This window comes from Pararhodobacter zhoushanensis (assembly GCF_025949695.1).
Taxonomy (GTDB): domain Bacteria; phylum Pseudomonadota; class Alphaproteobacteria; order Rhodobacterales; family Rhodobacteraceae; genus Pararhodobacter; species Pararhodobacter zhoushanensis_A.
The window spans coordinates 3,591,668-4,043,370 of sequence record NZ_JAPDFL010000001.1; the positions used below are offsets into that span (position 1 = coordinate 3,591,668).

General features: G+C 65.5%; 440 protein-coding genes, 1 other RNA gene and 24 pseudogenes (2 of these 465 running past the window's edge). 255 read left to right on the forward strand and 210 right to left on the reverse strand.

Features of this window, described 5'->3' with window-relative positions; all coding sequences use genetic code 11:
- From truA to OKW52_RS17810, 5 genes are all read left to right on the forward strand, one after another.
- Positions 1-555 carry the 3' portion of a tRNA pseudouridine(38-40) synthase TruA gene (gene truA / locus OKW52_RS17790; protein ID WP_264506884.1) on the forward strand. It extends 216 nt beyond the left edge of the window, so 555 of the gene's 771 nt are visible here — the last part of the coding sequence; its start codon lies off the left edge, out of view; the stop codon is at positions 553-555.
- Positions 556-828: 273 nt separating this feature from the next.
- On the forward strand, positions 829-1,500 hold the full coding sequence (locus OKW52_RS17795) for a YqiJ family protein (RefSeq protein WP_264506885.1): 672 nt from the start codon (positions 829-831) through the stop codon (positions 1,498-1,500).
- Positions 1,501-1,531: 31 nt separating this feature from the next.
- The gene (locus tag OKW52_RS17800) at positions 1,532-3,178 is read left to right on the forward strand and encodes a flotillin family protein (RefSeq protein ID WP_264506886.1); all 1,647 of its coding nucleotides are present in this window, start codon (positions 1,532-1,534) and stop codon (positions 3,176-3,178) included.
- Between the two features lie 127 nt (positions 3,179-3,305).
- Entirely contained in the window at positions 3,306-3,755 is a 450-nt protein-coding gene (locus OKW52_RS17805) for a MarR family winged helix-turn-helix transcriptional regulator (RefSeq protein WP_264506887.1), read from the forward strand.
- A 32-nt stretch (positions 3,756-3,787) separates the two neighbouring features.
- Positions 3,788-4,189 carry a DUF1398 family protein gene (locus OKW52_RS17810; protein ID WP_264506888.1) on the forward strand — a complete coding sequence of 134 codons (402 nt, stop codon included), beginning with the start codon at positions 3,788-3,790 and terminating at the stop codon, positions 4,187-4,189.
- A gap of 78 nt (positions 4,190-4,267) precedes the next feature.
- Here the strand turns inward: OKW52_RS17810 and OKW52_RS17815 are convergent, their stop codons facing one another.
- Entirely contained in the window at positions 4,268-4,972 is a 705-nt protein-coding gene (locus tag OKW52_RS17815) for a corrinoid protein (protein ID WP_264506889.1), read from the reverse strand.
- Positions 4,973-5,149: 177 nt separating this feature from the next.
- Between OKW52_RS17815 and OKW52_RS17820 the strand changes: the two genes are divergently transcribed.
- Complete coding sequence (locus OKW52_RS17820; protein ID WP_406622283.1) at positions 5,150-6,226, forward strand: PA0069 family radical SAM protein; 1,077 nt, start codon at positions 5,150-5,152, stop codon at positions 6,224-6,226.
- Positions 6,227-6,276: 50 nt separating this feature from the next.
- Here OKW52_RS17820 and OKW52_RS17825 read toward each other — a convergent pair whose 3' ends face one another.
- From OKW52_RS17825 to OKW52_RS17870, 10 genes and pseudogenes are all read right to left on the reverse strand, one after another.
- Positions 6,277-6,546: a glycine zipper 2TM domain-containing protein gene (locus tag OKW52_RS17825; protein ID WP_264506890.1), complete on the reverse strand. Its 270-nt coding sequence runs from the start codon at positions 6,544-6,546 to the stop codon at positions 6,277-6,279.
- 160 nt (positions 6,547-6,706) lie between these two features.
- Positions 6,707-7,363 carry an SMC-Scp complex subunit ScpB gene (gene scpB, locus OKW52_RS17830; RefSeq protein ID WP_264506891.1) on the reverse strand — a complete coding sequence of 219 codons (657 nt, stop codon included), beginning with the start codon at positions 7,361-7,363 and terminating at the stop codon, positions 6,707-6,709.
- A pseudogene (locus OKW52_RS17835) lies at positions 7,360-8,153 on the reverse strand (segregation and condensation protein A). The gene scpB and the pseudogene OKW52_RS17835 overlap by 4 nt, the downstream one beginning before the upstream one ends.
- Before the next feature lie 6 nt (positions 8,154-8,159).
- A complete protein-coding gene (locus OKW52_RS17840; RefSeq protein WP_264506892.1) occupies positions 8,160-9,143 on the reverse strand; it encodes a glycoside hydrolase family 3 N-terminal domain-containing protein in 984 nt (327 codons plus the stop codon).
- A 7-nt stretch (positions 9,144-9,150) separates the two neighbouring features.
- On the reverse strand, positions 9,151-10,140 hold the full coding sequence (locus OKW52_RS17845; RefSeq protein ID WP_264506893.1) for an SPOR domain-containing protein: 990 nt from the start codon (positions 10,138-10,140) through the stop codon (positions 9,151-9,153).
- Between the two features lie 98 nt (positions 10,141-10,238).
- The gene (gene argS / locus OKW52_RS17850; protein ID WP_264506894.1) at positions 10,239-11,981 is read right to left on the reverse strand and encodes an arginine--tRNA ligase; all 1,743 of its coding nucleotides are present in this window, start codon (positions 11,979-11,981) and stop codon (positions 10,239-10,241) included.
- 67 nt (positions 11,982-12,048) lie between these two features.
- Entirely contained in the window at positions 12,049-13,587 is a 1,539-nt protein-coding gene (locus OKW52_RS17855; RefSeq protein WP_264506895.1) for a DHA2 family efflux MFS transporter permease subunit, read from the reverse strand.
- 67 nt (positions 13,588-13,654) lie between these two features.
- Entirely contained in the window at positions 13,655-14,704 is a 1,050-nt protein-coding gene (locus OKW52_RS17860; RefSeq protein ID WP_264506896.1) for an HlyD family secretion protein, read from the reverse strand.
- A gap of 7 nt (positions 14,705-14,711) precedes the next feature.
- Entirely contained in the window at positions 14,712-15,167 is a 456-nt protein-coding gene (locus OKW52_RS17865; protein WP_264506897.1) for a MarR family winged helix-turn-helix transcriptional regulator, read from the reverse strand.
- A gap of 82 nt (positions 15,168-15,249) precedes the next feature.
- Positions 15,250-16,455, reverse strand: a complete 1,206-nt coding sequence (locus tag OKW52_RS17870) for a deoxyguanosinetriphosphate triphosphohydrolase (RefSeq protein WP_264506898.1) — start codon at positions 16,453-16,455, stop codon at positions 15,250-15,252.
- A gap of 57 nt (positions 16,456-16,512) precedes the next feature.
- On the opposite strand from OKW52_RS17870, the gene OKW52_RS17875 reads away from it, so the two are divergent.
- Positions 16,513-16,866, forward strand: coding sequence for a HesB/IscA family protein (locus OKW52_RS17875; protein ID WP_264506899.1), 354 nt, complete (start codon positions 16,513-16,515; stop codon positions 16,864-16,866).
- Positions 16,867-16,942: 76 nt separating this feature from the next.
- Here OKW52_RS17875 and OKW52_RS17880 read toward each other — a convergent pair whose 3' ends face one another.
- Positions 16,943-17,590 carry a GcrA family cell cycle regulator gene (locus OKW52_RS17880; protein WP_264506900.1) on the reverse strand — a complete coding sequence of 216 codons (648 nt, stop codon included), beginning with the start codon at positions 17,588-17,590 and terminating at the stop codon, positions 16,943-16,945.
- A gap of 172 nt (positions 17,591-17,762) precedes the next feature.
- Between OKW52_RS17880 and OKW52_RS17885 the strand changes: the two genes are divergently transcribed.
- Positions 17,763-18,608 carry an ABC transporter permease gene (locus tag OKW52_RS17885; protein ID WP_406622284.1) on the forward strand — a complete coding sequence of 282 codons (846 nt, stop codon included), beginning with the start codon at positions 17,763-17,765 and terminating at the stop codon, positions 18,606-18,608.
- Between the two features lie 139 nt (positions 18,609-18,747).
- Positions 18,748-19,203: a c-type cytochrome gene (locus OKW52_RS17890; RefSeq protein ID WP_264506901.1), complete on the forward strand. Its 456-nt coding sequence runs from the start codon at positions 18,748-18,750 to the stop codon at positions 19,201-19,203.
- 86 nt (positions 19,204-19,289) lie between these two features.
- On the opposite strand, the gene OKW52_RS17895 is transcribed toward OKW52_RS17890, so the two are convergent.
- Positions 19,290-19,724: an MmcB family DNA repair protein gene (locus OKW52_RS17895; RefSeq protein ID WP_264506902.1), complete on the reverse strand. Its 435-nt coding sequence runs from the start codon at positions 19,722-19,724 to the stop codon at positions 19,290-19,292.
- A gap of 149 nt (positions 19,725-19,873) precedes the next feature.
- On the opposite strand from OKW52_RS17895, the gene OKW52_RS17900 reads away from it, so the two are divergent.
- A complete protein-coding gene (locus OKW52_RS17900) occupies positions 19,874-20,617 on the forward strand; it encodes a methyltransferase family protein (protein WP_264506903.1) in 744 nt (247 codons plus the stop codon).
- Positions 20,618-20,661: 44 nt separating this feature from the next.
- A non-coding RNA gene (ssrS, locus tag OKW52_RS23365) (6S RNA) lies at positions 20,662-20,819 on the forward strand.
- A 25-nt stretch (positions 20,820-20,844) separates the two neighbouring features.
- Here the strand turns inward: ssrS and OKW52_RS17905 are convergent.
- From OKW52_RS17905 to OKW52_RS17935, 7 genes are all read right to left on the reverse strand, one after another.
- Positions 20,845-21,156 carry a hypothetical protein gene (locus OKW52_RS17905; RefSeq protein ID WP_264507736.1) on the reverse strand — a complete coding sequence of 104 codons (312 nt, stop codon included), beginning with the start codon at positions 21,154-21,156 and terminating at the stop codon, positions 20,845-20,847.
- Positions 21,157-21,244: 88 nt separating this feature from the next.
- Entirely contained in the window at positions 21,245-21,658 is a 414-nt protein-coding gene (locus OKW52_RS17910; RefSeq protein WP_264506904.1) for a hypothetical protein, read from the reverse strand.
- Positions 21,648-22,604: a 2-hydroxyacid dehydrogenase gene (locus tag OKW52_RS17915; RefSeq protein ID WP_264506905.1), complete on the reverse strand. Its 957-nt coding sequence runs from the start codon at positions 22,602-22,604 to the stop codon at positions 21,648-21,650. The genes OKW52_RS17910 and OKW52_RS17915 overlap by 11 nt, the downstream gene beginning before the upstream one ends.
- Positions 22,604-22,939: a tRNA-binding protein gene (locus tag OKW52_RS17920; RefSeq protein WP_264506906.1), complete on the reverse strand. Its 336-nt coding sequence runs from the start codon at positions 22,937-22,939 to the stop codon at positions 22,604-22,606. Before OKW52_RS17920 ends, OKW52_RS17915 begins: the two co-directional genes overlap by 1 nt.
- Positions 22,936-23,748 carry a pyrroline-5-carboxylate reductase gene (gene proC / locus OKW52_RS17925; RefSeq protein ID WP_264506907.1) on the reverse strand — a complete coding sequence of 271 codons (813 nt, stop codon included), beginning with the start codon at positions 23,746-23,748 and terminating at the stop codon, positions 22,936-22,938. The genes OKW52_RS17920 and proC overlap by 4 nt, the downstream gene beginning before the upstream one ends.
- A gap of 73 nt (positions 23,749-23,821) precedes the next feature.
- The gene (locus tag OKW52_RS17930) at positions 23,822-24,325 is read right to left on the reverse strand and encodes a type III secretion system chaperone family protein (protein ID WP_264506908.1); all 504 of its coding nucleotides are present in this window, start codon (positions 24,323-24,325) and stop codon (positions 23,822-23,824) included.
- Positions 24,326-24,899: 574 nt separating this feature from the next.
- The gene (locus tag OKW52_RS17935) at positions 24,900-25,223 is read right to left on the reverse strand and encodes a zinc ribbon-containing protein (RefSeq protein WP_264506909.1); all 324 of its coding nucleotides are present in this window, start codon (positions 25,221-25,223) and stop codon (positions 24,900-24,902) included.
- A 77-nt stretch (positions 25,224-25,300) separates the two neighbouring features.
- Between OKW52_RS17935 and OKW52_RS17940 the strand changes: the two genes are divergently transcribed.
- The 6 genes and pseudogenes from OKW52_RS17940 (at position 25,301) to arsH (ending at position 29,147) form a co-directional block, all read left to right on the forward strand.
- Positions 25,301-25,921 (forward strand): SOS response-associated peptidase, encoded by a 621-nt coding sequence (locus tag OKW52_RS17940; RefSeq protein ID WP_264506910.1) that lies wholly within the window; start codon positions 25,301-25,303, stop codon positions 25,919-25,921.
- 158 nt (positions 25,922-26,079) lie between these two features.
- Entirely contained in the window at positions 26,080-26,412 is a 333-nt protein-coding gene (locus tag OKW52_RS17945; protein ID WP_264507737.1) for an ArsR/SmtB family transcription factor, read from the forward strand.
- Positions 26,413-26,421: 9 nt separating this feature from the next.
- Positions 26,422-26,931 carry an arsenate reductase ArsC gene (locus OKW52_RS17950; protein ID WP_264506911.1) on the forward strand — a complete coding sequence of 170 codons (510 nt, stop codon included), beginning with the start codon at positions 26,422-26,424 and terminating at the stop codon, positions 26,929-26,931.
- Between the two features lie 25 nt (positions 26,932-26,956).
- Positions 26,957-28,024 carry an ACR3 family arsenite efflux transporter gene (arsB, locus tag OKW52_RS17955; RefSeq protein ID WP_264506912.1) on the forward strand — a complete coding sequence of 356 codons (1,068 nt, stop codon included), beginning with the start codon at positions 26,957-26,959 and terminating at the stop codon, positions 28,022-28,024.
- Positions 28,021-28,443 (forward strand): arsenate reductase (glutaredoxin), encoded by a 423-nt coding sequence (gene arsC / locus OKW52_RS17960; RefSeq protein WP_264506913.1) that lies wholly within the window; start codon positions 28,021-28,023, stop codon positions 28,441-28,443. The genes arsB and arsC overlap by 4 nt, the downstream gene beginning before the upstream one ends.
- Positions 28,436-29,147, forward strand: a pseudogene (gene arsH, locus OKW52_RS17965) (arsenical resistance protein ArsH). The gene arsC and the pseudogene arsH overlap by 8 nt, the downstream one beginning before the upstream one ends.
- 160 nt (positions 29,148-29,307) lie before the next feature.
- On the opposite strand, the gene OKW52_RS17970 reads toward arsH, so the two are convergent.
- On the reverse strand, positions 29,308-29,976 hold the full coding sequence (locus tag OKW52_RS17970; protein WP_264506914.1) for a S24 family peptidase: 669 nt from the start codon (positions 29,974-29,976) through the stop codon (positions 29,308-29,310).
- 89 nt (positions 29,977-30,065) lie between these two features.
- Between OKW52_RS17970 and OKW52_RS17975 the strand changes: the two genes are divergently transcribed.
- The 39 genes from OKW52_RS17975 to OKW52_RS18165 all read left to right on the forward strand — a co-directional run bounded on the left by OKW52_RS17975 (position 30,066) and on the right by OKW52_RS18165 (position 61,182).
- Complete coding sequence (locus OKW52_RS17975) at positions 30,066-30,320, forward strand: hypothetical protein (protein ID WP_264506915.1); 255 nt, start codon at positions 30,066-30,068, stop codon at positions 30,318-30,320.
- Positions 30,317-30,439, forward strand: coding sequence for a hypothetical protein (locus OKW52_RS17980; RefSeq protein ID WP_264506916.1), 123 nt, complete (start codon positions 30,317-30,319; stop codon positions 30,437-30,439). The genes OKW52_RS17975 and OKW52_RS17980 overlap by 4 nt, the downstream gene beginning before the upstream one ends.
- Positions 30,436-30,774, forward strand: coding sequence for a hypothetical protein (locus OKW52_RS17985; RefSeq protein WP_264506917.1), 339 nt, complete (start codon positions 30,436-30,438; stop codon positions 30,772-30,774). The genes OKW52_RS17980 and OKW52_RS17985 overlap by 4 nt, the downstream gene beginning before the upstream one ends.
- Before the next feature lie 2 nt (positions 30,775-30,776).
- Positions 30,777-31,628 carry a ParB/RepB/Spo0J family partition protein gene (locus tag OKW52_RS17990; protein WP_264506918.1) on the forward strand — a complete coding sequence of 284 codons (852 nt, stop codon included), beginning with the start codon at positions 30,777-30,779 and terminating at the stop codon, positions 31,626-31,628.
- Positions 31,625-33,730, forward strand: coding sequence for a transposase domain-containing protein (locus OKW52_RS17995; protein WP_264506919.1), 2,106 nt, complete (start codon positions 31,625-31,627; stop codon positions 33,728-33,730). Before OKW52_RS17990 ends, OKW52_RS17995 begins: the two co-directional genes overlap by 4 nt.
- Positions 33,731-33,841: 111 nt before the next feature.
- Complete coding sequence (locus OKW52_RS18000) at positions 33,842-34,567, forward strand: AAA family ATPase (RefSeq protein WP_264506920.1); 726 nt, start codon at positions 33,842-33,844, stop codon at positions 34,565-34,567.
- Positions 34,567-35,130: a hypothetical protein gene (locus OKW52_RS18005; protein ID WP_264506921.1), complete on the forward strand. Its 564-nt coding sequence runs from the start codon at positions 34,567-34,569 to the stop codon at positions 35,128-35,130. The genes OKW52_RS18000 and OKW52_RS18005 overlap by 1 nt, the downstream gene beginning before the upstream one ends.
- Positions 35,127-35,546 carry a hypothetical protein gene (locus tag OKW52_RS18010; RefSeq protein WP_264506922.1) on the forward strand — a complete coding sequence of 140 codons (420 nt, stop codon included), beginning with the start codon at positions 35,127-35,129 and terminating at the stop codon, positions 35,544-35,546. Before OKW52_RS18005 ends, OKW52_RS18010 begins: the two co-directional genes overlap by 4 nt.
- The gene (locus OKW52_RS18015; protein WP_264506923.1) at positions 35,539-36,189 is read left to right on the forward strand and encodes a DUF3164 family protein; all 651 of its coding nucleotides are present in this window, start codon (positions 35,539-35,541) and stop codon (positions 36,187-36,189) included. Before OKW52_RS18010 ends, OKW52_RS18015 begins: the two co-directional genes overlap by 8 nt.
- A gap of 11 nt (positions 36,190-36,200) precedes the next feature.
- Positions 36,201-36,554, forward strand: coding sequence for a hypothetical protein (locus OKW52_RS18020; protein ID WP_264506924.1), 354 nt, complete (start codon positions 36,201-36,203; stop codon positions 36,552-36,554).
- The gene (locus OKW52_RS18025) at positions 36,554-36,988 is read left to right on the forward strand and encodes a gp16 family protein (protein WP_264506925.1); all 435 of its coding nucleotides are present in this window, start codon (positions 36,554-36,556) and stop codon (positions 36,986-36,988) included. The genes OKW52_RS18020 and OKW52_RS18025 overlap by 1 nt, the downstream gene beginning before the upstream one ends.
- Positions 36,985-37,254, forward strand: a complete 270-nt coding sequence (locus tag OKW52_RS18030) for a hypothetical protein (RefSeq protein WP_264506926.1) — start codon at positions 36,985-36,987, stop codon at positions 37,252-37,254. The genes OKW52_RS18025 and OKW52_RS18030 overlap by 4 nt, the downstream gene beginning before the upstream one ends.
- Positions 37,251-37,622 carry a helix-turn-helix domain-containing protein gene (locus OKW52_RS18035; RefSeq protein WP_264506927.1) on the forward strand — a complete coding sequence of 124 codons (372 nt, stop codon included), beginning with the start codon at positions 37,251-37,253 and terminating at the stop codon, positions 37,620-37,622. The genes OKW52_RS18030 and OKW52_RS18035 overlap by 4 nt, the downstream gene beginning before the upstream one ends.
- Positions 37,623-37,770: 148 nt before the next feature.
- Positions 37,771-38,886, forward strand: a complete 1,116-nt coding sequence (locus OKW52_RS18040; RefSeq protein WP_264506928.1) for a GGDEF domain-containing protein — start codon at positions 37,771-37,773, stop codon at positions 38,884-38,886.
- Between the two features lie 249 nt (positions 38,887-39,135).
- Positions 39,136-40,035 carry a glycoside hydrolase family protein gene (locus tag OKW52_RS18045; RefSeq protein WP_264506929.1) on the forward strand — a complete coding sequence of 300 codons (900 nt, stop codon included), beginning with the start codon at positions 39,136-39,138 and terminating at the stop codon, positions 40,033-40,035.
- Positions 40,035-40,562: a hypothetical protein gene (locus tag OKW52_RS18050; protein WP_264506930.1), complete on the forward strand. Its 528-nt coding sequence runs from the start codon at positions 40,035-40,037 to the stop codon at positions 40,560-40,562. The genes OKW52_RS18045 and OKW52_RS18050 overlap by 1 nt, the downstream gene beginning before the upstream one ends.
- The gene (locus OKW52_RS18055) at positions 40,559-40,900 is read left to right on the forward strand and encodes a DUF2730 domain-containing protein (protein WP_264506931.1); all 342 of its coding nucleotides are present in this window, start codon (positions 40,559-40,561) and stop codon (positions 40,898-40,900) included. The genes OKW52_RS18050 and OKW52_RS18055 overlap by 4 nt, the downstream gene beginning before the upstream one ends.
- Before the next feature lie 3 nt (positions 40,901-40,903).
- Positions 40,904-41,203 (forward strand): VpaChn25_0724 family phage protein, encoded by a 300-nt coding sequence (locus OKW52_RS18060; protein WP_264506932.1) that lies wholly within the window; start codon positions 40,904-40,906, stop codon positions 41,201-41,203.
- A 1-nt stretch (position 41,204) separates the two neighbouring features.
- Positions 41,205-41,813 carry a DUF3486 family protein gene (locus OKW52_RS18065; RefSeq protein WP_264506933.1) on the forward strand — a complete coding sequence of 203 codons (609 nt, stop codon included), beginning with the start codon at positions 41,205-41,207 and terminating at the stop codon, positions 41,811-41,813.
- Positions 41,810-42,301, forward strand: a complete 492-nt coding sequence (locus tag OKW52_RS18070) for a hypothetical protein (RefSeq protein ID WP_264506934.1) — start codon at positions 41,810-41,812, stop codon at positions 42,299-42,301. The genes OKW52_RS18065 and OKW52_RS18070 overlap by 4 nt, the downstream gene beginning before the upstream one ends.
- Positions 42,298-43,494, forward strand: coding sequence for a hypothetical protein (locus OKW52_RS18075; protein ID WP_264506935.1), 1,197 nt, complete (start codon positions 42,298-42,300; stop codon positions 43,492-43,494). Before OKW52_RS18070 ends, OKW52_RS18075 begins: the two co-directional genes overlap by 4 nt.
- Positions 43,494-45,164: a DUF935 domain-containing protein gene (locus OKW52_RS18080; protein ID WP_264506936.1), complete on the forward strand. Its 1,671-nt coding sequence runs from the start codon at positions 43,494-43,496 to the stop codon at positions 45,162-45,164. The genes OKW52_RS18075 and OKW52_RS18080 overlap by 1 nt, the downstream gene beginning before the upstream one ends.
- The gene (locus OKW52_RS18085) at positions 45,151-46,305 is read left to right on the forward strand and encodes a phage head morphogenesis protein (protein ID WP_264506937.1); all 1,155 of its coding nucleotides are present in this window, start codon (positions 45,151-45,153) and stop codon (positions 46,303-46,305) included. Before OKW52_RS18080 ends, OKW52_RS18085 begins: the two co-directional genes overlap by 14 nt.
- Positions 46,302-46,796, forward strand: coding sequence for a phage virion morphogenesis protein (locus tag OKW52_RS18090; protein ID WP_264506938.1), 495 nt, complete (start codon positions 46,302-46,304; stop codon positions 46,794-46,796). Before OKW52_RS18085 ends, OKW52_RS18090 begins: the two co-directional genes overlap by 4 nt.
- Positions 46,797-46,982: 186 nt before the next feature.
- The gene (locus OKW52_RS18095) at positions 46,983-48,041 is read left to right on the forward strand and encodes a phage protease (RefSeq protein WP_264506939.1); all 1,059 of its coding nucleotides are present in this window, start codon (positions 46,983-46,985) and stop codon (positions 48,039-48,041) included.
- Positions 48,041-48,478 (forward strand): hypothetical protein, encoded by a 438-nt coding sequence (locus tag OKW52_RS18100; RefSeq protein ID WP_264506940.1) that lies wholly within the window; start codon positions 48,041-48,043, stop codon positions 48,476-48,478. The genes OKW52_RS18095 and OKW52_RS18100 overlap by 1 nt, the downstream gene beginning before the upstream one ends.
- Positions 48,479-48,491: 13 nt before the next feature.
- The gene (locus tag OKW52_RS18105) at positions 48,492-49,388 is read left to right on the forward strand and encodes a Mu-like prophage major head subunit gpT family protein (protein WP_264506941.1); all 897 of its coding nucleotides are present in this window, start codon (positions 48,492-48,494) and stop codon (positions 49,386-49,388) included.
- A gap of 11 nt (positions 49,389-49,399) precedes the next feature.
- On the forward strand, positions 49,400-49,834 hold the full coding sequence (locus OKW52_RS18110) for a helix-hairpin-helix domain-containing protein (protein WP_264506942.1): 435 nt from the start codon (positions 49,400-49,402) through the stop codon (positions 49,832-49,834).
- Between the two features lie 72 nt (positions 49,835-49,906).
- Positions 49,907-50,335, forward strand: a complete 429-nt coding sequence (locus OKW52_RS18115) for a gp436 family protein (protein WP_264506943.1) — start codon at positions 49,907-49,909, stop codon at positions 50,333-50,335.
- Positions 50,335-50,769 (forward strand): phage tail terminator protein, encoded by a 435-nt coding sequence (locus OKW52_RS18120; protein WP_264506944.1) that lies wholly within the window; start codon positions 50,335-50,337, stop codon positions 50,767-50,769. The genes OKW52_RS18115 and OKW52_RS18120 overlap by 1 nt, the downstream gene beginning before the upstream one ends.
- A gap of 182 nt (positions 50,770-50,951) precedes the next feature.
- Complete coding sequence (locus OKW52_RS18125; RefSeq protein WP_264506945.1) at positions 50,952-51,884, forward strand: phage tail tube protein; 933 nt, start codon at positions 50,952-50,954, stop codon at positions 51,882-51,884.
- A gap of 20 nt (positions 51,885-51,904) precedes the next feature.
- Positions 51,905-52,222, forward strand: coding sequence for a phage tail assembly chaperone (locus OKW52_RS18130; protein WP_264506946.1), 318 nt, complete (start codon positions 51,905-51,907; stop codon positions 52,220-52,222).
- 51 nt (positions 52,223-52,273) lie between these two features.
- Positions 52,274-52,567 carry a DUF1799 domain-containing protein gene (locus tag OKW52_RS18135; RefSeq protein ID WP_264506947.1) on the forward strand — a complete coding sequence of 98 codons (294 nt, stop codon included), beginning with the start codon at positions 52,274-52,276 and terminating at the stop codon, positions 52,565-52,567.
- Complete coding sequence (locus OKW52_RS18140; protein WP_264506948.1) at positions 52,557-55,430, forward strand: phage tail length tape measure family protein; 2,874 nt, start codon at positions 52,557-52,559, stop codon at positions 55,428-55,430. The genes OKW52_RS18135 and OKW52_RS18140 overlap by 11 nt, the downstream gene beginning before the upstream one ends.
- Positions 55,427-55,846: a hypothetical protein gene (locus OKW52_RS18145; RefSeq protein WP_264506949.1), complete on the forward strand. Its 420-nt coding sequence runs from the start codon at positions 55,427-55,429 to the stop codon at positions 55,844-55,846. The genes OKW52_RS18140 and OKW52_RS18145 overlap by 4 nt, the downstream gene beginning before the upstream one ends.
- A complete protein-coding gene (locus tag OKW52_RS18150) occupies positions 55,843-56,367 on the forward strand; it encodes a hypothetical protein (RefSeq protein ID WP_264506950.1) in 525 nt (174 codons plus the stop codon). The genes OKW52_RS18145 and OKW52_RS18150 overlap by 4 nt, the downstream gene beginning before the upstream one ends.
- 14 nt (positions 56,368-56,381) lie before the next feature.
- Positions 56,382-56,828, forward strand: a complete 447-nt coding sequence (locus OKW52_RS18155; RefSeq protein ID WP_264506951.1) for a C40 family peptidase — start codon at positions 56,382-56,384, stop codon at positions 56,826-56,828.
- Positions 56,825-60,178, forward strand: coding sequence for a TipJ family phage tail tip protein (gene gpJ, locus OKW52_RS18160; RefSeq protein WP_264506952.1), 3,354 nt, complete (start codon positions 56,825-56,827; stop codon positions 60,176-60,178). The genes OKW52_RS18155 and gpJ overlap by 4 nt, the downstream gene beginning before the upstream one ends.
- Positions 60,179-60,189: 11 nt before the next feature.
- Positions 60,190-61,182, forward strand: coding sequence for a hypothetical protein (locus OKW52_RS18165; protein ID WP_264506953.1), 993 nt, complete (start codon positions 60,190-60,192; stop codon positions 61,180-61,182).
- A gap of 464 nt (positions 61,183-61,646) precedes the next feature.
- Here the strand turns inward: OKW52_RS18165 and OKW52_RS18170 are convergent, their stop codons facing one another.
- Positions 61,647-62,249: a hypothetical protein gene (locus tag OKW52_RS18170; RefSeq protein ID WP_264506954.1), complete on the reverse strand. Its 603-nt coding sequence runs from the start codon at positions 62,247-62,249 to the stop codon at positions 61,647-61,649.
- Between the two features lie 220 nt (positions 62,250-62,469).
- Here OKW52_RS18170 and OKW52_RS18175 point away from each other — a divergent pair, with 220 nt between their 5' ends.
- The 13 genes and pseudogenes from OKW52_RS18175 to OKW52_RS18235 all read left to right on the forward strand — a co-directional run bounded on the left by OKW52_RS18175 (position 62,470) and on the right by OKW52_RS18235 (position 79,826).
- Positions 62,470-63,117 carry a hypothetical protein gene (locus OKW52_RS18175; protein WP_264506955.1) on the forward strand — a complete coding sequence of 216 codons (648 nt, stop codon included), beginning with the start codon at positions 62,470-62,472 and terminating at the stop codon, positions 63,115-63,117.
- Between the two features lies 1 nt (position 63,118).
- Positions 63,119-63,946, forward strand: coding sequence for a hypothetical protein (locus tag OKW52_RS18180; RefSeq protein ID WP_264506956.1), 828 nt, complete (start codon positions 63,119-63,121; stop codon positions 63,944-63,946).
- A 116-nt stretch (positions 63,947-64,062) separates the two neighbouring features.
- Positions 64,063-64,929 carry a DNA adenine methylase gene (locus tag OKW52_RS18185; RefSeq protein ID WP_264507738.1) on the forward strand — a complete coding sequence of 289 codons (867 nt, stop codon included), beginning with the start codon at positions 64,063-64,065 and terminating at the stop codon, positions 64,927-64,929.
- 272 nt (positions 64,930-65,201) lie between these two features.
- Positions 65,202-67,607, forward strand: coding sequence for an ATP-binding protein (locus OKW52_RS18190; protein ID WP_264506957.1), 2,406 nt, complete (start codon positions 65,202-65,204; stop codon positions 67,605-67,607).
- A 939-nt stretch (positions 67,608-68,546) separates the two neighbouring features.
- Positions 68,547-69,179 (forward strand): sulfotransferase family protein, encoded by a 633-nt coding sequence (locus tag OKW52_RS18195; protein ID WP_264506958.1) that lies wholly within the window; start codon positions 68,547-68,549, stop codon positions 69,177-69,179.
- 292 nt (positions 69,180-69,471) lie between these two features.
- Positions 69,472-70,071 (forward strand): class I SAM-dependent methyltransferase, encoded by a 600-nt coding sequence (locus tag OKW52_RS18200; protein ID WP_264506959.1) that lies wholly within the window; start codon positions 69,472-69,474, stop codon positions 70,069-70,071.
- A 757-nt stretch (positions 70,072-70,828) separates the two neighbouring features.
- Positions 70,829-71,296: a hypothetical protein gene (locus OKW52_RS18205; RefSeq protein WP_264506960.1), complete on the forward strand. Its 468-nt coding sequence runs from the start codon at positions 70,829-70,831 to the stop codon at positions 71,294-71,296.
- 338 nt (positions 71,297-71,634) lie between these two features.
- The gene (locus OKW52_RS18210) at positions 71,635-72,000 is read left to right on the forward strand and encodes a hypothetical protein (RefSeq protein WP_264506961.1); all 366 of its coding nucleotides are present in this window, start codon (positions 71,635-71,637) and stop codon (positions 71,998-72,000) included.
- Positions 72,001-72,142: 142 nt separating this feature from the next.
- Positions 72,143-76,792, forward strand: coding sequence for an Ig-like domain-containing protein (locus OKW52_RS18215; RefSeq protein WP_264506962.1), 4,650 nt, complete (start codon positions 72,143-72,145; stop codon positions 76,790-76,792).
- A gap of 367 nt (positions 76,793-77,159) precedes the next feature.
- Positions 77,160-77,819: a hypothetical protein gene (locus OKW52_RS18220; RefSeq protein ID WP_264506963.1), complete on the forward strand. Its 660-nt coding sequence runs from the start codon at positions 77,160-77,162 to the stop codon at positions 77,817-77,819.
- Between the two features lie 12 nt (positions 77,820-77,831).
- Positions 77,832-78,227, forward strand: coding sequence for a hypothetical protein (locus OKW52_RS18225; protein WP_264506964.1), 396 nt, complete (start codon positions 77,832-77,834; stop codon positions 78,225-78,227).
- Between the two features lie 637 nt (positions 78,228-78,864).
- A pseudogene (locus tag OKW52_RS18230) lies at positions 78,865-79,179 on the forward strand (IS481 family transposase); the annotation flags it as partial.
- A 44-nt stretch (positions 79,180-79,223) separates the two neighbouring features.
- The gene (locus tag OKW52_RS18235) at positions 79,224-79,826 is read left to right on the forward strand and encodes a hypothetical protein (RefSeq protein ID WP_264506965.1); all 603 of its coding nucleotides are present in this window, start codon (positions 79,224-79,226) and stop codon (positions 79,824-79,826) included.
- Here OKW52_RS18235 and OKW52_RS18240 read toward each other — a convergent pair.
- Positions 79,795-79,926 (reverse strand): annotated as a pseudogene (locus OKW52_RS18240) (IS481 family transposase); the annotation flags it as partial. The gene OKW52_RS18235 and the pseudogene OKW52_RS18240 sit on opposite strands and share 32 nt — an antisense overlap.
- Positions 79,927-80,161: 235 nt before the next feature.
- Here OKW52_RS18240 and OKW52_RS18245 point away from each other — a divergent pair.
- A complete protein-coding gene (locus OKW52_RS18245; RefSeq protein ID WP_264507739.1) occupies positions 80,162-80,914 on the forward strand; it encodes an SDR family oxidoreductase in 753 nt (250 codons plus the stop codon).
- 14 nt (positions 80,915-80,928) lie between these two features.
- On the opposite strand, the pseudogene OKW52_RS18250 reads toward OKW52_RS18245, so the two are convergent.
- Positions 80,929-81,045, reverse strand: a pseudogene (locus tag OKW52_RS18250) (IS5/IS1182 family transposase); the annotation flags it as partial.
- A gap of 375 nt (positions 81,046-81,420) precedes the next feature.
- On the opposite strand from OKW52_RS18250, the gene OKW52_RS18255 reads away from it, so the two are divergent.
- The gene (locus OKW52_RS18255) at positions 81,421-83,328 is read left to right on the forward strand and encodes a GSCFA domain-containing protein (protein WP_264506966.1); all 1,908 of its coding nucleotides are present in this window, start codon (positions 81,421-81,423) and stop codon (positions 83,326-83,328) included.
- Positions 83,329-83,491: 163 nt separating this feature from the next.
- Here OKW52_RS18255 and OKW52_RS18260 read toward each other — a convergent pair whose 3' ends face one another.
- A complete protein-coding gene (locus OKW52_RS18260) occupies positions 83,492-84,472 on the reverse strand; it encodes a zinc-binding dehydrogenase (protein WP_264506967.1) in 981 nt (326 codons plus the stop codon).
- 12 nt (positions 84,473-84,484) lie between these two features.
- Positions 84,485-85,087 carry a TetR/AcrR family transcriptional regulator gene (locus OKW52_RS18265; RefSeq protein ID WP_264506968.1) on the reverse strand — a complete coding sequence of 201 codons (603 nt, stop codon included), beginning with the start codon at positions 85,085-85,087 and terminating at the stop codon, positions 84,485-84,487.
- Between the two features lie 140 nt (positions 85,088-85,227).
- On the opposite strand from OKW52_RS18265, the gene OKW52_RS18270 reads away from it, so the two are divergent.
- Positions 85,228-85,767, forward strand: a complete 540-nt coding sequence (locus OKW52_RS18270) for a lipocalin family protein (RefSeq protein WP_264506969.1) — start codon at positions 85,228-85,230, stop codon at positions 85,765-85,767.
- Here the strand turns inward: OKW52_RS18270 and OKW52_RS18275 are convergent.
- The 3 genes from OKW52_RS18275 to efp are packed head-to-tail and all read right to left on the reverse strand — an operon-like array spanning position 85,758 to position 87,354.
- On the reverse strand, positions 85,758-86,372 hold the full coding sequence (locus tag OKW52_RS18275; protein ID WP_264506970.1) for a CDP-alcohol phosphatidyltransferase family protein: 615 nt from the start codon (positions 86,370-86,372) through the stop codon (positions 85,758-85,760). The two genes, OKW52_RS18270 and OKW52_RS18275, sit on opposite strands and share 10 nt — an antisense overlap.
- A 16-nt stretch (positions 86,373-86,388) precedes the next feature.
- Entirely contained in the window at positions 86,389-86,787 is a 399-nt protein-coding gene (locus OKW52_RS18280; RefSeq protein WP_264506971.1) for an META domain-containing protein, read from the reverse strand.
- A 3-nt stretch (positions 86,788-86,790) separates the two neighbouring features.
- Positions 86,791-87,354, reverse strand: coding sequence for an elongation factor P (gene efp, locus OKW52_RS18285; protein ID WP_264506972.1), 564 nt, complete (start codon positions 87,352-87,354; stop codon positions 86,791-86,793).
- Positions 87,355-87,567: 213 nt separating this feature from the next.
- Between efp and OKW52_RS18290 the strand changes: the two genes are divergently transcribed.
- Positions 87,568-87,888, forward strand: a complete 321-nt coding sequence (locus OKW52_RS18290; protein WP_127105796.1) for a DUF6280 family protein — start codon at positions 87,568-87,570, stop codon at positions 87,886-87,888.
- 78 nt (positions 87,889-87,966) lie between these two features.
- On the opposite strand, the gene OKW52_RS18295 is transcribed toward OKW52_RS18290, so the two are convergent.
- Both OKW52_RS18295 and OKW52_RS18300 read right to left on the reverse strand, forming a co-directional pair.
- Positions 87,967-88,749 (reverse strand): alpha/beta fold hydrolase, encoded by a 783-nt coding sequence (locus tag OKW52_RS18295; RefSeq protein ID WP_264506973.1) that lies wholly within the window; start codon positions 88,747-88,749, stop codon positions 87,967-87,969.
- 14 nt (positions 88,750-88,763) lie between these two features.
- Positions 88,764-89,360 carry a 2-hydroxychromene-2-carboxylate isomerase gene (locus tag OKW52_RS18300; protein WP_264506974.1) on the reverse strand — a complete coding sequence of 199 codons (597 nt, stop codon included), beginning with the start codon at positions 89,358-89,360 and terminating at the stop codon, positions 88,764-88,766.
- A 94-nt stretch (positions 89,361-89,454) separates the two neighbouring features.
- On the opposite strand from OKW52_RS18300, the gene OKW52_RS18305 reads away from it, so the two are divergent.
- Positions 89,455-90,474, forward strand: a complete 1,020-nt coding sequence (locus OKW52_RS18305) for a ribose-phosphate pyrophosphokinase (protein ID WP_127105790.1) — start codon at positions 89,455-89,457, stop codon at positions 90,472-90,474.
- Positions 90,475-90,576: 102 nt separating this feature from the next.
- On the opposite strand, the gene OKW52_RS18310 is transcribed toward OKW52_RS18305, so the two are convergent.
- The 8 genes from OKW52_RS18310 to OKW52_RS18345 all read right to left on the reverse strand — a co-directional run bounded on the left by OKW52_RS18310 (position 90,577) and on the right by OKW52_RS18345 (position 98,709).
- Positions 90,577-91,002 (reverse strand): glyoxalase superfamily protein, encoded by a 426-nt coding sequence (locus OKW52_RS18310; protein WP_264506975.1) that lies wholly within the window; start codon positions 91,000-91,002, stop codon positions 90,577-90,579.
- Positions 90,999-92,354, reverse strand: coding sequence for an MATE family efflux transporter (locus OKW52_RS18315; RefSeq protein WP_264506976.1), 1,356 nt, complete (start codon positions 92,352-92,354; stop codon positions 90,999-91,001). Before OKW52_RS18315 ends, OKW52_RS18310 begins: the two co-directional genes overlap by 4 nt.
- Positions 92,355-92,725: 371 nt before the next feature.
- The gene (locus OKW52_RS18320; protein WP_264506977.1) at positions 92,726-93,145 is read right to left on the reverse strand and encodes a F0F1 ATP synthase subunit epsilon; all 420 of its coding nucleotides are present in this window, start codon (positions 93,143-93,145) and stop codon (positions 92,726-92,728) included.
- A gap of 23 nt (positions 93,146-93,168) precedes the next feature.
- The gene (gene atpD / locus OKW52_RS18325; RefSeq protein WP_264506978.1) at positions 93,169-94,596 is read right to left on the reverse strand and encodes a F0F1 ATP synthase subunit beta; all 1,428 of its coding nucleotides are present in this window, start codon (positions 94,594-94,596) and stop codon (positions 93,169-93,171) included.
- Positions 94,597-94,613: 17 nt separating this feature from the next.
- Positions 94,614-95,483, reverse strand: a complete 870-nt coding sequence (locus OKW52_RS18330) for a F0F1 ATP synthase subunit gamma (protein WP_264506979.1) — start codon at positions 95,481-95,483, stop codon at positions 94,614-94,616.
- Between the two features lie 24 nt (positions 95,484-95,507).
- Entirely contained in the window at positions 95,508-97,046 is a 1,539-nt protein-coding gene (gene atpA / locus OKW52_RS18335) for a F0F1 ATP synthase subunit alpha (protein ID WP_127105779.1), read from the reverse strand.
- Entirely contained in the window at positions 97,047-97,607 is a 561-nt protein-coding gene (locus OKW52_RS18340; protein ID WP_264506980.1) for a F0F1 ATP synthase subunit delta, read from the reverse strand.
- A 385-nt stretch (positions 97,608-97,992) separates the two neighbouring features.
- The gene (locus OKW52_RS18345; protein WP_319800480.1) at positions 97,993-98,709 is read right to left on the reverse strand and encodes a class I SAM-dependent methyltransferase; all 717 of its coding nucleotides are present in this window, start codon (positions 98,707-98,709) and stop codon (positions 97,993-97,995) included.
- A gap of 156 nt (positions 98,710-98,865) precedes the next feature.
- On the opposite strand from OKW52_RS18345, the gene gloB reads away from it, so the two are divergent.
- Complete coding sequence (gene gloB, locus OKW52_RS18350; protein WP_264506982.1) at positions 98,866-99,618, forward strand: hydroxyacylglutathione hydrolase; 753 nt, start codon at positions 98,866-98,868, stop codon at positions 99,616-99,618.
- 244 nt (positions 99,619-99,862) lie between these two features.
- Positions 99,863-102,181, forward strand: a complete 2,319-nt coding sequence (gene clpA, locus OKW52_RS18355; RefSeq protein ID WP_264506983.1) for an ATP-dependent Clp protease ATP-binding subunit ClpA — start codon at positions 99,863-99,865, stop codon at positions 102,179-102,181.
- Between the two features lie 682 nt (positions 102,182-102,863).
- Here clpA and OKW52_RS18360 read toward each other — a convergent pair.
- The 4 genes from OKW52_RS18360 to OKW52_RS18375 form a co-directional block, all read right to left on the reverse strand.
- Complete coding sequence (locus OKW52_RS18360) at positions 102,864-103,139, reverse strand: hypothetical protein (protein WP_264506984.1); 276 nt, start codon at positions 103,137-103,139, stop codon at positions 102,864-102,866.
- A 202-nt stretch (positions 103,140-103,341) separates the two neighbouring features.
- Positions 103,342-106,146: a peptidoglycan -binding protein gene (locus OKW52_RS18365; protein WP_264506985.1), complete on the reverse strand. Its 2,805-nt coding sequence runs from the start codon at positions 106,144-106,146 to the stop codon at positions 103,342-103,344.
- Positions 106,146-107,366 carry a biopolymer transporter ExbB gene (locus OKW52_RS18370; RefSeq protein ID WP_264506986.1) on the reverse strand — a complete coding sequence of 407 codons (1,221 nt, stop codon included), beginning with the start codon at positions 107,364-107,366 and terminating at the stop codon, positions 106,146-106,148. The genes OKW52_RS18365 and OKW52_RS18370 overlap by 1 nt, the downstream gene beginning before the upstream one ends.
- A 63-nt stretch (positions 107,367-107,429) precedes the next feature.
- Entirely contained in the window at positions 107,430-107,966 is a 537-nt protein-coding gene (locus tag OKW52_RS18375; RefSeq protein WP_264506987.1) for a gamma-glutamylcyclotransferase, read from the reverse strand.
- An 89-nt stretch (positions 107,967-108,055) separates the two neighbouring features.
- On the opposite strand from OKW52_RS18375, the gene OKW52_RS18380 reads away from it, so the two are divergent.
- The 8 genes from OKW52_RS18380 to OKW52_RS18415 all read left to right on the forward strand — a co-directional run bounded on the left by OKW52_RS18380 (position 108,056) and on the right by OKW52_RS18415 (position 116,755).
- Positions 108,056-109,084 (forward strand): DUF2125 domain-containing protein, encoded by a 1,029-nt coding sequence (locus tag OKW52_RS18380; protein ID WP_264506988.1) that lies wholly within the window; start codon positions 108,056-108,058, stop codon positions 109,082-109,084.
- Between the two features lie 56 nt (positions 109,085-109,140).
- Positions 109,141-111,429, forward strand: coding sequence for a bifunctional salicylyl-CoA 5-hydroxylase/oxidoreductase (locus OKW52_RS18385; RefSeq protein ID WP_264506989.1), 2,289 nt, complete (start codon positions 109,141-109,143; stop codon positions 111,427-111,429).
- Positions 111,426-112,163 (forward strand): SDR family NAD(P)-dependent oxidoreductase, encoded by a 738-nt coding sequence (locus OKW52_RS18390; RefSeq protein ID WP_264506990.1) that lies wholly within the window; start codon positions 111,426-111,428, stop codon positions 112,161-112,163. Before OKW52_RS18385 ends, OKW52_RS18390 begins: the two co-directional genes overlap by 4 nt.
- Positions 112,160-112,642, forward strand: coding sequence for a MarR family winged helix-turn-helix transcriptional regulator (locus OKW52_RS18395; protein WP_264506991.1), 483 nt, complete (start codon positions 112,160-112,162; stop codon positions 112,640-112,642). Before OKW52_RS18390 ends, OKW52_RS18395 begins: the two co-directional genes overlap by 4 nt.
- A complete protein-coding gene (locus OKW52_RS18400) occupies positions 112,639-113,451 on the forward strand; it encodes an enoyl-CoA hydratase family protein (RefSeq protein ID WP_264506992.1) in 813 nt (270 codons plus the stop codon). Before OKW52_RS18395 ends, OKW52_RS18400 begins: the two co-directional genes overlap by 4 nt.
- 100 nt (positions 113,452-113,551) lie before the next feature.
- Entirely contained in the window at positions 113,552-114,697 is a 1,146-nt protein-coding gene (locus OKW52_RS18405) for an acyl-CoA dehydrogenase family protein (protein ID WP_264506993.1), read from the forward strand.
- Positions 114,694-115,095 carry a RidA family protein gene (locus OKW52_RS18410; RefSeq protein ID WP_264506994.1) on the forward strand — a complete coding sequence of 134 codons (402 nt, stop codon included), beginning with the start codon at positions 114,694-114,696 and terminating at the stop codon, positions 115,093-115,095. Before OKW52_RS18405 ends, OKW52_RS18410 begins: the two co-directional genes overlap by 4 nt.
- Before the next feature lie 37 nt (positions 115,096-115,132).
- The gene (locus tag OKW52_RS18415; RefSeq protein WP_264506995.1) at positions 115,133-116,755 is read left to right on the forward strand and encodes a benzoate-CoA ligase family protein; all 1,623 of its coding nucleotides are present in this window, start codon (positions 115,133-115,135) and stop codon (positions 116,753-116,755) included.
- On the opposite strand, the gene OKW52_RS18420 is transcribed toward OKW52_RS18415, so the two are convergent.
- Both OKW52_RS18420 and OKW52_RS18425 read right to left on the reverse strand, forming a co-directional pair.
- Positions 116,749-117,099 carry a VanZ family protein gene (locus OKW52_RS18420; RefSeq protein WP_264506996.1) on the reverse strand — a complete coding sequence of 117 codons (351 nt, stop codon included), beginning with the start codon at positions 117,097-117,099 and terminating at the stop codon, positions 116,749-116,751. The genes OKW52_RS18415 and OKW52_RS18420 overlap by 7 nt on opposite strands.
- 375 nt (positions 117,100-117,474) lie before the next feature.
- Positions 117,475-118,320 carry an RNA polymerase factor sigma-32 gene (locus tag OKW52_RS18425; protein ID WP_264506997.1) on the reverse strand — a complete coding sequence of 282 codons (846 nt, stop codon included), beginning with the start codon at positions 118,318-118,320 and terminating at the stop codon, positions 117,475-117,477.
- A gap of 134 nt (positions 118,321-118,454) precedes the next feature.
- On the opposite strand from OKW52_RS18425, the gene OKW52_RS18430 reads away from it, so the two are divergent.
- The 4 genes from OKW52_RS18430 to OKW52_RS18445 all read left to right on the forward strand — a co-directional run bounded on the left by OKW52_RS18430 (position 118,455) and on the right by OKW52_RS18445 (position 121,463).
- Positions 118,455-119,069, forward strand: coding sequence for a MarR family winged helix-turn-helix transcriptional regulator (locus tag OKW52_RS18430; RefSeq protein WP_264506998.1), 615 nt, complete (start codon positions 118,455-118,457; stop codon positions 119,067-119,069).
- A gap of 286 nt (positions 119,070-119,355) precedes the next feature.
- Positions 119,356-120,279 (forward strand): ornithine cyclodeaminase family protein, encoded by a 924-nt coding sequence (locus OKW52_RS18435; RefSeq protein ID WP_264506999.1) that lies wholly within the window; start codon positions 119,356-119,358, stop codon positions 120,277-120,279.
- Positions 120,280-120,507: 228 nt separating this feature from the next.
- Positions 120,508-120,954: a hypothetical protein gene (locus OKW52_RS18440; protein WP_264507000.1), complete on the forward strand. Its 447-nt coding sequence runs from the start codon at positions 120,508-120,510 to the stop codon at positions 120,952-120,954.
- A gap of 35 nt (positions 120,955-120,989) precedes the next feature.
- The gene (locus tag OKW52_RS18445) at positions 120,990-121,463 is read left to right on the forward strand and encodes a LytTR family DNA-binding domain-containing protein (RefSeq protein WP_264507001.1); all 474 of its coding nucleotides are present in this window, start codon (positions 120,990-120,992) and stop codon (positions 121,461-121,463) included.
- 3 nt (positions 121,464-121,466) lie between these two features.
- Here OKW52_RS18445 and OKW52_RS18450 read toward each other — a convergent pair whose 3' ends face one another.
- Both OKW52_RS18450 and OKW52_RS18455 read right to left on the reverse strand, forming a co-directional pair.
- Positions 121,467-122,366, reverse strand: a complete 900-nt coding sequence (locus OKW52_RS18450; RefSeq protein WP_264507002.1) for an NAD(P)-dependent oxidoreductase — start codon at positions 122,364-122,366, stop codon at positions 121,467-121,469.
- A 97-nt stretch (positions 122,367-122,463) separates the two neighbouring features.
- Positions 122,464-122,883 (reverse strand): hypothetical protein, encoded by a 420-nt coding sequence (locus tag OKW52_RS18455; protein ID WP_264507003.1) that lies wholly within the window; start codon positions 122,881-122,883, stop codon positions 122,464-122,466.
- Positions 122,884-123,101: 218 nt separating this feature from the next.
- Here OKW52_RS18455 and surE point away from each other — a divergent pair, with 218 nt between their 5' ends.
- The 9 genes from surE (at position 123,102) to OKW52_RS18500 (ending at position 133,959) form a co-directional block, all read left to right on the forward strand.
- Positions 123,102-123,890, forward strand: coding sequence for a 5'/3'-nucleotidase SurE (gene surE / locus OKW52_RS18460; RefSeq protein ID WP_264507004.1), 789 nt, complete (start codon positions 123,102-123,104; stop codon positions 123,888-123,890).
- Positions 123,887-124,534: a protein-L-isoaspartate(D-aspartate) O-methyltransferase gene (locus OKW52_RS18465; RefSeq protein ID WP_264507005.1), complete on the forward strand. Its 648-nt coding sequence runs from the start codon at positions 123,887-123,889 to the stop codon at positions 124,532-124,534. The genes surE and OKW52_RS18465 overlap by 4 nt, the downstream gene beginning before the upstream one ends.
- A gap of 161 nt (positions 124,535-124,695) precedes the next feature.
- Positions 124,696-125,874, forward strand: coding sequence for a peptidoglycan DD-metalloendopeptidase family protein (locus tag OKW52_RS18470; RefSeq protein WP_264507006.1), 1,179 nt, complete (start codon positions 124,696-124,698; stop codon positions 125,872-125,874).
- 331 nt (positions 125,875-126,205) lie between these two features.
- Positions 126,206-127,261 carry a peptide chain release factor 1 gene (gene prfA, locus OKW52_RS18475; protein WP_264507007.1) on the forward strand — a complete coding sequence of 352 codons (1,056 nt, stop codon included), beginning with the start codon at positions 126,206-126,208 and terminating at the stop codon, positions 127,259-127,261.
- Complete coding sequence (gene prmC, locus OKW52_RS18480; RefSeq protein ID WP_264507008.1) at positions 127,258-128,088, forward strand: peptide chain release factor N(5)-glutamine methyltransferase; 831 nt, start codon at positions 127,258-127,260, stop codon at positions 128,086-128,088. The genes prfA and prmC overlap by 4 nt, the downstream gene beginning before the upstream one ends.
- A gap of 251 nt (positions 128,089-128,339) precedes the next feature.
- Positions 128,340-129,278: a DUF4167 domain-containing protein gene (locus OKW52_RS23370; protein ID WP_264507009.1), complete on the forward strand. Its 939-nt coding sequence runs from the start codon at positions 128,340-128,342 to the stop codon at positions 129,276-129,278.
- Between the two features lie 192 nt (positions 129,279-129,470).
- Entirely contained in the window at positions 129,471-131,444 is a 1,974-nt protein-coding gene (gene dnaG, locus OKW52_RS18490; RefSeq protein ID WP_264507010.1) for a DNA primase, read from the forward strand.
- 113 nt (positions 131,445-131,557) lie between these two features.
- Positions 131,558-133,546 (forward strand): RNA polymerase sigma factor RpoD, encoded by a 1,989-nt coding sequence (rpoD, locus tag OKW52_RS18495; protein WP_264507011.1) that lies wholly within the window; start codon positions 131,558-131,560, stop codon positions 133,544-133,546.
- Positions 133,543-133,959, forward strand: a complete 417-nt coding sequence (locus tag OKW52_RS18500; RefSeq protein ID WP_264507012.1) for a hypothetical protein — start codon at positions 133,543-133,545, stop codon at positions 133,957-133,959. The genes rpoD and OKW52_RS18500 overlap by 4 nt, the downstream gene beginning before the upstream one ends.
- A 209-nt stretch (positions 133,960-134,168) precedes the next feature.
- Here OKW52_RS18500 and OKW52_RS18505 read toward each other — a convergent pair whose 3' ends face one another.
- Together OKW52_RS18505 and OKW52_RS18510 are read right to left on the reverse strand one after the other, a co-directional pair.
- Positions 134,169-134,549 carry an aspartate/glutamate racemase family protein gene (locus OKW52_RS18505; protein ID WP_319800501.1) on the reverse strand — a complete coding sequence of 127 codons (381 nt, stop codon included), beginning with the start codon at positions 134,547-134,549 and terminating at the stop codon, positions 134,169-134,171.
- Positions 134,459-134,830, reverse strand: a complete 372-nt coding sequence (locus OKW52_RS18510; protein ID WP_264507013.1) for a hypothetical protein — start codon at positions 134,828-134,830, stop codon at positions 134,459-134,461. Before OKW52_RS18510 ends, OKW52_RS18505 begins: the two co-directional genes overlap by 91 nt.
- A 243-nt stretch (positions 134,831-135,073) precedes the next feature.
- Between OKW52_RS18510 and OKW52_RS18515 the strand changes: the two genes are divergently transcribed.
- Positions 135,074-135,490 carry a secondary thiamine-phosphate synthase enzyme YjbQ gene (locus OKW52_RS18515; protein WP_127105708.1) on the forward strand — a complete coding sequence of 139 codons (417 nt, stop codon included), beginning with the start codon at positions 135,074-135,076 and terminating at the stop codon, positions 135,488-135,490.
- Positions 135,487-136,011, forward strand: coding sequence for a DNA-3-methyladenine glycosylase (locus tag OKW52_RS18520; RefSeq protein ID WP_264507014.1), 525 nt, complete (start codon positions 135,487-135,489; stop codon positions 136,009-136,011). The genes OKW52_RS18515 and OKW52_RS18520 overlap by 4 nt, the downstream gene beginning before the upstream one ends.
- Before the next feature lie 150 nt (positions 136,012-136,161).
- On the opposite strand, the gene rplT is transcribed toward OKW52_RS18520, so the two are convergent.
- Positions 136,162-136,524 carry a 50S ribosomal protein L20 gene (rplT, locus tag OKW52_RS18525; RefSeq protein ID WP_127105706.1) on the reverse strand — a complete coding sequence of 121 codons (363 nt, stop codon included), beginning with the start codon at positions 136,522-136,524 and terminating at the stop codon, positions 136,162-136,164.
- A 13-nt stretch (positions 136,525-136,537) separates the two neighbouring features.
- Positions 136,538-136,738 carry a 50S ribosomal protein L35 gene (gene rpmI / locus OKW52_RS18530; RefSeq protein WP_107751654.1) on the reverse strand — a complete coding sequence of 67 codons (201 nt, stop codon included), beginning with the start codon at positions 136,736-136,738 and terminating at the stop codon, positions 136,538-136,540.
- A 234-nt stretch (positions 136,739-136,972) separates the two neighbouring features.
- On the opposite strand from rpmI, the gene OKW52_RS18535 reads away from it, so the two are divergent.
- Complete coding sequence (locus OKW52_RS18535; RefSeq protein ID WP_264507015.1) at positions 136,973-137,437, forward strand: hotdog fold thioesterase; 465 nt, start codon at positions 136,973-136,975, stop codon at positions 137,435-137,437.
- Here the strand turns inward: OKW52_RS18535 and OKW52_RS18540 are convergent, their stop codons facing one another.
- Positions 137,438-137,665 carry a hypothetical protein gene (locus OKW52_RS18540; protein WP_264507016.1) on the reverse strand — a complete coding sequence of 76 codons (228 nt, stop codon included), beginning with the start codon at positions 137,663-137,665 and terminating at the stop codon, positions 137,438-137,440.
- 25 nt (positions 137,666-137,690) lie between these two features.
- Positions 137,691-139,137: pseudogene (gene pyk, locus OKW52_RS18545) on the reverse strand (pyruvate kinase).
- A gap of 230 nt (positions 139,138-139,367) precedes the next feature.
- Here pyk and OKW52_RS18550 point away from each other — a divergent pair.
- From OKW52_RS18550 to OKW52_RS18565, 4 genes are all read left to right on the forward strand, one after another.
- Positions 139,368-139,682, forward strand: a complete 315-nt coding sequence (locus OKW52_RS18550) for a DUF1244 domain-containing protein (RefSeq protein ID WP_264507017.1) — start codon at positions 139,368-139,370, stop codon at positions 139,680-139,682.
- A 262-nt stretch (positions 139,683-139,944) separates the two neighbouring features.
- Positions 139,945-140,997: a calcium-binding protein gene (locus OKW52_RS18555; RefSeq protein WP_264507018.1), complete on the forward strand. Its 1,053-nt coding sequence runs from the start codon at positions 139,945-139,947 to the stop codon at positions 140,995-140,997.
- Positions 140,998-141,295: 298 nt separating this feature from the next.
- On the forward strand, positions 141,296-141,820 hold the full coding sequence (locus OKW52_RS18560) for a hypothetical protein (protein ID WP_264507019.1): 525 nt from the start codon (positions 141,296-141,298) through the stop codon (positions 141,818-141,820).
- A complete protein-coding gene (locus OKW52_RS18565; protein ID WP_264507020.1) occupies positions 141,817-143,253 on the forward strand; it encodes a calcium-binding protein in 1,437 nt (478 codons plus the stop codon). The genes OKW52_RS18560 and OKW52_RS18565 overlap by 4 nt, the downstream gene beginning before the upstream one ends.
- Before the next feature lie 10 nt (positions 143,254-143,263).
- On the opposite strand, the gene OKW52_RS18570 is transcribed toward OKW52_RS18565, so the two are convergent.
- The 5 genes from OKW52_RS18570 to OKW52_RS18590 form a co-directional block, all read right to left on the reverse strand.
- Entirely contained in the window at positions 143,264-144,127 is an 864-nt protein-coding gene (locus tag OKW52_RS18570; protein ID WP_264507021.1) for a D-amino-acid transaminase, read from the reverse strand.
- Between the two features lie 80 nt (positions 144,128-144,207).
- A complete protein-coding gene (locus OKW52_RS18575) occupies positions 144,208-144,951 on the reverse strand; it encodes a metallophosphoesterase family protein (RefSeq protein WP_264507022.1) in 744 nt (247 codons plus the stop codon).
- Positions 144,951-145,913: an N-acetyl-D-Glu racemase DgcA gene (gene dgcA, locus OKW52_RS18580; RefSeq protein WP_264507023.1), complete on the reverse strand. Its 963-nt coding sequence runs from the start codon at positions 145,911-145,913 to the stop codon at positions 144,951-144,953. Before dgcA ends, OKW52_RS18575 begins: the two co-directional genes overlap by 1 nt.
- 110 nt (positions 145,914-146,023) lie before the next feature.
- On the reverse strand, positions 146,024-147,025 hold the full coding sequence (gene dgcN, locus OKW52_RS18585) for an N-acetyltransferase DgcN (RefSeq protein ID WP_264507024.1): 1,002 nt from the start codon (positions 147,023-147,025) through the stop codon (positions 146,024-146,026).
- Positions 147,026-147,166: 141 nt separating this feature from the next.
- Positions 147,167-147,781, reverse strand: coding sequence for a methyltransferase family protein (locus OKW52_RS18590; protein ID WP_264507025.1), 615 nt, complete (start codon positions 147,779-147,781; stop codon positions 147,167-147,169).
- 188 nt (positions 147,782-147,969) lie between these two features.
- Here OKW52_RS18590 and OKW52_RS18595 point away from each other — a divergent pair.
- Positions 147,970-148,928, forward strand: a pseudogene (locus OKW52_RS18595) (L-malyl-CoA/beta-methylmalyl-CoA lyase).
- Positions 148,929-149,117: 189 nt separating this feature from the next.
- On the opposite strand, the gene OKW52_RS18600 reads toward OKW52_RS18595, so the two are convergent.
- A complete protein-coding gene (locus OKW52_RS18600) occupies positions 149,118-149,726 on the reverse strand; it encodes a GyrI-like domain-containing protein (RefSeq protein ID WP_264507026.1) in 609 nt (202 codons plus the stop codon).
- Complete coding sequence (locus OKW52_RS18605) at positions 149,723-150,571, reverse strand: AraC family transcriptional regulator (RefSeq protein ID WP_264507027.1); 849 nt, start codon at positions 150,569-150,571, stop codon at positions 149,723-149,725. Before OKW52_RS18605 ends, OKW52_RS18600 begins: the two co-directional genes overlap by 4 nt.
- 85 nt (positions 150,572-150,656) lie before the next feature.
- On the opposite strand from OKW52_RS18605, the gene OKW52_RS18610 reads away from it, so the two are divergent.
- The gene (locus OKW52_RS18610) at positions 150,657-153,014 is read left to right on the forward strand and encodes a DEAD/DEAH box helicase (RefSeq protein ID WP_264507028.1); all 2,358 of its coding nucleotides are present in this window, start codon (positions 150,657-150,659) and stop codon (positions 153,012-153,014) included.
- Between the two features lie 36 nt (positions 153,015-153,050).
- Here OKW52_RS18610 and OKW52_RS18615 read toward each other — a convergent pair.
- The 4 genes and pseudogenes from OKW52_RS18615 to fabF form a co-directional block, all read right to left on the reverse strand.
- Positions 153,051-154,354 (reverse strand): annotated as a pseudogene (locus OKW52_RS18615) (DNA-packaging protein).
- Complete coding sequence (locus OKW52_RS18620) at positions 154,323-154,667, reverse strand: hypothetical protein (RefSeq protein WP_264507757.1); 345 nt, start codon at positions 154,665-154,667, stop codon at positions 154,323-154,325. Before OKW52_RS18620 ends, OKW52_RS18615 begins: the two are co-directional and overlap by 32 nt.
- A 164-nt stretch (positions 154,668-154,831) precedes the next feature.
- Positions 154,832-155,983, reverse strand: a complete 1,152-nt coding sequence (mltG, locus tag OKW52_RS18625; RefSeq protein WP_264507029.1) for an endolytic transglycosylase MltG — start codon at positions 155,981-155,983, stop codon at positions 154,832-154,834.
- A pseudogene (gene fabF, locus OKW52_RS23335) lies at positions 155,983-157,244 on the reverse strand (beta-ketoacyl-ACP synthase II). Before fabF ends, mltG begins: the two are co-directional and overlap by 1 nt.
- Positions 157,245-157,502: 258 nt before the next feature.
- Between fabF and fabG the strand changes: the two are divergent.
- The 4 genes from fabG to OKW52_RS18655 all read left to right on the forward strand — a co-directional run bounded on the left by fabG (position 157,503) and on the right by OKW52_RS18655 (position 160,728).
- A complete protein-coding gene (fabG, locus tag OKW52_RS18640; protein ID WP_264507031.1) occupies positions 157,503-158,240 on the forward strand; it encodes a 3-oxoacyl-[acyl-carrier-protein] reductase in 738 nt (245 codons plus the stop codon).
- A 336-nt stretch (positions 158,241-158,576) separates the two neighbouring features.
- Complete coding sequence (locus OKW52_RS18645; protein WP_068304285.1) at positions 158,577-158,810, forward strand: acyl carrier protein; 234 nt, start codon at positions 158,577-158,579, stop codon at positions 158,808-158,810.
- A gap of 95 nt (positions 158,811-158,905) precedes the next feature.
- Positions 158,906-159,790 (forward strand): lysophospholipid acyltransferase family protein, encoded by an 885-nt coding sequence (locus tag OKW52_RS18650; protein WP_264507032.1) that lies wholly within the window; start codon positions 158,906-158,908, stop codon positions 159,788-159,790.
- 53 nt (positions 159,791-159,843) lie between these two features.
- Entirely contained in the window at positions 159,844-160,728 is an 885-nt protein-coding gene (locus OKW52_RS18655; RefSeq protein WP_264507033.1) for a lysophospholipid acyltransferase family protein, read from the forward strand.
- Between the two features lie 3 nt (positions 160,729-160,731).
- On the opposite strand, the gene OKW52_RS18660 is transcribed toward OKW52_RS18655, so the two are convergent.
- Positions 160,732-161,670: a DUF1223 domain-containing protein gene (locus OKW52_RS18660; RefSeq protein ID WP_264507034.1), complete on the reverse strand. Its 939-nt coding sequence runs from the start codon at positions 161,668-161,670 to the stop codon at positions 160,732-160,734.
- Between the two features lie 318 nt (positions 161,671-161,988).
- On the opposite strand from OKW52_RS18660, the gene acnA reads away from it, so the two are divergent.
- Positions 161,989-164,739, forward strand: coding sequence for an aconitate hydratase AcnA (gene acnA, locus OKW52_RS18665; RefSeq protein WP_264507035.1), 2,751 nt, complete (start codon positions 161,989-161,991; stop codon positions 164,737-164,739).
- A gap of 268 nt (positions 164,740-165,007) precedes the next feature.
- Here acnA and OKW52_RS18670 read toward each other — a convergent pair whose 3' ends face one another.
- Positions 165,008-165,619 (reverse strand): riboflavin synthase, encoded by a 612-nt coding sequence (locus OKW52_RS18670; RefSeq protein ID WP_264507036.1) that lies wholly within the window; start codon positions 165,617-165,619, stop codon positions 165,008-165,010.
- A 129-nt stretch (positions 165,620-165,748) separates the two neighbouring features.
- Here OKW52_RS18670 and OKW52_RS18675 point away from each other — a divergent pair, with 129 nt between their 5' ends.
- The 3 genes from OKW52_RS18675 to OKW52_RS18685 all read left to right on the forward strand — a co-directional run bounded on the left by OKW52_RS18675 (position 165,749) and on the right by OKW52_RS18685 (position 170,522).
- Positions 165,749-167,038, forward strand: a complete 1,290-nt coding sequence (locus OKW52_RS18675; RefSeq protein WP_264507037.1) for a capsule biosynthesis protein — start codon at positions 165,749-165,751, stop codon at positions 167,036-167,038.
- A 364-nt stretch (positions 167,039-167,402) separates the two neighbouring features.
- On the forward strand, positions 167,403-168,452 hold the full coding sequence (locus tag OKW52_RS18680; protein WP_264507038.1) for a polysaccharide biosynthesis/export family protein: 1,050 nt from the start codon (positions 167,403-167,405) through the stop codon (positions 168,450-168,452).
- A gap of 39 nt (positions 168,453-168,491) precedes the next feature.
- Complete coding sequence (locus tag OKW52_RS18685; protein ID WP_264507039.1) at positions 168,492-170,522, forward strand: capsular polysaccharide biosynthesis protein; 2,031 nt, start codon at positions 168,492-168,494, stop codon at positions 170,520-170,522.
- Between the two features lie 129 nt (positions 170,523-170,651).
- Here the strand turns inward: OKW52_RS18685 and OKW52_RS18690 are convergent, their stop codons facing one another.
- Positions 170,652-171,128 carry a peptidoglycan-binding domain-containing protein gene (locus tag OKW52_RS18690; RefSeq protein WP_264507040.1) on the reverse strand — a complete coding sequence of 159 codons (477 nt, stop codon included), beginning with the start codon at positions 171,126-171,128 and terminating at the stop codon, positions 170,652-170,654.
- 228 nt (positions 171,129-171,356) lie between these two features.
- Between OKW52_RS18690 and OKW52_RS18695 the strand changes: the two genes are divergently transcribed.
- The 5 genes and pseudogenes from OKW52_RS18695 (at position 171,357) to OKW52_RS18715 (ending at position 177,456) form a co-directional block, all read left to right on the forward strand.
- Positions 171,357-171,680, forward strand: coding sequence for a 2Fe-2S iron-sulfur cluster-binding protein (locus OKW52_RS18695; RefSeq protein ID WP_264507041.1), 324 nt, complete (start codon positions 171,357-171,359; stop codon positions 171,678-171,680).
- A gap of 3 nt (positions 171,681-171,683) precedes the next feature.
- Positions 171,684-172,802 carry an AI-2E family transporter gene (locus OKW52_RS18700; RefSeq protein ID WP_264507042.1) on the forward strand — a complete coding sequence of 373 codons (1,119 nt, stop codon included), beginning with the start codon at positions 171,684-171,686 and terminating at the stop codon, positions 172,800-172,802.
- Positions 172,795-173,505 carry an HdaA/DnaA family protein gene (locus tag OKW52_RS18705; protein ID WP_264507043.1) on the forward strand — a complete coding sequence of 237 codons (711 nt, stop codon included), beginning with the start codon at positions 172,795-172,797 and terminating at the stop codon, positions 173,503-173,505. The genes OKW52_RS18700 and OKW52_RS18705 overlap by 8 nt, the downstream gene beginning before the upstream one ends.
- Positions 173,506-173,549: 44 nt before the next feature.
- Positions 173,550-175,738: pseudogene (locus OKW52_RS18710) on the forward strand (RNA degradosome polyphosphate kinase).
- A gap of 107 nt (positions 175,739-175,845) precedes the next feature.
- The gene (locus tag OKW52_RS18715) at positions 175,846-177,456 is read left to right on the forward strand and encodes a Ppx/GppA family phosphatase (protein WP_264507044.1); all 1,611 of its coding nucleotides are present in this window, start codon (positions 175,846-175,848) and stop codon (positions 177,454-177,456) included.
- On the opposite strand, the gene OKW52_RS18720 is transcribed toward OKW52_RS18715, so the two are convergent.
- From OKW52_RS18720 to scpA, 6 genes are all read right to left on the reverse strand, one after another.
- Positions 177,402-177,683 (reverse strand): hypothetical protein, encoded by a 282-nt coding sequence (locus tag OKW52_RS18720; RefSeq protein ID WP_264507045.1) that lies wholly within the window; start codon positions 177,681-177,683, stop codon positions 177,402-177,404. The two genes, OKW52_RS18715 and OKW52_RS18720, sit on opposite strands and share 55 nt — an antisense overlap.
- Positions 177,684-177,696: 13 nt before the next feature.
- The gene (locus OKW52_RS18725; protein ID WP_264507046.1) at positions 177,697-178,380 is read right to left on the reverse strand and encodes a molecular chaperone DjiA; all 684 of its coding nucleotides are present in this window, start codon (positions 178,378-178,380) and stop codon (positions 177,697-177,699) included.
- Positions 178,381-178,423: 43 nt separating this feature from the next.
- Positions 178,424-178,897, reverse strand: a complete 474-nt coding sequence (locus tag OKW52_RS18730; RefSeq protein WP_264507047.1) for a GNAT family N-acetyltransferase — start codon at positions 178,895-178,897, stop codon at positions 178,424-178,426.
- Complete coding sequence (locus OKW52_RS18735; RefSeq protein WP_264507048.1) at positions 178,897-179,043, reverse strand: hypothetical protein; 147 nt, start codon at positions 179,041-179,043, stop codon at positions 178,897-178,899. Before OKW52_RS18735 ends, OKW52_RS18730 begins: the two co-directional genes overlap by 1 nt.
- Positions 179,034-179,993, reverse strand: a complete 960-nt coding sequence (locus OKW52_RS18740) for a VOC family protein (protein ID WP_264507049.1) — start codon at positions 179,991-179,993, stop codon at positions 179,034-179,036. Before OKW52_RS18740 ends, OKW52_RS18735 begins: the two co-directional genes overlap by 10 nt.
- Positions 179,994-180,135: 142 nt before the next feature.
- Positions 180,136-182,271, reverse strand: a complete 2,136-nt coding sequence (scpA, locus tag OKW52_RS18745; RefSeq protein ID WP_264507050.1) for a methylmalonyl-CoA mutase — start codon at positions 182,269-182,271, stop codon at positions 180,136-180,138.
- Positions 182,272-182,390: 119 nt separating this feature from the next.
- On the opposite strand from scpA, the gene OKW52_RS18750 reads away from it, so the two are divergent.
- Positions 182,391-182,879 (forward strand): DUF4174 domain-containing protein, encoded by a 489-nt coding sequence (locus OKW52_RS18750; RefSeq protein WP_264507051.1) that lies wholly within the window; start codon positions 182,391-182,393, stop codon positions 182,877-182,879.
- A gap of 16 nt (positions 182,880-182,895) precedes the next feature.
- Here the strand turns inward: OKW52_RS18750 and OKW52_RS18755 are convergent.
- From OKW52_RS18755 to OKW52_RS18795, 9 genes and pseudogenes are all read right to left on the reverse strand, one after another.
- A pseudogene (locus OKW52_RS18755) lies at positions 182,896-184,898 on the reverse strand (acetyl-CoA carboxylase biotin carboxylase subunit).
- 54 nt (positions 184,899-184,952) lie between these two features.
- Positions 184,953-185,339, reverse strand: a complete 387-nt coding sequence (locus tag OKW52_RS18760) for a hypothetical protein (protein ID WP_264507052.1) — start codon at positions 185,337-185,339, stop codon at positions 184,953-184,955.
- A 99-nt stretch (positions 185,340-185,438) separates the two neighbouring features.
- Positions 185,439-185,588, reverse strand: coding sequence for a hypothetical protein (locus tag OKW52_RS18765; protein WP_164736600.1), 150 nt, complete (start codon positions 185,586-185,588; stop codon positions 185,439-185,441).
- Positions 185,589-185,853: 265 nt separating this feature from the next.
- The gene (locus OKW52_RS18770) at positions 185,854-187,386 is read right to left on the reverse strand and encodes an acyl-CoA carboxylase subunit beta (protein ID WP_264507053.1); all 1,533 of its coding nucleotides are present in this window, start codon (positions 187,384-187,386) and stop codon (positions 185,854-185,856) included.
- 166 nt (positions 187,387-187,552) lie between these two features.
- Entirely contained in the window at positions 187,553-188,029 is a 477-nt protein-coding gene (locus OKW52_RS18775) for a GAF domain-containing protein (protein ID WP_264507054.1), read from the reverse strand.
- Positions 188,026-188,778 (reverse strand): ABC transporter ATP-binding protein, encoded by a 753-nt coding sequence (locus OKW52_RS18780; protein ID WP_264507055.1) that lies wholly within the window; start codon positions 188,776-188,778, stop codon positions 188,026-188,028. Before OKW52_RS18780 ends, OKW52_RS18775 begins: the two co-directional genes overlap by 4 nt.
- Positions 188,775-189,614 (reverse strand): ABC transporter ATP-binding protein, encoded by an 840-nt coding sequence (locus tag OKW52_RS18785; RefSeq protein WP_406622309.1) that lies wholly within the window; start codon positions 189,612-189,614, stop codon positions 188,775-188,777. Before OKW52_RS18785 ends, OKW52_RS18780 begins: the two co-directional genes overlap by 4 nt.
- Positions 189,608-190,510 (reverse strand): ABC transporter permease, encoded by a 903-nt coding sequence (locus OKW52_RS18790; protein ID WP_264507057.1) that lies wholly within the window; start codon positions 190,508-190,510, stop codon positions 189,608-189,610. The genes OKW52_RS18785 and OKW52_RS18790 overlap by 7 nt, the downstream gene beginning before the upstream one ends.
- Complete coding sequence (locus OKW52_RS18795; RefSeq protein ID WP_264507058.1) at positions 190,507-191,553, reverse strand: ABC transporter permease; 1,047 nt, start codon at positions 191,551-191,553, stop codon at positions 190,507-190,509. The genes OKW52_RS18790 and OKW52_RS18795 overlap by 4 nt, the downstream gene beginning before the upstream one ends.
- A 144-nt stretch (positions 191,554-191,697) precedes the next feature.
- Between OKW52_RS18795 and OKW52_RS18800 the strand changes: the two genes are divergently transcribed.
- The 11 genes from OKW52_RS18800 to OKW52_RS18850 all read left to right on the forward strand — a co-directional run bounded on the left by OKW52_RS18800 (position 191,698) and on the right by OKW52_RS18850 (position 203,891).
- Positions 191,698-192,291: a helix-turn-helix domain-containing protein gene (locus tag OKW52_RS18800; RefSeq protein WP_264507059.1), complete on the forward strand. Its 594-nt coding sequence runs from the start codon at positions 191,698-191,700 to the stop codon at positions 192,289-192,291.
- Positions 192,292-192,336: 45 nt separating this feature from the next.
- Entirely contained in the window at positions 192,337-193,920 is a 1,584-nt protein-coding gene (locus OKW52_RS18805) for an ABC transporter substrate-binding protein (RefSeq protein WP_264507060.1), read from the forward strand.
- 79 nt (positions 193,921-193,999) lie between these two features.
- A complete protein-coding gene (locus OKW52_RS18810; protein ID WP_264507061.1) occupies positions 194,000-195,091 on the forward strand; it encodes a M24 family metallopeptidase in 1,092 nt (363 codons plus the stop codon).
- A gap of 82 nt (positions 195,092-195,173) precedes the next feature.
- Positions 195,174-196,265 (forward strand): aminotransferase class V-fold PLP-dependent enzyme, encoded by a 1,092-nt coding sequence (locus OKW52_RS18815; protein ID WP_264507062.1) that lies wholly within the window; start codon positions 195,174-195,176, stop codon positions 196,263-196,265.
- Positions 196,262-196,723, forward strand: coding sequence for a RidA family protein (locus OKW52_RS18820; protein WP_264507063.1), 462 nt, complete (start codon positions 196,262-196,264; stop codon positions 196,721-196,723). The genes OKW52_RS18815 and OKW52_RS18820 overlap by 4 nt, the downstream gene beginning before the upstream one ends.
- A complete protein-coding gene (locus tag OKW52_RS18825) occupies positions 196,720-197,418 on the forward strand; it encodes a helix-turn-helix transcriptional regulator (protein ID WP_264507064.1) in 699 nt (232 codons plus the stop codon). Before OKW52_RS18820 ends, OKW52_RS18825 begins: the two co-directional genes overlap by 4 nt.
- A 159-nt stretch (positions 197,419-197,577) precedes the next feature.
- Positions 197,578-198,615, forward strand: a complete 1,038-nt coding sequence (locus OKW52_RS18830; protein WP_264507065.1) for an amino acid ABC transporter substrate-binding protein — start codon at positions 197,578-197,580, stop codon at positions 198,613-198,615.
- A gap of 12 nt (positions 198,616-198,627) precedes the next feature.
- Positions 198,628-199,758, forward strand: coding sequence for an ABC transporter permease subunit (locus OKW52_RS18835; RefSeq protein ID WP_264507066.1), 1,131 nt, complete (start codon positions 198,628-198,630; stop codon positions 199,756-199,758).
- The gene (locus tag OKW52_RS18840; RefSeq protein WP_264507067.1) at positions 199,755-200,879 is read left to right on the forward strand and encodes an amino acid ABC transporter permease; all 1,125 of its coding nucleotides are present in this window, start codon (positions 199,755-199,757) and stop codon (positions 200,877-200,879) included. Before OKW52_RS18835 ends, OKW52_RS18840 begins: the two co-directional genes overlap by 4 nt.
- Positions 200,880-200,895: 16 nt before the next feature.
- On the forward strand, positions 200,896-201,633 hold the full coding sequence (locus OKW52_RS18845) for an amino acid ABC transporter ATP-binding protein (protein ID WP_319800481.1): 738 nt from the start codon (positions 200,896-200,898) through the stop codon (positions 201,631-201,633).
- Between the two features lie 155 nt (positions 201,634-201,788).
- The gene (locus tag OKW52_RS18850; protein WP_264507068.1) at positions 201,789-203,891 is read left to right on the forward strand and encodes an acetate--CoA ligase family protein; all 2,103 of its coding nucleotides are present in this window, start codon (positions 201,789-201,791) and stop codon (positions 203,889-203,891) included.
- Here OKW52_RS18850 and OKW52_RS18855 read toward each other — a convergent pair.
- A complete protein-coding gene (locus OKW52_RS18855) occupies positions 203,858-204,640 on the reverse strand; it encodes an IclR family transcriptional regulator (protein ID WP_264507069.1) in 783 nt (260 codons plus the stop codon). The two genes, OKW52_RS18850 and OKW52_RS18855, sit on opposite strands and share 34 nt — an antisense overlap.
- Positions 204,637-205,278 carry an IclR family transcriptional regulator gene (locus OKW52_RS18860; protein ID WP_264507070.1) on the reverse strand — a complete coding sequence of 214 codons (642 nt, stop codon included), beginning with the start codon at positions 205,276-205,278 and terminating at the stop codon, positions 204,637-204,639. Before OKW52_RS18860 ends, OKW52_RS18855 begins: the two co-directional genes overlap by 4 nt.
- Positions 205,279-205,462: 184 nt before the next feature.
- Here OKW52_RS18860 and OKW52_RS18865 point away from each other — a divergent pair, with 184 nt between their 5' ends.
- From OKW52_RS18865 to OKW52_RS18890, 6 genes are all read left to right on the forward strand, one after another.
- Positions 205,463-206,413, forward strand: a complete 951-nt coding sequence (locus tag OKW52_RS18865; RefSeq protein WP_264507071.1) for a Bug family tripartite tricarboxylate transporter substrate binding protein — start codon at positions 205,463-205,465, stop codon at positions 206,411-206,413.
- A gap of 55 nt (positions 206,414-206,468) precedes the next feature.
- The gene (locus OKW52_RS18870; protein WP_264507072.1) at positions 206,469-207,212 is read left to right on the forward strand and encodes an enoyl-CoA hydratase/isomerase family protein; all 744 of its coding nucleotides are present in this window, start codon (positions 206,469-206,471) and stop codon (positions 207,210-207,212) included.
- Positions 207,213-207,228: 16 nt separating this feature from the next.
- Positions 207,229-207,711 (forward strand): tripartite tricarboxylate transporter TctB family protein, encoded by a 483-nt coding sequence (locus OKW52_RS18875; protein WP_264507073.1) that lies wholly within the window; start codon positions 207,229-207,231, stop codon positions 207,709-207,711.
- A complete protein-coding gene (locus tag OKW52_RS18880) occupies positions 207,708-209,198 on the forward strand; it encodes a tripartite tricarboxylate transporter permease (protein ID WP_264507074.1) in 1,491 nt (496 codons plus the stop codon). The genes OKW52_RS18875 and OKW52_RS18880 overlap by 4 nt, the downstream gene beginning before the upstream one ends.
- 102 nt (positions 209,199-209,300) lie before the next feature.
- Positions 209,301-210,548: a multidrug effflux MFS transporter gene (locus OKW52_RS18885; RefSeq protein WP_264507744.1), complete on the forward strand. Its 1,248-nt coding sequence runs from the start codon at positions 209,301-209,303 to the stop codon at positions 210,546-210,548.
- Between the two features lie 65 nt (positions 210,549-210,613).
- The gene (locus OKW52_RS18890) at positions 210,614-212,017 is read left to right on the forward strand and encodes a helix-turn-helix domain-containing protein (RefSeq protein ID WP_264507075.1); all 1,404 of its coding nucleotides are present in this window, start codon (positions 210,614-210,616) and stop codon (positions 212,015-212,017) included.
- 52 nt (positions 212,018-212,069) lie between these two features.
- On the opposite strand, the gene OKW52_RS18895 is transcribed toward OKW52_RS18890, so the two are convergent.
- The 6 genes and pseudogenes from OKW52_RS18895 to betI all read right to left on the reverse strand — a co-directional run bounded on the left by OKW52_RS18895 (position 212,070) and on the right by betI (position 217,375).
- Complete coding sequence (locus OKW52_RS18895) at positions 212,070-212,312, reverse strand: YdcH family protein (RefSeq protein WP_264507076.1); 243 nt, start codon at positions 212,310-212,312, stop codon at positions 212,070-212,072.
- A 66-nt stretch (positions 212,313-212,378) separates the two neighbouring features.
- Complete coding sequence (locus OKW52_RS18900) at positions 212,379-212,930, reverse strand: hemerythrin domain-containing protein (protein ID WP_264507077.1); 552 nt, start codon at positions 212,928-212,930, stop codon at positions 212,379-212,381.
- 11 nt (positions 212,931-212,941) lie between these two features.
- The gene (locus OKW52_RS18905; protein ID WP_319800482.1) at positions 212,942-213,592 is read right to left on the reverse strand and encodes a thermonuclease family protein; all 651 of its coding nucleotides are present in this window, start codon (positions 213,590-213,592) and stop codon (positions 212,942-212,944) included.
- 87 nt (positions 213,593-213,679) lie between these two features.
- On the reverse strand, positions 213,680-215,332 hold the full coding sequence (gene betA / locus OKW52_RS18910; RefSeq protein WP_264507079.1) for a choline dehydrogenase: 1,653 nt from the start codon (positions 215,330-215,332) through the stop codon (positions 213,680-213,682).
- Between the two features lie 9 nt (positions 215,333-215,341).
- A pseudogene (gene betB, locus OKW52_RS18915) lies at positions 215,342-216,795 on the reverse strand (betaine-aldehyde dehydrogenase).
- 1 nt (position 216,796) lies between these two features.
- Complete coding sequence (betI, locus tag OKW52_RS18920; protein ID WP_264507080.1) at positions 216,797-217,375, reverse strand: choline-binding transcriptional repressor BetI; 579 nt, start codon at positions 217,373-217,375, stop codon at positions 216,797-216,799.
- 118 nt (positions 217,376-217,493) lie between these two features.
- On the opposite strand from betI, the gene choX reads away from it, so the two are divergent.
- From choX to choV, 3 genes are all read left to right on the forward strand, one after another.
- Entirely contained in the window at positions 217,494-218,423 is a 930-nt protein-coding gene (choX, locus tag OKW52_RS18925; protein WP_264507081.1) for a choline ABC transporter substrate-binding protein, read from the forward strand.
- Between the two features lie 79 nt (positions 218,424-218,502).
- Positions 218,503-219,537, forward strand: coding sequence for a choline ABC transporter permease subunit (choW, locus tag OKW52_RS18930; protein ID WP_406622285.1), 1,035 nt, complete (start codon positions 218,503-218,505; stop codon positions 219,535-219,537).
- Positions 219,534-220,643, forward strand: coding sequence for a choline ABC transporter ATP-binding protein (gene choV / locus OKW52_RS18935; RefSeq protein ID WP_264507082.1), 1,110 nt, complete (start codon positions 219,534-219,536; stop codon positions 220,641-220,643). Before choW ends, choV begins: the two co-directional genes overlap by 4 nt.
- A 33-nt stretch (positions 220,644-220,676) precedes the next feature.
- On the opposite strand, the gene OKW52_RS18940 is transcribed toward choV, so the two are convergent.
- The 13 genes and pseudogenes from OKW52_RS18940 to OKW52_RS19000 form a co-directional block, all read right to left on the reverse strand.
- The gene (locus OKW52_RS18940; RefSeq protein ID WP_264507083.1) at positions 220,677-221,141 is read right to left on the reverse strand and encodes a CAP domain-containing protein; all 465 of its coding nucleotides are present in this window, start codon (positions 221,139-221,141) and stop codon (positions 220,677-220,679) included.
- A complete protein-coding gene (locus tag OKW52_RS18945; RefSeq protein WP_264507084.1) occupies positions 221,138-222,031 on the reverse strand; it encodes a DMT family transporter in 894 nt (297 codons plus the stop codon). Before OKW52_RS18945 ends, OKW52_RS18940 begins: the two co-directional genes overlap by 4 nt.
- A 117-nt stretch (positions 222,032-222,148) precedes the next feature.
- Positions 222,149-223,928 (reverse strand): annotated as a pseudogene (locus OKW52_RS18950) (SLC13 family permease).
- A gap of 186 nt (positions 223,929-224,114) precedes the next feature.
- On the reverse strand, positions 224,115-225,011 hold the full coding sequence (locus tag OKW52_RS18955; protein ID WP_264507085.1) for a TIGR00282 family metallophosphoesterase: 897 nt from the start codon (positions 225,009-225,011) through the stop codon (positions 224,115-224,117).
- A 211-nt stretch (positions 225,012-225,222) separates the two neighbouring features.
- Positions 225,223-226,151: pseudogene (locus tag OKW52_RS18960) on the reverse strand (AEC family transporter).
- Positions 226,152-226,187: 36 nt separating this feature from the next.
- Positions 226,188-226,985 (reverse strand): MBL fold metallo-hydrolase, encoded by a 798-nt coding sequence (locus tag OKW52_RS18965; protein ID WP_264507086.1) that lies wholly within the window; start codon positions 226,983-226,985, stop codon positions 226,188-226,190.
- A complete protein-coding gene (locus tag OKW52_RS18970) occupies positions 226,985-227,785 on the reverse strand; it encodes a TatD family hydrolase (protein ID WP_264507087.1) in 801 nt (266 codons plus the stop codon). Before OKW52_RS18970 ends, OKW52_RS18965 begins: the two co-directional genes overlap by 1 nt.
- A gap of 16 nt (positions 227,786-227,801) precedes the next feature.
- On the reverse strand, positions 227,802-228,905 hold the full coding sequence (locus tag OKW52_RS18975) for a DNA polymerase III subunit delta' (RefSeq protein WP_264507088.1): 1,104 nt from the start codon (positions 228,903-228,905) through the stop codon (positions 227,802-227,804).
- Positions 228,898-229,545 carry a dTMP kinase gene (gene tmk, locus OKW52_RS18980; RefSeq protein ID WP_264507089.1) on the reverse strand — a complete coding sequence of 216 codons (648 nt, stop codon included), beginning with the start codon at positions 229,543-229,545 and terminating at the stop codon, positions 228,898-228,900. The genes OKW52_RS18975 and tmk overlap by 8 nt, the downstream gene beginning before the upstream one ends.
- Positions 229,542-230,693: a D-alanyl-D-alanine carboxypeptidase family protein gene (locus tag OKW52_RS18985; protein WP_264507090.1), complete on the reverse strand. Its 1,152-nt coding sequence runs from the start codon at positions 230,691-230,693 to the stop codon at positions 229,542-229,544. Before OKW52_RS18985 ends, tmk begins: the two co-directional genes overlap by 4 nt.
- Before the next feature lie 97 nt (positions 230,694-230,790).
- Positions 230,791-231,942, reverse strand: coding sequence for an SPOR domain-containing protein (locus tag OKW52_RS18990; protein WP_264507091.1), 1,152 nt, complete (start codon positions 231,940-231,942; stop codon positions 230,791-230,793).
- A 403-nt stretch (positions 231,943-232,345) separates the two neighbouring features.
- Positions 232,346-234,002, reverse strand: a pseudogene (locus OKW52_RS18995) (NAD+ synthase).
- Positions 234,003-234,175: 173 nt separating this feature from the next.
- On the reverse strand, positions 234,176-234,520 hold the full coding sequence (locus tag OKW52_RS19000; protein WP_264507092.1) for a cupin domain-containing protein: 345 nt from the start codon (positions 234,518-234,520) through the stop codon (positions 234,176-234,178).
- A 153-nt stretch (positions 234,521-234,673) separates the two neighbouring features.
- Here OKW52_RS19000 and OKW52_RS19005 point away from each other — a divergent pair, with 153 nt between their 5' ends.
- From OKW52_RS19005 to OKW52_RS19025, 5 genes are all read left to right on the forward strand, one after another.
- Positions 234,674-235,474 carry a crotonase/enoyl-CoA hydratase family protein gene (locus tag OKW52_RS19005; RefSeq protein ID WP_264507093.1) on the forward strand — a complete coding sequence of 267 codons (801 nt, stop codon included), beginning with the start codon at positions 234,674-234,676 and terminating at the stop codon, positions 235,472-235,474.
- 104 nt (positions 235,475-235,578) lie between these two features.
- On the forward strand, positions 235,579-237,432 hold the full coding sequence (locus OKW52_RS19010) for a sensor histidine kinase (protein WP_264507094.1): 1,854 nt from the start codon (positions 235,579-235,581) through the stop codon (positions 237,430-237,432).
- Entirely contained in the window at positions 237,429-238,778 is a 1,350-nt protein-coding gene (locus tag OKW52_RS19015) for a sigma-54-dependent transcriptional regulator (protein WP_264507095.1), read from the forward strand. Before OKW52_RS19010 ends, OKW52_RS19015 begins: the two co-directional genes overlap by 4 nt.
- A 212-nt stretch (positions 238,779-238,990) precedes the next feature.
- Positions 238,991-239,965 (forward strand): TAXI family TRAP transporter solute-binding subunit, encoded by a 975-nt coding sequence (locus OKW52_RS19020; protein WP_264507096.1) that lies wholly within the window; start codon positions 238,991-238,993, stop codon positions 239,963-239,965.
- Between the two features lie 76 nt (positions 239,966-240,041).
- Positions 240,042-242,225: a TRAP transporter permease gene (locus OKW52_RS19025; protein ID WP_264507097.1), complete on the forward strand. Its 2,184-nt coding sequence runs from the start codon at positions 240,042-240,044 to the stop codon at positions 242,223-242,225.
- Positions 242,226-242,475: 250 nt separating this feature from the next.
- Here OKW52_RS19025 and OKW52_RS19030 read toward each other — a convergent pair whose 3' ends face one another.
- From OKW52_RS19030 to OKW52_RS19040, 3 genes are all read right to left on the reverse strand, one after another.
- On the reverse strand, positions 242,476-242,712 hold the full coding sequence (locus OKW52_RS19030; RefSeq protein ID WP_264507098.1) for a GlsB/YeaQ/YmgE family stress response membrane protein: 237 nt from the start codon (positions 242,710-242,712) through the stop codon (positions 242,476-242,478).
- 3 nt (positions 242,713-242,715) lie between these two features.
- A complete protein-coding gene (rlmN, locus tag OKW52_RS19035) occupies positions 242,716-243,891 on the reverse strand; it encodes a 23S rRNA (adenine(2503)-C(2))-methyltransferase RlmN (RefSeq protein WP_264507099.1) in 1,176 nt (391 codons plus the stop codon).
- Positions 243,892-243,991: 100 nt separating this feature from the next.
- Entirely contained in the window at positions 243,992-244,522 is a 531-nt protein-coding gene (locus OKW52_RS19040) for an invasion associated locus B family protein (RefSeq protein WP_406622286.1), read from the reverse strand.
- 170 nt (positions 244,523-244,692) lie between these two features.
- Here OKW52_RS19040 and OKW52_RS19045 point away from each other — a divergent pair, with 170 nt between their 5' ends.
- Together OKW52_RS19045 and OKW52_RS19050 are read left to right on the forward strand one after the other, a co-directional pair.
- The gene (locus tag OKW52_RS19045) at positions 244,693-245,685 is read left to right on the forward strand and encodes an asparaginase (protein ID WP_264507100.1); all 993 of its coding nucleotides are present in this window, start codon (positions 244,693-244,695) and stop codon (positions 245,683-245,685) included.
- Between the two features lie 195 nt (positions 245,686-245,880).
- Positions 245,881-247,482 (forward strand): GMC family oxidoreductase, encoded by a 1,602-nt coding sequence (locus tag OKW52_RS19050; protein ID WP_264507101.1) that lies wholly within the window; start codon positions 245,881-245,883, stop codon positions 247,480-247,482.
- 119 nt (positions 247,483-247,601) lie between these two features.
- Here OKW52_RS19050 and OKW52_RS19055 read toward each other — a convergent pair whose 3' ends face one another.
- Genes OKW52_RS19055 through glmU form a run of 5 tightly spaced genes read right to left on the reverse strand, consistent with a single transcriptional unit; the run spans position 247,602 to position 252,604 of the window.
- Positions 247,602-248,300 (reverse strand): DNA alkylation repair protein, encoded by a 699-nt coding sequence (locus OKW52_RS19055; protein ID WP_264507102.1) that lies wholly within the window; start codon positions 248,298-248,300, stop codon positions 247,602-247,604.
- On the reverse strand, positions 248,297-248,836 hold the full coding sequence (locus tag OKW52_RS19060; protein ID WP_264507103.1) for a DUF3833 domain-containing protein: 540 nt from the start codon (positions 248,834-248,836) through the stop codon (positions 248,297-248,299). Before OKW52_RS19060 ends, OKW52_RS19055 begins: the two co-directional genes overlap by 4 nt.
- Positions 248,837-248,890: 54 nt before the next feature.
- Positions 248,891-249,433, reverse strand: a complete 543-nt coding sequence (locus OKW52_RS19065) for a pyridoxamine 5'-phosphate oxidase family protein (protein WP_264507104.1) — start codon at positions 249,431-249,433, stop codon at positions 248,891-248,893.
- 1 nt (position 249,434) lies between these two features.
- A complete protein-coding gene (glmS, locus tag OKW52_RS19070; RefSeq protein WP_264507105.1) occupies positions 249,435-251,252 on the reverse strand; it encodes a glutamine--fructose-6-phosphate transaminase (isomerizing) in 1,818 nt (605 codons plus the stop codon).
- 2 nt (positions 251,253-251,254) lie between these two features.
- The gene (gene glmU / locus OKW52_RS19075) at positions 251,255-252,604 is read right to left on the reverse strand and encodes a bifunctional UDP-N-acetylglucosamine diphosphorylase/glucosamine-1-phosphate N-acetyltransferase GlmU (protein ID WP_264507106.1); all 1,350 of its coding nucleotides are present in this window, start codon (positions 252,602-252,604) and stop codon (positions 251,255-251,257) included.
- A 179-nt stretch (positions 252,605-252,783) separates the two neighbouring features.
- On the opposite strand from glmU, the gene speB reads away from it, so the two are divergent.
- Positions 252,784-253,746, forward strand: a complete 963-nt coding sequence (speB, locus tag OKW52_RS19080) for an agmatinase (RefSeq protein ID WP_264507107.1) — start codon at positions 252,784-252,786, stop codon at positions 253,744-253,746.
- A 143-nt stretch (positions 253,747-253,889) separates the two neighbouring features.
- Positions 253,890-254,318 carry a DUF1499 domain-containing protein gene (locus OKW52_RS19085; protein ID WP_264507108.1) on the forward strand — a complete coding sequence of 143 codons (429 nt, stop codon included), beginning with the start codon at positions 253,890-253,892 and terminating at the stop codon, positions 254,316-254,318.
- 80 nt (positions 254,319-254,398) lie between these two features.
- On the opposite strand, the gene OKW52_RS19090 is transcribed toward OKW52_RS19085, so the two are convergent.
- Genes OKW52_RS19090 through OKW52_RS19105 form a run of 4 tightly spaced genes read right to left on the reverse strand, consistent with a single transcriptional unit; the run spans position 254,399 to position 257,019 of the window.
- Complete coding sequence (locus tag OKW52_RS19090; RefSeq protein WP_264507109.1) at positions 254,399-255,241, reverse strand: ATP-binding protein; 843 nt, start codon at positions 255,239-255,241, stop codon at positions 254,399-254,401.
- Complete coding sequence (gene tatC, locus OKW52_RS19095; protein WP_264507110.1) at positions 255,238-256,125, reverse strand: twin-arginine translocase subunit TatC; 888 nt, start codon at positions 256,123-256,125, stop codon at positions 255,238-255,240. Before tatC ends, OKW52_RS19090 begins: the two co-directional genes overlap by 4 nt.
- Before the next feature lie 2 nt (positions 256,126-256,127).
- Complete coding sequence (gene tatB, locus OKW52_RS19100) at positions 256,128-256,757, reverse strand: Sec-independent protein translocase protein TatB (RefSeq protein WP_264507111.1); 630 nt, start codon at positions 256,755-256,757, stop codon at positions 256,128-256,130.
- A 31-nt stretch (positions 256,758-256,788) separates the two neighbouring features.
- Positions 256,789-257,019 carry a twin-arginine translocase TatA/TatE family subunit gene (locus tag OKW52_RS19105; protein ID WP_264507112.1) on the reverse strand — a complete coding sequence of 77 codons (231 nt, stop codon included), beginning with the start codon at positions 257,017-257,019 and terminating at the stop codon, positions 256,789-256,791.
- A gap of 128 nt (positions 257,020-257,147) precedes the next feature.
- Here OKW52_RS19105 and OKW52_RS19110 point away from each other — a divergent pair, with 128 nt between their 5' ends.
- Together OKW52_RS19110 and OKW52_RS19115 are read left to right on the forward strand one after the other, a co-directional pair.
- Complete coding sequence (locus OKW52_RS19110) at positions 257,148-257,501, forward strand: helix-turn-helix transcriptional regulator (protein ID WP_264507113.1); 354 nt, start codon at positions 257,148-257,150, stop codon at positions 257,499-257,501.
- Positions 257,502-257,592: 91 nt separating this feature from the next.
- A complete protein-coding gene (locus OKW52_RS19115; RefSeq protein WP_264507114.1) occupies positions 257,593-257,961 on the forward strand; it encodes a hypothetical protein in 369 nt (122 codons plus the stop codon).
- A gap of 88 nt (positions 257,962-258,049) precedes the next feature.
- Here the strand turns inward: OKW52_RS19115 and OKW52_RS19120 are convergent, their stop codons facing one another.
- Positions 258,050-259,645, reverse strand: coding sequence for an acyl-CoA dehydrogenase family protein (locus OKW52_RS19120; RefSeq protein WP_264507115.1), 1,596 nt, complete (start codon positions 259,643-259,645; stop codon positions 258,050-258,052).
- Positions 259,646-259,808: 163 nt separating this feature from the next.
- On the opposite strand from OKW52_RS19120, the gene OKW52_RS19125 reads away from it, so the two are divergent.
- The 4 genes from OKW52_RS19125 (at position 259,809) to OKW52_RS19140 (ending at position 263,934) form a co-directional block, all read left to right on the forward strand.
- Positions 259,809-260,105 (forward strand): FtsB family cell division protein, encoded by a 297-nt coding sequence (locus tag OKW52_RS19125; RefSeq protein WP_264507116.1) that lies wholly within the window; start codon positions 259,809-259,811, stop codon positions 260,103-260,105.
- A gap of 137 nt (positions 260,106-260,242) precedes the next feature.
- Positions 260,243-261,232 carry a pyruvate dehydrogenase (acetyl-transferring) E1 component subunit alpha gene (gene pdhA, locus OKW52_RS19130; protein WP_127105594.1) on the forward strand — a complete coding sequence of 330 codons (990 nt, stop codon included), beginning with the start codon at positions 260,243-260,245 and terminating at the stop codon, positions 261,230-261,232.
- A gap of 13 nt (positions 261,233-261,245) precedes the next feature.
- On the forward strand, positions 261,246-262,616 hold the full coding sequence (locus tag OKW52_RS19135; protein WP_264507117.1) for a pyruvate dehydrogenase complex E1 component subunit beta: 1,371 nt from the start codon (positions 261,246-261,248) through the stop codon (positions 262,614-262,616).
- A 10-nt stretch (positions 262,617-262,626) separates the two neighbouring features.
- Entirely contained in the window at positions 262,627-263,934 is a 1,308-nt protein-coding gene (locus OKW52_RS19140) for a pyruvate dehydrogenase complex dihydrolipoamide acetyltransferase (protein ID WP_264507118.1), read from the forward strand.
- A gap of 163 nt (positions 263,935-264,097) precedes the next feature.
- Here OKW52_RS19140 and OKW52_RS19145 read toward each other — a convergent pair whose 3' ends face one another.
- The 19 genes and pseudogenes from OKW52_RS19145 to OKW52_RS19235 all read right to left on the reverse strand — a co-directional run bounded on the left by OKW52_RS19145 (position 264,098) and on the right by OKW52_RS19235 (position 279,358).
- Positions 264,098-264,730 (reverse strand): CDP-alcohol phosphatidyltransferase family protein, encoded by a 633-nt coding sequence (locus tag OKW52_RS19145; protein WP_264507119.1) that lies wholly within the window; start codon positions 264,728-264,730, stop codon positions 264,098-264,100.
- 3 nt (positions 264,731-264,733) lie between these two features.
- The gene (locus OKW52_RS19150; protein WP_264507120.1) at positions 264,734-265,678 is read right to left on the reverse strand and encodes a phosphatidate cytidylyltransferase; all 945 of its coding nucleotides are present in this window, start codon (positions 265,676-265,678) and stop codon (positions 264,734-264,736) included.
- Between the two features lie 128 nt (positions 265,679-265,806).
- Positions 265,807-266,610 carry a serine O-acetyltransferase gene (gene cysE, locus OKW52_RS19155; protein ID WP_264507121.1) on the reverse strand — a complete coding sequence of 268 codons (804 nt, stop codon included), beginning with the start codon at positions 266,608-266,610 and terminating at the stop codon, positions 265,807-265,809.
- 67 nt (positions 266,611-266,677) lie between these two features.
- Positions 266,678-266,965 (reverse strand): DUF7742 family protein, encoded by a 288-nt coding sequence (locus OKW52_RS19160; protein ID WP_264507122.1) that lies wholly within the window; start codon positions 266,963-266,965, stop codon positions 266,678-266,680.
- A pseudogene (locus OKW52_RS19165) lies at positions 266,965-270,902 on the reverse strand (baseplate multidomain protein megatron). Before OKW52_RS19165 ends, OKW52_RS19160 begins: the two are co-directional and overlap by 1 nt.
- 19 nt (positions 270,903-270,921) lie before the next feature.
- A complete protein-coding gene (locus OKW52_RS19170; RefSeq protein ID WP_264507123.1) occupies positions 270,922-271,353 on the reverse strand; it encodes an NlpC/P60 family protein in 432 nt (143 codons plus the stop codon).
- Positions 271,346-272,209: a DUF2163 domain-containing protein gene (locus tag OKW52_RS19175; RefSeq protein WP_264507124.1), complete on the reverse strand. Its 864-nt coding sequence runs from the start codon at positions 272,207-272,209 to the stop codon at positions 271,346-271,348. The genes OKW52_RS19170 and OKW52_RS19175 overlap by 8 nt, the downstream gene beginning before the upstream one ends.
- Positions 272,206-272,838, reverse strand: a complete 633-nt coding sequence (locus tag OKW52_RS19180; protein ID WP_264507125.1) for a DUF2460 domain-containing protein — start codon at positions 272,836-272,838, stop codon at positions 272,206-272,208. The genes OKW52_RS19175 and OKW52_RS19180 overlap by 4 nt, the downstream gene beginning before the upstream one ends.
- A gap of 2 nt (positions 272,839-272,840) precedes the next feature.
- Positions 272,841-273,443: a phage tail tape measure protein gene (locus OKW52_RS19185; RefSeq protein ID WP_319800503.1), complete on the reverse strand. Its 603-nt coding sequence runs from the start codon at positions 273,441-273,443 to the stop codon at positions 272,841-272,843.
- Complete coding sequence (locus OKW52_RS23255; protein WP_319800483.1) at positions 273,373-273,702, reverse strand: rcc01693 family protein; 330 nt, start codon at positions 273,700-273,702, stop codon at positions 273,373-273,375. The genes OKW52_RS19185 and OKW52_RS23255 overlap by 71 nt, the downstream gene beginning before the upstream one ends.
- Positions 273,699-274,022 (reverse strand): gene transfer agent family protein, encoded by a 324-nt coding sequence (locus tag OKW52_RS19195; protein ID WP_264507127.1) that lies wholly within the window; start codon positions 274,020-274,022, stop codon positions 273,699-273,701. Before OKW52_RS19195 ends, OKW52_RS23255 begins: the two co-directional genes overlap by 4 nt.
- A gap of 89 nt (positions 274,023-274,111) precedes the next feature.
- Positions 274,112-274,519, reverse strand: a pseudogene (locus OKW52_RS19200) (phage major tail protein, TP901-1 family); the annotation flags it as partial.
- A gap of 25 nt (positions 274,520-274,544) precedes the next feature.
- A complete protein-coding gene (locus OKW52_RS19205; RefSeq protein WP_264507128.1) occupies positions 274,545-274,952 on the reverse strand; it encodes a DUF3168 domain-containing protein in 408 nt (135 codons plus the stop codon).
- Positions 274,949-275,236: a head-tail adaptor protein gene (locus OKW52_RS19210; RefSeq protein WP_264507129.1), complete on the reverse strand. Its 288-nt coding sequence runs from the start codon at positions 275,234-275,236 to the stop codon at positions 274,949-274,951. The genes OKW52_RS19205 and OKW52_RS19210 overlap by 4 nt, the downstream gene beginning before the upstream one ends.
- Positions 275,151-275,870, reverse strand: a complete 720-nt coding sequence (locus OKW52_RS19215; protein ID WP_319800484.1) for a head-tail connector protein — start codon at positions 275,868-275,870, stop codon at positions 275,151-275,153. Before OKW52_RS19215 ends, OKW52_RS19210 begins: the two co-directional genes overlap by 86 nt.
- Positions 275,871-276,056: 186 nt before the next feature.
- On the reverse strand, positions 276,057-277,268 hold the full coding sequence (locus tag OKW52_RS19220; protein WP_264507130.1) for a phage major capsid protein: 1,212 nt from the start codon (positions 277,266-277,268) through the stop codon (positions 276,057-276,059).
- Between the two features lie 105 nt (positions 277,269-277,373).
- Positions 277,374-277,910 (reverse strand): HK97 family phage prohead protease, encoded by a 537-nt coding sequence (locus OKW52_RS19225; RefSeq protein ID WP_264507131.1) that lies wholly within the window; start codon positions 277,908-277,910, stop codon positions 277,374-277,376.
- A 9-nt stretch (positions 277,911-277,919) separates the two neighbouring features.
- Complete coding sequence (locus OKW52_RS19230; RefSeq protein WP_264507132.1) at positions 277,920-278,165, reverse strand: GTA head formation protein, RCAP_rcc01685 family; 246 nt, start codon at positions 278,163-278,165, stop codon at positions 277,920-277,922.
- Complete coding sequence (locus OKW52_RS19235) at positions 278,162-279,358, reverse strand: phage portal protein (RefSeq protein WP_264507133.1); 1,197 nt, start codon at positions 279,356-279,358, stop codon at positions 278,162-278,164. Before OKW52_RS19235 ends, OKW52_RS19230 begins: the two co-directional genes overlap by 4 nt.
- A gap of 545 nt (positions 279,359-279,903) precedes the next feature.
- Here OKW52_RS19235 and OKW52_RS19240 point away from each other — a divergent pair.
- From OKW52_RS19240 to OKW52_RS19295, 12 genes are all read left to right on the forward strand, one after another.
- Positions 279,904-281,112, forward strand: a complete 1,209-nt coding sequence (locus tag OKW52_RS19240) for an amino acid ABC transporter substrate-binding protein (RefSeq protein ID WP_264507134.1) — start codon at positions 279,904-279,906, stop codon at positions 281,110-281,112.
- A 63-nt stretch (positions 281,113-281,175) separates the two neighbouring features.
- Complete coding sequence (locus tag OKW52_RS19245; protein WP_264507135.1) at positions 281,176-282,042, forward strand: branched-chain amino acid ABC transporter permease; 867 nt, start codon at positions 281,176-281,178, stop codon at positions 282,040-282,042.
- A complete protein-coding gene (locus tag OKW52_RS19250; protein ID WP_264507136.1) occupies positions 282,039-282,962 on the forward strand; it encodes a branched-chain amino acid ABC transporter permease in 924 nt (307 codons plus the stop codon). Before OKW52_RS19245 ends, OKW52_RS19250 begins: the two co-directional genes overlap by 4 nt.
- The gene (locus tag OKW52_RS19255) at positions 282,959-283,690 is read left to right on the forward strand and encodes an ABC transporter ATP-binding protein (protein WP_264507137.1); all 732 of its coding nucleotides are present in this window, start codon (positions 282,959-282,961) and stop codon (positions 283,688-283,690) included. Before OKW52_RS19250 ends, OKW52_RS19255 begins: the two co-directional genes overlap by 4 nt.
- The gene (locus OKW52_RS19260; RefSeq protein ID WP_264507138.1) at positions 283,683-284,825 is read left to right on the forward strand and encodes an ABC transporter ATP-binding protein; all 1,143 of its coding nucleotides are present in this window, start codon (positions 283,683-283,685) and stop codon (positions 284,823-284,825) included. The genes OKW52_RS19255 and OKW52_RS19260 overlap by 8 nt, the downstream gene beginning before the upstream one ends.
- A gap of 1 nt (position 284,826) precedes the next feature.
- Positions 284,827-286,299, forward strand: a complete 1,473-nt coding sequence (locus OKW52_RS19265) for an aldehyde dehydrogenase family protein (protein WP_264507139.1) — start codon at positions 284,827-284,829, stop codon at positions 286,297-286,299.
- Positions 286,299-287,060 (forward strand): Rossmann-fold NAD(P)-binding domain-containing protein, encoded by a 762-nt coding sequence (locus OKW52_RS19270; RefSeq protein ID WP_264507140.1) that lies wholly within the window; start codon positions 286,299-286,301, stop codon positions 287,058-287,060. The genes OKW52_RS19265 and OKW52_RS19270 overlap by 1 nt, the downstream gene beginning before the upstream one ends.
- Positions 287,061-287,081: 21 nt before the next feature.
- Positions 287,082-288,623: a flotillin family protein gene (locus tag OKW52_RS19275; RefSeq protein WP_264507141.1), complete on the forward strand. Its 1,542-nt coding sequence runs from the start codon at positions 287,082-287,084 to the stop codon at positions 288,621-288,623.
- Between the two features lie 249 nt (positions 288,624-288,872).
- On the forward strand, positions 288,873-289,202 hold the full coding sequence (yajC, locus tag OKW52_RS19280) for a preprotein translocase subunit YajC (protein ID WP_127105567.1): 330 nt from the start codon (positions 288,873-288,875) through the stop codon (positions 289,200-289,202).
- A 106-nt stretch (positions 289,203-289,308) separates the two neighbouring features.
- Positions 289,309-290,973: a protein translocase subunit SecD gene (gene secD, locus OKW52_RS19285; RefSeq protein ID WP_264507142.1), complete on the forward strand. Its 1,665-nt coding sequence runs from the start codon at positions 289,309-289,311 to the stop codon at positions 290,971-290,973.
- 10 nt (positions 290,974-290,983) lie between these two features.
- On the forward strand, positions 290,984-291,958 hold the full coding sequence (gene secF, locus OKW52_RS19290) for a protein translocase subunit SecF (RefSeq protein ID WP_264507143.1): 975 nt from the start codon (positions 290,984-290,986) through the stop codon (positions 291,956-291,958).
- A complete protein-coding gene (locus tag OKW52_RS19295; protein WP_264507144.1) occupies positions 291,955-292,329 on the forward strand; it encodes an Mth938-like domain-containing protein in 375 nt (124 codons plus the stop codon). The genes secF and OKW52_RS19295 overlap by 4 nt, the downstream gene beginning before the upstream one ends.
- Here OKW52_RS19295 and ygfZ read toward each other — a convergent pair.
- Complete coding sequence (ygfZ, locus tag OKW52_RS19300) at positions 292,326-293,126, reverse strand: CAF17-like 4Fe-4S cluster assembly/insertion protein YgfZ (RefSeq protein WP_406622287.1); 801 nt, start codon at positions 293,124-293,126, stop codon at positions 292,326-292,328. The two genes, OKW52_RS19295 and ygfZ, sit on opposite strands and share 4 nt — an antisense overlap.
- A gap of 161 nt (positions 293,127-293,287) precedes the next feature.
- On the opposite strand from ygfZ, the gene OKW52_RS19305 reads away from it, so the two are divergent.
- From OKW52_RS19305 to OKW52_RS19320, 4 genes are all read left to right on the forward strand, one after another.
- Complete coding sequence (locus OKW52_RS19305; RefSeq protein ID WP_264507145.1) at positions 293,288-294,478, forward strand: pyridoxal-phosphate-dependent aminotransferase family protein; 1,191 nt, start codon at positions 293,288-293,290, stop codon at positions 294,476-294,478.
- Between the two features lie 130 nt (positions 294,479-294,608).
- On the forward strand, positions 294,609-294,989 hold the full coding sequence (locus OKW52_RS19310) for a VOC family protein (protein ID WP_264507146.1): 381 nt from the start codon (positions 294,609-294,611) through the stop codon (positions 294,987-294,989).
- An 84-nt stretch (positions 294,990-295,073) separates the two neighbouring features.
- The gene (locus tag OKW52_RS19315) at positions 295,074-295,691 is read left to right on the forward strand and encodes a hypothetical protein (protein WP_264507147.1); all 618 of its coding nucleotides are present in this window, start codon (positions 295,074-295,076) and stop codon (positions 295,689-295,691) included.
- Positions 295,688-296,539, forward strand: coding sequence for a hypothetical protein (locus tag OKW52_RS19320; protein WP_264507148.1), 852 nt, complete (start codon positions 295,688-295,690; stop codon positions 296,537-296,539). The genes OKW52_RS19315 and OKW52_RS19320 overlap by 4 nt, the downstream gene beginning before the upstream one ends.
- Before the next feature lie 2 nt (positions 296,540-296,541).
- Here the strand turns inward: OKW52_RS19320 and OKW52_RS19325 are convergent, their stop codons facing one another.
- Positions 296,542-296,973: an Lrp/AsnC family transcriptional regulator gene (locus OKW52_RS19325; protein WP_264507149.1), complete on the reverse strand. Its 432-nt coding sequence runs from the start codon at positions 296,971-296,973 to the stop codon at positions 296,542-296,544.
- A 160-nt stretch (positions 296,974-297,133) separates the two neighbouring features.
- Here OKW52_RS19325 and OKW52_RS19330 point away from each other — a divergent pair.
- From OKW52_RS19330 to OKW52_RS19350, 5 genes and pseudogenes are all read left to right on the forward strand, one after another.
- Positions 297,134-298,296: pseudogene (locus tag OKW52_RS19330) on the forward strand (type III PLP-dependent enzyme).
- Between the two features lie 65 nt (positions 298,297-298,361).
- Positions 298,362-300,656 carry a xanthine dehydrogenase family protein molybdopterin-binding subunit gene (locus OKW52_RS19335; protein WP_264507150.1) on the forward strand — a complete coding sequence of 765 codons (2,295 nt, stop codon included), beginning with the start codon at positions 298,362-298,364 and terminating at the stop codon, positions 300,654-300,656.
- Positions 300,653-301,756 carry a pyridoxal phosphate-dependent aminotransferase gene (locus OKW52_RS19340; protein ID WP_264507151.1) on the forward strand — a complete coding sequence of 368 codons (1,104 nt, stop codon included), beginning with the start codon at positions 300,653-300,655 and terminating at the stop codon, positions 301,754-301,756. Before OKW52_RS19335 ends, OKW52_RS19340 begins: the two co-directional genes overlap by 4 nt.
- A gap of 85 nt (positions 301,757-301,841) precedes the next feature.
- Positions 301,842-302,201, forward strand: a complete 360-nt coding sequence (copM, locus tag OKW52_RS19345; protein WP_264507152.1) for a CopM family metallochaperone — start codon at positions 301,842-301,844, stop codon at positions 302,199-302,201.
- Positions 302,202-302,287: 86 nt separating this feature from the next.
- Complete coding sequence (locus tag OKW52_RS19350) at positions 302,288-302,773, forward strand: PaaI family thioesterase (RefSeq protein ID WP_264507153.1); 486 nt, start codon at positions 302,288-302,290, stop codon at positions 302,771-302,773.
- A 144-nt stretch (positions 302,774-302,917) separates the two neighbouring features.
- Here OKW52_RS19350 and OKW52_RS19355 read toward each other — a convergent pair whose 3' ends face one another.
- A complete protein-coding gene (locus OKW52_RS19355) occupies positions 302,918-303,511 on the reverse strand; it encodes an SAM-dependent methyltransferase (RefSeq protein ID WP_264507154.1) in 594 nt (197 codons plus the stop codon).
- 49 nt (positions 303,512-303,560) lie between these two features.
- Entirely contained in the window at positions 303,561-305,756 is a 2,196-nt protein-coding gene (locus OKW52_RS19360; RefSeq protein ID WP_264507155.1) for a primosomal protein N', read from the reverse strand.
- A gap of 96 nt (positions 305,757-305,852) precedes the next feature.
- Between OKW52_RS19360 and fsa the strand changes: the two genes are divergently transcribed.
- From fsa to OKW52_RS19390, 6 genes are all read left to right on the forward strand, one after another.
- A complete protein-coding gene (fsa, locus tag OKW52_RS19365) occupies positions 305,853-306,506 on the forward strand; it encodes a fructose-6-phosphate aldolase (RefSeq protein WP_127105550.1) in 654 nt (217 codons plus the stop codon).
- A 42-nt stretch (positions 306,507-306,548) separates the two neighbouring features.
- On the forward strand, positions 306,549-307,265 hold the full coding sequence (locus OKW52_RS19370; RefSeq protein WP_264507156.1) for a DUF484 family protein: 717 nt from the start codon (positions 306,549-306,551) through the stop codon (positions 307,263-307,265).
- Positions 307,262-308,224 (forward strand): tyrosine recombinase XerC, encoded by a 963-nt coding sequence (locus OKW52_RS19375; protein WP_264507157.1) that lies wholly within the window; start codon positions 307,262-307,264, stop codon positions 308,222-308,224. The genes OKW52_RS19370 and OKW52_RS19375 overlap by 4 nt, the downstream gene beginning before the upstream one ends.
- 101 nt (positions 308,225-308,325) lie before the next feature.
- The gene (locus OKW52_RS19380; RefSeq protein WP_264507158.1) at positions 308,326-308,493 is read left to right on the forward strand and encodes a hypothetical protein; all 168 of its coding nucleotides are present in this window, start codon (positions 308,326-308,328) and stop codon (positions 308,491-308,493) included.
- A 111-nt stretch (positions 308,494-308,604) separates the two neighbouring features.
- Positions 308,605-308,835, forward strand: coding sequence for a hypothetical protein (locus tag OKW52_RS19385; protein WP_264507159.1), 231 nt, complete (start codon positions 308,605-308,607; stop codon positions 308,833-308,835).
- A gap of 108 nt (positions 308,836-308,943) precedes the next feature.
- Complete coding sequence (locus OKW52_RS19390) at positions 308,944-309,639, forward strand: CDP-alcohol phosphatidyltransferase family protein (RefSeq protein ID WP_127105546.1); 696 nt, start codon at positions 308,944-308,946, stop codon at positions 309,637-309,639.
- Here OKW52_RS19390 and OKW52_RS19395 read toward each other — a convergent pair.
- On the reverse strand, positions 309,636-310,472 hold the full coding sequence (locus tag OKW52_RS19395) for an EamA family transporter (protein ID WP_264507160.1): 837 nt from the start codon (positions 310,470-310,472) through the stop codon (positions 309,636-309,638). The genes OKW52_RS19390 and OKW52_RS19395 overlap by 4 nt on opposite strands.
- Before the next feature lie 94 nt (positions 310,473-310,566).
- Here OKW52_RS19395 and OKW52_RS19400 point away from each other — a divergent pair, with 94 nt between their 5' ends.
- Complete coding sequence (locus tag OKW52_RS19400; protein WP_264507161.1) at positions 310,567-311,430, forward strand: LysR substrate-binding domain-containing protein; 864 nt, start codon at positions 310,567-310,569, stop codon at positions 311,428-311,430.
- Here OKW52_RS19400 and OKW52_RS19405 read toward each other — a convergent pair.
- Both OKW52_RS19405 and ileS read right to left on the reverse strand, forming a co-directional pair.
- Complete coding sequence (locus tag OKW52_RS19405) at positions 311,427-311,882, reverse strand: methylated-DNA--[protein]-cysteine S-methyltransferase (protein WP_264507162.1); 456 nt, start codon at positions 311,880-311,882, stop codon at positions 311,427-311,429. The two genes, OKW52_RS19400 and OKW52_RS19405, sit on opposite strands and share 4 nt — an antisense overlap.
- Before the next feature lie 63 nt (positions 311,883-311,945).
- A complete protein-coding gene (gene ileS, locus OKW52_RS19410) occupies positions 311,946-314,861 on the reverse strand; it encodes an isoleucine--tRNA ligase (RefSeq protein WP_264507163.1) in 2,916 nt (971 codons plus the stop codon).
- 317 nt (positions 314,862-315,178) lie between these two features.
- Between ileS and OKW52_RS19415 the strand changes: the two genes are divergently transcribed.
- Positions 315,179-315,673 (forward strand): MarR family transcriptional regulator, encoded by a 495-nt coding sequence (locus tag OKW52_RS19415; protein WP_264507164.1) that lies wholly within the window; start codon positions 315,179-315,181, stop codon positions 315,671-315,673.
- Here the strand turns inward: OKW52_RS19415 and OKW52_RS19420 are convergent.
- Positions 315,670-316,233 carry a YqgE/AlgH family protein gene (locus OKW52_RS19420; RefSeq protein WP_264507165.1) on the reverse strand — a complete coding sequence of 188 codons (564 nt, stop codon included), beginning with the start codon at positions 316,231-316,233 and terminating at the stop codon, positions 315,670-315,672. The genes OKW52_RS19415 and OKW52_RS19420 overlap by 4 nt on opposite strands.
- A gap of 130 nt (positions 316,234-316,363) precedes the next feature.
- On the opposite strand from OKW52_RS19420, the gene OKW52_RS19425 reads away from it, so the two are divergent.
- Positions 316,364-317,179 (forward strand): protein-disulfide reductase DsbD domain-containing protein, encoded by an 816-nt coding sequence (locus OKW52_RS19425; RefSeq protein WP_264507166.1) that lies wholly within the window; start codon positions 316,364-316,366, stop codon positions 317,177-317,179.
- A gap of 56 nt (positions 317,180-317,235) precedes the next feature.
- Here the strand turns inward: OKW52_RS19425 and OKW52_RS19430 are convergent, their stop codons facing one another.
- The 5 genes from OKW52_RS19430 to OKW52_RS19455 form a co-directional block, all read right to left on the reverse strand.
- Positions 317,236-322,116, reverse strand: a complete 4,881-nt coding sequence (locus OKW52_RS19430) for an efflux RND transporter permease subunit (RefSeq protein WP_319800485.1) — start codon at positions 322,114-322,116, stop codon at positions 317,236-317,238.
- A gap of 91 nt (positions 322,117-322,207) precedes the next feature.
- Complete coding sequence (gene moaB, locus OKW52_RS19440) at positions 322,208-322,750, reverse strand: molybdenum cofactor biosynthesis protein B (protein ID WP_264507167.1); 543 nt, start codon at positions 322,748-322,750, stop codon at positions 322,208-322,210.
- Positions 322,751-322,753: 3 nt separating this feature from the next.
- Complete coding sequence (locus tag OKW52_RS19445) at positions 322,754-323,368, reverse strand: LysE family translocator (RefSeq protein WP_264507168.1); 615 nt, start codon at positions 323,366-323,368, stop codon at positions 322,754-322,756.
- Positions 323,365-323,955, reverse strand: coding sequence for a LysE family translocator (locus tag OKW52_RS19450; RefSeq protein WP_264507169.1), 591 nt, complete (start codon positions 323,953-323,955; stop codon positions 323,365-323,367). Before OKW52_RS19450 ends, OKW52_RS19445 begins: the two co-directional genes overlap by 4 nt.
- Positions 323,952-324,761, reverse strand: a complete 810-nt coding sequence (locus OKW52_RS19455) for a uracil-DNA glycosylase (RefSeq protein WP_264507170.1) — start codon at positions 324,759-324,761, stop codon at positions 323,952-323,954. Before OKW52_RS19455 ends, OKW52_RS19450 begins: the two co-directional genes overlap by 4 nt.
- A gap of 230 nt (positions 324,762-324,991) precedes the next feature.
- Between OKW52_RS19455 and OKW52_RS19460 the strand changes: the two genes are divergently transcribed.
- The 13 genes and pseudogenes from OKW52_RS19460 to OKW52_RS19520 all read left to right on the forward strand — a co-directional run bounded on the left by OKW52_RS19460 (position 324,992) and on the right by OKW52_RS19520 (position 335,347).
- On the forward strand, positions 324,992-325,933 hold the full coding sequence (locus tag OKW52_RS19460) for an aspartate carbamoyltransferase catalytic subunit (protein ID WP_264507171.1): 942 nt from the start codon (positions 324,992-324,994) through the stop codon (positions 325,931-325,933).
- A 74-nt stretch (positions 325,934-326,007) separates the two neighbouring features.
- Entirely contained in the window at positions 326,008-326,607 is a 600-nt protein-coding gene (locus tag OKW52_RS19465; protein WP_264507172.1) for a hypothetical protein, read from the forward strand.
- 143 nt (positions 326,608-326,750) lie between these two features.
- On the forward strand, positions 326,751-327,341 hold the full coding sequence (locus OKW52_RS19470; protein ID WP_264507173.1) for a hypothetical protein: 591 nt from the start codon (positions 326,751-326,753) through the stop codon (positions 327,339-327,341).
- Between the two features lie 97 nt (positions 327,342-327,438).
- On the forward strand, positions 327,439-328,248 hold the full coding sequence (locus tag OKW52_RS19475; RefSeq protein ID WP_264507174.1) for a S49 family peptidase: 810 nt from the start codon (positions 327,439-327,441) through the stop codon (positions 328,246-328,248).
- 1 nt (position 328,249) lies between these two features.
- Positions 328,250-328,450, forward strand: a complete 201-nt coding sequence (locus tag OKW52_RS19480; protein ID WP_264507175.1) for a hypothetical protein — start codon at positions 328,250-328,252, stop codon at positions 328,448-328,450.
- Complete coding sequence (locus OKW52_RS19485) at positions 328,447-329,382, forward strand: calcium/sodium antiporter (protein WP_264507176.1); 936 nt, start codon at positions 328,447-328,449, stop codon at positions 329,380-329,382. The genes OKW52_RS19480 and OKW52_RS19485 overlap by 4 nt, the downstream gene beginning before the upstream one ends.
- Positions 329,383-329,390: 8 nt before the next feature.
- Positions 329,391-330,173 (forward strand): SDR family oxidoreductase, encoded by a 783-nt coding sequence (locus OKW52_RS19490; RefSeq protein WP_264507177.1) that lies wholly within the window; start codon positions 329,391-329,393, stop codon positions 330,171-330,173.
- Between the two features lie 463 nt (positions 330,174-330,636).
- Positions 330,637-332,413: pseudogene (gene uvrC, locus OKW52_RS19495) on the forward strand (excinuclease ABC subunit UvrC).
- Positions 332,414-332,500: 87 nt separating this feature from the next.
- Positions 332,501-332,938 (forward strand): PAS domain-containing protein, encoded by a 438-nt coding sequence (locus OKW52_RS19500; protein ID WP_264507178.1) that lies wholly within the window; start codon positions 332,501-332,503, stop codon positions 332,936-332,938.
- 64 nt (positions 332,939-333,002) lie between these two features.
- On the forward strand, positions 333,003-333,944 hold the full coding sequence (locus OKW52_RS19505) for a hypothetical protein (RefSeq protein WP_264507179.1): 942 nt from the start codon (positions 333,003-333,005) through the stop codon (positions 333,942-333,944).
- A gap of 41 nt (positions 333,945-333,985) precedes the next feature.
- Complete coding sequence (gene pgsA, locus OKW52_RS19510; protein ID WP_264507180.1) at positions 333,986-334,654, forward strand: CDP-diacylglycerol--glycerol-3-phosphate 3-phosphatidyltransferase; 669 nt, start codon at positions 333,986-333,988, stop codon at positions 334,652-334,654.
- Between the two features lie 2 nt (positions 334,655-334,656).
- The gene (gene moaD / locus OKW52_RS19515; RefSeq protein ID WP_264507749.1) at positions 334,657-334,902 is read left to right on the forward strand and encodes a molybdopterin converting factor subunit 1; all 246 of its coding nucleotides are present in this window, start codon (positions 334,657-334,659) and stop codon (positions 334,900-334,902) included.
- 4 nt (positions 334,903-334,906) lie between these two features.
- A complete protein-coding gene (locus OKW52_RS19520) occupies positions 334,907-335,347 on the forward strand; it encodes a molybdenum cofactor biosynthesis protein MoaE (protein WP_264507181.1) in 441 nt (146 codons plus the stop codon).
- Positions 335,348-335,352: 5 nt separating this feature from the next.
- Here OKW52_RS19520 and OKW52_RS19525 read toward each other — a convergent pair whose 3' ends face one another.
- From OKW52_RS19525 to ubiA, 4 genes are all read right to left on the reverse strand, one after another.
- Positions 335,353-335,988, reverse strand: coding sequence for a hypothetical protein (locus tag OKW52_RS19525; RefSeq protein WP_264507182.1), 636 nt, complete (start codon positions 335,986-335,988; stop codon positions 335,353-335,355).
- Between the two features lie 92 nt (positions 335,989-336,080).
- Complete coding sequence (locus OKW52_RS19530; RefSeq protein WP_127105522.1) at positions 336,081-336,404, reverse strand: hypothetical protein; 324 nt, start codon at positions 336,402-336,404, stop codon at positions 336,081-336,083.
- Between the two features lie 30 nt (positions 336,405-336,434).
- Complete coding sequence (locus tag OKW52_RS19535; protein WP_264507183.1) at positions 336,435-338,312, reverse strand: OmpA family protein; 1,878 nt, start codon at positions 338,310-338,312, stop codon at positions 336,435-336,437.
- Between the two features lie 186 nt (positions 338,313-338,498).
- Positions 338,499-339,509, reverse strand: a complete 1,011-nt coding sequence (ubiA, locus tag OKW52_RS19540) for a 4-hydroxybenzoate octaprenyltransferase (RefSeq protein ID WP_264507184.1) — start codon at positions 339,507-339,509, stop codon at positions 338,499-338,501.
- Positions 339,510-339,521: 12 nt separating this feature from the next.
- Here ubiA and OKW52_RS19545 point away from each other — a divergent pair, with 12 nt between their 5' ends.
- The 4 genes from OKW52_RS19545 (at position 339,522) to OKW52_RS19560 (ending at position 342,584) form a co-directional block, all read left to right on the forward strand.
- Positions 339,522-340,274 (forward strand): 16S rRNA (uracil(1498)-N(3))-methyltransferase, encoded by a 753-nt coding sequence (locus tag OKW52_RS19545; RefSeq protein ID WP_264507185.1) that lies wholly within the window; start codon positions 339,522-339,524, stop codon positions 340,272-340,274.
- Complete coding sequence (locus OKW52_RS19550; RefSeq protein WP_264507186.1) at positions 340,271-340,786, forward strand: hypothetical protein; 516 nt, start codon at positions 340,271-340,273, stop codon at positions 340,784-340,786. Before OKW52_RS19545 ends, OKW52_RS19550 begins: the two co-directional genes overlap by 4 nt.
- 55 nt (positions 340,787-340,841) lie before the next feature.
- Positions 340,842-342,212 (forward strand): glutamate--cysteine ligase, encoded by a 1,371-nt coding sequence (locus tag OKW52_RS19555; RefSeq protein ID WP_264507187.1) that lies wholly within the window; start codon positions 340,842-340,844, stop codon positions 342,210-342,212.
- 111 nt (positions 342,213-342,323) lie between these two features.
- Entirely contained in the window at positions 342,324-342,584 is a 261-nt protein-coding gene (locus OKW52_RS19560; RefSeq protein WP_264507188.1) for a hypothetical protein, read from the forward strand.
- A 59-nt stretch (positions 342,585-342,643) separates the two neighbouring features.
- Here the strand turns inward: OKW52_RS19560 and OKW52_RS19565 are convergent, their stop codons facing one another.
- The gene (locus tag OKW52_RS19565; protein ID WP_264507189.1) at positions 342,644-344,221 is read right to left on the reverse strand and encodes a DEAD/DEAH box helicase; all 1,578 of its coding nucleotides are present in this window, start codon (positions 344,219-344,221) and stop codon (positions 342,644-342,646) included.
- Positions 344,222-344,687: 466 nt separating this feature from the next.
- On the opposite strand from OKW52_RS19565, the gene OKW52_RS19570 reads away from it, so the two are divergent.
- The 5 genes from OKW52_RS19570 to OKW52_RS19590 all read left to right on the forward strand — a co-directional run bounded on the left by OKW52_RS19570 (position 344,688) and on the right by OKW52_RS19590 (position 349,009).
- Positions 344,688-345,503 (forward strand): sensor domain-containing diguanylate cyclase, encoded by an 816-nt coding sequence (locus tag OKW52_RS19570; RefSeq protein WP_264507190.1) that lies wholly within the window; start codon positions 344,688-344,690, stop codon positions 345,501-345,503.
- Between the two features lie 279 nt (positions 345,504-345,782).
- The gene (locus tag OKW52_RS19575; protein ID WP_264507191.1) at positions 345,783-346,247 is read left to right on the forward strand and encodes a hypothetical protein; all 465 of its coding nucleotides are present in this window, start codon (positions 345,783-345,785) and stop codon (positions 346,245-346,247) included.
- 275 nt (positions 346,248-346,522) lie between these two features.
- The gene (locus tag OKW52_RS19580; RefSeq protein WP_264507192.1) at positions 346,523-346,792 is read left to right on the forward strand and encodes a hypothetical protein; all 270 of its coding nucleotides are present in this window, start codon (positions 346,523-346,525) and stop codon (positions 346,790-346,792) included.
- A gap of 263 nt (positions 346,793-347,055) precedes the next feature.
- The gene (locus OKW52_RS19585; RefSeq protein ID WP_264507193.1) at positions 347,056-348,654 is read left to right on the forward strand and encodes a peptide chain release factor 3; all 1,599 of its coding nucleotides are present in this window, start codon (positions 347,056-347,058) and stop codon (positions 348,652-348,654) included.
- 223 nt (positions 348,655-348,877) lie between these two features.
- Entirely contained in the window at positions 348,878-349,009 is a 132-nt protein-coding gene (locus tag OKW52_RS19590) for a hypothetical protein (RefSeq protein WP_264507194.1), read from the forward strand.
- Between the two features lie 107 nt (positions 349,010-349,116).
- On the opposite strand, the gene OKW52_RS19595 is transcribed toward OKW52_RS19590, so the two are convergent.
- From OKW52_RS19595 to OKW52_RS19615, 5 genes and pseudogenes are all read right to left on the reverse strand, one after another.
- Positions 349,117-349,542 (reverse strand): SMI1/KNR4 family protein, encoded by a 426-nt coding sequence (locus tag OKW52_RS19595; protein ID WP_264507195.1) that lies wholly within the window; start codon positions 349,540-349,542, stop codon positions 349,117-349,119.
- Positions 349,543-349,585: 43 nt separating this feature from the next.
- Positions 349,586-351,229, reverse strand: a complete 1,644-nt coding sequence (locus OKW52_RS19600; protein WP_264507196.1) for a CTP synthase — start codon at positions 351,227-351,229, stop codon at positions 349,586-349,588.
- Between the two features lie 172 nt (positions 351,230-351,401).
- A pseudogene (gene secG / locus OKW52_RS19605) lies at positions 351,402-351,763 on the reverse strand (preprotein translocase subunit SecG).
- 101 nt (positions 351,764-351,864) lie between these two features.
- Positions 351,865-352,245: a VOC family protein gene (locus tag OKW52_RS19610; protein ID WP_264507197.1), complete on the reverse strand. Its 381-nt coding sequence runs from the start codon at positions 352,243-352,245 to the stop codon at positions 351,865-351,867.
- Positions 352,245-352,643 carry a DUF6524 family protein gene (locus tag OKW52_RS19615; protein WP_127105505.1) on the reverse strand — a complete coding sequence of 133 codons (399 nt, stop codon included), beginning with the start codon at positions 352,641-352,643 and terminating at the stop codon, positions 352,245-352,247. The genes OKW52_RS19610 and OKW52_RS19615 overlap by 1 nt, the downstream gene beginning before the upstream one ends.
- A 424-nt stretch (positions 352,644-353,067) precedes the next feature.
- Here OKW52_RS19615 and OKW52_RS19620 point away from each other — a divergent pair, with 424 nt between their 5' ends.
- From OKW52_RS19620 to OKW52_RS19630, 3 genes are all read left to right on the forward strand, one after another.
- The gene (locus OKW52_RS19620) at positions 353,068-354,366 is read left to right on the forward strand and encodes an adenylosuccinate synthase (protein WP_127105504.1); all 1,299 of its coding nucleotides are present in this window, start codon (positions 353,068-353,070) and stop codon (positions 354,364-354,366) included.
- Positions 354,366-354,590 (forward strand): DUF2842 domain-containing protein, encoded by a 225-nt coding sequence (locus tag OKW52_RS19625; protein ID WP_264507198.1) that lies wholly within the window; start codon positions 354,366-354,368, stop codon positions 354,588-354,590. The genes OKW52_RS19620 and OKW52_RS19625 overlap by 1 nt, the downstream gene beginning before the upstream one ends.
- 157 nt (positions 354,591-354,747) lie before the next feature.
- Positions 354,748-355,476 (forward strand): hypothetical protein, encoded by a 729-nt coding sequence (locus OKW52_RS19630; protein ID WP_264507199.1) that lies wholly within the window; start codon positions 354,748-354,750, stop codon positions 355,474-355,476.
- A 161-nt stretch (positions 355,477-355,637) separates the two neighbouring features.
- Here the strand turns inward: OKW52_RS19630 and OKW52_RS19635 are convergent, their stop codons facing one another.
- Positions 355,638-358,286 (reverse strand): hypothetical protein, encoded by a 2,649-nt coding sequence (locus OKW52_RS19635; protein WP_264507200.1) that lies wholly within the window; start codon positions 358,284-358,286, stop codon positions 355,638-355,640.
- A 136-nt stretch (positions 358,287-358,422) separates the two neighbouring features.
- On the opposite strand from OKW52_RS19635, the gene OKW52_RS19640 reads away from it, so the two are divergent.
- Positions 358,423-359,115: a thiamine diphosphokinase gene (locus OKW52_RS19640; protein WP_264507201.1), complete on the forward strand. Its 693-nt coding sequence runs from the start codon at positions 358,423-358,425 to the stop codon at positions 359,113-359,115.
- Here OKW52_RS19640 and OKW52_RS19645 read toward each other — a convergent pair.
- The 6 genes from OKW52_RS19645 to OKW52_RS19670 form a co-directional block, all read right to left on the reverse strand.
- Complete coding sequence (locus OKW52_RS19645; RefSeq protein WP_264507202.1) at positions 359,060-359,995, reverse strand: DMT family transporter; 936 nt, start codon at positions 359,993-359,995, stop codon at positions 359,060-359,062. The genes OKW52_RS19640 and OKW52_RS19645 overlap by 56 nt on opposite strands.
- 103 nt (positions 359,996-360,098) lie before the next feature.
- On the reverse strand, positions 360,099-361,088 hold the full coding sequence (locus OKW52_RS19650) for a hypothetical protein (RefSeq protein ID WP_264507203.1): 990 nt from the start codon (positions 361,086-361,088) through the stop codon (positions 360,099-360,101).
- A 159-nt stretch (positions 361,089-361,247) separates the two neighbouring features.
- Entirely contained in the window at positions 361,248-362,618 is a 1,371-nt protein-coding gene (locus tag OKW52_RS19655) for an L-serine ammonia-lyase (RefSeq protein ID WP_264507204.1), read from the reverse strand.
- Between the two features lie 198 nt (positions 362,619-362,816).
- A complete protein-coding gene (locus OKW52_RS19660; protein WP_264507205.1) occupies positions 362,817-363,497 on the reverse strand; it encodes a glutathione S-transferase family protein in 681 nt (226 codons plus the stop codon).
- Positions 363,498-363,517: 20 nt separating this feature from the next.
- Positions 363,518-364,144 (reverse strand): YdeI/OmpD-associated family protein, encoded by a 627-nt coding sequence (locus OKW52_RS19665; protein WP_264507206.1) that lies wholly within the window; start codon positions 364,142-364,144, stop codon positions 363,518-363,520.
- Between the two features lie 107 nt (positions 364,145-364,251).
- Positions 364,252-365,166, reverse strand: coding sequence for an AraC family transcriptional regulator (locus tag OKW52_RS19670; RefSeq protein ID WP_264507207.1), 915 nt, complete (start codon positions 365,164-365,166; stop codon positions 364,252-364,254).
- 98 nt (positions 365,167-365,264) lie between these two features.
- On the opposite strand from OKW52_RS19670, the gene OKW52_RS19675 reads away from it, so the two are divergent.
- Together OKW52_RS19675 and OKW52_RS19680 are read left to right on the forward strand one after the other, a co-directional pair.
- Positions 365,265-366,008 carry an SDR family oxidoreductase gene (locus OKW52_RS19675; RefSeq protein WP_264507208.1) on the forward strand — a complete coding sequence of 248 codons (744 nt, stop codon included), beginning with the start codon at positions 365,265-365,267 and terminating at the stop codon, positions 366,006-366,008.
- A gap of 108 nt (positions 366,009-366,116) precedes the next feature.
- Entirely contained in the window at positions 366,117-366,662 is a 546-nt protein-coding gene (locus tag OKW52_RS19680) for a YaeQ family protein (RefSeq protein WP_264507209.1), read from the forward strand.
- Between the two features lie 708 nt (positions 366,663-367,370).
- Here OKW52_RS19680 and OKW52_RS19685 read toward each other — a convergent pair.
- A complete protein-coding gene (locus tag OKW52_RS19685; RefSeq protein WP_264507210.1) occupies positions 367,371-368,453 on the reverse strand; it encodes a hypothetical protein in 1,083 nt (360 codons plus the stop codon).
- Positions 368,454-368,638: 185 nt separating this feature from the next.
- On the opposite strand from OKW52_RS19685, the gene rpiA reads away from it, so the two are divergent.
- Entirely contained in the window at positions 368,639-369,421 is a 783-nt protein-coding gene (gene rpiA / locus OKW52_RS19690) for a ribose-5-phosphate isomerase RpiA (protein ID WP_264507211.1), read from the forward strand.
- A 20-nt stretch (positions 369,422-369,441) separates the two neighbouring features.
- Here the strand turns inward: rpiA and OKW52_RS19695 are convergent, their stop codons facing one another.
- The 5 genes from OKW52_RS19695 to OKW52_RS19715 all read right to left on the reverse strand — a co-directional run bounded on the left by OKW52_RS19695 (position 369,442) and on the right by OKW52_RS19715 (position 374,655).
- Positions 369,442-370,164 (reverse strand): alanyl-tRNA editing protein, encoded by a 723-nt coding sequence (locus OKW52_RS19695; protein ID WP_264507212.1) that lies wholly within the window; start codon positions 370,162-370,164, stop codon positions 369,442-369,444.
- A complete protein-coding gene (locus tag OKW52_RS19700; RefSeq protein WP_264507213.1) occupies positions 370,161-372,680 on the reverse strand; it encodes a DUF3772 domain-containing protein in 2,520 nt (839 codons plus the stop codon). Before OKW52_RS19700 ends, OKW52_RS19695 begins: the two co-directional genes overlap by 4 nt.
- Positions 372,681-372,691: 11 nt before the next feature.
- Positions 372,692-373,714, reverse strand: coding sequence for a cysteine synthase A (locus tag OKW52_RS19705; protein WP_264507214.1), 1,023 nt, complete (start codon positions 373,712-373,714; stop codon positions 372,692-372,694).
- Between the two features lie 28 nt (positions 373,715-373,742).
- The gene (locus OKW52_RS19710) at positions 373,743-374,168 is read right to left on the reverse strand and encodes a hypothetical protein (protein WP_264507215.1); all 426 of its coding nucleotides are present in this window, start codon (positions 374,166-374,168) and stop codon (positions 373,743-373,745) included.
- Positions 374,169-374,256: 88 nt separating this feature from the next.
- On the reverse strand, positions 374,257-374,655 hold the full coding sequence (locus OKW52_RS19715) for a hypothetical protein (RefSeq protein WP_264507216.1): 399 nt from the start codon (positions 374,653-374,655) through the stop codon (positions 374,257-374,259).
- 114 nt (positions 374,656-374,769) lie between these two features.
- Between OKW52_RS19715 and OKW52_RS19720 the strand changes: the two genes are divergently transcribed.
- The 3 genes from OKW52_RS19720 to OKW52_RS19730 are packed head-to-tail and all read left to right on the forward strand — an operon-like array spanning position 374,770 to position 376,180.
- Positions 374,770-375,051 carry a hypothetical protein gene (locus OKW52_RS19720; protein ID WP_264507217.1) on the forward strand — a complete coding sequence of 94 codons (282 nt, stop codon included), beginning with the start codon at positions 374,770-374,772 and terminating at the stop codon, positions 375,049-375,051.
- Positions 375,052-375,110: 59 nt separating this feature from the next.
- Positions 375,111-375,872 (forward strand): imidazole glycerol phosphate synthase subunit HisF, encoded by a 762-nt coding sequence (gene hisF / locus OKW52_RS19725; RefSeq protein WP_264507218.1) that lies wholly within the window; start codon positions 375,111-375,113, stop codon positions 375,870-375,872.
- Positions 375,869-376,180 (forward strand): phosphoribosyl-ATP diphosphatase, encoded by a 312-nt coding sequence (locus tag OKW52_RS19730; RefSeq protein WP_264507219.1) that lies wholly within the window; start codon positions 375,869-375,871, stop codon positions 376,178-376,180. The genes hisF and OKW52_RS19730 overlap by 4 nt, the downstream gene beginning before the upstream one ends.
- A gap of 104 nt (positions 376,181-376,284) precedes the next feature.
- Here the strand turns inward: OKW52_RS19730 and OKW52_RS19735 are convergent, their stop codons facing one another.
- Entirely contained in the window at positions 376,285-376,815 is a 531-nt protein-coding gene (locus OKW52_RS19735) for an Lrp/AsnC family transcriptional regulator (protein WP_319800487.1), read from the reverse strand.
- Positions 376,816-376,945: 130 nt separating this feature from the next.
- Between OKW52_RS19735 and rocF the strand changes: the two genes are divergently transcribed.
- From rocF to OKW52_RS19770, 7 genes are all read left to right on the forward strand, one after another.
- Positions 376,946-377,878, forward strand: a complete 933-nt coding sequence (gene rocF, locus OKW52_RS19740) for an arginase (RefSeq protein WP_264507220.1) — start codon at positions 376,946-376,948, stop codon at positions 377,876-377,878.
- Positions 377,878-378,936, forward strand: coding sequence for an ornithine cyclodeaminase (locus tag OKW52_RS19745; protein ID WP_264507221.1), 1,059 nt, complete (start codon positions 377,878-377,880; stop codon positions 378,934-378,936). The genes rocF and OKW52_RS19745 overlap by 1 nt, the downstream gene beginning before the upstream one ends.
- Before the next feature lie 68 nt (positions 378,937-379,004).
- Complete coding sequence (locus tag OKW52_RS19750; protein ID WP_264507222.1) at positions 379,005-380,000, forward strand: tetratricopeptide repeat protein; 996 nt, start codon at positions 379,005-379,007, stop codon at positions 379,998-380,000.
- 65 nt (positions 380,001-380,065) lie between these two features.
- Positions 380,066-380,971, forward strand: a complete 906-nt coding sequence (gene truB / locus OKW52_RS19755) for a tRNA pseudouridine(55) synthase TruB (RefSeq protein WP_264507223.1) — start codon at positions 380,066-380,068, stop codon at positions 380,969-380,971.
- A 77-nt stretch (positions 380,972-381,048) separates the two neighbouring features.
- Entirely contained in the window at positions 381,049-381,906 is an 858-nt protein-coding gene (locus OKW52_RS19760; protein ID WP_264507224.1) for a branched-chain amino acid aminotransferase, read from the forward strand.
- Positions 381,903-382,685 carry a potassium channel family protein gene (locus OKW52_RS19765; protein WP_264507225.1) on the forward strand — a complete coding sequence of 261 codons (783 nt, stop codon included), beginning with the start codon at positions 381,903-381,905 and terminating at the stop codon, positions 382,683-382,685. The genes OKW52_RS19760 and OKW52_RS19765 overlap by 4 nt, the downstream gene beginning before the upstream one ends.
- Positions 382,686-382,765: 80 nt before the next feature.
- A complete protein-coding gene (locus OKW52_RS19770) occupies positions 382,766-383,221 on the forward strand; it encodes a universal stress protein (protein ID WP_127105477.1) in 456 nt (151 codons plus the stop codon).
- 7 nt (positions 383,222-383,228) lie between these two features.
- Here OKW52_RS19770 and OKW52_RS19775 read toward each other — a convergent pair whose 3' ends face one another.
- Entirely contained in the window at positions 383,229-383,648 is a 420-nt protein-coding gene (locus OKW52_RS19775) for an RES family NAD+ phosphorylase (RefSeq protein WP_264507226.1), read from the reverse strand.
- Between the two features lie 7 nt (positions 383,649-383,655).
- On the reverse strand, positions 383,656-384,783 hold the full coding sequence (locus tag OKW52_RS19780; protein ID WP_264507227.1) for an alpha/beta hydrolase family protein: 1,128 nt from the start codon (positions 384,781-384,783) through the stop codon (positions 383,656-383,658).
- 107 nt (positions 384,784-384,890) lie between these two features.
- On the opposite strand from OKW52_RS19780, the gene pyrF reads away from it, so the two are divergent.
- Together pyrF and rnr are read left to right on the forward strand one after the other, a co-directional pair.
- On the forward strand, positions 384,891-385,619 hold the full coding sequence (gene pyrF / locus OKW52_RS19785; protein WP_264507228.1) for an orotidine-5'-phosphate decarboxylase: 729 nt from the start codon (positions 384,891-384,893) through the stop codon (positions 385,617-385,619).
- Between the two features lie 260 nt (positions 385,620-385,879).
- Positions 385,880-388,111: a ribonuclease R gene (gene rnr, locus OKW52_RS19790; protein WP_264507229.1), complete on the forward strand. Its 2,232-nt coding sequence runs from the start codon at positions 385,880-385,882 to the stop codon at positions 388,109-388,111.
- Here the strand turns inward: rnr and OKW52_RS19795 are convergent.
- From OKW52_RS19795 to OKW52_RS19830, 8 genes are all read right to left on the reverse strand, one after another.
- A complete protein-coding gene (locus OKW52_RS19795) occupies positions 388,108-389,310 on the reverse strand; it encodes an NAD(P)/FAD-dependent oxidoreductase (RefSeq protein WP_264507230.1) in 1,203 nt (400 codons plus the stop codon). The two genes, rnr and OKW52_RS19795, sit on opposite strands and share 4 nt — an antisense overlap.
- Positions 389,310-390,239, reverse strand: coding sequence for a 2-hydroxyacid dehydrogenase (locus OKW52_RS19800; RefSeq protein ID WP_264507231.1), 930 nt, complete (start codon positions 390,237-390,239; stop codon positions 389,310-389,312). Before OKW52_RS19800 ends, OKW52_RS19795 begins: the two co-directional genes overlap by 1 nt.
- The gene (gene rodA / locus OKW52_RS19805; protein WP_264507232.1) at positions 390,236-391,384 is read right to left on the reverse strand and encodes a rod shape-determining protein RodA; all 1,149 of its coding nucleotides are present in this window, start codon (positions 391,382-391,384) and stop codon (positions 390,236-390,238) included. Before rodA ends, OKW52_RS19800 begins: the two co-directional genes overlap by 4 nt.
- Positions 391,381-393,330 carry a penicillin-binding protein 2 gene (mrdA, locus tag OKW52_RS19810; protein WP_264507233.1) on the reverse strand — a complete coding sequence of 650 codons (1,950 nt, stop codon included), beginning with the start codon at positions 393,328-393,330 and terminating at the stop codon, positions 391,381-391,383. Before mrdA ends, rodA begins: the two co-directional genes overlap by 4 nt.
- Positions 393,327-393,869: a rod shape-determining protein MreD gene (locus OKW52_RS19815; protein ID WP_264507234.1), complete on the reverse strand. Its 543-nt coding sequence runs from the start codon at positions 393,867-393,869 to the stop codon at positions 393,327-393,329. The genes mrdA and OKW52_RS19815 overlap by 4 nt, the downstream gene beginning before the upstream one ends.
- On the reverse strand, positions 393,862-394,887 hold the full coding sequence (mreC, locus tag OKW52_RS19820) for a rod shape-determining protein MreC (protein WP_264507235.1): 1,026 nt from the start codon (positions 394,885-394,887) through the stop codon (positions 393,862-393,864). The genes OKW52_RS19815 and mreC overlap by 8 nt, the downstream gene beginning before the upstream one ends.
- Positions 394,888-394,913: 26 nt before the next feature.
- On the reverse strand, positions 394,914-395,951 hold the full coding sequence (locus OKW52_RS19825; RefSeq protein WP_127104769.1) for a rod shape-determining protein: 1,038 nt from the start codon (positions 395,949-395,951) through the stop codon (positions 394,914-394,916).
- A 263-nt stretch (positions 395,952-396,214) separates the two neighbouring features.
- On the reverse strand, positions 396,215-397,795 hold the full coding sequence (locus tag OKW52_RS19830) for a 2-isopropylmalate synthase (RefSeq protein WP_264507236.1): 1,581 nt from the start codon (positions 397,793-397,795) through the stop codon (positions 396,215-396,217).
- A gap of 428 nt (positions 397,796-398,223) precedes the next feature.
- Here OKW52_RS19830 and dprA point away from each other — a divergent pair, with 428 nt between their 5' ends.
- Complete coding sequence (dprA, locus tag OKW52_RS19835; RefSeq protein WP_264507237.1) at positions 398,224-399,360, forward strand: DNA-processing protein DprA; 1,137 nt, start codon at positions 398,224-398,226, stop codon at positions 399,358-399,360.
- A 241-nt stretch (positions 399,361-399,601) separates the two neighbouring features.
- Positions 399,602-402,235 (forward strand): type I DNA topoisomerase, encoded by a 2,634-nt coding sequence (gene topA, locus OKW52_RS19840; RefSeq protein WP_264507238.1) that lies wholly within the window; start codon positions 399,602-399,604, stop codon positions 402,233-402,235.
- 18 nt (positions 402,236-402,253) lie between these two features.
- On the opposite strand, the gene OKW52_RS19845 is transcribed toward topA, so the two are convergent.
- Positions 402,254-404,122, reverse strand: coding sequence for a phospholipase D-like domain-containing protein (locus OKW52_RS19845; RefSeq protein ID WP_264507239.1), 1,869 nt, complete (start codon positions 404,120-404,122; stop codon positions 402,254-402,256).
- Positions 404,123-404,269: 147 nt separating this feature from the next.
- Between OKW52_RS19845 and OKW52_RS19850 the strand changes: the two are divergent.
- The 12 genes and pseudogenes from OKW52_RS19850 to OKW52_RS19905 all read left to right on the forward strand — a co-directional run bounded on the left by OKW52_RS19850 (position 404,270) and on the right by OKW52_RS19905 (position 412,971).
- Positions 404,270-404,966, forward strand: a pseudogene (locus OKW52_RS19850) (CoA transferase subunit A).
- Between the two features lie 12 nt (positions 404,967-404,978).
- Positions 404,979-405,608: a CoA transferase subunit B gene (locus OKW52_RS19855; RefSeq protein WP_264507240.1), complete on the forward strand. Its 630-nt coding sequence runs from the start codon at positions 404,979-404,981 to the stop codon at positions 405,606-405,608.
- On the forward strand, positions 405,598-405,891 hold the full coding sequence (locus OKW52_RS19860) for a GNAT family N-acetyltransferase (RefSeq protein WP_264507241.1): 294 nt from the start codon (positions 405,598-405,600) through the stop codon (positions 405,889-405,891). The genes OKW52_RS19855 and OKW52_RS19860 overlap by 11 nt, the downstream gene beginning before the upstream one ends.
- 321 nt (positions 405,892-406,212) lie before the next feature.
- On the forward strand, positions 406,213-407,010 hold the full coding sequence (gene lepB / locus OKW52_RS19865) for a signal peptidase I (protein WP_264507242.1): 798 nt from the start codon (positions 406,213-406,215) through the stop codon (positions 407,008-407,010).
- 99 nt (positions 407,011-407,109) lie between these two features.
- A complete protein-coding gene (lepB, locus tag OKW52_RS19870; protein WP_264507243.1) occupies positions 407,110-407,898 on the forward strand; it encodes a signal peptidase I in 789 nt (262 codons plus the stop codon).
- Positions 407,898-408,594 (forward strand): annotated as a pseudogene (gene rnc, locus OKW52_RS19875) (ribonuclease III). Before lepB (OKW52_RS19870) ends, rnc begins: the two are co-directional and overlap by 1 nt.
- 29 nt (positions 408,595-408,623) lie before the next feature.
- Positions 408,624-409,451 (forward strand): annotated as a pseudogene (locus tag OKW52_RS23340) (DMT family transporter); the annotation flags it as partial.
- Between the two features lie 66 nt (positions 409,452-409,517).
- Positions 409,518-410,429 carry a GTPase Era gene (gene era, locus OKW52_RS19885; protein WP_264507245.1) on the forward strand — a complete coding sequence of 304 codons (912 nt, stop codon included), beginning with the start codon at positions 409,518-409,520 and terminating at the stop codon, positions 410,427-410,429.
- A 109-nt stretch (positions 410,430-410,538) separates the two neighbouring features.
- Positions 410,539-410,874: a DUF1491 family protein gene (locus OKW52_RS19890; protein ID WP_264507246.1), complete on the forward strand. Its 336-nt coding sequence runs from the start codon at positions 410,539-410,541 to the stop codon at positions 410,872-410,874.
- A 170-nt stretch (positions 410,875-411,044) separates the two neighbouring features.
- Entirely contained in the window at positions 411,045-411,692 is a 648-nt protein-coding gene (gene msrA / locus OKW52_RS19895) for a peptide-methionine (S)-S-oxide reductase MsrA (RefSeq protein ID WP_264507247.1), read from the forward strand.
- Positions 411,693-411,735: 43 nt separating this feature from the next.
- Positions 411,736-412,605, forward strand: coding sequence for a 50S ribosomal protein L11 methyltransferase (locus OKW52_RS19900; RefSeq protein ID WP_264507248.1), 870 nt, complete (start codon positions 411,736-411,738; stop codon positions 412,603-412,605).
- Positions 412,606-412,659: 54 nt separating this feature from the next.
- A complete protein-coding gene (locus OKW52_RS19905) occupies positions 412,660-412,971 on the forward strand; it encodes a hypothetical protein (protein WP_264507249.1) in 312 nt (103 codons plus the stop codon).
- A 68-nt stretch (positions 412,972-413,039) separates the two neighbouring features.
- Here OKW52_RS19905 and OKW52_RS19910 read toward each other — a convergent pair whose 3' ends face one another.
- The gene (locus tag OKW52_RS19910) at positions 413,040-413,249 is read right to left on the reverse strand and encodes a DUF1127 domain-containing protein (RefSeq protein WP_127104785.1); all 210 of its coding nucleotides are present in this window, start codon (positions 413,247-413,249) and stop codon (positions 413,040-413,042) included.
- A 321-nt stretch (positions 413,250-413,570) separates the two neighbouring features.
- Here OKW52_RS19910 and ruvC point away from each other — a divergent pair, with 321 nt between their 5' ends.
- From ruvC to ruvB, 4 genes are all read left to right on the forward strand, one after another.
- Entirely contained in the window at positions 413,571-414,077 is a 507-nt protein-coding gene (ruvC, locus tag OKW52_RS19915; RefSeq protein ID WP_264507250.1) for a crossover junction endodeoxyribonuclease RuvC, read from the forward strand.
- Positions 414,078-414,110: 33 nt separating this feature from the next.
- Positions 414,111-414,791: a Holliday junction branch migration protein RuvA gene (gene ruvA / locus OKW52_RS19920; RefSeq protein ID WP_264507251.1), complete on the forward strand. Its 681-nt coding sequence runs from the start codon at positions 414,111-414,113 to the stop codon at positions 414,789-414,791.
- 4 nt (positions 414,792-414,795) lie between these two features.
- Positions 414,796-415,677 carry a GIY-YIG nuclease family protein gene (locus OKW52_RS19925; RefSeq protein WP_264507252.1) on the forward strand — a complete coding sequence of 294 codons (882 nt, stop codon included), beginning with the start codon at positions 414,796-414,798 and terminating at the stop codon, positions 415,675-415,677.
- Between the two features lie 155 nt (positions 415,678-415,832).
- The gene (gene ruvB, locus OKW52_RS19930; RefSeq protein WP_264507253.1) at positions 415,833-416,864 is read left to right on the forward strand and encodes a Holliday junction branch migration DNA helicase RuvB; all 1,032 of its coding nucleotides are present in this window, start codon (positions 415,833-415,835) and stop codon (positions 416,862-416,864) included.
- Between the two features lie 186 nt (positions 416,865-417,050).
- On the opposite strand, the gene paaZ is transcribed toward ruvB, so the two are convergent.
- The 9 genes from paaZ to OKW52_RS19975 form a co-directional block, all read right to left on the reverse strand.
- A complete protein-coding gene (paaZ, locus tag OKW52_RS19935; protein ID WP_264507254.1) occupies positions 417,051-419,099 on the reverse strand; it encodes a phenylacetic acid degradation bifunctional protein PaaZ in 2,049 nt (682 codons plus the stop codon).
- Between the two features lie 11 nt (positions 419,100-419,110).
- Complete coding sequence (locus OKW52_RS19940; RefSeq protein WP_264507255.1) at positions 419,111-419,860, reverse strand: Phenylacetic acid catabolic protein; 750 nt, start codon at positions 419,858-419,860, stop codon at positions 419,111-419,113.
- Between the two features lie 15 nt (positions 419,861-419,875).
- Positions 419,876-420,949, reverse strand: a complete 1,074-nt coding sequence (gene paaE / locus OKW52_RS19945) for a 1,2-phenylacetyl-CoA epoxidase subunit PaaE (protein ID WP_264507256.1) — start codon at positions 420,947-420,949, stop codon at positions 419,876-419,878.
- 9 nt (positions 420,950-420,958) lie between these two features.
- On the reverse strand, positions 420,959-421,471 hold the full coding sequence (paaD, locus tag OKW52_RS19950) for a 1,2-phenylacetyl-CoA epoxidase subunit PaaD (RefSeq protein ID WP_264507257.1): 513 nt from the start codon (positions 421,469-421,471) through the stop codon (positions 420,959-420,961).
- Between the two features lies 1 nt (position 421,472).
- Positions 421,473-422,318: a 1,2-phenylacetyl-CoA epoxidase subunit PaaC gene (paaC, locus tag OKW52_RS19955; RefSeq protein ID WP_264507258.1), complete on the reverse strand. Its 846-nt coding sequence runs from the start codon at positions 422,316-422,318 to the stop codon at positions 421,473-421,475.
- Positions 422,318-422,602 carry a 1,2-phenylacetyl-CoA epoxidase subunit PaaB gene (gene paaB / locus OKW52_RS19960; protein ID WP_127105469.1) on the reverse strand — a complete coding sequence of 95 codons (285 nt, stop codon included), beginning with the start codon at positions 422,600-422,602 and terminating at the stop codon, positions 422,318-422,320. Before paaB ends, paaC begins: the two co-directional genes overlap by 1 nt.
- 82 nt (positions 422,603-422,684) lie before the next feature.
- Positions 422,685-423,674: a 1,2-phenylacetyl-CoA epoxidase subunit PaaA gene (gene paaA, locus OKW52_RS19965; RefSeq protein WP_264507259.1), complete on the reverse strand. Its 990-nt coding sequence runs from the start codon at positions 423,672-423,674 to the stop codon at positions 422,685-422,687.
- Between the two features lie 15 nt (positions 423,675-423,689).
- The gene (gene pcaF / locus OKW52_RS19970) at positions 423,690-424,895 is read right to left on the reverse strand and encodes a 3-oxoadipyl-CoA thiolase (RefSeq protein ID WP_264507260.1); all 1,206 of its coding nucleotides are present in this window, start codon (positions 424,893-424,895) and stop codon (positions 423,690-423,692) included.
- Positions 424,896-424,986: 91 nt separating this feature from the next.
- Positions 424,987-425,886 (reverse strand): PaaX family transcriptional regulator C-terminal domain-containing protein, encoded by a 900-nt coding sequence (locus OKW52_RS19975; RefSeq protein WP_264507261.1) that lies wholly within the window; start codon positions 425,884-425,886, stop codon positions 424,987-424,989.
- Positions 425,887-425,992: 106 nt separating this feature from the next.
- Between OKW52_RS19975 and OKW52_RS19980 the strand changes: the two genes are divergently transcribed.
- Both OKW52_RS19980 and OKW52_RS19985 read left to right on the forward strand, forming a co-directional pair.
- Positions 425,993-426,694 (forward strand): DMT family transporter, encoded by a 702-nt coding sequence (locus OKW52_RS19980; RefSeq protein WP_264507262.1) that lies wholly within the window; start codon positions 425,993-425,995, stop codon positions 426,692-426,694.
- Complete coding sequence (locus tag OKW52_RS19985; protein WP_264507263.1) at positions 426,649-426,918, forward strand: EamA family transporter; 270 nt, start codon at positions 426,649-426,651, stop codon at positions 426,916-426,918. Before OKW52_RS19980 ends, OKW52_RS19985 begins: the two co-directional genes overlap by 46 nt.
- Here the strand turns inward: OKW52_RS19985 and glmM are convergent.
- From glmM to OKW52_RS20010, 5 genes are all read right to left on the reverse strand, one after another.
- Positions 426,915-428,258, reverse strand: coding sequence for a phosphoglucosamine mutase (gene glmM, locus OKW52_RS19990; protein ID WP_264507264.1), 1,344 nt, complete (start codon positions 428,256-428,258; stop codon positions 426,915-426,917). The two genes, OKW52_RS19985 and glmM, sit on opposite strands and share 4 nt — an antisense overlap.
- Positions 428,255-429,244 (reverse strand): dihydropteroate synthase, encoded by a 990-nt coding sequence (gene folP, locus OKW52_RS19995; RefSeq protein ID WP_264507265.1) that lies wholly within the window; start codon positions 429,242-429,244, stop codon positions 428,255-428,257. The genes glmM and folP overlap by 4 nt, the downstream gene beginning before the upstream one ends.
- Positions 429,245-429,292: 48 nt before the next feature.
- Positions 429,293-430,204, reverse strand: a complete 912-nt coding sequence (locus OKW52_RS20000) for a dihydroneopterin aldolase (protein WP_127105462.1) — start codon at positions 430,202-430,204, stop codon at positions 429,293-429,295.
- Positions 430,205-430,339: 135 nt separating this feature from the next.
- Positions 430,340-430,987 carry a cell wall hydrolase gene (locus OKW52_RS20005; RefSeq protein ID WP_127105461.1) on the reverse strand — a complete coding sequence of 216 codons (648 nt, stop codon included), beginning with the start codon at positions 430,985-430,987 and terminating at the stop codon, positions 430,340-430,342.
- A 303-nt stretch (positions 430,988-431,290) separates the two neighbouring features.
- Complete coding sequence (locus tag OKW52_RS20010; protein WP_264507266.1) at positions 431,291-433,858, reverse strand: pyruvate, phosphate dikinase; 2,568 nt, start codon at positions 433,856-433,858, stop codon at positions 431,291-431,293.
- Positions 433,859-434,070: 212 nt separating this feature from the next.
- Between OKW52_RS20010 and OKW52_RS20015 the strand changes: the two genes are divergently transcribed.
- From OKW52_RS20015 to OKW52_RS20025, 3 genes are all read left to right on the forward strand, one after another.
- The gene (locus OKW52_RS20015) at positions 434,071-434,727 is read left to right on the forward strand and encodes a DUF1236 domain-containing protein (protein WP_264507267.1); all 657 of its coding nucleotides are present in this window, start codon (positions 434,071-434,073) and stop codon (positions 434,725-434,727) included.
- 221 nt (positions 434,728-434,948) lie between these two features.
- On the forward strand, positions 434,949-435,461 hold the full coding sequence (locus tag OKW52_RS20020; RefSeq protein WP_264507268.1) for a PRC-barrel domain-containing protein: 513 nt from the start codon (positions 434,949-434,951) through the stop codon (positions 435,459-435,461).
- 85 nt (positions 435,462-435,546) lie between these two features.
- Entirely contained in the window at positions 435,547-436,566 is a 1,020-nt protein-coding gene (locus OKW52_RS20025; protein WP_264507269.1) for an AI-2E family transporter, read from the forward strand.
- Between the two features lie 57 nt (positions 436,567-436,623).
- Here the strand turns inward: OKW52_RS20025 and OKW52_RS20030 are convergent, their stop codons facing one another.
- The 3 genes from OKW52_RS20030 to OKW52_RS20040 are packed head-to-tail and all read right to left on the reverse strand — an operon-like array spanning position 436,624 to position 439,107.
- Entirely contained in the window at positions 436,624-438,324 is a 1,701-nt protein-coding gene (locus tag OKW52_RS20030) for a sensor histidine kinase (protein ID WP_264507270.1), read from the reverse strand.
- Positions 438,325-438,383: 59 nt separating this feature from the next.
- A complete protein-coding gene (locus OKW52_RS20035; protein ID WP_127105455.1) occupies positions 438,384-438,959 on the reverse strand; it encodes an RNA polymerase sigma factor in 576 nt (191 codons plus the stop codon).
- Positions 438,949-439,107 carry a NepR family anti-sigma factor gene (locus tag OKW52_RS20040; protein ID WP_264507271.1) on the reverse strand — a complete coding sequence of 53 codons (159 nt, stop codon included), beginning with the start codon at positions 439,105-439,107 and terminating at the stop codon, positions 438,949-438,951. The genes OKW52_RS20035 and OKW52_RS20040 overlap by 11 nt, the downstream gene beginning before the upstream one ends.
- A 112-nt stretch (positions 439,108-439,219) precedes the next feature.
- Here OKW52_RS20040 and OKW52_RS20045 point away from each other — a divergent pair, with 112 nt between their 5' ends.
- Positions 439,220-440,032, forward strand: a complete 813-nt coding sequence (locus OKW52_RS20045) for a response regulator (RefSeq protein ID WP_127105453.1) — start codon at positions 439,220-439,222, stop codon at positions 440,030-440,032.
- A 169-nt stretch (positions 440,033-440,201) separates the two neighbouring features.
- Here OKW52_RS20045 and OKW52_RS20050 read toward each other — a convergent pair whose 3' ends face one another.
- The gene (locus OKW52_RS20050) at positions 440,202-440,699 is read right to left on the reverse strand and encodes a Dps family protein (protein WP_264507272.1); all 498 of its coding nucleotides are present in this window, start codon (positions 440,697-440,699) and stop codon (positions 440,202-440,204) included.
- Positions 440,700-440,821: 122 nt separating this feature from the next.
- Entirely contained in the window at positions 440,822-440,995 is a 174-nt protein-coding gene (locus OKW52_RS20055; protein ID WP_127105452.1) for a DUF1328 domain-containing protein, read from the reverse strand.
- 167 nt (positions 440,996-441,162) lie between these two features.
- Between OKW52_RS20055 and OKW52_RS20060 the strand changes: the two genes are divergently transcribed.
- Positions 441,163-441,507 (forward strand): DUF883 family protein, encoded by a 345-nt coding sequence (locus tag OKW52_RS20060; RefSeq protein ID WP_127105451.1) that lies wholly within the window; start codon positions 441,163-441,165, stop codon positions 441,505-441,507.
- A complete protein-coding gene (locus OKW52_RS20065) occupies positions 441,507-441,812 on the forward strand; it encodes a hypothetical protein (protein WP_264507273.1) in 306 nt (101 codons plus the stop codon). Before OKW52_RS20060 ends, OKW52_RS20065 begins: the two co-directional genes overlap by 1 nt.
- A gap of 221 nt (positions 441,813-442,033) precedes the next feature.
- Here the strand turns inward: OKW52_RS20065 and OKW52_RS20070 are convergent, their stop codons facing one another.
- Complete coding sequence (locus OKW52_RS20070) at positions 442,034-443,347, reverse strand: trypsin-like serine peptidase (RefSeq protein WP_264507274.1); 1,314 nt, start codon at positions 443,345-443,347, stop codon at positions 442,034-442,036.
- Between the two features lie 75 nt (positions 443,348-443,422).
- Complete coding sequence (locus tag OKW52_RS20075; RefSeq protein ID WP_264507275.1) at positions 443,423-445,189, reverse strand: hypothetical protein; 1,767 nt, start codon at positions 445,187-445,189, stop codon at positions 443,423-443,425.
- Between the two features lie 206 nt (positions 445,190-445,395).
- Here OKW52_RS20075 and metG point away from each other — a divergent pair, with 206 nt between their 5' ends.
- The 3 genes from metG to OKW52_RS20090 all read left to right on the forward strand — a co-directional run bounded on the left by metG (position 445,396) and on the right by OKW52_RS20090 (position 448,575).
- A complete protein-coding gene (gene metG, locus OKW52_RS20080) occupies positions 445,396-447,126 on the forward strand; it encodes a methionine--tRNA ligase (protein WP_264507276.1) in 1,731 nt (576 codons plus the stop codon).
- A 179-nt stretch (positions 447,127-447,305) separates the two neighbouring features.
- Positions 447,306-448,175: a hypothetical protein gene (locus OKW52_RS20085; protein WP_264507277.1), complete on the forward strand. Its 870-nt coding sequence runs from the start codon at positions 447,306-447,308 to the stop codon at positions 448,173-448,175.
- Positions 448,176-448,323: 148 nt separating this feature from the next.
- Positions 448,324-448,575, forward strand: a complete 252-nt coding sequence (locus OKW52_RS20090) for a hypothetical protein (RefSeq protein ID WP_127105445.1) — start codon at positions 448,324-448,326, stop codon at positions 448,573-448,575.
- On the opposite strand, the gene OKW52_RS20095 is transcribed toward OKW52_RS20090, so the two are convergent.
- From OKW52_RS20095 to OKW52_RS20115, 5 genes and pseudogenes are all read right to left on the reverse strand, one after another.
- Positions 448,563-448,814, reverse strand: coding sequence for a DUF167 domain-containing protein (locus OKW52_RS20095; protein WP_264507278.1), 252 nt, complete (start codon positions 448,812-448,814; stop codon positions 448,563-448,565). The genes OKW52_RS20090 and OKW52_RS20095 overlap by 13 nt on opposite strands.
- Positions 448,811-449,758: a threonine ammonia-lyase gene (locus OKW52_RS20100; RefSeq protein WP_264507279.1), complete on the reverse strand. Its 948-nt coding sequence runs from the start codon at positions 449,756-449,758 to the stop codon at positions 448,811-448,813. The genes OKW52_RS20095 and OKW52_RS20100 overlap by 4 nt, the downstream gene beginning before the upstream one ends.
- Positions 449,755-450,573: an alpha/beta fold hydrolase gene (locus OKW52_RS20105; RefSeq protein WP_264507280.1), complete on the reverse strand. Its 819-nt coding sequence runs from the start codon at positions 450,571-450,573 to the stop codon at positions 449,755-449,757. The genes OKW52_RS20100 and OKW52_RS20105 overlap by 4 nt, the downstream gene beginning before the upstream one ends.
- 55 nt (positions 450,574-450,628) lie before the next feature.
- Entirely contained in the window at positions 450,629-451,228 is a 600-nt protein-coding gene (locus tag OKW52_RS20110) for an HAD family hydrolase (protein WP_264507281.1), read from the reverse strand.
- 125 nt (positions 451,229-451,353) lie between these two features.
- A pseudogene (locus OKW52_RS20115) lies at positions 451,354-451,703 on the reverse strand (SDR family oxidoreductase); it runs 435 nt beyond the window's last position.

Genomic DNA, 451,703 nt, shown 5'->3' on the forward strand with positions numbered 1-451,703 from the left:
TACCGGCTGCAAGAGGCGGTGAACTATCACCTCAAGCCGCATCCGGTCGCGGTGACCGCCTGCGCCCTGGTGGATGAGGACTTCCACGCCCGCTTCTCTGCCCGCGAGCGGCGCTACACGTTTCGCGTCGTCTCGCGCCGCGCGCCGGTGGTGATCGACGCGGGCCGCGTCTGGCAGGTGCGCCAGCCGCTGGATCTTGAAGCGATGCGCCAAGGGGCTGCCGCGCTGATCGGCACGCATGACTTTACCACCTTCCGCGCGACGCTCTGTCAGGCGAAATCCCCGGTGAAATCGCTCGACGAGATCTCCATCGAAGACTGCGACTATCCGGCAGGCCGCGAGTTCCGCTTCCACCTGCGCGCGCGCAGCTTTCTGCACAATCAGGTCCGTTCGATCGTCGGCACACTCGAACGGGTGGGCGCAGGGGCCTGGTCGCCCGAGCGCGTGGCCGACGCCCTCGCCGCCCGCGACCGGGCTGCCTGCGGGCCGGTGTCACCCCCACAGGGGTTGAGTCTGACCGGCGTCGGCTATCCGTCCGACCCTTTCAACCGCTGAACACTCAGCAAGGGGGCCTTCAGCCCCCTCTTCGGCTAACGCCGAATTCACCCCCGAGGATATTTTTGGACAGATGATGGCGGTTAACGAAAGGTTAACGGCGCTTTCTTTGCTCGTTAAATATCCTCGGGGGGTGAGACCCCTTGGGGGCCGAGGGGGCTGAAGGCCCCCCTGCATGCTCACGACCAGGCGAGTCGCGTGGGGATATTCTTGTGTCTGCAGAATATGCCCTTATCTTTCAACGCAAGGATGTAGCGGCGGAGGAGGTTCGCTGTGCTGGAGTTTCTACTGTCCGGGTCGCTGGCACCGTTCAGCGTTGCGTTGGCGTTGTTGGTGGGATTGCTGGCGCTTGAACTGGCCCTCTCGCTTGTCGGCGGCTCGATCTTCGCGGGCGGGGCCGAGCTCGACGCGCCCGAAGTCGACCTGCCGGATCTCGATACGCCCGATCTTTCCCCCGACGGCTTCGGGCACGGCGAACCCGCTGATGTGTCGGGCGTCTCATCGGTGCTTGGTCTGGGCAAGACCCCCTTCATGATCTGGCTGGCCTCTGCCCTGCTGGGCTTTGGTGTCAGCGGTGTTGTCCTGCAATCGGTCCTTTTGACGTCGCTGGGCAGCCCCCTGCCCGGCTGGCTGGCGGCGATCCCCGCATTGCTCGGCGGCTGGGCGTTTGCGCGCGGCTTTGGCGGGGTCTTTGCCCGGCTGATCCCGCAGGACGAGACGCAATCGGTGTCCGAAGCCACCCTCGGCCGCCGCCGCGGCGTGATCACCCAAGGCACCGCCGAGCGCGGCCGCCCGGCCGAAGTGCGCGTTATCGACCGCCACGGCAACCCCCATTACCTGCGTGCCGAACCGCTTGAAGACGGGGCGCGCCTTGTTCAGGGCAGCACCGTTCTGGTGCTGCGCGACCATCGGCTGGGGCTGTATCGCCTGCTGTCCGTGGAGTGATTTCCAACGCCGCTTTTTTTCAGGAGTTCCCATGCCGTTCACATCGCTCTTAATCATTGTCGGGGCCGTTCTGGCCTTTCTCGTTCTGCTCGGGCTTGTTCTGGGCCGCCTTTATCGCCGTGCCACGCGTGAGATCAGTCTGGTCAAGACCGGCGCGGGCGGAAAGCGGGTCATCATGGACGGCGGCACCATCGTCATCCCGCTGCTGCACGAGGTCAGCCCGGTCAACATGAAGACCCTGCGGCTGGAAGTGCAGCGCAACAACGAGGCCGCGCTGATCACCAAGGACCGCATGCGCGTCGATGTCGGGGTCGAGTTTTATGTCTCGGTCAGTCCGACCGACGAGGGCATCGCGCGCGCCGCGCAGACGCTGGGTCAGCGCACCTTTGACGTCGATCAGCTGCGCGAGATGATCGAGGGCAAGTTGATCGACGGCCTGCGCTCGGTCGCGGCGCAGATGACGATGGACGAGCTGCACGAGAACCGCTCGATCTTTGTGCAGGAAGTGCAGAACGCGGTATCCGAGGATCTGCTCAAGAACGGTCTGTCGCTGGAATCGGTGTCGCTGACGGCACTCGACCAGACGCCGTTCGAGGCGCTCGATGAGAACAACGCCTTCAACGCCGTGGGGATGCGGCGGCTGGCCGAGGTGATCGCGACATCGAAAAAGGAACGCGCGCAGATCGACGCCGACGCCGAGGTTTCGGTGCGCCGCGCCGCGATGGAGGCCCAGCGCCAGAAGCTGGTGATCGAGCAGGACGAGGAACAGGCCCGCATCGAGCAGACCCAGCGCATCGCCACCCTGCGCGCGCTGCAAGAGGCACAAACGGCGACCGACAACGAGAACTCGGCCCGCGAACGCGAGCGGGCGCGGATCGCACGTGAGGAATCGATCCGGTCGCGCGAGATCGAGCGCGAGCGCACGCTGCGCGACGCCGAGATCAGCTCGGAGCGCGAGCTGGAAGTGGCGGATCAGGAACGCCAGATCATCGTTGCCAAGAAGTCGGAAGAGGAAAGCCGCGCGCGGGCCTCGGCCGATCTGGCGCGGGCGGAAGCGATCAAGGCGATGGAATCGGTGACCACCGCCCGGCAGGTCGCCGAGGCCGAGCGCAGCAAGCAGATCGCCCTGATCGACGCGCAACGCGAGGCCGAGCGGGAAGCGACGCGCATCCGCGTGGCGGCGCAGGCGGAAAAGGACGCGGCACAGGACCGTGCCGACGCAAGGCGCGAGGAAGCGCGCGCCGATGCCGATGCGATCACCATTCGAGCCGAGGCCAAGAAGCTGGACATGCTGGCCGAGGCCGAGGGTCGCCGTGCCATCACCGAGGCCGACAACGCGATTTCGCCGGCCATCGTGCAGATGAAGATCGACCTTGCGCGGCTGGAAGCCTTCCCCGAAATCATGGCGCAGATGGTCAAGCCGGTGGAGAAGATCGACTCGATCAAGATCCATTACGTCGGCGGTCTGGGTGGCCAGAATGGCGGCGGCCTTGCAGGGGCTGGCGGCGAAAAGCCGGTGGTCAATCAGGCGCTGGATTCCATCATGGGCATGGCCGTGCAGATGCCCGCGCTGCGCAAGCTGGGTGAGGAACTGGGCCTGTCGATGGAGGGCGGCATCGCCGGCATGGCGGAGGGTGCGTTGAACGGCAAGCCTGTGCCCGAAGCCCGCGACGACTGACCGGTTCTGTGTCGATGCATCAGGCCCTCGCCTGTGGCGGGGGCCTTTTCATTTCGGGCTTGGGGATTGGTGGTTGACTAGGAAACCTTCTGGCACTAGTTTCCTAGTCAACAACAAAGGAACCGTCATGCCAGTCTCTGCCCTCGACGATCATCTTGGCTACTGGATGCGCGCCGCGTCGAACGCCGTTTCGCAGGGCTTTGCCCGCAGGCTTGCGGATCAGGGGGTTACGGTCGCCGAATGGGCGGTGCTGCGCGTCCTCTATGATGCGCCTGCCATGGCCCCTTCGGAACTTGCGGCGCGGATGAGCCTGACCAAGGGCGCGATCAGCAAACTTTCCGACCGCCTGCAAGCCAAGGGTCTGCTGACCCGCGCCGACCACCCCGACGACCGGCGGGGGCATTTGCTGGACCTGACCGCGACCGGACGGGCGCTGGTGCCCAGCCTTGCCGCCATCGCTGACGCCAATGACACCGCGTTCTTCGACGTGCTGGACCCACCCGAGAAAGCTGCCCTCGACCAGCTGATCAAGGCGCTTGTCGTCCGGCACGGCCTGACCGGCACTCCCGTTGACTGAACCGACCCACCCCAACCGAAAGGACCTGCGCGATGGACGCAGACCACGCCCGTGTCGCCCGGCAATGCCTTGACGCGGCCTATGACGGCACGATGGATTTTCCCGCCATCCTGGGGGCGCTGACCGCCGCCGGGTTCGAGGGCTATAGCGTCGATTACCGCCGCCACCTGACCACCTACTACCGGCCTGACGGCCAGTCGCTCGATCTGCCGATGTCGGGCAGCCACGGTGCCGTGGCCGAGGTCTTCGACACCGCAGCGCTCAAGGCGGCGATCCATGCCGCACAAACCAACGCGCCGGGATACAGCTATGCCGGGTTCAGCACACAGGCGACGCAGGCCGGGTGCGCCGGGTACATCGTCTCGATCCCGGGGCGGCGTGTGCTGTATCTTGGACGCAGCGCCGAGACCCATGTCGAGCATTTCCCGCGTTAGGACACCCCGCGCATGGCGACGAACGACTAAGGCCCCCACCACAAGGTGAGGGCCTTTCTTCCTGCCGGAGCAACCGTGTCAGGCGCGTGCAGCGCCCTGGTTATGCTTGCGGGCGACCAGCGTCTTGGCGGTTTCCACCGCAACGGCGGCATCGCGGCAATAGGCATCAGCCCCGATGGCGCGGCCGAATTCTTCGTTCAGGGGCGCACCGCCGCACAGGATGATATAATCCTCGCGCAGGCCCTTTTCCTTGAGCGTGTCGATGATCACCTTCATGTAAGGCATCGTCGTGGTCAGCAGCGCCGACATGCCGATGATATCGGCATTTTCGGCCAGCGCGGCGTCAATGTATTTCTCGACCGGGTTGTTGATGCCCAGATCGACCACCTCGAACCCGGCGCCTTCCATCATCATCGCGACAAGGTTCTTGCCGATGTCGTGGATGTCGCCCTTGACCGTGCCGATGACCATCTTGCCCATACGCGGCGCGCCGGTTTCCACCAGCAGCGGCTTGAGAATGAACATCCCCGCCTTCATCGCGTTGGCGGCCAGCAGCACTTCGGGCACAAACAGGATGCCGTCGCGGAAGTCGTCGCCGACGATCTTCATCCCGGCGACCAGCGATTTGGTCAGGATGTCGTAGGGCGTCCACTTGCGCTCGAGCAGGATGTTGACGGCCTCTTCGATCTCGTCCTTGAGACCGTCGTAGAGGTCATCGCCCATCTGCGCGACAAGTTCGTCGTCGGAGAGGTCAGACAGGATGATGTCGTCTTCATCGGCCATGGGGCGCTTCCTCGCAAGAGTGTCTTAAAGCCTGAATGCGGCAGAAGCCCTGCCACCACTGATCCATTCCCGACATGCTCCGATTGAAAGGCGACAGCAAGGCTTTGTTATCCAGCCTCCCTTGAAAATTGTTCATGATCTGTTCATCATCAGACTCATGTCGCGCCCCCTTCCCCCTTGCCGCCCACGGACCCCACGCTGCGTGCCCCCGCCCGCGCGACGACAGCGCAGCCTGCCACGCGCTTCGACACGCAGACGCGCAGCTGGGAGCATGACGGCTGGGACATCCCCGAAGAGGAGCGCCTGCTCAGGCGCGAGGTCAGCATCGAGCAACCGCGCAGCGTGATCTCGTGGAATCAGTCGCCGGATCTGAGCTTTGACCGGGCGATCAACAGCTATCGCGGCTGCGAGCATGGCTGCATCTATTGCTTCGCCCGTCCCTCGCACGGGTATCTGGGCCTGTCGCCGGGGCTGGATTTCGAGACCCGGCTGATCGCGCGCCCGACCACTGCCAAGGTGCTTGAGCGTGAGCTGGGCAAGAAGGGCTATGTGGTGCGCCCGATGGCGATGGGCACCAACACCGACCTGTGGCAACCGATCGAGGCGCAATACCGCATCACCCGGTCGGTGCTGGAAGTGCTGCACGCGTGGCGGCACCCGGTGATGATCACCACACGCGGTGCGCTGATCGAACGCGACATGGATATTCTGTCCGAGATGGCGGCGCTGAACCTGTGTGAGGTGGGTATCAGCATCACCACGCTGGACGCAGGTCTGTCGCGCGACATGGAGCCGCGCGCGCCCACGCCCGCGCGGCGACTGGGCATGATGCGGGCGCTACGGGCGGCGGGCATTCCGGTGCGGCTGATGATGGCGCCGATCATTCCGGGCCTGACCGATCATGAGGTAGAGAAAATCCTGACTGCCGCGCGCGAGGCCGGGGCGCATACGGCACGCTGGGGTCTGATCCGCCTGCCGCGTGAGGTCAGCCCGCTGTTTCAGGACTGGCTGGAACGCAAACGGCCAAACCACGCCGCCAAGGTCATGAAACTGCTGCACGAGATGCGCGGTGGTCAGGATAATGACAGCAATTTCCACAGCCGCTTTCGGGGGGCCGGTCCCTATGCCGACCTGCTCGCGCAGCGCATACGAAAAACCCGCGCGCGGCTTGGCTATGCCGAGGCCAGCAAGGACCTCGACTGCGGACAATTCCGCCAGCCGCCGCGCGCGGGTGATCAACTCAGCCTGTTCTGACCAGACGAGGGGCGCCGGTCAGTCAGACTGACAGATCACGCATTGTCAGATCACGGGCAAGCAGCGCGGTAGTAACCGCCGCGGCCATCCGCATAGGCGCAATCGCCTTGGGCCGAGTTACGCGCAACCAGAGCGCCGGCAGCAGCGCCGCCCAGAGCAGCAACGATGGTCCAGTTCGGGTTCGCGTCGAACGCATCAGCCAGCAGCAGACCACCGGCAGCGCCAGCAAGACCACCCACGGCGGTGCGCTCGTTCGAGCTCATGGTGCAGGCACCAAGGGTAAGAGTGCCGACAGCAGCGGCGATCATCAAAGCTTTCATGGAATGTCTCCTAAATGGCGTTCCCCGGGCAAACGCACAGGTCGCTTATCGGTTCCATGAAATGAACACCGACGCGAGACACGGAAACGTTACCCAGCGGAAAACCGCTGGGAAACAGGTGCCTAGGGGCCGGGACTGGCCGCAGTTTCCCTGCCTTGCGTCAATCTTCGAACAGCTCGGTCTGGCCGGGATTTTCCTCGTCCTCGTCATCACCGCTGCGCTGCTGGCCCGGCATGCCACGGCTGTCCAGCAGCCCGGCCTCGCGCAGTTCCTTGACGCCCGGCAGATCGCGCGGGGTTTCCAGCCCGAAGTGGTCGAGGAACCCGTCGGTGACCACAAAGGTCAGCGGGCGGCCCGGGGTCATGCGGCGACGGCCAAAGCGGATCCAGTCCAGCTCCATCAGCTGATCAATCGTGCCGCGCGACAGCGACACACCGCGGATTTCCTCGATCTCGGCCCGCGTCACCGGCTGGTGATAGGCGATGATTGCCAGCGTCTCGATGGCCGCGCGGCTCAGGCGGCGGGTTTCGACCTGCTCGGTGCGCATGAGCCAGCCCAGATCGGGGGCCGTGCGCATCGCCCAGCCGCTGCCCACCCGCACCAGATGCACCCCGCGCCCGGCATAACGCGAGCGCAGATGCACCAGCGCCTCGCCCACGTCGGACCCTTCGGGCAGCCGGCGCGTCAACTCGGCCGAGGTCACCGGCTCGGCGCTGGCAAAGAGGATCGCCTCGATCATGCGCTCTTGCTCGGCAATCGGCGGCACCGGGAACAGGCCGGGGGTGTCGTCGTCGTCGAGGTCGGTTTCGTCGGTCATCGATCCCCCTGCGGGCGCAGCCGCACCCGGATTGGTGCAAAAGTCTCACCCTGTTGGATTTCCAGCTGCCCCTGCTTGGCCATTTCCAGCGACGCGGCAAAGGTCGAGGCCAGCGCCGAGCGCCGCCGCGCCCCGGCAGCGCGCCAGCCGGGGGCAGGAAACCCGCCAGATCCGACCAGTTGATCGCCTCGCCGATCATGCCACGCAACCGTTCAAGCGCCAGTTCCAGCGGGAAAACGTCGGTGCGGTCAAAGGCGTAGGGGCGGAATTCGTCGCGGGTGCGCAGGCGGGCATAGGCCTGCACCAGTTCCAGCAGCGTTGCCGTGTGCTGGGTGCGTTTCTCGATGGCGTGGGTTTCGGGATCACCCCGCGCAAAGAACTCGCGCCCCAGCCGGTCGCGGCCCATCAGCCGCCCCGAGGCCTCGCGCATGGCTTCCAGACGCTCCAGCTGGAACGCCAGATGCGCGGCAAGGTCTTCGGCGCTGGGGCCTTCTTCGGACGGGTCCGGCGGCAGCAGCAGACGCGATTTCAGGAACGCCAGCCAGGCCGCCATCACCAGATAATCGGCGGCCAGTTCGATCCTGAGCGCGCGCGCAGCCTCGACAAAGCGCAGGTATTGCTCGGCCAGTTGCAGCACCGAGATGCGGCGCAGATCGACTTTCTGGCGGCGTGACAGGGTCAACAGCAGGTCGAGCGGCCCTTCATAGCCGTCGACATCGACGATCAAGGCCTCGTCTTCGAGGCGGGCGGCAACCGAGTCACCGCTCTGCGTCGCCTCGGCGTCACTCATTGCGCATCAGGCCCTTGCGTTGCTGAGGCGCTCAAAATCGGCGGTGGCGGCGGCAATGTCAATCGCGGCTGGTTCGCGGCGCATGGCAAGCGCCCGCTCGGCCCGGATCGCGGCCTTGGCGCTCAGCGTTCCCGAGGCCGCCACGACCCCCGGCATCTCGGCCATGTCGCCCGAGCAATGCAGCACGATATCGCAGCCCGCCGCGATCGCCCGGCCTGCGCGGTCGGGCAAGCTGCCGCCCAGCGCGTTCATGTTCAGATCATCGGTCATCAGCAACCCGTCAAAGCCCAGGCTCTCGCGCAGATAACGCAGAACAATGGGCGAGAGGGTGGCAGGCGTGTCGGGATCGAGCGCCTCGATCACCATATGGCCGGTCATGCCCAAGGGCAGGTCGGCCAGCGCGCGGACGGGCACGAAATCATGCGTTTCCAGCCCGGCCAGCGGGGTTTTGCAGCGCGCCAGTTCCAGATGCGTGTCGGCATTCGCCGCGCCGTGCCCCGGCAGGTGCTTGATCACCGGCAGCACGCCGCCCGCCAGCAGCCCGTCAGCCGCTGCCCGGGCCAGCACGGCAACCTCAGCCGGGTCCGGTGACCAGATGCGGCGTTGCAGGAAGGGGTGCGTTTGCAGCCCCGCCACATCAATCACCGGCGCGCAATTGCCGTCAACGCCGCAGGCGCGCAGCTCGGCCGCCATCAGCCGGTGGCGCAGGCGCACGGCCTCGGCCCCGCCCGCCTGTGCGCTGGCATCATCCCAGGCGCGGGCCAGCGGTGCGCGCAGGCGGGCGACAGTGCCGCCCTCCTGATCCATGAACACCGGCGCGTCACGGCCCACGGTCTCACGCAGCGCCGCCGTCAGCGCGCGCAGCTGCGCGGCGCTTTCGACGTTGCGCTTGAAGAGGATAAAGCCCCACGGGTCAGCATCGCGGAAAAACGCGGCCTCGGCGGTGCTCAGCACCGGCCCGGCACAGCCCAGGATCGTGGCGCCGGTCATACGCGGCTCAGCGGATCAGCGTCGGGATACAATCGACGCTCTCGGCCATCAGCATGGTGCAGAAGCGCCGCGCTTCGGGCTCGTCCGAGAAACCGGCGGCACGCAGCCGGTAGAACACCCGCCCGCCCGAGGTGGCAGGCTCGATGATCCGGCCCCGGCTTTCAAGGAAACTGGGGAAGCGCTCGTTGATCGCCTCCCATGCGCCGCGCGCGGCGGCCTCGTCGTCATAGACGCCAAGCTGCACCAGACGGGTGCCCGGGGTCAGCGTGTCCGGGTCGACCTCGGTCACCGGGCTGGTGCTGAGCCGGGTGACCAGCTCTTGCAGCAAGGCCTCGGCCTGCGCGTCGGTGCCCCCGCTGAGCGGGGCCTGCGCCACCGCCTGCACGGCGACCTCAGGGCGGGAGACGGCGCTGGCGACGACGGTGGCATTGCGCGCCCGGGGATAGGGCGAGCGCGACACGCCGGGGGCCGAAGCGGGAATGATCTGCAGCGTTTGCGACGCGGCAGCCTGCGTGATCGACACCGGCGCATCGCTGGGGGCAGCCACCGGGGCCGGAGCCGGAGCCGCGACCTGCACCGCGCCCGGCGCGCTGATCGGCGTGCCCCGCGCGGTCATCACCTCAGCCGAGCGATCCTCGGCCGACAGATCCAGCGATTGCGGTGCCAGCGCGATGGTCTGCGCGGCGCTCGCCGCACCACCCTCTGCCGCGACGGTGTTGACGGCAAGCCCCTGATAGGCCGCCTGACGGCCACCGGGATCCTCGGGCGATTGACGGGCGGGACCGGCCAGTGCGCGGATCACCGGCACCCCGGTCACATCGCGCACCATCAGGCGGTAGGACCACACACCCACCCCGCACAGCAGCGCCACAGAAAGCGCTGCACCTGCCAGATTGACCATCCGCCCCATGCGGCCCGGTTGAGCCGCGTAGGGATCACCGGACGGAATCCGTCCGGGCTGCGGGGCATACTGCCCCTCATAATAGCCTTGTGCCATGCTCGCCTCACAAACCCGCCGGGTTGGTCCCGGTCTTGGCCTACGTTCAATACACGCCCGCTTTCACGAACGCCCCTGCCCGCGCGCTGGCCTGTAGTTCAGCGCATTTCCTCGACAGGGGTGACGCCAAGGATAGCAAGACCCGCAGAAATAACAACGCCCACGGCGCGTGCCAGAGCGATTTTGCTCGCCATTGTGGCCGCATCGTCCTGTACGAAGCGCAAAGCGGGCTCGTCATTGCCTTTATTCCAGTGGCCATGCAGGTCTGCGGCCAGTTCACCGAGGTATCCGGCGACGCGGTGCGGCTCATGCGCACGGGCGGCAATTTCGACCTGACGTGGCCAATCGGCCATCTTGCGGATCAGCGCGATCTCGGCGGGGTGGTCCAGTGCGGCCAGATCGGCCTGCGCCAGCGCGGCGTCCGAGGTGTCGATCCCGGCCGCAGCGGCCTTGCGCAGCACCGAGGCGACGCGGGCGCTAGCGTATTGCACATACCAGACCGGGTTGTCGCGCGATTGCTCCTGCACCTTGGCAAAGTCGAAATCGAGCGCCGCGTCGTTCTTGCGGGTCAGCATGACGAAACGGGTCACATCGGCGCCCACCTCGTCGACCACATCACGCAGGGTGACAAACGTCCCTGCCCGCTTGGACATCTTGAACGGCTCGCCGTTTTTATACAGCTTCACCAGCTGGATCAGCTTGATATCCAGCGGCACGCGCCCGTCCGACAAGGCCGAAACCGCCGCTTTCATCCGCTTGACATAGCCGCCATGATCCGCGCCCAGAATGTCGATCAGCAGATCGAAGCCGCGCTGCACCTTGTCGTAGTGGTAGGCGATATCAGGGGCAAAATAAGTCCAGCCGCCGTCGGATTTCTTGACCGGGCGGTCCACGTCATCGCCATGCGCGGTGGATTTGAACAGCGTCTGTTCGCGCGGCTCCCAATCATCCAGCGTCTTGCCCTTCGGCGGCTCCAGCACGCCCTCATAGATCAGGCCCATGCCGCGCAGCGTGTCGATGGCCGCCTCGATCTTGCCGGTGCCGTAAAGCGCCTTTTCGCTGGAATAGACGTCCATCTTGACGCCCAGCGCTTCCAGATCGCCCCGGATCATTTCCATCATCGCCTGGGTGGAAAACTCGCGGAAGATCGGCAGCCAGTCGGATTCGGGCGCGGTCAGGAAGGTGTCGCCGTATTGTTCCTTGAGCGCTTCGCCCACCGGGATCAGATAATCGCCGGGGTAGAGCCCCTCGGCGATCTCGGGGGAAAGGCCGTTTGCCTCGCGGTAGCGCTCAAAGGCCGAGCGCGCCAGCACATCGACCTGCGCGCCGCCATCGTTGATGTAGTATTCGCGCGTCACGTCGTAGCCGGCGAAATCCAGCAGGCTGGCCAGCGCATCCCCGACCACCGCGCCGCGCGTGTGGCCGACATGCATCGGGCCGGTCGGGTTGGCGCTGACGAATTCGACGTTGACCTTCTGACCCTTGCCCAAGGTTGCGCGGCCGAAATCCGTGCCCGCGCCCAGCGCTGAACCGACAATCGCCTGCCAGGCCGAGGGCACCAGCCGAAGGTTCAAAAAGCCCGGCCCTGCCACCTCGACCGCCGCGATGCGCGGATCGGCCGACAGACGGCTCGCCAGCGCATCAGCGATCTCGCGCGGTTTCAGGCCCGAGGGCTTGGCCAGCACCATCGCCGCATTGGTCGCCATATCGCCATGCGCCGCATCGCGGGGCGGTTCGACCGTCACCGCTGCGGTTTCCAATCCTGCGGGCAGAACGCCCTCGCTGGCCATCGCGCCGAGACACTCGACCACCAGCACGCGAATATCGTTGAACAGGTTCATATCGTCGTCCTTTGTTGCCCCTGCACTACCACGGCGGCGGCGAAGGTCAACTCGCGGAACGCCTTGTTTAGTGCTCGGACGGGGGCAAAGAGGGGGCAGCGGCCTTGTCGGTGTTCACCCTGAGCAGGAAAACGATCGGCAGAGCGCAGGCAGTGAAGATCAGCATCAGCAGGAAATTGTCGACATAGGCGATCATCGCGGCCTGTTGCGTCACCAGCCCGTCCACCTGCGCCGCCACCGTCAGATTGCCCTGCAGCAAGCCCGGCACCAGCTGGTGCACGGCCTGCGAGTCCGCACCAAGGCGCGACGCGAGTTCCTCGTGATTGGTCGCGATCATCCGCGCCAGCACCGAGGTCACGATGGAAATCCCCAACCCCGAGCCCACGTTGCGCACCAGCGCGAACATCGACGTGCCGTCGCTGCGATACTTGGCCGACAGCGTGGCGAAGGTCAGCGTCGAGAACGGCACGAACACGAAGCCCAGCCCAAAGCCCTGCATCACACCCGACCAGACGATGGGCCAGACATCCATCATCGTGTCATAGCCGGTCATCATCCAGAAAGCGCCGATGGTCAGCGCCATGCCGAAAGTCACCAGCAGGCGCGGGTCTACCTTGCCCATCAGGCGACCCACGACGATCATCGACAGCATGGTGCCGATCCCACGCGGGGCCATGGCGATGCCGGTGGTGATCACCGGATACCCCAGCAGATTTTGCAGCAGCGGCGGCAGCAGGGCGAGGCCCGAGAACAGCGTCAGGCCGATCACGAAGATGAACAAGAGCCCCATGGAAAAGTTGCGGTCGGCGAACATGCGCAGATCGATGAACGGCTCGTCCGCCGTCAGGCAGTGGACGATGAACACCCACAAGCCACTGATCGACAGGCCGATATAGATCCATGTCTCGGGCGAGCCGAGCCAGCCGACAGCCTGCCCCCGGTCCAGCATCAGCTGCAGCGCGCCAATTGCCAGCCCCAGCATCGCGAAGCCGAAGAAGTCAAAGCGCCGGGTGCGCGTCGGGGTTCTGGGCATGAAGGCGGCGACGCCCAGCAGCGCCATGATGCCGATGGGCAGGTTGACCAGAAACACATAGCGCCAGCCGAAATCCTCGGTCAGCCAGCCGCCCAGCGTCGGGCCGACAATCGGCCCCAGCATGATGCCCGCGCCGTAAACGGCCATCGCCTGACCCATGCGCTCGCGCGGGTTGATGTCCAGAATCGTGCTCTGCGCCAAGGGGCTGAGCACCGCGCCGAACAGGCCCTGCATGACGCGGAACAGCACCATTTCCTCAAGCCCCGTGGCGATCCCGCACAACAGCGACGAGCCGGTGAACCCGGCAATGGCGATCAGGAACAACAGCCGCGCGCCCAGACGGTCGACCAGCCAGCCGGTCAGCGGCGTGGCGATGGCCGAGGCGACGATATACGAGGTCAGCACCCAGGTGATTTCTTCCTGACTGGCCCCGAGGCTGGCGGTCATATGCGGCAACGCGACATTGGCAATCGTGGTGTCGAGCACCTGCATGATCGTCGCCAGCATGATCGCCACCGTCAGCCAGCCGCGATGCGCGACCTCAAGGTTCGGGCGCGACAGGGCGGCGGTCATGGCAGCAGATGCGCAAGGTTGAGGCGGTCATAGCGGCTGGCCCCGGTATCGACCGAGACCCCGGCACTCAGCCCCCGCGCAGCGGGCGGTCAGAGCTGCTCTCCAGCCGGATGCGCACGGGCACCCGCTGCACGACCTTGACCCAGTTGCCGGTCGCGTTCTGCGCCGGGATCAGCGAGAATTGCGAGCCGGTGGCGGCGCCGATGCTCTGCACCGTGCCGCGCAGTTCCAGCCCGGAATAGGCGTCCAGCGTCACCGTTACCGGCTGGCCGGGGATCAGCGCGCCGACCTGCGTTTCCTTGAAATTCGCCTCGATCCACGAGGTATCAGCCTCGACCAGACTGGCCACCATTGTGCCTGTGCTGATGTACTGACCGATGTTCAGGCTGGCCGTCTGGCTGACCACACCGGAAGCCGGGGCGCGGATCACCGTATGCGCCAGCGCGCGTTCGGCCGCTTCGCGGGCCGAGATGGCGGCCCGCACCGACGGCATGGTGTCAATCTCGCGCCCGGGATCGCCGCCCAGCGCGGCGGCGGCCTGCGTCACGGCCAGTGCGGCCAGCGTCACATCGTTTTCCGCAGATTGAACGGTCAGTGAGGCGGTATCGAGCGCCGTGTTCGAGATCACGCCGCGCGTTTCCAGCTCGGTCTGACGCTCGAATTCATGCTCGCGCAGCGCCTGAACCTGACGCGCCGCATCCAGTCGGCCCTGCGCCGTCACCAGCGCCGAGCGCAACTGCTCGGCCCCCAGCCGCGCGGCGGCCAGCGCCGCGTCGGCCTGATCCAGCGCGATGCGGTAAGGTTCGTCGTCGATGCGAAACAGGATATCCCCGGCCTCGACAGGCTGGTTTTCCACCGCGACCACCTCGGTGATGCGGCCCGACACATCGGCGCTGACCGGCAGGATCGCCTGGCGGACATAGGCGTTATCGGTGGTCTCGTACCGCCCACCGGTCAGCCACGCATAGCCGCCGCCCAGCGCCAGCAACAAGGGCACCGACAGCATCAGCACCCGGCGGCTGCGCTTGCGGGCAGGCTTGGCAGGGGCGGTTACCGGCTCGGGCTTGGCATCGGCCTGCGACGCGTCGAAGGCAGCGGTGGTGTCTTTGGGGCTCATGGCTTCATCATTCATTGATGGCGGCATCGCAGGGGGCGGTGGTTTCAAGGTTGGTCATGATCTGGCCGAGCAGCCGGATCAGCGTCTCGCTCTCGTCAGGCGCGATCCCCGTCAGCGCGCGTTCCATCATGTGCTGCGCGACCAGACGCATTTCCTCGATGATCGGCAGGGCAGCGGGGGTCAGCAGGACCAGTTTGGCGCGGCTGTCGGTCGGATCGGGTTCGCGCCGGACGTAGCCGTGCTTTTCCAGCCGGTCGATGGTGTCACTCATCGTCATCGGGCTGACTTCGATCCGGGCAGCGATCACCGACTGGGTCAGCCCGTCCTGCCGCGCCAGCACACCCAAGGTGCGCCATTGCAGCAGGCTGAGCTTGTGATCACGCGCGCGCCTGCTGAACTCGCTGCGCATCACGCGCGCGGTGTCGATGAGCAGGGCCAGCAGCGGAGAAGAGTGAGTCGCCATAGAATCTTCCTTTGTTACGGACCGATATAATAAAGGTCCGTAACAAAGCAAGGGCCAGAAATGCTGCCCTGCAGCAAAAATTTCAGCCCGAGACGATATACCGGGTAAAGCGCACCATATCCGAGCCGAGCAGCCGCGAATGCTCTTGCAGCGCGAAACGGTCGGTCATGCCCGCGACGTAATCCGCCACGATCCGCCCCAGCGCCGCCTCGTCACGCGCGCGGGCCACATCATCGCGCCACTCGTCCGGCAGGCGTGTGGGATCCTGCATGAACAGCGTGAAGAGATCGCGCACCACCTCTGTCACTTCGGCCCGCATCGCCACCACACGGGGGGCGCGGTACATGCGGGTGAACAGGAACTGGCGGATTACCTTCAGTTCGCGAAACAGCTTGTCGGAAAAGCGGATGATCGTGGTGCCCAGAAAGCGGATTGCATCGGCATCCTTGGGCTGCGCCGCTTCAAGCCGGTGGTGGGCGACGGCGATCACATCCTCGACCATCACGCCAAACACCCGGCGCAGCGCCTCATGTCGGCGACGCATCTTGTCCAGACCGGGATAGAGCGCGTCAACCTCGGCAAAGGCGGGACCGGTGATCGGCAGCGCCATCAGGTCTTCCTCGGTGAACAGGCCCGAGCGCAGACCGTCGTGCAGATCGTGGTGGTTATAGGCGACGTCATCGGCAATCGCCGCGACCTGCGCCTCGGCGCTGGCATGCGTGTGCAGCCACAGGTCGTGCTGGGCGTTGTATTCCGCCAAAGCCGCCGGGATCGCACCCTTTTTGGGCGTGCCATCGGGCAGGATGATCGGGCCGTTGTGCTTGGCGATGCCTTCCAGCGTCTCCCAGCTCAGGTTCAGCCCGTCGAAATCGGCATAGTGCCGTTCCAACGCGGTGACGATCCTGAGCGCCTGCGCGTTATGATCAAACCCGCCATACGGCTCCATCAGCTCGGACAGCGCGTCCTCACCCGTGTGACCGAAGGGCGTGTGGCCCAGATCATGCGCCAGCGCGATGGCCTCGGCCAGATCGGTGTTCAGCCCCAACGATCCGGCCAGCGTGCGCGCCACCTGCGCCACCTCGATGGAATGGGTCAGGCGGGTGCGGTAATAATCGCCCTCGTGCTCGATAAACACCTGCGTCTTGTGTTTGAGCCGCCGGAAAGCGCTGGAATGGATGATCCGGTCACGGTCGCGCTGAAAGGGCGAGCGGAAGGTCGAGATCGTCTCGCGGTGCAGCCGCCCACGGCTTTGCGTGGGGTCTGCGGCGAAGGGGGCCTTGTCGGTCATATCGTCCTACTTGCCGGGTGCGCTTGCCGCACGCCTTTAGCCTGCTTATATCTACACTTGCATAACAGGAAAACGCTGATCCGCCATGAAACTGCCCCCCGCGTCACAGATCGCGCCTTTGCGCGCCTCGCCGAGATCGCTGAAAACGCCGGTCAGGACCAGGTCCTGCGCATCGCCGTGTCGGGCGGGGGGTGTTCGGGCTTTCAATATGAGATCACGCTCGACGCCCCGGCCGAAGATGACCTCGTGCTGGCCGCCAAGGGACAACAGGTGGTCATCGACCCCGTATCCCTGCCCTTTCTGGACAACGCGGTGATTGATTTCACCGAAGAGCTGATCGGCGCGCGGTTCGTGATCGAAAACCCCAATGCGGCGTCCAGCTGCGGTTGCGGGATCAGCTTTTCGATGTAAGACCTGCCGTGCAGGCATGAAAAAAGGGGCCGCAAGGCCCCTTTTTTGTTGATCTGATGCGCTCAGCGCCGCCAGGTCAACGACGGCGGTCGCGGCGCGCCTGCATCGGCTGGAACGCGACCGAGACATGCGCCTCGCAATACGGCTTGCCCGCAACAGAGGGCAGACCGCAGAACCAGAACTCTTCCGTCGCCGGATCACCGATGGGCCATTTGCAGGTCCGTTCGGTCAATTCCATCAGCGACAGCTTGCGCGCGGTCTTTTCCACTTCGCGCACCGAGGCCAGTGCCTCGGGCGAAATCTCGTTGGCCGAGGGCTGCGGCGGCAGCGGCTGACCGGCGGGCACAATCTGCCGGCGGCCCGGCAGCGCAACCGGCGTCACACCGATCGACACGCCCGAGGTCGGCGGCGGCACGGCGGCGGCAGGCTTGGCCGCGACCGGCTCGGGCTTGGCCGCAGGCTCGGGCTCTGGTGCCGGAGCAGGCTCGACCCGCGCGGCGGGTTCGGGCGCTTTTTCGGGCGCAGCGGCCGGGGCTGCGGTTTCCGCAGCAGCCGGGGCCGCGGCCGAGGCGTCGCCCGTGCGGCTGGACAGACCCAGCCGGTGAACCTTGCCGATGACCGCATTGCGCGTCACCGAGCCCAGCTCTTTTGCGATCTGCGAGGCCGATTTGCCCTCGGCCCACATTGTCTTGAGCAATTCGACCCGCTCGTCGGTCCAGGACATCCGTGACGCTCCACAAGAATTTTGGGCGGCTTCAGCGTGCAAACGCGCACGCGGGACTGGCCGCCGATCGCCCCTATTCTATCTTGGAGACGGTGAGATACAAGCAGGCGACGGCGAGGACAAGCCCCGCCCCTTTTGTTTGCCTGTACGTTTATAAGACCGGAGCCCTATCATGACCAGCACAGACCTGCCCAACGCGGCCCCCGAGGCCGCCCGGATCACCGCGTTGCGCGAAATGGGCGCGCGCCGGTTCGGGCGTTTCAACTGGCTGGGCACGCTGACGCTCGCCAAGCGCGAGATCATGCGCTTTCTGGCCGTCTGGCAGCAGACCGTCGCCGCACCGCTGGTCACGGCGGGGCTGTTTCTGGGCGTCTTCTCGCTGGCGATGTCGGGCCGTGCGCCGGTGATGGGCGTGCCGTTCCTGCATTTCCTTGTCCCCGGCATCCTGATGATGTCGGTCATTCAGAACGCTTTTGCCAATACCTCGTCGTCCATCGTGGGGGCCAAGGTCATGGGCAATATCGTCGACACGCTGATGCCGCCGTTGTCCCCCGCCGAAATCGTCACGGGTTATCTGGCGGGTGGCATTGCGCGCGGCCTGCTGGTGTCGGTGGTGATCGTGCTGGCGGTGGGGTTCGTGCTGGGCGTTTGGCCCGCGCATCCGGTCTGGCTGCTGGCGATCACCATCACCGGCGGCGGGTTGCTCGGCGGATTGGGGCTGGTCGCGGGCATTCTGGCCAACAAGTTCGACCAGATCGCTGCGTTCACCAACTTCGTGGTGACGCCGCTGTCCTTCCTGTCGGGCACGTTCTATTCCTCGGCCTCGATGCCCCCGGCGATGGCCGCTGCCAGCCATCTCAACCCGTTCTTCTACCTGATCGACGGCGCGCGCTTTGCCTATCTGGGCACATCCGACACCAACCCGGTGCTGGGCCTCGGCGTCACCTTCGGTGCCGCGCTGGCGTTGGCGCTGCTGGCCTGGGTCTGGATCGCGCGCGGCTTCCGACTGAAGGCCTGACCCGTACGCAGGGACAGCGGCAGGAGTGTGACATATCGTTGCATTCCCTAGACCTCAGCCCCGGTCGCGCGATATAAAGCCGCAAGAAGCCATATCGCGGGGCCGTTTTGGTCCCTCATAGCCGGAGTGAAATCGTATGATGAAAGCCCTGACCCTGTCCGCCACCGCGTTGCTTGCGCTGGGTGCGACTCCGTCCTTTGCTGAAGGCGATGCAGAAGCCGGTGAAGGCCTGTGGCGCAGCTGCCGGAGCTGTCATGCGATCACCGATGCTGACGGCACCACCATCCAGCGCGGCGGCCGCACCGGGCCGAACCTGTACGGCCTGCCGGGCCGCGCCGTCGCCTCGCAAGAGGGTTTCCGCTACAGCGCGCCGCTGCTGGAATTCGCCGCAACGGAAGAGGGCGCCGTCTGGACCGAAGAGCTGTTCGTCGAATACGTCTCTGATCCGACGGCTTTCCTGCGCTCGCATCTGGGCGAATCCGGTGCGCGCTCGGGCATGAGCTTTCGCATGACCTCAGGGGCCGAGGATATGTGGGCCTATCTGGCAAGCGTTTCGCCTGCCGTCGACGATGACGCGGCCGAAGCGGACGAATAAGCGCGCCCCCGCGCGCAAGCAGAGAACGCCCCGCCCTTTCGGCGGGGCGTTTTGCTGTGCACAGCCGACAGTTACGCCGCCACGCCCTACACCCGAGGGTCGCGCAACCCGTGATGCCTGAGCGCCGCCATCCGCGCGAACTTCAGCGTCAGCGCCTTGCGCCGCGCGCCGGGCAGCGCGTCCAGCGGCCCTGTCGAGACGATCTCACCGCTGTAATCATCGGCGATGATCAGCCCGGCCCCTTCCGGCAGCAGCTCGACCGGGAACTCTGTCGTCACCGCCCAGAAGAAGCGGTCGCACCATTCCAGATATCCCTGCCATTTGTGATCCGCCATGAAATCGGCGCGGCTCGACTTGCATTCGACCACCCAGATCTCGCCCTTGGGCCCCAGCGCCATGACATCGACGCGCAGCCCGGGGCGCGGCACAACCTCTTCCAGCGTGGCAAAGTCATGACTGCGCAGCAGGCGGCACACGCCACGCGCAAGCCTTTGGCCGGGAAGGAGCAGATCGTCGGTCATGGCTACAAGAATAAACCAAGAACACGCGCTGTCCAGACCTCATCCTGCGGTGGGAGAGCCGGCTTTTCCGCCCAAAGGTTGATGCCGCGCGCGTTGACGCAGTCGCCACGAACGATGACAGAAAAGGGCGAAAATCGAAGGAATCCGTAATGCTCTCAGACCGTATGGTTACCGCTGGCCACACGCTGTTTCGCTGGCGCAGCTATCTGCTTTTTGCTTTCCTGCCGCTGTTCGTCTGGGCCGCGTGGGACGGCGAAACCATCGAGACCACCTGGGGCGACGCCCTTGGCGACAGCGTCGAAGCGCTGGCGCTCGCGCTCGTGATGCTGGGCGAGTCGATCCGCATCCTGACCGTCGGCTTCGTGCCGCGCGGCACCTCGGGGCGCAACACCACCGGGCAGGTTGCTGACAGCCTGAACACCACGGGCCTGTATTCGCTGACGCGCAACCCGCTCTATCTGGGCAATTGCCTGATGTATGCGGGACTGGCGCTGTACACGCAGCACCTGTGGATCGTGGCCGTGCTGATCCTTGTGCTGGCGCTTTATTACGAGCGCATCATCGCCGCCGAAGAAAGCTTCCTGACCGAAAAATTCGGCACGCCCTATACCGACTGGGCGGCAACCACCCCGCCCTTCTGGCCGCGCCTGAGCGGGTTCAAGCGGCCAGGTCTGTCCTTCTCGGTGCTTTCGGTGATCCGGCGCGAACATGCGTCGATTCTGGGGGCCTATGCGGCGGTGTATCTGCTGGAACTGGGCCTGCACAGCCTGCCCGCCAACAGCGAGCCGATGGCCAGCGGGTGGCACTGGGCGCTGGCGGCAGCGGTCGGGCTTGAGATCATCGTGATCGCGATCAAGCGCAAGACAACGCTGCTGACCGTGGAGGGTCGCTGAGAGGCCTTGATGTAACGACAACGCCGCCCTAGATGTAAGGGCGGCGGGTTCTGCTCTTCACGTCGACGGCATTTTTCCAGTGGCCGATAAGCACTTCCGAGGGAGCTGGCTCTGCCATGGTCCTGGCCTTGGTATCTGGCGCCCACCTGATAACCTCAGGCTCTCGGGAAATCTCACCAGAAACGGTTGCTGCGGGCCCGCCACCTATCCCCCCTCCGACCAGGCGCTTAGCGCCGGTCGTCGGCGCGAATGCGAATCGGGATCAACTGCCCCTGACGCACGGGCGCGCGGTGCCCGCCTTTGGGGCCTTTGTCCTCGGGGTCGGCCATGCGCATGATGGCGATGGCGAATTGCACCCCGGCAAAAACCAGACCGTTGAAGAAAAACAGCATGAACCCGGCGATCCAGCCGCCATCGGTGGCAAACATCAGGTGGCGCAGATTGGCGACATTGAAGCCCAGAAGCATGCCGACAAACACCGCCGACAGCACAAAACCGTACGCTACCTGTTTGATGTAGAGCCGCACGAGACGCGGAATACCATCATCGGGATCGGGCATCATGGACATGGGTAAGGCCTCCTGTTGACCCGCAATGTAAGCTTTTTCAGAGCATACACCAGTGGGTCTATTGTCGCGGTGCCGCAGAACGGGGTGGCAGGTTCTGCGCCAGCGTCTCGAAGACCGCGCGCGCCACCTGACGCCAGAGCAGGCCTGCGTCTGTGTCCGCAGGCGCTTCCAGCGCCTCGAGCCGGGCCACCACTGCCGCCAAACGCGCCCGCGCCTCGGCCAGTTCCGGTGCGGTGCTGCGCGCGTCCTGCAGCACCGCAAGCGTCTCACGCGCCGTTTCGCGCGTGGACTGCACCTGCGTCTGGATCGCGACCAGCTCGGCCTGAACGCCGCCGCGTACATCCGCCGCCAGCCCGCGCATCTGCCAGACCAGCACCGCCGCCGCGATCAGCGCGACAACCACCAGCAACAGCGTCGCGTTGAGCAGCGCCAGCCCCAGCGCCCTGAGGGTGGATTTCACGTCAGACGGCATTGGGCAGCGCTTTGTTGTGCTTGAAAGCGATGCAGTTTTCCACCGCCATCAGCCCCATCTGTGTGCGCACCTCCAGCGCCGCCGTGCCCAGATGCGGCAGCAGCGTCACGTTCTCCATGGCGCGCAGAGCCTCGGGCACCTCGGGTTCGAACTCGTAGACATCCAGCCCCGCCCCGGCGATCCGCCCCTCTTGCAGCGCGGCGATCAGCGCCGCCTCGTCAACGATATCGCCCCGCGCAATGTTGATCAGATGCGCATGCGGCTGCATTGCCTCCAGCGCAGCGGCATCAATCATGTGATGCGTTTGCGGCGAGGCAGGCACCGCGATCACCACCACATCCGCCAGCCCCATCAACGCGCTCAGGCTGCTTACCGCCTGCGCGCCGGGCAGATCCGGCAGATCCTTGGGCGAACGGGTGACATAGGCGATCTGCATGCCAAAGCCATGATGCGCGCGCTTGGCAATCGCCTGCCCGATGCGGCCCATGCCCACCACGCCCAGTGTCTTGCCCGACAGGTGCAGGCCCAGCATCTGCGTCGGATGCCAACCCTCCCAGTGACCCGAGCGCACCAGCCTCTCGCCCTCGCCCGCCCGCCGCGCGCTCATCAGCATCAGCGTCAGGGCGATGTCGGCGGTGGCGTCGGTCACCGCACCCGGCGTGTTGGTCACGGCGATCCCGGCAGCCTTGGCAGCCGCGACATCGATGTGATTGTAGCCCACACCGAAATTGGCCAGCAGCTTGGCGCGCGGTTCGGGGGCGGCGGCGAAGATCGGCGGCTGGAAGCGGTCGCCCAAGGTAGGCAGCACCACGTCATATTCCAGCAGGGCCGCAACCATCTCTGCCTGCGTCAGAGGTGCATTCGACTCGCGCATGGTGACATCGAACTCAGCCCGCGCCGCCGCGACAACCGGTTCGGGCAAGGGTCGGGAAAGATAGAGTTTCATCAGCACATCCTCGCGCCATTGGGAACGCTGCGTTCGGGGCCGATCACCACCACCGCGCCCGTGTCATCATAGAGCCCGAGCACCAGCACCTCGGACAGGAAAGGGCCGATCTGGCGCGGCGGGAAATTGACCACGCCCATCACCTGACGACCGATCAGATCCGCGGCTGTGTAATGCTCGGTTATCTGCGCCGAGGAGCGTTTCACGCCCACCTCAGGCCCGAAATCCACCGTCAATTTCCAAGCCGGTTTGCGCGCTTGCGGGAAATCCTCGACCGCTGTCACCGTGCCGACGCGGATGTCGAGCTTCTGGAAATCCTCAAAACTGGCGCTCACTGCCCCAGCTCCCGCGAGCGATCCGTCGCCGCCTTCACCCCACGCTTGAGCAGCGCCGGAAAGCCGTCCTGTTCATTCATCAACACGGCCAGCGCAGCGGCGGTTGTCCCGCCCGGCGAGGTCACGTTGATACGCAGCTGCGCGGCGCTCTCAGCCGATTGCTGCGCCAGCTCCCCTGCCCCGCAGACCGTCGCCCGCGCCAGCTTCATCGCCATGTCCTCGGGCAGCCCCTCGGCCACACCCGCCGCCGCCAATGCCTCGATCAGATGAAAGACATAGGCGGGCCCCGACCCGGACACGCCGGTCACCGCATCCATCTGCGATTCGCTCTCCAGCATCACCGTCTCGCCGACTGCCGCCATCAGCTGCCGCGCCAGATCCAGCGCATCGGCACTGACCTGAGCGTTCCCGATCAGCGCACTGATCCCCCGACCGACAGCCGCAGGCGTATTGGGCATCACCCGAACCACAGGCGTGCCCGCCCCCAGCGTATCCTCGATGGCGCGCAACGAGGTTCCGGCAGCGATCGACACAAACACCGTGCCCCCGCCCCCCAAGGCCTGCAACGCGGGCAACGCTGCGCCCATCAATTGCGGCTTGACCGCCAGCAACGCCATCGCCGGTGCCTCGGGCAGCGCGCCGTTCAGCGCGACGCCGGTCGCCTTCAGCCAATCCGACGGGTTGGGTTCGATCACATGCACCGACGTGGCCGGCAGCCCCTCCTTCAGCCAGCCCTCCAGCAAGGCCGAGCCCATCTTGCCGCAGCCCAGCAACACCAGTCCGCGCGCTGCAATATCGCTCATGTCCATAGCTCACCCCCGAGTTTTGCCCGCACCCTAGCGAGGGTGCGGCACCGGGGAAAGCCCCAGATCGGGATCGCGGTCAGGCGTGACCGTAGGCCTGACTGATCGCCAGCTTCAACGCATCCTCAGGGCGGCGATCCGCCCAGGCGACCAGCTGAAAGGCAGGATAAAACCGCTCGCAGGCCGCGACCGCGCTCAGGATCATCTGATCGATCTGCTCGCTGGCCGCGATCTGCCCGCCGCTGAGCAGCAGGCCATAGCGCCACACCAGCAGCGTCTGCGCGGGCCAATAGGTGAACCCGCCCGACCAGCACAGATCATTGGCGTGGTTGAGGATCTCGTAGAAATCGGCCATCCGCGCGGCGGGTGGCTCCATTTCGAACGTGCAGATCAGGCGCAACGTCTCATCCGCGCCCGACCAGGCAAGGGTGAGCGAATAGCTGCGCCACTGACCCTCAACCGCCATGGCGATCTGATCGTCGCCGACCCGATCAAACTCCCACGCGTGATGCTCGGCCAGAGTCTCGACGATGTCGATCGGGTGGATCTCATCCGTCAGTAGATGGTCCTCGGACAGGGGCATGTCCCGGCTTTCTCTGTTCTAGCCTCAACGGGCGCCTGACCCACTATGACTGCGGGCCTTGGCAAGGTGCGGCGGTTTGGTCTCGCCGTCATTACTAGATATGGTGGGTGAAAACCGAAACCCTGTAAAGGAAATTTTCCTGTGGACAAGGTTTGATGTTGGGTGGGTGGGTGTGTGTAGCGCTGTGCGTTGACACCAATTCTTGCAGAAAAGCGGGAACAGGTGAGAACAGCCGATAAGAGCCGATATCCGCTTGGGTTTTCAGAGACTTGCTGATAGCGCGCGAGGCTTGAACGCCACCCCGGCAAACTTGCAGAAACATCGCAAAGAACCCGGTTTTCACACATTCCACTCCCGGCACGTCGCGGCTTTGAACACCCTTTGAAGGCTGATTTCAAAGGGTTTTAAACGGTTGAACCCGGAAAGGACGTTTTCGGAACATACAACTGAGCGGTAAGTTCGGGCCACGAGTTGTATGTTCGGCGCAAGACATTGAAAATACGTTAAACTTTGCCAGAGGACGCGCCGAACAACGGCTGCCGAACATACACGCGATTTTCCGCTCACAAACCGATCACTCACCGAGAACTCCCACCCGCCACTTCCACACTTGCTTGACCGGCCTGCGGATCGCCAGCCGCCCGTACTCCTCTGGCGAGGGGATCCGCGTGCGGAGGCGCACGAACTCAGTTGACCCGCATTTGCCGCAGCCGAAAGGCGGCACATGCAAGGGATGCGACGGACCGCAGACTTTGAGCAGATCGAGCGCCAGATACGCGACCTGCCGGTGACACCGGTTGCATCGAATATCCAGAAGCATGCCGTCATTTGCCGCGTCCTGGAGGGTGCGGTGCGGGCGCGAGGGGTGCGGACGGACGGGATAGAGGTGCTCAGGCATGATAAGAACATTACGCGAACACGATGAGTCGGCAAGCCCACGACGACGTGATAGGCTCTGAGTCGCAGGAGGTGGTCATGTGCAATCTCTACAACCATACGACCGCGGTCGAAGCGATGCGCGGATTGTTTGCGGATCTGGAAAACCGGGCCGGAAATATCGAGACGGGCGAGGTCTATCCCGATCGCCTGGCGCCGATCATTACCCGCGATGGTGAAGGTGCCGTTCTCAGAAAGGCTCGTTGGGGCCTGCCCTCGCCGCAGAAGTTTCATAGCCCCAGCGGCATCGATCGCGGCGTAACCAATGTCCGAAACACAACATCTCCGCACTGGAGGCGGTGGTTAGGCCCTGAGCACAGGTGCCTTGTGCCTATGGACCGCTTCGCCGAGCCACGCGGCGGCAAAGGCGCTGGCAACGCCTGGTTTAAGGTGGTCGGCGATCAACCCGCCTTTTTCGCCGGGATCTGGGTGCCCGAGTGGACCAGCATCCGCAAGCTCAAGGACGGCGAAACGACGGATGATCTCTTCGCCTTCCTGACCTGCGAACCAAATGGGATCGTGGCACCGATCCATCCCAAGGCGATGCCGGTGATCCTGACTGAACCTGCTGAACTTGAAGCATGGCTAGCCGCGCCATGGCCGACGGCCAAGGAAATGCAAAGTCCCCTGAACGATGAGATGCTCGCGGAAGAGGTGTAGACGCCGCATAGAGGTGTAAGGCCACTATGGGCGGAAACCGGACCTTCGCAGCGACATGCGCGAAAGTCTGTAACGCGAGAAAATGCGTCTAATGTTCGAGTGACCCCGTTGCGAATTGAGCCTTGACGCACACCATTTTTATCTATAATTCTAGATATATGGATGAAAAAAACGCACTCGACGCTTTTGCTGCTCTCAGTCAGGCCACCCGCCTGAACGTATTTCGTCTTCTCATCAAAGCTGGAGAGGCCGGTATGTCGGCTGGCGACATCAGCGATACTCTCGGGGTGCGTCAGAACACGATGTCGACCAACTTGGGCGTCCTCGCACGCTCCGGTTTGATCCGGAGTGAACGCGAGGGACGCAGCATCCGCTACTTTGCGGATATGGAAGGGATGCGCGGCCTGCTGGCTTTTCTGATGGAGGATTGCTGCGGCGGTCGCCCGGAGTTGTGCCAGCCGGTCATTAACGAACTAGCTTGTGCCTGTTAGGAGACAGCCATGACAAAGGATATCTATAATGTCCTGTTCCTTTGCACCGGAAACTCCGCCCGGTCGATCATAGCGGAAGCTATTACGAACCGGGAGGGAATCGGTAAATTCAAAGCTTATTCTGCCGGATCGAATCCTGGTTCTGAACCGCACCCCTACACGCTCGATCTTCTTCGAGGCCTGCACCACGATATAGGCTTTGCGCGTTCCAAGAGCTGGGATGAATTCGCAACCCCCGACGCGCCGCAGATGGATTTCGTGTTCACCGTCTGCGACAACGCCGCGGCCGAAGAGTGTCCATTATGGCCGGGTCAGCCAATGACCGCACATTGGGGCGTGCCGGATCCCGTCAAAGTCGCAGGTACAGAAACCGTCAAGCGGCTCGCCTTTTTGGAAACCTATCGGATGCTCCGCAGCCGCATTTCGCTCTTTATCAGCCTGCCGCTTGGCTCGCTTAATCGGATGTCTCTGCAACGCAACCTCGACGACATCGGCAAGTCTGCCGCTAAAGCCGACTGATCTCCTTCTCTTCTGAAAGCCTGATATGACCGATACATCGCTTCCCGCTGCGGCGGGACTGGGACCTTTTGAACGCTGGTTGTCTGTCTGGGTCGCGCTGGCGATTGGCGCAGGGTTGCTACTGGGCAATTTGTTTCCGGGCGCGTTTGCAGCACTCGCCTCTCTGGAAATCGCATCAGTCAACTTGCCCGTGGCAATGCTGATCTGGGCTATGGTCTACCCCATGATGGTCGGTGTCGACTTCGGTGCATTGCGCCAGGTGGGCGATAAGCCCAAGGGGTTGGTCGTCACTCTGGTGGTAAACTGGCTGATCAAGCCCTTCACGATGGCAGCACTCGGCGTGTTGTTTTTCAACTATGTCTTTGCGGGCCTGATCCCGCCAGACGACGCGCAAGCCTATCTGGCGGGCGTGATCCTGCTGGGGGCTGCGCCGTGCACCGCGATGGTGTTCGTCTGGTCGAACCTGACGCGCGGCGACGCCACCTATACGCTGGTTCAGGTCAGTGTGAACGATGTCGTCATGGTCTTTGCTTTTGCGCCTATCGTGGCCTTCCTGCTGGGGGCGACGAACATCGTCGTGCCGTGGGACACCCTGCTTTTGTCGGTTGGTCTCTACGTCATATTGCCTCTATTGGTCGGTTACCTGACGCGACAGCGCCTAATCGCCCAGGGTGGCGAAGCCGCTGTTGATACCTTCAAGTCTCGCGTTCAGCCGTTCTCGATCATCGGCTTGCTGGTAACTGTCGTGCTGCTCTTCGCCTTTCAGGGGGAGGTAATCCTTGAGCGCCCACTGGTGATCGCCCTGATTGCCGTGCCGTTGTTGATCCAGTCCTACGGCATCTTCTTTCTGGCCTACGGGGCCGCGCGGGCGTGGGGCATTCCGTTCAACGTCGCGGCCCCCTGCGCCCTAATCGGCACGTCCAACTTTTTCGAGCTGGCGGTAGCGGTCGCGATCAGCCTGTTCGGTTTGGGGTCAGGCGCGGCGCTGGCTACCGTCGTCGGCGTGCTGGTTGAAGTGCCCGTGATGCTTTCACTCGTCGCATTCGCGAACAGGACGAAGCATTGGTTCCCTTCGGAAGGAGCTTCAAAATGACAGTCGTCATTCACCACAATCCAGACTGCGGCACGTCTCGCAACGTGTTGGCCATCATTGAAGCCTCGGGTGAAACGCCGGTGGTCATCCCCTATCTCGACACTGGCTGGACCCGTCCGCACCTTCTGGCGCTGTTTGCCGCTGCTGGCCTGACGCCGCGCACCGCCCTGCGGACAACAAAATCTCCAGCCGAGGAGCTGGGGCTGCTCGATCCTTCTGTGGGCGACGACGCGTTGCTTGCAGCGATGCTGGAGCACCCCATTCTGGTCAACCGTCCCATCGTCTGTTCACCAAAAGGCGTCCGCCTCTGCCGTCCGAGCGACGTTGTGCTGGACCTTCTCGACCACCTGCCCCCCGGCCCGATGGCCAAAGAGGACGGCTCGCTGCTGATTGACGCGAAAGGAAACCGCGTTGCCTGATACCCCGAATATTGAAGAACGGCACTTCAAGGCAATCGATAGGGATCGGCTGCTTGAACCTGCGCGGGCAACGCACGCCCCGCGCATTCTATTGCTCTATGGCTCGCTACGGGCTCGCTCATTCAGTCGGTTGATGACCGAGGAAGCGGCCCGTATCCTGACTCGATTGGGGGCAGCGACGCGAATCTATTGCCCATCTGGCCTACCGCTGCCGGACGATGCAGAGGCCATTCATCCAAAGGTGCAGGAACTGCGCGATCTGGTCACCTGGTCCGAAGGGATGGTCTGGTGTTCGCCAGAAAGGCACGGTGCCATGACCGGCATCTTGAAAACCCAGATCGACTGGATTCCGCTCTCCCTCGGCGGTGTGCGACCGACGCAGGGAAAGACGCTGGCGGTCATGCAGGTCAGCGGCGGCTCGCAAAGCTTCAATGCTGTGAACCAGCTCCGAGATCCTGGGGCGCTGGATGCGCCTGCTGACGATTCCGAACCAGTCCTCCACGCCGAAGGCCTTTCTAGAATTCGACGATGCCGACCGGATGAAGCCGTCGCCATTCTACGACCGGGTCGTTGATGTAATGGAAGAGCTGATGAAGTTCACGATGCTGACCAGGGACAACAAGGACTACCTGTTGGATCGCTACAGTGAGAGGAAGGAAAGCGCAGCCGATTTGTCGGAGCGCGTCAATCAGAAGGCGATCTGATCGACTTCTGCTAAAATGATTGCGCCAAGGCGAACTTGAGCCGCAATGCAGCAATAGTCTGTTAGGGCCCTAACCTTCCGTTAGCCGCGCGGTCCATCAATGTCCGGTATGGGCCGAGAGCGACAAGCCGGTCACGTGGTCGAGAGGGGCCGTTTCCGCCCTATCCTACGCCCAGTTGTGCCCGCTCCAAACCACCTGCCCGAGGATCTTGATCTCGGTTCAGGTCCACGCCTTTGCGCAGCTCCGGCGCGTATGCTTGGTTATCTGAGTAGAGGATCAGCGACTTCTCGTCGGGGCGCTCGAGGCGCTTGATCCGGGTTTCGCCATCGATGTCGTTGAAGGCGAAGACCTTGCCAGGTGCGACCTCTGATCGCTGGTGGTCGATCAGTGCTAGATCACCAGGCCGTAAACCTGGTGCCATGCTGTCCCCTCGCACGGTTACGAGACACGCTCGAGCTGGGTTCACACCAAGCTTGGCCAACCAGTCACGCCTGAAGGCGAGTGCTCCCACGATCTCTGCATCACCGTTTAGCGCACCCGGACCGGCGCTCGCTTCCGCGGCCAAGCGATGGACGGCTGCGAATTCTTCCCCCGAGATATCGATCGATGGCGGAGGATCCTGAAGGCGTGGCGTCCCGAAATACAGCTCAAGCCCCAGCACACTTGCAAGTTTGTTCAGCGCGGAGAGGTTGTACCGCTTCTCGCCCGTTCGCTCCATGCGGAAGTTCTTGATCAGCGAAGGATGCCCGACTGCGAGCCGGGAGGCTGCTGCGTCGGACAAGCCTTTCTTTTTCAAGGCCTCGTCGATGGTTTCAAGAATCGGATCCATCGCATGTGCATAGCCTGAACAGGCTAATTCGTATAGCCCTAGCTTTTAGCGGCTTGCACTATGTGGCCTCTACAGGCTAGCTTGGCCTCATGACACAGCGAACCGCCCTGATCACCCTCGCTACAACGATGGCCGTCCACCACGGTGTGACCCATTACGCAATCTCGATGCGCGCCCTGGCGAAGGGCGACTTCTTCAGCAAACTCATCGCTGGCGGTGACTGCCGAACGGCAACCGCCGGTCGTTTGATGGCCTGGTTCGACGAGAACTGGCCCGCCGACCTTGAGTGGCCGTGCGACATCCCCCGCCCCCAACCCCGCAAAAAGAAGGAGCGCACGCAATGACGCGGATCCTCCGGGCGCTGCGCGCGCTCGACGACCACTGGCTGGGCGACCTGCTCGGCGCCTGCTTTCTGTTTGGGAGCTTGTGGCTTGGCCTGATGGCCGGGGCGGTGATGCAATGAAAGACTGCAACCTGCCCGCACCCGGCCGCGCTCGCTACCGGGTCGAGTATCGCACCCGTGGCGGCTTCGTCGTCGTGAACCCCGCGGGCCATGTCGTCTACGGCCCCTGCACGCGCGAGCTTGCCGAGACCAAGTGCGACCGGCTCCAGAAGGCAGCCGACGCCACGGCCAAGATCGGCCCTCGCCCCTGCCTGTGCTGCGGCGCGACCTTCCAGAGCGAGGGCATCCACAACCGGATGTGCAACGGCTGCCGGAGGAGCCGCGATCCGCTCAGCGCCTATGGCTATGTCGGGGCCGGTGACGGCCGCAGACCGCGCAAATCGGCGGGGGCCTGAGCATGGCTGAACCGAGATTGCTCAAGATCGACCGCGTCAAGATCGCAGACGTCGACACGACGGGCCGGATGCGCCCGCTGTCCGAGGCCGGTGTGCTGAGCCTGCTCACCTCTATTGAAGAGACCGGCATCTTGAAGGACGCCATTCATGTGCGCCAGAAGAAGGGCGGCCAGCTGGTGCTGATCGCCGGGGGGCACCGGCTGGAAGCGGCACAGCGGCTTGGCTGGGACACCATCGAGGCGAAGGTCTGGGCCGACGTCACCGACGACTGGGCGCAGTTGATAGAGATCGACGACAACATCGCCGGTGCCCAGCTGAATCCTTTGGACACTGCCATCTTTCTCGCCGAGCGCAAGCGGATCTATGAGAAGCTGCACCCGGAGACGAAGCGCGGGGTGGCCGGTGCTGCGGCCCGCTGGGATGCAACTGACACGATGTCAGTCGCATCGTTTGCGGATGCCACTGCCGAGAAGTTCGGCTTGTCCCAACGGCACATATTTCGCGTCATCGCGGCAGGCGCGCACCTCGATCCCCGCGATATCGCCAAGCTGCGCAAGGCCCCGCGCCAGATCACGCTGGAGGATCTGGCCCACATATCCAAGATCAGCCACCCAGATGAGCGCGACGACGTGGTCGAGGCTCTGTCCGAAGGCCGGGCAAAGAACGCAGCCACCGCGCGCGCGCAGTGGAAGGCCGAGCAGGGTGTCGCACCCGCCATTGAAGACCCCGTTGAAGCGGCCTTGAAGGCGCTCAAGACCGCATGGTCGCGCGCGCCGAAAGAAGCCCGCCGCCGCTTCTGCCGCGATCACGGCGACGATCTGGCTGCCCTCCTCTACGAGGGGTCGCCCGAATGAGTGACCTCGCCCCCGCAAAGCTGTGGTGGACGGCCAACGAGCTGGCTGACGCCCTGCTGCCCGACGTGCCCGCGACGCAGCAAGGCGTCGAACGCTGGGCCAAGCGCGTCAATCTGCGCGCGAACTCCCAGGTGGCCCGCCGTCGCTCAGGTCGCGGGGGCGGCTGGGAATATCACTGGACCGCCCTGCCCCTCGCCGCGCGCAAGGCGCTGCTGATTGATGCCTCGGTGCCCGCCCAGGCGGATGCGGTCAGCCGGGGGCAAATCTGGACCTGGTTCGAGGAACTGCCCGACACCGTGCAGGACAAGGCCAAACACCGTCTCACCTGCGTGCAGGCCATTGAAGCCCTCGAGCGTGGTCTCGGCCGCGATCTGGCGATCAAGGAAGTGGCCAGGCTCAAGGGCGTGAGCGCGCGGACACTGTGGAACTGGATGGGGATGGTGGAAGGCGTGCGCACGGACGACAGGCTCCCTCACCTCGCGCCGAAACACCGCGCCGTCGCGCGCAAGGTCACCCGCGCCGAGTTCGACGAGGAGTTCTTCGACTGGCTCGCCGCTGACTATCTGCGGCTCGAGCGTCCGTCCTTCTCGTCCAGCTACCGGCGCGCCGAGCGCGTGGCGCGGCAAAACAGCTGGGTCACTGCGCCCGAACGCACCATGCGCCGGTATCTCGACGCGCGGATCAGCCAGCCCGGCCAGATCCTCGCCCGCATGGGTCTCGATGCGCTCAAGCGGATGTATCCGCCCCAGCGCCGCGACAAGACCGCGCTGCATGCGCTCGAGGTGGTCAACGGCGACTTCCACAAGTTCGACGTCTTCGTGCGCTGGCCCGGCATTGATGCCCCGGTGCGCCCGCAGATGGTGGCCTGGCAGGACGTCTATTCCGGCCGGGTGTTGTCCTGGCGGCTGGACCTGACCGCCAATGCCCGCGCGGTCATGCTGGCGGCGGGCGACATGATCGAGGACTGGGGCATTCCCGAGCACATCCTGCTCGACAACGGGCGCGAGTTCGCGGCCAAGGAAGTCACCGGCGGTTCAGAAACCCGCAACCGGTTCAAGCATCTGGAAGCCGATATTCCGGGCCTCTTTACCGCGCTCGGCTGCGAGATCCATTGGGCCACGCCCTATGCCGGGCAATCAAAGCCCATCGAGCGCGCCTTCCGCGATATGTGCGACGCCATCGCCAAGGATCCGCGCTTTGCGGGGGCATGGACCGGCAACAAGCCCGAGGCGAAGCCCGAGAACTACGCCAGCAAGGCGGTGCCCTTTGACGACTTCCTGCGCGTGGTCAGTGAGGGGATCGAGGAGCATAATTTGCGTCAGGGACGTCGCTCCGAGATCGCGTGGGGCCGGTCCTTCGCCGAAGTGTTCGCCGAGAGCTACGAGACCTCCGCCATTCGCAAGGCAACCGAGGCGCAGCGCCGGTTCTGGCTGATGGGGGCCAAGGGCCTGCGCGTGCACAAGACCACGGCGAAGATCACCTTTATGGGCAACGAGTACTGGTCCGAGTGGCTGCATGGTCATGCGGGTGAGCGGGTCATCGTGCGCTTTGACCCGGCCGATCTGCACGGCGGGATCCACGTTTACGGCTTCGACAACGCCTATCTCGGCACCGCCGCCTGCCATCTTCCCGCAGGCTTCCTGTCCATCGATGCCGCCCGCGAGCACAACCGGGCGCGCAAGGACTGGATGAAGGCCGAGCGCAAGGCGCTGGACGCGCATCGCAAGCTGAGTGCCCGCGAGCTGGGCGTCGATCTGGACGCGGTGGCGCCCACCGATGCGGCGCCCGATCCGCAGGCCAAGGTCGTGCGGCCGATGTTCAACGCCAAGCCTCGGGTAGACGCAACACCCGCGCCTCGCCCCGAGGTCGAAGCGGCGCAGGCGACGGTGGTCGCCGATCTCGCTGCCCGCCGGGCACCCAAGGTGGCCGACGAGACGCCCAAACAACGCTTCGGGCGGGCGCTGGAGCTGGAGCGGGCTGTCGAGGCGGGCGGGATCATCACCGAGGCGCAGGCGCATTGGCTGCGCGTCTACCAATCCACGCCCGAGTACCGCGCCGAGCACATGCTCTGGTCGGACTTTGGCGACGCGTATTTCGGATGAGGGAACCGCCGAGGCATGACGGTGACGTCAGGGACCCCGGCGGCAACACGCAAACACGGGATCAACTGAACAGGCTTAATGATGACAGATGAACCAAGACTATACAATAGCGTGGCACCGCTGCGGAATGTCGCGGCCCTCACTGCGCTGATCGACCGGGTGCACAGCCGCGCCATCGGCCTGCCCGGCATGGCCTGCTTTTACGGCTTCTCGGGCTATGGCAAATCCACCGCCGCGATCTATGCCGCCAACCGCTTCCAGGCGGTGCTGGTGCAGTGCAAGAGCGCCTGGACCAAGAAGAACCTCTGCGCCGCGATCCTCGCCGAGCTGGGCCTGCCCGCCAAGGGCAACACCGCCGACATGGTCGACCGCGTCGCCGCCGAGCTGGCCATGCGCGGCGTGCCGCTGATCGTCGACGAGGCTGATCACTTGGTGGCGCGCAAGATGGTCGAGATCGTGCGCGACATCTACGAGGGTTCACAGGCCCCGGTGATCCTGATCGGCGAGGAGCTGCTGCCGCAAAAGCTCAAGGAATGGGAGCGGGTGCATGGCCGCATGCTCGACTGGGTTGCCGCCGAGCCTGCGGATCTGAGCGATCTCAACCACCTCGCGCCGATCTATGCGCCCGGCATTGCGATTGCCCCCGATCTCAAGCAGGCGCTCTTGCGCGTCTCGCACGGCTCGACTCGACGCGTCTGCGTCAACCTCGCGCATGTCTATGAGCGCGCGCAGGTGCTGGGTCAGGGCCAGATGCAGGCCGTGGATTTTGACCCGCGCCATTTCTACACCGGCACCGCCCCGCAGGCGCGTCGCCCGCAAGTCGCGGGGCAGATCTGATGGGCGCGCATCAGCAACGCCTGGCCAGCGATCAGGCCGCGTGGAACGCAGCGCGCCGTCTGCCCAAGTTCAGCTATGCCGCCCTCGCCGCCGAGGCCGGGGTGCCCATCGAGCGCGCCACAAGGCTGACCCGAGGCTGGGTGCGCGTGGGCGTGGTCGAGGAGCTGGGCCGGGTCGGCAGCAACAAGCTGATCTTCCGGGTCTGCCGCGATGTCGAGACGCCGCCGCAGTCGCGCCCCGACCAGAGCGCCGAGGGCAACATGTGGCGCACCATGCGTGCCTTGCGCGCGGCCTTCACGCCCACCGACATCGCCGCGCATGCGACCACCGAGGCCGTCCGCGCCTCGACCGCCGACGCGCAGGCGTACTGCCAGATGCTGGTGCGCGCGGGCTATCTCAAGGTCGCGCGCAAGGCGGTGCCCAACCGCCGCGAGGCGGTCTACCGGCTGGTCAAGGACACCGGCCCCAAGCCGCCGCGCGAGCGCCGCTTGCGCGTGGTCTGGGACGACAATCTGGCCGAGGTCACGCATCTGCCGGTCGCTGGATCAGGCGGTGAGGCATGAGCCGCCCGGTCAGGATTGCGCTGGCCCATTGGGGCGCCGAGCTGCCCGACTGGGTGCTCGCACTCGCCCGCGCCTGCGAGACGAGCAGCCAGAACAAGGTCGCAGCCCGGCTCGACCGCTCGGCAGCACTGGTCTCGAATGTGCTCCGCAAAAGCTACAGCGGCAACATGGCTGCGGTCGAGGAGCTGGTGCGCGGCGTGTACCTCGCCGAGACCATCGCCTGCCCCGCGCTCGGCACCCTGCCGCTGCACGAATGCCGCGCCTGGCGCGATAAGGCGCGCAGCTTCCAGAACACCAACGCCCTGCGGGTGCGGATGTACCGCGCCTGCCAGACCTGCCCGCGCTTTGCCCCCGCAGCGCCGGGTGACCCCCAAACACAGACCCAGCCCCTGTCGAAAGGATCCGCCGATGACTGAGCATCGCCCCCTTCCCATCCCCGATGGCCGCGTCGCCGTGTCGGGCAAGACCTACATGCCCGACGCCAAGGGCAAGCTGGTGCCGGTCGAGCTGATCGAGGCCGCCGCCCTGCTCGAGGACGAGACGGTGCGCAAGATCGCCGGATACGGCCTCGCGCTCAGCGAGCAGGTCGAGCGCTTCAAGGCGCACACGTTTGAGGATCTCGGGGCCTTCGAGGCGATCCTCGCGCAGGAATACGGCGCCTCCAAGGGCGGCGCCAAGGGCAACAAGACGTTCCTCTCCTTCGACGGCCTCTGGAAGGTTCAGGTTCAGGTCGCCGATCACATCGACTTCGGCCCGCAGTTGCAGATTGCAAAGGAGCTGGTCGACGAGTGCCTGAATGAATGGGCGCAGGACGCCCGCGCCGAGATCCGCGCCATCGTCACGCGGGCCTTCAACACCGACAAGGCAGGGCAGATCAACCGCTCGGAGATCTTCATGCTGCTGCGCCTCGAGATCGAGGACGCCCGCTGGCTGGAAGCCATGCGCGCCATCCGCGACGCGATGCGGATCGTCGGCTCGAAGACCTACGTGCGCCTCTACCGCCGCGAGACGCTGGAGGCGGCGTGGCAGGCGGTGACCATCGATCTGGCGAAAGCGTGAGGGAGGCGAGAATGGCCAAGGAAATCACCACGATTGAGACTACGCTCTATGAGACCACCGGCGAACCGGGGCCGTTCATTCAGCACGAGATCGCCGCGTTTCAGATCATTAGCACCACCTGCCGCGTGCGGCTGAGCCCCGAGGGCGACATGATGTTCCTCAGCATTGGCCAGCGCGACTTCTCGCTCTCGATGCTGGATCTGGCCGCGACGGCGGCGCTGGCGGTCGATGGGCATCTCAGGGCCGAGATCAAGGCGCGGGTGCTCGGCAACCGCAAGCCCGTGGAGGTCGCCGACAGCCTCGTTCCTGCACGGGGTATCGTCGAGGCGGACGGGTTCATCACCCTGCATCCCCGGAGGCCGTGATGAACGCCGCCATGATCCGCAAGGTCCATGTGGGCTGCAGGCAGCTGGGTCTCGATACCGAGACCCGGCACGACCTGCAGCGTCAGATCACCGGAAAGGACAGCCTCTCGGCCATGTCCGAACCCGAGCTTAAAGCGGTCTTGAAGGCCCTTGAAAACCGGGGCTTCAATCCTGCGGCAAGGGGCCGTCACAAACCCGCGCCGCGCGCCGATCTGCGCTATGTCCACAAGCTCTGGACCCTGCTGGGCACGGCCGGTGCCCTGCGCCAGCCCGGCCGCGCCGGTCTCAACGCCTTCCTCCGCGAGCGCTTCGCGGCGAGCTGGGGCAGCGTGCCCGCCGATATCGACATGCTGCGCGAGGCGGCGCAGATCGCCGATCTGATCGACGCGCTCAAGGCCATGTGCCGCCGCGCAGGCGTGGACCTGGACCCATGAAGCACGCGCGCCCCCATGTCACCGATCACGCTGTGCTGCGCTATCTCGAGCGGGCGCTCAAGCTCGACATCGAGACGCACCGGCGCAAGATCGGCGCGCTGGTCGAGAGTGCCGCCGCCCAAGGCGCAACCGGCGTGATCATCGACGGTATGCGCTATTGCCTGATCCGCGACGCCAACGGCGCGGTCGTGGTCACCGTGCGCGAGGCCAGCACCCACGCGATCAAGCCGGGCCGCAAGCCCCGGCGCCGCGACGGTACCGCGTGACCAACCGGCCCCGCCCCCCGGCTCATGTCGAGCCCTATGTCCGCATCCTCGGCTATGAGGGTGCGGTCGCCTTTATTCTGGAGTTCGGCGGGGCCGAGATCTACCTGCCCCTGACCCGCGCCGCCGCCGCTCGCTCACCCGTGGCGCAGCGCATCGGCACCGACGCGGTCATGGCCCTGGGCGAGGCCGGACTTTCCAAACGCGTGCCGACCGCCAAGCCCTGGCTCGCTCGCGTGTTCCGCAGCGACGACCTGCGCGTGCCCGAGATCGCGCGCAAGCTGCATGTGACGGATGTGACGGTGAGGAAGTGGCTGAAGGACGAGGGCGGATCGCGGTGGGCGGATGATCGGCAGATGCCGCTGTTTTGAGCGGGAATGCTAGGTGAGTGTCTAGCTACTTCCAGCCTTGAACGAATGGCCTCTTCATGCAGGCCATTGTATTGCCTCAGTTCAGCGTCACTTTAGTCGAGATCATCAAGGTAGCGTCGTGTGAAACCGATGCTTCGGGAAAGTAAGTATGCTGCAAGATCTACTGACCAGCTTGGTCTACGGCCTCGGTCTCATGGGTATTGCCGGTATTTCTTACGGAATTATCCATCGCCGCACGCGCAACGGCACAATGAAATCCGTGCTCATCGGGCTTGTCTTTGGCGTTATAGCCATTTTGGCCATGGTGAATCCTATCAACCTGTCCGAGGGCATCATTCTGGATGCGCGCGCCGTCATCGTCGGCCTCGCATCTGCTTTCGGGGGTCTACCGGCGGCCATTATCTCAGGACTTCTCGTTGGGCTGTATCGGATTCACCTGGGGGGAGCAGGGGCCATCCCCGGTGCCTTTGGCATCCTCATCAGCGCAGGACTTGGCTTTGCCTGGCATCGGTTCATTCTCAGCAAATCACCTGTCACCCTGCGCCAGTTGCTCGGCTTGGGTGCATTGCTGTCCCTCCACTCCATTGCGATACTGATGCTGCCGATGTCGGTCGCGATCGAACTGTTTTCGACCGTAGTCCCCGTGTTGACAGTGAGCTGCATAATTGGGGCCCTCGTCATGGGCCTGATAATCGATCGGGAACGGCGCTACATCCGAACGGAAAAGTTCTGGCGGGAGACTGCAGGGACGGACAGTCTCACCGGCTTGCCAAACCGCCGGTCCTTTATGGATCGATTGCAACTTGAGCCGTCTCCCAAGATGCCCGGTCAGTACAGTGCCGTCATGATCATCGACATCGATCACTTCAAGAAAGTGAATGATACCTATGGTCATGATGCAGGTGACATGGCCCTGCGTCGCGTCGCCGACGCTCTGCAACGCACCTCTGGCGACCACGATTTCGTATGCCGCCTCGGCGGAGAAGAGTTTGCTGTTTTTTCTGAAAACACTTCACAGGATGATATCCAGAACCGAGCTGAGGCCTACCGCGCTGCGATTGAGCGGCAACTCATTCGATACGGCAAGAAGACCATTCCACTCACGATCAGTATCGGCGTTGCGTCTTGGATCGACGCGCTGGAAATGGACGTAAGCGAGATGTTGCGGAACGCAGATACGGCCCTTTACGCTGCCAAAACCAAAGGCCGAAATCGTGTCGTTATAGGTGGCGCCCTTCCTTCAAGTTACACGGCTTCAGCCTGACGCTGGGCATTCAGCTGCCAAACGGCGAAGTCCATACGAGCCCGAGGCGACGGCTCTCAAAAAGGTCCGTTCGTTGAACGTCGGCCGAGCGGGACATTCCCATACGTGGCGCGTAGGTCTGCAAGATCCGCTCACCGGACCTTCCAGCAGCCCGCCCCGTCGCTCCCCTCGCCTCCCCACAAACCGTAGTGCGTATTTCCCCTTTCCCGAACCCTTCATCCTGATCCCGAACTTACCGGGGGTGCAGGGATGCAGACGAGCGAGCGAGGGATTGCGTTCAACGAGCGGCTCGAGGGCGTTGTCCTGCGGGCTTATCTCTGCCCGGCGGGCCAGTGGACGATCGGCGCCGGGCTGACCAAGGCCTCGGGCGTGGTCGATCCCAAACCGGGCATGGTGATCACGGCTGAGGAAGCCTCGCGCCTGATGGGTGAGGCGCTGCGCACCCGCTACGAGCCTGCGGTGACCCGCGCCATGCCCGGCGCCAAGCAGTACGAATTTGACGGCGGGGTGGCTTTCCACTGGAACACCGGCGCGATCACCCGCGCCTCTTGGGTGCCCGCCTGGGCGTCCGGCAATGTCGCCGCGATGCGCGAGCGGCTGGCGCGGTGGAACAAGGGCGGCGGCAAGGTGCTGCCGGGCCTGACCCGCCGCCGCGAGGCCGAGTTCCGGCTGATTGCATATCGCGACTACGGCGTGCCGGTGCCGGTGCAGACCCCGCGCGGTCTGGCTCGCGTGACGCTGGACCTCGCCCCCGAAGAAGTCACCGCCGCCCGCGCGGCGCTTTCGGCTCGCGGCTATCCCGTGGGCAGCGATGCGCGCGGCATCGCCGAGGAGGCCGTGCGCGCCTTCCAGCGCGACCACGCGCTCACCGTCGATGGTATCCTCGGCCGCGCCACGCTCTCCACCCTGCAGCGCTCGATCGACGCGCGCGGCCAGACCGTTGTCGGCGGTTCCATCGCTGCAGGCGGCGGGGCCGAGACCGCCACCAACGTGCTGCCCGCCGATCTGCCGCTGTCCTGGACCGGCCCGCTGGCGCTGTTGGTTGGTCTCGGTGTGCTGGCGTATCTCGCCTGGCGCTACCGCGACATCCTCGCCGCCAGGATCCACCCCATCCTGCCGCGCCTTGCGGCGACCTTGAGGAGCTTTTGATGAGCAGCGCCCTAACTGCCCTTGCCCTGCAGATCGGCGTGCCGATCGTCGGCAGGATCCTGACCCGCCGCCTTGGCGCGCAGAATGCCCAACTCGCCACCGATGTGATCGGCGCGGTGGCCAGCCGCCTCGGCGTTTCGGCCGACGAGGCAGAGGCGCTGGCCGAGAGCGACCCGCCGCGCGTCGTCGATGCGCTGCGCCAGGTCGAGACCATGGCGCCGGAGATGGTCGCTCTGCACGCCGCCGCCCTCGAGGGGCAATATGCGCTCTTGATGGCCGAACAGCGCGGCCCCTGGTGGGGTTGGGCGTGGCGCCCGGCCTTCATGTGGCTCTTGGCCGGGCTGTGGCTCTGGACCGTGGTCCTGTTGCATATTGCAAATGCCATCTGGCGCATCGCCCTGCCGCCGATTGACCCCGGTGTGCTCCTCTCGGTCACCGGCATCTACGCCGCACTCTATATGGGCGGCCACACGGTGAAGGACTGGGTGCGCATCTCACGCCAGGGGACCTCGGGAGGTGCCTCGTGACCGATGCCCTCACCCTGTCGCCGGTGATCGCCTGGGTCGGCGCGCTCTCCCTGCTCCTGAACTTCGGCCTGTCGCTCTGGGGCCTGCTGGCCTCGGGCGCGCGCCAGAACAAGACCCGGCTCGATGAGCACGAAGCGCGCCTGAGCCGCCACGATACAAGGCTGGGTGGCGTCGAGCAGACGCTGCGCACCCTGCCCTCGACCGGCGATCTGCACAAGATCGAGCTGTCGCTCAGCCGGATGGAGGGCGAGCTCGGCATCATGGGCCAACGCCTGCAGCCCGTCGCCGCCATCGCCGAGCGGATGCAGGAACTCCTGCTGCAACAATCAAAGAGGTAAGCCATGGACATGGCCGAACTGATCCGCGATCAGGCGCGGCTGATCATCCTGAAGGCGCTCGCCGCTCAGGTCGACGAGACGCTCAACAGCGACTTTCTGGTGCTGGAACTGCAACGCTTTGGCATCCGCAAGGATCGTGCCTGGGTGCATGACGAGCTGCGCTATCTTGCCGAGATGGGGGCGCTGGTCGCGCTGCCGGTGGGCAGCCTGCTGGTCGCGACGCTCGCCGCCAAGGGCGCCCGCCATCTCGAGCGCGAGATCGCCATCGAGGGCGTGCAGCGCCCGTCGCGCCCGGTCGCCTGAGATGGCCAGCAAGATGTCTGGCACCGCGCGCGGCCGTGGCCGCCTGTCGTCGTTTGATCTGATGCCGCCCGAGGCCGATGGCCTCATCGCCTGGGCGGCGCAGGAGCTCTCCGCGCGCGAGCGCACCCAGACCGACATCTACGCCGAGTTCGTGCTGCGCTGCGAAGACCTGATGAAGGAGCACCGGGGTGAGCTCGAGTTCGCCATCCCGGCCTTCGCGTCGTTCAACCGCTACTCGATGCGGCTGGCGCGGCTGACCCGGCGGCTCGATCAAACCCGCGCCATCGTCGCCACGCTCGCCGACAAGTTCGATCCGACCGACGCCGACAATCTCACCATCATGGCCGCCGAGACGGTCAAGTCGCTGGTGCTCACCATGCTGGCCGAGGCCGACGAGGACGGCATCGACGCCAAGAGCGTCATGCAGCTTGCCGCCGCCTTCAAACAGGCCGTGCAGGCGCAGTCGATCTCCACCGACCGCCGCCGCCGCGCCGAGGCGGACTTCGCCACCCGCGTGGACGACGCGGTCAAATCCGTCGCCAAGGCCAAGGGCATCACCGCCGAGACGGCGCAGGCGATCAAGGCGCAGATCCTCGGGGTGTCGGCATGAGCGCCCCGGTCAGCGCCGCCGACTGGGCGCGCCAGCGGCGCGAGGCGACCGAGGCCATGCCCAGCATCGTATCGGCCGTCGGCCTGCCCTCCGTCCTGCTGCCCTATCAGGCCCGTGCCATGTCGATGCTGGACTCGGTGCGCGACTGCTCGGCCCTCTTCATCGAGAAGTCGCGCCGCATCGGCCTCACCTGGGGGCTGGCGGCTTACGGCGTCTTGCGCGCCGCGCGCCAGCGCGTCGCGGGCGGCATGGACGTGATGTACATCTCCTATTCGCGCGAGATGACCCGCGAGTTCATCGACGCCTGCGCGATGTGGGCGCGCGCCTTCAACCTCGCCGCCGATGAGGCCGAGGAGTTCCTTTTCGATCAGGGCGACGAGGACGGCGACAAATCCATCCAGGCGTTCCGCATCCGCTTTGCCTCGGGCTTCGAGCTGCTGGCGCTCTCCTCGGCCCCCGGGGCCTGCGCGGCAAGCAGGGCGTGGTGATCATCGACGAGGCGGCTTTCGTCGACAACCTGGCCGAGCTGATCAAGGCGGCGATGGCGTTCCTGATGTGGGGCGGGCAGGTCGTGGTCTGCTCCACGCATGACGGCGTGGACAATCCGTTCAACGAGACGGTCCAGGACATTCTGGCGGGCCGCGCCCCCTACAAGCACATGCGCATCGATTTCGACGAGGCGCTGAGGGAAGGCCTCTATCAGCGCATTGCGCTGGTCAAGGGCGAGGACTGGACGCCCGAGGCCGAAGCCGAGTGGCGCGCCAAGATCGTGGCGTTTTATGGTGACGGCGCCGACGAGGAGCTGTTCTGCATCCCGTCCGCCTCCTCCGGTGCCTGGCTGCCCGGCCCGCTGATCGAGGCGCGCATGACGGTGGAGCGCCCGGTGCTGCGGCTGGATCTGCCTCCCGACTTCATGCAGCGGCCGAAGCTCGATCAGGCGGCCCTGCTCGCGCCGTTCATGGCCGAGCTGGAAGAGGCGCTCGGCGGGCTGGATCTGACCCCGCACTACGCCTTCGGCTTCGACTTCGCCCGCGTCGCCGATCTTTCCGTCGCCTCGCTGCTGGCGATCGAAGCCCGGTTAAAACGCCGCGAAGAGCTGGTGGTCGAGATGCGCAACGTCCCCGGCGCCGAGCAAAAGGCGGTGGTCGGCATGATCCTGGGCAAGGTGCGCGAGCGGCTCGTCGGCGCGGCCTTTGACGCCACCGGCATGGGCTGGACCGTGGCCGAGGACATGGGCCGGATCTTTGGCCTGCGCGAGAGCGAAGACAGCGCGGGCCTCGTCTGGGCGATCAAGTTCACCGAGGACTGGTACCGGCTGCAAATGCCGCCGCTGAAGGCCGCGTTCGAGGATGACGCCATCGCGCTGCACCGCGACGAATATCTGCTGAGCGATCTGCGCGCGGTGAAGCTGGTGCGCGGCATCCCCCGCGTGCCTGCCCTGCGCGAAGGCACCAAGGGCAAGATGCGCCACGGCGATTATGCCATCGCGCTGGCGCTCGCGCATTTTGCCAGCCGCATGCGCTGGTCGGAGGTGGGCTACCGCGCGGTGCCCGATCAGCGCCGCGAGGGCGGCGCGGGACAGATGTATGACCACGCCGATCACGCCGACGACGCGGACATCGCGGGGCGCGGCTGGTGGACCCCGCCGCTGGGGGCAGGCTTGCGAGGAGGGCTGATCTGATGGCGCGCACACCGCAACTCCTCGACCGCTGGGGCAATCCCATCCAGCGCAAGACCCTGACCACCGAGGTCGCCGGAGCGACCCTGGGCGGGGTACGCTCGCCAATGGCGGGCTATCCCGCCGATGGGCTGAACCCGCTGCGGCTGGCGCAGATCCTGCGCGAGGCAGATCGCGGCGATCCGCTGCGCTATCTGGAACTGGCCGAGACCATCGAAGAGCGCGACCTGCATTATCTGGGCGTGCTGTCCACGCGCAAACGCTCGGTGGCGCAGATCGAGATCAGTGTGGAAGCGGGCAGTGATGATCCGCTCGACCAGGACATCGCCGAGGTGGTGCGCGACTGGCTGGCGCGCGACGAGCTGTCGGACGAGCTCTTCGATATCCTCGATGCCATCGGCAAGGGCTACAGCTTCACCGAGATCCTGTGGGATACGTCCGAGGGGCAATGGATGCCGCGCCGTCTGGAATGGCGCGATCCGCGCTGGTTCCGCCCGGCGCAAAAGGATCTGACGACGCCGCTGCTGATCACCGAGAGCGGGGAGGAAGTCCCCCTGCCCGGTGGCAAATTCATCCACGCGGTGATCCGGGGCAAATCGGGGCTGCCGGTGCGGTCGGGTCTGGCCCGCGTCGCAAGCTGGGCGTGGATGTTCAAGGCCTTCACCCAGCGCGACTGGGCGATCTTTGCGCAGACCTATGGCCAGCCGCTGCGCCTGGGCAAATGGGCACCGGGGGCCTCGAAGGAAGACAAGGACACGCTGTTCCGGGCGGTGGCCAATATCGCAGGCGACTGCGCGGCGATCATCCCCGAGAGCATGTCGATCGAGTTTGTGGAGACCGGCACGGTCGGGGCCTCGGTCGATCTTTATGAGCGCCGCGCCGACTGGCTTGATCGGCAGATCTCCAAGGCGGTGCTGGGCCAGACCACGACCACCGACGCGGTATCCGGCGGGCATGCCGTCGCGCAGGAACACCGCCAGGTGCAAGAGGACATCGAGCGCGCCGATGCCCGCGCCCTGGCCGGGATCCTCAACCGCGACCTGGTGCGGCCGTGGGTGCAGCTCGAGTTCGGCCCGCGCGCGCATTATCCGCGCATCGTCATTGCCCGGCCCGAGCCCGAGGATCTCGACCGGCTGGCGCGCAGCCTCGGTGTGCTGATCCCGCTGGGGCTGAAGGTCGCGACCAGCGAGATCCGTGATCGCTTTGGGCTGAGTGACCCGGAGGCGGGGGAGGAGGTGCTGGGTGCGCCCGCGCCGCCGAAGGATGAGCAGAAGGACGCGACGACCAAAGGAAAGGAAGTGGCGAAGTCCGGGGGCGACGCAAACGAGGAAGACGAGGACGACGACGAGACCGGACAAAGCCCGTCCAAAAATCCGGCGCTGCAGGCGGCAGGCGATGCCGGTGCGCGTGGTGGGAATGATGCTGCGCCCGTGGACACGATCCTTGCCGATACCCTCGCCCGGTCAGCGCAACCGACAATCGCGCCGATGATCGAGACGCTGGGCGCGATGCTGGACACCGCAGGCTCGCTCGAGGAGCTGCGCGCCATGGTGCTGGCGGCCTGGCCGGATCTCGACACCTCCGCGCTTGCCAGCCGATTGGCAGAAGGCATGGTCGCCGCCGATCTGGCGGGCCGCGTTGCCGTCGCGGACGAGGCCGATGGCCCCGCCTGACGCCCCCCTGCGCACGCTCCTTCGCCGTCCCTACCCCGAGCAGATCGCGGCGTTCCGGTTGCGGCTCGGGACCCTGCTGCCGACGCAAGACTGGGAAGACCTGCAGGGCGCCGCGCATGACCGCGCGTTCACCGTCGCCGGGGCGATGAAGGCGGATCTGCTCGCCGACCTCGCTCTGGCGATGGACAAGGCCATCGCGCAGGGCACCGGGCTCGAGGCGTTCCGCCGCGACTTCCGCGCGCTGGTGGTGCGGCATGGCTGGCACGGATGGACCGGCGAGGGCACGCGCGGCGGTGAGGCCTGGCGCACCCGGGTGATCTACCAGACCAACATGCGCACCAGCTACGCCGCCGCACGCATGGCGCAGCTGCGCGAGGCCGGGTTCAGGTACTGGATCTATCGCCACGGCGGCTCGATGGAACCGCGCCAGCAGCATCTGGCGATCGACGGGCTGATCCTGCCCTCGGATCATCCATTCTGGGACATCTGGGCACCGCCGAACGGCTGGGGCTGCAGCTGCTGGATCACCGGCGCGCATACGATGAACGCGGCGCAGCGGCGAGGCGGCAAGCCAGACGTCACCCTCCCTGACAGCTGGGACCAGATCAACCCGAAGACCGGCGCGCCCGAGGGCGTCGATCGCGGCTGGGGCTATGCGCCGGGGGCCAGTGCCACCGACACCATCATCACGGCGGCGCAAAAGGCCGCGGGTTTGCCGGAACCCATCGCGGCGGATTTCGCGCGCTCGCTGGACAGGGTCGTTGATCGCGCCTGGCCGGTTTGGCTTGCCGACGCCCGCGCAGGTCGCACCAACCAGCCCGCCTTGCTCGGGGTCGTGCCGGATACATCACCCCACGCCGCCGCGATCCTCGCGCCGCCTGCTGCCGTGCGCGTCGACATACCCGCCATCACCGATCTGCCTGACCGGATGCGCCGCCCCATGGCCGTGCTGGTGGATCAAGAGAGCGGCGATCTGATCTATGTCCTCACCGATAGCGACGGGCTGCCGGTGCTGGAAGCCCGGGTCAGATCAGGCGACAGGGCTTCCGCGCTGCACAGCCTGCGCCCGTTCGATCTGGGCGCGCTGATCGCCCAACTGGCCAGCGGCGCGCTCGGCCTGATCCTTGGGACCCTGACATGATCACCATCGACATTGACGACGACGCCATCCTGAGCGCCCTCGACCGGGTGGCGCGGGCGGTGACCGATCTGCAGCCCGTTCTGCAGGACATCGGCGAGACCATGGTTGAGACCACGCGCGAGCGGTTTATGACCGGCGTTTCTCCTGACGGCGTGGCCTGGGCGCCAAAGTCCGAGGCCACGCTGGCACGGTACCGCAGGCTGCCGGGCAAGACCGACACGCGCCCACTCTGGGGGCCAAGTGGCGATCTGCACACGCTCTTCGCCGCGCAGGCGAGTGCCACCGAGGTCAGCTGGGGGACGAACGTGATCTATTCCGCCGTCATGCAATTCGGGGCGACCAAGGGGGAGTTTGGCGAGAACGCCGCCGGGTATCCGATCCCCTGGGGCGATATCCCCGCCCGACCCTTCCTCGGGGTGTCCGATGAGGACCGAAACAGCATCATTTCGGCGTTGAACGACTGGCTGATGCAGGCGTGGGGCTCGGAGTGAGGCGCGTTACCCTCTGAGAGCGCCGTTAAATACCTATTTAATACCCAAGTCGGGTTTTGAGCGCCTACCGGGCGTCTGAGGCAGGACGCCCGCTCAGCGGCCCGCACAGGCGCGGTTCGGTTTCGACCCGTTTCCCGCAAACCGTAGTGCCTATTTTGCTCCCGCCACCTGCGCGAATCTGTGGGCATGAACACGAGCCCCACCATCGCCCTCTTGCAGGCTGCCCCCCTGCCCGACGACACCGCCGTCGCCTGGGTGCACCTGCTGCCCGCTGGCACCATCACCACGCAAGACGGGCGCGGGCCGTACCGCGTCGAGGATCCGGCGCGGCTGATCGCCGACAGTCTGCAGGGCGAGCGCGGGGGAACGGCCAAACTCCCCATCGACGAGAACCACGCGATTGATCTCGCCGCCCCGCGCGGCGAGGCCTCGCCGTCACGCGGCTGGATTGTCGAGCTGCAAGCCCGCGCCGACGGCATCTGGGGCAAGGTTGACTGGACCGCCACCGGGCGGGCGCTGCTCTCGGACCGCGCCTATCTCGCCCTCTCCCCCGCCATTGCCCATGACGCCACCGGCCGCGTGCTGCGCATCCTGCGCGCCTCGCTCGTCAACCGTCCCAATCTGCGCGGGCTGACCGCGCTTCACCAGGAGGACCCTATGTCCCTGTCCCAACGCCTGGCCGCCCTGCTCGGCCTGCAGACTGATGCCACCGAGGATGTGCTGGTCGAGCGCGTCACCACCCTGCACCAGGCCGCGCCGCAAGCCACCGCCCTGCAAGCGCAGATGGCCGAGATCGGCACCGCTCTGGGGGTCGCGCAAGATGCCGAGCCCGCAGTCATCCTGAACGCCGTGCGCGCCAAAGCACCCAGCAGCGACACCGCCGTCGTCGCGCTGCAGACCGAGCTCGCCACCGTCACCACCCAGCTCAACGCCTTGCGCGACTCCGCCGCCCAGGAGCGCGCGACGGTGTTCGTCGACGGCGAGATCAAGCGTGGCCGGGTCGGCGTCAAACCCCTGCGCGAGCACTACATCGCCATGCACATGACGGATGCCGCCCGCGTCGAGAAAGAGCTGGGCGCCCTGCCCATTCTGGGCTCGGGCGGCACGCTGGCCACCACCCCCGCCCCCTCCGCCGACGGCAAGATCGCCCTGCAGGCCGAGCAGCGCGAGGCGGTGCGCCTCGGCGGCTTTGACCCCGAGGCCTATGCCGCCGTTCTCAAATCCGAGCAAGAGGAGGCCCGCTGATGGTGGCCCTGACGTCTGACCGCAACACGCAACAGGCTGCCGGTGATCTGCGCACCGGGAATGTGGCCGCCTCGCAGCTGATCTACGCGGGCGCGCTGGTGATGCGCAACGCAGCCGGCACGCTGGTCAAGGCCAGCACCGCCACTGGCCTGATCGGCGTCGGCCGCGCCGAGGAGCGCGTGGACAACGCCAGCGGCGACGCAGGCGACAAGCAGCTGCGCTACCGCCCCGGCATCTACCGCTTTGCCAACTCGGCCTCGGGCGATCTGATCACCGCCGCTGACATCGGTGCCGTCTGCTACGCGGTCGATGACCAGACCGTGGCGAAGACCCATGCCACCAACACCCGCAGCCCTGCCGGTGTCGTCGATGACGTCGACGACCTGGGGGTCTGGGTCCGCGTGGACGCCGCCCTCACCAAAGCCGCCCTTTCCTGAGAGGACTGAGCCCATGCTCGTCAATGCCGCCAATCTTGACGCCCTGCGCGTCGGCTACAAATCCACTTTCCAGGGCGCGCTGTCGCAAGCCCCGTCCCAGCACCTGCGCGTGTCCACCGTCGTCTCTGCCTCGACCAAGGAGCAGAAATACGGCTGGCTGGGCAAGATCCCCAATGTGCGCGAATGGCTCGGGCCGCGCGCCGTGCAGAACCTCGCCCAGCACGACTACTCGATCCGCGAGAAGCCCTGGGAGCTGACCATCGCCGTCGACAAGGACGACATCGAGACCGACAATCTCGGCATCTATGCCCCGCTCTTTGCCGAGATGGGCCTCTCGGCGGGCTCGAAGTGGGACCAGCTGGTGTTCGCGCTCCTGAAGGACGGCTTCACCACCGAGTGCTACGACGGCCAGCCGTTCTTTGACACCGATCATCCGGTGCTGGCCGAGGACGGCCAGACCATGCTCACCGTGTCGAACACCGGCGGCGGCTCGGGCACGCCGTGGTTTCTGCTCGATACCAACCGCGCGCTGAAGCCGATCATCCTGCAAAAGCGGCGCGACTTCACCTTCACCTCGATCACCGACTTGAGCAGCCCCAACGTCTTCATGAACCGCGAGTTCGTCTATGGCACGGATGCCCGCGCCAATGTCGGCTTCGGGTTCTGGCAGTTTGCCTATGGCTCGAAGCAAACGCTCAACGCCGCCGCCTATGCCGCCGCCCGCGCATCGCTCTCCAGCCTGAAGGGCGATCACGGCCGCCCGCTGGGGCTGATGCCGAACCTGCTGGTCGTGCCGCCCGCGCTGGAAAGTGCCGCGCGCAAGATCCTAAACAGCGAGTTCGCCGCCGGGGGCGAGACCAACGAGTGGAAAGGCACCGCCGAGCTGCTCGTCGTGCCCTGGCTGGCGTGAGGGAGACCCCCATGGATGATCTGACCCGCATCAAGGGGATCGGCACGGGCAGCGCGAAGGCGCTGGCCGGGGCCGGTATCGCCAGCTTTGCCGCTCTGGCCGGTGTTGACCCCGCCGCCCCGCCCGAGGTTGCAGGTCTGCGCAGCCCGGACTGGGCGGCATGGATTGCGCAGGCAGCAACGCTGGCGGCAACCGGGGCGGACCAAGGGGGCACAGATCCCCACACCGCCCCGGCCACCATGCCACCGGCTTCAACGCCTGAGCCGACCCCGGCCACTGGCACCCTCCTCGTCACCGGCCCGAAGCGCGGCCGCTGGCGCGCGGGCTGGCACTTTGGCCCGGAGCCGGTGCGCTTGGCCCTGGCCGATCCCACCGACGAGGAACGCGCCGCCATCGAGGCCGACCCCACGCTCACTGTCGAGTTCGAGGCCGAGCCTGAAGCCTGATCACCTCCCGCTTCACCCGTCTTTTCATCGCCGTTTCAACCCCCGTTTCAATGCCGCTTGAAGGCCCCGTTCATGACCTACGCCACACTGCTCACGCTCACCGATCGCTTTGGCGCGGAGACGCTGGAACGCCTGACGGATCGCGCCGATCCGCCTTCGGGCGCGATCGACGAGGGCGTCGTGGACCGCGCGCTCGCCGATACGGACGGGGTGATCGATGGCTATCTGCGGGCGCGGTACGTCACGCCCTTGGTCGAGGTGCCGCCGCAGATCGTGGACATCGCACTATCCATCGCCTTCTACCGCCTGCACCGCTGGGAACCCGATCCCAAGATCCGCCGCGACTATGACGACGCCCTGCGCAGCCTGCGCGAGATCGCCAGCGGCACGATCCGCCTGACCGCGTTGACGGTGGAGCCGACCGCCACCGGCGAGACCGGCGCGCGGCTGACCGACCGCGAGCGGCCCTTCACGGCGCAGAACCTCAAGGGCTTCATCTGATGCTGGAGGCCACCCTCCAGCGCCTTGCAGCGCGCGTACCCGGTCTGGTCGGCCGGTTGCGCGGGGCGGCCGAATTCTCCGCCCTCGTCGCGTCCAACGACATCCGCCAGGTGCAAGCGGGCGCCTATGTGCTGGCCATGTCGCTGGCCGGTGGTCAGGCGCGCGCCGCCACCGGGGCCTTTGTGCAGGAGGTTGAGGAAGGCCTGAGCGTCATCCTCACCCAGCGCGCCGAAGATCCGCTCGGCGGCACGGGACGCGACTGGATCATCACCCAGCGCGACGCGGTGATTGCGGCGCTCGCTGGCTGGGTCCCCACCGGCGCGCCGGGTCCGATGCGGCTCAAGCGCGGCCAGATGCTCAACGTGGCGCGCGGGCTGCTGGTCTACCAGCTCGACCTCGCCGTCGCCTCCCAACTCAGGATCGATCCGCGATGACCAGGCGCAAAACCCCACCCGCGAAGCAAGAACAGCCCCGCCAGGGCGGCAGCTACGTTCGTGAGAAAGGCGGCGCGCTGGTGCCAGAGCTGGTGCCGGTAAGCGAGCACGGGGCGGCACCTGCTGACGCACCCCGCCCCGAACACCGCCGCCAACCCGTACAAGTCTCTAAGGAATAAACCATGATCTACTTCAATGAGAAGATCTTTCTGCTGGCGCTGGAAAGCACCTATGGCACGGCGCCTGCCCTGGCCGCCTCGGACGCGATCCTCGCCACCGAGATCCGCATCATGCCGATGGAAGGCCAGGATCTGTCGCGCAATCTGGAACGCCCGCATCTGGGGGCTCAGGCGACGATCCCCGTCGATCTGCACGCCAAGATGAGCTTCAAGGTCGAGCTGGTGGGCTCCGGCACCGCTGGCACGCCGCCCGTGGTCGGTAAGCTGCTGCGCGCGCTGGGATGTGCCCAGACCATCGTGGTCGATACCTCGGTCACCTACAACCCGGTGAGCCGCAGCCACGAGAGCGTCGCCGCGCATCTGTGGATCGGCGACACGCGCTTTGCGCTGATCGGCGCGCGCGGTACCGGCACGATCCGCGTCAACGCCAGCGGCATTCCGGTCCTCGAGGTCGAATTGACCGGGCTCTGGACCGCGCCGTCCGAGGCCGTCCGCGTTGAGCCCGATCTCGACGATCAGCTCGAGGCCGACGTCATGGCCGCCACGACGGCCAACACGCCCGTCTTCACCGTGAACGCCGTCAGCTTGGTGATGCGCAGCTTCGCCCTCACTCTCGGCAACCAGGTCGAGCCGCGCTTCCTGATCGGCGCCGAGCGCGTGCTGATCACCGGACGGCAAGAAACGCTCGAGACCACCGTCGAGGCTCTGCCCCTGACCACGCTCAACCCCTTCGCGCTGGCCAAGGCCCGCACGCAGGTGCCGGTTGCGCTGACCCATGGGACCGTTGCCGGGAACATCGTGTCCCTGGCGGTACCGCGCGCCCAGATGCAGCGCCTGCAAGGCATCGACGAGCAGCAGGGCATCGCCGAGTGGCCCCTGCGCCTCGTGCCCCAGCCCGATGCCGGCAACGACCAGTGGACGCTGTCCTTCACCTGACCCCAGTTACAGGAGCCCCTATGCTCAAGATCGCCCGCAACCCCGAGTTCACCCATGACGTCACCGTCCGCGTGCCGGTCGATGGCGGCTTTGCCGACCAGAAGTTCAAGGCGCGGTTTCGTGTGATCCCGTGGGCCGAGCTCAACGTCTTCGAGCGCGATGCCGACGAACAGACCCGTATGGTCTGGGTCGGCTGGGACGGCATCGTCGATGACGCGGACGTGCCGATCCCCTTCTCGGACAGCATGCGCGACACGCTGATCAGCCTGCCCTTCGTGCGCATGGCGGTGCTGAACGCCTATGTCGACGCGGTCGCGGGCGCCAAGCGGGGAAACTGACGCAGGCCGGGCGGCACTGGGCGCGCGGGGATCTGGCCCAAGACCCCCGCGATGAGGCCACCGAGGACGCAAGGCGCTGGGGCCTGCGCCGCGTGCCCGGCCGAAGACCCCCCCGATGACGGTCTCTGGCCCGAGCACGTCGACGCCTTCGCTGCCTTCCTCGCCGTCGCCGGTCAATGGCGCTGCACGGCGCTTCCCAACGGCGCCTTGATCTGGATGGGCCTCGATTACACCGCCGCGCAGGCCGGGCTGACGCTCGCTGGCCTCGCGCCCTGCGCAGAAACATGGAACGACCTCCGGCAGATCGAAGCCGGGGCCATCGAGGAGCTGAACCTTGTCCGGTGAGAATCTGCACCTGAGCATGCTCTTGACCGCGCAGGCCGATCAGGCCCGGCGCGAGCTGGCGGCTACCGCTCAGGCCGCACGCGAGCTCGCCAAGGCAGGCCCGGAGGTGACGGGCGCGATGGCACCGGCGAAGACGGCACTTGAGGGCACCGCCAGAAGCGCCGAAGCCCTGCGCACCGTCGCCCCCGCTGTCGCGACCGCCTTTGCGCCCCTCAGCACCACCCTCACCGGCACCGCCACCGCCGCCAACACCCTGCAGGGCGCCGTCGCCGGTCTGAACCGCCAGACCAGCGCGCAAAGTGCCGAGCTGGCCGCAACGGCGACGGAAACTGCCGCCTACCGCGCCGAGCTCGACCGGGTGCGCGCCCAGTTCAATCCGCTCTTCGCGGCATCCCGCGCCTATGAGCAGCAGCTGCGCGACATCGCCGACGCCGAGCGTCTGGGGGCGCTGGGGGCGCAAGAAGCCGCCGCCGCGCGCGACCGCGCCAGCGCCAGCCTCGCGCCGATGACCGGGACCATGACCGGGCTTGGCCGCGCGACCTCGGTCAACGTCATGCACACCGCCAACCTGGCCGCGCAGTTCAACGATATCAGTGTCATGGCGCTGGCCATGCAAAACCCGCTGCAACTCGCCATGCAGCAAGGCACCCAGATCAACCAGGTGTTCACCCAGATGGGCGGGCACCGGGCCGCGATCCGCGGCCTCGGTCCCGCGCTGATGTCGATCGTCAGCCCGGCCTCGCTGGCAACCATCGGCATGATCGCCCTCGGCACCATGGGCGTGCAGGCGCTCCTGTCGATGCGCGACGGTGCCGCGTCTGTTGACGACGCACTGGCCGATCTCGACGAGCGCATCACCGCCCTGCGCGAGACCGCGCGCCTCGCAACACCCGGCGGGCTCGAAGAGGCCGAGGCGCGCTATGGCCGCATCACAGCTGAGGTCGAGCGCCTGATCGAGGCCCGCGAGCGGCTCGCGCTGATCGACGCCCGCGCCGCCCTCGATGCCGCCAGCGCCACCATTGGCCAGACCGCAGGCGGGCGCTGGTATGACTTCACGCTTACGGATGAAGCCAGCGGCGTGCTGGCCCTGCGCCGCAACCTCGATCTCGGGCGCCGCGATGCCGAGATCCTGCGCGCCGAGATCACCCGGCTGGGTACCCTGCACGAGCCTGCCGAACTCGCCGAGCAATACGGCCAGCTCGCCCGGATGGTCGAGGCGGTGATCACCGGGCTTGGTGCCACCGATGAGCGCCGCCAGTTCCTCGCCGATCTGCTCGCCGCCGAGGACCGCGCGCGCCAGATCGTCGCGCTGCTCGAGAGCCGGGGCCAGCAAGACACCCGGCGCGGCGCGCAGATGCTCGCCGACCTTGAGGCTGAGGCCGCGATCCGTCAGGCTATCACCCGCTACGGTGAGGACAGCCGCCTCGTCGCCGAACTCCGCGTTGCGGCCGAGCGCCGCGCCTTTGGCGAGACCCTGCGCACGCTCGATATCAGCGACGCGCTCAAAGACCAGCTGCGGCAGGCCTGGGAGGCCGCCAACGGGCTGGCCGGCACCGACATGGCCTCGGGCGTGGCGCGTGCCCGCGCCGAGGCGCAGGCGATGGCCGACGAGATCATGCGCGCGCTGAATGCGGCGCAAAGCCTCTCGGCCCAAGGGGCGGCTGCGCTGGAAGACGCGCGGATCCGGTCACGCTACACCGACCCGGTCAATCAGGCCTATCAGCTCGCCGCTGCAAGCATGCGCCGCGCCCAGGGCGTGCGCCGCGATGGCGCCGAGGGCGTGGAACTCGCCGCGCTCGATGCCGAGGTCAACGCCGCCGGGCGCGCCGCCGCCGAAGTCGCCCGCCTCAATCAGGAGCGCACCGCCCTTAACCGTTCCCGCCGCGATGGTGCCCGCGCCAGTGCTCAGGAACGCGAGGCCGTGCTCGAGCTGATCTCCGGGCTGCAGACCGAGATTGACCTCTTGCGCGAGACCGATCCCGTCCAGCAGGAGATGATCCGCCAGCGCGAGGTGCTTGCCGCCGCAACGCAGGCCGAGCGCGACCAGATCGAGGAGCTCATCGCCACCCGTCAGCGCGAGACAGAAGCGCAGGAGGCCAGCACGCGGGCGATGGAAGGCGTGCGCGATCTCGGCCGTGAGACCCTGCGGGGCATCATCGACGATCTGCGCAGCGGCGCCTCGGCAGGCGAGATCCTGACCAACGTGCTCGACCGCGTGCTCGACAAGATCATCGAGATCGGCACCGAGCAGCTCTCGGATGGTTTGTTCGGGGCCAGCGGCTCCTCCTCGGGCGGGTTGCTCGGGCAGCTCTTTGGCAGCCTCTTTGGCGTCAAGTTCAACGCCAAGGGGGCCGTCGTCGGTGCCCCCACCCTCTTTGCCTATGGCGATCAGCCCGGCCAACTCGGCGTGATGGGCGAGGCAGGCCCCGAGGCGATCATGCCGCTGTCGCACGCCATGGGCGCAGGCGTTGGCGCGTTGATCGACGGTCGTGAGACAACCCTGCCGCTCACCCGGCTGGCCTCGGGCAAGCTCGGCGTCGCCATGCCCTCGGGCTTTGCGCCGCAGCCCTTCGCGCAAGGCGGCAGCTTTGGCCACATCCCTGCACCGCCGACCCGGGCAGCGGCGAATGCCCAGGCGGCAACGCCCGCCGTGGTCCAGCTGCAGCCGGTGCTGGTCAACAACACCGGCACGCCGATGCAGGTTGAGACTGAAGAGACCACCGACGCGCGCGGCCAGCGCCAGCAGAAATACATCCTCTCCGAGGCGGTCAGCGCAGGCCTGGCAACGCCGGGCGGGCGCGGCGGGCAAACCCTGCGCAGCGTCTACGGCCTCAGCCGCATGAGCCGGAGGCGGCAGGCATGATACGGATCTGGCCCGACACCCTTCCGCACCCCGAGCGCGACAGCTGGCAGGTCCAGCCGCAGGACGCGCGCCGCAAGCGCCAGTCCGACGCAGGCCCGCCCGCCTACCGGCGCCGGTTCTCTTCCGTGGCCAGGATGGTGCAGCTTTCCGTCCTGCTCTCGCGCGACGAGAAGGCCGTCTTCGATGGGTTCTTCCACGACGACTGCAACGAAGGCGCGCTGCTCTTCCAGATGCCCGACCCGACGACGGACGGCTGGCCGGTGCTCTCAACCGGGGGCGACGCGCTACTGGCCGACGCGGTCACGCCCTTGCTGCTCAGCGCGACGTGGCTCTGCGCCTGGGGCGATACCCTGCCCACGGAGACCCTTGTCGGCCTTGAGTTCCGCAAATCCTTCAGCGTCGTGGTGATGCCATGAGACGCCTCTCGCTCAACGCCCGTCTGGCCTTCGACGCCCCCGCCTCGGCCGAGATCGAGGTGGCCCTGTTCCTGATCGAGCATCCCGATCTGGACGCGCCGATCCGGCTCTCCACCGACAACACCGAACGGCTGTCCGTGGACCCGCTCACCTACGGCACCCGCTCCACATGGCGCGGGGCCAACCCGGTGACAGACCCCTATCTTTGGATCGTCGCCTCGGCCGTCCTGCCCGGTGATGACGACGAGGCCCCCGCCAGCGCGCGCCTTGTCATCGAGAACCTCGACGCCGGTCTCACTGCCCTGCTGCGCTCGTTCACCGAGCCGCCGACGATCAGCATCGCCGTCGTGCTCGCCGACAGTCCCGACACCATCGAGGCCGAATGGACCGGGCTGCAGCTCGCCTCGGCCGACATCACCGCCGCCGAGATCACCCTCACACTCAGCCGCGACGAGATCGAGCTCGAACCCTTCCCACCCGGCCGCATGACCCGGCTGAATTTTCCGGGGCTGCATCCATGAGGTGTGCACCATCCATGAGCTGGTCTGATCGTTTCCTCGGCATCCCCTTCGCCGACCTCGGCCGCACCCGCGCGGGCTGCGACTGCTGGGGGCTGGCGTGCGTGATTTATCGGCACGAGCTGCGCATCACCCTGCCCGACTATCTCGGCGGCTATGCCTCGGCCGACGAGCACCGCGAGATCGCGGCGCTGATCGCTGGCGAGACCGCCGCGCCGCTCTGGCAGCCGGTCACCGGTCCCGCCGCCCCCTTCGATATCGCCGTCTTCCGGCGCGGCCGCTTTGCAACCCATGTCGGCGTCGTCATCCGCCCCGGCCTCATGATCCACATGGCCGGTGAGGATCAATCAAAGGTCGAGCGCTACGCCGAGGGGCCGTGGCACAGCCGGTTTGCCGGGCATTTCCGGCACGCTTCAAGGGCTGTTGAACGGCCCGTTCAACTGATCAGCGAGGCCCCCCGATGAGCGGCCTTCGCATCCTCACAGCCCCCGCGCTCGATCCCGGAGCGGCCCGCCTCGAGATCACCCTCCCCGAGGGCCTCACCGTCGCCGAGATCGTCGCGGCCGCCCTGCCCGCCGCATCACAGGCGGATCTCGCCCATGCCCGCGTCGCCCTCGTCACGCCGACGGGATCTGCCATCGTGCCGCGCGCGCTCTGGCACCGCGTGCGCCCGAAGCCCGGCGTGCGCATCGTCATCCGCCTGATCCCCGGCAAGGATGCCCTGCGCACCATCTTGTCGATCGTCGTCTCCATCGCGGCCCTCGCTCTGGGCACGATGTTCGGTCCGGCAGTGGGGACGTTCCTTGGCATTGGCAAAATCGCCGGGACGGCGCTTGTCACCATAGGAGCCAACCTGCTGGGCAACCTGCTGATCAACGCGCTGATCCCGCCGGTCAAACCCGACGAGGAACGCCCAAGCTTCAGCATCTCAGGCTGGCGCAACCGCCTCGATCCCAACGGCGCAGTCCCCGTTCTGCTGGGCCAGATCCGCTACACCCCGCCCTTCGCCGCGCAAAGCTGGACCGAGATCTCGGGCGATCTGCAGTACATCCACGCGCTCTTCAACTTCGGCGAGGGGCCGATCGAGCTCAGCGACTTCCGCATCGGTGACACCTCGATCTCCGAGTTCGACGAGATCGACATCGAAGTCCGCCAGGGGCATGCGGGCGATGATCCGTGCAGCCTCTACCCCCTGCAGATCCTCGAGGAGCAGATTGGCGTCGAGCTCACCCGTCCCTTGCCGCGCAACGATGCCGGTGAGGTCACCGGCGGCGCGCCGATCGAGACCCCCGTCGTGCGCACCACCGGCAGCGATGCGTCCGGCGCCTCGGTGATTTTTGCCTTCCCGTCCGGCCTCGCTTGGTTCGACGACGATGGCGACAAGCATCACATGGCGATCTATGTGCGCGTCGAGCAGCGCCTGGTCACCGCAGAAGAATGGACCGAAACGACCGTGCTCACCCTCGTCGGCAGAAAGGCCGAAGGCTTCTATCGTCAACACACCTGGACATTTCCCGAACGCGGCCGGTGGCAAATCCGTCTGACCATGCTGAGTGCCGAGACCGAGGACACCAAGGTCCTGCAGCGGCTGGTCTGGGCGGGCCTGCAGACGATCCGGCCGGAATATCCGCTGAACTACCACCGGCCCCTGGCGCTGGTGGCGGTCCGTGCCAAGGCGACCTATCAGCTCTCGGGCGCGCTGGACACATTCAGCGCCATGGGGCGGCGGATCTGTCTCGATTGGGACCATGAGAGCGAGACCTGGCTCACCCGTGCCACCTCGAACCCGGCCTCGCTCTATCGCTACGTGCTGCAATGCCCGGCCAACCCCAAGCCCGCCCCGGATGCCGAGATCGACCTCGCCCAGCTCGCGGACTGGCACGACTTCTGCCGCCTCAAGGGCCTGCACTACAACCGCGTCCAGGACCGCGCGGGCACCACCCTGCGCGAGGCGCTCACCGAGATCGCCGTGGCAGGCCGCGCCTCGCCGCGCCATGACGGCCTGCGCTGGGGCGTGGTCATCGACCGCCCCGCCGATCTGATCGTCGATCACGTCTCGCCGCGCAACAGCTGGAACGTCTCGGTGAGCCGCGCCTATACCGAGAAGCCGCACGCCTGGATTGCCCGGTTTCAAGATCAGGGCAATGACTACGCCACCGCCGAGCGGGTGATCCGCCGCCCCGGCTATGCGGGCGATATCACGCTGACCGAACCGCTGGAGATGCCCGGCCTGACCGACGCCGCCATCGTCTACCGCGAAGGCATCCGCCGCTTCCATGAAGCCGCCCTGCGCCCCGATCTGATCGAGGTCACCCAGGACGGCGCGGTGCGCGTCGCCACACGGGGTGACGCCGTGGTGATCAGCCATGACGTGCTCTCAAACACGCAAGGCTCCGCGCGGGTTCGCGCCGTGGTCGGCACGGCCGTGCATCTCGACGAAGCGGTCACCATGGCCGAGGGTGTGAGCTACGCCCTGCGCTTCCGGGTGTTCGAGGGCGACGCCGACACGGTCGGCACCTCGGTCATCCGCGCGGTTGCGACCCTTCCTGGTGAGAGCGACCTCGTCACGCTCACCGGCAACGGGCCGATGCCGCTGGCGGGTGACCTCGTGCTCTTCGGCGAGGCGGGCAGCGAGAGCTTCAAGGTGATCGTGAGCCGGGTCGAGACCACCGAGGATCAATGCTCGATCCTGCGCGCCGTCGCCGCCGCGCCCGAGATCGACACCCTCACCGATGCCGCCGAGATCCCGGACTGGTCGAGCCGCGTCGGTGCCGAGATCGATGCGAGCCTGCTGGCGCCGCCAGCGCCGCGCTTCACAAGCGTGTCGAGCACCGTGGTCTGGAACCCGGGCGAAGGGCGGGAGCCTGTCGGGTTTTGGGAGCCGGGCGAGATCAATTATTTCCTCAAGCCCGGCGCAGGCCTTGTCTACACGGCCAGCTATCGGATCGGGCATCGCCTCGGGACGGTAAGTGACTGGACCGAGTTCGACCTGCCCGCCGCCAGCAGCGGAGGGAGCATAGCCCCCTATCCCCACGGCTACACCGCCCAGATCCGGGCGCAGGCGATCTCGTTTGCGGGCGTCGCCGGGCCTTGGTCGCCCCCCATCACGCTTGTGATCGGCGCGGGGGCTGCGGCCATTCCGGCCGCCCTCGATCCCGAGTCGATCAACATCACCCCGCTTCTGGGCGGTGCCCTGATCCAGCTCGCAACCGGCGGCGACGGCGCAACGACCAGGCTCCAGATCTACCGCTCGACCTCCGATGTGCTTGATCGCGCCACCGACGCCGTGGGCACCCCCCACCCCGTCAGCCCGCTGACCAGCTACTCCTTCGCCCTGGGCGACACGACCCGCAGCAACCTGGTGACCAATGGCGGGTTCGCGACGGAGGCCGCCTGGGTGCCCGGCGCGGGCTGGGCCATCGCGGCGGGCGTTGCGACCCATACCGGTGGTGCTTCAGGTGCCATCACCCAAGGCATCACCACCGAAACCGGCAAATGGTACCGCGCCGCCGTCACCGTGAAGGACCGCACCGCAGGCACCCTGACCCCGCAGCTGACCGGTGGATCGACGATCTCCGGCACCGTCGCCACCACAAACGCCGAACACCTCGATCGCCTTCAGGCGGTCAGCGGCAACGACACCGTCGGCTTCCTCGCCTCCGCGACCTTCGACGGCGCAATCGATGATGCCGTCCTCTACCTCGAGACCGCCGCCTGCCTCTCCCAAGGCATCCATTACGTCTGGGTCGAGCCCCAAAACGCCGACGGATCCCCCGGCCCGGCAGTCGGGCCGTTCCCCGTCACCATCATCTGAGGACCGCACCCATGGGCATCCGCACCACCAACCTCGATCAAAGCGCGCTCGTCGATGAGCTTCTTGGCAATTACAACGGCTCGACCGTCCGGGTATCCCTCCTGTGGCTGCTGGCCGCGCTGACCGCGCTTCAGGGTCCGAGCTACGCGACCTTTGCCGAACTCGAGGGCGATCTCGATTGGCCAAACGGATCGCAGGGCTACGTCACCGGCGACGAGACGCCCGGGCATGACGGCCGCTATCGCAAGGACGGGGCCGCTGGCACGGGCACATGGACGCGCATCGGTGACCTGCCAAGCGGCGGCCCCAACCAGGACGTGTTCAATGACGTGGCCGCAAAGGTCGATTTGCTGACGGTGACAGGTGATGTCGATCTGGACGCGCTCGCGGCAAAGCTTGGGCTGTTGACGGTGACCAGTACCATCGATCTGGACACCTTGGCGGCCGAGGTAGCCTCGCTCAATGCCGCTCTCGTCCTCAAGGGCGGGTGGGACGCATCGTCCGGGACATTCCCTGGCGACGGAACGGCTCAGGCCGGTTTCATCTATCTCGTAACCGATGCGGGGACGGTCGACGGGCAGGCATTCGCGGTTTCCGATCGACTGGTCGCGATCGTCAACAATGCGTCGACCGGCACCTATGCCGGGAACTGGCTGCGCGAGGCCTATACCAATCAGGTCCAAAGCGTCGCTGGCCGCACGGGGGAGGTGACGCTGACGACCGACGATATCTCTGGCCTGGCGACGTTGCTGGCGACGCGCCTGGCGGCGGCATCGAACCTGTCGGACCTGCCAAGCGCATCGACAGCGCGCAACAACCTCGGCCTCGGCAACGTCAACAACACGGCGGATGTAAACAAGCCGGTGAGCTTCGCGCAACAGGCGGCACTCGATCTCAAAGCGACCGTTGCTCAGATGCTGTTGACCATCAAACAGATTGGCGGCGTCGAACTTTTGCCTCGGGGGTCGGGTTGCGCCTGTCGGGCGCGAACGGAAAGGTCATGACCGATCTTCTTTGGGACCGAGACAAGGCGACCTGGCGGTTTACGGGGCACGCGCTGGCGACGGACGTCGAAGCCCTGTCAGCGCGGGTTGGTGGTCCAGAATTTTTGCCACGGGGCGTATCCCTGCGGCTGCAAGATGCGATGGGGCGCGTCGCCAAGGATCTGGTTTATGACCGCGTCCGCAATGAAACGCGGTGGCAAGGTCATGCGCTGAGCGGCGAAGATACCGTATTCAAGCCAGGCGAAGTCGTTTCAGCACCAGCGACCAGCGTGCGGGCTCGGCGCTCAAAGCTGGACGTGAAGACCGATGCCTCCGGTATTGGCTGGGTGCGCCTGCCTTCCCTTGTCGCGTCGCAGATCATCGGCACCAATGACAGCGGCACAACCCTCGAGTTTCGCCGCTCCTGGGGCCTGGTCATTCGTGGGCGCCATTACGTTGGCACGTTCGCTCCCGGTGTGACGGGGTCACTGCTCAGTGCCGGTACCTTCACAACGACGCTTGATGCGGCGAGCGATTACGCGGTGGGTCAGTATTTCGAGCAATCCGCGGTGTCTGGCAACGAGGTCGGCGGCGTTGTTTACGCCCAAGGTGACCTGGCAGTCTCCGACGGATCGGCATGGATCAAGCAAGCAGCCCCAACCGTCGACCCGCTGCTGGCGGGTCAGTTCGTGACAATCACCGAGGCCGGGACCTTCAAGGGTATCGCGTTGAGCGTTGGCGATCGCCTGATCTATACCGGGCGCACGCGGAACTCCGGCGTGACAGACGTCCGAAACTGGGCGCGTGCAGCCCGCCTGCGCGACATTTGCCTGATGGGCGAAACAGCAACACCTGCCGCTGCCCCTCCTGTCGATCCCCAGAACGGTGATCTTTGGTACGTGACCGCCAGTGACGGCGATTTCGTCGAAGGTGACGGTCTGCGTCGCGAAGGTGGCGGGTGGGTGCGTATCCCCGGCGAACCCGTAACCACCGTGCTCGACGATGGCCCCTTGTGCCTGCTGTGCGAGCGCGCCGATCAGATCGAAGTGCGCCGCGCCGACAAATCCACGACGCAGGCGGCGGTCCATCTCAACGCCGTTGTAGAGCCGAAGGCCCCTGCTGTGCTGTCGCGCAACATCTGGTGGGTCGGGGACTCCATGCCCGGATACGCCGCTGCCGAGATCGTCAGCATCCTGTCAGACCGCACGGTGACAGTGCAAAGTATGAGCGGGGCGCAATCTTACGAGATCCTCGGCCATGTCGAGCGCACGATCTCGCGATCTCGGAGACCCTTACCGGGATCGGGTTATGATCGCCTGGCACGGCCAGAACAACGGCGGCGATCTCGAACAGGTCAACGAGGTCAATGCCCGCCTGGCAGCAATCTCTGGCTCCACTCAACCGCGCGTGCTGTTGATGAGCAAGCTCGGGCAGTACGAGGCCACGTTCAGCGGTCGCATCGTGGTGGTCGACCAGGAGCAGCAAGCTTACGCCAACGGTTCGGGGTCGAACACCGCTCGGATGCGGGATTTCATCCGGGACTATTACCCGCAGTTCCTCTTCGACACGCGGGCAGAGCTTTGTGCCACGGCGAGCCCCACCATTCCCGATCTTTGGCATCCCGGCAAGCGAGAGAAGGAGACCGCCGACACCTGGGGCATTGTCCCCTTCAGCTACTTTTTTGACTATTCCGCCGTCAGCTGGCGCCCCAACGATCTGACTTTCAGCGGGTATCGCTCTGCAGCCGGGCTGCCCAGTAACGGCACAGGAAGTGACCTCGATTACTACATCCGGTCGGTCGCCGACGGATCGAACCCTGTCGGCCAATTGCTGGTCAAAGAGGCCGGGGTTTGGGTCACGCACAGCATCGCAAACAAGATCCACATGGTGCCCGATGTCGGCAACATCGCGCTCGCCAAGCGCATCAAACTGAAACTCGAAACGAAGGGCTGGTGATATGGCTGGACTGCTTAAACTCTCAGGGCCGGTAGGCCTGACAGGACCTGCGGGCGGCGCTCAAAGTTCGGCGCTGCAATCAGCGGCGCTGGAGGCGATGATTGCCGGTGGCGCACGGGGGTTGATCTATCCCACTTCTGGCGCGGCTGACCGGTACTACCAAAAGTCGGCCTATGACGCCTTCATCCAGGACGCGCTGTTCCCAGATGTGGAGTACCAATTTCCGCTCGCCGCTGGTGCCCCGGCCGGGGCCGCATCTGCCACAAATCCAGCGCTTGATTTCACAGTCCCTGCGTCGCCGAACGGGGCGCGCTCGACAATCGCAGAGCAGGTCGATGGCTATGATGGTGCCAACAACCCGGACTTGTGGATGGTGCTCTGCGTGACGCCAGGGGATCAAGACAGCCCCACGGTCATGATGTCGGTGCTCGCGAGCAGCGGATTCGGAACGGCAATCTATCGCCCCAATGCGCTCGACAAGATCATTTTCGCCGTCGACAGCACCCACACGCTGGACATTGTGAACGAAGAGGCGAGCCCTGAGCTGCCGCACGTGTATTCGGTGCGATACGAGGTGACGACCGGCTATGCCCGCACCTATCGGGACGGCGTGCAAACCAACAACTGGAACCTCACGTCGATGCACCCAACGGCGCAGATGGTCACAGGCCCCATTGGCATTGGTGCTGTCGGCGCCATCGGCACGGCTGCGGTATTTACCAATGACAATGGGCTTTTCCACTTGGGCTGTGTCGGCAACGGCATCCTCACGAACGCCCAGCACACCGCGATCATCGACTGGATAAAGGATCTCTACGGCATCGCCTAAGGCGGCCGGAGGGTGTCTCACCACCCCCCGACACGGGGCCAAAGCTCTCACACCTGACCCCGTCGACCCGTTCTAGCTCAAGGCCGCGCCCCCTCGCGAGGAACGGCCAGTTGGAGCTGATTCTCTTGCCTAAGAAAACCCCAAATCCAGCCGCCTCTGCCGCCGACACCCAAACCGTCACCGCGACCCGCCCCGCAGCCCCCTGGCTCGGCGGCAAGCGCAACCTCGCCAAACGCCTCTGCGCGCTCATCGATGCCGATGCCCGCGCCGGTCGGCACACGACCTATGCCGAGCCCTTCGTCGGCATGGGCGGCATCTTCCTGCGCCGCACAGTGCGGCCGCGCGCCGAGTTCATCAACGATCGCCAGCGCGACGTGCACACCCTCTTCCGCATCCTCCAGGAGCACTACGTCGCCTTCCTCGACCTGCTGCGCTTCCAGATCACCACGCAGGCAAATTTCGAGCGCCTGGTGGTCGTCGATCCCGACACCCTGACCGATCTGCAGCGCGCCGCGCGGTTCCTGTTCCTTCAGCGCACCGCTTTCGGCGGCAAGATCTCAGGGCGTAATTTCGGGATCTCGACGGACCGCCCTGCCCGCTTCAACCTGACGACGCTCGAGCCAGATCTCGAAGCGCTGCACGAGCGTCTTTCCGGCGTCACCGTGACCTGCATGGACTATGCCGAGTTCATCGATCGCATCGACCGACCGGGCGTGCTCTTCTATCTCGACCCGCCCTACTACGGCTCTGAGGGCGACTACGGCCGGGCACTCTTCAGCCGTGAGCGGTTTGTCGAGCTGGCCGAGCAACTGGGACGGTTGAAGGGGCGCTTCATGCTGTCGCTGAACGACGTGCCAGAGGTGCGCGAGATCTTCGGGCGCTTCGAGATGACAGAGGTGAAGACCAGCTACTCGATCGCGGCGAAGGGCGCAGTGCCGGAGCGTGGGGAGTTGCTGATCGTGAGCGCGCCTACTGCGCTGTAGGCCTGCTTTGCCTCAACGCGTGGCGCCCATCTCGTTGTGAGCGTTTCAGCATCGGGCGCAAGCGGTCAGCGCTTGCGCAAGGATGGAGGCGCGCTCGACTGAAGCTCATCGCGCTAGGAAAGCTGTGGTCCAAGGACAAACAGTTTCATATGTTGCACGGTAGCTGATAAAGTAGTCCAAACCGCCGTTGCGACCGATTGTAGCAACATGACAGATCGATCATGGAAATGCATCAACATGGTGTCATGTAAACATCCCGTAGGAAGTGAAAGTTGCGACGTATCTTTCGACTGACCAATCTCCCCACCGCAATATCTTTGGCGGTCGTCGGCATAATCTGGACCTTGGTTGAAGCCCAAAACAGGAGTGAGCATCAACTCGCAATTCGCCAAGAAGTTTTGGGCAGTGCAAGCGTCGTTCGTGCGCATATCGAAGGCACCGTTTCCTCAAATATTCAGCTGGTCCGCGGGCTTATTGCCACGCTGAAAACTGAACCGGATATGAATTTTGCTCGCTTTTCCACGCTCGCAGCAGGGCTGATGGATCAGAATTCAATAATTCGCAACCTTGTCGCTGCTCCCGACATGGTGATCCGCTATGTCTACCCCCTTGAAGGAAACGAAGCAGTTTTAGGTTTGAACTACCTTGAGAACGATCTTCAGCGCGACGACGCAGTGTTGGCGCGCGACACCGGTGCCTTAGTGCTTGCCGGACCAATTGACCTCGTTCAAGGTGGGGTTGGCTTTATCAGCCGCTTTCCCGTATTCGTCGACAATGGCACAAATGACGATCAGTTCTGGGGCTTGGTGTCTGTTGTGATCGATGCTGATCGTTTTTATGCCGTTTCGGGCTTGAATGACGATAGCCTGGAGATACAAGTAGCGTTGAGCGAACATGGCGCCGGGAGGGCTCAACGGCGCGTCTTCTTTGGAGACGCGGCGATCTTGGATCGGGATCCGGTGCAGATGCCGATCACCCTGCCATTTGGCAATTGGGATATTGCGGCGATTCCGCAAGGCGGATGGCAAAACACCCCTCAAAATCTCTGGACGCTTCGCATTTGGCTGTTTCTCGGTGCGGCACTAATCGTCATCCCCAACTTAGTCATGGGTCGGCTGCTCGATGAGCGAGCCAGCAATGTCAAACGTCTGCATTTCGCTTTGCAGCGGCGTGGAGAGGTGAACGGACGATATCAGAGTGTCGCTCGCGTCAGTAGAACATTTGTTTGGGAGCAAGATGCAGATCATCGGCTGACCTATCTTTCGGGCAGCTACCATCACATCACTGGCCGCCTACGCCAAGTCGTTCTGGGACAACGCCTAAGCGAACTGGCGCGCAATTGCGCAGACGATCGGTCAGACATTACTTGGGCCACACTCGAAGAGCACCTCAGCAAGCGGGAAACTTTCAACGACATTTTGTGCTTAGCCGTAACAGATAACGGCAGCGAGATCTGGCTTCAGCTGTCAGGTAGCCCGGTGTTTGACGATCACGGCGCATTTCTTGGGTATCAGGGCGCAGGGATGGACGTAACAACCGTGCAGCGAGCCAGACAAGCAGCCGACGCTTCAAGCCGTGCAAAGTCCATCTTTCTCGCAAACATGAGCCACGAAATTCGAACGCCGCTAAACGGCGTACTGGGGATGGCTGAGGTGCTGGAAAGTATGAACAACGACCCAGAGCAACTTACGATGATCACCACGATCCGTGAAAGCGGGCAGAGTTTGCACAACATCCTGAACGACATTCTTGACCTATCAAAGATCGACGCCAAAAAGCTAGAACTAGAGACGGTTCCCTTCCAACCCGAAACAGCGATTCAGCGCATTCTTGATCTCCACCGGCTACGCGCTGAAGAAAAGGGCCTGAAGCTCAACCTTGCGAGCTTCACTCAACTGGGACCGGCGCGAATGGGAGATGCCCATCGCTTCGCACAGATCTTGCACAACTTGGTCGGCAATTCGGTCAAGTTTACCGAACATGGGGAAGTGTCAATCTCGATTACGAACGTGTGCGGAGAGCCGATTACTGTGCGGATTTCGGATACCGGACCAGGTATGTCGCAAGATGAGCAGCAACGACTTTTCGACCCATTTGTTCAAGGCGACGGATCTATAGCGCGGCTCCATGGCGGAACCGGGCTCGGGATGTCCATCGTACACCAATTAGTCAATTTGATGCAGGGAGACATTGAGGTCCACTCAGTTCTACGCGAGGGGACATCGATCTCAATAACTCTTCCGCTCACGGAACAAAAATTGGTCCCAACTTTGCGCACCGAGAAATCCTTGTCGCATAACCTCACCGGGCTTCGGCTTCTGGCCGCTGACGATAATGCCACCAATCGGCTGGTGCTCGAAACGATGTTACGCGGCACAGGTGTCGAGCTGACGCTGGTCGAAGACGGGCAACAGGCGGTAGATGCTTGGGACAACGCTGAATTCGATATTCTGTTGCTCGACATTTCCATGCCGGTCGTTGGCGGCATCGAAGCCTTTCGTCAGATTGCGCTTACGGCCAGTCAAACGGGTCGGCCTCTGCCGCCAGCTATCGCATTCACCGCAAACGTCATGTCGCACCAGATCACAGAATATTTGAACGAGGGCTTTGTGAGCTATGTCGTCAAACCGCTAAATCGCAAAATTCTGTTTGAAGCGCTCGCGGCTGCGAGACCGTGACAGAAAATGCCAACTCCTCACCGTCATGGGTTCGCAACGTCTGAACAGGGACAATGTCATGATCCAATTACATCCAGTTAGACCTGTCAGAATCTGCGCCCTGCACAAGGTAGCCGTTGCTTGCCAGCCATTCGCTCAGAATTCTCTCTGCCATAGAGCCAATCGTGAGACGGTTGTCCTTGGACGCTTCGCGAAGGGCTAACTTCACTGAAGGCGAGACTCTCGCACCGACAACAGTGGAGCGGACCTCACGTTCTATTGCCATAGGTATAGTGTTCTCCTGTCTGCGATGTTCAGGGCCTAACGTAGAAACATGTTCAGATGGCCGCAAGGATAAGGGAACAGAGACAAGGTGTCGCTCTACCAATTGGGGGATCCTAGCGAGGAACGTTGCATCCCGGCCTATCAAGGCATTCAGCGTCTTCCCGATCAAAGGTAACACCTCGCCCGAGATCATCTGTGCACCATATGAAACGTCCCGCTGTGAACTCCACTCTTAGCGTATCGCCGAGAATGTAGGACACGGCCCCTCCCCTGCACATATCAACTGCCTTCACGGGCTCTGCAACTATCAGCATTTCGCCAGGCTGTGCCTTGAAGATGTGATTGATGTGATCAGCGTTTGTCATCTGTAGCCTCGCTACTGGAACCGAGCCATGAAGGCGGTGCCCCCTGAAGTAGGCTTTGAAGGCGAGATGATCGCTGCCGGGCGCGGGGGCCGACTTCGACCTCGTCCACTTTCCCTTGAAAAGGTTAATAAACCGTTAACGCCTCAGAGTTCGCCGCCATCGCCTGTGCTCAGCGACGCCAACTCTTGGAAGGAAGCGGAGACCCAGACATGATGGGCAAAAAGTGCCTTTCGGACAGCATGCGGGTCGGACTAAGATCGGCCAGGGGCGTCTTGTGCCCACCCATCGACGCTCCCATCGGAGAGACCGCGTGATAAGTCCCGAAAACCGCCTCTTCTGCTCCAACAAGTACCCTGAGATCCAGTATTTGGTCATACCCAAGTGCGGCTGTACCTATGTAAAAAACGTCTTGTGGCAGCTGGATCATGGAGCGCCGCATCCTGTTCCGAACAGGGTGCACGACAACGACGAGGACTTCGGCAGAGCAGGCGACAAGGGCTTTTCGCGCGAACAGATACGCAAGAACGAATACGCTTTCACGGTTCTGAGGAACCCGATCGAGCGCTTTCTTTCGCTGTACTTCGACAAGGTGGTCGGGACGGGCTGGCACAATTTTGTCAACCTGCGCGGGGTTTTGGTCGAGTACCATCGCCTGAACCCGGAGGCGAGAACGGCCGAGGCTCACCGCCGAAATTGCGAGATCCTTATCAACTGGATTGAGGTGAGCCTGATGGGCGATGCCGAAATCGTAGCTGACCCTCATTGGACCCTTCAGAGCGATCGGTTGCCGATCATGAAGTCTCTCGACCTTAAATTGCTGATGCTCGCCGATGTCGATAAAACGCTCAAGATGCTGATTGAGCCCGCCGTCCCGTCACTCGACCCCAAGATCTTTGCAGTAGAAAAAATGCGTCGCGAAGGCCGGTATCTAGAAAAGAGCTGATGACTGAAGAGCTGCGCGACACGATAGCCAGAGTGTACAAACGAGACATGTGGCTGACCCATCGAACCTGGAAGTACTGGACCAACGAAAAGCCGTCCAATTCCCAAGAGATTCCACGGACCAGCCAGATATTTGCTTACGACAAATAGCGTCAGCGCCGTCGCGCCACGGCTATTCGGAGATCGATGATGTTTCGCAGATTGCAATCTTGGCGAAATCGGCGCGCGCAAACGGATTCCGGATCCCCCTAAATCGGAATTTGTCGCCGGTCGACATGCGCCCGGTCTATGCTATGCACCCTGTGCTCAAGGACGTCGAAGCGACAGTAGATCACAGGATTTCAGCGAGAAGCGGCATTGTTCAGATGATACCGCCCTCCACCATCGGCGCTGAGATAGGCGTCTTCACGGGCGTTTTCTCGGAGTATCTAGCGAAAAAAGCGACCCCGAAGACTCTATTCCTGGTCGATCCTTGGAGCCGTGCCTTCGGAGAGTTCTACCCAAATTGGGGCAAATACACAGCCTTCGGAAAACTGACGTGCGCTGCCGGTGAAGCAGCTGCAAGGTATCGAGCAGAGCGAAGCGCGGGCAACGTCGAAGTCATTGTCGACAGCGGCGAGAGCTGGCTGCGGTCACTGCCGCCCGAGGTAAAGCTCGATTGGGTGTACCTCGACGCAGCTCACAAGTTTGACGCAGTGCTAGCCGACTTGACTGCGATCTCAACGAGATTGGTGCATGAAGGGCTGATCCTCGGTGACGATTGCTGGACCAATCGTGACTCTAAGCACTTCGGCGTATTTCGCGCGGTGCAAGAGTTCTGCAGGACTAAGCCGTTCGAGATCGTTCGGATCGATCATGATGGTCAGTACGCGCTACGGAGGAAGACTAGGTAGCCACGACCAGGTCGAGGAGGCAAACACCTGCTGCAAGTTTCCGTGACAAACTCTGCAAAAATAGGTGGCGCGCTACAAGCGCGCCAGCAATTCTTGCAGAAAGGCGGGAACAGGTGAGAAAAGACGATTAGAGGCGATATCCGCTAGGGTTTTCAGAGACTTGCCGGTAGTCCGCGAGGCTTGAACGCCGCTCCGGCAAACTTGCAGAAAAACCGAGAAAAAACAATCTTCCCTGCTCAAGGCACTCTGCGCGCAACGCCCTTTAACGCGGTTTGAAGGCTGATTTCAAAGGGTTTTGTGCGCAAACGGCCCTGGTCACGAAAATTGGAACATGCACGCGAGCGCGCAAGTTACCCGACCGGCGTGCATGTTTGGGATATCCCATTGAAAATTATCGATTTCGTCTTTGCGCGACATGCCGCTACCAGCTTGCGAACATGCACGCGATTTTCGGGCCGATCGGTCACTGCAACCCTTGCCGAATCTGCCCGGACGCAGCGATGATCAGCCATGGCACAGAGAAAACGCCCTCCAAGAGAACGAGCCGCCCGAGCACTTTGCAAGTTGCATGAGAACGGAGCGCGGTGGGCCGATGCCGCTGTTCTGAGCGGAGATGCCGGGCGAGCCATCAAAACTGACAGTGCAACGTGTGGCACTGCCGAAGTCGGACAGGCCTAGGTGTTCCAGCCCCCACTTGCGCGTATCCAAATTTCACGCAGACTGCGCGTTGCTAAGGTCGTTTCATAGGGTCCCAGGAATGTCGCAAGCGCTCAAGACTATGGTGAACTCACGGTTCATTTCGCTGATTTTGCTCATCGTGATCTATGTTTCACCCGCGCATTCGATGAGCGACGCCCCGACGTGCCCTGCGCTTTGGCAAGACATAGTCATTGAGGTCGAGAGCAGACTTGACCTCCAAGCAGCGAGCGAGCCCTTCTTGTTCGCAGATCGGGATGGAAACATCTTCGATTGCCTCGGTGCCAGCCTCGACGAAGGCATCGTGTTGCTCTTGGAAGAGGGGATGCAGGAGTGGCCACTCGATCGCACCCAGAAGCTTGGGCAAGACCCAGCGCACTGGCCGATAAATATCTGCTCGATGTATCACACGGAAATTGGCGACACTTCATATCATGTGGTCACTCTCCCACTCGACCCTTTAGTGGTTCGCATGCCCATTTGCATCACCCGCGTGCTTAACAGTGACAGCCTCAGGCTTTCCGAATAGGGCCACATTCGCAGCCCACTCGCTTGTCGCGCAGCGCCTCGCCTCCGATTGGGCGTGCCACCGCCGCATCCCCACCGCCAAGCCCTGGCTCGCCCGCGTGTTCCGCAGCGAGAACCTGCGGGTGTCGGAGATCGCCCGGAAGCTGCATGTCACCGATGTCAGCGTGCGGAAGTGGCTGAAGGAGGCGAAGAGGCCACGGCGCAGCGATCACAGGCAGCTGCCGCTGTTCTGAGGGGGAGGTCGGGAACGTCCGATATGCTGGCCTTTGTCTGGCTTGACCAAGCAAGTCCTCGTATCGCAGTTTGCGCGCCTTGAGACGCCGCGAGGATGGAATTCATTTGTTCGATGTGCTGATGGGGATCTACGCATTTGCAGTTCATATGTCACCAACGGCGATTGCCTTGATTTGGGCGCATTTTTCAACTGTTCCGCGTGTTAAGAGCGTCATGACCCTAACCGCCAAGATTGGCGCCTTGATCGTCATTCCGTTGTCGATGTTTGCAGTCGCCGCGGAGATCCTTTGCGGCGGCAGCGCTGTTAAGGGCTACGGTGAGTGCAAGTTCATTTCAGACTTTGTCGCAAATCTTTTGGTTCCAGTTTACTTGCTCTCGGTGGGCTTCCTTGCAGTCTGGGTTTTTGTAGCCATTCTGATATGTGCACGGGCGGCGATCACGAAATCCAATGAGCGAAACGGCAAGCGGTAAGGGCTTTTTTCGCCTTCATGCGGCGGCCTTGAGTCACATCGACGTGGCCGCACGCCCTGCCCGACCGCCCCCCAAACCGTAGTGCGTATTTCCCCTCGCCCGAACCCTTCATCCTGACCCCGAACCAAATGTGGACACCGGCATGCAAACGAGCGAGCGGGGCATTGCTTTCAACGAACGGCTCGAGGGCGTTGTCTTGCAGGCCTGTCTCTGCCCGGCGGGCCAGTGGACCATCGGCGCGGGGCTGACCAAGGCCTCGAGCGTGGTCGATCCCAAGCCCGGCATGGTGATCACGGCGGAGGAAGCCTCCCGGCTGGGGGATGTTGAAGGCAGAGCTGAGGCCGCGTGTTGCGAGCAGAGAGACCCAAAGCGCCACCGGCCGCGGTGGCGCGCGCTACGCACGGAGTTCGTTTTCAAAACTGACCAGTTGGTGCCGCGAACCGCCCACACCGGACAGCCACGAAATACCTCGCGGGTGACTATTCTGGTCCAGGAAACGGGTATGGTTTGCAAGACGCAAAAACCCGTTGAGGTCTGCAGAGCAGCGGCCGCAACAGAGTTTGCGGTTTCTGCAGTTGTGACCCAAACGCCGCACAAGCCGTTGTTTTCTCATATTAAGCCAACAGGCTCTTTCCCTTTTTCCTTGAATTGTGGAAATTGCTGCTGCTTGAGAACCCCCGGTGTAAACAGCCTCACCGGTAAGATGTCGGCTTTCGGGAAGATCCGAAGACGCGTATTCGCGTCTTTCCGTCGCAAGCAACTGGCTCAATGGATGCGGCGCAGTCGAAGGACTGTGTCACCCATGGGGTATGTTGCTTGTTCTTCATGCCCCAGACTTAAGGGGAAGAAGATGAACGTACGAAGTTTTCTCAAACACATCGCGATGGCTTTGGTGGTGCTGTGTTGCACCAGCGCTTTTATCCAGAAAGCCCATGCCCAAGACACCACGCGACCACGCGTCGTGTCGATTACACGGTATGATCCTTTAGAGGAACGTGTCGATGCAAAAAGCGAATTGATGTGGGAAATAACCTTTTCCGAACCGGTGACAGACGTCAATCTCTCAACGGATTTTGGCATATATACCTCAAGCGGCCTTCCATTGCGCTCTGCCTTATCAACGACAGAAACCGAAGTGTCTTCATCTGTCTATCGTTTGGGACTTACATTCGATGTTGGCGCGAGTGATGGTACGGGCACTGTAACCTTAGGGTTATTCTCCACAGCGACCATCTACGATCTTGCGGGTAATGCCATGACCATTTTTTCAGTGATCGGCACGAGTGAGGGCTACCGCATTGACAATATGGGCCCGACGCTGTCGATCACCTCGTCGTCCAGCCAGCCGACCAACAATTCCGTGGTCCCGCTGACATTCACCTTTTCCGAAACCGCGACCGGGTTCGACGTAAGCGACCTGACCCTGGTTTCAGGCACCGGCTCCTTTTCGAATTTCAGCGGCAGCGGCAATACCTATACTGCCGATCTGACCCTCAGCTCCACAGGAGCGTTTCAGGTCTCCGTTGCCGATGCGGCAGCCGCCGATCAGCTCGGCAATCTGGGCACGGGCGCGACATTCAGCGGCACGCGGGATGTGACAGCGCCGAGCGCTGTGATCTCCGCGATCCCCACTGAGGTGAATGGCCCTTTCAATGTGACCGTGACCTTCAACGAGGACATGACCGGATTTGCACTTGGCGATTTCACCGTTGTGAACGGCACGGCGTCGAACCTTCAGACCGTCTCGGCACAGGTCTACTCTGCCACGATCACGCCCGACGCCGACGGCACGGTCTCCGTGTCCGTGCCTGCAAGCGCTGCCACGGATGCGGCGGGCAATGGCAACACCGCCTCCAACACGGTGAGCACCACGGCGGATGTGACCCGCCCGACGGTGACGCTCGATGTGCCAACCGGGCCCGTGAATGCGCCCTTCACGCTGACGATGACCTTATCCGAGCAGGTGAGCGCGGTGGCTTTGGGCAACATTTCGGTCAGCAATGGCGCGGCCTCGAACTTGCAACAAACCAGCACGACCACTTTCACGGCGACGATCACCCCCACCGCAGACGGCACGGTGACGGTCAATTTCCCTGCGAACCTCGTGACGGACCTTGCCGGGCTGGGCAACGAGGCGGCGACGGCGGCGACCATCACCGCCGACCTGACCGCCCCGACGCCGACGGTCAGCCTGACCGCCAACGCACCGGGCGACCCCTATACCGCCACGATCAGCTTTGATGAGGATGTGACGGGCTTCGCGCTCGATGACATCACCGTGACGAACGGCGTTGCCTCGAACTTGCAAACCGTCTCTGCACGGCTCTATTCGGCCTCGATCACGCCATCGGCCGACGGCACGATGACCGTGTCGGTGGCCGCGGGCGTCGCCAGCGATGCGGCGGGCAATAGCAACATCGCCTCCAACACAGCAAGCACCACGGCGGATGTGACCCGCCCGACGGTGACGCTGGCTATGCCCTCGGGTCTGGTGAACGCGGCCTTCACGCTGACAATGACCTTCTCCGAAGAGGTGGCCGGGCTCGAGCTTGGGGACATCAGCGTCACCAACGGCACGGCGTCCGATCTGCAACAGACGAGCGCCACGCTCTACACCGCCACGATCACGCCCACCGCAGACGGGGCCGTGACGGTCAACTTTGCCGAGAACGTCGTGACGGACCTCGCCGGTCTTGGCAACACGGCGGCGACGGCAGCGACCAACACCGCCGACCTGACCGCCCCGACGCCGACGGTAAGCCTGACCGCCAACGCACCGGGCGCCCCCTATACCGCCACGATCAGCTTTGATGAGGATGTGACGGGCTTCGCGCTTGGCGACATCACCGTGACGAACGGCGTTGCTTCCGGGCTTCAAACCGTCTCGGCACGGCTCTATTCGGCCTCGATCACGCCATCGGCGGACGGCATGATGACCGTGTCGGTGGCCGCGGCTGTCGCCAGCGATGCGGCGGGCAACGAGAGCATTGCCTCGAACACGGCAAGCACCACGGCGGATGTGACCCGCCCGACGGTGACGCTGGATATGCCCTCGGGTCTGGTGAACGCGGCCTTCACGCTGACAATGACCTTCTCCGAAGAGGTGGCCGGGCTCGAGCTTGGAGACATCAGCGTCACCAACGGCACGGCGTCCAACCTGCAACAGACGAGCGCCACGCTCTACACGGCGACGATCACACCCACCGCAGACGGCACGGTGACGGTCAACTTCGCCGAGAACGCCGTGACGGACCTCGCCGGTCTTGGCAACGAGGCGGCGACGGCTGTGACCAACACCGCCGACCTGACCGCCCCGACGCCGACGCTTACCGCAACGCCGGGCTTTCCCGGAACACCCTATACGGTGACAATCAGCTTTGATGAGGATGTGACCGGCCTGGCGCTGGGGGATTTCGCCACCACGAACATGGATCTTTCCAACTTGTCAGGCACGGGCGACAGCTACACGCTTCAGGCAACGGGCACCGATTTCGCGCAGTCGGTCCAGCTACTTGCCGGCACGGTTCTCGACGCGGCGGGCAATGGAAATCTCGCGTCGAACACCATTGTCGTGGTGCCTGATGGCAGTACGCCGGGTCTGACGATAGCGGGCGTCCCGGACAGGATCACCCGCGGCCAGACCTTCGATGTGACCTTTACCTTCAGCGAGACTGTTATCGGGTTCGAGGCGTCGGATATTTCCCTCACCAACGCGTCGATGGGGACGCTGAGGGGAAGTGGCGCGGTCTATTCTGCGACCCTCACGCCGAATGATCGCGGCAACGTCACCGTGGCGGTTGCAGACGGTGCGGCCCGCGACATCACGGGGGAGCCGTCTGTCGGGGCCACGGCTGTCGCGCAGCTCGACACATCGGCCGAGCAAAGCGAAGCGGTCGCGCATTTCTTGCAAGGACGCGCGCGCAGCCTGATCCAGAACCAACCGGACGTCGCGCGTTTTGTCACAGGGGAGCACTCGGGCGGTGCCTCTGTCAGTGTCACGCGTGCGGGCGGAAACTTCACCCTGAGCTCGCGCGGGAACGGACCGCTGTGGCTGGCCGTTTCCGGTTCGTGGTCCGAAAGCGATAGCGAAGAATTGCGCTATGGCCTCGCGTCCCTTGGCTATCACAGGCAGCTGTCTTCAGGAGCAATCGTCGGCGCGATGCTGCAATATGACTTCGCGCAACAAGAAGACGCGCGGGGAACCACGGTTGAAGGGACGGGCTGGCTTGTCGGCCCCTATTTCGCTGCCCAGATCGGCGATCATCCGTTCTTTGTCGATGGGCGGCTACTGTTCGGGCAGACGAACAACGACATCACCCTGTCCACCGGACAGAGCGGCCGCTTCTCGGGTGAGCGTCTGCTGGCCACCTTGGGGGCGCAGGGGCGCATCGCGACGGAGACGGGATGGACCCTCATCCCCAATCTGAAACTGAGCCATGTCAGCGACGCGCAAAATGCCTATGTCAGCGCCGGTACGGTTGTTCCTGAGCAAAGGGTGACCCTGACCGAGCTTGCACTCGGAATGGATTTCGAAGTTCCGATCCTTGTGTCCCAAGGCGATCTGCTGCTCGATTTCGGGGTCTCGGGGATCTACAGCCGCACCGAGGGTAGTGGGGCTGCCAGTGCCTATATTGCGCAAGAAGAAGGGCATCGCCTGCGCATGGATTTCGGTCTGAGTTATGACAACGGACAAGGGCTTCTCTCCTCCGCCGCTGCCTTTGTCGAGGGTCTGGGCCGCGATGCCGACGCCTCCGCCTACGGCCTGTCTTTCGAGGTCGCCCTCACCTTCTGACGGTGAATGCGCCGAAACATGGAAATACAACGCCCGCTGACCCCTGGTTGGCGGGTGCTCTGTTTGTCACACCTCATCTCTAAGCGTTCGGGAAATCTTGGAATTGACCTGAGCGCCCAAGCCCGGCACACCCTGAGCCTGTAGCGCACTCTGACGAGAGACAGTGACTCCCCATGACGAATGCTTGGATTCTTGCCAACTGAAACCAAACTCTCTGAAATACTTCCGGCATCGCAGGAGCTTAATTAATTATTGCAAGTGGCGATTTTCGACGTACGAGTTGGAATAGCCGATACTATGGCGTCTGATATGTTTGGCCGTGAAGCTGAGAAAGCGCACCATCGGAATACGGCGAGGAACGCTGATAATGTTGCAAAAGTTTTGGGGGATGTTGACGGTGGATAACCAAGAACAGAAAGATGGGTTAGAGAAACGATGGCTTGCCACGATCTTGCCATTTCTCTTTGACGAAAAGCCTGGAAGTAAGATGAGCGCCAATACGCTCTTCAACAGGCTCACGATTCTTGGCGGTCTCCTTATCATCCTTTCGTGGTTGGCTCTGTGGCTGTTCGAATTTGATTTCAATCGGCTTTACTTTCTTAAATCTGGCAACGAAATTTTCAGGCGGATCTGGGCGCGCTATGTGTTTGTTCGGGGACTTAGTCCTGTGTCCGGCGAGTTTTTTCTGATAAGCGCGATTGCCTTCCTTCCATATCAAATTCTTGGAACGGCATTGCTGCTGCGAAGATACCGAAGAAATGTCTCAAGCTTGGGAAAAAGTGTAGAATTTAAAAAGCATGTCAAGGTCGCCGGAGTTAGTTTTCTGATGATCTCGACGATTTATTTAATGCTATTTTATGTGGAAATGGGGCAGGATAGTGGAAGAAGCAGTTTGTGGGAAGCTATGTGTTCCTGGCCTGTCTATCCGTTCTTCTTTACGTTATGTTGTCTTATTGCATCGGTGTGTTGGGTGAATATACTAACCTTGGCCTCGAGAATCGTGGGCAAGGGAAAACAGAATGCGTGATACCGGTGATAAATGTACGCCGCTCTGACGACTAAAGCTGTTCACCTGCCGCGCGACTGCATCCCGTTCTTCGGAGCGACGCGAAAGCTGAGATTAACGAGCGCACGCGCCTGGATCACACCCCGAGCCTGTGCGGCAGCACTGCAAGAAAAGGGGCGCATCCCGATGACCAATGCGTCGCTTGTCAATCGCATCCAGACCCCTCTGGGGATGAAGAATGAATCAAGAATCGGAATTGACTCCGAAAACAAGCGTGACAGGACTGAAGAAGAAGACGAGGAGGCTTGCTTCGTTGCTTTCGACCGGGAATGCAGCCAAAAGAGATCAGACCTGTCACCGCTTGTTTTTCGAACGATAAATCAACTGCGGCAGCTGCAATCAATGGATCTTGACCCTACAGAGATTTAGTTTTTTACTTCAAGACATGGGGTACGAAAGCATAGAAATTGATGACTGCCACCTGACCTTTGAAAGGTCCGTGGAGCCAACTGAGCAGAACAGTCTCTTTTTCAGGTAAGCGCGCCGTCTTGACCTGAGATCGTTCGACTTGAGTCCACGGCGCGACGTGCACGTTATTCAGGATGGCGATATGACAATTTATCAGGTCACCTTTGTCTTTAGCCATCAATGCTACGATCGACCAATTTTTCTGCGGCTCTCTCGATTTAGATCTTTGGTAGAAGTCAATTTTCCCGAAAGCAGCTACCCGTATTATCACCCGTCCGTCATGAACAGATATGCCGCCCAAGTAAATTACGAGCTACTCTCTAGCATTAGTGCAGCGGAAAGGATAAATTCATACTATTTTTACACTCAATTCGGCGCAATACCTTATGTGGTGGATGACTTTTCAATAGCATACTTTGAAGAGAGTGCGATTGAAAATTTTGAGAGTGCGTTGGTGCAGGTCATAGCCACTTCTGGGTGCTCTGGCGGTTAGGTGTTTGATCCCACGGTTTGATGGTGTGACCCTTTCTCAAGCGAGGAAGCAAGCATTGTGGGACAAGTTCGGCACCGCAGCGCCACGACCGCGCACGCCGCATTCAGGCTCACCAAGCCCAACCATCCTTGGACTAACGGCCAGGTCAAGCGGATGAACCGCACGATCAAGGACGCGACCGTCAAGCGCTTTCACTATGACAGCCACGACCAGATCCGCACCCATCTTGCGGAGTCCATGGCAGCTTGCACCTTCGCCCGCAGGATCAAGACACTGAATGGGATCATGCCCGATGAATACAACTGCAAAATCTGGACTTCAGAGCCGGAAAGATTCACTGTCGATCCGATCCACCAGAGGCCGGGACTGAACACCCTGAGTTCGCTACGAAGCATGAAGAGTAGAGCCCGCGACGCATGATTTTATGAAGAGGTACGTTTCATTGCCCACGCAGGAGGAACGCAATGAGTGAAAAGGAGGAGAATGGCTATAGCTTTATGCCATACAACATTTCAGAATCGCCTGAGCATTCAGTTGGATTTACGAGCATCGCGTTGGGGGCGCTTTTCCTCGGCTCGGTTTCGTTTACGATTTTTGGTTTGGTCCTTGAGAGATTTAGCCACATGGATTCGGTGGCGCTACTGCATGGCTTTATTCTTGGATTGAGTTCTGTTTTTGAAACGAAGCACGAGTATCTGATGAGGTTTGGCTCTTCCTCATACGGATACTATATGGCGGGGATCGTATTGTTCATTCCCTACCAAGTTGTCCTTTTTGTAATGCTCCGATCATTGTATCTGCGCAAAGTGGCGTCGTCCCAGGAGTTTCAACCCGTGCAGGCTCGCCATCTTCTGGGAGCATCCATTTCAATCGCTCTCGTCCCGGCACTTATTTATGTATATTTTGTCGATATTGGCGGCGAACGATATTCCGCAACGGGACACTTTTTCTATGGGTCGCCATTTCTTGCGCTGTTCTTGAATGTGGTTTCGCTTTTGATTGGGGTGTGCATAATGAATTTTTATGCTCTGGCTCTCAGGTGTTCAGTCCCGGCATCTGGTGAATAGGGTCAAGCGTGCACCGATCTGGCTCTGATGTTCAAAATGTGTAGATGCCTTCGTAGGGCGCAAGGCAACTCAGTGCCTTGAGCCTTCGTGAACCGTTCCACACGGGCATGATCGGCCGAGCGCGGCCATTCGTGCATGCCGCAGCGCATGGCCGCGTCGAGCCCGTAGGCGACTTGCATGATCCGCGCAACATGGCGCGCAACCTCCCGAATTTCGCACAGTCGGCGAAAGGCCGATCTCCCCGTCAAACGCGGGCGTTTGCGCAAGAATCGGGTCGAGCGCGCAGCGACGCATTGCCTATGCAGTTCCCGAAACCTCATCAGACGGAGACGGAAATGCTTCTCGAAGGAAAGACAATCATCATTACCGGCGCAAGCAGCGGCATCGGTGCCTCGGCAGCGAGAATTTTCGCGGCGCAGGGCGCGAAGCTGGTCCTTGGTGCGCGCCGTGCTGAACTGCTTGAGAAAATCGTCACCGAGATTTCGGCTGCCGGTGGCGAAGCGGATTTCGTTGTCGGGGACGTTGAAGAGAATGGCTATGCCGAAGCGTTGGTGAATCGCGCCGAAGAGCGCTTCGGTGGCCTGGATGGTGCGTTCAACAATGCAGGCACAACAGGCGACCTCGGACCGATCCCCGACATGGATGAGAACAACTGGCACAAAGTGATGGCCGTGAACCTCAACAGCGGATTCTATGCGGCAAAGCATCAGATCCCGGCGATGCGCAAACGCGGCGGCGGCTCGATTGTCTTCACCTCGTCTTTCGTCGGGCACACGATCGGACTGCCTGGCATGGGCGCCTATGCCGCGGCAAAGGCGGGCCTGATCGGCATGACTCAGGTTCTGGCGGCGGAACACGGGGCCGAGAACATCCGCGTCAACGCGCTCCTGCCCGGAGGCACCATGACGGCGATGGCTGGCGAGGATGCCGGTTTTCACGAGGTCGTGCGCGGCTTCCACGCGCTGAAGCGTATGGCTGATCCCTCCGAGATCGCGCAGGCGGCTCTCTTCCTTCTTTCCGATCATGCGTCCTTCGTGACCGGGACCGCAATGATCGCGGATGGCGGGAACTCGATCAACAAACTCTGAGGCCCCAGACTCAATCAAGTCCACCAGATGACGATAGTGGCGACGGCTGAGGCGAAGTTGATGGCGAGTTTGCCGTAGCGTGTCGCGATGCGCCGCCGGTCCTTGAGGCGGCAAAAGCGGCTCGATTGCCGCTCAAGCCCGGTCCAAAAGCCAAAATCCTGCCGACATTGCCAAGCTCCCCTGCATGACCGGGAGAAGTGCATCAGAGATATAGATACAGATCAACAGGATGATTGGGTTTGGCGCCTAGTGCCTTACCAATATAACTGCAAAATCTGGACTTCAGAGCCGGAAAAAATCATTGTCGATCCGATCCACCAGATGCCGGGACTGAACACCTAGCGCAACAACGCCTTCTGACACAGAGTCACTTGCCAAAAGGATGACTTACAATGGGCGAAAGTGTGCTAGACTGACCGCTCTTTCCAGTGAAAGTCACTCTTTGGAAAGCTGAAAAGTGTAGTGTCGCTGTATGTTGAAACGCGCAAGAAGGCAGGTTCGGTGCGATGAAGGTTTTGCTAGTAGGAAATTGTCAGGTCATCTCCTGTGCTGCGCTTCTGCGGACAGCCGGGTTCACCGATGTCACGGCCCACAGGTTCAGTCAGATCAACCCTGAAGACTTGTCGCCTGATCGCGTCAAGCAATATGATCTCATCGTTGCGCACGAAACGTTCAGAAACCGTCCAACCTTTGCCGCCGCATTGGCGGATAAGCCCAATCTCATTACTATACCGCCACTGTTTTTTAATGGGTTCACCCCCGATGATGAACTGGGCGGAGTCACTTTTAACAGCGGCACGGTTATCGAGCTTTCGCGCATAGCAGTGGGGGCGTTTCGTCACAACTTAAGCCGTGACGAGGCCGCGGCACTATACTCGCCTAAGTTTTGCGATCTTATGGGCTATCCCCAGGCCTTGGAACGAGCAAAAAATAATATCATTCGAACCTTGACGCCCTATATACCGGAAGTCGAACAGCTATACGCAAAATGGTACGCTCAGGGTCCTTTCTTTTATACAGGAAATCATCCAAAACTCTTTGTTGTGGAGGATATGTTTCGGAACGTCCTGAAAATAAAAGCGGGGATAGTGCTGCAAGAGAATCTCTCAAGTTTTTGCCCTGACCCGCTGCAGGACTACGCCGCATCGCCGCAGATGAACCACCCGAATGTCCGCAATGCCCTGACAAGCCCGAACCATCTTAGAAAACTAGGGTCAAAGCTCATCAGCTGCGTTGACTTTGTCGATTTCTGCTATTCAAGGCTATCGAAGCTAGGTGATACAGTTACTTACAGCGAGGCCTCCAACGCACAGTTTGACAGTGCACTGTTCCGCTGGAAAAACAGGGCGCCTTTGGAAAAGGCAAGAAACCCCTATCGCAGTCAACCCACGCGCGCGTTCTGGAAAGAATCGGTCGCACGCCCCGCACCACATGAGGTGCATCCGATTGGCGATACCAAGGCTATAATTTGGCCAGAAACCCGCGTTGCGACTGCTGGAAGCTGCTTTGCACAGCATGTGGCTCGCGCGATGATAGCCGACGGTCTTGACTACTATGTGCCCGAAAAGGCACCTTCGGGCATGCCCGAAGACATAGCAACAGAGCGTGGATACGGACTTTTTTCGGCACGCTTTGGCAATATCTACTCAAGTCGGCAACTGCTGCAGCTTATTAAGCGGGCGTATGGCGAATTCGTTCCTTTCGACACGGCCTGGCCCGTAAAGGAAGGGTTTGTCGATCCTTTCAGACCAAATATTGGGCAGGTTTTTGAAAGCCTTGAAGCCGTCGAAGCCGAACGCGCGACACATATGGCTTGCGTCAGGGAAATGTTTGAAAATCTCGACGTATTCGTGTTTACGATGGGCTTGACAGAGGGCTGGGTAGACCGACGCGACGGTGCCGCGTTTCCGGTGGCTCCGGGTGCTGTCAGTGATCAAATAGATTCCAAGCACTACGAATTCGTCAACTCTGGTTACACTGCGGTTTCAGCTGAAATGACTGAGTTTCTTGTGCGCCTTGGCAGGGTGAACAAGAACGCCCGCGTTGTTTTGACAGTTTCTCCGGTTCCGTTGATCGCCACCTATAGCGATACAGACGCGCTGACCGCCACCACCTATTCAAAATCGGTTCTGCGGTCGGTGGCTGGTGATCTTGCGCAGAATTTTCCGAATGTCTTCTACTTCCCCTCATACGAGATCATCACGGGATCGTTCAACCGCGGTGCCTATTATGAGGCGGATCTTCGATCGATCCGACCTGAAGGTGTTGCACATGTGATGGAAGTCTTCCGGGCGGTTCTTGTCGGGCGGACGGAGCAGATCCGCACCGAAGAGCACTTACCCCAGTTTGGCGTCGATGCCGAATACCAACGTCAACTCGATGTGGTCTGTGATGAAGAAATGCTGTTGCGCTGATTGCTTAGCCTGGAGCGCAGCACGCTCACGCCTTGCGGCGGCGCCCATGGTTCGCCGCGGTCGACGAAAAACGCGCTGCGCGGCGGCACAGCGCCAGTGCTGCTGCGGCCTTGGCGCAGCGTAAGGGCCACAAAGGAACAGGCGTGGCCCCCGCTGCCCAAGTTCAGGCGCGCAGCATGACCTTGCCGGCGCGCCCCGGTGTCAGGGCCGCTTTCACCGCGTCGGTGATCTGCTCCAGCGGATAGACCCCGCCATCGGTCAGCGCCAGTTGTCCGCTGGCGGCCAGCGTCACCAGTTCGGTAATCAGGCGAACGCGTTGCTCGGGCGCCATCTGCTGACTGACGCGTGATCCCCAGAAGCCCTTGATCGTGATGTGTTTCATGATCAACGCGCCCGAAGACAGCGGCATCACGGCACCGGTCGCAGTGCCGAACACCACCAGTTCGCCCTCCATCCCCAGCAGGTCGACCAGATCACCGGCAATCTCGCCGCCGACCGAGTCGATCGCAGACGTGGCCCCTGCCGCCCCGATGAGCGCGCGCGCAGCGTTCTTCCAGCCCGCGTCCGAGGTCGACAGCACATGCTCGGCCCCCAGTGCTTTGAGGTCCCCGACCGCTTCATCCCGGCGCACGAGGTTCAGCACGTTGATGCCGCGCGCCTTGGCCAGCGTGACCATGATCTTGCCGACCGCCCCGTTGGCCGCCGTCTGTATGATCCAGTCGCCTTTCCCGGCCTTCAAGGTTTCCAGCAGCGACAGGGCGCTGAAGGGCATGGCGATCAACTGCGCGCCTGCGGCGTCGGAAATCGCGTCCGGCAGCGGCAACACGCCAGCCGCAGGAACCGCGAAGTATTCGGCCCACGCGCCGTGCAGGCCGCCCACGGCCACCCGCTTGCCGATCAGCGCGGCGTCGACGCCCTCGCCCACCGCTTCAACGGTGCCCAGTGCCTCGGATCCACCAATCGCGGCAGGCAGCGGCGGTTTGTAGCCGTAGTTGCCACGGATGGTCCACAGGTCGTGGTTGTGGATCGGCGAGAGGGTCATCTTGACCAGAACCTCTCCTGTGGCCGGCGCGGGTTGCGCCACATCGCGGGTGATCAGAACCTCGGCCGGTTCGCCGAAGACGTCATGCAGGGCAGCTTTCATGGGATAGTCCTTTCAGGAAGTCGTTTGGGGCGCGAGAATGCGGACCGTCTCGGCCAGCGCGCGCTCCAGAGGGGTTTGATTTTGGGCGAGTTTCGCCAGAATGGCGGCCCCCAGCCATGTCGCGTACAGGGTCTGGGCCGTGGCCTCGGGATCATCGAAGACCCGGACCGAGCCATCCTCGGCCCCGGCCCGCAGCAGCGTGGCGAGGCGCTGGACGAACTGGTCCACCCCGTCATTCAGGATCTGGCGCATGCCGTCAGACAGGTCCGCCACCTCGGCCCCCAGCTTCACCACAAGGCATTGGGTGGCGATGCCTTCGGTGCCCGAATGGGCCAGCCAGGCGTTCCAGAAACTGGTCAGCTTGGCACCGGCGGACCCGGGACCGCCGATCAGCGCGTCGATGCGGGTCAGGTAGCCGTCGACATAGTCCTGCAGCAACGCCTCACCGAACGCCTCTTTCGAGGCGAAGTAGTAGTAGAACGAGCCCTTGGGCACCGCACTCTCGGTCAGGATCCGCGACAGGCCGACACCGCCGAAGCCGTGCTTCACCACCAGTCGGCGGCCTGTTTCCAGGATCTTGTGTCGGGTCTGATCTGATTTGGTTTGTTCGGTCATGATCGGCATCTAGGCACTATTAGACCGGTCGTCTAGATCCGCTCACGCATTCGTGAGCCTGCCCCGCCGAACCCCTTCCCCGCATCAGCGCTTTGCTTTGGTGACCACCCGCCCCTGCCCTGCGAACCAAGAGGCCCGCCATGCGCACCACGCTTTCCACTGCCCTGTTTGCGATGGGCATCACTGCGACCAAACCGCAGCAAGACCGCCACGGCGACCCAAAAGCCCCGATCCGCAGCGTGCAGGATCTGGACCTGCAGCGCTATGCGGGTCTGTGGTACGCGCTGGCGCATTACCCCAACCGGTTCGAGCGCGACTGTTACGCCACCACCGCCACCTACAGCCTGAACCCCGACGGCAGCGTCACGGTCGAGAACCGGTGCCGCAAAGGCTCGCTCAACGGACCCGAGGACGGGGTAACGGGCAAGGCCGAGGTGACCGGTCCGGGACAGCTGAAGGTGGGCTTCGTGAAGTACCTGCCGTTCATTCGCGGCGACTATTGGGTGCTGGATGTCACGTCCGACTACCATCTGGCCGTGGTCGGCGAACCCGGGCGCACATACGGCTGGGTGCTGTCGCGCGACCCCCACCCCGGCGCCGAGCTGATGGAACACGCCGAGGCAGTGCTCAAACGCAATGGCTATAACCCGGCGCTGCTGGAGCGCGTGGTTCAGCCCTGATCGCGGAACTGCGCAGCGGCCGCGGCGACGCGGGCCAGCGCGGTCACCAGACAGAGCGCGGCAAAGACCCAGGCGATGGGCACGAAGGCCGCCGGGAACAGACAGAAGGCGACGAAGAACGCAATCGTCTCGCTGCCCTCAAGCAAGCCGCCCGCATGATACCACGACTTCTTGCCGCGCGCTTCGGTGCTCAGATTGTGCTTGGCTGCAAGGATCGCAAAGCCCAGAAACGAGGCCGCGTTGATATAGAACGCCCCCAGCAGCGCCGCCCCGGCCAACCCGTTGGCGGCAGGCTCCAGCCAGACGAACCCCAATGGGATCGCCGCGTAAAAGCCGAAATCGGCCAGAATGTCGAAATAACCGCCCCTATCGCTGGGCTGCGTCGCGCGCGCCACCGCGCCATCCAGACCATCGGCCAACCGCGAGGCCAGAATCAGCCCCAGCCCCCACCAGACCTGCCCCGCACCAATCGCCACCGCTGCCGCAAGGCCAAACACCAGCCCGATCAGCGTGACAAGATCCGCGCCGAACCCGGCGCGGGCAAGCCAGACACCGATCCGGTTCAGCGGTGGGTCGATAAGGGGGCGCAGGTGGCGGTCCAGCATGGCGGGCCGCCCGGGCTCAGGGTTCGAGAACGGCGCGCAGCACGGCACGCTCGCCGTCGAGCAGCTCGAGCACGCCATTGTCCAACCGCCAGCCGTTCACCTGATCGACGATTGTGTTGAACTGCGCCTCGATCTCGCCGCCCCGGCCCCGGCACGCCATCCGCGTCGATGCCAGCGCGCCGAAGGCGAAGCCATCCTCCACGGTATAACTGCCGCTATAGCGGTTGCAGCCCGAGCGGCCACTGGCCTGCCCGTCCTGCAACGTCAGCGTCACGTCATCCGCCGGCTCGATGCTGGTGCCATCCAGCGCGACCACGCGCCACGCTCCCTCGGGCGAGGCAGGCTCACCCATGGTGCAGCCGGCCAGCATCGCGCTGACCAGCACCACCGAAGAAAAGAGGGCGGCGCGCAGCATGGCTCAAGCGCGCTCCGAGTACTCGAACGTCTCGGTGTTCACTACGATGCGCTCATCTTGCCCCACGAACGGCGGCACGGTGATGCGCACACCATTGTCCAGCAGAGCGGGCTTGAAGCTGTTGGCGGCGGTCTGGCCTTTGACGACCGGCTCGGTCTCGACGATGGTGCAGGTCACCTTTTGCGGCAGCGACACGTTCAACGCTTCTTCACCATAGTATTCGATGGTGACGGTCATGCCGTCCTGCAGGAACGGGCGGCGGTCGCCCAGCAGGTCGGCCGGCAGTTCGATCTGCTCGAAGCTTTCGCTGTCCATGAAGGTCAGCATGCCGTCGGTCTCAAACAGGAACTGCTGGTCCTTCTGGTCCAGACGCACCTGTTCGACCTTGTCAGCCGAACGGAAACGCTCGTTCAGCTTGCGACCGTCGCGCAGGTTCTTCAGCTCGACCTGAGCAAAGGCACCGCCCTTGCCCGGCTTGACGTGGCTGACCTTGACCGCAGCCCAAAGGCCGTTGTCATGTTCAAGGATGTTGCCGGGGCGGATTTCGTTACCGTTGATCTTGGCCATGAGAAAACTCTTAGGAAATCGTTGAGATCGTCTTGGCCAAGCCTATATCTTGCGCAGTGCAACCGCGCAAGCCAACCAAATAAAGCTAGGGGTTTTGCACAGCCATGCTTTATACGCATGGCGGGCATGCAACAGATCGGTAGCGAATCGCATGCTGATACAGGTAGAGAGGCGGACGCCAAAAAATGCAAGAGCAAGAATAAGGACGGTATAATGTTCGATTCCGTGGACGCCACGGCGTACAACCATGAGCAGGGTACGCGGGCGCGCAAACTGTTCGCTGCAGTCGTGCTGGCTGCGCTGGATGATGCGATCGCTGATGACAAGAAATACGGCAATGGTCCCGAGCAGATCGCCCGTTGGGCACGCTCGCGTGATGGCCGTGAAGTGCTGAGCTGTGCCGGTATCGACCCCAACGAGCGTGTCGTATCGGGCCTGATGAACTTTGTTGCCGCTGGTGTTCGCACCTCGGTTGCTCTGTCGCGCGAAGAAAGCGAGCGCCGCATGGCCGCAACGCAGGCCGAAGCCGCCTGAACGCTCTGACGCCCCCGCTTGGGGCGTACCGCAGAAAAGCCCCGCGTCCCACCACCGGACGCGGGGCTTTTCTTCGTATCACCGCGTGCGTGCGCGCCACTCATCTATCACCGCTGCCGTCTGTGCTGCATGGCTGATCGGCACCATATGCCCTGCCCCATCGACCACCGCGATCTCGGCGCGCGGCAAACGTCGCTGCAGCCCTTGCACAGTTGCGTGAAAGATTTGTGTCGTTTCACTGCCGACGATCAACAAAACCGGCGCCTCGAAACGCTCCATCATTCCCGGCGCCAGCAACCCGCCGCTGTCCTGGATCAGCCCTGCCTCGCCCGCCGCGACCAGCTTCATCTGCGCCGCCATCAGCGCCTGCGCGTGTTCGGCCAGCGTGTCGTAATCGGGCGAGCCGACGTTCTGCCCCAGAAACAGCCGCACAGCAGCAGGCCAATCCCCGGCATCAAAGGCGTCCTGCAGCGGCTGCCGCCCGCGGACATAGGCGTCCAGATCGGTGTCCTTGGCGGCGGCAAAGAACACCGGTTCGATCAACACCATCCCCTGCGCGGTGTCGGGATGATGCAGGGCATGACGCAGCATCGAGGCAGCCCCGAAAGAATGCCCGATCAGCAGTGACGGCCGTGTCACATGCGCAGTGATCGCCGCCGCGACCAGCGCGTGAAAATCACCGGGATCGACCGGCATGGCACTGCGTCCGTGGCCGGGCATGTCCAGCGCCAGCGCGTCCAGCGGCTCGGCCAGAAGATCGACCATGCGCGCCCAACTGCCGCTGTAGCCCAGAAAGCAATGAGCCAGAACCGCCGCTTGCCCGTCGGGCTGGCCCAGCCTGCGGCTGTAGATCCCGTCCACGCTGGCCGCCTGCGTCACAGCGTGCCGGCCAGAAACAGGTCCAGATCCTCGATCCGGTCCTGCCCCCAGAAGCGCTCGCCCTCGACGATGAAGAACGGAAAGCCGAACACCCCGGCCAGCCGTGCCTCTTCCAGATACTTGCCGTACAGATCCGCCCCCAGCATCAGCCCGGACATCGTCAGCCCCGGATTGAACCCGGCCCGCGTCAGACACTCGGTGATCACCGCGTCATCGGCGACGTTCTTTTCCTCAGCCCAGCAGGCCGCGCAGAGCGATTGCACCAACCCGTCCAGATCTCCGCCCCCGGCCTCTTGCGCGGCGATGATCGCATAGGCAGCAGGCGCCGGGTTGGTGGGGAAGAACGCAGGTTTCAGCGTCAGCGGCATGCCGCGCTTGGCCGACTGACGGCGCAATTCCTGCAGGCGATACTCCTGACGGCTCTCATGCCGGTCCGGCAAAGCGACCCCGCCAGTCCGCGCGAACAAGGCCGACGGATCGACCGGTTTGTACCGCAGGACAGCGCCATGGCGTGCCGCTACCTCGGCGGCGCGCTTGCCCACCAGATAGGTCCAGGGAGAAATGACCGTCAGGTAGTAATCAATCTGTCGCATCGCGCGCACGCTCCTGGATCCTCGGGTTTGCAAGACCCTATCGGGGTGATAAGCGGTGTCAACATCCCGAATCCCCGCCCCTTCGAGGTTGCAGATGCCTGCCATGACAGAACCGAAACTCATCTCTGGCAATGCCAACAAACCCTTGGCCAAAGCCATCGCGCGGCGCATGTCGCTGCACCGGGGGATGAGCGTCAACCTCGTCGACGCCCGTGTCGAACGGTTCAATGATCAGGAGATCTTCGTCGAGGTCTATGAGAATGTCCGCGGCGAGGATATGTTCATCATCCAGTCGACCTCGCGGCCCGCGAACGACAACCTGATGGAACTCCTGATCATCGCCGACGCGCTCAAGCGCTCGTCCGCAGCGCGGATCACGGCGGTGATCCCCTATTTCGGCTACGCCCGTCAGGATCGCCGCACCAAGGCCCGCACGCCGATCTCGGCCAAGCTGGTGGCCAATCTCATCGCGCAGGCGGGTATCGACCGCGTCCTCACCCTGGATTTGCACGCCACGCAGATTCAGGGTTTCTTCGACATGCCGGTCGATAACCTCTACGCCGCGCCGATCTTTGCGCTGGACGTGATGCACACGTTCCGCGACCGGATGGCCGATGTCATGGTGGTCTCGCCCGACGTCGGCGGCGTGGCCCGCGCCCGCGAACTGGCCAAGCGGATCAACGCCCCGCTGTCGATCGTCGACAAGCGCCGTGAGAAACCCGGCGAGATTGCCGAGATGACCGTGATCGGCGACGTACGCGGCAAGACCTGCATCATCGTCGACGACATCTGCGACACGGCCGGCACGCTGTGCAAAGCAGCGGAAGTGCTGATGGAAGCTGGCGCGACCGAAGTGCATTCCTACATCACCCACGGCGTGCTGTCGGGCCCTGCGGTCGAGCGGATCCGCAATTCGGTGATGAAATCGTTGGTGATCACCGATTCCATCGAAGCAACCGAAGCGGTGAAGGCCACGTCCAATATCCGCATCGTGCCGACCGCCCCGATGTTTGCCCAGGCGATCCTGAACACCTGGAACGGCACCTCGGTGTCGTCGCTGTTCGACATGGAAACGCTGACGCCGATCTACGAAGGCCTGTATTCACCGATCTGAGCGCGAAAGCCGGGGGCTGCCGCCCCCGGACCCCCTGCCCAGAGGCGGGGGCACGCCCCCTCCTCTGGACACCTCCCGTGGATATTTTCAGACAGAAAATGATCACGGCGCGCGGCGGATGACCAGCTGAGGCGCGCCGTTTGAGGTAAGGGCGAGCGAGTGCCCGGTCTGGTCAATAATGCTCTGCACCTGCCGGCGCAGGTTCGAGAAGCTGTCGAAGCGCACCGTGTCGATGGGCGCATCGAAGCGGATCTGCACGCGGAAGCCGTCGCTTTTGGGGGCAATCGCCCGGAGTGTGCCGGTGAAGGCAATCCCGAGATACGCGCCCTCAACCCGGTCGCCGGGTGCGAAGGGCATCTCAGGGGCTTGCGACAGGCGCGCATGCAGGGTGTTCCAGTCCCGCGCGCCGTTGTGATGCGCGATGTGCTCCAACGCGGCGGCATGGCTGATCGGCTGGCCCTGCGCTGCCATCGCGTGCCGCAGGGAGCGGGCCAGCGCCTTGGCTTGCGTTAAGGTTAACGGCGTCATGGGGCGACCTTTCTGGCGATGCCCGTTGACCATAGCCCCAGTGCCAGTGCGATCACCACCGCATCGCCCACCGGAAACGCTGCCCACAGGGCACCCGGCCCGAACGCCGCCGCCAGCCCGATGACCAGCGCCGGGCTGAGCAGGAACGGCTTCACCAGCGTCAGCGCCGCCGTCCTTCCCGGCAGGCCCACCGCCTGAAAGTACAGCGCCAGCACCAGCACCGGCCCCGAGGCGGCATAGAGCAGTACCTGCACCCGCAGGATCGCGCTGACCTGCGCCACCACGGCGCTATCGTCGACGAACGCCAGACCGATCCAGCCGCTCGCCGCCAAGAGGATCAGCTCAACGCCGACGCAATAGACCCCGGCCACAATCATCGCCAACCGCAGAGCACCCGCGGCCCGCGCATGCAGCCCGGCCCCGTGGTTGTTGCCAACGATGCTCTGCGTCGCCAGCGCGATGGCCATCTGCGGCAGGAAGGCGAAGCTGAGCAACCGCGTCGTCACGCCATACGCAGCGATCGTCATCCCCGCCTCAGGGGCGCCCGCCAGCACCGCAATCACCGTGCCCGAAACCAGCGCCATCCCCACAAAGCTCAGGCTCACCGGCGCACCGAGCGCCAGCAACCGCCCCCATCCGCGCGCCCAGCCGTGCCGCACCAGCGCCGACAGCGGCACCACCCAGGCAGCCCGCAGCCGGAACCCGACCAACAGACCCAGACCCGCCCCCTGCGCCACCACCGTGCCCCAGGCCGAGCCCGCAACGCCCCACCCAAGCTGAACGATCAGCCCATAATTCAGCGCGATATTGGCCAGCGTCACCGACAGCGACAGCAACGCCATCAGCCCGGCGCGCCCCTCACTGCGCAAGGCATCGGCGTGCAGGCCCAGCAGAAACTGCACCGGGGTTCCCCAGATCAGGATCTGCATATATGCACCTGCCTGCGCCGCAATCGCCCCCTGCCCGCCTGACAGCCAGCCCAGCACCCGGGGCCCCACCAGCGCGAACCCGGCAATCAACAGCGCCGCCACCGTCAGCGCCAACCCATGCGCCTGCGCAAAGACCCGACCGGCATCGCCATACCGCTCAGCCCCCAGCGCCCGCGCATACAGACTCGCCATCCCGCCTGACACCAGACTGGACAGCGCAAGGGTGACCATCACTGCGGGAAACGCCAGACTGACGGCCGCCAGCGCCTCGGACCCGACAAACCGGCCCAGAAAGACGGCATCGACCACCGTCAGCAACCCGCTCATCGCCATGACCAGGGTCATCGGCACCGCGTTGCGAACAAACACCCGCCCGATCGGGGCGGTCAGAAATGAATTTTGGACAGCGCGCGCAGACGGCATCGCTCACTCCTCACAGATGAAGCATTCCAGATCGGAGGGGCGCCTGCATTGCCCACCAGCGAAATGCATCGAGGGTGAGTAGATCGTCCAGACCGGGCTTCACCGCGACTTTCGTCCGCAGGCGGCAGGTGCCGGTTACCATGCCGCGCTTTAGCGCCGCCGGGATCGCCCTGTCAACGCCGCACCAACTTTATGCTCTAAATATCCTGGGGGGTGAATGCGGCGCCAGCCGCAGAGGGGGCAAGGCCCCCTGGCCGGTCGCCCGCGGGCGCGGCGGCGACAGCCGTCTTGGCCAAGGGCGAAACCCCACGGCCGTGCCCAAACGAAAAGGGCCCCGCAATCGCGAGGCCCCTTCCCAAATTGAAAGCAGATCAGAAGTTCGGCACGGTCGGGTCCAGCCCGATATGCGTGCCCATGGCGACCATGTCGGCCAGCATCTGCGCCGCATCGTCAACCACGGTGTGGTGGGCTTCCTTATGCGCCTTGTGCGCTTCGGCAACCCATTCATCCAGCACCGGCTGCGTCACTTCCGGCTTCGGCAGCGAGCGCTCGGCCAGAACCGAGACGCCCTCGGGCGAGATCTCGGCAAAGCCGCCGGTCACGGCGAATTCGGTCACCTGACCGTTCACCGTCACCTTCAGCAAACCGGGCCGCAGGGTGGTGATCATCGGCGTATGACCGGGCATCGCCGTCAGTTCACCGTCAGCGCCGGGGATCTGCACTTCGCTGGCCTGAGCGGAAAGAAGTTTCCGCTCGGGCGAGACGAGGTCAAACTGCATCGTATCGGCCATGAGGGCCTCCTTTGCGCGTCAGATCAGGCGGCGGCGGCGAGGCGCTGCGCCTTGGCGATCGCTTCGTCGATGTCACCGACCATGTAGAAAGCGGCTTCCGGCAGGTGATCGTATTCGCCCGCAACCACAGCCTTGAACGAGGCGATGGTCTTCTCGAGCGGAACCTGAACCCCGTCCGAACCGGTGAACACTTTCGCCACGTCGAACGGCTGCGACAGGAAGCGCTCCAGTTTCCGGGCACGGGCCACGGTCACTTTGTCTTCTTCGCTCAGTTCGTCCATGCCGAGGATGGCGATGATATCCTGCAGCGACTTGTAGCGCTGCAGCACGCGCTGCACCGAGGTCGCCACCGAATAATGCTCGTCACCGATGATCAGCGGATCCAGCAGACGCGAGCTGGAACCCAGCGGGTCCACAGCCGGGTAGATGCCTTTTTCCGAGATCGCGCGGTCCAGAACCGTCGTTGCGTCCAGGTGGGCGAACGAGGTTGCCGGGGCCGGGTCGGTCAAGTCATCGGCGGGCACGTACACGGCCTGAACCGAGGTGATCGAGCCGTTCTTGGTCGAGGTGATGCGTTCCTGCATCATACCCATGTCGGTCGCCAGCGTCGGCTGGTAGCCCACGGCGGACGGGATACGACCCAGCAGAGCCGACACTTCCGAACCGGCCTGCGTGAAGCGGAAGATGTTGTCCACGAAGAACAGCACGTCCGACCCGGTGTCATCGCGGAACTGCTCGGCCAGCGTCAAACCCGACAGGGCGACGCGCATACGGGCTCCCGGAGGCTCGTTCATCTGACCATAAACCAGCGCGATTTTCGACTCCGCCAGGTTATCGATGTTGATAACGCCCGATTCGATCATCTCGTGGTACAGGTCGTTGCCCTCACGGGTCCGCTCACCAACACCGGCGAACACGGACACACCCGAGTGCACTTTGGCGATGTTGTTGATCAGTTCCATGATCAGAACGGTCTTGCCCACGCCGGCACCGCCGAACAGGCCGATCTTGCCGCCCTTGGTGTAGGGGGCCAGCAGGTCGATGACCTTGATGCCGGTTACCAGGATCTCGGTCGCGGTCGACTGCTCCGAGAATTCCGGGGCCTTGCCGTGGATCGAGCGGGTCTGCGTGGCGTCAACCGGGCCCTTTTCGTCAACCGGCGCGCCGGTGACGTTCAGGATGCGGCCGAGGGTCGCCGAACCAACGGGAACCGAGATCGGTGCGCCGGTGTCGCTGACAGCCTGACCGCGAACCAGACCTTCCGAGGCATCCATGGCGATGGTGCGCACGGTGTTCTCGCCGAGGTGCTGCGCAACCTCGAGGATCAGGGGTTTGCCGTTGTTTTCCGTGGTCAGCGCGTTCAGAATCGCGGGCAGGTCACCCTCGAACTGAACGTCGACAACCGCGCCGATCACCTGGGTGATCTTGCCTTGGGCTTTCGCTGTGGCCATTGTGTTTCTCCGGTTCCTCAGAGCGCCTCGGCGCCCGAAATGATCTCAATAAGCTCGTTGGTGATCACAGCCTGACGCGAGCGGTTGTACTCGATCGTCAGTTTCTCGATCATCTCGCCTGCGTTGCGCGTTGCGTTGTCCATCGCCGACATCTGCGCGCCGTTGAACGAAGCGTTGTTCTCGAGCAGCGCGGTGAAGATCTGCGTTGCCACAGCGCGCGGCAGCAGGTCAGCCAGGATCGCCTCTTCCGACGGTTCGTAATCATAGACCGTATCGGCGTCGGCAGCCTCGCCCACCGGAGCAGGGATGACCTGCTGGGCGGTCGGGATCTGCGTCATCACCGACTGGAAGCGGCTGAAGAAGATCGTCGCAACGTCGAACTCGCCAGCGTCAAAGCGCGACAGCACGTCTTGTGCGATCGAGCGCGCATTGCCGTAGCCGATGCGCTTGACCTCGGACAGATCGACATGGCCGACCATCAGACCCGAGAAATCGCGGCGCAGTTGCTCACGGCCTTTTTTGCCAACGGTCAGGATCTTGACCGTCTTGCCCTGGGCCGTCAACTCACGGATGCGGGCGCGGGCCAGCCGGGCGATCGACGAGTTGAAGCCACCGCAGAGGCCCCGCTCGCCGGTCATCACGACCAGCAGATGCACCTTGTCGTCGCCCGTCCCGGCCAGAAGCCGGGGCGCGCTGTCCGACCCGGCAACCGAGGTTGCCAGACCGTTCACGACAGCTTCCATCCGCGCGGCATAGGGCCGTGCGGCTTCAGCAGCTTCCTGGGCACGGCGGAGCTTGGCCGCCGCGACCATCTGCATGGCCTTGGTGATCTTGCGAGTGTTCTTGACACTCGTGATCCTGTTTTTCAGGTCCTTGAGGTTAGGCATCTACCGACTCCTCTCCTCCCGCCCTCAGGCGAAATCTTTCGCGAATTCATCCAGAGCGGCACGGATCTTGTCTTCCAGCTCGCCTTTGACCTTGCGGTCGTTGTTGGTGATATCGGCAAGAAGATCCGCGTGCTTGCTGTGCAGGTGCGACAGCAGCTCTTTCTCGAAGCGGCTCACGTTGCTCAGTGCGACGCTGTCCAGATAGCCCTGCGTACCGGCGTAGATGACGCAGACGATCTCGGCGTTGCTCAGCGGCGAATACTGCGGCTGTTTCATCAGCTCGGTCAGACGCGCACCCCGGTTCAGCAGCTTTTGCGTTGCGGCGTCGAGGTCCGAGCCGAACTGCGCAAAGGCAGCCATTTCGCGGTACTGAGCCAGCGACAGTTTCACCGGACCCGCAACCGAGGACATCGCCTTGGTCTGAGCCGACGAGCCCACGCGCGACACCGACAGACCGGTGTTCACAGCAGGACGGATGCCCTGATAGAACAGTTCGGTTTCCAGGAAGATCTGGCCGTCGGTGATCGAGATCACGTTGGTCGGAATGAAGGCCGACACGTCGCCGCCCTGGGTTTCGATGATCGGCAGAGCGGTCAGCGAGCCCGAGCCGTTGTCTTCGTTCAGCTTGGCCGAACGCTCCAGCAGGCGCGAGTGGAGATAGAACACGTCGCCCGGATAGGCTTCACGGCCGGGCGGGCGGCGCAGCAGCAGCGACATCTGGCGATACGCGACGGCTTGCTTGGACAAGTCATCATAGATGATCAGCGCGTGCTTGCCGTTGTCGCGGAAGTATTCCGCCATCGCGGTCGCGGCATAGGGTGCCAGGAACTGCAGCGGGGCAGGCTCGGACGCGGTTGCAGCAACCACGATCGAGTATTCCATCGCGCCGGCTTCTTCCAGCTTCTTCACCAGCTGGGCCACGGTCGAGCGCTTCTGACCGATTGCGACATAGACGCAATACAGTTTCTTGCTCTCGTCGTCGCCAGCGGCTTCGTTGTACGACTTCTGGTTCAGGATGGTGTCCAGCGCCACAGCGGTCTTGCCGGTCTGACGGTCACCGATGATCAGCTCGCGCTGGCCACGGCCAACGGGGATCATGGCGTCAACCGATTTCAGGCCGGTTGCCATCGGCTCGTGCACCGATTTCCGGGGAATGATGCCCGGTGCTTTCACGTCGGCAACGCGACGCTCGGCGGCTTCGATCGGGCCCTTGCCATCCAGCGGGTTGCCCAGACCGTCGACGACGCGGCCCAGCAGGCCGGGGCCTGCGGGAACGTCCACGATGGACTTGGTGCGCTTGACGACGTCGCCTTCTTTGATCGAACGGTCATCACCGAAGATAACGATACCGACGTTGTCGGTTTCGAGGTTCAGCGCCATCCCGCGGATACCGCCGGGGAATTCGACCATCTCACCAGCCTGAACATTGTCCAGACCGTGCACACGGGCGATACCGTCCCCGACCGACAGAACGCGACCAACTTCGGTAACTTCGACCTCTTGGCCAAAGCTCTTGATCTGCTCCTTGAGGATCGCAGAGATCTCAGCTGCTTGGATACCCATTTATCCGGCCTCTTTCATGGTGTTCTGGAGGGCAGCGAGCTTGGAACGGATCGACGTGTCGATCATCTTCGAGCCCACTTTGACAATCAGGCCGCCGATGAGCTTTTCATCAACAGCGACGTTCAGTTTCACGGTCTTGCCAAGCTTGGCCTTCAGCGTTGCGGCCAGTTGGTCCGCCTGCGCCTTGGTCAAAACGGTGGCCGAGGTGACATCAGCGGTCACTTCGCCCTTGGCTTCGGCAATCAGCTCACGCAGCACGATAACCAGCTGCGGCAGCGTAAAGAGGCGGCGGTTCTGGGCCATCATGCCCAGCGCGCCGCGCATGGTTTGCGACAGCGACATCTTGTCGGCCAGGGCGGTGATCGCCTTGCCCATGTCATCGCGGCTGTAGACCGGCGACGACAACATCGCGCGCAGGTCGGCGCTCTCGTTCAGAGCGGTTTCCAGCGTGTCGACATCGGCTTCGAGCGCGGCCAGAGCCGAGCCTTCATTCGCCAGTTCGAAGATCGCGGTGGCATAGCGTTTCGCGATGCCAGTGGAAATCGAAGCAGGTTCGGACACGTCAACCCTTTCGTTCTGAAAACACAGCCCCCCAATGAGCAGGGCGCAGGTCCGTTTGCCGCGCTTGAACGCGCGTCATGAATTGGGCGGTTCTCTAGCAGAGCAATGCCCACCCCGCAACCGGGTTGGTCGCTAAAACGTGACCGTTGGCGGCAACATTTGGACCCGCATGCCGCGCAGGGCCCGGCGCTGCGACTCTTTGTAGCGATTGAGCAAGCCCATCAGGGGGTTGCAGCCGCCAAACCGAGGGACTGACGGCGGATTCGCCCCCTCTCGGCGGGCTTGCCGACAACCGGCAGGGCGCCACGGATTCGGTCGGCCATCCCTGCGCCAGACCGGCCGTATTCAGACCTGCCAAGCCGGGCGGAACACTGGCTTTTCCCGCTCAGCGCGCCGGGTCGTCATCCTTGGCGCGCGGCCACGCAGGCAGCGCGCCGCTGGTGGGTATGCCCTCGAGCACCCGCAGCGGACGGCGGTCCTTGACCGGCAAACCGCGCGGGGTGGCGGTGTCGCGGCGCATGGCCTCGACCATCAGCACCCCGCCCAGACGCTCGACGCCCCAGCGCTTGCCCGCCTTCTCCAGCCCGCGCGCCGAGCGCAACCAGAACCGCTTGGGCGACGGCGGAAAGAACAGCGCCGAGGTATGCGCCGAACAGACGAATCCGGCCTCGGCCATCAGCCGCTCCAGCTGGCTGAGCGAATAGGGCCGGCCAAAGCCGAACGGCGTCGCATCCGAGCGTGCCCACATCCCGCCCCGGTTGGGCACCACGATCAGTGCCCTGCCCTGCGGCGACAGCACGCGGTGCATCTCATCGAGCAGCGCCAACGGATGATCGCTGGTTTCAAGCCCATGCATCAGCGCCAGCCGGTCAATGCTGTCATTGGCCAGCGGCCAGCGGGCCTCGTCACACAAAACCGAATGGTTGGACGCGTCGGCGGGCCAGTGCATGACCCCCTGCGGTCCGGGCATCAGACCGATGATGCCTTCGGCCCGCCCCAGAAACGGGCGCAGCAGCGGCACGGCAAAGCCATAGCCCGCCAGCGACAGGCCGCGCACATCGCCCCAACGCTCAACCACCCGATCGCGCACAGCTTTTTGCACCGCGCGCCCCAATTGACTGCGGTAATAGAAATCTCGCAACTGATGCACGTCGAGATGCATTGAACCCCGCAGCGGCCTGCGCCAAACTGTACCCTGCCCCATCGCACCGGCTTTGCAAAGCCCGTGTGTGCCGCCGTTGACCCCCACGGAGACGCCATGACCATCGAGATCATTCGCTGCCTTGCCGACAATTATGCCTATTTGATCCATGATGCCGCCCGTGGCGAAACAACACTGATCGACGCGCCCGAGGCCGCGCCGATCCTTGCCACGCTCAAGGGCAAGGGCTGGACGCTGACGCGCATCCTGATCACCCACCACCACAACGACCATATCGACGGCGTTGCCGAGATCCTCGCCCAGGCCCCCGCCGAGGTTTACGGCGCGGCGGCGGATGCGCACCGCCTGCCGCCGCTGGACCACGCCTTTGCCCCCGGCGACACACTGCCCGGTGGCGCGCAGGTGATGGACGCGCCCGGTCACACTGTGGGCCACGTCGCCTTTTACTATCCTGCGCTCAAGGCTCTGTTCACCGCCGACAGCCTGATGACCCACGGTTGCGGTCGTCTGTTCGAAGGCACGCCGGACCAGATGTTTGACACCATCGCCGCCTTCGCCGCCCTGCCCGATGACACGCGGATCTATTCGGGGCATGATTATGCCCGTGCCAACCTGAACTTTGCGGCGCAGTATGCGCCCGAGCCGTCGGCACTGGCCGCCCGGCAGGCCGAGTTGCAGCAGTTGGCAGACAAAGGACTGCCGACAACCGGCACGACCCTTGAAAGTGAGAAGCAACTGAACCCATATCTGCGCTGTCACCTTCCCGCGGTGGCGCAAGCCGCCGGTTGCCCCGGCGCAGACCCCCGGCGCGTTCTGGCTGAAATCCGCCGCCAGAAGAACAACGCGTGATTGCAAACCCCGGAATCGCGGCGCCTTATTGGCTACATGAGGCCCCCACGCTGCCGCCCTAAAAGGCAGCAAACTGAAATGTGACGCAATTCTCTACCAGAAAAGACTTGAAGCGCCGCCGGGAAAACCAAAGTTTAATCTCATGGACCCACCCTGCGGTGACCCGGATCGAAACAGGGACAGAACGCTCCCCCGTCGATCCGCCCCCAGCGGCGAAAGCCGCGCAAAGTGAAGGAGCAAGGACGTGCCCTCGTTTTCTGCGACCCTTGAACAGGCGATCCACGGTGCGCTGGCCTTGGCCAACACGCGCCGGCACGAGCTTGCCACGCTCGAGCACCTGCTGCTCGCGCTTATCGACGAACCCGATGCCGCCCGCGTCATGCAGGCGTGCAACGTCGACGTAACAGATCTGCGAAAAACGCTTGAAGAGTTCATCGATGATGACCTCGCGACGCTGATCACCACCGTCGAAGGGTCTGAAGCGGTTCCGACCGCGGCTTTCCAGCGCGTCATCCAGCGCGCGGCCATCCATGTCCAAAGTTCGGGACGCAATGAGGTTACGGGTGCCAATGTGCTCGTCGCCATCTTTGCCGAACGCGAATCGAACGCGGCGTATTTCCTGCAAGAACAGGACATGACCCGCTACGACGCGGTGAATTTCATCGCGCATGGCGTTGCCAAGAACCCCGACTATTCCGAGGCCCGCCCGGTCTCGGGCGCCGATGAACCGGCAGCCGAGCCTCAGCAACCCAAGACCGACCCCAAGGATTCGGCGCTGGCCAAGTATTGCGTCGACCTGAACGCCAAATCGCGCAAGGGCGATGTCGATCCGCTGATCGGCCGCGCCGCCGAGGTTGAGCGCTGCATTCAGGTGCTCTGCCGCCGCCGCAAGAACAACCCGCTTCTGGTGGGCGATCCCGGCGTGGGCAAGACCGCGATTGCCGAAGGTCTGGCCAAGAAGATCGTCGACGGGGAAACCCCCGACATTCTGGCGGGCTCGACCATCTACTCGCTCGACATGGGCTCGCTTCTGGCGGGCACGCGCTATCGTGGCGACTTTGAAGAGCGGCTGAAAGCCGTGATGAAAGAGCTGGAAGACCACGAAGACGCCGTGCTCTTCATCGACGAGATCCACACGGTGATCGGCGCGGGCGCGACCTCGGGCGGGGCAATGGATGCCTCGAACCTGCTCAAGCCCGCCCTGCAGGGCGGCAAGCTGCGCTGCATGGGCTCGACGACCTACAAAGAGTTCCGTCAGCACTTTGAAAAGGACCGCGCGCTGTCGCGCCGGTTCCAGAAGATTGACGTGAACGAGCCGACGGTCGAGGATTCGGTCAAGATCCTGATGGGTCTGAAGCCGTATTTCGAAAAGCACCACGACCTGCGCTATACCAACGACGCGATCCGCACCGCGGTCGAGCTGTCGGCGCGCTATATCAACGACCGCAAACTGCCCGACAAGGCGATCGACGTGATCGACGAAGCGGGCGCGGCGCAGCATCTGGTTGCGGCCAGCAAACGGCGCAAGACGATCACCCCCAAGGAGATCGAAGGCGTCGTGGCAAAGATCGCCCGCATCCCGACCAAGAACGTCTCCAAGGACGACGCAGAAGTGCTGCGCGATCTGGAAGCGGCGCTCAAGCGGGTGGTGTTTGGACAGGATTCGGCGATCAGCGCCCTGTCCTCGGCAATCAAGCTGGCCCGCGCGGGTCTGCGCGAGCCCGAGAAACCGATCGGCAACTACCTGTTCGCAGGGCCGACCGGTGTGGGTAAAACCGAGGTGGCCAAGCAATTGTCGGCCTCGCTCGGGGTCGAGCTGCTGCGTTTCGACATGTCGGAATACATGGAGAAACACGCGGTCTCGCGCCTGATCGGTGCCCCGCCGGGCTATGTCGGCTTCGATCAGGGCGGCCTTTTGACCGATGGCGTGGACCAGCATCCGCATTGCGTGCTGCTGCTCGACGAAATCGAAAAGGCCCACCCGGATGTCTATAACATCCTGCTGCAGGTGATGGACCACGGCAAGCTGACCGACCACAACGGCCGGACAGTGGACTTCCGCAACGTGATCCTGATCATGACCTCGAACGCCGGGGCCTCGGAACAGGCGAAAGCCGCCATCGGCTTTGGCCGCGACCGCCGCGAGGGTGAGGATACTGCCGCCATCGAGCGGACCTTCACGCCCGAGTTCCGCAACCGTCTGGATGCGGTGATCAGCTTCGGCCCGCTGGCCAAGCAGACGATCATGAAAGTGGTCGAGAAGTTCGTGCTGCAACTCGAAGCGCAGCTCATGGACCGCAATGTGGTGTTTGAGCTGAGCGACGAAGCGGCAGCATGGCTGGGCGAAAAGGGCTATGACGACAAGATGGGCGCGCGGCCTCTGGCCCGCGTGATCCAGGAACACGTCAAGAAACCGCTGGCGGAAGAGCTGCTGTTTGGCCGCCTGACCAAGGGCGGGCTGGTCCGGGTTGTCCTGCGCGACGACAAGATCGTGCTGGAAGTCGAAGAGACCGAGAAGGCGCGGATCGCAGGGTCCAAGCCGCCGTTGCTGACCGCGGACTGATCACAGAACGGGCGGGGTTTCGGCCTCGCCCGCCACACCCTGTCGGGTGCGGCGCGCTCACCCGACCCGGCGCCGCGCGGCGCGCGGCGCAAGGCAGGGGGCGTTCCGCCCCCTCTTCGCTTGCAGCGAATTCACCCCCGAGGATATTTTCAGACAGATGATGGGCGCAGGCCCTGAACAAGGGTTTTGGCCTTGGCGTTGATGTCCGCCGCGTCGTTCCTCGTCGCCCGGCGCGATCCCTGCACGACGGACCCAATCGCCGATGATGGACGAAGCAAGCAGGAGCCGGTGCACCGGGATCGGGCGCAGCTGGCCGTCCGTCACCCCTTGCGTGATGACCGCCCCGGCGAGCGCCACCGCCGAAGCGCCCGGTCCTTCCTGCATCAGGTCCTGAGCATCCGGGTTCACCGGCGGTTCCTGAAGCAGGATGCGGACAAGCGGGGCGTGCGCGTCGGCGAACGCAGGACGCGGCGAATCACCTGTTGGGTATCGCCGGACGCGTCGCGTAGCAGCGCGCAGGAGCGGTTGATCGAGGGCAGGATCATCCGCCGCGCCAGTGGCCGGTCGATGCGCTGCTACAGATCGGATGTCGGTGCGAAAAGTCGGAGGATTGTTGCCGCGGCCACCCCGCCCTATGCGCGATCTCGCGGGTCGAGGTGGCGGCATGGCCGGCATCCGCCCCCTACCATGGCCTGCCCGACCAACGGCACCGCCGCGGCTGCGCCGGTTCCAAAATCCCCGGCAACGCGCCGGTCACCGGCGATTCTGCCATGGTCAGACCGCCCGAACGGATCAGGGTCAGCAGCGCCGGCTCGCTGCCCGGTAGGCAATGCGAGAACTCTTGCGGGAAGACTAACACCGCCTGCACGCCCTCGGCCGCGCGCGCGGCTCGGCCCTCGGCGTCACGGCCATAGGCCTGCCGATCCATCGGCAGACGCTGCGACAGACCACGGATCATCCTGTCGGTCATCGTGATGGGTGGAAACGGGCGACCGGCGTCATGGTTAACGGTGGCGAGGGTGATGTGGCGGGCCAGAGCCGCCGGATCGGGCCCGGCCGAGAAGGGTGAACAGCGAGAACAGCGCACTAGCCGAGGGGACGATCAGCGCGCCGCGCAGGTTCGGTCGCGTGGGCAAGCCCTGCCGCGTCGCAGGCCGCGCTCAGCGCTCAGTCAGTTTCAGCTCAATCCGCCGGTTGGCCGCGCGCGCCTCGGTCGAAGAGCCCGGCACGACGGGCCGGTATTCGCCAAAGCCGGTTGCCGCCAGCCGTTCGGGCGGGAAGCCCAGCGCATCGATCAGATACAGCACCACCGACAGGGCGCGCGCCTGACTCAGTTCCCAGTTCGAGGCATAGCGCCCGCCCGGACGGATCGCCGCGTCATCGGTATGGCCATCGACACGCAGCACCCAGTCGATCGTGTCCGGGATCTCGCGCGCGGCGTCCAGCAGGATCAGCCCGACATTGGCGATCTGCGCCTGACCGGCTGCCGACAGATCCGCCGAGCCTTGTTCGAACAGCACTTCGGACTGGAACACAAAACGGTCCCCGACGATCTGCACGCCCTCACGCCCGCCGATAATGTCACGCATTTGGCCAAAGAATTCAGAACGATAACGCTCAAGACGCTGTGCTTCGGCCTCAAGCCTGCGGCGTTCGGCCTCTTCCAGCTCTGCCCGGCGGCGCTCTTCTGCGGCGACGCGGGCCAGGGCCGAGTTCAGATCCGAGCCCAGCGATTCGATCTGCGTGCTCGCCGAGGTTTCCCGTTCGCGCGATTCGCCCAGCAGATCCTGCAACCCGGCCACCTGCCGCTGCAATTGCGCGACCTGTTCGTTGAGCAACGCCAGCCGGCGCTGATCTTCGGTCGAGGCGCTCTCGGCATCGCTCAGCTGTTGCTGGGCCAGTTGCAGCAGGGCATTGCGGGTTTCGGATTCGGTCAGTTGCTGGTCGCGGGCGGTCTGCGCCTCGTCCCGCGCCGCCTGCGCGGCGGCGAGCAGGGTCAGCGTCTCCTCGGCCCGCGCGCGCTGCGCTTCCAGTGCCATGGTCATCGCGGTCAGTTCGGCATCGGCACCGGCCAGCCGCTCGCGCAGCGCTTCGGCGGCAGCGAGCTGCGCGAGGCGGTCGCGCTCGGCTTCATCCAGCGTTTCCTGCACCCCGGCCAGCCGTTGGCGCAGCGCTTCGGCTGCAGCCGCCTCGGCCAGACGGGCGCGCTCGGCTTCGTCCAGATCGGTGCCCAGCGTGTCACGGGCCTGCGCCAGTTGCGCCAGCGCAAGCTGCCGCGCCACGTCGGCTTCGCTGAGCTGGCTTTCAAGATCGGCCACCCGCGCCCGGGTCGCCGCATCCAGCGTGGCCAGATCGGCCAGCGCCTGCTGCCGGGCCAGATCACTGTCGCTGAGTTGCGTTTCCAGCGCGGCGATGCGCGCACGCGTCGTGTCATCCAGCGTGGCAAGCTGGGCCAGCGCTTGCTGCCGCGCCAGATCGGTGGCCGAGAGACTCGCCTCAAGTTCGGCGATCCGCGCCTGAGTTTGCGCATCACGGCTGGCCAGATCCGCCAATGCCTGCTGCCGCGCCAGATCGGCGTCGCTCAGGCTGGCCTCGAGGGCGGCAACCCGCGCCTGCGTTGCGGTATCCAGCGTGGCAAGATCGGCCAGCGCCCGCTGCCGCGCCAGATCGGCATCGTTGAGCGAGGCTTCCAGTTCGGCGATCCGTGCCTGACTGGCCTCATCCAACGTCGCCAGTTCAGCTAGCGCCTGCTGACGGGCCAGATCGGAATCGCTGAGCGAGGCTTCCAGCTCGGCGATCCGCGCCTGACTGGCCTCATCCAATGTCGCCAGTTCAGCCAGCGCCCGCTGCCGCGCCAGATCGGCATCGCTGAGCGAGGCTTCCAGCTCGGCAACGCGCGCCTGACTGGCCTCATCCAAGGTCGCCAGTTCAGCCAGCGCCCGCTGCCGCGCCAGATCGGCGTCGCTGAGCGAGGCTTCCAGTTCGGCGATCCGCGTCTGCGTGCTCTCGTCCAGCGCCGCCAGCTCGGCCAAGGCCTGCTGCCGGGCCAGCGCGCTGTCGCTCAGGGTCGCATCCAGCTCGGCAATCCGCGCCGCCTGAGCCTCGCTTTGCGCCGCCAATGTGGCCAGCGCCGCTTCGCGTTCAGCCAGCGTCGCCGCCGCGCTTTGTTGCAGGCGCAGCGCGTCGTCGCGGGCGGTCTGGGTCTGCTGCAACTGCGTCAGGGTCTCGGCCTGCTGGGTGCGCAGCAGGGCCAGTTGCTCGGAGGTCGCATCCAGCGCCGCTGTCGCTGCCGTGCGCGCCGCCTCGGTCTCGGACAGGCGGGTCAGCATCTCGGCCAGCGACGCCTCGCCGGTCTCGGCCCGTGCGCGCATCTCGGCCAGTGCCGCCTCAACCGCTTCGCGTTCGGCAGCAGCCAGTCGCGCGGCCTCGACCTGCGCGTCCATCTCATCGCGTGAGCGGGCCAGCGCCGCATTCAACGCCTCGGATTCGCTGAGCAATTCGTCGCGCCGCGCTTCGGTGCTGGCCAGTTGTTCGGTCAGATCCGTGCGCTGTGCAATCAGCGCGGCGACCTGTGCTTCAAAGCTGGTGATCTGCGTGCGGGCCGTCTCAAGATCCGTTTCGCGCGCGGTCAGTTCGCGCCCCAGCGCCGCAATCGACGCCTCTTGCTGCCGCGCCGTGTCACGCAGCGCCTCAAGATCGCTGTTCAGCCCCGCCACCTGCCCCTGCAAGGCCCCGACGCGGGTGCGCGACAGGCCCAGCGCGTCGGTCAGGCTGGCCACCTGCGCGGTCAGCCCCTCAAGCTCGTGGTCCTGCGTGGTGATCGTCTCACGCAGCACGCTTTGCACGATCAGAAAGATCGACAGCACGAACATCAGCACCAGCAACAGCGCCGTCATCGCATCGACGAATCCCGGCCAGATCGAGGCCGAGAACCGCTGCCCGCCGCCGCGCCGGGACAGTCCCATCAGTAATTGTCCTCGTATCCGACATTGGGCGGCTGCTGTCGGTTGAGCATGCGCACCGCTTGCGTCAGGCTGGCCAGATCGCCGCGCAGATCGGCCATCGCTTCTTGCCGCCCGGCCGAAAGTTCCTCAAGGATCCGAACCAGTTGCACATCCATCGAGCGCAGGCGCATCCGGGTTTCCGCCTCGATATGCGGCTCGTCTTCGCTCACGCCCTGACGCTCGATCAAGGCGATCAGACGCTCTTGCCCCTCGGCCAGTTGCTGCAAGGCGCGGCCTGTCGCCCCGTCGCTTTGCCCCCGGTCCGCCAGTCGCGACACCGCCCCGGCCAGCGTTTCCAGTGCGCCGTCCAGTTGCGCGCGCCCGGCCTCGGCCTGCGTTTGCAACTCGCGCATGCCTTCCATCTGCTCGGCCAGACTGTCGAGAACCTCGGCGATCATGCCAAGCCCTTCGCCGCCTTCGCCGTCGCTCTGCGCCGTGCCCAGACGGGTGATCGAGGACAGCCATTCCTCAAGCTGGCGGTAAAAGCGGTTCTGCGCCTGACTGGCAAAGAGTTCCAGAATGCCGACAACCAGCGACCCGGCCAGACCCAGCAAGGAGGACGAGAACGCGGTCCCCATTCCCCCCATTTGCGCCTCTAGCCCGGTCATCAACTGGCCAAACCCGTTCAGCGCGCTTTCCCCCTCTTGCGGGGCGAGCGAGCGGATGGTTTCGACCACGGCAGGGACCGAGGTGGCAAGCCCATAGAACGTGCCCAGAAGGCCAAGGAAAATCAGCAGGTTGACCAGATAACGCGTGATGTCGCGCTCTTCTTCGATCCGGGTGCCGACCGATTCCAGAATAGAGCGCGCCGAGGTGGCCGAGATATGCCCGCCCGTCCCATGCGAGCGCAGCAAGGACGCCAGCGGTGCCAGCAGACGCGGGGCGATGGTGATCTGGTGGCCCGGCGTTCCCGCCACAAAGCCGCCGATCCAGCGGACGGAAGAAAACAGCTGCGACGTCTGCCAGATCGTCGCGAACACGCCGATCACAAAGACCAGCGCGATAAAGCCGTTCAGCCAGACGTTGGCCAGAAAGATCCCCGAGACGCGCGGATAGGCGAAAGACACGCCCGCGCTGACCAGCGCCAGCGAGATCACCATCAGGGTCAGCTGGCGCAACGGCGGGGTGAACTGGACCCGGTCAATCGGTCCCAGAGCCCCTGCTCTCAACGGTCTCGCCATTCGTGCCACCTGCTTGTGTCCCCACAAAATCTAGAGGTCTGGCAAGGATTTGCCAATATAGAACTACGGGCCTTGTAACACCTTCACGCGAGCCGACAGCCACTCCAGCTCGTCATCCGGCAGCCCCAGCGCGGCCAGATGCGCCGCCGTCTGGTGCAGATATTCGCAATTGGGCCCGCGCCCGCCAACCGCCCCGGCGATGCGCTGCGCCTGATCTTCCAGCGTCAGCGCGCCGCAATATTGCCAATGCGCGCGGTCGATCACATAGACCACGGCCTGAACCTGCCGCCCGTCTTCAAGGCTCAGCGTCTCGACCCGTTCCAGATACGCCGCCGAGATCAGCTCGCGTGCCCGCAGATACTCCAGCGTTTCCTCGGCAATCTCGCCCGACACCTCGAACGCGACGCCGTTGCAACGGGCGTCTTCCGCTGCGTCCAGTGCCAGCACCAGCCCCGGCTTTTCCTCGGTGCCGCGGTGGTGGATCGACAGCATGCAGAACGACCGGCGAAACCCCGCCAATTGCGCCAACTGGCGTGAGGACCACGCGAAACCGGGGTTCCACACCAGCGATCCGTATCCAAATATCCAGAGCGACTGCATCATGGGCCTTTTGTGAGCGCAGCAGGTCTGGCAGCGCCGTTGCCGGGCATGTACACAGCAAGGGCACCAAAAAGCAACGGGGACCAGGGATGCGAGCGATCAAGGCATTGACGGTGCTGGCCGTCTTGGCAACTGCGGCCTGGTGTGGCTATTGGTTCATCGGTATGCGCGCGCTGGACCGTGCGATCACCAACGGACTGGCCCATGTGCCCGAGGTGTCAGCTGAAGCGCATCACATACAGGGCTTCCCCAACCGCTTTGACGTCACGCTCGACCAGCCCCGCCTCGCGGTGGACGGGGTCGAATGGACCGCGCCTTTCGTACAGCTCTTTGCGCTGACCTACCGCCTGAACCATCTGGTTGCGGTCTTCGCGCATGATCAGGCGATCAGCGCCCATGGCGTTCAGGCGACGCTGCACAGCAGCGACCTGCGCGCCTCGTTGCAGATGGAGGCCGGGCTGGACCTGCCGCTGGACCGCTTCACGCTGGTCGGGCGCGATCTGGATCTGCAGCTGGACCAGAGCACGCACAGCTTTGACGCCCTGCGCCTTGCCACCCGCCGCGTCGCCGGGAACGAGCATGAGCTGGCCGTTCTGGCCGAGAACGTCTTCCCCGACCCCGCGTTGATGACCGGGTTTGACCCCGACGGCCTGTGGCCCCGCCGCTTCGAGGTGCTGCGTGCCGATGCCGAGCTGGAGTTCGACCGCCCTCTCGACCGTCACCTCTTTGACGGCCCCGAGCCGCGCCTGACCCGCGTCACGCTGACCGGCGGGCGGATCAAATCGCCCGAGTATGACATTCTGGCCGCCGGTCGGCTGACCCCCGGCGACGACGGCATGCTGTCGGGCGACGTGACGCTGACCGTCACCGGCTGGCGGCTGCTGCTGGAACGTGCGCGCGCCGCCGGGCTGCTGACGCCGGAATACCACGGGCTGCTGACCGAAACGCTCGCCGCGATGGCGGTGGGAGAGTCGGGCGATACCATCGAAGCACCGCTTTCGGTGCGCAATGGCGATGTGCATATCGGTCCGCTGCTGCTGGGCACCCTCCCCGCGTCTGACCTGCAAACCAAGGGCTTTTCCGGCCTGAGCGCGCTCTGCGGCACCGATTCATTTTAAGCTTGAAATTTAAAGTTCGAAATGTCACGCTCTGGGTGAAGAGGGAGACCTGATCGATGAAAATTCTGTGCCTCGGCGGCGGCCCTGCGGGCCTCTATTTCGCAATTTCGATGAAGCTGCGCGACCCTTCGCATCAGGTCACGGTGCTGGAACGCAACCGCGCCAATGACACGTTTGGCTGGGGCGTTGTGCTGTCAGATGACGCGCTGACCCGCATGCAGAAAAACGATCCCACCTCGACCGACGCGATCCGCGATCACTTCGCCTATTGGGACGATATCGCCGTGGTCCATCAGGGCCAGCGCAACGTCTCGGGCGGGCATGGTTTTGCCGGGATCGGGCGCAAGCAGATGCTGATCATCCTGCAGCAGCGCGCCCGCGAGCTGGGCGTCGATCTGCAGTTTGAGACCGAATTCGCCACCGCCGAAAGCTACCGCAAGGACTATGACATCGTGGTCGCCTGCGACGGCATCAACTCGCGTGTGCGCACCGAATATGCCGACGCCTTCCAACCCGACATCGACATGCGCAAATGCAAGTTCGTCTGGCTGGGCACGCATCAGAAATTCAACGACGCCTTCACCTTCATCTTCGAGAAGACCAAGCATGGCTGGGTCTGGGCGCATATCTACCAATTCGACGACCAGACCGCGACCTTCATCGTCGAATGCCTGCCCGAGACATGGGACCGCTGGGGCTTTGAGGGCATGTCCAAGGAAGAGATCGTCGAGACCTGCCGCGAGATCTTTGCCGATCATCTCGATGGTCACACCCTGATGTCGAACGCCGAACACCTGCGCGGCTCGGCAGTGTGGATGCAGTTCCCCCGCGTGATCTGCGAGACGTGGTATCACGAGAACGTCGTGCTGATGGGCGATGCGGCGGCCACCGGCCACTTCTCGATCGGCTCAGGCTCGCGTCTGGCCTTCGACAGCGCCATCGCGCTGGCCGATTACCTGCATTCCGAACCCACCCTTGAAGGCGCCTTCAAACGCTATCAGGAAGAGCGCCGGGTTGAGGTGCTGCGCCTGCAATCGGCTGCGCGCAACTCGCTGGAATGGTTCGAGGAAGTCGAGCGGTATCTCGACATGCCCGCCCCGCAGTTCGCCTATTCCCTGCTGACCCGCTCGCAGCGCATCAGCCACGAGAACCTGCGCCTGCGCGATCCCAAATGGCTGCGCGGGGCCGAAGACTGGTTTCAGGAACAATCCGGTGGCCAGAAAGGCCGCGCGCCGATGTTCGCCCCCTACCAGCTGCGCGACATGCGCCTCGCCAACCGCGTCGTCGTCTCGCCCATGGCCCAATACAAGGCCGTGGATGGCTGCCCGACCGACTGGCACTTCAGCCACTACGCCGAGCGCGCCAAGGGCGGCGCGGGGCTGGTCTATACCGAAATGACCTGCGTCTCGCCGCAAGGGCGCATCACCCCCGGCTGCCCCGGCCTGTATGCGCCCGAACACGAGGCCGCATGGAAACGCCTGACCAGTTTTGTGCATGCGGAAACCCAAGCGAAGATCTGCTGCCAGATCGGCCACTCGGGCCGCAAAGGCTCGACCAAGCTGGGCTGGGAGGGCACCGATATGCCGCTCGACAGCGGCAACTGGGAAATCATCAACCCCTCGCCCCTGCCGTGGTCGCCCGATAACGCCATTCCGCGCGCGATGACCCGCGCCGACATGGATATCGTGCGGGATCAGTTCGTCGCCTCGGCGCAGATGGCCGAACGCGCGGGCTTCGACATGATCGAATTCCACGCCGCCCACGGCTATCTGATCTCGGCCTTTATCTCGCCCACGTCGAACATCCGCACCGATGAATACGGCGGCAGTTTGGAAAACCGCATGCGCTATCCGCTTGAGGTCTTCACCGCCATGCGTGCGGTCTGGCCTGCCAACAAGCCGATGTCGGTGCGCATCTCGGCCAATGACTGGGTTGGCGACGACGGCGTCACGCCCGATGATGCCGTTGACATCGCGCGGATGTTCCATGCCGCTGGCGCGGATATCATCGACGTGTCCGCCGGTCAGACCACGACCGACGCCAAGCCGGTCTATGGCCGCATGTTCCAGACCCCGTTCTCGGACCGCATCCGCAACGAGACCGGCATCGCCACCATGGCCGTCGGCAATATCTTCGAGACCGATCACGTCAACTCGATCCTGATGGCCGGGCGCGCGGACCTTGTCTGCCTTGCCCGCCCGCATCTGGCCGATCCCTACTGGACCCTGCACGCCGCCGTGGCCTTGGGCGACACCGGCACGCAGTGGCCGCAGCCCTATCTGGCGGGGGCGGATCAGGCCCGCCGTCTGGCCGAGCGCGCGCAACAAGACGCGATCCGGGCATGACGGATCTGACCGGCAAGCGGGTGCTGATCACCGGCGGCGGCTCGGGCATCGGGCGCGAGGTTGCGCGTGCCTTTGCCGATCAGGGCGACGCGGTAACGATCACCGGACGCGGGCTCGATGCCCTTGCCGAAACCGATGGCGGACGGGGCATGACCTGCCTCGCCGCCGATGTGACCAACGAAGACGAGGTCGCAGCGCTGTTCGCGACACCCTTTGACGTGGTCATCGCCAACGCGGGCGGTGGCCCGGCAGGCGGGTTGAAATCGGTAACGCTCGCGCAGTGGAATGCCACACTGGCCGTTAACCTGACCGGCACCTTCCTGACCTTCCGCGAGGCCCTGCGCGCCGGAATGGCGCCGGGCGGCCGGTTGATTGCGATGGCCTCGGTCGCCGGGCTCAAGGGCGGGGCGACGATCCCGGCCTATGCGGCAGCCAAGCACGGGGTGATCGGGCTGGTGCGCTCGGTCGCGCTCGATGTGGCCAAGAGGGGCATCACCTGCAACGCAATCTGTCCGGGATTCGTGGACACGCCGCTGGCACAGGTCGCCGTCGAGGCGGTCCAGAACCGCTATGGCCTGACCCGCGCCGAGGCCGAGGCGCAACTCGTCGCCGACAATCCGATGAAACGCATGATCGACGTGTCCGAGGTGGCCGCAGCCGCGCTGTTTCTGGCGTCGCCCGGTGCCTCAATGATCAACGGTCACGCCCTGTCCGTCACCGGAGGAGAAATATGAGCGCGCTGTCCAAACGCCGCCTGCGCACCTGGATCCGCCTGCTGCGCCTGACCCGCAGCGTCGAGGCGGATCTGCGCGACTATCTGCGCACGGCCCATGACACCACGCTGCCGCGCTTTGACGTGATGGCCGCGCTCTATCGTCAGCACGGCGATGTCACCATGTCCGAACTCTCGCGCATGCTGCTGGTGTCGAACGGCAATGCCACGGCCGTGGTGGACCGGCTGGAGAAGGACGGCTTTGCGCGCCGCACGCCGTCACCGGGCGACCGCCGCACCGTGCATGTCGCGCTGACCGATGCAGGGATCGCCGCCTTCGAATCCATGGCAACCGGGCACGAAGACAAGCTCGACGGGCTGCTCGACCGGCTGACCGAGGCCGATCTCGACAGCCTGCGCGATATCCTGCGCCGCGCCCTGCCCGACGCCGACCCGTCCCACACCCCGGCCCATGCCGTTGCCGACAAGGAGCCCACATGACCCTGCTCGCTGACCTCAAACCGCAGCATTTCCTCTGGTCCGTCGAGGACCGGGTCGCCACGATCCGCCTGATGCGACCCGAGCGCAAGAACCCGCTGACCTTCGACAGCTATGCCGAACTGCGCGACACGTTCCGCGCCCTGCCCTATGCCACGGATGTGGATGTGGTGGTGCTGGCCCCGAACGGCGGGAATTTCTGTTCGGGCGGTGATGTGCATGAGATCATCGGCCCGCTGGTGGCGATGGAGATGCCCGAACTGCTGGCCTTTACCCGCATGACCGGCGATCTGGTCAAGGCGATCATCGCCTGCGGCAAGCCGGTGATCGCGGCGGTGGACGGCGTCTGCGCCGGGGCCGGTGCGATTTTGGCGATGGCCGCGGACCTCCGCCTCGCCACGCCGCAAGCCACCTGCGCGTTCCTGTTCACCCGCGTCGGTCTGGCCGGGGCCGATATGGGTGCCTGCGCGATCCTGCCGCGGATCATCGGTCAGGGCCGGGCGGCGGAACTGCTGTACACCGGCCGCGCGATGAAGGCCGACGAGGGCCACGCCTGGGGCTTCTGGAACGCGCTGCACGACAGCGACGCGCTGGAGGCCGCCGCCGCCGAGATGGCCCGCCGCATCGCTGCGGGGCCGAATTTCGCGCATATGATGACCAAGACCCAGCTGAACCACGAATGGTCGATGGGGCTGGAGCAAGCGATTGAGGCCGAAGCGCAGGCGCAGGCGATCTGCATGAAAACGCAGGATTTCGCGCGGGCGTATTATGCGTTTGCGGCAAAACAGAAACCGGTTTTCGAGGGGAATTGAGGGGGAAGCCGGGGGGCTGCCGCCCCCGGACCCCCCGCTTCAAGGAGGGTACACGTACCCTCCTTGAAAATCCTCCCGTGCGTATTTGAGGCAAGATGAAATGGCGGATCGTAGTTTTCTGGACTGGCCGTTCTTTGAGGCGCGGCATCGCGAGTGGGCCGACGCGCTGGAGGATTGGTGCGCGCTGAACCTGCCGGTGGATCACCGGGATGTCGATGGTGCCTGCCGGGCGCTGGTGGCCGATATGGGCAAGGCGGGGTTCCTGAAGCCGACCGGGCTGGCGGCGGGCGAGGTCTTTGATCTGCGCACCCTGTGCCTGTCGCGTGAGACCCTGGCGCGCCATGACGGGCTGGCAGATTTCGCCTTTGCCATGCAGGGCTTGGGGATGGGGGCGATCAGTCTCTTTGGCTCGCCCGAGCAACGCGCGTGGCTGGACAAGACGCGCAGCGGCACAGCAGTATCGGCCTTCGCGCTGACCGAGCCGGGCTCGGGGTCGGACGTCGCGGCGACGGCGATGAGCGCCGAAAAGGTCGCCGGGGGCTGGAAGATCAGCGGCGAGAAGACCTATATCTCGAACGGTGGGATTGCCGATCTCTATGTGCTCTTTGCCCGTACCGGCGAAGCGCCGGGCGCGCGGGGGCTGTCGGCCTTCCTTTTACCCGCCGATACGCCGGGCTTCGAGATCGTCAGCCGGATCGAGGTCATCGCGCCCCACCCGCTGGCCCATTTCCGCCTGACCGACGCCTTCCTGCCCGACAGCGCCCTGATCGGCACGGCCGGCAAGGGGTTTGCGCAGGCGATGGCCGTGCTCGACGTCTTCCGCCCCTCGGTCGGCGCCGCAGCACTCGGCTTTGCCCGCCGCGCGCTGGACGAGGCGCTGGCGCGGGTACAATCGCGCCGGGTGCAGGGTGCGCCGCTCAGCGATCTGCAGATGGTGCAGGGCCACATCGCCGACATGGCGCTGGGCATCGATGCCTCGGCTCTGCTGGTCTACCGTGCCGCCTGGACCCGCGACACCGGCGCGCCGCGCATCACCCGCGAAGCCGCGATGGCCAAGCTGCACGCCACCGAGACCGCGCAGAAGGTCATCGACACCGCCGTGCAGCTCTTTGGCGGCGACGGCGTGCGCACAGGCGAAATGGTCGAGAGCCTTTATCGCGAAATCCGCGCGCTGCGGATCTACGAGGGCGCAAGCGACGTTCAACGCGTGGTCATAGCGCGACAGGTATTGGGAGGTGCCCTATGAGCATTCACGACATCCTTCACCCGAAAAGCTGGAAAGCCACGCCGGGCTATGCCAATGGCATCGGCGCGCGGGGCAAGACGCTGTTTCTGGGCGGCATGATTGGCTGGAACGCCGATCAGGAATTTGAAACCGATGATTTTCTGGGCCAGGTCGATCAGGCGCTGGCCAATATCGTCGCCGTGCTGGCCGAAGGCGGCGCGGGCCCCGAGCATGTCACCCGTCTGACCTGGTTTGTCACCGACAAGCGCGCCTATCTGGACGCGCTGTCCGAACTGGGCCGGGTCTACCGCAAACACATGGGCCGCAGCTATCCGGCGATGTCCCTCGTGCAGGTTGTGGCGCTGGTCGAAGACCGCGCTCTGGTCGAGATCGAAGCCACCGCCGTTATTCCAGACTGAAGCGGCATAAAGACCGCGTAACCAGGGAGTTACCTCAATGCTGGGCCCCAGCGCACATACCGACACTTTCGCCAGAGACAATCTGCCGCCCGCTGACCTCTGGCCAGATCTGCTGCTGGGCGGTTTCCCCTACCCTGAGCGGCTCAATGCTGCCGTCGAACTGACCGACCGCATGGTCGAGAAGGGCTTCGGCGACCACACGGCGCTGATCGGCAATGGTCGGGGCCGGACGTATAAGGAACTCAGCGACTGGACCAACCGCATCGCCCATGCGCTGGTTGAGGATTACGGCGTGAAGCCCGGCAACCGGGTGCTGATCCGCTCGGCCAACAACCCGGCGATGGTGGCCTGCTGGCTGGCGGCGACCAAGGCTGGCGCGGTGGTGGTCAATACCATGCCGATGCTGCGCGCAGGCGAGCTGGCGGCCATCGTCGACAAGGCGCAGATCACCCACGCGCTGTGCGACACCCGGCTGATGGATGAGATGACGGCCTGCGCCAAGACCTCGGCCACGCTGAAAACCGTGGTCGGCTTTGACGGCACCGCCAACCATGACGCCGAACTCGACCGCGTCGCGCTGTCGAAATCGGTGCGCTACAAAGCGGTTGAGACCGGGCGCGACGATGTGGCCCTCTTGGGCTTCACCAGCGGCACCACCGGCACTCCCAAGGCGACGATGCATTTCCACCGCGATCTGCTGATCATCGCGGATGGATACGCCAAGGAAGTGCTCGGCGTGACCTCGGATGACGTATTCGTCGGCTCGCCGCCGCTGGCCTTTACCTTTGGCCTTGGGGGTCTGGCGATCTTCCCGCTGCGCTTTGGGGCTACCGCCGTGCTGCTGGAGAACGCCTCGCCGCCCTCGATGATCGAGATCATCCAGAAATACCGCGCCACCGTCTGCTTCACCGCGCCCACCGCCTACCGCGTCATGCTCAAGGCGATGGAGGAAGGCGCTGACCTCAGCAGCCTGCGCGCCGCCGTGTCGGCGGGCGAGACCCTGCCCGGCCCGGTCTATGACGAATGGAAAGCCAAGACCGGCAAGCCGATGCTGGACGGGATCGGCGCGACCGAGATGCTGCATATCTTCGTCACCAACCGCTTTGACGACAGCCAGGCCGCCTGCACCGGCCGGCCTGTCACCGGCTACGAGGCGCGCATTGTCGGCCCCGACATGCAGCCCGTCCCCGATGGCGAGGTCGGTCGTCTGGCCGTACGCGGCCCCATCGGCTGCCGCTACATGGACGATCCCGAGCGCCAGCAGGTCTATGTCAAAGACGGCTGGAACCTGACCGGCGACAGCTTCTGGCGTGACGACAAGGGCTATTTCCACTTCGCCGCGCGCTCGGACGACATGATCATCTCGGCGGGCTATAACATCGCCGGGCCTGAAGTCGAAGCCGCCCTCCTCGCCCATGCCGATGTGCTGGAATGCGCCGTGATCGGCGTACCCGACGCGGATCGCGGTCAGGTGGTCGAGGCACATGTGGTGCTGACACAAGGGGTCGAACCCGATGCCGCCTGCGTCAAACGCCTGCAGGATCATGTGAAAGCGGTGATTGCGCCGTATAAATACCCGCGCCGGGTGGTGTTTACCGAAAGCCTGCCCAAGACGCAGACGGGCAAGATCCAACGCTTCCGTCTGAAGCCCGATCAGTGACGAGGCAAGCCGCGTTCCTCATCGGGACGCGGCTCTGACGAGGCCGAGGGTTGTTCGCGGCTCAACCCTTTCAACTCCTCGCGCAAGACCTCGCGCAGCTCGTCCATCAGCTCGGTGCGCATCGCCTCAAGTCGCAGCGCTTCGCTGGCCAATTCATCACCGGCCTCCAGCGGCGCATCGACGGCAAAGAACCTGTCGCGAATGCGGTCGTGCAGCAGTTCGGCCAGCGCAGCCCCGGCCAGAACGCCGGTGATATCCGCACCGAAATCCAGCCATTCCGCCCCGCGCCCGACGTAGGGCTGGATCAGCTCGATCGCGCCGCCATACGCAATCGCCAGCGGCACAGCCCAGACCCAGCGGCGCAGAATCGGTTACGATGACGGGAAAGATCAGCGTGGCGAAAGCGATAAAGTGATACACTTTATCGATGCCACCCGTCAGAAGGTTGGGCGCAGGCAATGGCGTCAGGGTCATGAAGGCGATCAGGATCGCCAGCAACAGCCCCACGACCAGCCCCGACCACCGCCACAGCCAGATCTGATGCACAAAGAGCGTGCGCAGCGCCCCCGAAGGGGCATCGCGCATTGCTTTCAGACGGGCCTCATTCTGGTCGCTCTCGGTCATACCGTACCCGTTTCAGGAACAAAGGCGTCATACAGGATTTAACCTACCCTTAACACCTAAGCAGAAACACGGGAACCGTGTGGCGAAACAAGGGCCTAAGCCTGGATCGCGCTCGCCGACTGGACCAGCGCCGTCAACCGCGACAGCGCGCGCTCTTCCAGCTGACGCACCCGCTCTTTCGAGATGCCCATCGCCAGACCCAGATCGCTCAGCGTCGCCGGGTCTTCCGACAGATGGCGGGCCGCCACGATGCGGCGCTCACGCTCGGGCAGCTGTTCCACGGCGGAATACAACACCTTGCGGCGGTGCTGACCGTCCAGCTTCTCGACCACATCGGCCTCGGTCGCGACATCCTGATCCTCGATCGTATCGACCCAGGACCGCCCGTCCTCGTCCGACGACTGCGGCGCGTCCAGCGACAGATCGGGGCCAGCCATCCGGCCCATCATCGCCTCGACATGCTCGACCGACACCTCCAGCTCACGCGCCACGCGGACCGACAGCGGTTCGTCGCTCTCATCGCGGGCGTGTTTCTGCATCGCGCGGCGCAGGTGGAAGAACAGCTTTTTCTGCGTCGCGTTGGTCCCGGTCCGCACCAGCGACCAGTTGCGCATCACGTAGTCCTGCATTGACGCGCGGATCCACCAGGCCGCATAGGTCGAAAAGCGCGACCCATTCTCGGGGTCGAACTTTTCCGCTGCCCGCATCAGGCCCAGATTGCCCTGCTGGATCAGATCCTCATAGGGCACGTCATAGCGCTTGAACCGGCCAGCAAAGGACACCGCCAGACGCGCATAAGCCTGAATCAGCCGGTGCAACGCCGACTCATCCTGATGATCGCGCCACGCGATAGCCAGTTCGGTCTCAAGCTCGGCGCTGAGGATCTCCTCGGCCATCGAAGCCCGAACATAGCGACGGATATGCGGATCCTGGAAACCCATGACGATTGTCCTTTTGCGGCCCAGATAATAGCGGGTCGAATTCATTTGATGTTGTTACGCTACTATCTGGGTCCGTGGTTGTCAAGGCGCCGTCCCCCTTGTCAACAATCCAAGGCGACATTACCTCAGCCCTCATGAGCGAACCCTTTGCCTTCAAGTCCCGGACTGTCAGCCCCGACTTCATTTCGGCCCCGTGTCACACGGCCGAGTTGTTGGTGCATCTGGCACGCCTCGTGCATGGCTCGGCGGCGGATCCCAGCCTGACGCCCGCGCAATGGACGGCGCTGCGCTACTTCGCCAGCGCCAACCGGTTTTCGCGCACCCCGTCGGGCTTTTCCGAGTTCAACGCCACCACGCGCGGCACCGCCTCGCAGACGGTAAAGTCACTGATCGCGATGGGATTGTTGGAGAAGCGGGTCCATGAAAGCGACCGCCGTTCAGCGCTGATCGAAGTGACCGACGCCGGGCGTTCCAAGCTTTGCGCCGATCCGCTCAGCGATCTGATCGAATGCATCCGCGCGCTGCCCGAACCGCAACGCGAGGCGCTGACCGATACCATCACCACCCTTGGCGTTGCCTTGGCCAAGCGCCGCTCGGCCCCGACCTTTGGACAATGCGGTGACTGCGGCCATTGCGACGCCGCCGACTCGGACGAGTCGTTCTGCCATTGCACCCAGCAGATGCTCTCCGGGATCGAGATGAAATCGCTCTGCATCGACTTCGCGCCGACCAAAGGCCCAAAGCGCTGACTGTCAGTTTTCCAACATTCCGGGCTTGAAGACCGGCTCGCGCGGTGATTGCACGTCCTCTCGGTACGGCTAAGGCGCGACGGCCAGCGGCAGCTTGCGCCCGCAAACCCATCAACAGAACAGCATCCGCCAAAATATCAGGCCTTCAAACGCCTGACATCTGGACCCCCGCAGGCCCGGCGCCCCCTGAAACTGCGCGCTCTCCAGACCCTTCCTTTTCCAACACATGTGCAAGAGTTGACACGCCCCCTTCCCCGCTTCACCCTGTCGCGAAACGGAGGCGCGCATGATCCCTGTCCTGACCCTTGAGGCCGTTGAACCCCTGCTCGACTGGATGGCGCTGGGCGATGCGATTCTTGACGCCCACCGCCGCGCCCCGGCCCAGATCAAAGACGTGCTGATGGAGCGCGGGGCCGACCGCCTGCTGTCGCGCGCGGCGTGGATCGACGGCATGGGGCTGGGTGTAAAATCGGTGTCGGTCTTTCCCGGCAATGCCGCCAAGGGCCTGCCCAGCGTGCAGGGCGCGATGCTGGTGTTTGACGATCAGACCGGCGCGATCGAGGCGGTGATCGACAATGCCCTGATCACCAAATGGAAGACCGCCGGCGACTCGCTTCTGGGCGCGCGGCTGTTGGCGCGGCCTGACGCCCAAAGCCTGCTGATCGTCGGCGCGGGCACCGTCGCGGCCTCGCTGATCGAGGCGTATCGCGCCTGGAAACCCGATCTCGCCATCACCCTGTGGTCCCGCCGGCCTGAACCCGCGCAGGCCCTCGCCGCCCGCTTTCGGGCTGTTCGCACCACAACCGATCTGCCCGCCGCCGTGGCCGCCGCCGATATCGTCAGCACCTGCACCATGGCCACCGACCCTTTGATCCATGGCGCATGGCTGCGCCCCGGTCAGCATCTGGACCTGATCGGCGCTTATACCCCCACCATGCGCGAGGCCGATGACGAAGCGCTGCAACGCGGGCGGCTTTTCGTCGACAGCCGGGCGACCACGCTGGGGCATATCGGCGAGCTGATGATCCCTCTGGCCAGCGGTGCCATCAAGGACTCCGATGTGCTGGGCGATTTCCACGACCTTTCCACAGGGTCCGTCGGACGGCAGAGCCCGCAGGACATCACCGTGTTCAAGAACGGCGGCGGCGCGCATCTCGACCTGATGACTGCCCGCATGATCCTGTCACGCTGGCGCGACGCACAGATGTAAGCCCGCGAAACGCGGCGCCCCCGAAATCACCTGACGAGATCCCCGCACGCCACAGAGTTGCAGCAACATATCAACCTATGGTTGACGACTTTAATTTCACGCACCCAAAGGGTGCAATCTGATTAATAAGCCTCATTTGTCGATAAAATAATACTACTTTAGGCGCGGTTCTGCCCGCGCGTTCTGCAAAACCATTGTATATCAGCAGTCTATGGGTGATGTATCACTATGCCGGAGGACAAGACCCCACTTGAAACCGCCTCAGAATCCAGTGTGACGCACTCGGCTTTGCGCCATGCCCTGCGCGAAATCCGCGCCTTGTTCAGCCGCCGCTCGTTCTGGACCATCCTCGCCGGCGGGATTGTCGTGGTCACACTTTCCGGGCCGTTTTACACCCTCGAACGCTTTGCGCTGTTCGATCGGCTGGTGTTCTGGTCCCTGACCGGGATCTTCGCCACGCTGTTGATGGCCTCGCTGTCGACCCTTTCGAACGCGCTCAACCAGCGCTGGGGGCTGCCCTGGTTCGTTCCGGCGCTGATCACCGCAAGTCTGGGTATCCTGCCCGTCATGAGCCTGGTCTATCTGGCAAACCTGGTCACCAGCGGGGCCCTCCCGCGGGCGGATTCTGGAGCCTGTTTCCCTTTGTTTCGGTCCCCCTCGTCGCCATCCATTTGACCACCAACGGCTTTTTCGCCGCGAGGCGCCACTCTGTGCAAAGAGAGCATGACGCCCTGACACGGCTGGAAACCGTGCAGGACCACGCCGTCGCAGCCGCGCTGTCCCGGCATCCCCGTATGCCGCTGCCAACAGAGCCGCATTCCCCGGATCGCGGCGACAGCCCCGACACGCCGGTGCCGCTGCTGTTTGAAAAACTGCCCGAGTCACTGGGCCGCGACCTGATCAGCCTGCGCGCCCAAGACCATTATGTCGAAGTCACGACAGCTCTTGGCACCACAACCGTCCTGTTGCGCCTGTCGGATGCCGAGCGCGACCTGATCCCGTTCAACGGCATGCGCGTTCACCGCTCGTGGTGGGTCAATCTGGACCATGTGTGCGATCTCACCCGGACCGTCGGCGGCGGCATGGAAGTGACCACCATCGACGGACAGATCATCCCTGTCGCGCGCGGCCAGCGCACCGCCGTGCGGCAGGCGCTGGACGAGCGGCGCTCGGCGGCGGAATAGGCGTTACTCCAGCCGCGCCGGGAACCCGGCAGCGCGCAGGTCGGTGCCCAGCGCGTCCTCCAGCAGCTTGACGATCTGCGTTGATTGCGCCCCGCCACCATAGGCCGCGCGCCCTTTCACAAAGGTCTGTTCGGTCATCGCGGCCAGATCCAGCGGCACGCCGAACGCCCGGCCGAACTGCATGGCAAAGCCCAGATCCTTGAGCGCAAGGTCCATGGTGAACGCGATGTCATAGCTGCCGTTCAGGATCAGCTGCCCTTCGGTTTCATGCACGAAACTGCTGCCCGATGACGCCGCGATCGCCTCCCACGCGGTTTTCAGATCCAACCCGCCGCGCTTGGCCAGCATCAGCGCCTCGCCATCCGCGACCAGATGGATGAAGGCCAGCATGTTGGTGATCACCTTGATCAGGGCCGCTGAACCCAGCGGCCCCATGTGAAAGATCCGGCTGCCCATCGCCGCAAGCGCCGGGCGGTGGCGCGCGAACAGCGCCGCCTCACCGCCCACCAGCACGGTGATCTCGGCCCGCGCGGCCAGATGCACGCCGCCGGTCACCGGGCATTCCAGCACCCCCATCCCGGCAGTCTGCGCCCGCGCGGCCAGCCGCAGCACGTCTTCGCGGCCCAGCGTGGACATCTCGATCCAGTCGGCACCGGGGCGCATCGCGGGCAGGATCTGTTCCAGCACCGCGTCACTGACGATGGGCGACGGCAGGCAGGTGATCACCGCATCCGCGCCCCGCACCGCTTCCGCCGGCGTCTCGGCCCAGTCCACACCCAAGGCGTCGAACCGTGCGCGCAGACCGGCGTCGCGGTCGTGGACCACCAGCGACAACCCCGCCCCGGCGAGCGAGGCCGCCAGATGGCCGCCCAGATTTCCCAATCCGATGAATGCATAGCGCATCGCGCCCTCCGTGCCTGCCCGCTCTCAGGCTGGCACAGACACGCAGGGCTGCGCGCTTATCCGCGACATACGCGTGTCGCTGACCGGCAAAGGCCGGTCAGTTGCCCACGCGGGCGTGCGCCTGAAGGGGCATCGAGGGCGTGTCCAGACAGGTGCCGTAAACCCCGGCAAAATCGGACGGGAAACCGTCGTTCACGAAGGTGATGGTGAAGGTGCCCCAGAAATCCGACTTGCTGCCCAGCGGATCGACCATCTGCGTCACGCAGGCTGTGTCGCTTTCCGCTGCAATCCACACCCCGGTATACGAGCCGCGCCCGCCCATCATGTCGCGCGCCAGCCCCGGCACGATCAGGCGCAGCAGGCCGTCGCCGTCACCCATGCGCAAAATGGCGTCGTCGCCGCGCGACTCTTCCCAGGCGATCTCGCCCATATTCGTGTCCCAAACCTCGTCGGCAAGGGCAGGCAGCGCGCCCAGCGCCGTGACGGCAAACAACGAAAGTGCAGCAGTCAGTCGCATGAACGGTCCTTTCAGAAATACGGGTCGCGGCAATCTTGCACGAAAACGGGCATCGCGATAGCGCGCGCCATCACGTCACCGCGTGCGTGCGCGCAACTGTGACCGCAATACCGCCCTTTTCAACGCTTTGCGCCTTGTTCACGGCTTGAGCCGCGCCTCTGTCTTGCCGCCTGTCCCGGCCTGCACTAAGCAGAACGCGACAAAAGGAAAGGCGATCCATGCGCATTCTCGTGACCAACGGCGACGGCATCAACGCCCCCGGACTCAAGGTGATCGAGGCGATCGCAGCCGAAATCGCCGGACCCGGCGGTGAGGTCTGGACCGTCGCCCCGGCCTTTGAGCAATCGGGCGTCGCCCACAAGATCAGTTACACCCATCCGATGATGATCGCCAAACTGGGCGAGCGTCGCTACGCGGCCGAGGGCAGCCCGGCCGACTGCGTGCTGGCGGGGATCTTCGACGTGCTCGACGGGGCGCGGCCTGATCTGGTGCTGTCAGGGGTCAACCGGGGCAACAACTCGGCCGAGAACACGCTCTATTCCGGCACCATCGGCGGCGCGATGGAAGCCGCCCTGCAAGGCCTGAAGGCCATCGCGCTGTCACAATACATCGGCCCGCGCTCGCAGGACATGGACGGCGGGATGTTCGAACCCGCCGTAGCGCATGGCGTCTCGGTGGTGCGGGCACTGATCGACAAGGGCCTGTGGGAAGACGAAGACTACCGCGTCTTCTATAACGTCAACTTCCCGCCGGTTCCCGCCGATGAGGTCAAGGGCATGAAGGTCGCAGCGCAGGGCTTTCGCAAGAACACCTCGTTCGGGGTCGAGCCGCATATCTCGCCCTCGGGCCGCAAGTTCCTGTGGATCAAGGGCGGCCCGCAGAACGTCGCCACCAAGCCCGGCACCGATGCGGCCGCAGATCTGGACGGCTGGGTGTCGATCACGCCGATGCGCTGCGATCTGACGGCGCATGACACGCTCGACCTGCTGCGCGAGCGACTCGAATGACAGAGGCCGAACGCGCTGAGCAGATCATGCGCTTCATCTACACGCTGCGCTCGCGCGGCGTGACCGACCCTGCTGTGCTGCGCGCCATGGAAAAGATCGACCGGGGCGCCTTTGTCACCGGCATCTTTGCCGAGCGTGCCTATGAAGACACCCCGCTGCCCATTGCCTGCGGTCAGACCATCTCGCAGCCCTCGATCGTCGCCCTGATGACCGAAGCGCTGGAAGTGAACGCCCGTGACAAGGTGCTCGAGGTCGGCACCGGCTCGGGCTATCAGGCCGCGATCCTCAGCCAGCTGGCGCGCCGGGTCTATACGGTCGAGCGTCACCGCGCCCTGATCAGCGAGGCACGCGCGGCCTTTAACCGGCTGAATTTGCACAACATCACCGCGATTGCCTCGGATGGCAGCTTTGGTCTGCCCGATCAGGCACCGTTTGACCGCATCATCGTCACCGCCGCCGCCGAAGACCCGCCCGGCCCCTTGCTGGCGCAGTTGCGCGTCGGCGGGATCATGATCGTGCCGGTGGGCCAGTCGGACGCCGTGCAAAGCCTGATCAAAGTGCGCAAACTCGACAGCGGCTTTGACTATGAAGAACTGCGCCCGGTGCGCTTTGTGCCGCTGCTGGAAGGCATGGCCAAGGACTGACGCGGGGCGGAAGAGGGCGTTCCTCACGATATCCTCAGCGAAAATCCACTACACGTTGTGGTGATGGGGTGTATCACCCCTATTTTTCGGCTATAAAAGGCGAAAGCCCCGCGCATGCCGGATGTCTGGTTGCAGACGGGACAAGAAACGGCGTGGACAGAATGAGCAGACAAGACTTGGGCACCTCCGGCAAAACCCCGATCCGTGCAACCCGCACCCTGACGCTGCTTGCGTCGGCCAGCCTCGTGCTGGCCGCTTGCGGCTCCAGCTCGACCCTCGACTGGGACCTGCGGCCGTCGGACCGGTTCTCGACCTCGGACGCCGCCCGCGACGCCACCGGCTCGCGGCCTGCGCCGGATGCACGCGGCGTGATCTCGTACCCGGGCTATCAGGTCGCGGTGGCGCAGCGCGGCGAAAGCGTCGGCGATATCGCCGCCCGACTGGGGCTGGATGCGGCCACGCTGGCCCGGCATAACGCCATCGCCCCCGACACCGCCCTGCGCGGCGGCGAGCTGCTCGTGCTGCCTTCGCGCGTCGGCGATGCCACCGACTCCATAACCTCGACGCCCCTGGCCCCCATGACCCCGGCTGGCAGCGAACCGCTGCGCCACACGGTCGAGCGCGGCGAAAGCGCCTTTACCATCGCGCGCCTCTACGGCATCACCCCGCGCTCGCTGGCCGACTGGAACGGCTTGCCCGCAGATATGAGCGTGCGCGAAGGCCAGATCCTGGTGATCCCGGTCACGCAAACGGCGGCTGTCGCGGGCGCACCGCTGAACGCGGCCGGCGTCACCACCCCGACGCCTGTGGCGCTGCCGGCCACCGAGACGGCGCCGGCCACGACATCGCAGCCCGGCATGGGCTCACCGACCCCGGTCCCGCCCTCGGCCACCACGCCGCTGCCGACCAACACCAACCCGACACCGGCCGGTCAGGGCACCACCACGCCGCAGGCACCGGTCGCCGACATGAGCAGCCAGCGCACGCAAACCTCGCGTCTGGCGATGCCCGTGCAGGGCCGCATCATCCGCGCCTATGCGCAAGGGCGCAACGACGGCATCGGCATCGGCGCCCCGGCGGGCACGTCGGTGACCGCGGCGGCGGCAGGCACGGTTGCGGCAATCACCCAGGACACCGATCAGGTGCCGATCCTGGTGATCCGCCATGACAACAACCTGCTGACGGTCTACGCCAATATCGACGACATCCGTGTCGCCCGCGGCGACCGCGTGACCCGCGGCCAGACCATCGCCACCGTGCGCGGCGGCGATCCGTCGTTCCTGCATTTCGAGGTCCGCGAGGGCTTTGAAAGCGTCGACCCGATGCCCTATCTGCAGTAAACGGGCGAGGGGTTTCGCCTTCGGCCAGAACGGCTGACGCCGTCCCGCCCTCACGCGACCCACGCGCCGCCTTGCGGCGGCGCAGGGGCATTCTGCCCCCTCGGCCCGTGCCGGGCCTCACCCCCTGAGGATATTTCAAGAGCAAAGAAAGCGCGGTTAACCGTTCCTTAACCACCATTTTCTGTCTGAAAATATCCTCCAGGAGGGTCCGGGAGGATGGAAAATCCTCCCGGGCGGGTCCGGGCGGCAGCCCGGCGCGGCGCGAGGCCCCTCGATGGGGCCGAGCGCCGCTCCCCTTGACGTAACCGCCCCGCACCGGCACATCCGCTGCATGCTGCCCAAAGACACGCTCGATCAGATCACCCGCCGCTTTGAGTATCTCGAAGCACAGCTTGCCGCCGGGGCCGATCCGTCGCGGCTGGCCGATCTGGGCCGGGAGTATCAGGAGCTCAAGCCCGTCACCGCCGCCATTGCCGAGTGGCGCCACGCCCGGGCGCAGCGGGTCGAGGCCGAGGCGATGCTCGCCGACCCCGAAATGAGGGCTCTTGCGCAAGACGAGCTCTGGGCGCTTGACCAGCGCCTGCCCGCGCTGGAGGCTGAGCTGAAGCGCGCGCTTCTGCCCAAGGACATCGCCGACGAGCGCCCCGCCATTCTGGAAATCCGCCCCGGCACCGGCGGCGACGAGGCCGCGCTTTTTGCCGCCGACTTGCTGCGGATGTACCAGCGCTATGCCGACACCCGCGGCTGGCGTTGCGAGATGATCGCCTTTGCAGAGACCGAACTGGGCGGGTTGCGCGAAGCCGTCATGCGGGTTGTGGGCGACGGTGTCTTCGCCCGGCTCAAGTTCGAATCCGGCGTCCACCGTGTCCAGCGCGTTCCCGTCACCGAATCCGGTGGCCGGATCCATACCTCGGCCGCCACCGTCGCCGTGCTGCCGGAAGCCTCCGAGGTCGATCTAGACATCCCCGACAGCGATCTGCGCATCGACACCATGCGCGCCTCGGGCGCCGGGGGTCAGCACGTCAACACCACCGATTCCGCCGTGCGTATCACCCACCTGCCCACCGGCATCATCGTCACCAGTTCCGAGAAATCCCAGCACCGCAACCGCGCGCTGGCGATGGAGGTGCTGCGCGCGCGGCTCTTCGACCTTGAGCGCCGCCGTCAGGATGACGCCCGCGCCGCCGACCGCAAGGCGCAGGTCGGCTCGGGCGACCGGTCCGAGCGCATCCGCACCTATAATTTCCCACAAGGCCGCCTGACCGACCACCGCATCAACCTGACGCTCTACGCCTTGGCGCAGATCGTCGCGGGCGATCTGGACCCGGTAATCGAGCCGCTGATCGCGCAGGATCAGGCCGACCGTCTGGCCGAGCTGGAGCAATGACTGCCGCCGAGGCCCTGCGCACCGCTGTGGCGCAACTGGCCGCTGCCGGGGTTCCGGACCCCGCCCGCGACGCCCGCCTGCTGCTGGCCCACGCGATGGGCATCGCGCCGGACCGCGTGACCCTGCACCTGCCCGACGCACTCTCGCCGGACGCCAGCGCCCGCTACGCCGACGCCCTCGCCCGCCGATCCGCCCGTCACCCGGTCAGTCACATCACCGGCCAGCGGCTGTTCTGGGGCCGCTCGTTCCGCGTCACGCCCGATGTGCTCGACCCGCGCCCCGAAACCGAAACGCTGATCGCCGAGGCGCTGAGCCGCCCTTTCACCCGCGTGCTCGATCTGGGCACCGGCTCGGGCGCGATCCTGCTGACGTTGCTGGCCGAGCGCCCCCTGGCCACCGGCCTTGCCACCGACCTTTCTCCCGCCGCCCTGACCGTGGCGCAAGTCAACGCCGAGGCGCTGGCCCTCACCCCCCGCGCCCGCTTCACCCTCTCGGACTGGTTGGCCAGCGTTGAGGGTCTTTTCGACCTCATCGTCTCGAACCCGCCCTATATCGCCGAGTCCGAGATGACCGCCCTCTCGCCCGAAGTGCTGCACGAGCCGCGCATGGCGCTGACCCCCGGCGGCGACGGGCTGGCCCCCTACCGGGCCCTTGCCAGCGCCGCCCCGCGCCACCTGACCCCCGGTGGTCGCTTGATGGTCGAGATCGGCCCGACACAGGGCGAACAGGTCGCGGAACTCTTCGCCGGTGGCGGTCTGCAGGCCGTGCAGATCTTGCCGGACCTCGATGGCCGGGACCGCGTCGTGAGCGCGCACCGCGCGACATAACCCCGTCCCATGCGGCGGATTTATGCTTTTTCCGCCACGTTTTAGTGAAAACACGCAGAACTTAGCAGGTTTTTCACACATTCGGACTTGTCTAGACCAAAGTGGCGTGATTAGTCGAAGCAGAGCCGGTGCTGTTCGCGCCTCGATCGCCGATCCACGCCGCTCAATCATTCAGACAGCCTGACCCTGTCGCGCCGCTCCTGGTGCCGCCTGTGGGTCTAACGTCCCGACCAAGGCCGGAACCCGCTTTCATGAGACCATCGAACAAACGTTCGCGATCCAAACAGAATCGTCCGCGCTCGCTGGGCAATATCATCAACCGCGTGTTTGACAGCTCGGGGCCTGAGGGGAAGGTGCGTGGCACCCCCCAGCAGATCATCGACAAATACGCCCTGCTGGCGCGCGACGCGCAGCTGTCGGGCGACCGCGTCGCGGCTGAGAACTTCCTGCAACATGCCGAGCATTACACGCGCATGCTGAACGAAGCGCAGGCCGAAATGAACCGCGAGGCCGAGCAGCGTCAGAACCAGCCGAACAATGGCCAGAACGGTCAGAACGGCAATGGCCAGAACAACGGCCAGAACAATAACAACGGCAACAACAACGGGAACGGCCAGAACAATGGCCAGAACCGTCGTGCGGATGGCGACAGCGACGGCGACCGCCAGAGCGATAACCGGAACGACAACCGGAACGATAACCGTCAGGACAATCGCGCCGACAACCGGTCGGATAGCCGCGACGACAACCGGGGCGACAACCGCTCTGAGCCGCGCGCCGACGCCCGCTCGGATCAGCCCCGCGCCGAAAAGTCCGACGCGCCGCGCCCCGAGTGGAAAGAGCGCCGCAACAAGCGTTTCGACGAGCGCCGCAGCAAGCGCGACTCAGGCGATCCGCGCGAAGAGGGCACGGCGTCAGAGGGCGAGTCGATGCTGGTGGAAACGCCGGAGTCGCGCGTCCAGACCCAGCCTGAGGCCAAGCAGGCCCCTGCTGCTGCACCCGCCCCGGCTCCGACCCAGGCTCTGGCCCCCGACGCTGCGGCCCCCGCGCCCCAGCCCGCTGCTGAGGCCACGGACGAGGCCGCCAAGCCCGCCCCCAAGCCGCGCCGCGCCCGCAAACCGCGTGTCGCCGCCGACAAGGCCGACAGTGCCGGTGACCAGCCTGCAGCTGCCCCCGACGCTGCCGAATAACGGCGTCTGCACTGTGATCAAGACGGGGGCCCTCGGGCCCCTGTTTTCGTCTTGGGCGGCCCTTTCCCGCCCAGCCCGCGCATCCAGCCCGCTGAATCACCGATCGTGATCGCCCAACAGTAGCGCAACGCCCCCTGCGCCCTATATCTGACTCCTCTCGCCCCATGCTCAGCCCCGGAATCGCCCCCGTTCATGTCCTTGCCACCCGGATTTCTTGACGAACTGCGCAACCGCGTCTCTATCGCGCAGGTTGTCGGCCGTGCTGTGACCTGGGACCTGCGCAAATCCAATCAGGGCAAGGGCGACTTCTGGGCCCCCTGCCCGTTCCATCACGAAAAGAACGCCTCGTTCCACGTCGATGACCGCAAGGGCTTTTACTATTGCTTCGGCTGTCAGGCCAAAGGCGACGCGCTGACTTTCCTGCAAGAAACCCAGAACCTCAGCTTCATGGAATCGGTCGAGGCGCTGGCGCGTGAAGCCGGGCTTCCCATGCCCGAACGCGACCCCGGCGCACAAGCGCGCGACGACAAGCGCGGCTCCCTGGTCGAGGTCATGGAAAAGGCCGTGCGCTTCTACCGCATGCAGTTGATGGGGTCGCAGGCCGCCGAGGCCCGCGCGTATCTCGACCGCCGGGGCCTGTCCGAGGCCCAGCGTGAGCGTTGGGAAATCGGCTTCGCCCCCGATCAGCGGCAGGTTCTGTTCCACCATCTGACGCAGTCGGGCGTGAAGCCCGAAGCGATCATCGAGGCCGGTCTCTGCGCCAAGCCCGGCGACGGCGGCGCGCCCTTCGACCGCTTTCGCGGCCGCATCATGTTCCCGATCCGCGACGCCCGTGGCCGCGCCATCGCCTTTGGCGGGCGGGCCATGGCCGAGAACGCGCGCGCCAAATACCTGAACTCGCCCGAAACCCCGCTGTTCGACAAGGGCCGCAACCTGTTCAACATGGGCCCTGCCCGTGCCGCCGCAGGCAAGACCGGCCCGCTGATCGTGGCCGAGGGCTACATGGACGTCATCGCGCTGGTCGGCGCGGGGTTCGAGAGCGCCGTCGCCCCCTTGGGCACCGCCGTGACCGAAGACCAGTTGCGCCTGATCTGGCGCCTGCATGACGAGCCGATCATCGCGCTGGACGGGGATGCTGCGGGCCTGCGCGCCGGGCTGCGCGTGGCCAATCTGGCGCTGCCGCTGATCAGCGCCGGGCAAAGCCTGCGCTTTGCGCTGCTGCCCGGCGGGCAAGACCCGGACGACCTGATCAAATCCGGCGGACCCGGCGCGATGAAAGCGGTGATCGACAAGGCCGTCCCCATGGCCAAACTGCTGTGGGAGGCCGAGATTCAGGGCCACATCTTCGACAGCCCCGAACGCCGCGCCGCGCTCGACCAGCGCCTGCGCGCGCTCTTGGCCCGCATCACCGACGCCCATCTGCGCGAGCATTATTCCGAAGAATTCCGCCAGCAACGCCGCACGCTCTTTGCCGACAAGGCTGGCCCGTTTCAGCCCGGTTTCCGCCAGCCCTACGGTTCGGGCGGGTACGGCAAGGGCAAGGGCAAGGCCCCGCCGGGTCTGCCGCTGCCCGGCACCCGGGGTTCGGTTCTTGCCGGGGGCAATGAAGGCGCGGATGAGGAGTTGCGCGAGGCGCTGATCCTTGCCGTCCTCTTTGCCCACCCGGCCTTGCTGGTCGAATTCGACGACCGTCTGGTCGAGCTGGATTTCCGCCGCGATGAGCACCGCGCGCTGCAGACCATCCTGCTGCGGGCCGCGCAGGAAGAACCGCAGCCGGACGCCGACACCCTCGCCGCCCGCGCGGGCACTACCCTCAGCGACCTGCGCGCCCAGCCGCATGTCTCGATCGCACCGATGCTGCGCAGCCAGGCCGAACCCGACTTCGTGCGCCGCTGTCTGGCCGAGGATTTCCAGATCCTGCGCAGCCGTCGCGCCCTGCGCCGCGAGCTGGCGGAACTGACCGCCGATGTCGACCGGATCGCCGACGAGACGCTGACCTACCGGCTGGGCGATGCCTCGGCCCGGATGGATCGCGCGGGTCGCGGCGATCTGGGCGAATCAGCCACAGATCTGGGCGAAGACCGCGCCAGCCTGTCTGCACAGCTTCAATCCATGCTCGATTCGCAGATCTGGCTGAAGAAAAAGCGACGAGACGGCCCAACTTAGAGGTGATTCGCCCCGCGACTCACTGAATTTAACCGATACCCCTGTGATTCGGCCCATCGGAACGCTATCTCTGGACCAACACGAATCACGCCGCGCCCCCTGCCGGAGGAACCATGGTCGCCAAAGATAACGACGACGCGAAACCCGAAGACCAGGAAAACGAATTCACGCTCGACATGAGCCAGGCTTCGGTCCGGCGCATGATCGCAGCTGCGCGTGAACGCGGTTTCATCACCTATGAGCAACTCAATCAGGTGATGCCCCCGGATCAGGTTTCGTCGGAGCAGATTGAAGACGTGATGTCGATGCTCTCGGAAATGGGCATCAACGTCGTCGAGGAAGAAGAAACCGAAGAGGGCGAAGGCCCCTCGGTGCCCGACGTCACCGCGTCGGGGACGACTGATGTTGTCGTCGCCGCCTCGACCAGTGAAACGCTGGATCGCACCGACGATCCGGTGCGCATGTACCTGCGCGAGATGGGTTCGGTCGAACTGCTGAGCCGCGAGGGCGAGATCGCCATCGCCAAGCGGATCGAAGCCGGTCGCAACACGATGATTGCCGGGCTGTGCGAAAGCCCGCTGACCTTTCAGGCCATCATCATCTGGCGCGACGAACTGCTGACCGAAGAAGTGCTGCTGCGCGAGGTCATCGACCTTGAAGCAACCTTCGGCAACTCGCTTGAGGATGAGGACGACGAGCCCGTCGTCAGCAGCCTCAACGCCGATGGCACCACGTCCGAACGTCCCGCCCGCCGCGCCGATCCCGAGATGGATGCCGACGGCAACCCGTTGTCGAACAATGACGACGACGACGACGAATATGACCAGACCAGCATGTCGCTGGCCGCGATGGAAGCCTCGCTCAAGCCGCGCGTGCTCGAAACGCTCGACCAGATCGCGCATGATTACGACCTGCTCGAACAGATGCAGCAGCAGCGCATGCAGGCCACCCTGCAGGAACAGGCCCGCTTCTCGGCCTCGGAAGAGACCGCCTACCAGAAGCTGCGTTCGGAAATCGTTGTGCTGGTGAACTCGCTTCATCTGCACAACAACCGGATCGAAGCGCTGATCGACCAGCTCTACGGCATCAACAAGAAGATCATGACCATCGACTCGGCCATGGTCAAACTGGCCGATCAGGCCCGCATCAACCGCCGCGAATTCATCGACGAATACCGCGGGTATGAGCTGGACCCGACCTGGTGTGACCGCATGGCCAAGGCCAAGGGTCGCGGCTGGCAGACCATCTTCGACAAGTTCGGCGACAAGGTCGTCGAACTGCGCGAAGATATGGCCGAGGTCGGGCGCTACGTTGGCGTCGACATCTCGGAATTCCGCCGCATCGTGTCTCAGGTCCAGAAGGGCGAACGCGAAGCGCGTCAGGCCAAGAAGGAAATGGTCGAGGCGAACCTGCGTCTGGTGATCTCGATCGCCAAGAAATACACCAACCGTGGTCTGCAATTCCTGGATCTCATCCAGGAGGGCAACATCGGCCTGATGAAGGCCGTCGACAAGTTCGAATACCGCCGCGGTTACAAGTTCTCGACCTACGCGACCTGGTGGATCCGTCAGGCCATCACCCGCTCGATCGCCGACCAGGCGCGCACCATCCGCATCCCGGTCCACATGATCGAGACGATGAACAAGCTGGTGCGCACCTCGCGCCAGATCCTGCACGAAATCGGCCGCGAACCCTCGCCCGAGGAACTGGCCGAAAAGCTGCAGATGCCGCTCGACAAGGTCCGCAAGGTCCTGAAAATCGCCAAGGAACCGATCTCGCTCGAAACGCCCATCGGCGACGAGGAAGACAGCCAGCTGGGCGACTTCATCGAGGACAAGAACGCCGTCTTGCCGCTGGATTCGGCCATTCAGGAGAACCTGCGCGAGACGACGACGCGGGTGCTGTCGTCCCTCACCCCGCGTGAGGAACGTGTGCTGCGCATGCGCTTTGGCATCGGTATGAACACCGACCACACGCTTGAAGAGGTCGGTCAGCAGTTCTCGGTCACCCGCGAACGCATCCGCCAGATCGAGGCCAAGGCCCTGCGCAAGCTCAAGCACCCCTCGCGCTCGCGCAAGCTGCGGAGCTTCCTGGACCAGTGAACACCTCGGAACAGGACCGCTATCACATCGAGCGCGTTCAGGGGCGGATCGAGAGCGAAGACGCTCTCGCCGCCTTTGAGCGCCTCATGGCGTGGTGCGACTCTACGCGCGGGGTGTTCGTCTACCCGCTCAGCCGGGGGCCGTTGTCGGCGATCTACCTCGCCGCCCGCCCGGTATCCCGCAAATACGCCGACTGCCCCTTCGGCTTTCTGGGCGCCCGCGACCACCTGCGCTGGATCTTCCGCGGCCCGTGCTTCGACACCGGGCTCTGCGACCAGACCGACGTCGAACGCCGGTTCGAATGCGACGTGAACGACAGCTCGGGCGAGCTGATGACCAACCTGCACACACTTGCAGATGCGAACGCCGTGATTGCGTTTATCGGGCCGTTGCTGGCGCGGCGGAAGGGCTGAGGCCTGCGCCGCTGACGCGCTCAGCAGCCCCCGTAGGTCGGGGTTCACCCCGACTCCCCTCCCGCCGTCCACCGGGTGCGCCCTCACCCCGCCGCCACCGCCACCAGATGCGCCACATGCAGCCAGCCATAGGCAGCGCATTCATTGCGCACCTCCCCATAGGTCGGGGTTCACCCCGACACTCCCCTCCCCGTCCATCGGGACCGCCCTCACCCCATCGCCAACGCCACCAGATGCGCCACATGCAGATCGAGCGCGTCGATCACCGGATAGCCCGGATCATACCCGTCAAAGGCCAGCCCCAGATCGGTCCCCGCCAGCAGCACCGCCTCGGCCCCATGCTCGATCATCCGCGCCCCCTCGTCGAATAGCAGCGCCCGCGCGTCCGGCGTGCACGCGCCCGAGGTCGCCATGCCGACATAGGCGCTGTGCACCGCCTCGATCTCGGCCGGGGCCAGCGCCTGCGTCTGCACCAGTTGGCCATAGAGCAGCGATCCCGTCACCTGCCGCGTCCCCAGCACGCCGACGCAGCGCAGGCCGCGCGCCGCCAGTCCGGCATCGACCGGCGCAATGGCGCTGACCAGCGGCAGGGGGAGATCGCTTCGGTCTCGGCATAGCAGAAATGCCCGCCGATCGAGGTGATCGAGCCGAAATCCGCCCCCGCCCCCTTCAGCTGCGCCAGATGCCTTGCATAGACGGCAGCCTGCGCCGCGCGGTCGTCAGCCTCGGCGTTGCGCGCCAGCACCTGCACATCGGCCTGCGCGATGGTCAGTTCCAGCACCCGCCCGCGCGCGCGAAACGCCGCCACCAGCCGCTCGTAATAGACCACCGTCGCGGCAGGGCCGATGCCGCCGATCAGACCGATATGCATGGCGCTCTCCCTGCCTGCGCGCCGCCCCTGCGGCAGCAGGCCCCACGCTGCGGTTGTTTTGCACGCGGATCAAGGGTTGTGTCGGGTGCAAAACCCCGCGCCTGCCCGGCCAAACCCTAACAATTGATAAATCGCGCCCCGCAACCCGCTGAAATACAACGCGCAGGAAAATGTCCCATCGGGGGACAGCCGCTCTGCGCCCCCTTCCCGGCGCAGGGCAAACCCGCTAGGCTGGGCCGCATCATGCACAGCCAATTCACCCTGCAAACCCAGGGCCCCGGTCTTTACGAGATCACCCCGCAGATCACCCAATGGCTCGCCCGCCAGACCGTGGACGAAGCCCTGCTGACCCTCTTCATCCGCCACACCTCGGCCAGCCTGCTGATCCAGGAAAACGCCGATCCCGACGTGCAGCGTGACCTCAAGACATGGCTGAACCGGCTGGTGCCGCCGGCCAATGACCCCTCGATGCGCTGGATCACCCACACGCTTGAGGGGCCCGATGACATGCCGGCCCATATCAAGGCCGCCCATCTGCCGGTCAGCCTGCAGATCCCGGTGATCACCGGGTCGCTCGCCTTGGGCAGCTGGCAGGGCATCTACGTTGTCGAGCACCGGACGCGGCCGCAAAAGCGTCAGGTCGCCGCCCTGCTGCGGTGAGCTTTGCCCTTCCCGCCGCCCGGCTCGCCCCGCGCCTGCTGGGTGCCACCCTCACCGTGCGCGGCTGCACAGGCCGCATCACCGAGACCGAGGCCTACGCCCCCGACGATCCCGCCTCGCATTCCTTCCCCGGCCCCACCCGCCGCAACGCGGCGATGTTCGGCCCGGCAGGCCACGCCTATGTCTACCGGATCTACGGGCTGCACTGGTGCCTCAACGTCGTCGGCCTGCCCGGCCACGCCGTCCTGATCCGGGCGCTTGAGCCGCTGACCGGCCTCGCCACCATGCAGACCCGCCGCGGTCCGGCAAAGGCGCTCTGCAAGGGCCCCGGCATGCTCGCGCAGGCCCTCGGCATCACCGGCGACGATGACACCCGGCCTTTCGGCCCGCCGGACTTCCACCTCGCGCTGAACCCGCCCGAGACCTGGCTCACCGGTCCCCGCATCGGCATCACCAAAGCCGCCGACTGGCCGATGCGCTTCGGCCTGCCCGGCTCAAAGTATCTCTCGAAGCCCTTCTGACCGCGCCATCATCTGTCCTCAAATATCCTCAGGGGGTGAATTCGGCGACAGCCGAAGAGGGGGCGGAAAGCCCCCTGCCCGCGCGCCCCATGCGAAAGGGCCACCCCGAAGGACGGCCCTGTCTGAACTCTCAACCGATCCGCGAAAGGATCAGGCCTGCGCTGCCTGCGCCTGCGCCACGATCTGGCCGAAGGCTTCGGGCTCGTGCACGGCGAGATCGGCCAGAACCTTGCGGTCCACTTCGATCCCGGACAGAGCCAGCAGGTTGATGAAGCGCGAGTAGGTCAGCGCCGGGTCAATGGCGCGGCAAGCCGCGTTGATCCGCTGGATCCACAGGGCGCGGAAGTTGCGCTTGCGGGTCTTGCGGTCGCGGGTTGCGTATTGGTTCGCTTTGTCGACCGCTTGGGTCGCCGTACGGAAGTTGCGCGAGCGTGCGCTGTAATAGCCAGCTGCTGCCTTGACGACCTTGCGGTGACGGGCGTGGGTGACCTTACCGGATTTGACGCGTGCCATATGTCTGGTCTCCTCAGCGAGCGTAGGGCATGTAGGTCTTGACGATCTTCGTATCCGGCTCGCTCAGCACCATGGTGCCCCGCGCGTCACGGATAAACTTGGTCGTCCGCTTGATCATGCCGTGGCGCTTGCCTGCCTGGGCCGATTTGATCTTGCCGGTCGCGGTGACCTTGAACCGCTTTTTCGCGGCTGATTTGGTCTTCATCTTGGGCATTTCCGTCTCCTGTCTATTCGAGCGGTGATAACGCGCGACTCGGCATGCCACACTGGCCGGCCACGCGGGCTTAAGAAGGTCGCCCATTACCGCGCACCCAAGGGCTTGGCAAGGGCTTGCGCGCAGATGATCCCGCTTTGCACCGGAATAAATCCCGACGCAGGGTCATCTGTGCCCAGGGCTTGTCGTAGGCCACGCGCGGGGGCACTTCCAGCGCAAAACAGGAGATCCGCCATGACCGAGACCCCCGCCCCCGCTGGCATCTGGAAAACCCCGTTCACCATCGAGATGGCCAACCGTTTTGGCGAAGGCACCGCCAATGCCCATCTGGGGATCGAGATCACCGAGGCCGGTCCCGACTATCTGGTCGGTCGCATGCCGGTCGATCACCGCACCAAGCAACCGGCGGGCATCCTGCATGGCGGGGCCTCGGTCCTGCTGGCCGAGACGCTGGCTTCCTGGGCCGGGAATTTCGTCGTCGATGCCACCACGCAAAGCGTGGTTGGTCAGGAAATCAACGCCAACCACCTGCGCCCGGGTCTCAGCGGCTGGGTGACCGGCATCACCCGCCCGATCCACATCGGCAAGCGCAGTCAGGTCTGGGAAACCCACATCACCGACGAGGCCGGCAAACTGGTGTGCATCTCGCGCATGACGCTGGCGGTCATCGACCGGCCGGTGCCACGCACCAAGGGCTGATCAGCGCCGCCAGTAGCGCGCGACGGTTTCGACCGCCAGATCCGGGAGGCTGCGCCAGTCGTAGCCCCCCGGATGGGTTGCATAGGCCCAGCCCGCCACGCCCACCCCGATCACCGTCAGGACAAGCGCAGCCGTCGGAAAGCGCCGGTCGGCCCAAGCCGATACAAGCGCCACGAAAGCGAGCGGCAAAAAGATCAGGCCGGTGAGAAAAAGCAGATCGCGGTCCATGCGGGGGCCTCCTGTGGCCCCCGAGTCAATCCGCCTCGGCCCGGTAAATCAAGCGCTCATCGCAGGGCGCGACGCGCAGGATATTCGTCGTACCCGGCACGTTGAAGGGCACGCCCGCCGTGACCACGATCTGATCCGTGGTTGTGCCCATACCCAGTTCGCGCACCGCGCGGGCCGCATTGACCACGGCCGATTTGAAGCGGTCGACTGTGCCGGTCTCGACGCAGATCACCCCCCAGACAAGGCACAGACGGCGCAGGGTCTGCATCGACGGGCTGAGTGCCAGGATCGGCACCTGCGGGCGCTCGCGGGCGACCTTGATCGCCGTGGTGCCCGAGTCGGTGAAGCAGCAGATCGCCTTGATGTCGGTCGATTCCGCGATCTCGCGCGCGGCGGAGACAATCGCATCGGCGACCGAGACGCGCTCATAGGTGCGGAAGGCCGCGATGACCTGACGATAGGTCGAGATCGCCTTCAACCGACAGCGCGACATTGTGCATGGTGCGCACGGCCTCGACCGGGTAGTTCCCCGCCGCCGATTCCGCCGAGAGCATGACGGCATCGGCACCTTCATAGATCGCCGTGGCAACGTCGGACACTTCGGCCCGGGTCGGCATCGGGCTTTCGATCATCGATTCCAGCATCTGCGTCGCCACGATCACCGGCTTGGCCAGGGCGCGGGCGCGGCGGACAAGGCGCTTCTGGATCGGCGGCACCGAATGCACCGGCAGCTCGACCCCCAGATCGCCGCGCGCAACCATCACGCCGTCGCTGACCTCGGCAATGGCATCGAAGGCTTTGACGGCGGCGGGTTTCTCGATCTTGGCAAGGATCGCCGCGCGGCCTTTGGCCAGTTCACGCGCTTCGGTCACGTCCTCAGGGCGCTGCACAAAGCTGAGCGCCAGCCAGTCCACGCCCAGTTCGCAGACGAATTCCAGATCGGCGCGGTCCTTGTCCGACAGCGCGCGCAGCGGCAGCACGACATCGGGCACGTTGACGCCCTTGCGGTTCGAGATGACGCCGCCCACGGTGACGGTGCAATTCGCATAGTCAGCGCCGCAGTCATCGACGACCAGACAGATCTTGCCGTCATTGACCAGCAACCGCGCACCGGGCTCGAGCGCGGCGAAGATCTCGGGATGCGGGAGGGTCACGCGCTGGTGGTTGCCTTCCGCCGAGTCGAGGTCGAAGCGGAACTTCTGGCCCTCTTCCAGCTCGACCGAGGTGACCGCGAAGGTGCCGACGCGCAGCTTGGGCCCCTGCAGGTCAGCCAGCAGCGCGATGGGGCGGCCTGCTTCACGCTCAACCTGACGCACGATGGCGTGGCGCGCGGCGATTTCATCATGCGTGCCGTGGCTCATGTTCAGGCGGAACACATCGGCCCCGGCCTCGAACAAGGCGCGGATCGTTGCGAGATCGGAAGACGCGGGGCCCAGCGTGGCCACGATCTTGACATTGCGGTTGCGGCGCATGGCGCGTCCTTTTCTGAAAGCCAGTCCCGTTCAAACGGGTCAATTTCACTTGGTATCGCCCAATTATGACCAAGCGGCAACCGTGCCGGGGGCAATACCGGTATCGCTAACGCGAAAACCTGTCTCTGCCGGGTGAATAGGCACGCAGCGCATCCGGGGCCGGACGGCTTGACCCCATGCGCAGAAGAGCACAGGTCTTTGTCAACCATCTGCAACCTCGCGAGGCCCTCATGGACGACGCCACCCGCACCCGCATCGAAGCCGCCACCTATCGCCGGTTGATCCAGCACCTGATGCAGGACCGCCCCGATGCGCAGAACATCGACCTGATGAACCTCGCCGGGTTCTGCCGCAACTGTCTGAGCCGCTGGTATGGCGAGGCAGCCGCCGAGGAAGGCATCGCGCTGAACAAGGAGCAGGCGCGCGAAGTGGTCTACGGCATGCCGTATGACGACTGGCGCGCGCAGCATCAGGCCGAAGCGACCGGCGATCAGCTCAAGGCGTTCGACCAGAGCTTTGCTGCCAATGTCGGCAAGAAGGACTGACCCCGCAAAGGCTGGAGGCGCCGCGCATTTTACAGGGCTTTTTAGACACTTGCAGCGCACGGCCCGAATCGTTTCCGATTTAGCGACAATAAGATCAATTTGATGCTATTGGAGACGATCCAAGAGGCGCACACATGCCCTTGCGGTTGTAAATCCATGGAATCGCTTGACCTAACGGCCGCGATCCCAATTGTTAACGAAAGATTAACGTCCCATTTTATAACGGTAGCCACCGCTGCCGCTGCAACGCTTGGAGTGTTCAATGGCTTACATCGGTGTTTTTCTCTTGCTCGCGGTTGTTCTGGGGCTGAGCAGTACGGGAAGCGATGGTGGCGAGGTCGACACCGTTGACAGTCTGGACGGCACCAATGACGACGACTCGCTGATCGGCACCGACGGCGATGATCTGATCAATGGCTTTGGCGGCAACGACGACATCGCTGCCGGCGACGGTCAGGACGAGGTGAACGCAGGCTCTGGCAACGACACCGTGGACGGTGGCGACGGCGACGACTTCCTGCGCGGCGAGCGGGGCGACGATTCGGTTCTGGGCGGCGCAGGGGATGACCTGCTGTGGGGTGAAGGTGGCCGCGACACGCTGGACGGCGGCGACGGTGCCGACACGCTCTATGGCGGCGACTGGGATGACTCGCTTGACGGCGGCAATGGCTGGGATTCGCTTTATGGCGGCAATGGCATCGACACGCTGAACGGCGGTCAGGGCAATGACCGGCTGTTCGGCGATGCGGGCTATGACCTGCTGGACGGCGGCGCGGGCGACGATTCGCTCTATGGCGGCGACGGCGATGACACGCTTCTGGGCGGCACCGGACGTGACCTGCTGGACGGCGGTGACGGCAACGACAGCCTGAGCGGCGGCGACTGGAACGACGTGCTGCTGGGCGGCGCGGGCGCTGACACGCTGATGGGCGACGCCGGGAATGACAGTCTGGACGGCGGCGCGGGCGTGGATGTGCTGGATGGAGGCATCGGCGACGACACGCTGCTGGCCGATCGTCTGGACACCGTGACCACCGGCAGCGGCGCGGATGTCATCCAGATGGACGAGCGCTTTTCGAACACCGACAGCGGCGAGTCTCTGGTGGTGACCGACTTCGTGTCCGGCACCGATACGCTGGTGCTGACCATCGAGCATACCGGCGACACCGCCCCCGACGTGACCACCGAAACCGACGCCGAGAACAATCTGGTGAACGTCTATGTCGGCGGTCAATTGTGGGCCACGCTGAATGGCACGACCACCTTCGATGCCAACACCGACCTGCAGGTAAGCTGGAACCAAGCGGCGGCCTGACGCCCCTCAGCCCCGATCACGACAGAACGCGAAGGCAGCGCAAGCGCCTTCGCGTTTTTTTATGCGCGGGCGAAAGGCGGGTGTTGCGGGGACAGCGGGTGCCGGATGCTCCGGGATTCGAGGTTTTCGCGCAACAATTATCCGCCATGCGCCTATTGGTTTCAAAAATGGAAACATTGGCCGCTGCAGCTCTTCCAATCGCATTTTGCAACGCAATTTCATAATGTTGAATTAAATTGACTCAAGCGCGCAATGTCCTCAGTTTTGCAACTGTGTGGTGTGTAAATCCGAGTTTGTGATGGGTATTGCGTTTGCGTTTCTCGCTCTTGGCCTGACCGTGTCCTTGTCAGGCGGCGACACGCTGGCGCTGAATGACGGCTTCGACGCCATCACACGCGCCGACGCGAACGGCAAACCAAGCGTGTCCGGGCAATCGGTGCTCGACGGCGGCGAAGCGCGCGATCTGCTGGCGATCAACAGCGGCAAGGGGCATGCACTGACCACGCTGATCGTTGACGCCACCGGCTCGGGCGTGGAGAGCGACGCACAGGGCGGCACGGTTCGGGACGCTGGTGCGCGCGATGACACCCTGTTGGCCAGCCAGATCATCGGTATCGATCCGGCCAAGGCCAGCGTCATCGACGATCGCGGCAACAATCGGACCCTCATCATGGTTGGCGACCAACAAGCGACGGTGCTTGAGGGGGTGACCAACCACGCCCCCGGTCTGCCGACCCTCACCTGCAACCCGTATTCTGGCACCCTGCGCGGTGCCGATGGCGAACCGACCTCGCCTCATTTGTATCGCTGGAGTGTGCCATGATTTACGCGTTTATGTTGCTTGCCCTTGCCTTGAGCTTTGGCATGGGTGGTCAGTCCGACACCACCGATCCCGTTGACCCCGAAGAAGAGGCAACCGATGGCGACGACAGCCTGACCGGCACCAACGGCGCTGACCTGATCGACGGGTTGGGCGGCAATGACACGCTGGCTGGCGGCGGAGGGGACGACACGCTGATCGGCGGCGAAGGCGGCGACTGGTTGTTGGGCGGGGACGGCGACGACGATGTGCAGGGCGGTGCGGGCAATGACCTGCTCGAACAGGGCCTTGGGATCAACACGCTGGACGGCGGCGAGGGCGACGACACCCTCACCCTGTCCGACGATTTCGAGATGCGCACCATCGACAACCCCGACGGCGGACGCCCGCTGCTGGAACGCTCGGAACTCTCCGGCGGCGACGGCGGCGAGACCGAGGGCGACCTGCTCGACGCCTCGGGTATGACGCAGGCGATGCATCTCTATGCCGAAGGCAACACAAACTTCATTGCCACCAGCCCGCATTTCGAACGCGCCGTCCTGTTGAACGGTTTTGAACGCTATGCGCTGGGGTCCGGCCATGACGTTGTCGAATATCACCGCGAGGACATCGCCCTCCAGATCAACACCGGCGCCGGGAGTGATGCGCTCTATCTCACAGCGGGTGCGCATCAGGTCCACACCGGCAGCGGTGACGATTTGATCAGTGTCGAACTCATCGACGACCTGTTCCTCGACGGTGGCGAGGACGTGGATAGCCTGCATCTCTTTGGCAACGGCCCGCTTTCGATGGTGATCGATGACAGCGGATCCGGCGTTGCGAGCGATGCCGACGGCAACACCGCCACCTTCGAGAATTTCGAAGCCTTTGAAATTGTCGGATCAGTCGATGCGTCCGCCACCAGCTTCGGCGTCGATATCGATACCCGCGGCGAGGGGACGGTGTTCGGCGGCACCGGGAACGATACGCTGAACGGCGACGAGGTCTACGGCGGGGACGGAGACGACCTGATCCTGGACAGTTATTCCGCCGAGGGCGGCGCGGGAAATGATACGATCACGGCGCTGATCGCCGACGGTGGCGAGGGCGACGACACACTGGACGGCGACACCCTGACCGGCGGCGAGGGCACCGATCATTTCATCGCGCGCATTGGGGTCGGCAATGGCCTGCCCCCAGATTTCGCGCCGAACCTGATCACGGACTATGAGAGCGGCGAAAGTGTCGCGGTGACCATCGGCTACAACACGGTGGATTCCAACGATCCCTCGATCACCTATCCTGAGCCTGAGGTCACAATCGAGGAAGACCCCGTCAACAACGAGGTGCGGGTGCTGGTCGACGGCCAGCCGGTGCTGGTGGTGCAGGGCACCTCCAGCCTGCCGGACGACGCGCTCGAGCTGCGCGTCGCCGGTAGAAATCCGTGGGCCTTCTAACCCCGGCGGTTCAGATCGCCGCCTTGCGCATCTCGTCGAGGTAAATCTCGCGCATCCGCGCCGCCACCTTGCCCGGTTTGCCATCGCCCAGCACCGCGCCGTCAATCTCGACCACCGGCATCACAAAGGCCGAGGCCGAGGTGATGAACGCCTCATCGGCGTCCTGCGCTTCGGCGATGGTGAAGGGGCGCTCAATCACTTCCATCTGCGCCTCGCGCGCAAAGCGCAGCACGGCGGCGCGGGTGATCCCGTGCAGGATGTCATGCGACAGCTCGCGGGTGATGATGCTGTTGCCCTTGACGATATAGGTGTTGTTCGAGGTGCCCTCGGTCACAAACCCGTCCTCGACCAGCCACGCATCATCGCAGCCCGCCTTCTTGGCCATCATCTTGCCCATCGACGGGTAGAGCAGCTGCACGGTCTTGATGTCGCGACGGCCCCAGCGCAGGTCTTCGATCGAGATCACCTTCATGCCGACCTTGGCCGCCGGGCTTTCCGCCAGACCGGGCTTCGACTGGGTGAACAGCACCACCGTCGGCGGGCACGTCTCCGGGTCCGGCCAGGCGAAATCGCGGTCGCCGGGGGCGCCGCGGGTGACCTGCAGGTAGATCATGCCATCGGTGATCTCGTTCACCGTGACCAGCTCGCGGTGGATCGCCAGCCAGTCGTCAGCGCTCAACGGATTGCGGATCTCCAGCTCACCCAACGAGCGGTCCAGACGCTTGAGGTGGCCGTCAAAGTCGATCAGCTTGCCCCCCAGCACCGAGGTGACCTCATAGACGCCATCGGCCATCAGAAAGGCACGGTCGAAGATCGAAACCCGCGCCTGATCCTCGGGCAGGTAGTCGCCGTTGACGTAAACAGTGCGGGTCATGGGGTCTTCTCCGTCAGAGGGTTTCTTGGCAGGGGGTTTCGGGTTTCATCGGTTTTGCGGGTCGCCCCGTCAAGAGGGGATCACGCGGCGATCCAGCCGGTCTTCACCGCGCTTGCCCACTCATCGCGGCCCTGCGCCGTGGCGCGCGCGGCCATGCGGCGGCTGTCATAGGGAACGCGGCGGAACGTCACCTCCCAGCCGAGCGGCGTCTGGTCGAGCAGCGCATAGCTTGCCTCGGGGAAACCGGCCTCGACCGCATGCGGCACCGGTTCGGCATCGGTATAGGCCGGACAGCCGACGCTGCCGGGGTTCACCACCTGCCGCCCGTCCGGCAGGCGCAGGGCGCGCGGCAGATGCGAATGGGCGCACAGGATCAGCTTGGCCTCGATCCCGGCCAGCAGCCGCGCGATGGTCGGCGCATCCCGCTGCGCGACGCCGCCATCGGGCGTGATGCGCTCGCACAGATAGGTCTCGTCACTGGCGGGCGTGCCGTGGCAGCAAAACACATCGGCAAGGCGCAGCGTCTGCGGCAGACTGGCCAGCCAGTCCAGCGCCGGGCCGTCCAGCTCATCCGCCGCCGCCGCATCCGAGCGCCCCATCGTGGCGCGCGGGGTCTCCAGCAAATAGCGGTCATGATTGCCGCGCAGGCAGTCAAACTCAGGCCGCGCCGCCAGCAGCGCCCAGGTCTCACCCGCCGCCAGTGGCCCGCTGAAGTGATCGCCCAGCACCACCACCCGGTTCGCCCCCTGCCCCGCCAGATCCGCCAGCACGGCACGAAGGGCGTCGGCGTTGCCGTGAATATCGGCCAGCGCCGCGATCCGCATCAGCCCCAGAGCTCCGCCACCGACGGGTGCACACCGGCTTCGTCATAGGCCAGCGGCGGGGTGCGATCCTCGGCCAGCAGCAGCGGGCCGTCCAGATCGACCACCTCAACCCCCTGCGCCACCAGCACCGCCGGGGCCATCGCCAGCGAGGTGCCGACCATGCAGCCGACCATCACGCGGTAGCCCTCGGCCTGCGCGGCGGCGCGCAGCGCCAGCGCTTCGGTCAGCCCGCCGGTCTTGTCGAGCTTGATGTTCACCATGTCATACTTGCCTTTGAGGTCAGGCAGCGAGTCGCGGTCGTGGCAGCTCTCATCGGCGCAAACCGGCAAGGGCCGCGCGATCTCGGCCAGCAGATCGTCCTTGCCCGCCGGCATCGGCTGCTCGACCATCGCCACGCCCAGACGCAGCAGATGCGGCGCCAGCTCGGTGTAAACCTCGGCCGACCAACCCTCATTCGCATCCACCACAATGCGCGATCGGGGTGCGCCCGCGCGCACCGCCTCCAGCCGCGCCATGTCGTCGGGCGTGCCCAGCTTGATCTTCAGCACCGGGCGATGCGCATGCCGCGCCGCCGCCGCCTGCATGCTCTCAGGCGAGCCCAGCGACAAGGTGAAACAGGTGATCATCGGCCCCGGCGCGGCCAGCCCGGCCAGTTCCCAGACCCGCTTGCCCGCTGCTTTCGCCTCAAGATCCCACAGCGCACAATCCACCGCGTTGCGCGCCGCCCCCGCCGGCAGCGCGTCCTGCAGGGCTGCCCGGTCGATCCCGGCCGGCAAGCCCTCGACCTGTGCCGCCACCGACTCCAGCGACTCGCCATAGCGCGCATAGGGCACGCATTCGCCCCAGCCGACCAGACCGTTGCGCTCCACCCGAACCGTCAGCACCTTTGCCTCGGTCCGCGACCCGCGCGAGATGGTGAACACCTCGGCCAGTCGAAAGCTCTCTGCGGTCACGGTGATCATGCGCACCCTCATTTTCTGTCTAAAAATATCCACGGGGGGTTTCCAAAGGGGGCGCGTGCGCTCCCCTTTGGCGAGGGGGTTCGGGGGCGAGCAGCCCCCCGACACGACGCTCAGATCCCCTCGAGCGCGTCCACCAGCTTGGCCGCGCCATAGCGGAACGGGTCCGTCGTCGGCAGGCCAACGCGCGCCTCGACCTCGGCCAGATAGGCCTTGGCTTCAGGGTCGGACATATGCTGCGTGTTCACCGACACACCCACCGCCACACAGGCCGGGTTCGCCACCCGTGCCAGCGTCAGCGCCACGTCGCGCACGGCTTCGATGCTGGGCAGCTGATAGCCCGGCAGACCGCGCATATGGGCGCGGGTCGGCTCGTGGCAGATGACCAGCGCATCGGGTTGGCCGCCATGCACCAGCGCCAGCGTCACGCCGGAATAGCTGACGTGGAACAGGCTGCCCTGCCCCTCGATCAGATCCCAATGGTCGGGGTCGTTGTCCGGCGTCAGATACTCGATCGACCCCGCCATGAAATCGGCGATCACCGCATCCAGCGGCACGCCGCCGCCGGTGATCAGGATGCCGGTCTGGCCGGTGGCGCGGAAGCTGGCCTTCATGCCGCGCTCACGCATTTCCTTTTCCATGCACAGCGCCGTGTACATCTTGCCGACCGAGCAATCGGTGCCCACAGCCAGCATGCGCTTGCCGCTGCGCTTTTCGCCATTGGCGATGGGGTATTTGACCGACGGGATGCGCACGTCATGCAAGGTACGGCCGGTCGCCTTGGCGACAGCGGCCAGATCGGCCTCGTCGCGCAGCAGGTTGTGCAGGCCCGAGGCCAGATCGAAGCCCTCTTCCAGCGCCTCGACCAGCACCTTTTTCCACATCTGACTGATGACCCCGCCGCGGTTGGCAACGCCGATCACCACGGTCTTGATGCCTGCTGCCTTGGCCTCGGCCAGCGTCATGTCGGGCAGGCCCATGTCGGCCTTGCAGCCGTCCAGCCGCAACTGACCCAGCGCGTATTCCGGGCGCCAGTCCTTGATGCCTTGCGCGACCTTGGCGGCCAACATGTCGGGCGCATCGCCCAGAAACAGCAGATAGGGGGTTTCGATCATAGCGGACTCCATCGCGCAGGTTCATCGAAGAATGCCGCGAGGCGCGGTGAATGTCTTTGATTTCTTGCGCCAATATGGCGGCTGATATCGAAGATTGTTCGATCTTTCAGCAATACCGCAGAAGAAACGTGCAGCGCGTCGTCAAGGGAGGATGAAACTGCCCAGAATGCCATTCTCGCGCAGCGTTTCCATCAGCTCGGCCAGCGGGATCAGCGCCAGAAAACCCAACGCATCGGCCAGGTTGCGGCGAAGGACCAGGGCGTTGAAGGTCACGTCATCCGGGGTCCGGAACAGCGACGGCTTCGGCCAGATCCGGGGCACACGCTGGGCATAACGATCATAGTCGGGTGCAAATTCGGCGCGCAGGAATGCCTCTTCGCGCGCCGCCGTCATGCTCAGGATCACAAACGCCACGCCCCCCAGTAAGGCCGCCAGCACAAAGGAACCCAGCATCAACCCCAGCCCGATCGCGCCGATGGTGGTGCTCAGATAGAGCGGGTGACGACACATCGAATAAGGGCCGTCCTGCACCACCTGATTATTCTTGCGCCCGCCGATATAGAGGATCGACCAGAACCGCCCGAGCACCGCCGCAACCACGACCAGCGCGCCGACCACCTCGAACACCGGCTGCAGCAGGGTGTCAGACCAGGCTGACTGCATGAAGACGATGAAAGGGATGCAGGCCAGCGCCACCCCCCGCGCGATCCACACGCGGATCTTCTGGTTTACAGGCTTTACGGTGGCTTGGGTCATCACGGATCCTCTCGCTGAGCGCCCCACCGCATAGACCCGCTTGTGTCGCTCCGTCAATCGAACCGATGTCGCGCGTGCTGCGCAGGCAGCATCGCGCCTCGCAGGTGCAGAATCCCCCTTGCGCACATGTACGCAACATTATATCCACCGCCACGAGTCAAACGTAATATCCTTACTCAAGGAACTGCATGTCCTTTCGCATCCAGCCCCCTCGCCCGCCCGTCCCAACCGTTGCCAACTCTTCGGCCCCGGCTCGCGGACTGCGCTGTTCGAGAAAATGGCGGCATCGGCGGCGGATGTGATCAATCTGGATCTTGAGGACTCGGTTGCGCCGTCGGACAAGGACAGCGCGCGCGCCAATATCATTCAGGCCACCCATGACGTGGACTGGAACACCAAGTATCTCAGCGTGCGCATCAACGGTCTGGACACGCCCTATTGGTACAAGGATGTGGTCGATCTGCTGGAGCAGGCCAGCGACCGGCTGGACCAGATCATGATCCCCAAGGTCGGCTGTGCGGCGGATGTCTATGCGGTCGATGCGCTGGTGACGGCGGTTGAGCGTGCCAAGGGCCGCACCAAGCCGATCAGCCTTGAGGTGATTATCGAGAGCGCTGCGGGCATCGCCCATGTCGAAGAGATCGCCGCCTCGTCCCCCCGCTTGCAGGCGATGAGCCTTGGCGCTGCGGATTTCGCCGCGTCGATGGGGATGCAGACCACCGGCATCGGCGGCACGCAGGAAAACTACTACATGACCCGCGAGGGCGCGAAATACTGGTCCGATCCGTGGCACTGGGCGCAGGCCGCCATCGTCGCCGCCTGCCGCACGCATGGCGTGCTGCCGGTCGATGGACCGTTCGGCGATTTCAGCGATGGCGACGGGTTCCGCGCGCAGGCGCGCCGTTCGGCAACGCTGGGCATGGTCGGCAAATGGGCGATCCACCCCAAGCAGGTCGCGCTGGCCAACGAAGTTTTCACCCCGTCCGACGAGGCCGTTGCCGATGCCCGCGCCATTCTGGCCGCGATGGAAGAGGCCAAGGCCAACGGTCAGGGCGCGACGACCTACAAGGGCAAGCTGATCGACATCGCGTCGATGAAGCAGGCCGAAGTGATCGTGAAACAATCCGAGCTGATCGCACGCGGTTAAGCGCGGGACAGAGGTACCGAGGCCCGAAGCCGGGGAGGGCTGGCGGGCTACGGAGGAGGGACGCGCGCCGGGCAACCGGCGCGCGTCTTCCGTTTTGCGTGCTGTAAGTCTGGCATTTAAGCGATGTTGAAAAACGTGCAGCGATACTGCTCGCTGCCGACTACCAAGCGCTTAAATTGTTGAAAGAGTCTAAGTCAGCGCCCGCACCGGCTGCCGCAGGATCGTCTTCAGTTTCTCGGGCGCGGTGCGGTTGGGGTCGGACAGGTAGATCTCGTGATGCTGCCCGTGCAGGGACAAACCCTGCTCCGCCGCCTGCGCGTGCATGCGGGCAATCAGTGGGGCCTCGTCAGCGTAAGCCCCCAGATGCAGGGCCTGCAGGCACTCCCCCTCGTCCACAGCCTTAAGCGTCACCTCGGCCAGCGCCTCTGCCACTTCCGGCTTGTCCTTGCGCCGCTTGGCAATCGCCGCCGCGCGCAACGGCGTCAAGGTTGCCTCATCCAGCCAGCCCGGTGCGCGGATCATCATTGTCCAGCGCCACACCGCCCGGTCGCCGGTCAGAAACGCCGCCATGTCATCGGCCCACCACAGCCCCTCAAGCGGACCGACCTTGTCGTCATGCCCCCGTGCCTTGCCCGCAAACCGCGCGCCATAGGCCAGACCATAGAGTGCGGCCACGGCGGTGCCATAGACGTCCCCACCCGGCGCGCCCTGCCCGTCGATGGCGAAATAGCGCAGCGGCGGCACCTGAACGCGCTGGATGATGCCGGGCTTGCCGCCGAGCAGCGGGTCTTTGCTCATGCCCGGTCCTCCAGCGGCAGCAGGATGTCGGTGCGCAGATCCTCGGGCGCGGTGTTCATCGGCGTGTTGAGGTAGAACTCCCACGACGGCGCATCCCGCATCGCTTCGCCGCTTGCTGCCAGCCAGTCACCAAAGAGCCACTCATACGCCAGACCAAAGCCGGTATAGGGCCCCTTGAACGCCATGCACGCATGGCGGCCCCCGGCAATCGACAGCTCATCCAAGCCAACGGGCAGCGGCAGGTCCGCATCGACGATCACGCCGGCGAAGCTGCGCAGCGCTTCCGGCGCGACAATCGACGGGTCATCGAAATAAACACCCACCAGACCGCGCGTCTGCTGCCACAAGTCCAGCGCCGCCAGTTCGGCGCTCAGCTGATCATAGGCCGCGCCGATCTGCATATAGGGGCCGGTGAACGGCAGGCCGATGGCCCGCCGCGCGGTCTCGTTGGTGATGGTGACTGGAAACATACTGTGTCCTTCCTGTCCAATGGCCCTGAGTTTCAGCGGCAGCGCCTGCCCCGCCTTGCGGAAATTGCCGGGTGTGATGCCATACGCCGCCCGAAACGCACGGGTGAAACTGGCGGCATTCGCATAACCACACGCCCGCCCCACCGCTGCCACCGGCGTATCGCTGCGCGCCAGCGCATGCGCCGCGCGGTTCAGGCGGACGCGTCGAACGGCCTCGGACACGGTCTCGCCCGTCATCGCCGCAAAGACCCGGTGAAAGTGGAACCGTGACAATGCCGCGACGTCTGCCAGTTCATCCAGCGAGTGCTCGCGCGCCGGGTCATCGTGAATTGCCGCGTAGACTCTTTTCAGTCTTGCTTTGTAATCAACCGTCATTCACACCTCTCTTGCGGCGTTCTGGCATAGCCGTCCTGTGCATGTCTTGCTATTCTTACCCTATACAGCGCCGCCCTCGGAGCGTATGGGGGCGGCTTGTGTTTCAAGGATACCGCCACATGACCGCCGCTCTTCCCCCCTTCCCGCACCGCTCGCCCGTGCCTTGGCCGAAAAAGGCTACGAAGCTCTGACGCCGGTGCAAGCGGCTGTGGTGGACCCTTCCGTCGCGGGCAAAGACCTGTTGGTCTCGGCTCAAACCGGGTCGGGCAAGACGGTAGCCTTTGGTCTGGCGATGGCCGACAACATGCTTGATGACGGCGGCATGCTGCCCCCGCCCGACACCGCGCGCGCGCTGGTCATCGCGCCGACGCGCGAACTGGCGCTGCAGGTCCGCCGCGAGCTGGAATGGCTCTATGCCGAAGCCGGTGCCGTGATCGCCAGCTGCGTTGGCGGCATGGATGCCCGGTCCGAGCGCCGGGCGCTGGAGCGGGGCGCGCATATCGTCGTCGGCACCCCCGGTCGTCTGCGCGACCATATCGAGCGCGGCGCGCTGGATCTGACCACGCTGACCACGGCTGTGCTGGACGAAGCGGACGAGATGCTGGATCTGGGCTTCCGCGAGGATCTGGAATTCATCCTGAAAGCCGCCCCCGAAGAACGCCGCACGCTGCTGTTCTCGGCGACGGTCCGTCCCGAGATCGAGCGTCTGGCCCGCACTTATCAGCGCGACGCGCACCGCATTGCCACCGAGACCTCGCGCGAAGCGCATGGGGATATCTCGTACCGCGCGCTGATGGTCGCGGCCGAGGAATCCGAGCGCGCCATCGTCAACGTGCTGCGTTTCTATGAAGCGCCCAACGCGCTGGTGTTCTGCAAGACGCGTGTGGCGGTGAATCATCTGACCGCCCGCCTGTTGAACCGTGGTTTCTCGGTTGTGCCGCTGTCGGGCGAACTGGCGCAGGAAGAGCGTTCGCGCGCCCTGCAAGCGATGCGCGACGGGCGTGCCCGTGTCTGTGTGGCCACCGACGTGGCGGCGCGCGGCATCGACCTGCCGGGTCTTGAACTGGTGATCCACGCCGATCTGCCGTCTAACAAGGAAACCCTTCTGCACCGTTCTGGCCGTACCGGCCGCGCCGGGCGCAAGGGAGTCAGCGTGCTGATCGTCCCGTCTTCGGCCCGCCGCAAGACCGAACGCCTGCTGAACATGGCCGCGCTGGATGCTGAATGGGCCTCGGCCCCGACGGCTGCCGAGGTCTCGGCCCGCGATACCGAACGTCTGCTGACCGACCCCATTCTGGGCGCCGCCGAGCAGGCCGACGAGATGCCCATCATCACCATGCTGACCGAGCGTTTCAGCTCGCGTGAGCTGGCCGCTGCCGTCTCGCGCTTTTACTTCGCCGCCCGTTCGGCCCCTGAGGATGTCGTTGCCGTGTCGGCGGATGGTGCCAAGCCGCGCGCCCGGACCGAGTTCGAGCGCAGCTTCTGGGTGCGTCTGGGTGTTGGCCACACGGGTCGCGCCGAAGCCCGCTGGCTGCTGCCGATGCTGTGCCGCAATGGCGATCTGACCAAAGCCGACATCGGTGCGATCCGCATCTACCCGGATTACACGCTGGCCCAGCTGCATGACGATTGCGCCGAGCGTTTCTGGAACGCGCTGGGTGAGGCCCGCTCGCTGGAGCAGGAAATCCCGGTGGAACCCGCCGAAGCCCCGGCTGAAGGCGACCGCCCGGCCCCGCGTCCGCGTCCGGAAGGTGACCGCCCGTTCAAGGCCCGTGCCCCGCGCGAAGACGGCGAGCGCGCCTACAAGCCGCGCGCCCCGCGTGAGGACGGCGAACGCCCGGCCTATACGCCGCGCCCGCCGCGAGACGATGCCGAACGTCCGGCCTACAAGCCCCGCGCCCCGCGTGATGATGCGGATCGCCCGGCCTACAAGCCGCGTGCGGCTGGTGAGGGCTCTGAGCGCCCCGCCTACAAACCCCGCGCCGCTGCGGGTGAGAAAAGCGACCGCCCGGCCTATAAGCCGCGCGCCGCTGGCGAGAACAGTGACCGGCCCTACAAGGCCCGCGCCCCGCGCGAGGATGGCTACAAGCCCCGCAGCGCCGATGGTGACCGCCCCTACAAGCCGCGTGCGGCTGCTGGCGAGGGCTACAAGCCCCGCTCGGCGGATGCCGATGGCGAGCGTCCGCGCAAGCCCCGCGCCGCTGCGGGCGAAGGTGCACCGCGCACGGCGAAATACGCACCGCGTCCGGCGGGTGAGGGTGCAAAACCCGCCCGCCCGCGCATCGACCCCGATGCCGCGCGCAATCCTTCGGCCCGTCTGGGCAAACCGCCCGCACGCAAACCTGCGGGCAAGCCGACCGGAAAACCGGGTGGCAAACCCTTCGGGGGCAAGCCGTCAGGCTCGGGTGGTCCCGGCGGCAAGCCGTTTCGTCCGAAAAGCTGATTAAGAAAGGGGGCCGTTGGCCCCCTTTTTCGTCTCTCAGACCGAGCGCACGCTGGGCACCCGCCGCGCCTTGCTGGCCGGTTCCAGCATCAGCGCATGCAGCGCCCAGACCAGTGCGTCCAGCCGGTCGGGGCTGCCCTTGCCCTGAAAACCCTTGGTGGTCATCAGCGCCATCTGCTCTTCCAGTTTGGCCAGACCGGCCACATGTCTGACCCGGCCTTGCTCGTAGAGCGCCGCCACTGGCTCGGCACGCGCCTTCTTGTTGGCCGTCGCATGCACCTGCGTCACCGGCACCAGCGGGTCCACGCTGCGCAGCACGCTTTCCACCAGATTGCCGCCCTGATTGACCTCGGCCACCAGCCGATCGGCCCCGTGTCGGTCCATCGCCGCTATCGCGGCCACGGCCCATTGCGTCGGGCTGGTGGCGCGGATGCTGGCGTCTTCCAGTACCACCGCCCGCCAGTCCTTGACCGGGCCTTTCGTCATCGCCCCGACCACGACGATCCCGCACAGGTCCGAGCGTGGCCCGGCACTGACCGCCGGATCGACGGCCACCACAACGCGGGTGAAGTCGGGCAGGCGCTCGGCCCGGCACTTGGCCAGCAGCGAGACGGGAAACAGCGTGCCCTCGGCATCCTCCAAAAGCTGCCCCTCCAGTTCCTGCCGCCCCAGATGCGAGCCGCCATAGCGCGCCTCGACCTCGGTCAGAAACGACGCGGCCAGAAAGGCGCGGTTGGCGGTGGTGGGCGCGCGGGTCACCTTGGTCGAGGGCAGAGCCAGCACCTCCTTGAGCACCCCCTGCGCGCGCGGTGTGGTGGTCACCACGCAGCGCGGGTCATCACCCAGCCGCAGTGCAAACTGCAGCTGATCCCAGACCTCTTCGGATTTTTTCCACTTGCCCAGTTCATCCGCCCAGGCGGCGTCGAATTGCGGCCCACGCAGCGACTCGGGCGCATGGGCCGAGATGCAGTGCGCCACCGCCCCGTTCGGCCAGACCAGCCGCTTGCGCGTGGCTTCCCATGTCGGGCGGCGGTCGGGTGGCGAGCAGGCCATGATCCCGCTATCGCCAAAGATCATCACCTCGCGCACCTGATCCAGCGTCTCGCCGACCAGCGCCACGCGGCGCGCCACACCGGGATCGCGCGGCCCTGCCCCTTCGACCTGCGCGCGCACCCATTCGGCCCCGGCGCGGGTCTTGCCCGCGCCGCGCCCCCCATGCAGACCCATGTCCGCCACGCGCCCTCAGGCGCGCGCTGATGGGGCAAGGCCCAGAACTCAAAGAGCCAGGGCAGCGCCGTCAGGGCGCTGTCACTCAGCCCCGCCAGAAACGCCTCGCGCAGACTGTGCGGTGCGCAGGCAAGCCATTCGGCGTCGCACCTCGGCGCTTGCGGCGGCGAGATCCAGCTCTCCGTCCCGGGGTCCTGACGGCTCGGTGATCTTCTCAAGTTTCGCGCGTTCACTGAACACTGCCTCCAATGCCTTGCGCAGGGCGGCCATCGCCGACGCAAGATCGCGCGCCGGTCCCAGATCCCCTGCCTTGATACTCTCGATAACCGCATCCAGCTCTGCACCGCAGGCAGCCAGCTGCCGTTCCGCCTGCGCCACAAGGTGGCGCGGCGGGTCTTCCCCCGGAGGGGTCTTGCCGTTTGTCATCGCTTTGTTCCGCTGCTTCGCTGCCCGTGCGAGCAAAACGAAAACGGCCCGGGGAGGACCCGGGCCGTTGTTCATTTCTTCCAGCGTGCGAAAACTACTACACTTTAGCGTGCAAAAAGTCAATCCGGGCGCGCAACAACGCCCCCGGGATAGTCGCTAAAAGTTTAGTTATCCGGCTGCGCTTCCAGCCGCCGCCAGCGCGCGACGTTATCGTTATGCTCGGCCAGCGTCACCGCAAAGGCATGCCCGCCCGTCCCGTCGGCGACAAAGTAGATAAAGTCAGTCTGGTCCGGGTTCAGGACCGCCTCGATGCTGGCGCGGCCCGGGTTGGCGATGGGTGTCGGCGGCAAGCCGTCGATGCGGTAGGTGTTATACGGCGTGTCGGCGTTCAGTTCGGACCGGCGCAACCCGCGTCCCAGCACCCGCTGACCCAGCGTGATGCCATAGATCACCGTCGGGTCCGTCTGCAGCCGCATCGGCACGGCCAGACGGTTGAGGAACACGCTGGCCACCACGCGCCGCTCTTCTGGCACGCCGGTTTCCTTTTCCACGATCGAGGCAAGGATCAGCGCTTCTTCGGGCGTCTCGAAGGGCAGGCCTTCGACCCGGTTCTCCCACGCCGTCGCCAGAATCCCCGCCTGCCGCTCTTCCATATCGGCGATCAGGGCGGCCCGGTCAGCCCCGCGCCGGACCTCGTAGCTGTCGGGGGACAGCACGCCCTCAGCCGGAACCTCGGGGATCGTCCCCTCGAGGAACTCGGCCGTGTTCAGCGCATTCCAGATCTGCCAGCTGGTCGCGCCCTCGGCCACGGTGATGCGGAAGCGGGTGTCGGGCAGGTTGGCAACCGTCTGATATTCAGCGGGAAACTCTTCGGTCTCCAGCGGCAGCGTCACCGCTTCTTCAAAGCGGTTGGTCGCCGGGTCCAGTTCGCGCACCAGATAGCTGACCTGCGTCACGCCGATGCGCAGCACCACCTCGGTCCCGCAGGTCGAGGCGCCGCCGCGCGTCACGATGTCGAGGATCTCATCCATCGACGCCCCGGCGGGCACCAGATACGAGCCGAACCGCAGCCGCCCGTCGCGCCCGTCGTATTGAGCGCCGATACGGAAGATCATCGGGCTGCTGACGGCCTCTTGCTCATCGAGCGAGGCCGCCACTGTGCGCAGGTTTGCCCCCTGATCGACGCGCAGGCAGATCGCCTCGGTCAGCGGTCCCTGCGCGACAAAGGCGCGCTGCCCCATGGCCACGACACCCCCCAGCACAACAAACGCCACGATCAGCAGCGTGAAGACATTCGCAACGACGTGCTTCCACATCAGGGGCGGACCTTGCCCATCACAAGGCTTGCGTTGGTGCCGCCAAAGCCGAACGAGTTCGACAGTACGATGTCGATCTTGCGCTCACGCGCGGTGTTGGCCACCAGATCCAGACGCGGCGCCACAGCGGGGTTGTCCAGATTGATCGTCGGCGGGGCGATCTGGTCGCGCAGCGCCAGAATGCAGAAGATCGCCTCAACCGCGCCCGCAGCGCCCAACAAGTGCCCGATGGCGGATTTGGTCGAGGACATCGTCGCCTTTTCCGCCGCGTCGCCCAACAGGCGCTCAACGGCGGCCAGCTCGATGGTGTCGGCCATCGTGCTGGTGCCATGCGCGTTGATGTAGTCCACGTCGGCCGGGCTGATGCCCGCGCGGGCCAGTGCCGCCGACATGCTGCGGAACGCGCCGTCGCCGTCTTCAGCGGGCGCTGTGATGTGATAGGCGTCGCCTGACAGGCCATAGCCCAGGATCTCGGCATAAATCTTTGCGCCGCGCGCCTTGGCGTGCTCGTATTCTTCCAGCACCACGATGCCCGCGCCCTCGCCCATCACGAAGCCGTCGCGGTCGGCGTCATAGGGGCGGCTGGCGGTTTCGGGCGATTCGCCGCGTTTGGTCGACAGCGCCTTGCAGGCGTTGAAACCCGCGATGCCGATCTCGCTGATCGGGGATTCAGCCCCCCGGCGACCATCACATCCGCGTCACCCAGCATGATCAGCCGCGACGCATCCCCAATGGCATGCGCGCCGGTCGAGCAGGCAGTGACGACCGAGTGGTTCGGGCCCTTGAACCCGTAGCGGATGCTGACATGGCCCGAGATCAGGTTGATCAGCGCCCCGGGGATGAAAAACGGCGAGACCCGCTTGGGGCCGCGTTCTTTGATCAGCAGCGCCGTTTCGGCAATCGTCGAAAGACCACCGATCCCCGAGCCGATCATGACGCCGGTACGCAAGCGGCCCTCTTCATCCTCGGGCTCCCAGCCCGAGTCGCGCACGGCCATGGTCGCGGCGGCCATGCCGTACAGGATGAAATCATCGACCTTGCGTTGCTCTTTGGGCTGCATCCAGTCATCGGGATTGAACGTGCCGTCAGTGCCGTCGCCGCGCGGAATTTCGCATGCGTAAGTCGTCGCCAGATGACTGGCGTCAAAACGGGTGATTGTCCCGGCACCGGATTGACCGGCAATCAAGCGTTTCCAGGTCTCTTCGACCCCGCAGGCCAGCGGTGTCACCATTCCCAGACCCGTCACCACGACTCGGCGCATTTGTCATCCTCCGACTAGGGCTTCGCTTTGCGACATATACATTGTTTAGCGTCGGGAAAAGCCCGACCGCAATGGGTGGCGGAACCCTGCCCGCTGGCGTGCCGCCCGGCGGACTGCTAAAACCGGGTCCAAGCACCGGGCACCCCGGCTTTTGCCCCTCACCTTGCCCCCAGTACGCCGGGGGTGAATTGGCCGCATGGCCAAGAGGGGCTGGCCCCCTGCCCGGCCGATACCGACGCAACGACGAAAGGAAATCCCATGTTCGACCTCAGCGGCAAACGCGCCCTGATCACTGGCGCTTCGGGCGGCATCGGCGCCGCCATCGCCCGCGCGCTGCATGCCGCCGGGGCCACTGTCGGCCTCTCGGGCACGCGCGAAGAGCCGCTGCAGGCACTGGCCGCCGAACTGGGCGCGCGCGCCTATGTGCTGCCGTGCAACCTGTCGGACCCGGCCGCCGTCGAGGCCCTGCCCAAAGCCGCCATCGAGGCGATGGGCGGTCTGGATATTCTGGTCAACAACGCCGGCATCACCCGCGATCAGCTGTTCATGCGCATGTCCGATGACGAATGGGCCTCGGTGCTGGACGTGAACCTGACCGCCACCATGCGCCTGTGCCGCGCGGTCATGCGCCCGATGATGAAGGCGCGCTGGGGCCGGATCGTCAATATTTCCTCCATCGTCGGGGCCACCGGCAACGCCGGTCAGGTCAACTATGCCGCGTCCAAAGCGGGCATGATCGGCATGACCAAGTCGATTGCGGCTGAAGTCGCCTCGCGCAACATCACCGCCAATGCCGTCGCGCCGGGCTTTATCGCCACGCCGATGACCGACAAGCTGACCGACGACCAGAAGGCCAAGATCAACGGCCAGATCCCCGCCGGCCGCATGGGCACGCCCGAAGAAATCGCGGCAGCGGTGCTCTATCTGGCCTCGCCCGAGGCGGCCTATGTTACCGGGACCACGATTCATGTGAACGGCGGCATGGCGATGCTGTGACGCCGGGGCGGGTCGCAGACTCACCCTCGACAGCCGGGCCTGCAAAGCGCAGGGTGACAGGCAGCGTAAGGGGGTGGCGGGACTCCACCCCCAGCCGTTGAAATCCACGGTTTTCAACCCCAACTAGAGTCTCGCAGGGCACCGGAAGGGGCTCACAACGCGGTGAGGGAAAGCGTTTGCCTATCTGCCGGCTTGTGCTATAGGCGGCGCTGATTGAGCCGGGGCCTGCCCGTGCTGGTCCGGCCCGCCGCCTTGTTCGCCGTCGCGGCCGTCACAGCTTGCGAGAGCCAATTCAACATCAGGGCGGGTTCCGCCGAACGAAAACGAGGACAGAACATGAGCGATATCGCTGATCGCGTTAAGAAGATTGTGGTCGAACATCTCGGCGTCGAGGAAGACAAGATCACCGAGAACGCGTCGTTCATCGACGATCTGGGCGCTGACAGCCTCGACACCGTCGAGCTGGTCATGGCCTTCGAAGAAGAGTTCGGCATCGAGATCCCCGATGACGCGGCCGAGAACATCCAGACCTTTGGCGACGCGGTGAAATTCATCAGCGAAGCGGTCTGAGGTCTGGCGGCCTTGCTGCCGCAAGACCCCTGACGCTATGATTGCGCGGCCGTTCCCTATCCGGATCGGCCGCGTTTTTCATGGGCGCACCCCGCATGACCCAAAACCCTGCCCCCACACCCCGGCGCGTAACGCCGCGCGACCGCGCCACGCTGGCGCTGGTGGGCCTGCTGATGCGCCTGCCCTTCGGGCCGCGCGTGCGGCTGGCGGGCTGGCTGGGGCGCACCGTGATCGGCCGCTTTGGCGCGCTGCCGCGCCGAGTCGCGCAGGCCGTGCACCATTTCCGCCCCGAGCTGCCCGAGGTCGAGGTGCAGCGCATCGCGCGTGAAGTTCCCGGCTCGATGGCGCGGATGATCACCGAGGTTCTGTCCGGCCCCGACCTTGCCGCCCTTGCCGCCACCCTGCCGCTTGAAGGCCCCGGTCTGGCCGCGCTGGACGACGCGCACGCAACGGGTCGCCCGGTGATTCTCGTCTCGGCGCATTTCGGCAATTATGACGCTTGGCGGCTGGCGCTGATCGCGCGCGGATTTGCCATTGGCGGGTATTTCAAGGAACTGGGCAGCCCGGCCCTGAACGCCCGCTATGTCGAGGCCGTCTCGGCTTCGGGCGCGCCGATGTTTCCCGACACCGGCGAAGGCCTGCGGCGGCTGGTGAAATTTCTGCGCGGTGGCGGGATGCTGGGCATCCTGTGCGATCTGGACCGCCCGCAGGGGGTGATGCTCGATTTCCTAGGCCAGCCCACCCGTACCGTGCTGTCCATGGCCGAGATGGCGCTGCGCTATGATGCGCTCCTGGTGCCGATCTGGGGTATCCGCACGCCCGGCAAGCCGGGCTTTCGCGTGCAGATCGACGCACCGGTGCCCGCGTCGGATGCCGAGACGATGACACAGGCGCTCAACGATGCGTTTGCTGCGCAGGTTCGTGCCCATCCCGAGCAGTGGATCTGGTGGCACAACCGCCGTAAGGGCTCGCATCCGTGACGCCACGGTGGGCGCGCTGGACACAGCCGCGCCCCGTGACTAGATACGATCGCATGTCAGATACCCCCGCCCCCGCCCGCCTTTCGTTTCGCCATTGGGTCGAAGACCGGGCAGAGGCGGCAATCTTCCGTGCGATTCTGGCGCTGCCCTACCGGCGGCGTATCCCCGCAATGGGCTGGTTCAGCCGGACCATTCTGGGACCGCTGGCGATGAATCGGCGGATCAAGGCCAATCTGGCCTATATCTTTCCCGACATGCCGAAGGCGCAGGTCAAACAGATCTGCCGCGACGTGGCCGATAACTTTGGCCGCTCCTTGATCGAACTGCATTCAGGCGCCGAGTTCGCCCGCTTTGTCGCCACGCAGCCCCTCGGCGGCCCCGGACTTGCGGCGCTGGATCGGGCCCATGCCGAAGGCCGCCCGGTGATTCTGGCCTCGGCGCATTACGGCAATTATGACGTGCTGCGCGCTGGCCTGACGGCACGCGGTTTCCGCGTTGGCGGCCTTTACCGGCCATTGTCGAACCCGGCGGCGAACAAGCGGTACGTCGCGACCATCGAAAGCATAGCCACGCCGCTGTTTCCGCGCGGCAATGAAGGGCTGGGCGCGATGATCCGCTTTGTGAAATCGGGCGGGATGCTGGGGTTTCTGGGCGATCAGCACATGGCCCATGGCGAAATGCTGGATTTTCTGGGCAAGCCCGCCGCGAGCGCCACCTCGGCGGCCAAGATGGCGCTGAAATACAACGCGCTGCTGGTGCCGCTCTATGCCACGCGCAACCCTGACGGGCTGACCTTCACGGTCGAGGTTGAAGAGCCGATCCCGCACAGCGACGCGCTGACCATGACGCAGGCGGTCAATGACAGCGTCTCGGCCAAGGTGCGCGCGCATCCGGGGCAATGGTTCTGGGTTCACCGCCGTTGGCGGCATACCGCCTGACGTTCAGCGGATGCGCGCCGTCGCCATGACCGCGCCCTGCCCGCTTTCCTGAATGATCACCACGGCGGGGTCGTCCCCCTCCAGCGGCACCGTCAGGCTGAGCGGCGAGAGCATGTCCCAGCTCGACACCGGTTCCCAACTGGTGACGATATTGGCGTATTGCGCCACGCGACCGGCGTTTTCACCGCCGCGGATATCGACGGTTTCCATCGGATGATAGCGCACAAGCTGCACCGTGTAGGGGCCGACGGCCGGTCGGGGCGCGGGCACGGCGCCCGCTGCCTCGGACCCCGCCTGCGCCGAGCCGCCCATGCTGAGCGTGCCGACAACCGTATTGGTCTGCATCCCGGTGATCGCCGCGCGGCGCGAGGCCATGGCGATCTGCGGCGCGGCGGCACTGGTCGGCGTGGCGGTGATCTGCAACGCGCCGTCCTCGGTACGCGCAAGGGTCAGCGCGACCTCGGCCTGATCATCGCGCTGCGCGGTGATGGCATCCATCACCTGCATCACAAGATAGCCTTCCATGATCTGCGTGCCGTTGATCACCACTTGCGGCGTATAGATGGTCGAATGGCCATACCGGCGGGCATAGCGCTGCTGACGCTCGGTATAGGCGCGCTGCGCGAAAGTGTCGGCCCAGCCGATGTAATCCCAGTAATCAACGTGCAGCGACAGGGCGACGACATCGTCGCGACCGGCAAGCTCCAGCATCATCTCATCGGCGGGCGGGCACGAGGCGCAGCCCTGCGCGGTATAGAGTTCAAGCAGAACAGGATGATCGACCGTGGTTGACGGCGTGTCCTGTGCCACAGCGCCCGAGGCCAGAACAACAGCCAGCGCCGCCGTACCACAGACCCGGCGCGCGCCGACCAAGCCTGCGCGCATCGATCCGTTTCTGGTCCGCGATCCGATGCCTGTCCGCATCCATGCGATCAGCGTCATTCCCCACTCCTGCAACTTGTGGCTACTCAAACGGCAAATGCGCCGAGGTGCAAGCGACGGCAACCGCTTGGCGCTGCGTTACACTGCCTTGTGACAGCTCGGCAACGATGCGTGACCCGGTGACCGCCCGCCACCCTTTACGGCAAGGGTCTCACGCCCTGCCCCGCGTCCTGTCTGGGTGGTCTTGCGCCCCGGTCGCGCGACTCTTTTTGTGCACAATGGTATACAAAAACACCCTCACCCCCTTGATCGACGAGGCCAGATAAGGCATGAGCAGCCTCAGCCAAACCCCTCTTGACCCGAAGGGAGCCTCCCCCAATGACTGTATTCGTCGGAAAAGACACCGCCAAGACGCGCAAGACGCTGACTGTTGGCGGTCAATCGATTGCGTATTACTCGATCCCCGCCGCTCAGGCCGCTGGCCTGGGCGACTTCAGCAAGCTTCCCGCTTCGCTGAAAGTCGTTCTGGAAAACATGCTGCGCTTCGAAGATGGCGGTTTCACCGTCTCGGTCGATGACGTCAAAGCGTTCTCTGACTGGGCCGACAATGGCGGCAAAAGCGCCCGCGAGATCGCCTATCGCCCCGCCCGCGTGCTGATGCAGGACTTCACCGGCGTTCCAGCCGTGGTCGACCTTGCCGCCATGCGCGATGGCATCAAGGGCCTCGGCGGCGACGCCCAGAAGATCAACCCGCTGGTCCCCGTCGATCTGGTCATCGACCACTCGGTGATGATCGACGAGTTCGGCACGCCCCGCGCCTTCCAGCGCAACGTCGATCTGGAATACGAGCGCAACATGGAGCGCTACGAATTCCTCAAATGGGGCCAGACCGCGTTTGAGAATTTCCGCGTCGTGCCCCCGGGCACCGGCATCTGCCATCAGGTGAACCTTGAGTATCTGGCGCAGACCGTCTGGACCGACAAGGACCAGAACGGCGAGCAGGTCGCCTATCCCGACACGCTGGTCGGCACCGACAGCCACACCACCATGGTCAACGGCATGGCCGTTCTGGGCTGGGGCGTCGGCGGGATCGAGGCTGAGGCCGCGATGCTCGGCCAGCCCGTGTCGATGCTAATCCCCGAGGTCGTCGGCTTCAAACTGACCGGCCGCATGCTGGAAGGCACCACCGGCACCGATCTGGTGCTGAAAGTCGTGCAAATGCTGCGCAAGCACGGCGTTGTGGGCAAATTCGTCGAATTCTACGGCGAAGGTCTGGACAATCTGCCGCTGGCCCAGCGTGCGACGATCGCCAACATGGCACCGGAATACGGCGCCACCTGTGGCTTCTTCCCGATCGACGCCGAGACCCTGCGCTACATGCGCCAGACCGGCCGCGACGAGGACCGCATCGCGCTGGTCGAAGCCTATGCCAAAGAGAACGGCTTCTGGCGCGGCGCGGATTACGCCCCGATCTACTCGTCGACCCTGTCGCTGGACATGGACACCATCGTCCCCGCGATCTCGGGCCCCAAGCGCCCGCAGGACTATGTCGCGCTGACCGCCTCGGCTGAAGAGTTCGAGAAAGTCGTCGCCGGGTACCGCGGCATCGACATCACCGAAGCGGCCAAGGATATGGCTGATGAGGGCCCGGTCGCGGCCAAACCCGTCGACATCCGCAAAACCGCGGCGGTCGAGGGCGAGGATTACGCGATCCGCGACGGCTCGGTGGTGATCGCCTCGATCACCTCGTGCACCAACACCTCGAACCCCTATGTGCTGATCGGTGCCGGTCTGGTGGCGCGCAAGGCGCGCGCTCTGGGCCTGAACCGCAAGCCCTGGGTCAAAACCTCGCTGGCCCCCGGCTCGCAGGTCGTCGAGCAATATCTGCAAGCCGCCGGCCTGCAGGAAGACCTCGATGCGGTCGGTTTCAACATCGTCGGCTTTGGCTGCACCACCTGCATCGGCAACTCGGGCCCGCTTCAGCCTGAGATCTCGAAAGCGATCAATGACAACGACCTGATCGCCACCTCGGTGCTGTCGGGCAACCGCAACTTCGAAGGGCGCATCTCGCCCGACGTGCGCGCCAACTATCTGGCCTCGCCGCCGCTGGTGGTGGCTTATGCGCTGGCCGGTGACATGAACATCGACCTGACCACCGAACCGCTGGCGCAGACGCCGGATGGCAAGGATGTCTATCTCAAGGACATCTGGCCGACCGACGCCGAAATCGCCGAACTGGTCGACAAGGTCGTGACCCGCGAAGCCTTCCTCGAGAAATACGCGGATGTGTTCAAAGGCGACGCCAAATGGCAGGCCGTCGAAGTCTCGGGCGCCGAGACGTATGATTGGCCATCCGCCTCGACCTATATCCAGAACCCGCCGTATTTCCGCGGGATGTCGGCCGAAAAGGGTCATATCAACCCGATCACCGACGCGCGCGTGCTGGCAGTGCTGGGTGACATGATCACCACCGACCACATCTCGCCTGCAGGCTCGTTCAAGGCGACGACCCCGGCTGGCAAATACCTGACCGAGCGTCAGGTCGCGGTGAAAGACTTCAACAGCTACGGCTCGCGCCGGGGCAACCACGAAGTCATGATGCGCGGCACCTTCGCCAACATCCGCATCAAGAACGAGATGCTGGACGGCGTCGAGGGCGGCTACACCAACGGGCCGGACGGGGCACAAACCTCGATCTACGACGCCGCGATGGCCTATATGGACGCCGGCACCCCGCTGGTGATCTTTGGCGGCATCGAATACGGCGCCGGTTCATCGCGCGACTGGGCGGCCAAAGGCACCAACCTGCTGGGCGTCAAGGCCGTGATCGCTGAAAGCTTCGAGCGTATTCACCGCTCGAACCTCGTCGGCATGGGCGTGATTCCGTTCGAGTTCACCGGCGGCGACACCCGCAAATCGCTCGGTCTGACCGGTGAGGAAGTCGTGAGCATCCAAGGCCTGTCCGACGACATCAAACCGCTGTCGACGGTGCCTTGCACGATCATCTATGCCGATGGTACGGTGAAAACGATCCAGCTGAAATGCCGGATCGATACCGAGATCGAAGTCGATTACGTCAAACACGGCGGCGTGCTGCACTATGTGCTGCGCGACCTCGCCAAGAGCTGACCGGCTGACACAATGACCCAAAGGCCCCGCCCTCGCGCGGGGCCTTTTCGCATGGGAAAAGAAGGGGGGCTTTCCGCCCCCCTCTTCGCTTTCAGCGAATTCACCCCCCGAGGATACTTTCAGACAGATGATAAGGCTTTGTTAACCATGCGCCTCATCTGTCCCCAAATATCCCGGGGTGAATGGCGCGGCACGCGCCAGAGGGGCAGCGCCCCTCAAACGCACTGAAAGGCTTGAGCCCGCAGGGCTCTCCGCCCGGTCCCTCAGGTCAGAGCGAGGCGTCCCAATCGCGCATGCGGGCGACGTAGCGGGCCAGGGTGTCGATCTCCAGGTTGATCGCGTCGCCAACGGCCACATCGCCCCAGGTCGTCACCTCTTGCGTATGAGGGATCAGGTTGATGCCGAACTCGCGCCCGTTCACTTCGTTCACCGTCAGCGACGTGCCGTTCAGCGCCACCGAACCCTTGGGGGCGATGAAGCGCGCCAGCGCCTCGGGCGCGCGGAAGGTGACGCGGGTGCTGTCGCCTTCGCGCGCCATGCCGACCACCTCGGCCACGCCGTCGACATGGCCGGACACGATATGCCCGCCCAGCTCGTCGCCCACCTTCAGCGCGCGTTCCAGATTGACGCGTTTTCCGGCGGCCCAGCTGTTGGGCCCGATGGCTGTCTTGCTCACCGTCTCGGCCGAGATATCCACGTCGAACCAGTTCTGCGGCGTCTTGCCCAGTGCCACAACGGTCAGGCAGACCCCGTCGCAGGCGATCGAGGCACCAATGTCGATGCCCTCGACATCGTACCGGGTGCCGATGCGCGCGCGCAGGTCGCCGCGCTCTTCCAGCGCCAGGATTTGGCCGATATCCGTTACAATGCCTGTAAACATGAGCGTATTTCCCCGATCCGACGCCCGAGAGGCCACGCTTTGGTCACCTTCGGGCTTTATGCTTGGGTCAATCTCTGGCATCCTTTTCGCAAAAGGGGAACACCCCACAGGCAGCAGGCAGGCCAACCCATGATCAGAACGACCGGCGATGACCGGCGCTTCCTGTTTTTGCAGGGGCCGCATGGTCCGTTTTTCAACCAGCTGGGTGCCATGTTGCGCCGCGCTGGGGCCGAGGTTTGGCGCGTCGGCTTCAACCGGGGGGATCAGGCCTATTGGGGGCGGCAGGGCTATATCCCCTATACCGGCCGCCAAGACGATTGGCCTGCAGCCGTCGAAACCCATTTTGACAACCTCGCCATCACCGATCTGGTGCTGTACGGCGACACGCGCTTTATCCATGCCGAGGCGGTCGCCCGCGCCCAGACGCGCGGCATCACCGTGCATGTGTTCGAGGAAGGCTATCTGCGCCCATGGTGGGTGAGCTATGAGCGCGGCGGCTCGAACGGGCATTCGCGGCTGATGGATCTGTCGATCTCGGAAATGCGCCATGCGCTTGAAGCCTGCGAAACCGACCTGATCGACGCCCCGGCGCATTGGGGCGACATGCGGCACCACGTTTTCTACGGCTTTGCCTATCATGCGCGGCTTTTGCTGGCCAACGGCGCCTACCGTGGCTTTCGCCCGCACCGCGCCCTGACCGTCACGCAAGAATTCCGCCTGCACCTCAACCGGTTGATCGCTATGCCGTTCCACGCCATCGAGCGCCGCCTGGCGACCCGGCGCGTACGGACCGGCGGCTTCCCCTATCATCTGGCCCTGTTGCAGCTGGAGCATGACGCGAGCTTTCAGCAGCACTCCCCGTTTCGCACGATGACCGAGTTTCTGGAGATGGCGATTCAGGGCTTTGCCAGTGGCGCGCCCCAACACCATCATCTGGTGTTCAAGGCGCATCCGCTGGAAGACGGGCGCACACGGCTCAAGGCGGACATCATGCGGCTGGCGGCTGCGGCGGGTGTCGCAGAGCGGGTGCATTTCATCCGGGGTGGCAAGCTGGCCGCACTGCTCAACCATGCGCGGTCGGCTGTGACCGTGAACTCGACCGCGGCCCAGCAGGTGCTCTGGCGGGGGATGCCGCTGAAAGTGTTTGGCAGCGCGGTCTATGACAAGCCCGAATTCGTTTCGACCCAGCCGCTGCCCGAGTTTTTCGCCCATCCAACCCGGCCCGATCTGAAGGCCTATCGCGACTATCGCCGGTTTTTGCTGGAGACGTCGCAGCTTCCCGGTGGATTCTATTCGGCAGCCGGGCGGCGTCAGTTGCTGCGGCAAGTGGTGGATCTGATCCTGTCGCCGGAAGACCCGTACAGTGCCCTGATCGCCGGACGTGCGGCTCCGCGGCAACACCTGCGGCTGGTGCCCTGAAGAACGTCTGACATCCAATGTCAGTCCATCGCCGCATAGCACCGGCCACAATATCCGGGCTGTTGCCAGCGTCCCGCCCCCTTCATCTTGCTACGCCGTGCTGTTGCTCTACCCCGCACGATTGTCGGATCGAAACGACCCAGGAAGCGCTTGCGTCGCCACGGCGCGTGCCCTGCCGGGGACAGCGACATCCCACTTGGAAATTTCTCTATCTCTGTCTATACTTGCGTAAAAAACTTGAGGCAGATCCACCAAAGGAGCCCGAGCAGTGAATGTCAGACATTATCGCCGCGCATCAGCGCTGGCGCTCGGTGTGTTTGTGGCGGGCCTCAGCGCCTGCGGCATACCGCGTCCCGGGCCCAGCATGAACGAGATTTTCGCAGGCTCGGTCCTGCGGGAAGGCAACGCCTATATCGTCGCCGTGGGTGACCGCGTGAACCGTGCCGCCAACGTCCCCTTGTCGCTCGGTTTCTCGGATGCGCTGCGGTCAGCACGCGTTCTTGCGGGCGACACCATCCGTACCGGCGACACCGTCTCTGTGACCGTGTTCGAGAACGTGCCCGAAGGTCTGCTGACCTCGGCCGATACACCCGGCGCACGCCTGACCGAACTGCAGGTCGACGATCAGGGTTATATCTATGTCCCCTTCGCCGGTCGCGTCCGCGCCTCGGGCCAGTCGCCCGAAGCCTTGCGGTCGGCCATCGCGCGCCAGCTTGACCAGCAGACGCCCGACCCGCAGGTCTATGTCAGCCGCACCGCTGGCGACGGCGCAACCGTCAGCGTCATCGGGCGCGTGGGTGCGCAAGGCGTCTATCCGATCGCGCGGCCCAACCTGCGCCTGACGGCGATGATCGCCTCGGCGGGCGGTATCAGCGTGCCCAGCGAAACAGCCGTTGTCACCGTCGCGCGCGGGGGCATCACCGACCGCGTCTGGTTGAACGATCTCTTCGCCCACCCCGAACTGGACATTGCCATGCGCGGCGGCGACCGGATTTCGGTCGATGCCGACAACCGACGCTTTACCGTGCTAGGCGCGACCGGATCGCAGGCGCTGATCACCTTCGATCAACCGACCATCACCGCGATCGAGGCTTTGGCACAGGTCGGCGGTCTGGACGCCACCCGCGCAGATCCGACCGGCGTTTTCGTGTTCCGCGACGAACCGGCAGAGATTGCGCGCAACGTGCTGGGTCAGCAGGGTCTCGTGGGGGATCAGCGCATCACCTATGTTCTGGACCTGACAGCACCCAACGGCATGTTCCTGGCCCGCGATTTCGAGATCCGCGACGGCGACACGCTCTATGTCACCGAAGCCTCGGCGGTGACCTGGAACCGTCAGATCGCAGCCCTGTCCGGCTCGCTCAGCCTGACCGGGTCGGCGGTGCGGGCGTATAATGACGTAACCACTCCGTGATCGCAGCGGGCGCGCCCTGGGTGGCGCGCCCGGTTCGCCATGGCCCCTGACCCCTCCCCCTTTGCCGGACGCCTGCTTGCCGCCAGCGGCGGGTTTCTGGGGCCGTCGGCGCAGGCCCGCCGCATCCGCCGTATTCTTGACCTTGCCGTCGCGCGCCCGCGTCTGGGCTGGCCGGGTGCCGGGGATGCCGTGCTCGCCTGGGGCCACAGCCCGCGCGCGCACCGGGCTGAAACCCTCGCCGCGCGCTCGGGCGCACCCCTCTGGCGCATCGAGGATGCATGGATCCGCTCGATCCACCCGGGCCGTTCGCGGGGCGAGCCGCCGATGGGTCTGTTGCTGGACCGCGCCGGGATGCACTACGATCCTGCACAACCCTCTGATCTGGAAAGACTTCTAGCGACACACCCGCTGGACGACGGCGCGCTGATCGCCCGTGCCCGCACCGGGATTGACCGCCTGCGCACGCTGCATCTGTCGAAATACAACACCCACGACCTCGCGCTGACCGCGCCCGATCCCGGCTATGTGCTGATCATCGATCAGGTGCGCGGCGACGCCTCGCTGACGCACGGCGCGCCGCAACCCGCCGAGCGGCTGTTTCGCGAAATGCTGATCATCGCGCAAGAGGAAAACCCCGGCGCCCGCGTCCTGATCCGCGCCCATCCCGAGAGCAGGGCGGGCGGGCGTCCGGGTTATTACGGCGCGCAGGATGCGCAGGGCCATGTGTCCTTCGTTGACGGCCCCCATTCACCCTGGTCGCTGCTGGAAGGGGCCGTGGCTGTGTACACCGTCGCCTCTCAGGTCGGGTTCGAGGCGATCCTCGCAGGCCACCGGCCGCGGGTCTTTGGCGCGCCCTTCTACGCGGGCTGGGGGCTGAGCGCCGATGAAAACCCTGTCCCGCGCCGCCAACGCGTCTTGACCCGCACCCAGCTTTTCGCGCTGGCGATGCTGGAATATCCGCTCTGGTATGACCCGCTGCGTGACCGCCTATGCGCGTTCGAAGACGTCGTTGATCAGATGGAGGCCCGCCTCACCGCCTACCGTCAGGACCGGCAGGGCCACATCGCCTGCGGCATGCGGCGCTGGAAGCGCGGCGCGATCCAGGCGTTCTTTGGCCGCGAAAGGCCGGTACGCTTTGGTGATGAGGGCGCGACACTCGCCTGGGCCTCAACCGCACCCAGCGACTTCACGGGCCTGCGCATTGAGGACGGCTTTCTGCGCTCGCGCGGGCTTGGGGCGGATCTGGTCCCGCCGCTGTCGCTGGCGGTGGATGATCGCGGCATTTACTACGATCCCACGCGCGAGAGCCGCCTTGAAGCGCTGATCGCCGCGCCCCTGCCGCCCGGCGGCGCGGCGCGGGCCGAGCGGCTGCGCGCCGCGATTCTTGCCAGCGGGGTGACGAAGTACAATCTCGCGCCTGCGACATCGGACATCGCGGCCCAGGTCGCCGCTCTGCGCGCCGCGCACCAGGACGCGCCGGTGATCCTCGTCCCCGGTCAGGTCGAGGATGACGCCTCGATCCGCCTCGGCACCACCGACATCCGCACCAACCGCGCGCTTCTGCAGGCCGTGCGCGGCGCCCATCCTGAGGCCATCGTGCTTTACAAACCCCACCCCGATGTCGAGGCGGGCCTGCGCCCCGGCAAGGTGGACGACGCCGAGACGCTCGCCGATCTGGTCCTTGACCATACCGACGCCCAATCCGCCCTCACCCTCGCCGACCGCGTCTGGACACTCACCTCAGGCCTTGGCTTCGAGGCCCTGCTGCGCGGCATCCCCGTCACCACCCTCGGCGCGCCGTTCTACGCGGGCTGGGGCCTGACCAACGACCGCGGCACCGTGCCCGAACGCCGCACCAGCGTCTTCCCGCGCCCCGACCTGACCCGCCTCACCCATGCCGCGCTGATCGCCTACCCGCGGTATCTCGACCCGTTGACCCGCCAGCCCTGCCCGCCCGAACTGGCCGTCGAGCGCCTCGCCGCCGGTCAGACCGCCCGCCGCTCGCCGCGCCTGCGCGCACTGGCCAAACTGCAGGGCGCTTTCGCCAGCTACGCCCACCTCTGGCGCTGAACGCCAAAAGCGCAGCCTGCGCTGCGCCCATCATCTGTCTGAAAAATATCCACGGGGGTTTCCAAAGGGGGAGCGTGCTCCCCCTTTGGGCAGGGGGTTCGGGGGGCGGCAGCCCCCCGACACCTGCCGTCACATATTCGCGCGCGACACCGTCACCAGCCCCAGCATCTGCGCCGCCTGCAGCGACAGCACACCGCTGTCCAAGCCCTGCGGCGCCTGCATCCGGCGCACGGCCTGCGAGGTCTCGCTGTCCCATTCGCCGGTGATCGGCCCCGCATAATGCCCGCGCGCCGCCAGCGCGCGCTGCAAGGACGCGATCATGTCGGTGTCGATCTGCTCGGGGCACGGCACGGCGAACAGGCGATCTTCGGCCGGATGGACCAGCCGCTCTTGCGGATGCACGCCCTCGCGGCCGGCCACCGGCACCAGCACGGTTTCGGTCACGGCGGGAATGCGGTCATTGGCCCAGCAGGCACCGTCCGGCGGGGTCAGCGTCTGACCGATCAGCGGCGTGACTTCGGCGCGTTGGGCTTCAGGCTGTGCAGGCGTCGACTGGCAAGCCGCCAGCGCGAGAGACACGATGAGTGGGAGGACAAGACGCGTCATGAGACCCCGGGCACCGATTCGGCGCATTGTTTCTATTGTTGCCCCCAATCTGCTGCTGAAAGCGGGCATTTTCCGGGCAAGGAAACGGCGGGCAGCGGGCGCTTGCCGCACGATTTTGCGGCGAAGCGCCCGGCGCGCATGTCTGGTAAAAGCCCGGCGCGTGCCTTATGTCGGAACGGAACCAAACCACACGCAACCGCATTCCCACGACGGACGGACGAGGCACTTATGGTCAAGATCACCTATCTGGAATTTGACGGCACCGAGCATGTCGTGGACGTCCCCGTCGGCCTGACGGTGATGGAAGGCGCGCGCGACAATGGCGTCAAGGGGATCGAGGCCGATTGCGGCGGCGCCTGCGCCTGCTCGACCTGCCACGTCTATGTCGACGACAGCTGGGTTGAAAAGCTGCCGGCCAAGGATCCGATGGAAGAAGACATGCTCGATTTCGCCTTCGAACCCGACCAACGCCTGTCGCGCCTGACCTGCCAGATCAAGGTGACCCCCGCGCTTGAGGGTCTGATCGTGCGCATGCCGGAAAAGCAGATCTGATCCATGGCCCTGCCTGTCCGACGCCAGTTGCAGTTCTGGGGGGTCTTTGCGGCCCTTCTGGTGTTGGTTCTCTGGTTTCTGGGCGATGTCCTGCTGCCCTTTGTCCTGGGCATGACACTGGCCTATTTCCTCGACCCGATCGCTGACCGGCTGGAAAAGCTGGGCATGGGGCGCACCGCCGCGACGGTGACCATCTCGCTGGGCGCGACGCTGATCTTCGTGCTGGGCATCCTGCTGATCGTGCCAACGCTGGCGCAGCAGTTGCAGGCGTTGTTCACCTCGATCCCCGAGCGGACAACCCAGCTGACCGATCTGCTGACCGAACGTTTCCCATCGCTGATGGACGAGAATTCAACCCTGCGTCAGTCGCTGGCCTCGCTGGCGGAAGCGGTTCAGTCGCGTGGCGGTGAGCTGGCGCAGGCGATCCTGGGCTCGGCCGCGTCGGTGCTCAACATCGTGCTGCTGATTGTCGTGGTGCCGGTCGTGGCCTTCTACATGCTGCTCGACTGGGACCATATGGTTGCGCGCATCGACGAACTTCTGCCGCGTGACCACGCCCCGGTGATCCGGCGTCTGGCCTCGGAAATCGACCGTACCGTCGCCGCTTTCGTGCGTGGCATGGGCACCGTCTGTCTGGTCATGGGCGTTTACTATGCCGTCGGGCTGGGACTGGTGGGGCTGCAATTCGGTCTGGTGATCGGGGCGATCACCGGGCTGATCACCTTCATCCCCTATGTCGGCGCGCTGGTCGGCGGCACGCTGGCGCTGGGTCTGGGTCTGGTGCAGTTCTGGGGCGACTGGGTGCAGGTCGGACTGGTCGCCGCCGTCTATATCGGCGGGCAGGCGATCGAGGGCAACGTCCTGACGCCCAAGCTGGTCGGCAAATCGGTCGGGTTGCACCCGGTCTGGCTGATTCTGGCCCTCAGCGTGTTTGGTGCGCTGTTCGGCTTTGTCGGCATGCTGGTCGCCGTGCCGGTCGCTGCCGCCATCGGCGTCATGGTGCGCCATGCCACCGAGGTGTATCAGGAAAGCTCGCTCTACGAGGGCACCGAATCCGCCGCGCGGCGCAGCGCCCGTGCCAGCACACCGCGCGTCGCGGATCAGCCCGATCCCCGTGGTTAAACCCGTCGAACAACTGTCGCTTGCGCTGCCCAGCGCGGCGGCCATGGGGCGCGAGGATTTCCTTGTCGCGCCCTCGAACGCGACCGCACTGGCGGCGCTGGACGACCCGCGCGGATTGCCCGCCGGACTGACCGTGCTGATCGGCCCGCCCGGTTCGGGCAAGACACATCTGGCCCATGTCTGGGCCGCGCGGGTTGGCGCCCATTGGCAGACAGCCGAGACGCTGGTCCACACATTGCCCGCCCTTCTGTCCGAAGAGGCCCCCCGCTGCGTGGTGATCGACGACGCGCAGCGACTGGCGCAGACGCCGGGCGAAGAGGCGTTGTTCCATCTGGTCAACCATCTGCGCGGCAAGGGGCAACTGTTGCTGACCGCGCCCGTGCCGGTGCGCGACTGGGGTCTGCTGCTGCCCGATCTGGTCTCGCGTCTGTCCGCCGCCGCGCATCCCGCGCTGGCCGAACCGGATGAGGGGCTGCTGGCTGCCGTGCTGGTCAAGCTGTTCACCGACCGCCAGCTGCGGGTCGAGCCTGCGCTGATCGACTTCCTGCTCAGCCGGATGGAGCGTTCTCTGGCCGCTGCCGGTGACGTTGTCGCCCGGCTGGACCGGCTTGGCCTGCAAACCAAGCGCCGCATCACCCGTGATCTTGCGCGTCAAGTTCTGGCCGCGGATCTCGACAATCCCGACCCAGACGCAGCATCATGAGCGACCATCACCAAACTGTCGCAATTCCGGGATATCGGAGCGTTATGAGCACCTCAGATTTCCTCCACGGCCCGTTCCCCGATCCGATCGACCCTCCTGAGGGGTTCGACCCGGCCTCGCCCGCGCGGTTTTTCAACCGCGAGCTGTCCTGGGTCGCCTTCAACTGGCGGGTTCTGGACGAGGCGTCAAACCCGCGCGTGCCGCTGCTGGAACGGGTGCGGTTCCTGTCGATCTCGGCGACCAATCTGGACGAGTTCTACACCGTCCGCGTCGCGGGCCTGCGCGAGCTGTACCGGGCGGGCAACACCACGCCCTCGACCGATGGTCTGACGCCGCAAGAACAACTCGACCAGATCAACGAGGACGCGCGGCAACTGCTGTCCAGCCAGCAGGAAACCTTCGGCGTGCTGCGCGCCAAGCTGGAAGAGGAGAACATGTTCATCCTCGACCGGCAGGCGCTGACGCCGCAGGACCGCAGCTTTCTGGACGAATACTTCCTGTCCAATGTCTTCCCGATGCTCTCGCCGCTGGCCATCGACCCGGCGCACCCCTTCCCGTTCATCCCGAACGCCGGTTTCTGTCTGGCCCTGACCATAGAGCGCAAGGCCGACGGGTTGCGCCGCAGCGCCCTGCTGCCGGTGCCGCAGCAAATCGACCGTTTCATCCGCCTGCCCGCCGAAGGGCTGGCGTATCGCTTCCTGCCGCTGGAAGAGCTGCTGCTCGACCAGTTGCACGCCCTTTTCCCCGGCTATGTCGTCCGTAATTCCTGTGCCTTCCGCGTGCTGCGCGATCTCGGACATGGAGGTCGAGGAAGAAGCCGAGGATCTGGTGCGCGAGTTCGAGGTCGCGCTGAAACGCCGCCGCCGGGGCGAAGTGGTCCGCATGACCCTGACCGCCGGGGCCGAGCCGTCGCTGCGCGCGCTGATCATGCACGAACTGGGTGTTACCCCCGATGAGGTGATCGAGCTGGACGGGCTGGTCGGCATGTCCGACGTCAAGGAACTGGTGGTCGACGGGCGGCGTGATCTGCAATGGCCGCCGTTCAGCCCGCGCGTGCCCGAGCGTGTCCAGGACCACGACGGCGACATGTTCGCGGCGATTCGCCAAAAGGATATGCTGCTGCACCACCCCTACGAGACATTCGATATGGTGGTGCGCTTCCTCAAGCAGGCCGCCATCGACCCCAACGTGCTGGCGATCAAGCAGACGCTCTACCGCACCTCGCGCGACAGCCCGATTGTCGACGCGCTGTGCGAAGCGGCCGAGGCGGGAAAATCCGTCACCGCCTTTGTCGAGCTGAAAGCCCGTTTCGACGAGGCTGCCAACATCCGCCAGTCGCGCCGTCTGGAACGGGCCGGTGCGCATGTCGTTTACGGCTTCATCCACTACAAGACGCACGCCAAGATTTCGGCGGTGGTCCGGCGTGAGGGTGACAAGCTGGTCACCTATACGCATTGGGGGACGGGCAACTATCACCCGATCACTGCGCGCATCTATACCGACCTCAGCCTGTTCACCTGCGAGCCTGCGCTCGGGCGCGATGCCGCGCGGGTGTTCAACTATCTGAGCGGCTATGCGCAGCCCGAGATGCTGGAAAATCTGGCGATTTCGCCGATCTCGCTGAAAGACCGTCTGATCGAGCTGATCGCGCGCGAGGCCGATCACGCCCGCGCCGGACGGCCTGCGCAGATCTGGGCCAAGATGAACTCGGTCGTCGATCCTGACGTCATCGACGCGCTCTATGCGGCGGGTCAGGCGGGGGTGCAGATCAGTCTGGTGATCCGCGGGATCTGTGCGATCCGGCCGGGGATCAAGGGCTTTTCGGAAAACATCCGGGTCAAGTCCATCGTTGGCCGCTTCCTCGAGCACTCGCGAGATCGTCTGTTTCGGCTCGGGCCACGGGCTGCCGTCGGAACACGCGCGGGTCTTCATGTCCTCGGCGGACTGGATGGGCCGCAACCTGCTGCGCCGGGTCGAGACGCTGGTCGAGATCAAGAACGCCACGGTGAAGGCGCAGATCGTCAGTCAGATCATGGCCGCGAACAACTTTGACGAGGCGCAAAGCTGGATACTGGACGGCAATGGCCGCTATCTGCGCGCCACGCCGGATGTCGGGGCCGAGGATCGCCCGATGTTCAGCTGTCACCGCTTCTTCATGGAGAACCCGTCGCTTTCCGGTCGCGGCTCGGCCGGGGCGCATGACGTTCCCGAACTGGCGCACGGGCCCGAGTGACGCCTTTGGATCTGACTGACGCGGTGGGAATGTCGGAAGGCGCGGTTGACGCCGCGCCGCAGCGCCGACTAAATGCAAGCAGCCGCCACAGATCGAAGAGGAAGGCCATGGAAGACGGTAACGAAGCCATGACCACCCCGACCCCCGTCCGTGGCTATTTCGGCGGGACACCCCTGTTTGACGACGATGCCATGCGCCACCTTGACCGGGTGGGGGTGATCGACGTGGGATCGAACTCGGTTCGGATGGTGGTGTTTGATGGTGCCGCCCGCTCGCCTGCTTACTTTTTCAACGAAAAGATCCTGTGCGGTCTGGGCCGGGGACTGACCGATACCGGTCGCCTGAACGCCGAGGGCCGCGCCCGCGCGCTGGCGGCGATCAAGCGCTTTGCGCTGCTGGCCGATGACATGGCGCTGACCAGCATGACGGTTGTGGCCACCGCCGCCGTGCGCGAGGCCGAGGACGGCGAAGAATTCAAGGCCGAGGTCGAGGCTGCAACCGGCATCGAGATGATGATCATCCCCGGCACCGAAGAGGCCCGGCTATCGGCGCAGGGTGTGCTGCTGGGCTGGCCCGGCGCGCGCGGGCTGGTCTGCGATATCGGCGGCTCGTCGATGGAACTGGCCGAGATCGGCGACAACACCGTGGGCCGCCGTGTCAGCTCGGCGCTGGGGCCGTTCCGGCTGCAGCAGGTCACCGGCGGCAAGAAAGGTCTGCACGACCATATCTCGATGACCCTCAAGCAGTTGCGCGAAGAGGTCGGCGCGGATCACCACGCGCTCTATCTGGTCGGTGGGTCATGGCGGGCCCTCGCCCGGCTGGACATGGAGCGGCGCGGCTATCCGCTGACCGTGCTGCATGAATACCAGATGACGCCCAAGTCGATCCGCAAGACCATCGACTGGCTGGCAACGCAGGACCTGAAAACCCTGCGCAACAAGACCGGCACCTCGCCCGAGCGCATCGCGCTGGTGCCGCTGGCGACGGTGGTGCTGCGACAGATGCTGACGATCTTCCGGCCCAAAGAGATCTTCATTTCCAGCTATGGCATCCGCGAGGGCATCCTGTTCGAACAGATGCCCGACGAGTTGCGCGCCCGCGATCCGCTGATCGAGGCCGGTCGCCATCTGGAATCGACCAACGCGCGGATGCCGGGCTTTGGGCGGGCGCTGTATGAATTCCTGATGCCGCTGTATCGCAATGTCTCGGACGAGCGGCTGCGCCTGATCAAAGCGGCCTGCCTGCTGCATGATGTGAATTGGCGCGCGCACCCCGATTACCGGTCGGAAAGCTGTTTTGACACAGCGACACGCGCCAATCTGGGCGGGCTGGATCACAAAGGCCGGGTCTATCTGGGTCTGGCGCTGATGAACCGCTATAAATCACCCGGCGCGGACAGCCGGATCACCCCGCTGCTGACCCTGCTGGACGAAGAAGAAATCCGCCACGCGATCATGCTGGGCAAGGCCATGCGCTTTGGCGCGATGTTCTCACTGGCCGGGCCGCAAGCGTCGGGTGAGCTGCGCTATTTCCCCAAGAAAAAGGTGCTGGAGCTGATCCTGCAACCCGAGCGCAAGGATCTGTTCGGCGAAGTCGCCGCGCAGCGATTCGCCGCGCTGGCCAAGACCTTGGGCGTGACCACCAACCTGCGCGTTGCGCGCAATCACAGCTCCAAGCTGCCGTCCGAGCCCTCGACGGAAGGCTCTGAAGGCGCCTGATCCTCCTGACGGCGGCGGATGAGAATGTCGCCGTTGGGCAGCACCTCGGGTGCGTGCCAGCCCGACAGATCGCCCAGCATCGTGCTCAGCTCACGCATCCACGGGTCGATCGCACCCAGCATGTCGGAAAACAGCTGATCCAGCCGCCCGGGTTCGTCGGCTTCCTGCGCCGCTGCGGGCGCGCCAAAGCTGACCAGCAATGCCAGTATCATCGCGCGTGTGTGCATGATCCCCTCCCCTTCAGGCCGCGAGCCGTTGCTGGACCTCTTCCCAGGCGCTGTTGAGCGCCTTGAGCCGTTCTTCGGCCAGACGCACCGCTTCGTCCGGCACCCCGCGCGCGCGCAGCTGATCGGGGTGGGTTTCGCGCACCATGCGCCGGAACGCGGCGCGGGCCTGATCCAGCGTGGCATCCTGCGGCAGTTCCAGCAGTTCCAGCGGATCGGGGCTGGCACCGGGCACAAAGCGCGCCTGCATCGAGCGATAGCACGACTCACCCAGCCCGAAGATGCCCGCAACCTCGCGCAGGAATGCATCCTCGGCCGGATGGAAATCGCCATCGGCCAGCGCGATGTGAAACAGCCCCTCCATCAGATCGCGCAGCACCGGATCATCCGGCGGAAAGAGCCCGGCGATCTTTCGGGCATAGGAATCAAAGCCGGCCACGTCCTGCCGCGCCAGATTGAAGACGCGGGCGGCGCTGGGTTCATCTTCGGGCGGGATGGTGAACACGGCGCGGAAGGCCGCGACCTCGCCCTTGGTGACAGTGCCGTCAGCCTTGGCCAGTTTGGCCCCCAGCGCAATCACACCGATGGTAAAGGCAACCGTGCGCTCAGGGCGTTGGCGCAGGCGGTCAAACACCGCGCTGAGCGGTTCGCCCGTGCGCAGAGCCTCGATTGCATCGGTAATCCGGGTCCAGAGTGACATGCGAACATTCTAGCCGCGCGCGCGCGGTTTGAACATGCGACGATCACAACAATTTCTGCATCAGCACAAGATCGTGCCAGCTGCCCAGTTTCCAGCCAACCTGCGGCAGGCGACCGACTTCCAGATAACCAATCGCCGCGTGGAACGCGATGCCAGCGGGGTTCGATCCGCTGACCCCGGCGATCATCGCCCGGTGCCCGTGGCCGCGCGCGATGTCCTCGATCGCCGTCATCAGCGCCCGGCCCACGCCCTTGCCGCTGGCCTGCGGCGACAGGATGATCGTGTGCTCTTGCGCAAAGGCATAGCCGGGGCCGCTGCGAAACTGCGCATAGGTGGCAAAGCCGATGGGACCGTCGCCCAGGTCGGCAACCACAAAGGCCTGCCTCTGTGTGATCATCGCGATGATCTCATCAGGCGAGCGTTCAAGCGGTGAAAAGGTCACCACCGTGTCGCGGATCTGCGGGTTCCAGAAGGCCGCGATAGCCGCAGCATCGCCGGGAACGGCGGGGCGGATCATCACAGCGTCTTGCGCCCGCCTGGCGTGTCGAAGGTCGCCGAGATACCCGGCGCACCCGTGATCACCGTGACACGAGGATCGTCGATCAGCGGTGCCAGCGCGGCCTGCAGGGCCGAGGCACGCGGATGGCTGAGTGTCAGCGCCACCAGCCGCACCCCCGGTCGGGCAGGCGCGTGCTGGGATGCGGCACACCCGGCCCCCAGGCGATCAGCGCCGGGGCGCAATTGTCGAAGGGCAGCACACCACTGTCGGGCAGCGCAAATTCCCAGGTCAGCGCGTCGCGGCGAAACGGCACCGGCGTGCCGGTGCCCATCGGCGCCTGCGCCAGCGTCTCGGCCATATCATCACAGCGCAGAATCCAGCTTTGAACGGCGGGCGGGCCGTCGAAGGTATCCATCGCGAACCAGCGCGGGCGGTCGGGGGTCTGCCCCTCGGGGTCGATGGCGATCAGTTCAAGATATTCCCCGTCGCCCAGCGATAACAGCCGGTTATGGGTGCCCATCTGGGCATGCTTGCCGCCCGGTTCCAGGGGGACACTAAGCAAGGCCTCGATGGTCGGGGCGTCCGCCTCAAGCGAACCACAGGCGACGGCGAGATGATCGAAAAGTGCCATGTGACAGCCCTCAGGACAGCGCGACCAGTGCCCAGAGCACGGCCACCACGCTGGGGTAGAAACTGGCGGCAAAACCGACGCCCCGCAAGGGGGTGACAGGTGATACCCCAGCCAGAACAGCACCCGCGTCAGGGCGAAACTGACGCCCAGCACGGGCAACAAGCCCCAGCCCAGCACCCAGCCCGCAAAGGGCCAGAGTGCGGCGGCAAGCACCAGTTGCTCGGCGGTGTTGGTCAGGACGCGCTGGTCGATCTCGGCGCCCGTGCCGGTTGCAAAGGGCTGGCCGTCAATGATCGCGTCGTCAAAGAAACGCCGCTGCGCCAGCCGCCCGATCATCGCGGCCATGATCAACCCGCCGGGCATCAGCCCCAAGGCGATGCTGTTCACCGGATCGCCCGGCCCGCGACCCAGCCAGACCAGCCCCAGCGACCAGAGCATGCCCAACGCCATCGAAGCGGCGATCACCGGTCGTTTGGATGTCATGAGAACCCCCTACGTGCAGCACCGGCAGTCTGCGCGGGGTTGGCGCATAAAGAAAGGGGCGGTCATCCTCCTGACCGCCCCTTGGGGTCGCTCCCCCTCCCCGGGGTTGCAACCAAATGTCGCAGGTTCGTGCCCTTGCCTATCAGGAACGCGCCTGCCTGATCAAGTGAAGGATATCGCGCGCCGCGTTCGGAATGTTGGTTCCGGGGCCGAAAATGGCCTTAACCCCGTTCTGATACAGGAATTCATAGTCCTGATGGGGAATCACCCCGCCGCAGATCACCAGAATATCGCCCGCACCGGCCGCGTTGAGTGCGGCGACCAGCTTGGGGGCGAGGGTTTTGTGACCCGCCGCCTGGCTGCTGATACCGATCACATGCACATCATTGTCGATGGCATCCTGCGCGGCCTCTTCGGGGGTCTGGAACAGCGGACCCACATCGACGTCAAAACCGATATCGGCAAAGGCGGTGGCGATGACCTTGGCGCCCCGGTCGTGACCGTCCTGCCCCATCTTGACCACCAGCATACGCGGGCGGCGGCCCTCATCCTCGGCAAAGGCCTCGACGTCGCGCTGGATGGCGGCGAAACCGTCGTCGCCCTCGTAGGCGGCGCCGTAGACACCGGCGAGGGTCTTTACCTCGGCCCGGTGACGGCCAAAGACCTTTTCCATGCTCATGCTGATTTCCCCTACGCTGGCCCGCGCCCGGGCGGCATCGACGGCGGCGTCCAGCAGGTTGCCGCCCTCTTTCGCCCGGCGCTCGACCTCGGCCAGCGCGGCCTGACAGGCGGCTTCGTCGCGCGTCGCGCGCAGCGTCGCCAGTCGCTTGATCTGGCCGTCGCGGACCTTGACGTTATCGATGTCCAGAATGTCGATCGGGTCTTCCTTGCCCAGCCGGTATTTGTTGACCCCGACGATCACCTCTTCGCCCCGGTCGATCATCGCCTGCCGCCGCGCGGCGGATTCCTCGATCCTGAGTTTGGGCATGCCGCTGGCGACGGCCTTGGTCATGCCTCCCAGTTCTTCAACCTCACAGATCAGCTCCCACGCGGCGTCAGCCAGGTCCGCTGTCAGTTTTTCAACATAGTACGAACCGGCCAGAGGATCGACGACGCGGGTGACGCCGGTCTCTTCCTGCAGGATCAGTTGCGTGTTGCGGGCGATCCGGGCGCTGAATTCGGTGGGCAGCGCAATGGCTTCGTCCAGCGCGTTGGTGTGCAGCGACTGCGTGCCCCCCAGCGCCGCCGCCATCGCCTCATAGGCGGTGCGCACCACGTTGTTGTAGGGGTCTTGTTCCTGCAGCGACACGCCCGAGGTCTGGCAATGGGTGCGCAGCATCAGCGAGCCGGGCTTCTTGGCACCGAACTCGGTCATGATCCGGTGCCACAGCAGCCGCGCGGCGCGCAGCTTGGACGCCTCCATGAAGAAGTTCATGCCGATGGCAAAGAAGAACGACAGCCGCCCGGCAAAGGCATCTACATCCATCCCGCGCGCAATCGCCGTGCGGACGTATTCGCGACCATCGGCCAGCGTGAAAGCCAGCTCCTGCACCAGATTGGCCCCGGCTTCCTGCATGTGATAGCCGGAAATCGAGATCGAGTTGAACTTGGGCATCTCGGCGGCGGTGTATTCAATGATATCCGCGATGATCCGCATCGAAGGCTCGGGCGGATAGATATAGGTGTTGCGGACCATGAACTCTTTCAGAACGTCGTTCTGAATGGTCCCCGACAGCAACTTGCGATCGACGCCCTGCTCTTCGCCGGTGACGATGAAGTTGGCCAGAATCGGGATCACCGCGCCGTTCATCGTCATCGACACGCTGACCTTGTCCAGCGGGATGCCGTCGAACAGGATCTTCATGTCCTCGACGCTGTCAATCGCCACCCCGGCCTTGCCGACATCGCCTTCGACGCGCGGATGGTCGCTGTCATAGCCCCGGTGCGTCGCCAGATCGAAGGCGACCGAGACGCCCTGCTGACCGGCGGCCAAGGCCTTGCGGTAGAAGTTGTTGGATTCCTCGGCCGTCGAGAAACCGGCATACTGCCGGATCGTCCACGGACGCCCGGCATACATCGTCGCGCGCGGGCCGCGGGTGAAGGGGGCTGAACCGGGGGTCGAGCCGAGATGGTCAAGCCCCTCGAGATCGGCCTCGGTGTACAGCGGCTTGACCGGAATGCCCTCAAGCGTGTTCCAGGTCAGATCCTCAACGGACTTGCCCTTGAGCTCTTTCGCCGCCAGCGCTTCCCAAGCGGCCATCTTGTCGTTCTGGGACATGGTGCGTTCCTTTGGTTCGTCAGGCCGCCGCCGACAGGGGCCGGGGCGAAATCGGTTGGGTCACGGGTGTATTGTTGGCGCGAACGCCTATATCAGAGCGGAAGGGAGACCCGCCGCCGATGAAATTTGCCTTGTACGCGCTGTTGTTGAGCCTCACTGCCGCACCCGTCTTTGCGCAAGAGGTGCTGATCACCCCCGCGCCGTCAGACCTTGCGCTCGACACCGAAGCGCCGGTGGCAGAGCTGCGCATTCTCGACGCCGCCGGGATCGACCCCGCCAGTTTCCTGTGGGAAGCGCGCATCGTGGCCGTGATGGCCGATACGCCCAACGATCCCGCGTTCCAGCGCCAGATGCGCGACATCCGCGACCGGGCCGAAGAGCTGGCGCTGCGCGACGTGGTGGTGCTGTTCGACAGCGACCGCGCGTCGGGCAGCCCGTTGCGGCTGCGGCTGCGACCGCACGGGTTCATGCTGGCGATCATCGAGAAAGACGGCGAGATCAAGCAACGCCGCCCCGCCCCGCGCAGCGTGCGCGAGATTGCCTCGGCCATCGACCACTTCCCGCTTCGGCGCGACGAGATGCTCGAACGCCGGCCGGCAGGGCGATAAGGGGCGGGGCTGGCGGTCACTCGAACTCCATGATCACGTCGTCCACGGCCATCGAGCCGCCGACGGTGGCGTTGATCTTCTTGATGATGCCCTTCTTCTCGGCGCGCAGGATGTTTTCCATCTTCATCGCCTCGACGGTGCACAGCGCCTGTCCCTCGAACACCTCGTCGCCCTCTTCCACGGTCAGCTTGACGATCAGACCGGGCATCGGGCAGAGCAGCAGTTTCGACGTATCGGCGGGCTGCTTTTCGGGCATCAGGCGGGCCAGTTCGGCCTGACGCGGGGTGCGCACATGCACCTTGAGATCCGCGCCGCGCAGCCGCAGACGGAAGCCGCCGCTGATCCGCCCGACCTTGAGCACCAGCGGCGTGCCATCCACCAGCACGCGCGCCAGTTGCTGACCCGGCACCCAGTCCGATTCAACGCGCATCGCCTGACCATCGGCAAAGGCGATGGTCGCGCCGCCCTTGTCGGCGTTGATCGCGACAGGGAAATCAACGCCTTGCAGCGTCACCACCCAATCGTCACCGACATGGCGCTCGTGGTTGTCCATCCGGCCCGAGATGCGCGTGCGGCGGATTTCACCGACACGGTTCATCGCCGCCGCCGCAGCCGCAACCCGGCGCAGCATGGCGTCGGGCAGGGCCACACCGTTGAAGCCTTCGGGGAATTCCTCGGCGATAAAGGCGGTGGTGATCTCACCCGAAACAAAACGCGGGTGGTCCATCACAGCCGAGCAGAAAGGCAGGTTGTGGCCAATGCCCTCAACCTCGAACGTGTCCAGCGCGAGGCTCATTTCCTTGATGGCCGAGGCGCGGTCCTTGCCCCAGGTGCACAGTTTGGCGATCATCGGGTCGTAGTACATCGAGATCTCGCCGCCCTCGAACACGCCGGTATCGTTGCGCACGATGCCGCCACGCGGGGTCGCGCCCTCAACCGGAGGGCGGTAGCGGGTCAGGCGGCCGATGGAGGGCAGGAAGTTGCGATACGGGTCTTCGGCGTACAGGCGGCTTTCCATCGCCCAGCCGTTGATTTTCAGATCCTCTTGCTTGAACGGCAGTTCCTCGCCATTCGCGACGCGGATCATCTGTTCCACAAGGTCCACGCCGGTGATCAACTCGGTCACCGGATGTTCGACCTGCAGGCGGGTGTTCATCTCAAGGAAGTAGAAATTGCGCTCGCCATCGACGATGAATTCCACAGTGCCTGCACTGGTATAGCCCACGGCCCGCGCCAGCGCGCAAGCCTGCTCGCCCATCGCCTTGCGGGTCGCCTCATCCAGAAAGGGCGAGGGCGCCTCTTCGATGACCTTCTGGTTGCGGCGCTGGATCGAGCATTCGCGCTCGTGCAGATAGACGGTGTTGCCGTGCTTGTCGGCCAGCACCTGAATTTCGATGTGGCGCGGTTGCGTCACGAATTTCTCGATGAAAATCCGGTCATCGCCGAAGCTGTTGGCGGCTTCGTTCTTGGACGATTCAAAGCCTTCCTTGACCTCGGATTCCGACCACGCGATGCGCATGCCCTTGCCACCGCCGCCGGCGCTGGCCTTGATCATCACCGGATAGCCGATCTGGTTCGAGATCGTCACCGCCTCGTCGGCATCGGCGATCAGGCCCATATAGCCCGGCACCGTGCTGACCCCGGCTTCCATCGCCAGTTTCTTCGAGGTGATCTTGTCGCCCATCGCCTCGATCGCGGGGCTGGGGGGCCGACGAAAACCACGCCCTCTTTTTCCAGCGCCTCGGCGAATTTCATGTTCTCGGACAGGAAGCCGTAGCCCGGATGCACGGCCTCGGCACCCGACTTGCGCACAGCCTCCATCACCTTGTCGATGACGATATAGGACTGGTTGGCGGGCGACGGGCCGATGTGGATCGCCTCGTCGGCCATCTTGACATGCAGGGCGTTGCGGTCGGCGTCGGAATAGATCGCGACGGTCTTGATGCCCATCTTGCGCGCCGACTTGATGACCCGGCAGGCGATTTCACCCCGGTTGGCGATCAGGATTTTCTTGAACATGCTCAGTCCCCCTGCCCCGTCAGGGCCCCCAAAGTTTGTGCTCAGCGTTGATGATCATTCGTCGTCATCCTCCCAGTCGAAGTCTTCGGCGTCCTCGTCGAAGATTTCAGGGAAAGAGATGCGCGCCTGCTCGACGTTGATCCGCAGCAGGGCGTCATAGCTTTTGGGATCGAAGGGATCTTCGGCGGGCACCACCTCGCGGCCGAACAGCCACGACAGACGCCCGGCGTCCAGATTGCCACGCTCGAACGGCTCTTCGCCGAAATGCTCCCACAGCGCCGCCATGAAGCCGGTGTCGGCCCGCCGGTCTGCGGGGCGGCGATCCTTGAAGCGCTTGCGCTCGATCAGGGGCGAGGCCCCTTCCTTTAGGTTGGCGCGTCGGATGGTGAATTGGAAATCGGTGCTGGGCAAACGCCCGGGAAAACCGCGATGCTTCAGCACGAGGCACCCCCCATGTGAATTGCGGACAGAGTGTTCAGGACGCGAACGGGCGGGGCCAGAAACGGCCCCGCCCGGCGCATTACGCCCGAAGGCGTGAAATCAACGGTATTTCGGCGTGACCGGCTCGACGTAAATCGGCTCGGGCGCGGGCTCGACCATGACGAATTCTTCTTGGCGGTTCTGGTTGCAACCGGCCAGGAACGACAGGCCGACGACGCCCGCGAAGGCGGCGATGGTAAACTTGGACATGCGTTACTCCTGCTCTCGTTTCGGTCCGGTCGCCGGGAAGCCCCCAAGCGCCGGATGCTCTTATTTGCACAAACCACGGCGGCTGCGCTGTTCGCGACCATACCCCATCCAAAGGGGCAAATCCAGTTTTTGTGTTCAAACATGGGGGCTTGCACGGCGTTCTGTGGTTTTGGCGCACCAAGGCGCGGGTGGGACAGGGTTCAAAAAACAACATCTAGCGCAAACGAGCGGGAAAATAGCAGCCGCTGGTAAGGCCATCCCGCCGTCAAAGCGGGATGTTGTCGTGCTTTTTCCACGGATTTGTCAGCTTTTTATTGCGCAGGCTGGCAAAGGCGCGGGCAACGCGGCGGCGGGTCGAACGGGGCTGGATCACCTCGTCGATAAAGCCTTTTTCCGCCGCAACAAAGGGGTTCGCGAAGCGATCCTCATAATCCTTGGTACGCGCCGCGATCTTGTCTTTGTCCGCCAATTCGCTGCGGTAGAGGATCTCGACCGCGCCCTTGGCACCCATCACCGCGATCTCGGCGGTGGGCCAGGCATAGTTGAAATCGCCGCGCAGATGCTTGGACGCCATCACGTCATAGGCCCCGCCATAGGCTTTGCGGGTGATCACCGTCACTTTCGGCACCGTCGCTTCACCATAAGCAAAGAGCAGTTTCGCGCCGTGCTTGATGACACCGCCGTATTCCTGACCCGTGCCGGGCAGGAAGCCGGGCACGTCGACCAGCGTCAGGATCGGGATCTCGAACGCGTCGCAGAAACGCACGAAGCGCGCGGCCTTGCGGCTGGAGTCGATGTCCAGACACCCGGCCAGCACCATCGGCTGGTTGGCCACCACGCCGACGCTCTGACCCTCGATGCGGATGAAGCCGGTGATGATGTTCTTGGCGAAATCGGCCTGAATCTCGTAGAAATCCCCCTCGTCCGCGACCTTGAGGATCAGCTCCTTCATGTCATAGGGCGTGTTGGGATTGTCGGGGATCAGCGTGTCGAGACTGTCTTCAATCCGGCCCGGCTCGTCAAAGAACGGGCGCACGGGCGGCTTTTCGCGGTTGTTGAGCGGCAGGAAGTCGATCAGGCGGCGCACTTCGGCCAGCGCCTCGACGTCATTCTCGAACGCCCCATCGGCGACCGACGACTTCCGGGTGTGGGTCGAGGCCCCGCCCAGCTCTTCCGCCGTGACGATCTCATTCGTCACCGTCTTGACCACATCGGGGCCGGTCACGAACATGTACGAACTGTCGCGCACCATGAAGATGAAGTCGGTCATCGCCGGGCTGTAGACCGCGCCACCGGCGCAGGGGCCCATGATCACGCTGATCTGCGGCACCACGCCCGAAGCCATGATGTTGCGCTGGAACACGTCGGCATAGCCGGCAAGCGACGCCACACCTTCCTGGATACGCGCACCGCCTGAATCGTTCAGACCAATCACCGGCGCGCCGTTCTGGATCGCCATATCCATGATCTTGCAGATCTTTTGCGCGTGGGTTTCCGACAGAGAACCGCCAAAGACGGTGAAATCCTGACTGAAGACATAGACCATGCGGCCATTGACCGTGCCCCAGCCCGTCACCACGCCATCCCCGGCGGGCCGGTCCTGTTGCATGTCGAAATCGGTGCAGCGATGGGCGACGAACATGTCGAACTCTTCGAACGAGTCCTCGTCGAGCAGCAGCTCGATCCGCTCGCGCGCGGTAAGCTTGCCCTTGGCATGCTGCGCGTCGATGCGCCGCTGACCACCGCCCATACGGGCGGTCTGGCGACGGGTCTCAAGCTCTTGCAGAATGTCCTTCATCAACGCCTCCTCGGATGTGAGACGCAATCTACGTTTGCACGCGCAGCAAGGGAAGGAAAAACAAGAAAATTTGCAAAGACGCCGCAGAGGTGAAGTTGCGAATTGCAAATCAGCAAAGTCCTGTCGCCTCGGGGCAAGGGTTCCCCCCTGCCCCGCGCTTGGCGTATCAGGCAGGCAGCAGGAAGCACGCCGTCGCCGGCAGGCGCAGCAGTTCTTCGCAGCGCGCGACAGTGGCGGGGTCGAAATAGCCAGCAACGTCCAGCATGTTCAGCGTGCCGATGATCTGCCCCTGCACCCGCACCGGAATATTCACCACCGAAGCACAGCCAAGCGAGGCAATCGTGTCGGCGTCGGGGAACACGTTCGCGATGTCCTCGATGGTGTTGGCGACGAAGGGCTGGCCACGGCCATGCACCTGATCGAACCACGCATCGCGGCGGATCGGCTTGTCACCCGACACCGGGTATTCAACCGGATGGCTGGTATAGGCGCGCCGTGCGACACCGGCGGTGAAGTCCATGGTCATCACGGTGACCAGCTTGATGCCCAGCGTGTCGGCAACCAGACGACCCAGCGCCTCGAAGGCTTCGGTCCGGGTGGCGGCCTGCTCGAGAGCGGCGGTGAAGGTGGCGGTGGGGGTCATGGGGTCTGCTCCGTTTGGTCAGGTTCGCTCAGGCGATAGAGGTCGCGCGCATAGGCACTGTCGAACTGGCCCGAGCGCAGGGTGGCGACATCGGCGGTCTCGACAATCTTGCCGTGGCGCATCACCGCCAGCCGGTCGCACATGAAAGACACGACGGGCAGGTTGTGCGTGACCATCAGATAGGTCAGCCCCCGCTCTCGCCGCAGCCGTTTGAGAAGGTTCAGGATCTCGGCCTGAATGGACACATCCAGCGCGCTGGTGGGTTCGTCCAGCAGCAAGAGCTTGGGCTCCAGCGCCAGAGCGCGCGCGATGGCGACGCGCTGACGCTGACCGCCGGACAGTTGGTGCGGAAAGCGGAAGCGGAAGCGCGCGTCGAGGCCTACTTCGGCCAGCAGCTCGACCACACGCTTGTCGCGGTTGGGCTTGCCATGGATCAAGAGCGGCTCGGCCAGCGCCGCGTCGATGGTCTTGCGCGGGTGGAGCGAGCTGTAGGGATCTTGAAACACCATCTGGCAATGCGCCGAAAACGCGCGGTCGGTGCCGTGGCTGCGCGCTGCGCCGTCCACTTCAATGGTGCCGGTCCAGTCCGGAGCCAGCCCCATGATCGCCTTGAGGATCGTGGACTTGCCCGAGCCGCTTTCGCCGACCAGCGCAAAGCTCTCGCCAGAGGCGACGTCGAGGTTGACCCCCTGCACGGCGCGGCTTTCGCCATAGTAGATGTCGAGGTCTTGAAGGTGGATCGCGGTCATGTGGCGGCCCATTGGCTGCGGTCGAGGGTCGGCAGAACCTCGCGCGTTTCGTTCATCCGGGGGACGGCGGCGAGCAGGCCCTTGGTATAGGGGTGCTGGGCGGCGTGCAGGTTCTTGGCGTCCAGCGTTTCCACCACGCGCCCGGCGTTCATCACCATCACCCGGTCGCAGTAGCGTCCGACCAGATGCAGATCGTGGCTGACCAGCAGCAGGCCCATGCCATTATCGCGCACCAGATCGTCGATCAGGTCCAGCACCTGCCCCTGCACGGACACGTCCAGCGCGCTGGTCGGTTCGTCCGCGATCAGGATGCGCGGGCGGGGGATCAGCATCATGGCGATCATGATGCGCTGGCCCATGCCGCCCGAGACTTCGTGCGGATACAGGCCCATGACGCGCTCAGGGTCGGTGATGCGCACCGAGTGCAGCATCTCGGCCACCCGCGCCTTCACATCGCGGCGCGGCAGGCTTTCGTGCGTGCGCAGGGCCTCGGCGATCTGGCGACCCACGGTCATCACCGGGTTGAGCGAGAATTTCGGGTCCTGCATCACCATCGAAATCCGCGCACCGCGGATCTTGCGCATCTGGCGGGCGCTCAGGCTTTGCAGCTCGGTGCCCTCGAACGCCAGTTTGTCCGCCGTCACACGCCCCGGCGGGCGGATCAGGCCAAGGATGGCGCGGCCCGTCATCGACTTTCCCGAACCGCTTTCGCCCACGATGCCCAGCCGCTCGGTTCCCAGCGTCAGGCTGACGCCATCGACCACGTTGACCGGCCCGCTGGGGGTGGGAAAGGTGACGGTGAGGTTTTCGACCTCAAGCAGTGGCGCGCTCATGATTTGTCCCCGCTCTTGGGGTCCAGCACGTCGCGCAGACCATCGCCAAGGAAGCAAAAGCCCAGTGACACCAGAATGATGGCAAAGCCCGGCATGGTGGCGACCCACCATTGATCCAGAATGAAACTGCGCCCGCGCGAGATCATCGCGCCCCATTCCGGCAGCGGCGGTTGCGCACCAAGGCCCAGAAAGCCAAGGCCCGCAGCGGTCAGGATGATCCCGGCCATGTCCAGCGTCACGCGGATGATGGTGGACGAAGTACACAGCGGCAGGATGTGCAGCCCGATGATGCGCATATGGCTTGCCCCGGCCAGCCGCACGGCCTGCACGAATTCAGAGCTGCGGAAGGTCAGCGTCTCGGCCCGCGCCAGACGCGCATAGGGCGGCCAGGCGGTGATCGCGATGGCGATGATGGCGTTTTCGATCCCTGGCCCCAAGGCGGCCACAAAGGCCAGCGCAAGAATGAGCTTGGGCATCGACAGGAACACGTCGGTGATCCCCATCAGCACCCGGTCCGTCCAGCCGCCGAAATAGCCCGACACCGCGCCAAGGATCAGGCCCAAGGGGGCCGAGATCACCGCAACCATGCCAACGATCAGCAGCGTCAGGCGCGCGCCATGCACGACGCGCGAAAAGATATCGCGGCCCAGCTCGTCCGTGCCCATCCAGTTGGTCGCCGAGGGCGGCATCAGCCGCGCGCCCAGATCCTGCCCGATGGGCGAATAGGGCGCGATCCACGGCGCGAAGGCGGCGCAGACGATCAGCACGGTCAGGATCGCCACGCCCAGCGCCGCCAGCGGATTGCGCAGCAAGCGCCGGGTCACGTCATAGGCGCGGCCCAGATTGGCCTGCAGGCGCGAGGCCGGGGCGTCATCCGTCAACCAGGTTGTCAGGGTCATGAGCGGCTCCGCGGATCAAGGACGCGGTAGAGCACGTCCGACAGTTTGTTGATGACGATGAACACCGCCCCGATGACCAGCGTGGCGCCCAGCACGGCGTTCATGTCCGCGTTGAACAGCGCCGTGGTCAGGTAGTTGCCGATGCCGGGCCAGCTGAACACGGTCTCGATCATCACCGAGCCTTCGAGCAGGGCGGCATAGCTGAGGCCGATCACGGTGATCAGCGGCACGCGGATGGTGCCAAACGCATGCACCCAGATCACCCGCCATTCCGACACACCCTTGACCCGGGCGGTGGTGACGTATTCCTGCCCCAACTGGTCCAGCATGAAGCTGCGCGTCATCCGCGCGATATAGGCCAGCGAGAAGAAGCCCAGGATCGTGGCGGGAAGGATGATGTGCGACAGGGCGCTGAAAAAGACCTCAGGCTCACCGGCCAGCAGGCTGTCGACCAGCAACAGGCCCGTGACCGGATCGACCAGCCCCTCGAAATAGATGTCCACACGTCCCGGTCCGGCAACCCAGCCCAGGCCCGCATAGAACAGCGCCAGACCGACAAGCCCCAGCCAGAAGGCGGGCACCGAATAGCCCAGCAGCGCAAACACCCGGATCAGCTGATCGGTGATCTTTCCGCGCTTGATCGCGGCCAGCACACCCAGCGGCACCCCCAGCAGCACGCCGATGATGATGCCGATGGTCGCCATCTCCAGCGTGGCCGGGAACACGCGGATCAGGTCGGTTGCAACCTCGCGGTTGGTCGAGACCGAGCGCCCCAGATCGCCGCTGAACACGTCGCCGACATAGGCGATGAACTGCAGCGGCAGCGGCTGGTCCAGCCCCATGGCGATGCGCGCGGCCTCGTACTGGGCGTTGGTGGCGCGGTCGCCGGCGACGGCAAGCACCGGGTCAATCGGAATGATGCGGCCAATGAAGAACGTGATGGCCAGCAAGCCCAGAAAGGTGAGTGCCAGAATCACCGCGAATCCAAGCACGGATCGAAGGTGGCGGGACCATGCGGACGGGCCTCTGCGTTGAGGTTTCATGGGGCTCCTGTTCTGGATCGCTGGGTCTGAAAACGTCCGGCGACTGTCGGCAATTTCCAGCAAAGCGTGCAACAATTTTCTTGGCTCTAGCAAAAAACTTTGCTTAAATCAAAAAATTTTGATGGACGGACACAGCGAATCCCTATGGCCCGACCCAAACCCAAGACCGACCCGAACCTCGGCGCGCATATACGGCGGCGGCGCAAGCAGTTGGGCCTGACCCTGCAGGCGCTCTGCGACGAGGCCGGTTTGTCGCCCGGTTTCCTCAGTCAGGTCGAGCGTGGGCTGGCCACGCCTTCGCTGGGCACGCTGGCGCAGATCGCGCAGGGGCTGGATGTGGGGCTGGAGCATTTCATCGGCGCGACCCGCCCTGCCGATCAGCTGACCCGCGCCGGTGAGCGGCCGCAATTCTCGATCGACACCTCGTCGCTGGGGTATGAATCGCTGGGCGCCAGTTTTCCGGGCGCCGGGCTGTCGTCTTATATCCTGCATGTCCCGCCGGGCTTTGAATCCGAAATCACCTCGCATGAGGGCGAAGAGATCATCTTCATCCTCGAAGGTGCGGTCACCCAGATGCTGGGTGGCGAAACCTTTACACTCAGGACGGGGGACAGCCTGCATTACAGCGGCGCGACCCCCATTCCTGGGCCAATACGACCGATGCACCTGCACGCATCCTGTGGACCGGCACGCTGTCGGTCTTGCAGAGCGGGCGGGCGTCTCGCCTGCCGGAAATGATCCCGGCCAATATCAACACCTGACCCAACCTCGGAGGTTATCCTGATGTCTCTTATCCGTCCCGCCCTGCTTGCCGCAGTGCTGGCCATGCCCCTGCCCGCGCTGGCCGATACGCCCGCCGACACGCTGGTCGTCGCCCAGAACATCGACGATATCGTCGCCATCGACCCGGCGCAGGCCTATGAGTTCACCTCGGGTGAGCTGGTCACCAACGTCTATGACCGTCTGGTGCAATACGACGCCGCCGACACCACCACGCTGGCCCCCGGCCTTGCGTCGTCGTGGGAAATCGACGCCGAGGCCAAGACCATCACCTTCACCCTGCGTGACGGTGTGACGTTCCATTCGGGCAACCCGGTCCGGCCTGAGGATGTCGTCTTCTCGCTGTCGCGTGTGGTTCAGCTGAACCTGACGCCTGCGTTCATCCTGACCCAGCTGGGCTGGACCCCTGAGAACGTGGCCGAGATGATCACCGCCGGCGACGGCACTGTGACCATCCGCTACGCCGGTGATTTCTCGCCTGCCTTCGTGATGAACGTGCTGGCTGCGCGTCCGGCGTCCATCGTCGACGAAGTGACGGTGATGGAGCACGCCGAGGGCGACGATCTGGGCAACGCCTGGCTCAACGCGAATTCGGCCGGCACCGGTCCGTTCTCGCTGCGCATGTTCCGCCCGGCTGAACTGATCCGCCTGCAAGCCAACGCCGACTACTTCAACGGCGCCCCGGCGATCGACAGCGTGATCATCCGCCACGTCTCGGAATCCGCCACGCAACAGCTGCTGCTGGAACAGGGCGACGTCGACATGGCGCGCAACCTGACGCCCGACCAGATCGCCGGTCTGGACGGCGAGGCGCTCAGCGTCGAAACCTTCCCGCAAGCCGCCGTGCATTTCCTGTCGTTTAATCAGGCCGATGCGCAACTGACCAACCCTGCCGTCTGGGAAGCCGCGCGCTATCTGGTGAACTACGAGGGCATGGTCGACAGCTTCCTCGCCGGTCAGATGGACGTGCATCAGGCATTCTGGCCCGATGGTTTCCCCGGCGCGCTGAACGACACGCCTTATACCTATGACCCGGCCCGCGCCGAGCAGATCCTGTCTGACGCCGGGGTCGAACTGCCGATCACCGTCACGCTGGACGTGATCAACGCAGCCCCCTTCACCGACATGGCGCAATCGCTGCAGGCCAGTTTTGCCGAAGCCGGGATCAACTTCGAGATCCTGCCGGGCAGCGGCAGCCAGGTGATCACCCGCTACCGCGAGCGCAGCCATCAGGCGATGCTGCTCTATTGGGGCCCCGACTTCATGGACCCGCATTCCAACGCCAAGGCCTTCGCCTATAACTCGGACAACAGCCAGGACGCCTATGCCGCCACCACCACGTGGCGCAACTCGTGGGCGGTGCCGCAGGAAATGAACGACCTGACCACGGCCGCCCTGACCGAAGCCGATCCGGCTGCGCGTCAGGAGATGTATCTGGACCTGCAGCGTCAGGTGCAGGAAAACTCGCCCATCGTCATCATGTTCCAGGCGGCGTATCAGGTCGCGATGGCGCAAGACGTTACCGGCTATGTGAACGGCGCGACCTCGGACTTCGTCTACTATCGTCTGGTCGAAAAAGCCGAATAACCCGGCCCCGCGCCAACATTTTCCGGGCCGCCCGCCACCCGTGCGGGCGGCCTTTCCCGTTCCATGAATGAGGCCCCCCATGAGCATCCACGACACCCGCCTGCGCGCTCTGCGCGCCGAAATGGCCAAGACTGACACCGACCTGTGCATTCTGGGGCCGTCCAGCCACATGCTGTGGCTCACCGGCGTTGACCCGCATGGCGATGAGCGCCCGGTGCTGGTGATCGTGTCGCAAGACTACGCCGGGTTCCTGATGCCCGCGCTGAATGCCGATGCCGCACGCCAAAACACCGCCCTGCCGTTCCACACCTGGGGCGACGAGGTCGGCCCGGCGCAGGCGCTGAGTGACGTCCTGACCCAAGCAGGTGCAACCCGGCCTGACCTGTCGGTCGTGCTGGACGAGACGATGCGCGCCGATTTCGCGCTTCTGGTGCTCGATGCGCTCGACAGCCCGCGCCGCCGGTTCACTGCAGACACCGTGGGCCGGTTGCGCGGCCACAAGGACGCCGCCGAAGTCGAGGCCCTGATCGCCTCGGCCCGGCTGAACGACGATGCGGTACGCGCGGCGATGGCGCAGCTGAAAGTCGGCATGACCGAGCGGGACGTGCAGGCGATCATCCATGACTACTACAAGGCCCATGGCGCGCAGCCCGAGTTCACCATCATCGGCTTCGGCGCGAACGGGGCCTTCCCGCATCACCACACCAGCGATGCCGTGCTGGAAGACAACATGGCCGTGCTGATCGACACCGGCTGCCGGATCGGCGGCTATCCGTCTGACATGACGCGCAGTTTCTGGTTCGGCACCGAGCCTGACGAATACCGCACGATCCGCGCCACGGTGGACCACGCCGTCAAGGCAGCGATGGCGGCGGCGCGTCCGGGCGTCAAGGCGCGCGAGGTTGACGCCGCCGCGCGCGGCGTGATCGAGGCGGCGGGCTATGGTCCCAAATTCGTGCACCGCACCGGGCATGGCTTGGGCATCGACGTCCACGAAGGCCCGTATATCACCGCGACCAGCGAAACCGTGCTGGAAGAGGGCAACGTCTTCTCGATCGAGCCGGGCATCTATCTGGCCGGGCGCTTTGGCGTGCGGCTGGAAGAGATCGTCGTGCTGCGCAAGGACGGGCCGGAAATTCTCAGCGCCCTGCCCCGGATGCTCGACCTCTGAAGTCGACATCTACTTTCTGTAGATTTACTCTACGGTCTGTGTAAATCTGTCCCCCAAGACCCGCTCAGGGCAAGGGGGACAGATGTTCAACGACTCAACCATCGCGGCACTGCGCCGGGATTTCCCCTATCTGGCGCAGTGTACCTATCTCGACAGCGGCGCGACCGGGCTGGCCGCGCCCGGCACCGGTGCCGCTGCGGCGCATTTCTATGACGCGATGCAGAGCCGGGGCTTTGACGGACGCCCCGACTGGATGGCGATGCGCACCCGGGTCGAGGGCGAGCTGGCGGCGCTGCTCGGCGTGGCGCCCGACTGGCTCGATTTCGGTTCCAGCAGCACCGATGTTCTGAACCGTGCGATGCAGGCGGTGCCTGTTTCGCCCGGCGACAAGATAGTGCTGGCGGCGGACGAATTCCCCTCGGTGCTGGCGGTCGCGCAGGGGCTGGAAACGCGCGGCGCGGTGCTGGATCTGATCGACATTCCCGACGAGAGCGACCGCACGGCCCGGCTGATCGCCGCCCTGCCCGGCGCGCGCTATGTCGCCGTGTCGCATGTGCATTGGGAAACCGGCACGCGGGTCGATCTGGCCGCGCTGTCCACAGCCTGCCGCACGGCGGGCGCGGTGCTGGTGGTGGACGGTGTGCACGCGGTCGGCGCGGTGCCGGTCGATGCGGCGCTGGCCGATCTCTACGTCACATCGTTCTTCAAATGGACGATGGCCGGTTTCGGGCTGGGTCTGAGCGTGACGTCACCCCTGCTGCGCGCACAGATGACGCCGCAGCAGCGCGGCTATGCCAATCCCGCCCCCTCGAAACTGCTGCAACCCTCGCATGTGAACTACCCCGGTCTTGCAGCACTTGAAGCCGCGCTGAAGTATCTGGCGGAGCTCGGGTGGGAAGCGATCTTTGAGCGGGTAGCACTGCTGCAATGCAGGCTGGCGGATCAGCTGCGCGCCGCCGGTTTCGACGTGGTCACCCCCCGCGACGCCGCAGCCGGGCTGGTCTCGGTCACGGTGCCCGACCCGGAACGCTGGGCCGCCGATCTTGCCAAACGCGGCGTCAAGCTCAGCGCGCGCGGCGCGGTGCTGCGGATCGCGCCGCATATCTACAATACCCAAGCCGATCTCGACGCCTGTTGTGCGGCCATGATCGCCATCGCAGGACATCAGCCATGACCCCTGAACAGACACTCGCCTCGCTGGGTCTGACCTTGCCTGTGGCACAGGGACCGCTGGCCGCCTATGTCCCGGCGCGGGTGCACAACGGGTTGCTGTACCTGTCCGGCCAAGGCCCGATCAAGGACGGCGCACCCACGATCACCGGGCGGCTGGGCGATGACGTGACGCTGGAACAGGGGATCGAAGCGGCGCGCCTGACCGCCCTGAACGCGCTGGCGGCGATCAAGGCCGAGATCGGCGATCTGTCGCGCATCGAGGCGGTGCTCAACCTGACCGGCTATGTCGCCTCGGCCCCCGGTTTCTTCAGCCAGCATCTGGTGATCAACGGCGCCTCAGAGCTGCTGGTCGCCCTTCTGGGCGACGCCGGACGCCACGCCCGCGCTGCGGTCGCCACCCCCGCATTACCGATGAACTTGCCCGTGGAAGTGTCTATGATCGTGGCGGTGACCCCATGACCCTGCAACAAAGGCCCGGCCCCGTGCTTGTACCCTCGACCCCGCGTGAATGCGCCCTTGTCCTGTCGACCCTGAAATGGGTGGTCAACCACACCGGCACCCTGCTTGGCCCCGATCTGGAGCTGGTGCTGCATGATCTGTCGCATCCGGACAGCTCGGTCGTCGCCATCGCCAATGGCCGGATCAGCGGCCGTGGCGTTGGCAGTGCGATCTTTTCAGGGCCGTTCGACGACAAGGGGCTGAAAGCGCTGATCGAGAATGGCGACGCGAATGAGGCCTGCACCGTCGTCGCCGATTACCGCACCCGCCTGCCCGACGGGCGCGAGCTGGACTCGCTCAGCCTGATGTTCCGCAATCAGGATGGCCGCGCCTTTGCCGCCCTTTGTGCCAACGCCGACCGCAGCCGGCTGCTGCAATTGCGCGGACTGATCGAAGGGTTGTTCGCCCCGATAGACGAACCCGCCCCCAAGCCCGATGAAAGCCCCTCGGTCGATGCAATGGTGCACAGCATCATCGAAGAGAGCATCGCCAGTGTTGCCGCCACCACCGGCGCGCTGACCAAGGATGAGCGTACACAGGCCGTGCGGCTGATGAACGATCGCGGGCTGTTTCTGGTGCGCTCCAGTGTCGAAATGGCGGCCGAGCGGTTGGGGGTCACCCGGCACACGATCTACAATTATCTCGACAAAGGGTGAATTTACCCGGCCGCCTTGGTCTGTTTGTTGAATTTTTGTTGACGGATGTGAAATTCCATGTGAACTTTCGACAAAATGTAGAAACTTGACGAAACGACCAACACGCCCTCAACCACGGCCCCCGCCGCGCTGAAGGCATCATCCGGGAGGGATCACTCAATGACAGTTACCACCACCTACCACCGCGCCGGGATCTATGGCCTTGCCGGGGCAGCACTTCTGGCGTCGCTCAGCACCGCCGCTGCGCAAGAAAGCTCGCCCACGCTGGACGCCGTCCGCGAACGCGGCGAGCTTGCCTGCGGCGTGATCGGCAGCAGCTTTGGCTTCTCGCTGCCGGACTCGCAGGGCGTGATGCAGGGCATGGACGCGGACTCGTGCCGCGCTGTCGCCGCTGCCGTTCTGGGCGACGCCAATGCCGTGCGCTGGGTGCCGCTGGTGCCTTCGCAGCGCCTGACCGCGCTGCAGACCGGCGAAGTCGATCTGCTGTTCGCGCAGCTGACCTGGACCATGTCGCGTGAGACGGACTCGGGCGTGCAGATGACTTCGGTCAACTATTTCGACGGCACCGGCTTTCTGGTTCCGACCGCGCTGGGTGTCAGCTCGGCCATGGAACTGGACGGCGCGAATGTCTGCTCGATCCAGGGGCCGGGCGAGGTGACGGCGCGCGATTTCTTCTCGTCCAACGGGATGGAGTTCACCCCGGTGCTCTTCGCCGAAGGTCAGGAACTGCGCGCGGCCTTCCTTGCCGGTCGCTGCGACGTTTACATGATCGACCAGTCGGCACTGATCAGCTTCCGCGCCTCGCTGGGTGAGAACAGCGCCAACTACGTCGTGCTGCCCGAGATCATCAGCGACGAGCCGCTGAGCGGCGCGGTGCGCAAGGGCGATCCGGTCTGGTATGACATCGCGCGCTACGCCCACATCGCCATGGTGAACGCCGAGGCGCTGGGGATCACGTCGGAAAACGTCGACAGCTTTGACGACTCGGCCAGCCCGGCCATCCGCCGTTTCCTGGGGCTGGACGGCACGCTGGGTCAGGCACTGGGGCTGGAACCCAACTGGGCGCATGACATCGTCGCGCAGGTCGGCAACTATGGCGAGATGTGGGAACGCAGCTTTGGCCAGTCGGGTGCAGACCGGGGCGCGAACCGTCTGGCGCGCGACGGCGGGCAGCAATACCCCTACCCGATGCGCTGAGCGGAACAGGACATGACGCAGTCCCGATCCCCCAGCAAGCTTCGTGTAGCAAGCGCGCAAGCGGTTGTTTTCGCGGCGGTCGGGCTGCTCTTGTTCTGGCTCTTTGCCATCACGGGCGCCGAATTGCGCGCCCGTGGTATCGAAACCGGCTTTGGCTTTCTGTTTGAACCGGCGCGCACGGCCATCGCCAACGCGCCGTTTACCTTTACCCCCGGCGTCAACAGCAACGCGCTGGCGCTGCTGGCCGGGGGGCTGAACACCCTCAAGATTTCCGCGTTGGTGATCGTGCTGGCGACGCTGCTGGGCCTTGGCCTCGGGCTGGGTCGGCTGTCGCGCAACCGGCTCTTACGCGGCGTGTGTCTGGGCTATATCGAGCTGGTGCGCAACGTGCCGGTGCTGATCCATATTTCGCTGTGCTACGCCGTCGCCCTGTCGCTGCCCGGCCCGCGTGAGACCGAGCCGTTCCTGGGCGCGCTGATCACCAACAGGGGCTTCTTTCTGCCCTATCCTGCGCCCGATATGCTCTGGCTCGGCTCGGCCCTGACCGGATTGCTGGCTGCGCTGGCGGTCGCCCGCTGGCGGCGACATGGCGGGCGCTGGCATCCGGGCGCGTTGGTCTTCGTGCTGCTGACGCTGGCGGCGATGGCCCTGCCGTGGCTGGTGCTGGGCCGCGCGCCGGACATGGTGACGCCCGCCGTCGCCGGGTTCCGCGTCAATGGCGGCTGGTCACTGTCGCCCGAACTGATCGCAATTGTCGCCGCGCTGACGCTCTACACCGCGACCTTTCTGGGCGAGATCATCCGGGGCGCTATCCAGTCCGTCCCACGCGGCCAGTGGGAAGCGACCGAGGCGCTGGCCCTGCCCCTGCGCACCGTGCGCCGTTCGGTGATCTATCCGCAGGCGATCCGCGTCGCGCTGCCCGCGCTGTCGAACGAATATATCGGCGTGATCAAGAACAGCTCTCTGGCGGTGGTGATCGGCTATCAGGAGATCGTCGGCATCGGCAACACGGTGCTGTTTGACACGGGCCAAGCGGTTGAGGTGATGGCGGTGCTGGCCGCGTTCTTTGTCGCGGTCTCGCTGGCCTTCAGCGCGCTGATGAACTTCCTCAACACCCGCACCGCCTGGGCGACCCGCACATGACCCGCTTCCTTGCCCCCACCATCGCCGCCCCCCGCCCTGCCCCGCAGGACCCGCGCCAATGGCACGACCGGCTGCGTGAGGATCTGTTCTATTCCCCCGGTGCGACGCTGGCGACGCTGGCCATGCTGGCGCTGCTCGTCTTCGCGGGCTGGCACCTGCTGAACTGGGCGCTGTTGGACGCGGTCTTCACCGGCACCGCCGAGCTGTCCCCCAGTGACGCCTGCCGCGCGCCCGGCGTGACCGGCGCGTGCTGGGCGGTGATCGGCGACAAGCTGCGGCTGATCCTGTTTGGCGTCTATCCCTATGCCGAGCAATGGCGGCCTGCCGTGGCCTGCGTGCTGATGATCGCGCTCTACATCCTGTCGGTGCAGCGCCGGCTGTGGCGGCCGTCGCTGGCGCTGATCTGGGTGGTTTTTCTGGGGGCCGTCATCGTGCTGATGCGCGGTGGCGTGTTCGGCCTGTCCCCGGTCACCGATGACCAATGGGGCGGCCTGCCGGTGACGCTGATCCTGTCCACGCTGGGGCTGGGCATGGCCTTTCCGGTGGCGATCCTGCTGGCGCTGGCACGGCAACAGCGCAAACTGCCGATGCTGCAGGCGGCCTCGGTCGGGCTGATCGAATTCGCCCGCGGCGTGCCGCTGCTGGTGGTGCTGTTCATGGCCAGCGTGATGATGCCGCTGTTTCTGCCCGCCGATTGGCAGATCTCGAAACTGCTGCGCGTGCTGATCGCCTTTACCCTGTTCGGTGCGGCCTATCTGGCCGAGGTCATTCGCGGCGGGCTGCAAGCCATCCCGGCAGGCCAGTACGAGGCCGCCGCCGCGCTGTCGCTCACCTACGCCCAGACCATGCGCGACGTGATCCTGCCGCAAGCCCTGCGGATGGTCATTCCCGGCATCGTCAACATCTTCATCGGCTTCTTCAAGGCGACCTCGATCGTCGTGGTTGTCGGCATCTTCGACCTGATGACAGCGGCCAAACGGGCGGTGTCTGATCCGCTGTGGCAGAACGCCGGGATCGAAGTCTATCTCTTTGCCGCGCTGATCTATTTCGTCTTTTGCTTCTCGCTGTCGCGCTACAGCGCCCGGCTTGAGCGTGACCTCGCGCGCGGCGCGACCCTCTGAACAAGGCCTCTCGCCCATGACGCAACCGCTGCTGACCATCACCGGGCTGAACAAATGGTTCGGCGAATATCACGCCCTGCGCGACGTCGATCTGAGCGTGGCCAGTGGCGAGCGGATCGTGGTCTGCGGGCCGTCCGGCTCGGGCAAATCGACGCTGATCCGCTGCATCAACCGCATCGAGCAGTTCGAGCAGGGGTCGATTGTGCTCGACGGTGTGACCGAGAAAGGCGCGCGCCAGACCGAGTCGATCCGCAGACAGGTCGGCATGGTGTTCCAGCATTTCAACCTGTTCCCGCATATGAGCGTGCTGGACAATTGCACCCTTGCCCCGATGCGCAGCCTCAAACAGCCCCGCGCGCAGGCCGAATCCTATGCCCGCGAACTGCTGGACCGCGTGCGCATCGCCGATCAGGCCGACAAGCTGCCCGGCCAGTTGTCAGGCGGCCAGCAACAACGCGTCGCCATCGCGCGCGCGCTGTGCATGAAACCCCGGCTGATGCTGTTTGACGAACCCACCTCGGCGCTGGACCCCGAGATGGTGCAAGAGGTGCTCGACACCATGGTCGGTCTGGCCGAGGACGGCATGACCATGATCTGCGTCACGCATGAGATGGGCTTTGCCCGGCAGGTCGCCGACCGCGTGGTGTTCATGGATCGCGGCCAGATCCTTGAGGTCGCCCCGCCCGCCGCCTTCTTCGACCACCCCGAACACGAGCGCAGCCGCGAGTTTCTGGGCAAGCTGCTGCACCACTAAGCCCTCCTCCCGTCACGACGTTACCCTGCTGCGCGACGCAGCGGGTCGCGCCCGCCTGTCACGTCGGTGCTTGACACCGGCGTGGCGTCGGTCAAATATTTCGTATTATTGGACGCCATTCCAATATGCGGAACACTTGAGCGGGGAGGCTCGACATGACGCGCACACAGCCCATTGGCATCGACCGGGTCATCGCCCCGCAGTCCATCGCCCTGATCGGAGCCACCGAGGATTACGCCAAATTCGGCGGCCGCTTTTTGCACCACATCGTCGATCACGGTTACAAAGGTCGCATCTTCCCGATCAATCCGCGCCGCGAAAGCGTGCTGGGGCTGACCTGCTACCCGTCGATCATGGATCTGCCCGAGGCCCCGGATCTGGCGCTCGTCGCCGTGCCTGCGCCCAAGCTGGCGGCGATGATCGAAGAATGCGGCAAGGCCGGTGTGGGCGTCTGCGTCGTGGTTACCGCCAAGATGGCCGAATTCGGGGCCGAGGGTGCGGCGCTTGAGGCCGAGATCGTCGCCATCGCCAAGCGTTACACCATGCGGCTGGTCGGCCCCAACTGCATGGGCTTCATCCTGCCGTCGATCAATCTGGCGCTCTCGTCCACCCCGACCCTGCGCTATTCCGGCCCGTTCCGCCATGGCGGCGTGTCGCTGATCAGCCAGTCGGGTGCGCTGATGGGCTCGCTCTATGTGCAGTCGCATGACCACGGCGTCGGGCTGGCGGGCATGGTCAGCATCGGCAATCAGGCCGATCTTGAGCTGTGCGATTTCCTTGAAGGCTTCATCGCCGATCCCGCCACCAAGGTGATCTGCCTCTATATCGAGGGCGTCAAATCCCCCGCCCGCCTGCGCACACTTGCCCTGCGCGCCCGTGCGGCGGGCAAGACCCTGCTGGCGGTCAAAGCCGGGCGCACGGATGCGGGCTCGACGCTGGCGCATTCGCATACCTCGTCGCTGGCCGGGTCGTTCAGTGCCTTCGAGACCCTGTGCCGCGAGACCAGCATCCAGGTGATGGACGATCCCGACAGCATGATCCTTGTCGCCGGCATTCTGGACCGCGCGCCCGCGATGGGGGCCGGGGGGATCGGCGTTGTGTGCAGCTCGGGCGGTGGCGGTGCGGTGCTGGCCGACCGGATGGATCTGGCAGGTTTGCCGGTGGCCAGCTATGCCGAAGTCACGCGCGCGCGCATGGACGCCGATTTCCAGCGCCCCCACCAGAACAACCCGCTGGATCTGGGCGCGCATACCGGCGATCTGGAATTCGGCATTTTCGAGCGCGGGATCCACGCGGTCCATGACGACCCGGGCGTCGCGCTGCTGACCTATGTGCTGACCCCCCAGCCACTGATGCCGCAAACCGCACAGGCACTGATTGACGTGTGGAAGCGGCAGGAAAAGCCGGTGCTTATGGTGCTCAACACCTCGCGCTTTGCCGAAGACCTGCGCCAGATGTTTCTGGCAGCGGGCGTTCCCGTTGTGGCGCGGATTGACGATGCGCTGCGGGTGATGAGCACCGCCATTGCGCTGCGCGACGCGCAGACGGGTATCCGCGAGGCGGCGACCGAGCGCCCTGCCGGGCTGGTCGCAACCGACGCGCCCCGCAGCGGGTTCCTGACCGAGCCGGAGGTGAAGACCCTGCTGTCCGGCTACGGCGTTGCCGTGCCGCACGCGACCCCCTGTGCAACGCCCGACGAAGCGGTCAAGGCGGCGGACGCGATCGGCTATCCCGTGGTGCTCAAGGGCGTGGCCGACGGCGTGGTGCATAAATCCGATCTGGGGTTGGTGCAGGTGGGTCTGGACAGCGCCGACGCCGTGCGCGCCGCCTTCGCCACCATCGCCGGGGCAATCGCCAACGCCGCACCCGGCACCGCGGTGCGCATCGACGTGCAGCAGATGATCGGCGCGGGCACCGAGCTGATCGTCGGCGTGACCAATGAGCCGGGCTTTGGCCCGCAGCTGGTGGTTGGCGCGGGCGGCCTCCATGTCGAGCTGCTCAAGGACGTCACGCAGGCTAGCGCCCCTGTGACCCCTCTCGAGGCAGAAGCCATGCTGCGCCGCCTGCGCATCTGGCCGCTGCTGGAAGGTGTGCGCGGGCAGGCCCCGGCAGATCTGGCGTCGCTGTGTCAGGCGATCAGCCGGATCTCATGGCTGGCAGCGGATCTGGGCGACCGTCTGGTGGATCTGGAGGTCAACCCGCTGCGCGCCACGCCGCAGGGTGCCTATGCGCTGGACGGTCGCGCCACGCTGGACTGACCGCGCCAGCCATCGGCCCAGGCGGCCTCGATCTGCGCGATGGTCTCGCGCAGCAGGGCGACGTAATGCGCGATCAGATCATTGCCCAGCCGGTCCATCGGACCTGAGATGCTGACAGCAGCGACCACATCGCCATGCCGGTTGCGCAGCGGGCAGGAAACGCCCTTGGCGGCCTCGTTCACCTCGCCGATGGCGACGGCGTAACCCTGCGCACGGATCTGCGCCAACTGCGCGCGCAGGACCGCCGGGTCCGTCACTGACAGCTCGGTCACCGCGACCAGATTGGCGCAGACCTTCGCCAGCAGCGACTCAGGGCCATAAGCCAGCTGAACCTTGCCGCCCGACACCAGCTGCAACGGCGTGCGCGCGCCCAGATGGGCCAGCGTGCGCACCACCGAGCGGCTTTCGATCCGGTCGGCCACCAAATTCATCAACCCATCGCGGGTGTTGAGCATGACGTTCTCGGGCACCTTGTCTGACAGCCGCACCAACTCGGGATGTGCCACCGAAATCAGCGAGTTGCGCGACACCGCCCGCGCGCCGACCTCAAAAGTTTTCAGCGTCAGTTCATAGAGCGTGCTGTCTTCGACCTGCCGCACATAGTCCAGCTCTTGCAGGGTTTGCAGCAGATGGAAGGCGTTCGAGCGGGTCATGTCGTTCATCCGCGCGATGTCGCTCAGACGCAGCGGGCCATCGGCCAGCGACATGGAGTCCAGCACGCGAAAGGCTTTCTCAACGGATTTGATCATGGCGCCACCGGCTCGGCCTGCGCCATGGCCCGCGCGCGTGCGGCGATCAGCGCCGACAGTTGGGCCGGAACCTTGTCCGCATCAAAGCGGCTGGCCGGACCCACCAGCCCGATGGCGCCCAGCGCGGGCAGTCCCCCTTCGGCCAGCGGGATCGCCAGTTCGAACGTGTGGCGCTCGGGGTGATCGGGGCGCAGGGCGTGGCCCGCGCCCGGCTCAAGCGCCTGACCAAAGGCGGTATCGCCGGGATCATAGCGCGCGTTCTCGGGCAGGACAGCGGCCAGCGAACGGCCCGGCAGCGCGTGGGCCAGAAACACCATCCCCGCCGCCATGGGCAGCGCGAAGGCGGCGGTTTCGCCGGTCTCGGCCGCCAGCGCCTCAAGATGCGGCATCAGCGACGCGCGGAACGGATAGCGCGCCGCGACCTGCTGGCCCAGGATCACCGGCTTGAGCGACGGGGTGTAGTGCCGCTCAATCGGGTCGTGCTGCAGGTAGCCTGCAGCCGTCAGTGTGGTCAACGTGCGGTGGATATTGCTTTTCGGCAGACCCATGGCCCGGGCCAGTTCAGAGACCGTCACCGGGCGCTCGGCATTCACCGCGCGCTCGAAAATATCCAGACCTTTCAGAAGTGTGCTGTCCATGATCCGCCCTGTATCCCGCGCCTCACGATAGGCGGTAGCGGGGCCGAGCGTCAATGTGAACGGGGTGGCGATATGTTCCATTATTCAGAACTCATTCATTTATTGCGAGACAAATTTCCGCGTGCTAGCCTTTGAGTCGTCTGGGAGGACAGCGCCCCATCGGGCGTGCATACGGGAGGACACCATGAACAAGACCTTTACGTCGGTGCTGGCCTTGAGCCTGTCGATCACCGCAACCGCCGCGCTGGCCGAGTGGCCGGATCACCCGATCACCATGATCGTGCCCTACAATCCGGGCGGCACCACCGACATTCTGGCCCGCGCTGCCGCCGAGGCGATCTCGGCTGCTGTTGGCCAACCGGTCGTCGTGGAAAACCGGCCCGGTGCAGGCGGCGTCGTCGGTGCAACCCAGGCCGCGCAGGCCGAGGGTGACGGCTACACGATCTTCTTCGGCAACAATGCCACGCAGGTGATCCAGCCGCTGATCAACCCGGCGGTCAGCTATGACCCGCAGGCCGACTTCACCGGCATCGCCACCGTCGCCGATGCCGCCAGCTTCCTGGCCGTGAACGCCGATCTGCCGATCCAGGACATGAACGACTTCATCGCCTATCTGGGCGATCACGAGGCCAAATTCGGCACCGCCGGTGTCGGCTCGATGGGACAGTTCACCACCGAGATGATCCTGATGGCCGCAGGCGTTGACGCCACGCATATCCCCTATCAGGGTTCGAACAACGCGATGGCCGCCGTGATGTCGGGCGAGGTTGAATTCCTCGCCGACCCGGTCGCCGCAACGCAATCCGACGCCGAACACCTGCGCATCATCGCCACCCTGACCGCCGAGCGTCACCCCAACCTGCCCGACATGCCCACGGCCCGCGAGCAGGGTCTGGATGTGGCGATCACCGGCTGGTTCGGCGTTTTCGCGCCCGATGGCACCGACCCCGAGATGCTGGCCGCGATGGCGGCACCGCTGGCGGATCTGGTCGCTTCGGATGCCTACCGCGAGCAAGTGCTGCGCATGGGCCTGCTGCCTCAGTTCCGCGATCCGGCTGAAACCGACGCCGCCGTTGCCGAGGGCCTGACCACCTTTGGCGCGATCCGCGACGCTGCTGGCATCTCGATCGAGTGACACCCTCAGGCCCCGCCCGCGCTGGCGGGGCCTTTTTGATCTGACAGGCACCCCAATGCAGTTTGACAATATCGACTACGACGAGGCCGATGGCATCGCCGAAATCACCCTACGCCGCCCGGAAAAGAAGAATGCGCTGACCGCCGCGATGTTCCGCGATCTTCGCACCTGCTTTGACACTTTCGCCGCCGGAGACGCCCGCGTCGCGATCCTGAAATCGGTCAGCACTGACGTGTTTTGCGCCGGGGCCGATCTGAACGATCCGCCCGAACATTTCTGGCAAGGCGTGCCCGAACTGGGCTTTCGCTGCGACAAGCCGATCATCGCCGCGCTGTCGGGCAAGGTCATTGGTGCGGGCGTGGTCTTGACCCAGATGTGCGATCTGGTGGTGATGACCGAAGAGGCAAGCCTGATCTACCCCGAGGCCAAGGTCGGTGTCGCCAAAGGCGCGGTGTCGATCCTTGCGCGCCGCATGCCCCTGCGGCTGGCGCTTGAGATGATGATGACCGGCGAGCCCCTCACCGCCGAGCGCGCCTATGCCGTGGGGCTGGCCAACCGGCTGGTGCCCGCCGGGCAGCATGTCGTCGAGGCGCGCAAGCTGGCCGCCGGCATCGCGGCGAATGCGCCGCTGGTGGTGACGATGCTCAAGCGGATGGCGCTGGATGCCGTGGGCGACGCGCCGATGCAGACCCAGTACGAACTGATGTCGCGCGTCGATACGGTGCTGAACTCGCAAGATGCCGCCGACGCGCTGGCGGCCTTCAAGGCCAAGCGCAAGCCCGTGTTCAACGGGCGCTGACAGGAGGTTCCCAGCCATGACGCAGCCCTCACCCCCGACACAAAACCGGATCGCAGCGCTGCTCACGCGGGATCGTGTCGGCGCGGCGCTCTTGCTGCTCTGCGCGCTGATCACCGGCTTGCAGGCCTCAAGTCTGCGACTGGGCAGCGCGCGGATGATGGGGCCGGGCTATTTCCCGTGGATCCTGACCGGGCTGTTTGTGCTGTTCGCCGTGATCCTGCTGATCAACGCCAGAAAGGACGACGAGCCCATCGACACCGGCCCGTTGCGCCCTGTTGGCCTGATCATTGCCAGTGTGGCGGTGTTTGGCCTGCTGCTGCCGGTGACCGGCGCCGCCGTGGCGATTGTCGCGCTGGTGGTCCTGGCGGCATTGGCCGAAAGCGGGCGCAAACCGGTCAGCGTGCTGGTGCTGGCTGTGGTGCTGGTGGCGGTGGTCTGGCTGGTGTTCCGCTTTGGCCTGAACCTGCAATTGCAGATGTACCCCGGAGATCGCGGATGATCGACAACCTCATTCTGGGCTTTGGTGTCGCCTTCTCGCTCTCGACGCTGACCTGGTGCTTCATGGGCGTTTCCATCGGGATGTTCATCGGCGTGCTGCCCGGTGTCGGCCCGCTCGCCGCCATCTCGATGCTGCTGCCACTGACCTATTACACCACCCCCACAAACGCGCTGGTCATGCTGTCAGGCATCTACTACGGCGCGCAGTATGGCGGCTCGGTCGCGTCGATCCTGTTGCGCCTGCCCGGCACCGCCTCGTCCGCCGTGGTCTGTCTGGACGGCTACGAGATGACGCGGAACGGCCGCGCCGGAGCGGCGCTGTTCCTGTCGGCGGTGGCGTCGTTCATCGGCGGATCCATCGGCATCCTGCTGATGTCGGCCTTTGCCCCCTCGCTGGCCGAATTCGCGCTGCAATTCGGTTCGCAGGAATACTTCATGCTGATGACGCTGGGCCTTGTCGCCGCGTCGACCCTCTCGGAAGGATCAGCGGTCAAGGGTCTGGCGATGGTGGTGCTGGGCCTGGCGCTGGGCATCGTCGGTCTGGACACGATCTCGGGCACCATGCGCTTTACCTATGGCAACATGGAGCTGGTCGACGGCATCAGTCTGGTCGCCTCGGCCATGGGGCTGTTCGGCCTGTCCGAGATCCTCGCCAATATCGGCAAGGGAGAGCGCGGCTCGCCGCTGGCGCAAAAGATCTCGCTGCGCTCGATGATCCCGACGGGGCGCGAGATGCGCGACAGTGTGCCAGCGATCTGGCGCGGCTCGGCGATCGGGTCGTTCTTTGGTGCATTGCCCGGCACCGGCTCGACCGTCGCATCGTTCTTTTCCTATGCGACCGAGCGCAAGGTCGCGCGCAACCGTGCGCAGATGGGTCAGGGCGCGGTCGAAGGCGTCGCAGGGCCCGAAGCAGCCAACAACGCCGCCGCCCAAACCGCCTTTATCCCCACCCTCACGCTGGGCGTTCCGGGCGATGCGGTGATGGCGCTGATGCTGGGGGCGATGATCGTGCACGGCATCCAGCCCGGCCCGGGCCTGCTGAACGACACGCCCGAGGTTTTCTGGGGCCTGATCGCCAGCTTCTGGATCGGCAACCTGCTCTTGGTGATTTTCAACATCCCGCTGATCGGGATCTGGGTCAGCCTGCTGCGCATCCCGTACAAGCTGCTGTATCCCGGCATCATCGTGCTGATCGTGATCGGCACCTATTCCGTCCATCTGTCGGTGTTCGACATCTACCAGCTGCTGGGCTTCGGTGTGCTGGGCTATGTGCTGCGCATCCTGAAGTTCCCCACCGCACCGCTGGTTCTGGGCATCGTGCTGGGCCCGATGATCGAGGAAAACTTCCGCCGCTCGCTGATGCTGGCCAGCGGCGACTACCTGACCTTCGTCACCCGCCCGATCAGCGCGGGGCTGCTGCTGGCCACGGTTGCCATCGTCGCATCCCAGATGATCGGCCCGGTGAAGCGCTGGCGCCGCGCGCTGTGAGACCGGCGGCTGCCCGGATCGCACCAAGGGCGATCCGGGCGGCACGCTCGCCGGATGGCAGGCAACATTCGCCCACAAAGTGGACACAGCCGCATGGCAGCTATGGACACCGCACGCGCGCAACAATACGCTTGTGAAATGAATGGTTCCACGCCCAAGTTTCTGGACAGAAACTCTCCTCCGCATCTGGCAACACTGATCCTGCTCTCGGGGGTTTCGGCCCTGTCGATGAACGTGTTCCTGCCCTCGCTGCCGAATATGGCCGAGTATTTCGACACCGATTATCGGCTGATGCAGCTGTCGGTCTCGGTGTATCTGGGGTTCAGCGCCCTGTTGCAGCTGGCCATCGGGCCGCTGTCGGACCGCTATGGCCGCCGCAATATCCTGCTGGTGTCGCTGGTGATCTTCTGCATCGCCAGCTTTGGCACGCTGGTCGCGCCCAATGCCGCCACCTTCCTTGTTTTCCGCATGCTGCAAGCCGCTGTCGCCACCTCCATGGCGCTGAGCCGGGCCATCGTTCGCGACATGGTGGATGAGGACAAGGCGGCTTCGATGATCGCCTATGTCACGCTGGGCATGTCGATCGTGCCGATGATCGGCCCGATCATCGGCGGCGCGCTGGACGAGGTGTTCGGCTGGAAGGCCAGCTTTGCGCTGCTGGCCGTGCTGGGTGTCATGGTCACATGGCTGACCTGGGCCGATCTGGGCGAAACCATGGACCGCAAGGAAACCAGCTTTCGCGAACAGATGCGCGACTACCCTGAGCTGCTGACCTCCCCGCGCTTCTGGGGGTTTGTGCTGTGCACCGCCTTTGCCTCGGGCGTGTTCTTCGCCTATCTGGGCGGCGCGCCCTTCATTGGCACCGTGCTTTATGACCTAAGCGCCAGCGAACTGGGAATGTATTTCGGCACCACCGGGCTGGGTTACGGGCTGGGGAACTACCTGTCGGGGCGGTATTCCACCCGGATGGGGGTCATTCGCATGATCGTCCTGGGCAATCTGGCCATGGCGGGCGGCATCGCCCTTCAGGCGCTGTGTGTCGCGACGGGCTGGGGCGGTGCGGCGGGCTTCTTTGTGCCCTTCCTGCTGGTCGGTGTGGGCAATGGGCTGGTGCTGCCCAACTCCAACGCCGGGATGTTGTCGGTACGCCCGCAGCTGGCGGGCACGGCCGCCGGGCTTGGCGGGGCCATCATGATCGGCGGCGGCGCGGCCTTGTCGGCCCTGTCGGGTGCCTGGCTGACCGAAGAAACCGGCGCCTGGCCGCTTCTGGTGATCATGGGTGCCTCGCTGCTCGGGTCGTTTCTGGCGATCTTGCTGGTCATCCGTCGCAATCGTCAGCTGGGCCTCTGATACCGCTTGGCAGCGCGGCTTTGCAAAGCTAGCCTTCCCTTGTTGCAAACTGGGGGAGCGCCTGAATGGCCGTGCAAAAACTGTATGCCGGTGCCAAGCTGCGCGAAATCCGGTCGCGTCTGCAGCTGACGCAAAAGGAATTCGCCGCGCGTCTGGGCGTCTCGCTGCCCTATCTCAACCAGATGGAAAACAACAACCGCCCGGTTTCAACGGCGGTGGTTCTGGCACTGGCGCGTGAGTTCGGCACCGATGTGACCGAGCTGAGCACAGGCGACAGCGAGCGTATGGTGTCCGATTTGCGCGAAGCCCTCGCGGATCCGGTTTTCACCGCCCCAAGCCCGTCAGCTGCCGACCTGCGGCTGGTCGCCTCGAACGCACCGGGTGTGGCGCGCGCCCTGCTGGCGTTGCACCGGGCCTACCGGCAAACGCACGAACGCCTCGCCTCGCTGGACGAGGCGCTGGGACGCGAAGACCGGACGCTGCGCGCCGCCCCCTGGGAAGAGGTGCGCGACTTTTTCCACTACTGCGACAACTACATCGACGCCGTGGACTGTGCCGCCGAGCATTTTGCCCAAGGGCCTGACAGCATCGAAACCAAAGCCGCGAAGCTGCTGGAACGCAAAGGCGTAGCCTTGCAGTTTTCCGATGATCCCATGCTGCGCCGCTACGATGCGCAGCGCCGTATTCTCACAATTTCAACAAAGGCCGCTGGCCCCACGCGCCGTTTTCAGATCCTGCACCAGATCGCCCTGCTGACCCAGAACGACCTGCTCGAAGCCACGCTGGATCTTGCCCGGTTCCAGACGGATGAAGCGCGCGACATCGCCAAGGTCGGGCTGGCCAATTATTTCGCAGGGGCCGCCCTGCTGCCCTACCGTGTCTTTCAGGCCGCCGCGCAAGAGACCCGTCACGATATCGAAATGCTCGCCGACCAGTTCGGCGCATCCTATGAGCAGGTCGCGCACCGGCTCTCGACGCTGCAACGCCCCGGTGCCAAAGGCGTGCCGTTCTTCTTTGTGCGCGTCGATCAGGCCGGGACGATCACCAAGCGCCACTCGGCCACGCGCCTGCAATTCGCGCGCTACGGCGGGGCCTGCCCGCTGTGGAACGTCCATCAGGCCTTTGAGACGCCCGGGCGTTTCCTGCGCCAGCTCGCCGAGACGCCCGACGGCGTGCGCTACTTCTGTCTGGCGCGGGACGTGTCGAAAACCGGCGGTTCCTTCCGCGCACCGGTGCAGCGCTATGCCATCGGGCTGGGCTGCGAGATCCGCCATGCCGAAGCCCTGACCTATGCCGATGACATGGACCTGACCAACCCGCAAGCGTTTGAACCGATTGGCATTTCCTGCCGGATCTGCGCGCGGCCCAATTGCCACCAACGCTCGATCCCGCCGTTGGAACAGGGGTTGATGATCGACCCCGACAAGCGCGGCTTGCTGCCCTACGCGATTGCCGGGCAGACGCCCTAAGCGAACGGGCCGCCCCAAGGGCGGCCCGCTGTTACCCTATTTTTCGCTTGGCTTACGGGGCGGCGCGCAGCATTGCCGCGATCTCGTCCTTGAGCACCAGACGCTGTTTGCGCAGCGCCTCTTCGTGCTCTTCCGCCACGGGTTCGACCTTGGTCTCGGCGCGGTGGATGGTTTTGTTCACCGCGTGATAGTCGTCGAACAGCTTGGCGAAATGCGCATCATTCGTCTTGAGCGCGTGCATTTTCTCGACGTCGCTCGGAAATTCTTCAGCCAGTTCGTGCGGGGTGTGGGACATGGTCTTCTCCGTCTTGCGTTACGGACAGAGTCCAGCCTGTCGCCCCGGCCACCCCCTTGATCTGGATCATAAGTTAAGCGCGTGATGCAGGATAATCGGCACGACGAGCTCTTCCTCATCCGACAGATGCCGGTCAAGGAAGGTGGCGAAGGGCGTCAGCGCCTCGTCCAGCAGGGCGGCCGTTTCGCGCGGCGGCTGGCCTTCGTGCAGGGTGCGCAGCACGGCGTTGGTGCGGTCGGCAAGGTCTTTGATCCGCGCATCCAGCGTGTGGTGGTCGGCGTCGAGCAGGGTAAAGCCGTGCTCCAGCTTGGGTTCGGCCTGCATCAGCATCGGGAAATAATGGTGATCCTCGATCTGGTGATGGCCGTGCAGTTCATTGAGCAACTGCCCCGCCAGCTGGATCAGCCGACGTGGGTCAGGCTCGGCGTCGCGCTCGATGATCGTGCGGGTGTGGGCCTGCAGCATCGGCAGCAGGGTGCGAAACCCCTGATGCCGGTCCAGCCAGAACCGCGTCAACCCGTCGAAATTGCGGTGACTTTCCCAGATGTCGCGCGGGTAGTCGTCCAGCAGCAGGCGCAGGGTTTCGGGCAGCGCGGCGCGGTGTTCCAGATCGTCCAAACTCAGGCCTTTCAGCGGGCAGCCCGGCGCCAACCGGCGGCGCGGGCCTCATCTTCGGTGCAAAACCAGCGCTCGCCACGGGTCTCGTCGATCCGCGTGCGCTCATAGTCGCGTTGGCCGGGTATATGATAAACCTGTCCGCTTGCCGAGACATTGCCCTTGATCGCACAGGCGCCGTGCGCTGGGGCACGTTGCGGCGGTTGCGCCTGCGCTGCGCGGCTTTCGGCGCGGTATTCGGCAGGCGTGGTGAAATTGTCACCGCCATTGCGCCAGACCCCACGGCGGCGATAGCGCGCTGCGCGTTCGGGATAGATATAGTCGCGCGCATAGGCGCGATAGGCGATCGCCGCCCCGCCCTGCACCATCGCCGCGCCCAGATCGCCCTGCCCCGCCTCACAACGCGCGACCAACCGTTCGTAGCGGTCCCATTCCACGCCATCGCAGCGGACCGTTCGCCCGCCGATCAACCGCGTCAGTTCCTCGCCCGACCAACGGCCGCAGTCCCAGTCCCCCTGCGGCCCCACGCAGGTTTGCGACCGTTCCGGCGCGTCGATCCCAAACAGGCGCACGCGGGTGCCCGCCACCTCAAGCGTATCGCCGTCGATGACCCGCGCCGCGCCCTCGATCGAGAGGCGGTCAGCGGCGTGAACCGCGCTGGCCATCATGAGGATGAAGAGTGAACAAATCCTTAACATGCCCCCCGTTTAGAGGGCCTGCCCCCGCCTCGCAAGACAAAGCCTAACGAAACGTTAACGCTGGGCGGTCTGCCAGGCCGGGTTCACCCAAGGCTCAAGATTTGACGCAGGCAGCGGCGTGCGCCCCAAGATATGGTCGGCGATCTTCTCTCCGACCATGATAGACGGCCCATTCAGGTTGCCATTGGTGATGCGCGGAAAGATCGAACTGTCAGCCACGCGCAGCCCGTCGACGCCGATCACCCGACCCTCGGGATCAACCACCGCCATCGGGTCATCCGCCCGCCCCATGCGCGCCGTGCCGCAGGGGTGATAGGCCGATTCGGCGTGCTCGCGGATAAAGGCATCCAGCGCGTCGTCGTCCTGCAGGGCGCTTCCCGGCTGGATCTCATGCTTGACGTGCTGGGCCATCGCCGGCTGGCCGATGATCTCGCGCGTCAGGCGGATCGCCGTGCGGAATTCGGTCCAGTCGTCAGGGTGGGACATATAGTTGAAGCGGATCAGCGGGTTATCTGACGGATCCGCAGAGCGCAGCCGCACCGTGCCGCGCGATTTCGAGCGCATCGGGCCGACATGGGTCTGAAAGCCATGCCCCTCGGCCACGGCTTTGCCGTCATAGCGCACGGCGATGGGCAGGAAGTGGTACTGGATGTCGGGATAATCGACGCCCGGTGCCGAGCGGATGAAACCGCAGCTTTCAAACTGGTTCGACGCCCCCGGCCCACGCCCCAGAAGCAGCCATTGCGCGCCGACCCAGGCCTTGCCCCAGAGGTTCCAGTATTTGAACAGCGAGATCGGCTTCTTGGTCGCGAATTGCAGATACAGCTCCAAATGGTCCTGCAGGTTCGAGCCGACGCCGGGACGGTCAGCGATGACCGCAATGCCGTGCTCGGCCAGATGCGCGGCGGGGCCGACGCCGGAAAGCATCAACAGTTTCGGCGTGTTGAGGGACGAGGCGGCAAGGATCACCTCGCGCGCAGCACTCACTGTGCGCCCGTCAACCAGCGTCACGCCCGTGGCGCGGCCGTTCTCGATCACCACCCGCGCGGCCAGACCCTTGACCAGCTTCACCCGCCCGGTTTTCATCGCTGGTTTCAGATAGGCCTTGGCCGCCGACCACCGCTCGCCGCGATAGATCGTCGCTTCCATCGCGCCAAAGCCCTCTTGCTGTTGGCCGTTGTAGTCGGGGGTGACGGGGTAACCCGCTTGTTTCCCGGCCTCGATGAAGGCGTCAAACAGCACGTTCTCACGCTTGCCACGGCTGATGTGCAGCGGGCCGTCGCTGCCGCGCCACTCACCGCCGCCGCCCGCATCGTCGGACCCGTGCCAATGCTCCATGCGTTTGAAATAGGGCAGCACATCTGCAAAGCCCCAGCCATCGGCGCCCTGCTCTGCCCAATGGTCATAGTCGCGCGCATGGCCGCGCACATAGACCATGCCATTGATGCTGGACGACCCCCCGATCACCTTGCCGCGCGGGGTGGCCAGGCGACGACCGCCCAGACCCGGCTCGGGCTCGGACTCGAGCCCCCAGTCGTAGCGTTTCATGTTCATCGGATAGCTCAGCGCGCCCGGCATCTGGATAAACGGCCCGGCGTCCGAGCCGCCGAACTCGACCACCAGCACCGAATGCCCGGCCTCGGCCAGCCGGTAGGCAACAGCCGACCCGCCGGACCCGGCCCCTACGATCACATAATCCGCGTTCATTTCAGTCTCTCAATACGGCGCGTCGACGGGGCCGGTGGCCACGTAGACGGATTTCACCTGCGTATAATGTTCCAGCGCGGCGTGACCGTTTTCACGGCCCACGCCCGACAGTTTCGAGCCGCCGAAGGGGGCTTCCACAGGGGTCAGGTTGTAGGTGTTGATCCAGCAGGTGCCAGCCTGCAGCTGCGCCACGACGCGGTGCGCACGGGCCAGATCGGCGGTGAAAACCCCGGCAGCAAGGCCAAACTCGGTGTCATTGGCGCGGGCGATGACCTCTTCTTCCGTGTCGAAATCCAGCACCACCATCACCGGGCCGAAGATTTCTTCGCGCGCGATGGTCATCGTGTCGGTGACATCGGCAAAAACCGTGGGCTGCATGTAGTTGCCCGCCCGGTCAAGCCGCTTACCGCCGGTGATCAGGGTGGCACCCTCGGCCACGCCGGCATCGACATAGCCCATCACCTTGTCCAGTTGATCGGCAGTCACCATCGGACCCATCTGCGTTTCGGGGTCCAGCGGCTCGCCGATCAGGATGGTTTCGGTGCGCTCTTTCAGGCGCGCAAGGAAGCGGTCCTTGAGGCCCTTTTGCACAAAAACCCGCGTCCCGTTCGAGCAGATCTGCCCGGTGGAATAGAAATTCCCCAGCATTGCCGCGCCGATGGCATCCTCAAGGCTGGCGTCGTCAAAGATCACCAAGGGCGACTTGCCGCCCAGTTCCATCGTCACGTTGCGGATGCCTTGGGCGGCGGCGGCATAGACCTTGCGGCCGGTGGGCACCGAGCCGGTGAGCGACACTTTCGCCACGCGCGGATCGGTGACCAGCGCCGCCCCCACAGCCCCCGGCCCTGCACGACGTTGAACAGACCCGCCGGAGCCCCGGCTTCCATCAGGATCTCGGCCAGTTTCAGCGCGCCAAGGGGGGTGACTTCGGACGGTTTGAACACCATCGCATTGCCAAAGGCCAGCGCAGGGGCGGCTTTCCAGCAGGCGATCTGGGTGGGGTAGTTCCACGCGCCGATGCCGACACAGACGCCGAGAGCCTCGCGAATGGTATAGACGAAATCGCCGCCGCCGACGGGCACTGTCTGGCCGGTCACGGTGGCGGCAAAACCGGCGAAATACTCCAGCGCATCGGCACCAGACGTGGCATCGGCCACCAGCGTTTCCTGAATCGGCTTGCCGGTATCGAGCGTTTCCAGCTCGCTCAGCTCTTGATTGCGCGCGCGGATGATCTGCGAGGCCTTGTGCAGCACCCGCCCCCGCTCGACCGGGCGCAGCGCGGCCCACGCCACCTGCGCGCGCGCGGCGGCGGCCAGCGCGCGGTCGATCAGCGCGGGCGTCGCCTCGTGCAGCCGGGCGACGATGTCGCCGGTTGCGGCATAGACGCACTCGATGGGCGCGCCGGTGGTGTCCTCGACATACTCGCCGTCAATGAAATGGCTGGCCGTGGGTTGTGCGCGCATCTCAGATCCCTTTCAACGCCAGTGTCAGATAATCCTCGATCCGGGCTTTCACCCGGCGAGCGTCTTGTTCTTCATCGCCCAGAGCCGCGTGCAGATAGGCCCCGTCGATCATCGCCGCGATGGAATGCGCGACATCGACGGCCCGGTCGCCCAGCGGCGGGCGCAGCGCGTGGGTCAGGTTCGACACCATGCGGCGCTGATAGATGCTGAGCAGGCGGCGGGCTTCAGGCCGGCCCTGCGCCAGCACGTAGAAATTGAGCCACGCGGCGACGACCTCACGGCGAAAGTTCGCCCCGGTGAACGACGCCCGGATGACGGCCTTGGCGCGCGCCTCGGGCGTGTCGGCGGCAGCCAGCGCGCCGCGCACTTCGGCCCCGTAGACCGTCATGACATGACGCATCGCGGCCAGAAACATCGCCTCTTTCGAGCCGAAATAATGGTGCGCCAGCGCCGAGGACATCCCGGCCCGCTTGGCAATCCGGCTGACCGTTACCTCCAGCGTTCCCACATGGCCGATTTCGGCGATTGTGGCCTTGATCAGCGATGCCCGTCGTATAGGCTCCATCCCGATCTTGGGCATGTTTCGTTCCCTTCCAACCGGCGCGAGACACGCCCGCCCCCGAAAAACTGTTGATTCTGTGCTAGACGATCGTTTATTGACTCGTCAATCAACAAAAACCGCCAACAGGAGTGACCTTATGTCCCTAACCCGTTTGAGCATGACCACAGCCGCCCTCGCGCTGGCCTCGGCCCCTGCGCTTGCCAACTGTGATGTTGTCCGCTTTTCCGATGTCGGCTGGACCGACATCACCGCCACCACCGCTGCCACCTCGACCATTCTCGAGGCGCTGGGGTATGAAACCGAAGTGACCGTGCTTTCGGTTCCGGTGACCTATACCTCGATGGCCTCGGGGGATATCGACGTGTTTCTGGGCAACTGGATGCCGACGATGGAGGGCGACATTGCCCCCTACCGTGAGGCGGGCACCGTCGACACCGTGCGCATGAACCTGTCGGGCGCAAAATACACGCTGGCCACCAACGCCGCCGGGGCCGCGCTGGGCATCACCGATTTCGCCAGCATCGCGACGCATGCCGAAGCGCTGGAAGACCGCATTTACGGCATCGAGCCGGGCAATGACGGCAACCGGCTGATCATGGACATGATCGACGCCGACGCGTTCAGCCTTGATGGCTTTGAAGTCATCGAAAGCTCGGAACAGGGCATGCTGGCTCAGGTCGAGCGTGCCGACCGCCGCGACGAGCCGGTGGTGTTCCTGGGCTGGGAACCGCACCCGATGAACGCCAATTTCGACATGACCTATCTGGCCGGGGGTGATGACTATTTCGGCCCGAACTATGGCGGCGCCGAGGTCTATACCAACACCCGCGCCGGCTATGTCGGCGAATGCCCGAATGTCGGCACGCTGCTGAACAACCTCGAATTCACGCTGGCGATGGAAAACGAGATCATGGGCGCGATCCTAAACGATGGCACCGATCCGAACGAGGCCGCCGCGAGCTGGCTGGCCGCGCATCCCGATGTGCTGGGCCCGTGGCTGGAGGGGGTGACCACCCGCGACGGTGGCGATGCGATGGCGGCTGTGACCGCCGCGCTGGCAGGATAAGACAGGATTTTGGGGCCGGCCTTGCGCCGGCCCCAAGCATTAACAGGGCGCAAAGCCCGGCGCGTGGGGGAAGATTTTGGTGGAATGGATCAAGGCAGCCGGTCTGGCTGTGGTCAATGCGGTTATCTGGATCGCCGTTGCGCTCTATGATTTCGTGATCTGGGCGGTGTTCGCGCTGGTCTGGTTCGTGCAATGGCTGCCGCAACGGCTGCTGGGCCTGACCGACGAGCGTCTTCCTGTCGGTGACACCGCCGAACGCGGCTTTGACTATGTGCAGGCCGGGGCCGAGTCGTTCTTTGACGGGCTGTCCGCCGTGCTGCAAGCGATCATTGACCTCATTCTGGCCGTCATGTTGCGGGCACCGGGGATCAACTGGTTCGACGGCGGTCGCCGGTACGAACCCTATTTCGACTGGTGGACGCCCGAGCGTCACAGCCTGCTGATCATCGCCGGTTTCGTCCTGCTCGCCTGGATGCTGCAGCGCAACTGGAAGGTTTGCCTGCTGGTGCTGATCGGCTTTGTGTTCATTCTGGATCAGGGGTACTGGGAGCAAACCGCCGAAAGCCTGACGCTGGTGCTGACCGCCTGTCTGGTCTGCATGGGCATCGGGGTGCCCATAGGCATCGCCGTCGCGCACCGGCCCAAGCTTTACGCCTGGATCGCGCCGGTGCTGGACCTGATGCAGACCCTGCCGACCTTCGTCTATCTGATCCCGGCCATCGTGTTCTTCGGTCTGGGCATGGTCCCCGGCCTGATCGCCACGGTGATCTTTGTCGTGCCTGCGCCGATCCGCCTGACCTATCTGGGCATCTCCAGCACCCCGCCCGCCCTGCTTGAGGCCGCGCAGGCCTTTGGCGGCACGAAGCGGCAGGTGCTGTGGAAGGTCGAACTGCCCTCGGCCTATCCGCAGATCATGGCCGGGCTGAACCAGACGATCATGCTGTCGCTGTCGATGGTGGTGATCGCCGCGCTGGTGGGCGCGCGCGGGCTGGGCGTGCCGGTGGTGCGGGCGCTGAACACGGTGAACACCTCGCTGGGCTTTGAAAGCGGCATGGTGATTGTCGTGGTGGCGATCATTCTGGACCGGATGCTGCGCGTGGGGAAAAAATCATGAGCGATACCGTCGAGGCCCCCGAGGCCGCCCCCGTCGACCACACGGGCCCCAAGACCGTGGTGTCGTTCCAGCACGTTTCCATCGTGTTCGGTGACAACCCGTGGAAGGCCATCCCCCTGATGGAAACCGGCCAGTCGCGGGCCGATATCCAGAAAGAGACGGGCCAGGTGCTGGGCGTGCATGATTGCTCGCTCGACGTGGCCGAGGGGGAAATTCTGGTGCTGATGGGCCTGTCCGGTTCGGGCAAGTCCACGCTTTTGCGCGCGGTGAACGGGCTGAACCCTATCGTGCAGGGCGACGTGCTGGTGCATGACGGCAAGGAGATGGTCAGCGTGCCCAAGGCCAGCGCCAAGGTGCAACGCCAGATCTGCACGGATGCAGTGGCGATGGTGTTCCAGCAATTCGGCCTGCTGCCCTGGCGGACCGTGCGCGACAATGTCGGCTTCGGGCTGGAGCTGGCGGGCATCAAGCGCCGCGAACGCAACCGCCGGGTGGACGAGCAACTGGCGCTGGTCGGCCTGTCGCAATGGGCCGAGCGCAAGGTGGGCGAGCTGTCGGGCGGCATGCAGCAGCGCGTCGGGCTGGCGCGCGCCTTTGCCACCAACGCGCCGATCCTGCTTATGGACGAGCCGTTCTCGGCGCTGGACCCGTTGATCCGCACCCGGTTGCAGGATGAGCTTCTGGACCTGCAGGCCCGCGTCAAGCGGACGATCATCTTTGTCAGTCACGATCTGGACGAGGCGTTCAAGATCGGCAACCGCATCGCGATCATGGAGGGCGGGCGCATCATCCAGTGCGGCACCCCGGCCGAGATCTACACCCGGCCCGCGAATGCCTATGTCGCGGAATTCGTCGCGCATATGAACCCGCTGGGCGTGCTGACCGCGCGGGATGCCATGGTGCCAGCCCCGCGCCCGGCGCCGACCGGCCTGACCCTGCCCGCCGACACGCCACTGCGCGACGCGATGATCAGCCTGAGCGACGCGCGCGGCCGCATTCTGCTGACCGAGGGCGGACAGGTTGTCGGGATGCTGACCGATGCCAGCGCGGTCGCTGCGCTGGTCGCCAAGCGCGGTGACGAGACGGGGAGCGAGGAAGACGCGTAAGCACGGTGCGCTGAAGCGCACCCTACCGTGCTGTCACTGCTGCGCGGCGGCAACCATCGACCAGTGCAGCTGGCCATCCCCGGCCCGCGCGACGCCATAGCCTGCGTCGCGCACCGCCGGGTTGAGCATGTTCACCCGGTGCTCGGGCGAGTCCATCCAGCCCCGGATGATCTGCGGCGCATCGCGGTGGCCCATGCCGGTATTCTCGACCGCCGTGGCGTAGGGGTAATCCTCACGCCGCAACCGTCGTCCCAGCCCGGCGAACCAGCTGCCGCGATGCGACAACCGCCCCCGGTCGGCCATGCGGCAGGCCTGTGTCTGCGCAGCCTCGGTCAGGCGGGCATCCATGCGCAGGGCGGGAAGGCCCTGACCGGCACGCTCGGCATTGGTCAGCACCAGCAGCTCGGTGCGCAAGGCGCCCAGGCTGCCCGGAACCTCGCACGCCGCCCAGAGCGGCGTCGCAAACAGCATCAGCAGGGTGAGAACGCGCAGGATCATGCCGAAACGCTGGCCGATTTTTCGGCACGGCGCAACTGGTGCTCGCGAAGGGCGATGAAGATCACGGCAGAGACGATCATCCCCCCGCCGCCGACAACCCACATGTCGACCGGCTCGCTGAACAGCAGCGCGCCCAGCGTGACAGACCAGACCAGTTGCAACGCGGTCACCGGCTGCGTGACAGAGATCGGCGCGGCGGCGAAGGCAAAGGTCATCAGGTAATGCCCCGCCGTGGCGAAACCGGCCAGCATCAGGAACCAGCCGGCCTGCGTCCAGGTGATCGGCTCCCACACGGCGATGGCAAACGGGGCCAGACCGATGGTGACGGTGATCGAGAGCATGCCAACGATCATCGTCGGCGAGACCTGATCGCTCAACCGTTTGGCCATCAGATACGACGTCGCAAAGAACACTGACGTAACCAGCATCGCCAGATGCCCGGCGTTCAACTCTCGCAGGCCCGGCCGCAGGATGATCAGTGCGCCCAGAATGGCGATGATGATGGCCATGATCCGGCGCAGGCGTATGCGTTCGCCCAGAAACAGCACCGCGCCAATCGAGATCAGGATCGGGTTCAGGTATCCCATTGCCGAAACCTCGGCCAAGGGGATGCGCGTCATGGCAAAGAACCACAAGATCACCCCAAAGGTGTGCATCAGCCCGCGCCAGCCAAAGGCGCGCCACAGCGCCGGTGTCATCGGCTCGCGGCGCATCGCGTTGATCATCGGCAGCAGAAAGATCAGGCCGAGCAGATAGCGCAGAAAGGCCGATTGCGCTGCCGGGATCTCTTGCCCCATGTGCTTGACGCCCGCCGTCAGGCCGACAAAACACAGGCCCGACGCCAGCATCCACAGCACCCCGGCGACCGGCTTGTCGCCGCGGGCCGCCATAGGCGTGGTTTCTGGGATCGGAACCGCGGGCGAGGAGGTGCTTAACTTATGCATGATCTCCGGACATGCCGCGCCCTGCCCTTGAGGGCAAGGCCGAATCGCTTCCCTGCACCGGCGTCAGAGCGGCCAGATCAACGGTACAATGGTGCAAACGGTGATCGCCATCAGGACGTTCAGCGGCACGCCCACCTTGAGGAAGTCGGCGAACCGGTAGCCGCCGGGGCCGTAAACCAGCGTGTTGGTCTGATACCCGATCGGCGTCGCAAAAGCCGCAGAGGCCGCAAACATCACCGCAATGACCAGCGGACGCGGGTCCACGCCCATAGTCTGCGCCAGACCAATCGCCACCGGCGTGACGATGACGGCAACGGCGTTGTTCGACACCACCTCGGTCAGCACACCCGCCAGCGTGTACACCGCCAGCAGCAACGCCCAATGCGGCAAGCCCTGCAAATGCGGCGCGATCGCGTCGACCAGCAGCTGCACCGCACCCGAGGCCTCAAGCCCCGCGCCCACGATCAGCATGCCGAAGATCAACGCCAGCAGCCGGCCCTCGATGAAGCCGAAGGCCTCATCGGCATCAATGCAGCGGGTCAGCAGCACGATCACCACACCGATCAGCGCCAGCATCTGGATCGAGGCCACGCCAAGCGCCGACAACCCCACCACCCCGGCCAGAACACCGATGACAATGGGTGCGTGGCTGCGCCGATAGGCGCGCTCGGACGGCTGGGTCACGTCGACCAGATCCATATCGGTGGCCAGACGGCGGATATCCTCCATCGCGCCTTCCAGCAGCAGCGTGTCACCGACCTGCACCACCAGATCGTCCAGCTGACGCCCGATGTTCTGGCTGCGCCGGTGCACGGCCAGCGGGTAGACGCCGTAACGGCGGCGCAAACGCATGTTGCCCAGCGAACGGCCGATCATCCGGCAGCCGGGGGTGATCAGCACCTCGACGGTCGAGGTCCGCACCGTGCTCAACTGGTTGACCAGCCGCAATTCGGGGTTCTGTTGCAGGCCCAGAACCTCGGACATCTGGGTGCGCAGCACCACGCGGTCGCCTGCCTCCAGCACCACATCCGCCAGCGCCCGGCGCAACGAGGCATCCCCGCGCAGCACGTCAATGACCCGCGCGCCGCCCCGGCTGAACACATCGGCGTCTTCCAGCCGTTTGCCAACCAGCGCCGAGCCTTCGGGGATCGCCACCTCGGTGAAAAACTTCATCGGCGCGCGGTCGCCCAGCAGCGCGGCCATCAGAATCGCGCTCGGGCAGCAACCAGCGGCCGGCCAGGGCCAGATAGGTCACCCCGACGAGCGCCACGGCAATCCCAACCAGCGACATTTCAAAAATGCCGAACGGCTCCATGCCAGCGGCCTGCGCCACCCCATCGACGAGAAGGTTCGTCGAGGTGCCGACCAGTGTGATCGTACCGCCGAAAATCGAAAAATAGCTCAGCGGAATCAGCAGCTTTGATGGCGCGACTTCCATCGCTTTGGCCAGCTTCATGAAGATGGGGATCATCACCACGACAATGGGCGTGTTGTTGACGAAGGCCGACATCGCCAGCACCGTCATCGTCAACACCACCAGCGTCAGGCGCGGGTGATCGGCAGCGTGACTGACCGCCCGCTGCGACAGGAAATCGAGCGAGCCGGTGCGCACCAGTCCGCCGACGATCAGGAACATCGCAGCGATGGTCCAGGGCGCGGGGTTGGCGAACACCGCCAGCGCGCGGGTTTCGGGGACAATACCCAGAATCAGCATGAGCGCGGCCCCCGACAGGGCGACCACCTCAACCGGATAGGTTTCGCGAATGAACATCGCCAGCATGCCCAGCATGATGACGATCGACACAACCGGCGACCAGGCCGCAAGGCTCTCAACGCCCAGCATGCAACGCTCCTTTGCCGCGGATTACCGATGCGTCGTCCATCACCCACACCGCCCATTTCATCTGCGCAGCCGCACCTGCACGTCTACCGCGCATAAACACCGTTCCTGGAGCAACCGGCAAGGGAGAATGCGATCGAGCGCCTCATGAGCACCGGCTTGAACACAGGTTGAGCGCCAGGAATAGCCTCACCGATTATCGGCTGTGCAGGCCCGGCCCCAACGGCTGATGTCACGGTTTGACCTGCCCGACAGCGGGCGTCGCAACTTTCGCCGCGGGCCCCGACGGCGCCAGCCGCCCCCCTGACGCACCATGGTCACGCTGAGTGCCTTGCCGGTGCGGTCGTCGGTCTCGATGAACACGCCCGACAGGGTGGCCTCGCCCACGGCAGGCTCGAAGCGGGCCTTGGGCATGCCGGTGATGAAGCGTCGCAGCGGCTCGTCCTTTTGCATGCCGATGACGCTGTCATAGTCACCGCACATCCCGGCATCGGTCTGATAGGCCGTGCCGCCGTTCAGGATCATCGCATCGCCCGTGGGCACATGGGTATGCGTGCCCACCACGAGCGAAGCGCGGCCGTCGCACCAATGGCCCATCGCCATCTTTTCGCTGGTCGCCTCGGCATGGACGTCAATGACCGCAGCCTGCACCCGGCTGCCCAGAGCATGGGAGCGCAAGACCGGCTCGATGGCGCTGAACGGGTCGTCGAAGGGGCGCTTCATGAACACCTGCCCCATGACCTGCGCGACAAGAACCTGCCGTCCCTCGGTCGCCGGGAAAACCCGTGCCCCGATACCGGGCGCAATCTTGGAGAAATTGATCGCGCGGATCAGGCGGGGCTCGTTTTCGATATGGCCCATCATCGTCTTCTGGTCGAAGGCGTGATCGCCCAGCGTCACGCAATCCGCCCCCGCGTCGAACAGCGCCGTGGCATGGTCGGGCGAAAGCCCCATCCCCGACGTCGCGTTTTCGCCGTTCACCACGACGAAATCCAGACCCCAATCGCGCCGAAGCGCACCCAGCCGCTCGGTCACCGCACGGCGACCGGACCGACCCATCACATCGCCCAGAAAAAGAATTCGCATATCTGATCTGTAAGCCGCCAATCAGGCCGACGCAAAGAGAAAAACCGCCGAAAGGGGGCTCGCCCCCTCGGCCCGTTCCGGGCCTCACCCCTGAGGATATTTACGGACAGAAAATGGCGGTTAACGAAAGATTAACGCCGCTATTTTCTGTCTCAAAATATCCTCGGGGGGTGAATTTGGCTTTAGCCAAAGAGGGGGGTCCGAGGCCCCCCTACCCCAGCGCCGTCATCCAGCCCCAGGCGGTAAAGATGCACAGCGCCGTTGCGATCAGCACGGTCGAGGCGGCCACCCGACGCGCTCGCCCGTACATATTCGCAAAGAGATAGGCATTCACCCCCGGTGCCATGCCTGCCGTCACCACCGCCGAGCGGAACGGTCCCGGCTGCACATCAAGCAACCGGCCCAGCGTCCAGGTGATCGACGGGTGCAGCACCAACGAGATCGCCACCGCATAGGCGATCAGCCGCAGATCCCCCTCGGGCCGGTAGCGAAACAGCACGCCGCCCAGCCCGAACAGCGCCGCAGGCAGGCCGGCGCGCGCAACCAGACCGGCCGCATCCGCGATCACGCCCGGCAGCCCCTGTCCCGACAGGTTGACAACCACACCAGCGCCGATGCCGATGACCAGCGGGTTGGTGGCAAGGCTCTTGACCACCCGCCCCGCCGTGCGCGTCAGGCCCGCGCCGCGGCACGCACGCCCTCCATCACCAGCACGCCGACCAGATAGCAAAACGGCGCATGCAGGGCGATGATCGCATAGTTCGGTGCCAGCGAGTCGCTGCCATAGGCACGCTCGGAGATTGCCAGCCCCAGCAGGACCGAGTTCGAGAACAGGCACACGAACCCGACCGCAACCGCATCTTCCCAGTCACGTTTGAACACGAACCGCGCACCGAAAAGCCCGGCCAGAAACCCGCAAAACGCGCCCGTGTAGAAGCTGACCAGCATCCGCCAGTCAAAGCCCGAGCCCAGATCCAGCCGGGCGAGCGCCAGAAACAGCAAGATGGGAATGGCGAAGCTTTGGGCGAATTTCATCAGCCCTTCGATCCCGGCCTCGGAGATCACCTTGCCCCAGGCTGCCAGATACCCCAGCCCGACGACCAGAAACACCGGCAGGATGACCTGGATCAGCGCTTCCATGTCAGGTCCTCACCCCGTCCGGCACCCGGGCCCGGTTCACAGGGCGAACTCCAGCACCATGCCGTCATAGGCCGGTGTGATGTGCGCGGGCGTCTCGGCCGCGAGGCGCTCGTAGTCAAGATCGACGTGCATGTTGGTCAGCACCGCCTGTCGGGGGGCTGCCTGCGCGATCCATTCAAGTGCCAGATCGACATGCGCATGGGTGGGATGCGGTTTGTAGCGCAGCGCGTCGAGGATCCAGCAGTCGAGCCCGTTCAGCACCGGCCAGCTTGTCTCGGGGATGCGCACCACATCCGGCAGATAGGCCAGCCCCGCGATGCGGAAACCCAGCGCGTCCATGCTGCCATGGTCGACGCGGAACGGCGTCAGCACCAGCGGACCGCCCGCGCCGGAAATGGTCACATCCCCGTCGATGGTGTTGAGATCCAGAATCGGCGGATACGGCGACCCGGCGGGCTGCACAAAGGCATAGCCAAAGCGTGACAACAGCGCGTCCTGCGTCGGATGGTCAGCCCAGATCGGCAGTCGTTTGCGCGTGTTGAACACCACCATCCGCAAATCGTCGATGCCATGGACGTGGTCGGCGTGGCTGTGGGTATAGACCACCGCATCCAGCGTGCCGACGCCGGCATCCAGCAATTGCTCGCGCATGTCGGGCGTGGTGTCGATCAGCACACGCGTGGTGCCGTCCTGCGTGATCCGTTCGACCAGCAACGAGCAGCGGCGGCGGCGGTTGCGCGGATTGGTGGGATCGCAGGCGCCCCATTCGCCGCCCAGACGCGGCACGCCGCCGGACGAGCCGCAGCCCAGAATGGTAGCGCGCAGCAAGGCCATCAGGCGGCCCTCGCCTTGGTGAACAGCCGGTCGAAATTCTCGGTCGTCTGGCGGGCGAAGTCTTCGTAGCTCAGGCCGAATTTTTCGGCGACGATCCGGGCGGTCAGCGCCACATAGGACGGCTCGTTGCGCCGCCCGCGATGCGGCGGCGGTGCCAGATAGGGGGCGTCGGTTTCCACAAGCAACCGGTCCAGCGGGGCGGCGGCGAGGATCTCGCGCACTTCAGCACTTTTGGGGAAGGCCGCAATGCCCGAAGCCGACAAATAGAAGCCCAGATCGAGCGCCGCCTGCGCCAGCTCAAGCCCCGACGAGAAGCAATGCATCACGCAAGCGTAGGCCCCGGCGCGGTGCTCTGCTGTCAGGATACGTGCCATATCCGCGTCCGCGTCGCGGGCGTGGATGATCAGCGGCAGGCCGGTCTGGCGCGCGGCCTCGATATGCACCAGCAAGCTCTCTTGCTGGATGCCGGCGCTTTCGGGGGTGTAGTGGTAGTCCAGCCCGGTCTCGCCAATGGCGACGAATTTGGGATGCGTGGCCAGGGCGGTGAGGGTCTCGACCGCGACGACCGGCTGCTTGTCAGCCGACATCGGGTGGATCCCGGCGGCGTAATAGACTTCCGGGTACTTTTCGGCCAGCGCGCGAACGATCGGCTCGCGCTCGAGCTTGGTGCAGATCGACACCATGCGCGACACGCCCGCGGCGCGGGCGCGCTCGATCAGCGCGTCGTGCTCGCCGTCGAACTCGGGGAAGTCGAGATGCGTGTGGCTGTCGACGATTTCGGGGGCGGTCTGTGAGGTCATCGGGCGTTCCGGAAGTTCATCCCGCCGCCTTGAGCGCCGCGGATTCCAATCGCAGGAACATATCCAGCACCAGCGCGCCGGGGTCAAGGTTGACGGCCCGTCCCGCGCGGGCGCGGGCCCCGAGATCGGCGGCCAGTTCGGCCCAGCGACGGGCGGCGCGGGCGTCGGGCGACAGGCGCGCGGCGAGCGCGGCTTCGCCCCGCACGGCTTCGGTCAGGGGCTGGCCGGTGGCCCCGGCGCGGGCCAGACGGGCCAGCGCAAGGTCCAGCAGGCGGACGGTCAGATCGAAACGGGGTTCGGCTTCGCGGCCCCCGAGAGAATTGCACATTTTCAACACGGCTGGCCGCGAGAGACGCGGCAGATCCGACAGAATGTCCACAATTGCTGCATACAGCTCCAACCCGCCGCCATTCAGCACACGGATCGCCTCGCCCACCGAACCGCCGGAAAGCTCGGCTAAAGCCTCGGCATGCGTGACCTCGCCCAGCGCCTGTTCCAGCGCGCGGGACATGGCATCGGGGTTCAGCGGATGCAGGCGAAGTTCGCGGCAGCGCGAGCGGATCGTGGGCAACAGGCGCGACGGTTGGTGCGCGACCAAAAGCAGCATCGCGCCCGCCGGTGGCTCTTCGAGCAGCTTGAGAAGGGCGTTGGCGGCGTTGGCGTTCATCTCGTCTGCGGCATCGACGATGACCACACGGCGCCCCCCTTCGGCCGAAGACAGCCCGAAAAAATCACGCAGTTTACGCACTTCATCGACGGTGATCTGGGTTTTCAGCTTGCCGGTCTTGTCATCCACAGCCCGGCGGATCGGCAACAGGCCAGACTCGGACCCCGCCGCGATGCGGTGCGAGACCGGATGATCGGGATCCACGTCCAGCACCTGCGGCGCGCCAAACAGCCCGCCGCCCGGTTCGGTCGCCAACAGAAACCGCGCCAGCCGCCACGCCAGCGTCGCCTTGCCGATGCCCCGCGGGCCGGTAATCAGCCAGCCGTGATGCAAACGGTCCTGCGCGAAGGCGTCGAGAAAGCGTTGCTCGGCATCGTCTTGCCCGTAAAGCTGGCGGGTGTCGCGCGGATGCGGCGCGCCGTCGATGCGGTCGGGTTCGGGTGCCTCAGCCATGCGCGGGCATATCCAACGCAGCGCCGACGGTCGCCAGCACATCAGCGGCGACCGCGTCCAGCGGACGTGCGCCGTCGATCACGCGGAACCGGTCGGGGAATTCAGCAGCCAGCGCCAGAAACCCGGCGCGCATCTGGCGTTGCAGCGCGGGGCCGAAATCTTCAAACCGTTCCTCGGTGCCCTGACGCCCTTTGGCGCGGGCAAGGCCGACCTCGGGGTCCATGTCGATCAGCACGGTCAGATCCGGTTCGCGCGCGATCATCAGGCGGTGCAACTGATCCACCAGCGCGCGCAGATCGCCGCGCGACAGACCCTGATACATCCGCGTGCTGTCGGCAAAACGGTCGCACAGCACGACTTGCCCGGCAGCCAGCGCAGGCTCGATGGTGCGCTCCAGATGGTCGCGGCGCGCAGCGGTGAAGAGCAGGATCTCGGTTTCGGCGGACCAGCGGTCAGGATCGCCTTCCAACACCAGCCGGCGGATTTCCTCGGCCCCCGGCGAGCCGCCCGGCTCACGCGTCAGCACGACATCCCGTCCCTGCGCGCGCAAGGCGTCGGCCAGCAGACGCGCCTGCGTCGACTTGCCCGAGCCGTCGATACCTTCGAACGTGACAAACACCCCGCGCTGCCCGGAGGTCACGGCGTGACCAGACCCAGATTCTCGCCCAGAATCAAAGCGGCGGTGCGCATGCGGGGCATGAAGCCGCCCTCAGGCACCGCCTCTCCGGCGACAAGCGGCAGGGTGAAAGGGTTGGGCAGACCCGGCACCTCGACGATCAGCTGCGCGACTTCCTGACCCTGTGCGATGGGGGCTGCCAGCGGGCCCTCGTACTCGACCCGCGAGACTATATTGCCTTGCTGGATCGCCGGAACCAGCACGGCCAGATCGGCTGACGCGACCAGCGACACGGTGGACTGAGTGCCCATCCAGACATCCGCCTGTGCGACGGCCTGCCCCTCTTCAAGCACGTCACGCTCTACGAACTGGCGGAAGGCCCAGGTGATGATGCGCTCGGATTCCTCGGCCCGTTCGGCTGTGCTATTCAGGCCCGAGAAGACATAAACGATGCGACGGCTTCCCTGACGCGCCGACCCGGCAAGCGAATACCCGGCTTCTTCGGTATGGCCGGTCTTGAGCCCGTCGACGCCCGACCCCGAGCCCAACAGCGGCACACGATTGGGCTGGGTGATGCCGTTCCAGGTAAATTCGGTTTCGCCCAGATAATGATAGAGATCGGCGTGTTCCTCGATCAGGTAGGTCGCCAGAACCCCCAGATCATGCAGGCTCATGCGGTGGCGCGGATCGGGCCAGCCCGAGGCATTGGCGATCGTCGTCTGCGTCATGCCGATCTGCTCGGCGCGCAGCTGGGCCATTTGCGCAAAGGCGGCCTCGGTGCCCCCCAGACCTTCGGCGATGGCAACGGCCGCGTCATTGCCCGACACAACCGCCAGCCCGCGGATCAGATCTTCGCTTGTCGGGCGGTCGCGGGTTTCGAGGAACATCGACGAGCCGCCCATCTCATGCGCATGCGTCGACACGTTCCAAGTCGTATCCAGCGACACGCGACCTTCGGACAGGGCGTCGTACAGCATGGCCAGAGTCATCAGCTTGGACATCGACGCGGGCGGCAGTGGGATATCGGCATTCTGCTGGGCCAGAACCTGCCCCGACCCGACGTCGTAAATATAAAAATTCGGCGCGCGGCCGCCATAGGGCGACTGGGCCAGGCTGGCTGTCGCGCTGGCGATAACGACAACGCAAGCGGTCAACAGGCGCATCAGCGGCATGGGTGTCTCCTTGAGGCAAGCACACGAGGGACCGGCCCGTCAGGGCCGGTCATCGCGCGCGAGTGTAGCGTTATTTGGGGGCGGGTTTCAAACCCGCTCAGCGCACAACCGCGTAAGCATCGGCGAATCCCAGCCCGCGAACCCGTTGCAGCATCTGGCCGCGCTCGGTTGTGGTGCTGGCCGGGCCGACGACGACGCGCCAGAACTGGTTCTCGCCCACCTGACCGCGCCGGATATCCGCCGTCAGACCCGCTTGCTGCATCTGCGCGCGGGCGTTGATCGCGTTCTGTTCGACGCTGAAGATACCGATCTGCACGAAGGGCCGGTCGATGCGCGGTGCAGGCTGCACGGGGGCAGCGACCGGAGCCGTCGGGGCCTGCAGCGGCGCGGTCTCGGCAGTCTGCGTGCCGGTGACATCGGGCAAGGCGATCATCGTGGTGTCGGGTGCAGGCTCAGGCTCGCGGCGGCGGAACATGCCGAAGAGACCGCGACGCTCGGATGCAGGGGCGGCGGCTTGCGGAGCGGCGGCGGCGGCGGCGGTGCCTGCAGCGGGTGCCAGCGTGGATTGCGCAATGGCCACCGGCGCGGGATCAGGCGCGCGGCGACGGAACAGATCGCGCAGCCCCCGGCGCGGGGCTTCGTCGGCGTCGGTGATCGCCACCTGCCCCTGCGGTACGCCCGCCGGAACCGGCACCGCCGTGTCGGGCGCCTGCGCGGTGGTGACCGGGGCAAGGGCCAGCGTCTCGCCCGCTGCGGTGGCGGGTTCGGGGGCCGGGTCGATCTCCATCTCGACGCGCTGCAGCCGCAGGGCGGTCACTTCGATATCGGTGGGCGCACCGGCCAGAATGCCCAAGGCGTTCGCGGCTTCGGACGAGACCTGAAAGCGCGGACCGGGATTTTCCCGTTCGCGCCGGAACAGCGCGCCGATCACCGTGGCGCCGGTGGTGGCGTTTCGGATCAGCACGCGCTCGGGGTCATGGGCGGTCGGGTGGGCGACCCAGACGCCGCCCAGCGACGGACGTCCATCCCAAAGCCCGGCTTCATCGACCTGAAAGACCTCGGGCGCTTCGACGTCGCGCTCGATCACCCGCTCACTGTTTCCAGACGCCTGCGGCACGCCGCTGGTCATCGCGGCCCCGTCGGCGGCGCCTTGCGTCATCTGGCAGGCGCCCAGCGACAGAGCAGCCGCCAACGCCAAGACCGGCGTAGCGGCCAGTCGCGGAAATGCGGTGCTGACTGTTCGATCCATTCTGCCCTCATGCCCCTTATGCGCAGGATCCCGGCCGGATGGCCCTTGCCCGTGCTTGTCCTTGTCGCCCATCAAACAGGCGCGGATCTTTGAGCGTGAGGATAGCGCCAACGGCGGCACAAGAAAAGCCCGATGGCAGCGGCACTTGCTCTGCGCGACATCAACTTGCCGAAAACAAGGCAGATTGGGCCGAGCGGGCGGGCGTTTGGCCCCCGGACAAGCGCCCGAAGCGGGCGCTGGCCTCTGGGCGACCCGAGCGGCGGCTCGCGCGCGCGGGAGGGGGCGTTCCGCCCCCTCGGCCTGCGGCCTCACCCCCTGAGGATATTTGGGGCATAAAGTTGGGGCGGGCCTGGCGCGCAATGCGGACAATTTTACGAAAAGTTTTCGCACTGCATCGGAAAGATCAGGACGGATCGCGCCAGCGGTTTACCATCGGATACCGCCGGTCGAGCCAGAACGCACGGGTGGTCAGGCGGGTGCCGGGCGCCGACTGGAAGCGTTTCCATTCCGAGATCATCAGCAGGTGTTCGACCTTCTTGATCGTCTCGCGCTCGAACCCTTCGGCAACCAGATCGGCCACCGAGCATTCGCGCTCGACCAGCCCTTCGAGGATCGCGTCCAGCACCGGATAGGGCGGCAGGCTGTCTTCGTCCTTCTGGTCCTCGCGCAGCTCGGCCGAGGGCGGCTTGTCAATCACCCGTGGCGGGATGACGGTGCCTGCAGGGGCCAGCATCCACGGGCGGTGATTGGCATTGCGCCAGCGGCAGGTGTCGAACACGCGGGTCTTGTAGAGATCCTTGATCGGGTTGTAGCCGCCGTTCATGTCGCCATAGATCGTGGCATAGCCGACGGCCATTTCAGACTTGTTGCCGGTGGTCAGAAGCATCGCTCCGGTCTTGTTCGAGATCGCCATCAACAACAGGCCGCGCAGGCGGGACTGGATGTTTTCCTCGGTGACATCGGGCGCGAGGCCGGCGAACAGCGGTGCCAAGGCCTCGGTCACCGCAGCGCGGGCGCTGGAAATCGGCACGGTATCCAGTTTCGTGCCCAGCGCGTTGGCCACCGCTGCGGCGTCCTCCAGCGAATGGGCCGAGGTGTATTCCGACGGCAGCATCAGGCAATGCACGTTCTGCGGCCCCAGCGCATCGGCGGCAATCGTCGCCACGACTGCCGAATCGATGCCGCCCGAGAGGCCCAGCACCACGCGTGTGAAGCCCGACTTGTGCAGATAATCGCGCGTGCCGGTGACCATCGCGTGATAGTCACGCTCCCAGTCATCGGCGAGGGGGTTTTCTCGCCGTCTTCGGCGCGCCAGCCGTCGGCGGTCTCGACGAAATCGACATGGGTGACGGTCTCGAGGAAACCGGGCATGAGATGGGTCAGCTGCCCGCCCGGGTTCAGGACGAACGAGGTGCCGTCGAACACCTGATCATCCTGCCCGCCGACCATGTTCAGATAGACCATCGGCAACCCGGTCTCGACCACCCGGCTGACCATCAGCCCCAGCCGCGTGTCATGGCGCGCGCGCGAATAGGGCGAGCCATTGGGCACCAGCAGGATCTGCGCGCCGCTCTCGGCCTGCGCCTCGGCGACATCCTCGTGCCAGGCGTCCTCGCAGATCGGCGTGCCGATGCGCAGCGGGCCGACGCGGTAGGGGCCGGAGATATCGGCGGGGGTGAACAGACGCTTTTCGTCAAAGACCATCTCATTAGGCAGATGGTGCTTTTTCACCACCGAAGCGATGCGCCCCCCTCGAGGATGTAATAGACGTTATAAAGCCGCCCGCCCTCCAGGAGCGGCCCGCCAATCCCGATCACCGGGCCATCGGCACACGCCTCCGCCAGCGCCTCAACCGCCGCCATCGCCGCGCGGGCAAAGGCGGGCTTCATCACCAGATCCTGCGTCTGGTAGCCGGTGATGAACATCTCGGTGAAGGCGACCATATCGGCCCCGGCCGCCTTGGCCTCGCCCCACACCCGGCGCGCGGTCTGGGCATTGGCGTCAAGCGCGCCCACTGTGGGGTTCATCTGGGCCAGGGTCAGGCGAAAACGCTGGGTCATCGGTCGTCCGTTCTGAAGGTCAGAGGATACATATCAGCTTGCCGGCTGAGGAAAAGCGCCAAGGCCGGCGCATCATCTGTCCCCAAATATCCACGGGGGTTCCCCAAGGGGGGAGCGTGCTCCCCCCTTGGGCGAGGGGGTCCGGGGGGCGAGCAGCCCCCCGGCCTGCGTCGTCACTCTTTGATCACGTAGTTCTTCAACGTCGCCTGCACCACTTCCCACACCCCGGTGAACCCGGGCCGCAGAATGATGCTGTCACCGGCGCGCAGCTCGTGGCGGGTGCCTTCGGCGTCGGTCAGCACGGAATGACCGGCCAGAATGTGACAGTATTCCCACTCGTCATAGCTCACGCGCCACGCGCCGGGGGTGGATTGCCACAAGCCGGCATAAAGACCGTCGCGATCCTCGATGTCCCAGCTGGTGTGGATCGGGTTGCCCGAGACCAGTTTCTCGGGCGCCGGGCGGCTTTCGCTCGCCGTGGTCCCGTTGCGGGTCATGCGCAGGAAGGTGTCGGTCATGCAAGGCTCCGAAGTTTCTTGCAAAATGCCGCAGCCGGCCGGCAATCACAAGAGCAGGCCGGACGAAAACCCGCACCACGGCGGAACGCAACGTCGCCGCTGGACAAGCCCGGCGCGTGCCCCCTACCCTTTCGGGCAACGCGGAGGACCATCATGAAACGTCTCGACGACCTCGATCTCACCTTCACCACGCTCGAGGTCGATGCCGAGGGCATCGCCACCCTCACCCTGAACCGGCCCGACAAGCGCAATGCGCTGAATGCAGCGACGGTGGATGAGCTGATCGACATTTTCACCGTCGTCCCACGCGCCGGCGTGCGGGCGGTGGTGCTCAGGGCCGCAGGCACGCATTTCTGCGCCGGGCTCGATCTGGTCGAGCACCATCAAGAAGACCGCAGGCCCGAAGACTTCATGCATGTCTGCCTGCGCTGGCACGAGGCGTTCAACAAGATGGAATACGGCGGCGTGCCGGTCATTGCCGCGCTCAAGGGCGCTGTCGTTGGCGGCGGGCTCGAGCTGGCCTCGTCGGCGCATATCCGGGTGGCGGATGCGACCACCTATTTCGCCCTGCCCGAGGGGCAGCGCGGCCTGTTCACCGGCGGCGGCGCGACGATCCGCGTCGCCGATCTGGTCGGCAAGGCGCGGATGATCGACATGATGCTGACCGGCCGGGTCTATCAGGGCGAGGAAGCTGTCGCGCTTGGCCTCGCGCAATATCTGGTCGAGGACAGCGAGGCCAAGGCCTATGAGCTGGCCCGCGCCGCCATCTCCAACCCGCCCCTGTCGAATTTCGCCATCTGCTCGGCGATCAGTCATCTGCAGAACATGTCGGCGATGGATGCAGCCTATATGGAGTCCGTGGTCGCGGGCATCGTCAACACCCAGCCGGCCAGCCGGGGGCGATTGGCAGCCTTTGCCGACAAATCGGCCGCGCGGGTGCGCCCGAACGAGTAAGCGCACCACCCCGGCGGGGCACGGGCTGCGCCGTCGGATCTTGCGTATTCAGGGCAAGATGAAGGGGCTTTGGGCGCGCGGATCTTGCGTGTTAAGAGGGTCGCATGACCCAAGCGCCCGCCCCCAGCCTCATGCGCCCCGCGCCCAGCCGCACAGGCATCTGGGCCGTTCTGGGGGTGCTGGCGGCGATGCTGGTGCTGGGCTTGGGCTCGCTGGCCTATCAGCGCCTGCACCGCGCGGCGCTGGCCGAACTGACCGAGCGCGGGACAAGCACGCTCAATCTGGCGGTGGCGGCGCTGAACGGGCAGTTGCGGCGGTTTGACCGGCTGCCGGGGCTTCTGGCGCAGAACCCCATTTTCCACGACTTGCTGCGCGCGCCGGTCAATGCCGGCCGCGTACAGGCGGCGAACCTGTATCTGCGCGATACTGCACGGCTGCTGCAGGCCACCGACATTTATGTGATGGACCTCGACGGCGACACGCTGGCTGCCTCGAATTTCGACCAGCCACTCAGCTTCATCGGCCACAACTTCGCCTATCGCCCCTATTTCACCGAAGCCCTGAGCCAGGGCGACGGGCGGTTCTATGCGCTGGGGACGACCTCGCTGGTGCGCGGCTATTACTATGGCGCGCCGGTGTATGTGGATGACGAGATCGCCGGCGTTCTCGTCATCAAGCTGGATCTGGACGCGATCGAGCAGGGCTGGCGCGGCTCGGGCACCGAGGTGATCGTCACCGATCCCGAAGACATCGTCTTCATGTCGACCGAGCCCGACTGGACCTTCGGCGCGACGCGCCCGCTGACGCCCGAGCGTCTGGAGCGTACCCGCAGCACCCGACGCTACGCTGACCGCGTGCTGAGCGAGTTGCCTTTGACGCGGCTGTCGGGCCCCGATGGCGGTGCGCTCTGGCGGATCACCCAGCCCGGCGGCAGCGCCGAATACCGCATCCTGTCCGAACGCATGCCCGAGGCCGACTGGACCGTGCAGGTGCTGATCAACACCCTGCCCGCGCGCCAGCAAGCCCTGACGCGGCTGGCGCTGGCCGGGTTGCTCGCCGGGCTGGCCGTACTGGCTGCGGTCATCGTGTTGCAACGCCGCGCGCGGCTGCGCGAGCGGATGGCGCTGCAGGCCGAAGCGCGCGCGCAGCTGGAGCGCAGGGTCGAGGAGCGCACGCGCGAGCTAGCCTCGGTCAACCGCCAACTGGCCGGCGAGGTGGCCGAACGCACCGCGACCGAGGCGCAGCTGCGCGCCACGCAGGCTGATCTGGTGCAGGCGGGAAAGCTGGCAGCGCTGGGGCAGATGTCGGCCGCCCTGAGCCACGAGTTCAACCAGCCGCTGGGCGCGGCGCGCAACTTTGCCGAGAACGCGCAGCTGTTGATCGAGCGGGGTCGGATCGAGGATGCCAAGAGCAATATCGAGCGGATTCTGGCGCTGATCGGGCGCATGGGCGATCTGTCCAAGCATCTGCGCAACTTTGCCCGCAAACCGAATGCGCAGCTTTCGGATGTCTCGCTGCCCGAGGCCGTGGCAGCGGTACAGGAGATCATCGGCTGGCGGCTGCGCGCGCAACGCATTGATCTGCAACTGGATCTGCCTCCGCTTTCGGTACGGGCGGGGCCGGTTCGCTTGCAGCAGGTCTTGGTGAACATCCTCTCCAACGCCATCGACGCGGTTGAGTCCACCGATCAGCGCCGCATCACCCTGCGCGCCCGCGCCCAAGGCGGCACCGCCGTGATGACCATCGCCGACAGCGGACCGGGCGTCGCGCCGCAGCTGGTCGAGCGGATCTTTGATCCGTTCTTCTCGACCAAGGGGGTGGGCAAAGGTCTGGGTCTGGGCTTGTCGATTTCCTATAACATCGTGCATGACTTCGGCGGCACCCTCTCGGTGCGCAACCGCCCCGAGGGCGGCGCCGAATTCACCCTGACGCTGCCGCTGGCGCACGAGGCCCCATGACGCGCGGACGTATCCTGCTGGTCGATGACGACCCCGACCTGCGCCTGTCCACGGCGCAGAGCCTTGATCTGGCCGGGTTCGACGTCACCGATACCGACCAGCCCGAAGACGTGCCCGCGCTGATCGGTTTCGGCTTCAACGGCATCGTGGTGACCGACATCCGCATGCCGAAACTCGACGGCATCAGCCTGATGAACCAGATCCACGCCATCGACCGCGAGGTGCCGGTGATCCTGATCACCGGGCATTCCGACGTGCAACTGGCCGTGCGGGCGATGCGCGAAGGGGCGCATGACTTCATCGAGAAGCCATTCTCCGGCTCGCAACTGGCCGAAACCTGCGCGCGGGCGCTGGATTACCGGCGGTTGGTGCTGGAGAACCGCGTTCTGCGTGCGGCGGCGGGACAGAAGGACGATCTGGAGCAGCGGCTGGTCGGGCGCTCGAACGTGATGATCGACCTGCGCCGCCGGATGCGCACCATCGGCCCGGCGGAAACCGATGTGCTGATCACCGGCGAGACCGGCACCGGCAAGGAGATTGTCGCGCGCGCCTTGCACGATCTGTCGGCGCGGGCGGCCAAACCGTTCATCGCCATCGACTGCGCCGCCCTGCCCGAAGCGCAGATCGAAAGCGAGCTGTTCGGCCATGAGCCGGGCGCGTTTCCCGGCGCGATGCGGGCGCGGTATGGTCGGTTCGAGCATGCGCGCGGCGGCACGGTGCTGCTGGATGACATCGGCTCGATGCCACTGGCGGTGCAGGGAAAACTGTTGCGCGTCATTCAGGAGCGCACGATTCAGCCCTTGGGATCGAACGAGGTACGTCCGGTCGATATCCGCTTCATCGCCACCTCGCGCAGTCCGCTGGAGGCCGAGGTCGAGGCCGGGCATTTCCGCGCCGACCTGTTCTACCGCCTTGCCGTGGTCAGCCTGACCGTGCCGCCCCTGACCGCCCGGCGCGAGGATATTCCCCTGCTCTTCGCCCGTCTGCTGGCCGAGGCCGCAGGCCGTCACCGGGTCGAACCAACCATGCCCGCCCCGGCTCTGGTCGAGGCGCTGCTGGGCCGCGACTGGCCCGGCAATGTGCGTGAGCTGCGCAATGCCGCCGAACGCAGCGCGCTGGGACTGGGGATCGAAGCGCCGTCCGAGCAGCCGGACTCCGGCCCCGCGCCGGGCAGCCGGCTGTCCGACCGGGTCGCCGCTTTCGAGCGGGACGAGATCGTGCGGGCGCTGATTGCCTCGGGCGGGACGCTCAAGCAGGTGTATGAATCGCTCGGGCTGTCGCGCAAGACGCTCTATGAGAAGATGCAGAAGCTGGGCATCGACAAGAGCCATTACACCGACGGTTGACCCCGCCGAACGGGCGGGATTCCACCCACCCGCCAGCCCGATGTGTCGAAATCCACCCATTTCCCTCCCGCGATCTGTGATTTTTTCGCGCAGCACCGTTGCGCATGCTTGCTTCACGTCCCGGTGATCCGCCTGATGCCCCCATGCCCCGGCTGTCTGAGGAGCCGGACGGGGCCTGCCCAAAAACAAACCAAGTCCATGGGAGGACTATCATGAGTCTGTTCAAGTTCACGGCGCTGGCCGCTGCCGCGCTGCTGACCGCTGCCCCCGCCGTCGCTCAGGACCGCGCGGGCTGGCCGCAGTCGATCACCATCGGCACGGCCAGTCAGGGCGGCACGTATTTCGTCTATGGCAACGGTCTGGCGGGCTATATCGGTGAAGCGCTCGGCATCAACGCCTCGGGCGAAGTGACCGGCGGGCCGGTGCAGAACGCGACGCTGGTGCAACTGGGCGACCATGCCATCGGGCTGGTCACCATGGGCCCGGCGTATGAGGCCTGGACCGGTCGCAGCGAACTGGCCCCCGGCCTTGAGCACAGCGATCTGCGCGCGCTGTTCCCGATGTACCAGACACCGTTCCAGGTGATCACGATGGCCAATTCGGGCATCACCTCGGTCACCGAACTGGCCGGCCACCGCGTCTCGGTCGGCCCGGCGGGCGGCACGCCCGGCACCTACTGGCCGCGCTTCCTCGAGACGCTGGGCGTTGAGGCAAACGTGTCGAACGCCGGTGCCGCGGATGCAGCCGGTCAGCTGAAAGACGGCCTGATCGACGCCTTTGCCTTTGCCGCTGGTGTGCCGATCTCGGCCTTCTCGCAGCTGGCAGCCGAGGCTGACGTGCGCATGTTCGGCTTCACCGAAGCCGAACTGGCCACCCTGCTGGCCGCCCATCCCGAAGTCGCCCCGCTGAACATCCCGGCAGGCACCTACCCCGGTCACGACTATGACCAGCAATCGGTCTCGATGTGGAACTACGCCATCGCCAATGCGTCGATGTCGGAAAGCCTGGCCTATGAGATCGTCAAGCTGGTGATGGAAAACCCCGACCGCATGATGGAAATCCACCGTGCCGCCGAGGAAACCATCATGGACAACGTGCTGAACAACACCTTCATGCCGTTCCACCCCGGTGCCGTGCGCTACTACCAAGAGCACGGGATCGAGATCCCCGAAAACCTGCGCGGCTGATCGGCCTGCCAGACACCACGGGGCCGGGAGCAGAACAACTGCCCCGGCCTTTTTGATAAGGGGCGGAGGGATACCCATGTCGACAACCAAGCTTGCGGCCACTGCGGCCGAACCTGAAATCGCATCCGAGACCATCGCCGAGGGTGTCGATGATGAGGTGATCTCGTCCAACCAGCGCGTGTTTGGCGGCAATCTGGGCCTGCTGATGGCCGCGCTCTGCGTGCTCTACACCAGCTTCCATATCTTCGTGATGAACGTCTACCCGCTGGAACCGTGGGTATACCGGCTGATCCATGTCGGCGGCGGTCTGGCGCTAGGCTTTGTGCTCTACGCCGCGCGCGGGCTGCCCGACACGGGCGAGGATGCGTCGCTCAGCGTGACCGAACGGGCCCTGACGCTCGGCTCTGCCGTGCTGCTGGCCGTCGCGGGCGGACAACTGGCGGCGATGTGGATCATGGGTGATCTGGTGACCACGGGCGCACCGGCGACCAAACATCTCTACACCTTCGGCTATCCGCTGATTGGCGGCACGCTGCTGGCACTGGGGGCCTCGTGGAGCGCCCCGACCCGCCGCCGCACGACGCTGAGCTGGGCCGACAACCTGCTGTCGCTGGCTGCGGTCATCGTCGCGCTCTATATCATCATCCATGCCGATTTCCTGCGCATCCGCGCGCAAGTCTTCCCGCATCCCAACGACATGTGGGCCTCGATTGCCGGGATCGTGCTGATCCTCGAACTGACCCGGCGGCTGGCGGGCTTGGCACTGGTGATGATCGTCGCGGTGTTCATCGCCTATGGCTTCCTCGGGCCCTGGCTGCCGGGCGTGTTGTTCCACAACGGCTATGCCCCGGCGCGGTTCTTCGCCTTTATCTATACCGATAACGGCATCCTCGGGCCAACCACCTCGATCTCGTCGACCTATATCATCCTGTTCATCGCCTTTGCCGCCTTCCTGCAGGCGTCGCGGGTGGGTGAGTATTTCGTCAACTTCGCCTTCGCCGCCGCCGGTGGCTCGCGGGGCGGTCCGGCCAAGGTGGCAGTGTTTGCTTCGGGGCTGATGGGGATGATCAACGGCACCTCGGCGGGTAACGTCGTGGCGACCGGCTCGCTGACCATCCCGCTGATGAAAAAGGTCGGCTACAAACCGCAGACGGCAGCCTCGGTCGAGGCAGCGGCGTCGACTGGCGGGCAGATCATGCCGCCGATCATGGGCGCCGGTGCGTTCATCATGTCGGAAATCACCGCCATTCCCTACCGCGATATCGCCATCGCGGCGCTGATCCCGGCGATCCTGTATTTCGTGTCGGTCTATTTCATGGTCGACAAGGAAGCGCTGAAACACAACATGAAGGGCCTGCCGCGCGACCAGCTGCCTTCGTTCCGGCTGATGCTGAAACGGGTGTTCCTGTTCATCCCGATCATCATCCTGATCGGCGCGTTGTTCATGGGCTATTCGGTGATCCGAGCGGGTACGCTGTCGATGGCGGCAGCGGCGGTGGTCAGCTGGCTGACCCCGACCAAGATGGGCATCAAGGAGATCTTCTGGGGTCTTGAGATCGCCGCCCGTATGGCGCTGCAGATGGTCGCCGTCTGTGCGGCGGCCGGGGTGATCGTCGGCGTCATCGCGCTGACCGGGATCGGCACCCGCTTCTCGTCGCTGCTGCTGAGCCTTGCGGGGCAAAGCCAACTGGTCGGCATGATGTTCGCGATGCTGGTGGCGATCATCCTTGGCATGGGGATGCCGACGACGGCGGCCTATGCGGTGGCGGCCGCAGTGATCGCGCCGGGCCTGATCCGCATGGGGATCGAACCACTGACCGCGCACTTCTTCATCTTCTACTACGCGGTGATCTCGGCCATCACACCCCCGGTGGCACTGGCCGCTTATGCCGGAGCCGCGATTGCGCAGTCGGATCCGATGAAGACCTCGGTCGAGAGCTTCAAGTTCGGCCTCGCAGCCTTTGTCGTGCCGTTCATGTTCTTCTATTCGTCTGAAATGCTGATGCAGGGCGAATGGATCGACATCCTGCACGTCTTTGTCACGGCGCTGTTCGGCATCTACATGATGGCCTCGGCAGTGCAGGGCTGGATGTTCGGACGGCTGAACACCGTGTTGCGGGTGATCACGCTGATCGGCGCGCTGGGGATGATCAAGGGCGGCTGGATGACCGATCTGGGCGGGCTGGTCATCGCAGTCGTGGTGATTGCCATCCAGCGCGGGCTGTTGTCGCCCAGGACCATCACCCGCGGGATGGACTGAGACCGGGAAATGCGAGGGGCTGCTCGCCCCTCGCGCTCCCCGCCAGAGGAGGGGGCACGCCCCCTCCTCTGGACTCCTCCCGTGGATATTTTCAGACAGAAAATGAAACAGGGTTAACGAAGCTTTATCATCTGTCTCTAAATATCCTGGGGGTGAATTGGCCGTCAGGCCAAGAGGGGGCGAGGCCCCCCTGCCCGGTCGCCCGAGGGCGCGGCGGCGACAGCCGTCTAGGCCAAGGGCGAAACCCGCCCTAGCGTTTGACCTGCTGCCAGAGCCAGATCAGCACCATCGCGCCCAGAACGGCCAGCACAAAAGTGATCGCACAGCCGCCGACGGTAACGACGAGACGCAGCGCAAAGCCGCCGACCAGAGCTCCGACGATGCCGATCAGCATCGCGGTCGGCAGATCGGCGTCCATCCCCATCAGACGGGTTGCCAGCAGGCCCGCCGCCGCGCCGATCACGACCAGCAGCAAGACCGCGGCCATGCGTCAGTGCCCCGCCGTCTCGGCGGCGATCTGGGCCGAGGATTTGCGCCCCCGTTCGGTGGCGGATTTCAGCTGGCCGCAGGCGGCCATGATGTCTTCACCACGCGGCGTGCGGATCGGCGAGGCGTAGCCGGCCTTGAAGATGATGTCGGCGAAGGCCTCGATCCGCTCCCAGTCCGACCGCTGATAGGGCGCGCCCGGCCATTCGTTGAACGGGATCAGGTTGATCTTGGCCGGGATGCCCTTGATCAGCCGGACCAGCCGCCGCGCATCTTCGTCAGAATCGTTCACATCCTTGAGCATGACATACTCGAAGGTGATCCGCTCGCTGTTGGACAGGCGTGGGTAGTCGCGCAAGGCGCCCAGCAGCGTCTCGATGTTCCATTTCTTGTTGATCGGCACCAGCCGGTCGCGGACCTCGTCCGTGGTGGCGTGGAAGCTGATCGCCAGCAGGCAGCCGATCTCATCCGCCGTGCGGGCGATTTCGGGCACCACGCCCGAGGTCGACAGGGTGATCCGGCGGCGCGACAGGGCGATGCCCTCGCCGTCCATGACGATCTTCATCGCGTCGCGGACGTTGTCGAAGTTGTAGAGCGGTTCGCCCATGCCCATCAGCACGACATTCGAAATAAGGCGCTCTTCCCGTCGCGCCTCGCCCGGGATCGACCATTCCTGCAAATCATCGCGCGCGATCAGCACCTGACCGACGATCTCGGCCGCCGTCAGGTTGCGCACGAGTTTCTGCGTGCCGGTGTGGCAGAACGAGCAGGTCAGCGTGCAGCCGACCTGGCTGGAGATGCACAGCGTGCCCCGACCCTCTTCGGGGATGTAAACCGTCTCGACCTCATGCCCGCCATTGATCCGCAGCAGATACTTGCGCGTGCCATCGGCCGAGACCTGTTTGGTGACGATCTCGGGCAGCTGGATCTGGAACGTGCGGTCCAGAAAGGCGCGGTAGTCCTTGCTCAGATTGGTCATCGCGGTGAATTCGCGCACGCCCCAGTGATAGAGCCACTGCCAGATCTGGCCTTCGCGCATCTTCGCCTGTTTCTCGGGCGTGCCATGCGCGATCAGCGCCGCGCGCAGCTGTGTGCGGGTCATGCCGATCAGGTTGGGTGTCTCGCTTTCGATGTCCTTGCGCGGGATGGTCAGGACGTCTTGCGTGATGGGGGCAGTCATGCGCGTCTCCGTTTGGCACCGCAGCGGTCTGCGCAGCATATAGGAAAAAGCCGCCGGGCAGAACAGCCCGGCGGCCCTGAAATCGTCAAACGCGCAGCGCTTATTCGGCGCAGCGGCGTTGGGCTTCTTCCGTTGCGGCGGTGATGCCGAACAGGTTGAACGTATCTTGCGTCTGCGTCCCGCGCGACGAGCGCGCGGTCAGAACGGCGCTTTGCCCCCGGCGCATCGACGCAAGGATGCGCGCATCCTCTTCCGGCGACGCGGCCCAGGCCCATTCGCCATCGACGATCAGCTGGAACACATCGGCACCGATCGTGACCTGCACGGTCGAGTTTTCGGCGAAAGGATAGCCGCCGGTAAAGGAAATCTCACCCGTCGCGCCCTGCCCCTGACGGTAGGTCGCAAACATCAGAATGTCGCCACGCCGCACGGAAACCGCACGGCCATCGCGCGTGTTCACGGTTTCCGAGGGCGAAGAAACCGCCCAGCACTCGCGCGGGGTGCCGTCAACAAAGACGCTCCACGCGGTTTCCACGGCGACGCGGTTGGTCGAATCCTGCGCCTGAGCAGGAAGCGCGGCCAGCAAAGCCATCACTGCACCTGCCGCGCCGAATTTGAACGTTGTTGCCATCTGCCTCATCGCCTCCAGCCTGTGTCATCAACCCCGCGAGCGGCCTTGTTGCACAAGGCTTTGAACTGGCGCAACGGGGGTTTGCCCGGTAGCTTGCCTATTACCCCGTTTTAAGGGGGTTAGAAACCCCCGTTGGCGGAAAATTGCGCAACTGTGAAGGAGATATGGCCATGAGCGACGTGGGAACAGGGGCGGTACCGCTGGTGGAGCTGTGGCGCGGAGGGATGCTGGAGAGCCAGCACCTTGGTCATGCCGTCATCTGCGACGCTTCCGGCGTGATCGAATCCTGGGGAAATCCGGCGGCGGTGATCTATCCGCGCTCGTCCTGCAAGATGATCCAGGCCTTGCCCTTGCTCGAATCGGGTGCGGGCGCGGGGCTGGACAATCGACGACTGGCGCTTGCCTGTGCCTCGCATCAGGGCTCGGCACTGCATACCGCGGCCGTCGAGAGCTGGCTGGGCGATATGGGGCTGAGCGAACAGGATTTGCGCTGCGGCGCGCATGAACCCACCGACATCCCCGAGCGCAATCGCCTGATCTGTTCCGGCGACGCGTTCTGCCAGCTGCACAACAATTGTTCGGGCAAACACGCCGGGTTTCTGATGCTGAACAAGCACCTTGGCGGCGGGTCGGAATACACCGAAGTGGATCACCCCGTTCAGCGCGCAATCAAGACCGCCTTTGAAGAAGTCACCGGCGAGGACAGCCCCGGCTGGGGCATCGACGGCTGCTCGGCTCCGAATTTCGCGACATCGGTCACGGGACTGGCCCGCGCCATGGCCCGCTTTGCGTCGGCGCAAGAGACCGATGCTCGGAGCCGCGCCATGGTCAAACTGCGCGAGGCCATGCCCGCCCATCCTGAAATGGTCGCCGGCGAAACCCGCGCCTGTACCGAACTGATGCGCGTCATGGACGGCGTGGCGATCAAGACCGGCGCCGAAGCGGTTTTCGTGGCGATCCTTCCGTCGAAAGGGCTGGGCGTTGCGCTCAAGATCATCGACGGCGGCACCCGGGCATCGGAGGCCGCGATCGTGGCGATTCTGTCGCGGTTGGGTGTTCTGGACCCGGCGCATCCGATGGCGCTGAAACGGCTGGGTGCGCCTCAGGCCAATTGGCGCGGCAAGGTCTGGGGCGAGTTGCGCCGCGCGGACGGGTTCTGCTGACCCTCAGGGCTAGGAGCGCGGCGCGCGGGGGGCATCGAGCCCCCGCGCGCCGGTGGGCTTTCGCCCACGCACCAGCCTTCGGGCGTTTCGACGCCGATACACGTCCGGGTTTGCGTATTTGCGGCAAGCTGAAGCACAGGACGCTTGAACGATTGGCGCGGTTTGGCGCAGAATTATGTGCGGGAGGGCCTGTGCATGCAGTTCGACTATGTGATCGCCGGCGGAGGCTCGGCCGGCTGCGTTCTGGCGGCACGGCTGAGCGAAGATGCAAGCGTGTCGGTCTGTCTGATCGAGGCCGGCGGCGCGGGCAAAGACCTGATCATCCGGGCGCCGGCTTTGGTGGCCACAATGGTTTCGGGTCGACCCAAGCTCAACAACTGGGCGTTTCGGACGGTGCCGCAGCCCGCGCTGAACGGGCGGCGCGGGTATCAGCCGCGGGGCAAGGCACTGGGCGGCTCATCGGCCATCAACGCCATGCTCTATGCGCGCGGACAGCCCGAGGATTACGACGGTTGGGCGGATCTGGGGGCCGAGGGCTGGGACTGGGCCGCGTGCCGCCCGTATTTCCTGCGCGCCGAGAACAACCAGCGCGGCGCGTCGGTCCACCACGCAACCGGCGGGCCGTTGCAGGTGTCGGACCAGTCCGAGCCACGCGCCATCACCCGCGCCTTTCTGGACGCCTGTGGTGAGGCGCAGATCCCCGAAACGGCAGATTTCAACGGCTCGCAGCAAGAGGGGGCCGGGTATTATCAGGTCACGCAGTTCCATGACGGGCCGCATAAAGGCGAGCGCTGCTCGGCAGCGGCGGCGTATCTGCATCCGGTGATGGCCCGGCCCAACCTGACCGTGCTGACCCGGTGTCTGGTGCAAAGGGTGGTGATCGCGGACGGACGCGCGACGGGCGTAGAGCTGCGCCGGGGGCGACGGATAGAGCGGCTGTCCGCCCGGCGCGAGGTTATCGTCTCGGCGGGCGCCTTCGGCTCGCCGCACCTGTTGATGCTGTCAGGCGTCGGCCCCGAGGACGCGCTGCGCGCGCAGGGCATCACGGTGAACCATGCCCTGCCGGGCGTTGGCCAGAACCTGCAGGACCATCTGGATTATGTGATCAGCTACACCTCGGCCCGGACGGATGTGATCGGCCTGAACCCCGCCGGTCTGTCGCGGCTGGCCAGAGACGGGCTGCGCTGGCGCAAGACAGGCGGCGGCCTGTTTGCCTCGCCCATGGCCGAGGGCGGTGCATTTCTGCGCTCTGCCCCAAACGTCAGCCGACCAGATCTGCAACTGCATTTCGTCATCGGCATCGTCGACGATCACCTGCGCAAACTGACACTGTCGAACGGCTTCTCCTGCCATGTGTGCCTGCTCAGACCCCACTCCCGCGGCACAGTCGGCCTGACCGCGCCAGACCCGGCAGCGCCTCCGCGGATCGACCCGGCCTTCCTGTCCGACCCGCGCGATCTGGCGCCGCTGATGCGCGGCGCGCGGCTCATGGAGCAGATCCTGCAAGCCCCACCCCTCGCGCCGTGGCGCAAGCGCAGGCTTTACCCACATGACACGTCGGACGCTGCACTCGAGGCCGACATCCGCGCCCGCGCCGATACGATCTACCACCCCGTCGGCACCTGCCGCATCGGCACCGACCCGCTGGCCGTGACCGACCCACAGCTGTGCGTCCACGGCATCATGGGCCTGCGTGTCGTCGATGCCAGCGTGATGCCAACCGTGGTCAGCGGCAACACCAACGCCCCGACGATCATGATCGCCGAGCGCGCAGCCGAGATGATCCGCACCGGCTAGCGCCTTCTTTGCTCTGCAAATATCCACCAGGGGGTCCGGGGGACGCGTGCGTCCCCCGGGCGGGGGCGGGTGGCAACCCGCGCGGGCGCGAGGGGGCTCGATGCCCCCGAGCGCCCGCCCTACCCAGCCAGATGCCGCAACGCTTCCTTGCGTGCGAAGGACTTCAGCCCCGCGCCATGCTCGGCCATCCACGAGCGCGTGCGCTCGGGATCGTGCTTGGACAGATCGCGCAGCCACCAGCCGACGGCTTTCTGGATGAACCAGTCGCGGTCGGTGACATAGCCCGCCGCCCAGCCCAGCACGCGCTCGCGCACCGCCAGATCCTCGGGTTTCGGGTTCGGCATCCGCGCCCAGGGCAGCGTCATGACCAGCGCGGCGCGGCGGGTCCACATGTTGGGGCTGGCCGTCCAGCCCTCGACCACGTCCAACCGCGACGGATCCACCACCAGCCGCCGACCGCCCGCCGAGCTGGCGAAATCCGACACTGCCCAGCCTTCGAACCCCTCGGCCCAGCTGGCAATCAGCGCCCAGACGGCGGTGTCATCGGGCCGGATGCGCGCCTGCGCCAGCAGTTTGGCCGCCGCCAGCATCGCCTCATGGATACCGCTGTCCCAAAGCCCGGCCGCCAGCGCGACGCGCTCGTCCAGCGTCGCCGCCGCGCGCCAGCCCTTGACCAGTTCGTCGATCTGAGGGTTGCTCAGCCCCAGATAGGGCCGGTCGATCTTGTGATAGGCGCGCATTTCCTCGGCCCGGACCGGATCGGCAAGGGCGTTCAGCGTGGCGAGGGCGGCGTCGGGTGATACGTCTTGATCATTCATACTCGGGTCATTTCAAAGCGGACGCGCCCGACGGGAAGACCCCAGCGGCGCACGATCGCCTCGTTGATAACCCGCCCGTCCGGCGCGCGATAGATCACGTCGGAAAATGCCAGCCGGGTCACGCCCTCAAGCGATTCGAAATCGGCGGTGTAAGTCAGGCGGATGGTATCGCCCTCCTCCACCACCTCGGCCACCCCCACGGTATCGTCGCGACGCCCGGTCCAGCGGCCCGGCCCGGCGCGGTCAAACACCCAGGTCAGCCGCCCCGTCTGCCCGTCGTCATAGGTGAAATCCTCGGCCACGGTCAGACGATCGCCCTCCAGCCGTCCGTGCAGCTGCGCGCTGAAACGACGCTCCGAGCCGGTCAGGTCAACGTGGAAGACGCCGCGCCCGCGCACCTCGCCGACGAACACATCGGTCAGCGTGATCGGTCCGCCCGGCACGTCGGGGGCGTCGGGTGTCCGGGCGCAGCCCGCAAGGGTGGCGGTGCCGAGCGCGGTGGCACCAAGGATGACTGTGCGGCGGGTGAGGGTCATGGCGGGGCTCCTGATCAGGGTTCCCAAGGGATACGGCCCCCTGCCCCGACCGGATCAGTCCAGAAGGCCGGTCGGAAACCCGTCAATCGTCTGGCGGTTCTTCTGCTCCCAATAGGCGCTCAACGCTTCGTCGTCCCGCTGCCCCGCCCATGTCTTCAGCGTATCGCGCTCACCGGCGAAGTCGAAATAGGGCACCGCATAGCCGCAGGAGGTCTGCACCAGATCGACGTCCAGCACATAGATCTGCCGCGCGCCGGGGATCGGATCGAACTGCGCATAGAGCGCATCCCACTCGGCATCGCGGGCATAGACCGCCCGCGCAGAACCATAGGCCCGCAGGATCACCGGGCGTTTGGTAAAGCTGCACCACATCACCGTCATGCGCGGGTCAAGCCGAAGATGGCCGTCAGTCTCGTTCCCCGAGCCGGTCACATTCAGCCAGATCAGCTGGTTCGGCCCGGTCACGCGCAGGCTGTCCATGCCCTTGGGCGACAGGTTCACCCGTCCGGTGGGCGCGGCGGTGGCGACGAAGAACATCTGTTGCTCGGCGATCAGCCGCAGGTGGTCGTCCGCGAAGCTGGGAAATTGTTTGGCCATGTCACTCCACCGTCACCGATTTCGCCAGATTGCGCGGCTGGTCCACATCCGTGCCCCGCGCCAGCGCTGTGTGATACGCCAGCAACTGCGCCGGGACCGCGTAGACGATGGGCGCGATGAGTTCGGGCACCGTCGGCATCGCCAGCTGGGCCCAGACCTTGCCGGCCTCTTCAAGACCCGCGCGGTCCGAGATCAGCACCACCAGACCCTGCCGCGCCATGACTTCCTGCATGTTCGAGACGGTCTTGTCGTAGAGCGCATCGCGCGGTGCCAGCACGATCACCGGCATCGTCTTGTCGATCAACGCAATCGGCCCGTGCTTCAGCTCGCCCGAGGCGTACCCCTCGGCGTGGATATAGCTGAGTTCCTTGAGCTTGAGCGCCGCTTCCAGCGCCAGCGGGAACATGACGCCCCGGCCCAGAAACAGCGCGTGCTGGGATTCGGCAATCTTGGCAGCCAGCGTCTTGATATCGTCTTCGCGGTCCAGCGCCTGCGCCAGCAGGCCGGGCAGCACCTTGATATCGGCCAGCTTTGCGGCCAACTGGGCCGCATCCAGCCGTCCCCGATCCTGCGCGGCCTTCAGCGCCATCAGCAGCAGCACGAGCAGTTGCGCGGTGAAACCCTTGGTCGAGGCGACGGAAATCTCAGGGCCCGCCAGAATCGGCAGCGCCACATCGGTTTCGCGCGCAATGGACGAGGTGGGGACGTTGACCACGCCAATCGTGCGCGACAGCTTGCCCTCGACATGGCGCAGCGCCGCCAGCGTGTCGGCCGTTTCGCCTGACTGGCTGACGAAAATCCCGATGCCCTTGTCGCTGAGCACCGGCTGGCGATAGCGGAACTCGCTGGCGATATCGATGTCGCAGGGCAGCCCGGCGATCTGCTCGAACCAGTATTTCGCCACCTGCGTGGCATAGTGCCCGGTGCCGCAGGCGACCATCGTCACCCGGTCGCAGGTGCTGAAATCGACCTCGGGCGGAAAGGCCAGATCGGTGCCGTCGGGGGCCAGATGGAAGGCCGTCACCGCGCCCAGAACGGCCGGTTGCTCGGCAATTTCCTTGGCCATGAAATGCTTGTGCCCGGCCTTGTCGATGCGGGTCTGTTCCAGCTGGATGCGGGTCACCGAGCGGTTCACCCGGTTGCCAGCCATGTCATAGAAGGTCGCTCCGGCGCGGGTGAGGACAACCCAGTCGCCCTCTTCGAGATAGGTCACGAGGTCCGTCATCGGCGCCAGCGCGATGGCGTCCGAGCCCAGATACATCTCGCCGGTGCCATGCCCCACGGCCAGCGGCGAGCCTTTGCGCGCACCGATCATCAGATCGTCGTGGCCTTCGAACAGGAAGGCCAGCGCGAAAGCCCCCTCCAACCGCTTGAGCGTAGCGCCGACGGCCTCTTGCGGCGTCATGCCCTGGTCCAGCAGGTGCCGCGTCAGCAGCGCGACGGTCTCGGTGTCGGTGTCGGTCTCATGCGCCAGCCCGGCGGCAGCGAGTTCCTCCCGCAGGATGCGGAAGTTCTCGATGATGCCGTTATGCACGACCGAAACCGGGCCCGAGCGGTGCGGATGGGCGTTGCCGACATTCGGCTCGCCATGGGTTGCCCAACGGGTGTGGCCGATCCCGGCCTTGCCCGCCAGCGAGTCGTGCACCAGCAGATCCGACAGGTTCACCAGCTTGCCGACCGCACGGCGGCGGTCCAGAACACCGGCGTTCACCGTGGCGATGCCCGCGCTGTCATACCCGCGATATTCAAGCCGCTTGAGCGACTCCAAGATCAGCGGTGCCACCTCATGCGACCCCAAAACCCCGACAATGCCGCACATGCTCAGCCCTCTTTCTTTTTTGCTTTCAGCGCCCGCAGACGCTCCATCAGGCGAATGGCCAGCCCCGGCTTGTTCTCTTGCTTGGCCCGTCCCAGCGCCAGAGCGCCCGCCGGTACGTCACCGGTGATCACCGACCCCGAGCCCGTCATCGCGTCATCGCCCAGCGTGACCGGCGCCACCAGCATGGTGTCCGAGCCGATGAAGACCCGCTTGCCGATGGTCGTGCGGTGCTTGAACACGCCGTCATAGTTGCAGGTGATGGTGCCCGCGCCGATATTGGTCTTCTCGCCCACGTCGGCGTCACCGATGTAGGACAGGTGATTGACCTTCGCCCCCTCGTCCAGAATCGCGTTCTTGATTTCGACGAAGTTGCCGATGTGGACATCCTCGGCCAGTTCTGCCCCCGGGCGCAGGCGGGCGAACGGCCCGACGGTTGCACCGCGGCTGACGTGGCAGCCCTCGAGATGGCAGTAGGCGCGAATGGTCGCTTCGCTTTCGATGGTGACACCCGGGCCAAAGACCACATTGGGGCCGACAACCGCATCGCGACCGATCACCGTGTCCAGCGCGAAATAGATTGTCTCGGGCGCGATCAGGGTCACACCATCATCCAGCGCCTCGGCCCGTTTGCGCGCCTGAAAGGCGGTCTCGGCGGCGGCGAGTTCGGCACGGGTGTTGATGCCCAGCGTCTCGGCCTCATCGCAGCGGACCACGCCGACCGAGAGCCCCTTTTGTCTGGCAATAGCAACAATGTCGGTTAAGTAGTATTCGCCCGCGGCGTTATCGTTACCAACACCGTCAATAAGTTCGAAAAGTGTCATCGCATCCGCGCAGACCACGCCCGAATTGCACAAGCGGATGGCCCGCTCGTCTTCGCTCGCGTCCTTGAATTCGACGATGCGTTCCAGCTGCTCGCCCTGCATCACCAGTCGCCCATAGCGGCCGGGATCGGCAGCCTCGAACCCCAGCACGACCACGCCATGCTTGTTCCGAGCGTCGCGCATCCGCTCCAGCGTGTCGCCGGTCACGAACGGCGTGTCGCCATAGAGCACGACCGCGTCACCCTCGAACCCGTCAAGCCCTTGCCGCGCCTGAGCAACGGCATGGGCTGTCCCGCGTTGTTCAACCTGATGGGCGATCAGCACATCGGGGTCTTCCCCCCGCGCAGCCTTGGCCACGGCTTCGGCACCGTGGCCTGTCACGACCACCACACGCTCGGGCCCCAAGGCGGCACCGGCGCGCATCGCATGCGCCAGCAGCGGGGCACCGCCAAGAGGGTGCAGCACCTTGGGGCGTTCAGAGTTCATCCGGCTGCCAAGACCGGCAGCGAGGATCACGAGGGATACGGACATAAGGGACGCCTGCTCTGGTTTCGGCCCGTTTTACGCTAGCCCGGGGTCAATGCAAGGAGCGGGCCGATCACACCGCGTGACAGGCTGAAACACAGGCAAAACCGTGCTCAAAAGACCGCGCTTGCGTTTGTCGGCTTTGTTTGGTCCTGTCGCGAAAACACAGGCGAAGGGGGAAGGCGATGGCGCTCGAAGATGCAAAGACCGAGGTTGACGGGGCATTCACCCGGCAAGACCGGCGCGGACTGTCGTTCGAGAATGCCTTTGGCGGGGCCACCAGCTTTTTGCGACGTCAGTATTCAAAGGATCTGACCGGGGTAGACCTTGCTGTGACCGGTGTGCCTTTTGATCAGGCGGTGACGCACCGGACCGGCACCCGCTTTGGCCCGCGCGCGATCCGCGAGGCGTCGACCCTGCAACCCTATGACCCGCCCTATGGCTGGGGTTTCGACCCGTTGGGCGAGTTCAGCGTGGTAGACTACGGCGATCTCGCGTTCGACTATGCCAAGACCGCGGACTTCCCTGCCACCCTGCGCGCCCATATCGGCGGCATCCTCGACGCGGGCGCAGGCTCGCTTGTGCTGGGCGGGGATCATTCGATCACCTTGCCGATCCTGCAAGCCCATGCCGAGCGGTTCGGGCCGCTGCGGGTGATCCAGTTCGACGCGCATTCCGACCTGTGGGTCGATGACGATATGGACCGGATCGACCACGGGACGTTCATGTACAAGGCGGTCAAGACCGGGCTGGTGGACGCGAAGAATTCTGTCCAGATCGGCATTCGCACGGAATGCGAGGATTACCACGGTTTCAACGTCATCGACGCACCGGCAGTGCACCAGATGGGTCCGGCCGCCGTGGCTGCTCGGGTCAAGGAGGTCGTCGGCGACGCACCGTGCTACCTAACCTTCGACATCGACGCGCTGGACCCGGCCTTTGCGCCGGGCACGGGCACGCCGGTCTGGGGCGGGCTGGCCAGTTGGCAGGCGGCAGCGATCCTGCGCGGGTTGGCGGGGGTCAATCTGACCGGCGGCGACGTGGTCGAGGTGTCGCCGCCCTATGACACCACCGGGGCGACAGCGGTGGCCGGGGCGCATGTGGCGATGGAAATCCTGTGCCTGTGGGCCTGGACCCGGCGGAGGTGATGCGCGGCAAACGGGCTGCCGGCGCGTGTGAAATCCGGCGCGCGGGGCTTTTGTGACCCGCGACCGCCGCAGACCTGTTGACTCATGGCTATCGTACGACACTGTCGAAACAGTGTTTCTCCGACGAGGATAGTATGGTTCGTATGGCGACGTGGTTTCTCTATCTGGTGCTGATCGTGGCGCTCGCCTTCATCGGCTTTGCCGCCTGGGTCCGCTTTGCGCCGTCGGACCCGGCGGTCTGGCACGTCGATCCTGTCACCGCGCCGACACCGTCCTCGCCCAATGCCGCGCGGGTTGAGCGGCTGGTGGCGCTGCCGGTGGATCAGGTCGTAACGTATATCGAGACGCGCGCCCGGGCGGAAGGCGCGACGCTTCTGGCCGGGGATATCCGGTTCGGCACCTGGATCGCGCGCACGGCGCTCATGCGCTACCCCGATTACGTGTCGATCCGCCTGACGGCCGAGGGAGAGGGTACGCGCATCGTCGCCCTGTCGCGCGCGCGGTTTGGCTATTCGGATCGGGGTGTCAACGCGGCACGTCTGGGGCGCTGGTTGCCACAAGCTGCGCCATGACGGTGCGCTGAAGCGCACCCTACCCCACGCAGGCGACGGCGGTTCCCACCGGTGTAGGGTGCGCTTCAGCGCACCCTCCTTCAGATCGCCTTGCCCATCCGCCCGGCCAGATCGCAGAAGAACTGCCAGGCGACCCTGCCCGACCGGCCCCCGCGTGTGGCTTGCCATTCGATCGCCTCGGCGCGCAGCACTTCGGGGTCGATGGTCAGACCGTATTGACCGACATACCCGTCGATCATCGCCAGATAATCGTCTTGGGTGCAGGGATGAAAGCCCAGCCACAGACCGAAACGGTCCGAAAGCGAGACCTTCTCTTCGACCGCTTCCGCCGGCGAAATCGCCGTCGAGCGCTCGTTCTCGATCATATCGCGCGGCATCAGGTGGCGGCGGTTCGACGTCGCGTAGAGCAGCACGTTATCCGGCCGCCCCTCAAGCCCGCCATCGAGCACCGCCTTGAGCGATTTGTAATGCGTGTCGTCATGGCTGAAGCTGAGGTCATCACAAAACAGCACAAACCGACGGTCCGGCGCGCCGCGCAGATGGTTCAGCAGGCGTCCGACCGACGGCAGATCCTCGCGCTGGATCTCGACCAGTGTGCAGGGCAGGCCCTGCGCCAAAACCTCGGCATGGATCGCCTTGACCAGCGACGATTTCCCCATCCCGCGCGAGCCCCACAGCAGCGCGTTGTTCGCCCCATAGCCGCGCGCAAACTGCAGCGTGTTCTCCAGCAGGATGTCGCGGACCCGGCCGATCCCCTTGAGCAGCGCCAGCGGCACGCGGTTCACGCGGGCGACGGGTTCCAGCCGGTCAGGGGCGGTGTGCCAGACAAAGGCGTCGGCCCCGGAAAAATCCGGGGCGGGCGCGGGTGCAGGGCTGAGACGCTCAAGCGCCTCGGCGATACGGGTCAATAGCAGGTCGGTCATTCCAGATCTTCGGGGTCCAGGAGGCCTTCGGCCATCAGAGCAGCATTGCGCTTCTTCTCGACGCGGGTGACCAGGATCACCGAAATCTCGTAGAGCATGTAGACCACGCAAAACAGCACGATCTGTGAAATCACATCCGGCGGCGTGGCCACGGCGGCCAGCGTCAGGATACCAACGACCGCCCATTTGCGCCCGCGCCGCAACGCGTCGGCCGAGATCAGCCCGGCTTTGCCCATCAGCGTCAGCAGAACCGGAAGCTGGAAGCACAGACCAAAGGCGATGATGAATTTGGTGGTCAGCGACAGGTATTCATTGACCGAGCCCTGAAAGGCGATGCCCGCCCGCTGAAGCGATTCAATCGCGCCTTGCGGATCGGCGATGGCGTCAGGAGCGGTCGTTACCGGCCCGGCCCCGTCCATGCCGAACTGCTGGAAGCCCAGAAAGAACGTGTAGCCCATCGGCATGATCACGTAATAGGCGAAGGATGCGCCCAGAAAGAACATCAGCGGTGAGGCCACCAGAAACGGCAGAAACGCATTCTTTTCCGTCTTGTAGAGGCCCGGCGCCACAAAGCGCCACAGCTGGAACGCGATCACCGGGAAGGCCAGCACGAAGCCGCCCAGCATGGCGATGTTGACGGCTACGAAAAAGCCTTCCTGCAGCTGGATCAGCACGAGGTTACAGGCTTGGCCCTGCGATTCCAGCGCGTCGCAGAGCGGCTGGGTCAGGAAGTTGAAGATCGGGTTCCAGACCATGAAGCACAGCAACATCGCGATCACGAAAGCGACCAGCGATTTGATGATCCGGTTGCGCAGTTCGGCCAGATGCTCGATCAGCGGGGCCGAGCTGTCGTCGATATCGTCAGGGGTGGTTGACTTGGCCATGCTCAGGACTCGGTCTTGCTCGAGCGTTCAGGCTCGCTCGAAGGGTCACGTGCGCTCGAAGGTTCTGGGCGCGCAGGCGCAGCGGCAGCCGCTTCGGCGTCACGCTGGGCGCGCAGTTCGGCGGCTTTCAGGCGCGCGGCCTCGGCCTTTTTGGCGCGCTTGATGCGCTCGGCCTCGGTCGCCGAGGCGGCGGCGTTGCGGGCGGCCAGATCAGCGTCGTGAGATTGCGCTTCGACCTCGTCGGCAGCGCTTTCGTCGGGCTCGATATCGACCGGCTTGGCGACAGGCGCCACCTCAACCGGCGTCATGCCCGGCTTGGCGTTGGCCTTGGTCTGCGCAGCGGGTTTGCCCGTGCGGCCAATGTCGCGGAACTCTTTTTCGATGTCATCGAAACCGGCGGCTTCCTTGATGCTCGCCCCTGAGGTCGTGCGCTTGAAGTCCTTGACCAGATCGTTGACGCCCGTCTCTTTGGCCGCAACGTCCATCGCGCGCTGAAACTCGCGCGCCATGCCCTTGGCCTTGCCCGTGACCTGACCCAGCGTGTGGAACATCTTTGGCAGGTCTTTCGGACCCACCACGATCAGCGCCACAACGCCGACCACCAGCATTTCAGACCAGCCGATGTCCAACATAGACCCGCTCCTTGTTGCCGACCGGTAAGGGTCAGGCGTTGTCGCGGTTGGTGGGGGTCACGTCGCGGGCAGTGTCAGCGGTCGCATCGGCGTCGCGCTGGTTTTCCAGCTCTTCGCTGCCGTCCTTGATGCCGCGCTTGAAGGCAGTGATGCCCTTGCCGACTTCGCCCATCAGGCCGGCGACTTTGCCGCGCCCGAACATGACCAGAACCACGACAGCGATGAGAAGCAGGCCGGGAAGGCCGATATTGGTCAGACCCATGCGTCACTCTCCTTGGGTTGATAGCAATTCGATGGGGCAGGTTTATTGCGCATTGAGCGCCGATCAAAGGGTCGAATGGGGTGGCGCTGCGGCTCTGCTGACAGTATTTTGTCAGTTGGGGGTGCGCGATGAACCGCGATCAGCGACTTTACGACCTGGTGCAGATCCTGCGCGACGGCAAGCTGCATACGGCGGGTGAGCTGGGTCAGACCATGGGCGTCTCGACCCGTACGATCTGGCGCGACATGGCGATGATGGCGGCCACGGGCATTCCGGTCGAGGGTGAGCGGGGTCTGGGTTATATCCTGCGCACACCGCTGGTCCTGCCGCCGACCGCGTTGACGCAGGATGAGGCGGGGGTGCTGGGCGAGGCGCTGCGCGCCATTGCCGACGACCCGGCGCATCCGCGCGCGCGGGCTGCCCGAACGCTGCTCTACAAGATCGCCACGCTGTTGCCGCAGGCCGGGTTGGGGGAACCGTGATGTCGCTTGCTCTTGAACCGGGGACCACCCTGCCCCTATCTGCGATCGAATGCGGCGCGGTGAGCGGCGCGGCAGCTTTGAGGTCTGAGACATGCGCAATGCAGCCCTGATTCTGGGCATCATCGGTGGCCTTCTGGCGATGATCGTCGGCTTCTTCAGCTATGGCTATACGGTGCTGACCGAGAGCCATCAGGAAGTGAGCCAGTTCTTCGGCCCGGTTCAGGATGTGCAGATGATCCGGCTGGCCAGTTTCCTTGGCCCCCTGCTGGCGATTGCCGGGGGGGCGATGGCGCGGGTGCGGGCACTTTGGGGCGGCGTGCTGATGCTGGGTGCGGCGGGGCTTTTGTATATGGCCTTTGGCTTTGGCGTGTTTACCATGTTCCCGATCGGCTTTTGCTTGGTCGGCGGGTTGCTGGCCGTGGCGGCGGGCAAGCCCGACGAAGATAAATCGCATTTCTGAAGGATAGGCGGTGGGGTGAAACCCCACCCTACGCCCCGGCGCACCGTAGGGTGGGGTTTCACCCCACCATAACCGGGGACAGCCATCCTCACACCGCGCCGAGGATCGCCTCGGTATCCAGCGGCCCCACTGCCCCCGCCACCCGGCCCCGCGCATCCATCCGCACCGCCAGCCATTCGCCGGCCAGCGGGCTGTCAGCCAGCATCACCGCGCCCGTCAGCAGCGCCGCCAGCGATTCCGCAAACCAGCGCGCCTGTGCCTCGGGTGGCAGACCGGGCCAGCGGTCACGGTGCGCGTTCAAAGCCGTGTCGAACCGCCCGTCCAGCCCGCGCGCCGCATCCAGCCGCGCGTTCAGTTGCGCGCCCGCTTCTGGTTCACGCGCCAGGGTTCGCAGGATGTCGAGACAGATCACATTGCCCGACCCTTCCCAGATCGAGTTGAGCGGGGCCTCGCGGTAGAGCATCGGCAGCGGCGTGTCCTCGACGTAGCCCATGCCGCCAAGGCACTCCATACATTCATAAATCATCCCCGGTGCGGCTTTGTTTGACGCGAATTTGGCCAGCGCCACCGCCAGCCGCGCATAGGGTCTCCGCGCCGGATCATCGAAAGCCCGCGCCACATCCAGCGCCAACAGCAGCGCGCCTTCAGCCTCCAACGCCAGATCGGCCAGCACCGCCTGCATCAGCGGCTGATCGACCAGCCGTTTCTGAAACACCGTCCGCCCCCGCGCCCAGTGCAGCGCCTCGCCCAAGGCTGCGCGCATCAGCCCGGCGGGGGCCATCGCGGTATCGAGCCGGGTGTGGTGGACCATTTCGATGATCGTCTGCACGCCCCTGCCCGGCGCGCCCAGCCGCTGCGCATAGGTGCCGTCGTATTCGATCTCGGACGAGGCATTGGCCTTGTTGCCCAGCTTGTCTTTCAGCCGCAGGATGGTGAACGGGTTGCGCGTGTCGTCGGGCAGCCAGCGCGGGACCAGAAAGCAGGTCAGCCCCTCGGGCAGTTGCGCCAGCGTCAGGAAGCCGTCGCACATCGGGGCCGAACAGAACCATTTGTGACCATAAAGGCGATAGCCCGCGCCGTCAGGTTCCGCCCGCGTCGAATTGGCCCGCACGTCCGAACCGCCCTGCTTTTCGGTCATCGCCATGCCGAGAGTCGCAGCCCTCTTGCGATCCACCGAGATCATCGCCGGGTCATAGGCCCGCGCGGTCAGCCGGGGTTGCCAAAGGGCGGCGAGGTCAGCGTCGGCGGCGAGCGCGGGAACGGCTGCGTAGGTCATGGTCATCGGGCAGCAGACGCCCGGTTCGATCTGACTGAACATGTAGTTGATCGCAGCGTGCCGCAGATGACTGCCGGTGCCGTCCCATGCCGTCGCAGCGTAGCCCGCCTCAAGCCCCAGTGTCATCAGCGTGTGATAGCCGGGGTGGAAGTGAACCTCGTCAATGCGGCGACCGGTGCGGTCAAAGGGGCGGAACTCGGGCAACCGCGTTTGGGCATCGTGTGCCGCTTCGCGCATCCTGCGCGACCCCAACGCCGCCCCCAAAGCGGCCAGGTCTGTATCCTCACCCACGATCCGGCGCAGGCTGCGGTCGGCGGCCCAGGGGTCACGGAACGCAGGCGTCGGCTGGTTGAACACCTCATGCGTGCGCAGATCACTGCGCGGGGCGCTGGCGGGGGTGTCGGTCATGGCTGTCTCCCTTTGCGCCAAAAGGTGCCCCCGGCAGGTTGAGTCGGGCAAGCGTAACCCCGCGTCGGCGGCGGGGTGCCGCCAGAGCGAACGAGGGATTCCTTTTGCCGTCGCGCTGTGGCAGACTGCGCGAAAGGCCCGTCCAGAGGCCATGAGCAGCATCATGAACCGCAAACGCCCCCGGTTTACCCCGGTTATCTTTTACGCCATCGCCGGAACCTTCGGCGTGTACCTGACCTTTGCCGCCGTGCAAGGAGAGTACGGGCTGTTCCGCCGCATCCAGATCGACGCCGATGCCGCACAACTGCGCGACGAGCGCGACAGGCTTGCCGCCGATCTGGCGGTGCTGGAAAACAACACGCGCAGGTTGTCGGACCAGTATCTGGACCTCGACCTGCTGGACCAGCAAGCGCGCGATGTGCTGGGCTATGTGCGCGGGGACGAGATCGTCCTTCGCTGATCCGATTTTCATGTTAGGCTGGCCCTCTGCCGTGCCCTGCACGAGCGGGTGGGAATTCGCACTCGCTTTTTTGGAGGGCTTCGTGTAATAAATGGTTTAGTGTTAAACTATTCCCGACGCGACCAGGGGAGGCGCCGATGGCTGCGAGAAAAACGACCGAGAAATCAAACATCTCGGGGGAAGAACTGCTTAAATATTACCGTGAAATGCTGCTGATCCGGCGATTCGAGGAGAAGGCTGGCCAGCTGTATGGCATGGGTCTGATTGGCGGTTTCTGCCACCTCTACATCGGCCAGGAAGCCGTCGTTGTCGGCCTCGAGGCCGCCGCGAAAGAGGGCGACAAGCGCATCACCAGCTACCGTGACCACGGTCACATGCTGGTCGCGGGGATGGATCCCAAAGGTGTGATGTCAGAACTGACCGGCCGGTCTGGAGGCTACTCCAAGGGCAAGGGCGGCTCGATGCACATGTTCTCGAAAGAGAAGCATTTCTACGGCGGCCATGGCATCGTCGGCGCGCAGGTGCCGCTGGGCACGGGCCTCGGCTTTGCCGACAAGTACAAGGGCAACGACAACGTCACCTTCGTCTATTTTGGCGATGGCGCGGCGAACCAGGGCCAAGTGTACGAAAGCTATAACATGGCCGAGCTGTGGAACCTGCCGGTTGTCTATGTGATCGAGAACAACCAATACGCCATGGGCACCTCGAACAAGCGCTCGACCAAATCCCCCAACCTGTGGGAACGCGGCGCGGCCTACGGTATCAAGGGCGAGTCGGTTGATGGCATGGACGTGCTGGCGGTCAAGGCCGCTGCCGAAAAGGCCGTTGCGGCCTGCCGCGCAGGCGATGGCCCCTATATCCTTGAGATGATGACCTATCGCTACCGCGGTCACTCGATGTCGGACCCGGCCAAGTACCGGACCCGCGAGGAAGTCGAGAAAATGCGCAGCGAGCGCGACGCCATCGAGCGCGTGCGCGAGATGCTGATGACCGGCGGTCTGGCCTCGGATGAGGATCTGAAAGCCATCGACAAAGAGATCAAGGCCATCGTCAACGAAGCCGCTGAATTCTCGAAAGAAAGCCCCGAGCCGGATGTTTCCGAGCTTTGGACCGACATCTACGCCTGAGGGAGGACACTCAATGGCCATTCAGATTTTGATGCCCGCCCTCTCGCCGACGATGGAAGAGGGCACGCTGGCCAAATGGCTGGTAAAAGAAGGCGATACCATCACTTCGGGGATGATCATCGCTGAAATCGAGACCGACAAGGCGACGATGGAATTCGAAGCCGTCGACGAAGGCACGATGGGCAAGCTCTTGGTTGCCGAAGGCACCGAAGGCGTGAAGGTCAACGACCCGATCGCCGTGCTGCTGGAAGACGGCGACAGCGCCGATGCAGGGGCCGAGGCCGCCGCCCCCAAGGCCGAGGCCGCGCCCGCCGCTGCCCCCGCCACCGCCAAACCGGCCGAGGCTCCGGCTCCGGCTGCGCCTTCCGCGCCCGTCACACCCGACTGGCCCGAAGGCACCAAGATGAAGTCGATGACCGTGCGCGAGGCCCTGCGTGAGGCCATGGCCGAAGAGATGCGCGGCAATGAGAACGTGTTTCTCATGGGCGAGGAAGTCGGCGAGTATCAGGGTGCCTACAAGATCAGCCAGGGCCTGCTGGACGAATTCGGCGCCAAGCGCGTCGTCGACACGCCGATCACCGAAGCTGGCTTTACCGGCCTTGCCGTCGGCGCGGCCTGGGGCGGTCTGAACCCGATTGTCGAGTTCATGACCTTCAACTTCGCCATGCAGGCCATCGACCACCTGATCAACTCGGCCGCCAAGACCAACTACATGTCCGGCGGCCAGATGCCCTGCCCCATCGTGTTCCGCGGACCCAACGGCGCTGCGGCCCGTGTCGGCGCGCAGCACAGCCAGTGTTATGCCGCGTGGTACAGCCATATCCCCGGCCTGAAAGTGGTGATGCCCTACACCGCCGCCGACGCCAAAGGTCTGCTGAAATCGGCGATCCGCGACGGCAACCCGGTGGTGTTCCTTGAAAACGAGATCCTCTATGGCCGCACCTTCGAGGTGCCGGATATGGACGATTTCACCATTCCGCTCGGCAAGGCCCGCATCGCCCGCGAGGGCAAGGATGTGACCATCGTCAGTTTCGGCATCGGCATGACCTACGCGCTGGAAGCCGCGGAAAAGCTGGCCGCCGACGGCATCGACGCCGAGGTCATCGACCTGCGCTCGATCCGCCCGATGGACACGGCGGCGATCCTGGCTTCGGTGAAGAAGACCAACCGTCTGGTCACCGTGGAAGAGGGTTTCCCGCAAAGCTCGGTCGGCAACTTCATCACCTCGGTGGTGATGCAGGAAGCCTTCGACTATCTGGACGCGCCGGTGATCAACCTGTGCGGCAAGGATGTGCCGATGCCCTACGCCGCCAATCTTGAAAAGCTCGCGCTGATCACCACCGCCGAAGTGGTCGAAGCCGTGCACAAAGTCACCTACCGTTAAGGAGGCCGTCATGCCCGTGGAAATTCTGATGCCCGCGCTGTCGCCCACCATGGAGGAGGGCACGCTGGCGAAATGGCTGGTCAAGGAGGGCGACACCGTCACCTCTGGCATGGTCATCGCCGAAATCGAGACCGACAAGGCGACGATGGAGTTCGAGGCCGTCGATGAAGGCACGATCGGCAAGATCGTCATCGCCGAGGGGACGGAAGGCGTGAAGGTCAACAGCCTGATCGCCGTGCTGCTGGAAGAGGGCGAAAGCGCCTCGGACATCGGCGCGCCCAAGGCGGAGGCGGCTCCGGTCAAGTCTGAGGCCAAGTCTGATGCCAAAACCGAGACCAAGGCCGAGGCGGTGACCGCCGCCCCGGCAGCGCCCGTGGCCGATGGCAAACGCGTCTTTGCCACGCCGCTCGCGCGGCGTATCGCCAAGGACAAGGGCCTCGATCTGGCTGCCGTGACGGGCTCTGGCCCGCATGGCCGTATCGTCAAGGCAGATGTCGAAGGGGCCACCGCCAGCCCGAAATCCGCGCCCGCCGCCGCTGCACCGGCCCCTGCCGCTGCCGCTCCGGCGAAAGCCGCGATGGCCAGCGGTGCTTCGGCTGAAACGGTCCTGAAGATGTTCGAGGGCCGCGCCTATGAAGAGGTCAAGCTCGACGGCATGCGCAAGACCGTTGCCGCCCGCCTGACCGAAGCCAAGCAGACCATCCCGCATTTCTACCTGCGCCGCTCGGTGCAGCTGGATGCGCTGATGGCCTTCCGCGCACAGCTCAATGGCCAGCTGGAAAGCCGGGGCGTCAAGCTGTCGGTGAATGACTTCATCATCAAGGCCTGTGCCATGGCGCTGCAAAAAGTGCCCGATGCCAATGCGGTCTGGGCCAGCGACCGGATCCTGCGGCTCAAGCCGTCGGATGTGGCGGTGGCGGTGGCGGTCGATGGCGGGCTCTTCACCCCCGTGATCAAGGACTCGCATCTCAAATCGCTGTCGGCCCTCTCGGCCGAGATGAAAGACCTCGCCACCCGCGCCCGCAACCGCAAGCTCGCGCCGCATGAATACGTCGGCGGCAGCTTCGCGATCTCCAACCTCGGCATGTTCGGCATCGAGAATTTCGACGCTGTGATCAACCCGCCGCATGGCTCGATTCTTGCCGTGGGCGCGGGACTCAAGCAGCCGGTGGTCAAGGCGGATGGCACGATCGGTGTCGCCACGGTGATGTCGATGACCCTTTCGGTCGATCACCGGGTGATCGACGGCGCGCTGGGGGCCGAGTTCCTGACGGCAATCATCGAGAACCTCGAGAACCCGATGGCCATGCTGGCGTAACGCCTTGCATATACACACCAAGACGGCCGCACCCCCTCGGGCGCGGCCGTTTTTCATTCGCGAAAGCCCGTGGCTTCATCTTGCCGCAAATACGCACGGGGATTTTCAAGGGGAGCGTGCTCCCCTTGAAGCAGGGGGTCCGGGGGCGGCAGCCCCCCGGCTCCTACCGTCCCGCAAGGCGCCCCAACACCCGCCGCGCCCGCAGACCCGCCGTTACCAGCGTGCCCAGCGCGATGACCGCCAGCGCGACGGTCAGCACGACCGCCGCCTGCGTCGTCCAGAAGGCCGCGACCACCGCGCCAAGGGTCAGCGCTGCCATCCGGTGCTGCTTGGCCATCGGCCCGCCGAAATCGGGCACGAACCCCTCGGCCCGGCCAAATTCGCGCAGATACGCCGTCCCGACGGCCAGAACCGCGCAGCCCAGCCCCAGCGCCGGGTGACCGGCGGCCAGCCCCGCGCCCCACAGCAGCAGGCTGTCAGCGACCCGGTCGGGGGCCTCGTTCCAGAACGCACCTTGCGGCGTTGCGCGTCCGCCTTCAACCGCAACCAGCCCGTCGACCAGATTGCACACCAGCCGCCCCTGTATCATCAGCGCCGCCAGCAACAGCAGCGCCCCTTGCCCCCATGACCCCGCCATCGGCGCGGCCCAGAAGGCGGCCAACCCGAGCGCCGCAAAGACCATCGAGACCTGCGAAATGCCGTTCGGCGTGGCCCCCCGTGCCGTCAGCAGCCGGGCCAGAGCGTGCATCGGTGCCAGCCGGCGGGCGGCAATCGGGCGGCGGTTGGGATCATCCATGGCTCAGGTCCAGTAGTAGCGGGTAAGGTGAAAGAAGATCGGCGCCGAAAAGATCACGCTGTCCAGCCGGTCGAGGAATCCGCCGTGCCCGGCGATCACCGCGCCCCAGTCCTTGACCCCCTTGTCGCGCTTGATCGCCGACATCACCAGCCCGCCCAGCGTGCCCATCAGCGTCACCACCAGCGCCATCAGCGCCGCCCCGGCGGGGCTGAAGGGGGTGAGCGACCAGAGCGCGGTCGCCACCGCGACGGCGCTGGCCACCCCGCCGATCATGCCTTCCCAGGTTTTAGACGGGGACAGTTCGGGCGCCAGCTTGTGCCGCCCTGCCAGCTTGCCCCAGATGTATTGCATCACATCCGACAGCTGCACGGTGAAGATCAGCCAGGCGATAAGCTGGATATGCTGCGCCTCGCCACCCGGGATGGTCAGCGACAGGATCGCGGGCACATGGCTCAGGCCATAGACGCAGACCATGAGACCCCATTGCGTCTCGGCCGCGCGGGCCATGAAACCGCTGCTTCCGCCCGCAAGGGCAGCAACAGCGGGCATCAGCAAGAAGGCATAGACCGGGATGAAGACGGTATAGAAGCCGTACCAGTCGATATAGACCGCCCAGAACTGCACCGGCAGCACGATGGCATAGACCCCGGTGATCACCCAGATATCGGCGCGTCCGCAGGCCGTGACCTTGAGGAATTCGCGCAACGACAGGGCGGCGAGGGCGGCGAACAGCAGCACCACGCCCGCGCGCCCGGCAAGGAAGGCAAGCGCCAGCAGCGCCACCATCACCCACCACGCAGCAATCCTTGCGTTGAGATTGGCGATGACCGCGTGCCCTTGCGGGCGACGGCGCTTGAGGATCTGGCCAATGAGCGTCGCCAGCGCAAGAAACGCGCCGACCCCGCCCAGCAGCCACAACAGGCCGGCGGGTATGGAGATCAGGGACAAGGGAAAGGCCTCCGGGCGAACAAGGTTACGGCAAGCACGAACAGTCGTCTGTGGTTGCTGCTGTGTCGCCCGGCACGACCGTCGGGTTCAAATGCCCCGCGCCTTGGGCGCGCCGGGAAACAAGGACGTCACTCGCGAAAGCGGTGATCCATCGACAGCGCCGGCTGCGGGCAACCCGCTTCACCGACGATTTTCGCCGGTATCCCGGCCACCGTTTTGCAGGCTGGCACGTCGATCAGCACCACCGACCCCGCCGCGATGCGCGAATTGGCCCCGATATGGATGTTGCCCAGCACCTTGGCCCCGGCACCGATCAACACGCCGTCGCCGATCTTGGGGTGACGATCACCGTCGACCTTTCCGGTGCCGCCCAGCGTGACCGAATGCAGCATCGAGACATTATCGCCCACCACCGCCGTCTCACCGATGACAATGGAATGCGCGTGGTCGATCATGATGCCCTTGCCGATCTGCGCCGCCGGATGGATATCCACGCCGAACATCTCGGAAATCCGCATCTGCACGAACAGCGCCATGTCGCCACGTCCAGTGGTCCACAGCCAATGGCCAACGCGGTAGGCCTGTATCGCCTGATAGCCCTTGAAATACATCAGAGGCTGCAGGAAGCGGTGGCAGGCCGGATCGCGCTCGTGCACCGCAACGATATCGGCGCGCGCCGCTTCGCCCAGCCAGGGAGAGGTTTCATAGGCCTCTTCCGCGATCTCGCGCAGGATCTGCTCGCTGATTTCAGCCGACGAAAGCTTGAGCGCGAAACGGAACGCCAGTGCCCGCTCCATGGTCGCGTGGTGCAGCAGATTGTTGTGCATCACGCCGCCCAGCAGCGGCTCGTCGCGTACAACCTGATTGGCTTCTTCACAGATGCGCTGCCAAACGGGGTCGAGCTGGCTCAGTCTGGGTTTGGTCTCGGGCATCGCGCTTCTCCGCAGCTTGTCTGCCGACAAAGATAAACGATCGCCCCGGATTTTCCAGTGGCGCGGTTCAGCTTGTGCGGTCGCGCGCCAGAAGCGCGTCGATCACCTGCGCGAGGCACATCAGATAGTCCACCCCGCCGGGGCTTTGCGGCTCGGCCCGCGGATGCGCCAGAGCCGCTGCCAGCAAGGTGCCATTGCCATAAGCGGGATGGTTGCGCCCTGTGTCGCGGCGGTGCTGATCCGCCGTCCGTGCCCGCGCAATCAGCGCAGCCAGACCCGCCGCGCGCTGTGCCTTTGGCAGCGCCAGCAGAACGCGCGCGGCGGCGGCAAGGTCGGTCAGCGTGACGGGCCGCATCAGCCCACCACATCGACCGCCGCATAAAGCCCCGGACCATAGCTGGCCGAGACCTGCGCAACCTCGACCACAAACGCCCCGCTCACCCCATCGGCTGCTTGCTGTGCGGGAGTGTAGATGTAGGACGGCGTGCTCAGCGTGACCGTGCGCACCACGGCCCCACCCGACCGGATACGCAGCTGATACGCCTCGCTTTCCTCGCTCAACGGCACCTCGGGCGCATCCCAGCCATCGCCCCCTTGCGGGTGCGTCGGGTCCAGCGGATCGCCAGCGAGCCCCCGCCTGCGGGCCGTTCGGCCGTCAGGAAAGCGGGTGCATAGGGTCGCAGCCCGTTGCCCGCAAACACCTGCGTGCTCTCGACAAAAACCGGATCGTCATAGGCCAGCGCCGCCGGACCCACCCGCCACCGCCGCGCCACCCCGCGCGCCGAGGTCGGCAGATCCACCTGCTGTGCTGCCCCGTCGAGCAACACCACCACAGCACCCGGTGCCCAGGTATCGGGCATCACCGGCTCGGTCCCGAACTGGCCGCGCCACAGTCCCGTAAGCCGCCAGACACCCGGCTCGATCAGCGCGGCCTGCGCGTATTGAAACAGCTCCCAGTTTCCGCCGACGCCAATCGCCGCGACATTCGCCCCATCGAGCCGTTCCGCCTCGCTGACCGAGGCCAGCACCGCCCCCTGCGCAAACGTAACGTCAACGCCTGGGCCACGCTGCTCGACCATCGGTGCGGCGCGGTGCAGAGGCGTGCGCGTCTGCCCGACTGTCGCGCGCAGCCCCAGCAGTGTGTTCAGGGAAAAGCTCCCTGCCACCGGCGCGTCGTAAGCGGCGACCACACCCGGCCACGGCGTGCCTGTTACCGCCAGATGCGGGGCGTGTTCGACCTCGTCCCCGCGCATCAGGGGCAGGTCCAGAAAGATCGGCAGCACGGGCACGGGGGCCTGATACGCCCCTGCGGCCGGCAGATCGTCGCTGGCATCGCGGTGGCGGTAAAGGCCCGGTTCGATGCGCACCGCCTCCAGTGACCGCTCGCCGGTCAGTTCCATCCGGTCGATACGGTAGTGCCGCGTGCTCTCGCCCTGCCCCAGCGTCACCACATCGCCGACGGCAAGCGACGACGACATCGGCAAGCCGAACCTGGCCACGTCCCGCGCGGTGCGCGATTCCGTCAGCCAGCGCTTGACCGCTGTGCGCGCTTCGCCGCGCGTCAGGGTCAGCGGCAACTCGCTGTCGGCAACACTGCCTGCCGGGTCATCAGGGTGAACCGCCTCGGCGGCGCGGGTCTCAAAACCACCCTCGGCCTCGATATAGGTCAGCCGCAACCGGCCCGCCGTGTCGGGGGACGAGGCGCGCGACAGCGCCAGATCACCGCCCTCCCGCGCCACCAGATCGCCCGCGTCCAGCGCCACCGGCGCGCGCCCGGTCCGCATGCGGAACACCAGTACGCCATCGCGCTCGACCGCCTCGAACCCATGCGCCAACATCAGCGGTTGCAACGCCGCGCGACCCGTCGCGGTCGAGGGCACGGCATAGCCGCGCACAACGCCGTAAAGCGCGCTGACGTCATAGGCCGCGATCCCGGCGCGCTGGCAAATCTCGGCCACCACCGCGTCCAGCGGCTGCGAGGCTGCGCGCCCGGTCAGCCAGTGACCGCGCAGCCAGTTGTCGCCATCCGCCCAGCTGTCTGTCGCTGCCGGGAACTGTGGCCAGGGCCGCGCGTCCCAGGCCCAGGCATGGCTGCGCGACCAGTCGAGCATGCGTCCGGCATAGACATCCGACACCGGGTTATTGGCCGGATTCTGCCAGTAGCCATGCATCGCGCGCAGATATTGCATCTGCATCAGGTCATCGCGCACGCCGGTGGAATAATATGGTGCCTGCGATTCCGAGGATTTCGGATCGATGAATTTGTTGGGCTGGTTGGCCCCTTTGTCGATTGCCGCACAGCCGTATTCGGTGAACCAGACGGGTTTCGAGCGTGGCTCCCAACCGGTGGACGCTTCCGCCCGGACGCCGCCGATCCGCTCGGTATGCGGGTTCTCCCACCACGCGCGCAGATCCTTGAAACGCCAGATCCACGGCTCGGCTTCGCCATCGGTGATGGGCGTGCGTTCTTGCGCGTCGCGCTGGGGATTGTCGGAATAGTACCAGTCGTAGCCTTCGCCACCCGAGATGTTGGCTTGCAGATAGTGGAGATCGTACAAGTCGCGCCAGCCCGCCTGCCAATCTGCATGCGCCTCGCCATCGCGCCAGTCGGCGAGCGGCATGTAATTGTCGATGCCGATCACATCGAGGTCGTCATCAGCCCAGAGCGGGTCGAGATGGAAATAGCGGTTGCCCTCGCCAGCGTCATAGCCGAAATATTCCGACCAGTCGGCGGCATAGACCAGCTTGACCGACCCACCCAGCAACATGCGCACCTCGCGCAACAAATCAACCATCTGCGTCACGGCGGGGAAGCTGTCACCAGCACCCCGGATCTGCAACAGCGCCCGCATTTCCGAGCCGATGCAGAACGCCTCGACCCCGTCCGAAGCGGCACAGAGCGCCGCGTAATGCAGGATGAAGCGGCGGTAGGACCATTCAGGCGGGCCGGCATAGCTGACCGCCCCCGGTGAAACGGTGAAATCCGAGGCCTGCGCGGTGCCAAAGAACGCGGCAACCGCGGCCGCCGCCGCCGCCGAGCGATCGGTTGTCCCGGGCCGTCCCGGCGCCTTGTCCAGCGTGATGCGCCCACGCCACGGCAGAACCGGCTGATCCGCGGCCTCGGACCACGGGTCTGGCAGGCCGTTCCCGGCCAACTGCTCCATCAGCAGGAACGGGTAGAACACCACCGCCTGCCCGGCATCCTTGAGCGCTTCAATCGCCTGCAGGATCGACCGGTCCGACGGCGTGCCGCCATAGACCGGCTGACCGGCGATCTGCGGCACCAGTTCGGCCTCACCCCTGCCCAACCCGGCAACCTGCCACGGGTGATCCTTGCCGATCCGGTTGTCGAACTCGACCTTCGGTTTGATCAGACACTCACCGCAGCGCAGATCATCCCCGAACCACGAGGCGATAAGCAGGCTGGACCTCGCCTTCGGCAACTCGGTCTGCAACGCCGCCAGCGACGTCGGGAAATCCGCCGCACCCGAGGGGCTATGCGCATTGGCGTAACCCTGTGTCTCCTGACCCGAAATCGAAAACTCGGGTGCGAAAAGCTCGGCCTCGGACGAAGCCAGCAGGACCTTCTCGGTCGCCAGCGCGTATTCTCCCGCCCCCGGCAGCCACGCCACGCCCTGCACCGCGTCCTGCAGCGTACTGACCCCCTCGGCTTGCGCGGCGCGGATCACCTCGAAACTGAGGTTCGGCAGCCGGTTGCCAAACGGCCCCAGATCCAGATCCTCGATCACCACATAGGCCGTTCCGCGATAGGCCGGTGCCGCGCCGTCGCCCTCGACCGCCTCGATCTTGGGGTCGGGGGACTGGTCCATCGTGCCGGTGTAAACCCGCAAGTTCAGGTCGCTGCGCGCGATCTCGTCGCCGTAAGCCCAGATCCGGCCAATGCCGCCGATCTCGCCCTCGCACAGCGCAATCGCCAGGCTGACCACATAGCGCGACTGCTCGGTGACTTTCGGCCCAAGACCGCCCTTGGTGCGGCGCGAGCCGCCTGGGATCTCGTTGAAATCCGAGGCCCAGATGACATGCCCCGCCGTGCGCATCCGCCCCCAGAGTCGGGGGATCGGCACGCCTTCACCGGCGCCGGTGATCTGCAGCCGCTGGATACGCGCCGTCTCTACCGGACCCGAGCCCAGCCCCAGCAACCGCTGGTCGATGAGCCGCCCGACAGTCGCCCCGACGGCGCGCCCGATGACCAGGCCCGACAGGCCCAGCACCGCGCCGCCGAAATTCGCACCGATGGCCGCACCGGCGGCAGACAGAAGCAGAGTCGCCATACCGATGGCTCCTTTTCGATCACGTCATGTCAAAGCGCGCCACGATCCGGCGCGCCCAAGGGGAGCTCAGCGGGCTCTCGACAACGCCGTGGCCGCTGTAGGCATGCACAAAGCGCAGGACCGGCCCGGCCTGCGTCAGGATGCCCAGATGCTTGGCAACCGAGCCCGCCCGCATGCGAAACAGCAGCACGTCGCCCGGTTGCATGGGCCCCGGCGCAGGGCGCAGATGCTGCACCAGCGCGCGCCACAGCGCCTCGTCCCGCGCCGGTTCCGACCAGTCCGGGCCGTAAGGCGGGATCACCACGGGCTCAGCCCCGTGCCGGGCGCGCCAGACACCGCGCACCAGCCCCAGACAGTCGCAGCCCGCCCCGAGGGTCGAGGCCTGATGGCAATAGGGCGTGCCCATCCAGCGCCTCGCCTCGGCCACCAGTGCCGCACGGGCGTCAGCCATTGAGCCGCTTGCCCCCTGTATTCCCCCCGTCCGCGCGCGGCGTCGCCTGCAGCCAGTCGTCGCCGGGCACATGCGGGAAGCCTTGAAAATTCAGCGTATTGAGGAATTTGAACCGGCAGGTCTGGAACCGCTTGTCGCACCCCGCCTCAACCCGAACGCGGTCGCCGATCACCGGCGCAAACCCCGGCACCGACCACAGATGCAGCCGCCGCAACCCGCCCACGCGTTCTTCGCGCCGCACGGGCACCGCGATGCCTGAGGCCGCGCCAGTCAGGAACCGCGCCTGCCCGTCGACGAACCAGTCGGCAGCGTAGTCGGGCAATTCCGGCAGATCGAGCACCGAGCCACCCTCACCGACGCCCAGCAGATCGACCTCTGCCACGAACCCCGGCTGATCCAGATCGAACCCGCAGGCTGCATCGCCCAACACCGCCGGGCACAGCGCGCCAAACACCCGCCCACCGCTTTGCGACAAAGGCTCGGTCAGCCCGCGCAGTTCGGCATTGAACGCGCCGCCCGCACGCGTGATCTCGCCCAGCGTGCCGCGAAACAGCACCCGCCGCCAGGCGGGATCGGTCCAGTCGACCTCCCAGATGGTCAGCTCGGCCCCGTCATAGCGCCCGGCAAGAATATCCTCCTCGCGCAGTGCCGCGTCGCTCAACGCCCCGGCGGCCTCGGTGTTATCCACCGCCAGCCCCGTGCCCTGCACGATGGCGCTGGCGGTCATGCCGGTGCCTGCGCGAAACACCCTGCCGTCAAAGCTCAGGTCGCGATCATGGTCGGTAAAGCCCAGCACCGAACCATCGGCGCGGCGCAGCGCCCAGGCACGGGCGCGGGTGGTGATCACCTCGCTCATTGGCGCACCTCGATCACGGGCACCTTGGGAACCGCGCCCGCCTTGAAACTGGCGATCGAGACCTGCACCAGATCGGTGTCAAACCGCACCGGGACGTCGAACTCGCAGCCGATGGTGATCTCGGCTCCCACGCCCGGCGGCGAGGCGAAGGTGATCTGGCCGCTGGCGGTGTCGACCGACCACTCCACCGCCTCACCCACTTCCGTTCCGCCAATCGCCGCCCGCACCGTCCCCGCCACCGGCTTGGCGATCACGCGGGCCGACGCCCATTCGCCGGACCGATAGGTCTTGGACAACTGGAACACCGTCGAAACCCCGTCGCCAAAACCCAGCGACTGGTCCAGCGGCCCCACCGCTTGCGAGGCGCGGCAGGTCTTGAAATCCGCCCAGTCTTTCCAGCGGAACCCGTGCAGCATGCCCTGACGCGCCTCGAAGAACGCGATCAGCTGCTCGACATCATCCAGCGAGCGCAGCCCCAGTCCCGCATCATAGCGCCGCCGCGCCTGGGCCCAGGGCGTGTTGCGTTCCTCGAACCCGTTCGCCAGTGTGACGATCTCGGTCCGGCGTTCAGGACCGCCCAGCGAGCCAAAGCTCAGCGTGGCGGGAAAGCGGATCTCGTGAAAAGCCATGGTCAGTAATTCCTTTGCCCTTGCGCCAACAGGCGCTGCATCTGCGCGGCGATCTGGCTTTGGCTGCGCTGGAACCCGGCGACATCCGGCGTGTGCACGTTGATCACCACGCTCATTGCCCGCCCGCCACCGGCCCCGCGCACGCCCAGCCGACCGTCAGCGCCCCGCGCCAGCGGCAGGATCGCCTCGGGCCCAGCCTCGCCCATCAGGCCGGTGCCGCCGCGCATCGGGAAGGCGACCGGCGAGGACACCACGCCGCCCTGCGCAAAGGGCATCACCCGGCCCTGACTGAACGAGGCGCCCTTGGCAAAGGGCAGCACGCTGTTCATCAGCCCGCCGACCACCGACGACAATGCCCCGCCCAGCGCGCCCTGCACCGGGCGCATCGCGGCGGAATAGAGCGCATCAGAGATCGACCGGCCCAAGCCACGCATCGCATCCGACAGGCGCAAGCCGTCAAAGATCACCCCGTCAAACGCCCGCCGCACCCCCGTGCCCAGACCACGCGACAGACCCGCCATCTCGCGGCTGGTGTCACCCAGGCTGCGCCCCATGTCGGCCAGAGACGAATCGAGCGACCCCACCAGATCCGCCGTCGACCCCATCCGCGCTTCCAGTTCGGCCAGTTGCGCGTTCAACTCGTCCAGTGTTGCCATGTCCTGCCTCTTTTCCCTGTCCCGGACCGTCCGGGTAGCGCGCCAGCAGCGCGTCCAGCCGGGCGCGGGTGAACCCGCTGCCCGCCGTCTCGTCGCGGCCCAGCATGATCATCAGTTCCGCCGGGGTCAGCGCCCAGAACTCGCCCGGACGCAGCCCCAGCCCGTGCATCCCGGCGCGCATCAGCCCCGGCCAGTCGAGAGCGCTCACGCCGCCGCCCCCGGCGCACTGAAGGCGCGCGCCAGAAGCTGTCCGGCGACGCGCGACGCTTCGACCGGGCCACCCTCGATCTCGGCACTCAGCAGGGCCGAGGCCGCCACAGGCGTGCCCCCGCCATGCAATCCAGCCAGGATCAGCGCCATCACGTCGCGCGCCGAAAACCGACCCGTTTCAAAGCGTTCGACCAAAGCCACCAGACTGTCCGCGCCCAGCGCCTGCTCAAGCTCGACCAGCGCGCCCAGCGTCAGCTTCAGCCGGTGGCGCTGACCATCCAGAACCAGCGCCACCTCGCCCGCCAGCGGATTGGCCATCAGACCGGCTCACCGCTGCCTTCGTCCGGCTCGGGCTGGTCGCCGCCGTCGCCCGCGTAATCTTCGGGCTCCAGCGCCAGCTCGGTCGCCGACACGAACGACAGCGCGCCCGCCGAGGCCATCGACAGCTCATACGTCGCCTCGCCGTTGTAGCTGCCGGCGTAGTCCAGACTGGTGATCTGGAACGGCCCTTCGACCGTGCCGAAATCGGGGATCACCACCTGAAACGCCGGGATCTCGCCGTTGAAGAACACCGCCCGCGCCCGCTCATCCGTGCCCTCATCCCGGAACACGCCCGAGCCCGAGATCGACGCCGCCTTGACCCCGGCACCGGCCAGCAGCTCGCGCCAGCCGCCTTCGCTGTCCAGACTGGTCACATCGACCGTCTCGGCGTTGAAGCTGATGCGCGTGGCGCGCAGCCCCGCGATGGTTTCGAACTGACCGGCCCCGGTCACGTCCAGTTTGATCAACAGATCCTTGCCGCTTTGCACAGCCATGCCCGCCACTCCTTATGTCTGAAACTCAACCCTCGACCCGCACGCGAAAGCGCAGATCAATCCGCCGCAATGCGGCCCCTTCGGCCCGGCGCGCCTGCGCCTGATGGAACCAGATCGCCACCACCCGACCGCTGCTCAGGCTCGGCTGGCTGCCCGGCAGGATCTCACCGATCCGCGCCGCCGCTGTCTTCGAGGTCAGAAACCCCGCCGCGTCGCTGACCACCTGCACCAAGACCCGGTGCTCGGCCCCCGGTCCGGTCACGTCCGACCGGTCGATGACGTCCTCTTCGCCCAGCACCACATAGGTGCCCTGCGGCGTGGCCGGGGGCGGCGCATCGAAGATGCCGCCGGGCACCAGACCGGCCAGCGTCGCATCGCCGCTGAGCAAGTCGTAGAGCGCGACCTGAACCGCCGCCGCGTTTTGATAACTCATGCCGGAACCTCCTCACGCGCGTGGCACACCAGATAGGCCCCGCTCGGATCGGCCTCGCTGACCGCCAGAATGGTGAAAATCCGCCCGCCTTCACGTAGGCGCTGATCCGGGCGCGGGCGCTGCGGGCTGCCCTGCGACGCGGCACGCAGATAGACGCGAAACAGCATCCGCCCCTCGGGGGCGATCAGCCCGCGCCGCTCAGACCCCGACCCCGCGCGCAGCTCTGCCCAGAGCGTTCCGAGCGCCACCCAGCTGGTGGAGAAACCGCCCGCGCCGTCTGGCACCGTGCTCGGCTCCTCCAGCACCATCGGGCGCGTCAATGTATACCCCATCAGCGATGCCCCCCGCCGTCACCCGCACGGGTATCCAGCGCGCCACCAGAGCCGCCACCGGACCCGAGCCCAGCTCTCCCCCCGTGCGCCCCTCATAAAACTGCGCCGCCAGCAGCATCACCGCCTGTTGCAAGTCGTCCGGCACCGCGTCCCAGCTCGCGCCGAACCCGGCGGTGAAATCGACCTCGACCCGGCCGTTCGTCGGCACGCCCGGCAGCACCGCACCGGTCGCCAGCAGTTGCGGACGGTGACGGTCGACCACCAGACGCCAGCGCGCCGGATCGACCACCGCAGGCACACCGTCGCCGTCAATCATCGTGACCGAGGCCACCGCCGTCACCGGCGCCACGGGCAAGGCCTGCGCATCCGCCCAGCGCCAGCAGGGCAGGACCAACCTGAAATCGCGGCTCATCAAAGCCTTGCCGGTCCGCGTCTCGATCGCTGCGATCGCCGCGCGCAGGTATTGCACCAGCAGCGGGTCGCCCGTTGCCTCGTCGGCAAAGCCCGCGCCCAACCGCAGATGCGCGCGAAAGGCGGAAACCGGCAGGTCGCCGTCGTCCACAACACTGGTCTCACACAGATCCATGCTCGCCTCCTTGACCCGTTCAAAGCCCCGTTCACGGCGCTGACCGGCGCAGACACGCTCCCGCACCGCTCGCACGGGGAGAGCAGCCGGACAGTGCGGGACGATGGGTCCGACCGGACCTTCCCGCGCGCGCCTGCGCCGCCATCGGACCGGCCCCACGCGGACCGGCCCAATCTCACTCCACGCTTACGACGCGGCGAATTTCAGCAGCTTGATCGCGCTGAAATCGGTCACATCGCCGCCCACGCGCTTGGTCGCGTAGAACAGCACATGCGGCTTGGCGCTGAACGGATCGCGCAACACGCGCAGATCGGGGCGTTCGGCGATGGTATAGCCCGCGCGGAAGTCGCCAAAGGCGACGGCATGGGCGTTGGCGGCGATGTCGGGCATGTCCTCGGCGATCAGCACCGGATAGCCCATCAGGCGCGCAGGCTCACCGGCAGCCAGACCGTCCGACCACAGGAAGCGGCCATCGGCATCCTTCATCTTGCGCACAGCGCCGGCGGTCTTCGAGTTCATCACAAAGGCCGCATTGGCGCGGTAGCCCGCCTCCAGCGCGTAGACCAGATCGACGATCGCATCGGCCGGGTTGGTGGCGTCGAAATCGCCCGCAGCACCGGTGGCGACATAGCCCAACTCGCCCCAGACCTCGGTGCCATTGGCCACGATGTCATGGTCCAGGAACCCGCGCGGCTGATCGGTGCCCGAGCCCGAGATGAAAGCCGCTGCCTCGGCACGCGCGAACTTCATCGCGATGCGCTCGGCCAGCCAGCCCTCGACGTCGAACGCGCTGTCTTCCAGCAGCCGCTGCGAGGCCTTGGGCATCGCCGACAGCTCATGCAGCTTGATCGAAATCCGGTCGATGGCCGCGCTGCCCGTCTCGGTGACCGACGACGATTCCGTCTCCCAGCCCGAGCCGACATCGCCATGATCGACCAGCACGTCGAACGAACCGGCCTCGACCTGCACAACGCTGGCAATCGCCCGGATCGACGCCGAAGCATCCAGAACCGCATGAATACGGTCCGAGGTCTGAGGATCGACCAGATAGCCGCCCTCAGAGTTCACGGCGGTGTTCAGCCCCTTGCCCTCAAGCACAAGGCCACGCAGGCCGTCGTCGTCGCCCTGACGCAGATAGGCGTCGAACGCCTTCAGATGCAGGCCTTCGCCGCTGTCAGCCTGTGCCAGCACGGGGCGGGCGGTTTTGGTGGTGAATTTACGATCCATCATGGTCAGTCGCTCGTCCTGTTCTTTCAGAGTGCCCATCATATCTGCACGGAAGGTCTTGATTTCGGTTACGAAACCCTCCAGCGCCCTAGTCAGTTGCGTCGCCTCGCCATCGGGCTGCCGCGTCGCGCTTTTCTCCTGGCTCACAGGGCCGGGAAACTCGCTGCTCATCGCATCCATCCTTTCATGGTTGCCACTGCGCGGGTTCCCTCGGGCAACCCGCCCCCACCGCGCTCCCCACTGGGGGCGCGTGTCTCGCCTAAAATCGGAAACGCCTCAGCCCCTGAGCGCGTCGCGCGCTGCCTCAAGCGCCCGTGCCAGTTCACTCATGAAACCGGCGTCGGACTTGGCCGAAACCCGCGCGTCGGGCAGCATCGGAAAGGTCACCAGCGACACTTCCCACAGCTCCAGCTCGATCAACTTGCGCCCACCGTCGGGCAGCTTTTCCGCCCGGATCGTGCGGTAGCCGATGCTCAGCCCGTCGACCGCGCCCGCCGCCATCAGCGCCGCTGCCTCGCGGCCCTTCTCGACCTCGCTCAGAAGGCGACCCTTGACGCGCAGCCCGTGCGCATCTTCGACCACTTCATCCCAGACGCCGATCGGCTGGCCCTGATCGTGCTGCCACAGCATCCGCACCCGGCCCGAGGCCGCCTTGATCCGCGCCAGCGACGCGGCATAGGCGCCGGGCTGGACCACATCGCCCCCCCGGTCGCGCACCCCAAAGACCGAGGCATAACCCGCAATCACCGACCCTTCGGCCAGCACCAACCCGGCACTGCCCGGCTGGTGGAATTTCGTCTCAAGACCCTGCATCCTGCCTCCTCACATCTGCGTCGCCACAAAGGCCACCGCGCCGTGCACCAACACCCCCGAGGCCACACCGTACACCGCCAGCCACAGCCGCTTTTCCAGCCGCCGCAACTCGTCCTCGATCCGGGTCAACCGGTACTCCAGCCCCGCGCGGCGCTCGTCCTCGACGCGCTCCTGCGCATCGATCCGCGCCTGTGCCAGATCGAAACTGTCGTACAGAAACCGCGATCCACCGACCGCCTTGCGCTGTGCGTTCATGCGCCGTCTGCCACGGGGGGCAGCCCCAGCATCGCGCGCTTCTCGGCATCGCTCAGAAACCCTGCGCCCAGCACCCGCTGCCACTGTTGATCCCGCTCGACCGACAGCGCCGGCACCTGATCCAGATCGGGTTTCAGCGCCAGATCGACCCCGGCAAAGCCCGACAGCCAATGCGACAGCGACTCGGCAACCTTGCCCGCCAGCGGCAGCACCGTCAGGCGAAAGAACGCCCGGTTCGCCTCGGCGTAATTGGCATAGGTCGCGTCGCCGGGGATACCCAGCAGCATGGGCGGCACGCCAAACGCCAAGGCGATCTCGCGCGCGGCGGCTTCCTTGGTCTTGTGGAATTCCATGTCCGACGGGCTGAACCCCATCGGCTTCCAGTCCAGCCCGCCCTCCAGCAGCATCGGTCGCCCTGCGTTACGCGCGCCCTGATGGTGGGTCTCCATCTCGCTTTGTAACCGTTCGAACTGCTCGTTCGACATCGTGCCCGCGCCATCGTCCCCCTTGAAGACAATCGCGCCCGAGGGCCGCGCGGCATTGTCCAACAGCGCCTTGGACCAGCGACTTGCGCTATTATGGACATCCAGCGCCGAAGCTGCGGCCTCGATCGGCGACAACCCGTAATGATCATCCAGTGGATGATAGGCCCGGACATGACAGATCGGTGCCGCGCCCTCGGCCATGTAGAAGCGATGCTTGCGACCGCTCACCGCGTAATCATACGCCGCCGGCCAGCCATCCGCGCCCGGCACCACGCTCATCCGGTCCGAGCGCAGCACGTGCAACTCACCCGGCACGCCGCCCTCCGCCGCAGCCACCGCCTCGACATAGGCGTTGCCCGACAACAGCAGCTGCGCATAGAGCGCCTCAAGGAACTCGGCGCGCCCCTGCGCCGGGTTCGGGCGGCGCAGCAGCGCCAGCAGCGGATGTTGTTCATAGCGACGCTCGCAGTCTTGCAGCACCAGCGGCAGCGCCGCCGCCGCCTCGGAAATCAGCCGCACCACACGAAACCCCACCGGGTTGCCTTGAAACCCCGCGCGGGTCAGCGATACCGTATCGCGCGCCGTCCAGCGCGGCTGATTTGTGCCCTGCATCGCCGCCATGCGGCCCACACCACCAGCCGTCAGCGGGCCAACGGCCGAGGCCTTGGCCTCGGGTGCTCCCGACGGCTTGCGAAAAAGATCGAACATGCACCTGCCTCCCTGTCACGCTGCCCCGGAAACGGCCCGGTGCCTCGGCTTGCTGAGGGGTTATCGACCCTATTCCTTGAAGAAGCGCAGAGCCTGCGCACTGTGCCCGCCGGTCACGCAACACCCGGTCTGCCATGCATTCCATGATCACCCAGCGCCAATTAATGTATACATCCGCTGGATTCGCGCAGCGCAGCATAACCGACACGCTTGATTTCTCACGAATATGCACCCGCAGCAGAGCATTTTTCTGCAAATGCGAGGCAAGCAGCCCGCTTTCCAAACCCTTGCGCTCACTGCATACCTACCCGCTAACCTAGCGAAAACTTTCGTAAAAAGGGGTTGAATTGCCGTTTGAAGGGTGCATTCTGTATACACGGGTGGATGACGGGAGCGTCCGCCACGCACCGCTGTCGAGAGGGATCGCAAGGCTCTGGTCGTTGTCCTGAGGAGGGGATGGCCCGAAGCCATGCGATCACGGTTCTCTCGCTGTGGCGCGCAGAAATCCGGGCGGCCCAGCCGTCTCTAACGATAGGGGAGATTCCATGTTTCGCAGAACTCTGATGACCACGGCTGCCGTGGCCGCGCTGGCGGTTGCCACGCTGTCAAGCGCCTCGGCGCAATCGGTGATCCGTATGGGGGCGGCCGCCCCCATGACCGGCCCGCTCGCCGGGGGCGCAACTGTCACCCACTGGCCAGCCGTTCGCCTGTGGGTGAGCGAAGTCAACGCGCGCGGCGGGTTGCAGTTGGCCGATGGCCCGGCCACCATCGAGTTGATCGAATATGACGACCAGACCAACCCCCAGCAGGCGATCATGGCCGCCCAGCGCCTTGCCACGCAGGATCAGGTCGACTTCATGGTCGCGCCCTATTCCACCGGCATGAACCTTGCCGCAGCGCCTGTCTTCGCGCAACTCGGCTATCCGATGATCACCGGCACGGCTGTCACCGACCAACAACCGGAACTGGCAGAGCAATTCCCCAACATGTTCTTCGTGCTGGGCCGCACCTCGGTCATGGCTGAAGATACCGCCCATGTGCTCGTCGACCTGCGTGAGCGGGGCGAAATCGGCAACCGCGTGGCGCTGGTCAACGTGGCGGATGCTTTCGGCATCGAAATGGCCGGCATCTCGCGCAGCGTGCTGGAATCCAACGGGTTCGAGATCGTCTACGAATCCTCCTACCCGCTTGGCACGCAGGATCTGGCCCCGGTGATCGACGGCGCCAAAGCCTCGAACCCCGACGCCTTCATCGCGTGGTCCTACCCCGGTGATACCTTCGCGCTGACCGATCAGGCCATCGTGCAGAACTTCGCACCGCACGTCTTCTTCACCGCCGTCGCCACCGCCTTCCCGGCCTATGCCGGGCGCTTTGGCCCTGCGGCTGAGGGCGTTCTGGGTATGGGTGGCGTCAATGCCGATGATCCCGCGTTCCAGGCCTTCGCCGCGGCCCACACCGAACTGAACGGTCAGGGCCCGGACTTCTGGGCCTCTGCCGCCACCTACGCCACGCTGGAAATCCTTGGTCAGGCGATCGAGGCTGTCGGTGCCCCTGACCGCGCCGCTGTCCTCACCTACCTGCAGGACCGCTCGAACTCCTATGAGACCGTCCTCGGGCCGGTATCGTTCAACGAAAACAACGATAACGAGGCCTACTGGACCGTCGGCCAATGGCAAGACGGCGTGTTCCGCGGCGTCGCGGCGCGTGGCCGCGAGGGTGCTGTGCCGGTTCAAGTCTTCGACGGCTGGGAATAACCCAACCGCGGCGGCGCATCCCTTGCGCCGCCGCCCCACTTTCCAGACGGCGGACGTACCCTGATGTTCATCCTGATCACCGGCCTTTTGCTGGGCGGCACCTATGCGCTCATCGCCATGGGGCTGAACCTGCAATACGGCGTGGCGCGCATCATGAACCTCGCCAATGGCGAGATGCTGGTCGCCGGAGGCTTCGCTGCTTTCTGGGTCTACACCGCCGGTCAGGTGAACCCCATCGCCGCGCTGATCGTCGTGGCCCCTGTGGCCTTCGCCGTGAACTGGGTGCTCTACCGCGTCATGCTGCAACCGCTGGTCGCCCGCGCCAAGAACCGGGGCCAGCTGGAAACCGACAGCATCCTTGCCACCTTCGGTATGTCCTTTGCCTTTGTCGGCGTGATGACATGGGCCTTTGGCGGTGGCTACTTCAACTACGCCTTCCTCGCCCAGCCGTTCGAGATGTTCGGCTCGTCCTACGCGCAGAACCGCATCGTCGCTTTCCTGATCGCCACAGTGATCGCCGCCGCGCTCTGGGTCTGGCTCACCTATTCCCGCGCTGGGCTCAGGATGCGCGCCGTCGCGGTTGACCCGCGCTCGGCCCGGCTGGTCGGCATCGACGTCAAGGCTACCTCGGCCCTCGCCTTCGCCCTTGGCGGTGCGATCACCGCGACCGGAGGCTCGCTCATTTCAATGTTCTTCACCCTCGATGCTTCCGTCGGCGTGCTCTTCACCATGAAAGCCCTGATCATCGTCATCATGGGCGGCGTCGGTGACATCCGCGGCACCATCATCGCCGCGCTGATCCTCGGCATCGCCGAAACCGCCGTCGCCCGGCTGATCGACCCCGGCCTCACCCTTGCCGCCGCCTATTTCCTCTTCCTCGCCGTGCTGCTCTTCCGCCCGCAGGGATTGTTCGGAAAGAAACCGACATGAGCACCCGCGAGATCCGCAACCTGATCGTCTCGGCCCTTCTGATCGGCCTCTGCTGCCTGCTGCCGGTCTATGGCTCGCCCTATTGGCTGACGATGGGCACCACCATCGCCATGTATGCCGTGCTCTCTACCTCATGGGCGCTGTTTTCCGGCCCCACGCATTACATCTCGCTCGCCACCGCTGCCTTCTTCGGCGTCGGCACCTTTGTCACCGGCCTTGGGTTTCAGGACCTGCCGTTCTGGACCTTGCCGGTCATCGCCGCCGTTCTGGGTGCTGTGCTGGCGGCACTGGTCGGCATGGTCACCCTGCGCCTGTCGGGCGTCTACTTCGTCATCTTCACCCTCGGTCTGGCCGAGATGGTCCGGCAAGTCGTCACCTGGATACAAAACCAGACCGGCCATCGCGGCATGTATGTCCTCACGTCGCTGACCGAGCGCGAGATTTACTGGATGCTCATCGCCCTTGCTTCCATCGTCTTCCTTGCGGGCTGGCTGATCGGACGCTCGAAACTGGGCTTTGCCCTGCGCATCATCGGCAATGACGAGACCGTCGCCAAACATTCCGGCATCGACACCGCGCTGGCCAAGGTGCTGCTGTTCATGGTCCCCGGCGCTGCCGCTGCCGCCACCGGCGCGATCCTCGCCCCGCGCTATATCTATATCGAACCCTCCACCGCCTTCGCGCCGCTGCTGTCGTTCCAGGTCGTCATCATGGCGTTGCTCGGCGGCACGGGTCGCCTGTGGGGCCCCATCGCGGGCGTGATCCCCTTCACCCTGCTGTGGGAGGCCATCACCCGCCAAGCCCCCAACCAGACCCTGCTCCTGCTCGGCGTCGCCTTCCTGCTCATCGTCTACGTCCTGCCCGGCGGTTTCGTCGGCCTCTGGGACCGCCTGCGTCGCCGCTATGGAGGCACCCGATGAGCAAAACCATCCTGCAAGCCCGCGATGTGACCAAGCGCTTTGGCGGTCTGGTTGCCGTGAACGGCGTCAGCTTCGACGTCACCGAGCATCAGGTGATGGGCATCATCGGCCCCAATGGCTCGGGCAAATCGACGATGATCAACATGATCTCGGGCAGCTTCGCGCCCAGCGCCGGGTCGATCCAGCTGAACGGGCGCGAGCTGGCCGGGCAACCCGCCCACAAGGTCGCGCGCCTTGGGGTCGGGCGCACCTTCCAGCTGGTCCGCCTGCTGCCCGAACTCAGCGTCACGCAGAACGTCCTCGCCGGGGCCGCCTTCGGCCACCGCCGCCGCTGGGGGCCTGAGGCCGAGCGCTTCGCCCATACCCTGCTCGACCGCCTCGGTCTGGCGCAGGTCGCAGCCCTCCCCGTCTCTGCCCTTACCTACATTGACACCAAACGCGTCGAACTGGCCCGCGCGCTGGCCGGAGAGCCCGAGGTGCTGCTGCTCGACGAATGGCTGGCAGGCCTCAACCCGACCGAGCTGTCCACCGGCATCGACCTGATCAAATCCTTGCGCGATGAGGGCCGCACGATCATCCTTGTCGAACACGTCATGGACGCCATCCGCAGCCTGTGCGACCGCTGCGTGGTGATGTCCTCGGGCACCAAGATCGCCGAGGGCACGCCCGCCGAGGTACTCTCTGACCGCGAAGTGATCCGCGCCTATCTGGGGGATGACGATGCTTGAAATCGCTGGCCTCTCCGTCCGCTACGGCAAACACACCGCCCTCACCGAGACCGCGCTGAGCGTAAAAAAGGGCGAGATCGTCGTCATTCTGGGCGCCAACGGGGCGGGGAAATCCACCCTGCTCAAAGCCATCGCCGGGATCTGCGAAGGGAAAAGCACCGGCAGCGTCACCATGGGGTCCGACCCCGTCCTGGGCCTGCCCGCCCACAAAGTCGTGGAACGCGGCATCGCGCTGGTGCCTGAGGGGCGCGGCATTTTCGGCGATCTCACCGTCCGCGAGAACCTGCTGCTGGGCGCGAACCCCCAACGCGCCCGCGAAGAGGCCGACGCCAATTTCGAACGCCTGATCCGCCTGTTCCCCAAGCTGACCGACCGCGCCGGACAGACGGTGCGCACCATGTCGGGCGGCGAGCAGCAGATGGTCGCCATCGGTCGCGCGATGATGTCCAACCCCGAAATCCTGATGCTGGACGAACCCAGCCTCGGCTTGTCACCGCTTCTGGCCAAGGAGCTGTTCCAGAACCTCAAGGCCGTCCGCGCCGCCGGTCTGGGCATCCTTTTGGTTGAACAGAACGCCAAGCTCAGCCTCGCCATCGCCGACCGGGGTTACCTGCTCGAAAACGGCCGCATCCTGCGCGAGGATAAAGCCTCGATCCTGCTGCACGACCCCGCCGTGCAGGCCGCCTATCTCGGCGGTGCCGCCGGTCACGCGACCGGCCCGGCCAAGCCGACCCCCGTGCCGCAGGCGGCCCCCGCCACGCCAACCCCGCGCGCCCCGTCGACCGCCAGCGTGCCCTCGTCGCAGATCGCGGGCCTCGACATCGACGCCCTCGTCTCCAGCGCCGCGCAAAAAGCCGTGCGCCCGCCCAGCACGCTCACCCCGGCCTACACAACCAGCGCCCCCCGCGCCGATCACCTGCGCCAGACGCTTTCCGCCATCGAAAGCGCCGCACGCCAGCCGCGCCCCTCCTCGCTACCGCCCCTGCGCGCGCAGGCCCGTCCCAACGCGCCCACCGCCAGCGCACCCACAGTACAACGCCCCACCCCCGGCGCCCCCACCCCGATCCCCGGAGGCCGCGTCGACGTCTACCGCCGCCGCCCCGGCACATCGCAGTTCGACAAGACCGAGGTCTGACATGCTCGACGCCCCCGCCACCAAGACCATCCGCGGCCAGTACATCAACGGCCAATGGGTCCGCGCGGCCCGCCATTTTGCCGACATCAACCCCTCGACCGGCGCGCTGTTTGCCGAAGCCCCTGACGGCACCCGCAGCGACGCCCGCGCGGCCATCGAAGCCGCCCATGCCGCCTTCCCCGCCTGGGCCGAGATGAAATTCACCGAGCGCGCGCATCTGCTCAACAAGATCAGCGACATCTGGGAACGCCGCGCGCCCGAGTTCATCGCCTGCGCGCAGGCCGAGGGTGGCGGTTGGTACGGCAAGGGCGCGTTCGAGGCCCATTACGTCACCGAGGTTTTCCGCTCCGCCGCCGCCATCTGCTACCAACCGCTGGGTGAGGTGCTGCCGTCCGAATACGGCAAGGTCTCGACCGGCGTGCGCTATCCGATGGGCGTGATCTCGGTGATCAGCCCATGGAACTTCCCCGGCGTCCTGACCGCGCGCGGCTTCGCCTTCGCGCTGGCCGCGGGCAACACCATCGTGCTCAAACCCTCCGAGGACACCCCGTGGATCGGCGGCCTCTACTTCGCCGAGATCATGGAAGAGGCCCGCGTCCCCGCCGGCGTCTTCAACGTTGTCACCTGCGCGCGCGAAGGCGTCGCCGCGATGGGCGATGAGCTGATCGAGCACCCCTATGTCAAAGGTATCTCCTTCACCGGCTCCACCCCCGTCGGCCGCGCCATCGCCGCCAAGGCGGGCGCGCATCTCAAGAAGGCCTGTGTGGAACTGGGCGGCAAGGACAGCCTGATCATCCTCGACGACGCCGACCTTGACCGCGCCGCCCAAGCCGCCAATTTCGGCAGCTTCATGCATCAGGGCCAGATCTGCATGAGTGTTGAAAAAGTGCTGGTGCATGAAAAAGTATACGCCGAATTCCTGCCCAAATTCGCCGAACGTGCCGCAAAACTGAAAGTCGGTGACAGCGCCGATCCGTCCAACGTCATCGGCCCCTTGATCAACGACCGCCAGGTCGCCCGCGTCAAAGCCCAGCTTGATGACGCCATCGCCAAGGGGGCCAAGGTCGTCACCGGCGGCAAGATCACCGGTCGCTTTGTCGAGCCGACGCTGCTCACCGGCGTCACCCCCGACATGCTGATCTACCGCGACGAGACCTTCGGCCCCGTCGTCCCGGTCATCCCCTTCCGCACCGATGACGAGGCCATCGCCCTCAACAACGACACCGAATACGGCCTCTCCGCCGGTATCTTCAGCCGCGACGAAGCCCGCGCGCTGGCCATGTCCAAACGGCTGGAAACCGGCATGTGCCACATCAACTGCACCTCGGTGAATGACGAACCGCACGTCCCCTTCGGCGGCTCCAAAGCCTCGGGGCTTGGCCGTCACGGTGGCCGCTGGTCAATAGAGACCTTCACCGAAACCCGCTGGATCACCCTTGATCGCGGCGGCCGTCCCTACCCGCCGGTCTTCTGATGCCCGACCTGCCCCGCCTCCTGCACAACCGCCGCATCGCCGTGCTCGGCTCGGGCCACGGCCTTGGCCGCGCCGTCGCCCGCGCCGCGCAGGCAGCGGGGGCCGAGGTGCTGGGCATCGACTCCGACGCCCGCTTTGACCACATTGACGCCCTCTACCGCACCGACCTCAGCGACCCCGCCGCGATGGATGCCGTCGCGCAGGCGCTGCCACAGGGCCTCGACGGCCTCGCCCTCTTCCCTGTCATCCTTGAAACCGACCCCGCCACCCAGCTCGCGCAAGCCCTCGCCGCCCCCAAGCGCCTGGCCGAAGCCCTCGCGCCCAAACTCGCCCCCGGCGGCGCCATCCTCGCCCGCGCCGCGCCCCGCCACGCCGACTGGCCCCGCGCGCTCGACATGATCCGCGCCGCCGCCGCCCTGCGCCCGGGCGAGGCCGACGATTTCGCAACCCGCTGGGCCCTGCAGGCCGAAGCCATCGACACCCCCCGCCTGATCGGCTGGGCCATGCTCGCCTGGACCCTCACCCATTGCCACAGCTGGCCCGGCATCCGCGTCAACGCCCTGACCCCCGCCAGTCCCGACGGCCACCTGCCGCCCGCCCTCACCGTCGCCAGCGGCCTCGACGCGGCCCAAGGCCCCGCCCTCGCCGCGCAGGCCGCCGTCTTTTTGCTGTCCGGCCTCTCGGCGGGCCTGACAGGCGCCACACTCGCCGCCGATGCCGGGCTCTCCGCCCAGATACAATCGCGTCTCGAAGGGCTGTAAGCCCCCGGAAAGGAACATCAGATGAGCACCATCTTCTGGATCATCGCCCTGATCATCGTGCTGGCCGCCCTCATCGCGCTGGCCGCCGCCTTCTACCAGCGGGGCACCAACGCGATCAGCCTCGTGCGCACCGGCATCGGCGGGCGCAAGATCGTGATCGACGGCGGGATGCTGGCGCTGCCCTGGTTCCACGAGGTCGCGCGCGTCAACATGCAGACCCTGCGCCTGCATCTGGACCGCCGCGCCGATCAGTCGCTGATCACCCGCGACCGGATGCGCGTCGATGTCGGCGCGGAATTCTACCTCTCTGTCCCGCCCGATGAAGCCTCGATCGCCCGCGCAGCCCAGACCCTTGGCCGGCGCAGCTTTCAACCCGACGAGCTGCGCGCGCTGATCGAGGGCATGTTCGTCGACGCCCTGCGCGCCGTCGCCGCCCGCCACACAATGGACGAGCTGCACGAGGGCCGCGCCGAATTCGTCGCCGCCGTGCGCAGCGCGCTGGCCGAGCCGATCACCCGCTACGGGCTGCAACTGGACTCTGTCTCGCTCACCGCGCTGGACCAGACCCCGTTCTCCGCCCTCGATGAAAACAACGCCTTCAACGCCGTCGGCCTGCGCAAACTGGCCGAGGTCGTGGCGCAATCAAAGAAAGAGCGCGCCGAGATCGAAGGCGACACCGCCGTTTCGGTGCGCCGCGCCGCGATGGAGGCATCCCGCCGCAAGATGGAGATCGACCTCGAGGAACGCCGCGCCGAAATCTCGCAGGCCCAGCAGATCGAATCCCTGATGGCCACCCAACTGGCCGAGGTCGCCCGCGCCAAGGCCGATGCCGAACGCTCTGCCGCGCAGTCGCGCATCCAGATGGAACAGCAGATCCAGACCGCCGATATCGCCCGCGAACAGGCGATCCGCGAGGCTGAAATCCTGCGCGCCCGCGCGCTGGAAATCGCCGAACAGGACCGCGCCGTGCAGGTGCTGGCGAAAAGCCAGGAGGAAAGCCGCGCGCAGGCCGAGGCCGATCTGGCCCGCGCCGACGCGGTGCGCGCGCACGAATCCATCGAGACCGCCCGCGCCGGGGCCGAGGCCGAACGCCGCCGCGACCTTGGCGTCATCGCCGCCGAAGCCGAGGCCGCCGCCAGCGCCCGCCGGGCCGAAATCGCCGCAGACTCGGGCCGCAAGGTGGCCGCGGACCGGCTCGAGACCGCCAAGCTGGACGCTCAGGCCAGCCTCGCCCAACGCCACGCCGAGGCCGAGGCGCTCACTGCCCGCATCGCCGCCGAAAACACCCGCTCGGACGCCAGCCTCGCCCATGCTGTCGAACTGGCCCGCCTCGAAGCCTTGCCCAAAACATTGGGTGAGATGATGAAGCCGGTCGAAAAGATCAAGGAAATCAACATCCATCAGGTCGGCACGGTCGAGGGCTCGCGCGGGGCCATCCTGCAGGCGCTGGAAGGCGTGCTCGATCAGGCGGTCAGCGCCCCCAACCTGCACCGGGTCCTTGACCGCCTCACCGACGACATCCGCCACGGTGACGTGGACCGCAAACGCCGCCGCGACGACTGACCATATCATCTGTCCCTCAATATCCCGGGGGCGGGCCGGCACGGCCCGGCGGGGGCAGCGCCCCCGAGCGGCGGGCGACCCCCTCGATGGGGGTCGCCCGCCGCCGCCCCCTTCACCGGCAAACACGCGCCTGTCATCGCGCTTTTTCGCCTCACCCCTCTCGCTTGAACTCACATCAGCCCCCATATAGGGTGCGCGCGACCTGACGTCGGGGGCTATCCCCGGCCCGATGATGACCCGAGGAGCCCCATGTTCATCACCCCTGCCTTCGCCCAGACCGCCGGCGCTGCCGGTGCCGGTAGCCTGATTTCGTCACTCGTCCCCTTTGTCCTGATTTTCGGGATCATGTGGTTCTTGCTGATCCGTCCGCAGCAAAAAAAGGTCAAAGAGCATCGCGCGATGGTCGACGCCCTGCGTCGCGGCGATCAGGTGATCACGGCTGGCGGCCTGATCGGCAAGGTTGCCAAGGTCAAGGAAGACGGTGAAGTCGAAGTCGAGATCGCCGAAGGCGTGAAAGTCCGCGTCGTGCGCTCGACCATCACCACCGTGATGTCCAAGAGCGAACCGGCAGCCAGCTGATATCGCCTTCTGCGGTCGCGGCGCACCTCTCGTGCCGCGGCCCTGACCGGGCGCGCAATGCGCCCTTCCCGGCCCCCATTGCCCGGCTCCATCGCAAGGCCTCACCATGCTGCAAGTCTCCCTGTGGAAGCGCGCGCTGATCATTCTGATCTGTCTGGGCGCTGCCGTCTTCGCTGCGCCCAACCTGTTCTACGATCAGGTCGAGCGCCATAACGATGCCGTCGCGACGATCGAGGCCGGCACCTCGACCCCCGAACTGGAAGCCGAGCGCGCGCTTTGGCCCGACTGGCTGCCCTCGGATCTGGTCAACCTCGGCCTCGATCTGCGCGGCGGCGCGCATCTGCTGGCCGAAGTTCAGGTTTCGGATGTCTACGCCGACCGAATCGACGCCCTCTGGCCCGAGGTCCGCGACCTGTTGCGCGCCGAGCGTGCCACCGTCGGCGGTGTCCGCCGCATGGCCTCGGACGATCCGGGCGTCCTGCGCATCGCCATCGGCAATGCCGAGGCCCTGCCGCAAGCGCTCGAAACCGTGCGCACCCTGTCACAACCCATGCAGACGCTGACCGGCATCGGCCAGCAGGATCTCGATATCCACCTCGATGGCAACGAGATCGTCATAACCCTGTCCGAGGCCGAGCGTCTGGCCACCGACGACCGCACCATGCGCCAGTCGCTGGAAATCATCCGCCGCCGCGTCGATGAAGTCGGCACGCGCGAGCCGACGATCCTGCGTCAGGGCACCGACCGCATCCTGATCCAGGTGCCCGGCATCGGCTCGGCAGACGAACTCAAGTCGCTGATCGGAACCACGGCACGCCTGACGTTCCACCCGGTCGTGCGTACCACCTCGAACGCGAACGAAGCCCCCGGTCCCCGTCAGGTGATCTACCCGTCGATGGACCAGCAGGGCGTCTACTACCTTCTGGAACAAACCCCCGTCGTCAACGGCGAACAGCTGACCGACGCACAACCGACCTTCGACCAGAACGGCCGTCCTGCGGTCAGCTTCCGCTTCAACCCGGCAGGTGCACGGGCCTTCGGGCTCTATACCGCGGAAAACATCGGCAGCCCCTTCGCCATTGTGCTGGATAACGAAGTCATCTCGGCCCCGGTCATTCAGTCGCATATCTCGGGCGGCTCGGGCATCATCACCGGGCGCTTCACCGTCGAGGAAAGCACCAATCTTTCGGTCCTGCTGCGCGCCGGTGCCCTGCCCGCCGAGATGACCTTCCTTGAAGAGCGCACCATCGGCCCCGAACTGGGTCAGGACAGCGTCGACGCCGGCAAGATCGCTGCGATCATCGCCATGGTCACGGTGCTGCTGTACATGGGCCTCAGCTATGGCCTGTTCGGCTGGATCGCCAATATCGCCCTGCTGTTCAACATCATGATGATCTTCGCGGTGCTGTCTTTGATCGGCGGCACGCTGACACTGCCGGGCATCGCCGGGATCGTGCTGACCATCGGGATGGCCGTGGATGCCAACGTGCTCATCTTCGAGCGGATCCGCGAAGAGCTGCGCACGGCGCGCGGCCCGGCACGGGCCATCGAGCTGGGCTATGAAAAGGCGATGTCGGCCATTCTGGACGCCAACATCACCACCTTCATCACTGCCGCGATCCTCTTTGCGCTGGGCTCCGGCCCGGTCCGCGGCTTCGCCATCACCTTGGGACTGGGGATCATCACCTCGGTCTTCTCGGCGATCTTTGTGACGCGCCTGATCATCATCTGGTGGTTCGAGCGTCGCCGTCCCAAGACGATGACCCTGTAAGGATCGACCCATGTTCCGGCTGAAAATCGTTCCTGACGATACCAACATCAACTTCATGGGGCCGTGGAAGTTTACCTTCGGCCTGTCTGTCATGCTCATGGCTGCGTCTGTCGCCGTGTTCTTCGCGATCGGGCTGAACTTCGGCATCGACTTCCGCGGCGGCACCTCGATCCGCACCGAGGGCACGCAGACCGTCGATATCGGCGCCTACCGCGAGGCGCTGGCCCCGATGGGTCTTGGCGATATCGCCATCACGCAGGTCTTTGACCCCACCTATGGGCCAGAGCGGAACGTGGCAATGATCCGCATTCAGGCACAGGGTGACACCGAATCCGTCACACCCGAGATCCTCAACCAGGTTGAAACCTCGCTGCAAACCTACGATTCGACGCTGCGTTTCACCTCGGTGGAATCGGTCGGACCCAAGGTTTCGGGCGAGCTGGTCCAAGAGGCGATCCTGGCCGTCGGTGCGGCGCTGGCAGCGGTACTGATCTATATCTGGCTGCGGTTCGAATGGCAGTTCGCGCTGGGGGCCGTGGCGGCACTGGTGCATGACATCACGCTGACCATCGGCGTCTTTGTGGTGCTGCAGCTGCGCTTTGATCTGGCGATCATCGCAGCCCTGCTGACCATCGTCGGCTATTCACTCAACGACACGGTGGTCGTGTTCGACCGGATGCGCGAGAACTTCATCAAGTTCAAGAAACGCGACGTGCTCGACGTGATGAACCTGTCGCTGAACGAAACCCTGACCCGCACCTTGATGACCTCGTTCACCACCCTGATCGCGCTGATCGCCCTGTTTGTGCTGGGCGGCGATGTGATCCGTGGCTTTGTGTTTGCCATGATCTGGGGCGTTGTTGTCGGGACGTGGTCGTCGGTCTACGTGGCCGCCGTCATCGTCAAATACCTTGGCGTCAAGCGCAACTGGGACAAGGGCGGCGACAAGGCCGGCACGCAGTTCACCACCTCGGACGCGAAATGAAACTGACCGAGATCGACTTTGGCGCCGCCCAACCCATCGAGGGTTATGGCCCCGGATTTTTCCGGCTGGGCGGCGTTGTCCACCCTGCCCCGGTACTCTTTGTACCGGGACAGGTGGTTACATGGGGCGGCTTTGACGACATCGACGCCTTGCTGCCGCTGGCCGATCAGGTCGATGTGCTGTTCATCGGCACCGGTCGCGACATTGGCCACATCCCGGCCGCGCTGCGTGACACGCTCGAAGCCGCCGGACTGGGGGTCGAGGTCATGTCCTCACCTGCTGCCTGCCGCACCTATAATGTCCTGCTGTCCGAGGGCCGGCGCGTCGCCATCGCCCTTCTGCCCGTAGGCGAGGCCGAGGCCGAGGCCTAAGCCTCGCCGCTCACGCTGACCGCGACGCCGTCAGCGGTCAGCGGCCCGCCGATCCGGTCCATCCGCACCAGCGCCAGCCCCTGCCCGCCCGCCTGCGTGTAGAGCACACCGGCCTCGCGCCCGTCTTCCATCAGCATGGGCGTGCCCATGGGCACCGCCCCCGCGACCTGCACCGCCACCAACCCCCGGCGCAGCGTCGTCTTGTGGTGCATCCGCGCGGTGACCTCCTGGCCGACGTAGCAGCCCTTGCGGAAATCGACGCCGTGCAGGCGCTCGAACCCCAACTCCAGAATGAAACTGTCACCCGGCACCAGCTCGGCCCCCGTCTCGGGCACCAGCGCCGCGATGCGCCGCGCGTCCCAATCGACCGCCTCCCCCTGCGTCAGCGCCTGCCCATAAAGCCGCCAGCCCAGCGCCGCATCGCGCGGATCGGCCAGCGCACCCTCAGGCGCAGGACCGATCCCGCGCGTTACCGGCATCTCGACCCGGTCAACCACCACTTTCGAGCGCAGCTTGAACATCGTCAGCCGCCGCGCCAGATCGTCGGCCAGATCCTCGGCCACGTCGATCAGCACCGCGTCGGGCTGCGCCACCAGCAGAAAATCGGCGATCAGCTTGCCCTGCGGCGTCAGCAGCGCGCCGTAGCCGATGCCATCGCGCACCACGCGGCCCATGTCCTGCGTGACCAACCCCTGCAGATACTTCACCCGATCCTCGCCGGTCACGCGCAACTGGGCGCGGCCCGCGACGGGGGCACAGCGGGTCTCAGGGTTCAGCACAGGTGTCATTTCGGGCATGTCAGTCCTCCTTGGCCGCAAAGATATAGGCCCCGCCCCAGCCCTTGCACACCCCTTGACGCAGCGCCGTATTGCGCGTCGATCGCATCGCGTCGCATTGACGCGTCTCAACGCCGCACCTAGGATCCGCCACCTTAGTGCACACGTTCAGGAGTCGCCCCATGTCTCTCGCCAATGGCCGTCAATATCTGGCCATTCCCGGCCCTTCGGTCATGCCTGACCGCGTCCTCAACGCCATGCACAAAGCGGCCCCCAACATCTATGAGGGCGAGTTGACCGAGATGGTCGGCGGCCTGCGCGATGACCTCAAGGCCGTCGCCCGCACACGCCAGAACCTTGCCATCTATATCGGCAACGGCCATGCCACCTGGGAAGCCGCCAACGCCAACACCTTCAGCCGGGGCGATACCGCCATCGTGCTGGCCACCGGCCGCTTCGGCCACGGCTGGGCCGAGAACGCCCGCCAGCTGGGCGTGACCACTGCCGTCACCGATTTCGGCAAGGCCTCCCCCATCGACCTTGAGCGTGCCGAGGCCGCCCTGCGCGCCAACCCCGACGCCCGCGCCGTGATGGTCACCCACATGGACACCGCCACCTCGGTGCGCAACGACGTGGCCATGGTGCGCAAGCTGATGGACGATCTGGGTCATCCCGGCCTGCTGATGGTCGATTGCATTGCCAGCCTCGCCTGCGACCAGTTCGAGATGGACGACTGGGGCGTCGATGTGATGATCGCCGCCAGCCAGAAGGGCCTGATGACCCCGCCGGGGCTGGGCTTTGTGTTCTTCTCGGACAAGGCCAAGGCTGCGGGCAAATCCTCGGACCTGCGCTCGCCCTACTGGGACTGGACGCCGCGCAATGAGGCGCAGTTCTTTTATGAAAACTGGTATGGCACCGCGCCGACGCACCACCTGCTTGGCCTGCGCGAAGCGCTAACCATGCTGCACGAGGAAGGCATCCAGAACGTCTGGGCACGGCACACAAAGCTTGCCTCTGCCGTCTGGGCCGCTGCCGAGGCGTGGGGCACCGAGGGTGCCTTCCGTCTTAACATCGCCGACCCTGCGCACCGGGGTCATTCCGTGACGGCCGTGCGGCTCTCGGGCGATGACGGCACCCGCCTGCGCCGCTGGACCGAATTCGAGGCCGGCGTGACGCTGGGCATCGGCCTTGGCATGACCGAGCCGGGCGAGCCGGGGGCGGATGCCTTCTTCCGCATCGCGCATATGGGCCACGTCAACGCCCATATGACGCTGGGCGCGCTGGCGGTGATCGACACCGGCATGAAGGTTCTGGGCATCCCCCACGGCCCCGGCGCGCTGGACGCCGCCGCCGCCGCTCTGGCCAGCGCCTGAGCGATCCGGCGCGGCAGCCACCCTGCCGCGCCGAAATCGCCTTTGCCAAAGGTCGTGGGCTGCGAGAAACTGACCCGGTCCCGGTTACGGGAATCGTCACCTGTGTGACTGTGCGCAAAGGAACCGACCGATGGAACCTTGGAAGCCGACGTCCTATCCTTCCCTGAGCCCCTACCTGATCGCCTCGGACGCCGAGGCCCTGATCGCCTTTATCGAGACCGCCTTTGACGGCACGCTCTTGCGCCGCTTTGACCGCGACGATGGCTCGCTGATGCATGCCGAGGTCAAGGTTGACGACAGCGTGGTGATGATCGGCGGCGGTGCAACCGACGTTCAGGCGTCGGCCCCCCATCTGCACCTCTATGTCGCCAACGCCGCCGCCGTCTTCGCCCGCGCTGTTGCCGCCGGCGCCACGGTGGTGCAGCAACCCCAGCGCCGATCAGACGGCGACGATCTGCGCGGCGGTGTGCGCGACCCGTCTGGCGCGACGTGGTGGATCGCATCGCAATAGCCGGGCGCGGGATTGAACCGACTCAGGATCTGCGCCGAGCCTATGAAGCGGGCCATTCCAGCCCGCGCCGCATCGGAGTTGCCAATGCCCACCCCATCCCTGCCCCGGCGCGTCTGGACCAGCCGGACCACCCTTGGCTTTGCGCTGATGTTCCTGATCGTCGCGGCCATCATGGTCCCGCTTGCGTTGTTCCGGATGAAGGACGCAAACCTGCCGGACCGCGACATGACGACCCACCACCGCAACACCGGCGCGACTCCCCACAGCTCTCACCTGACTGTGCGTTTCACCGACGCCCAGAGCGTTTCTCGCACCGCGCGCCCTCCAGTCTCGCTCAGTGACGACAACCGCACGACCATCGGCTCGGCCATGACGCTGCGCCACGCGGGTTCGGACCCGACGGTCAGTGCATTCGAGGCGGGCAAAACACGCCCGCACAGCCTGCTGATCGGCATCGTCGGGGCGATTTCCGGCGCGGTCTCAGGGGTGTTTGCCTGGGCGCTGGCCCGATCCTTGGGTTCACAGCGCCGCGCCGCGCGGATCGGCGAGCGCCGCATGGCGCAGGTCACCGAGCGGGTGCGCAACGGCAAGACGCGCTCGAAATACCATTTCGTCCATTGGCAGGCTGGCGACCTCAACGGCAGGTCCATGGCCCAACACGACCCGCGCACCGGACGCGGCTGGTGGGAGGGCGCGTATTGAGCCCGCTCTTGCGCCTCGCCACCCGCACGTCGCTCGGCCAGCCGGTCGCGCTGGCCGTGCTCGCGCTCGCTCTCGCCCGTACACCGGCCATTCCGATCAACGGCGGCCCCGGCGTCACGCTCGCCCCGTGGCTGCTGGCCCTCGCAGCCGCCCTTGCCCTCTGGCGGCTGCGTCACGCCCGCTCGATGGCCCGCGCGCTGACCAGCGGCCAGACGACCACCGCCACGGTCACCGATACCCCCGGCCCCCGCCTCAGCTGGACCGACGCCACCGGCACCCAAGGCCGTAGCCTGCGCCGCCGGCCCGGTGACTGGCGGCCCCCCGCCGGGCAGCGCATCACCCTGCTGATCGACCCCAGGACGGGCAAAGCGTGGTGGGAGGGCGATCTGCCCGGCGATCTGCTCACCACCGACCTGCCCCGCCACCCCGACGCGCCGCAAATCCCGTGGAGCCGCCTTGTTGAAAACCCCTTCGCCTGGCTGACCGGGGCTTTCGTGCTCTTCGCGCTGTTGCTGACCCTGGCCCTGCAACGCGGTGATGGTCCGCAACTCGGCTGGATCATCCTCGGCCTGCTCGGCCTCACCGCCTGGACCGCGCCCAAGGCCGCCGATGACATCATGGCAATGAACCGCGCCGCCCGGCGCGGCGCGCGGCTGTCAGCCAAGGTCACCGGCCATACCGCCACCGGCAACAACCGCCACCACCAGATGCTCTGGACAACCAGGCAAGGCCACCGCGGCGAGACGCGCCCCAGCCAAGGCAAACTCCCCAACCCCGGCGCCAGCATCCGTGTCTATATCGACCCGGTCTCCCGGCGCGGGTTCTGGAGCGGCGACTACCCCGGGTGATGTCAGGCGATCCGGTCGATCCGCGTCGTCAGATGGATCAGACTTTCGGACGAACGCACGCCGGGCAAGGCTCCGATGCCGTCCAGAACCGAATCAAGCTGCTCGGTCGTTGCCGCCGCGACCTGCAACAACAGGTCGAATCGGCCCGACGTGGTGAACGCCCGCTCGACCTCGGGAATCGCGCGCAGCCGGGTCAGGATCGACGCCTGATTGCGCGGCTCAATCGACACCAGAATCGACGCGCGAATGCGGGGCCGCTCGGCACTTTGGCCCAATTTCAGTGTATATCCGACAATCGCGCCCGTGGCCTCCAGCCGCTCGAGCCGCGACTGAACCGTGGTGCGCGCCACCTTCAGCTTGCGCGCCAGCGTCGCCAGCGGCTGACGCGCATCAGCGGTCAAAAGAGCGATCAGCGCCCGGTCGAGGTCATCCATGGCACCACCCGTCATTCTGCCGAAAGTTTCGTCATATTAACGACCCCACTCAGCGATTCAATTCTTTTGATTGGTGGGTTTTCATCCTATTTGCGCCATCCTGTCCTATAGTGCCGGAGGTGGTCCGGACACGATGAACAGCGAGGCGAAAGGTTACGCCATGGGTTTTTCCGAAAGCATCTGGTCCGATCCGGTCGAATATCTCCGCTCGGTGAACCCGAACGACCCGGTGATGTTCCTGTCGCCGGCTGCCCTGCAAACGCAGGCACAGCGCTTCCTCGACGGGTTTCCCGGTCTGGTGACCTATGCCGTCAAATCCAACCCTGACGAAGCGGTGGTCGACAACCTCGCGGCGGCCGGTGTGTCGGGTTTCGACGTCGCCTCGCCCGAGGAAATCGCCATGATCCGCCGCCTCGTCCCCGACGCGGCCCTGCATTACAACAACCCGGTTCGTGCCAAGCACGAGATCGTCTTTGCCGTTGGCCGCGATGTGGCCAGCTACTCGGTCGATCTCGCTCAGCGAACTGGACAAGCTGTTCGCGCTGGTTCCCACCCACCGCGAGAACGGCGAGCGTGTCGAGATCACCGCGCGCTACAAGCTGCCCGTCGCCGGTGCCGCCTATGACTTCGGTGCGAAATTCGGCGCGACCGAGGAACTGGCGACCGAGATCCTCACCCGCGTCGCAGCGGCAGGCTATACCCCGTCGCTGACCTTCCACCCGGGCACGCAATGCGTCGATCCGCAGGCATGGGACGCCTATATCCGCGCCGCCAAGCGTATCAGCGATGGCGCTGGCGTGCGCATCCACCGTCTGAACGTCGGCGGCGGTTTCCCGTCGCACCGCGTGCAGGCGATTGTCCCCTCGCTCGACGCGATCTTCCACCTGATCGGTCGCGTGACCGAGGAAGCCTTTGGCGAAGACGCCCCGGCGCTGGTCTGTGAACCCGGTCGCGCGCTGGTCGCCGATCTCGATGGCGCTGGCCACCCGCATCAAGGGTCTGCGCGATGACAACCACGTCTTCCTGAACGATGGCGTTTACGGCGCCTTCTCGGAACTGCCGCTGATGGGCGCGATGGACCGCATCACCGCCTGGTCACCCGAGGGCGTGCAGCGCGACGGTGACACCCGCCGCCGCACCGTTTTTGGCCCGACTTGCGATTCGGTTGACCGCCTGCCGGGCGAAACCCCGCTGCCGTCGGACATCGAAGAGGGCGACTACCTGCTGGTTCAGGGCATGGGCGCCTATTCCGTCGCCACCAACACCCGCTTCAACGGCTTCGGCGCGCTGGCGGTTCACATGGTGATGGACCTCACCGTCTGATCATCGGCCCTTGTCCTCGCGGCGCTGGGGGTTATCCTCACGCCGCGAGCAGACAGGGGAACATCATGCGGGCATTCGGACAATCTCAAGGCGTCAAGCGTCGCGAAGATCTGCGGTTTCTGACCGGGACCGGTCAGTACATGGCTGACCTGCACCCCGAAGGCCTGCTGCAAGCGGTCTTCCTGCGCTCTCCCGTCGCGCATGGGGTGATCCGCAAGATCGACACCACCGACGCCGCCGAGATGCCGGGCGTTCTGGCAATCCTCACCGTTGAAGACCTCAAGGCCGCCGGTGTGACCGAGGGCCTCTGGGCCGCCGTCTCGACCGACCGGCGCGGCCTCAAAGGCGCGGTTACTTACCGCCCCATTCTGGCCGACGGCGTGATGCGCCACATGGGCGAACCGGTCGCGATCATCATCGCCGAGACGCGCGAACAAGGCCTCGACGCCGCCGAAGTGATCGAACTGGACTACGACGAGAAACCGGCCCATCTGGCCCTGCACACCGGCGGCCCGCTGGTGCATGACGAAGTGGCCGACAACCTGCCCGTCGACTGGCATCTGGGCGATACCGACGCCGTCACCGCCGCCTTTGCCAAGGCCGCGCGGGTCAGCAAACTGTCGGTACGCCAGAACCGCGTCGCCGTGGTCAGCATGGAACCGCGCGCAGCACTGGCCGACTGGGACGGCGAACGCCTGCACTTCGCTTTCAACGGTCAGGGCGTGTGGACCCACAAGCGCGAACTGGCCCGCGTGCTGGGGCTGGATGCCGCAAACGTGCAGGTCACCACGCCCGATGTCGGCGGCGGCTTTGGCATGAAAACCATGCTCTACCCCGAACAATTCGCGCTGGCCCAAGCCGCGCGGGTGCTGGGTCGCCCGATTGCGTGGGTCTCTGACCGGGCCGAGGCGATGCTGTCGGACAACGGCGCGCGCGATCTGGAAAGCGTCGCCGAACTGGCCTTTGACGACACCAACAAGATCCTCGCCTACCGCGTCACCACCCGCTCGAACCTTGGGGCCTATAACTCGATGTTCGGTCAGAACATCCAGTCCGAACTGTTCTCCAAGGTGCTGACCGGCGTTTATGACATCCCCTGCGCCACGCTCGATGTGCAGGGCATCTACACCCACACCACCCCCGTCGATGCCTATCGCGGTGCTGGCCGGCCCGAGGCGATCACGCTGCTGGAACGCGCCATGGACAATGCCGCGCGCGAACTGGGCGTCTCGCCCTTCGAGCTGCGCGCGCGCAATTTCATCGCGCCCGACAACTTCCCCTACACCACCCCGTCCGAGGTCACCTATGACGTCGGCGACTTTGCCCGCGTGCTCAATCGCGCGCACGAGTTGGGCGATGTCGCAGGCTTCGCTGCCCGCCGCAAAGCCAGCGCGGCCAAAGGCCTGCTGCGCGGCATGGGGCTGAGCTATTACATCGAATCCATTCTGGGCGACGATACCGAAGGCGCGACCGTCGAATTCACCGACGAAGGCCGCGTGAATCTGTATGTCGGCACCCAGTCGAACGGTCAGGGCCATGAAACCGTTTATGCGCAATACCTGTCCGACCTGACCGGCCTGCCCTTCGATCTGATCGACGTGGTGCAGGGTGACAGCGACCGCATCGCGCGCGGCGGCGGCACCGGCGGCTCGCGCTCGGTCACCGTGCAGTCGGTGGCGACGCATGGCACCGCCGAGGCGATGGTCGCCGCTTTCTCGACCTTCCTTGAGGAAGAGATTGAGGCGACGCCTTTCACTTTCGACGATGGCATCTTCTCGGCCCCCGGCTCGAACCAACGCCTCACCCTGCTCGAAGCCGCCGATCTGGCCCGCGCCAAGGGTCGCAAAGACCTGCTCAAGCACGAAAAACGCACCAAGCTCGAAGGCCGCTCGTTCCCCAACGGCGCGCATATCTGCGAGGTCGAGATCGACCCCGAAACCGGCGCGCTGGTCATGGACCGCTACCTTGCCGTTGATGACCTTGGCACCTTGATGCACCCGCAACTGGCCGAAGGTCAGGTCCACGGCGGCATCGCGCAGGGCTTTGGACAGGCGATCATCGAAGATACGCAGTTTGATGAGGACGGCCAGCTGCTGACCGGCAGCTTCATGGATTACGCCATGCCCCGCGCCAGCGACTTCCCGGCGATCCGCTTTCACAGCGAACCCACGCCGTCGAAAAACAACCCGATCGGCATGAAGGGCTGCGGCGAGGCGGGCACCGTCGCCGCGCTCTCGGCGGTCAGCAACGCCACGCTCGATGCGCTCTGGGATCAGGGCGTCCACCATATTGACATGCCGATGACCCCGCAACGCATCTGGGGCTGGCTGCAAGACGCACAGAAAGTCGCCGCTGAATGAGCCCGCGCTACACCCGGCTGGTTGATAGCCTGCCTGCCACCGTGCCCTTCGTCGGCCCGGAAACCAACGAACGTGCCCGCGGCGCGGTCTTTGACGCGCGGCTCGGGGCCAATGAGAACGGCTTTGGTCCCTCACCCCGCGCGATTGCCGCGATGTCGGCGGCCTCGGCCGGGCAATGGATGTATGGCGATCCCGAAAACTTCGATCTGAAACAGACGATTGCCGCCAGGATGGGCGTCACACCCGCGCATGTGATTGTCGGTGAAGGCATCGACGGGTTGCTCGGCTACCTCGCCCGCCTGCTGATCGAACAGGGCGATCCGGTCGTGACCTCGGATGGCGCTTACCCCACCTTCAACTACCACATCGCGGGCTTCGGCGGCGTGCTGCACAAGGTGCCGTACCTTGGCGACCACGAAGACCCGACCGCGCTGATCCACCGCGCCCGCGAGGTGAACGCCAAGCTGATCTACCTTGCCAATCCTGACAACCCGATGGGCAGCTGGCACAGCGCCTCGGTGATCGAAACCATGATCGCGCAGGTGCCGGACGGCAGCCTGCTGGCGCTTGATGAGGCGTATATCGAATTTGCCCCCACAGGCACCGCCCCCAGCATCGACCCCGACGACCCCCGCGTCATCCGCTTTCGCACCTTTTCAAAGGGCTATGGCATGGCCGGGGCCCGCGTCGCCTATGCCATCGCCGCGCCAGGGCTGATCGCGGCGTTTGACAAGGTGCGCAACCATTTCGGCATGAACCGCGCCGCGCAGATCGGCGCGCTGGCCGCGCTGCAGGACGACGCCTATCTGGCGCAGACCGTCGCCAAGGTCGCCCGCGCCCACGCCCGTCTCAACGCCATTGCCGCCGAGAACGGGCTGCGCGCCCTGCCCTCAGCGACGAATTTCGTCACCATCGACTGCGGCAAGGATGGCGATTTCGCCCGCAAGGTGCTGGCCGGGGTGGTGAAACGCGGCGTGTTCATCCGCATGCCCTTTGTGGCGCCGCACGACCGCTGCATCCGCGTCAGCGCCGGGCCGGACGCCCAGCTTGACGCCTTTGCCGCCGCGCTGCCGCTGGCGCTGGCCGAGGCGCGCGGCTGATCACGCGCCCGATCACACGACCGTCATTTGCCTTCCAGTGAGGGGAATCCCGCAAAGATTCCGGGCACACAAACCCGGAGTCCCCATGCGCCCCTCACGTCTTCTCCTCGCCCTGCCGCTGATCGCCCTGACCCTGCCCGCTGCCGCGCAGATGGGCGGGCATGAAGGCCATGCCATGCCGATGGCCAACAGCCCGGCGGCCACCGCCTATGCCGAGATCAACACCCGCATGCATGCCGAGATGGGGGCCGCGATGACCGGCGACGCCGATGTCGATTTCGTCCGGGGCATGATCCCGCACCATCAGGGCGCGGTCGACATGGCCCGTGTCGTGCTGGAATACGGGCAAGACCCCGAAATCCGCGCGCTGGCCGAAGGCGTCATTGCTGCGCAGGAAACCGAGATCGCCTTCATGCGCGACTGGCTCGCCCGCCACGGCCAGTGATGACGTAGCGTCGGGCCGCCCCGACAGGGCTGGCCCGACGCCCCCCGCTTGCCTAGCTTCCCCCACAGCCAAAAGGGAGGCCCGTCATGGCCGAGCAATACCCCGCCAGAAGCCCCGCCGACCTGCCCACCCGCGAGGTTGTCGCCAAGATGACGGGGCTTGAGTATATGCAGGCCATCGTCGAGGGCCGCATTGCCGGTGCGCCCATCGCTGCGGTGATGAACTTCCGCATGCATGAGATGAAATTCGGCGAAGCGGCCTTTCGGGGCACCGCTGAATTCCAGCATCTCAACCCGATGGGCGGTGTTCATGGCGGCTGGTATGGCACCGTGCTGGACAGTGCGCTGGGCTGCTCGGTGGCCACCACGCTCGAGGCGGGCGCGGGCTATACGACGCTGGAATACAAGGTAAACCTGACCCGCGCGCTGAAACCCGGCGTGTTGGTCGAATGCCGGGCGCGGGTGCAGCACGCCGGACGCTCGACCGCGGTGGCCGAGGGCACGATCATCGGCGTCGAGGATGGCAAGCTTTACGCCACCGGCTCGACCACCTGCATCATCCTGCGCGGGTAAGCCGGGGGCTGCTCGCCCCCGTCGCCATTGTCTCTCGGACCAATGGCGTTCCAATGGCGCCCCCCTCGCCCAAGGGGAGAGCACGCTCCCCCTTGGGGATCCCCCCGTGCGCCAAAAAGATGCGTATTTGCAGCAAGGTGAGGATCAGGGGCGGGTCGCCACGAAGTCGATGAGCGCCGAGCGCCCGCTGTGACCGCGCCCCTCCTGCACGTCGCGCTCGTAGGCGGCAAGGCGTTCGATGCGCCAGCCTGGGAAGGCCGTCACCAGCAGCTCGGGTGTCCACATCTGCGCGATAGTCGGCGGCCCTCCGGTGCCCAAGGCCACCTGTTCGGGCGTGTACCCATGCAGCGCCAGCCGCCCGCCCGGCTTCACCGCCCGCGCGAGATTGGCGAATTGCGCGGGGCGTTCGGCGGGTGGCATGAACTGGATGAAGATCCCCACCACCAGATCGAACTGCCGGTCCCAGTCCCAGCCCTGCCAGTCGCTTTCGCGCGTATCCAGCGTCACACCGGCCTTTTCGGCCAGTGCCTTGGCGCGCCCTACCGCCGTCGGTGACAGATCGAAGGATGTGACCTGAAGCCCGGCCCGCGCCAGTTGCACGCCATTGCGCCCTTCGCCATCCGCCACGCTCAGCGCGGTTTCCACCCCTGCCGTCAGCCACGGGTTCTCGGTCAGAAACAGCGCCGGAGCGGTGCCGAACAGATACTCATCCGTCTTGGAATAGCGGTTTTCCCACATGCGCGGCGCTCCTTTTGCGTTTTTGCTTAGATAAGCCGCCCCGCCGCGATCACCAGAAGCTCTGCGGATCAATATCCACTGCCAGCCGGGTATCGCCCGGCAGCTTGAGCGGGGCCAGCCACGCCCGAATCGCCTGCTGCAACGGCGCGCCCTTGGCTGCCTTGACCAACAGCCGCACCCGGTGGCGCCCGCGCACCCGCGCGATCGGCGCGGGCGCGGGCCCGTAAACCTGCGCGCCGATCTTGTGCAGGGCCTCGGGGTTGCGGGCCAGCAGGTTGCCCATCTCGAACGCGTGTTCCAGCGAGGTCGAGGACAGGATGATCCCCGCCAGCCGCCCATAGGGCGGCATCGCCAGCGCCTGACGCTCGTTCGCCTCGGCCTGCCAGAAGCCTTCGTCATCGCCCGACAGGATCGCCTGAATGACCGGATGGTCCGGCTGGTGCGTCTGCAACAGCGCCAGCCCCGGCTTGTCATGCCGCCCCGCCCGCCCGGCGACCTGCCGGATCAGCTGGAACGTGCGTTCCGCCGCGCGCAGATCGCCGCCGTGCAGGCCCAGATCGGCGTCGATCACACCGACCAGCGTCAGCAAGGGGAAGTTGTGCCCCTTGGCCACCAGCTGCGTGCCGATGACGATATCCGCCGCCCCCGCCGCAATCGCCGCGATCTGTTCCTTGAGCGCCCGGGCCGAGCCGAACAGATCCGACGACAGCACCGCCACCCGCGCATCGGGCCACAGGCTGCGGGTTTCCTCGTCCAGCCGCTCGACCCCCGGTCCGATCGGATGCATCGAGCCTTCGGTCTTGCACTCAGGGCACGCCGTCGGAATGGGCGCTGTCGCGCCGCATTGGTGGCACATCAGCCGGTTCAGGAACCGATGCTCGACCATGCGCGAGTCGCAATTTTCACAGGCGATCTGGTGCCCGCAGGCCCGGCAGGTCGTCACCGGCGCATAGCCGCGCCGGTTCAGGAACAAGAGCGACTGCTCGCCCGCCGCCAGCCGCGCATCCACCGCGTCTTTCAGCGCGGGTGCGATCCAGCGCCCGTGCGGCATCTTCTGCCCGCGCAGATCCAGCGCGCGCATCTTTGGCAGCTCGGCCACGCCGAAGCGCGCGTGCAGATCGACGCGCTTGTACTTGCCCGCCTCGGCATTCGCCCAGCTTTCAAGCGACGGCGTGGCCGAGGCCAGCACCACCTGCGCGGAAGCCAGCGAGGCACGCAGCACCGCCATGTCGCGGGCGTTATACATCACGCCGTCGTCTTGTTTGTAGGACGTGTCGTGTTCCTCATCGACCACGATCAGGCCCAGATCGCGGTACGGCAGGAACAGCGCCGAGCGCGCGCCGACCACCATCGACACCCGCCCCTCACCCGCCATGCGCCACAGCCGCCGCCGCTCGGTCATCGTCACGCCGGAATGCCATTCGCCGGGCCGCACGCCAAACCGCGCCTCGACCCGCTCAAGGAACCCTTCGGTCAGCCCGATCTCAGGGAGCAGCACCAAGGCCTGCCGCCCCTGCCGCAGGCAATTCGCCACGGCCTCAAGATACACCTCGGTCTTGCCCGACCCGGTCACGCCTTTGAGCAGTGTCACGCCGAACCCGTCGCCGCCCGCCGCCAGCGCGTCTACTGCCGCCTGCTGATCCTCGGACAAGGGCTTGCCCGCAAGGCCCGGGTTCAGCCGCGGATAGGGCTGATCTTTCGGCGCTTCGCCCTCGATCAGCGCGCCATGCGCAGCCATCGTGTTGACGACGGAACCGGTCACCCCCGCGGCGCGCGTAATCTCGCCGATGGTCAGCGCCGAGCCGCCATAGCTGTCGAACACGTCCAGAACCCGGCGGCGCGCGTCGGTCATGCGCACGGGTTCGGCATTGCCCAGCCGGAACACCCGGATCATTGCCGGGCCGGAACTGAGCCCCGGCGCGCGGGTCGCCAGAAACAGCATCAGGCTGAGCGGGGTCAGCGTGTATTCTGCCGCCCGCATCAGGAAACTGTGCAATTCGTCGCGCATCGGCGGCACATCCAGCACCCGGATCACCGCCCGCAGCTTGGCCAGCGGCAGCCCGCTTTCCGATGGCCCCCACACGCAGCCCAGCACTTTGCGCGGCCCCAAAGGCACCTCGACAAAGTCGCCGATCACCGCGCCACCCTCGGGCGCGCGGTAATCCAGCAGCCGGTCCAGCGGCTGCGTGGTCAGCACGGCGAGCGGCTCGCCGGGGGCAAATGTGGAGACCGGGGACGCTTGCACGGGGGCAAAAGACCTTTCAGGCGGGGGTGCGATAGGATATGACGCCCCCGAACCTCTTCCGCAACCGCCCCCTTCTTTCAGAGGAAATAGAGCGCGATGAAATTCTTTGTCGATACCGCCGATGTAGCGGCCATCCGTGAGCTGAATGACCTCGGCATGGTCGATGGCGTCACCACGAATCCCTCGATCATCCTGAAATCGGGCCGTGACATCATCGACGTCACCAAAGAGATCTGCTCGATCGTTGACGGCCCGGTTTCCGCCGAAGTCGTGGCGCTGGAATCCAGCGCGATGATCGCCGAAGGCAAACGCCTGGCCGAGATCGCGCCGAACATCACCATCAAGCTGCCGCTGACCTGGGACGGTCTGAAGGCCTGCAAGGTGCTGACCGGCGAAGGCCATATGGTCAACGTCACCCTGTGCTTCAGCGCCAATCAGGCCCTGCTGGCCGCCAAAGCCGGTGCGACGTTCATCTCGCCGTTCATCGGCCGTCTGGACGACATCAACTTTGACGGCATGGACCTGATCGCGGACATCCGCCAGATCTATGACAACTACGGGTTCGAGACCCAGATCCTTGCCGCCTCGATCCGCACGGTGAACCATGTCACCCAATGCGCGCTGGTTGGCGCCGATGTGATGACCGCCCCGCCGGAAGTGATCCGCAAGCTGGCGCAGCACCCGCTGACCGATGCAGGTCTGGCACAGTTCATGAAGGACTGGGAAAAAACCGGTCAGAAAATCGTCTGATCTGGTGTAGGGTCAGGGCGAAGGCACAAGATCGGGGCAGACATGGCAGCGACGGGACCGGCACAAGACGTCCGAACGCAGGATGAATGGCGGGCACGCGTGCTCGCCGATCCCGGCCTTGTGCTGGATGACCCCGATCTGATGCGCGCCCTTGTGCTGACCTCTGAACGCGCGATGGGCGGCAATGTCGTCGATCTGCGCGGCATGGCGATGGAGCGGTTGGAGTCCCGGCTGGACCGGCTGGAAGACACCCACCGCGCCGTCATCGCCGCCGCTTATGAGAACCTCTCCTCCACCAACCAGATCCACCGCGCGCTGCTGCGCCTGCTGGATGCCGAACGCTTCGAGACCTTCGTGCTCGATCTGGGCGGCGCGGTGGGAGAGATCCTTGGCGTCGATGCCGTGCGTCTGGTACTGGAAAGCCCCGAGCCGTCCAGCGGTCTGGGCAAGCTGGACGTGATCCTGCGCGTCAAGAAACCCGGCTACGTCGAGACCTACATGAGCGCCGGGCGTCCCGCGCCCGCCCGCCCCATCGTGCTGCGTCAGGGCGTGCCGCCCTCGGCTGGCCCTTACGGCGAGGTGGCCGCCGATCTGCGCTCCGAAGCCCTGATGCGCCTCGATCTGGGCAAGGGCCGACTGCCCGGCATGCTGGCGATGGGGTCTGAAGATCCGCACCGCTTCAAGCCCGGTCAGGGCACCGACCTGCTCAGCTTCTTCACCGGCAGTTTCGAGCGCGTGCTCCGGCGCTGGCTGTCGTGACCAAGGGCGCGCCCAGCGCCATTTCCCCGGCTTTGCGCGACGCGCTTTCGCAGTGGCTGTCGCACCTTGGTGCGCTGAACGACGCCTCGGACCACACGGTCAACGCCTACCGCGCCGACGTCACCGAATTTCTCGACTTCCTCGCCCGCCATCACGGCGGTGCCGCCGGTCTGGACCAGCTGCGCGCGGTGGAAACCCGTGACCTGCGCGCGTGGATGGCCCATGCCCGCGCCGAGGGGCGCGGTGCGCGCACCCTCGCCCGTGCCCTGTCCGCGCTCAAAAGTTTCGCGCGCTGGCTGGCCGACCGTGAGGCCGGTTTCGACGCCACTGCCATCCTCAGCGCCCGCGCGCCCCGGCATCAGCGGCCCTTGCCGCGCCCGCTGGACGAAGACGCCGCCCGCGCGGTCACCGAAACCATCAGCGACGAGAAAGCCGAAGCCTGGGTCCGCGCCCGCGATGCCGCTGTTGTCTCGCTGCTCTATGGCTGCGGCTTGCGGATTTCCGAGGCGCTGGGCCTCACCGGCCGCGACTCCGCCCGCATCGCCACGCCGGGTGGCAGCCTGACCATCCTTGGCAAGGGCGGCAAGGAACGCATGGTGCCTGTCCTGCCCGCCACAGCCGAGGCTGTCGCCGCCTATCAGCGCCTGTGCCCCTGGGACATCGCGCCGCAAAGCCCGCTCTTTCGCGGCATGCGCGGCGGCCCGCTGAACCCGCGCCTGATCGCTCGCGCGATGGAAAGCGTTCGCCTGCGCCTTGGCCTGCCCGCCAGCGCCACGCCGCACGCGCTGCGCCACTCGTTCGCCACGCATCTGCTGTCCGCGGGCGGCGATCTGCGCGCCATTCAGGAATTGCTCGGCCACGCCAACCTGTCCACCACGCAGGTCTATACCGGCGTCGATACCGCCCGCCTGATGGAGGCCTACCGCGCCGCGCATCCGCGCGCGAAATCGGCAGGCTGAGCCGCGCGACCAACGGCCCGACCGACGCCCGCAAGAAACTTTGAACGCTTTGCGTGGCCCCCGCGACCTACCGGTATCATCCTTTGACCCGGAGCCCGTCGATGAAAACCCTCGCCCTGACCCTGATCGCCGCAACCGTTCTTTCGGTCACCACCGCGCATGCCGAGATGGATGCCTCGTCGCCCTGTGTGCGCGCGCCCGGCCACGGTGCTCAGCCCAGCCCGCAGGTTGTCTTCGGTGACGGCTCTGTCCGCACCATCCGCCGCTGACCCAGAGGCCGCCATGACCAAGCGCTTCACCATCTTCTCGCCCAAACCCAAGTTGCACGCACCGCGCCCGATGCCGCTGCCCACGCCCCGCTGACCTCAGGTTCTTCGTCCATGAATACCCCCCAAACCGCCCTGCGCCTTGCCGTTGCTTTCGGCCTGCACGCGCTGACCGCCGTCGCAGGAAACGCCGCGACGCCGCAGGCCCCGCAGCGCCCGGTGCCCTGCGCGCTGATCATCACCGGCGACACACTGCCCGGCCCGGTCAGCGTCAACCTGTCGGGCGGTCAATCCCCACAGGGCGACCCTGGCGCACATGGCGTCAGTGGTGCGCTGACTCTGTAAGCCACCCTGCACGCGCCACAATCATCCCCCGGGCACAAGGATCACGACTGCCCATCCGCTGCACGCAACGGGTTGCTTCGGCGCGGTAAACGGGTCAGACAGAAGGGCATGATCGAAACCTTTCGCGCCTATTTCGTGCACATGTTCACCGCCACCGGGGCGGTGTTTGCCATGCTGGCCATGCTCGCCGCCGTCGACTCGCAATGGTCGCTGATGTTCCTGTGGCTGGTCGTCGCGCTGATCGTCGATGGTGTCGACGGACCGATGGCGCGCAAGTATGACGTCAAGACCAAGGCGCCGATCATCGACGGCGTGCTGCTCGATCTGATCATCGACTACCTGACCTATGTGTTCATCCCGGCCTTCGCGCTGTTCAATTCGGGCCTACTGCCCGGCTGGACCGGCTGGATCGCGATCATCGTCATCACCTTCGCCTCGGTGCTCTACTTCGCCGATACGCGGATGAAGACCGCCGATGCCTCGTTCTCGGGCTTTCCGGGCTGCTGGAACATGGTCGCGGTGGTGGTCTTTGCCATACGGCCGGATTTCTGGGTCATTCTGGGACTGGTGTTCGTGCTGTCGGTCACCATGTTCCTGCGCCTCAAATTCGTACACCCCGTGCGCACCCAGCGCTGGCGCGCGATCACCCTGCCGATGGCGCTGGCCTGGGTCGCGCTGGCGACCATGGCCGCCTGGGCCGATTTCGCCCAGCCGATGCTGGTCACCTGGGGCCTGATCATCACCAGCGTTTACCTGCTTTGCGCCGGATGCGTGCAGCAGGTGCTCTACCGCGAGCGGCTCTAAAGCCGCGTCAGCACCACGCCTGCGACGATCAGCAGCGCCGCCAGCACCTTGCCCCGGTCCATCCGGTCGCCAAAGAACCACCAGCCGATCAGCACCGCGAACAGGATCGACGTCTCGCGCAGCGCCCCCACCAGCGCGATGGGGGCCTGTGTCATCGCCCAGACCGCAATCGCATAGGCCCCGAACGACGCCGCAGCGGCCAGCATCCCCAATCCCCAGCCCCGCGCATCCGCCCGCAGCACCGCCCGGCCCCGCAGCGCGATCACCGCAGGCGTGTAGAACACCGCCGCCACCACCATCAGCCAGCCGACATAGGCCACCGGCTCGCCCGAGACCCGCGCGCCCAGACCATCGGTCAGCGTATACCCCGCCGTCGCCAGCGCCGAGCCGAAAGCAAAGGGCAGCAACCGCCGCGACTCGCCCGAGGTCAGCACACCTCGCGCCATCAGCGCGATACCGCAGCCCAGCACCGCGATGCCCCACAGCGCCCCGGCTTCCAGCTCGTCCGCCAGAAACAGCAGGCTTACCCCCAGCACCAGCATCGGTGCCGCGCCGCGTGCGATGGGATAGACCCGGCTCAGATCGCCTTGCTCATAGGCATAGGCAAGGAACAGCTGGTAGCACATGTGGATCAGGCCTGACCCCAGCAACCACGGCCAGACCGCGGGTTCAGGGAACGGCAGACACAACGCGACAACCAAGCCTATCACCGCCTGTCCGGTCGACAGCAGGAACATAGAGGTCTGCTTGCTCAGCCCGGTCTTGATGATCGCGTTCCACCCGGCATGCAGAAGCGCTGCACACAGAACGGCCAGAAAAACACCAACACTCATGTCGCAAGGCCTTTCAGGGGTGCAAATCTGTGGACCAGACATCACAAGCCGCGCAGAGTGGCAAAGCAGAAATTCTCCGCGCTTTGTGAGTTGAATGAACATAGACCGCCGCACCCTGCCGCTGACCGCCCTGCGCGCCTATGAGGCGTTTGGCAGGCTCGGCTCGATGTCCACCGCCGCGGCGTCGCTGGGCGTCACCCATTCCGCCGTCTCGCGCCAGATCCGCCAGTTGGAGGAACTTCTCGGCGTCTCGCTGACGGAAGGTCCGCGCAGCGCCACCCGCCCCTCGGCCACCGGGCTGTTGCTGCTCCCCGCCCTCGCGCGTGGCTTTGACGCGCTCGAGGACGCCCTGCGCGCCCTGCCCCGCACCGCCGACAGCGTCGATGTCTCCAGCCTTGCCACCTTCGCCATGCGCTGGCTGATCCCCCGGCTGCACGGCTTTCAGGCGCTGCACCCGCAGTTGCGCGTCCGCCTGACCTCGGATCATGCGCCGGTCGACACGTCCGCCTCGGGGCCTGATGTGGCGATCCGGGTCGGCACCGGAGCTTGGCCTGCGGGCTATGCCGTCACCCCGCTCTTTGCCGACCTCACCGGCCCGGTCGTCGCCCCCGCGCTTGCTGCGCAGGTCACGCCCGACTTCGCCCATGTCCCGCGCCTGTCCAGCAGCTCGCGCGTCGGCACATGGGAGGATTGGGCGCATGTCGCAGGCCACCAGCTTGCCCCGGCCAAGGACACCGTGTTCGAGCATTTCCACTACAAGATCGAAGCCGCGCTCTCGGGCCTTGGCGCTGCCGTGCTGCCTGAGGCCCTGATCCGCAACGAACTGACCGCCGGGCGGCTGATCGCGCCCTACGGCTTCCTGCCCACGGGGATGGAGTATGTCGCCCTGCTGCGTCCCAACCCCTCGCGCCCGGCCCGGCAGTTCCGTGACTGGCTGGTTCAGGCCGCGCGCGCCTAGATCAGCAACCCGCCCGCGCGCTCGTGTTTCAGCAGCCAGACCTTGGTCTCGACCCCTTCGGGCGCGGAAAACCCGCCCAGCCCGCTGGCCCCGAGCACCCGGTGACACGGCACGATCAGCGGGATCGGGTTGTGCCCGCAGAGCTGCCCCATTGCCTGCGCGCTCACCTTCAGATCGCGCGCGATCTCGCCGTAAGTCCGTGTCTCGCCCATCGGGATCGCCGCCATCGCCGCGCAGGCCGCCTGCTGCGCCGCACTCGCCTCGATGCGCAAAGGCAGATCGAACACCCGCCGCGTTCCGGCGAAATACTCGGCCACCTGCGCCGCCGCCTTGGCCAGCAGCGGCGTCTCGTCCTCGCCGTCATCCGCGCCCCAATGCGCCGCCGTGATCGCGCCGTCGCGCTCGATCAGCGTGAAGGGGCCGGTAGGGGTTTCGATGGTCAGTCGGGGCATGGGCATCACAAAGGAAAGGGGCGGGAATGACCCCGCCCCATCCTATCCCCAATCAGCGCCCGTTCAACCCAGCGCGGCGTCACAGCGCGCGCAGGTGCCGGGATGCTTGTGGCTGCCCACATCCGGCAGGATCTTCCAGCAGCGCTGGCATTTCTGCCCGTCCGCATGATGGAACACCACGCCAACGCCCGGCACGTCGTCCATCGAGAACGCACCCTCAGGCGCGGCCTCGGTCGTCAGCGTCAGCGACGAGGTGATGCACAGCGTCGCGAACGTGTCCGGGTTGGTCACGATCTGCGCCAGTTCGGGCGACAGGTACACCGTCGGAGCCGCCTCAAGGCTCGCCCCGATGGTCTTGGCCCGACGCTCAACCTCAAGCGCCCCGGTCACCACCCGGCGCACAGCGCGCACGGTGGTCGAGCGGGCGGCCAGTTCCGGTGCCAGCCACTCTGCCGGCGTGCCGGGGAAGTCCTGCAAGTGCACGCTCCCTTCCTCGCCGGGGAAGCGCGACAGCCAGACGTCTTCCATCGTGAACGGCAGGATCGGCGCCAGCCAGGTCGTCAGCCGGTGGAACAGCGCATCCATGACGGTCAGGCACGACCGGCGCAGTTTGCTGTCCGACGGATCGCAATAAAGCGCGTCCTTGCGGATGTCGAAATAGAAGGCCGACAGATCCGTCGTGGCGAAGGTGAACAGCGCCTGAAACACGCCCTGAAAGTCGAAGGCCGCATAACCCTTGCGCACGACCGCATCCAGTTCCGCCAGCCGGTGCAGCATCAGCTGCTCCAGCTCGGGCATTTCGGCATAGGCCACCGCTTGCGACGGCGCATAATCGCCCAGCGCGCCCAGCATGAAGCGCAGCGTGTTGCGCAGGCGGCGATAGCTGTCCGCCGTGCCCTTCAGGATCTCTTTGCCGATGCGCTGGTCAACCGTGTAGTCGGCCTGCGCCACCCACAGCCGCAGGATATCGGCCCCGTATTGCTCGATGATCTCTTGCGGCACGATGATGTTGCCGATGGACTTGGACATCTTCATGCCCTTCTCGTCCAGCGTGAAGCCATGCGTCACCACGTTGCGATACGGCGCGCGGCCTTTGGTTCCGCAGCCCTGCAGCATCGAGGAATGGAACCACCCGCGATGCTGGTCGGTGCCCTCCATATAGACATCGGCGATGCCGTCCGGCACGCCATCCGCCCGGTCGCGCAGCACGAAAGCGTGGGTGGAACCGGAGTCGAACCACACATCCAGAATGTCAAAAATCTGGCTGTAGTCGTCGGGATTATGCAGGTCTTTCAGGATCTTTTCCTTGAAGCCTTGCACATACCAGACATCCGCGCCCTCGGCCTCAAATGCCAGAACAATCCGCGTATTGACGCGCGGATCGCGCAGCAGGAAGTCATCGTCGCCCGGTTTCGCCCCGTTCTTGACAAAGCAGGTCAGCGGCACGCCCCACGCGCGTTGACGCGACAGCACCCAGTCGGGCCGCGCCTCCATCATCGAATGCAGGCGGTTGCGGCCCGAGACCGGGGTGAACTTGACCAGATCCTCGATGGATTTCAGCGCCCGCTGACGGATCGTGTCGCCATACTGGCCCATGCCGTCGTCGAGCGGCTTGTCGATGGCGGCGAACCATTGCGGCGTGTTGCGGTAGATCACCGGCGCTTTCGAGCGCCAGCTATGCGGGTAGGAGTGCTTCAGCTTGCCCTTGGCCAACAGCGCGCCGCTATAGGCCAGCTGCTTGATCACCGACACGTTGGCCGGGCCTTCCTTGCCATCGGGCAGGATGATGTGCTGACCGGCGAACAGCGGCAGATCGGCGCGGTAAGAACCGTCCGGCTCGACGTTATAGGTCATCGGCAGCCTGAACTTGACGCCCAGCTGATAGTCATCATCGCCGTGGCTGGGGGCCGTGTGGACAAAGCCGGTGCCCGCGTCGTCGGTAACGTGTTCGCCCGGCAGCATGGGGACGTCATAGTCCCATTCGCCATTGCCACCTTCCACGCCCCGGAACGGGTGCGCCAGAACCAGCCCGTCCAGGTCTTCGGCCGTGACGTCGCGCAGCTTTTCAAAGCCGGTGACCTTGGCGGTGGTCAGGACCCCCTCGGCCAGCGCATCGGCCAGCAGGAGCGTCTCACCCACCACCGCCGTCGATTTCTCGTCGGCTTCGGTGACGCGGTAGAGGCCATAGGCGATACCCGGATTGAACGCGACCGCGCGGTTCTGCGGCAGGGTCCATGGCGTCGTGGTCCAGATCACCACCGTCGCCCCGTCAAGGGCTCCGCCCACCGGCTTGAACCGCACCCACACCTGATGGCTGGTGTGGTCGTGGTACTCCACCTCAGCCTCGGCCAGCGCGGTTTTCTCGACCGGCGACCACATCACGGGCTTGGAGCCCTGATAGAGCGACCCGTTCATCAGGAATTTCATGAACTCCTCGGCGATCACCGCCTCGGCGTGGTAGTCCATCGTCAGATACGGGTCATTCCACGTCCCCGTCACGCCCAGCCGCTTGAACTCCTCGCGCTGGATGTTCACCCAGCCTTCGGCGAACTTGCGGCATTCCTGACGGAAGGCGACGATATCCACGTCGTCCTTGTCCAGCCCCTTGGCGCGGTACTGTTCCTCGATCTTCCACTCGATCGGCAGACCGTGGCAGTCCCAGCCCGGCACATAGCGGCTGTCGAAGCCCATCATCTGATGCGAGCGCACGATGATGTCCTTGATCGTCTTGTTCAGCGCGTGGCCGATGTGCAGATGGCCGTTGGCATAGGGCGGGCCGTCATGCAGCGTGAAGGGCTTGCGCGCGCTGGCCTTGGCCTTGTCGCGCAGCTGCTCGTAGACGCCCAGCCGCTCCCAGCGGGCCAGCCATTCCGGCTCGCGCGCAGGCAGTCCCGCGCGCATGGGGAACTCGGTTTCGGGCAGGAACAGGGTGTCTTTGTAGTCAGGGTATTCAGACGTCTGGGGGGTATCGGCACACATCGCGTGGGCTCCGGATCAACGAATTCTGGAAAGGATCTAGCAAGCTTCGGCGCAGGTCTCCCTACGCCTTGTCCCGGCAACTCTGATCAGAGCGCCGGGCCGCTAATTCGAATGATGATCGCGCGCAAAGGCGAAAGGCGAACCGTCATGCGCGCTCTATACGACGCCGCGCGGGACGGAGCAACGGGGACTAAGCACAAGGCAAGGGACAGTTCCTGTGCCACGCCACAACCCAAATGCAGCCTGACTTGCGACAAACTGCTTCACCCGTGAAAAACCACTTGATTTTGCGGCGGCTCGCGCGCGAATGTTACCGTATGAAAACAGCTTCCAACCCCACTCCTGCAGCACTTCCCGACGGCATCCCTTCGGGCAAGGAATATTATGAACGCTCGCTGACCGTGGCCTTGCTGCGGGCGCGAGAATCGACGATGCGGCGGTTCAAGAAATATTCCGACGCCAGCGACTTGTCGCCGCCGCAATGGCGCGTGTTGCGCGCCCTGGCCGATGGCGTACCGCTGGACGCGGGCACGCTGTGCCAACGCTGCGTGATCCTGCCGCCGTCCCTGACACGGATCCTGCGGGCGCTGTCGGAAAAAGGCATCATCCGGCAGGTCGACTGTTCGGACGCCCGCCGTCACATGGTCACACTGACCGAACACGGCCAGACGATGTTCGGCCAGCTTGTCGGCCAGTCCGAAGATTCGCGTCGGGAGATCGAGGAAGCTTTCGGCGAGGAAAAGATGTCGCTGCTGCTCGATCTGCTCAACGAATTGCGCGAAATCACCGAGGCGCTGCCCCCCAACGCCTAAGCACGACCGGCCACGGCGGACAGGCTCATCGGGTCCACGCCCATGGACCTGAGCGCCGCGTTCCACTGGTGTTCACCGGGCTGGGCGTCAAAAATCAGGCTGCGGGACGCGTCGCAGGTCAGCCAGGCGTTCTGGCCGATCTCGCTTTCCAGCTGTCCCGGCCCCCAGCCCGAATAGCCCAGCGCCAGCAGCCACGCTTCGGGCCCTTCGCCCCGCGCGATGGCGCGCAGGATGTCGGTCGAGGCACTCAGCAACAGCCCTTCGGGCAGCGCCTGTGCCGTGTCATCCACCGGGCTGCCGCCCTGGTGCAGCACAAAACCGCGCTGCGTTTCGACCGGGCCACCGGACAGGACAGCGGCCTCTTCGCGCTCGGGCGTGCAGGCGATACCGATCTGGTCCAGCACCGCGCCCATGGTCAGCCGGGGCACCGGACGGTTCACCACCAGTCCGAACGCGCCCTCGGTGCTATGCGCGCACATATAGATGATCGCGTGCGAAAACCGCCGATCCCCCATGGATGGGGTCGAAATCAACAGCTTTCCGGTCAGATCGAAATCCATCGCCGCACCGTTCAAAAACCTTGTGTCCCTACCAATGTGGCGCTGCCCCGACCAAAAGCCAAGCCACGCTCCCGGGATCTCTCGCCCTTTTGTGACTTTTCGCGCGCTGCCGTTCTGCTAAGCATTTGCCATGACCCTGACATCCCTGCCCCGCACCCTGACGCTCTGCGCTCTCGCACTGTCGCCCCTGTCGACTGCGGCCCAAGCGCAGGTGTCGAACCCTGTTCTGTCGGCCGAGATCCTGCCCGGCTGGACCACCGAGCGCGGCACGCGCATGGCCGCGCTGCATCTCGTGCTGGCCCCCGGCTGGCACACCTATTGGCGCAACCCCGGTGAGGCAGGCATCGCGCCGCGCTTTGACTGGGGCGCGTCGCAGAACGTGGCCAGCGTCCGGGCCATCTGGCCGCGCCCGCAGATCTTCGACCAGAACGGCTATCGCAGTTACGGGTACGAGAACGAGCTGCTTCTGCCCATCGAGGTCACCCCGCAGGACGGCGCGCATCCGATGGCGCTGCTGGGCGCGCTGGCGATTGGCGTTTGCGCCGAAACCTGCGTGCCTGCCGATGTCAGCGTGCAGGGTGTGTTGCGCGGTTCGGGCGAGCACGACCGCCGCATCACCGCCGCGCTGGACAACCGGGCCGAGCCGGGCGCGCAGGGCGGCCTGACCAGCGCCACCTGCCAGCTGCACCCCGGCGACCGCGACGCCGAGCTGACGCTGCGCACCTCTGTCCCCTCGATCGGACGGACCGAGGCGGTCATTGTCGAGGTGCCCGGCTACCGTGTCACCGACACGCAAACCCGGCGCGAGGGCGCAGATCTGGTGACACAGGCCCGCCTGCGCGCGCCCCGTCGCGGCGAGCCGATGATCTTTGACCGCGCAAGCATCGTGTTTACCGTGCTGTCCGAGGAACAGATGCTCGTCTCGCAAGGCTGCACCGGCGGCTGAGCCGCCGGTTCGCATCCGTTGCAGGGCGGCTGAGCCACCGGCTTTTCAGCCGCCGCTTACTCGGCAGGCTCAACCGGCGGTTTGCGCCGCAGCGCCATGGTCAGCGCCCCGGCCAGCCAGACCGCCAGTATCCCCACCGCCACCGTCACCACGAAAACCCCCAGCGCGGCCAGCAGGCCCGTTGTGCCGGGCAGCGCCAGCGCCGTCAGCGGCCCCGGCACCTGCATCACCAGCCCCCAGCCCAGCGTCAGCGCGAAAGCCACCGCCACCAGCGCCGCCGCCAGCCACGGCAGCGCCCGCATCCCGCCGCCCACCTGCCCCGACGGCATGCGGAACGCGCGCCGGGCCGAGCGGACGGCCCGCTCCAGATCATGCCCCGCCGCCAGCATCGCGGGCACGATCAGCAGCACCAGCACCATGCCAAAACCCAGCCCATAGGACAGCGTCACAACGGTTGGGCGCAGGAACTGCGCGTCGTTCGAGCGTTCGAACAACAGCGGTCCCAGCCCGAAAACCGTGGTCGCCGTGGTCAACAGCACCGGACGCAAACGATCCCCTGCCGCGTCGGCAATCGACGGGAACAACCCGCGATCTGCGGAATACTCATCCACAGTCGAAACCAACACGATGGAATCGTTGATGATAATCCCGGCCATGCCAATGATCCCCACGACCGAGAACATGGTCATCGGGATACCCCATTGCGCGTGGCCATAGATCACCCCGATCATCCCGAAGGGGATAACCGACATCACCACCATCGGTCGCATCCAGCTGCTGAACACCCAGGCCAGCACCAGATAGATCGCGATCAGACACCCGATCGCGCCCAGGGTCGCATCGCCGAGGAACTCGTTTTCCTGCTCGCTCAGCCCGGACAGACGGAAGGTCACGCCGTAATCCTCGGCCAGACGCGGCAGCATCTGCGTCTCCATCTGGCTGAGCAGATCGCGCGCCGCTGCCGGGTCGCCCTCATCCAGCACGCCCGAGACCGTCACTAGTTGCAGCCCGTTCTCGCGTTGGATCGACGAGAAGCCCTGCCGCGTCTCGACCCGCACAATATCGCCCAAGGGCAGGTAGCGGCCCGACGCGCTGCGCAGCAGCGTGTTCTCCAGAAAATCCGCCGCGCGCTCGTTCTCAGGCAGCGTGACCCAGATCGAGGCCGAGCGCACCCCGTCGGGGAAGGTCGCCGCCTCGATCCCGCTCAGCCTTTGGCGCAACTCGCGCGCCAGCGTGTCGGTGGAAAAGCCCAGCGCCTGCCCCTGCGGGGTCAGTTCCAGCACCAGCTCTTCCTTGTCATAGGCCAGCGTATCCTCAAGCCCGGTCACCAGCGCAAACTGCGCCAGCTGCGCTTTCAGCGCCTCGGCAGCGGCTTTCAGCGTTTCGGCATCGCCGCCGATCAGATCGACCGACAGCGAATCCCCGCCCGGCCCCATGCCGAAGGAGCGGAAACTCAGCTCCTCCAGCAGCGGGCTCTGGCGCACCTCGTCTTGCAGCATCGAGGTGAACTCGAACGACGAATACGGCCGGTGGTCCGCCCCGATCAGGTCGATGGTGATCGACCCCAGCTGATCGGCATCCCGGTTCTCGGCCGCCGCCAGCGACCGACCCGCGTTGCCGCCGACCTCGGCCACGATCGAGGCGATGGGCCATGTGCCGTGCTCGGCCTCCAGCCGCGTCGCCAACGCATTCGTCGCGCGCTGCAGCTCGAACATCATCGCCTGCGTGTCGTCGCGCGTTGCATCTGCCGCCATCAGGAAGTTGGCGCTCAGCGTGCCTTGCTCGGGCGATGAGAAAAACCGCCACGGCACATCGCCGCGCAGGAACATTGTCCCGGTATAGGCCAACGCCACCATCAAGGCGGCCAGAACCACATAGCGCGCCCGGATCACCAGCCGCATGAAGGGCAGGAACATCCGCTGGCGGAACCAGTCAAACCCCTTGTTCACCGTGCGCGACGGCCAGTCGTACCAATGCTCTTTCGCCGACCCGGCCAGCGCATGCGCCATGTGGTTGGGCAGGATCAGGAAGCATTCGATCAACGACGCCAGCAGCACCATGATCACCGTCCAGGGAATATCGGCAATCATGTCGCCAAAGCGCCCGCCGATCACGGTCAGCCCGCCAAAGGCGATGATTGTGGTCAGCGACGCCGCCAGCACCGGCATTCCCATGCGGGTCGCGGCGTTTTCCGCCGCCTGATAGGGCGTTTCTTTGAGCACCCGGTAGCGGTAATCGGCGTGCTCGCCCACCACGATGGCATCATCCACCACGATGCCCAGCGTGATGATCAGCGCAAAGAGCGAGATCATGTTCAGGCTCATGCCGGTGACATACATCATCGCCACGGCGGCCAGCATGCTGACCGGAATCCCCGCCGCCACCCAGATCGCCGTGCGCGCGTTCAGGAACAAGAACAGCAACAGCACCACCAGTGCCAGCCCCTGCAACCCGTTGCTCACCAACAGGTTCAACCGGCCCGAGATCATATCGGCCCGCGCATTCGCCAGCTCGATCCGAACGCCCTGCGGCAGCGACAGCATCATCTCGTCCGCGACGCTCTGCACCGTCTCCTGAATGCCGATCGCATCGCCATTGGCCGAGCGATCCACCCGCACCACCACGGCCTGACTGTCGCCGACATAATAGGATCGGTCCCGGTCGATATCGCGGCTCAGCACGGTCGCCACGTCACCCACGGTCAGCGTGCTGCCATCGGCACCCGAGCGCAGGACGATGGCGTTGATTTCCTCGGGCGTGCGGCGGGCCGAGCCGGTGCGCACCCGCTGCGCGCCCCCGGCCAGCTCGCCCGACGGATCCGCCGCTACCGATGTCTCGATTGCTGCCGCAATTTCTGTCAGCGTCACATCGTACTGCACCAGCCGCATCGCCGGCACCTCGACCGACACCTCGGGCGAGGCGATGCCCTGAATCGACGCCCGCGTGATCCCGGCCGCAAACAGCCGCGCGACGAATTCATCAGTGAACAGCGCCAGTTGCTGAATCCCCACCGGCCCGGTCAGGATCACATTCGTCACCCGGTCGCGCCAGTTCGAGCGCGTGACGCGCGGGTCATCAGCATCCGTGGGCAGCGTGTTGATCCCGTCCAGCGCGTCCTGCACCTCGGACGCCGCGCGCTCGGTGTCATAACCCGGCTCGAATTCCAGCGAGATCTGCGCGCGCCCTTCCGACGCGGTGGACGAGGTCGAGGTGACCCCCTCGACCGCCATCATCACCGGCTCGACGATCTGGATGATGGCGGAATCCACATCCGCCGCCCCCGCGCCGGTCCAGGGGATCGACACATTGACCGTATCGACAACGATATCGGGGAAAAACTGCGCATGCATGCGCGGCACGGCGACGATGCCCGCCGCCAGCATGAGCACCAGCACCAGATTGGCAGCGGTTCTGTGGCGCGTGAAATAGCGGAAAAGCCCCAGCGATGTCTCAGCAATCACCCGTTCGCGCGCCATGCCGTCAGCCCCCTGCCGCCCGCCGCCCTGCTCCAGCCGTTCGATCAGCTGCGAGGGCACGCTTTCCTGTTCCAGCTGCGCCAGAATGCGCGTGCGCACCTGTTCGGGCATCCGGGTATTGGCCGACACCCGCGCGATCAGCTCGGCGCGGCGTTCGGGGTCCAGCGCGACCAGATCGGGCGCGGCGGGAATCTCTGCGGCGGCATCGCGCTGCGGGCGCACGCGGATGCCCGCCCCCAGCAGCGGATTGCGGGCCGCGACAATCTCACGCCCGGTCAGCGCCCCGGTGCGGATCAGCACGCTGTCGCCCTGACGGCGCACCACCTCGACCGTCGCCGCCTCAAGCCGGTCCTCGCCCGCCAACACCAACACGCCGCCCTGCGCATCGACCGCAGCGGCGGGCACCATGGCCACGCCCGGCAGCTCGGGCTCGGTGATCCGCACGGTCACGAAATCGCCGGGACGAAAGCCGCGCGGCGCGTCGATGGCGGCATAGACCAGACGACCCGACTGCCCCTCTCCGACCGAAGGCGCCGCCCGGCTCAACACGGCAGGCGAGGTGATTTCCAGCCCGCCCAGTTCCAACGCCACCTGCGCCCGCGCCGCGATCAGCGCGCCCTGCGCATCGAGCAGCCGCAGGTATTGCGCGGTAGACAGACGGAACGACACTTCCAGCGAATCCGGGTCGATGATCGACGCGATCCGCTCGTTCGAGGCGACATGCCCGCCCGCCACGGCATTGGTATCGCTCAGCACGCCGTCGAAACTGGCAGCGATCGCGGTTTCGGTCACGCGGCGCTCGGCTTCGGACAGATTGATGCGTTGACGTTCAACCGCCGTTTCAGCGGTGGCCACGCGGGCCTCGGCCTGCGCCTCGGCCTGACGGCGCGCGATCACGGCAGCGCGGGCGGCGGCGAAGGCCAGCTCTGCCTCTTCCACCGTCGCTTCGGTGCCCACACCACGCTCGCTCAGCGTCTGCCGCCGTTCAAACGCGCGCTGGCGCAGGTCTGCCTGCGCCTCGCTCTCTGCGCGGTCCAGATGTGACAGTTCCAGCGCGGCCTGCGCATCGCGCAGCTCGTCCTCGGCCTGTGACAGATCCGTGCGCACCAGATCGCGCGCCGCCGTCGCATCCGCCGGGTCCAGACGGACCAGCACCTGCCCCGCCGTTACCGCAGCACCGTCCTCGAACCCGTCGGCCATTTCAAGGATCCGCCCGGCCGAGGGTGCCCGCAACTCCAGCGTGCGGCGCGAAACAACCTCGCCAAAGGCCGACAGCACCGGCGACATCGCCCCCGGCTGCAAGCGCATCACCCGCACGGTGAACACCCGTTCGCGCGCCATGCGGGGCATGCTTTCCTGCGCCGCGCGATCCGCCAGCGTGTCGCGAACCATGCCACCGGCGACGGCGAGCAGGCCCAGAGCCAAGGCCCCCAGAAACACAGCGATCAGGCTGCGGGTCATAAAGCGCATTATGGGTCTTTCATCTGTGTAGTGACGATACGAGACATGAACCGCAGCAGATCACCGCGCAAGTCTTGTACGCAAGGCGCGGTCACTTCCGTCGCAGATGTTCATCCAAACGGGGCATGATTTCGACGAAATTACATGGCCGATGACGAAAATCGAGCTGCCAGTGCAGGATTTCGTCCCAGGCATCGCGGCACGCCCCCGGCGATCCGGGCAGCGCGAACAGATAGGTGCCGCCCGCCACACCGCCGGTTGCCCGGCTCTGCACCGCCGAGGTGCCGATTTTTTGCAGGGAAACCATGGTGAAAACCGTGCCGAAAGCCTCGATCTCTTTCTCATAGACATCGCGATGCGCCTCGACCGTCACATCACGCCCGGTCAGGCCGGTGCCGCCGGTGGTCAGGATCACATCTATGTCAGGATCGGCGCACCAGGCGCGCAGCTGCGCGGCGATCTGTGCGCGCTCATCCTGCAGGATCATCCGCGCGGCCAGCACATGCCCGTCGGCCTCAAGCCGCTGCACCAGCGTGTCGCCGGAACGATCCTCGGCAAGCGTGCGGCTGTCCGACACGGTCATCACCGCAATACGCACCGGGATGAAGTCCTTGCTCTCGTCGATCGTGCCCATGGTTCAGCTCCTTTGCATCAGCGCCAGACGCAGCGCCAAGGCGCCAAAGATACCCGCCGAGACGCGCCCCAGCACCGTGGCAAACCGCGCCGAGCGCATCAGGCGGCCTGCCGCGCCACCAGCAGCCAGCCCAACGGCACCATTCACCACCAGCCCGCCGACCGACAGCACCGCGCCGAACAGCAGGAACTGCGGCAGGATCGGGCGCGCAGGGTCAACGAATTGCGGGATGAAGGCCAGTACGAAAAGGATCACCTTCGGGTTCAGCAGATTGACCACGAGGCCCTCGCGAAACGCCCGCCCCGGTGAGACGCGGGGCACCTCGGGCATACCGCTGGCGCGCAGCGACTTGACCGCCAGCCACAGCAGATAGGCCACGCCCAGCCAGCGCACCGCCTCGAAAATCCCCGGATGCGCCGCCATCAGCGCGCCCAGTCCCAGCCCGGCGACCAGCACATGCACCATGCCACCACAGGCAATCCCCGCATTCGCCGCCATCGCCGCGCGCGGGCCTCCGCGCAGGCCCTGGCCCATACAGAACATCATGTCCGCCCCCGGCGTCAGGTTCAGCGCCAGCGCGGCAGGGATATAGGCAAGCAAGACAAGGGGCTCGATCATCCACGCTCTCCTGTGATCACACGAAGCGCCAGCAGCCCGAATATCCCGGCGCTGATCCCCCGCCACCAGCTGGCTCCGGCCAGCAGCATGCCAAACCGTGCGGCCTGAGCGCCGGCCAGAGCATTCACACAAAACCCGCACCCCGCCATCACCACGGCCAGACACAAAGCCTGCGGTAAAAGCGGATGCGCCGGGTCCAGAAACTGCGGCAAGACGCCCAGCGAAAAGCCAGCCCCTTTGGGATTGGTCAGCGCCACCAGCAACCCGCCGGGCACGCCCGCCGCGCGGGCTGGCCCTGCGTCACCAGGCTGCCACGCGCACCACGCCAGCCAGAGCAGATACCCCGCCCCGACCCAGCGCAGCAGCGAGAAGGCGCCCGGCGCCTGGATCAACAGCGCCGACAGGCCCAGCCCGGCAAGCGCAGCCCCGGCGAAAGCCCCCAGCGCCATGCCAAAGGCGGACCGCAGCGCCCTGCCCGCGCCGAACCGCGCGCCTTGGCCGATGCAAAACATCATCTCGGGCCCCGGGATCAGGGCGAGCGCCAAGGCCGCAGGGATAAACGCCAGCAGTACCAGCGGCTCGATCATGGCAAATCCCGCATCCGCGCCTGCAGGGACAACAGATCAGCCCAGGCCTCGCGCTTGGCTTCGGGCGAGCGCAGCAGATAGGCCGGGTGCAGCATCGGCAGCGCCGGGCGGCCCTGCGCCTCGCCCCATTTGCCCCGCAGCCGCAGGATGCCGCGCTGTCCCAGCAGCGCATCGCAGGCCACGTTGCCGATCACCACGACCAGATCGGGATCGGCCAGCTCGATATGGCGCAGCAGGAAGGGTTTCAGCATCGCCAGCTCGTCCCGCGTCGGCTCGCGGTTGCCGGGTGGACGCCACGGCACGGTGTTGGTGACATAGAACGCAGTCGCTGGATCGGGGCTGTGGCGCGACAGACCGATAGCGGCGAACATCTTGTCCAGCAGCTGCCCGGCGCGGCCCACGAAGGGCTTGCCTTGCTGATCTTCCTCGGCGCCGGGCCCCTCACCGACCAGCATCACGCGGGCCTTGGGGTTGCCATCGGAAAACACGCAGCTGCGCGCCCCGCGCCGCAGCTCGCAATGACCGTAATCGGCCAAGGCCTCGGCCAGCGCGGACAGGTCAGGCGCAGCAGCGGCGATGCGCCGGGCCTCGGCCACCGCGTTCGCTGTCTCTTGGGCCGCCGTGGCTTTGGGAATGATGGTGGGGGCTTTGGACTCGGCCTCGGGCGCGGGCTCACGCGGGGCCTCGCGCGCGGCGCGCAGCTCGGCGGCATGGGCAAACCGATCCACCGGATCCGCGAGAATCGCGTCCGTCACGCCCAGTTCGACCTGCCATTCCAGCAGCGCCCGGGCCAGGTTCCAGTCCATGGCAGCCGTCATGGCGTGACCCTAGCGGATCGCGCGCGGCTCGCCAATGAGTCGCGGGCAGGTCGGGGGCTGCTCGCCCCCGAACCCCCTCGCCAAAGGGGGAGCACGCTCCCCCTTTGGAAACCCCCGTGGATATTTAGGGACAGATGATGGGGCGCGGTCGGAGGCTTTCTTCTTGCCCGTGCGTCCGGCGCTTTCTATACCGCCAGCAAATCCCTGCGAGGCCCCGCATGACCTATACGCACCGCCATCTTCTTGGGATCGAGCCACTGGATCCCGCCGAAATCACCACGATCCTTGATCTGGCCGAGGATTACGTGACGCTGAATCGCTCGACCGACAAGCATTCCGAGGCGTTGCGCGGGCTCACCCAGATCAACATGTTCTTCGAGAACTCCACCCGCACGCAGGCCAGTTTCGAGCTGGCCGGCAAACGGCTGGGCGCGGATGTGATGAACATGTCGATGCAGTCGTCCAGCGTGAAGAAGGGCGAGACGCTGATCGACACCGCGCTGACCCTGAACGCGATGCACCCTGATCTGCTGGTCGTGCGGCATCCGCATTCCGGCGCGGTGGATCTTCTGGCGCAGAAGGTGAATTGCGCCGTGCTCAACGCCGGGGACGGCAAGCACGAGCACCCGACACAGGCGCTGCTGGATGCGCTGACCATCCGGCGCAAGAAGGGCCGGTTGCACCGCCTGACCGTGGCGATCTGCGGCGACATCGCGCACAGCCGGGTGGCGCGCTCGAACCTGATCCTGCTGGGCAAGATGGAGAACCGCGTGCGCCTGATCGGCCCGCCGACGCTGATGCCCGCGGGCGTGTCCGAGTTCGGCTGCGAGGTCTATGACGACATGCGCAAGGGGCTGGAGGGCGCGGATGTGGTGATGATGCTGCGCCTGCAAAAAGAGCGGATGGACGGCGGGTTCATCCCGTCCGAGCGCGAATATTACCACCGCTACGGGCTGGACGCCGAGAAGCTGGCCTATGCCAAGGAAGACGCCATCGTCATGCACCCCGGCCCGATGAACCGCGGCGTCGAGATCGACGGCACCATCGCCGATGACATCAACCGCTCGGTCATTCAGGAGCAGGTGGAGATGGGCGTCGCGGTGCGCATGGCGGCGATGGATCTGCTGGCGCGCAACCTGCGGGCGGCGCGGGCGGCCTGAGACCGCCTTGCCAGCGCCGCCGAGGGTTGGCACGATGCGCGGATGGGTCGCCTGACATGCAGCGGAGCCGTTTTGTGACAGCACATCCCCCCGGCTGGGAGGGCCTTCTGGCCGCCGATGAGCGTATCTTGTGGCAAGGACAGCCCGAACCGGGCATCCTCTGGCGCGACCTGCTCAGCCCGTTAACCTTAATGGGCTTGTTTTTCCTCGCCTTCTCAACGGCATGGCTCTTTGGCGTCAGTGTCATGCTTGGCAACATGCCCGACCGCCCCCTGCTCTGGCCGTTTCGCGTGTTCTTTCCGCTGATCGGCGGGTTTTTCTGGCTGGTCGGGGCCTATCTGCTCATCGGCCGGCTGTTCTGGGAGGCCCGTCAGCGCCGCCGCACCTGGTACACGCTCACCGACCGCGCGGCGTTTATCGCCACGCAGGGACCGGGGCGGCGCGCCCTGCAGCGCTATGGCACCGAGGACATGCGCGCGATCGAGCTGGTCGATACCACGCCCGGCACCGTCTGGTTCGCGCAGGAGCTGATCCGCTATACCACCGGCAACCGACGCCACGGCGGCGTGCGCCGACAGCAGATCCATCGCAAACGCACAGGCTTTCGCCATATCGCCGAGGCGCGGCACGTTTTCGCCTTGATGGCCCCGCATCGCGCGGCAGTGACGGGATGACCCCGCGCGTCCTGCCGTACCCGTTGCAAAGCCCGGCGTGCAGCGTCAAGAGTGCGGCCACGTCGCGTCCCGAGACTTGCCACCTTGCCCCGGGCGCGGCACGATGAGCACCTTGATTTCGTGATTGTATTCGGAGTTTCCCCATGACCAATCCGCCCCCGGGATGGGAGGGCATCCTTGCCCCCGACGAACAGATCCTGTGGCAAGGCCGTCCGCAAACCGGGATGGTCTGGAGCGATCTGATCTCTCCGGTCAGTATCATGGGGGTGTTCTTCACCGGGTTCTCGATCTTCTGGGTCACGCTTGCGGCGTCGATGGTCCCGGCTGGCGATCCGGTGTTCCGCCTTTTCCCGCTGTTCGGCCTGCCCTTCATTGCGGTTGGTCTTTACCTGCTGATCGGGCGGCTGTTCTGGGACGCCTATGTCCGGCAGCGGACGTGGTACACGCTGACCAACCGCAAGGCCTATATCGCCACCGACGGGCTCTTTGGCCGCTCGCTCAAGCCGTTTGATCTGCGCGAGATGAATTCACTGGCGCTGGATGACGGCGCGCCCGGCACCGTGTGGTTTCACTCGCAGGCTTATGCGCGCCGGTCGTTTCGCACCGCCAGCGGCGGGCGAAGCGGCGGATCACGGCGCCAGACCACGGTTGTGCGCACCGGGTTTCGCCGCATCCCCGATGCGCGGCGGGTGTATCGGCTGATCACCGACGCGCGTGAGACCGTGATGGCATGAGCGCGCAGGGCGCAATCCCCCTGCCCGCCGGGTTTTTCTGGGCAACTTCAGGGGCCGGGCCTTGCTGCTGAACGGCACCGCCCCTACATCGGAGACCATGAAAAGCCCCCTCGCCCTGCCCGCGCGGCTGTTTCGCCGTGGCCCCCGTGTAAATCTCGTGCGACTGGAGGGCATGATTGCCGCCGGTGGCCGCGGGCGTCTGTCCGATCAAAGTGTCGCGCCCTTGCTGGAGCGTGCGTTCCGCGCCGGCAAGCCCGTCGCCGTGGCGCTGGTGATCAACTCGCCGGGCGGCTCGCCGGTGCAATCCTCGCTGATCGGCGCACGCATCCGGCGGCTGGCCGAGGAGACCGAAACCCCGGTGCATGCCTTTGTCGAGGATGCGGCGGCCTCGGGCGGGTACTGGATCGCCAGTGCCGCCGACGACATCCACTGCGACCCGGCGTCGATCCTTGGCTCGATCGGCGTGATCTCGGCGGGCTTCGGGCTGACCGAAGCCATCGGCAAGCTGGGCGTCGAGCGCCGCGTCTACACGGCGGGCCGTTCGAAAAGCCAGCTCGACCCGTTCCGCCCGGAAAAGCCCGAGGATATCGAACGCCTGACCAGCCTGCTTGAACAGATGCACGGCGTGTTCATCAACCAGATCAAGACCGCACGGGGCGACCGGCTCAGCACCGAGACCGACCTCTTTGACGGGCGCTTCTGGCTGGGGACCGAGGCGGTCGCGCTGGGCCTCGCCGATGGCATCGGCCATGCGGTGCCGACCCTCAAGGCGCGCTATGGCAAGACGCTGCGCATCCGCGCCTATGGCCCGCGCCGCAGCCTGATGTCGCGCTTTGGCCTGTCGCTGGCGCAAGACGCGCTGGCCGGGGTCGAGGAAGCCGCCCTCTGGGCACGGCTGGGCGCCTGAGATGTTGATCCGCGTCGTCATTCTGTTCCTGATCTTCATCCTCGTCATGGGGATGGTGCAGAAAATGTTCCGGCCCAATGCGCGGCTGACCAAACGCAACACCCCGACGCTGGACCGGTTGCGCTGCCCGACCTGCAAACGCGTCAACCTGACCAACGCCCCCGCGCCCTGCGCGCGCCCTGACTGCCGGTACCGACCATGATTATTGACGCTGTGATGATTCTTGCCGGACTGGCCCTGCTGGTCGTGGCGGGCGACGCTTTGGTTAAAGGCGCGGTCAACCTCAGCCTGCGGCTGGGCGTACCGGCGCTGATCGTCGGCTTGACCGTTGTGGCATTCGGCACCTCGGCGCCTGAACTGCTGGTCTCGGTCGATGCGATCCTTGACGGCGCGCCCGCGCTGGCCATCGGCAATGTGGTCGGCTCGAACATCGCCAATATCCTTCTGGTGCTGGGCATCCCCGCGCTGATCGCTGCCGTGCCGGTCTCTCGTGATCTGATGTTCGATTTTCTGGTGATGATGGCCGCCAGCGCCCTGTTCATCGTGCTGGCATGGTTCGGCCCGCTGGGCTGGCCGCACGGGCTGGCACTGCTGGCGGGTCTGGGGCTGATGCTGTGGAGCAGCTATTCCCGCGCGCAGGCCCACCGCGCCGCCGCCGAACCCGAGCTTGAGGGCGTCGACCATGGCATGTCGCGCCTGCACATCGGGCTTTACTTGATCGGCGGCATCATCGGCCTGCCGCTGGGCGCCAGCCTGCTGGTCGACGGTGCCACCGATATCGCCACCACTTTCGGCGTCAGCGAGGCCGTGATCGGCCTCACGCTGGTCGCCGTCGGCACCTCGCTGCCGGAACTGGCCACCACCGTCACCGCCGCCCTGCGCCGGGAAACCGGCGTGGCGCTGGGCAACGTGATCGGCTCGAACATCTTCAACCTGCTGGGGATCATCGGGATCTCGTCGCTGGTCGGACGCATTCCGGTCCCTGTCGAGATGCTGCACCTTGACCTGTGGGTCATGGCCGCTACCTCGGCCTTGCTGGGGGTCTTTGTGCTCAGCGGCCGCAGTATCGGTCGGGTTGCCGGGGTGCTGCTCATTGCGCTCTATGGCGCGTATCTGTTCTCTCTGTTTCACTGAGGCTTGGGATGGCTGGCAAGGCACTGATCACGGGGGCGGGACACCGTCTGGGCGCGGCAATGACGCTCGAGCTGGCCCGGCGCGGCTATGACGTCGCGTTGCACTACGCCTCCAGCCGCGACGGGGCCGAAGCCACCGCCGCCGAGGCCCGCGCCCTGGGTGTCACCGCCGCCGTGTTTCAGGCCGACCTGCTGGACGAGGACGAAACCCACGCTCTCCTCCCCGCCGCCGCCGAGGCGCTCGGCGGGCCGCTGACCGTGCTGATCAACAACGCCTCGATCTTTGAATACGACAGCCTGCACAGCGCCACCCGCACCAGCTGGGACCGGCACATGGGCTCGAACCTGCGCGCGCCGCTGGTCCTGACGCAGGCCTTCGCCGCGCAGGCCCCCGCGCCCGGTGCGGACGCCCGCGGAGAGGCCGTGGCACTGGCTCAGGTCATCAACATGATCGACCAGCGCGTGCTGAAACTGACGCCCGAATTCCTGACCTACACGCTGGCCAAGGCGGGCCTATGGACCCTCACCCAGACCAGCGCACAGGCCCTCGCACCACGGATCCGCGTCAACGCCATCGGCCCCGGCCCCACCCTGATCGGCACGCGCCAGACCCCCGAACACTTCGCCCGCCAGCGCGCCAATACCGTGCTGGGCCGGGGTTCGGACACCGATGACATCACCGCTGCGCTTGCGTATCTGCTCGACGCGAAGGCAGTCACCGGCCAGCTGATCTGCGTCGATGGCGGCCAGCATCTGGGCTGGAAAACGCCTGATATCGTGGGTCTGGAATAGCCCTTTGGCCGGACGCCGCGTCAGCTTGTCCACCGCACCGCAAGCTGTCACAGAAGCGTTATGAAATTGTTAAGGTTTTCAGTAGGTTGCCATGCATTGTTTTTCTTTCCTTTGATTTCAATGCCTTACGGCAGCGCCCAAAATTTGGGCATTCATCCGAACCAGCCCTGAAACCTAGGTTTTTCACCCTTCCCAACAGCACCTCCACAGGTTTATCCACAGATTCCGTGGAAAGCTTTGCCCTTGAACTCACGCGCGCTAGAGTGCAGCCAGCGAGCAGAATCACCCGGCCCCTTTGATGACCGAAACACCCGACGAGTCTGGCGCTGACGAGCTTGGCCCCGACAACCTCAGCCCCGACGCTCTTAGCGTTGAGCTTGGCGCGCGGACTGATGGCCTCACCGGCCACGCCCTTATCGCCAGCTACGTGCGCACCCTTGACGGCTCTCCCGGCGTGTACCGCATGCTGGGCGATGACATGCGCGTGCTCTACGTCGGCAAGGCGCGCAACCTGAAGGCCCGCGTGTCGAATTACGCGCGCCCTTCCGGGCATTCGGGCCGCATCGCGCGGATGATCTCGGAAACCCGGTCGATGATGTTCCTGACCACCAAGACCGAGACCGAGGCGCTGCTGCTCGAGCAGAACCTGATCAAGCAGCTCAAGCCGATCTACAACGTGCTGCTGCGCGACGACAAAAGCTTTCCCAATATCCTGATCTCCAAAGATCACGCCTTTCCCCAGATCCGCAAGCACCGGGGCAAGCGCACGGAAAAAGGCAGCTATTTCGGCCCCTTCGCCAGCGGAACGGCAGTCAATCGGACGCTGAACCAGCTGCAAAAGGTGTTCCTTTTGCGATCCTGCACCGATGCGGCCTTCCAGAACCGCACGCGGCCCTGCCTGCTCTACCAGATCAAGCGTTGCGCCGGTCCCTGCGTGAACCTGATCACGCCCGAGGACTACAGCGATCTGGTGTCCGACGCCGAGCAGTTCCTGTCGGGCAAGACGACCCGCATTCAGGCCGATCTGGCGCGCGGCATGCAGGAAGCCTCCGACGCGATGGAATTCGAGCGCGCGGCGGCCCTGCGCGACCGTATCCGCGCGCTGACCGCCGTGCAGCAGTCGCAGGGCATCAACCCCAAGGGGGTCGACGAGGCCGACGTGATCGCGCTGCATCTGGAAAAGGGGCAGGCCTGCGTTCAGGTTTTCTTCATCCGGGCGCATCAGAGTTGGGGCAACAGCGACTTTTACCCCCGCACCGGCTCGGGCGCCGAAGAAGGGGAGATTCTGGAGGCGTTTCTCGCGCAGTTCTACGACGGCAAACCGCCGCCAAAGCAGATCTTGCTCTCGCATCCCGTTGAGAATGAGGATCTTATCCACGAACTTCTCAGCGCCCGCGCCGGGCGCAACGTCGACCTGCGCATCCCGCAGCGCGGTGAAAAGGCCGAACTGGTGGAGAACGCGCTCAGGAACGCGCGCGAATCGCTGGGCCGCAAGATGTCGGAAAGTGCCGCGCAGTCCCGCCTTCTGGCCGGTCTGGCCGAGGCGTTCAATCTGGATGAGACCCCGCAACGGGTTGAAATCTATGACAACAGCCACATTCAGGGCGCCCATGCCGTGGGTGCCATGGTCGTGGCCGGGCCAGAACGGCTGGATGAAGAACCAGTACCGCAAGTTCAACATCAAAGGCGACATGGCCAAGCCCGGCGACGATTTCGGCATGATGCGCGAGGTGCTGACGCGGCGCTTCGACAAATTGCTCAAGGACGATCCGGGCCGCGAGTCCGAGGCCTGGCCAGATCTTCTGCTGATCGACGGCGGCGCCGGGCAGATCTCGGCCGTGGCCGAGACGCTGGCCGAACTGGGGCTCGATGACATCCCCTTCATCGGCGTCGCCAAGGGCGTCGACCGCGATCTGGGGCGCGAGGAATTCCACCGCCCCGGCCAGCGCCCCTTTGCGCTGCGCCACAATGATCCGGTGCTCTATTTCATCCAGCGCCTGCGCGACGAGGCGCACCGTTTCGTTATCGGCACCCACCGCGCCGCCCGGGCCAAGACGACCACCCGCACCCCGCTTGACGAGGTGCCGGGCGTCGGCGCGACCCGCAAACGCGCGCTGCTGGCGCATTTCGGCTCGGCCAAGGCCGTCACCCGCGCCGGATTGCCTGACCTGATGGCAGTGCCGGGGATCTCGCAGAAAATCGCGGAAACTGTCTATAATTTTTTCCACGCCGAGGAATGAGCGCGCAGAAACCGGCGTGACGCTAACGAAGCGGTAACGAGTCGACGCCATGCTCACCAGCAATGTCCCTCACATGCGTTGGCGATCATGGCTCAGGCTCCTTCCACCTTTAACTCTTCCGCGCGGGACACTGGCCAGGAAGTGCCATTTGACCTGCTTGAGCTGATCTATTCGCGGACCGACACGCGCGGCGTGATCTGCGCGGCGAATGACACGTTCGACCGGCTTGCGGGCTACGGTTGGCGCGACACCATCGGCGCACCGCATAAGCTGGTGCGCCACTCCGATATGCCCAAAGGGTTCTTCCATATCTTCTGGTCACTGCTGAAATCAGGGGTGCCGGCCGTCGGTTACGTCAAGAACCGCAACAAGGACGGGCGTTACTACTGGGTTCTCGCCGCCGCGATCCCGTGTGAGGGGGTATTTCTCGGTTCGACTCAAGCCCAGTTCGGCCCTGTTCCAAACCATCCGCGAAGAATACGCGCGCCTTCGGCGGCGCGAGCAGAACGAATCACTGTCGGCTGAAGCGTCGGCAGAAATCTTTCTGACCCGGCTCACCGAACTTGGTTTCCGGTCTTATCCCGAATTCATGAGCCAGGCCCTGCAAGACGAAATGCTGGCGCGCGACCGTGGGCTTGATCGACCGGTGGACAAGGTGGCGAACCATCTTGCCACGCTCGTCAACGGCCTGACCGCCGCACTGGAAGAACAGACACGGCTGGTCGGACTGTTCGACAGCCTCAAGCTGCTGCCGGTCAATATGCGCCTGATCGCCTCGCGGCTGGAACCGCAGGGCGGGCCCATCAGCCAGATCTCGATGAACTACAAAACCTCGTTCGACAATATCGCTGAGCGGCTAAGTGCCTTTGTCACCGGCGAAAAGAACATCTGCGGCAGCATGGATGCCGCGGTTCGCCGCAGCCTTATTCTGACCAATTGCGCACGCCTGCATCACGAGATGTCAAAACAGATACGCCAGCCGGACGATAACTTTGACGGCGAAGAAAAGCGTCAGGAACACAAGATCATCGCGAAGCTGGGCGATGAAAGCCAAACGCTGGTGCAGGTGTCGCTGGCCGAAGCGTCCCGCCTTGCGGCAACGCTGATCGCCTCCGCCTATGAAATCCGCCGCATGGTCCTGGGGCTTGATACCATCCGCATCCTTGGCCGGGTCGAAAGCCGGCGCGACCGGGTGTTCGAAAAAGCCTGCTCGGCCACACTCGACCAGATCGACACGGTGCAAGCGGCCATTTCGGAAAGCCTGCAGACACTGTCCAATCTCGCAGTCTCGATCCAGACAGGACTGGCGATGATCAGCGCCGTGCGCGAACCGGGCAAGGACCGCGTGAAGGTGGCGGGTGCGGCCCCCAAACCGGTGTCGTCCCCGGCCAAGGCACCAACGCCGCGCAGCGTCAAAACCGCGCAGCCCGGCACGACACCGGGCCTTGCCGCCCCCGTCAGCAGCGGCTGGCGTGATGATGCGCCGCCAGATACCGCGCATGGCCCAACCCCGAACATCGCGGCCGAGTAGTCCCCCTTTCGCAACCCGCGCGCTTGGGCTACCTATCGTGCATGCGCTGGACCTTACCCAACACCCTGACTGTTGTCCGCCTGCTCGCTGCCCCGGGGGTTGCGATCATGTTCTTGTATTTTGCCCGCCCCTGGGCCGACTGGTTCGCGCTGGTCCTGTTTCTGGGGGCCGCGATCACCGACTATTTCGACGGCTACCTCGCCCGCCTGTGGCGGCAGGAAAGCCGCATCGGGGCCATGCTCGACCCGATCGCGGACAAGGCGATGGTCGTCATCGCGCTGCTGGTGATCACCGGCTACTCCGGCATGGATCCGTGGCTGATCCTGCCCGCGACGGTGATCCTGTTTCGCGAGGTGTTCGTGTCAGGCCTGCGGGAATATCTGGGCAATACATCGCGCCTGTTGGCGGTAACCCAGCTGGCAAAGTGGAAGACCACGGCGCAGATGGTGGCGATCTCGACCCTGTTCGCCGCGCTGGGTCTGGAATATGTGCGCGAGCAGGCGCTGGCGCGCAACCGCTCGATCATCGCCGAGATGGCCGATACCGGGCTGGATGCCGATATCAACCTCTTGTCGATCGCCAACAATCTGGGCCAGGTCGTCTGGGCGATTGGCCTTGCGCTGATCTGGATCGCCGCAATCCTGACCGCGATCACCGGGCTCGACTATCTGCGCAAGGCGATGCCCCATTTGCGGGACAGCGGCGAATGACCCTGACTCTTCTCTACTTTGCCTGGCTGCGGGAACGCATCGGTCTGCCGCGCGAAACGGTGGACACCAGGGCCTCCACCGTCGCCGACCTGGTCGAAGAACTGCGCGCCCGCGAAGAGCGCTACGCGTTCACCTTCGCCGATCTCAAGGCGGTGCGCGTCGCGCTGGATCAGGAACTGACCGATTTTGACGCCCCGCTTGCCGGCGTGCGCGAAGTGGCGTTTTTCCCGCCGATGACCGGCGGCTGAGCCCATGACGATTCGCGTTCAGGCCCATCCCTTTGACTACGGCGCTGAAAGCAACGCCTTTGCTCAGTCGAGCAATGGCGCGGGGGCCATTGTCACCTTTTGCGGCGTGGTACGAGACAATGACGGCACGCTGCGCGGCATGGAGATCGAGCATTACCCCGGCATGACCGAACGCGCGCTCAGCACGATCGAGGCCGAGGCGCGCAGCCGCTGGTCGCTGAGCGATGCGCTGATCATCCACCGCCACGGCGCGCTCACCCCCGGCGAGATGATCATGATGGTCGCCACGGCCTCACGCCACCGTGCCGATGCCTTCGCTGCGGCAGAGTTCCTGATGGATTATCTGAAGTCCCGCGCGCCGTTCTGGAAAAAGGAACGCACCGCTACCGGTGAAGGCTGGGTCGAAGCACGCGAGGCCGACGAAGACGCCCTCAAACGCTGGTAAACGCGCTATTTTCGCGGCGCGTCCTCGGCAACTTGAAACACCACCGGCAGCGTGAACTCGGCCTGCTGACCGCTCGCCCGGTCCACCACCTGCGTGCGCAGCTGATAAGCCCCTTCGGCCCCGGTGACACGGTAGGTCAGGTGGAAATACCCGTCCACCGGGCGGCTGTAGCTGTCCAGCTGCACCTCGCCCATCGGGATCATCGCGTCGGTCATCTGCTCGCCCTCGGGGCTGTCGAGCGTGAACGACACATCGAACAGCAACCGATTCGCGCCATTGGCCAGCGACGTCATGGAAAACCCGTAAACCTCGACATAGGCATAGATCGGCTCGCCAATGACATAGGCGTTGTCCACGCGCGGCACATACATGCCATAGCCCTCGGCTTGCCCGGCGGTGAGTTGGGCGTTCGTCACGCCAAACCCGGCCTGATCGGTCACCGTGCGCATAAAGCGGCGGGCAGCGACCACGGCGTCGTCAGTGCGCCCCTCGGCGAGCATCGATTCGATGGCTTGTGCCGCCTGCGCCAGGTTTTGTGCCCCGGCCGCCAGCGGCAGGGCACCAAGCAGGGCCGCAAAGGCAACAGGCCTCAGGACGTGCCGGGCCAAAGGCATCGCTGGGCAAATCGACCAGAATTTCATCGTTCGAACTCGCTCGGCAATGTCATGACGCCACTTTGCCCGGACAGCGCCGAGCGGGCAAGTCCCGCTCGCGGCGATGTGTAACGCTTGGCTTATCTATCGTGCCCGTCGAGCTGCTGACGCAGCGTCTCGGCCTCGTGCCGCGCGCCGCGCAACCCGTCCATCGCCGCGCGCAATTCCGCCTGCACCTGCGCCATTTCGCGCCCGACTTCCTCGTCGCGTTGCTGGATATAGGCGATGGCCTGATCGCGGGTTTCCTCGGCCTCGTGCAGCGCCTGTGCCATGCGCTCCAGTTCGCCCAGATCGGCCTGCGTGACGCGGGTGAAACGGTGGATCAGCCAGTTGACGAACCAGCCCAGTGCAAAGGCCGCCGTCAGCACGATCACGGTGACAATTACGAATTCGGTGCGGTTCATCGGGCGGTCTCCGGGGTGCGCGGGCGCGCGTCAGTTGTCATTCGGGGCGTCTTCTTCCGGTGCATCATCGCCGCTGCCGACGGTGGGCACAACCGCCGGCTGGCTACCGGGACGCGGGCGCGGGCGGATTGTGTCGTCATCGGCCGTCTGGATCTCGAACACCAGCTGGGCCTCCAGCGCCGGGTCCATCGGCTCGGGGTCCGGCTCGGGGCGGATCAGGGTGAATTCGATGCGGCGATTGGCCTCGCGCCCGGCTTCGGTGCCGTTGTCGGCGATGGGATCCGCCGCGCCATAGCCCTGCGCAACCAGCGAGGCCACCAGCACCCGCCGCGCCAGCAGCGCATTGATCACCGCCTCGGCCCGTGCCTGACTCAAGTTCAGGTTGGTCTCGTCGCGGCCCTGACTGTCGGTATAGCCCGCAACCTCGAAGGGCAGCTCGCCGCATTCCCGCAACACCTCGGCGATCCGGTCGATGATCACGCCCGACGCCTCGTTGATCTCGGTCGAGCCGGGATCGAAAGTGATCTTGTCGGCGGCCAGAATCGCCTGCACGCGCGCTTCGCAATTGTCGGGCGTGGGGGCGTTGACCACCGGGTCCAGCGCCTCGTCGTAGCGCACGTTCACCTCGATCACCGCGTCCGATCCCAGACCCTGCAGCAAGACCTGCGTGACCTGACTGCTGGCATCGGGGTTGCCCGACACGCCCGACACGGCCACGCGATCGGCCTGAACGGTGGCCTGACCATGGTGCAGCTCGGCCAAAGCCTCGATCACGGTGAGCACGCGCACCGACCAGCCGGCGGGCAGATCCGGGTCCAGCCGGGTGGCGACATCCACCGCGCCCGAGCCAAAGCGCGCACCCGAGAACGCGGTGACAGCCGCACGGATGCGGTCGTCCGGCAGTCGGCCTGACAGGGCCATCCGCCCCTCTTCGGACAGGGTCATGCGCACTTCGGGCGCAGCCTCGTCGGCGGCGGTCTCTTCGGCGGGCGGGTCCAGTCGGCGGGCATTCAGGCTGAAGGCATCGGGCAGCGCGGTTTCCAGACGCCCCACGGCGCGGTCGAAATCGGCACTGGCAATCGTGTGAGGCACGGCCAGAATCACCGTCCCGTCCGAGATCGTCAGGCTGCCGTCCCCCAGCGCCGCCAGCGCATCGATCGCCACCGCCGCGCCTTCGCCCCACCGCGGCGTGGGCGCGCCCAAGGCCAGCGGACAGGTCAGCCGCCGGGTCATCCCCGCCGCCGTCAGCGCTGCCGCGATGCGCGTTTGCGCCTCGTCGGTATCGGCGACACAGCTGCCAACGCGCAGCGCGCCCTCCGCCGCATCGACGCGCAGCAGGAAGGGGGCGGCCACCGGGCGCGGCGCGACCAGATCCAGCGTCAGCACCTGCCCGCGCGGAGCCAGCGCGCGCAGGTCCTGTTCGAGTGTGCGCCGGGCCTCGGGTCCGTCAACCAGCGCTTCGATCTGGATACGACCGGCTCTGACGCTGACCCGGCCAACCTCGAACCGTTGCAACGCCTCGACAGCAAAGCCGACAGCCGTAACCCAGCCGCCCGGCACCGGGTAATCCGATGACTGAAGCATGTCCTCGACGCGCAGGTCCGGCATCGCCGCGCGCAGCCGGTCCACAATCGCGCCACCCTCTGCCCCGGCCGGGACCAGCCCGATCACCGACAGATCGTCCCGGTTGCGCATCAGTTCAATGCGGAACACCGGAGCGACAACACCGTTGCGCACCGCCACGCTGATGCTTTCCGACACGCGCGAGGCGTCAATGACACCCCCCGCCACCTGCAAAGCGCGAATGCGGGCGCTTTCCGTCGGCGCGTTGCCGCCCAGTTCTACATCCAGACCGTTCAGCGAAATTTGCACCCAGCCGATGCCCGCGTCGGTGAACGCAGCACTCAACAGAATCTGCGGTCCGCCGTTCGACCAGCGCCACCAAACCCAGTGCCGTGACCATCGCCAGAACCACCGCCAGCAAGAAGGCAGCGATCGAAACGAGCAGGGTTTTATGTGACATAGAGGGTCCGTGGCAGCGGCCGACAGCAGCCGGTCAGGCATTGACCTAGCCCCATGCGCCCAGTGATGCAATCAAACCAGCAAGGCAGCGGCGAAAATCAGCACAAGGATCAGGCCCGCATCGCGGTTCGAACGGAACAGGCGCAGCAGCACATCGTTGTCGTTGATGTTCAGCCGCCCCAGCTGCCAGTTCAGATGCGCGCCAAAAGCCCAAGCCCCGGCCAGCGTCAGGGACAGCCGCATCGGGTCGGCCAGCGGAGCCAGCGCGTAGATAATTGCCAGCGAAATCAACACGACCGAGGCCACCAGAAACCCGCGCAGCCAGTTCTCGGTGTTGTCGCCGAACAGGCGCGCGGTGGATTTCACCCCGATCAGCGCGTCATCTTCGCGGTCCTGATGGGCATAGATCGTGTCGTAAAACAGCGTCCAGGCGATGCCGCCAAGGTACAAGATCACCGCAGGCCAGCCCAGACTGCCGGTTTGCGCCGTCCAGCCCAGCAGCGCGCCCCAGTTGAACGCCAGCCCCAGAAACACCTGCGGCCACCACGTAAAGCGCTTGGCAAACGGATAAATCGCCACCGGCAGCAGCGCCAGAATGCCCAGCATGATCGCCGCAGCGTTAAAGGTCAGCAGCAGGAAAAAGGCCGCCGCCATCTGGATCCCCATCCAGATAAACGCCTCGCGCAGGGTGACATGCCCCGCCGCCAGTGGACGGTTGCGCGTGCGCTCGACCAGCGGGTCGATATCGCGGTCGGTGATGTCATTCCACGTGCAGCCCGCCCCGCGCATCAACAGCGCGCCCAGACCGCAGGCCAGCAGGATCCACAGCGTGATCCCGCCGCGCGACTCAGGCACCGCCAGCGCGCCCAGCAAGGTGCCCCACCAGCACGGCAACAGCAGCAGCCAGGTGCCGATTGGACGGTCGACCCGGCTCAGCCGCAGATAGGGGCGCATCTCTTCGGGGGCTTTGGTATCGACCCAGCTATCCTCGACCCGATCCGCAATGCCAGCATCGCCTGCAGACACCCCGGCCTTGGTCGCTGCGCCGTTTTCGGCCTCTGGTGTTTGCTCTGACCCGGTCATACAGTCGCTTCCATGCCGACGATTCCGCCCCGAAACGATGACCGCCCCAAGGTGCGCCTCTATGTAGAGCAAGCCTTGGCCCAAGGGCAACACGTAGCAGTGACGCAAGACCAGTCCCATTATCTGGGCAACGTCCTGCGGCTGGCGGCGGGGGCCGATGTCGCCCTTTTCAACGGCAAGGACGGCGAGTGGCGCGCGCGGATCGGGCATCTGGCCAAGCGCGGCGGCGCCCTGACCTGCGAAGAGCAGACCGCCCCGCAGACCAACCCGCCCGACCTGTGGCTGCTGTTTGCGCCGATCAAGAAAGCCCGCACCGATTTCATCGTCGAAAAGGCCGTCGAGATGGGCGCGGCCCGCATCCTACCCGTGCAGACCGAGTTCACCAATTCCGAGCGTATTCGCCGCGACCGCCTGCAGGCCCACGCGGTTGAGGCCGCCGAGCAATCCGCCGGCACCTTCGTGCCCGAGGTGGCCGACCTGACCCGCCTCGACCGCCTGCTGGCCGACTGGCCCACAGACCGCGTGCTCTGGTGGGCCGATGAAAGCCTCAAAGGCTGCGACATCGCCGACCCGGCCCCCGCCCCCGCCGCGATTCTCATCGGCCCCGAGGGCGGTTTCTCCCCGGCTGAGCGCCTCCGCCTGCGCGCCCTGCCCTTCATCCGCCGCCTCAGCCTCGGGCCGCGCATCCTGCGCGCCGATACCGCCGCCGTTGCCGCCCTGACCCTCTGGCAGGTACGCCACGGTGACTGGACCGGCCCGCGATGACCCTTTTCTGGCGTCCCGAAGCCCTTGCCATCCTGCGCCGCTGGGGCGAAACCCTTGCCGCGCTGGCCCTGACCGCACTGGGCGTCTGGTGGGCGCTGCAAGGCCCCGGCCCGGTCTACTGGCTCGGCTGGATCCTCGCCCTGATCGGCGCGGGCCTGACCTGGGGCGCTGTGCAACGCGCCCGCTTTACGGCGCGTGGCGATGCGGCAGGCGTGATCGAGGTGATCGAAGGCGAGATCCGCTATTTCGGCCCGCGCGGCGGCGGAGTGATCGCGCTCGACCTGATGCAAACCCTGATGCTCAGCGCCGACGGGGCGTTCTGGCTGGTCGAATCGCTCGACGGGACCATTCTGGCAATTCCGCGTGCCGCCAAGGGCAACAAGGCGCTGTTCGACGCCTTTGCCGCCCTCGACGGGCTGGATATGCCCCTGCTGCTGCGCACCCTTGCCCAAGGCCCCGCCCCGCGGGCCCGCGCGATCTGGCAAAGACGGTCGCAGCGCCTCTTGACTTGAGCCGGTCGGCGCTACAGGTCAGAGGTCCATAGACATCAGCCCGGAGCCCCTTGACATGTCCATCCCCCAGTCCGGCGGCGGGCCGATCGAACATCGCGATCAACTGGCAGAATTTCTGTCATCAGGCTCGAAGCCCGTCGAAGACTGGCGCATCGGCACCGAGCACGAGAAATTCGGCTACTGCAAAGACAGCCTGAAACCGCTGCCCTATGACGGAGACCGCTCGATCCGCGCCATGCTTGAAGGGCTGCGCGACCGTTTCGGCTGGCAGCCGGTGCTTGAGGGCGACAAGCTGATCGGCCTGACGCATAACGGCGCGAATGTCAGCCTCGAGCCGGGTGGCCAGTTGGAACTCTCGGGCGCGCCGCTCGAATCCATCCACCAGACCTGCGACGAGGTGAACGAACACCTGCGCGACGTCAAAAGCATCGCCGACGAGATCGGCGTGGGCTTTATCGGCCTTGGCGCCGCCCCGGTCTGGTCGCATGACGACATGCCCCTGATGCCCAAGGGCCGCTACAAGCTGATGGACAGCTACATGCAGACCGTCGGCACCCATGGCACGCAGATGATGCGCCGCACCTGCACGGTGCAGGTGAACCTCGACTTCGCGTCCGAGGCCGACATGGTGCAGAAATTCCGCGTGGCACTGGCCCTGCAGCCCGTCGCCACGGCGCTTTTCGCCAATTCGCCGTTCTTTGACGGCAAGCCCAACGGCCATAAATCCTGGCGCTCGCGCATCTGGCGCGATCTGGACCCGGCGCGCACCGGCACCCTGCCGTTTGCCTTCGAGCAGGGTTTCGGCTTCGAGCAGTATGTGGACTACGCGCTTGATGTGCCGATGTATTTTGTCTACCGCGACGGCAAATACATCAACGCCCTCGGCCAGTCCTTCCGTGATTTCCTGAACGGCAAACTGCCCGCCCTGCCCGGCGAAGTGCCCACGCTCAGCGATTGGGCCGACCACCTGACCACCATTTTCCCCGAGGCCCGGCTCAAGAAATACCTTGAGATGCGCGGCGCGGATGGCAACCAGTGGCGTCGCCTCTGTGCGTTGCCGGCGCTGTGGGTCGGCATGCTCTATGACCAGTCCTCGCTCGATGCGGCCTGGGATCTGTGCAAGAACTGGGACACCGAAACCCGCGAGGCGCTGCGCGTCGCGGCCAGTGTCGACGGTCTGCAGGCCGAGACCCATGGCGTCAAGATGAGGGATCTGGCCCGTCAGGTCGTCGACATCGCCGACGCCGGGCTGAAAGCCCGCGCGCGCCCCGGCGCGGGTGGTCTGGTCCCCGACGAGACCCACTTCCTCAATGCGCTCAAAGACAGCCTCGACACCGGGATGACCCCGGCGGATGAGCTGCTGGCGCATTACAACGGCGACTGGGGCGGCGATCTGAACCGCGTTTACGCCGACTACAGCTACTAAGGCGCACACACGGCCCTGTGCCCTGCCCGGCACAGGCCGCTTGCCACACCGCAAAAGCCGTGGTTTCCTGCTCTTTCTTCAGGAAACCACCTCTTTATGTCGGAGTGTATAATGCGCGATATTTTCATCAATCTTCTGGAAAAACTGATCACCGTTCTGGTCGTCATCATGATGATCGGCGTCGTTGTCGCCGCTGGCGGGGCACTGTTTGTGCCGCAGCCCGGCGTCCCGGGGCCGCTGATGGCCCTCGCCATTCTGATCGGCGGCGGCATCTATGTCGTGGTGATGGGCGGGTTCATGTACCTTGGCCTCGGCATCTACCAGAACACTCGCCGCACGGCTGAGGCGATCGAGCAACTCGCCGCGCGCTGAGCGCAAGAAAAGGGCCGCTCTGTCGAGCGGCCCTTGATCTATCGGCATGGCCTTGTGGCTCAGCCCGCTTTGGTGCGGAATTCGCGCAGCAGGAACTCAGGCACATGGTCGCCCATGCCAACCACCGGCTGATCGTCGCGGTCGCGGCGGCCACGGCCACCCCGGTTGCGATTCTCGTTGCGGTCGTTGTTGCGATCATTCCGCTCGCCACGATTGTCCGAACGGCTTTCCTCACGCGGGGCGCGCACGGCGACGACCTCGGCCACCGGCGCGGCCTGAGCCGGCTCAGCTGCCGCAACAGGCGCCTCGGCGACAGCCTCGACCGCTTGCTCTGCCACAGCCTCGACCGCAGCGGCCTTGGCCCCACGCGGCTTGCGCTCGCGGCGCGGACGTTCGGTCTTTTCGCCGCGCGGTTTGCGCGCGGGACGCTCGTCCTTGTCGGGACGTCCGCCATCCGCCGTCTCGGAATCCACGGCAGCCTGCGCGAACCCGGCGGGCTCTTCGCCACGCGGCAGCGGCTTTTGCAGCAGCGCCTCGATCGCGGCCAGATACTTGTCATCCGACGGCGTGGCGATGGTGAAGGCCTTGCCCGAACGACCCGCCCGGCCGGTCCGGCCAATGCGGTGCACGTAATCCTCGGCATGGCTGGGCACGTCGAAGTTGAACACGTGGCTCACCGCCGGGATGTCCAGACCGCGCGCGGCCACATCCGAGGCAATCAACAACCGCACCGTGCCATCACGGAAACCGTCCAGCGTGCGCGTGCGCACCGACTGGTCCAGATCCCCATGGATCGGCGAAGCGTCAAACCCGTGCTTTTTCAGCGACTTGGCAACGACGTCCACATCAATCTTACGGTTGCAGAAGATGATCGCGTTGGTGCAGGCCTCGCCCTCGGACTCGATCAGCTGACGCAGCATCGCGCGCTTTTCGGCAAAGGCGCGGTCGCGGCGCGTCGGCTTCAGCTCGATCAGCTTTTGCTCGATGGTTTCCGCCGTCGCCGCCTGACGCGCCACTTCGACGCGCACGGGGTTCGACAGGAAGGTGTTGGTGATGCGCTCGATCTCGGGCGCCATGGTGGCCGAGAAGAACAGCGTCTGCCGGGTGAACGGCGTCATCTGGAAGATGCGCTCGATATCGGGGATGAAACCCATGTCCAGCATGCGGTCCGCCTCATCGACGACCATCACTTCGACACCGGTAAGCAGCAGCTTGCCGCGCTCGAAATGGTCCAGCAGACGGCCCGGCGTGGCGATCAGCACATCGACACCACGGTCGATCAGCTTGTCCTGTTCCGAGAACGAGACACCGCCGATCAACAGCGCCTTGGTCAGGCGCGTGTATTTGGCGTAAACGTCAAAGTTCTCAGCCACCTGGGCGGCCAATTCGCGCGTCGGTGCCAGAACCAGACTGCGCGGCATGCGTGCCCGTGCCCGGCCCCGCGCAAGGCGCGTGATCAGCGGCAGCGTGAAGGACGCTGTCTTGCCGGTCCCGGTCTGGGCGATGCCCAGCACGTCGCGGCCGTTCAGCGCTTCAGGAATCGCCTGCGCCTGAATCGGTGTGGGGGTTTCGTAGCCCGCTTCGGCCACGGCTTTCAGGACCTTGGGGTCCAGCTTGAGATCAGCAAATTTGGTCATCAGTGTCCGTCATGTTGCGGCATCGGGCCGCAAGGGAATGATGGGACGCCAGATACTGCGCCCCGGCAGCAATCGGTCAGGTTGCACAGAGCACAGCAACCGATGGTGGGCGATAGCGCAAATGCGGGCTCGGGTCAATCCGGGGCGCTCGCAATCGCACGTTTTCAGGCTCGCCACGGGTGATTCATGGTGTATAATGTGAGAAAGGCCCACCGCGTGGCCGATTTTGGCCCCATTCCTTGCGTTCCCGGACATATTTCTGGCGAAAGTAAGGCAGAATTACGCTGTGCGCCTTAGTTAACACCCAATTAATCTTGTTTTGGCCACATACGGCGCAAATGCAGGCCGCATTTCAGGATCAAGTATAGGCTGACCGCAAAAAATTTGCAGGAACAAGCCGATGTTAGCCACCGTTTCGACCTACAGTCCTGACGATAGAGCGCTCAACTCGGTCGAGGTGATGTCTATGTACCAAGCTCCCGTCCAAGCTGCCCTGCCGTCGCCAGCCCATTTTGCGGCGGTCAGTGCGCTGATCAAGTCGGTCTTCCACGTGCCGGCGGTTGCGGTAGCCCTGCACGGGGCACCGGCCAACGCCGACGGCGGCGTTTACCGCTCGTTTCTGGAGATCCCGCTGATCAAGGACCATGAAACCATCGGCACCCTGCGCATTCTCGACACCTCGGAACGCGCCTTCAACGAGCGCGACTGCCAGTTGCTCGAAGGCTTCGCCAAGCTGGTCGTCGATCAGGTTGAACTGTGGTCCGAAGCCAGCCGCGACGGGCTGACCGGCGCGATGACCCGCCGCGCCTTTTCCGAATCGTTGCGCAAATCTTTTGCCTCGCGTCAGCGGACCCGTTCCAAGGCCTCGCTGATTCTGTTCGATCTGGACCACTTCAAGCGCGTCAACGACACCTGGGGCCATGCGGCCGGCGACGCCGTGCTCAAAGCGGTCAGCCGTACCGTGCTGCGCGAGATGCGGGTCGAGGACAGCTTTGGCCGCGTCGGCGGCGAAGAATTCGCCGTGCTGGTGTCGAATGCCGGGGCCACCACCGCCGGGGATGTCGCCGAGCGCATGCGCCGCGCCATCGAGAGCACGGTGGTCGAGGGGTACGCACATATCAAGGTTACCGCCAGCTTCGGCGTCGCCGAGGCCTCGGACGCGGTGCTGGATGTCGAGGATTGGTCGGATCGCGCCGACGCCCAGCTTTACGCCGCCAAGGAAGACGGCCGCAACCGGGTCGCCATCGCCCCGATGGCCAAGCCACTCACCCCCGTTAACTGAGCCACCACGACAGTGCCAAACACCCGCGCGCCCCCCGGCGCGCGGGTGTTTTTTGGTGCCACTGGTGTTGGGGGCTACCGCAGCGTCTGCCGGCACGATGCTGCGCCGCAGCACAGGCGCCGTCCTGCAGGGATTGGGCAGGCCTCACTTGATACGTTGGCCCTGACGGGTGAAAATGGCCTGTGATGGCTGGATTTTTTGGCGACCATGCGCGTGTCTGGACGCTCGGCCATTACCGTCGCAAGCCAAGAATTTGATGAAAATATACGGAATTTACATATGAAACTCAAAGCACTGACCGCTTGCGCCCTGTTCGCAACCGTCACCGCCGCAACCGCGCAGGATCAAACGCCCGGCAGTGTCGCCTCGGCGATTCTGAACGGCTATGCCCGTCAGGACGTGACGATGATCGCGCCCTACTCCAACGAAACCAACGCGAATTTCTTCGCCCGGCTGCTGGCTGGCGACGAAAGCCCGTCAGAACTGTTTGACGGCACGCGCGGCGAAGCGGGAACAGGGTGGGACGGCAAGAGTCTGGCCGTGCGCTACAACGACCGTGGCCAGGCGATCATTCCCTTCGCGATTGAAGCGGCAAACGGGCCTGCCGGCCTCTTCTCCGGCGCGGACGGGCGATATATGGCCATCGTCCTCACGCTCGACGGGCCGCAGGACACCAGCTGGGGCTTTGAAGACATCAATTACATCGCGCGCTCGGATTACGCCGCCATGGCCGAGTCGCGCTGACCCGGGGTTGCCCCTCTCACGCAGCCCCGCGTGAGAGGGCACCGACACGCAACGACAAAGCCCACGCGCGTCCCTTGCGCCCGACGCCGCGCGTCCGGAAAGCTCTGGACCGGTCGCGCCAAGCGTTCTGTCACCCGTTTCAGCCGCATTCTTGTCGCCCGGGCAACGACTTACCCCGAGCGCAGGCCGGGGCTGAGATTTTCTTTGAACCAACCCGCGCGCAGCAACGACCCACAGGCAATTCAACGCACTGCCCTGCGCAAAGGAATTGACCGATGACCCGTTTTGCCCTGACCCTCGCCGCTCTCTCCACCCTGACCCTGAATGGCTCAATGGCCTCGGCCTCGATCTCGCTGAACCCGATGCCGGTCACCCCGGTCTCGGCCAGCTGCACGCCCGAGACGCCTTGCGTGATCTCGCTGCGCATGTTGTCCGCCCCCCGGCCCGCCCCGCCGATCTGGCCGTGCGCCACGCACAACAAGCGTCCTACAGCATTCCCGCGGTTGGTCGCCGCTGACGACACCTGCCTGTTCCTCCCCACCTGACCAGCGCCCCTGCGGGGGCGTTTTTTTGCGCCCGCCCCTGCCCGCCGGGAACTTCCGCCCGGCCGGCCCGTTAACCATCAAGCGCGCCCCGAGCGCGCCCGCCCCTGGAGAGCCACATCATGACCCGCGCCCTTCTTGCCTGTGCCACCGTGCTGACCTTGCTGCTGAATGGCTCGATGGCCGTTGCCCTGCCGCTGCTTCCCTGACCGCGGCGCACCCGGCGCCAGTGGACACGCGCCGCGCTTTCGGCTAGAGGCCCGGCCATGCTGGACAACCGCCCCGATCTGCCCGCCGAAATCGCCCGCCGCCGGACCTTTGCGATCATCTCGCATCCCGACGCCGGTAAAACGACTCTGACGGAAAAATTCCTGCTGTTCGGCGGCGCGATCCAGATGGCCGGACAAGTCCGCGCCAAGGGCGAGGCGCGGCGCACGCGCTCGGACTTCATGCAGATGGAGAAAGATCGCGGCATCTCGGTGTCGGCTTCGGCGATGTCTTTTGACTTCGAGAAGTACCGCTTCAACCTTGTCGACACCCCCGGCCACTCGGACTTCTCGGAAGATACCTACCGCACGCTGACCGCCGTGGACGCCGCGATCATGGTGATCGACGGCGCCAAGGGTGTGGAAAGCCAGACGCAGAAACTGTTCGAGGTCTGCCGCATGCGCGACCTGCCGATCCTGACCTTCTGCAACAAGATGGACCGCGAGGCCCGCGATACCTTCGAGATCATCGACGAGATTCAGGAAAATCTGGCCATCGATGTGACCCCGGCGTCGTGGCCCATCGGTCAGGGCCGCGAGTTTCTGGGCTGCTACGACATCCTGCACGACCGGCTGGAACTGATGGACCGCGCCGACCGTAACCGCGTCGGCGAAAGCCTCAAGATCAACGGTCTGGACGATCCCAAACTGGCCGACCACATCCCCGCCGACATGCTCGCCACGCTGCGTGAAGAGCTGGAAATGGCCCGCGAACTGCTGCCCGCCTATGACCGCGAGCAGGTGCTGAACGGCTCGATGACGCCGATCTGGTTCGGCTCGGCGATCAACTCGTTCGGGGTGCGCGAACTGATGGCCGGCATGGCCGAATTCGGCCCCGAACCGCAGCCGCTGACCACCGACAAACGCCAGGTCTCGCCCGAAGAAACCAAAGTCACCGGCTTTGTGTTCAAGGTGCAGGCCAACATGGACCCCAAGCACCGCGACCGCGTGGCCTTTGTGCGCCTCGCCTCGGGGCATTTCCTGCGCGGCATGAAACTGACGCATGTGCGCTCGGGCAAGCCGATGGCGATCACCAACCCGGTGCTGTTCCTCGCGTCCGACCGCGAACTGACGGAAGAGGCCTGGGCGGGCGACATCATGGGCATTCCCAACCACGGGCAACTGCGCATCGGCGACACGCTGACCGAGGGCGAGCTGATCCGCTTCACCGGCATTCCGTCCTTTGCGCCGGAACTCTTGCAATCGGTGCGCGCGGGCGATCCGATGAAGGCCAAGCATCTGGAAAAAGCCCTGATGCAATTCGCCGAAGAAGGCGCGGCCAAGGTGTTCAAGCCGATGATCGGCTCGGGCTTTATCGTCGGCGTCGTCGGTGCCCTGCAATTCGAAGTGCTGGCCTCACGGATCGAGCTGGAATACGGGTTGCCCGTGCGTTTCGGCCCGTCGCAATTCACCTCGGCGCGCTGGATTTCGGGCAGCAAGGCAGCGGTTGACGCGGTGGTCGAGGCCAACAAGGGCCATATCGCCACCGACCACGACGGCGACATGGTCTATCTGACCCGGCTGCAATGGGACATCGACCGCATCCAGCGCGATCACCCCGAGGCACGGCTCACGGCGACCAAGGAAATGATGGTCTGAGATCGCGGGCGCGTGAGCGCTCTCGCGCAGATAACCCTTGTAACTCAAGCGCCGGATCGCCAGATTCAAAAGGCAGGCATCGCCCCGTTTTCCAGCGGCACGAGCAGTCCTGCTGCTTGTCGAAAGCCACCGCCCGGTGCGGACCACCCGGCCTTCTTGACTTTCCCCTAGGCAACGGACCGGCGGGCATCAGCCCGACGGTGGTTCGGCAACGGAGAATACCATGGGCAAGGGCGACAACAAACGCGGCAACAAGGAAGTGAAGAAACCGAAGGCTGAAAAGCCCAAGGTTCTGGCCACGGCCAATTCCAACGCGGGCAAGGATCTGACCATCGGCGGCAAGAAGGTCAAGTGACCTGAGCGGGAACGCGCGAGGCCTCGCGCGTTCCCGGCCGTTTCGGGCGAAACCCATGGGGCGCGCGGTCATTGCGCATCTTGCGGGTTCCTGATTGCCGCGAGCAATCAGGACATAGGGTCAATGCTGGCGATGAAGGCATCAAAGGTTTGCGCGACTTTCCGGGCATCCCCCGGGCCCGGTTCGAGGATCTCGCTGTGCGGGGTGTCGAACCAGAAAACCTGACCAAAGCAGGCCCCGGTATGGGCAATCCCATATTCGCCCCCGCCGCTGTCCCCCGCGAACCAGATCAGGTCCCGGTTCCAGTGGATCACTGTCGCGCGGCTTGAACGACGGGGATCATACAACGGGTAGAACTCGCTGACGTCGACATCAAATCCCGCAACCGAGACCATGCCGTCGGGCAGGCACCCGTTGTTGCGCAGAAGGAACGCGCGATATTGCGGCGGCAGCCGCAATTTGGCACCGGCCTCGAAAGCGTCAAGTTCGGGTGACGTCAACGGGTGGCCGATGACCTTGAAGTCAAACGTCACAGCGCGGTTCGTGTGCAAAGGCTGCGCATCGCTGCTGACAGTTTCATACCAACCGCGACACCTCGACCGCCGCGCGCACGAAATCCGCGAACAGCGGGTGCGGGGCGAAGGGTTTCGACTTCAGTTCAGGGTGGAACTGCACGCCGACGAACCACGGGTGGTCCTTGTGCTCGACGATCTCGGGCAGACGGCCATCGGGTGACAGGCCTGAAAAGACCATCCCGCAGGCTTCCAGCTGCTCGCGGTATTTGCCGTCCACCTCGTAGCGGTGGCGGTGGCGCTCTTCGATGCGGGTGCTGCCGTAGATCTTCGCGACCAGCGACTCGGGCACCAGACGGGCGTCATAGGCCCCCAGACGCATCGTGCCCCCCTTGTCGTCACCCAGCTTGCGCTCGACGACGTGGTTGCCCTGAATCCATTCCTTGAGCAGATAGACCACCGGCGTAAAGCGCTTGCCGCCTGCCTCGTGATCGAACTCTTCGGACCCGGCGTCCTTGATGCCCGCCATGTTGCGCGCAGCCTCGATGACCGCCATCTGCATGCCCAGACAGATCCCCAGATAGGGGATCTTCTTTTCGCGCGCCCATTGCGCGGCGCGGATCTTGCCCTCGGTGCCGCGCTCGCCAAAGCCGCCGGGAACGAGAATCGCGTGGAACCCCTCCAGCCGCGGCGTCGGGTCTTCACGCTCGAAGATCTCGGCGTCGATCCATTCGGCCTTGACCTTGACCCGGTTGGCCATGCCGCCATGGGTCAGCGCCTCGGCGATGGATTTATACGCGTCTTCCAGCTGGGTGTATTTGCCCACGATGGCCACGCGCACCATGCCTTCGGGATGGGTCAGACGGTCCATCACATCCTCCCAGCGGGCCAGATTGGGGCGCGGGGCGGGGTTGATGCCGAACGCGTCCAGAACGGCCTGATCCAGCCCCTCCTGGTGATACGCAAGCGGCGCCTGATAGATCGTCTTCAGATCATAGGCCGGGATCACCGCATCGGGCCGCACGTTGCAGAACAGCGCGATCTTGGCGATTTCCTTTTCGGGAATCGGATGCTCGGACCGGCAGACCAGCACATCCGGGGCCAGACCGATCGACTGCAGCTCTTTGACCGAGTGCTGGGTCGGCTTGGTCTTCAGCTCTCCGCTCGCCGCCAGATAGGGCAGCAGCGTCAGGTGCATCAGGATGCACTGACCGCGCGGACGCTCGTGGATGAACTGGCGGATCGCTTCAAAGAACGGCAGGCCTTCGATATCGCCGACAGTGCCGCCGATCTCGCACAGCATGAAATCGACCTCGTCATCGCCGATGCGCAGGAAGTCCTTGATTTCATTGGTGACATGCGGAACCACCTGGATCGTCTTGCCCAGATAATCGCCGCGGCGCTCTTTTTCCAACACGTTGGAATAGATCCGCCCGGACGAAATCGAATCCGTCTTGCGGGCCGGAACGCCGGTGAAGCGCTCGTAATGGCCAAGGTCCAGATCGGTCTCGGCCCCGTCATCGGTGACAAAGACTTCACCGTGCTCGAAGGGCGACATCGTGCCCGGGTCAACGTTGAGATAGGGGTCAAGTTTGCGCAAGCGGACCGTGAAGCCGCGGGCCTGCAAAAGCGCCCCCAGCGCGGCCGAAGCCAGACCTTTGCCAAGGCTCGACACCACACCGCCGGTGATGAAGATATAGCGCGCCATGCTGGAAACTCCCGTGTTCGTCGCCGTCAGAATCAACGGATCACGGGATTCGAGCTATAGCCTAAACCCCGACGTTCCGCAATACGGACGCAACATCCTGCGTGAACGGGGCCGGGGCCCCAAAATATTGAGTGAGGTCGGCCCTGCCATCCGGCAAGGCCCGTTTGTCAGATCAGTCCTGCCGCGGCGGCAGGACAGGGGCGTCACCGGCGGGCGGCAACTGGATATCGGGCAGCGGGATGCTGCTGTTGGCATCCGGCGTGGCCGGAGCGGTCGGGAAGCCCAGACGCTCAAGCACCGAGGTTTCGGTCGAATTGGACGCGCCAATCACCGTCAGCGCCAGCGAGGTCAGGATGAAGGCCCCGGCAAAACCCCAGGTCAGCTTGGCCAGACCCGTCAGCGGCGGACGACCCGCCTGCGGGCCCATGCCGCCACCACCGATCCCCAGACCACCCCCTCGGAACGCTGCAGAAGCACCACGCCGATCAGCGCAAGCGCCAGGAGGAGGTGGATGATCAGCACAACGTTCTGCATGGGACGGCCTTTTCAACGGTTCGAGCCTATCTATGCGCAGCCGGAAAAGGGTGCAAGCCCTTTGCCCTGCCCTTTCCCGCGCGGATCTGGCAGCGATGCGCTCAGGCCTCAGCGTCGCATACCGCCGACAGCTTGTTGCCGTCAGGGTCGCGCAGATACGCCGCATAGAAAGCCCGCCCGTAAGGCCGCAGCCCCGGCGCGCCCTCATCCCGGCCCCCTGCGCGCAGGCCATCGGCATGGAACGCCGCCACCGCCGCCCGGTTGGGCGCCTCAAAACAGGGCATCGAGCCATTGCCGACACTCATCGGCAGCGCATCATAGGGCCGGTTCACCCAGAACCGGCACGGGCCACCCGGCGCGCCATAGCCGATCTCGCGCGCGTCCGTGTAGAGCCGGACATAGCCCAGCGCGCCCAGCGCCGCGTCGTAGAACCGCGCGGCCCGGTCGATATCGTCACTGCCAACGGTGACGTAGCTGAGCATCACTCGACATCCACGTCATCGACATCCGCCTGCCCGCTGATTCGCCGCCGCACGATGGACCAGCTCAGCCCGACCCCCAGCACCAGCGAGCCGATCAGGATCGCCAGCCACTGATTGAGCTTGGAATTGTCGGTGCCCAGCACGCCCCAGTCGATCAGCACCCAGACCAGCGCTGCAAAGATCGCCGCGACCAGCGCCATGCCCAGCGGCCCGATCGAGCGTAGCGTGGCGCGCAGATAGATCGTGTAGCCGACGATCAGCACCAGCCCCGACAGCACCAGAATTGGCAGCTCGGCCATGCCATTGTCCATCGCCCAGCGCACGAAATTATATGGCGTCGGGTTCCATGTGGCGGCGACCAGAACAAAGGCAATCAGCCAGCGGATAAGAAATGACATGGGCGCTAATCCTCGCAAGATGACCCTTGGTGCAGATGAAACGCGCCTGTGTCCAGCCCGCATCCCTGCTTCGTGACCACGCGCCCTGCCCCCGCGCCGCAGCACCAGACACGGCTTGCGTGACCGCACCGCCAGCGACCTGGGAACCGCAGTGCCCGGGACACCATGTTGTGAGGGCGCTCAAAACACCCGATCAACGGATGCTGTCGGGGAAAGGACCGCGCCCTTCAGGAAAACCAGCCCCATCCCGCGCACCGGCGACACGGGCGCTGGTCTGCGCCATGGGCTTCCCTTTGCCCTGTCTTTCCCTCGCTGCGCGTCCAACCCACCCCGGTTCAGGCCGCGACGAAAAAACGTGTTTCGTTGCTGCGCGTGCATCGCTATAGAACGCACGGTTTCACCAAACCGGGGAAGGACTCCTGTCATGGCCAATGTTGTTGTCGTAGGCGCTCAATGGGGCGACGAAGGCAAAGGCAAGATCGTCGATTGGCTCTCTGAGCGCGCCGACGTCATTGCGCGGTTTCAAGGCGGCCATAACGCTGGCCATACGCTGGTCATCGACGGGCAGGTCTACAAGCTGAACGCCCTGCCCTCTGGCGTGGTGCGCGGCGGCAAGCTCAGCGTGATCGGCAACGGCGTCGTGCTCGACCCCTGGCATCTGGTGCGCGAGATCGCCAAGATCCGCGAACAGGGCGTGGTGATCACCCCTGAGACGCTGATGATCGCCGAAAACACCCCGCTGATCATGCCCTACCACGGCGAGCTGGACCGCGCGCGCGAAGATCAGGCCTCGGGTTCCAAGGCCAAGATCGGCACCACCGGACGCGGCATTGGCCCGTGCTACGAGGACAAGGTCGGCCGCCGGGTGATCCGCGTCGCCGATCTGGCCGACACCGCCACGCTGGAGCTGCGCGTTGACCGCGCGCTGGTGCACCACAACGCGCTGCGCTCGGGTCTGGGGCTGGAAGCCATCGACCGCGACGCGCTGATCGCCTCGCTGAAAGAGATCGCGCCCGAGATCCTGCAATACGCAGCCCCGGTGTGGAAGGTGATGAACGACCTGCGCCGCGCCGGCAAACGCATCCTGTTCGAGGGCGCGCAAGGCTCGCTGCTGGACATCGACTTCGGCACCTACCCCTATGTCACCTCGTCCAACGTGATCGCGGGTCAGGCGGCCACCGGTGTCGGCGTCGGCCCCAATGCGATCGATTTCGTGCTGGGCATCGTCAAGGCCTATACCACCCGCGTCGGTGAAGGCCCCTTCCCGACCGAATTGCACGATGACGACGGCGAACGCCTTGGCACGCGCGGCCATGAATTCGGCACCGTCACCGGGCGCAAGCGCCGCTGCGGCTGGTTCGATGCCGCCCTGGTGCGCCAGACCTGCGCAATCTCGGGCATCAACGGCATCGCGCTGACCAAGCTCGATGTGCTCGACGGGTTCGAGACGCTGAAAATCTGCGTGGCCTACGATCTGGACGGCAAGCGGCTGGACTATCTGCCCACCGCCGCCGACCAGCAGGCGCGCTGCACGCCGATCTACGAGGAAATCGAGGGCTGGTCCGAATCGACCGAAGGCGCGCGGTCCTGGGCCGATCTGCCGGGGGCGGCGATCAAATACGTGCGCCGGATCGAAGAGCTGATCCAGTGCCCGGTCGCGATGCTCTCCACCTCGCCCGAGCGTGAGGACACCATCCTCGTCACCGATCCGTTTGAAGACTGATGGCCCTGTCCTATAAAACCCGCCGCCGCCTGTCGCTGCTGATCCTCGTGGTCGCGCTGCCGCTCTACATCGTGGTCGCCGTCACGCTGGTCAACCTGATCGACCGCCCGCCCTTCCTGCTGGAACTGGCGATCTATATCGGGCTGGGCGTGATCTGGGCTTTCCCGCTGAAAGCGGTGTTCAAGGGGGTCGGTCAGGCCGACCCCGACGCCACGGACGACTGAATAGCTCCCCCGACGGCGCCCTGCTTCAGATGCCGTCGGGAGGCACGCTTTCGACGTCGGGCAGATTTCAGCCTTTTTCGACAGGGACCGCTAAGCGGACCAAGCGGACGTTCGCCGTGCTACAGTGACGAAAAATAAATGGCTTGAGGGGCAGTAAATGAAAGTTCTCTTAACCTGTATGGAATGCTTGCAGGAAAACGGAAGCCGCGACTTCCGGCCAGTTGTGGTGACCGTTAATGACGAACGGTTCTTCAAGATGACATGCCCAAATGGGCACCAGTCGCTCACGATCATTCAGCAGCCAAAGCATGAAGTTCTGTTTGAGCTGGGAATGAACGCACTGGTCGATGGCTACCCACGCGAGGCTGTTACTTCGTTCGCATCCTGCTTAGAAAACTTTTATGAGTTCTGCATTAGTCAGGTGTCACTTGACAAAGGCGTAGACCGGGCATCCTTGGATGCTGGTTGGAAATATATGGCCAAGCAGTCTGAGAGACAGCTCGGCGCGTTCGTGATGCTCTGGTTAAACTACTTCGGTTCCGCGCCGACTCTGTTGAGCGATAAATCGCGGGGCTTTAGAAACCGGGTTGTTCATCAAGCTTACATCCCCGGCCTCGATGAAACTTTGGCTTTTGGAGATGATATCGTCGCCTGCGTTTCCAGTAATTTACGCGACATGAAGCATCATTTGGGCGATGGTTTGGATGCGATCTTCACCTCTGAGTTCATTGCGAGAGCTTCCTCGCAAAATCAGCGTGTAACGACACAGTCCATTCCAACAACTATCGACTGGGCTGGGCTCATCCAAAATGAAACGGTGAACCTACGCACCCGTCTGGAAGACATAAAAAAGGATAAGGTCATCTTTCAGTGGCCGAAGTTCTAATTTCTAGTTGTCGGCAGGCTATCCGAGCGGCAGCAAGGGGCTCAAAGCTGACCTCCGAGAGCCCCAACCAACCGTTCAACACCCGCACCCACCTGACCCAACCCTCCACAAAAAAAGGCGCCGCAATCGCGGCGCCCTTTTTAATTGTCCCGTCCAACCCCTCACCGTTCCGCGAACCGCTTCGCCTGCTCGGCGAATTCCGACCCCGGCGCCAGTTCGAACTGGCCGCGACGCGAGCGTTGCATGGTGCCCTGACGCATCAGCATGCCGAAGGTCCGCAGCAGGTTCTCACGCGAGCGGGTCATCGGCTGGCCGGTCGACACCACATGCCGCATGACCTGCGGGCGGGTAAATTCCTCCAGCGCCTCGACATGCGTGACATAGGCCGCAGCGGCCTCGGTCAGCTCGGCCAGGGTAGTCAGATGCATCGGGCCGACGAAATCGCCAAAGGCCTTGCCGCGCGGCACGACGGCAACGGGCGCATCCTCGTCAAACAGCTCTTCCATGGCCAGCGCGCCGGTGTTGATGCGGCGCGGATGCACGATCTCGGTTTCCTTGGGCCGGTCGATGCGCTGCTCGGACACCAGCACCAACGGCGGCTGCGCCGAACGCGGGCGCTCGGTGCGGTGGGTCTGCGAGCGGGACGGACGGCGCGGCATGCCTTCTTCGACACCCTCGGCGGCCGGAACGCGCACGCTGCGCTCCAGATCGGCGCGGTAGCGGGCGATTTCGGCGCGCTCCTCGTCCTCGGGATTGCGCGGCGCACCGGCTTCCTCATCGGCGCGGGTCGCCACCACGGCGGCCTTCAGATGCGACAGCGTCGACAGGCGGCGCTGCGCTTCGGCCCCGGACAGCTCGCTGTCGGCCTGAATGATCAGCCGGTCGACCGAGGCATCGGCCTCGCCACCCAGAATCGAGCGGCGCTGCCCGTCGGGGCGACGCGAAGTCTGCACTTCGCGCTCGACCGCCGCCAGATCGGCAACCAGAGCCGCCTCTTCCTCGGCGCTCAGCCCGGTTTCCCCCAGCGTCTGCGCGATGCGCGCCTGCAGCGCGGCGTCGTCGAGCGGGACGTCCTCGTCGTCGTGCGTCTGTGCTGCGGTCGCCGCCTCAGGGGCGGTGTCATCGGCAAGCTCAGGAGCCGCCGCCGCAACCGGAGCCTCGGCCAGCGCGTCTTCATCGGCAAAGCCATCGGCGGCAAAGGCCGCCATCGTCGCGCGCACATTGTCCGACGCGCCCTGCGCCTGCGAGGCCGCTGCCGGCTCGACCGGCGCAGGCGGCGGGGTCATCGCGCCGGCATTCGGGCGCACCACGACCACGCGACGCCCCTGCCGGGGCACCGCCGCACCACCGGCACGCGCATCACGCTGCGCGATCTCGGCACGGATTTCGCTTTCCAGCTGCTCGCGTTCGGCGGCCAGCCGGGCGGTGACGGCATCGCTGTCGTCCTCAACCTCAGCCTCAGCCTCAGCCTCAGCCTCAGCCTCAGCCTCAGCCTCAGCCTCAGCCTCAGCCTCAGCCTCAGCCTCAGCCTCAGCGGCGAGACGCTCGGCTTCAGCCCGCTCGGCGTCAATCGCGGCCTGACGCTCGGCCGCTTGTGCCGCCTCATGCTCGGCCTCTTCGCGGGCCAGATCTTCACGCGCGGCAGCCTCGACGGCCAGACGCTCATCCTCTGCCCGCGCCGCTTCCTCTGCCGCGATCCGTTCGGCGTCCATACGGGCCGCCTCGGCACGCTCGGCCTCGTCAGCCGCGAGACGCACCTGCTCAGCCCGCGCCGCTTCCTGCGCAGCCCGCTGCTCGGCGTCCAGACGCTCGGCTTCTTCCGCGGCCAGACGCTCCGCTTCCAGCCGAGCCTCTTCCTCAGCCGCCAGACGCTCCGTTTCCTGACGGGCAAATTCTTCCTCGGCCAGACGGTCTGCCTCTTCCCGCGCGGCCTCTTCCGCTGCCAGACGCTCCGCCTCAGCTCGCGCAGCCTCCTCAGCCGCCAGACGCTCCGCCTCAGCCCGCGCAGCCTCCTCAGCCGCCAGACGCTCCGCCTCAGCCCGCGCAGCCTCCTCAGCCGCCACACGCTCCGCCTCAGCCCGCGCATCCTCCTCAGCCGCCACACGCTCCGCCTCGGCCCGCGCAGCCTCCTCAGCCGCCACACGCTCCGCCTCAGTCCGCGCAGCCTCCTCAGCCGCCACACGCTCCGCCTCAGCCTGTGCAAGCTCGGCGGCTTCGTCCGCCGCGACGGTGTCGGCCACCAGCGATTCGGTCTCGGCCGGATCAAACATCGGCGCACCGTCGATCGCGGTCTCGTCGGGATAGCCCGGCGCGCTGTCGTCATCCTCGGCCGCCTCAAAGGCGCGGACCTGCGCCACGGCAGCGCGGATGCGTTGCAGCTTGGCCGAGATGCCCGTGGTCGTCCCGTCCTCAAGCGGGGCAGCCGCTGCCGCGTCAGGCTGGGCGTCAGGCTGGGCCGCCGCCTGCACTGCCGCTGCCGCCGCGCTGACCGGATTGACCGCAGCTTCGGCCCGGAACCGGCTGGGGCGACGGTCGCCCGGTACCGCGTCAGCCTCGATCTGCGGACGCAGAACAACGCCATTCTCTTCGATCTTGGCGTCAACCCGGCGCTTGATCTCACGCTCGGCAATCCGGTGCAGCATCTCGGCATCCGGCGTCGGCGGTTCAGCCCCGAAATAGCGATCCTCGGCAGCGAGGTCGCGGAAATACTCGGCAATCGCCTTCATCGTGCTGAACGGCTCGTCAAAGCCTTCCAACGTGCAAGAGAAGGTGCCGTAAGACACCGTCAGGATTTTGCTCGGACCGACCATACGCTTACGTCCCTTGTCATACTCGAGCTCGAATGTGCCTGCGTCACGGTGCGCCAGTGTGGAGCGCACAAGGTTATTTCTTGATCGGATTGTGGCCAAGCTTGCCTTCCGACGCCTCAATTGACAAGAACACCATATGGTGGCGCGCTTTGCAAAATCTCAAGGGATCACACTTGTGGGGGGCGGCGTGCCCTCGCGCGATGCGTTGGCCCGTGCGCTGAACATCGCGCCGCATCTGGTGGCAGCCGACGGGGGCGCCGATGCGGCGCTGGGATTCGGGTACACGCCGGATCTGGCGGTCGGCGATTTCGATTCCATCTCACAGAGCGCGCGCGCGGCACTGGGCCCCGCGCGGCTGCACCACAACCCCGATCAGGAAACCACCGATTTCGACAAGGTGCTGGCCGCGGTCGAGGCCCCGCTGCTGGTTGCCGTGGGGTTCAGCGGCGGCCGGATGGATCACACGCTGGCGGCGATCAGCACCATGGCGCAGAACCCGCACCGTCGGCTGGTGATGGACACGGGCGAAGACCTCTGCCTGATCTGCCCGCCCGCACTGACGCTGACCCTGCCCGCCGAGTGCCGCGTGTCGCTTTATCCGCTCGCGCCTGTGCGCTGCGCCTCGACCGGGCTGAGCTGGGCCACGGACCACCACCTGTTTGACCCGCTGGGCCGCATCGGCACCTCGAACGCAGCCCGGGGCGGGCCTGTGACCCTGCGCCCGGCCGGGCCCCGGATGTTGCTGATGCTGCCGCTCGATCAACTGGGCGCGCTTACAGATGGATGGGCAGACGCGCCACTCTGGCCAGCGCCCGCTCGCGCGCAATGATGTAAAGGCCCGAGGCCACGATCACCGCGATCCCGGCCCAGCTGAGCGGATTGGGCAGATCGCCAAAGAAATACCACCCAAACAGCACCGAGGTGACGATCTCGAGATAGTGCAGCGGGGCCAGCGTGGCCGAGGGCGCAAACCGCAGCGCCACGGTGATCGCCATATGCGACACGCTCGCGGCCAGCCCGACGCAGACCAGTTGGCCCCAGACCAGCGGCGCGGGGTTGGTCAGCGCCATGAGCTCCCAGTCCAAGGCATAGCCCAGCGCCAGCGCGGGCAGCATCCAGACCACACCGATCCACGCCGTGTGGAACTGCATCGCCACCGGCGCCACGAAGCGCGAAACGCGGCGGGTCAGCAGCATGTAGAAGGCAAAGAACACGGCCGTCGCCAGCGGGTAGAACGCAACCGCGCCGAAGGCCGCGAAATTCGGCTGGATCACCAGCAGCGCGCCCAGAAACCCGACCACCGCCGCACCGATCCGCCGGGGCCCGACCTGATCGCCGAACAACAGCGCCCCCAGCGCCAGCAGGATAAACGGCTCGACGAACACGATCGCCAGCGCGTCGGCCAGCGGCATCGCCTTGACCGCCCCGACAAAGGCATAGGTCGAGCCGATCAGCATCAGGGCCCGCGCCGACAGCCAGAGCGCCGCGCGCGCGCCGATCCGCAGGGACTGGCCCAGCACCAGCACGACGGGCAGCATCACGGCGGCCTGCACCACCATGCGGAAAAACGTCACCTGCGTCACGCTCACCGATTGCGCGGCATATTTGGCGGCGACGTCGATCAGCGGCGCGATGGCGCAAAACGCCAGCATCATGCCAATCGCCAGCGGCACACGGTCAAGGGTCGGGGTCTGGGCTGCTGCGGTCATGGATGACGCCTTACCCGCATTGCCGGGGGGCCGTCCAACGCGTTTGCGACACTCTCGTTCCGGTTGCGGCGCATCGCGGCACGGCACGGCGCTCGGCGCGGCGCTACGGCGTGTCGCACGCGCTGCGGCACTCCTGCGCCGCGCGCTCGGCGGCGCGCAGTCTGGCGGCGGCATCGTTATAGGCCGCCGTCTGGCTGGCCAGCGCCTGTTCGGCGGCATCGAGCGCGCGCCGCGTGATCACCGGATCCAGATCGGGCGACGCTAGCCGCGATTGCAGCGCATCGCGCAGCCCGTTCAGATCGCCGACATCGCGCGCCAGACGCAGCCGCTCTGATTGCCACGGGGTCTCGCCGATCTCTCGGGTCAACGTCTGGATTTGCGACTCGGCTGCGCGGATTTGCAGTTCCAGCGCGCTGCGGCTCGACAGAAGCGTGTCGTACCAACTGCGCGCATAGACGTAGGCCTCGACGCTGCTGGCGTGGTCGCGATTCGCCCGAAAATAATCTTGCGTCAGGGTAGCAATCTCGTTTTGCTGCGCATCGCAGCGGCGCAGGCATTGTGCCGCGGGGTCGAGGCCAGCGGCCTCGGGCGGCACGGCCGGGTCGGGCTCTGGCATCGGCACCGGCGCTGGCATCGGCATTGGCATTGGCATTGGCGGGCGGTCCAGCTCGGGCACCGGCAGCGCCATGCGGTTTCGCACCATTTCGAGCCGCCCCGCCAGCTCCCTGAGCTGCGCAATCCGGGCGTGAATAGCCAATTGGTCCGCCATCAGATGCGTTCCAGTCAAGAGGACTTCCTGCCCTTCGATCAGTTTGGAAATCCGCGTCAATGCGATGTCGCTGGTCAGGTCAGGCGAATTGTACAGCACTTCAAAGACCGGCCCCAAGGGATTCGGCGCCGCCCCGGCGCCCTGCGCCGCGGTGGTGAACATGTCGTACAGGGCACGGCTGACGATGACGAGTTGCGCCGCTTCGGCATCGCTCGCCCCCGCGCGGCGCAACACCGCGCCCGGATCATCGGGCAGCGCGCCGTCCTGCGCCCATGCCGGGGTCGCCAACGCCATCAGCAGCAGAAATCCCACAGTTCGCAGCATGCACAGGCCCTCCGCGCGGCGGCGATGGCAGGAGGGGGCCAGCAATGCCCGCACCGCCGTCACACCGCGATTCAGCGACGTTGGCGCAGTCTGCGGCGCTTCGATCAGGCGATCAAGTCACAAGACCGGGCGCCCCGCGCGCCTGTCAGCGACCGCCGGTCAGCAGTTCGGCACGTTGACCGCCAGCCCGCCCAGCGCGGTTTCCTTGTATTTCTCGCTCATGTCAGCCCCAGTCTGGCGCATCGCCTCGATGCAATTGTCCAGCGGCATGAAGTGCTGACCGTCGCCGCGCAGCGCCAGCGAGGCGGCGCTGATCGCCTTGATCGCGCCCAGCCCGTTGCGTTCGATGCAGGGCACCTGCACCAGCCCCTTGACCGGATCGCAGGTCATGCCGAGGTGATGCTCCAGCGCGATCTCGGCGGCGTTCTCGACCTGCTCGGGGCTGCCGCCCAGTACGGCGCACAGGCCCGCCGCGGCCATTGCGGCGGCCGAGCCGACCTCGGCCTGACAGCCGCATTCCGCGCCCGAAATACTGGCGTTATGCTTGATCAATCCGCCAATCGCAGCCGCCGTCAGCAGAAAATCCTCGATCTTGTCCTGGCGCGCGCCCGGCACATGGTCCTGCCAGTAGCGGATCACCGCCGGGATCACCCCCGCCGCGCCATTGGTCGGCGCGGTGACCACCTGCCCGCCCGCCGCGTTTTCCTCGTTCACCGCCATCGCATAGAGCGACATCCAGTCGTTGATCACATGCGGCGCGGTCAGGTTCAGGCCGCGCTCGGCCATGAGTTGCTCATGGATGCCCTTGGCACGGCGACGGACCTTGAGACCGCCGGGCAGGATGCCCTCGCCTTCAAGCCCGCGCTCGATACAGGCGTTCATCACCGCCCAGATCCGGGCGATCCCGGCCGACAGCGCGGCGGGATCGCGGCGGCTGAGTTCATTGGCGCGCTTCATCGTGGCGATGTCGAGGCCTGAGTCGCGGGCCATCGCCAGCATCGCCTCTGCGCTCTCGAACGGGTAGCGGACGGGCGGACCCGAGGTGGCAGCGCTGCCCGCGCGCAGCTCGGCCTCGGTCACCACGAAACCACCGCCGATGGAATAATAAACCTCGCGCAAGATGACATCACCCTGCGCGTCGGTGGCCATCAGCACCATGCCATTGGCGTGGCCGGTGAGCGGGTTGGCATAGTCGAAAATGAGATCGGCCTTGGGATCGAAGCGCAGCGCGGGCAGATCGGGGGTAACCTGATGGCTGGCGTGGATCGCGGCCAGCGTCAGCTCGCCGCGCTCGGCATCGAAGCTTTCGGGCAGGAACCCGGCCAGCCCCAGGATCACCGCGCGGTCGGTGCCGTGGCCGACGCCGGTGAAGGCCAGCGAGCCATGCAAGGACGCGCGCAACCCATGCGCGGTGAAGGGCGAGGCGCGCAGCCGGTCCAGAAACCGCCCCGCCGCCACCATCGGCCCCATCGTGTGCGACGAGGACGGGCCGACGCCGATCTTGAAGATATCAAAGACGGAGAGAAACATGCGCGGGGCTCCGGGGTTCGGTTTTGGCCAGCCTATCCGAGGGGCAGGAGCGGGGACAGCCAGCAGCGACCCTCGGGTTGCTGTTTGCGCCGCGTGGGGGATGTCGGAGGGGGCCTTCTGCCCCCCGCTTCGGCCAAGGGCCGAAGCCCCCCGAGGATATTTACGGACAGATGAGGGGGGCGTTAAGAATTTGTTAAGCTAGGTGGCGCTGCCTTCGGGCGGGCGGCAGGGCTGCGGATCGGTGAAGGGGTGCGGGCCGAGGCCCTCAGCGCTGCTGGCCGTGGCGACCGAGGCGCGGGTTTCCAGTCGGGCGACCATGGCGCGCAAATTGGGGCAGTCGGCAAGGCTGAACCACGCCCCACCCGGCGCATAAAGCGTGGCCCAGCGCAGCGTGGCGGCTGCGTAGAGGTCGAGCACCGAGGGCTCAGCGCCGCCGAACCACGGCACCGTCCCGCACAGCGCGTCGAGCAGCGCGTAATGCTGCTGCAAGCGCGCGGTGATACCGGCATGCAGTGCGGCCTCGGCGCCGGGCGCGTATTGGCCGGGGTAGAACACCATGCGCAGATCGGCATGCAGGGTGTTCGAGGTGAAGAACAGCCATTTCAGGAACGCGCCGCGCCCCGCCTCCCCGACATGCGGCCCCAGCGCGCCATACCGGTCCACCAGCCACAACAGCACCGCTGCCGTCTCGCTGACCGGCCCCTCGGGCGTTTCCAGCACCGGGATCAGCCCCGCCGGGTTGAGCGCCCTGTAGGCCGCGCTCTTGTGCTGACGCGCGCGGCGGTCGACCAGCGTGGTGGCAAAGGGCACGCCCAGTTCCAGCAGCGCAAGCCGCACGATCAGCGAGGCGTTATCGGGAGCGTAGTGGAGGGTGAGCATGAGGGTCTCCGGGGGGAATGTCAGCGCTCGGTCGCGCCCTTGCCGGCAAGGATATGGGGGCGGAACTTCTCGATCCGGGCGCGGCGGGTGGCGGCTTGCTTGGCCTGATTGAGCGCGAAGGCATAGCTTTTCTGCCGTCCCGGTGTCAGCGCCGCAAACGCTTCGGCCAGCGCGGGATCGGCGTCCAGCGCCTCGGTCAGCTCGTCTGGCATGTCGATCTCGCGCGTCACCTTGGGCGGCTTGGTGCCCGCCTCGGCGTGGTCCCTCAGTTGGCGCAGATAGGCGCGGATTACCGGCTCGCTCTGCGCAACCTGACCGGCGTCGGTGAAGCGCATTACCCCAGGCGTCTGGCTGTTCGGCCCGGCGGGTTCCAGCACCCCCTCGGTGTCGTTCAGCAGCCCCGGATTGAGGAAACTCAGGCGGAAATCACCCCGGAACGCGCCAAAGAGCGCGATGTTGCGCCCGGCATGCATATAGGTCGGATGCGCCCATTTCACCACCTCCTGCAGCCCGGCGTCCAGACAGATCCGACGCAAGGCAGTCAGCCCGCCCCGCCACAACTGCACCGAACACTCGGGCGTGTCGAAACGCGCGCAGCGCCCGCAGCCCTTGGTGAAGAAATCCTCAACGTCGGTGATCATCGCCATGCCGTGCTCTTTCGCGCCTGACAGGGGCGCGCAGCCGAGCTTAGCCAGCCCGCCGCGATCACCGCAACCCGCGGCACGCGCCGCTCGGCGAGGGGCTGCCACGGTGGTTACCCGGTCACCGCCTCGGCCGCCATGCGCATGAACCGCCCCGGCGGCACGCCGACATGACGGCTGAACGCGGTGCTGAAGGTGCTGGCCGAGCCATAGCCGATCCGGCCCGCCACCTCGTCCAGCGTCAGCCTGCCGCCGCGCAACAGCGACTTGGCCACCGCCATGCGCCAGGTCAGCAGATACGCCATCGGCGTGACCCCCACCGTCCGCGAGAAGCGTTCAAAAAACGCCGAGCGCGACATGCCGACCGCGCGGGCAAGCGCGCTCACCGTCCACGCGCGCTCGACGTCGCCGTGCATCAGCCGCAGCGCGCTGGCCACCCGGGCATCGGCCAGCCCGCTCAGCAAGCCCGCCTGTGCCGCCTTGCGCGGCACCGCGCGCAGCGCCTCGATCAGCAGGATCTCGATCAGCCGCGCCAGAATCAGATCGCCCCCCACATCGCCGCGCGCCGCCTCATCACCGACCAGCCGCACCAGTTGCGCCAGCCGCGGGACGCCCTGAAGGTGGATCACCCGCGGCAGCAGCGCGACCAGCAACGCGGCATCGGGCGATTCAAAGGTGAAATACCCGCCGAACTGGCTGACGTCGGGCGGCCCCTCCTGCCGCCCATGGCGCACCACGGCACCCGCGAGCGGGGTCTGCGCCGGATCGACCCGGCGCAGGGGGGCGGCGTCGAGGCTGGACAGGCTGAAGGCAGGCGTGGCGGGCAACAGCACGAAGTCACCCTCTGCCAGCACCACCGGCGCCTCACCCTCAACCGCCAGCCGACAGGTCCCCAGCGTCATCGCGCAAAAGCCGGGGTGGCCGAAGGCCGCATAGCGCACCGCCCAAGAACCGGCGCCGGTGATCCCTTTCGAGAAGACGGCGCGCGGGCGCATCAGCGTGATGATCTGACCCAAGGGATCGGCCATTTCGGACCCTCGCAAACAAATTCAGGAGTTCTGATTGAAGATCGTCCTGATTTTGCCCGCTAGAACGGTCTCGTCAACGTCAAACACAGGAGACCGACATGAAAACCGTCCTCATCACCGGCTGCTCGTCCGGCTACGGCCTTGAAACCGCCCGCCACTTCCACGCGCAGGGCTGGACCGTCATCGCCACCATGCGCAGCCCGCGCGACGGCCTGCTGCCCGCCTCGGACCGCCTGCGCCTGCTGGCGCTCGATGTCACCGACGCCGACAGCATCGCCGCCGCCATCGCCGCCGCAGGCCCCCTCGACGCGCTGGTCAACAACGCCGGCATCGGCGTCGTCGGCGCGTTCGAGGCCACGCCCATGGCGCATGTCCGCACGGTGTTCGAGACCAACACGCTGGGCACCATGGCCATGGTGCAGGCGGTTATCCCGCAGATGCGCGCGCGCCGCGCGGGCGTCATCGTCAACGTCACCTCCAGCGTCACACTGGCCCCGATGCCGCTGGCCGCCGCCTATACCGCCAGCAAACAGGCGATCGAGGGCTTCACCGGCTCGCTCTCGCATGAACTGGCTGCCTTTGGGCTGCGCGTCAAACTGGTCGAGCCGGGCTATGCGCCGACCACCCGCTTTTCGCAGAACGCCGGTATCAACGTCGCCGACCTGATCCCGCAGGCCTATGCCGATTTCGCCGCGCCGATCTTCGCCGCCTTCGCCAATCCCGGCCTGACCACCCGCGAAACCGACGTGGCCGAGGCCGTCTGGCGCGCCGCCAACGACACCTCGCCGCAACTGCGCTTCCCCGCCGGTCCCGACGCGGTCGCGCTGGCGCAGGCCAGCTGAGCGCAGAGGCGCCGGGCCTTGACCCTCTTGCCCCGGCGCCGCGTATCCGCTTTCCAACGGTCCGCAGACCGGCTAGTCATCCCCATCCTTGAGGATCTGGGGCATATCATGGCGCAGAACGCCACCATCTACAAAGTTGAACTCTCCGTCTCGGACATGGATCGCCACTATTACGAGACGCATAAACTCACCGTCGCCAAACACCCCTCCGAAACGGACGAGCGGCTGATGGTGCGCCTTGTCGCCTTCGCGCTGAATGCCCATGAGCATCTGGAAATGACCAAGGGCCTGTCCACCGATGACGAGCCCGACATCTGGCAGAAAAGCCTGTCCGGCGCGCTGGATGTCTGGGTCGCGCTGGGGCTGCCCAGCGAGAAGGTGATGCGCCAGTCCTGCGCCAAGGCCGACAAGGTCTTCGTCTATCCCTATGGCGGCCGGACCGCCGAGATGTGGTGGGACAAGATCAAGACCAGCACCACCCGGTTTGACAACCTACAGGTGGTCAGCTTTTCCGAGACCGACACCCGCGCACTGGCAAAACTCGCAAGCCGCGCGATGAAGCTGCAGATCAATATTCACGAGGGCGAGGTGATGGTCAGTGTCGACGATCACATCGTCAACATCACCCCCGTGACATGGAAGCGCGCGGCGTAAGCGCCGCTTGCCGGGCCGTCGGGTGTTGACGGCCTGAACCGGTCTTCCTGCCGCGCCGGTCCTGCCACTTTAGGCGTGCCCAGCGTCTTTGATGCCGCTGAGGCCGGAGAGCCTCACTCCCCCTCCCGCCGGATGATGCCGGTGAACGCCGCAGCCGCCAAAGCTGCCACGACCCAACCCAACACCGACAAGACCCACCGCCCCCACCACGCCAAGTGGCCCGAGCCCCCCGCGCCGGGGACGGTGCCCATGCCGAAGTCTGTCCTACGTCAATAATCGGCACGACCACGTCGAAACCCCAGGCGATGGCGCTGAAGGTTTCCCAGTCCTGTCCGGGTTGTCCAATGTCCGACCAGAGGTGCGCGGCCAAGGTTTCATCCTCCACCGCGCGCCATTCGGCAGAGTTCAGGATCACCGCCGAGTTCGGAACCATCGAGCCGCCCCACCACGCGTTCGCCGCGAGATACGCAGCAAGCAGCCACAGGCCGAGCAACCACCAAAGACTTCGGAAGGGTTTATAGCCATACCCGACGACGCGGCGGAGAAAGAAGTCCGCGCTCCAGCGTAGTACGTTTGTTGCCTCGATCCACGACGGGTCACCCCCCTGAGCGGCAACACGCTTCCGAACGTGCACGGCGATAAGACGTGCCCGCTCTTCCAACACATCCCGTGCAGCCCGCTCATCCCCCATCTCGCGCAGGACTTTGGCTAGTTGGGTGTAGGGTTGGGGGTAAAACTCCCCTTCCAAAGCGTCCCGCGCGCCAGCCAAGCGAGGCGTGTCTTGGCATCGGTGAAAGAGGCCGAAATGCGATCATAAGTAAACCCGTCGAGGATCACCCGGTTTTCTCCCACAGGCCAACTATCTAGATCGTCGATCAGATCTCCAACCCGCGCCGAGGCCAAAACGACTTGGCCCGCTTCGACCATCGCCCCGCGCCAAAAGAATCCCGCAATCACGGTCATCCGCTGCCCGTTCAGGGCAATACCTTTAGGGTTACGAAACGTACCGCCGGTGCAATCCAGTTGCCCGCTAATCACGGTGCCCGACAAACTGATCTCGCCCTCAACCCTGAAGGCGCCGCACAGAAACACCGTGCCCAGTACCTGCGCGCCGTCAGCGTTCAGTGCATCGCCCTTAGGGTTGCGAAACGTACCGCCGATGCAATTCAGTTCCCCGCAGATAGCGGCTCCCAGTAGGTTTACTTCGCCTTCCGCCTCGAACTTGGCGCACATGAACACTGCACCGGTCACCCGTGCACTGTAGGCGTTGATGGCCTTGCCCTTAGGGTTGCAAAACGTGCCGGCGGTGCAGTCCAATTGCCCGCCGATCACGGCCCCCGCCAAGCTGACCTCGCCTTTGGCCTCGAACCCACCGCTCAGGAATACGCTGCCCGTCACGCTCACACCTTGTGCGTTTAAGCCCGGTAGCGCGCAGCCAATGAGATTCAGAAAATCGAACGCGGTATGCAGCGCTTGCACCGGCCGCTGGAACCTACAAAATAACAACCCGGTCGGCCCCTTGGCCGTGGCAAAGGACAGATCCAGCTCTCCGCTAATCCACGCCCCCGCCAGCTGCACGCCCCATTCGAGTAGCCGGCACTCATCGCAGCCGCCGAGGATCAGGTAGCGCAGCAGGTCGGCCCGGATCGTGCGGGCGGGGTCTGGCCGCTCGGGACGCGTGCCGTCGCCCAGCATACACATCTCCCCCGCCTTACACGCCTCGATCAACCGCCGTTCCGGCGCCGTCAGGGGCGGGTCCAGCGCTTCGATGTCGCTCCAGCTGCGGATCATGGGGTCGCCTCCAACCGGGGGTACTCGTTAAAGCAGTCTGAATCGACCTTGCTAACCCCTTGAATTTCCGTCAATCGAAAAATGTCCCATCGGGGGACACCGGGGCCCCGCCGAAAATCCCCCTGCCCCCTTTGAACCCTCAAACCCCGTGCTATAACGGCTCCAAGCCGCTCAGGAGCCCCGTCATGGCCATTCAGCTGACCCCCATCGACCGCGCGAAATATGCCGCTGCCCGCCGCGCCGTCGATCTGGTCGAGGACGGCATGAAGCTGGGCCTCGGCACCGGCTCGACCGCCGCGTGGATGGTGCGCGCGCTGGCCGAGCGGGTGCGCGAGGAAGGGCTGCGGCTGAGCTGCGTGCCGACCTCGGCGCGCACCGCCGATCTGGGGCGCGAGCTGGGGCTGAAGATCGTCTCGCTGGACGAGGCGGGCTGGCTGGACCTGACCATCGACGGCACCGACGAATTCGACGCGGATCTCACGCTGATCAAGGGCGGCGGCGGGGCGCTGTTGATGGAAAAGATCGTCGCCACCGCCAGCGACAGGATGGTGGTGATCACCGATGCGTCGAAAGAGGTGAAGACGCTGGGCAACTTCCCGCTGCCGGTCGAGGTGATCCCCTTCGGCTGGCAGGCAAGCCGCATGCTGATCGAGGAACTGCTCAACGCCATGGACGTCATGGGCACCAGCGCGACGCTGCGGATGAACGGCGCGCGACCGTTCGTGACCGATGAGGGGAACCATATCCTCGACCTTGCCCTGGGCCGGATCGGCAACGCCCGGCAGCTGTCGCTGGCGCTCAATCAGGTGCCCGGCGTGGTCGAGAATGGCCTGTTCATCGACATCTGCGACGCGGTGGTGATCGGCTATGGCGATGGCCGGGTCGAGACGCGCGATATCGGGCAGGGCACGGTCGAGCATGAGCAGATCATCTTCGAGGATGACGGCAACATCTTTCGCGACATCTGAGGCCCTACGCCGCCCGCCTGTCAGGCGAGGGTCAGCGTCACCCGGCGGTTCTGCTTGCCCTTCTTCTCGACCTTGCCCAGCACGACACGGCCGATCTCGGCGGTGGTGCGGACATGGGTGCCGCCGCAGGGTTGCAGGTCGATCTGTTCATCCGCCGTGCCGATCCGCACCAGCCGGACGCGGCCCTGCCCCATCGGCGGGCGCACGGACATGGTTTTCACCAGCCCCGGATTGGCGTCGAGCTCGGCATCGGTGATCCAGCTGTCGCTGACCACCAGATCGCGCGCGATCAGGGCGTTGAGCTGATCTTCCAGCGCCTGTTTGTCCTCAGGCGTTTCAGGCATGTCGAAATCGAGCCGCCCTTTGCCCGGTCCGATGGAGCCGCCGGTCACCGGTAGCGGGATCACCACGGACAGCAGGTGCAGCGCCGTGTGAATGCGCATGTGCTGGTAGCGGGGTTCCCAGTCGAGCACCATCTCGACCGCCGTGCCCGCTGGCGGTGTCTCCGCGCCCGCTTCAGGCACCAGCGCGACGCCGGTTGCGCCTTCCTTGCGGGTGGTGGTGATGGCGATGTCGCCGCCGTCCCAGATCAGCCGCCCGCTGTCGCCCGGCTGCCCGCCGCCGGTCGGATAGAAGACCGACTGAGCCACCACCAGCGCGCCGTCCTCGGCGACGCGGCTGACGGTAGTGCGGCAGCTGCGGGCATAGGCGTCATCGCGGAACAGGGCGGCGGTGTCGGTCATCGGGCGTCCTCGGGGGGTATGTCGTCACTCTCGTCCGTGCTGATCGCGGCGGAATCGGCGGTGTCGCGGTCCATGCGTGGCTCAGGCTGGAATTCTCGGGTCGGACGGTCTTCAGGCTCGACCGGCGTCTTCGCTGCCGGCGACAGCTGCGTCAGCGCCTCGGGGTTGCGCAGCCAGATGTCGCGCTGCGCATAAGGGATCTCGATGCCTTCCTCGATGAAGCGCGCGGCGATCTTGTGGTTCACCTCGGACGCGACAACGACCTTGTAGGTCACATCCCGCAGGATCGCCCGGATGCGGAAATCGAGCGCATCGGCCCCGAAGCCCAGAAAATCAATGCCCGGCGCGGGGTCGAGCACAACCAGCGGTTCGGCCTCGATGATCTCGCGCAGGATGCGTTCGACCTTGCGGGTATCGGTGCCGTAAGCCACGCCGACCGTCATCACCACGCGCCCGGTCTTGGACGATTTGGTATAGTTTGTCACCGCGCCCGAGATCAGATCCGCGTTCGGCACGATGACCTTGGATCGGTCGAAGGTCTCGATCGTGGTCGAGCGGACCGAGATCCGCTGCACGGTGCCCTGCGTCGGGCCAACCTCGATCCAGTCGCCCTCGGACACCGGGCGCTCGATCAACAGGATGATGCCGGACACAAAGTTCGACACGATAGCCTGCAGGCCAAAACCGACACCGACCGACAGCGCCCCGGCGACGATGGCAAGGCCGGACAGGTCGATCCCGGCGACCGAGAAGGCCGCCAGCGCCGCCGCCGTGATGCCGATATAGCCGACGCCCGAGATGATCGCCTTTTGCGCGCCCTTTTCCATCGAGGTCTTGGGCAGCACCGAGGTGCCCAGCGCGCCTTGCAGCGCGCGGGTGACCAGAAAGCCGATGGCAAAGACGATGAAGAACCAGAACACGCTGGCCGGAGAAATGCGCGCCCCGCCAAGGCTGACGCCCTCGCTGAAGCGGGTCCAGATCTCGACCAGATCGGTCTGACGCGCGCCCCAGATCAGCGCCAGCGGCGCCAGCGCCAGCATCGACAGCAAGAGCCCGGCCAGCGCCGGAACCAGCCCCTGCGCCGAGCGTTCGTCATCGCCGACGATGGTGATGTAGATCGCGGTGATCAGCCGGTGCAGCACCATGACCAGCGCAATCAGCGCCAGCGACTTGATCGCCGGATAGGTCAGTTGCAGCGCGGCGGCCATATAGCCCGCAGCGCCCAGCAAGGGGGCGGCGATGCCAAAGAACATCAGCACCCGGCTGCCCAGCGTCAGCATGCGGTCGAAATAGGGCGCGGTGTCGACCTCGACCCCGTCTTCGATGATCCGGCGCGGCTCGTGGCGGCGCAGCAGGCGCGAGAAGCGCAGCATGGTCAGCGCGCAGAGCACCACCAGCGGGAAATTCAGCGCCGACATCGCCGTGTCCGGCTGCCATTGCGGCGCGATGAACGGGGTGAACAGGGTCTCGACGGCCGACAGGAAGCCGAACACCAGCGCCAGCCCGCGCGCGCGGCGGCGGTCAATGGCGTTCAGGTTCAGCGACAGGCGCGGGTCATCGACGATGGGGAAGATGTGCAGCGACAGCCAGCGGGTGAAGAAGATCGCCATGCCCGCAGGCACCAGCGCGTCCGAAATCTCAAGGATCGTCGGGCCGGTCATCCGCGACAGCTTGATCGCCGTCGACAGCAGCAACAGCCCCAGGAAGGGCACGATCAGCTGCGACAGCGACAGGAAGAACGCGGCAACCGCCCGCCCCCGCAGCAGCGTGGTGCTTTGCAGCAGCCGCATGGTGAGCGTTTCCATCCAGTGCCGCCCGCGAAACAGCAACAGCGCGGCCAGCGCCAGCGTGCCCAGCGTCAGGGGCAAATCGCTGATCATCTCATCGCGGTGCGCCGGGTCCTGCCAGGCGTTCATCGCCTCGCCCTTGAGCGTCAGCACCGAATTGATCACCGCGTCCGCCGCGTCCAGCCAGGTGGACGGGTTCAACGGTGTCGGTCCCAGCGTCATCAGCGCGTTGGCCTGACGCAGGCGCAGCTCGCGGTCGATGTCGCGGATGATGCGCTCGGCGCGGGTCAAGGCCTCATCCGCCGCGCGCATCGGCGCTTCGCGTTCGGCCAGCAGCGCGTTCAGCTCGTTGCGGCGGTCTGCCACCTCCTGCGACTCGGTCTGGCCCTCTTCGGGCACCGGGCCAAGCGCGGCAATCTGTTCGCGCAGCGCGTCGATCCGGCCCTGCATCGCGGTCTGCGCATCGATGAATTGCGTGCGCATGGTGACGACTTCGGCGCGGATCGTGTTCAGCACCTCTTCCGCCGCGCCGCTATCCTCGAGCGTCTGTTCGGCCAGCGACGCCAGCACATTCCAGGCGTCGTAATTGATTTCGGTCGGTGCCGCCTGAGTGGTGGCGGCAGCCGTGGGGTCAGAGCTTTGCGCGGTGAGCGGTGCGGCAAGGCTGAACGCCAGCAGCACCGCGATCAGTGCCGCCAGCGGCCAACGAACCTTGAGGAAAGGACGCATGGCGGGACCGATCACTGCGCACGCATGTCCGGCAGCGCGCGCGCATCGCGGTCCAGCCAGCCCGGAACCGGCAGGTTTTTGGCGCGCAGGAAGGCCGGATTATACAGCTTGGACTGATACCGGGTGCCATAGTCGCACAGAATGGTCACGATGGTGTGGCCCGGCCCCATCTCTTTGGCCATGCGGATCGCACCCGCCACGTTGACGCCCGACGAGCCGCCAAGGCACAGCCCCTCGTGTTCGAGCAGGTCGAACACCACCTGCACCGCCTCGGCATCGGAAATGCGCCACGCCATGTCCGGCGTGAACCCTTCGAGGTTGGCGGTGATCCGGCCCTGTCCGATGCCCTCGGTGATCGAATTGCCGGGGTTTTCCTGCCCGGTGTAGAGCTTGAGCAGACCGGCACCCTCAGGGTCCGCCAGCGCCACTTTCACGCCGCGCGGCTGCAAGGCCATGCCGACCCCGGCCAGCGTCCCGCCCGAGCCGACGGCGCAGGTGAAACCGTCGACCTTGCCGCCGGTCTGCGACCAGATCTCGGGCCCGGTGGTTTCGATATGCGCCTGACGGTTCGCCACGTTGTCGAACTGATTGGCCCAGATCGCCCCGTTGGGTTCGGTTTTCGCCAGTTCCTCGGCCAGACGGCTGGAATAGCGGATGTAGTTGTTGATGTCCTTGTAGGGCGCTGCCGGAACCTCGACCAGCTCGGCCCCTGCCAGACGCAGCATGTCCTTCTTTTCCTGACTTTGCGTCTCGGGGATCACGATCACCGATTTGAAGCCCATGGACGAGCCTACCAGCGCCAGCCCGATGCCGGTGTTGCCTGCCGTGCCCTCGACAATCGTGCCACCCGGCTTCAGGTCGCCGCGCGCGATGGCGTCACGGATGATATACAGCGCGGCGCGGTCCTTGACCGACTGGCCGGGATTCAGGAACTCGGCCTTGCCGAGAATCTCGCAGCCCGTCTCTTCGCTGGCTTTGCGCAGCCGGATCAGGGGGGTATTGCCGATGGCTTCGGCCAGATTGCGGCGGATCATCGCGGAAATCCTTTCAAGGACGTAGAGATTAGTGCAGCACACCCGCACGGTTCAGCGTGCGGGCATAAAGCCAGCCCATCAGCGGCACCACGACCAGCAGGCCCAACAGGGCGGGCAAGGGCAACGGCAGCAGCAGGACCGGCGGTGCGTTCAGGATCAGACCGACGGCCAGTGCCACATTGGCCGCCGCGGCGGCAAAGAACAAAAGGACCGAGGCATCGTCTTTCAGCGCCAGAAAAAGCGCCGCCGCGACGCCCAGCCAGACGCCCAGCGCCCAGACGACCCGCATCCACAGCGCGTCCAGCGGCAGGGCCGACATCAGCGCGGGCCAGCCCGGCTCGCCCAGCGCGAACCGCTCGATGACGTAATCGGCCCCCAACACCCCGTGCCAGAGCAGCAAAAGCAGGGCAACGAAGATCAGATGCGACGGGGCAGGAGCAGTGGGTTGAGCCATGGTCGGGTGCCTTCTCGGTTTCGCCTCAAAGTGGCGCGGTCATGGGGCAGTGTCCAGCCCCCGGGTCGGATATCGCGCGCGTGCGACCCTAGCGCGCGGCGGCGGCGAACAACGGGTCCGAGGTCAGGTGAAGCGCCAGCGACACCGGCACGCCGCGGGTGATCATGCGGCGATAGACCGCCTCGGCCCGGGTGCCTGCCTGCATCGCCGGGGGCAGCGCGGCGGCATTGGCTGCACGCAGCGACTCAAGTTGCCCGCGCAGCGGGCGGGTGTCGCGTGCCGCGACGCCGGGGCAGCCCTCGGTCAGACCGTCATGCGCGGGCGTGCCATTGGCGGCCAGCATCGTCGCGGCGCGGTCCAGCAGCGCGCATTCGGCAGCGATCCGGTCCTGCGGTGCGGGTGCAGGCGCGGGTCCAAGATCGGGCATGGCACGGGGCGACCCGGTGCAGGCGGCAAGAGCGAGCGGAAGGAGAAAGGCAATACGCATGCCCCGCGTTCTACTGCGCGCCCCGCCGCCTGTAAATCGCGCCTCACGCAACCGTTGGTTGGGCTCACCGGCTGCAAGGCGCAGAGTCCGCGCGGAAAAGCGACAGGAGAACGGATGCAACGCGGTTGGGTACTTGCCGGATTGATGATCGTTTTCGGCCTGTTGCCGGTGTTCGGCATCGCGCTGGCCTGGGCCTTGGCCGGTGTGAGCGGCTGCACAGTGACACAGAACGGCGCGCGGCCTTGCGTGATTCTGGGTCTGGACTGGGGCCGGTTCCTGTATGCGCTGTTCATCTCGGGCTGGTTTTTGATCCTGACCGCCCCCATCGCCCTGGCCGGGATGGCGCTGGGGATCTGGCTGGCGCTGGTGTCGCTGATCCGCCGGGCGCGCGATTAGGATGCTTCCCCTTTCCGAACCGGCGCTCTGGCGCTAGGGAGAGGGCAAGGAGCCTGCTCATGCTGAAAACCCGCATCATCCCCTGCCTTGACGTCGCCGACGGGCGCGTCGTCAAGGGCGTGAACTTCGTCAACCTGATCGACGCCGGCGACCCGGTCGAGGCCGCCAAGGCCTATGACGCGGCGGGCGCGGACGAGCTGTGCTTTCTCGACATCCACGCCACGCATGAAAACCGCGGGACGATGTTCGATCTGGTGACGCGCACGGCCGAGCAATGCTTCATGCCGCTGACCGTGGGCGGCGGGGTACGCACGCATCACGACGTGCGCGCGCTGCTGCTGGCGGGAGCGGACAAGGTCTCGTTCAACTCGGCCGCCGTCGCCAATCCCGATGTGGTGGCCCAGGCGGCGGATCGGTTTGGCTCGCAGTGCATCGTCGTGGCGATTGACGCCAAGACGGTCGCGCCGGGGCGCTGGGAGATCTTCACCCATGGCGGGCGCAAGGCGACCGGCATCGACGCCGTGGAATTCGCCCGCACCGTCGCCGCCAAGGGTGCGGGTGAGATCCTGCTGACCTCGATGGACCGCGACGGCACCAAGGCGGGCTTCAACCTGCCCCTGACGCGGGCGATTGCCGATGCGGTGGACGTGCCCGTCATCGCCTCGGGCGGCGTGGGGACGCTGGACCATCTGGTCGAGGGCGTGACCGAGGGCCATGCCTCGGCGGTGCTGGCCGCGTCGATCTTCCATTTCGGCACCTATACCATCGGTCAGGCCAAGGCCCATATGGCCGCCGCCGGCATCCCCGTGAGGCTGACATGAGCGCTCTGCACCGTCTCGCCGCCACCGTTGAAGCCCGCAAGGGCGCGGACCCGGACACCAGCTGGACCGCCAAGCTCTTCGCCAAGGGCCCCGAAAAATGCGCCGAGAAATTCGGCGAAGAGGCCATCGAAGCGGTGATCGAGGCGGTCAGGGGCGACAAGGCGCGGCTGACCTCCGAGGCCGCGGATGTGCTGTTCCACCTGCTGGTCATGTGCGCTGCCCGCGGCGTTTCGCTGGACGATATCGAAGACGAACTGGCCCGGCGCGAGGGCGTCTCGGGCATCGCCGAGAAAGCGTCGCGCGGGTAATCGGGGGGGCTGCTCGCCCCCCGAGCCCCCTCGCCAGAGGAGGGGGCACGCCCCCTCCTCTGGACTCCTCCCGTGGATATTTTCAGACAGAAAATGAAACAGGGTTAACGAAACCTTATCATCTGTCCGGAAATATCCTGGGGGGTGAATGCGCGCTTGCGCGCAGAGGGGGCTAGCCCCCCTGCCCCCCGTTGACCTGGCCCCGCCCCCTGCGCGCGGCGGGTGGACATCAGCAGGTGGGTTTCCGACTGGCTGACGCTGTCGAGGCGGCGAATGCGCGACAGGGTTTCGTCCAGCGCCGCCAGACTGTCGGTCGCCAGATCCACGATCACATCCCAGCGGCCCGATGTGGAATGCACGGCCCGAACGGCGGGCATCGTCAGCATGCGCCCCACGGCACGGTCCGTGCCGGTCCCCTCGATCGCAACCATCATCAGCGCGCGCACCGGGCTGTCGGCCAGATCATTGCGGGTCAGGACGGTGAAGCCCTGCAACTCGCCGCTTTCTTGCAGCCGGGCCAGTCGGCTGCGCACCGTGGCGCGGCTCAGCCCCAGCCGGGTGGCCAGATCGGACAGCCCCGCACGCCCGTCGCGTTTGAGCGCGGCGATCAGGGCAAGGTCGGTATCGTCGAGCATGGGCTTTCCGTTCTGCGCATTCGGGGTGACCAATATGCGCAATCCTCTGCCCGAAGCGGTCATGCAGTCAAGTGGAAGGTATGAGCGCTTGGGCTACACTCTGTCCAACACAACCCCGAAAGGCTTGCCCATGCCCCAGACCCATTGCCTGCTCATCGGTGCCCCCGTCGACTCTGGCCAGCACCGCCCCGGTTGCCTGATGGGCCCGGCCGCTTATCGCACCGCCGGGCTGGCGGCGGCGTTGCAGGCTCTGGGCCACCGGGTCACCGATCTTGGCGATGTCGTCTGCAACCCCGTTGAGGCGACCAGCGCCAACCCTGCCGTGCACCACCTGCCCGAAACCCTGGGTTGGACCCGGGCACTGGCCGAGGTCGGCGAGGCGGCCTGCGTGCAGGGGATGCCTATTTTTCTGGGCGGCGATCACTCGCTGGCCCTGGGGTCGGTGGCCGGGATGGCCGCGGCGGCGAAGGCGGCGGGCAGGCCGCTGTTTGTGCTCTGGCTTGACGCCCACAGCGATTTCCACACGCCCGGAACGACCGTCTCGGGCAATCTGCACGGCACCCCCGTTGCCTATCTGGCCGGGCGTGATTTCCCCGAATTCCCGCCCTTCCCCGCCCCGATCCCGCCGGAAAACATCTGCCTTTTCGGCATCCGCAGCGTCGATGCTGCCGAACACGCCGCCCTGCTGCAGCATGAGATCGCCATCAACGACATGCGCGTGCTCGATGAGCGCGGCGTGATCGCGCCGCTGCGCGAGTTCCTTGAACTGGTCGAGGCTGCCGACGGCTTGTTGCATGTTTCGCTGGACGTTGACTTCCTCGACCCGTCGGTTGCCCCCGCTGTCGGCACCACCGTTCCGGGGGGCGCAACCTTCCGCGAGGCGCATCTGGTGATGGAGCTCTTGCACGAATCGCGTCGTGTCACCTCGCTGGATCTGGTCGAGTTGAACCCGTTCCTTGACGAGCGCGGCCGCACCGCACACCTGATGGTGGATCTGGTCGCCAGCCTGATGGGCAAGAAGGTCTTTGACCGCCCGACCCGCAGCTTCAGGGGGCAGATGTGATGCGCGATCTTCCCCAGCCCTCGGCGCAGGCTCTGGTGCCGTTCATTTCTGTCGCGGATATGATGGCTATCATTCACCGTGTCGGGCTGGAGGCCGCTCTGCGTGACCTCACCGACCGCATCGAGGCGGATTTTCGCCGCTGGGCAACCTTCGACAAGACCGCCCGCGTCGCCTCGCATTCCGACATCGGGGTGATCGAGCTGATGCCGACCTCGGATGGCTCGCGCTATGCGTTCAAATACGTCAACGGCCACCCCGCCAATACCCGCGCCGGGTTGCAGACGGTGACCGCCTTTGGCGTGCTCTCGCAAGTCGCCACCGGCTATCCGCTGATGTTTGCCGAAATGACAATGCTCACCGCGCTCAGAACCGCCGCGACCTCGGCCTTGGCCGCGCGGCATCTGGCGCCCAAGGGGGCGCGGGTGATGGCGCTGATCGGCAATGGCGCGCAGGCCGAGTTTCAGGCGCTGGCGCTCAAGGCGGTTTGCGGCATCGACACCGTGCGGCTTTATGACGTGGACCCCGCCGCGACCGAGAAATGCGCGCGCAACCTCGAGGGCAGCGGGCTGACCGTGGTCCCGTGCCCCAGCGCCGAAGCCGCCACTCTGGGCGCGCAGATCATCACCACCTGCACCGCCGACAAGCGCAATGCCACCGTGCTGCATGACAACATGATCGGCGAAGGCGTGCATATCAACGCGATTGGCGGCGACTGCCCCGGCAAGACCGAGCTGGCCCCGGCCCTTCTGGACCGCGCGCAGACCTTTGTGGAATTCGAGCCGCAAACACGGGTCGAGGGCGAGATCCAGCAGATGCCCGCGGATTATCCTGTCGCCGCGCTGTGGCAGGTGATCACCGGCGCGGTCGAGGGTCGGCGCGATGCCGGACAGATCACCCTTTTCGACGGTGTGGGCTTTGCGATCGAGGATTTCACCGCGCTGAACTGGCTTTACGATCAGGTCCATGCCGGATCGCAGATGCTGGACGTGATCGCCGATCCCGATGATCCGCGCGACCTTTATGGCATGCTCATGCGCGCTCAGCGGCCCAAGGCCTGAATCGAGGGCTTGGGGCCTGCCGCAGGCAGTGTTAGCGTCATTCCTGAACGCGGAAGACGAGGGAACCTATGCGCCTGATCGGGGCCGTTATCGCGCTGCTGACCGCCCTGCCCGCGCAGGCACAACAAACCGACTGCGACCGGCTGGCGGGCTATCCGCTGATCCCGCGCGTCGAGGGGGCGGTCGGCGTCTATGCCGTCCGCGCGCCGGTGGAGGCGGTTGCGGCCTGTGAAGCGGCGCGCGGCGCTGCGCCCGGGGACGCTTTCCTTGCCATCCTTGAGGCGCGCGCGCGTCTTGCGCTCGATCCGCAGGACAGCGGCGCGTTGCCCCTGTTGACCGAGGCCATACAGACCCTGCCCGCGCTCGCCTCGGGTGTGCTTGGGCAGCTTTATGAATTCGGGCTGGCCGGCTTGCCGCAGGCGGACACCACTGCCCGCGAGCACTACCAGACCGCCTGCACCGACTGGCCTGACCGCCACGCCGCTCCCGGCTGCGCCGGGTTGGCGCTGATGATGATTCAGGGGCGCGGCGGCGACGAAGATCTGCCGGGCGGCATTGCCCTGCTGGGCGACCTGTGCAGCGGCGGCTGGGCCGAGGCCTGCACCGAACTGGCGTTTCAGACCGATCTGAACGGGCTGGGCGATCTTGCGACGATCTCGGCGCGCATCGCGGGCTTGTTCGAGGCGGGTTGTGACGCAGGCGACCTGCTCGCCTGCTCGCAATACGGCTTCCGGCTGGAACTGGGCGACGGGGTCGAGATGGACGTAGCGCGCGCCGCCACGCTTTACGGCCAGTCCTGCGAGGGGGGCGAGCCGCAGGGCTGCAGCTATCTGGGGGAAATCTATCGCTCGGGCCTTGGGGTGCAGCCTGACATCACCGAAGCGGTGCGCCTGTTCGCGCTGGGCTGCGACGGCAACGATCCCTATGCCTGCGTGACGCTGGGCGATATTCTGGCCGAGGGGCGCGGCGTTCCCCCCGATGTCCCGCGCGCGCTGGCCGTGTTGGAGCGTGCCTGCACATTGGGCGATCCCGACGCCTGTTTTCTGGCCGACGATCTGCGCTGAGCGCAGGGGTTGCGGTGCAGCGGGTGAGCCGCTATGCCCGCGCGCCTGATCTCAAGGGGTAAAGCATGGCACGCAAAAGCAAGGGTCGCGCGATTTCGGGCTGGCTGGTGGTGGACAAACCGGCGGGGATTACCTCGACCTCGGTGGTGGGCAAGGTCCGCTGGGCGCTGGGTGCGCAGAAAGCCGGGCACGCGGGTACGCTCGATCCGGCGGCGACCGGCGTGCTGGCCGTGGCACTGGGCGAGGCGACCAAGACCGTGCCTTATGTCACCGATGCCGCCAAGTGCTACCGCTTCCGCGTCAATTTCGGCGCGGCAACCGATACCGACGATGCCGAGGGTCAGGTGATCGCCCGCAGCGACACCCGCCCCTCCGATGACCAGATCGAAGCCGCGCTTGAGGGCTTCCGGGGCCAGATCGAGCAAGTCCCGCCACAATACTCCGCCGTCAAGGTCGAGGGCGAGCGCGCCTATGACATCGCCCGCACCGGTGAGGCGATGGATCTGGCCGCCCGCCCGCTGCTGGTGGAAAAGCTGGTACTGACCGCCCGCCCCGATGCCGATTGCGCCGAGTTCGAGATGGTTTGCGGCAAGGGCGGCTATGTGCGCTCGATCGCCCGCGATCTGGGCGCGGCGCTGGGCTGTCTGGGCCATGTCGCCTGGCTGCGGCGCGAATGGTCGGGGCCGTTTCAGGCCTCGGAAGGCATCACGCTGGAAGAGCTGGACGCGCTGGCCAAAACGCCCGAGCTGGAAGCCCGCCTGCTGCCGCTGGAAATCGGCCTGTTCGCGCTGCAAGAGCTGCCGCTTTCGGCCGAAGGCGCGGTGCGGCTGAAGAACGGCAACCCGGGTCAAGTGCTCTCGTCGCGCGCCGCGCCCGGCGAAACCGCCTGGGCCAGCTATGAGGGCAAGCCGGTCGGCGTGGGGGTCTATATGGGCGGCGAGCTGCACCCGAACCGGGTGTTCAACCTCTGAAAGCGACGCGGCGCTCCTCTGGACGCCCGGCATCACAGGGTGTTTAACAGGCGCAACACGCTTCAGGGAGACGCATCATGGCTGTCGGTTCACGCATCCGCACGTATTTTGAGGGCCGCTGGCACGAGGGCGACGTCCCCGTCATGAAGGCCGCCGACCACGGCGCATGGCTGGGCACCACGGTGTTTGACGGCGCGCGGCTGTTTGACGGCATGACGCCGGATCTGGATCGCCACCTTGCGCGCATCAACCGCTCGGCCGAAGCGCTGATGATCAAGCCGACGATGAGCGTCGAGCAGATGCTCGAGATCACCCGCGAGGGGCTCGATGGCTTTGCGGATACCGTCTACATCCGGCCGATGTACTGGGCGATCAACGGCGGGCCGTCGGGCGTGCTGGCTTCGCAGGATGCGACCGGGTTCTGCATCTGCCTCGAGGCGATCGGCATGGCCCCGGAAACCGCGACAACCACGCTGACCACCACCCGCTTCCGCCGCCCGACGCTGGACAGCGCGGTGACCAATGCCAAGGCCGGGTGCCTGTATCCCAACAACGCCCGCATGCTGGCCGAGGCGAACGCCAAGGGCTTTGACAACGCGCTGGTGTGCGACAGTCAGGGCAATGTGGCCGAAAGCGCCACGGCGAATGCCTTCATGGTCAAGGATGGTGAGGTGTTCACCCCCATCGCCAACGGCACCTTCCTGTCGGGCATCACCCGCGCGCGCCATATCGCGAACCTGACCGCCGATGGTGTGAAGGTCCATGAAACCGTCCTGACGCTGGATGATTTCCGCGATGCGGATGAGGTGTTTTTGTCGGGCAACATGTCCAAGGTCACGCCGGTTTCGGCCTTTGACGACCGTCGCTATCAGACCGGCCCGGTGACCAAACGCACGCGGCAGCTCTACTGGGACTGGGCGGCCTCGCAGCGGTGAGTGAACACCCGCTACACCGGGAACTTCGGCTGCTCTATAACGGACGCAGCGAGCGCGCCAAGCGGTTCCGCTACGCGCTGATTGTTTTCGATGTGGCGTCTATTTTGTACTTCATCGTCGCGGCGGCGCTCCCCTATACGACGCCGCTGACGGTGACCAACGCCGTGCTGGGCGTGATCATCTTGGCCGATTTTCTTGCCCGGCTCTGGGTTGCGCCCGACCGGCTGCAGATGCTGCGGCGGATCTACACGATCGCGGATATCATCGTGCTGGTCTCGCTGTTCGTGGCACCCTTTGTGCCCGATGACATCACCTTTCTGCGCATCCTGCGCGGCCTCAGGCTGCTGCACTCGTACCATCTGGTCCACGACCTTCGGCGCGATTCCGACCTGTTCCGGCGGCACGAGGACACGTTCCTCGCCGGGATGAACCTGTTCGTGTTCATCTTCGTCACCACCTCGCTGGCCTTCGCGCTGTTCTTCGAGGCGCATACAGGCGTCACCGCCTATATCGACGCGCTCTATTTCACCGTCGCCACCCTGACGACCACCGGCTTTGGCGACATCACGCTGGATCTGCCCGGCGGCAAGCTGTTCTCGGTGCTGGTGATGGTGGTGGGCGTTGCCCTGTTCGTGCAATTCGCCCGCGCGCTGTTTCAGCCCAAGAAGGTGAAATACACCTGCCAGGAATGCGGCCTGAACCGCCACGACCCCGACGCCGTGCATTGCAAACACTGCGGCGCATCGGTGAAAATTCCGACACACGGGTTTTCTGACTGAGACCTTTCCCGGCGGCCCCTGGCCCTGCTGGACAGCTTTGCGACCATGCGCCATGATGGCGCGCACAACCGGAGTTGATGATGCGCAAGTTTCTCGTCGTGCTGGATGACAGCCGCGAATGCCTGAACGCGATCCGTTTCGCGGCTCTCAGGGCCGCGCACACCGAGGGCGGCGTGACGATCCTGTCGATCATCCCGCCGGAAGAATTCCAGCATTGGATCGGCGTGGCCGACCTGATGCGCGAAGAAGCCCGCGAGCGGATCGAGGCCCATTTCGAAGTCTTCGCCAAATGGATGCGCGACAAGCACGCGATCCAGCCTGAACTGGTGATCCGCGAAGGCCAGCCCGTGGATGAAATCCTCGCCCAGATCGCGGAAGACCCGCAGATCGGCGTTCTGGTGCTGGGGGCGGGCTCGGACCGCTCGGGCCCCGGCCCGCTGGTCACGCAGCTGTCACGTAGCTCGGGCTCGCTGCCGGTGCCGATCACCATCGTGCCGGGCACGATGGACAAGGAACGCATGGAATCCATCGCCTGAGCGGCGGCTAAGCCGTTGAGTTTCGGCGCAGGCAGCGCGTGTCGAAAACGACGACATGGTCAAGGTCGGGGCGCGAGCGCGAGCCGTACAGCATCGCCTGCGCCCCCGCCGCCCGTGCGGCCTCCGACAGCGCCCATGTCGGCGCAGGCTGACCGGCGGCGCGGATATCCTGCCAGACGACCGACGCTGCCGGGTTGCCGCGCGCATCAACCACACGCTCGGCGCGCAGCCACAGCGGCATGAGCACCCGCTCAACCCCGTCGCCCAGATACCGCCTGATCGCCACATGCGCCCCCTCGGCACTCAGCGAGGCATAGGCCGCGACCTGTCCGGCATGGTGGAACCGCCCCTCGGGCGCGCGGGCCGCAGCATCAGCGGCCATGCCGCGCGGCAAGAGCCGCCAAACCGGGCCGTCAAAGTGCTGCATCACCCGCCTACGCCCAGCTCTCGACCGTCAGGCCTGTGGCCATCCCGTCGCCAAACCCGGCCTCGGCACCCAGCGCCGTCGCGGGCGCAAGCAGCGTATCGCGCGCGGTCTCGCCCTTCAGGTGCCGGTCCAGAAACGCCGCCGCAAAGTGTTGGGCGACCGCGTTCATCCGCACCGTGTCCCAGACCGGATCGGCGTAATGCAGGAACGGGGCCCAGCCCAGTTTCTCGCTGTGCGCGTGGCTCTCGGCCGGGGCGGGGATCGGCGCACCGGCATTGTGGCCCGCGTTGACAAAGGTCAGCAGCGTGCCGCCCGCGTCCCGGGCGATCCCGCGCATCCCCTCATAGACCGACACGGTATCGACGCTGCCCGCGATCACCAACAGCGGCAACGCGATGCCGCTCAACCCCTCGGGCGACCAGACCCCATGCCCGTTGCCCCACGGCCCAAAAGCAATCACCGCGCGCAGATTGGCCGGGGGCAGCGGCAGAGTGCGCGCCAGATGGACGGCGAGCAAACCGCCCGCCGGGGCTTGTTCGTGCGCCTCCATCCCGTCAATCAGCCCGGCCCCGGCGGTCACCAAGGCACCGTAGCCCCCCATCGAATAGCCGATCACGGCAGCGGTATCGGGCAGCGCCAGCGGATGCCCGGCCAACGCGCCCAGCAGGAAGCGCTGATCCAGCGGCCGGTGATACAGCGTCGCGCCGAACGGACCCTGATCCTGATAAAGGCTCTGCGGATGATCGGCGGCGGCGACCAGATACCCGCGCGACGCAAGGGCCTCGGCCAGATGGCTCATCAGAAAGCGGTTGCCGGGATAACCGTGGCTGATCAGCACCAAGGGCCAGCGCCCCTGCGCAGGGTCGGCATCGCGCGCGGCGCTGCCGTGCAGGGTGACCGGCGTCTCCCCATCGCGCAGCAACGTGTCATAGCTGCCGCCCGAGCGGGTGCGGTGCGCAGCGGGATACCACAGCGCGACCGTCAGCGGGCGCGGGCGGGTCTTACCGTCCAGATCCAGCCGCGCGGGATCGGTCAGCGTCAGGCTCTGCACCCCGACGGGCAAGGGGCCGGGCCCGGCAAGACGGGGCGAATCGGGGCGGGTGCCGTCAATGCGGTTGGGGGCTGTTTGGGTCATGACGCCATGCTGCCCCCGGCACCGGCAATGCGCAAGCTTGCCCGGCTGCGGCAATGCGCGTATCAGCGCGCCAACCCCCAGAACCCGAGACCTCAGGAGACCGCGCCATGTCCATGCCCGCCCATGCCCAAGACAAGCTGCCCGCCGACGACCGCCTGATCGTGGCGCTGGACGTGCCCAATGTGGTGCAGGGGCTCGAGATCGCCGAGCGGATCGGCGATCAGGTCAGTTTCTACAAGATCGGTCTGGGCATGCTGACCGGCGGCGGGCTGGCCCTGGCGAATGAGTTGAAGCAGGAACGGGGCAAACGCATCTTCCTGGACATGAAGTTTTTCGACATTCCCGCGACTGTAGAGGCGGCGGTGCGCGGTATCGCCCAGTACAATCTCGACTTTCTGACCGTGCATGGCGATCCGATGGTGGTGCAGGCCGCCAAGCAGGGCGCCGCCGGGACCGGGCTGAAAATTCTGGGCGTGACGGTGCTGACCTCGATGGACCGCGCCGATCTGGACGGGGCCATGATCAAGCCCGGAGACATCGCCGAGATCGTGACCGAGCGCGCGGCGCGGGCGTTCGAGGCCGGGGCCGACGGCGTGATCGCCAGCCCCTTCGAGGCCGCGATGATCCGCGCCCTGCCCAATGCGGCGGGTCGGCTGATCGTGACGCCGGGGGTGCGCCCGGCAGGCAGCGCCTCGAACGATCAGAAACGCATCGCAACGCCGACAGACGCGGTCCGCAACGGGGCGGATCACATCGTCGTCGGGCGGCCGGTCTGGGCGGCAGCCGACCCGGTCGCGGCGGCCCGCGCCATCGTGGCGGACCTCGCAGGCCGGTGAGGGGTTTCGCCCTCGGCCAAGACGGCTGACGCCGCCTCGCCCTCACGCGACCCCGCGCGCCGCGCAACAAGGGGGCTTTCTGCCCCCTCTTCGGCTAAAGCCGAATTCACCCCCGAGGATATTGAGAGACAGATGAAGGGGCGCGGTTAACAATGCGTTAACGCCGCTCTTTGCTCTGACTCTGATCGCGCAGAGCCGGGGCAAGGCGCGCGCTTGCCTTTCTGCGTGACGCCAGACAGCCCGCGTGGTAGCGCGAAAGCATGACCCGCTTGCCCTCAAAAGAAGACCTCGCCCGCTGGCTTTCCGAACAGGACGGCCGCCCGACGATGCGCGACATCGCGCATGCCCACGGCATCAAGGGAGGCGCGGCCAAGATCGACCTCAAGCGCCTGTTGGCCGAGTTGGAGACCGAGGGCCTGTACGAGCGCCGCAAGCGCCGGTCGCGGGACGCGGGTTTGCCGCCCGTGGCGATCATCCGCGTGACCGGCCCCGACGCGCAGGGCGACCTGATGGCCGAGCCTGCCGAGTGGCAGAGCGAGGACACCCCACCGCCGATTCTGGTCGTCGCGCGCCCTGATCTGCCCGCCTTCGGGCGCGGCGACCGGGTTCTGGCCAAGCTGATCGCGACGAAAGACGGCGTGCACGCCCATCCGATCCGCAAGCTGCAATCGGGTCCGGCGGCGGTGCTGGGGATTTACCGTGCCGGGTCGGAAGGCGGGCGCATTCTGCCCATCGACAAGGGCGCCGATATGGAATGGCGCGTTTCGGTCGCGGACTCGCAGGGCGCCAAGGACGGCGAATTGGTCGAGGCCGAGCAGACCGCCCCTGCCCGCATGGGCCTGCCCCGCGCCCGCATCCTCAAGCGGCTGGGCGACCCCGGCGCACCGCGCGCCGTCAGCCTGATCGCCATCCACCAGCACGGCATCCCCGACCATTTCCCGCCCGAGGTCATCGCCGAGGCCGAGGCCGCCCCTGCCCTGCCCGCCGGCAAGCGCGAGGATCTGCTGGATCTGCCGCTGCTCACCATCGACCCGTGGGATGCGCGCGACCATGACGATGCGGTCTGCGCCGCGCCCGATCCTGACAGCAAGGGCGGCTATATCGTCTGGGTCGCCATTGCCGATGTCGCGGCTTACGTGCGGCCCAATTCCGAGCTGGACCGCGAGGCGCGCAAGCGCGGCAACTCCAGCTATTTCCCCGACCGCGTGGTGCCGATGCTGCCCGACCGTCTGTCGGGCGATCTGTGCAGTCTGCATGAGGGGGTCGAGCGCCCGGTCCTCGCCGTGCGTCTCAGCGTCAACGCGCAGGGCGAGAAGACCGCGCATCGCTTCGTGCGGGGCCTCATGCGCTCGCGCGCGTCGCTGAGCTATGAGCAGGCACAGGCGGCGTTCGAAGGTCAACTGGATGACGCGACCGAGCCGCTGGCCGAGGGGCTGAGCCATCTCTACGCCGCGTGGCACGCCACGCTCAAGGCCCGCGCTGCGCGCCAGCCGCTGGAGCTGGACCTGCCCGAGCGCAAGATCATTCTGGGCGAGGATGGCAAGGTGACCTCGGTCGCCTTCAAGGACCGGCTCGACGCCCACAAGGTGATCGAGGAATTCATGGTGATGGCCAATGTCGCCGCCGCCGAAGAGCTGATCGCCCGCCGCTCGCCCCTGCTGTTCCGTGTGCACGAGGAGCCGTCGCAGGAAAAACTGGAAGCGCTGCGCGAGGTGGCTGCCGGGGCCGGGCTGACGCTGGCCAAGGGGCAGGTCTTGCAGACCCGTCACCTGAACCAGTTGCTGGCTGCTGCCGAGGGCGGCGAGTTCGACGAGCTGATCAACATCGCCACGCTGCGCTCGATGACGCAGGCCTATTACGGCGCGGAGAACTTTGGCCATTTCGGGCTGGCCCTGCGCAATTACGCGCATTTCACCTCACCGATCCGGCGCTATTCGGACCTGATCGTCCACCGTTCGCTGATCTCGGCCCATAAATGGGGCAAGGATGGTTTCAGCGACTGGGACATCGAGCATCTGGCCGAGACCGCGACGCAGATCTCGGAAACCGAGCGCCGCTCGATGACCGCCGAGCGTGATACCACCGACCGCTATCTGGCCGCCTTCATGGCTGACCGGATCGGCGCGGTGTTCAAGGGCCGCATCGCCGGGGTGGCGCGGTTTGGTCTGTTCGTGAAGATGGACGAGACCGGCGCGGATGGTCTGGTGCCGATCCGCACGCTGGGGGATGAGTATTTCCGCCACGACGCCGACACGCAGACGCTGACCGGCGAGCGCTCGGGCAACGTGCTGGGGCTGGGGCAGCGGGTGGTGGTCAAGCTGTCCGAGGCCGAGGCGATGACCGGCGGCTTGCTGTTGGAGCTGATCGAGGTCGAGGGCACAGCCGTCGCCCGGCCGCGTCGCCACAAGGGCAAGGGCTATGCCCCGCGCAAGGGTGCGGCGGCGAAGGCGGGCAAGATCAAGGCGCGGCGCAAGCGCGAGCGTCAGCGTTAAAAGCGCGCGGGGCTGAGGGCCGGGAGCGGCGCTTCGCCGTCAAGCGCGCGGCTGACCAGCTCGGCGGTCTTGGGGGCCAGCGTCAGGCCGATATGCCCATGCCCGAAGGCCAGCACCAGCCCTTTGCGCGCCGTGCCCACCACCGGCAGGCTGTCGGGGATCGACGGGCGCAGGCCCATCCAGCGGCGCGACGGCGGCGGCAGATCGGGGAACACGCTGCGGGCGGCGTCTTCCAGACGGTCCCAGCGATGCGGGGAAGGCGGCGCGTCGATGCCGCCCAGTTCCACGGTTCCGGCGGCGCGCAGACGACCTTGCATCGGGGTGAAATAGAAGCCCCGGCTGGCCGGGCAAAAGGGCCGGGTCAACGGCACCATGCCATCAAATTCAAGGTGATAGCCACGCTCGGCGGTCAGCGGGACACGGATACCCAATGGGCGCAGCAGGGACGCCGACCACGCGCCAGCGGCCAGAACGACGGCACCCGCCTCAACCGCTTCGCCGGTGGCCAGTCCGATCCGCCAGCCCGCACCGACCGGCTCCAACGCCGTCACGCGCGCCGTAAGACGCTCGGCGCCTGCCGCTGCGATCCGCGCGAGCATCGTGGCGGGGTCGGTCAGCCAGATCGTGCCGGGGAACAGCGCGGCCCCGGCAAAGCGACCTTCGGGCAACGAGGGTTCCAGCGCCTGCAGCGCCTCGGCCCCCAGCATGTCCACCGCCACGCCAAGCCCGCGCCGCCGCGCCATGCCCACCTGCGCGCCGGCCAGCGCCTCGGGCGTGTCATAAGCGTAAAGCGCGCCGCGATCCTGCAGCAGATCCGCCCCGCCCACCGCCGCCGCCAAGGCGCGCCAGTCGGCATCCGCGCCCGCCAGCAACCCGGCCAGCGCCTGCCGGTTGGCCTGCGCCCTTCCCGGCAGCGACTGGCGCGCAAAGCGCAACAGCCACGGCACCAGCCCCAGGGCTGAAGGCCGGTGGATCGCCAGCGGGCTGTCGCTGTTGAACAAGAGCCGGGGCAGATCGCGCAGCACATCGGGTGTGCCGACCGGGTCCACCGCGTAAGTGGCAATCGTGCCCGCGTTGCCGGTCGAGGCGCAATGCGGCTGCCCCTCGCGGGCGATGACGAGGACGCCATGCCCCTCCTCCGCCAGCCGGTGCGCGATGGTCAGCCCGATGATCCCCGCGCCGACGACCGCGATCTGCATCAGTAGCCCGCCCTGCGGTCGACAAGGTGCAGCAGCGGCGCGCCCGCCTGCAACCGGCGCAGGTTCTCGGCAACGACGCGGGCGGCGGTCTCGGGGCGGGTTTCGGCGGCGATATGCGGGGTCACGGTGACACGCGGATGCGCCCAGTAAGGATGCTCGGGCGGGAGCGGCTCCACCCGGAACACATCAAGCACCGCCAGCCCCACCTGCCCCGCGTCCAGCGCCGCCAGCAGCGCGTCATCGTCGATCAGCGGGCCGCGACCCGGGTTGATGATCGTGGCCCCCTGCGGCAACCAGCCCAGCGTCTCGGCGTTGAGGATATTCTCGGTCTCGGCGGTCTTGGGCAGCAGCGTCACCACGATCTGCGCGCGGCTCAGCACGTCGCGCAGGCCATCCGCCCCGTGGTGGCACGCGATCCCCGGCACGTCCTTGGGCGTGCGGCTCCAGCCCAGCACCGGGAAGCCCAGGCCCGCCAGCGCCTGCCCACAGGCCGCGCCCAGCGCGCCCAGACCCAGCATCGCCACCGGTCGCTCCCCGGCCAGCGGCGGGGCCACCGGCTCCCACGCGCCCGATTGCTGGGCCAGCGCGCGGTCCATGCCGATATGCGCGCGCATCGCATAGGCGACGACGTATTCGACCATCGACTGCGTCAAGCCCGGATCGACCATGCGGCACAAAGGCTGGGTCAGGGTCTGGTTGGTCACGATCTTCTCGACCCCCGCCCAGAGGCTGAGCACCGCCTTGCAGTTGACGTAGGGGGTGAAATCGTCCGGCGTCTCGCCGCCCGGCGCGTAGATCATCGCGTCAACCTCGGCCGGATCGGCCTCGCGCAGCAGATCGGCCTGAACCCCGGCCTCGGCCAGCGCTGCCCGCAAGGGGGCCTCCCACTGCGGCCAACGCCAGTCTCCGGCGGAAAACAGAACCTTCATGCACGCTCCCTTGGGCGGTGAATACAGGCCGATTGCACCAGACCGAAGCCGATCAGGATCATCAGCATCGCCGAGCCGCCATAGCTGACCAGCGGCAAGGGCACGCCGACCACCGGGGCCAGCCCCATCACCATCGCCATGTTCACCGCGAAATAGAGGAAAAAGTTGCCCGCGATGCCAAGGATCAAGAGCGAGGCATAGCGGTTCTTGGACCGCATCGCGGCAATGACGCAGGTCACCAGAATGCCGATATACAGCGTCAGCAGGAACACGCCGCCGATAAAGCCGAACTCTTCGGCCAGCGTGTTGAAGATGAAGTCGGTGTGCTTTTCGGGCAGGAAATTCAGCCGCGACTGCGTGCCCTGCATGAACCCGCGCCCTGACCAGCCCCCCGACCCCAGCGCAATCATCGCCTGATTGATGTGGTAGGAAGAGCCCAGAGGGTCCAGCGACGGGTCCAGAAACGCGTCGATGCGACGGAACTGATAGTCGCGGATCAGCTGCCACTCGGTCCCGCGTGAGGCGAAGACCGCCGTGACCAGCCCGACGCCCGCGCCGATCACGCCGCCGAAATACCATAGGCTGACCCCGGCAAAGAACATCACCATACCGCCGCCACCCAGAATCAGCAGGGCGGTGCCAAGGTCGGGCTGCTTGAGCACCAGAAACGCGGGCACAAGGATCATCAGCGCCGCCAGCGCCACATAGACCGGGTGCGAAACCTTGCGGATGTCGAGCCAGTCGTAATAGGCCGCCATCGCCATGATCACGGTGATCTTGGTCATCTCGGACGGCTGAATGCGGATCGGCCCCAGTTCCAGCCAGCGCTGCGCGCCCATGCCGATCGAGCCGAAGAACTCGACCCCCAGAAGCAGCACCACCGACACCGCATAGCCAAGCGCCGACATCGAGCGCCAGAACCACAACGGGACGAAGCCGACGACGAACATCACCGTCAGCGCCAGCGCGAAGCGTTGCATCTGCGGCTCGGCCCAACGCTCGAAATTTCCGCCCGAGACCGAATAAAGCTGCAAGAAGCCGACCGAGGCCACGGCGCTGAGCAGCAGCACCAGTGCCCAGTTGACGTAGAGCACCTTGCTCAGACCCGAGGGCGAGCGTTTGACGTGATACTCAAGATAGCTCATGCGCGGCCCCGCAGGCTTGAGGCGGCGACGGCCGGGCCGATCTGGTCGCTGATCGTGCGGATCATCGACTCGATGCGGTTTCTTTGCGGGGCGGGATAGGCCTCGACCGGGGGCAGCCCGCCGTTTTGCGCCGCCAGAATGATGTCGCGCGCGATCGGGGCGGCGGCAGATGACCCACCGCCCCCATGCTCGACCACGATCGACACGGCGTAGCGCGGGGCGCTTTCGGGCGCGTAGCACACAAAGAGCGCATGATCGCGCCGGTTCCAGGGCAGCTGATCCTGCCGCCGGATGCCCGAGGCCCGCTCGGCAGCGGTGATCGAGAACACCTGACTGGACCCGGTCTTGCCCGACATGCGCATGGCTTCGTCCACGATGCGCGAGGCATAGGCGGTGCCGCGCTGCGAATTGGACACCTCGAACATACCGCGCTGCACCATCGCCAGATGCGCGGGGTTGAGACCCAAGGGCGGGTACTCAGGCAGCGGCTGTTCGATATCGTTGATGCTGTGGACCAGCCGGGGCAGGATCGCCCGGTTGGTCGCAATCCGTGCGGTCATCACCGCCAGCTGCAAGGGCGTCGACAGCACGAACCCCTGCCCGATCGAGGCGTTGATCGTGTCACCCACCACCCATTCCGCCCCGCGCCGGTCGCGCTTCCACTCCCGCGAGGGGTTCAGACCGCTGGAGATGCCCGACAGCGGCAGGTCATAGCGCAGACCCAGCCCCATGCGTTCGGCCATGGCGTTGATCCGGTCGATCCCGGTGCGCTGCGCCATCTCGTAGAAATACACATCACAGCTTTCGGCCAGCGCCGAGGTCACATTGACCCGCCCGTGGCCCCCCCGGTTCCAGCAGTGAAAGCGCCGACCGCTGATCTCGATATGACCGGGGCAGAAGACCCGCTCGTCCTGCGTGGCGAAACCCCCCTCGAACGCGGCCATCGCGGTCACGATCTTGAAGGTCGATCCGGGCGGATACGCGCCCTGCACCGCCTTGTTCGACATCGGCCGGTATTCGTTGTCGCGAAGGCCGGCGTAATCGGCGACAGAGATGCCGCGCACAAAGAGATTTGGATCGAATGACGGGGCCGAGGCCATTGCCAGCACATTGCCGGTCTGCACCTCCATCACCACCGCCGCCGCGCTCTGATCACCCAGACGAGCCAGCGCGAAGGCCTGAAGCGAACGGTCCAGCGTCAGTTGCAGATTGGCCCCCGCGTCGCCTTCCTGACGGTCCAGCTCGCGCATTTCGCGGCCCACCGCGTTGACCTCGATGCGGCGATGCCCGGCCGAGCCGCGCAGATCGTCCTCCATCTCGCGCTCGATGCCGATCTTGCCGATCTGGAAACGCGGGATCATCAGCAGCGGATCGGGGCTTTCCAGCGCCTCGAGGTCACGCTCGGACACCGGGCCGACATAGCCGACCGAATGCGCGAACTCGGCACCGAAGGGATAAAAGCGGGTCCAGCCGACCTCGGGGGTGATGCCGGGCATGGCGGGGGCGTTGGCGGCGACGCGCGCGACCTCCTCCCAGTTCAGCTGATCGACGATGGTCACCGGCACAAAGGGACGGTGGCGCATGATCTCGCGCTCGGCGCGCTCGATCTCTTCTTCGGTCAGCGGGATCAGCTCGGCCAGCCGCTCGAGCGCGGCACGCGGCGCGCCCGCATCCTCGCGCACCAGAACGATGCGGTAATTCTGCACATTCGACGCCAGAACCAGCCCGCTGCGGTCCAGAATGGTGCCGCGCGCGGGCGGTAGCAGGCGGATGTTGATGCGGTTTTCATCGGCCAGCAGGCGGAACTCTTCGGCCTGCCCCAGCTGAAGCGAGCGCATGCGCAGCACCAGCGCCCCGGCAAACACCAGCTGGGCACCGCCCAGCAGAGCGGCGCGGCGCGAGATCTTGCGCGCGCTTTCCTCGTTATCCTTGGGCGGTCGTTTCATAGCTTGCGGCCCAGTTCATCCACTTCGCCCGTCGCCGGCTTGCGCACGCGCAGCACGCCCTGCAAGAACCAGACAACCAACGGGTATACGGCAATAGTGACCACAAGTCGCCCCACGCTCAAGTCCAGCGGGTCGCGCGCGGCCATCACGATCACGAGCACAAGCCGGTACGCCACCGACATGGCCAGCATCACCCCGGCCACCATCGCCCATTCCAAGAGCAGGTTCATCTCGCGCACCACCGATTGACGGCGACGCAGGAATTCGGTCCCGGCCAGCACAGCCAGCGCCCACAGGCCCGGCGGGCGCATGAGGAACAGATCCTCGACCAGAAATACCAGCACAATGGCCAGCGCGGGCAGATGCGACGGGCGGCGCAGCACCCAGGCGACGGTCAGCGCCAGCAGGAAGTCGGGCGCGGGCCAGCCGCCTTCGGGATTGGACAGCGGCAGGATGCGCGCCAGAATCGTCACCGCAGCGATCAGCACCCACAGGCCCAGATAGACCAACGTCCGCAGGCGCCAGAACTCGCTACTCATTGGGCGGCCCGCCCGTGGCGGCACCACCCGGCAGCGGCAGCGCGGGCACGGCGTCAACGGTGCCCGCAGCGTCAGGCTCGGGCCCTTCCTCCAGCGGTGCGTCTTGCATCGGGATGAACGGCACGCCGGTCGTCGGGTCCAGTGGCGTGCCTTCGGCATCCACCGGGCGCAGCAGCGCGCCGGATTGCTCGATCCGCTCGGCGGGGCGCGAGCGCAGCACGCGCAGGAAATCGAGCCGCCCGTAATCCGCCGCCAACCGCACGCGCAGACGGCCGTCGGCGCCCTCGGCCACCTCGCCGACCAGCAGACCCGGCGGGAACACCCCGCCATCCGAGGCACTGACCACCCGGTCGCCGGGGCGCAAGGCCTCGGGGCTTTCGACGAAGTCGAGCACCGGCAACTGGGTGTTGTCGCCACTGATCAGCGCGCGCTGGCCGGTGGGCTGCACGATCACCGGCACCCGGCTGTTGGAATCCGTCAGCAGGATCACCCGTGACGAGCGATCCCCGACCCCGGCGATCCGGCCGGCCAGCCCCAGCCCGTCCATCACCGCCCAGCCATCGACGATCCCGTCGCGCGATCCGACGTTGAGCAGCACCGATTGGCGGTACGGGCTGCCCGCATCGGCCATCACCACGCCGGTCACATGCGTCAGCTGCGGGTCCAGCCGCACGCGGGCCATGTCCAGCAGCTGCGCGTTGCGCTGCTCCAGTTGCAGTGCCGCCTCGCGCCAGGCGCGCATCTGCTGCAGCTCGCGCCGCAGCTCCTGATTTTGCTCATAGATGCGCGCGTAGCTGCGGAAATCCTCGACCATCCGCGACACGCGGGTGACCGGCGCCATGGCCCATTCCATATTGGGGACCACGGCGTCGACCACAGCGGTGCGGAACCGCTCGATCCGGGGGCTGTCGATGCGCCAGAGCAGGAACAGCGCCAGCAGGACCAGCGCCAACACCCCGACCACGAGGCGCCGCACGGGGCGGACATAATCGGCCTCGTTCGAACGGTCAGTTGCCACGGTGGTCCCTCACGCCCGAGCGGTGCTCAGCTTTCGTAATCAATGGCGTGGCGCAGCTGCTTTTCGTATTCCAGCGCCTTGCCGGTGCCCAGCGCCACGCAGTTCAGCGACTGGTCGGCCACGGTGATGATCAGCCCGGTCTGCTCGCGCAGCGCCAGATCCAGATCGCCCAAGAGCGCCCCGCCCCCGGTCAGCATGACGCCCCGGTCCACGATGTCTGCCGCCAGATCCGGCGGCGTGGTTTCCAGCGCGATCATCACGGCCTCGCAGATGGTCTGCACGGTTTCCGACAGCGCTTCGGCGATCTGGCCCTGGGTGATCTCGATTTCCTTGGGCACGCCGTTCAGCAGGTCGCGACCGCGGATCTGCATGACCTTCCCGCGCCCGTCGTCCGGCATCCGCGCCGTGCCGATGGTGCATTTGATCCGCTCGGCGGTGGATTCGCCAATCAAAAGGTTCTGATGACGGCGCAGGTAGCTGATGATCGCCTCATCCATGCGGTCACCCCCGACGCGCACCGACCGCGCATAGACGATATCGCCCAAGCTGAGCACAGCCACCTCGGTCGTCCCGCCACCAATATCCACCACCATCGAGCCGGTGGGATCGGTGATCGGCATGCCTGCGCCGATGGCGGCGGCGATCGGCTCGGAAATCAGCCCGGCGCGGCGCGCGCCTGCGGACAGAACCGACTGCCGGATCGCGCGTTTCTCAACCGGCGTGGCCCCGTAGGGCACGCAGACGATGACCTTGGGTTTGGAGAAGGTCGAGCGCTTGGTCACCTTGCGGATGAAGTGCTTGATCATCTCTTCGGCAACGTCGAAGTCGGCGATGACCCCGTCGCGCATCGGGCGGATTGCCTCGATCGAGCCGGGGGTGCGACCCAACATCAGCTTGGCGTCTTCGCCCACGGCCAGAACTTGCTTGCGCCCGTCCTTGACGTGGTAGGCTACGACCGACGGCTCATTCAAAATGATCCCGCGGCCCTTGACGTAGACCAGCGTATTCGCCGTGCCGAGGTCGATCGCCATATCCGACGAAAAGAGGCCAGAAAGTCCGAACATGTGGCGGTCATCCCATAATCATGGAAGGCCCCCGCACAAGGGCGGGGGCGATTGCGTGGCCCTTATAGGCTCGCTTGACCCTTGGCGTAAAGGCCCCCGGTCCGCGGCATCGGCGCATATCTGCCGCGATCCATCTCACGAATGGGTGCGGGATTAGGGGCCCCCGCGACGTTCCATGGATCGGCTTGTCCGAGGGTTCGGTCAAGACAATTCGGCGGACAACACGCAAAGGTGGGAGGCCTGAGCGGCCCCCCGCCTGTGGCTCAGTGCGCCGCCGAGGTTTGCAGCGCCGAATTGTTCGCCCGGCCCTGCCCTGCGTGCATGCGGTTGAGCGCATTCACATAGGCCTTGGCCGAGGCGACGACCGTGTCGGTATCCGCCGATTGCCCGGTGAACACCATGCCCGCCCGGCTGACCCGGACCGACACCGTCGCCTGCGCGTCCGTGCCTTCGGTCACCGCCTGCACCTGATACAGGTCCAGCTTGGCGTCATGCGGGTAGAGCATCTTGACCGCGTTGAACACCGCATCGACCGGGCCGTCGCCGGTCGCATCGACGTAATGCTCCTCGCCGCCGACGCTCATGGTCAGCTCGGCCTCTTGCGGACCCTCGGTGCCGCAGACCACGCGCAGTTTCCTGATCTGCAGATGATCGTCGCCGCCCGTCGCCGCCGTATCGGCGACCAGCGCGACCAGATCGTCGTCATAGACCTCTTTCTTGCGGTCGGCCAAAGCCTTGAAGCGCACGAAGACGTCTTTCAGCTGGTTGTCGCCCAGATCATAGCCCAGCTCGGCCATCTTGGCGCGCAGCGCGGCGCGGCCCGAGTGTTTGCCCATGGCGATGTTCTTGGCGGTCAGGCCGATATCCTCGGGTCGCATGATCTCGAAGGTCTGCACGTTCTTCAGCACGCCATCCTGATGGATGCCGGATTCGTGCAGGAAGGCGTTCTTGCCGACCACGGCCTTGTTGTACTGCACGGCAAAGCCCGAAACCTGACTGACCCGGCGGCTCAGATGCATGATCTTGGTCGAGTCGATGCGGGTCTGGTACGGCATGATGTCGTTGCGCACCCGCATCGCCATCACCACCTCTTCCAGCGCGGTGTTGCCAGCGCGCTCGCCCAGACCGTTGATCGTGCACTCGATCTGCCGCGCGCCCGCCTCGACTGCCGCCAGGCTGTTGGCCGTCGCCATGCCCAGATCGTTGTGGCAATGCGTGGCGAAGATGATGGTGTCGGCCCCCGGCACCCGTTCCAGCAACATGCGGATCAGGTCAGCGGATTCGCGCGGCGCGGTGTAGCCGACGGTATCGGGGATGTTGATCGTGGTGGCCCCCGCCTTGATCGCGGTTTCCACAACGCGGCACAGATAGTCATGCTCGGTCCGCGTGGCATCCATCGGCGACCATTGCACATCGGCGCACAGGTTGCGGGCATGGGCGACGGTCGCGGCGATCTTCTCGATCATCTCTTCCTGATTGAGCGCGGTGATGTCGCGGTGCAGCGGCGAGGTGCCGATGAAGGTGTGAATGCGCGGCTTGGCGGCGTGTTTCACCGCCTCCCAGGCGCGGTCGATGTCGGCAAAATTGGCGCGGGCCAGGCCGCAGATGGTCGAGTTGCGGCTCTGGCGCGCGATCTCGCTCACGGCGGCAAAATCGCCCTCCGAAGCGATGGGGAAACCGGCCTCGATCACATCGACGCCCATTTCGTCCAGCAAGCCGGCGATTTCCAGCTTCTCGTCGTGGCTCATGGTGGCGCCCGGCGATTGTTCGCCATCACGCAGGGTGGTGTCAAAAATCAGAACGCGGTCTTGTTTCGAGCGGGTTTGGTCGGCGGTATCGGTCATGATGATATTCCGTGCTGTCTGCGAGTGTCCTTAACGGCGGGTCCGGGCGCTGGCTACCTCTGAGCGGTCGCGCCCGAAGGCACGCTCAGAGGTCGCTAAGGAGCAGAAGACCGCACAGGCGCGCGCAGGCCGCGGGCAAACCCGGCAGCGAGGCAATGATCAAGGGGCGCGTGCGTTCCATGGGGCGGACTATACGGACGCGATCGGAAAAGAAAAGGGCGAAGTGACGGGGGCCGGGCGCGCGGGGGCATCGAGCCCCCGCGCGCCCGGTGGGGGCCAGCCCCCACACCCCGCGCTGGGAGGATTTTCCATCCTCCCAGACCCTCCTGGAGGATATTTTTGGAGCAAAGAAGGGTGCGCGGCGGGAAATCTTCACGTCCTGTTAACCCTTATCCCTCAGGTTGAGAGTCGAATGAGACGAGGCTGCGATGGACGGGACACCACTTTCTTCTCCCACACCCTTCACCCCACCCACCACGGAAGAAGACCGGCTGTCGTGGCTTCGTCTCATTCGCTCGCGCCGCGTTGGCCCCAGCACGTTTCAGCGCCTGATGGGCGAACATGGCAGCGCGCAGGCGGCGCTGGCGGCACTGCCGGGCATCGCGCGCGCCGCCGGGATTGACGACTATACCGCGCATCCGCTCGACGCCGCACAGGCCGAGCTCGATCAGGGCCAGCGCAAAGGCGCGCGGCTCTTGTTCCTTGGTGCGCCTGATTACCCCCTTCCGCTCGCCGCGCTGACCGACCCGCCGCCCGTTCTCTGGGCGCGCGGGCGCGGTGCCGTGCTGGGCCGCCCCGCCGTCGCCATCGTCGGCGCCCGCAATGCCTCCAGCCTCGGCGGGCGCATGGCGCGCAAACTGGCCGAGGGGCTGGGCTATCACGGCTTCGTTGTCGTTTCCGGCCTCGCGCGCGGCATCGACACCACCGCCCATGGCGGCGCGCTCAAGACCGGCACCATCGCGGTGATGGCGGGCGGCGTTGACGTGATCTACCCGGCCGAGAACGAGATGCTCGCGGCCTCGATTGCCGATCAGGGTCTGCTGGTCTCGGAACAACCCATAGGCCTCAGCCCCCAAGCGCGCCATTTCCCGCGCCGCAACCGGCTGATCGCCGGGCTGTCGCGCGCGGTCATTGTCGTTGAGGCGGCCGAGGGTTCCGGCAGCCTGATCACCGCCCGTGACGCGCTCGATCAGGGGCGCGAGCTGCTGGCGGTGCCCGGTCATCCGATGGACCCCCGCGCTGCAGGCTGCAACCTTCTGATCCGCGACGGGGCAACGCTGGTGCGCGACACCGCCGATGTCCTCGCCGCGCTCGAGGGCAGCCTTGAGCGCGATCCACCCACCCCCGCCCCGCAAACCAGAACCGGCCCGCCCGCCCACACATGGCCGGACACCCTCACCCTGCACCGCCTGATCCTCGACCGGCTCGGCCCCTCACCCGTCGCTGAAGACCAGCTCCTGCGCGACCTCGACCTGCCTGCGCAGGCGGTTGCCCCCGCCCTGCTGTTCCTCGAACTCGACGGCCGGGTGCAACGCCAGCCCGGTGGCATGCTCGCGCGCCGCTGAGCACGTCTTTGCTCGCGAAATATCCTCCGGGTGGGTCCGGGAGGGTGGAAAACCCTCCCGGGCGGGTGCGGGTGGCAACCCGCCGGGCCGAGGGGGCTCGATGCCCCCGAGGCCCGGGTCGCGCGCAGCAAAATCACCCGCTCAATTGACATCCCCCCCGTTCAACCCCATCTATGCGGCGCACCCTGCGCGGCACCCCCTGGTCGCCGCGCCAAAAGGGCAAGAGTAATCAGAGGTTTGCATGACAGTTGTCGTTGTCGAGTCCCCCGCCAAGGCCAAAACGATCAACAAGTACCTGGGCCCCGGCTTCACGGTTCTCGCCTCGTTCGGCCATGTTCGTGACCTGCCGCCCAAGGATGGCTCGGTCGATACCGAACACGAATTCGACATGAAATGGGAGATCGCGGCGGACTCCAAGAAGCACATCAAGGCGATCACCGATGCGCTCAAGGACGACGACACGCTGATTCTGGCGACTGACCCTGACCGCGAAGGGGAAGCGATTTCGTGGCATCTGGAACAGGCGCTGGAGAAGAAGCTCAAGGGCAAGAACGTCTCGCGCGTCACCTTCAACGCGATCACCAAACCGGCGATCCTGGAGGCGATGAAGCACCCGCGTCAGGTCGACGCGCCGCTGGTGCAGGCCTATCTCGCCCGCCGCGCGCTGGACTACCTGGTCGGCTTCAACCTCAGCCCCGTGCTGTGGCGCAAGCTGCCCGGTGCGAAATCGGCGGGCCGGGTGCAATCGGTCTGCCTGCGCCTGATCGTCGAGCGCGAGATGGAAATCGAGGCGTTCCGCGCCCGTGAATACTGGTCTGTCACCGCCCAGCTGACCAACGCCCGCGGCGCCGAATTCACCGCCCGGCTGACCAATCTGGCGGGCAAGCGTCTGGACAAGTTCGATCTGGCCGACTCGGTCGCCGCCGAGCTGGCCGTGCAGGCCGTGACCTCGCGCGCGCTCACCGTCACTTCGGTCGAGGCCAAACCCGCCAGCCGCAACCCGACCGCGCCTTTCATGACCTCGACCTTGCAACAGGAAGCCAGCCGCAAGTTCGGCATGGGTGCCAAGCAGACCATGTCGGCGGCCCAGCGTCTGTATGAGGCCGGGCACATCACCTATATGCGGACCGACGGCATCGACATGGACCCCAGCGCCGTGCAGGACGCCCGGGCCGAGATCGAGAAGCGCTATGGCAAGGACTACGTTCCGGCCAGCCCGCGTCTGTACAAGAACAAGGCCAAGAACGCGCAGGAAGCGCACGAATGTATCCGCCCCACCGACATGAGCGCGGACCCTGACTCAGTGCGCCTGACCGAATCCGATCAGCGCCGCCTCTATGATCTGATCTGGAAGCGCACCATCGCCTGCCAGATGGAAGCCGCCCGCATGGAGCGCACCACCGCCGAGATCGGCTCGAAAGACGGTCAGGTCGGGTTGCGCGCCACCGGTCAGGTGATGCTGTTCGACGGTTTCCTGCGTGTGTACGAGGAAGGCCGGGACGAGGATGGCGACGACGAAGGCCGTCTGCCGCAGCTCGCGCAGGGCGAAAGCGTCGAGAAACGCGCCATCGACCCCGAGCAGCATTTCACCCAGCCCCCCGCCCGCTATACCGAGGCAACGCTGGTCAAGCGGATGGAAGAGCTTGGCATTGGCCGCCCGTCGACCTATGCCTCGATCGTCACGACGATTCAGGATCGCGGCTATGTGCGCAAGGACAAGAACCGCCTGATTCCCGAGGATAAAGGCCGGTTGGTGACGATCTTCCTGACCAGCTATTTCCGCAAGTATCTGGAATACGATTTCACCGCCGATCTGGAAGAACAGCTCGACGACATCTCGGCGGGCAGCCGGAATTACAAGGATGTGCTGGCGCGGTTCTGGCGCGATTTCTCGGCCGCCTTGGCCGAAACCGCCGATCTGCGCATCACGGAAGTCCTGGAAAAGATCGACGACGTGCTGTCGCCGCATCTCTACCCACCGCGTGAGGATGGCGGCGATCCGCGCCTCTGCCCGACCTGTGGCAAGGGCCGTCTGAACCTGAAAACCGCGCGGTCGGGCGGGGCCTTCATCGGTTGCAACAACTACCCCGAATGCCGCTACACCCGCCCGCTGTCGGGCGATGAGGGTGACGCGGAACTGGCGGGCGACGGCAAGGTGCTGGGCTTTGACGGCGAGGATGCGATCCGGCTGAAAACCGGGCGCTTTGGCCCTTACGTGCAGCGCGGCGAGGCGACCGAAGAGGTGCCCAAACCGCCGCGCTCCAGCCTGCCCAAGGGCTGGGACGTCGAGGCGATGGATCTGGACAAGGCGCTGCAGCTGCTCAGCCTGCCGCGCCTGATCGGCGCGCATCCCGAGGATGGCGAACCGATTGAATCCGCGATCGGCCGCTTTGGCCCCTACGTCAAGCACAACAAGACCTACGCCAACCTGCCCGAGGTGGACGAGGTCTTCACCATCGGCATGAACCGCGCGATGGAAGTGCTGGCCGCCAAACTGGCGCGCGGCCCCGGTCGCGGCGCGGCGGCAGAACCGCTCAAACTGCTGGGCGATCACCCCGATGGCGGGCCGGTGCAGGTGATGCCGGGGCGCTACGGGCCCTATGTCAAATGGGAAAAGGTCAACGCGACCCTGCCCAAGGAATTTGACCCGGCAACGGTGACGATGGAACAGGCGCTGGAACTGATCGCGGCGAAAGCGGCGAGCAGCCCCAAGGGCAAGAAAGCGGCAGCCAAGAAGCCCGCCGCCAAGAAAGCCGCCGCCAAGACGGCGACCAAAACGGCGACCAAAACCGCTGCCAAGAAACCGGCGGCGAAAAAGGCCCCGGCCAAAACGGCGGCCAAGAAGGCGGCAAAGCCGACGGACGCCGACGAATGATCCTGTCGGGCGCGGGCCTCAGAACCCGCGCTCGATGAACCCAAGGCGCGAGAAGAACCGCATCCACGGCGACAGTTCCTGCCCCGGCAGTACCCGCTCGCCCTGATCGATATAGCTCTGGATCAGCCGGTCTGCCCGCGCCGCCAGAGCTGCATCAAGGATCGCCACGCCGTTTTCCAGATCATGCCAGAAACTGCGCTGGTTCAGGTTGACCGAGCCGATCAGCACCAGCCGGTCGTCGATGACGATCAGCTTTGAGTGCAGTAAAAGCGGCATCGGATCATAGTCGAAGAACCGCACCCAATCGCCGTGCCGGTTGGCAAAGCGCCGGTTCAGACCTGTCACCATGAAGTCCGTCGCCTCGCGCACCCGCACCGTCGCCACCACATCGACGGTCACGCCCCGCGCATGCGCGCGCTCCATCGCGGCGCTGATCGCCGGTGTCAGGTTCAGATAGGGCGAGGCAATGCGGATCCGGTGCTGCGCCGCGTCAATCAGCCCGGCGTAATAGCGATCCAGCGCAGCGCCATCGGTATAGGGCACCGAAATCAGATGCCGCATCGCGTGGTCGGGCAGCGCGCGCACCGTCTCGGCCCGATGGGGCGTGGGCCACATCGCCTGCGTGTCGCGGTCACGGTTCCACAACGCGCCCATCTGCTGCACGATCTCGCGCACCTGAGCATCGCCCTGCAGGGCCAGCTCGAAATCCTCATAGGCGGTGAACCCGCCGGTCAGGCGCATCTGCTCGGGGTCGTACTGATGCAGAAAGGGAAAGTCGTCCAGATCGCGCGGCTCGGGGAAAAAATACCCCTCGTGGATATTACGCCCGCCAACAATGGCGATCGAGCGCCCGGGCTGCCGCGCGATGGTGGCAAACAGCTTTACATGCGTCACCCGATGCAGCCGCGCGAACTGGCCCTCGACGCCCCGCGCGGCCTCGGCGGGCATGCGGTAGGGCTGCACCTGCACCGTCGGATATTGCGAGGCCAGCCCCTCGAACAACCGCCGGTCGGTCTCGGTCAGCATCACGTCGGACACCAGAATGCGCACCACCGTCCCGCGCGCAGCGTGCCAGGCCAGCATCCGCGCGGTCAGGTAACCCGCGAAATCCGCGTTCATGTTCAGGTAGTTGACGTAAATCAGATCCAGATCCGGCGCGTTGGAGTAATCCAGCGCCACCGCCGGATCGCCCGCGATCAACGCCGCGCGCGGCAGGCGGCTGCCAGTCAGCGCCTCGACCCGCGCGTTCAGCGCGTCGGCCCCGTCCGCCAGCATGGTCACCGGCCCGGCAGACATCGGGCAGGTCGCCGCCAGATCGCCGCTGTCCATGAAGGCGCGCTCCAGCGCATCCGCCCCGCCGCCGGTGCAGCTGCGCACCGGCGCGTCCAGCGCGGCGATGACCGGCAGCGCGGTATCCTCGCGCTCAAGACGCAGCGTCCAGCCGGGGCGCCCGCCCGGCGTCACCGTCAGGTCGCAGGCCTGCGTCGCCGGGTCCAGTTCCAGCCCGCTGCGCAACCGCTCACCGGGTGGCACGCGCAGGGTGATGGGCACACCGGCCGCAACCCAGACCGACCCGCCGATCCCTTCATCGCGACGCTGAATCCGCGCGCGGGCATCGCAGACGGCCACGACCCGGTAGGCCATGTGCCCATGCGCCATGAAGCGCAGCGAGACCTCGCGCGCGCCCGCAGCACTGAAATAGCCGCGATGCTGGCCGTCGGACGGGCCTGCCTCGAACAAGGGAAGATCGGTGATGGCATGGCGTCCCTGCACCGGCGCGGCGACCAGGGGCACCTGCTCGGGTGCAGGGACGCCACGCTGCGCCGCCGCACAGGCAGACAGCGCGATCAGCAGGGACAAAAACAGGCGATTCAGCCGGAAAACCATGGCTGCACAATAGTCTCCCCCAGCACATCCGCAAGACACGCCCATGACACTTGACCCAGACGTGCACAGCCGCGCAGCGCCGCCCGTGCAATTGACTTCGCCGCAGTGCCGCGTCACAAACGCGGGGCGATCAGCACGGGGGATAGCATGCAAAAGATTTTTGGCTCGGCAGCAGAGGCGCTGGACGGGATCCTGTTCGATGGAATGACCATCGCAGCCGGGGGTTTTGGCCTGTGCGGCATCCCCGAACTGCTGATCGCGGCGATCCGCGATCTCGGGCGTCAAGGATCTGACCGTCGCGTCGAACAACGCCGGTGTTGACGGCTTTGGTCTGGGTCAGTTGCTGACCACCCGGCAGGTCAAGAAGATGATCTCGTCCTATGTCGGCGAGAACGCGGAATTCATGCGCCAGTACCTGTCAGGCGAGCTTGAGCTGGAATTCAACCCGCAGGGCACGCTGGCCGAGCGCATGCGCGCCGGGGGCGCTGGCATCCCGGGCTTCTACACCAAGACGGGTGTGGGCACGGTGATCGCCGAGGGCAAAGAGCTGAAAGATTTCAACGGCGAAACCTATGTGCTGGAAACCGGGCTGGTGATGGATCTGTCGATCGTCAAGGCGTGGAAAGCCGACACGACCGGTAATGCTGTCTTCCGCAAGACCGCGCGCAACTTCAACCCGCCCGCGGCCACCTGTGGCAAGATCTGCGTGCTCGAGGTCGAAGAGATTGTGCCCGCCGGGACGCTGGACCCCGACCATATCCACCTGCCCGGCATCTATGTGCACCGCCTGATTCAGGGCGAGCACGAGAAACGCATCGAACAACGCACCACCCGCGCGGCTTGAGGAGAGACGATCATGGCTTGGGACCGCAATCAGATGGCCGCCCGCGCGGCGCTGGAACTCAAAGACGGCATGTACGTCAACCTCGGCATCGGCATCCCGACGCTGGTCGCCAACTACATTCCCGAGGGGATGACGGTGACGCTGCAATCGGAAAACGGGATGCTGGGCATCGGGCCCTTCCCGACTGAAGACCAGGTCGACCCCGACCTGATCAATGCCGGTAAACAGACGGTGACGGCCCTGCCGCACACCGCCTATTTCGACAGCGCGACCTCGTTCGCAATGATCCGTGGCGGCAAGATCGCCATGGCGATCCTGGGTGCGATGGAAGTGGCCGAAAACGGCGATCTGGCGAACTGGATGATCCCGGGCAAGCTGGTCAAGGGCATGGGCGGCGCGATGGACCTCGTGGCCGGGGTCAAGCGCGTGATCGTGGTCATGGACCACACGTCCAAGCATGGTGAGTCCAAGGTGCTCAAGGACTGCACGCTGCCGCTGACCGGCAAGGCCGTGGTCGACCGGATCATCACCAACCTCGGCGTGCTCGATGTGGTGCCGGGCGGGCTGAAGATCGTCGAATGCGCCGACGGCGTCACCGAGGCCGAACTGCGCGCAGCGACCGAGGCCACGATTGTCGACTGATCACATCATCACCCGCGAAGTGGCCGAGACCAAGGGCCGCTATGTCATCCGCAAAGAGGGTGACGAGGCGGAACTGACCTACTCGATCACCACACCGCACCTGATCATCGCCGACCATACCGGCGTCCCCGACAGCTTTCGCGGCACCGGTGCGGGTCTGGCGCTGGTCCAGCGTCTGGTCGCGGATGCGCGGGCCGAAGGGGTCAAGATCATCCCGCTTTGCCCCTTCGTGAACGCCCAGCGCAAGCGGCATCCGGAATGGGCGGACGTGTTCCAGGTCTGAGACTGTTGGCATCGGGGGCTGCCGCCCCCGAACCCCCTGCCCAAAGGGGACGCACGCGCCCCCTTTGGAAACCCCCGTGGATTTTTTCAGACAGATGATGGCGCGTGGTTAACGAAACCTTATCATCTGTCCTTAAATATCCTGGGGGGTGAATTGGCCGTCAGGCCAAGAGGGGGGCAAGGCCCCCCTGCCCGGTCGCCCGAGGGCGCGGCGGCGACAGCCGTCTCGGCCAAGGGCGAAACCCCGCGCCCGCCCCTCCCCAAGCTTGACTTCCCCCAGCCCCCGCGCCAGAAACCCCGGGCATCAACCCGAGGAGCCGACATGGCCGCTGCAGCCGAGAAAAACGACGGCATCTGGGAAACCGTCAAGACCGTCGCCTGGGCTCTGCTCATCGCCGGCGTGTTCCGGACACTGTTTTTCCAGCCTTTCTGGATCCCCTCGGGCTCGATGAAGGAAACGCTGTTGATCGGCGATTTCCTTTTTGTGAACAAATGGGCCTATGGCTATTCGCGCTATTCCTGCCCCTTCGCGCTGTGCCCGATCACGGGCCGCATCTTCGCCTCGGACCCCGAGCGTGGCGACGTCGCCGTGTTCCGCCACCCGGTCAGCGGCGACGATCTGATCAAGCGTCTGATCGGCCTGCCCGGCGACCGCATTCAGGTCCGCGAAGGCGTGCTCTACATCAACGACGAAGCCGTCGAGCTGCAGGATGACGGCGATTTCGTCGAAACCTATGACCGTCAGGGTTCGGCCGGCCAGTACCCGCGCTGTGAAAACGCGCCGGTCGGTCAGGGCGGCGCCTGCCTCAAAGGCCGCCAGATCGAGACCCTCCCCAACGGCGTCAGCCACACGATCCTCAACATCGAGGACAATGGCTTTGCCGACAACACGCCGATCTTCACCGTCCCCGAAGGCCATTTCTTCTTCATGGGCGACAACCGCGACAACTCGGTCGACTCGCGCTTTGCGCAGGCCTCGGGTGGCGTCGGCTTCGTGCCCTTCGAGAACCTGATCGGCCGCGCCGACCGGGTGATGTTCTCGTCCGCCGGCACCTCCATGCTGGCCTTCTGGACCTGGCGCAGCGACCGGTTCTTCCACTCGCTGCATCTGGGCGACTGATCCCACCGGGCACTCAGGGCGCGCCGCTTGACTCGCGCGCCCCGGTTGCCCAGAAAGCCGCCAACCGTCACGAGGGCGGCGCAAGGGGACCGCGGCGCCGTGGCCAACACCGAACTACACAGAGCACGGGCATGGTGGGAGACGGTCAAGACCGTCGCCTTTGCCCTTCTGCTGGCCGGCCTGTTCCGCACCGTGCTGTTTCAGCCCTTCTGGATCCCCTCGGGCTCGATGAAGGAAACCCTGCTGATCGGCGATTTCCTCTTCGTCAACAAATTCGCCTATGGCTGGTCGCGCTGGTCCTGCCCGATGGGTCTGTGCCCGTTTGAGGGCCGCCTGTGGGAAACCCTGCCCGAGCGCGGCGATATCGTCGTCTTTCACCATCCCATCAGCGGCGACGATTACGTCAAACGCCTGATCGGCCTGCCCGGCGATCAGATCGAGCTGCGTCGCGGCCAGATCTGGCTCAACGGCACGCCCATTCCCCAGCGCCCCGACGGCGACTTTGTCGAGACTGCCGCCCCCCAGGGCCCCGGCGGCCACCAGCCGCGCTGTCAGAACCGCCCGGTCGCCGGCGGCGACTGCCGCAAGGCGCGCAGCATCGAGACCTTGCCGAATGGCGTCAGCTACCCGGTGCTCAACATCACCGACCGCGCCTTTGGCGACACCACGACCAGCTACACCGTCCCGCCGGGCCATGTCTTCGTCATGGGCGACAACCGCGACAACTCGCTCGACTCGCGCTTTGAGCAGGCGCAGGGTGGCGTGGGCTTTGTCCCCCTCGAAAACCTGATCGGGCGCGCCGACCGGGTGTTGTTTTCCTCTGCGGGCAGCTCGCTCCTGGCCTTCTGGACCTGGCGCGGCGACCGCTTTTTTCACGCGTTGAACTGATGGCCCAAGCCCCCAAACTCTCGGCCGAACTGGTCGCCTTTGCTGACCGTCTCGGCCATGCCTTCCAGCGCCCCGAGCTGCTGATCCGCTCGGTCACCCATGCCTCGGCCGGGTCCAGCGTGCGGCCGCATAACCAGCGGCTGGAGTTTCTGGGCGACCGGGTGCTGGGGCTGGTCATGTCGGAAACGCTGTTCCGCGCCGACCGGCAGGCGACCGAGGGCCAGCTCGCCCCCCGCTTTAACGCCTTGGTGCGCAAGGAAACCTGCGCCGATGTGGCGCGGGCGATCGATCTGGGCGCGGTGCTGCGGTTGGGCCGGTCCGAGATGCTCTCGGGCGGGCGGCGCAAGGAAACCCTGCTGGGCGACGCGATGGAGGCGGTGCTGGCCGCCGTCTACCTCGATGCCGGGCTTGAGGCGGCGCGCGCGGTGATCCTGCGCCATTGGCGCGACAAGATCGAGCATGTCGATGACGATCTCGCGCGACCCCAAGACCGCGCTGCAGGAATGGGCGCAGGCGCGCGGCACCCCGCCGCCGACCTACGCCGAGATCGGCCGCGAAGGCCCGCCCCACGCGCCGATGTTCACCATCGAGGCCCGGCTGCAGGACGGCCCCAGCGCCAGCGCCACCGCCGGGTCCAAACGCGCGGCGGAACAGGCAGCGGCGCGCGCGCTGCTGGCGCAGGTCGCCCCCGAATGACCCCTGCCGGAAACCGACGCGGCGCGCTGTTCATGGTGCTCTCGATGGCCGCGTTTTCGGCTGAAGACGCGTTTTTCAAAGCCGCCACGCAGCTGATCCCCGCCCCCAGCGCGATGATGGGCTTTGGCCTGCTGGGCATGGCGATCTTCGCCCTCGCCGCGCTGATCCGTGGCGAAGCGCCGGTGCCCCGGATCACCAAAGGGCTTGCGATCCGCTCAGGCATCGAGGTCGGCGGGCGGCTCTTTTACTCGCTGGCGCTGGCCTTTGCCGGGCTGGGCGTGACCTCGGCCATCCTGCAGGCAACGCCGCTGGTGGTGGTCGCAGGCGCAGTCTGGCTGTTTGGCGAGATCGTCGGCTGGCGGCGCTGGCTCGCCATCGCGCTGGGGCTGAGCGGCGTTCTGCTGGTGCTGCGCCCGACCGGCACTGCGCTGGACCCGGCGGCGCTGTTTGCGGTGCTGGGCATGCTGGGCTTTGCCGGGCGCGACCTTGCCACCCGCGCAGCCCCCCTCAGCGTCACCAACGCGCAGCTCGGCGTTCTGGGCATGGGCGCGCTGGCCGTCGCCGGGCTGGTCGTGCAACTGGTCACCCTCGCGCCGATCACCCTGCCCGAACCGATGGCCGCGCTGCGTGTCGCAGGGGCAGCGGTCTTCGGCTGTATCGCCTATGCCTCGCTTACCGTGGCGATGCGCTCGGGCGAAGTCTCGGTCGTGACGCCCTTCCGCTACACGAGACTGGTCTTCGCGCTGATCCTCGCCGCGTTGCTCTTTGACGAGACACCGGACGGCATCATGCTGCTCGGCTCGGCGCTGATCGTCGGATCGGGCCTTTTTACGCTGGCGCGCGCCCGCCCACGCTAACGCAGCAGTATGGCGCAGCGCCGCGCCATGGTATAAGGCCCGCAGCTGACCAGCCAAGGACCGACCATGACCACACGCGCGGGCTTCGTTGCCCTGATCGGAGAGCCCAATGCGGGCAAATCCACCCTTCTGAACCGGATGGTCGGGGCCAAGGTCTCGATCGTGACTCATAAGGTCCAAACCACCCGCACCCGGATCCGGGGCATCGCCATGGCGGGCGAGACGCAGATCATCTTCGTCGACACGCCCGGCCTGTTCCGCCCGCGCCGCCGGCTCGACCGCGCCATGGTGGCGGCGGCCTGGACGGGGGCGGCGGATGCCGAGATCGTCGTGCTGCTGATCGAGGCCCATCGCGGGCTGACCGAAGGCGGCAAGGCGGTGATCCAGACGCTGAAAGACCGCGCGATCGAAGGCCAGCGCGTCGCACTGGCCATCAACAAGATCGACAAGGTCAAGGCCGAGGCCCTGCTGCGCCTGACCGAAGAGGTCAACGCGATCTATCCGTTCGAGGAAACCTTCCTGATCTCGGCCGAACGCGGCCACGGAACCGAGCACCTCAAGGAATGGCTGGCGCAAAGCCTGCCCGAAGGGCCGTGGCTCTACCCCGAAGACCAGATCGCCGACCTGCCCCTGCGCATGATCGCCGCCGAAATGACGCGCGAAAAACTGACCCTGCGCCTGCATCAGGAACTGCCCTACGAGCTGACGGTCGAAACCGAAGCCTGGGAGGACCGCCCCGATGGCTCGACCAAGATCGACCAGATCATCTATGTCGCCCGCGACGGTCACAAGGGCATCGTGCTGGGTCACAAGGGCGAGACGGTGAAAACCATCGGCCAACAGGCCCGCGCCGAAATCGCCAGCTTCCTGGACCGGCCGGTGCATCTGTTCCTGACCGTCAAGGTCCGCGAGAACTGGCTGAACGAATCCGAGCGCTACACCGAAATGGGCCTCGATTTCCGCGACGGCCATGCCTGACCCGCGCATCATCTGTCGAGAAATATCCACGGGTGGAGTCCAGAGGAGGGGGCGTGCCCCCTCCTCTGGCTGGGGGTTTGGGGGCGAGCAGCCCCCCAACCTGCCCGTCATGACCCCCCGCCTCACCGCCAGCTTCTGGGTCCACGCCTACCTCACCCGCCTGCGCCTGGCTGAAATCCCGGCCTTTGTGGTGAAAAAAGGCGATGAAACCGCCGGTGCCGTGCTGGTCAAGCAATCCCCGCTCGACCGCACCGCCACCCTGCACCAGCGCCAGTTCGACCTGATGGCCGACACCCGCCGCTGGACGCAGATCGCCAGCGGACCCGAGCCCGAAATCGACGCGCTGATCGCCCGCGAACGCGCGCGCGATCCGGATCTGTGGGTGATCGAGGTCGAGGACCGCGCGGGGCGCACGCTGCTGGAAGAACCCGGGTTCGACGCGTAACAGCACTGGTGGCGTCGGGGGGCTGCTCGCCCCCCGAACCCCCTCGCCAGAGGAGGGGGCACGCCCCCTCCTCTGGACTCCTCCCGCGGATATTTAGAGACAGAAAATACGCGCATTGTTTCGGGCGCGCGCTGCCCTATGTTTAGGGGCATCCAAAGGGAGAGACCGCGATGCTGTTCTCATCGAAATCGTATGACATGGTGACCCCGTCCGAGGCGCTGCCCGGCCGGTCCCAGCCGATCCCCACCGCTGACACGCATTTCCTCAGCGCCCGCCCGCTGACCGCCCCTGTGCCCGAAGGCATGGAAGTGGCGATCTTCGGCATGGGCTGTTTCTGGGGCGTCGAGCGGTTGTTCTGGAACACACCCGGCGTCTGGGTCACCATGGTGGGATACGGCGCGGGCTACACACCCAACCCGACCTATCAGGAGGTCTGCACCGGCCGCACCGGGCATAACGAGCTGGTGCGCGTGGTCTATGACCCGACCAAGCTCAGCTATGACGATCTGCTCAAGATCTTCTGGGAGGGGCATGATCCGACGCAAGGCATGCGTCAGGGCGGTGACCGGGGCACGCAGTACCGCAGCGGCATCTATCCCACGACCACCGCGCAACGCGAGGCCGCCGAGGCGAGCCGCACGCTCTATCAGGAGCGTCTGCGCGATGCGCAGCTGGGCACCATCACCACCGAAATCCGCGATGCGCCACCATTCTACATGGCCGAGGATTATCACCAGCAGTATCTGGCGAAGAACCCCGACGGCTATTGCGGGATTGGCGGCACCGGGGTCACCTGCCCCGTGGGCCTTGCGGTCTGAGCGCTGACAGGCTACGCGAACCGGGTATTTCCGGAGAGCCCGCATGACCACTTTCACCGCGCTGACCACCCTTGGCGATGAAACCCGGGCGCAAGCCCTGGGCGAAGCGCTTGAAGAGCTTGACCCGGCGCCGGTTGGCGTCGGCGTCTTCGAGCTGGAGGATGGCTCGGGCCTGTGGGAGGTCGGCGCGTATTTCACCGACACCCCCGACGATATCGCGCTGACCCTGATGGCCGCCGCCTTTGGTGCCGCCGAATTCGCCGTGTCGGAACTGCCGGATATCGACTGGGTCGCCCATGTCCGGCGCGAGTTGAAGCCGGTCGAGGCCGGGCGCTTCTTCGTTTACGGCAGCCATGATGCCGACAAACTGCCGGTCGACCGCATCGGCCTGCTGATCGAGGCCGCCATGGCCTTCGGCACCGGCCACCACGGCACCACGCTGGGCTGCCTGCGGGCGCTCGACCGGCTGGCAAGCGGCGGCTTTCAGGGCAAGAATGTCATCGATGTGGGCTGCGGCACTGCCGTTCTGGCGATGGCCGCCGCGAAAATCTGGCCCGATATGGTGCTGGCCACCGACATCGATCAGGTCGCCGTCGATGTGGCCGAGGCGAACGTCATGGCCAACGGCCTCGATGGCCGGGTCGAATGCCTCGAGGCGATGGGCTTCGAGAACCCGGTGATCCACAAGCGCGCGCCCTATGATCTGGTCTTCGCCAATATCCTCAAAGGCCCGCTGATCCAGATCGCCCCCGACATGGCCAAACACACCGAGACCGGCAGCCTCGCCATCCTCTCGGGCCTGCTGACGACTCAGGCCAGCGATGTTCTGGCCGCCTATACCGCCGCCGGCTTCACCGAGGTCGAGCGTGAGGAAATCGGCGACTGGACCACGCTGGTGCTGCGCCGCGCCTGATTTTTGCCGCATTGAGCCCTCAAACTGACACGCCTGTCCGTTTCGAGGTCTCACATGCCCAGCATTGATTTCCGCACCCGTCTTGATCACGTCCTCGCGTCCCGGGTCGAGGCGCGCAAAGAACAACAGCACAGGCCCGCGCAGCGACTGGTGCGCGGTTTGAGCGTGATCGCCGGGACGCTGGTGTGTTTCTTCGTGCTCAAAGCCGCCGCGCTGGCGCATGACGGGCAGGCGTTTGCCGCGCCAGCCCCCGCCGAACCCGGCATCAGCGCGCAGATCTATCACTGGTTCGCCGGTGCGGACCCGATCAGCAGCACGCTGGCCTATGCCCTGCGCGCCCCGGAACCTGCGCCCGTCACCCTCTGACCCCCCTAAAAACCAAAACGCCGCGCCGGTTTCCCGGGCGGCGCAGGTGTCATCATGGTCTGTGGCGATCAGCGCAGAGCGTCGATCACGTCGGCGATGTCGCCGCGGCACAGTCCGATATCGTCGAGCTCGCGATCCGAAAGCCGGGACAGCTCGCGGCGGGTGATGCGCTTGTCATTCCACGCCGCATAGCGGGCAAAGGCGTCGGCGAACGAGAACCCGAGGCTGCGGCCGAACACGCCGTCAGCAACGGGGCGGGCGGAGGCAAAAAAGGCCATCGTAGGCTCCTGTCATTTCAACTTTGATGAAGCATTGTGCTTCTGGAGTTCAAATAGCCCCAGCAGGCAGCAATGAGAAGACAGAGTACGCGCAATCCCGCCATGCAGGTGCAGCATAGCTTGGGGCACGCACGGCACGCCCCTCTCGCGATAGTCACGGATGGAATACGAACAACTTACGGCCAAATGCGTCGGATGCAACAGAGAAGTGACAGCCCGACGCAAGATTCGGCCTTTACGCTGGTCAATGTTCCCTTTTCGTGCTAACTCTTTGGCAAGGTTTGAACAACAAGCCACCATGATGAACAGGCAGAATCACCGATGCGAGTTTTGGGAATCGACCCCGGTTTGCGCAATCTCGGCTGGGGGGTGATTGACGTCGACGGCTCACGCCTGCGCCATGTCGCAAACGGCGTGCTGCATTCGGACGGAACGCAGGATCTGGCCTCACGCCTGCTGGACCTGCACCGCCAGCTTGAGCGAGTCGTCCGCAGCCAGCGCCCCGATTGCGCCGCTGTCGAGCAGACCTTCGTCAACAAAGACGCCGTCGCCACGCTGAAACTGGGCCACGCCCGCGCCATTGCCTTGCTGGTGCCGGCGCAGGCCGGTCTGACGGTGGGCGAATACGCCCCGAATGCGGTGAAAAAGGCCGTGGTGGGCGTGGGCAAGGCGGCCAAGGTTCAGGTCGATCACATGGTGCGCATGCAGCTGCCCGGCGTTGTGATCGACGGGCCGGATGCTGCCGATGCGCTGGCCGTCGCGATCTGTCACGCCTTTCACATGCAGACCACCGGGCGGTTGCAAGCGGCCCTGCGCGCTGCCGGTTAACGCTTTTCGCCCTCTCACCACAGGACCATCGCCATGATCGGCAAACTCTCGGGCCGCATTGACTACCGCGCCGCCGACCACGTGCTGCTCGACGTCAAGGGCGTCGGCTATATCGTCCATGTCTCAGACCGCACGTTGATGGCCCTGCCCGGCCCCGGCGGCATGGCGGCGCTCTATACCGAGCTTCTGGTGCGCGAGGATCTGCTGCAGCTGTTTGGCTTCCTCACGCTGGTGGAAAAGGAATGGCACCGGCTGCTGGTTTCCGTTCAGGGCGTCGGGGCCAAGGCGGCCATGGCGATTCTGGGCACGCTTGGGCCCGAAGGCGTTTCGCGTGCAATTGCGATCGGGGACGCCAACGCCGTGCGCAAAGCGCCGGGGGTCGGTCCGAAACTGGCACAGCGCGTGGTGCTCGAGCTGAAGGACAAGGCACCCGCCGTCATGGCCATGGGCGGGACCGCGCCCGATCTGGACGGCGATTCGATGGTCATCGAACCGACCGAGGCCCCTGCCCCGGAACCGGTGGCCAAAGCCCCCGCCAAACCCTCAGCCCGCCGTCAGGCCCAGCAAACGCAGGCCGACGCGCTCTCGGCCCTGACCAACCTCGGCTATGGACCGTCCGAGGCCGCGCAGGCCGTCGCCACGGCTGCCGAAGAGGAAACCGAAACCTCAGGCCTGATCCGCGCCGCGCTGAAACTGCTGGCGCCCAAGGGCTGAGCCGATGGATTTTCGTCACCTCCTGCAGGGTCTCGACGTGCCGCTGACGGGCATCGCGCTTTGCCTGCACAAGCCGCCAACCCGGCGCGAACGCGACGCCCTGGCCCTGATGATCGACTCGGCGCCCGCTTTGTTCGAGGCCTATCAGGCAACGCATGCGCGCAGCCCGCAGGCAACGCTGCAAGCCCGGCGGATCATGGCCTCGTTCCTGATGCGCAGCCCCGGCGAGTTGGTTTTCGTCGGGCTCTATCGCCAGAATGGCTGGACCGAGCGCACCGCCGACGAGCTCGAGAACGACCCGCTGCTGCGACAGGTGGACGATCTTACCGGCGGCCATGTCCGCACGACGGCCGACACCTCAGCTGGCGACCAGCCCGGGCGCGCCTGTTTCGACCTCGTGCCGATGCCCGAACTCGCCGAACTCAAGGGTCGCCTTGTGGTACGCGATCCCGGTTCGCGCGCCTACATGCGGCTTGCCGAGACAACACCGCTTGAGATCCTCGAAATCGCGCGCACCCCGGACCTGTCGCCACCAATGCCCGATTGGCGGGACTTGACGCTGCACACCCCGACGCTGCGCATCCTGCCGACCCGCTGGGCCGAGCAGTTGCGCCAGTGGCGCGGCATCTACCTGATCGTCGACGAGACGGACGGCGCCCGCTACGTTGGTGCGGCCTACGGCGAGGAAAACCTGCTCGGTCGCTGGCGCGCGCATGTCGCGCATGAAATCGGCGTCACCGCCAAACTGTCCCGCCGGAACCCGGCCAGTTTCCGTTTCTCGATCCTCGACCTCCTTTCCCCGGCGGCCACCATCGACGAGGTGACGCGCGCGGAACAACAATGGATGGTGCGCCTGCACAGCAGACAGTATGGGTTGAATGCGTGAAGCGTCCGTTAACAGGTGCCGCCAGGGGACATTTGTGAAGAAAAGGCTAACGCGATATTGTAACCCGTTGAAAATATTCGTCTCATGACCCTGTCCCATCGTGGGACATCCTCACGTCCCTTGCCCGGACAGTCCTTTGGGATCACTCTCGCCCCATGACCACCCCCGACCCCACCCTGCGCCCGGACCGCCAGCCCGAGGATACCGACCGCGCACTGCGCCCGCAGATGCTGGACGAGTTCATCGGCCAGCACGAGGCGCGCGCAAACCTCAAAGTGTTCATCCAGTCCGCCAAGATGCGCGGCGAAGCGATGGATCACACGCTGTTCTACGGCCCCCCGGGGCTGGGCAAGACCACGTTGGCGCAGATCATGGCGCGCGAGCTGGGAGTCGGGTTCCGCATGACCTCGGGCCCGGTGCTGGCCAAGGCGGGTGATCTGGCGGCGATCCTGACCAATCTCGAAGCCCGCGACGTGCTGTTCATCGACGAAATCCACCGCCTCAATCCGGCGGTGGAAGAAGTGCTCTATCCGGCGCTCGAGGACTTCCAGCTCGATCTGGTGATCGGCGAAGGCCCCGCCGCGCGCACCGTCCGGATCGAGCTGCAGCCGTTCACGCTGGTCGGCGCGACCACGCGGCTGGGCCTGCTGACCACGCCGCTGCGCGACCGCTTCGGCATCCCGACCCGGCTGCAGTTCTACACCGAGGCCGAGCTGTGCGAAATCGTCGCCCGCGGCGCCCGCCTGCTGGGCGTGCCGGCGGATGATGGCGGCGTGCTCGAAATCGCCCGCCGCGCGCGCGGCACCCCGCGCATCGCCGGACGCCTGCTGCGCCGGGTGGTGGATTTCGCGCTGGTCGAGGGCGACGGAACGCTGCACCGCGCGATGGCCGATAGCGCGCTGACCCGGCTGGGTGTGGACCATCTGGGCCTCGACAGCGCGGACCGACGCTATCTGCAACTCCTTGCCGACCACTACGGCGGCGGCCCCGTGGGCGTGGAAACCATCGCCGCGGCACTGTCGGAAAGCCGCGATGCGATCGAGGAAGTGATCGAGCCCTTCTTGCTGCAGCAAGGCCTGCTGGCACGCACGCCCCGGGGTCGGATGCTGACGCAGGCCAGCTGGAGACATCTGGGGCTTACACCGCCGCGCCCAGCGGGACAGAGCGAGCTGTTTGAGAGCGACTGAAAAGGGGGCCTTCAGCCCCCTCTTCGCTTGTCGCGAATTCAGCCCCGAGGATATTTAGAGACAGATGAAGGGGCGTTAACGTTTGGTTAACCGTCCTATTTTCTGTCTGAAAATATCCTCCGGGAGGGTCCGGGAGGGTGGAAAACCCTCCCGGTCGGTCTGGGGGAAGGGGGCTGGCAACACCCTTTACTGCGGCCAGGTTTTGGCCACCATGGTCAGAACGTCATACTGCGCAACCACCGCGCCGTCTTGATTGGTCACCTGACAATCCCAACGCACCTCGCCATGCTCGGCGTTTTCACGCGGGTTGATCTCTTTACAGGTCAGCCGGACACCCAGGACATCGCCGGGGTTCACCGGGGTCAGGAAGCGCAGGTTATCGACGCCGTAATTGGCCAGCACCGGACCGGGATCGGGCTGCACGAACAGTCCTGCCGCGAAGCTGACGATCAGGTAGCCATGGGCGACGCGGCCATCAAAGAACGGGTTCGCACGGGCGGCGTCTTCGTCCATGTGGGCGTAAAAGGTGTCGCCGGTGAAGCTGGCGAAGTGTTCGATGTCGTCAAGCGTGACCTCCCGCGTCGCGGTGACGATCTGATCGCCAACCTGCAGCGTTTCCAGCGACTTGCGGAACGGGTGGATGTCGGCGCGGGTCGGCGCGCCCTCAATCCAGCGCCCGGTCACCGCACTGAGCAGCGCGGGCGTGCCCTGCACCGCCGTGCGCTGCATGAAGTGCTTCACGCCACGGATACCGCCCATTTCCTCGCCGCCCCCGGCGCGTCCCGGCCCGCCATGCACCAGATTGGGCAGCGGTGCGCCGTGGCCGGTCGACGTCTTCGCGCTGGCGCGGTTGCCCAGCAGGATGCGGCCGTGGAACGGGGCCATGCCGAGAACGGCAGCCTCGGCGACCTCGGGCGCGTTGGTGAACACCGACGCCGCAAGCGAGCCTTTGCCGCGTTGGGTCAGGGCAATCGCCTCGTCGAGATCGTCATAGGCCATGACGGTGCTGACCGGTCCGAAGGCCTCGACATCATGCGCGGCTTTGGCGCTCAAGGGCTTGTCGCAATAAAGCACCACCGGATTGAGGAACGCGCCGTCATCGGGATCGCCCGAGCTGACGCTCACCGCGTCCGGGTCGCCCACGACAATCTCGCCATCGGCCTGCAGATCGCGGATCCGCGCGCGGACTTCGTCGCGCTGCGCATGGCTGGCCAGCGCGCCCATGCGCGTCGCCGCGTCGCCCGGCAGACCGGCGTTCATCTTGCCCAGCGCCGCGCCCAGCGCCGCGATCACCGCATCGGCCTGCGCGCGGGGAACCAGCACGCGGCGGATGGCCGTGCATTTCTGGCCCGCCTTGACGGTCATCTCGCGGGTGACTTCTTTGACAAACAGGTCGAACTCGGGCGTGCCTGCCACCGCGTCCGGCCCAAGGACCGAGGCGTTCAGGCTGTCGGCTTCCATCGTGAAGCGCACCGAGTTTTCGACAATCGCTTTCGACGTGCGCAGCATCCGCCCGGTCGAGGCCGAGCCGGTAAAGGTCACCACATCCTGCCCGGTCACATGATCCAGCAGATCGCCGGTCGAGCCGCAGATCAGTTGCAAAGCGCCCGCCGGAAGAAGGCCGGTCTCGATGATCGCGCGAACCACCAGCTCGGTCAGATAGGCGGTCTGCGAGGCCGGTTTGATGATCGCCGGCATCCCCGCCAGCAGGGTCGGTGCCAGCTTTTCCAGCATCCCCCAGACCGGGAAGTTGAAGGCGTTGACGTGCACCGCCACGCCCTGCAACGGCGTCAGGATGTGCTGGGCGCTGAAACTGCCGTCCTTGGACAGACCCTCAACCGGGCCTTCGACCAGCAGTCGGGTGTTCGGCAGCTCGCGCCGCCCCTGGCTGGAATAGGAGAACAGCGTGTGAAAGCCGCCCTCGATATCGACCATGCCGTCGCGCGGCGTGGCCCCGGTGGCCAGCGACAGCGCGTGAAAGGCGTCCTTCTGCGCGCTCAGCGCCTTGCCCAGCGCCTTGAGCATCTCGGCGCGCTGGTGGAAGGTCATCGCCCGCAGCGCCGCACCGGAGGCACGGCCGTAAGCCAGCGCCTCGGCCATGTCGATGCCGCTGGCGTCGATGGTCGCAACCGGCGCGCCGGTGCCGGCATCGCGCAACAGCACGCCGTCGCGGGCCCCGGCTTTCCAGTCACCGCAGATGTAGCTTTTCAGCGCGTAGGGGGTCTGAGCGTTCATCGCGGGTCCTTTCAGAGAGACAGAGCGGCCAGCGTGGTGGCAAGCGTCGCCTCCCACTCGGCCAGCATGGCAGCATTGGGGCGGTGGCGCAGGCCAAGCCGCGACAGCCGCTCGTAACGGGCCGAATTGGTCGCGCCGAAACCGGCGGCAACATGAGGTCGCCAGTAGGCGATCGAGGCTTCGGCGGCGGCGCGCCCCTCTTCGGACTGGACGATCTGCGCGAGGCCCTCGACGCCCAGCTCGGCATGACGCGTCTCGGTCGGGGCGATGGCGCGGAACACCTCGGCCAGCGGCTGATACGAGACCTGCGACAGCTCGGCCAGCTGCACCTGTGCCGCCAACCCCTGCACCACGTTCATCACCACGGCATCGATCCAGCCGGTCAGCGGATAGTGGAACACCGACAGCCGCATGTCGCCGCCATGGCGCTGCGCGCCCAGATCGGCGTCGCGCGGGACGCGCGCGGCCCAGGGGTGGACGTCTTCATAGCGCTCGGTGTCGACGCCGAATTCCGCCATCAGACGCAGCACGCGCTCGGCATGGTCGGCCTTTTCCAGCGTGATCCGCGCGGCGGCGATGCGGCTTTTGATGCCCGGCGCGTCGTTGATCGTGTCGGCGAACCCGGCCGAGGCCGCCAGCTCGCTGTCCACAAACGACGCCATCAGGCGCAACAGCTCACCGCGATAGCGCGCGGGCACGTTGCCCGGCGAGGTCAGCTTGCCGCCGTGGGCGAGATAGTCCTCGATGCTCATATCGGTCATGATCGCTCCCCCGGTTTACTGGTCATAGCTCACGACCACACGGTCGCTGAGCGGGTAGCACTGGCAGGTCAGCACATAGCCTTGCCGGACCTCGTAATCCTCAAGCGCGTGGTTGGTCAGCATTTCGACCTCACCTTCCAGCACCTTGGCCCGGCAAGTCGAACAGACCCCGGCCTTGCAGGCATAGGGCGCGTCCAGCCGGTTCGACAGCGCCGCATCCAGCAGGCTTTCGCCGGTCTTGGGCATGCGGAAGGTGCGGGTGGTGCCGTCCAGCGTGACGGTCGCCTCGCAGGCCTCGCCACTGTCGGCAACCGTGCTCACCGCCTTGGTCTTGGCACGGCCCGGCTGGCCGCTGGCGAAGAGCTCGAACTTGATCTGCGTGTCGGTCAGCCCGTTGGCTTTGAGGCTGTCGGCGATGGTCAGCATCATCGGCTCAGGCCCGCAGATGAACGCGGTATCAACACTGGCCGGATCGACCCAATGGGTGAAAAGGGCAGACATTTTCTCGGCGTCGATGCGGCCTGTGAACAGGTCGATTTCCTGACCTTCTGCTTCGAGAACATGCAGCACCGACAGCCGCCCAAGGTAGGAATTCTTCAAGTCCTCAAGATCTTCGCGGAACATGATCGAGTTGATCTGACGGTTCGCATAGACCAGCGTGAAGCGCGATTTGGGTTCGCGCGCCAGCACGGTTTTCAGGATCGACAGCACCGGCGTGATGCCAGACCCGCCCGCAAAGCCCAGATAGTGCCGGGGCGTATCAGCCTGCAAGGCAGTGTGGAAATTGCCCATCGGCGGCATGGCTTCGATCACCGCGCCGGGGGCGAGGTTTTCATTCGCCCAGGTCGAGAACGCGCCGCCATCGACGCGCTTGATGCCGACCTTCAGCAGACCCTCGTCCAGCCCGGCGCAGATCGAATACGAGCGGCGCAGCTCCTCGCCGTCGAACTCGCGGCGAAAGGTCAGGTACTGGCCCTGAATGAAGGCAAAGCGCGCCGCATCCTCAGGGCGCGGGCGCAGGGTGACGACGACGGCGTCGCGGGTGTCCTTGCGGACGTCGGTCACTTCAAGGGGCAGGAAACGGGCCATGTCAGTGCCTCAAATACATTTGAAATAGTCGAAGGGTTCCAGACAGTCGCGGCACTGATACGCCGCTTTGCAGGGGGTCGAGCCGAACTGGCTGATCTTCTCGGTATGGTTTGACCCACAGCGCGGGCAGGCCACCACCAGATTGCCCGCCCCGCCCAGCCGCGCGATGCGCCCAGCCAGCACGCCATCGGCGGCGGTGCCGTCGATGGGCGGCGCGATGCCATACTCCTTGAGCGCCTCACGCGCCGCCGGGTTGATCCAGTCGCTGGTCCAGGGTGGCGACAGCTGGCGGTTCAGGCGCAGATCGGTGACGCCGTTACCCAGCAGCTTGTTTTCGATATCGAGGTTGATCACCGCCGTCGCCGGGCAGCCCGAATAGGTCGGCGTGACCGTGACCACCAGTGTGTCGCCGTCATAGGCAACGTCGCGGATGACCCCCAGATCGGTGAGCGAGATCACCGGGATTTCCGGGTCCGGCACCTCGCCCAGCCACTGCCAGACCTGTTCGACGGCGGGTTTCATCTTACCACGTGGCGTCAGGATACGAGCGTTGCAGCCATTGCATCGAGGTCAGCAAATGGCCCAGATGCTCGCTATGCCGCCCCTGCTTGCCGCCCTTGTGGGCAAACTCGCTCGCCGGGCGCTCCAGCGTTGCCTCGGCCAGCACCGCGTTGACGGTTTGATCCCACGCGGCGCGCAGGCTTTCGGGCGCGGGCATGACCCCGGCCTCGGCCAGCCGCGCGTCAACCGCATCACCAAGGAACGCCTCGCCGGTATAGCCCCAGAGCGCGTCCAGCGAGGATTGCATACGCGCGTGGCTCTCGTCGGTGCCATCGCCCAGCCGGATCACCAGATCGGCGGAGCGTTCGACGTGATAGGCCACTTCCTTGCCCGCCTTCGCCGCGATCTCGGCGATGCGCGCATTGGACGAGGCCTCAAGCGCCTTCAAGAGCGGCAGGTGATAGGCGTCAAACAGGAACTGCCGCATCAGGGTCCGGCCGAAATCGCCGTTCGGGCGCTCGACCAGCAGCAGGTTGTGAAAGTCCCAGCCGTCGCGGCGAAAGGCCAGCGCGTCGGCGTCGCGGCCGCGCCCCTCGACCTCGCCGGCCAGCCCCAGCCACAGCTGCGTCTGCCCGATCAGGTCCAGTGCCATGTTGGCCAGCGCGATGTCTTCCTCCAGCACCGGCGCCAGCCCGCACCATTCGCTGATCCGGTGGCCCAGAATCAGCGTGGTATCGCCCAGCCGGGTCAACCCGGTGAAGAGGTCATGCTCGGGTGAGCCCGTCTCCAGCGGCGCGCGCCCCTCGCCGCCCGCAGCCTGCGCCAGTTGTGCTGCGTCGGGGGTCATCACATCGGGAAGCGACGGCATCACATATGCCCCACTTCATCGGGAATGTCGTAAAAGGTCGGGTGACGATACACCTTGTCATTCGCCGGCTCGAACAGCGGCCCCTTGTCCGACGGGGCCGAGGCGGTGATCTGCGCCGAGGGCACCACCCAGATGCTGACCCCCTCGTTGCGCCGGGTGTAGACGTCGCGCGCGTGGCGCATCGCCAGTTCGGCGTCGGGGGCATGCAGGCTGCCGACATGCCGGTGGTTCAGCCCGTGCTGACCCCGGATAAAGACTTCCCATAGCGGCCATTCATTGGACACGACGTAGCCCTTTCATCTTGCTGAAAATACGCTGGGGGGTGAAGGGGCCGTCAGGCCCCGAGGGGGGCTAGCCCCCTCCCTGTTATTCTGCCGCAACCTTGGCCGCGACGCGCCGGCTTTCGGCCTTCTTCGCATGCGCCATCAGCCCGTCGCGGAACCACGCGCCGTCGGTCCACGCCTTCTGGCGGGCCTCCAGCCGGTCGGTGTTGCACGGGCCGTTGCCCTTGAGCACGTCATAGAACTCGTTCCAGTCCGGCTCGCTGAAGTCCCAGCCGTCCTTGTCGTCGTTCCATTTCAGGTTCTCGTCGGGCACCGTCAGGCCCAGATATTTCGCCTGCGGCACGGTCTGATCGACGAATTTCTGCCGCAGCTCGTCATTGGTGTTGATCTTGATCTTCCAGGCCATCGACTGGGTGGAATGGACCGAGTCCTTGTCGGACGGCCCGAACATCATCAGCGACGGATACCAGAAGCGGTTGAGCGCATCCTGCGCCATCGCCTTCTGCTCGGCCGTGCCCTGCGCCATCTTGGTGATCAGGTCATAGCCCTGCCGCTGGTGAAAGCTCTCTTCCTTGCAGATCCGCACCATCGCGCGGGCATAGGGACCAAACGAGGTGCGCTGCAGCGGCACCTGATTCATGATCGCCGCGCCATCGACCAGCCAGCCGACCGCGCCGATATCGGCCCAGGTCAGGGTGGGATAGTTGAAGATCGAGGAATATTTCATCCGGCCCGACAGCAGTTGCTCGGTCAGATCGTCGCGCGTGACGCCCAGCGTTTCGGCGGCGCAGTACAGGTACAGCCCGTGCCCGGCCTCATCCTGCACCTTGGCCAACAGGATCGCCTTGCGTTCCAGCGTGGGGGCGCGGGTGATCCAGTTGCCCTCGGGCAGCTGCCCGACGATTTCCGAATGCGCGTGCTGGCCGATCTGGCGGATCAGCGTCTTGCGGTACGCATCGGGCATCCAGTCTTTCGGCTCGATCCGTTCGCCCGCGTCGATGCGCGCCTGAAAGGCGGCCAGCAGCGCGGGATCGTCGTTTGCCGCTTCGGACTTCACCATTTGAGCATACATGACAGTCTCTCCTGTTCAGACCCGTTCAAGGATCAGGGCGATGCCCTGACCGACGCCAACGCACATGGTGCACAGCGCATAGCGCCCGCCCGAGCGTTGCAATTGCCACATCGCCGTGCCGACCAGCCGGGCACCGGACATGCCCAGCGGATGCCCCAGCGCGATGGCCCCGCCCAAGGGGTTCACGCGCGGATCATCGCCCGCAAGTCCGAGGTCGCGCAGCACGGCAAGGCCCTGCGCAGCGAAAGCTTCGTTGAGTTCGATCACATCCATCTGCTCAAGGCTCAGCCCCGTCCGCGCCAGCAGTTTGCGCACCGCAGGCACCGGACCGACGCCCATTACGCGCGGCTCGACCCCGGCGGCAGCCATGCCGACGACACGGGCGCGCGGGGTCAGGCCGTTGGCCTTGGCGCTGGCTTCCGAGGCCACGACCACCGCCGCCGCCCCGTCGTTCACGCCCGAGGCATTGCCCGCCGTCACGCTCAGCTCGGCACCGTTAACGCCGCGCAGCTTGGCCAGTTGCGCCGCCGTCACGTCGGGACGCGGGTGTTCGTCGGTGTCGACGATCTTGGGATCTCCCTTGCGCTGGGGGATCAGGACAGCGGCGATCTCATCCGCGAACAGCCCGGCAGCATGGGCCGCGGCCCAGCGTTCCTGACTGCGCAGCGCGAAGGCGTCCTGATCGGCGCGGTCGATGCCCCAGTCGGCGGCGACATTGTCGGCGGTCTGCGGCATGGAATCCACGCCGAACGCCGCTTTCATCGCCGGGTTGATAAAGCGCCAGCCGATGGTGGTGTCATAGACCGCGTTGGCGCGCGAAAAGGCGCTGTCGGCTTTCGGCATCACGAAGGGCGCGCGGCTCATGCTTTCGACGCCCCCTGCGATCAGCATGTCGGCATCATCCGCCCGGATCGCCCGCGCCGCCATGCCGATGGCATCCATGCCCGAACCGCAGAGCCGGTTCACCGTGGTGCCCGGCACGCTGACCGGCAGGCCCGCCAGCAGCACGGCCATGCGCGCCACGTTGCGGTTGTCTTCACCGGCCTGATTGGCGCAGCCATAGATCACATCATCGACCTGCGACCAGTCGACAGAGGTATTGCGGGACATCAGGGCTTTGATCGGGGCGGCGGCCAGATCGTCGGCGCGTACCGAGGACAGCGCCCCGCCGTAGCGACCAATCGGTGTGCGCACGGCGTCGCAGATAAAGGCCTCAGTCATCGTCCCCTCCCAAATTCGCTGACCGCTCGGTCATTGTATAGACTTTGACGTGTCACAAATCAACGATCATGTTCAGAAATCCTGTGACACGTCATCCCACCCTCTGCGCCGCCGGGTAACGCCCTTGGCCCGCCTCGGAATTCTCCACTGCCAGCCGCGCGCTGAGGTGCGGCGTGCTGACCGGCAAGGGCCCCTGCGCGCCCTCGAACCGCGTCCCGATCTGCGAATCGGCAACCGGGGACAGCGCGGCATAGAGTCTGTGGAACAAGGCCCGCGCGGCGTGGCCGGGCCAGTCGGCGGGCAAGGCGGCATCGGGCAGGCGCGGGTCGCGCAACAGGGCGTGACGCCAGGCATGGACCAGCAACAGCCGCGCGGTCAGCGCCGCCGCGCCGTCATCGGGCGGCACGCCGTCCAGCGGGCCGAACTGCGCCAGCAGCGTCTGATACGCGGCAGCGTGCGGCGCCAGATCCCACGCCTGTGCCGCAAAGTCAGCCAGCAGCGCCTCGCCTGCCACAGGGTCGGCGTCAAACACCAGCACGCCCTTGGGCAGCGTGCCGCGCGCCGGGCCAACGGCAAGATGTGGGCGCAGGCGCGCAAAACCCGCGCGTTCCAGCAGCGCCATCAGACTGTCCGCGCCGGTCTCGGGCAGGTGCACGAAACGCCAGCGCCACGGCTCGGGCGGGCCGTAGATCAGGCGCGAGGCCGCCTCGGATTCGGCCTGCAGCCGCTCGCTCAGCCGGTAGAAACTGCGCCGTCCGCGCCGCCACCCCTCAAGCTGACCCGCCGCGACCAGCCGCGACACCGCCGTGCGCACCAGCGTTTCCGAGATGCCGACCAGCGCGCAGGTCTCGATGATCGTGCCGATCCAGATCTCACCGCCGCGCGGCACCACCGCGTCGCCATAAAGCGTCACGATGAACCCGGCCGCACGCAGCGGCATCGCCTGAACCAGCGCCCCGACCCTGCCCGTGAACCCGTCGCTGTTGCTCATGCTGCCTCCGATCCTGCGCTATCCTGACACGCTGTCACGCTCATGGCGAGGGGGAGGCTCTTGCACATGTTCAGCGTCCGTGGGACGTCATGCGCGGAGGACCACCATGACCGACATATCCAGCCCCAGCAAACCCAGTCTTTTGAACTGGCTTGAAGTCGTTGCCCTCGGGATCATCTGGGGTGGCAGTTTCCTGTCGGTGCGCATCGCGCTGGACGGGATGCAGCCGCTGTGGATCGCCACGGGCCGCATCGCGCTGGCCGCGCTGACCCTTGGGGCGCTGAGCATGGCCATGGGGCTGCGCCTGCCACCGCTGGCCGAGCGCAAGGTCTGGCTGCATGCGCTGGGTTTTGCGGTGTTTTCCAACGCGCTGCCGTTCACGCTGATCGCCTGGGCACAAACGCATGTGCAGTCCAGCTTTGTCGGCATAACGATGGCGCTGGTGCCGCTGTTCACGCTGGTGCTGGCGCATGGGTTCCTGCCCGGCGAGCGGCTGACGCTGTCGCGCATGGCGGGCGTGGCCTTGGGTCTGGTCGGCGTGGTCGTGCTGATCGGCGTCGGCGCGCTGGATATGGGCAGCAACACGCTGGACAAGGTGGCCCGGATCGCCTGCATCGGCGTGACGCTCAGCTATTCGGTCGGGTCGATCATCACCCGGCGCAGCCCGCGCGTGGACCCGATCGCGTTTTCCACAGCCGCGCTGATTCTGGCCGGGATGATCATGGTTCCGCTGACGTTCGCGGTTGAAGGGGTTTGCCCCCGATGCCGCCGCTGCGCTCGACGCTGGCGCTGGTGTATCTCGGGCTGATGCCCACGGCACTGGCGACGCTGATCATGGTGCATGTGATCCGCTCGGCGGGGCCGACCTTCCTGACCCAGACCAACTATCAGGTGCCGGTCTGGTCCGTGCTGTTCGGCGTGCTGATCCTGAGCGAACCCCTGCCGCCGCAGTTTCTGGCGGCCCTGGGGCTGATCCTGACCGGGCTGGCGGTGAGCCGGGTCAGCTGGCGCCGCCGCCGCGCGCCGGTTTAGAGCGCGGCTTCGATTTCAGCGACCAGCCCGGCGACGATGGTATCCAGCAGGCCGGGATCCTCGCACTCGGCCATGACCCGCACCAAGGGCTCGGTGCCCGATTTGCGGATCAGCAGACGGCCACGGCCAACCAGCTGCGCTTCAGCCTCGGCAATGGCCGCAAGGACCGAGGCGGCCTCCATCGGCACCTGCCCCGCGGCGTAGCGCACGTTCTGCAGCTTTTGCGGCACCGGGTCGAACTGGCGGGTCAGCGCGCTGGCCGGTTGGCCGGTTTCGGCCATCGCCAGCAGGAATTGCAGCCCGGCGATCAGACCGTCGCCGGTGGTGGCATAGTCGGTCATCACGATATGCCCCGACTGCTCGCCGCCCAGATTGAGCCCCTGTGCGCGCATCCTCTCGACCACGTAGCGGTCGCCCACATTGGTGCGTTCCAGATGCAAGCCCCGCCCTTGCAGGAAGCGCTCAAGCCCGAGGTTCGACATCACCGTCGCCACCAGAGTGCCCGCGTTGAGCCGCCCGTCGGCCCCCCAGCGCGCGGCCAGCAGCGCCATGAGCTGATCGCCATCGGCCACCTGACCGTGTTCGTCGATCAGAATGACCCGGTCGGCATCGCCATCCAGACAAATGCCCAGATCCGCGCCATGCGCGACCACGGTTTCCGCAGCGGTCTTGGGCGCGGTCGAGCCGACGCCCTGATTGATGTTGGTGCCATTGGGCGTGACGCCCAGCGGGATCACCTCGGCCCCCAGTTCCCACAGCACCTCGGGCGCAGCCTTGTAGGCCGCGCCATTGGCGCAATCGATCACCACCTTGAGCCCGCCCAGCCGCGCGCCGCGGGGCAGCGTGGTCTTGGCGTATTCGACATAGCGGCCCAGACCATCGTCAATGCGGCGGGCCCGGCCGATTTCCAGCGGCGCGGCGAGTTGCGCCTCGGCGGCAAGGATGGCTTCGATTTCGGCTTCCGCCTCGTCCGACAGTTTGAACCCGTCGGGGCCAAAGAACTTGATGCCGTTATCGGTGGCCGGGTTGTGGCTGGCCGAGATCATGATCCCCAGATCCGCCCGCATCGAGCGGGTCAGGAACCCCACCGCCGGCGTCGGCACCGGCCCCAGCAGCAGTACATTCATGCCCGTCGAGGTCAGCCCGGCGGTCAGCGCGTTCTCGAGCATGTAGCACGACAGGCGCGTGTCCTTGCCGATCACCACGCGGTGGCCGTTCTTGCCGTCCTGACGGAAATAGCGACCGGCGGCGGCCCCCAGTTTCAGCGCCAGCTCGGCGGTCATCGGCCATGAATTGGCCTGTCCGCGCACGCCATCGGTGCCAAAAAGTTTCCGGCTCATTTCCCGTCCTCTTCCGTCGTCAGCGCGCGCCAGAGCGCCAGCGCCTGTACCGTCTCCGCGACATCATGCACACGGATGATCTGTGCCCCCTGCGCGGCCGCAGACAATGCCACAGCCAGCGAGCCGGGCATCCGCGCCGAGGCCTTCTGAACGCCAGAAATGGCACCAATGAAGCCCTTGCGCGACGCTCCCAGCAGGATCGGCGCGCCCAGAGAGTGCAGCAGGGCGAGGCCCTGCAATAGAGTCAAATTATGCTGCACTGTCTTGCCAAAACCGATGCCGGGGTCGGTGATGATACGCTCGGGATGGATGCCTTTGGACACCGCGTAATCCATGCGGCGGGCCAGATAGTCGTAAACCTCAAGCAGCACATCGCCATAGCGCGGATCGCTCTGCATGGTCTGCGGCGTGCCCTGCGCGTGCATCAGACAGATCGGCGCGCCAGCCTCGGCGGTGACACGGGCCAGATCGGGATCCCAGCCCAGTGCCGACACGTCATTGACGATGTCCGCCCCGGCGTGCAGCGCGGCTTCGGCCACGGCGGCCTTGCGTGTATCGATCGAGATGGGCGTTGTGATACCGGCGGCGCGGATGGCGGCGATCACCGGGGCGGTGCGGGCGATCTCATCGACCAGCGGCACCACCGAAGCGCCGGGGCGCGTACTTTCGCCGCCGATGTCCAGAATATCGGCCCCGGCATCCACCAGTGCCCGCGTCCGCGCCAGCGCGCTGTGCAGCGTGTCCGCCGTGCCGCCGTCGCTGAAACTGTCGGGCGTCACATTGACGATCCCCATGACCAGAGGGCGGTCGCTGGGCAATGAGGGCAGAATAACCCGCGGCGCCATGATCCGGGCGCGGCAGACAGGGTTTTGAGCGGCACTTTCGTCGCGCCACCACACATGGGCACTCCCGGCGAGCGGCAGCGCATTCTTGGGACGCGGGATATCGGTACGCGGGCTTACTCGGAACGGGATGAAGGCTGTCATGACACTTGGTGAATCAGATCGCGGTCCGCTTGGCAAGAATCCCGCATGTCAGGCGGGAAATGTTTCAACCGGCACGCGACTTCCGGCCGACAGCTTGACGCCCCACGGCAAGAGCAGCGCCTGCGCCGCCAGCGACTCGGCCAGCCATTGCGCCAGTGCGGGGCCGTTGTGGGCGTGGTTCAGCGGGCCGTCGGGCGCATCGAGCACCAGCTTGGACGGTGCCCAGACGATGGTGTTGCCCTGCCGGATCGCCCAGTCAATCTCGGTCCGGCTTTCGACCACCAGACAGCGGCGGTCGCGCGCGGCCAGCGCCCAGGCGTTCTGCTCGACCGCCAGCAGGTTGATACGGCGCTGCACGGCGGTCACGCCGACCTGCGGCACCGTGGCTTCAGGCAAGCCGACGCAGATCACCACCGGCGCGCCACGTTTCTCCAGCCGGTCCAGCCGGTCGCTGAAATCGGCGGCGGCGATGGCGGCATTGTCGAAATAGACCACGATGGGGTGAAGATCCGCGCCCTCGATCTGGCTGGCAACGGGTTGCGCGGCGCGGGTGCGCACGATCTCGACCCCCAGCTTGAACGGCCCGCGATCCAGCTTTTCCACCCGCACAAAGGCCCGCATCGCCTGCGGCGATGCCAGCACGCGCTCGGCCACATGCTCGGCCAGCGTTTCGAGCAGGTTCAGGCGGCCCAGCGCCAGTTCATCGGTGATCGACTCGGTGATGCGGTCATAGGACAGGATGCGGTCCACATCGTCATCGACCGGGCCCGTCTGCGGCCGGACCTCGACCACGACATTGAACATCAGCCGCTGGGTATGGCCGCGCTCGGTCTGGAAGGCGCCGATCTCGGCCTCGACCAGAAAATCGCGCACCGAGATGCGGTCGCGCGGATCAGCCGACGCGGTCGCCTCGGCGCGCTCTTCGGGATGGGCAAAGGCCAGATGGATGTCGGTGCTCATGGCGAGCCTCCGGTCAAGGGAACCTGTCAGGGACTTACTCTGCGCAGGCCGCGATGCCCAGTCTGAACCCGGCAAGAAAAAGGCCCGAGGCGACCCCCGGGCGTTTCCGATCGGCACACGGCGCGCGCATAGCGGTCAGTTGCTGGTCAACTGTACCGGCTCGCGGTAAAACAGATGCGATCCGTATTGCGCGGTGCGGTGAAAGCTCAGCGCCCAGCGGGGCCGCACCCCGTTGGTGTGGAAATGCGTGGCCCCGTCGGTCAGTTCACGCGGCGCACCGCCGAGCATGACCTGCGCGATGGCATTGGCCAGTCGGCGCGCACCCGGTTCGGTCATGGCGCGCGAGCGGCCATTGCAGGCATAGGAAAACTGGCAAGCATTGAGGCGGCTGGCGTTCTGATGAACCACGCCACAGACGCTGCCGGGGTAGTTCGGCAGATCGACGCGGTTCAGGATCACCTCGGCCACGGCGAACTGGCCATACACGTCTTCGCCGCGCGCTTCGTGGTAGATCGCTTCGGCCAGACATTGCACCGTCTCGTCGCTCGATTGCGGCATGGTCACCAGATAGCTGGCGTCATAGCGCAGGATCGCCGTCGGATCGTCCAGCGGCGTCGTCGCCCGGCTGACCAGCGACGAGGTCATGCCGCGCATCGCCTCGCGCTCGGCGCTGAAGGCCAGCGCCAGTGACTGTTCCAGCGGCAAATCAGCCGCCGCGCTTTGCGCAGACAAAGCGACAGCAAGGGCGACCCCGAGGGGTGCCAATTGGTTCACGAGTCCCATACCGTCCATCCTGTGTCAGCCAGAGGCAGCTCGAAGGCTTTGCCAAGGGCGTCCGGTGTGCCGCCCGGAAAGGGCGGCCTCTTTTGGTTGTTTTGGGGAGTATCGTGGCCCGGATTCCCCCCCGGCCACAGTATCACCGTCACATCGGATAGCGCAAAACGCGTCACAAGTCCAGAAATCGAAACAGTTTTCCCGGATCAGTACCCAAGCCGATTGCCGCAGCGCCGCGACTCGGGCGCAGCGTGCGGGGTCATCGGTCCGTCACAGGTTAAATTATCGCTAAGATTCAAGCGCAGACGTCAGTCATCGAAGGTCTGGCATTTGATCCGACGCTTCGTCGCCCTTGATCGTCAGCTGCGCTGCGGCGAGCCGTGCGACGGGCACCCGGAACGGCGAGCAGGACACATAGTCAAAGCCCGCATCACGGCAGAAGGCTATCGATTCGGGGCTGCCGCCATGCTCGCCGCAGATGGACAATGTCAGACTTTTGCGGGACCGGCGGCCACGCTCGGCGGCGATCAGCAAAAGCTCTCCGACACCGTCGGTGTCGAGCACATGGAACGGGTCTTCGGGGAAGACCCCGGCCTGCACATAATAGGACATGAAACGCCCGGCATCGTCGCGCGACAGGCCATAGGTCATCTGCGTCAGGTCGTTCGTGCCAAAGGACATGAACTCGGCGTGCTGGGCGATCTCGCCGGCGCGCAGCGCGGCGCGCGGGGTTTCGACCATGACGCCCAGCCGGTACTCGAACCCGTTGCCGCGCTCGACCCGGACGGCAGCGGCCACGGCGTCAATGCGGGCCTTGACCAGCTCGACCTCGCGCATGGCCGAAACGAGCGGGATCATGATCTCGGGCACGACTTTGCCGCCCCGCCGCCCGATGGCGATCGTCGCCTCGAAGATCGCGCGGGCCTGCATCTCGTAGATCTCGGGCAGGGTCACGCCCAGCCGGACGCCGCGCAGACCCAGCATCGGGTTGAACTCGGCCAGTTCCTCGGACCGGCGCACCACTTCGCTGAGCGGCTTGTCCAGCGCATCGGCCAGTTGTTTCATCCCCTCGCGGGTATGGGGCAGGAATTCATGCAGCGGCGGATCGAACAGGCGGATGCAGACCGGCAGCCCCTCCATGATCGAGAACAGCTCGATGAAATCCGAACGCTGCATCGGCAACAGCCGCGCCAACGCCGCCGCCCGGTCGGGGCCGGTGTCAGCAAAGATCATCTCGCGCATGACCGTCAGGCGATCATCCTCGAAGAACATATGCTCGGTGCGGCACAGACCGATCCCCTCGGCCTTGAAACCACGGGCGATGCGGGCGTCGGCGGGGGTGTCGGCATTGGCGCGCACGCCGATGTCGCGCAGCGCGTCCGCCCAGTCGAGCAGCGTGGTGAACCATTGGTCCAGCGCCGGTTCCAGCATATCGGCCTCGCCCGGCAGGATTTCCCCGGCGGTGCCGTCGATGGTGATCAGATCGCCCTCGGACAAAATGCGGCGGCCCGTGTGCAACTGACGGTTCTTCAGATCAATGCGCAGCCCCGTTGCGCCCACGATGCAAGGCACGCCCAGCCCCCGCCCGATCACGGCGGCATGGCTGGTCATCCCGCCACGTTCGGTCAGAACACCGGCGGCGGCGTGCATGCCGCGGATATCCTCGGGCGAGGTTTCGCGGCGCACCAGAATGCAGGGTTCCCCGCGTGAGGCACTGGCCTGCGCGGCGGTCGAGGTGAAGACCAGCCGCCCGGTGGCGGCCCCCGGACTGGCGGCAATACCGCGCGCCAGCACGTCGCGCGGACCGCGCGGATCGACCTGACGGTGCAACAGCTCGGACAGCGCGCGCGGCGTGACCCGCATCAGCGCTTCCTTGCGGGTGATGATGCCATCCTCGGCCAGCGAGACGGCGACACGCACGGCGGCGCGGCTGTTGCGCTGCACCTTGACGGCATCCAGCACCGAGACCTCACCGTTCACCACCGTGAACTCGATCTGCATCTCTTCGCGCAGCTTCTCGCGGCAATCGGCCCCGTGGCGCACCAGACTCTGGAACGCCGCCGGGTGCAGCTCTTCCAGCGAAGCGCCGCGCGGATCGCAGGTCAGGTACATCGCTTGCGGGTTGTTCGAGACCGCCTCGCGCCCCTGCCCCCGCTCGGCATAGCGCCCGGTGATCTGCGGCGCGCCCGTCACCGGCTCGATGAACTGGATGACCCCGGCGCCGGTTTCGGGCGCACCGTAGCCCCCGGCCATGGCCTGCACCACCAGCCCCAGCCCGGCCTCGGCCGACGCGCCCTTGGCCTGACGCAGCAAGCGGGCGGATGTCCCTTCCCACGCGCGGGCCATCGAGCGCAGAACCTCGGCCAACTGCTTCTTCGGATCTTGCGGAAACGGCTCTTCCATTTCCTTCTCATAATCGTCCAGTGCGGCCTCCAGCGCCCGCGGGCTGGGCTCACTGACGGCGAACATGTCGGGGTCCAGCCGCGCCACGTGCTGCGCGTAGGCCTGTACAAAGCTCAGATAGAGCGCCGTGGCGACTTTCTCGCCGTGGGTTTCGGTGATGTCGGCATAGCGCGCGTTGTTCATGCCGATGTTGAGCACGGCACCGGGGCCGCCCCAGTCGGTATTCTCGGCCGACGGGCGCACCGACAACAGCTGACCCGCGTCAAACCGGCCGACCAACCCGCTGAGATCCGGCATCGACCCGGCGGCAATGGCGCGCACGGCCTCGAACGACAATGCGACCGTTTTGGGCACCGGCATGTCCAGCCGGACCAGCCGCTGCAGGCATTTGGCCCGCCAGCCATGGGTGCGCAGCGCAATCGGCGCCGCTCCGGTAATTTCCGAATAATCCAGCAAGTTGAGGTTCCGGTTCGCCATCAGCGTCCCTCCATTTGCCGGGCAGAATAGGCTTATCCCGCTACCGTGCAAGCGCAGAAAACCGCGTTTGGGCTACCGGTTTGCGCAGGCAAGCAGCAGGCGGTTCCCCGCCGTGCGAAAAATTTGTGCCGGAACCGATCTGAGGGGGGCGCTGTTTTCACCCCGTGACCGCAGGCAGCGACTGCCCGAGCGGAGAATGAATGGAGAGACCTATGATCAAGAAACCCTATACCATCGCCGCTGCGTCGATTCTGGCCCTTGCTGCCTCGGGCGGTATGGCCGCAGCGCTGACGGCGTCGGCGACTTCGGATCTGAACCTGCGCGCCGGGCCGGGGCCGCAGTATAACATTCTCGACGTGATCCAGAGCGACGAGAGCGTCATGGTTTCCGGCTGCCTGTCCACCCAGGACTGGTGTGAGGTCAACAATGGCGACGCACAGGGCTGGGCCTATGCCCCTTACCTGATGTTCGATGACGAAGGCACGGCCAAACCCCTGCCCGAGATGACCGCGCAGACTGTCACCGTGATCGAAGACACCGGTGAGCGCGACGAGGCCACGGCGGTGATGGCCGGTGCGGGCGCGCTTGCCGGGGCGCTGATCGCGGGTCCGGTGGGTGCCGTTGTGGGCGGCATGGTGTCGGGCATCGCGGCCAACGCGACCGTTGACCCCGAGGTCACCTATTACATCACCGAGAACCCGGTGGAGCCCGTGTTCCTGACCGGTGAGCCGGTGGTTGGCGCGGCGGTTCCGGCTGACGTCATGGTGTATGACGTGCCGCAGGCCTCTGAACTGGCCTATCTGAACGTCAACGGCGATCTGGTCGTTGTGGAACGCGAAAGCCGCCGCATCGTGCAGGTGGTGCGCTAACAGCTCCCCCCGGCCGGGTCTTCGGACCTGACCAGCGGCGCGGCCCACCTCAGGTGAGCCGCGCCTTCTCTTTGCGCGAAATCCCGCTTATAACGTTGATTTTACGCGAAAATTATCCTTCGATTCGCGAAAGAAAACTGCCCCGATCAGGAACCATCCCCCCACCCCTGCGTTGTATACCCAGAAGACGCAGCAACGCGTCGACATGATGGAGAGAGATTATGCGTACCAACAAAGCTCTGCTTATCACCATGATGCTTGGCCTGACCGCCGGTTCGACCGCCGCTTACGCCCAGACCATGGACGCCGACACCAACACCGACGTGACCATCCAGCCCGAAGCCCCGGCAGCGACGCTCCCGGCGGATCAGGCGACCGACGATGCGACCTCGCCGCTGCTGATGACCGACGATAACGCGACCGCCACCACGCCGATGGACGCGGCCCCGTCGATCACCACGCTGGCGACGGCTGAAGAGCTGGTCGGCGTCCGCGTGTTTGACCAGAACGAAGAACTGGTCGGCGAAATCAGCGCGGTCCTGCCTGCGTCGCAGACCGAAGGTGAAGAGCGTCTGGTGATCGACGTGGGTGGTTTCCTGGGCATCGGTGAAAAGCCGATTGCGATTGACGCCACCTCGGCCACCGCGTCGATGGATGACAATGGCGATCTGGACTTCGTGACCGTGAGCTACACGCAGGAAGAACTGGAAGCCATGCCGGAAGTCGAGATGTAATCCGGTAACTATGCTACAGAAAGCGGGGCCCTTCTTGGGCCCCGCTTTCTCATAAGCGCCCCTCCTCTCACCGCACAGGTTCCCCATGTCCGCCTTTCTGCGCCAACGCTGGCCCGAGACGATCATCGCCTTGCTGCTTGTCGCCGCCGCCTTGCGAGAGGCCGAAGTTGTCCTCGCGCCGCTGGTGCTGGCCTTCGTCACTGCGCTGGTGCTGGCCCCTGCCCAGAACGCCTTTCGCCGGATGGGCGCGCCCGCCGCCGCCGCTGCGCTGGCAACGCTGTTTCTGGCGCTGTCGGTGATTGCAGCGCTGATGCTGATCTTCCGGCCCTGGGTGGCCGATATCATCGCCGACTGGCCGCAAATGGTGCGCGAGCTGCGCTCGGCGGGGCTGGACCTGCGCAGCAAGCTGACCGGGTTGTTCAACCTGCAACGCGAGGTGATGGAGGCTATCGCCCCCGACAGCGCCGGTGCCGAGTCCGGCGGCGATGGCAGCGACCTGCCCTCTCTCGCCGATGCGGCCTGGCTGGCGCCGCAGGTGATGGCGCAGGCGCTGCTGTTTCTGGGCGGGTTGTTCTTTTTCCTGCTGGGCAAGGACCGGGCGTATGGTTGGGCCGAAGTCGCCGGGTTCACCCGCGCGGATTTCGAAAACGCCGAAGCGCGCGTTGCGCATTACTTTGGCGCGGTGTCGCTGATCAACGCCGGGCTGGGGCTGGCGGTGGGGCTGGCCTTGACTGCCTATGGCCTGCCCGGTGCACCGGTCTGGGGCATGGTCGTGGCGCTGGCCAATTTCGTGATCTATCTCGGCCCGGCGGTGGTGGCCGGTGCCTTGTTGCTGGCCGGGACCGTCAGTTTTGACGGGTTCGCCGTGGTGGTTCCCGCTGCGATCTATCTGTCGATCAACCTGATCGAGGCGCAATTCGTCACCCCGATGGTTGTCGGCCAGCGCCTGAAACTGGACCCGCTGCTGGTGTTCTTGTCGCTGACGATCTGGCTGTGGCTGTGGGGGCCGATCGGCGGCATCGTCGCGATCCCGCTGGTGCTCTGGTCGCAGGCGCTGTGGAGCGCCGCTTCGCAGCGGCTGGCCTCTGATCCAAGCTATTCGTAAGGGATCATCACCGCAAAAGCCAAACACCGCGCAGGGCACGCCTTGCGCGGTGTTTGTTCAATCGCTGTCGCCCTCACGGTCGAGATCGAGATCGACATCCTCGACGATGGTTTCGCGCTCTGAGGGATCGAAGGCCTCGGCCTCGAACGTCAGGCGAAAGTCGTAGTAGTTGTCATCCACCAGCGTCTCGACCGTGCCACCGATCTGCGTGGCAAAGCCCGCGATCAGCGAGCGGCCCAGCCCGGAACCCACCACCTGATCGGGTGGGATGAACGGCGTGCCGCGCGTGTTGTTGACGCGCAGCATTGCTTCATCCTCGGTCAACGAGGTCAGGGCGATGTCCAGCTCGGCGCGGCCATCGTCCAGACGCCCAATATATTTCAAGGCGTTGGTCACGGCCTCGCTGGCCAGCAACAACAGCGGCACCGCCTGATCGGGATACAAGAGCACCGGCGCATAGGTCTGGGTGATGTTGACGCTCCAGTCCTCGGTCGTGCCCGCCATGATGGTCGAGTCGATCACCGAGCGCAGCAGTTCATCGGCGCGGACCTGTGCGTTGTTCGTGCTGGAATAGAGCGCCCGGTGCACCGACGCGATGCTCATCACCCGGCCCTGCACCTCTTTCAGGGTGCGCCGCGCTTCGGGCGAATGGGCGCGCCGGATCTTCAGGTTCACAATCGAGGCGATCAGCTGCAGGTTGTTCTTGACCCGGTGGTGGACCTCTTTGAGCAGCACGTTCTTTTCGTGCACCATGTTCTCAAGCTCGGCCTCGTCATGCACCAGCTGGCTGGCCAGATCGGTCCAGGCCTCGTCAATCTCGGCCAGCTCTTGCGCCATACCCCGGCCATTCGACAGCGGCACAATGCGCCGGGAGCCCGAGAAAACCTTGAGATTGTTCTTCAGCCGCCGGATGTGCCGGATCACCAGCGCATTCACCGCGCCAAAGGCCACGATAAGCCCGACGCACAGCATGAGCACCGGGAACAGCACCGGTGACAGGCGCGACCAGACGAAGGTCTCGCGCGGCCAGCTGCCAAGGGCGTAGATCACACCGGGAATGATGGGAACGACAGCGAACATGCGGTCCTCGCCATCGACCGAATGCCCGGAAAACGCGTACTGGCGCGGACTGACCAGCGAGGTGAGCGCGCGCCCCACGGGCAGCGTGTTATCCAGCCGGTCGAACGCGCGATCCGCCGACAGCACAGCCCCGTCGGCGTTGAAGGTGACGATGTTCAGCGCGCCGTCGGTGCCCGCGCTGCCGGGAATGCCGAAAATGCGCGAATGCGGCACAGAGACCGTAACGAAGCCCAGATATTCGGTGCCGCGATAGACGGGCGCTGCCGACACGATCACCGATGTGCCGCTGATCGAGCCATAGCCGCTGGCCAGAACCAACGGGCGGCGTTGTTCGTCCATGATCGGAAAGACGATGCCGTCGCGCATATCGCGCCCGACCCCTTCCGAGCCACATTGCAAAATGCCGTCAAGATCGGTGTAGCCCGCGAAGGAAAACTGTCGCGTGTATTGCACCAGCGTCTCGAACATGTCCGAGCAGCTGTCGCCCGTCCTGCCATCGGCGGCCATATGCGCCGCCAGTGTCGACACGGCCCCCGAAGCCGACGCGATTGCCAAGGCCTCACCGGCAGACGCCTCAGCCGTTGACGTCAGCAGGGCGGCTTCAAGGCGCCGTTGTTCTTCTGCCCCGATCTGGACGGCCTGAAACACGGCAATCGCCCCGATCGGCAGTAGCGCCACTGCCAGTGTCCCGGCGACCCGAGCCGCCAAGCCTCGGAACGGCCACCAGGATGTCTTTGTCACGCGATCAGCCGCCCCTGTGCACCGGAATTGACGATAGCCGTTGTGACACGGTCCGTCATGTCGGCATAGCCCTCTTCGCCGGTATGCATCAGTTCGGCAAGCCGCGCACGGCCCCGGTTGGCACGGCTCTTGATCGTGCCGACCGCAACGCCGCACATATCGGCCGCCTCTTCATACGAAAAGCCCGATGCCCCGACCAGCGCCAGCGCTTCGCGCTGTTCGACCGGCAATTTGGCAAAAGCCTCAAAGAACTCACCCAGCTGCAACCGGCCATCATGCGCGGGTTTGACCGACAGCTGCGAGGCGGCGATCCCGTCGGGATCAGACACTTCGCGCGAGCGTTTGCGGCGCAGCGAATAGAACGTGTTGCGCAGGATGGTGAAGAGCCACGCCTGCATGTTCGTGCCAACCTGGAAGCTTTCGATGTTCTTCCAGGCTTTCATCACCGCTTCTTGTACCAGATCGTCAGCTTCGGCACCGTTGCGCGTCAAGGACAACGCAAAGGCCCGCATCGGTCCGAGGTGATTGACCAGATCGTCTCTCGGATCGATCTGTGGCGTGTCATTGGCCATTCATGTGCTCTCCGTCCTGATCACGGAGTTGACGCAGAAGATCGAGGAACCGATCCGGAACCTTTTCATCCGCGCGCTCTTTGAACGCCCGGCGAAGATTCTCTGAAATCTGGTCCTCGATGTCGTGTTGATTTGTTTCTTGATCCATGTGCCCTTCTCGGGATGCGTGCCTGTGGCGCAAAAAAGTTGTACGTCGTTTGGAACCGAACGTCCTGAGCCGCGTTTGGTTCCAAGAAAATTCGCGAAAGGACTGATAAAAAATGCCGACCTCCCAGAAGGAGCAGTTCCTCTCTGTCATCGTCGCTGATCTGCTGCCGTTCCTGCGCCGTTACGCGCGTGCCCTCAGTGGAAACCAGTCCACCGGCGACCGCTATGCAGCCGCCACGCTTGAAGCTTTGCTGACTGATCGTTCGGTGTTCGACGAAGGGCATTCGCACAAGGTTGCGCTGTTCAAGTCGTTTCATGCGATCTGGTCCACCTCTGGTGCCCTGACCGAAAGCACCGATAGCGGTATCTCTGCGCGCGCCCAACGCCATTTGTCGCGTCTGGCACCCAACACCCGTGAAGTGCTGCTTCTGCGCACCATCGAGGAATTCACCGAAGACGAGATCGCCGAGATCATGGGCGTCGAGAAAAGCGAAGTGACCGAGCTGTACCGCATCGCCCTGCGCGACATGGAAGACAGCATCGCCGGCCGCGTCCTGATTATCGAGGATGAGGCAATCATCGCGCTGGATCTGCAATCCATCGTCGCCGACATGGGCCACCGGATCACCGGTGTCGCGCCGACCCACAAAGCTGCAACGGCCTTGTTTGGCAAGGAACGCCCGGATCTGATCCTGTCGGACATCCAGTTGGCCGACGGCTCGTCGGGCATCGAGGCCGTGAACGAGATCCTCAAAAGCGCCGCCGATGTGCCGGTGATCTTCATCACCGCCTTCCCCGAGCGTCTGCTGACCGGCGACCGGCCCGAGCCTGCGTTTGTCATCACCAAACCCTATACCGAAGAACAGGTTCGCTCGGCGGTCAGCCAGGCGATGTTCTTCGCATCGACCGAAACACTGCGCGCCTGATCCGGCATTTGCAGTCCATTTTATCGCATGAGGGCGCCCTTCGGGGCGCCCTTATTTGTTACAGCGCGGAAGGCGACGGAAAAGAACGCCCCGCGCCCGTCTGGACGCGGGGCAGTTTTACAAGCCCGAGCGGTTGTACGAGGGATCGATCGGAGCCTGCACCAGACCGTCAGTGTGCGATCATCGACCGCAACATCCACGCGGCCTTTTCGTGAACCGTCGACCGGGCAGTCGCCAGATCGGCCGTCACCGGATCCTTCGCCTTTTCGGCAATCTCGACCAACTCGTGCGACAGACGCGCCAGCGCCTCGTGCCGGTCTTTGAGCATTTCGACCATCTTTTCGGCCGTCGCCGGTGCCGCGTCCTTTTTGGGCGCGTCGGGATTCACCAGCCCACCGGGCTGGATCGGCGCCAGTTGACCAAGGGCACGGATACGCTCGGCCAGCACGTCGGTCGCGTTGAACAGCTCGCCGTATTGTCCTTCGGTCAGCATGTGGACAGAGTAGAACATCGGACCTTCGATGTTCCAATGCACTTCATGCGTGCGGATCAGCAGATCATAGGTGCCCGACAGCAGTTGTGTCAGGGATTCCGCGACTTTTTCGGGGTTCTTGACGCCCGTGTTCACTTTGGTGGCGTCGGGCGTGATGGTGCGAAGATCTTTCATGGTGTTTCTCCTCAGACTGGTCTCAGGGCGCTGAAAAAGCAGGGGGCGAGCACACTGCCCGCCCCTTGATTGGTCAGCCTTTCAGGACGGTCGTCAGGCTGACTGAGCCTTGGACGGGCGCGTCAGACTGGCGGCTGACCGCGTACGGCGCGGGCAATCAGGGCGATGACGAACAGCGCCAGGAAGATAACGAACAGGATTTTCGCGATCCCGGCCGACGCGGTGGCGATGCCGCCAAACCCGAAGACGGCAGCGATGATGGCGATGACAAAGAACGTGAGGGCCCAACCGAGCATGGCAGTTCTCCTTTGAAAATGTGGCGAGCAAAATGCCCGACCTTCACCACATCAACAGGGGCCTGCGACAATTGGTTCCGAAAAAAGAGTCTGCCTGCGGCGTGGAACCCGAAGCGCGCTGACGCGTTTTACCACCAGACGTGGAAACGCATTCAAAGGAGGCCACCATGGCCAGAACGACCCAGCCTAGCACTGCCGACCTGAAGAAAGAATTCGACACTCTGAAAGCGGACCTCGGCGCGCTGACCAGTGAATTGCGGGCCTTTGCTTCGGCGCAGGAACGCTCGATGAGCCAGCGCGCGGCGGACACGGCGGCCTCGGTGCGCGACACCGCAGGCTCGGTGACCGCCTCGGTCCGTGAAACCGGTGAAAAGCAGTTGCAAAACCTGCGCTCGACGGCGGAAACCGTCGCAGGGAACGCGGAAGACCTGCTCAAGGAGCACCCCGCAGGTGCCGTCGCCGGCGCCGCTGCGGTGGGCTTTCTCGTCGGCGCTCTGGCGACGCGCCGCTGATGCTGCCTGATCCCCGTCACATCGCTAAAACGGCGGTCGTCGGGGCCCTCGGCCTCGCCCTCACCGGGGCGGGGCTGGTTTTGCTGCTGCGCGCTGTCTGGATCGCTCTGGTCTTCGCCTGGGGCCCGATGTGGACCGCCGCGGCCATGGGCGGTGCGCTGCTGATCATCGGCGGCGCGACTCTGGCCCTGCTGATGCGCCGGCCCCGTCGCCTGCCGCCGCCCCCGGCAAGCCCCCTGACCGCGGTAATCGCCGCCTTCGCGCAAGGCTATGGCTCCGCTCAGGCGTTGAAGTCCCGCCGCTGACGGGCCAGCAGAAAGGGGGGCCTTCAGCCCCCTCTTTGGCTAAAGCCAAATTCACCCCCGAGGATATTTAGAGCATAAAGTTGGGCTTAACCTTTCGTTAACCATGTCCAACTTTATGCCTGAAATATCCCGGGGGCGGGCCGGAACGGCCCGGCGGGGGCAGCGCCCCCGAGCGGCGCGAGCCCCCTCGATGGGGGCGAGCGCCGCCCCTGCCTTATCGGTCAGTTCAGCGCACCGGCGCGACGCAGCACGTCCGCGAAAGCGCGGGTGTCGACGGCAAGATGCGACGACGACATCTGCGGGAACGGCGGCTGCGCGTCGAAGAACTGGCTGTCCACCGCGATCAGCCGCCACTCGCCGTTGATCTGGTGCAGGATCGGCGACCCGCTGTCGCCCCGGGTGGTGTCGCAGGTATGGATCATCGAGCCGTCACGATAGGCCGTGAGGATCCGGCATTCCATATGCCCCGACATATACCCGCCGGTATCCCAGCTATAGCCCGCCTGGCTCACCATGAACGTCCCGGCGCTGATCGCCGACAAGTCGGTCTTGTCGAACACATAGGGCCGCACAAAGCCGATTTCGGTGCCCAGATCGCGGTCCAGCGTCAGGATCGCCCAGTCGTCGCCGTTGCCCCCGTTGGGCGGGGCGCTTTGGTCCGAGTAGTCCGGCGCGACCACGCTGCTGATCACACCGGCGCGGCCTTGCTCGGCATCCCCGCGCGCCCCGGCGCGGAAGCTGACCACTTTGGCCATCGCGCCATTCTCGCCCTGCAGGCAATGCGCCGCCGTCGCGATCAGGCGCGGACCGATCAGCGTTGCGGTGCACGAGCCATCCTCGAGCGTCAGCAGCCCAACCGCGCGCCACGGCATTTGCGTCACATCGACCAGCACGCGGTCGTCATGGCCAAAGTAATGGTCGCGCCCGGTCACAGGCCGATCCCGGCCCACGCAATCGGCGGTGTCGGTATAGGCCCGGCACGATCCGCGCCCGCTGCCCGGCTCTTCGCAGATACCGTTGAACGCGGTTTCGCAATTGTTCGTGCGGTTGCGCAGGAAAGCCGCCGCCGCGCAATCCGATGTATCGGTGCCCGAGGTGCAGGCGCCCGTGCCGATCCCCGGCTCGTCGCATTCGTTGTCACGCGACCAGCGGCAACTCTCGTCGCCGCCGATTGACAGCGCCCGGCAATCGGACGCGTCGGTGCCCGGCGAGCACGCCCCGGTGCCGCCAAAGTTGACATCGTCGCATTCACGGTCATTGGCCCAGCGGCAGCTGTCGGTACCCAGCGAGGCCCGCACGGCCGAGGGCACCGCGTCCATCAGCCGCTGCCACGCCGCGGCCTCGGCCCGGCAATCATTGGCGTCGGTGCCATTGTCGCAGGCCCCGGTCCCCTGATAGCGCGCTTCATCGCATTCGTTGTCATTCGCCCAGCGGCAGGTGTTTTCCTGCGCCAGTGCCGCCCCCGGCAGCCCGATCATCAGGCTGACGCCAAGGGCAAGACCCAAACGGGTCAAAGAAAGATTGGAAAAACGCATGGGGTCCCCCCGGAAATACGCATCGGCAAAATATTCTGGTCGCCCCCCGGCACAATAGCCGGGGGCGGAACGTGCTCAGTGCTCGCGGTCCATGACCCATTGCGGCGAGGCAATGGTGACACCCAGCGTCGCCAGACCGCCGTCGCCGCCATAGCTGCCCGCAAAGACGGCATAGGGCCCGGGCTGCGGGTTGGGGATCATCACGCCGGGGTTCAGTTGCTCGAAATCATCGTTGCAATAGATCTGACCGTCCGGCCCGACCACGGCCAGCGTGCTGTCGACATCGCCGACCATGTAGATCATCAGCTGCGGCAGTCCGCTTTGTGCATCGACCACCAGATCCGGCTGGCTGGGCGAGAGGAACCCGGCACAGCCGGTTCCCATGCCAAAAGCCTCGGTGGTGCTGGCCTCGATATCGAAGATGATCCGCGGATCGAGCAGGGTGTCCGGCCCGAAGGACAGCGTGCCCACGGTTGGTTCGGCGGTCACGTTCAGGCTGTCGGGCGCCATCGAGCCCCCGGCCGGAACCGCACCGGCCCAGTTGGGCGACCCCATCGAGGCGTAGAGGTTATACTCGCCCGTCACGTCGGGCATATAGGCGCCGACATAGACCAGATACTCCCCCGGTTGCGCATCGGTGAAACTCAGGCCCGGGTTCAGCTCGAAACTGTCATCGTTGCACGACCAGCTGCCGTCCGGTGCGCGCACCGCCATGACCAGATCCGTCTCCGAGCGGGCGTAGAGCGAGATCATCGGCTCGGCGGCATCCAGCGTCATGACCAGATCGGGGGCCGACAGATCGGTGTATCCCCGGCAATCGCTGCTCATCGGCAACAGATTGACCGGATCAAACGCGTTGACCGGTCCCGTCGCCAACAATTGCCCCTGCCCCGCATCGCTCAGATCGAAGCTGATCGTGCCCGCGCGCGGCTCACCGTCCAGATCGACGATGACATTCGAGAACGCCGGCGCCCCGACCGAGGCGAACAGATCATAGGTCGAGCCGTCGCCGCCCTGTCCATAGCCGCCGACAAAGATCTGATAGTCGCCTGCCGCACCGGTCAGCGTGACGCCGGGATTCAGCTCGAACACGTCATCGTTGCAATGCACCTGACCCGAGGGATCGACCACCGCCATCACCAGATCACGGTCCGAGATCGCGAAGATGCTGAAGTCGTCGCCGTCCGCATCCAGCGTCAGCACGGCATCGGCTGCATCGAACTGACTGTAGCCCCAGCAGCTTTCGGGCGCGAGCGGGCGCATTTCGGTGTTGGCATACAAAACGCCGCCCTGCACCAGATCCTGACGGCCGGTTTCGGCACTGGCGGCGAAGACGAAGCGACCGGCGCGCGGCTCGCCCAGACGGGCGACATTCAGCCCGAAGAGTTCCATGGCCGACACCGCGCGTTCGGACGCAAAGAGCCGTGCGTCAATCGTGCTGCCTTCGTCGCCGCCCAGCCAGACGGTGTAGCGGCCCGGCGCGACACCGGCCAGTTGCGTGCTCACAAAGCCCTCGTCATCGGCCAGTGCGCATTGATACAGACCGTTCGGCGAACCCACCACCAGACTGCGCAGCCCGTCGCCTGCAGCGGTGAAGGCCAGCGTTTCCATCCGGTCCGTGACCTCGAACGCCGCCCCCGACGCTTCAGGGATCATCGCCCCCTGACAGCCGCGCACGAAGCTTGCGGCCGGGTCGGTGGCCGTCCCGAACACACGCGCACCGATCCGGGTGCTGGCATAGGGATCGGTGCCCGGCCCGATCTCGATGGCGAATCCCGAGCTTTGCGCCAATGCCACGCCCGCCGTCATCGGCAGCAACAAGGCCGCTGCGGCAGTACTCATTGACAATCGGGTCCGTTGAATACGCGTCATTACAATTCCTTTTTAGCTTCGGCAGATGCCAACGACGAAAGCTTGCCTTGTGCGCTTGGCTGGCGTCAATCACCTTGCCGTCTTCTCACGGCAAGGTGCACTGGGGATGGAAGCAAGCGCCACGTTGCTGTAAGGATGGGCAAATCCGGCATACGGCAAGACAGGGACATCCCCACATGGCGCGCATCCTTATCACCTCTGCGTTACCTTATATCAATGGGATCAAGCACTTGGGCAATCTGGTTGGCAGCCAGTTGCCCGCAGATCTCTATGCCCGCTACATGCGGGCCCGGGGCCATGAGGTCATGTTCATCTGCGCAACCGATGAACACGGCACCCCGGCCGAGCTGGCCGCAGCCAAGGCGGGCAAGCCGGTGGCCGAGTATTGCGCCGAAATGCATGATGTTCAGGCCGAACTGGCGAATGGTTTCAAGCTGTCGTTTGACCATTATGGCCGCTCGTCCAGCCCCGAAAACCACCAGCTGACGCAGCATATGGCCGGGCGCCTGAAAGCGGCGGGCCTTATTTCCGAAGTCAGCGAAAAGCAGGTCTATTCCAACGCCGATGGCCGCTTCCTTCCCGACCGCTATATCGAGGGCACCTGCCCCAACTGCGGCTATGACCGGGCGCGCGGCGACCAGTGCGAGAATTGCACCAAGCAGCTGGATCCGACCGACCTGATCAACCCGCGCTCGGCGATCTCGGGCTCGACCGATCTGGAAGTGCGCGAGACCAAGCACCTGTTCCTGCGTCAGAAGTCGATGCGTGACAGCCTGCGCGACTGGATCAAGTCCAAGACCGACTGGCCGATCCTGACCACCTCGATCGCGCTGAAATGGCTTGATGACGGCGACGGGCTGCAGGACCGGGGCATCACCCGCGATCTGGACTGGGGCATTGCGGTCAAGGACGGACAGAACGACTGGCCGGGCATGGAGGGCAAGGTCTTTTACGTCTGGTTCGACGCGCCCATCGAATACATCGCCGCCACCGCCGAATGGGCCCATGCGCAGGGGCTGGGCGATGACGCCTGGGAGCGCTGGTGGCGCGAGGACAAGGGTGCCGCCGACGTGCGCTATGTCGAGTTCATGGGCAAGGACAACGTCCCCTTCCACACGCTCAGCTTCCCCGCCACGCTGATGGGTGCCAATTTCGACGGCACCGAGCCGTGGAAGCTGGTCGATTACATCAAGTCGTTCAACTACCTGAACTATGACGGTGGCCAGTTCAGCACGTCGCAGGGTCGCGGCGTGTTCATGGATCAGGCGCTCAGCCTGCTGCCCGCCGATTACTGGCGCTGGTGGCTGCTCAGCCACGCGCCGGAATCGTCCGACAGCGAGTTTACCTGGGAGAATTTTCAGGCCTCGGCCAACAAGGATCTGGCCGATGTGCTGGGCAACCTTGTCAGCCGCGTCACCAAGTTCTGCCGCTCGAAATTCGGCGAAGTGGTGCCCGAGGGCGGCGAAACCGGCGCGCGTGAAGCGCAGCTGGTGGCCGACCTGACCGCGAAGATCCGCAGCTACGAGCAGCTGATGGAAGCGATGGAAGTGCGCAAATCGGCCAATGAATTGCGCGCGATCTGGGTGCTGGGCAACGAGTATCTGCAAGAGGCAGCACCCTGGTCAACCTTCAAGACCGACCCTGCCCTAGCGGCCGCCCAGATCCGTCTGGCGCTGAACCTGATCCGGCTTTACGCCGTGCTCTCGCAGCCCTTCATCCCCGAGGCGGCGCAATCCACCATGACCGCGATGGCGTCCGACGACTGGCGCTGGCCGAATGACGTGGCCGCTGCCCTTCAGTTGCTGCCCGCCGGTCACGCGTTTACCACGCCCGAGGTGCTGTTCACCAAGATCACCGACGAGCAGCGCGAAGACTGGCAAAGCCGCTTTGCCGGGGTGCGTAGCTGACCGGCTGTCGCCGCCGGGTTGACGCGAGATCATCCTGTACACGACCCTGACCCCGCCCGCTGATTTTGGGCGGGGTTTTACATGGGTCATTTTTTGTTATGAAATCTAAACCATTCAGGGCTTTTGCCCTTTCCTCTGCGCTGGCATTGCTTGCCCTTCCGGGTCTGGCGCAGGTCGCCTTGACACCGTTGAGCGTCACGGCACGCGCGTATGAATCGGCCAGCAACTGGCAGGAACGGCCTTACCGCCCTGCCGGTCTGGTCGAAACCGTGCGCATTCCGGGGCATGTGCTGGTCGATGTGCGCGCGGTGTTCGACGGGCCGTGGTCCGACAGCATCGAGCGCGTGCAGGCCAACACCCGCGACATCCTGCTGGTGCTGCCCGACGGGACCGAGCTGGAGGCGCAGGGCAGCTATGCGACCTGGGGCCAGTTGAGCCTGCAATCGCGAACGATGTCCGCCCGCCGCCCGCGCAACTTTCCGGACGAGGATCAGGATGTCTATTGGAACGGCATGTTCCGCGTGCCCAAGGGCGTGAACACCGCAACATTGCGCATCGGCGGCGACGATGTGCGCTTTGAGGGTCAGGTCAGCATCCCTGGCCCGGGGATGGAAGAGGACGCAGCGTCCTTCGCCAGCTTCCGCCCCACCGCCGTGCGCCGCTTCCGCACGGTCGCGCTGGAGGATGGGCGTGGGGATGAGATGATGACCTCGACCATAACCGCCCCCGCCGGGATGGTGCTGGCCGAGGTCGAGATCGAGGTGACGGGCGTGACCTCGAACCAGGTGGACGGCGGCGACCGCTTTACCTGGAACACGCATAACTTCCGGCTGGTCGACGGGTCCGGTGCGACGATGGGGATGATCGGCGAACGCTTCATGCGCCGCATCCTCGATCCGCAGTTCAACGGCACCGATATCGGCGATGCAGCCGAGCGCACGGTGATCTGGGTGGTGCCCGAAGGGCTGACCGAGGCGCGGCTGCTGTTCGGCGAGACCGAGGTGGCGCGGGTCGCACTGGGAACGGCGGCGATCACCGAGACGGATTGACGAAGCGTCGGGGGGCTGCCGCCCCCGAACCCCCCGCCCGGGGGAGGGGGCACGCCCCCTCCCCCGGACCCCTCCCGTGGATATTTAAGGACAGATGATGGGGCGCGATTTCGATTGCGCGTGCGGATGGCTGCGCTAGGCTTGGGGCATGTTCACCATCGAGCACGAATTTGACGCCACCGTGATCACCCTTATCGACGAGGGGGAAACCCCCTTGCATGAGGATGTGATCATCGAAAGCCACGACGCGGGCGTGTCGTTGTTGCAGGTCGATCCCGACACCGACGAGGTCAGCGCGGTACATCTGTCGATGCACCAGCTCAAGGAATTGAGCGCGGCGCTGGATCTGCCCGAGGGCGTGTACCGGCTGCGGCCGACGGGCAATCCTCAGTCCAGCTGAAACAGCTTGTCGCGGGCCGTCTGGCCGCGCAGCAGGGTGAGCCTTGTGGGCGCGACGCCCAGCGATTTCGCTAAAATTTTACGAATCGCGTCATTGGCCTTGCCGTCCTCAGGGGCGGCGGTCACCCAGATCTTGAGCACATCGCCGTCTTCAACCGCGTTGCGTCGGGCTTTGGGGGTCGCACGGACGTTGAGCCGCGCGCCGGGAAGCGCGCGGGCCGAGAGGTCCGGCAGGCTCATGTCGCCAGCGCACGGGCCATCATCGCGCGGTCGACGTTCCCGCCCGAGGCGACAGCGATCACCGGCCCGGTGCCGGGGCGGAAGAGGGCCGCTGCCAGCGCCACCGCCCCGCCCGGTTCCAGCACGATCTTGAGCCGGTCATGCGCCAGCGCCATGGCGCGGAGCGCCTCGTCCTCGCTCACCACCAGCCCCGGACCGCACAGATCGCGCAAGAGGGGCCAGGTCAGGTCGCCGGTCTCGGGCGTGATGATCGCGTCGCAGATCGAGCCCGAGAGCCGCTCGTTGCGCAGCCGCTGGCCTGCCGCCTGCGAGCGCGCCACATCGTCGAACCCCTCCGGCTCGCAGGGTCGCACCACCATGCCGCGCGCCCGCGCCGCCAGCGCCAGCGCGATGCCCGAGGTCAGCCCGCCGCCGCCGCAGGGGACCAGCACCTCGGCCACCGTCACCCCTGCCTCGGCCGCCTGTTCGGCGATCTCCAGCCCGGTGGTGCCCTGACCCGCGATGACCTCGGCCATGTCGAAGGGCTTGATCAACGTCAGCCCCCGTTCGGACGCGATCTTTGCGCCCAGCGCGTCGCGGTCGACGGTGGCGCGGTCATAGGTGATCACCTCGGCCCCCAGCGCGCGGGTATTGGCCAGCTTGATCGCGGGCGAGTCGGCGGGCATGACAATCACCGCCGGGATACCGTGCAGCTTCGCCGCCAAGGCCACGCCCTGCGCGTGGTTGCCCGACGAATAGGCCAGCACCCCCGCCGGTTTCAGCGCCGAGACCGCATTCCACGCGCCGCGAAACTTGAACGAGCCGGTGTGCTGCAGGCATTCGGCCTTCACATAGACCGGCCGCCCGGCGATCTCGTCCAGAAAGGGCGAGGTCAGCAGGGGCGTGCGTCGCGCGTGGCCAGCCAGCCGCGCGGCAGCGGCGTCGATCATCGTGATATCGCTCATATCAGCAGTCCCAGAAAACGGTGGATGGCGCGCAGTGCCTCGGGTTCGTCAAGGAAGGGGATATGCGCGCGGTCGGGCACTTCCTCGTAGATCATGGCGGGCGCGCGGTCGGCCATCTCATCCGCCGTCGCCTGCGTCAGCAGATCCGAATTCGCCCCGCGGATCAGCGCCAGCGGCTTGGCCGTGCAGGCGTCAAACAGCGGCCAGGCATCGGCGGCAGGTGCTTTCATCGCCTCAAGGAAGGCGGTGCGCAGCGCCGGGTCATAGGTCAGATCAAGGCCCTGATCGGTCAGGATATAATGCTTCTTGGCCTCTTCCATCCAGCGGCTGGGCGGCACCTCGAACCCGTCCATCATGTGCTCCAGCGCCACAGCCATCGCGGCATAGCTGCGCGCCGAGGGGGCGCGGCCGATATAGTCGCCAATCCGCGCCAGCCCCAGCGGTTCGATCACCGGGCCGACATCGTTCAGGATCAGCCCGCGCACCCGGTCGGGGGCGACGGCGCTCAGATACATGCCGATCAGCCCGCCGCGCGAGGTGCCCAGAATTGCCGCACTCTCGATCCCCAGATGGTCGAGCAGCGCCAGCGCATCGGCCCCCTCCTGCACGATGGTATAGCTCTCGGCCCCGGTCCAGTCCGACTGACCGCGCCCGCGATAATCCATGCGGATCAGGCGCAGAGGGGGAAGATGCGGGGCAAGGTAATCAAAGTCCGAGGAATTGCGCGTCAGCCCGGCAAGGCAGAGCAGCGGAATGCCGTGCCCCTCGTCGGTGAAATAGAGGCGCGCACCATCGGCGGCGGTGAAATGGGGCATGGGCCGAACTCTCGTTTTGACGCACTAGACCACGCGGTACGGGGGCGGGCAAGGTTCAGAGCAGCGCGCGGGCGATCAAGTCGGCTTCCAGCGCCTCAGGCGTGGTGAAGAGATGCGCGGCCATGCCGACGGCTTGCGCGCCGGTCACATTGGCGGGGCTGTCATCGATGAACAGGCAGTCCTGCGCCTGCACGCCGTTGCGCGCAAGCAGGCGCTCAAAGATTGCGGGTTCAGGCTTGAGCAGTTTCTCGAAACCCGACACCACGACATCCTCGAACACCCCACCCAGACGCGGATGCACCTGCAGCGCCACCGGCCATGTCTCGGCGGCGAAATTGGTGATCGCGAACAGCCGGTGCCCGCGCGCCTTGAGCCGGTCAAGCAGATCCCATGTTCCGCTGATCGGCTCGGCAATCGTCTCGCCAAACCGCGCGACATACGTGCTCAACGGCCCGCTCTGCCCGGGATGCGCCGCTTCCAGCGCCGCAATCCCCTCGGCAAAGGGCCGCCCGCCGTCCTGGGTGTAATTCCAGTCGGCAAACCCGACGGCCTCAAGATAGTCCAAAGCCTCATCCCGATCAGGATACACATGCGCCACCGCCCGCTCAGGCCGCCAGCGGATCAGCACATTGCCAACATCGAAAACCACGTTCACCGCAACCCCCTGCCCCTGTTTCTTTGCTCTGAAAATATCCCGGGGGGCGGGCCGGAACGGCCCGGTGGGGGGCAGCGCCCCCCGGCGGCGCGAGGGGGCTCGATGCCCCCGAGCGCCGCCCCCCTTTACATCGTGGTGTTCACCGCCCCACCGTCCAGCAGCAGGTTCTGCCCGACGATGAACCCGGCATGCTGGCTGCACAAGAAAGCGCAGGCAGCGCCGAACTCGGCTGCGGTGCCATAGCGCCCGGCGGGGATCGTAGCCTCGCGCGCGCTGCGCGCCTGCGCCATCGTCGAGCCTTGCGCCTTGGCAGCCCCCGTATCCAGCGACACTGCGCGGTCGGTATCATGGATACCGGGCAGCAGGTTGTTGATCGTCACCCCTGACCCCGCCACCTGCCGCGACGTGCCCGCCACAAACCCGGTCAACCCGGTGCGCGCGGTGTTGGACAGGCCCAGCACGCCCAGCGGTGCCT

Bases quoted from the DNA above. Each gene is read 5' to 3' on its own strand.
- efp (WP_264506972.1), bottom strand. From the start codon at position 87,354: ATGGCCAAGATCAACGGTAACGAAATCCGCCCCGGCAACATCCTTGAA.
- OKW52_RS20055 (WP_127105452.1), bottom strand. From the start codon at position 440,995: ATGCTCGGTTGGGCCCTCACGTTCTTTGTCATCGCCATCATCGCTGCC.
- topA (WP_264507238.1), top strand. From the start codon at position 399,602: ATGACAGTTGTCGTTGTCGAGTCCCCCGCCAAGGCCAAAACGATCAAC.
- proC (WP_264506907.1), bottom strand. From the start codon at position 23,748: ATGGACATGAGCGATATTGCAGCGCGCGGACTGGTGTTGCTGGGCTGC.
- OKW52_RS19370 (WP_264507156.1), top strand. From the start codon at position 306,549: ATGGCAGCGACGGGACCGGCACAAGACGTCCGAACGCAGGATGAATGG.
- OKW52_RS18360 (WP_264506984.1), bottom strand. From the start codon at position 103,139: ATGATCCGTGGTCTGTCGCAGCGTCTGCCGATGGATCGGCAGGCCTAT.
- ruvB (WP_264507253.1), top strand. From the start codon at position 415,833: ATGACCACCCCCGACCCCACCCTGCGCCCGGACCGCCAGCCCGAGGAT.
- OKW52_RS19635 (WP_264507200.1), bottom strand. From the start codon at position 358,286: ATGGTCGGTCCGAGCAAAATCCTGACGGTGTCTTACGGCACCTTCTCT.
- OKW52_RS19255 (WP_264507137.1), top strand. From the start codon at position 282,959: ATGAGCAAAACCATCCTGCAAGCCCGCGATGTGACCAAGCGCTTTGGC.
- OKW52_RS18725 (WP_264507046.1), bottom strand. From the start codon at position 178,380: ATGTCACTCTGGACCCGGATTACCGATGCAATCGAGGCTCTGCGCACG.
- pgsA (WP_264507180.1), top strand. From the start codon at position 333,986: ATGCGCTGGACCTTACCCAACACCCTGACTGTTGTCCGCCTGCTCGCT.
- OKW52_RS19230 (WP_264507132.1), bottom strand. From the start codon at position 278,165: ATGAACGCACAGCGCAAGGCGGTCGGTGGATCGCGGTTTCTGTACGAC.
- OKW52_RS20050 (WP_264507272.1), bottom strand. From the start codon at position 440,699: ATGAAAGATCTTCGCACCATCACGCCCGACGCCACCAAAGTGAACACG.
- paaE (WP_264507256.1), bottom strand. From the start codon at position 420,949: ATGGCCCGTTTCCTGCCCCTTGAAGTGACCGACGTCCGCAAGGACACC.
- OKW52_RS18120 (WP_264506944.1), top strand. From the start codon at position 50,335: ATGCTGGAGGCCACCCTCCAGCGCCTTGCAGCGCGCGTACCCGGTCTG.
- OKW52_RS18795 (WP_264507058.1), bottom strand. From the start codon at position 191,553: ATGAAACCTCAACGCAGAGGCCCGTCCGCATGGTCCCGCCACCTTCGA.
- OKW52_RS19480 (WP_264507175.1), top strand. From the start codon at position 328,250: ATGTTGATCCGCGTCGTCATTCTGTTCCTGATCTTCATCCTCGTCATG.
- OKW52_RS19205 (WP_264507128.1), bottom strand. From the start codon at position 274,952: ATGAGTTATCAAAACGCGGCGGCGGTTCAGGTCGCGCTCTACGACTTG.
- rpoD (WP_264507011.1), top strand. From the start codon at position 131,558: ATGGTCGCCAAAGATAACGACGACGCGAAACCCGAAGACCAGGAAAAC.
- OKW52_RS18805 (WP_264507060.1), top strand. From the start codon at position 192,337: ATGTCTCTTATCCGTCCCGCCCTGCTTGCCGCAGTGCTGGCCATGCCC.
- surE (WP_264507004.1), top strand. From the start codon at position 123,102: ATGCGCATTCTCGTGACCAACGGCGACGGCATCAACGCCCCCGGACTC.
- betI (WP_264507080.1), bottom strand. From the start codon at position 217,375: ATGCCCAAGATCGGGATGGAGCCTATACGACGGGCATCGCTGATCAAG.
- OKW52_RS17910 (WP_264506904.1), bottom strand. From the start codon at position 21,658: ATGCCGTCTGACGTGAAATCCACCCTCAGGGCGCTGGGGCTGGCGCTG.
- metG (WP_264507276.1), top strand. From the start codon at position 445,396: ATGGCGCGCATCCTTATCACCTCTGCGTTACCTTATATCAATGGGATC.
- OKW52_RS19505 (WP_264507179.1), top strand. From the start codon at position 333,003: ATGAGCCAGGCCCTGCAAGACGAAATGCTGGCGCGCGACCGTGGGCTT.
- secF (WP_264507143.1), top strand. From the start codon at position 290,984: ATGTTCCGGCTGAAAATCGTTCCTGACGATACCAACATCAACTTCATG.
- OKW52_RS19395 (WP_264507160.1), bottom strand. From the start codon at position 310,472: ATGAGTGTTGGTGTTTTTCTGGCCGTTCTGTGTGCAGCGCTTCTGCAT.
- paaA (WP_264507259.1), bottom strand. From the start codon at position 423,674: ATGTATGCTCAAATGGTGAAGTCCGAAGCGGCAAACGACGATCCCGCG.
- OKW52_RS18430 (WP_264506998.1), top strand. From the start codon at position 118,455: ATGAGCGAACCCTTTGCCTTCAAGTCCCGGACTGTCAGCCCCGACTTC.
- OKW52_RS18045 (WP_264506929.1), top strand. From the start codon at position 39,136: ATGCAGACGAGCGAGCGAGGGATTGCGTTCAACGAGCGGCTCGAGGGC.
- ubiA (WP_264507184.1), bottom strand. From the start codon at position 339,509: ATGACCGGGTCAGAGCAAACACCAGAGGCCGAAAACGGCGCAGCGACC.
- OKW52_RS18510 (WP_264507013.1), bottom strand. From the start codon at position 134,830: ATGCATATCGGTCTGATCGGCGGCATCGGCCCTGCCGCGACGGTGGTC.
- OKW52_RS17970 (WP_264506914.1), bottom strand. From the start codon at position 29,976: ATGGATCCGATTCTTGAAACCATCGACGAGGCCTTGAAAAAGAAAGGC.
- OKW52_RS18880 (WP_264507074.1), top strand. From the start codon at position 207,708: ATGATCGACAACCTCATTCTGGGCTTTGGTGTCGCCTTCTCGCTCTCG.
- mrdA (WP_264507233.1), bottom strand. From the start codon at position 393,330: ATGAAACGACCGCCCAAGGATAACGAGGAAAGCGCGCGCAAGATCTCG.
- OKW52_RS18015 (WP_264506923.1), top strand. From the start codon at position 35,539: ATGACTGAGCATCGCCCCCTTCCCATCCCCGATGGCCGCGTCGCCGTG.
- OKW52_RS17975 (WP_264506915.1), top strand. From the start codon at position 30,066: ATGACACAGCGAACCGCCCTGATCACCCTCGCTACAACGATGGCCGTC.
- OKW52_RS19775 (WP_264507226.1), bottom strand. From the start codon at position 383,648: ATGCAGCACTTTGACGGCCCGGTTTGGCGGCTCTTGCCGCGCGGCATG.
- OKW52_RS19590 (WP_264507194.1), top strand. From the start codon at position 348,878: ATGGGCAAGGGCGACAACAAACGCGGCAACAAGGAAGTGAAGAAACCG.
- OKW52_RS19355 (WP_264507154.1), bottom strand. From the start codon at position 303,511: ATGTGGGAAAACCGCTATTCCAAGACGGATGAGTATCTGTTCGGCACC.
- OKW52_RS18310 (WP_264506975.1), bottom strand. From the start codon at position 91,002: ATGACGCCGTTAACCTTAACGCAAGCCAAGGCGCTGGCCCGCTCCCTG.
- OKW52_RS19620 (WP_127105504.1), top strand. From the start codon at position 353,068: ATGGCCAATGTTGTTGTCGTAGGCGCTCAATGGGGCGACGAAGGCAAA.
- OKW52_RS19020 (WP_264507096.1), top strand. From the start codon at position 238,991: ATGAGTCTGTTCAAGTTCACGGCGCTGGCCGCTGCCGCGCTGCTGACC.
- OKW52_RS19055 (WP_264507102.1), bottom strand. From the start codon at position 248,300: ATGAATGATCAAGACGTATCACCCGACGCCGCCCTCGCCACGCTGAAC.
- OKW52_RS19630 (WP_264507199.1), top strand. From the start codon at position 354,748: ATGAAAGTTCTCTTAACCTGTATGGAATGCTTGCAGGAAAACGGAAGC.
- OKW52_RS19940 (WP_264507255.1), bottom strand. From the start codon at position 419,860: ATGACCGATATGAGCATCGAGGACTATCTCGCCCACGGCGGCAAGCTG.
- OKW52_RS18675 (WP_264507037.1), top strand. From the start codon at position 165,749: ATGATCAGAACGACCGGCGATGACCGGCGCTTCCTGTTTTTGCAGGGG.
- OKW52_RS18840 (WP_264507067.1), top strand. From the start codon at position 199,755: ATGACCCGCTTCCTTGCCCCCACCATCGCCGCCCCCCGCCCTGCCCCG.
- rpmI (WP_107751654.1), bottom strand. From the start codon at position 136,738: ATGCCCAAGATGAAGACCAAATCAGCCGCGAAAAAGCGGTTCAAGGTC.
- hisF (WP_264507218.1), top strand. From the start codon at position 375,111: ATGCTGAAAACCCGCATCATCCCCTGCCTTGACGTCGCCGACGGGCGC.
- OKW52_RS18870 (WP_264507072.1), top strand. From the start codon at position 206,469: ATGCAGTTTGACAATATCGACTACGACGAGGCCGATGGCATCGCCGAA.
- OKW52_RS20000 (WP_127105462.1), bottom strand. From the start codon at position 430,204: ATGAGCACCGACATCCATCTGGCCTTTGCCCATCCCGAAGAGCGCGCC.
- OKW52_RS18940 (WP_264507083.1), bottom strand. From the start codon at position 221,141: ATGATCCTGCGCGTTCTCACCCTGCTGATGCTGTTTGCGACGCCGCTC.
- yajC (WP_127105567.1), top strand. From the start codon at position 288,873: ATGTTCATCACCCCTGCCTTCGCCCAGACCGCCGGCGCTGCCGGTGCC.
- OKW52_RS17860 (WP_264506896.1), bottom strand. From the start codon at position 14,704: ATGAGCCCCAAAGACACCACCGCTGCCTTCGACGCGTCGCAGGCCGAT.
- OKW52_RS18885 (WP_264507744.1), top strand. From the start codon at position 209,301: ATGGACACCGCACGCGCGCAACAATACGCTTGTGAAATGAATGGTTCC.
- OKW52_RS19600 (WP_264507196.1), bottom strand. From the start codon at position 351,229: ATGGCGCGCTATATCTTCATCACCGGCGGTGTGGTGTCGAGCCTTGGC.
- OKW52_RS19090 (WP_264507109.1), bottom strand. From the start codon at position 255,241: ATGACCGACCTGCTATTGACCCGTATCGCCGAGGCGCTTGAGCGTCTC.
- OKW52_RS18110 (WP_264506942.1), top strand. From the start codon at position 49,400: ATGGATGATCTGACCCGCATCAAGGGGATCGGCACGGGCAGCGCGAAG.
- OKW52_RS18715 (WP_264507044.1), top strand. From the start codon at position 175,846: ATGGAAGACGGTAACGAAGCCATGACCACCCCGACCCCCGTCCGTGGC.
- OKW52_RS18410 (WP_264506994.1), top strand. From the start codon at position 114,694: ATGAGCATTCACGACATCCTTCACCCGAAAAGCTGGAAAGCCACGCCG.
- OKW52_RS19010 (WP_264507094.1), top strand. From the start codon at position 235,579: ATGACCCAAGCGCCCGCCCCCAGCCTCATGCGCCCCGCGCCCAGCCGC.
- gpJ (WP_264506952.1), top strand. From the start codon at position 56,825: ATGAGCGGCCTTCGCATCCTCACAGCCCCCGCGCTCGATCCCGGAGCG.
- OKW52_RS23370 (WP_264507009.1), top strand. From the start codon at position 128,340: ATGAGACCATCGAACAAACGTTCGCGATCCAAACAGAATCGTCCGCGC.
- OKW52_RS19025 (WP_264507097.1), top strand. From the start codon at position 240,042: ATGTCGACAACCAAGCTTGCGGCCACTGCGGCCGAACCTGAAATCGCA.
- OKW52_RS18395 (WP_264506991.1), top strand. From the start codon at position 112,160: ATGAGCGCGCTGTCCAAACGCCGCCTGCGCACCTGGATCCGCCTGCTG.
- OKW52_RS19825 (WP_127104769.1), bottom strand. From the start codon at position 395,951: ATGTTCGGACTTTCTGGCCTCTTTTCGTCGGATATGGCGATCGACCTC.
- OKW52_RS19475 (WP_264507174.1), top strand. From the start codon at position 327,439: ATGAAAAGCCCCCTCGCCCTGCCCGCGCGGCTGTTTCGCCGTGGCCCC.
- pcaF (WP_264507260.1), bottom strand. From the start codon at position 424,895: ATGACTGAGGCCTTTATCTGCGACGCCGTGCGCACACCGATTGGTCGC.
- OKW52_RS18610 (WP_264507028.1), top strand. From the start codon at position 150,657: ATGGGGGCGGCTTGTGTTTCAAGGATACCGCCACATGACCGCCGCTCT.
- era (WP_264507245.1), top strand. From the start codon at position 409,518: ATGACCACACGCGCGGGCTTCGTTGCCCTGATCGGAGAGCCCAATGCG.
- OKW52_RS19045 (WP_264507100.1), top strand. From the start codon at position 244,693: ATGAGCGACGTGGGAACAGGGGCGGTACCGCTGGTGGAGCTGTGGCGC.
- OKW52_RS19265 (WP_264507139.1), top strand. From the start codon at position 284,827: ATGCTCGACGCCCCCGCCACCAAGACCATCCGCGGCCAGTACATCAAC.
- OKW52_RS18010 (WP_264506922.1), top strand. From the start codon at position 35,127: ATGAGCCGCCCGGTCAGGATTGCGCTGGCCCATTGGGGCGCCGAGCTG.
- OKW52_RS19565 (WP_264507189.1), bottom strand. From the start codon at position 344,221: ATGACCAAATTTGCTGATCTCAAGCTGGACCCCAAGGTCCTGAAAGCC.
- OKW52_RS19050 (WP_264507101.1), top strand. From the start codon at position 245,881: ATGCAGTTCGACTATGTGATCGCCGGCGGAGGCTCGGCCGGCTGCGTT.
- OKW52_RS20090 (WP_127105445.1), top strand. From the start codon at position 448,324: ATGTTCACCATCGAGCACGAATTTGACGCCACCGTGATCACCCTTATC.
- OKW52_RS18275 (WP_264506970.1), bottom strand. From the start codon at position 86,372: ATGCTGGACCGCCACCTGCGCCCCCTTATCGACCCACCGCTGAACCGG.
- OKW52_RS19750 (WP_264507222.1), top strand. From the start codon at position 379,005: ATGCGCCTGATCGGGGCCGTTATCGCGCTGCTGACCGCCCTGCCCGCG.
- dprA (WP_264507237.1), top strand. From the start codon at position 398,224: ATGGACGGGACACCACTTTCTTCTCCCACACCCTTCACCCCACCCACC.
- OKW52_RS18550 (WP_264507017.1), top strand. From the start codon at position 139,368: ATGGACGACGCCACCCGCACCCGCATCGAAGCCGCCACCTATCGCCGG.
- OKW52_RS19710 (WP_264507215.1), bottom strand. From the start codon at position 374,168: ATGGCTCAACCCACTGCTCCTGCCCCGTCGCATCTGATCTTCGTTGCC.
- msrA (WP_264507247.1), top strand. From the start codon at position 411,045: ATGCTGTTCTCATCGAAATCGTATGACATGGTGACCCCGTCCGAGGCG.
- OKW52_RS18170 (WP_264506954.1), bottom strand. From the start codon at position 62,249: ATGGACCGCCGCCTGCGTCGTGGATTTGTCGGCGCGGCGCACTTCGAT.
- OKW52_RS18130 (WP_264506946.1), top strand. From the start codon at position 51,905: ATGCTCAAGATCGCCCGCAACCCCGAGTTCACCCATGACGTCACCGTC.
- OKW52_RS18070 (WP_264506934.1), top strand. From the start codon at position 41,810: ATGAGCGCCCCGGTCAGCGCCGCCGACTGGGCGCGCCAGCGGCGCGAG.
- OKW52_RS20065 (WP_264507273.1), top strand. From the start codon at position 441,507: ATGCTGCCTGATCCCCGTCACATCGCTAAAACGGCGGTCGTCGGGGCC.
- OKW52_RS19260 (WP_264507138.1), top strand. From the start codon at position 283,683: ATGCTTGAAATCGCTGGCCTCTCCGTCCGCTACGGCAAACACACCGCC.
- OKW52_RS19610 (WP_264507197.1), bottom strand. From the start codon at position 352,245: ATGCTCAGCTACGTCACCGTTGGCAGTGACGATATCGACCGGGCCGCG.
- OKW52_RS18740 (WP_264507049.1), bottom strand. From the start codon at position 179,993: ATGACATCCAAACGACCGGTGATCGCCGCTTCGATGGCGTTGGGCATG.
- OKW52_RS18425 (WP_264506997.1), bottom strand. From the start codon at position 118,320: ATGGGTTTCCAGGATCCGCATATCCGTCGCTATGTTCGGGCTTCGATG.
- OKW52_RS18730 (WP_264507047.1), bottom strand. From the start codon at position 178,897: ATGATCCGCCCCGCCGTTCCCGGCGATGCTGCGGCTATCGCGGCCTTC.
- OKW52_RS18255 (WP_264506966.1), top strand. From the start codon at position 81,421: ATGAAGGTTTTGCTAGTAGGAAATTGTCAGGTCATCTCCTGTGCTGCG.
- OKW52_RS17855 (WP_264506895.1), bottom strand. From the start codon at position 13,587: ATGACCGCCGCCCTGTCGCGCCCGAACCTTGAGGTCGCGCATCGCGGC.
- OKW52_RS19175 (WP_264507124.1), bottom strand. From the start codon at position 272,209: ATGAGCGAGGTGATCACCACCCGCGCCCGTGCCTGGGCGCTGCGCCGC.
- OKW52_RS18090 (WP_264506938.1), top strand. From the start codon at position 46,302: ATGATCACCATCGACATTGACGACGACGCCATCCTGAGCGCCCTCGAC.
- OKW52_RS19125 (WP_264507116.1), top strand. From the start codon at position 259,809: ATGAACCGCAAACGCCCCCGGTTTACCCCGGTTATCTTTTACGCCATC.
- betA (WP_264507079.1), bottom strand. From the start codon at position 215,332: ATGAACGCGGATTATGTGATCGTAGGGGCCGGGTCCGGCGGGTCGGCT.
- OKW52_RS19425 (WP_264507166.1), top strand. From the start codon at position 316,364: ATGACCCTGACATCCCTGCCCCGCACCCTGACGCTCTGCGCTCTCGCA.
- OKW52_RS18290 (WP_127105796.1), top strand. From the start codon at position 87,568: ATGTTCGATTCCGTGGACGCCACGGCGTACAACCATGAGCAGGGTACG.
- OKW52_RS17895 (WP_264506902.1), bottom strand. From the start codon at position 19,724: ATGACCGACGATCTGCTCCTTCCCGGCCAAAGGCTTGCGCGTGGCGTG.
- OKW52_RS19925 (WP_264507252.1), top strand. From the start codon at position 414,796: ATGGATTTTCGTCACCTCCTGCAGGGTCTCGACGTGCCGCTGACGGGC.
- OKW52_RS19400 (WP_264507161.1), top strand. From the start codon at position 310,567: ATGAACATAGACCGCCGCACCCTGCCGCTGACCGCCCTGCGCGCCTAT.
- OKW52_RS18320 (WP_264506977.1), bottom strand. From the start codon at position 93,145: ATGGCCGATACGATGCAGTTTGACCTCGTCTCGCCCGAGCGGAAACTT.
- OKW52_RS19340 (WP_264507151.1), top strand. From the start codon at position 300,653: ATGAGCCCGCGCTACACCCGGCTGGTTGATAGCCTGCCTGCCACCGTG.
- OKW52_RS19310 (WP_264507146.1), top strand. From the start codon at position 294,609: ATGGAACCTTGGAAGCCGACGTCCTATCCTTCCCTGAGCCCCTACCTG.
- ruvC (WP_264507250.1), top strand. From the start codon at position 413,571: ATGCGAGTTTTGGGAATCGACCCCGGTTTGCGCAATCTCGGCTGGGGG.
- OKW52_RS18970 (WP_264507087.1), bottom strand. From the start codon at position 227,785: ATGACCTCACAGACCGCCCCCGAAATCGTCGACAGCCACACGCATCTC.
- acnA (WP_264507035.1), top strand. From the start codon at position 161,989: ATGACTGTATTCGTCGGAAAAGACACCGCCAAGACGCGCAAGACGCTG.
- OKW52_RS20025 (WP_264507269.1), top strand. From the start codon at position 435,547: ATGTCCGCCTTTCTGCGCCAACGCTGGCCCGAGACGATCATCGCCTTG.
- OKW52_RS19980 (WP_264507262.1), top strand. From the start codon at position 425,993: ATGACCGACATATCCAGCCCCAGCAAACCCAGTCTTTTGAACTGGCTT.
- OKW52_RS18765 (WP_164736600.1), bottom strand. From the start codon at position 185,588: ATGTCCAAGTTTACCATCGCCGCCTTCGCGGGCGTCGTCGGCCTGTCG.
- OKW52_RS19305 (WP_264507145.1), top strand. From the start codon at position 293,288: ATGTCTCTCGCCAATGGCCGTCAATATCTGGCCATTCCCGGCCCTTCG.
- OKW52_RS19615 (WP_127105505.1), bottom strand. From the start codon at position 352,643: ATGTCATTTCTTATCCGCTGGCTGATTGCCTTTGTTCTGGTCGCCGCC.
- OKW52_RS20045 (WP_127105453.1), top strand. From the start codon at position 439,220: ATGCCGACCTCCCAGAAGGAGCAGTTCCTCTCTGTCATCGTCGCTGAT.
- OKW52_RS18390 (WP_264506990.1), top strand. From the start codon at position 111,426: ATGACGGATCTGACCGGCAAGCGGGTGCTGATCACCGGCGGCGGCTCG.
- OKW52_RS19115 (WP_264507114.1), top strand. From the start codon at position 257,593: ATGCGCAATGCAGCCCTGATTCTGGGCATCATCGGTGGCCTTCTGGCG.
- OKW52_RS18450 (WP_264507002.1), bottom strand. From the start codon at position 122,366: ATGCGCTATGCATTCATCGGATTGGGAAATCTGGGCGGCCATCTGGCG.
- OKW52_RS19650 (WP_264507203.1), bottom strand. From the start codon at position 361,088: ATGCTGCGAACTGTGGGATTTCTGCTGCTGATGGCGTTGGCGACCCCG.
- OKW52_RS18265 (WP_264506968.1), bottom strand. From the start codon at position 85,087: ATGACCGAACAAACCAAATCAGATCAGACCCGACACAAGATCCTGGAA.
- OKW52_RS19585 (WP_264507193.1), top strand. From the start codon at position 347,056: ATGCTGGACAACCGCCCCGATCTGCCCGCCGAAATCGCCCGCCGCCGG.
- OKW52_RS18590 (WP_264507025.1), bottom strand. From the start codon at position 147,781: ATGACCCAAGCCACCGTAAAGCCTGTAAACCAGAAGATCCGCGTGTGG.
- OKW52_RS20060 (WP_127105451.1), top strand. From the start codon at position 441,163: ATGGCCAGAACGACCCAGCCTAGCACTGCCGACCTGAAGAAAGAATTC.
- OKW52_RS18125 (WP_264506945.1), top strand. From the start codon at position 50,952: ATGATCTACTTCAATGAGAAGATCTTTCTGCTGGCGCTGGAAAGCACC.
- OKW52_RS19060 (WP_264507103.1), bottom strand. From the start codon at position 248,836: ATGACCCTCACCCGCCGCACAGTCATCCTTGGTGCCACCGCGCTCGGC.
- OKW52_RS17840 (WP_264506892.1), bottom strand. From the start codon at position 9,143: ATGACCGGCGCCACGATCCTGGGCTGTGCCGGGCCGGTGCTGAGCACC.
- OKW52_RS19985 (WP_264507263.1), top strand. From the start codon at position 426,649: ATGCCGCCGCTGCGCTCGACGCTGGCGCTGGTGTATCTCGGGCTGATG.
- OKW52_RS19405 (WP_264507162.1), bottom strand. From the start codon at position 311,882: ATGCCCCGACTGACCATCGAAACCCCTACCGGCCCCTTCACGCTGATC.
- OKW52_RS19685 (WP_264507210.1), bottom strand. From the start codon at position 368,453: ATGATCCGCAGCTGGAGCGACATCGAAGCGCTGGACCCGCCCCTGACG.
- OKW52_RS19220 (WP_264507130.1), bottom strand. From the start codon at position 277,268: ATGAGCAGCGAGTTTCCCGGCCCTGTGAGCCAGGAGAAAAGCGCGACG.
- OKW52_RS18260 (WP_264506967.1), bottom strand. From the start codon at position 84,472: ATGAAAGCTGCCCTGCATGACGTCTTCGGCGAACCGGCCGAGGTTCTG.
- OKW52_RS19575 (WP_264507191.1), top strand. From the start codon at position 345,783: ATGAAACTCAAAGCACTGACCGCTTGCGCCCTGTTCGCAACCGTCACC.
- OKW52_RS18270 (WP_264506969.1), top strand. From the start codon at position 85,228: ATGCGCACCACGCTTTCCACTGCCCTGTTTGCGATGGGCATCACTGCG.
- argS (WP_264506894.1), bottom strand. From the start codon at position 11,981: ATGAACCTGTTCAACGATATTCGCGTGCTGGTGGTCGAGTGTCTCGGC.
- OKW52_RS19120 (WP_264507115.1), bottom strand. From the start codon at position 259,645: ATGACCGACACCCCCGCCAGCGCCCCGCGCAGTGATCTGCGCACGCAT.
- OKW52_RS18515 (WP_127105708.1), top strand. From the start codon at position 135,074: ATGCACAGCCAATTCACCCTGCAAACCCAGGGCCCCGGTCTTTACGAG.
- OKW52_RS18945 (WP_264507084.1), bottom strand. From the start codon at position 222,031: ATGGCGGCCCGCGGCGACAAGCCGGTCGCCGGGGTGCTGTGGATGCTG.
- paaZ (WP_264507254.1), bottom strand. From the start codon at position 419,099: ATGAACGCTCAGACCCCCTACGCGCTGAAAAGCTACATCTGCGGTGAC.
- OKW52_RS19525 (WP_264507182.1), bottom strand. From the start codon at position 335,988: ATGAAATTCTGGTCGATTTGCCCAGCGATGCCTTTGGCCCGGCACGTC.
- OKW52_RS20020 (WP_264507268.1), top strand. From the start codon at position 434,949: ATGCGTACCAACAAAGCTCTGCTTATCACCATGATGCTTGGCCTGACC.
- OKW52_RS18220 (WP_264506963.1), top strand. From the start codon at position 77,160: ATGTTGCAAAAGTTTTGGGGGATGTTGACGGTGGATAACCAAGAACAG.
- OKW52_RS18385 (WP_264506989.1), top strand. From the start codon at position 109,141: ATGAAAATTCTGTGCCTCGGCGGCGGCCCTGCGGGCCTCTATTTCGCA.
- OKW52_RS19645 (WP_264507202.1), bottom strand. From the start codon at position 359,995: ATGACCGCAGCAGCCCAGACCCCGACCCTTGACCGTGTGCCGCTGGCG.
- copM (WP_264507152.1), top strand. From the start codon at position 301,842: ATGCGCCCCTCACGTCTTCTCCTCGCCCTGCCGCTGATCGCCCTGACC.
- ruvA (WP_264507251.1), top strand. From the start codon at position 414,111: ATGATCGGCAAACTCTCGGGCCGCATTGACTACCGCGCCGCCGACCAC.
- OKW52_RS18025 (WP_264506925.1), top strand. From the start codon at position 36,554: ATGAACGCCGCCATGATCCGCAAGGTCCATGTGGGCTGCAGGCAGCTG.
- OKW52_RS19185 (WP_319800503.1), bottom strand. From the start codon at position 273,443: ATGGGGTCGACGGCGGATCTGGTGGGGTCGCTCGATTCGTCTCTGGCC.
- glmS (WP_264507105.1), bottom strand. From the start codon at position 251,252: ATGTGCGGCATTGTCGGGGTTTTGGGGTCGCATGAGGTGGCACCGCTG.
- OKW52_RS18050 (WP_264506930.1), top strand. From the start codon at position 40,035: ATGAGCAGCGCCCTAACTGCCCTTGCCCTGCAGATCGGCGTGCCGATC.
- OKW52_RS18780 (WP_264507055.1), bottom strand. From the start codon at position 188,778: ATGACCGCGATCCACCTTCAAGACCTCGACATCTACTATGGCGAAAGC.
- OKW52_RS19720 (WP_264507217.1), top strand. From the start codon at position 374,770: ATGCAACGCGGTTGGGTACTTGCCGGATTGATGATCGTTTTCGGCCTG.
- OKW52_RS19625 (WP_264507198.1), top strand. From the start codon at position 354,366: ATGGCCCTGTCCTATAAAACCCGCCGCCGCCTGTCGCTGCTGATCCTC.
- OKW52_RS19890 (WP_264507246.1), top strand. From the start codon at position 410,539: ATGACCCCCCGCCTCACCGCCAGCTTCTGGGTCCACGCCTACCTCACC.
- OKW52_RS18660 (WP_264507034.1), bottom strand. From the start codon at position 161,670: ATGACGCTGATCGCATGGATGCGGACAGGCATCGGATCGCGGACCAGA.
- rocF (WP_264507220.1), top strand. From the start codon at position 376,946: ATGCCCCAGACCCATTGCCTGCTCATCGGTGCCCCCGTCGACTCTGGC.
- OKW52_RS19545 (WP_264507185.1), top strand. From the start codon at position 339,522: ATGCCGACGATTCCGCCCCGAAACGATGACCGCCCCAAGGTGCGCCTC.
- OKW52_RS19555 (WP_264507187.1), top strand. From the start codon at position 340,842: ATGTCCATCCCCCAGTCCGGCGGCGGGCCGATCGAACATCGCGATCAA.
- OKW52_RS18985 (WP_264507090.1), bottom strand. From the start codon at position 230,693: ATGCCGCTGATGCGCCTGTTGACCGCTTGCGTTGTCGTTATCGCCAGC.
- OKW52_RS17810 (WP_264506888.1), top strand. From the start codon at position 3,788: ATGGACGCAGACCACGCCCGTGTCGCCCGGCAATGCCTTGACGCGGCC.
- dgcA (WP_264507023.1), bottom strand. From the start codon at position 145,913: ATGATCACCGTGACCGCAGAGAGCTTTCGACTGGCCGAGGTGTTCACC.
- OKW52_RS18720 (WP_264507045.1), bottom strand. From the start codon at position 177,683: ATGCACACACGCGCGATGATACTGGCATTGCTGGTCAGCTTTGGCGCG.
- OKW52_RS19245 (WP_264507135.1), top strand. From the start codon at position 281,176: ATGTTCATCCTGATCACCGGCCTTTTGCTGGGCGGCACCTATGCGCTC.
- OKW52_RS20100 (WP_264507279.1), bottom strand. From the start codon at position 449,758: ATGAGCGATATCACGATGATCGACGCCGCTGCCGCGCGGCTGGCTGGC.
- secD (WP_264507142.1), top strand. From the start codon at position 289,309: ATGCTGCAAGTCTCCCTGTGGAAGCGCGCGCTGATCATTCTGATCTGT.
- OKW52_RS18105 (WP_264506941.1), top strand. From the start codon at position 48,492: ATGCTCGTCAATGCCGCCAATCTTGACGCCCTGCGCGTCGGCTACAAA.
- OKW52_RS18990 (WP_264507091.1), bottom strand. From the start codon at position 231,942: ATGGATCGAACAGTCAGCACCGCATTTCCGCGACTGGCCGCTACGCCG.
- gloB (WP_264506982.1), top strand. From the start codon at position 98,866: ATGACCATCGAGATCATTCGCTGCCTTGCCGACAATTATGCCTATTTG.
- OKW52_RS19900 (WP_264507248.1), top strand. From the start codon at position 411,736: ATGACCACTTTCACCGCGCTGACCACCCTTGGCGATGAAACCCGGGCG.
- glmU (WP_264507106.1), bottom strand. From the start codon at position 252,604: ATGTCCGTATCCCTCGTGATCCTCGCTGCCGGTCTTGGCAGCCGGATG.
- OKW52_RS19295 (WP_264507144.1), top strand. From the start codon at position 291,955: ATGAAACTGACCGAGATCGACTTTGGCGCCGCCCAACCCATCGAGGGT.
- OKW52_RS19180 (WP_264507125.1), bottom strand. From the start codon at position 272,838: ATGGCTTTTCACGAGATCCGCTTTCCCGCCACGCTGAGCTTTGGCTCG.
- OKW52_RS19715 (WP_264507216.1), bottom strand. From the start codon at position 374,655: ATGCGTATTGCCTTTCTCCTTCCGCTCGCTCTTGCCGCCTGCACCGGG.
- OKW52_RS19500 (WP_264507178.1), top strand. From the start codon at position 332,501: ATGGCTCAGGCTCCTTCCACCTTTAACTCTTCCGCGCGGGACACTGGC.
- OKW52_RS18280 (WP_264506971.1), bottom strand. From the start codon at position 86,787: ATGCTGCGCGCCGCCCTCTTTTCTTCGGTGGTGCTGGTCAGCGCGATG.
- rnr (WP_264507229.1), top strand. From the start codon at position 385,880: ATGACCCGCTTGCCCTCAAAAGAAGACCTCGCCCGCTGGCTTTCCGAA.
- choV (WP_264507082.1), top strand. From the start codon at position 219,534: ATGAGCGATACCGTCGAGGCCCCCGAGGCCGCCCCCGTCGACCACACG.
- OKW52_RS18315 (WP_264506976.1), bottom strand. From the start codon at position 92,354: ATGCCGTCTGCGCGCGCTGTCCAAAATTCATTTCTGACCGCCCCGATC.
- OKW52_RS19795 (WP_264507230.1), bottom strand. From the start codon at position 389,310: ATGCAGATCGCGGTCGTCGGCGCGGGGATCATCGGGCTGACCATCGCG.
- atpD (WP_264506978.1), bottom strand. From the start codon at position 94,596: ATGGCCACAGCGAAAGCCCAAGGCAAGATCACCCAGGTGATCGGCGCG.
- OKW52_RS17980 (WP_264506916.1), top strand. From the start codon at position 30,317: ATGACGCGGATCCTCCGGGCGCTGCGCGCGCTCGACGACCACTGGCTG.
- folP (WP_264507265.1), bottom strand. From the start codon at position 429,244: ATGACAGCCTTCATCCCGTTCCGAGTAAGCCCGCGTACCGATATCCCG.
- OKW52_RS19660 (WP_264507205.1), bottom strand. From the start codon at position 363,497: ATGCTCACCCTCCACTACGCTCCCGATAACGCCTCGCTGATCGTGCGG.
- OKW52_RS17890 (WP_264506901.1), top strand. From the start codon at position 18,748: ATGAAAGCCCTGACCCTGTCCGCCACCGCGTTGCTTGCGCTGGGTGCG.
- fsa (WP_127105550.1), top strand. From the start codon at position 305,853: ATGAAATTCTTTGTCGATACCGCCGATGTAGCGGCCATCCGTGAGCTG.
- OKW52_RS17990 (WP_264506918.1), top strand. From the start codon at position 30,777: ATGGCTGAACCGAGATTGCTCAAGATCGACCGCGTCAAGATCGCAGAC.
- prmC (WP_264507008.1), top strand. From the start codon at position 127,258: ATGACTGCCGCCGAGGCCCTGCGCACCGCTGTGGCGCAACTGGCCGCT.
- OKW52_RS19485 (WP_264507176.1), top strand. From the start codon at position 328,447: ATGATTATTGACGCTGTGATGATTCTTGCCGGACTGGCCCTGCTGGTC.
- OKW52_RS19680 (WP_264507209.1), top strand. From the start codon at position 366,117: ATGGCGCAGAACGCCACCATCTACAAAGTTGAACTCTCCGTCTCGGAC.
- choX (WP_264507081.1), top strand. From the start codon at position 217,494: ATGTCCCTAACCCGTTTGAGCATGACCACAGCCGCCCTCGCGCTGGCC.
- OKW52_RS18865 (WP_264507071.1), top strand. From the start codon at position 205,463: ATGAACAAGACCTTTACGTCGGTGCTGGCCTTGAGCCTGTCGATCACC.
- OKW52_RS18030 (WP_264506926.1), top strand. From the start codon at position 36,985: ATGAAGCACGCGCGCCCCCATGTCACCGATCACGCTGTGCTGCGCTAT.
- OKW52_RS19270 (WP_264507140.1), top strand. From the start codon at position 286,299: ATGCCCGACCTGCCCCGCCTCCTGCACAACCGCCGCATCGCCGTGCTC.
- lepB (WP_264507242.1), top strand. From the start codon at position 406,213: ATGGCCGCTGCAGCCGAGAAAAACGACGGCATCTGGGAAACCGTCAAG.
- OKW52_RS19040 (WP_406622286.1), bottom strand. From the start codon at position 244,522: ATGGCAACAACGTTCAAATTCGGCGCGGCAGGTGCAGTGATGGCTTTG.
- OKW52_RS18670 (WP_264507036.1), bottom strand. From the start codon at position 165,619: ATGTTTACAGGCATTGTAACGGATATCGGCCAAATCCTGGCGCTGGAA.
- OKW52_RS18820 (WP_264507063.1), top strand. From the start codon at position 196,262: ATGACCCCTGAACAGACACTCGCCTCGCTGGGTCTGACCTTGCCTGTG.
- OKW52_RS18455 (WP_264507003.1), bottom strand. From the start codon at position 122,883: ATGCGACTGACTGCTGCACTTTCGTTGTTTGCCGTCACGGCGCTGGGC.
- OKW52_RS19530 (WP_127105522.1), bottom strand. From the start codon at position 336,404: ATGAACCGCACCGAATTCGTAATTGTCACCGTGATCGTGCTGACGGCG.
- OKW52_RS18040 (WP_264506928.1), top strand. From the start codon at position 37,771: ATGCTGCAAGATCTACTGACCAGCTTGGTCTACGGCCTCGGTCTCATG.
- OKW52_RS18300 (WP_264506974.1), bottom strand. From the start codon at position 89,360: ATGCGACAGATTGATTACTACCTGACGGTCATTTCTCCCTGGACCTAT.
- OKW52_RS17945 (WP_264507737.1), top strand. From the start codon at position 26,080: ATGGATGAAAAAAACGCACTCGACGCTTTTGCTGCTCTCAGTCAGGCC.
- OKW52_RS19730 (WP_264507219.1), top strand. From the start codon at position 375,869: ATGAGCGCTCTGCACCGTCTCGCCGCCACCGTTGAAGCCCGCAAGGGC.
- OKW52_RS20075 (WP_264507275.1), bottom strand. From the start codon at position 445,189: ATGAGTACTGCCGCAGCGGCCTTGTTGCTGCCGATGACGGCGGGCGTG.
- OKW52_RS18020 (WP_264506924.1), top strand. From the start codon at position 36,201: ATGGCCAAGGAAATCACCACGATTGAGACTACGCTCTATGAGACCACC.
- OKW52_RS19550 (WP_264507186.1), top strand. From the start codon at position 340,271: ATGACCCTTTTCTGGCGTCCCGAAGCCCTTGCCATCCTGCGCCGCTGG.
- OKW52_RS18305 (WP_127105790.1), top strand. From the start codon at position 89,455: ATGCCTGCCATGACAGAACCGAAACTCATCTCTGGCAATGCCAACAAA.
- OKW52_RS19005 (WP_264507093.1), top strand. From the start codon at position 234,674: ATGAAACGTCTCGACGACCTCGATCTCACCTTCACCACGCTCGAGGTC.
- prfA (WP_264507007.1), top strand. From the start codon at position 126,206: ATGCTGCCCAAAGACACGCTCGATCAGATCACCCGCCGCTTTGAGTAT.
- OKW52_RS17815 (WP_264506889.1), bottom strand. From the start codon at position 4,972: ATGGCCGATGAAGACGACATCATCCTGTCTGACCTCTCCGACGACGAA.
- OKW52_RS18695 (WP_264507041.1), top strand. From the start codon at position 171,357: ATGGTCAAGATCACCTATCTGGAATTTGACGGCACCGAGCATGTCGTG.
- OKW52_RS18155 (WP_264506951.1), top strand. From the start codon at position 56,382: ATGAGCTGGTCTGATCGTTTCCTCGGCATCCCCTTCGCCGACCTCGGC.
- OKW52_RS18975 (WP_264507088.1), bottom strand. From the start codon at position 228,905: ATGGCTGAGGCACCCGAACCCGACCGCATCGACGGCGCGCCGCATCCG.
- ileS (WP_264507163.1), bottom strand. From the start codon at position 314,861: ATGTGTGCCGATACCCCCCAGACGTCTGAATACCCTGACTACAAAGAC.
- OKW52_RS19570 (WP_264507190.1), top strand. From the start codon at position 344,688: ATGTACCAAGCTCCCGTCCAAGCTGCCCTGCCGTCGCCAGCCCATTTT.
- OKW52_RS18560 (WP_264507019.1), top strand. From the start codon at position 141,296: ATGGGTATTGCGTTTGCGTTTCTCGCTCTTGGCCTGACCGTGTCCTTG.
- OKW52_RS19580 (WP_264507192.1), top strand. From the start codon at position 346,523: ATGACCCGTTTTGCCCTGACCCTCGCCGCTCTCTCCACCCTGACCCTG.
- OKW52_RS18770 (WP_264507053.1), bottom strand. From the start codon at position 187,386: ATGAAGGACATTCTGCAAGAGCTTGAGACCCGTCGCCAGACCGCCCGT.
- OKW52_RS18470 (WP_264507006.1), top strand. From the start codon at position 124,696: ATGAGCAGACAAGACTTGGGCACCTCCGGCAAAACCCCGATCCGTGCA.
- OKW52_RS18965 (WP_264507086.1), bottom strand. From the start codon at position 226,985: ATGGCCTTGCTGCGCGCTACCATTCTGGGCTGCGGCTCGTCCGGCGGC.
- OKW52_RS20105 (WP_264507280.1), bottom strand. From the start codon at position 450,573: ATGCCCCATTTCACCGCCGCCGATGGTGCGCGCCTCTATTTCACCGAC.
- OKW52_RS18890 (WP_264507075.1), top strand. From the start codon at position 210,614: ATGGCCGTGCAAAAACTGTATGCCGGTGCCAAGCTGCGCGAAATCCGG.
- OKW52_RS19030 (WP_264507098.1), bottom strand. From the start codon at position 242,712: ATGGCCGCGGTCTTGCTGCTGGTCGTGATCGGCGCGGCGGCGGGCCTG.
- mltG (WP_264507029.1), bottom strand. From the start codon at position 155,983: ATGTGGAAGCACGTCGTTGCGAATGTCTTCACGCTGCTGATCGTGGCG.
- OKW52_RS19000 (WP_264507092.1), bottom strand. From the start codon at position 234,520: ATGACCGACACCTTCCTGCGCATGACCCGCAACGGGACCACGGCGAGC.
- OKW52_RS17885 (WP_406622284.1), top strand. From the start codon at position 17,763: ATGACCAGCACAGACCTGCCCAACGCGGCCCCCGAGGCCGCCCGGATC.
- rodA (WP_264507232.1), bottom strand. From the start codon at position 391,384: ATGAGCTATCTTGAGTATCACGTCAAACGCTCGCCCTCGGGTCTGAGC.
- OKW52_RS18540 (WP_264507016.1), bottom strand. From the start codon at position 137,665: ATGGACCGCGATCTGCTTTTTCTCACCGGCCTGATCTTTTTGCCGCTC.
- OKW52_RS18465 (WP_264507005.1), top strand. From the start codon at position 123,887: ATGACAGAGGCCGAACGCGCTGAGCAGATCATGCGCTTCATCTACACG.
- OKW52_RS18895 (WP_264507076.1), bottom strand. From the start codon at position 212,312: ATGTCCCACACCCCGCACGAACTGGCTGAAGAATTTCCGAGCGACGTC.
- OKW52_RS18375 (WP_264506987.1), bottom strand. From the start codon at position 107,966: ATGCAGTCGCTCTGGATATTTGGATACGGATCGCTGGTGTGGAACCCC.
- OKW52_RS18380 (WP_264506988.1), top strand. From the start codon at position 108,056: ATGCGAGCGATCAAGGCATTGACGGTGCTGGCCGTCTTGGCAACTGCG.
- OKW52_RS18955 (WP_264507085.1), bottom strand. From the start codon at position 225,011: ATGCGAATTCTTTTTCTGGGCGATGTGATGGGTCGGTCCGGTCGCCGT.
- OKW52_RS19830 (WP_264507236.1), bottom strand. From the start codon at position 397,795: ATGACCGATACCGCCGACCAAACCCGCTCGAAACAAGACCGCGTTCTG.
- OKW52_RS18690 (WP_264507040.1), bottom strand. From the start codon at position 171,128: ATGACGCGTCTTGTCCTCCCACTCATCGTGTCTCTCGCGCTGGCGGCT.
- OKW52_RS18775 (WP_264507054.1), bottom strand. From the start codon at position 188,029: ATGACCCCCACCGCCACCTTCACCGCCGCTCTCGAGCAGGCCGCCACC.
- OKW52_RS19390 (WP_127105546.1), top strand. From the start codon at position 308,944: ATGATCGAAACCTTTCGCGCCTATTTCGTGCACATGTTCACCGCCACC.
- OKW52_RS18750 (WP_264507051.1), top strand. From the start codon at position 182,391: ATGAAATTTGCCTTGTACGCGCTGTTGTTGAGCCTCACTGCCGCACCC.
- OKW52_RS19085 (WP_264507108.1), top strand. From the start codon at position 253,890: ATGGCGACGTGGTTTCTCTATCTGGTGCTGATCGTGGCGCTCGCCTTC.
- OKW52_RS19325 (WP_264507149.1), bottom strand. From the start codon at position 296,973: ATGGATGACCTCGACCGGGCGCTGATCGCTCTTTTGACCGCTGATGCG.
- OKW52_RS19470 (WP_264507173.1), top strand. From the start codon at position 326,751: ATGACCAATCCGCCCCCGGGATGGGAGGGCATCCTTGCCCCCGACGAA.
- paaD (WP_264507257.1), bottom strand. From the start codon at position 421,471: ATGAAACCCGCCGTCGAACAGGTCTGGCAGTGGCTGGGCGAGGTGCCG.
- OKW52_RS19445 (WP_264507168.1), bottom strand. From the start codon at position 323,368: ATGATCGAGCCCCTTGTCTTGCTTGCCTATATCCCTGCCGCGCTGGCG.
- OKW52_RS18080 (WP_264506936.1), top strand. From the start codon at position 43,494: ATGGCGCGCACACCGCAACTCCTCGACCGCTGGGGCAATCCCATCCAG.
- OKW52_RS18200 (WP_264506959.1), top strand. From the start codon at position 69,472: ATGCACCCTGTGCTCAAGGACGTCGAAGCGACAGTAGATCACAGGATT.
- OKW52_RS19225 (WP_264507131.1), bottom strand. From the start codon at position 277,910: ATGCAGGGTCTTGAGACGAAATTCCACCAGCCGGGCAGTGCCGGGTTG.
- paaC (WP_264507258.1), bottom strand. From the start codon at position 422,318: ATGCCGTCGCTTCCCGATGTGATGACCCCCGACGCAGCACAACTGGCG.
- OKW52_RS19780 (WP_264507227.1), bottom strand. From the start codon at position 384,783: ATGACCCAAACAGCCCCCAACCGCATTGACGGCACCCGCCCCGATTCG.
- OKW52_RS19135 (WP_264507117.1), top strand. From the start codon at position 261,246: ATGGCCATTCAGATTTTGATGCCCGCCCTCTCGCCGACGATGGAAGAG.
- OKW52_RS17800 (WP_264506886.1), top strand. From the start codon at position 1,532: ATGCCGTTCACATCGCTCTTAATCATTGTCGGGGCCGTTCTGGCCTTT.
- truB (WP_264507223.1), top strand. From the start codon at position 380,066: ATGGCACGCAAAAGCAAGGGTCGCGCGATTTCGGGCTGGCTGGTGGTG.
- dnaG (WP_264507010.1), top strand. From the start codon at position 129,471: ATGTCCTTGCCACCCGGATTTCTTGACGAACTGCGCAACCGCGTCTCT.
- OKW52_RS18570 (WP_264507021.1), bottom strand. From the start codon at position 144,127: ATGACCCGCACTGTTTACGTCAACGGCGACTACCTGCCCGAGGATCAG.
- OKW52_RS19675 (WP_264507208.1), top strand. From the start codon at position 365,265: ATGAAAACCGTCCTCATCACCGGCTGCTCGTCCGGCTACGGCCTTGAA.
- OKW52_RS19560 (WP_264507188.1), top strand. From the start codon at position 342,324: ATGCGCGATATTTTCATCAATCTTCTGGAAAAACTGATCACCGTTCTG.
- OKW52_RS18685 (WP_264507039.1), top strand. From the start codon at position 168,492: ATGGCCCCTGACCCCTCCCCCTTTGCCGGACGCCTGCTTGCCGCCAGC.
- OKW52_RS18875 (WP_264507073.1), top strand. From the start codon at position 207,229: ATGACGCAGCCCTCACCCCCGACACAAAACCGGATCGCAGCGCTGCTC.
- OKW52_RS20005 (WP_127105461.1), bottom strand. From the start codon at position 430,987: ATGGGACTCGTGAACCAATTGGCACCCCTCGGGGTCGCCCTTGCTGTC.
- OKW52_RS18175 (WP_264506955.1), top strand. From the start codon at position 62,470: ATGATCGCCTGGCACGGCCAGAACAACGGCGGCGATCTCGAACAGGTC.
- OKW52_RS19145 (WP_264507119.1), bottom strand. From the start codon at position 264,730: ATGGATGATCCCAACCGCCGCCCGATTGCCGCCCGCCGGCTGGCACCG.
- OKW52_RS19065 (WP_264507104.1), bottom strand. From the start codon at position 249,433: ATGGCCAAACAATTTCCCAGCTTCGCGGACGACCACCTGCGGCTGATC.
- OKW52_RS18600 (WP_264507026.1), bottom strand. From the start codon at position 149,726: ATGAGCAAAGACCCGCTGCTCGGCGGCAAGCCCGGCATCATCCAGCGC.
- OKW52_RS18405 (WP_264506993.1), top strand. From the start codon at position 113,552: ATGGCGGATCGTAGTTTTCTGGACTGGCCGTTCTTTGAGGCGCGGCAT.
- OKW52_RS18165 (WP_264506953.1), top strand. From the start codon at position 60,190: ATGGGCATCCGCACCACCAACCTCGATCAAAGCGCGCTCGTCGATGAG.
- OKW52_RS18060 (WP_264506932.1), top strand. From the start codon at position 40,904: ATGGACATGGCCGAACTGATCCGCGATCAGGCGCGGCTGATCATCCTG.
- OKW52_RS17865 (WP_264506897.1), bottom strand. From the start codon at position 15,167: ATGGCGACTCACTCTTCTCCGCTGCTGGCCCTGCTCATCGACACCGCG.
- OKW52_RS18650 (WP_264507032.1), top strand. From the start codon at position 158,906: ATGACCCAAAACCCTGCCCCCACACCCCGGCGCGTAACGCCGCGCGAC.
- OKW52_RS19700 (WP_264507213.1), bottom strand. From the start codon at position 372,680: ATGCGTCCTTTCCTCAAGGTTCGTTGGCCGCTGGCGGCACTGATCGCG.
- OKW52_RS19800 (WP_264507231.1), bottom strand. From the start codon at position 390,239: ATGAAGGTTCTGTTTTCCGCCGGAGACTGGCGTTGGCCGCAGTGGGAG.
- OKW52_RS18180 (WP_264506956.1), top strand. From the start codon at position 63,119: ATGGCTGGACTGCTTAAACTCTCAGGGCCGGTAGGCCTGACAGGACCT.
- OKW52_RS19170 (WP_264507123.1), bottom strand. From the start codon at position 271,353: ATGGCTGACGCCCGTGCGGCACTGGTGGCCGAGGCGAGGCGCTGGATG.
- OKW52_RS20040 (WP_264507271.1), bottom strand. From the start codon at position 439,107: ATGGATCAAGAAACAAATCAACACGACATCGAGGACCAGATTTCAGAG.
- OKW52_RS17935 (WP_264506909.1), bottom strand. From the start codon at position 25,223: ATGCCTGAGCACCTCTATCCCGTCCGTCCGCACCCCTCGCGCCCGCAC.
- rlmN (WP_264507099.1), bottom strand. From the start codon at position 243,891: ATGACTGCCCCCATCACGCAAGACGTCCTGACCATCCCGCGCAAGGAC.
- OKW52_RS18790 (WP_264507057.1), bottom strand. From the start codon at position 190,510: ATGACCCTGACAACCTGGTTGACGGATGACGCCCCGGCCTCGCGCCTG.
- OKW52_RS19315 (WP_264507147.1), top strand. From the start codon at position 295,074: ATGCCCACCCCATCCCTGCCCCGGCGCGTCTGGACCAGCCGGACCACC.
- OKW52_RS19745 (WP_264507221.1), top strand. From the start codon at position 377,878: ATGCGCGATCTTCCCCAGCCCTCGGCGCAGGCTCTGGTGCCGTTCATT.
- atpA (WP_127105779.1), bottom strand. From the start codon at position 97,046: ATGGGTATCCAAGCAGCTGAGATCTCTGCGATCCTCAAGGAGCAGATC.
- OKW52_RS18115 (WP_264506943.1), top strand. From the start codon at position 49,907: ATGACCTACGCCACACTGCTCACGCTCACCGATCGCTTTGGCGCGGAG.
- OKW52_RS18435 (WP_264506999.1), top strand. From the start codon at position 119,356: ATGATCCCTGTCCTGACCCTTGAGGCCGTTGAACCCCTGCTCGACTGG.
- OKW52_RS18800 (WP_264507059.1), top strand. From the start codon at position 191,698: ATGGCCCGACCCAAACCCAAGACCGACCCGAACCTCGGCGCGCATATA.
- ygfZ (WP_406622287.1), bottom strand. From the start codon at position 293,126: ATGCCCGAAATGACACCTGTGCTGAACCCTGAGACCCGCTGTGCCCCC.
- OKW52_RS19275 (WP_264507141.1), top strand. From the start codon at position 287,082: ATGAGCACCATCTTCTGGATCATCGCCCTGATCATCGTGCTGGCCGCC.
- OKW52_RS18825 (WP_264507064.1), top strand. From the start codon at position 196,720: ATGACCCTGCAACAAAGGCCCGGCCCCGTGCTTGTACCCTCGACCCCG.
- OKW52_RS18440 (WP_264507000.1), top strand. From the start codon at position 120,508: ATGCCGGAGGACAAGACCCCACTTGAAACCGCCTCAGAATCCAGTGTG.
- OKW52_RS18205 (WP_264506960.1), top strand. From the start codon at position 70,829: ATGTCGCAAGCGCTCAAGACTATGGTGAACTCACGGTTCATTTCGCTG.
- OKW52_RS19670 (WP_264507207.1), bottom strand. From the start codon at position 365,166: ATGGCCGATCCCTTGGGTCAGATCATCACGCTGATGCGCCCGCGCGCC.
- OKW52_RS19815 (WP_264507234.1), bottom strand. From the start codon at position 393,869: ATGAGTAGCGAGTTCTGGCGCCTGCGGACGTTGGTCTATCTGGGCCTG.
- OKW52_RS19385 (WP_264507159.1), top strand. From the start codon at position 308,605: ATGAATACCCCCCAAACCGCCCTGCGCCTTGCCGTTGCTTTCGGCCTG.
- OKW52_RS18535 (WP_264507015.1), top strand. From the start codon at position 136,973: ATGACCGAGACCCCCGCCCCCGCTGGCATCTGGAAAACCCCGTTCACC.
- OKW52_RS19350 (WP_264507153.1), top strand. From the start codon at position 302,288: ATGGCCGAGCAATACCCCGCCAGAAGCCCCGCCGACCTGCCCACCCGC.
- OKW52_RS18810 (WP_264507061.1), top strand. From the start codon at position 194,000: ATGAGCATCCACGACACCCGCCTGCGCGCTCTGCGCGCCGAAATGGCC.
- OKW52_RS19655 (WP_264507204.1), bottom strand. From the start codon at position 362,618: ATGTTTCTCTCCGTCTTTGATATCTTCAAGATCGGCGTCGGCCCGTCC.
- OKW52_RS18700 (WP_264507042.1), top strand. From the start codon at position 171,684: ATGGCCCTGCCTGTCCGACGCCAGTTGCAGTTCTGGGGGGTCTTTGCG.
- OKW52_RS19195 (WP_264507127.1), bottom strand. From the start codon at position 274,022: ATGGCCAATCCGCTGGCGGGCGAGGTGGCGCTGGTTCTGGATGGTCAG.
- OKW52_RS19105 (WP_264507112.1), bottom strand. From the start codon at position 257,019: ATGGGTCTGACCAATATCGGCCTTCCCGGCCTGCTTCTCATCGCTGTC.
- OKW52_RS17995 (WP_264506919.1), top strand. From the start codon at position 31,625: ATGAGTGACCTCGCCCCCGCAAAGCTGTGGTGGACGGCCAACGAGCTG.
- dgcN (WP_264507024.1), bottom strand. From the start codon at position 147,025: ATGATCGAAACCCCCTATCTGCTGTTTCTGGGCGATGCGCCCGACATG.
- OKW52_RS17825 (WP_264506890.1), bottom strand. From the start codon at position 6,546: ATGAAAGCTTTGATGATCGCCGCTGCTGTCGGCACTCTTACCCTTGGT.
- OKW52_RS19110 (WP_264507113.1), top strand. From the start codon at position 257,148: ATGAACCGCGATCAGCGACTTTACGACCTGGTGCAGATCCTGCGCGAC.
- OKW52_RS20010 (WP_264507266.1), bottom strand. From the start codon at position 433,858: ATGGCGAACCGGAACCTCAACTTGCTGGATTATTCGGAAATTACCGGA.
- OKW52_RS18095 (WP_264506939.1), top strand. From the start codon at position 46,983: ATGAACACGAGCCCCACCATCGCCCTCTTGCAGGCTGCCCCCCTGCCC.
- OKW52_RS19665 (WP_264507206.1), bottom strand. From the start codon at position 364,144: ATGGCGATGATCACCGACGTTGAGGATTTCTTCACCAAGGGCTGCGGG.
- fabG (WP_264507031.1), top strand. From the start codon at position 157,503: ATGTTCGACCTCAGCGGCAAACGCGCCCTGATCACTGGCGCTTCGGGC.
- OKW52_RS19705 (WP_264507214.1), bottom strand. From the start codon at position 373,714: ATGATCCGCCGCAATCTGGCCGAAGCCATCGGCAATACCCCCCTGATC.
- OKW52_RS19520 (WP_264507181.1), top strand. From the start codon at position 334,907: ATGACGATTCGCGTTCAGGCCCATCCCTTTGACTACGGCGCTGAAAGC.
- OKW52_RS18555 (WP_264507018.1), top strand. From the start codon at position 139,945: ATGGCTTACATCGGTGTTTTTCTCTTGCTCGCGGTTGTTCTGGGGCTG.
- OKW52_RS18855 (WP_264507069.1), bottom strand. From the start codon at position 204,640: ATGATCAAATCCGTTGAGAAAGCCTTTCGCGTGCTGGACTCCATGTCG.
- OKW52_RS20070 (WP_264507274.1), bottom strand. From the start codon at position 443,347: ATGCGTTTTTCCAATCTTTCTTTGACCCGTTTGGGTCTTGCCCTTGGC.
- OKW52_RS19015 (WP_264507095.1), top strand. From the start codon at position 237,429: ATGACGCGCGGACGTATCCTGCTGGTCGATGACGACCCCGACCTGCGC.
- OKW52_RS19430 (WP_319800485.1), bottom strand. From the start codon at position 322,116: ATGACCCGCAGCCTGATCGCTGTGTTTCTGGGGGCCTTGGCTCTGGGC.
- OKW52_RS18400 (WP_264506992.1), top strand. From the start codon at position 112,639: ATGACCCTGCTCGCTGACCTCAAACCGCAGCATTTCCTCTGGTCCGTC.
- OKW52_RS19455 (WP_264507170.1), bottom strand. From the start codon at position 324,761: ATGGACTGGAACCTGGCCCGGGCGCTGCTGGAATGGCAGGTCGAACTG.
- OKW52_RS18225 (WP_264506964.1), top strand. From the start codon at position 77,832: ATGTACGCCGCTCTGACGACTAAAGCTGTTCACCTGCCGCGCGACTGC.
- OKW52_RS19735 (WP_319800487.1), bottom strand. From the start codon at position 376,815: ATGCTCGACGATACCGACCTTGCCCTGATCGCCGCGCTCAAACGCGAC.
- OKW52_RS20015 (WP_264507267.1), top strand. From the start codon at position 434,071: ATGATCAAGAAACCCTATACCATCGCCGCTGCGTCGATTCTGGCCCTT.
- OKW52_RS19490 (WP_264507177.1), top strand. From the start codon at position 329,391: ATGGCTGGCAAGGCACTGATCACGGGGGCGGGACACCGTCTGGGCGCG.
- pdhA (WP_127105594.1), top strand. From the start codon at position 260,243: ATGGCTGCGAGAAAAACGACCGAGAAATCAAACATCTCGGGGGAAGAA.
- OKW52_RS17845 (WP_264506893.1), bottom strand. From the start codon at position 10,140: ATGGCACAAGGCTATTATGAGGGGCAGTATGCCCCGCAGCCCGGACGG.
- OKW52_RS18815 (WP_264507062.1), top strand. From the start codon at position 195,174: ATGTTCAACGACTCAACCATCGCGGCACTGCGCCGGGATTTCCCCTAT.
- OKW52_RS19235 (WP_264507133.1), bottom strand. From the start codon at position 279,358: ATGTTCGATCTTTTTCGCAAGCCGTCGGGAGCACCCGAGGCCAAGGCC.
- OKW52_RS19770 (WP_127105477.1), top strand. From the start codon at position 382,766: ATGCGCAAGTTTCTCGTCGTGCTGGATGACAGCCGCGAATGCCTGAAC.
- OKW52_RS19160 (WP_264507122.1), bottom strand. From the start codon at position 266,965: ATGCGGCCCGTCACGCTGACCGACCTTGCCGCCGCCGCGCGCGTTCTG.
- OKW52_RS19240 (WP_264507134.1), top strand. From the start codon at position 279,904: ATGTTTCGCAGAACTCTGATGACCACGGCTGCCGTGGCCGCGCTGGCG.
- OKW52_RS19460 (WP_264507171.1), top strand. From the start codon at position 324,992: ATGACCTATACGCACCGCCATCTTCTTGGGATCGAGCCACTGGATCCC.
- OKW52_RS20095 (WP_264507278.1), bottom strand. From the start codon at position 448,814: ATGAGCCTGCCGGACCTCTCGGCCCGCGCGCTTCCCGGCGCGCGGCTC.
- OKW52_RS19450 (WP_264507169.1), bottom strand. From the start codon at position 323,955: ATGATCGAGCCGCTGGTACTGCTGGCGTTTATCCCTGCGGCCTTGGCG.
- OKW52_RS18565 (WP_264507020.1), top strand. From the start codon at position 141,817: ATGATTTACGCGTTTATGTTGCTTGCCCTTGCCTTGAGCTTTGGCATG.
- scpB (WP_264506891.1), bottom strand. From the start codon at position 7,363: ATGACCGACGAAACCGACCTCGACGACGACGACACCCCCGGCCTGTTC.
- OKW52_RS18135 (WP_264506947.1), top strand. From the start codon at position 52,274: ATGAGGCCACCGAGGACGCAAGGCGCTGGGGCCTGCGCCGCGTGCCCG.
- OKW52_RS19380 (WP_264507158.1), top strand. From the start codon at position 308,326: ATGAAAACCCTCGCCCTGACCCTGATCGCCGCAACCGTTCTTTCGGTC.
- OKW52_RS20035 (WP_127105455.1), bottom strand. From the start codon at position 438,959: ATGGCCAATGACACGCCACAGATCGATCCGAGAGACGATCTGGTCAAT.
- OKW52_RS18860 (WP_264507070.1), bottom strand. From the start codon at position 205,278: ATGGACAGCACACTTCTGAAAGGTCTGGATATTTTCGAGCGCGCGGTG.
- OKW52_RS18415 (WP_264506995.1), top strand. From the start codon at position 115,133: ATGCTGGGCCCCAGCGCACATACCGACACTTTCGCCAGAGACAATCTG.
- OKW52_RS18370 (WP_264506986.1), bottom strand. From the start codon at position 107,366: ATGGCGAGACCGTTGAGAGCAGGGGCTCTGGGACCGATTGACCGGGTC.
- moaB (WP_264507167.1), bottom strand. From the start codon at position 322,750: ATGGGCACGATCGACGAGAGCAAGGACTTCATCCCGGTGCGTATTGCG.
- OKW52_RS19975 (WP_264507261.1), bottom strand. From the start codon at position 425,886: ATGAGCAACAGCGACGGGTTCACGGGCAGGGTCGGGGCGCTGGTTCAG.
- OKW52_RS18620 (WP_264507757.1), bottom strand. From the start codon at position 154,667: ATGACAAACGGCAAGACCCCTCCGGGGGAAGACCCGCCGCGCCACCTT.
- OKW52_RS18100 (WP_264506940.1), top strand. From the start codon at position 48,041: ATGGTGGCCCTGACGTCTGACCGCAACACGCAACAGGCTGCCGGTGAT.
- OKW52_RS17900 (WP_264506903.1), top strand. From the start codon at position 19,874: ATGCTCTCAGACCGTATGGTTACCGCTGGCCACACGCTGTTTCGCTGG.
- OKW52_RS18845 (WP_319800481.1), top strand. From the start codon at position 200,896: ATGACGCAACCGCTGCTGACCATCACCGGGCTGAACAAATGGTTCGGC.
- OKW52_RS17940 (WP_264506910.1), top strand. From the start codon at position 25,301: ATGTGCAATCTCTACAACCATACGACCGCGGTCGAAGCGATGCGCGGA.
- OKW52_RS18150 (WP_264506950.1), top strand. From the start codon at position 55,843: ATGAGACGCCTCTCGCTCAACGCCCGTCTGGCCTTCGACGCCCCCGCC.
- OKW52_RS18835 (WP_264507066.1), top strand. From the start codon at position 198,628: ATGACGCAGTCCCGATCCCCCAGCAAGCTTCGTGTAGCAAGCGCGCAA.
- OKW52_RS18850 (WP_264507068.1), top strand. From the start codon at position 201,789: ATGACGCGCACACAGCCCATTGGCATCGACCGGGTCATCGCCCCGCAG.
- OKW52_RS18005 (WP_264506921.1), top strand. From the start codon at position 34,567: ATGGGCGCGCATCAGCAACGCCTGGCCAGCGATCAGGCCGCGTGGAAC.
- OKW52_RS18145 (WP_264506949.1), top strand. From the start codon at position 55,427: ATGATACGGATCTGGCCCGACACCCTTCCGCACCCCGAGCGCGACAGC.
- OKW52_RS18235 (WP_264506965.1), top strand. From the start codon at position 79,224: ATGAGTGAAAAGGAGGAGAATGGCTATAGCTTTATGCCATACAACATT.
- OKW52_RS18905 (WP_319800482.1), bottom strand. From the start codon at position 213,592: ATGGCCAGCGCGGTTCACGCCGCTGACCGCCTCTCGATCGAGGGCGCG.
- OKW52_RS18680 (WP_264507038.1), top strand. From the start codon at position 167,403: ATGAACGAGATTTTCGCAGGCTCGGTCCTGCGGGAAGGCAACGCCTAT.
- tatC (WP_264507110.1), bottom strand. From the start codon at position 256,125: ATGGCCAAGTCAACCACCCCTGACGATATCGACGACAGCTCGGCCCCG.
- rpiA (WP_264507211.1), top strand. From the start codon at position 368,639: ATGGCCATTCAGCTGACCCCCATCGACCGCGCGAAATATGCCGCTGCC.
- tatB (WP_264507111.1), bottom strand. From the start codon at position 256,757: ATGTTGGACATCGGCTGGTCTGAAATGCTGGTGGTCGGCGTTGTGGCG.
- arsC (WP_264506913.1), top strand. From the start codon at position 28,021: ATGACAGTCGTCATTCACCACAATCCAGACTGCGGCACGTCTCGCAAC.
- glmM (WP_264507264.1), bottom strand. From the start codon at position 428,258: ATGAGCCGGAAACTTTTTGGCACCGATGGCGTGCGCGGACAGGCCAAT.
- OKW52_RS19215 (WP_319800484.1), bottom strand. From the start codon at position 275,870: ATGGATCTGTGTGAGACCAGTGTTGTGGACGACGGCGACCTGCCGGTT.
- OKW52_RS19415 (WP_264507164.1), top strand. From the start codon at position 315,179: ATGAAAACAGCTTCCAACCCCACTCCTGCAGCACTTCCCGACGGCATC.
- OKW52_RS18830 (WP_264507065.1), top strand. From the start codon at position 197,578: ATGACAGTTACCACCACCTACCACCGCGCCGGGATCTATGGCCTTGCC.
- speB (WP_264507107.1), top strand. From the start codon at position 252,784: ATGGCGCTCGAAGATGCAAAGACCGAGGTTGACGGGGCATTCACCCGG.
- OKW52_RS19140 (WP_264507118.1), top strand. From the start codon at position 262,627: ATGCCCGTGGAAATTCTGATGCCCGCGCTGTCGCCCACCATGGAGGAG.
- OKW52_RS17880 (WP_264506900.1), bottom strand. From the start codon at position 17,590: ATGTCCTGGACCGACGAGCGGGTCGAATTGCTCAAGACAATGTGGGCC.
- pyrF (WP_264507228.1), top strand. From the start codon at position 384,891: ATGTCCATGCCCGCCCATGCCCAAGACAAGCTGCCCGCCGACGACCGC.
- OKW52_RS18245 (WP_264507739.1), top strand. From the start codon at position 80,162: ATGCTTCTCGAAGGAAAGACAATCATCATTACCGGCGCAAGCAGCGGC.
- OKW52_RS18365 (WP_264506985.1), bottom strand. From the start codon at position 106,146: ATGGGACTGTCCCGGCGCGGCGGCGGGCAGCGGTTCTCGGCCTCGATC.
- OKW52_RS17950 (WP_264506911.1), top strand. From the start codon at position 26,422: ATGACAAAGGATATCTATAATGTCCTGTTCCTTTGCACCGGAAACTCC.
- rplT (WP_127105706.1), bottom strand. From the start codon at position 136,524: ATGGCACGCGTCAAATCCGGTAAGGTCACCCACGCCCGTCACCGCAAG.
- OKW52_RS19760 (WP_264507224.1), top strand. From the start codon at position 381,049: ATGGCTGTCGGTTCACGCATCCGCACGTATTTTGAGGGCCGCTGGCAC.
- OKW52_RS18330 (WP_264506979.1), bottom strand. From the start codon at position 95,483: ATGCCTAACCTCAAGGACCTGAAAAACAGGATCACGAGTGTCAAGAAC.
- OKW52_RS17805 (WP_264506887.1), top strand. From the start codon at position 3,306: ATGCCAGTCTCTGCCCTCGACGATCATCTTGGCTACTGGATGCGCGCC.
- OKW52_RS19420 (WP_264507165.1), bottom strand. From the start codon at position 316,233: ATGGATTTCGATCTGACCGGAAAGCTGTTGATTTCGACCCCATCCATG.
- OKW52_RS18085 (WP_264506937.1), top strand. From the start codon at position 45,151: ATGGCCCCGCCTGACGCCCCCCTGCGCACGCTCCTTCGCCGTCCCTAC.
- OKW52_RS18215 (WP_264506962.1), top strand. From the start codon at position 72,143: ATGCAAACGAGCGAGCGGGGCATTGCTTTCAACGAACGGCTCGAGGGC.
- OKW52_RS19905 (WP_264507249.1), top strand. From the start codon at position 412,660: ATGCCCAGCATTGATTTCCGCACCCGTCTTGATCACGTCCTCGCGTCC.
- OKW52_RS19845 (WP_264507239.1), bottom strand. From the start codon at position 404,122: ATGGTTTTCCGGCTGAATCGCCTGTTTTTGTCCCTGCTGATCGCGCTG.
- OKW52_RS18065 (WP_264506933.1), top strand. From the start codon at position 41,205: ATGGCCAGCAAGATGTCTGGCACCGCGCGCGGCCGTGGCCGCCTGTCG.
- OKW52_RS17915 (WP_264506905.1), bottom strand. From the start codon at position 22,604: ATGAAACTCTATCTTTCCCGACCCTTGCCCGAACCGGTTGTCGCGGCG.
- OKW52_RS19640 (WP_264507201.1), top strand. From the start codon at position 358,423: ATGGTGGCGCGCTTTGCAAAATCTCAAGGGATCACACTTGTGGGGGGC.
- OKW52_RS17870 (WP_264506898.1), bottom strand. From the start codon at position 16,455: ATGACCGACAAGGCCCCCTTCGCCGCAGACCCCACGCAAAGCCGTGGG.
- OKW52_RS18645 (WP_068304285.1), top strand. From the start codon at position 158,577: ATGAGCGATATCGCTGATCGCGTTAAGAAGATTGTGGTCGAACATCTC.
- arsB (WP_264506912.1), top strand. From the start codon at position 26,957: ATGACCGATACATCGCTTCCCGCTGCGGCGGGACTGGGACCTTTTGAA.
- OKW52_RS17985 (WP_264506917.1), top strand. From the start codon at position 30,436: ATGAAAGACTGCAACCTGCCCGCACCCGGCCGCGCTCGCTACCGGGTC.
- OKW52_RS18605 (WP_264507027.1), bottom strand. From the start codon at position 150,571: ATGACGGTTGATTACAAAGCAAGACTGAAAAGAGTCTACGCGGCAATT.
- OKW52_RS19335 (WP_264507150.1), top strand. From the start codon at position 298,362: ATGCGGGCATTCGGACAATCTCAAGGCGTCAAGCGTCGCGAAGATCTG.
- OKW52_RS18655 (WP_264507033.1), top strand. From the start codon at position 159,844: ATGTCAGATACCCCCGCCCCCGCCCGCCTTTCGTTTCGCCATTGGGTC.
- cysE (WP_264507121.1), bottom strand. From the start codon at position 266,610: ATGCCCGAGACCAAACCCAGACTGAGCCAGCTCGACCCCGTTTGGCAG.
- OKW52_RS19855 (WP_264507240.1), top strand. From the start codon at position 404,979: ATGGCTTGGGACCGCAATCAGATGGCCGCCCGCGCGGCGCTGGAACTC.
- OKW52_RS17930 (WP_264506908.1), bottom strand. From the start codon at position 24,325: ATGCCCCTGTCCGAGGACCATCTACTGACGGATGAGATCCACCCGATC.
- OKW52_RS18575 (WP_264507022.1), bottom strand. From the start codon at position 144,951: ATGCGGATCGCGGCGCTGGCCGATATTCACGGCAACGCCGACGCCCTT.
- scpA (WP_264507050.1), bottom strand. From the start codon at position 182,271: ATGTCCCAGAACGACAAGATGGCCGCTTGGGAAGCGCTGGCGGCGAAA.
- OKW52_RS19695 (WP_264507212.1), bottom strand. From the start codon at position 370,164: ATGACCGACACCGCCGCCCTGTTCCGCGATGACGCCTATGCCCGCAGC.
- OKW52_RS19250 (WP_264507136.1), top strand. From the start codon at position 282,039: ATGAGCACCCGCGAGATCCGCAACCTGATCGTCTCGGCCCTTCTGATC.
- OKW52_RS19910 (WP_127104785.1), bottom strand. From the start codon at position 413,249: ATGGCCTTTTTTGCCTCCGCCCGCCCCGTTGCTGACGGCGTGTTCGGC.